At 63.8% G+C, this 348,153-nt stretch carries 314 protein-coding genes, 3 tRNA genes, 2 pseudogenes and 1 riboswitch; of the genes and pseudogenes, 141 read left to right on the forward strand and 178 right to left on the reverse strand.

Features of this window, described 5'->3' with window-relative positions:
- Positions 1 to 590: pseudogene (locus ACP7DD_RS01935) on the reverse strand (IS4 family transposase); the annotation flags it as partial.
- Positions 591 to 1,049: 459 nt separating this feature from the next.
- Here ACP7DD_RS01935 and ACP7DD_RS01940 point away from each other — a divergent pair.
- Entirely contained in the window at positions 1,050 to 1,445 is a 396-nt protein-coding gene (locus ACP7DD_RS01940) for a hypothetical protein (RefSeq protein ID WP_426173001.1), read from the forward strand.
- A 401-nt stretch (positions 1,446 to 1,846) separates the two neighbouring features.
- Here the strand turns inward: ACP7DD_RS01940 and metF are convergent, their stop codons facing one another.
- The 4 genes from metF to metK form a co-directional block, all read right to left on the reverse strand.
- The gene (gene metF, locus ACP7DD_RS01945; protein ID WP_426173002.1) at positions 1,847 to 2,680 is read right to left on the reverse strand and encodes a methylenetetrahydrofolate reductase [NAD(P)H]; all 834 of its coding nucleotides are present in this window, start codon (positions 2,678 to 2,680) and stop codon (positions 1,847 to 1,849) included.
- Positions 2,670 to 3,020 carry a phage holin family protein gene (locus tag ACP7DD_RS01950; RefSeq protein ID WP_099793262.1) on the reverse strand — a complete coding sequence of 117 codons (351 nt, stop codon included), beginning with the start codon at positions 3,018 to 3,020 and terminating at the stop codon, positions 2,670 to 2,672. The genes metF and ACP7DD_RS01950 overlap by 11 nt, the downstream gene beginning before the upstream one ends.
- Before the next feature lie 87 nt (positions 3,021 to 3,107).
- Complete coding sequence (gene ahcY / locus ACP7DD_RS01955; RefSeq protein ID WP_426173003.1) at positions 3,108 to 4,523, reverse strand: adenosylhomocysteinase; 1,416 nt, start codon at positions 4,521 to 4,523, stop codon at positions 3,108 to 3,110.
- A 26-nt stretch (positions 4,524 to 4,549) separates the two neighbouring features.
- A riboswitch (S-adenosyl-L-homocysteine riboswitch) is annotated at positions 4,550 to 4,614 on the reverse strand.
- A gap of 86 nt (positions 4,615 to 4,700) precedes the next feature.
- On the reverse strand, positions 4,701 to 5,867 hold the full coding sequence (gene metK, locus ACP7DD_RS01960; RefSeq protein ID WP_426173004.1) for a methionine adenosyltransferase: 1,167 nt from the start codon (positions 5,865 to 5,867) through the stop codon (positions 4,701 to 4,703).
- Between the two features lie 188 nt (positions 5,868 to 6,055).
- Between metK and ACP7DD_RS01965 the strand changes: the two genes are divergently transcribed.
- Genes ACP7DD_RS01965 through dapF form a run of 3 tightly spaced genes read left to right on the forward strand, consistent with a single transcriptional unit; the run spans position 6,056 to position 8,671 of the window.
- Complete coding sequence (locus ACP7DD_RS01965; RefSeq protein WP_426173005.1) at positions 6,056 to 6,907, forward strand: lysophospholipid acyltransferase family protein; 852 nt, start codon at positions 6,056 to 6,058, stop codon at positions 6,905 to 6,907.
- Positions 6,904 to 7,773 carry a lipid A biosynthesis acyltransferase gene (locus ACP7DD_RS01970; RefSeq protein ID WP_426173006.1) on the forward strand — a complete coding sequence of 290 codons (870 nt, stop codon included), beginning with the start codon at positions 6,904 to 6,906 and terminating at the stop codon, positions 7,771 to 7,773. Before ACP7DD_RS01965 ends, ACP7DD_RS01970 begins: the two co-directional genes overlap by 4 nt.
- A gap of 34 nt (positions 7,774 to 7,807) precedes the next feature.
- Positions 7,808 to 8,671 carry a diaminopimelate epimerase gene (gene dapF, locus ACP7DD_RS01975; protein ID WP_426173007.1) on the forward strand — a complete coding sequence of 288 codons (864 nt, stop codon included), beginning with the start codon at positions 7,808 to 7,810 and terminating at the stop codon, positions 8,669 to 8,671.
- Between the two features lie 3 nt (positions 8,672 to 8,674).
- On the opposite strand, the gene ACP7DD_RS01980 is transcribed toward dapF, so the two are convergent.
- Positions 8,675 to 10,219 (reverse strand): hypothetical protein, encoded by a 1,545-nt coding sequence (locus ACP7DD_RS01980; RefSeq protein ID WP_426173008.1) that lies wholly within the window; start codon positions 10,217 to 10,219, stop codon positions 8,675 to 8,677.
- 434 nt (positions 10,220 to 10,653) lie between these two features.
- Between ACP7DD_RS01980 and ACP7DD_RS01985 the strand changes: the two genes are divergently transcribed.
- The 5 genes from ACP7DD_RS01985 to ACP7DD_RS02005 all read left to right on the forward strand — a co-directional run bounded on the left by ACP7DD_RS01985 (position 10,654) and on the right by ACP7DD_RS02005 (position 16,208).
- A complete protein-coding gene (locus tag ACP7DD_RS01985) occupies positions 10,654 to 11,718 on the forward strand; it encodes a porin (protein ID WP_426173009.1) in 1,065 nt (354 codons plus the stop codon).
- Positions 11,719 to 11,952: 234 nt separating this feature from the next.
- Positions 11,953 to 13,293 (forward strand): porin, encoded by a 1,341-nt coding sequence (locus ACP7DD_RS01990; protein WP_426173010.1) that lies wholly within the window; start codon positions 11,953 to 11,955, stop codon positions 13,291 to 13,293.
- Between the two features lie 128 nt (positions 13,294 to 13,421).
- A complete protein-coding gene (locus ACP7DD_RS01995; protein WP_426173011.1) occupies positions 13,422 to 14,084 on the forward strand; it encodes a DUF484 family protein in 663 nt (220 codons plus the stop codon).
- Position 14,085: 1 nt separating this feature from the next.
- The gene (locus tag ACP7DD_RS02000; RefSeq protein WP_426173012.1) at positions 14,086 to 15,033 is read left to right on the forward strand and encodes a tyrosine recombinase XerC; all 948 of its coding nucleotides are present in this window, start codon (positions 14,086 to 14,088) and stop codon (positions 15,031 to 15,033) included.
- A 137-nt stretch (positions 15,034 to 15,170) separates the two neighbouring features.
- Positions 15,171 to 16,208 (forward strand): CobW family GTP-binding protein, encoded by a 1,038-nt coding sequence (locus ACP7DD_RS02005; RefSeq protein ID WP_426173013.1) that lies wholly within the window; start codon positions 15,171 to 15,173, stop codon positions 16,206 to 16,208.
- A gap of 1 nt (position 16,209) precedes the next feature.
- On the opposite strand, the gene ACP7DD_RS02010 is transcribed toward ACP7DD_RS02005, so the two are convergent.
- Entirely contained in the window at positions 16,210 to 16,521 is a 312-nt protein-coding gene (locus tag ACP7DD_RS02010) for a hypothetical protein (RefSeq protein WP_426173014.1), read from the reverse strand.
- Between ACP7DD_RS02010 and dksA the strand changes: the two genes are divergently transcribed.
- The 5 genes from dksA to ACP7DD_RS02035 all read left to right on the forward strand — a co-directional run bounded on the left by dksA (position 16,520) and on the right by ACP7DD_RS02035 (position 20,715).
- A complete protein-coding gene (gene dksA / locus ACP7DD_RS02015; protein ID WP_099786873.1) occupies positions 16,520 to 16,972 on the forward strand; it encodes an RNA polymerase-binding protein DksA in 453 nt (150 codons plus the stop codon). The two genes, ACP7DD_RS02010 and dksA, sit on opposite strands and share 2 nt — an antisense overlap.
- Positions 16,973 to 17,181: 209 nt before the next feature.
- Entirely contained in the window at positions 17,182 to 18,504 is a 1,323-nt protein-coding gene (locus ACP7DD_RS02020) for an STAS domain-containing protein (protein ID WP_426173015.1), read from the forward strand.
- 104 nt (positions 18,505 to 18,608) lie between these two features.
- On the forward strand, positions 18,609 to 19,145 hold the full coding sequence (gene hslV / locus ACP7DD_RS02025; protein WP_426173016.1) for an ATP-dependent protease subunit HslV: 537 nt from the start codon (positions 18,609 to 18,611) through the stop codon (positions 19,143 to 19,145).
- 8 nt (positions 19,146 to 19,153) lie between these two features.
- On the forward strand, positions 19,154 to 20,494 hold the full coding sequence (gene hslU / locus ACP7DD_RS02030; protein ID WP_426173017.1) for an ATP-dependent protease ATPase subunit HslU: 1,341 nt from the start codon (positions 19,154 to 19,156) through the stop codon (positions 20,492 to 20,494).
- A gap of 20 nt (positions 20,495 to 20,514) precedes the next feature.
- A complete protein-coding gene (locus ACP7DD_RS02035; protein WP_426173018.1) occupies positions 20,515 to 20,715 on the forward strand; it encodes a hypothetical protein in 201 nt (66 codons plus the stop codon).
- Positions 20,716 to 20,734: 19 nt separating this feature from the next.
- Here ACP7DD_RS02035 and ACP7DD_RS02040 read toward each other — a convergent pair whose 3' ends face one another.
- The 8 genes from ACP7DD_RS02040 to ACP7DD_RS02075 form a co-directional block, all read right to left on the reverse strand.
- Positions 20,735 to 21,184 carry a hypothetical protein gene (locus ACP7DD_RS02040; RefSeq protein WP_426173019.1) on the reverse strand — a complete coding sequence of 150 codons (450 nt, stop codon included), beginning with the start codon at positions 21,182 to 21,184 and terminating at the stop codon, positions 20,735 to 20,737.
- A gap of 77 nt (positions 21,185 to 21,261) precedes the next feature.
- A complete protein-coding gene (locus ACP7DD_RS02045; RefSeq protein ID WP_426173020.1) occupies positions 21,262 to 22,137 on the reverse strand; it encodes a DUF6920 family protein in 876 nt (291 codons plus the stop codon).
- 112 nt (positions 22,138 to 22,249) lie between these two features.
- Positions 22,250 to 22,609 (reverse strand): hypothetical protein, encoded by a 360-nt coding sequence (locus ACP7DD_RS02050; RefSeq protein WP_426173021.1) that lies wholly within the window; start codon positions 22,607 to 22,609, stop codon positions 22,250 to 22,252.
- Positions 22,610 to 23,087: 478 nt separating this feature from the next.
- Positions 23,088 to 23,978 (reverse strand): N-acetylmuramic acid 6-phosphate etherase, encoded by an 891-nt coding sequence (locus tag ACP7DD_RS02055; RefSeq protein ID WP_426173022.1) that lies wholly within the window; start codon positions 23,976 to 23,978, stop codon positions 23,088 to 23,090.
- Positions 23,979 to 24,010: 32 nt separating this feature from the next.
- Positions 24,011 to 25,213 (reverse strand): anhydro-N-acetylmuramic acid kinase, encoded by a 1,203-nt coding sequence (locus ACP7DD_RS02060; protein WP_426173023.1) that lies wholly within the window; start codon positions 25,211 to 25,213, stop codon positions 24,011 to 24,013.
- A complete protein-coding gene (locus tag ACP7DD_RS02065; RefSeq protein WP_426173024.1) occupies positions 25,206 to 25,982 on the reverse strand; it encodes a GntR family transcriptional regulator in 777 nt (258 codons plus the stop codon). Before ACP7DD_RS02065 ends, ACP7DD_RS02060 begins: the two co-directional genes overlap by 8 nt.
- Positions 25,979 to 27,475: a sodium:solute symporter gene (locus ACP7DD_RS02070; RefSeq protein ID WP_426173025.1), complete on the reverse strand. Its 1,497-nt coding sequence runs from the start codon at positions 27,473 to 27,475 to the stop codon at positions 25,979 to 25,981. The genes ACP7DD_RS02065 and ACP7DD_RS02070 overlap by 4 nt, the downstream gene beginning before the upstream one ends.
- Positions 27,476 to 27,548: 73 nt before the next feature.
- On the reverse strand, positions 27,549 to 30,287 hold the full coding sequence (locus ACP7DD_RS02075) for a TonB-dependent receptor plug domain-containing protein (RefSeq protein WP_426173026.1): 2,739 nt from the start codon (positions 30,285 to 30,287) through the stop codon (positions 27,549 to 27,551).
- A 427-nt stretch (positions 30,288 to 30,714) separates the two neighbouring features.
- Here ACP7DD_RS02075 and ACP7DD_RS02080 point away from each other — a divergent pair, with 427 nt between their 5' ends.
- A complete protein-coding gene (locus tag ACP7DD_RS02080) occupies positions 30,715 to 31,452 on the forward strand; it encodes a helix-turn-helix domain-containing protein (RefSeq protein ID WP_426173027.1) in 738 nt (245 codons plus the stop codon).
- 69 nt (positions 31,453 to 31,521) lie between these two features.
- Here the strand turns inward: ACP7DD_RS02080 and ACP7DD_RS02085 are convergent, their stop codons facing one another.
- The 18 genes from ACP7DD_RS02085 to gpmA all read right to left on the reverse strand — a co-directional run bounded on the left by ACP7DD_RS02085 (position 31,522) and on the right by gpmA (position 50,859).
- Entirely contained in the window at positions 31,522 to 32,823 is a 1,302-nt protein-coding gene (locus tag ACP7DD_RS02085) for a hypothetical protein (protein WP_426173028.1), read from the reverse strand.
- Positions 32,824 to 32,833: 10 nt separating this feature from the next.
- Positions 32,834 to 35,059, reverse strand: a complete 2,226-nt coding sequence (locus ACP7DD_RS02090) for a patatin-like phospholipase family protein (protein WP_426173029.1) — start codon at positions 35,057 to 35,059, stop codon at positions 32,834 to 32,836.
- A gap of 54 nt (positions 35,060 to 35,113) precedes the next feature.
- Positions 35,114 to 35,770 (reverse strand): type II secretion system protein N, encoded by a 657-nt coding sequence (locus tag ACP7DD_RS02095; protein ID WP_426173030.1) that lies wholly within the window; start codon positions 35,768 to 35,770, stop codon positions 35,114 to 35,116.
- A 32-nt stretch (positions 35,771 to 35,802) separates the two neighbouring features.
- Positions 35,803 to 37,023 (reverse strand): type II secretion system inner membrane protein GspF, encoded by a 1,221-nt coding sequence (gene gspF, locus ACP7DD_RS02100; RefSeq protein WP_426173031.1) that lies wholly within the window; start codon positions 37,021 to 37,023, stop codon positions 35,803 to 35,805.
- Positions 37,024 to 37,029: 6 nt separating this feature from the next.
- A complete protein-coding gene (gspE, locus tag ACP7DD_RS02105; protein ID WP_426173032.1) occupies positions 37,030 to 38,451 on the reverse strand; it encodes a type II secretion system ATPase GspE in 1,422 nt (473 codons plus the stop codon).
- A gap of 13 nt (positions 38,452 to 38,464) precedes the next feature.
- A complete protein-coding gene (gene gspD, locus ACP7DD_RS02110; protein ID WP_426173033.1) occupies positions 38,465 to 40,723 on the reverse strand; it encodes a type II secretion system secretin GspD in 2,259 nt (752 codons plus the stop codon).
- Positions 40,723 to 41,496, reverse strand: coding sequence for a type II secretion system protein N (gene gspN, locus ACP7DD_RS02115; protein WP_426173034.1), 774 nt, complete (start codon positions 41,494 to 41,496; stop codon positions 40,723 to 40,725). Before gspN ends, gspD begins: the two co-directional genes overlap by 1 nt.
- Complete coding sequence (gspM, locus tag ACP7DD_RS02120) at positions 41,493 to 42,014, reverse strand: type II secretion system protein GspM (protein ID WP_426173035.1); 522 nt, start codon at positions 42,012 to 42,014, stop codon at positions 41,493 to 41,495. Before gspM ends, gspN begins: the two co-directional genes overlap by 4 nt.
- Positions 42,011 to 43,228 carry a type II secretion system protein GspL gene (gspL, locus tag ACP7DD_RS02125; RefSeq protein ID WP_426173036.1) on the reverse strand — a complete coding sequence of 406 codons (1,218 nt, stop codon included), beginning with the start codon at positions 43,226 to 43,228 and terminating at the stop codon, positions 42,011 to 42,013. The genes gspM and gspL overlap by 4 nt, the downstream gene beginning before the upstream one ends.
- 16 nt (positions 43,229 to 43,244) lie before the next feature.
- Positions 43,245 to 44,213, reverse strand: a complete 969-nt coding sequence (gene gspK / locus ACP7DD_RS02130) for a type II secretion system minor pseudopilin GspK (protein WP_426173037.1) — start codon at positions 44,211 to 44,213, stop codon at positions 43,245 to 43,247.
- Positions 44,210 to 44,833 (reverse strand): PulJ/GspJ family protein, encoded by a 624-nt coding sequence (locus tag ACP7DD_RS02135; RefSeq protein ID WP_426173038.1) that lies wholly within the window; start codon positions 44,831 to 44,833, stop codon positions 44,210 to 44,212. The genes gspK and ACP7DD_RS02135 overlap by 4 nt, the downstream gene beginning before the upstream one ends.
- Positions 44,830 to 45,213 (reverse strand): type II secretion system minor pseudopilin GspI, encoded by a 384-nt coding sequence (gene gspI / locus ACP7DD_RS02140; protein WP_426173039.1) that lies wholly within the window; start codon positions 45,211 to 45,213, stop codon positions 44,830 to 44,832. The genes ACP7DD_RS02135 and gspI overlap by 4 nt, the downstream gene beginning before the upstream one ends.
- The gene (gspH, locus tag ACP7DD_RS02145) at positions 45,210 to 45,689 is read right to left on the reverse strand and encodes a type II secretion system minor pseudopilin GspH (RefSeq protein WP_426173040.1); all 480 of its coding nucleotides are present in this window, start codon (positions 45,687 to 45,689) and stop codon (positions 45,210 to 45,212) included. Before gspH ends, gspI begins: the two co-directional genes overlap by 4 nt.
- Positions 45,690 to 45,729: 40 nt before the next feature.
- Positions 45,730 to 46,197, reverse strand: coding sequence for a type II secretion system major pseudopilin GspG (gene gspG, locus ACP7DD_RS02150; protein ID WP_426173041.1), 468 nt, complete (start codon positions 46,195 to 46,197; stop codon positions 45,730 to 45,732).
- A 131-nt stretch (positions 46,198 to 46,328) separates the two neighbouring features.
- The gene (locus ACP7DD_RS02155; RefSeq protein ID WP_426173318.1) at positions 46,329 to 47,090 is read right to left on the reverse strand and encodes a HesA/MoeB/ThiF family protein; all 762 of its coding nucleotides are present in this window, start codon (positions 47,088 to 47,090) and stop codon (positions 46,329 to 46,331) included.
- A 14-nt stretch (positions 47,091 to 47,104) separates the two neighbouring features.
- On the reverse strand, positions 47,105 to 48,634 hold the full coding sequence (locus tag ACP7DD_RS02160) for a S41 family peptidase (protein WP_426173042.1): 1,530 nt from the start codon (positions 48,632 to 48,634) through the stop codon (positions 47,105 to 47,107).
- Positions 48,635 to 48,642: 8 nt separating this feature from the next.
- Entirely contained in the window at positions 48,643 to 50,097 is a 1,455-nt protein-coding gene (locus ACP7DD_RS02165) for a murein hydrolase activator EnvC family protein (RefSeq protein WP_426173043.1), read from the reverse strand.
- A 15-nt stretch (positions 50,098 to 50,112) separates the two neighbouring features.
- Positions 50,113 to 50,859, reverse strand: a complete 747-nt coding sequence (gpmA, locus tag ACP7DD_RS02170) for a 2,3-diphosphoglycerate-dependent phosphoglycerate mutase (protein WP_426173044.1) — start codon at positions 50,857 to 50,859, stop codon at positions 50,113 to 50,115.
- Between the two features lie 117 nt (positions 50,860 to 50,976).
- Between gpmA and ACP7DD_RS02175 the strand changes: the two genes are divergently transcribed.
- From ACP7DD_RS02175 to ACP7DD_RS02195, 5 genes are all read left to right on the forward strand, one after another.
- On the forward strand, positions 50,977 to 51,378 hold the full coding sequence (locus ACP7DD_RS02175) for a rhodanese-like domain-containing protein (RefSeq protein WP_426173045.1): 402 nt from the start codon (positions 50,977 to 50,979) through the stop codon (positions 51,376 to 51,378).
- Positions 51,379 to 51,397: 19 nt separating this feature from the next.
- Positions 51,398 to 51,667, forward strand: coding sequence for a glutaredoxin 3 (gene grxC / locus ACP7DD_RS02180; protein ID WP_426173047.1), 270 nt, complete (start codon positions 51,398 to 51,400; stop codon positions 51,665 to 51,667).
- Between the two features lie 133 nt (positions 51,668 to 51,800).
- Complete coding sequence (secB, locus tag ACP7DD_RS02185) at positions 51,801 to 52,277, forward strand: protein-export chaperone SecB (protein WP_426173048.1); 477 nt, start codon at positions 51,801 to 51,803, stop codon at positions 52,275 to 52,277.
- Between the two features lie 79 nt (positions 52,278 to 52,356).
- Entirely contained in the window at positions 52,357 to 52,800 is a 444-nt protein-coding gene (locus ACP7DD_RS02190; protein WP_426173050.1) for an SH3 domain-containing protein, read from the forward strand.
- A gap of 5 nt (positions 52,801 to 52,805) precedes the next feature.
- Positions 52,806 to 53,840 carry an NAD(P)H-dependent glycerol-3-phosphate dehydrogenase gene (locus tag ACP7DD_RS02195; protein WP_426173051.1) on the forward strand — a complete coding sequence of 345 codons (1,035 nt, stop codon included), beginning with the start codon at positions 52,806 to 52,808 and terminating at the stop codon, positions 53,838 to 53,840.
- A gap of 10 nt (positions 53,841 to 53,850) precedes the next feature.
- Here ACP7DD_RS02195 and ACP7DD_RS02200 read toward each other — a convergent pair whose 3' ends face one another.
- The 4 genes from ACP7DD_RS02200 to mscL are packed head-to-tail and all read right to left on the reverse strand — an operon-like array spanning position 53,851 to position 56,617.
- Positions 53,851 to 54,234 carry a cupin domain-containing protein gene (locus ACP7DD_RS02200; RefSeq protein ID WP_426173052.1) on the reverse strand — a complete coding sequence of 128 codons (384 nt, stop codon included), beginning with the start codon at positions 54,232 to 54,234 and terminating at the stop codon, positions 53,851 to 53,853.
- A gap of 13 nt (positions 54,235 to 54,247) precedes the next feature.
- Positions 54,248 to 54,952, reverse strand: coding sequence for a DUF2461 domain-containing protein (locus ACP7DD_RS02205; RefSeq protein WP_426173053.1), 705 nt, complete (start codon positions 54,950 to 54,952; stop codon positions 54,248 to 54,250).
- 52 nt (positions 54,953 to 55,004) lie between these two features.
- Complete coding sequence (locus ACP7DD_RS02210) at positions 55,005 to 56,171, reverse strand: Do family serine endopeptidase (protein WP_426173054.1); 1,167 nt, start codon at positions 56,169 to 56,171, stop codon at positions 55,005 to 55,007.
- Between the two features lie 20 nt (positions 56,172 to 56,191).
- On the reverse strand, positions 56,192 to 56,617 hold the full coding sequence (gene mscL / locus ACP7DD_RS02215) for a large conductance mechanosensitive channel protein MscL (protein WP_426173055.1): 426 nt from the start codon (positions 56,615 to 56,617) through the stop codon (positions 56,192 to 56,194).
- Between the two features lie 285 nt (positions 56,618 to 56,902).
- On the opposite strand from mscL, the gene petA reads away from it, so the two are divergent.
- The 6 genes from petA (at position 56,903) to ACP7DD_RS02245 (ending at position 61,142) form a co-directional block, all read left to right on the forward strand.
- Positions 56,903 to 57,517 (forward strand): ubiquinol-cytochrome c reductase iron-sulfur subunit, encoded by a 615-nt coding sequence (gene petA / locus ACP7DD_RS02220; RefSeq protein ID WP_426173056.1) that lies wholly within the window; start codon positions 56,903 to 56,905, stop codon positions 57,515 to 57,517.
- A gap of 2 nt (positions 57,518 to 57,519) precedes the next feature.
- A complete protein-coding gene (locus ACP7DD_RS02225) occupies positions 57,520 to 58,932 on the forward strand; it encodes a cytochrome b (protein WP_426173057.1) in 1,413 nt (470 codons plus the stop codon).
- A gap of 34 nt (positions 58,933 to 58,966) precedes the next feature.
- Positions 58,967 to 59,728: a cytochrome c1 gene (locus ACP7DD_RS02230; protein ID WP_426173058.1), complete on the forward strand. Its 762-nt coding sequence runs from the start codon at positions 58,967 to 58,969 to the stop codon at positions 59,726 to 59,728.
- 89 nt (positions 59,729 to 59,817) lie between these two features.
- A complete protein-coding gene (locus ACP7DD_RS02235; protein ID WP_054265664.1) occupies positions 59,818 to 60,429 on the forward strand; it encodes a glutathione S-transferase N-terminal domain-containing protein in 612 nt (203 codons plus the stop codon).
- A 126-nt stretch (positions 60,430 to 60,555) separates the two neighbouring features.
- The gene (locus ACP7DD_RS02240) at positions 60,556 to 61,047 is read left to right on the forward strand and encodes a ClpXP protease specificity-enhancing factor (protein ID WP_426173059.1); all 492 of its coding nucleotides are present in this window, start codon (positions 60,556 to 60,558) and stop codon (positions 61,045 to 61,047) included.
- A 19-nt stretch (positions 61,048 to 61,066) separates the two neighbouring features.
- Positions 61,067 to 61,142 (forward strand) — tRNA-Thr (locus ACP7DD_RS02245).
- Between the two features lie 140 nt (positions 61,143 to 61,282).
- Here ACP7DD_RS02245 and ACP7DD_RS02250 read toward each other — a convergent pair.
- The 8 genes from ACP7DD_RS02250 to ACP7DD_RS02285 form a co-directional block, all read right to left on the reverse strand.
- Complete coding sequence (locus ACP7DD_RS02250) at positions 61,283 to 61,828, reverse strand: alpha/beta hydrolase family protein (RefSeq protein WP_426173060.1); 546 nt, start codon at positions 61,826 to 61,828, stop codon at positions 61,283 to 61,285.
- Positions 61,765 to 62,508: a hypothetical protein gene (locus ACP7DD_RS02255; protein ID WP_426173061.1), complete on the reverse strand. Its 744-nt coding sequence runs from the start codon at positions 62,506 to 62,508 to the stop codon at positions 61,765 to 61,767. Before ACP7DD_RS02255 ends, ACP7DD_RS02250 begins: the two co-directional genes overlap by 64 nt.
- Positions 62,477 to 62,791: a hypothetical protein gene (locus ACP7DD_RS02260; RefSeq protein WP_426173062.1), complete on the reverse strand. Its 315-nt coding sequence runs from the start codon at positions 62,789 to 62,791 to the stop codon at positions 62,477 to 62,479. The genes ACP7DD_RS02255 and ACP7DD_RS02260 overlap by 32 nt, the downstream gene beginning before the upstream one ends.
- Before the next feature lie 423 nt (positions 62,792 to 63,214).
- Positions 63,215 to 63,520 carry an RAD55 family ATPase gene (locus ACP7DD_RS02265; RefSeq protein ID WP_426173064.1) on the reverse strand — a complete coding sequence of 102 codons (306 nt, stop codon included), beginning with the start codon at positions 63,518 to 63,520 and terminating at the stop codon, positions 63,215 to 63,217.
- Entirely contained in the window at positions 63,517 to 63,888 is a 372-nt protein-coding gene (locus ACP7DD_RS02270) for an RAD55 family ATPase (RefSeq protein WP_426173065.1), read from the reverse strand. Before ACP7DD_RS02270 ends, ACP7DD_RS02265 begins: the two co-directional genes overlap by 4 nt.
- Before the next feature lie 54 nt (positions 63,889 to 63,942).
- Positions 63,943 to 64,674, reverse strand: a complete 732-nt coding sequence (locus ACP7DD_RS02275; protein WP_426173067.1) for an RAD55 family ATPase — start codon at positions 64,672 to 64,674, stop codon at positions 63,943 to 63,945.
- Between the two features lie 13 nt (positions 64,675 to 64,687).
- Positions 64,688 to 65,089, reverse strand: coding sequence for a hypothetical protein (locus ACP7DD_RS02280; RefSeq protein ID WP_426173068.1), 402 nt, complete (start codon positions 65,087 to 65,089; stop codon positions 64,688 to 64,690).
- 125 nt (positions 65,090 to 65,214) lie between these two features.
- Positions 65,215 to 65,979, reverse strand: a complete 765-nt coding sequence (locus ACP7DD_RS02285) for a sensor histidine kinase (protein WP_426173069.1) — start codon at positions 65,977 to 65,979, stop codon at positions 65,215 to 65,217.
- A gap of 564 nt (positions 65,980 to 66,543) precedes the next feature.
- Between ACP7DD_RS02285 and ACP7DD_RS02290 the strand changes: the two genes are divergently transcribed.
- The 3 genes from ACP7DD_RS02290 to ACP7DD_RS02300 all read left to right on the forward strand — a co-directional run bounded on the left by ACP7DD_RS02290 (position 66,544) and on the right by ACP7DD_RS02300 (position 68,068).
- The gene (locus ACP7DD_RS02290) at positions 66,544 to 66,885 is read left to right on the forward strand and encodes a hypothetical protein (RefSeq protein ID WP_426173070.1); all 342 of its coding nucleotides are present in this window, start codon (positions 66,544 to 66,546) and stop codon (positions 66,883 to 66,885) included.
- A 177-nt stretch (positions 66,886 to 67,062) separates the two neighbouring features.
- Positions 67,063 to 67,266 carry a hypothetical protein gene (locus ACP7DD_RS02295; protein ID WP_426173071.1) on the forward strand — a complete coding sequence of 68 codons (204 nt, stop codon included), beginning with the start codon at positions 67,063 to 67,065 and terminating at the stop codon, positions 67,264 to 67,266.
- Between the two features lie 31 nt (positions 67,267 to 67,297).
- The gene (locus tag ACP7DD_RS02300; RefSeq protein WP_426173073.1) at positions 67,298 to 68,068 is read left to right on the forward strand and encodes a GIN domain-containing protein; all 771 of its coding nucleotides are present in this window, start codon (positions 67,298 to 67,300) and stop codon (positions 68,066 to 68,068) included.
- Between the two features lie 51 nt (positions 68,069 to 68,119).
- On the opposite strand, the gene ACP7DD_RS02305 is transcribed toward ACP7DD_RS02300, so the two are convergent.
- From ACP7DD_RS02305 to ACP7DD_RS02365, 13 genes are all read right to left on the reverse strand, one after another.
- Positions 68,120 to 68,431, reverse strand: a complete 312-nt coding sequence (locus tag ACP7DD_RS02305; RefSeq protein WP_426173074.1) for a BON domain-containing protein — start codon at positions 68,429 to 68,431, stop codon at positions 68,120 to 68,122.
- Positions 68,432 to 68,507: 76 nt separating this feature from the next.
- Positions 68,508 to 69,668, reverse strand: coding sequence for a LytR C-terminal domain-containing protein (locus ACP7DD_RS02310; protein ID WP_426173076.1), 1,161 nt, complete (start codon positions 69,666 to 69,668; stop codon positions 68,508 to 68,510).
- 19 nt (positions 69,669 to 69,687) lie between these two features.
- Positions 69,688 to 70,623 (reverse strand): type II secretion system F family protein, encoded by a 936-nt coding sequence (locus ACP7DD_RS02315; RefSeq protein ID WP_426173078.1) that lies wholly within the window; start codon positions 70,621 to 70,623, stop codon positions 69,688 to 69,690.
- Positions 70,624 to 70,634: 11 nt separating this feature from the next.
- Positions 70,635 to 71,612 carry a type II secretion system F family protein gene (locus tag ACP7DD_RS02320; protein WP_426173079.1) on the reverse strand — a complete coding sequence of 326 codons (978 nt, stop codon included), beginning with the start codon at positions 71,610 to 71,612 and terminating at the stop codon, positions 70,635 to 70,637.
- 14 nt (positions 71,613 to 71,626) lie between these two features.
- Entirely contained in the window at positions 71,627 to 72,973 is a 1,347-nt protein-coding gene (locus tag ACP7DD_RS02325; RefSeq protein ID WP_426173319.1) for a CpaF family protein, read from the reverse strand.
- 15 nt (positions 72,974 to 72,988) lie between these two features.
- Positions 72,989 to 74,164, reverse strand: a complete 1,176-nt coding sequence (locus ACP7DD_RS02330; RefSeq protein ID WP_426173080.1) for an AAA family ATPase — start codon at positions 74,162 to 74,164, stop codon at positions 72,989 to 72,991.
- A gap of 149 nt (positions 74,165 to 74,313) precedes the next feature.
- A complete protein-coding gene (locus ACP7DD_RS02335) occupies positions 74,314 to 74,601 on the reverse strand; it encodes a hypothetical protein (RefSeq protein WP_426173082.1) in 288 nt (95 codons plus the stop codon).
- A gap of 10 nt (positions 74,602 to 74,611) precedes the next feature.
- Positions 74,612 to 76,177 (reverse strand): type II and III secretion system protein family protein, encoded by a 1,566-nt coding sequence (locus ACP7DD_RS02340; RefSeq protein ID WP_426173083.1) that lies wholly within the window; start codon positions 76,175 to 76,177, stop codon positions 74,612 to 74,614.
- Positions 76,178 to 76,209: 32 nt separating this feature from the next.
- The gene (gene cpaB / locus ACP7DD_RS02345) at positions 76,210 to 77,067 is read right to left on the reverse strand and encodes a Flp pilus assembly protein CpaB (protein ID WP_426173085.1); all 858 of its coding nucleotides are present in this window, start codon (positions 77,065 to 77,067) and stop codon (positions 76,210 to 76,212) included.
- The gene (locus tag ACP7DD_RS02350; protein WP_426173086.1) at positions 77,067 to 78,491 is read right to left on the reverse strand and encodes an ATP-binding protein; all 1,425 of its coding nucleotides are present in this window, start codon (positions 78,489 to 78,491) and stop codon (positions 77,067 to 77,069) included. The genes cpaB and ACP7DD_RS02350 overlap by 1 nt, the downstream gene beginning before the upstream one ends.
- Positions 78,492 to 78,609: 118 nt before the next feature.
- Positions 78,610 to 79,143 carry an A24 family peptidase gene (locus ACP7DD_RS02355; RefSeq protein WP_426173087.1) on the reverse strand — a complete coding sequence of 178 codons (534 nt, stop codon included), beginning with the start codon at positions 79,141 to 79,143 and terminating at the stop codon, positions 78,610 to 78,612.
- 67 nt (positions 79,144 to 79,210) lie between these two features.
- Entirely contained in the window at positions 79,211 to 79,396 is a 186-nt protein-coding gene (locus ACP7DD_RS02360; protein ID WP_426173088.1) for a Flp family type IVb pilin, read from the reverse strand.
- A 276-nt stretch (positions 79,397 to 79,672) separates the two neighbouring features.
- Positions 79,673 to 80,893 (reverse strand): HD-GYP domain-containing protein, encoded by a 1,221-nt coding sequence (locus ACP7DD_RS02365; RefSeq protein ID WP_426173090.1) that lies wholly within the window; start codon positions 80,891 to 80,893, stop codon positions 79,673 to 79,675.
- A gap of 267 nt (positions 80,894 to 81,160) precedes the next feature.
- On the opposite strand from ACP7DD_RS02365, the gene ACP7DD_RS02370 reads away from it, so the two are divergent.
- Together ACP7DD_RS02370 and icmF are read left to right on the forward strand one after the other, a co-directional pair.
- Entirely contained in the window at positions 81,161 to 84,718 is a 3,558-nt protein-coding gene (locus ACP7DD_RS02370) for an indolepyruvate ferredoxin oxidoreductase family protein (RefSeq protein ID WP_426173091.1), read from the forward strand.
- Positions 84,719 to 84,845: 127 nt separating this feature from the next.
- Entirely contained in the window at positions 84,846 to 88,133 is a 3,288-nt protein-coding gene (icmF, locus tag ACP7DD_RS02375; RefSeq protein ID WP_426173093.1) for a fused isobutyryl-CoA mutase/GTPase IcmF, read from the forward strand.
- 7 nt (positions 88,134 to 88,140) lie between these two features.
- Here the strand turns inward: icmF and ACP7DD_RS02380 are convergent, their stop codons facing one another.
- On the reverse strand, positions 88,141 to 88,284 hold the full coding sequence (locus ACP7DD_RS02380; protein WP_426173094.1) for a hypothetical protein: 144 nt from the start codon (positions 88,282 to 88,284) through the stop codon (positions 88,141 to 88,143).
- Between the two features lie 115 nt (positions 88,285 to 88,399).
- Here ACP7DD_RS02380 and ACP7DD_RS02385 point away from each other — a divergent pair, with 115 nt between their 5' ends.
- The 5 genes from ACP7DD_RS02385 (at position 88,400) to ACP7DD_RS02405 (ending at position 94,595) form a co-directional block, all read left to right on the forward strand.
- Positions 88,400 to 88,705, forward strand: coding sequence for a hypothetical protein (locus ACP7DD_RS02385; protein ID WP_426173096.1), 306 nt, complete (start codon positions 88,400 to 88,402; stop codon positions 88,703 to 88,705).
- A 197-nt stretch (positions 88,706 to 88,902) separates the two neighbouring features.
- Positions 88,903 to 91,668, forward strand: a complete 2,766-nt coding sequence (prsT, locus tag ACP7DD_RS02390) for an XrtA/PEP-CTERM system TPR-repeat protein PrsT (protein WP_426173097.1) — start codon at positions 88,903 to 88,905, stop codon at positions 91,666 to 91,668.
- Between the two features lie 237 nt (positions 91,669 to 91,905).
- Positions 91,906 to 92,565 carry an N-acyl amino acid synthase FeeM domain-containing protein gene (locus ACP7DD_RS02395; RefSeq protein ID WP_426173099.1) on the forward strand — a complete coding sequence of 220 codons (660 nt, stop codon included), beginning with the start codon at positions 91,906 to 91,908 and terminating at the stop codon, positions 92,563 to 92,565.
- A 51-nt stretch (positions 92,566 to 92,616) separates the two neighbouring features.
- Positions 92,617 to 93,531 (forward strand): ThiF family adenylyltransferase, encoded by a 915-nt coding sequence (locus ACP7DD_RS02400; protein WP_426173100.1) that lies wholly within the window; start codon positions 92,617 to 92,619, stop codon positions 93,529 to 93,531.
- Positions 93,528 to 94,595 carry a molybdopterin biosynthesis protein MoeY gene (locus ACP7DD_RS02405; RefSeq protein ID WP_426173101.1) on the forward strand — a complete coding sequence of 356 codons (1,068 nt, stop codon included), beginning with the start codon at positions 93,528 to 93,530 and terminating at the stop codon, positions 94,593 to 94,595. Before ACP7DD_RS02400 ends, ACP7DD_RS02405 begins: the two co-directional genes overlap by 4 nt.
- 16 nt (positions 94,596 to 94,611) lie before the next feature.
- On the opposite strand, the gene ACP7DD_RS02410 is transcribed toward ACP7DD_RS02405, so the two are convergent.
- On the reverse strand, positions 94,612 to 95,487 hold the full coding sequence (locus ACP7DD_RS02410) for a class I SAM-dependent methyltransferase (RefSeq protein ID WP_426173102.1): 876 nt from the start codon (positions 95,485 to 95,487) through the stop codon (positions 94,612 to 94,614).
- A 318-nt stretch (positions 95,488 to 95,805) separates the two neighbouring features.
- Here ACP7DD_RS02410 and pepA point away from each other — a divergent pair, with 318 nt between their 5' ends.
- Positions 95,806 to 96,657: a flocculation-associated PEP-CTERM protein PepA gene (gene pepA, locus ACP7DD_RS02415; protein WP_426173104.1), complete on the forward strand. Its 852-nt coding sequence runs from the start codon at positions 95,806 to 95,808 to the stop codon at positions 96,655 to 96,657.
- A 146-nt stretch (positions 96,658 to 96,803) separates the two neighbouring features.
- Here pepA and ACP7DD_RS02420 read toward each other — a convergent pair whose 3' ends face one another.
- The 6 genes from ACP7DD_RS02420 to ACP7DD_RS02445 form a co-directional block, all read right to left on the reverse strand.
- Positions 96,804 to 97,874, reverse strand: a complete 1,071-nt coding sequence (locus ACP7DD_RS02420) for a nucleotidyltransferase domain-containing protein (protein WP_426173105.1) — start codon at positions 97,872 to 97,874, stop codon at positions 96,804 to 96,806.
- Complete coding sequence (locus ACP7DD_RS02425) at positions 97,874 to 98,788, reverse strand: HprK-related kinase A (RefSeq protein ID WP_426173107.1); 915 nt, start codon at positions 98,786 to 98,788, stop codon at positions 97,874 to 97,876. The genes ACP7DD_RS02420 and ACP7DD_RS02425 overlap by 1 nt, the downstream gene beginning before the upstream one ends.
- Positions 98,785 to 99,030: an HPr-rel-A system PqqD family peptide chaperone gene (locus tag ACP7DD_RS02430; protein WP_426173108.1), complete on the reverse strand. Its 246-nt coding sequence runs from the start codon at positions 99,028 to 99,030 to the stop codon at positions 98,785 to 98,787. The genes ACP7DD_RS02425 and ACP7DD_RS02430 overlap by 4 nt, the downstream gene beginning before the upstream one ends.
- Before the next feature lie 85 nt (positions 99,031 to 99,115).
- Positions 99,116 to 99,721, reverse strand: a complete 606-nt coding sequence (locus ACP7DD_RS02435) for a hypothetical protein (protein WP_426173110.1) — start codon at positions 99,719 to 99,721, stop codon at positions 99,116 to 99,118.
- A 209-nt stretch (positions 99,722 to 99,930) separates the two neighbouring features.
- Complete coding sequence (locus ACP7DD_RS02440; protein WP_426173112.1) at positions 99,931 to 100,566, reverse strand: XrtA/PEP-CTERM system exopolysaccharide export protein; 636 nt, start codon at positions 100,564 to 100,566, stop codon at positions 99,931 to 99,933.
- A gap of 175 nt (positions 100,567 to 100,741) precedes the next feature.
- Positions 100,742 to 101,524: a S1 family peptidase gene (locus tag ACP7DD_RS02445; protein WP_426173113.1), complete on the reverse strand. Its 783-nt coding sequence runs from the start codon at positions 101,522 to 101,524 to the stop codon at positions 100,742 to 100,744.
- Positions 101,525 to 102,209: 685 nt separating this feature from the next.
- Here ACP7DD_RS02445 and ACP7DD_RS02450 point away from each other — a divergent pair.
- From ACP7DD_RS02450 to ACP7DD_RS02520, 15 genes are read left to right on the forward strand one after another with little or no spacing between them, the layout of a single operon-like run.
- Positions 102,210 to 103,751: an XrtA system polysaccharide chain length determinant gene (locus ACP7DD_RS02450; protein ID WP_426173114.1), complete on the forward strand. Its 1,542-nt coding sequence runs from the start codon at positions 102,210 to 102,212 to the stop codon at positions 103,749 to 103,751.
- Between the two features lie 23 nt (positions 103,752 to 103,774).
- On the forward strand, positions 103,775 to 104,782 hold the full coding sequence (locus tag ACP7DD_RS02455) for an XrtA-associated tyrosine autokinase (protein ID WP_426173116.1): 1,008 nt from the start codon (positions 103,775 to 103,777) through the stop codon (positions 104,780 to 104,782).
- Complete coding sequence (locus ACP7DD_RS02460; protein WP_426173118.1) at positions 104,763 to 106,340, forward strand: TIGR03016 family PEP-CTERM system-associated outer membrane protein; 1,578 nt, start codon at positions 104,763 to 104,765, stop codon at positions 106,338 to 106,340. Before ACP7DD_RS02455 ends, ACP7DD_RS02460 begins: the two co-directional genes overlap by 20 nt.
- A gap of 17 nt (positions 106,341 to 106,357) precedes the next feature.
- Positions 106,358 to 107,431, forward strand: coding sequence for an XrtA/PEP-CTERM system-associated ATPase (locus tag ACP7DD_RS02465; RefSeq protein ID WP_426173120.1), 1,074 nt, complete (start codon positions 106,358 to 106,360; stop codon positions 107,429 to 107,431).
- Positions 107,428 to 108,312: an XrtA system polysaccharide deacetylase gene (locus tag ACP7DD_RS02470; RefSeq protein ID WP_426173121.1), complete on the forward strand. Its 885-nt coding sequence runs from the start codon at positions 107,428 to 107,430 to the stop codon at positions 108,310 to 108,312. Before ACP7DD_RS02465 ends, ACP7DD_RS02470 begins: the two co-directional genes overlap by 4 nt.
- Positions 108,309 to 109,397: a FemAB family XrtA/PEP-CTERM system-associated protein gene (locus ACP7DD_RS02475; protein WP_426173122.1), complete on the forward strand. Its 1,089-nt coding sequence runs from the start codon at positions 108,309 to 108,311 to the stop codon at positions 109,395 to 109,397. The genes ACP7DD_RS02470 and ACP7DD_RS02475 overlap by 4 nt, the downstream gene beginning before the upstream one ends.
- A 5-nt stretch (positions 109,398 to 109,402) precedes the next feature.
- A complete protein-coding gene (locus ACP7DD_RS02480) occupies positions 109,403 to 110,617 on the forward strand; it encodes a TIGR03087 family PEP-CTERM/XrtA system glycosyltransferase (RefSeq protein ID WP_426173124.1) in 1,215 nt (404 codons plus the stop codon).
- On the forward strand, positions 110,614 to 112,170 hold the full coding sequence (xrtA, locus tag ACP7DD_RS02485) for an exosortase A (RefSeq protein WP_426173126.1): 1,557 nt from the start codon (positions 110,614 to 110,616) through the stop codon (positions 112,168 to 112,170). Before ACP7DD_RS02480 ends, xrtA begins: the two co-directional genes overlap by 4 nt.
- Positions 112,170 to 113,351 (forward strand): TIGR03088 family PEP-CTERM/XrtA system glycosyltransferase, encoded by a 1,182-nt coding sequence (locus tag ACP7DD_RS02490; RefSeq protein ID WP_426173128.1) that lies wholly within the window; start codon positions 112,170 to 112,172, stop codon positions 113,349 to 113,351. The genes xrtA and ACP7DD_RS02490 overlap by 1 nt, the downstream gene beginning before the upstream one ends.
- Positions 113,336 to 115,240 (forward strand): XrtA/PEP-CTERM system amidotransferase, encoded by a 1,905-nt coding sequence (locus ACP7DD_RS02495; protein WP_426173129.1) that lies wholly within the window; start codon positions 113,336 to 113,338, stop codon positions 115,238 to 115,240. Before ACP7DD_RS02490 ends, ACP7DD_RS02495 begins: the two co-directional genes overlap by 16 nt.
- A gap of 35 nt (positions 115,241 to 115,275) precedes the next feature.
- On the forward strand, positions 115,276 to 116,493 hold the full coding sequence (locus tag ACP7DD_RS02500; protein WP_426173320.1) for a TIGR04063 family PEP-CTERM/XrtA system glycosyltransferase: 1,218 nt from the start codon (positions 115,276 to 115,278) through the stop codon (positions 116,491 to 116,493).
- Complete coding sequence (locus ACP7DD_RS02505; protein WP_426173130.1) at positions 116,490 to 117,599, forward strand: glycosyltransferase family 4 protein; 1,110 nt, start codon at positions 116,490 to 116,492, stop codon at positions 117,597 to 117,599. Before ACP7DD_RS02500 ends, ACP7DD_RS02505 begins: the two co-directional genes overlap by 4 nt.
- Positions 117,596 to 118,984: a phenylacetate--CoA ligase family protein gene (locus tag ACP7DD_RS02510; protein ID WP_426173131.1), complete on the forward strand. Its 1,389-nt coding sequence runs from the start codon at positions 117,596 to 117,598 to the stop codon at positions 118,982 to 118,984. The genes ACP7DD_RS02505 and ACP7DD_RS02510 overlap by 4 nt, the downstream gene beginning before the upstream one ends.
- A 12-nt stretch (positions 118,985 to 118,996) precedes the next feature.
- Positions 118,997 to 120,310 (forward strand): putative O-glycosylation ligase, exosortase A system-associated, encoded by a 1,314-nt coding sequence (locus tag ACP7DD_RS02515; protein ID WP_426173132.1) that lies wholly within the window; start codon positions 118,997 to 118,999, stop codon positions 120,308 to 120,310.
- Positions 120,303 to 121,340 (forward strand): polysaccharide deacetylase family protein, encoded by a 1,038-nt coding sequence (locus tag ACP7DD_RS02520; RefSeq protein ID WP_426173133.1) that lies wholly within the window; start codon positions 120,303 to 120,305, stop codon positions 121,338 to 121,340. Before ACP7DD_RS02515 ends, ACP7DD_RS02520 begins: the two co-directional genes overlap by 8 nt.
- A gap of 56 nt (positions 121,341 to 121,396) precedes the next feature.
- Here ACP7DD_RS02520 and ACP7DD_RS02525 read toward each other — a convergent pair whose 3' ends face one another.
- From ACP7DD_RS02525 to ACP7DD_RS02540, 4 genes are all read right to left on the reverse strand, one after another.
- Positions 121,397 to 123,250 (reverse strand): asparagine synthetase B family protein, encoded by a 1,854-nt coding sequence (locus tag ACP7DD_RS02525; RefSeq protein ID WP_426173134.1) that lies wholly within the window; start codon positions 123,248 to 123,250, stop codon positions 121,397 to 121,399.
- Between the two features lie 37 nt (positions 123,251 to 123,287).
- Positions 123,288 to 124,523 carry a pyridoxal-dependent decarboxylase, exosortase A system-associated gene (locus ACP7DD_RS02530; RefSeq protein ID WP_426173135.1) on the reverse strand — a complete coding sequence of 412 codons (1,236 nt, stop codon included), beginning with the start codon at positions 124,521 to 124,523 and terminating at the stop codon, positions 123,288 to 123,290.
- Positions 124,520 to 126,106: an acyl-CoA ligase (AMP-forming), exosortase A system-associated gene (locus ACP7DD_RS02535; RefSeq protein ID WP_426173136.1), complete on the reverse strand. Its 1,587-nt coding sequence runs from the start codon at positions 126,104 to 126,106 to the stop codon at positions 124,520 to 124,522. Before ACP7DD_RS02535 ends, ACP7DD_RS02530 begins: the two co-directional genes overlap by 4 nt.
- 156 nt (positions 126,107 to 126,262) lie before the next feature.
- The gene (locus ACP7DD_RS02540) at positions 126,263 to 127,759 is read right to left on the reverse strand and encodes a lipopolysaccharide biosynthesis protein (RefSeq protein ID WP_426173137.1); all 1,497 of its coding nucleotides are present in this window, start codon (positions 127,757 to 127,759) and stop codon (positions 126,263 to 126,265) included.
- 201 nt (positions 127,760 to 127,960) lie between these two features.
- On the opposite strand from ACP7DD_RS02540, the gene ACP7DD_RS02545 reads away from it, so the two are divergent.
- The 7 genes from ACP7DD_RS02545 to ACP7DD_RS02575 are packed head-to-tail and all read left to right on the forward strand — an operon-like array spanning position 127,961 to position 134,243.
- The gene (locus ACP7DD_RS02545) at positions 127,961 to 129,262 is read left to right on the forward strand and encodes an aminotransferase class I/II-fold pyridoxal phosphate-dependent enzyme (protein WP_426173138.1); all 1,302 of its coding nucleotides are present in this window, start codon (positions 127,961 to 127,963) and stop codon (positions 129,260 to 129,262) included.
- Positions 129,262 to 130,353, forward strand: a complete 1,092-nt coding sequence (locus tag ACP7DD_RS02550; RefSeq protein WP_426173139.1) for a GNAT family N-acetyltransferase — start codon at positions 129,262 to 129,264, stop codon at positions 130,351 to 130,353. The genes ACP7DD_RS02545 and ACP7DD_RS02550 overlap by 1 nt, the downstream gene beginning before the upstream one ends.
- Before the next feature lie 2 nt (positions 130,354 to 130,355).
- Entirely contained in the window at positions 130,356 to 130,601 is a 246-nt protein-coding gene (locus tag ACP7DD_RS02555) for an acyl carrier protein (protein ID WP_426173140.1), read from the forward strand.
- A gap of 3 nt (positions 130,602 to 130,604) precedes the next feature.
- On the forward strand, positions 130,605 to 131,447 hold the full coding sequence (locus ACP7DD_RS02560) for a hydrolase 2, exosortase A system-associated (protein WP_426173141.1): 843 nt from the start codon (positions 130,605 to 130,607) through the stop codon (positions 131,445 to 131,447).
- The gene (locus ACP7DD_RS02565) at positions 131,444 to 132,307 is read left to right on the forward strand and encodes a hydrolase 1, exosortase A system-associated (protein ID WP_426173142.1); all 864 of its coding nucleotides are present in this window, start codon (positions 131,444 to 131,446) and stop codon (positions 132,305 to 132,307) included. Before ACP7DD_RS02560 ends, ACP7DD_RS02565 begins: the two co-directional genes overlap by 4 nt.
- Positions 132,301 to 133,587 carry a glycosyltransferase gene (locus ACP7DD_RS02570; protein WP_426173143.1) on the forward strand — a complete coding sequence of 429 codons (1,287 nt, stop codon included), beginning with the start codon at positions 132,301 to 132,303 and terminating at the stop codon, positions 133,585 to 133,587. Before ACP7DD_RS02565 ends, ACP7DD_RS02570 begins: the two co-directional genes overlap by 7 nt.
- A gap of 8 nt (positions 133,588 to 133,595) precedes the next feature.
- Positions 133,596 to 134,243, forward strand: a complete 648-nt coding sequence (locus tag ACP7DD_RS02575) for a tetratricopeptide repeat protein (protein ID WP_426173144.1) — start codon at positions 133,596 to 133,598, stop codon at positions 134,241 to 134,243.
- 1 nt (position 134,244) lies between these two features.
- Here the strand turns inward: ACP7DD_RS02575 and ACP7DD_RS02580 are convergent, their stop codons facing one another.
- The 8 genes from ACP7DD_RS02580 to ACP7DD_RS02615 form a co-directional block, all read right to left on the reverse strand.
- On the reverse strand, positions 134,245 to 136,443 hold the full coding sequence (locus ACP7DD_RS02580) for a VanZ family protein (RefSeq protein ID WP_426173145.1): 2,199 nt from the start codon (positions 136,441 to 136,443) through the stop codon (positions 134,245 to 134,247).
- Positions 136,444 to 136,483: 40 nt separating this feature from the next.
- Positions 136,484 to 137,809: a right-handed parallel beta-helix repeat-containing protein gene (locus tag ACP7DD_RS02585; RefSeq protein ID WP_426173146.1), complete on the reverse strand. Its 1,326-nt coding sequence runs from the start codon at positions 137,807 to 137,809 to the stop codon at positions 136,484 to 136,486.
- 13 nt (positions 137,810 to 137,822) lie between these two features.
- Positions 137,823 to 138,590: a YdcF family protein gene (locus tag ACP7DD_RS02590; protein WP_426173147.1), complete on the reverse strand. Its 768-nt coding sequence runs from the start codon at positions 138,588 to 138,590 to the stop codon at positions 137,823 to 137,825.
- Between the two features lie 8 nt (positions 138,591 to 138,598).
- Positions 138,599 to 139,960 (reverse strand): PEP-CTERM-box response regulator transcription factor, encoded by a 1,362-nt coding sequence (gene prsR / locus ACP7DD_RS02595; RefSeq protein WP_426173148.1) that lies wholly within the window; start codon positions 139,958 to 139,960, stop codon positions 138,599 to 138,601.
- A 17-nt stretch (positions 139,961 to 139,977) separates the two neighbouring features.
- Entirely contained in the window at positions 139,978 to 142,062 is a 2,085-nt protein-coding gene (prsK, locus tag ACP7DD_RS02600) for an XrtA/PEP-CTERM system histidine kinase PrsK (protein WP_426173149.1), read from the reverse strand.
- Positions 142,063 to 142,151: 89 nt separating this feature from the next.
- On the reverse strand, positions 142,152 to 143,552 hold the full coding sequence (locus tag ACP7DD_RS02605) for a TIGR03013 family XrtA/PEP-CTERM system glycosyltransferase (RefSeq protein ID WP_426173150.1): 1,401 nt from the start codon (positions 143,550 to 143,552) through the stop codon (positions 142,152 to 142,154).
- Between the two features lie 113 nt (positions 143,553 to 143,665).
- Positions 143,666 to 144,712 carry an SDR family oxidoreductase gene (locus ACP7DD_RS02610; protein ID WP_426173321.1) on the reverse strand — a complete coding sequence of 349 codons (1,047 nt, stop codon included), beginning with the start codon at positions 144,710 to 144,712 and terminating at the stop codon, positions 143,666 to 143,668.
- Between the two features lie 55 nt (positions 144,713 to 144,767).
- Positions 144,768 to 146,057, reverse strand: coding sequence for a nucleotide sugar dehydrogenase (locus ACP7DD_RS02615; protein WP_426173151.1), 1,290 nt, complete (start codon positions 146,055 to 146,057; stop codon positions 144,768 to 144,770).
- A gap of 612 nt (positions 146,058 to 146,669) precedes the next feature.
- On the opposite strand from ACP7DD_RS02615, the gene ACP7DD_RS02620 reads away from it, so the two are divergent.
- From ACP7DD_RS02620 to ACP7DD_RS02630, 3 genes are all read left to right on the forward strand, one after another.
- The gene (locus ACP7DD_RS02620) at positions 146,670 to 147,155 is read left to right on the forward strand and encodes a putative Ig domain-containing protein (protein ID WP_426173152.1); all 486 of its coding nucleotides are present in this window, start codon (positions 146,670 to 146,672) and stop codon (positions 147,153 to 147,155) included.
- A 3-nt stretch (positions 147,156 to 147,158) separates the two neighbouring features.
- Positions 147,159 to 149,183 (forward strand): hypothetical protein, encoded by a 2,025-nt coding sequence (locus ACP7DD_RS02625; protein WP_426173153.1) that lies wholly within the window; start codon positions 147,159 to 147,161, stop codon positions 149,181 to 149,183.
- A gap of 74 nt (positions 149,184 to 149,257) precedes the next feature.
- Positions 149,258 to 150,511: a hypothetical protein gene (locus ACP7DD_RS02630; RefSeq protein ID WP_426173154.1), complete on the forward strand. Its 1,254-nt coding sequence runs from the start codon at positions 149,258 to 149,260 to the stop codon at positions 150,509 to 150,511.
- Between the two features lie 50 nt (positions 150,512 to 150,561).
- On the opposite strand, the gene ACP7DD_RS02635 is transcribed toward ACP7DD_RS02630, so the two are convergent.
- From ACP7DD_RS02635 to ACP7DD_RS02660, 6 genes are all read right to left on the reverse strand, one after another.
- Positions 150,562 to 151,428 carry a glycosyltransferase gene (locus ACP7DD_RS02635; protein WP_426173155.1) on the reverse strand — a complete coding sequence of 289 codons (867 nt, stop codon included), beginning with the start codon at positions 151,426 to 151,428 and terminating at the stop codon, positions 150,562 to 150,564.
- 303 nt (positions 151,429 to 151,731) lie between these two features.
- A complete protein-coding gene (gene tnpC, locus ACP7DD_RS02640) occupies positions 151,732 to 153,318 on the reverse strand; it encodes an IS66 family transposase (protein ID WP_426173156.1) in 1,587 nt (528 codons plus the stop codon).
- A 67-nt stretch (positions 153,319 to 153,385) separates the two neighbouring features.
- Entirely contained in the window at positions 153,386 to 153,742 is a 357-nt protein-coding gene (gene tnpB, locus ACP7DD_RS02645; protein WP_426173157.1) for an IS66 family insertion sequence element accessory protein TnpB, read from the reverse strand.
- Positions 153,742 to 154,035 (reverse strand): IS66 family insertion sequence element accessory protein TnpA, encoded by a 294-nt coding sequence (tnpA, locus tag ACP7DD_RS02650; RefSeq protein ID WP_426173158.1) that lies wholly within the window; start codon positions 154,033 to 154,035, stop codon positions 153,742 to 153,744. The genes tnpB and tnpA overlap by 1 nt, the downstream gene beginning before the upstream one ends.
- A 283-nt stretch (positions 154,036 to 154,318) precedes the next feature.
- Positions 154,319 to 155,515 carry an acyltransferase family protein gene (locus tag ACP7DD_RS02655; RefSeq protein WP_426173159.1) on the reverse strand — a complete coding sequence of 399 codons (1,197 nt, stop codon included), beginning with the start codon at positions 155,513 to 155,515 and terminating at the stop codon, positions 154,319 to 154,321.
- Positions 155,516 to 156,000: 485 nt separating this feature from the next.
- Positions 156,001 to 156,879 (reverse strand): c-type cytochrome, encoded by an 879-nt coding sequence (locus ACP7DD_RS02660; protein WP_426173160.1) that lies wholly within the window; start codon positions 156,877 to 156,879, stop codon positions 156,001 to 156,003.
- Between the two features lie 192 nt (positions 156,880 to 157,071).
- On the opposite strand from ACP7DD_RS02660, the gene ACP7DD_RS02665 reads away from it, so the two are divergent.
- Positions 157,072 to 157,147: transfer RNA gene (locus tag ACP7DD_RS02665), tRNA-Arg, on the forward strand.
- A 187-nt stretch (positions 157,148 to 157,334) separates the two neighbouring features.
- Here the strand turns inward: ACP7DD_RS02665 and ACP7DD_RS02670 are convergent.
- On the reverse strand, positions 157,335 to 157,661 hold the full coding sequence (locus ACP7DD_RS02670; protein ID WP_426173161.1) for a helix-turn-helix domain-containing protein: 327 nt from the start codon (positions 157,659 to 157,661) through the stop codon (positions 157,335 to 157,337).
- An 86-nt stretch (positions 157,662 to 157,747) separates the two neighbouring features.
- Between ACP7DD_RS02670 and ACP7DD_RS02675 the strand changes: the two genes are divergently transcribed.
- The 4 genes from ACP7DD_RS02675 to ACP7DD_RS02690 all read left to right on the forward strand — a co-directional run bounded on the left by ACP7DD_RS02675 (position 157,748) and on the right by ACP7DD_RS02690 (position 164,612).
- The gene (locus ACP7DD_RS02675; RefSeq protein WP_426173162.1) at positions 157,748 to 158,014 is read left to right on the forward strand and encodes a hypothetical protein; all 267 of its coding nucleotides are present in this window, start codon (positions 157,748 to 157,750) and stop codon (positions 158,012 to 158,014) included.
- Positions 158,015 to 158,036: 22 nt separating this feature from the next.
- Positions 158,037 to 158,726 (forward strand): hypothetical protein, encoded by a 690-nt coding sequence (locus ACP7DD_RS02680; RefSeq protein ID WP_426173163.1) that lies wholly within the window; start codon positions 158,037 to 158,039, stop codon positions 158,724 to 158,726.
- A gap of 253 nt (positions 158,727 to 158,979) precedes the next feature.
- Positions 158,980 to 159,354 (forward strand): hypothetical protein, encoded by a 375-nt coding sequence (locus ACP7DD_RS02685; protein WP_426173164.1) that lies wholly within the window; start codon positions 158,980 to 158,982, stop codon positions 159,352 to 159,354.
- A 290-nt stretch (positions 159,355 to 159,644) separates the two neighbouring features.
- Positions 159,645 to 164,612, forward strand: coding sequence for a DEAD/DEAH box helicase (locus tag ACP7DD_RS02690; RefSeq protein WP_426173165.1), 4,968 nt, complete (start codon positions 159,645 to 159,647; stop codon positions 164,610 to 164,612).
- Positions 164,613 to 165,449: 837 nt separating this feature from the next.
- Here ACP7DD_RS02690 and ACP7DD_RS02695 read toward each other — a convergent pair.
- Both ACP7DD_RS02695 and ACP7DD_RS02700 read right to left on the reverse strand, forming a co-directional pair.
- Positions 165,450 to 166,073, reverse strand: coding sequence for a hypothetical protein (locus ACP7DD_RS02695; protein ID WP_426173166.1), 624 nt, complete (start codon positions 166,071 to 166,073; stop codon positions 165,450 to 165,452).
- A 174-nt stretch (positions 166,074 to 166,247) separates the two neighbouring features.
- Positions 166,248 to 166,847, reverse strand: a complete 600-nt coding sequence (locus ACP7DD_RS02700) for a recombinase family protein (protein ID WP_426173167.1) — start codon at positions 166,845 to 166,847, stop codon at positions 166,248 to 166,250.
- A gap of 426 nt (positions 166,848 to 167,273) precedes the next feature.
- Here ACP7DD_RS02700 and ACP7DD_RS02705 point away from each other — a divergent pair, with 426 nt between their 5' ends.
- Entirely contained in the window at positions 167,274 to 172,748 is a 5,475-nt protein-coding gene (locus tag ACP7DD_RS02705) for a sacsin N-terminal ATP-binding-like domain-containing protein (RefSeq protein ID WP_426173168.1), read from the forward strand.
- Between the two features lie 623 nt (positions 172,749 to 173,371).
- On the opposite strand, the gene ACP7DD_RS02710 is transcribed toward ACP7DD_RS02705, so the two are convergent.
- Complete coding sequence (locus ACP7DD_RS02710) at positions 173,372 to 173,563, reverse strand: hypothetical protein (protein ID WP_426173169.1); 192 nt, start codon at positions 173,561 to 173,563, stop codon at positions 173,372 to 173,374.
- A gap of 138 nt (positions 173,564 to 173,701) precedes the next feature.
- Here ACP7DD_RS02710 and ACP7DD_RS02715 point away from each other — a divergent pair, with 138 nt between their 5' ends.
- Complete coding sequence (locus ACP7DD_RS02715) at positions 173,702 to 174,580, forward strand: OST-HTH/LOTUS domain-containing protein (RefSeq protein ID WP_426173170.1); 879 nt, start codon at positions 173,702 to 173,704, stop codon at positions 174,578 to 174,580.
- Positions 174,581 to 174,582: 2 nt separating this feature from the next.
- The gene (locus ACP7DD_RS02720; RefSeq protein ID WP_426173171.1) at positions 174,583 to 175,416 is read left to right on the forward strand and encodes a hypothetical protein; all 834 of its coding nucleotides are present in this window, start codon (positions 174,583 to 174,585) and stop codon (positions 175,414 to 175,416) included.
- Positions 175,417 to 176,761: 1,345 nt separating this feature from the next.
- Here ACP7DD_RS02720 and ACP7DD_RS02725 read toward each other — a convergent pair.
- The 7 genes from ACP7DD_RS02725 to ACP7DD_RS02755 all read right to left on the reverse strand — a co-directional run bounded on the left by ACP7DD_RS02725 (position 176,762) and on the right by ACP7DD_RS02755 (position 184,712).
- Positions 176,762 to 179,251, reverse strand: a complete 2,490-nt coding sequence (locus tag ACP7DD_RS02725; RefSeq protein ID WP_426173172.1) for a bifunctional DNA primase/polymerase — start codon at positions 179,249 to 179,251, stop codon at positions 176,762 to 176,764.
- The gene (locus ACP7DD_RS02730) at positions 179,248 to 179,541 is read right to left on the reverse strand and encodes a hypothetical protein (RefSeq protein WP_426173173.1); all 294 of its coding nucleotides are present in this window, start codon (positions 179,539 to 179,541) and stop codon (positions 179,248 to 179,250) included. Before ACP7DD_RS02730 ends, ACP7DD_RS02725 begins: the two co-directional genes overlap by 4 nt.
- A 66-nt stretch (positions 179,542 to 179,607) precedes the next feature.
- Positions 179,608 to 179,937: a hypothetical protein gene (locus tag ACP7DD_RS02735; protein ID WP_426173174.1), complete on the reverse strand. Its 330-nt coding sequence runs from the start codon at positions 179,935 to 179,937 to the stop codon at positions 179,608 to 179,610.
- 156 nt (positions 179,938 to 180,093) lie between these two features.
- On the reverse strand, positions 180,094 to 180,225 hold the full coding sequence (locus ACP7DD_RS02740) for a hypothetical protein (RefSeq protein ID WP_426173175.1): 132 nt from the start codon (positions 180,223 to 180,225) through the stop codon (positions 180,094 to 180,096).
- Between the two features lie 228 nt (positions 180,226 to 180,453).
- Positions 180,454 to 180,879: a hypothetical protein gene (locus ACP7DD_RS02745; protein ID WP_426173176.1), complete on the reverse strand. Its 426-nt coding sequence runs from the start codon at positions 180,877 to 180,879 to the stop codon at positions 180,454 to 180,456.
- A gap of 250 nt (positions 180,880 to 181,129) precedes the next feature.
- Positions 181,130 to 182,473 (reverse strand): tyrosine-type recombinase/integrase, encoded by a 1,344-nt coding sequence (locus ACP7DD_RS02750; protein WP_426173177.1) that lies wholly within the window; start codon positions 182,471 to 182,473, stop codon positions 181,130 to 181,132.
- Between the two features lie 352 nt (positions 182,474 to 182,825).
- Positions 182,826 to 184,712 carry a hypothetical protein gene (locus ACP7DD_RS02755; protein WP_426173178.1) on the reverse strand — a complete coding sequence of 629 codons (1,887 nt, stop codon included), beginning with the start codon at positions 184,710 to 184,712 and terminating at the stop codon, positions 182,826 to 182,828.
- 346 nt (positions 184,713 to 185,058) lie between these two features.
- Here ACP7DD_RS02755 and ACP7DD_RS02760 point away from each other — a divergent pair, with 346 nt between their 5' ends.
- From ACP7DD_RS02760 to rfbA, 7 genes are read left to right on the forward strand one after another with little or no spacing between them, the layout of a single operon-like run.
- Positions 185,059 to 186,078, forward strand: coding sequence for a glycosyltransferase family 2 protein (locus ACP7DD_RS02760; RefSeq protein ID WP_426173179.1), 1,020 nt, complete (start codon positions 185,059 to 185,061; stop codon positions 186,076 to 186,078).
- Positions 186,078 to 186,644 (forward strand): hypothetical protein, encoded by a 567-nt coding sequence (locus ACP7DD_RS02765; RefSeq protein ID WP_426173180.1) that lies wholly within the window; start codon positions 186,078 to 186,080, stop codon positions 186,642 to 186,644. The genes ACP7DD_RS02760 and ACP7DD_RS02765 overlap by 1 nt, the downstream gene beginning before the upstream one ends.
- Positions 186,641 to 187,348, forward strand: a complete 708-nt coding sequence (locus ACP7DD_RS02770; protein WP_426173181.1) for a WbqC family protein — start codon at positions 186,641 to 186,643, stop codon at positions 187,346 to 187,348. Before ACP7DD_RS02765 ends, ACP7DD_RS02770 begins: the two co-directional genes overlap by 4 nt.
- Complete coding sequence (locus tag ACP7DD_RS02775) at positions 187,345 to 187,758, forward strand: GtrA family protein (protein ID WP_426173182.1); 414 nt, start codon at positions 187,345 to 187,347, stop codon at positions 187,756 to 187,758. The genes ACP7DD_RS02770 and ACP7DD_RS02775 overlap by 4 nt, the downstream gene beginning before the upstream one ends.
- Positions 187,755 to 188,915 (forward strand): dTDP-4-amino-4,6-dideoxygalactose transaminase, encoded by a 1,161-nt coding sequence (gene rffA, locus ACP7DD_RS02780; protein WP_426173183.1) that lies wholly within the window; start codon positions 187,755 to 187,757, stop codon positions 188,913 to 188,915. Before ACP7DD_RS02775 ends, rffA begins: the two co-directional genes overlap by 4 nt.
- Complete coding sequence (gene rfbB, locus ACP7DD_RS02785) at positions 188,912 to 189,970, forward strand: dTDP-glucose 4,6-dehydratase (RefSeq protein WP_426173184.1); 1,059 nt, start codon at positions 188,912 to 188,914, stop codon at positions 189,968 to 189,970. Before rffA ends, rfbB begins: the two co-directional genes overlap by 4 nt.
- 25 nt (positions 189,971 to 189,995) lie before the next feature.
- Positions 189,996 to 190,883, forward strand: coding sequence for a glucose-1-phosphate thymidylyltransferase RfbA (gene rfbA / locus ACP7DD_RS02790; protein ID WP_426173185.1), 888 nt, complete (start codon positions 189,996 to 189,998; stop codon positions 190,881 to 190,883).
- A gap of 44 nt (positions 190,884 to 190,927) precedes the next feature.
- Here rfbA and ACP7DD_RS02795 read toward each other — a convergent pair whose 3' ends face one another.
- The 3 genes from ACP7DD_RS02795 to ACP7DD_RS02805 form a co-directional block, all read right to left on the reverse strand.
- The gene (locus tag ACP7DD_RS02795; RefSeq protein ID WP_426173322.1) at positions 190,928 to 191,224 is read right to left on the reverse strand and encodes a M13-type metalloendopeptidase; all 297 of its coding nucleotides are present in this window, start codon (positions 191,222 to 191,224) and stop codon (positions 190,928 to 190,930) included.
- Positions 191,225 to 191,233: 9 nt separating this feature from the next.
- Complete coding sequence (locus ACP7DD_RS02800) at positions 191,234 to 194,650, reverse strand: hypothetical protein (protein ID WP_426173186.1); 3,417 nt, start codon at positions 194,648 to 194,650, stop codon at positions 191,234 to 191,236.
- Positions 194,651 to 194,880: 230 nt separating this feature from the next.
- Positions 194,881 to 195,219 (reverse strand): hypothetical protein, encoded by a 339-nt coding sequence (locus ACP7DD_RS02805; RefSeq protein WP_426173187.1) that lies wholly within the window; start codon positions 195,217 to 195,219, stop codon positions 194,881 to 194,883.
- Positions 195,220 to 195,452: 233 nt separating this feature from the next.
- Here ACP7DD_RS02805 and ACP7DD_RS02810 point away from each other — a divergent pair, with 233 nt between their 5' ends.
- A complete protein-coding gene (locus ACP7DD_RS02810; RefSeq protein WP_426173188.1) occupies positions 195,453 to 196,100 on the forward strand; it encodes a PEP-CTERM sorting domain-containing protein in 648 nt (215 codons plus the stop codon).
- A 334-nt stretch (positions 196,101 to 196,434) separates the two neighbouring features.
- Here the strand turns inward: ACP7DD_RS02810 and ACP7DD_RS02815 are convergent, their stop codons facing one another.
- The 4 genes from ACP7DD_RS02815 to ACP7DD_RS02830 form a co-directional block, all read right to left on the reverse strand.
- Complete coding sequence (locus tag ACP7DD_RS02815; RefSeq protein WP_426173189.1) at positions 196,435 to 198,483, reverse strand: M13 family metallopeptidase; 2,049 nt, start codon at positions 198,481 to 198,483, stop codon at positions 196,435 to 196,437.
- 74 nt (positions 198,484 to 198,557) lie between these two features.
- Positions 198,558 to 200,561: a M13 family metallopeptidase gene (locus ACP7DD_RS02820; protein ID WP_426173323.1), complete on the reverse strand. Its 2,004-nt coding sequence runs from the start codon at positions 200,559 to 200,561 to the stop codon at positions 198,558 to 198,560.
- Between the two features lie 529 nt (positions 200,562 to 201,090).
- Positions 201,091 to 202,143, reverse strand: coding sequence for a bifunctional UDP-4-keto-pentose/UDP-xylose synthase (locus ACP7DD_RS02825; protein ID WP_426173190.1), 1,053 nt, complete (start codon positions 202,141 to 202,143; stop codon positions 201,091 to 201,093).
- Positions 202,140 to 203,153: an NAD-dependent epimerase/dehydratase family protein gene (locus ACP7DD_RS02830; protein ID WP_426173191.1), complete on the reverse strand. Its 1,014-nt coding sequence runs from the start codon at positions 203,151 to 203,153 to the stop codon at positions 202,140 to 202,142. The genes ACP7DD_RS02825 and ACP7DD_RS02830 overlap by 4 nt, the downstream gene beginning before the upstream one ends.
- Positions 203,154 to 203,413: 260 nt before the next feature.
- Between ACP7DD_RS02830 and ACP7DD_RS02835 the strand changes: the two genes are divergently transcribed.
- Together ACP7DD_RS02835 and ACP7DD_RS02840 are read left to right on the forward strand one after the other, a co-directional pair.
- Positions 203,414 to 204,853, forward strand: a complete 1,440-nt coding sequence (locus ACP7DD_RS02835; RefSeq protein WP_426173192.1) for a S41 family peptidase — start codon at positions 203,414 to 203,416, stop codon at positions 204,851 to 204,853.
- Between the two features lie 113 nt (positions 204,854 to 204,966).
- Positions 204,967 to 206,088 carry a beta-ketoacyl-ACP synthase III gene (locus tag ACP7DD_RS02840; RefSeq protein WP_426173193.1) on the forward strand — a complete coding sequence of 374 codons (1,122 nt, stop codon included), beginning with the start codon at positions 204,967 to 204,969 and terminating at the stop codon, positions 206,086 to 206,088.
- A 77-nt stretch (positions 206,089 to 206,165) separates the two neighbouring features.
- On the opposite strand, the gene ACP7DD_RS02845 is transcribed toward ACP7DD_RS02840, so the two are convergent.
- A complete protein-coding gene (locus tag ACP7DD_RS02845) occupies positions 206,166 to 208,196 on the reverse strand; it encodes an FAD-dependent oxidoreductase (RefSeq protein WP_426173194.1) in 2,031 nt (676 codons plus the stop codon).
- Positions 208,197 to 208,418: 222 nt separating this feature from the next.
- Here ACP7DD_RS02845 and ACP7DD_RS02850 point away from each other — a divergent pair, with 222 nt between their 5' ends.
- Complete coding sequence (locus ACP7DD_RS02850) at positions 208,419 to 208,970, forward strand: SRPBCC family protein (protein WP_426173195.1); 552 nt, start codon at positions 208,419 to 208,421, stop codon at positions 208,968 to 208,970.
- 16 nt (positions 208,971 to 208,986) lie between these two features.
- Here the strand turns inward: ACP7DD_RS02850 and ACP7DD_RS02855 are convergent, their stop codons facing one another.
- The 8 genes from ACP7DD_RS02855 to ACP7DD_RS02890 all read right to left on the reverse strand — a co-directional run bounded on the left by ACP7DD_RS02855 (position 208,987) and on the right by ACP7DD_RS02890 (position 215,273).
- Positions 208,987 to 209,442, reverse strand: a complete 456-nt coding sequence (locus tag ACP7DD_RS02855) for a hypothetical protein (protein WP_426173196.1) — start codon at positions 209,440 to 209,442, stop codon at positions 208,987 to 208,989.
- Between the two features lie 34 nt (positions 209,443 to 209,476).
- Positions 209,477 to 209,923, reverse strand: a complete 447-nt coding sequence (locus ACP7DD_RS02860; RefSeq protein WP_426173197.1) for a DUF2721 domain-containing protein — start codon at positions 209,921 to 209,923, stop codon at positions 209,477 to 209,479.
- Entirely contained in the window at positions 209,920 to 210,876 is a 957-nt protein-coding gene (pip, locus tag ACP7DD_RS02865) for a prolyl aminopeptidase (protein ID WP_426173198.1), read from the reverse strand. Before pip ends, ACP7DD_RS02860 begins: the two co-directional genes overlap by 4 nt.
- Before the next feature lie 49 nt (positions 210,877 to 210,925).
- Positions 210,926 to 212,245 (reverse strand): amino acid deaminase, encoded by a 1,320-nt coding sequence (locus tag ACP7DD_RS02870; RefSeq protein ID WP_426173199.1) that lies wholly within the window; start codon positions 212,243 to 212,245, stop codon positions 210,926 to 210,928.
- Complete coding sequence (locus tag ACP7DD_RS02875; protein ID WP_426173200.1) at positions 212,242 to 212,985, reverse strand: AAA family ATPase; 744 nt, start codon at positions 212,983 to 212,985, stop codon at positions 212,242 to 212,244. The genes ACP7DD_RS02870 and ACP7DD_RS02875 overlap by 4 nt, the downstream gene beginning before the upstream one ends.
- 93 nt (positions 212,986 to 213,078) lie before the next feature.
- On the reverse strand, positions 213,079 to 213,819 hold the full coding sequence (phbB, locus tag ACP7DD_RS02880; RefSeq protein ID WP_426173201.1) for an acetoacetyl-CoA reductase: 741 nt from the start codon (positions 213,817 to 213,819) through the stop codon (positions 213,079 to 213,081).
- Positions 213,820 to 213,865: 46 nt separating this feature from the next.
- Positions 213,866 to 215,044: an acetyl-CoA C-acetyltransferase gene (locus ACP7DD_RS02885; RefSeq protein ID WP_426173202.1), complete on the reverse strand. Its 1,179-nt coding sequence runs from the start codon at positions 215,042 to 215,044 to the stop codon at positions 213,866 to 213,868.
- A gap of 82 nt (positions 215,045 to 215,126) precedes the next feature.
- Positions 215,127 to 215,273 (reverse strand): hypothetical protein, encoded by a 147-nt coding sequence (locus ACP7DD_RS02890; protein ID WP_426173203.1) that lies wholly within the window; start codon positions 215,271 to 215,273, stop codon positions 215,127 to 215,129.
- Between the two features lie 266 nt (positions 215,274 to 215,539).
- Here ACP7DD_RS02890 and minC point away from each other — a divergent pair, with 266 nt between their 5' ends.
- Genes minC through minE form a run of 3 tightly spaced genes read left to right on the forward strand, consistent with a single transcriptional unit; the run spans position 215,540 to position 217,426 of the window.
- The gene (gene minC, locus ACP7DD_RS02895) at positions 215,540 to 216,316 is read left to right on the forward strand and encodes a septum site-determining protein MinC (RefSeq protein WP_426173204.1); all 777 of its coding nucleotides are present in this window, start codon (positions 215,540 to 215,542) and stop codon (positions 216,314 to 216,316) included.
- Positions 216,317 to 216,357: 41 nt separating this feature from the next.
- Complete coding sequence (gene minD / locus ACP7DD_RS02900) at positions 216,358 to 217,173, forward strand: septum site-determining protein MinD (RefSeq protein WP_099786742.1); 816 nt, start codon at positions 216,358 to 216,360, stop codon at positions 217,171 to 217,173.
- A gap of 1 nt (position 217,174) precedes the next feature.
- Complete coding sequence (gene minE, locus ACP7DD_RS02905) at positions 217,175 to 217,426, forward strand: cell division topological specificity factor MinE (protein ID WP_133113936.1); 252 nt, start codon at positions 217,175 to 217,177, stop codon at positions 217,424 to 217,426.
- Between the two features lie 17 nt (positions 217,427 to 217,443).
- On the opposite strand, the gene ACP7DD_RS02910 is transcribed toward minE, so the two are convergent.
- Positions 217,444 to 217,947 (reverse strand): hypothetical protein, encoded by a 504-nt coding sequence (locus ACP7DD_RS02910; RefSeq protein ID WP_426173205.1) that lies wholly within the window; start codon positions 217,945 to 217,947, stop codon positions 217,444 to 217,446.
- Positions 217,948 to 218,188: 241 nt separating this feature from the next.
- Here ACP7DD_RS02910 and ACP7DD_RS02915 point away from each other — a divergent pair, with 241 nt between their 5' ends.
- The 9 genes from ACP7DD_RS02915 (at position 218,189) to ACP7DD_RS02955 (ending at position 227,917) form a co-directional block, all read left to right on the forward strand.
- Positions 218,189 to 218,878: a response regulator transcription factor gene (locus ACP7DD_RS02915; protein ID WP_426173206.1), complete on the forward strand. Its 690-nt coding sequence runs from the start codon at positions 218,189 to 218,191 to the stop codon at positions 218,876 to 218,878.
- Positions 218,879 to 219,048: 170 nt separating this feature from the next.
- Positions 219,049 to 220,323, forward strand: coding sequence for a glutamyl-tRNA reductase (hemA, locus tag ACP7DD_RS02920; protein WP_426173207.1), 1,275 nt, complete (start codon positions 219,049 to 219,051; stop codon positions 220,321 to 220,323).
- Between the two features lie 81 nt (positions 220,324 to 220,404).
- Complete coding sequence (gene prfA, locus ACP7DD_RS02925; RefSeq protein ID WP_426173208.1) at positions 220,405 to 221,481, forward strand: peptide chain release factor 1; 1,077 nt, start codon at positions 220,405 to 220,407, stop codon at positions 221,479 to 221,481.
- Positions 221,482 to 221,537: 56 nt separating this feature from the next.
- Positions 221,538 to 222,008, forward strand: coding sequence for a disulfide bond formation protein B (locus ACP7DD_RS02930; protein ID WP_426173209.1), 471 nt, complete (start codon positions 221,538 to 221,540; stop codon positions 222,006 to 222,008).
- The gene (prmC, locus tag ACP7DD_RS02935; RefSeq protein ID WP_426173210.1) at positions 222,005 to 222,826 is read left to right on the forward strand and encodes a peptide chain release factor N(5)-glutamine methyltransferase; all 822 of its coding nucleotides are present in this window, start codon (positions 222,005 to 222,007) and stop codon (positions 222,824 to 222,826) included. Before ACP7DD_RS02930 ends, prmC begins: the two co-directional genes overlap by 4 nt.
- 49 nt (positions 222,827 to 222,875) lie before the next feature.
- The gene (locus ACP7DD_RS02940) at positions 222,876 to 224,660 is read left to right on the forward strand and encodes a DUF885 domain-containing protein (protein WP_426173211.1); all 1,785 of its coding nucleotides are present in this window, start codon (positions 222,876 to 222,878) and stop codon (positions 224,658 to 224,660) included.
- 121 nt (positions 224,661 to 224,781) lie between these two features.
- Positions 224,782 to 226,374: a glutamate--cysteine ligase gene (gene gshA, locus ACP7DD_RS02945; protein WP_426173212.1), complete on the forward strand. Its 1,593-nt coding sequence runs from the start codon at positions 224,782 to 224,784 to the stop codon at positions 226,372 to 226,374.
- A gap of 31 nt (positions 226,375 to 226,405) precedes the next feature.
- Entirely contained in the window at positions 226,406 to 227,449 is a 1,044-nt protein-coding gene (locus ACP7DD_RS02950; RefSeq protein ID WP_426173213.1) for a histone deacetylase family protein, read from the forward strand.
- 15 nt (positions 227,450 to 227,464) lie between these two features.
- Entirely contained in the window at positions 227,465 to 227,917 is a 453-nt protein-coding gene (locus tag ACP7DD_RS02955; RefSeq protein ID WP_426173214.1) for a GNAT family N-acetyltransferase, read from the forward strand.
- Here ACP7DD_RS02955 and ACP7DD_RS02960 read toward each other — a convergent pair.
- Together ACP7DD_RS02960 and ACP7DD_RS02965 are read right to left on the reverse strand one after the other, a co-directional pair.
- On the reverse strand, positions 227,914 to 229,137 hold the full coding sequence (locus ACP7DD_RS02960; RefSeq protein WP_426173215.1) for a sensor histidine kinase: 1,224 nt from the start codon (positions 229,135 to 229,137) through the stop codon (positions 227,914 to 227,916). The genes ACP7DD_RS02955 and ACP7DD_RS02960 overlap by 4 nt on opposite strands.
- Entirely contained in the window at positions 229,127 to 230,470 is a 1,344-nt protein-coding gene (locus tag ACP7DD_RS02965; RefSeq protein ID WP_426173216.1) for a sigma-54-dependent transcriptional regulator, read from the reverse strand. The genes ACP7DD_RS02960 and ACP7DD_RS02965 overlap by 11 nt, the downstream gene beginning before the upstream one ends.
- A gap of 286 nt (positions 230,471 to 230,756) precedes the next feature.
- Here ACP7DD_RS02965 and ACP7DD_RS02970 point away from each other — a divergent pair, with 286 nt between their 5' ends.
- The 3 genes from ACP7DD_RS02970 to ACP7DD_RS02980 are packed head-to-tail and all read left to right on the forward strand — an operon-like array spanning position 230,757 to position 235,159.
- Positions 230,757 to 232,043, forward strand: a complete 1,287-nt coding sequence (locus ACP7DD_RS02970) for an efflux RND transporter periplasmic adaptor subunit (protein WP_426173217.1) — start codon at positions 230,757 to 230,759, stop codon at positions 232,041 to 232,043.
- Positions 232,044 to 232,057: 14 nt separating this feature from the next.
- Complete coding sequence (locus tag ACP7DD_RS02975) at positions 232,058 to 232,741, forward strand: ABC transporter ATP-binding protein (protein WP_426173218.1); 684 nt, start codon at positions 232,058 to 232,060, stop codon at positions 232,739 to 232,741.
- Positions 232,742 to 232,750: 9 nt separating this feature from the next.
- Entirely contained in the window at positions 232,751 to 235,159 is a 2,409-nt protein-coding gene (locus ACP7DD_RS02980; protein WP_426173219.1) for an ABC transporter permease, read from the forward strand.
- A 3-nt stretch (positions 235,160 to 235,162) separates the two neighbouring features.
- On the opposite strand, the gene ACP7DD_RS02985 is transcribed toward ACP7DD_RS02980, so the two are convergent.
- The 3 genes from ACP7DD_RS02985 to ACP7DD_RS02995 all read right to left on the reverse strand — a co-directional run bounded on the left by ACP7DD_RS02985 (position 235,163) and on the right by ACP7DD_RS02995 (position 239,870).
- Complete coding sequence (locus tag ACP7DD_RS02985) at positions 235,163 to 235,636, reverse strand: FKBP-type peptidyl-prolyl cis-trans isomerase (RefSeq protein WP_426173220.1); 474 nt, start codon at positions 235,634 to 235,636, stop codon at positions 235,163 to 235,165.
- Positions 235,637 to 235,733: 97 nt separating this feature from the next.
- Positions 235,734 to 237,611, reverse strand: a complete 1,878-nt coding sequence (locus ACP7DD_RS02990; protein WP_426173221.1) for a potassium transporter Kup — start codon at positions 237,609 to 237,611, stop codon at positions 235,734 to 235,736.
- An 87-nt stretch (positions 237,612 to 237,698) separates the two neighbouring features.
- Positions 237,699 to 239,870 carry a hypothetical protein gene (locus ACP7DD_RS02995; RefSeq protein WP_426173222.1) on the reverse strand — a complete coding sequence of 724 codons (2,172 nt, stop codon included), beginning with the start codon at positions 239,868 to 239,870 and terminating at the stop codon, positions 237,699 to 237,701.
- Between the two features lie 121 nt (positions 239,871 to 239,991).
- Between ACP7DD_RS02995 and ACP7DD_RS03000 the strand changes: the two genes are divergently transcribed.
- From ACP7DD_RS03000 to ACP7DD_RS03020, 5 genes and pseudogenes are all read left to right on the forward strand, one after another.
- A complete protein-coding gene (locus ACP7DD_RS03000) occupies positions 239,992 to 241,581 on the forward strand; it encodes a hypothetical protein (protein WP_426173223.1) in 1,590 nt (529 codons plus the stop codon).
- Positions 241,582 to 241,652: 71 nt separating this feature from the next.
- Positions 241,653 to 242,546, forward strand: a complete 894-nt coding sequence (gene rarD / locus ACP7DD_RS03005; RefSeq protein WP_426173224.1) for an EamA family transporter RarD — start codon at positions 241,653 to 241,655, stop codon at positions 242,544 to 242,546.
- 250 nt (positions 242,547 to 242,796) lie between these two features.
- Entirely contained in the window at positions 242,797 to 244,464 is a 1,668-nt protein-coding gene (gene ettA, locus ACP7DD_RS03010; RefSeq protein WP_426173225.1) for an energy-dependent translational throttle protein EttA, read from the forward strand.
- 134 nt (positions 244,465 to 244,598) lie between these two features.
- Positions 244,599 to 245,560, forward strand: a pseudogene (locus tag ACP7DD_RS03015) (IS1595 family transposase).
- Between the two features lie 78 nt (positions 245,561 to 245,638).
- Entirely contained in the window at positions 245,639 to 246,121 is a 483-nt protein-coding gene (locus ACP7DD_RS03020) for an REP-associated tyrosine transposase (RefSeq protein ID WP_426173226.1), read from the forward strand.
- A 49-nt stretch (positions 246,122 to 246,170) separates the two neighbouring features.
- Here the strand turns inward: ACP7DD_RS03020 and ACP7DD_RS03025 are convergent, their stop codons facing one another.
- Together ACP7DD_RS03025 and ACP7DD_RS03030 are read right to left on the reverse strand one after the other, a co-directional pair.
- Positions 246,171 to 246,737: a porin family protein gene (locus ACP7DD_RS03025; RefSeq protein ID WP_426173227.1), complete on the reverse strand. Its 567-nt coding sequence runs from the start codon at positions 246,735 to 246,737 to the stop codon at positions 246,171 to 246,173.
- Between the two features lie 194 nt (positions 246,738 to 246,931).
- Positions 246,932 to 247,528, reverse strand: a complete 597-nt coding sequence (locus tag ACP7DD_RS03030; RefSeq protein WP_426173228.1) for an alpha-ketoglutarate-dependent dioxygenase AlkB family protein — start codon at positions 247,526 to 247,528, stop codon at positions 246,932 to 246,934.
- Between the two features lie 62 nt (positions 247,529 to 247,590).
- On the opposite strand from ACP7DD_RS03030, the gene ACP7DD_RS03035 reads away from it, so the two are divergent.
- Positions 247,591 to 247,818: a hypothetical protein gene (locus tag ACP7DD_RS03035; protein WP_426173229.1), complete on the forward strand. Its 228-nt coding sequence runs from the start codon at positions 247,591 to 247,593 to the stop codon at positions 247,816 to 247,818.
- 16 nt (positions 247,819 to 247,834) lie between these two features.
- Here ACP7DD_RS03035 and ACP7DD_RS03040 read toward each other — a convergent pair whose 3' ends face one another.
- The 9 genes from ACP7DD_RS03040 to ACP7DD_RS03080 all read right to left on the reverse strand — a co-directional run bounded on the left by ACP7DD_RS03040 (position 247,835) and on the right by ACP7DD_RS03080 (position 253,902).
- Positions 247,835 to 248,197, reverse strand: a complete 363-nt coding sequence (locus ACP7DD_RS03040) for a hypothetical protein (RefSeq protein WP_426173230.1) — start codon at positions 248,195 to 248,197, stop codon at positions 247,835 to 247,837.
- A 169-nt stretch (positions 248,198 to 248,366) separates the two neighbouring features.
- Positions 248,367 to 248,609: a GNAT family N-acetyltransferase gene (locus ACP7DD_RS03045; RefSeq protein WP_426173231.1), complete on the reverse strand. Its 243-nt coding sequence runs from the start codon at positions 248,607 to 248,609 to the stop codon at positions 248,367 to 248,369.
- On the reverse strand, positions 248,521 to 248,862 hold the full coding sequence (locus tag ACP7DD_RS03050) for a hypothetical protein (protein ID WP_426173327.1): 342 nt from the start codon (positions 248,860 to 248,862) through the stop codon (positions 248,521 to 248,523). The genes ACP7DD_RS03045 and ACP7DD_RS03050 overlap by 89 nt, the downstream gene beginning before the upstream one ends.
- The gene (locus ACP7DD_RS03055) at positions 248,859 to 249,680 is read right to left on the reverse strand and encodes a Rossmann-like and DUF2520 domain-containing protein (protein ID WP_426173232.1); all 822 of its coding nucleotides are present in this window, start codon (positions 249,678 to 249,680) and stop codon (positions 248,859 to 248,861) included. The genes ACP7DD_RS03050 and ACP7DD_RS03055 overlap by 4 nt, the downstream gene beginning before the upstream one ends.
- Position 249,681: 1 nt before the next feature.
- Positions 249,682 to 250,263 carry a DUF924 family protein gene (locus ACP7DD_RS03060; protein ID WP_426173233.1) on the reverse strand — a complete coding sequence of 194 codons (582 nt, stop codon included), beginning with the start codon at positions 250,261 to 250,263 and terminating at the stop codon, positions 249,682 to 249,684.
- A gap of 23 nt (positions 250,264 to 250,286) precedes the next feature.
- Positions 250,287 to 251,033 carry an MgtC/SapB family protein gene (locus tag ACP7DD_RS03065; RefSeq protein ID WP_426173234.1) on the reverse strand — a complete coding sequence of 249 codons (747 nt, stop codon included), beginning with the start codon at positions 251,031 to 251,033 and terminating at the stop codon, positions 250,287 to 250,289.
- A gap of 20 nt (positions 251,034 to 251,053) precedes the next feature.
- Complete coding sequence (locus tag ACP7DD_RS03070; RefSeq protein ID WP_426173235.1) at positions 251,054 to 251,317, reverse strand: hypothetical protein; 264 nt, start codon at positions 251,315 to 251,317, stop codon at positions 251,054 to 251,056.
- A complete protein-coding gene (locus tag ACP7DD_RS03075) occupies positions 251,318 to 253,135 on the reverse strand; it encodes an aminopeptidase P family protein (RefSeq protein ID WP_426173236.1) in 1,818 nt (605 codons plus the stop codon).
- Positions 253,136 to 253,215: 80 nt separating this feature from the next.
- Positions 253,216 to 253,902, reverse strand: a complete 687-nt coding sequence (locus tag ACP7DD_RS03080; protein WP_426173237.1) for a Crp/Fnr family transcriptional regulator — start codon at positions 253,900 to 253,902, stop codon at positions 253,216 to 253,218.
- A gap of 145 nt (positions 253,903 to 254,047) precedes the next feature.
- On the opposite strand from ACP7DD_RS03080, the gene ACP7DD_RS03085 reads away from it, so the two are divergent.
- The 8 genes from ACP7DD_RS03085 to ACP7DD_RS03120 all read left to right on the forward strand — a co-directional run bounded on the left by ACP7DD_RS03085 (position 254,048) and on the right by ACP7DD_RS03120 (position 262,654).
- Positions 254,048 to 256,015: an AMP-dependent synthetase/ligase gene (locus tag ACP7DD_RS03085; RefSeq protein ID WP_426173238.1), complete on the forward strand. Its 1,968-nt coding sequence runs from the start codon at positions 254,048 to 254,050 to the stop codon at positions 256,013 to 256,015.
- 5 nt (positions 256,016 to 256,020) lie between these two features.
- Positions 256,021 to 256,818, forward strand: coding sequence for an ABC transporter ATP-binding protein (locus ACP7DD_RS03090; protein WP_426173239.1), 798 nt, complete (start codon positions 256,021 to 256,023; stop codon positions 256,816 to 256,818).
- Positions 256,819 to 256,841: 23 nt separating this feature from the next.
- The gene (locus ACP7DD_RS03095; protein ID WP_426173240.1) at positions 256,842 to 257,738 is read left to right on the forward strand and encodes a branched-chain amino acid ABC transporter permease; all 897 of its coding nucleotides are present in this window, start codon (positions 256,842 to 256,844) and stop codon (positions 257,736 to 257,738) included.
- Entirely contained in the window at positions 257,739 to 258,797 is a 1,059-nt protein-coding gene (locus tag ACP7DD_RS03100; protein ID WP_426173241.1) for a branched-chain amino acid ABC transporter permease, read from the forward strand.
- Positions 258,798 to 258,849: 52 nt separating this feature from the next.
- Positions 258,850 to 260,151, forward strand: coding sequence for an ABC transporter substrate-binding protein (locus ACP7DD_RS03105; RefSeq protein ID WP_426173242.1), 1,302 nt, complete (start codon positions 258,850 to 258,852; stop codon positions 260,149 to 260,151).
- Positions 260,152 to 260,220: 69 nt separating this feature from the next.
- The gene (locus tag ACP7DD_RS03110) at positions 260,221 to 261,036 is read left to right on the forward strand and encodes an ABC transporter ATP-binding protein (RefSeq protein ID WP_426173243.1); all 816 of its coding nucleotides are present in this window, start codon (positions 260,221 to 260,223) and stop codon (positions 261,034 to 261,036) included.
- Positions 261,037 to 261,044: 8 nt separating this feature from the next.
- Positions 261,045 to 261,398, forward strand: coding sequence for an MmcQ/YjbR family DNA-binding protein (locus tag ACP7DD_RS03115; RefSeq protein ID WP_426173244.1), 354 nt, complete (start codon positions 261,045 to 261,047; stop codon positions 261,396 to 261,398).
- Complete coding sequence (locus ACP7DD_RS03120; RefSeq protein WP_426173245.1) at positions 261,395 to 262,654, forward strand: phenylacetate--CoA ligase family protein; 1,260 nt, start codon at positions 261,395 to 261,397, stop codon at positions 262,652 to 262,654. Before ACP7DD_RS03115 ends, ACP7DD_RS03120 begins: the two co-directional genes overlap by 4 nt.
- Positions 262,655 to 262,675: 21 nt before the next feature.
- On the opposite strand, the gene ACP7DD_RS03125 is transcribed toward ACP7DD_RS03120, so the two are convergent.
- Positions 262,676 to 263,383 carry a GntR family transcriptional regulator gene (locus tag ACP7DD_RS03125; protein WP_426173246.1) on the reverse strand — a complete coding sequence of 236 codons (708 nt, stop codon included), beginning with the start codon at positions 263,381 to 263,383 and terminating at the stop codon, positions 262,676 to 262,678.
- A gap of 193 nt (positions 263,384 to 263,576) precedes the next feature.
- Here ACP7DD_RS03125 and ACP7DD_RS03130 point away from each other — a divergent pair, with 193 nt between their 5' ends.
- The 6 genes from ACP7DD_RS03130 to ACP7DD_RS03155 all read left to right on the forward strand — a co-directional run bounded on the left by ACP7DD_RS03130 (position 263,577) and on the right by ACP7DD_RS03155 (position 271,021).
- Entirely contained in the window at positions 263,577 to 264,401 is an 825-nt protein-coding gene (locus ACP7DD_RS03130; protein WP_426173247.1) for an NADP-dependent ketol-acid reductoisomerase, read from the forward strand.
- A gap of 129 nt (positions 264,402 to 264,530) precedes the next feature.
- Positions 264,531 to 266,075 (forward strand): Rieske 2Fe-2S domain-containing protein, encoded by a 1,545-nt coding sequence (locus ACP7DD_RS03135; RefSeq protein ID WP_426173248.1) that lies wholly within the window; start codon positions 264,531 to 264,533, stop codon positions 266,073 to 266,075.
- A 27-nt stretch (positions 266,076 to 266,102) separates the two neighbouring features.
- Positions 266,103 to 267,095, forward strand: coding sequence for a PDR/VanB family oxidoreductase (locus ACP7DD_RS03140; protein ID WP_426173249.1), 993 nt, complete (start codon positions 266,103 to 266,105; stop codon positions 267,093 to 267,095).
- A 40-nt stretch (positions 267,096 to 267,135) separates the two neighbouring features.
- On the forward strand, positions 267,136 to 267,969 hold the full coding sequence (locus ACP7DD_RS03145; RefSeq protein ID WP_426173250.1) for a class II aldolase/adducin family protein: 834 nt from the start codon (positions 267,136 to 267,138) through the stop codon (positions 267,967 to 267,969).
- A gap of 66 nt (positions 267,970 to 268,035) precedes the next feature.
- Positions 268,036 to 269,046 carry a TRAP transporter substrate-binding protein gene (locus ACP7DD_RS03150; protein WP_426173251.1) on the forward strand — a complete coding sequence of 337 codons (1,011 nt, stop codon included), beginning with the start codon at positions 268,036 to 268,038 and terminating at the stop codon, positions 269,044 to 269,046.
- Positions 269,047 to 269,155: 109 nt separating this feature from the next.
- Positions 269,156 to 271,021 carry a TRAP transporter large permease subunit gene (locus ACP7DD_RS03155; RefSeq protein WP_426173324.1) on the forward strand — a complete coding sequence of 622 codons (1,866 nt, stop codon included), beginning with the start codon at positions 269,156 to 269,158 and terminating at the stop codon, positions 271,019 to 271,021.
- 60 nt (positions 271,022 to 271,081) lie between these two features.
- On the opposite strand, the gene ACP7DD_RS03160 is transcribed toward ACP7DD_RS03155, so the two are convergent.
- From ACP7DD_RS03160 to ACP7DD_RS03175, 4 genes are all read right to left on the reverse strand, one after another.
- Positions 271,082 to 272,035: an NAD(P)H-dependent flavin oxidoreductase gene (locus ACP7DD_RS03160; RefSeq protein ID WP_426173252.1), complete on the reverse strand. Its 954-nt coding sequence runs from the start codon at positions 272,033 to 272,035 to the stop codon at positions 271,082 to 271,084.
- Positions 272,036 to 272,111: 76 nt separating this feature from the next.
- Positions 272,112 to 273,032, reverse strand: a complete 921-nt coding sequence (locus ACP7DD_RS03165) for an MBL fold metallo-hydrolase (protein ID WP_426173253.1) — start codon at positions 273,030 to 273,032, stop codon at positions 272,112 to 272,114.
- On the reverse strand, positions 273,029 to 273,472 hold the full coding sequence (locus ACP7DD_RS03170) for a hypothetical protein (RefSeq protein ID WP_426173254.1): 444 nt from the start codon (positions 273,470 to 273,472) through the stop codon (positions 273,029 to 273,031). The genes ACP7DD_RS03165 and ACP7DD_RS03170 overlap by 4 nt, the downstream gene beginning before the upstream one ends.
- Complete coding sequence (locus tag ACP7DD_RS03175; RefSeq protein WP_426173255.1) at positions 273,473 to 273,673, reverse strand: DUF1289 domain-containing protein; 201 nt, start codon at positions 273,671 to 273,673, stop codon at positions 273,473 to 273,475. It abuts the gene before it with no gap.
- Between the two features lie 75 nt (positions 273,674 to 273,748).
- Here ACP7DD_RS03175 and ACP7DD_RS03180 point away from each other — a divergent pair, with 75 nt between their 5' ends.
- The 5 genes from ACP7DD_RS03180 (at position 273,749) to ACP7DD_RS03200 (ending at position 276,982) form a co-directional block, all read left to right on the forward strand.
- Positions 273,749 to 274,198 carry a CopG family transcriptional regulator gene (locus ACP7DD_RS03180; RefSeq protein WP_426173325.1) on the forward strand — a complete coding sequence of 150 codons (450 nt, stop codon included), beginning with the start codon at positions 273,749 to 273,751 and terminating at the stop codon, positions 274,196 to 274,198.
- Between the two features lie 54 nt (positions 274,199 to 274,252).
- Positions 274,253 to 275,482 carry an extracellular catalytic domain type 1 short-chain-length polyhydroxyalkanoate depolymerase gene (locus ACP7DD_RS03185; RefSeq protein WP_426173256.1) on the forward strand — a complete coding sequence of 410 codons (1,230 nt, stop codon included), beginning with the start codon at positions 274,253 to 274,255 and terminating at the stop codon, positions 275,480 to 275,482.
- A gap of 133 nt (positions 275,483 to 275,615) precedes the next feature.
- A complete protein-coding gene (locus tag ACP7DD_RS03190) occupies positions 275,616 to 275,861 on the forward strand; it encodes a hypothetical protein (RefSeq protein ID WP_426173257.1) in 246 nt (81 codons plus the stop codon).
- A gap of 60 nt (positions 275,862 to 275,921) precedes the next feature.
- Positions 275,922 to 276,848, forward strand: a complete 927-nt coding sequence (gene argB / locus ACP7DD_RS03195) for an acetylglutamate kinase (protein WP_426173258.1) — start codon at positions 275,922 to 275,924, stop codon at positions 276,846 to 276,848.
- A gap of 59 nt (positions 276,849 to 276,907) precedes the next feature.
- Positions 276,908 to 276,982, forward strand: a tRNA-Thr gene (locus tag ACP7DD_RS03200).
- A 15-nt stretch (positions 276,983 to 276,997) separates the two neighbouring features.
- On the opposite strand, the gene ACP7DD_RS03205 is transcribed toward ACP7DD_RS03200, so the two are convergent.
- Positions 276,998 to 277,876, reverse strand: a complete 879-nt coding sequence (locus ACP7DD_RS03205; RefSeq protein ID WP_426173259.1) for a TraB/GumN family protein — start codon at positions 277,874 to 277,876, stop codon at positions 276,998 to 277,000.
- Between the two features lie 28 nt (positions 277,877 to 277,904).
- Between ACP7DD_RS03205 and ACP7DD_RS03210 the strand changes: the two genes are divergently transcribed.
- Genes ACP7DD_RS03210 through pabB form a run of 3 tightly spaced genes read left to right on the forward strand, consistent with a single transcriptional unit; the run spans position 277,905 to position 281,094 of the window.
- Positions 277,905 to 278,639: a pyrimidine 5'-nucleotidase gene (locus ACP7DD_RS03210; RefSeq protein ID WP_426173260.1), complete on the forward strand. Its 735-nt coding sequence runs from the start codon at positions 277,905 to 277,907 to the stop codon at positions 278,637 to 278,639.
- A gap of 38 nt (positions 278,640 to 278,677) precedes the next feature.
- Complete coding sequence (gene slmA / locus ACP7DD_RS03215) at positions 278,678 to 279,256, forward strand: nucleoid occlusion factor SlmA (RefSeq protein WP_426173261.1); 579 nt, start codon at positions 278,678 to 278,680, stop codon at positions 279,254 to 279,256.
- A gap of 17 nt (positions 279,257 to 279,273) precedes the next feature.
- Entirely contained in the window at positions 279,274 to 281,094 is a 1,821-nt protein-coding gene (pabB, locus tag ACP7DD_RS03220) for an aminodeoxychorismate synthase component I (protein WP_426173262.1), read from the forward strand.
- A gap of 790 nt (positions 281,095 to 281,884) precedes the next feature.
- Here pabB and ACP7DD_RS03225 read toward each other — a convergent pair.
- Positions 281,885 to 282,481: a glutathione peroxidase gene (locus ACP7DD_RS03225; protein WP_426173263.1), complete on the reverse strand. Its 597-nt coding sequence runs from the start codon at positions 282,479 to 282,481 to the stop codon at positions 281,885 to 281,887.
- A 161-nt stretch (positions 282,482 to 282,642) separates the two neighbouring features.
- Here ACP7DD_RS03225 and ACP7DD_RS03230 point away from each other — a divergent pair, with 161 nt between their 5' ends.
- Entirely contained in the window at positions 282,643 to 284,019 is a 1,377-nt protein-coding gene (locus tag ACP7DD_RS03230; protein ID WP_426173264.1) for an HD-GYP domain-containing protein, read from the forward strand.
- 72 nt (positions 284,020 to 284,091) lie between these two features.
- On the opposite strand, the gene ACP7DD_RS03235 is transcribed toward ACP7DD_RS03230, so the two are convergent.
- Positions 284,092 to 284,922 (reverse strand): PPK2 family polyphosphate kinase, encoded by an 831-nt coding sequence (locus tag ACP7DD_RS03235; RefSeq protein WP_426173265.1) that lies wholly within the window; start codon positions 284,920 to 284,922, stop codon positions 284,092 to 284,094.
- Entirely contained in the window at positions 284,919 to 285,356 is a 438-nt protein-coding gene (locus tag ACP7DD_RS03240) for a CoA-binding protein (protein WP_426173266.1), read from the reverse strand. The genes ACP7DD_RS03235 and ACP7DD_RS03240 overlap by 4 nt, the downstream gene beginning before the upstream one ends.
- A gap of 144 nt (positions 285,357 to 285,500) precedes the next feature.
- Here ACP7DD_RS03240 and ACP7DD_RS03245 point away from each other — a divergent pair, with 144 nt between their 5' ends.
- A complete protein-coding gene (locus ACP7DD_RS03245; protein WP_426173267.1) occupies positions 285,501 to 286,115 on the forward strand; it encodes a peptidoglycan recognition protein family protein in 615 nt (204 codons plus the stop codon).
- 91 nt (positions 286,116 to 286,206) lie between these two features.
- Here ACP7DD_RS03245 and ACP7DD_RS03250 read toward each other — a convergent pair whose 3' ends face one another.
- The 15 genes from ACP7DD_RS03250 to ACP7DD_RS03320 form a co-directional block, all read right to left on the reverse strand.
- Positions 286,207 to 287,259: a S41 family peptidase gene (locus ACP7DD_RS03250; RefSeq protein WP_426173268.1), complete on the reverse strand. Its 1,053-nt coding sequence runs from the start codon at positions 287,257 to 287,259 to the stop codon at positions 286,207 to 286,209.
- A 112-nt stretch (positions 287,260 to 287,371) separates the two neighbouring features.
- Positions 287,372 to 287,794, reverse strand: a complete 423-nt coding sequence (locus tag ACP7DD_RS03255; RefSeq protein ID WP_426173269.1) for a F0F1 ATP synthase subunit epsilon — start codon at positions 287,792 to 287,794, stop codon at positions 287,372 to 287,374.
- Positions 287,795 to 287,824: 30 nt separating this feature from the next.
- Complete coding sequence (gene atpD, locus ACP7DD_RS03260) at positions 287,825 to 289,225, reverse strand: F0F1 ATP synthase subunit beta (RefSeq protein ID WP_099786686.1); 1,401 nt, start codon at positions 289,223 to 289,225, stop codon at positions 287,825 to 287,827.
- Between the two features lie 32 nt (positions 289,226 to 289,257).
- Entirely contained in the window at positions 289,258 to 290,133 is an 876-nt protein-coding gene (gene atpG / locus ACP7DD_RS03265) for a F0F1 ATP synthase subunit gamma (protein WP_099786685.1), read from the reverse strand.
- Between the two features lie 58 nt (positions 290,134 to 290,191).
- Positions 290,192 to 291,733, reverse strand: coding sequence for a F0F1 ATP synthase subunit alpha (atpA, locus tag ACP7DD_RS03270; RefSeq protein WP_099786684.1), 1,542 nt, complete (start codon positions 291,731 to 291,733; stop codon positions 290,192 to 290,194).
- Positions 291,734 to 291,798: 65 nt separating this feature from the next.
- Complete coding sequence (locus ACP7DD_RS03275) at positions 291,799 to 292,332, reverse strand: F0F1 ATP synthase subunit delta (RefSeq protein ID WP_426173270.1); 534 nt, start codon at positions 292,330 to 292,332, stop codon at positions 291,799 to 291,801.
- 2 nt (positions 292,333 to 292,334) lie between these two features.
- Positions 292,335 to 292,805, reverse strand: coding sequence for a F0F1 ATP synthase subunit B (locus tag ACP7DD_RS03280; protein ID WP_426173271.1), 471 nt, complete (start codon positions 292,803 to 292,805; stop codon positions 292,335 to 292,337).
- A gap of 71 nt (positions 292,806 to 292,876) precedes the next feature.
- On the reverse strand, positions 292,877 to 293,119 hold the full coding sequence (atpE, locus tag ACP7DD_RS03285; protein WP_099786681.1) for a F0F1 ATP synthase subunit C: 243 nt from the start codon (positions 293,117 to 293,119) through the stop codon (positions 292,877 to 292,879).
- Between the two features lie 76 nt (positions 293,120 to 293,195).
- The gene (atpB, locus tag ACP7DD_RS03290) at positions 293,196 to 294,077 is read right to left on the reverse strand and encodes a F0F1 ATP synthase subunit A (protein WP_426173272.1); all 882 of its coding nucleotides are present in this window, start codon (positions 294,075 to 294,077) and stop codon (positions 293,196 to 293,198) included.
- On the reverse strand, positions 294,074 to 294,412 hold the full coding sequence (locus tag ACP7DD_RS03295; protein WP_426173273.1) for an ATP synthase subunit I: 339 nt from the start codon (positions 294,410 to 294,412) through the stop codon (positions 294,074 to 294,076). The genes atpB and ACP7DD_RS03295 overlap by 4 nt, the downstream gene beginning before the upstream one ends.
- Positions 294,413 to 294,640: 228 nt before the next feature.
- Positions 294,641 to 295,525, reverse strand: coding sequence for a ParB/RepB/Spo0J family partition protein (locus ACP7DD_RS03300; RefSeq protein ID WP_426173274.1), 885 nt, complete (start codon positions 295,523 to 295,525; stop codon positions 294,641 to 294,643).
- Between the two features lie 73 nt (positions 295,526 to 295,598).
- On the reverse strand, positions 295,599 to 296,369 hold the full coding sequence (locus ACP7DD_RS03305; RefSeq protein WP_426173275.1) for a ParA family protein: 771 nt from the start codon (positions 296,367 to 296,369) through the stop codon (positions 295,599 to 295,601).
- Positions 296,370 to 296,483: 114 nt separating this feature from the next.
- Positions 296,484 to 297,140 (reverse strand): 16S rRNA (guanine(527)-N(7))-methyltransferase RsmG, encoded by a 657-nt coding sequence (gene rsmG / locus ACP7DD_RS03310; RefSeq protein ID WP_426173276.1) that lies wholly within the window; start codon positions 297,138 to 297,140, stop codon positions 296,484 to 296,486.
- Positions 297,137 to 299,068 (reverse strand): tRNA uridine-5-carboxymethylaminomethyl(34) synthesis enzyme MnmG, encoded by a 1,932-nt coding sequence (gene mnmG, locus ACP7DD_RS03315; RefSeq protein WP_426173277.1) that lies wholly within the window; start codon positions 299,066 to 299,068, stop codon positions 297,137 to 297,139. Before mnmG ends, rsmG begins: the two co-directional genes overlap by 4 nt.
- A 172-nt stretch (positions 299,069 to 299,240) precedes the next feature.
- Complete coding sequence (locus ACP7DD_RS03320; RefSeq protein ID WP_426173278.1) at positions 299,241 to 300,008, reverse strand: sulfite exporter TauE/SafE family protein; 768 nt, start codon at positions 300,006 to 300,008, stop codon at positions 299,241 to 299,243.
- Positions 300,009 to 300,129: 121 nt separating this feature from the next.
- Here ACP7DD_RS03320 and ACP7DD_RS03325 point away from each other — a divergent pair, with 121 nt between their 5' ends.
- Entirely contained in the window at positions 300,130 to 301,296 is a 1,167-nt protein-coding gene (locus ACP7DD_RS03325; RefSeq protein ID WP_426173279.1) for an iron-containing alcohol dehydrogenase, read from the forward strand.
- 133 nt (positions 301,297 to 301,429) lie between these two features.
- A complete protein-coding gene (locus tag ACP7DD_RS03330) occupies positions 301,430 to 303,892 on the forward strand; it encodes an FtsX-like permease family protein (protein ID WP_426173280.1) in 2,463 nt (820 codons plus the stop codon).
- A gap of 363 nt (positions 303,893 to 304,255) precedes the next feature.
- Here ACP7DD_RS03330 and ACP7DD_RS03335 read toward each other — a convergent pair whose 3' ends face one another.
- The 9 genes from ACP7DD_RS03335 to ACP7DD_RS03375 form a co-directional block, all read right to left on the reverse strand.
- Complete coding sequence (locus ACP7DD_RS03335; RefSeq protein ID WP_426173281.1) at positions 304,256 to 304,564, reverse strand: DUF1272 domain-containing protein; 309 nt, start codon at positions 304,562 to 304,564, stop codon at positions 304,256 to 304,258.
- Positions 304,565 to 304,577: 13 nt separating this feature from the next.
- Positions 304,578 to 305,420: an alpha/beta fold hydrolase gene (locus tag ACP7DD_RS03340; protein WP_426173282.1), complete on the reverse strand. Its 843-nt coding sequence runs from the start codon at positions 305,418 to 305,420 to the stop codon at positions 304,578 to 304,580.
- Positions 305,421 to 305,487: 67 nt separating this feature from the next.
- Entirely contained in the window at positions 305,488 to 306,471 is a 984-nt protein-coding gene (locus ACP7DD_RS03345) for a branched-chain amino acid ABC transporter permease (protein ID WP_426173283.1), read from the reverse strand.
- A gap of 24 nt (positions 306,472 to 306,495) precedes the next feature.
- Positions 306,496 to 307,380, reverse strand: coding sequence for a branched-chain amino acid ABC transporter permease (locus ACP7DD_RS03350; RefSeq protein ID WP_426173284.1), 885 nt, complete (start codon positions 307,378 to 307,380; stop codon positions 306,496 to 306,498).
- Between the two features lie 167 nt (positions 307,381 to 307,547).
- Positions 307,548 to 308,756 carry an ABC transporter substrate-binding protein gene (locus ACP7DD_RS03355; RefSeq protein WP_426173285.1) on the reverse strand — a complete coding sequence of 403 codons (1,209 nt, stop codon included), beginning with the start codon at positions 308,754 to 308,756 and terminating at the stop codon, positions 307,548 to 307,550.
- 60 nt (positions 308,757 to 308,816) lie between these two features.
- Positions 308,817 to 309,524, reverse strand: a complete 708-nt coding sequence (locus ACP7DD_RS03360; protein WP_426173286.1) for an ABC transporter ATP-binding protein — start codon at positions 309,522 to 309,524, stop codon at positions 308,817 to 308,819.
- The gene (locus ACP7DD_RS03365; protein ID WP_426173287.1) at positions 309,524 to 310,294 is read right to left on the reverse strand and encodes an ABC transporter ATP-binding protein; all 771 of its coding nucleotides are present in this window, start codon (positions 310,292 to 310,294) and stop codon (positions 309,524 to 309,526) included. The genes ACP7DD_RS03360 and ACP7DD_RS03365 overlap by 1 nt, the downstream gene beginning before the upstream one ends.
- 109 nt (positions 310,295 to 310,403) lie before the next feature.
- Complete coding sequence (locus tag ACP7DD_RS03370) at positions 310,404 to 312,029, reverse strand: GMC family oxidoreductase (protein WP_426173288.1); 1,626 nt, start codon at positions 312,027 to 312,029, stop codon at positions 310,404 to 310,406.
- 10 nt (positions 312,030 to 312,039) lie between these two features.
- A complete protein-coding gene (locus ACP7DD_RS03375) occupies positions 312,040 to 313,077 on the reverse strand; it encodes an NAD(P)H-dependent flavin oxidoreductase (protein WP_426173289.1) in 1,038 nt (345 codons plus the stop codon).
- Positions 313,078 to 313,798: 721 nt separating this feature from the next.
- On the opposite strand from ACP7DD_RS03375, the gene ACP7DD_RS03380 reads away from it, so the two are divergent.
- Complete coding sequence (locus ACP7DD_RS03380; RefSeq protein ID WP_426173290.1) at positions 313,799 to 314,566, forward strand: 5'-methylthioadenosine/adenosylhomocysteine nucleosidase; 768 nt, start codon at positions 313,799 to 313,801, stop codon at positions 314,564 to 314,566.
- On the opposite strand, the gene ald is transcribed toward ACP7DD_RS03380, so the two are convergent.
- Together ald and putA are read right to left on the reverse strand one after the other, a co-directional pair.
- Positions 314,563 to 315,678 carry an alanine dehydrogenase gene (ald, locus tag ACP7DD_RS03385; RefSeq protein ID WP_426173291.1) on the reverse strand — a complete coding sequence of 372 codons (1,116 nt, stop codon included), beginning with the start codon at positions 315,676 to 315,678 and terminating at the stop codon, positions 314,563 to 314,565. The two genes, ACP7DD_RS03380 and ald, sit on opposite strands and share 4 nt — an antisense overlap.
- A 36-nt stretch (positions 315,679 to 315,714) precedes the next feature.
- Positions 315,715 to 319,350, reverse strand: a complete 3,636-nt coding sequence (gene putA / locus ACP7DD_RS03390; RefSeq protein ID WP_426173292.1) for a trifunctional transcriptional regulator/proline dehydrogenase/L-glutamate gamma-semialdehyde dehydrogenase — start codon at positions 319,348 to 319,350, stop codon at positions 315,715 to 315,717.
- 180 nt (positions 319,351 to 319,530) lie between these two features.
- Between putA and ACP7DD_RS03395 the strand changes: the two genes are divergently transcribed.
- Complete coding sequence (locus ACP7DD_RS03395) at positions 319,531 to 319,986, forward strand: Lrp/AsnC ligand binding domain-containing protein (protein WP_426173293.1); 456 nt, start codon at positions 319,531 to 319,533, stop codon at positions 319,984 to 319,986.
- A 703-nt stretch (positions 319,987 to 320,689) separates the two neighbouring features.
- Here the strand turns inward: ACP7DD_RS03395 and katG are convergent.
- Positions 320,690 to 322,900, reverse strand: a complete 2,211-nt coding sequence (katG, locus tag ACP7DD_RS03400; protein WP_426173294.1) for a catalase/peroxidase HPI — start codon at positions 322,898 to 322,900, stop codon at positions 320,690 to 320,692.
- 1,217 nt (positions 322,901 to 324,117) lie between these two features.
- On the opposite strand from katG, the gene ACP7DD_RS03405 reads away from it, so the two are divergent.
- Positions 324,118 to 325,686 carry a methyl-accepting chemotaxis protein gene (locus ACP7DD_RS03405; protein WP_426173295.1) on the forward strand — a complete coding sequence of 523 codons (1,569 nt, stop codon included), beginning with the start codon at positions 324,118 to 324,120 and terminating at the stop codon, positions 325,684 to 325,686.
- A 2-nt stretch (positions 325,687 to 325,688) separates the two neighbouring features.
- Here the strand turns inward: ACP7DD_RS03405 and ACP7DD_RS03410 are convergent, their stop codons facing one another.
- Positions 325,689 to 326,636, reverse strand: a complete 948-nt coding sequence (locus tag ACP7DD_RS03410; protein WP_426173296.1) for a LysR family transcriptional regulator — start codon at positions 326,634 to 326,636, stop codon at positions 325,689 to 325,691.
- 161 nt (positions 326,637 to 326,797) lie between these two features.
- Here ACP7DD_RS03410 and ACP7DD_RS03415 point away from each other — a divergent pair, with 161 nt between their 5' ends.
- Positions 326,798 to 327,085 carry a hypothetical protein gene (locus tag ACP7DD_RS03415; RefSeq protein ID WP_426173297.1) on the forward strand — a complete coding sequence of 96 codons (288 nt, stop codon included), beginning with the start codon at positions 326,798 to 326,800 and terminating at the stop codon, positions 327,083 to 327,085.
- 68 nt (positions 327,086 to 327,153) lie between these two features.
- On the opposite strand, the gene ACP7DD_RS03420 is transcribed toward ACP7DD_RS03415, so the two are convergent.
- Positions 327,154 to 327,747, reverse strand: coding sequence for a chalcone isomerase family protein (locus ACP7DD_RS03420; RefSeq protein WP_426173298.1), 594 nt, complete (start codon positions 327,745 to 327,747; stop codon positions 327,154 to 327,156).
- A gap of 101 nt (positions 327,748 to 327,848) precedes the next feature.
- Between ACP7DD_RS03420 and ACP7DD_RS03425 the strand changes: the two genes are divergently transcribed.
- A complete protein-coding gene (locus ACP7DD_RS03425) occupies positions 327,849 to 328,133 on the forward strand; it encodes a ChaB family protein (protein ID WP_426173299.1) in 285 nt (94 codons plus the stop codon).
- On the opposite strand, the gene ACP7DD_RS03430 is transcribed toward ACP7DD_RS03425, so the two are convergent.
- From ACP7DD_RS03430 to ACP7DD_RS03460, 7 genes are all read right to left on the reverse strand, one after another.
- Positions 328,114 to 328,413, reverse strand: coding sequence for a hypothetical protein (locus ACP7DD_RS03430; protein WP_426173300.1), 300 nt, complete (start codon positions 328,411 to 328,413; stop codon positions 328,114 to 328,116). The two genes, ACP7DD_RS03425 and ACP7DD_RS03430, sit on opposite strands and share 20 nt — an antisense overlap.
- A gap of 210 nt (positions 328,414 to 328,623) precedes the next feature.
- Positions 328,624 to 328,833, reverse strand: a complete 210-nt coding sequence (locus ACP7DD_RS03435; RefSeq protein WP_426173301.1) for an NYN domain-containing protein — start codon at positions 328,831 to 328,833, stop codon at positions 328,624 to 328,626.
- 152 nt (positions 328,834 to 328,985) lie between these two features.
- The gene (locus tag ACP7DD_RS03440; RefSeq protein ID WP_426173302.1) at positions 328,986 to 330,623 is read right to left on the reverse strand and encodes a methyl-accepting chemotaxis protein; all 1,638 of its coding nucleotides are present in this window, start codon (positions 330,621 to 330,623) and stop codon (positions 328,986 to 328,988) included.
- Between the two features lie 154 nt (positions 330,624 to 330,777).
- Complete coding sequence (locus ACP7DD_RS03445; protein ID WP_426173303.1) at positions 330,778 to 331,032, reverse strand: YfhL family 4Fe-4S dicluster ferredoxin; 255 nt, start codon at positions 331,030 to 331,032, stop codon at positions 330,778 to 330,780.
- Between the two features lie 10 nt (positions 331,033 to 331,042).
- Complete coding sequence (gene coaD / locus ACP7DD_RS03450) at positions 331,043 to 331,540, reverse strand: pantetheine-phosphate adenylyltransferase (RefSeq protein ID WP_099786650.1); 498 nt, start codon at positions 331,538 to 331,540, stop codon at positions 331,043 to 331,045.
- Between the two features lie 112 nt (positions 331,541 to 331,652).
- Positions 331,653 to 332,297, reverse strand: coding sequence for a 16S rRNA (guanine(966)-N(2))-methyltransferase RsmD (gene rsmD / locus ACP7DD_RS03455; protein WP_426173304.1), 645 nt, complete (start codon positions 332,295 to 332,297; stop codon positions 331,653 to 331,655).
- Positions 332,298 to 332,416: 119 nt separating this feature from the next.
- Positions 332,417 to 333,316: a DUF6279 family lipoprotein gene (locus ACP7DD_RS03460; protein ID WP_426173305.1), complete on the reverse strand. Its 900-nt coding sequence runs from the start codon at positions 333,314 to 333,316 to the stop codon at positions 332,417 to 332,419.
- Positions 333,317 to 333,342: 26 nt separating this feature from the next.
- Here ACP7DD_RS03460 and glmU point away from each other — a divergent pair, with 26 nt between their 5' ends.
- Positions 333,343 to 334,719 carry a bifunctional UDP-N-acetylglucosamine diphosphorylase/glucosamine-1-phosphate N-acetyltransferase GlmU gene (gene glmU / locus ACP7DD_RS03465; protein WP_426173306.1) on the forward strand — a complete coding sequence of 459 codons (1,377 nt, stop codon included), beginning with the start codon at positions 333,343 to 333,345 and terminating at the stop codon, positions 334,717 to 334,719.
- Between the two features lie 25 nt (positions 334,720 to 334,744).
- On the opposite strand, the gene ACP7DD_RS03470 is transcribed toward glmU, so the two are convergent.
- From ACP7DD_RS03470 to ACP7DD_RS03480, 3 genes are all read right to left on the reverse strand, one after another.
- The gene (locus ACP7DD_RS03470; RefSeq protein ID WP_426173307.1) at positions 334,745 to 335,920 is read right to left on the reverse strand and encodes an ABC transporter permease; all 1,176 of its coding nucleotides are present in this window, start codon (positions 335,918 to 335,920) and stop codon (positions 334,745 to 334,747) included.
- Positions 335,917 to 336,666, reverse strand: a complete 750-nt coding sequence (locus tag ACP7DD_RS03475; RefSeq protein ID WP_426173308.1) for an ABC transporter ATP-binding protein — start codon at positions 336,664 to 336,666, stop codon at positions 335,917 to 335,919. The genes ACP7DD_RS03470 and ACP7DD_RS03475 overlap by 4 nt, the downstream gene beginning before the upstream one ends.
- Before the next feature lie 133 nt (positions 336,667 to 336,799).
- Positions 336,800 to 337,258, reverse strand: coding sequence for an Lrp/AsnC family transcriptional regulator (locus ACP7DD_RS03480; protein WP_426173309.1), 459 nt, complete (start codon positions 337,256 to 337,258; stop codon positions 336,800 to 336,802).
- A gap of 179 nt (positions 337,259 to 337,437) precedes the next feature.
- Here ACP7DD_RS03480 and glmS point away from each other — a divergent pair, with 179 nt between their 5' ends.
- The 7 genes from glmS to ACP7DD_RS03515 all read left to right on the forward strand — a co-directional run bounded on the left by glmS (position 337,438) and on the right by ACP7DD_RS03515 (position 346,340).
- Positions 337,438 to 339,267 carry a glutamine--fructose-6-phosphate transaminase (isomerizing) gene (glmS, locus tag ACP7DD_RS03485; protein WP_426173310.1) on the forward strand — a complete coding sequence of 610 codons (1,830 nt, stop codon included), beginning with the start codon at positions 337,438 to 337,440 and terminating at the stop codon, positions 339,265 to 339,267.
- Between the two features lie 212 nt (positions 339,268 to 339,479).
- The gene (locus ACP7DD_RS03490) at positions 339,480 to 339,776 is read left to right on the forward strand and encodes a hypothetical protein (protein ID WP_426173311.1); all 297 of its coding nucleotides are present in this window, start codon (positions 339,480 to 339,482) and stop codon (positions 339,774 to 339,776) included.
- A gap of 255 nt (positions 339,777 to 340,031) precedes the next feature.
- A complete protein-coding gene (gene parS, locus ACP7DD_RS03495; protein ID WP_426173312.1) occupies positions 340,032 to 340,484 on the forward strand; it encodes a type II RES/Xre toxin-antitoxin system antitoxin in 453 nt (150 codons plus the stop codon).
- 44 nt (positions 340,485 to 340,528) lie between these two features.
- On the forward strand, positions 340,529 to 340,936 hold the full coding sequence (locus ACP7DD_RS03500) for an RES family NAD+ phosphorylase (protein ID WP_426173326.1): 408 nt from the start codon (positions 340,529 to 340,531) through the stop codon (positions 340,934 to 340,936).
- A 204-nt stretch (positions 340,937 to 341,140) separates the two neighbouring features.
- Complete coding sequence (locus tag ACP7DD_RS03505; RefSeq protein WP_426173313.1) at positions 341,141 to 341,728, forward strand: DUF2760 domain-containing protein; 588 nt, start codon at positions 341,141 to 341,143, stop codon at positions 341,726 to 341,728.
- Complete coding sequence (locus ACP7DD_RS03510) at positions 341,725 to 343,566, forward strand: Hsp70 family protein (protein WP_426173314.1); 1,842 nt, start codon at positions 341,725 to 341,727, stop codon at positions 343,564 to 343,566. Before ACP7DD_RS03505 ends, ACP7DD_RS03510 begins: the two co-directional genes overlap by 4 nt.
- Positions 343,567 to 343,577: 11 nt before the next feature.
- Positions 343,578 to 346,340 carry an Hsp70 family protein gene (locus tag ACP7DD_RS03515; protein ID WP_426173315.1) on the forward strand — a complete coding sequence of 921 codons (2,763 nt, stop codon included), beginning with the start codon at positions 343,578 to 343,580 and terminating at the stop codon, positions 346,338 to 346,340.
- A gap of 751 nt (positions 346,341 to 347,091) precedes the next feature.
- On the opposite strand, the gene ACP7DD_RS03520 is transcribed toward ACP7DD_RS03515, so the two are convergent.
- Positions 347,092 to 347,535: a hypothetical protein gene (locus tag ACP7DD_RS03520; protein ID WP_426173316.1), complete on the reverse strand. Its 444-nt coding sequence runs from the start codon at positions 347,533 to 347,535 to the stop codon at positions 347,092 to 347,094.
- A 65-nt stretch (positions 347,536 to 347,600) separates the two neighbouring features.
- The gene (locus tag ACP7DD_RS03525; protein ID WP_426173317.1) at positions 347,601 to 348,104 is read right to left on the reverse strand and encodes a hypothetical protein; all 504 of its coding nucleotides are present in this window, start codon (positions 348,102 to 348,104) and stop codon (positions 347,601 to 347,603) included.
- Between the last annotated feature and the right edge of the window lie 49 nt (positions 348,105 to 348,153).

Consider the following 348,153-nt stretch of genomic DNA (forward strand, 5'->3'; position numbering starts at 1 on the left):
CAGCGGCAGGGATAGCCGCGATCGAGCAGCAGCAAATCGCCCGGGGAAAGCCGGTCGAGATGTTCGAACAGAAACTGCCGTTCGCCGCGTTCGTGGACGCTGTGCAGGGAGGCGGCGAGCATCAGATCGGGTCCCGGTAAAAACATGCCGAACAGGATTTGATCGGCGATGGCGGCGCGTTTGACATGGCTAGCGCGCAGGCCAAAGCGTAGCGTCGAGGCGTCGGCGGCGACCAGGCGCAGACCGCGCCAGCGCGGCACAAACCGATCCTGCTCGGCGCGCGCGATCAGCCAGTCGTTGAGCCGGGGGATGGCCGTCAGCGACAGCTTGGCGCGTGCTTGAGAGAACGCCTGCTCGGACACCTCGTGGACCAACTGAGCTTGTTGGCGCAGATGGGCGAAGAAGGTGTCCAGCTCGGCTTGAATGCTCATGCGCATGCCCGTCAGCATGATGGCGACCAACGTCGGCAACGGCAATTTGCGACAGCGTGAAAACGCCGTCGGATGATCGGAATGGCGGGCGTCGTGGAGAAATTCTGTCGAGCATAGTCGGGCGGCGAAGTCTTGAAACAAGGTGGTCAGAACGGACATGGCGAGCAGTAGAATCAAAAATTCACACTGCAGGCCGCGCTTCTAAATTGATGTCAAGTGTTTTTGTGTCTACGTTGAAAATAAACCATCTAACTGCACATTAAATGATAACTTGGGTGGATTGGGGGCGCAATGGCCTGCCTTATGTCGCCAGCCTGTAAAAGCGCGATTCGTGACGCCGCCCAGGCAGCTTCGAAGGCATGTATTGATGCTGCAGATAAGGCAAAGAACTGGTATGCGCAAGATAAAACACCAAATATAGGTGAGCCTGACTCTACTCACGTTAATCCTGGTAGTGGGCAAGAACGGAAGTACGGTCCCGATGGCAGGCCTCAATATGACATTGATTACGATCATGATCATGGACAAGGGGCGCCGCATGGGCATAACTGGGAGAATGGAAAACGAGGTCCTGGTATGCCTGTATCTCCGTGGCCCAAAAGAAGGAAACCATAGAACATGAAAAAGAACAGTCAAGTCGTTCTAGTGCTGGATCCTAAGCTAAGCGAGACGGACTTTTTTCTAACCGACGGCATGCCCCTCTGGATTGTTGAGAGTGCTCAAAATAGAACCGTTGTTGAGAAAATTCGGAGCGCGGGGAACGCACCCGATTCAATCACATTCTTTCCACTGAGGGGGAACGAGTCGCCGCGAACGGCCTGTGAAAGGATCGTGCAAAGCTTGGATGAGCATCACGATGAATGCTCGCAAACTCCAGCGTACGACGAGCTCACAGTTGTCGGGGTAGGTATCGACGAAGTCTCGTTAGCGCCGTTCGTGGAACTTGGGTTCACTCAATTCCAAGTATCTACCTTAGGCTTCATCGCTAAGAAGATTCCGATCCACGAGGCGTAGGGTAGCCATGGGAGCCCGGCCAGATTGACCGGCCTCGCCGGAGGCTTCCAATGGAAATGAACGTAACACTTTGCCAGCACAACTTTTTTCCTGGACCAGTTGCGCCCGTTTGTCATTGACGAAGACGCTCACGGTAGAATCTATGCCGACCTGCATGTCACTGCCAGTGTCTTGGGGAAGGCAGTCATGCGTGATGTCGACCTCTTCCGAGCGACTCATGTTCCTTCTCGACGCAGCAGAGTGGAGCTTTCAGATCACAATCTGTGATCTCAGCGGCCATCGAGCGCAAGGCACACTCCACTTTTCAGTTCAAGAAATAACGAACGCTGCGAGGTTATGCGCTGAACTCTAGGCGGCCGCAGCGGATTGCGGCCCCGCTGCGACACTATCAAACGCGGCCACTAGCTGTTGGTCAGCCGCTTCCACAATTCCGTCGTCGGCCCAGCCTGGTTCATGCTGTAGAAGTGCAGCCCCGGCGCGCCGCCTTCCATCAGCTGCTGGCACAGCTCGCTCACGACGTCCAGACCGAAAGCCTTGATCGATGCCGTGTCGTCGCCGAAGCTGGCCAGCTTCAGGCGCACCCAGCGCGGGATCTCGGCGCCGCACATGTCCGAAAAACGCATCAGCTGCGTGTAGTTCGTGATCGGCATGATGCCGGCGACGATCGGCACGTCTACACCCAGCTTATTCGCCTGATCGACGAACTGGAAGTACGCATCGGCGTTGTAGAAATACTGGGTGATGGCGGCGTTGGCGCCAGCCTGCACCTTGCGGGCAAAGTTCTGCAGGTCGTCCTGCGGCGAGCGCGCCTGGGGGTGCATCTCCGGATAGGCTGCCACTTCGATGTGGAACCAGTCGCCGGTTTCGGCGCGGATGAATTCGACCAGGTCGCTGGCGTAGCGCAGTTCGCTGCCGCCGCCGTAGCCGCTGGGCAGGTCGCCGCGCAACGCCACCAGGCGCTTGATGCCGTGCGACTTGAACTGCGTGAGGATGCCACGGATCGCTTCGCGCGAGCCGCCCACGCACGACAGGTGCGGCGCCGCGGCGTGGCCTTCGGCGAGGATCTCGAGCACCGTGTCGAGCGTGCCCTGCTGGGTGCTGCCGCCGGCGCCGAACGTCACGGAGAAATACTTCGGGTTGAGCGTGGCCAGCTTGGCGCGGGCGACGCGCAGCTTGTCGGCGCCCTCGGCCGTTTTCGGCGGGTAGAACTCGATGCTGAAGTTATTAGTTTCCATCTTTTCGCAACAGTAAGGTGGACAGGGCCCAGGAAATCACGCTGTAGACAATCGCGGCGAGCATCGCCGACAGAAAGCCGTCGACGCGGAAACCGCTGACCAGTTGCGCCACGCCCCAGAACAGGAAGCCGTTGATGACGAGGATGAACAGGCCCAGCGACAGCATCGTCACCGGCAAGGTCAGCAGCACCAGCACGGGACGAATCAGCGTGTTGACCAGCCCCAGCACGAGGGCGGCAATCAACGCGGCGCCGACGTTGGTGACGGTGACGGAACTCATCAAATAAGGCAGCGCCATCAGGGCGGCGGCGTTGATAATCCAGGTCAGTAACAGGCGCATGGGGTCCTTTTGTTGTTGTGTTTTGTCTGATAGAAATGCCGGGCGCGGCATGGCGGCGCCCGGCGGTATTGCAGTACTACTGACTAATTAATAGCGGTAGTGATCCGGCTTGTACGGACCTTCCTTGCTGACCGTGATGTAAGCGGCTTGCTCATCGGTCAGTTCGGTCAGTTGCGCATTGAGCTTTTTGAGCTGCAGGCGCGCCACTTTTTCGTCGAGGTGCTTCGGCAGCACGTAGACGCCAACCGGGTACTTGTCGATGTTGGCGAACAGTTCGATCTGGGCGATCGTCTGGTTGGCGAACGACGAGCTCATCACGTACGACGGGTGACCGGTACCGCAACCGAGGTTGACCAGGCGGCCTTCGGCGAGCAGGATGATGCGCTTGCCCGATGGGAAGATGACGTGGTCGACTTGCGGCTTGATGTTGTCCCACTCGTATTTCTTGAGCGATGCGACATCGATCTCGTTGTCGAAGTGGCCAATGTTGCAGACGATGGCCTGGTCTTTCATGGCCAGCATGTGTTGCTCGGTCAGGATGTGATAGTTGCCGGTGCAGGTGACGAAGATGTCGCCGTGCTCGGCAGCGTAATCCATCGTGACGACGCGGAAGCCTTCCATCGCCGCCTGCAGTGCGCAGATCGGGTCGATTTCGGTGACCCAGACCTGGGCCGACAGCGCGCGCATGGCCTGGGCCGAGCCCTTGCCGACGTCGCCATAACCGGCGATGACGGCGACCTTGCCGGCGATCATGACGTCGGTGGCGCGCTTGATGCCGTCGACCAGCGACTCGCGGCAGCCGTACAGGTTGTCGAACTTCGACTTGGTGACCGAGTCGTTGACGTTAATGGCCGGGAAGGCGAGCTTGCCGTCCTTGTGCATCTGGTACAGGCGGTGCACGCCGGTGGTGGTCTCTTCGGTCACGCCCATGATGGCCGGCAGGCGCTTCGAGTACCAGGTGGCGTCTTTCGCCAGGTGGTGCCTGATCGAGTTGAACAGGCAGATCTCTTCTTCCGAGCCTGGGTTGTTCAGCACCGAACTGTCGGTCTCGGCGCGCGTGCCCAGGTGCAGCAGCAAGGTGGCGTCGCCGCCGTCGTCGAGGATCATGTTCGAGTAGACGCCGTCGCCGGGCCACTCGAAGATGCGGTGGGTGTAGTCCCAGTATTCGTCGAGCGTTTCGCCCTTGACGGCGAACACCGGCGTGCCGGCGGCAGCGATGGCGGCGGCGGCGTGGTCCTGGGTCGAGTAGATGTTGCACGACGCCCAGCGCACCTGCGCGCCGAGTGCTTCCAGCGTCTGGATCAGCACGGCGGTCTGGATGGTCATGTGCAAGGAACCGGTAATGCGCGCGCCCTTCAATGGCTGGCTGGCGGCGAATTCTTCGCGAATTGCCATCAAGCCCGGCATCTCGGTCTCGGCGATCCTGATTTCTTTGTTACCCCATGCGGCCAGGCTGATATCGGCGATGTGGTAGTCGTTGATGCTTTTGAGTACGGCGTTCATCACGCCCTCCTTTCAGTTAGAAAAAAGAAACGTGAGCGCAGTGTAGTCCGAGCCTGGCGAAAATGAATTCGTCGCAACGCTCCTCGGAATGAAAGAGTTTATCACAGGTATGTGATAGGGTCTGACCCAAAATACGGGTCAGACCCCGGACGGGTCAGACCCGGGAGGTGTTGCAAATTACGACAAGCCGGCTTCGGCGCGCAGCAGCGCGACCTTGTCGGTGCGCTCCCAGGTGAACTCGGGCTCTTCGCGGCCGAAGTGGCCGTAGGCGGCGCTCTTCTGGTAGATCGGGCGCAGCAGGTCGAGCATCTGGACGATGCCTTTCGGGCGCAGGTCGAAGTGCTCCATGACGAGCTGGGCGATTTTCTCGTCGGAGATGACGCCGGTGCCTTCGGTGTAGACGGTGATGTTGATCGGCTTGGCCACGCCGATGGCGTAGCTGACCTGCACCTGGCACTGGCGCGCCAGGCCGGCGGCGACGACGTTCTTGGCGACGTAGCGCGCGGCGTAGGCTGCCGAACGGTCGACCTTGGACGGATCCTTGCCGGAGAAGGCGCCGCCGCCGTGCGGGGCTGCGCCGCCGTAGGTGTCGACGATGATCTTGCGGCCGGTCAGGCCGCAGTCGCCCTGCGGGCCGCCGATGACGAAGCGGCCGGTCGGGTTGACCAGGTAGCGGGTGCCGACCAGCCATTCGCGCGGCAGCACCTGCTTGATGATTTCTTCGATGACCGCTTCTTCGATCTGGGCGTGGCTCACTTCGGGCGCGTGCTGGGTCGACAGCACGACGGTGTCGACCGCGACCGGGCGGCCGTCGACGTAGCGCAAGGTGACCTGCGACTTGGCGTCCGGGCGCAGCCACGGCAGGCGGCCATCCTTGCGCAGCTGCGACTGGCGCTCGACGAGGCGGTGCGCGTAATGGATGGCGGCAGGCATCAGCTCGGCCGTCTCGTCGCAGGCGTAGCCGAACATCAGGCCCTGGTCGCCGGCGCCCTGGTCAAGGTCGAGGCCGGCGCCTTCGTCAACGCCCTGGGCGATGTCGGGCGACTGCTTGTCGTAGCAGACCATCACGGCGCAGCCACGATAGTCGATGCCGTACTCGGTGTTGTCATAGCCGATGCGCTTGATGGTCTCGCGCGCGACCTGAATATAATCGACGTTGGCATGGGTCGTGATCTCGCCGGCGAGCACCACCAGGCCGGTGTTGCACAGCGTCTCGGCGGCGACGCGCGCAGTCGGATCCTGCTCGAGGATGGCGTCGAGGATGGCGTCGGAGATCTGGTCGGCGACCTTGTCCGGATGACCTTCGGACACGGATTCGGAGGTAAAGAGGTATTCGTTGGACATTCTGGCTCCCATTACTGTTGAACAAAGTTGTTGTCGCAGTAAGGGCTTTCGCCTGCGACGCTTTAGCGACATTTATATTCCGCTTCGCAAGTTGTCTATTAACTCGGCGGATCCTTCAACGTGGTATTTTACGCTCCTTACGAAATTTTGGCTGGGCAACCCGCCGAATCTGAACATTTATCAAGCCCATGCTAGTGCTCCTGTTTCGATTACTGTCGCCCCTGCCGCTGCCGCTGCTGCACTTTTTCGGCGCCGCGCTCGGCTGGGCGGTGTACCTGGGGTCGCCGTCGTACCGGCGGCGCCTGCGCGCCAACCTGGAAGGAGCCGGCTACGGACGCGAGCTGGCGCGGGCGGTGGCCGAATCGGGCAAGGCGATCGTCGAGCTGCCGTTCGTCTGGTGCGCGCAGCCGGAACGGGTGGCGCGCCACGCCGTCGTCGAAAACTGGGAACACGTGCAGGGGGCGCTCGATGCCGGCCGCGGCATTGTCTTTTTGACGCCCCACCTGGGCTGCTTCGAGATGACGGCGCAGCAGATCGCGCTGCGCACGCCGCTCACGGTGATGTACCGGCCGCCAAAAAAAGCGGCACTCAAGCCGCTGATCGAAGGCGCCCGCGCGCGCCACAACCTGCACCTGGCGCCGGCCAACCTGTCGGGCGTGCGCATTCTCGCCAAGGCGCTCAAGAAGGGGCAGCCGATCGGCATCTTGCCGGACCAGGTGCCGCAGGAAGGCGAAGGCGTGTGGGCGCCGTTTTTCGGCCGCAGCGCTTACACGATGACCTTGCCGGCCAAGCTGGCGCAGATCGGCAACGCCGCCGTCATCCTGGTGTACGCCGAACGGCGCGCGCGCGGCGCCGGCTTCATCGTGCGCTTCGTGCCGTTCGACGGCGAACTGGCCGGCAGCGCTGCCGAGCAGGCCGGCGCCATCAACGGCGCCATGGAGCAGCTGATCGCGCGCTGCCCGTCACAGTATTTCTGGAGCTATAACCGCTACAAGCAGCCCGACGGCGTGGCCGCGCCCGACGCCCAGGTGACGGCATGAAGGCCCTGCTCGGCGTGATGTGGCTGCTGCACTGGCTGCCGTTGCCGGTGCTGGGCCGCTTCGGCGAGGCGGTCGGCAGCCTGCTGTTCCTGGTGCTGCGCGCGCGCCGCCATGTGGCGCTGACCAACCTGCGCCTGGCGATGCCGGAACTTTCCGAGGCGGCGCGGGTGACATTGGCACGCCAGCATTTCCAGGCCTATTCGCGCAGCGTGTGGGAGCGCGCGATCCTGTGGTGGGCGCCGAAGGCCCGGCTGCGCCGGCTGATCAAGGTCGAGCCGGCGGTGCCGCTGGCGGCGATCGAGGCCGGCCCGGTCATCTTGCTGTGCCCGCATTTTGTGTGCCTCGATGTCGCCGGTGTGGCCGTGATGCTGGAAACAAACCTGTGCTCGATCTATGTGCAGCAGAAGAACCGCACCTTCGACGAGGTGCTGCGGCGCGGCCGCTCGCGCTTTCGGCCGGTGCAGCTGTTCTCGCGCCAGGAAGGCATCAAGCCGATCCTGCGGGCGATGCGCGACCGGCTGCCTTACTTCATGCTGCCGGACATGGATTTCGGCGACAAGGACGCGCCCTTCGTGCCATTTTTCGGCGTTCCGGCAGCCACGCTGACGGCGCCGGGGCGCATCGCGGCCGCGGCCGGCGCCAAGGTAATCCCGGTGGTGGCGACGTTTTTGCCGGACTACCGCGGCTGGAAAGTAAAGTTCTACCCGGCGTGGGAAAACTACCCGGGCGACGACGTGGTGGCGGCGGCGCGCCGCATGAACGAATTCATCGAAGAACGCGTGCGCGAGGCGCCGGCCGAATACTTCTGGACGCACAAGCGCTACAAGACGCGGCCGGAGGGCGAAGTGTCGCCGTACGCGAAGTAAGTAAGCCCTGCCTTTAGCCGATATACTGGTTGCCATGAAACTCAAATTCACCAAAATGCACGGCGCCGGCAACGACTTCATCGTCGTCGACGCGGTCAACCAGCAGGTCGACCTGTCGCCGCAGCAATGGGCGCGGCTGGCCGACCGCCGCTTCGGCATCGGCGCCGACCAGATCTTAATAGTGCAAAAGAGCGACACCGACGGCTGCGACTTCCGTTACCGCATATATAACAGCGACGGCGGCGAAGTTGAACAGTGCGGCAACGGCGCGCGCGCCTTCGTCAAGTTCGTCACCGACAAGGGCCTGAGCGACAAGCGCGCGCTGCGGGTGCAGACCATGAGCGGCATCATCGCGCCGCGCCTGGAAGCGGACGGCAGCATCACCGTCGACATGGGCGCGCCGCGGCTGGCGCCGGCAGCGGTGCCGTTCGACGCGGACGGCCTGGCCGGTGTAGCGCAAGGCGATGACACCTTGTGGCCGCTGTCGATCGCGCAGCCGGGCGGCAGCCAGACGCTGCTGTTTTCGGTCGTTTCGATGGGCAATCCGCATGCGGTGCAGGTGGTCGACGATGTCGACCAGGCGCCGGTGGCGCAGACCGGCCCCCTGATCGAGCATCACCGGCGCTTTCCGCAGCGCGTCAACGCCGGCTTCATGCAGGTGGTGGACCGCGGCCACATCCGGCTGCGCGTGTTCGAACGGGGCGCCGGCGAGACGCTCGCCTGCGGCACCGGGTCGTGCGCGGCGGTGGTGGCCGGTATCCGGCGCGGCCTGCTCGATTCGCCGGTGCGGGTGTCGGCGCGCGGCGGCGAACTGTCGATCGCGTGGGCCGGCGGCGCGGCGCCGGTGTACCTGACCGGGCCGGCGGTGACGGTGTTCGACGGCGAAGTGACGGTATAAACCTTACGCGGCGAGGTCGTAGCGCTGGCCGCCCGCGTTGCCCGTGCGCGGCGCCGCGACAGCGACCGTCCCCAGCGTCTTGAGCCGGTACAGCCGCTGGCGGTAGTTTCCTTCCGGGCCGCCGGAGCCGCAATCGACATGGTCGAACACGCGCCCGATGCGGTCGAGCGCCTGGCGCTGCTGCACCGTGTCGACCAGCACCAGCCGGCGCTTGCTGCGTCCGTAGCTGGCGCGGATGTCGACCACCACGCAGTGGCCCTGGTCGGCGGACCTGACGTCGAGCAGCAACGCTTCGGCGCGGCTCAAGTGGAACAGCGCCGCCAGTTCGAGGCGAGCGGCCAGCAGCGGGTGGCCGGCGCGTTCGGCGCGCACCGCCAGCGCCGGCGTGCCGGTCAACGCACCGGCGACGCCGTGCGGGGCGATCTTGCGCAGCGCCGATGCCGCCCGGGCGCAGCCGCCGGCGGCCGCTTTCTGCAGCCAGTACACCGCGCGCACATCGTTGGTTTCATTCTCGCGGCGCGCGCGCCAGGCGGCGTTGCCGCACTCGAGCTGGGCGTCGCGGTAGCCCATTTCGGCGGCCCGCTCGAGGTAGCGGTGGGCGTCGAGCACGTTACGCTGAGAAAATTCCGGCTTTATATATATGCGCGACAGCGCGTACCACGCTTCGGCCAGGCCCTGCTCGCCAGCCATGGTCAGCCAGCGGATCGCCTTCTTGAAGTTGGCCGAGCCGGCGCCGACGGCGGTACGGGTGCCGTCGGCCTGCATGCGCGCGCACCACAGGCCGAGCGCCATCTGGGCGTGGCGGTCGTGGCCGGCGGCGGCCAGCTCGCGAACGCGGCGCAGTTCGCGCTCGCCGGCGGGCGAGCCGGCGGCGCCGTCGAGCGCGCGGGCGCAGCGCGACAGCAGCTTGATGTCGGCGGCGCTCAGCGCCGGCGCCGCGGCCGTGTCGGCGTCCAGCACCAGCGCGCGCGCCAACGGCAGCGCGCGTTGCAGGTAGAGGTCGCGCTGGCCCGCGGCCCAGGCGGCGTCGAGCAGCGCCGATTGCGCGCGCGGCGGCGCGGCGCCGGCTTGCCCGTGGCTGCCAAGCAAATTATTGCCAGGCGCGCCAAGTGTTGCCGCGCCGCCCGGCTGGCGCGCCAGCAGCGACTGCGCCTCGGCCAGCCCGGCCTGGGCGGCGGCGGCCAGCGCCGCCAGCGCCCGGGCGCGCCCGGCCGGCCCGGCCGCGGCGGCGTCGGCGCCGTCGCCGAGCACCAGTTGCGCCAGCACCAGGCCGGCGCGCGCCACGCCGGCATCGCTGGCCAGCTGGTAGCACTGCGCCAGCGGACGGTCGCTGCGGCGCGCCACTTCGAACGGGATGTTGGCGCCGATCAGCGCGCACGCTTCGGCGCTGCCCTGCTGGGCGGCGCGCTCGAGCCAGTGCAGCGCCGTCGGCAAGCTCAGCGGCAGGCCGGCGCTGCCGAGCAAATACAGCTTGCCCAGCGCCAGCTGGCCGTCGGCCTGGCCGGCGCGGGCGGCGCGGATGATGCTCAGTTCTTCACGATTTGCCATCGACAATGCATTTCAGAAAGATTGAAAAGGGTGCGGCAGCAGCGGTCGACGCCCGCCGGACAATATACAACAGCGGTGAAATCGATGCCGCCGACGCCGCCCGGTGCGCCGCACAGTCTAAGCGAGGGCGGCGCCGGCGGCGTCCCGATTCCCCTGCTTTCCTGCGTTTGCGCAAACGCGCAAGCAGGCGCACCGGGCCGGTGCGCAACGTTGCTAATACGCACAGATTTGGGGCCGCGACAGTATTGCCGCGTTTCAAAAATACAACAGCCAAGTTCGATTTATTGGCTTTCCACCAAGGCTAGCCCCCATAATTGACCAATCCGGCAATCTTGAGGCAACTAGCAATTAAGGTTCACCACATCCGAGTGTTCAGCAAATACAAGTCTCAATGCTCAACGGATCATCCCGATTTACTTTTTAAGGACTACTAAATGAAAAAATCACTTTTGGCCGTGGCACTTCTGGGCGCATTCGCCGGCGTTGCACACGCACAATCGGCGGTTCAAATTTACGGTACCGTCGACGCTGGCATGATCAAGCGTACGGACCAGACGCTGGCAATTGGCAAGCGCGCTAACAACACCCTCGGTTTCAAAGGTACGGAAGATCTGGGCAACGGCCTGAAAGCGCTGTTCCAACTGGAAATCCGTTACGAGCCGGACACCGGCACCATCGAGCAGGGCGCCAACGGCGTTCAGCGTCCGCTGTTCCAGGGCCAGAGCCGCGTCGGCCTGCAAGGTGACTTCGGTATGGTTCGTCTGGGCCGTGGCCTGACCGCCTTCCAGGAGACCAGCACCGCGTTCGAGCCGTTCCATGGCGTGCCTTCGCCAGCTGGCTTCCAGACCGACCTGACCGTCGCTGGCTACACCTCCGATCCACTCGGCCTGGTCGGCAACTCGACCAACCGTTTCTCGAACGCGTTGTTCTACAACTCGCCAGAATTCAGCGGTTTCCAGATCAACACGACCGTTGCGACCAAAGAAGCGAACAACAATGCGCCATTCGTCGGCCGCGGCTCGCCTGCCTTCCCACAGTTCCCAGCGAACTTCGAAGCACCAGTGAACCCGTTCTCGGTGTCGGGTACCTACAAGAACGGTCCAGTTGCCGCGATGCTCGCTTACGAGCGCAACGCCGTCGAGCACAGGCTGGTGTCGGCTGCCGCTTCGATGATGGTGTCGCCTTCGCTCAAGCTGATGGGTTCGTACACCCGTCAAGACCGCGCTACCACCGTGCTGGCTAACCCAAAGACCAAAGCATGGGTTCTGGGCGCGAACTACACGATGGGCCCAGGCAAGTTCCTGGCCGGTTATGGCCAGAAGTCGCCAGACGGCGTCGCCAAGACCAAGCAGTTCTCGCTCGGTTACGAGTACAGCCTGTCGAAGCGTACGTACCTGTACGTCGATGCATCGCGCAAGCAAGCTAACGTCAACCTGGCTACTCCTGGTGTCACCACCAAGATCAACCACTACGACGTCGGCGTCAACCACGCGTTCTAAGCGGCCGCAGGCTTCGGCCTGCTGACGTGAACGACACCAAGGGCGAGCATGGGCAACCATCCTCGCCCTTGTTCCATCATTGACCCGACGCACATTGTGTCTTTTACGCAACCCGTTGGCACCTGGATGCGCCGCCTTTCTGTACAAGCAACAGGAACGATGGCATATTGATGAAGGCCAATTAGTACGTGCGTTCGTTTTTTTACCAAATAAATAATAATCCTTGGAGATCCAATGAAAACAAAATTCATCGCCGCTGCAATCGCTACCTGTTTCGCCCTGCCCGTCATGGCGCAGTCGAGTGTGACCGTCTACGGTATCGCCGACGCCGGCCTGATGAAACAAAGCGGGCAGACCCTGCGCGTGGTCAGCGGCATCGCCGACGGCTCGCGTATCGGTTTCCGTGGCACCGAGGACATCGGCGGCGGTTACAAGGCGATCTTCAATCTGGAAGCGCGCGTCGAACTCGACACCGGCTCGCAAAAGCCGACGTTGCTGTCGGACGAGCAGGGCCTGTACCTGACGCGCGGCATGGGCGCCGGTTTTTCCACCGTGCTGACCCCGCTGGGCGCTACCGGCGGCGCGCTGTCGGCCGGCCTGCTGCAGCAGATCCGCAGCGGCCTGCAGGTGCGCGGTTCGGCCGCCGTCAATCCGGAAGGCGCCATTTTCGACCGCACCGCGATGGTCGGCCTGATCACCCCGGGCGGCGCGATCCTGCTCGGCCGCATGTACACCCCTGGCTATGAAGTATTCGCCGCGGCCGACGTGTTCGAGAGCGGCACCGCCGGCACCTGGGGCGGCATCACCGGCGGCGCCGCCGGCTTCACCTCGCTCGGCGCCGATATCCGGTCGCAGAAGTCGATCCAGTACCGTATCGTCACCCCAACGGGCATCGGCGCGTCGCTGATGTACGGCGGCAAGCAGTCCGGTTACCTCGGCCGCTACAACAAGTTCATGGGCGCGGCCGTCACCTACAAGGCCAACAACCTCGACGTCGGCCTGGCGCACAACCGCGGCTACGATCAGAGCGACCGCGTCAGCCTGGTCACCACCACCGTCGGCGGTTCCTACACGATGGACGCGTTCAAGTTCTTCGCCGGCTACCACGACCAGCGCAACCGTAACTCGGTGCTGCTGGCCGATTACACCGCCGCGTACAACGGGGCGATCGCGCCAGGCGTCGCTGCCCAGCTGGCGCCTCTGGGCGCGGCCACCGCCACCGCCCTCGGCAACGGCCTGCGCAACGTGTTCCTGACCAACATCGCGCGAAACAGCCAGGTCGATGCGGCCAGCTACCAGGTCGGCCTGCACTACCGCGTCGGCGCCGGCCGCGTGATGGCGTCGGTGGCGCACCAGAACGACCGCACCGCGTCCGACAGCGATGCCAACCTGTACGCCATCGGTTACGACTACAACCTGTCGAAGCGCACCGACATCTACAGCGTCGTTGCGATGATCAAGAACCGCAATGAAGCGCAGTACATCCCTGGCGCTGCCGGTTCGCCGGGCGGCTTCACCAAGACCCCGGGCGACACCACCCGCGGCGTCCAGGTCGGCATCCGCCACCGTTTCTGATCGTTTCACGCAGCACCTGAAAAGACGCCCGCCGGGCGTCTTTTTTTATGCGCCGTGCAAGCCGAAGGCCGGCAATGCGCCGCGTCAGTTAGAATTGCAGACAAATCATTCCCCTTGCAAAGAAATCAATGACCGACACCCTCGATCCCGCCGCCGTCGCCCAATTCCTGGTCGACAATCCCCAGTTTTTTGAACAGCATGCCGCGCTGCTGGGTCGGGTCAAGCTGTCCAGTCCGCTGACGGGCAAGGCCGTGTCGCTGCAGGAACGTCAGATGGAAGTGATGCGCGACAAGTACAAGGCGCTGGAACTGCAGATGAGCGAGCTGATCCGCCTGGCGCAGGACAACGCCGCCATCGCCAACAAGTTCCACGCCTGGACCCAGTCGCTGCTGCAGGCGCGCCACGGCGCCGACCTGCCGCGCGCGATGGTCGACGGCCTGTGCGCGCAGTTCGCCGTGCCGCAGGCGACCTTGCGCCTGTGGGACCTGGCGCCGGCCAACGCCGAGCAGTGGTTCGCCCACGGCGTGTCGGACGACGCCCGCCTGTTCGCCGCCAGCCTGCTGGCGCCCTATTGCGGCAGCAACAACGACTTCGAGGCGGTGCGCTGGCTCGACGACGCGGCCGCGGTGCAGTCGACCGTGATCTTGCCGCTGCGCAGCGGCGGCAGCGCCTTCGGCCTGCTGATCCTCGGCTCGCCCGATCCGGCCCGCTTCGGCGCCGACATGGCGACCGACTTCCTGATCCACATCGGCGAGACCGCCAGCGCCGCGCTCGCCGCGTTGCGGGCCTAGCATGGACGCGCGCGCCGCCCAGCACCAGTGGCTGGCGCGCTACTTGGCCGAGCTGGCCACGCAGCGCCAGCTGTCGCCGCACACCGTGGCGGCCTACCGGCGCGACCTGCTCGAACTGGACACGCTGGCCGGCGCCGCGGCATGGGAAGCGATCGTCCACGCCGACATCCGCCGCTTCGCCTCGATGCTGCACGCGCGCGGCCAGAGCGCGCGCTCGATCGCGCGCAAGCTGTCGAGCTGGCGCGGCTTTTACGAATGGTTGTCGGGCCATCTGGCGCTGGCGGCCAACCCGGTCGACGGCGTGCGCGCGCCGCGCCGCGCCAAGAGCCTGCCGAAGGCGCTGTCGGTCGACGCCGCGGTGCAGCTGGTGTCCGGCGGCGCGGCGCTGCGCGACCATCCCGAGCCGTTCGAATTGTGCAACCGCGCCATGTTCGAGCTGATGTATTCGAGCGGGCTGCGGGTGTCCGAACTGGCCGGTCTCGACGTCGCCTGGAGCAAGCCGGAACCGGGCTGCCCTGCCCCGCTCGGCTGGCTCGACCGCGACGCCGGCGAAGTGCTCGTCACCGGCAAGGGCAACAAGATGCGCCGGGTGCCGGTCGGCAGCCACGCCGCGGCGGCGATCGCGGCCTGGCTGGCGGTGCGCCCGAGCGCCGCCGACGGCGGCAACGCGCTGTTTCTGAGCAACCGCGCCACGCGGGTGTCGCCGCGCGTGGTGCAGCTGCGGCTGGCCCGCCACGCCGCCCAGGCCGGCAGCGCCGTCAAGGTCCATCCGCACGTGCTGCGCCACTCGTTTGCCTCGCACGTGCTGCAGTCGTCGGGCGACCTGCGCGCGGTGCAGGAAATGCTGGGGCACGCCAGCATCGCGTCGACCCAGGTCTATACGGCGCTCGATTTCCAGCACCTGGCGGCCGTCTACGACCAGGCGCACCCGCGAGCGAAAGCCAAATAAAGCAAGCTCTTGGGCTTGATCCTCGTCAAGCTCGGGCGCGCTAGTTGGAAGCAAATAGGGAAATCCGGCATAATCGCTCGATTCTTTTACCGCCGCGCCGCGCCGCAGCGCTGTCGGACACCCTGACGGACACCTCCATGGCATTGATTCCAAGCACTATCCTGACCGGTTTTCTCGGCGCCGGCAAAACCACGCTGCTCAAGCGCATCCTGCAAGAGGAGCACGGGCTGCGCATTGCCGTCATCGAGAACGAGTTCGGGCAGGAAAACATCGACAATGAAATTTTGCTGCACGACAGCGTCGAGCAGATCGTCGAGATGAACAACGGCTGCATCTGCTGCACCGTGCGCGGCGACCTGATCGTCGCGCTGGCGAGCCTGGCGCAACAGCGCGACGCCGGCGAAATCGCCTTCGACCGGGTGGTCATCGAAACGACCGGGCTGGCCAACCCGGGCCCGGTGGCGCAGACGTTTTTTGTCGACGAGGAAGTCGGCGCCCACTACCTGCTCGACGCGGTAGTGACGGTGGTCGACGCGCGCCACGCGATGGGCCAGCTCGACGAGCACGAGGAAGCCCAGCGCCAGGTCGGCTTTGCCGACAAGATCCTCATTTCGAAGGCCGACCTGGTCGACGCCGGCCAGCTCGCCGCGCTGACGGCGCGCCTGAAGCGGATCAACCCGCGCGCGCCGATCAGCCAGTCCGACTTCGGCCGCGCGCCGCTGTCGGAAATACTCGACCTGCGCGGCTTTAACCTTAACGACAAGCTCGACATCGACCCGGCGTTCCTGACGGCCGACGAAGCGCACGAGCACGTGCACACCGAGGCGTGCGACCACAGCAACGACCACGCCAACGACCACCATCACTCCCACCACAGCGACGACATCGCCGCCTTCGTGTTCAAGAGCGATCGACCGTTCGACCCGGCCCGGCTCGACGAATTCCTCGCCAGCCTGGTCAACGTGTTCGGCCCGCGCATGCTGCGCTACAAGGGCGTGCTGCTGATGGACGGCGCCGACCGCAAGGTCGTATTCCAGGGCGTGCACCAGATCATGGGCAGCGACCTCGGCGCAAAATGGGGCGAATCGGAAGAACGTGGCAGCAAAATGGTCTTTATTGGCAAAAATTTACCACAGGACGTCTTTATCCGAGGTTTGGAGCAATGTTTGGTATAAACTATCCCGGCTTTACGATCGCACGCCAGCGCACCGGCGGCGCCTGCTGGACCACGAATGGCAACGCGCCGTTGCGGCGAGAGGAACATCGGATGGCCGTCAAGGATAGCGTGAAGGAAAGCGTGAAGGGCAGTGTCAAGGATGGCGTAACGAGGCCGGCCGCGAAAGCGGGCGCAGGCAACAAGAAGGCGGCAGCGCAGCAGGCCGCCAAGGTAGTGAACTCGGCTGAAAGGTCCGGCGCAGAACCGGATGAAACGGCCGAGTTAGCTGATAAAATGAAAACCTCTGTCGTATCGAAGGTAAGTGAAGTCATGACTAAAACAACTAAATCCTCCCCCGCCGCGACCACAGAAATCCGTCTCCTGTCCGAAGATGAAATCCGGGCGATGAACGAGAAGGACTATATGAACCCGGCGCAGCTGGCGTTCTTCAAGGCGCGCTTGCAGCAGCTTGAAAAAGACCTGCTCAAGAACGCCGGCGAAACCACCGAACACCTGCGCGAAACGGTGCTCGTGCCCGATCCGGCCGACCGCGCCACCATCGAAGAAGAGCATGCGCTCGAACTGCGCACGCGCGACCGCGAGCGCAAGCTGCTGAAAAAAGTGCAGCAGTCGATCGCCGCGATCGACGGCGGCGACTACGGCTGGTGCGAAGAAACGGGCGAGCCGATCGGCATTCCGCGCCTGATTGCCCGCCCGACCGCGACCTTGTCGCTGGAAGCGCAGCAGCGCCGCGAACTGAAGCAGAAGCTGTACGGCGACTGAGCCGAAGGCGTCGGGCTGAACCAGAAAAGCATGCGCCGTTGTCGCATGCTTTTTTGCTTTGGCGAAGCTGCCGTGCGCGCGAATAGCTTGCCCATGGGATACACTATGGCAACACCGCACCGCGCTTGAGCCGCCGGCCCGCCGCGCCGTGCCGGCGCTGGTGGCCGGTGGCGTCGCCACAGCGGCAATTTGGCTACACAGGAATCGACGTGGGAATTTTCTCCTTCCTCAAGAAAAAAGATGGGCAGCCCGACCGCGCCGGGCCGGACACCCGGCTGCGCAGCGGCGAGCCGTCGCGCCTGTCGCTCGACAATGAAGCCGAGCGCGCGCGCCAGCGCGAGATCGCCCGCGCCACCACGGCCAAGATCGACGCCATCGAGTCGGCGATGGCGTTCGACATCTTCAACGAGCCCGAGCCGGCCTGGGGCAGCCAGACGCGCCGCCCGGTGCGCACCGAAGCGCAGATCGCCGCCGATGCCCGCACCGACACCTTGCCGCTGCTGGAACTGGCCACCACCGAGCTGCTGGCCGACGAGCTCGTCGCCGACGCCGCCGCCCCCGGCACCGAGCCGGTGATCGAAGAAATCGCCATCATGTACGCCAACGCCCAGCCTGAAGTGGCCGAGCAGATGTTGCTGGCCAGCCTGGCCGAGGCCGGCCGCGACGAGCGCGCCGTGTGGTGGATGCTGTTCGACCTGTACCAGGCCGGCGGCCAGCAGGACGCGTTCGACAACATTGCGATCGACTACGCCAGCCGCTTCGAAACGTCGCCGCCGACCTGGCAGCCGCTGCCGCTGGCCGGCGCCGAACATGCGCTTGCCGGCGTCACGCCGACCGAGTCGTTCGGCCCCGTGCTCGACGCGGCGATCGCGCCGCAGCTGGGGCGGCTGCTCGAGCTGGCCACCAGCAGCCCGGCCACGCGGCTCGAATTTGGCCGCGTCAAGCAAGTCACGCCGGAAGGCTGCGCGCGCCTGCTGGCGGCGCTCGGCCTGCTGCGCGGCGGCGGGCGCGAGCTGATCGTCGCCGGCGCCGCCGAGCTGGCCGAGACGGTGCGCGCCACCATCACCATCGGCCAGCGCGACGCCAGCGAGGCGCCGTGGCTGCTGCTGCTCGAACTGCTGCAACTGATGAACCGCGAAAAGGACTTCGAGGAGACGGCGATGGATTACTGCGTCACCTACGAGCTGTCGCCGCCGTCGTTCGAGGCACCCGCCAACGTCGCCAACGCCGCCGGCGCGCAGGCGCCGTCGCGCTCGGACCGCTTCCTGCTGCCGGCGCTGATCGACGGCGCCAGCGCGCCGCTGTTCGATGCCATCGACGCCTACGCGGCGCAATTCCAGCCGGTGGTGCTCGACTGCTCGCGCCTGGCGCGGGTCGATTACGCCGCCGCCGGCGCGCTGCACAAGCGCCTGCGCGCGCTGGCCGCCGCCGACAAGACGATCGAACTGCGCGACGTGAACCATTTGGTGTCCGCGCTGTTCAAACTGATGGGGTTCCAGCAAGTGGCGCGTCTGTATCCGCACAAGTACTGAGCACAGTACTGACCGCGCCGGCCGGCGTCACCGCCGCGTCCGGTGCCTTGCAATCTGGCCCGGCACCCCCAATGTTTGGTAGTGAGTACACGACGAGGCAGACAATGGAACAATTTCACGGCACCACCATCTTGTGCGTGCGGCGCGGCAAGCAAGTCGCGCTGGGGGGCGACGGCCAGGTTACGCTGGGCAACATCGTCATGAAGGGCACGGCCCGCAAGGTGCGCAAGTTGTACCAGGGCAAAGTGCTGTGCGGCTTCGCCGGCGGCACCGCCGACGCCTTCACCCTGCTCGACCGTTTCGAAGGCAAGCTGGAAAAACACCAGGGCAACCTGATGCGCGCCTCGGTCGAACTGGCCAAGGACTGGCGCACCGACCGCATGCTGCGCCGCCTCGAGGCGATGCTGCTGGTGGCCGACCATGAATCGACCCTGGTGATCACCGGCAATGGCGACGTGCTCGAGCCGGAAGATGGCATCGGCGCGATCGGCTCCGGCGGCATCTATGCACAGTCCGCGGCCAAGGCGCTGCAGGAAAACACCGACCTGGCGCCGGCCGACATCGTCAAGAAATCGCTGACCATCGCCGGCCAGCTGTGCATCTATACCAACCTTTCCCACATCATCGAAACGCTGGACTGAGCACACCTATGAACATGACCCCTCTCGAAATCGTTTCCGAACTCGACAAGCACGTGGTTGGCCAGGGCAAGGCCAAGCGCGCGGTCGCCATCGCCTTGCGCAACCGCTGGCGCCGCCAGCAGGTGGCCGAGCCGCTGCGCCACGAGATCACGCCGAAAAACATCCTGATGATCGGCCCGACCGGGGTCGGCAAGACCGAGATCGCGCGCCGCCTGGCACGCCTGGCCGACGCGCCGTTCATCAAGATCGAGGCGACCAAGTTCACCGAGGTCGGCTACGTCGGGCGCGACGTCGACACCATCATCCGCGACCTGATCGACATCGGCGTCAAGCAGACGCGCGCGAGCGAAATGCGCAAGGTGCGCCAGAGCGCCGAGGAAGCCGCCGAAGACCGCATCATCGACATCCTGGTGCCGCCGTCGCGCGACTTCGGCTTCAATGTCGCCGCCGCGCCGGGCGAGACCAAGGACGGCGACGCCACGCGCCAGACGTTCCGCAAGCGGCTGCGCGAAGGCGCGCTCGACGATCGCGAGATCGAGATCGAAGTGGCCGAGGCCGGCCCGCAGATGGAAATCATGGCGCCGCCGGGCATGGAAGAAATGACCGAGCAGATCAAGAGCATGTTCTCCGGCATCGGCGCGGCGCGCAAGAAGCCGCGCAAGATGAAGATCAAGGACGCCATCAAGCTGCTGGCCGAGGAAGAGGCCGGCATGCTGATCAACGAAGACGAGATGAAGCAGAAGGCGATTGCCAACGTCGAGCAGAACGGCATCGTCTTTCTCGACGAGATCGACAAGATCGCGTCGCGCTCGGAAGTGGGCGGCGCCGACGTCTCGCGCGCCGGCGTGCAGCGCGACCTGCTGCCGCTGGTCGAAGGCACCACCGTCAACACCAAGTACGGCATGATCCGCACCGACCACATCCTGTTCATCGCGTCCGGCGCGTTTCACCTGGCCAAGCCGTCGGACCTGATTCCCGAATTGCAGGGGCGCTTTCCGATCCGCGTGGAGCTTGAATCACTATCCATCGCCGACTTCGAGTGCATCCTGACCTCGACCGACGCCTGCCTGACGACGCAGTACGAGGCGCTGCTGGCGACCGAGGACGTGAAAATCACGTTCACGCCGGACGGCATCACCCGGCTCGCCGAGATCGCGTTTTCGGTCAACGAGCGCACCGAGAACATCGGCGCGCGCCGGCTCTACACGGTGATGGAAAAGCTGCTCGAGGAAGTGTCGTTTACGGCCAGCGAATCGGGCGGCCAGGTGGTGTCGATCGACGCCGACTACGTCAACGAGCGGCTCGACAAGCTGGCCGAGAACGAAGACCTGTCGCGGTACGTGCTGTAGGCAGGCGAAGAGAACAAGCGATGGCGAACAAGGCGCTGGCTACGCGCCAGAAAATGCAGGTCAAGATCGAACCGTCGCAGCGGTTCGGCAAGCCGCGCAACCCGGTCGCGGTGGCGGCCAAGCTGCGCGCCGCCGGCCCGCACGCCAAGGGCGCCACGGCGCAGCGCCAATCCGAAAAGCGCGTGCTGGCCAAGGCCAAGCTGGTGGCTGACGACGACTAGGCGGTTGACCGGTCGACGGTTATTTGCGTACCCAGCCGGCGTTGGCCGGCGGGCATGTCACCTCGCGCGCCTTGCTCGAGTCGTGCAAGATGCCGGGAATATAGTTGACGGTGCTGCTGGTGACGCAATAGCTCTTGCCGGCGTAGGTGATGCGCTCGATGACGACGCCGTCGGCCGAGCGGTAGTGATCGATCGTGCGCGTCTTGGAGCGGTCGTTGAAGGCACCCTCGGCGGCCTTGTCGAAGCGCTCCGACGACGATTCGCCGCCGCTGATGGCCGGCGGCTTTTGCGCCGGCGGCGGCGCTGGCGGTTCGGCGGCGCGGATATCCTTGTCCGCCTCGACAGCGCTGCGCTTGGCCTGTTCCAGGTCGGCGACGCCCTTGGCGGTGATGCTCTCCTGCGCGATGGCGTGCGTCGCCAGCAAGGCGGCGGCGGCAATAACGGCGATTCGTGCTGATTGTGTTTTCATGCGTTCATCCTATCAGATGAGGTCGCCAAACGGCGCACCACCAGCGTGGGCCCGAGGACGACGTTATTGGCCGGCCCTCACGGCGCGAACTCGTAGGCGAGCGAAGTGACGGTGCCGATGAAGTACGGCCTGCGCCCTTGCGGCCGCATCCATCCCACCTCGCCGCTGAGCGGCACGGTCATGCCGTCGCGCACCTGGTAGTTCGACCAGCTCCCTTCCCACGGCAGCATGACCATTTCCTTGCCGACGCCGGCGCCCCTGGCCTCGGCGCGAAACGAATCGATCAGGCCGGCATCGCCAAACCTGAACAGCAAGGTCAGGGTGAGCGGGCCGTCGACGATGGTGGCGTTTGCCGAGCGCTCGCCCTGCGCGTCCCAGCGCACGCCCTGGCTGGGCAGCAGCGCGGTCGGGTACCAGGCCGCTTCAGCGAAAAAGCGCATGAACTCGCCGCGGGCAAGTTCGCCACCGCCGCTGACGTCGGCCATCGTGAACAAGCCCAGGATGGCGGCGTGCAGGCGGCCCTTGCCAGCAATGTAGCTGTCGACCACGCGTACCGGCAACACTGGCAGCATCGAGATGCGCGCATTCCACAAGAAACCCGGGCGGCGCACGACAACGCGTTGGCTTGAAGTGAAAGGCTTCCACTGCTCGCCCGTGGCGGACAGGTTGAACGTGCCGTTGATGTCGATCGTGGCGGCGGCGATGATCGGCTGGCCGTCCTGCAGTACCGCGCGGAAGTAGCGTTGCACCGGCGCCGGCAAGAGCGCCAGTTCGGCGGCGTCGTAGCGCGTGGCGCGTGGCGGGCCCGGCTGCGCGCCGACCCGGGCCGCCTCCAGTTCCCGCGTCAGTGCCGCGCTAGCCGCAGTCCACCGGCTGGCGCCGTACGCAGCCAGCCCGGCCGCGACGGCCCCCAGCAGGCATACAGCCAGCCCGGTCCACAGCAACCACGTCATTTGAATTCCTTTGCTTGCGCGGTGAAGAGGCGTACTTGCAATATAGAGCGGTGACGGCCCGCCGGTCAATGTTCAATTTTGATGCGCGATCCGCGCCCGACAATGCACGCTACTAATGCCGCGCCCAGCCCTCGCCCGCCGGCGGACACGTCAGCGTCTTCGGTGTGCTGCTGTCGCTCAAGATGCCGGGCACGAAGTTGACCGTGCCGCTCATGTAGCAGCTGCTTTTGCCGCCGCGCGGCAGGCGCTCGATGATGACGCCTTCGCCCGACTCGTAGCGGTCCACCGTCAGCGTGTTCGATTTGTCGATGTAGGCGCTGGCCATGATTCGCTCGAAGCGGGCCTGGCGCGAGTCGGCGCTCAGGGCGACTGGCTTGCCTGCCCGCAGTTCGCGGTCGATGTTTCCGGCGCCGCTACTTGCCCGCTCGACCAGGTCGCCGAGGTAGGGGGCGGCAGCGAGCGCGTCTGGCACCGGCGCGTCGGCCTGGACCGCTTCAGGAGCCGCGCGCGGCGGCGCCGCCGGGGGACCGGCGGCAGTGGCTGCGGCCGCGTCGTGGTCCGGACAACTGGCTTCTTGATTTCTTGCTTGACAGGCGGTGGAAGCGTGGGGCGCACCAGCGTCAGCATGTAGCGCTGCGGGGCTGCGGCGGCGCCCTGCGGCGCTTGGGGGCGCGCCAGGTAGAAACACGCCAGCAGCAACAGGTGCACGGTGATCGTCAGCGCCAGCGGCAGACTGCGGCGCGGCATCGGCATTAAATCCTGCGGTCGCGAAAGGTGGGGGCCGCCAGCGGGCGCCCTCAAGGGCACCCGCGATCAGGCCATGACTGAAGTGTCCCCCCTCCCCGCCGGAACCGCCACCGCCTTGTGCAAAGCACCGCCTGCCTGCACTTTCAGTAGCGCGCAGCGATACCTTGCCGATTATGGAACAACAGAATCACGGGTGCGGGGCATCAGCTGGCCGCTTCGCCCAGCGCCGCGCGCACGCTTCCGGCGTTGTCTTCCAGCAATTTTTCGGCGACTGACGCCACCAGTCCCTTGTTGATCATCACGATCGCCCGCTTGACGTTGTGCCCGCAGGCCTGCAATGTCGATGCCGCCAGCGCGTCGGTGGCGCCGGTCGCGTGCTTCGTCAGCGCGACCGTGCGGGCTACCAGTTTGGCGTTGGTGGCGCGCACATCGACCATCAGGTTGCCGTAGACCTTGTGCATCGACACCATCATCATCGTCGAGAACGTATTCAGGGCAACCTTCTGCGCGGTGCCCGCTTTCAGGCGGGTGCTGCGCGAGATCATTTCCGCGCCGGTGTCGAGGGTGATGCCGATATCGGCGCCGGCCGTCAGCGCAGCGCCCGGGTTGTTGGCAAATCCAACCGTCAGCGCGCCGGCCCGCCTGGCGGCCAGCAAGGCGCCCATGACGTAGGGCGTGCCGCCCGACGCGGTGATCAGCAGCACGACATCGTGCGCATTCACGCCGTGCCGCTCCAGGTCGGCAATGCCGTCGGCACGGCTGTCTTCGGCCCCTTCCACGGCATCGAATACGGCCTTGGTGCCGCCGGCCAGAATCCCCAGCGCCCGCTCCTGCGGCCAGGAAAAAGTCGGGTGAAGTTCGGCGCTGTCGAGCACGCCAAGGCGGCCCGAGGTGCCGGCGCCGACGTAAATCAGGCGTCCGCCTCGCGCCATCCTGGGCAGCGCGGCGTCAACCGCTTCGGCGATTTTTGCGTGCGCCGCGTACACCGCTTCGACCGCCAGGCGCTGGTCGGCAATCAGCGCTTCGGCCATGGCGACGCTGGAATACAGGTCCAGATCGCCATGCAGCGTATTCGGGCTTTCAGTGGCAGTCATGTTTTTCATACCTCGATCCAATATTGCCTGCGTTAGGCCGGCAAGCAAATCTTGCCCATCGCGACGGACGGCACGCCGAGGCGCCGGCCGAAGTCGGAATGGCCGCCCGCGACGGTTTCATTGGCCAGCACGGCAAACAGCACCGCTTCCTTGGCGTCGCCCAGAATGCCGAGGTCGTCAGTGGGACGGAAGCGGCACGGCAGCAGCTGCCTGAGCGTATCGACCAGCAGCGGGTTGTGCATGCCGCCACCCGACAGGTAGACGTCGAACGTGTCGATCGGCATGCCGGCCGTTGCCGTCAATACCGCTGCCGCGATGGTGCGCGCGCTGAAATGCGTCAGCGTGGCCAGCACGTCTTCCGGCGAGAGGTCGTGCGTGCCGCTGGCGGCCTGCGCCTGCAGCACGTAGTCGACGTTGAACAGTTCCGGGCCGGTTGTCTTGGGGAACGGTTCGCGAAAGAAGGCGCTTGCCATCAGCGCGCCGAGCAGCGTGTCGCTGACGGCGCCGCGCAGGGCATGGGCGGCGTCCTTGTCGTAATCGCTGCCGGGGAAAAAGCGTCGGGTGCAGGCGTCGAGCAGCGTATTGCCCGGCCCGGTGTCGGTGACAAACACTGCGTGCGCGTTCATGCTCGCCGGCAGGTACGTGAAATTGGCAATGCCGCCCAGGTTCATCAGGATGCGGTTCTCGCCGACCTTGCCGAGGATATAGAAGTCGCCATACACGGCCAGCGGCGCGCTTTCGCCGCCGGCGGCGATGTGCTTCTGGCGGAAGTCCGAAATGGTGATGATGCCGGTCTTGACGGCGATGTGGTCGCCATCGCCGATCTGCAAGGTGGCGTTGCCGTAGCCTTCCCGGCCATGCAGCGATTTCGGCGCGTGCATGACGGTTTGCCCGTGCGAGGCGATCAGGTCGACCGCGCCGGGCGCGACGCCCCACTCGGCCATGGTCGCCAGGATCATCGATGCATGCAATTCGCCGAGCCATTCGTTGAGCATCGCCACCAGCGGGAAGTCGACCTGCGGCTTGGCGAAGATTTCGCGGATGCGCGACTTGACGTCGTCCGAGTACGGCACCGTGGCAAAGCGCAGCAGCGACACGGCGGTGCTCTCGCCGTCGCCGCGGACCTGGCAATAGGCGATGTCGAGTCCGTCGAGCGAGGTGCCCGACATCAGGCCGATGATGTGCCGCTCCGGCTTGCCGGCGATCTGATACAGCCTGGCGATGTTGTCATTCATTGTCTTCTCCATTTGGTGCAATGTCGGGTTCGCCGTCGCGCGTCATCTCCGCGACGAAGTCGAAATATTCACTGAGGCAGTACGACGACGTCAGTTCGACCGCCGCGCCGCTTTGCAGGAAGCCGACGCGGCGGATGAAAAACAGCGCCTGTTGCGGCGCCACGCCGAGTTTTTCGGCCACATCGGCGCTGGCGTTGACGGCCTTGAAATGCTGCAGCGCCCGCACCGGCCGGTTGCCGCCGATCGCCAGATACTGGTACATCGAGCTTTCGATCTCCAGCGGATTGGGAATGTAGCGCGCCGGCACCACGCTCATTTCGTAGCTGACGGCGACGGCGTCGTGCATGCGGATGCGCTCGAGCCTGGCCACCTTCGCCCCTGGCGACAGGCCCAGCGTCATCTGCTCGTCGACGCGCGGCTCGGCCAGGATGCGCGACAGCCAGCGCGAACTGGGCTGGTAGCCGCGCTTGGTCAGGTCTTCGGAAAAGCCGCTCAGGCGCGACAGCGGCATCTGGATCGGCGCGATGTAGTTGCCGGAGCCGCGCACGCGGTGAATCATGCCGACGCTGAGCAGATGCTCGAGCGCATTGCGCGCGGTGGCGCGCGACACGGCGAGCGTTTCGGCCAGCGTGCGCTCGGACGGCAAGGCCTCGTTGACCTTGTAGTAGCCGGCGCAGACGGCGTCGGACAGGCGCCGCGAAATCTGCAGGTAAAGCGGCACCGCTTCATTGCGGTCGAGCTGGAACGGAATCGGCGAACGCTTCTTCATCGCGGCAGCCGATCCGGCAGCGGAAATGCCGCCGCGCCGCCCGGGTTGGCCAGCGGCCGGTCGCTGATGGCGAGCAGGCCGGCAAGGGTCAGCGCGCCGTTAATGGCCAGCATTTCCAGGCCAATCCGGTAGGCGCCGAACAGGTGCGACTGGAATTCGTCGAGCAGGAAACACAGCACCGGCACCGCCAGCACCACCAGCGGCACCTTGCGGTCGGCGATCGAGCGCGATGTGAACATGGCGAAGCAGAACAGGCCGAGCAGCGGGCCGTAGGTGATCGCCGCCAGCCGCAGGATCAGGTTGACGATGCTCTGGCTGTCGATTAGTTTCAGCACCACCAGCAGCAGGAAGATGACGACCGCGAAAGTGAGCTGGACCTTGCGCCGGAATGCCAGGCGCATCTGGTCGGTCCAGCCGGTGCGCTGGTCCATCCTGGCGATATCCATGCAGTAGCTCGACGTCAGCGCGGTCAGCGCGCCGTCGGCGCTGGGAAACAGCGCCGAGATCAGCGCGATGACGAACACCAGCTGCATTACCTGCGGCATGTGCTGAAACACCACGGCCGGGAAGATGCGATCGCCCGCGGCGGTCATGCCGGCGCCCTCGGCAAACAGGCTCAGCAAGCCGCCGAGGAACAGGAACAGGAACACCACCGCCGTCATCGCCAGCGCCAGGGTGACGACGTTTTTCTGCGAATCGCGCAGCGACTTGACCGAGATATTTTTCTGCATCATCTCCTGGTCCATGCCGGTCATGGCAATCGAGATCAGCATTCCGGCCAGCAGTTGCTTTGGCCAGAAGTAACTGCTGTCGACATCGTGCGAAAACACCCGCGCCAGGCCCTTCGCGTCCATTTGCCGGTAGCTGTCGACGATCGACAGGTCGAGCGCGTTCAGCAGGTAGGTGGCGCCGGCGACCAGGCCGCCGAGCATCAGCGCCGTTTGCAGCAGGTCGGTCCAGATGATGGTTTTCACGCCAGCCTGGTAGGTGTACAGCACGATCAGACCGATGGTGGCGGCGGAGCTGAACCAGTACGACACGTTCAGGCCGTCGAGAATGAATTCCTGCAAGATGATGATGACCAGGTACAGCCGGGCGCTGGCGCCGATGCAGCGCGACAGCAGGAACAGCCAGGCGCCGCAGGCGCGCGACGTCGGCCCGAGCCGGATGCCGAGGTAGGCGTAAATCGAGGTCAGGTTGAATTTGTAGAAAACCGGCAGCAGGACGAAGGCGACCACCAGGTAGCCGATCAGCTGTCCGAGCAGGATCTGGAAGTACAAGAAGCCGCTCTGCCCCACCAGGCCGGGCACGCTGACGAAGGTGACGCCGCTAAGCGAGGTGCCGATCATGCCGAAGGCGACGACGACCCAGTTGCTGTTTTTGTTACCGTGAAAAAAGGACTCGCTGGTCGCGTTGCGCGAGGCCAGCCGGGCCACTGTGAAGAGCACGCCGAAATAGGCGAGCACGACGCAAAAAAGGATGGAGGAGGACATGCGATTCTTTCGGCCGTGGCGCTAAACAGACTCCGCCGGCGCTGCCGCCGGCGGAGGGTAAGGCGTGCGCCGCTCAGCGCTTATAGGTGACGGTAAATCCGAGCGAGCGGCCCAGCACGTTGTAGGTGTCGGGATAGGTATTGAAGATGGCGGCGTTGGCCGGCATCGGCGGCTGCTTGTCGAACAGGTTGTCGATGCCGACGTTGACGGTCAGGCCGGCAATCGACGGGCGCAGCGAAAAATTCAGGTCGACGTAGTCCTGCGCGCCGATCGACTCAGTGCTGCCGACCGTGCTGTCCTTGACCTTGCCGACGCGCTTCCATCCCAGCTGGGCGGTGACGGCATCGAAGTCCCATGCCATCGACGCGCGATGACGATACGCCGGCGCCACCAGCGACACTGCATCGGACGAACAGCGGAAGCCATAGCGGCCTTTGCAGTCGATCGGGTCGAGCACCGGGTTCTTCTGGATTGAATACGACTTCACGAGCGCCGCCTGGTATTGCCAGCTGATCTTCTTGCCAGGCAGGCCGAACGGCACGTTCTGCTTGTAGCTGGCGTCGATGTCGAAGCCTTCCTGCTTGATGAACGCCAGGTTGCGGTCGACCGGGTAGGCGTCCTTGATGCGGCCGGTGGCCGGGTCGCGCGTGACGGCCTGGCACAGCGGGTTGTCGGCGCGCGGATCGGTGATGTAGCAGCTGGTGAGCGCGTCGACCGGCTGCACCTGGCCGACCGCATCCTTGAGCTTGATGCTGTAGTAGTCCACCGTCAGCGACAGTCCTTTGGCAAACGTCGGTGTCAGCACGATGCCGACTGTGCGGGTGTCGCCCTTCTCCGCGCTGATGTCGGGATTGCCTCCGAAGAAGTAACCGCCGCCGAGCACGGCCGCATCGAGCGAATTGTAGGAGCCCGGCGCCGGCGCGCCGAAGCGCTTGCACTGGGCCGCGTCGCCGGTGCCAAGGGCGCATGGATCGCCCTGGTAGCGCGGCCGCAGGCGCGCGGTCGTCACCAGCAAATTGAACGGAATCGAAAACACCGGGTTGGCGTATTCGCCCATGTTCGGCTCGCGGATCACGCTTTGCTTGGTGGCGCGCAAGCGCAGGTCGTCGTTGACGGTCCACGAGGCGCCCACCTTGTCGGTCGTGTAGGCCTTGTCGGCGCCGAGCGACTTGCTGTAGAACGAGCGGCGCACGGCGCCTTCGAGCGACAGGTTCTGGATCAGCGGCTGGTTGGCCAGGATCGGCACCAGCACTTCGGCGTAGATTTCCTTGGCGCGGAACGACGGCGGCGCGGTCGGCGCGCTGACGGCGGCCTGGTTGAACGACAGCGCCAGCGCCGGATTATAGGCGAAGTCGCCGGTCTCGCGGCGCGCCTCGACGCCGAGCGCGAAGCCGACCGGGCCGGCCGGCAGCTTGAAGGCGTCGCTGCTGTCGCCCGACACGGTGGCGGCGCTGACGAACTGCTTGCGAACCCGGTCGCCATAGTCGAAATCCTGCGCGATCGACGACACGTCGGCGCCGGGGCCGAAGATGTTGGTGCGGTTCACCAGCGCGGCGCCGCCCGACTTGAGGGCGTCGCCATGCACGACCAGCGACTCGGCGGAGCGGCCCGACTGCACGTAGACATCCCAGTTGATGTTGCGGGTGACTGCGCCGCGCGCGCCGAGCTGGACCTGGTAGGTATCGCGCTCGTTGTCGATGGTGATCACGCCCAGTTCGCCCAGCGAGCGGTCGACCTGGACCCTGGCCACGCCGCCGACGAACGTGAGCTCGTTGCGCACCGCGGCCGGAATCGACGTGTTGTTTTGATTGATTGAAAACACGCCCGACAGCAGCGCCGGCGCCTGGCCCGTGGTGGGCGCGCCGACGGTGTTGACGCGCGAATACATCAAGCGGCCGTAGGCTTCCACTGCATCGCTGAGCTCATACGAAAAGAAGGTCGAGGCATTGACCCGCTTGAGCGGCTGGACCAGCGTGTAGCCGGGCGTGAAGTCGGTCGATTGCTTCGCGCTGGTGAACTGACCGGCGTCAGTGTACGAAAACGCGCGGCCGCTGGCGACGTCGACAAAATTGCCGCCAGCGCCAGGACGCAGCGTGGGCTTGAGACCGGCAAACGAGCGGTCGCCCGCCAGCACGCGGTCGCGTTCGGTAACCTCGAGATAGCCGACGATGCTGCCCTTGTCGCCAAGCGCCATGCCGCCGGTCGCGTTGACGCCTTTTTGCGCGCCGCCATCAGCGGCGCGGCGGTAGTTGGCCGACGTTTGCAGTCCCTGGAACTTGTCGTTGATGACGAAATTGACCACGCCGGCGATGGCATCGGCGCCGTACACGGCGGCCGCGCCGCCGGTGAGCACATCGACGCGCTTGAGCAGTGGCGCGGGAATGAAGTTGACGTCGACGGCGTTGCGAAAGCCGAACGGAATCGCCCGCGTGCCGTTGATCAGTACCAGCGTGCGGCTCTGGCCGAGATTGCGCAGGTCCAGCGTTTGCGCGCCGAAGGCATCGCTGCCGGCCGAGGTGCCGTTGACGCCGCCGGCAAGCTGCGGCAGCTTGACCGAGAAGTCTTCCACCGTGATGGCGCGGGTGAGCGCGATGTCGGCGTCGGTGAACTGGCTCACCGGGCTCGTCGAGGTCAGCTTGGCCGAGCGGATGCGCGTACCGGTCACGGCCACTTGCTGAATCTCGCCGGGGACTGCATCGGCGACCGGCGCCGGCTGCACGCCATGCTGCTGCGCCTGTGCAATGCCGTGGGACAGGGCTAATACCGCCAAGTAAATCGTTGTTCTGGTCATGCGGCACGCGGTAACTGTCATTTTGGATTCCTGTGTGAAGGTGGCGCGGCTGCCAGGCTGCCGCAAGTGGTCGTACCGGCCGGTCGTTTTGCCGGGAAATCAGGCACGCTGCTGTAGACTGGCATTTGTTTGGTATGCACGGTGTCTGATATGGAACATACCGCACCCATGGTGGGGAAGCAACAGATTAACAGACAGAAACGACACGCAATATGCGCCGCACCCGGCCACGGCCACGATCGATAGGACCACTTGGCCGAGGTGGGCCGATCGACGTCAAAGTGGTATGCCGGCGGCTTTTTTTCCGGCGTGTTGTTAACGCAACGGTCTGCGGGCCGGCAGGCACCGGCGGCCGGCGCCGCCCGAAGGACCATGTGCTTGTGCCAAGTCCAATATGACGCTACATTGAGTAGCGTATTTCAGTACATTTCAAAAAGAAAGGGAAGACATGAGCTCACCCGAGCTGGTATTGCAGGTATTGCGCGCCGAATTGCGCGCCGCGTCGATCACGTACAGGGCGCTCGCCGAGCGCATCGGCATGAGCGAATCGAGCGTCAAGCGCATGTTCGGCCAGAAAGACATGGCGCTGTCGCGGCTGGCGCAGATCTGCTCCGCCAGCGGCATTGCGATGGAAGACGTGCTGCGCCGCGCCGCCGACGTCCAGCCGCACGCCGACACCCTCACCGCGGTGCAGGAAAAAGCGCTGATCGCCAAGCCGCGCCTGCTGCTGGTGGCGATCTGCTGCCTCGGCCACTGGACCATGGAGCAAGTCATCGAGACGTACGACATCAGCGAGCCGGAGTGCATCGGCTTTCTTGCCGAGCTCGACCGTCTCGGCGTCATCGAGCTCAAGCCGCTGAACCGCTACAGCCTGCGGGTATCGAACGCGTTCCACTGGCTCGCCGACGGCCCGGTGCAGCAATACGTGCGCGAGCATGTGGTGGGCGACTACTTTGGCGGCCGCTTCGACGGCCCCGGCGAAACCTTGATGTGCCTGCCGGCGCGGCTGTCGCTGCCGAGCGCGCGCGAGCTGCTGCAGAAGATCCAGCAGCTGGCCGCCGAACTGGCGCGGCTGCACCAGGGCGACCGCCGCCTGCCGGCCGACGAGCGCGACGGTTTTACCTTGCTGCTGGGGTTTCGGTCGTGGGAGTTCGCCGCCTTTACCGAGATGCGCCGGCACGGCTGAGTTATTTCGACGGCTGCTGTTTCACTACCAGATCGGGCACCGATGGTGGCCGCCGGCTGGCGCCTGACGCTATAAGACCGAAAGACCCAGCCCACGTTCGAATTGCTCGAGAAAACGGGATGGAGCGTTCGATTGGGCCCCGCTGGACCGGTCCATATGGATGACGAGCCGGTCGCGTTTGACCGGATCGCTCAGTATTTCCAGCAGCCCGAGCAAGGCGGCGCCGCTTAACTCGACGTCATAGTCGCAGTTTTCCAAGAAAAGAAACGCCTCCTCATACAGCCGGTCAGTATTGCCAGCTTCGTGGTAATGCCTGAGGAGGAAGAAGAGGTCTGGGGCGTCCTTGTTGTCGAGCAATCCCCTGTCGTTCCAGGCCAAGAGCTTGAGGGCCGCCAGCGCAGGTATCGAAACGACGTTGACGATAAGGCGGTGACCCACGTCTACTTGCACTGCCGATCTGAGCGCTTCGGGATATCCGATCACATTCATTACGACGGCCATATCTGGTGGCCAGGCGATCGTGTTTGCATTGTTCTCGATTGCGCCGAACGGAATGAGATCGAGCGGGTATGCGCCTCCAAATTGGGGGCGCTGATAATAAAGTCGATGCGCCGCGCCCTCCGCTGCCTGGAAATCGCCGCGATCGAAAGAGATGGGATCAGGCGTCGTGAAACGAAATTTCTTCAGCTTCGGCCGCAGTCGGCTCATGTACCCGGTTGCCCATTCGCTCAACATGACCTCGGGCGAAATAATGATACGCCGCCCGTCGGGTGCGGTGCCGATAAAGCCACGCGCGTCCAACACCTCGAGCACCTTTCCGATCGCTCCGGTGGATACGCGCGTGGATATAGAAATGTCTCGGTAGGGAGCGTTCAACATAGACGGGCTGGCGAGGAAAGCGAACATCATGCGTATGGCTGCGGGCGTGATCGTCATCTCGCGTTCGGCGAATAGCGAGCCCTTCTCGAGCTTTCGTCCAGTAACATTGATCAGTATGCCCTGTCCGTCCGTCACATAGGCGTTGCCGGCAGTATCGATGAACTGGATGTCCAGTTCACGGCAGCGGGACGCCATTGCATCGGTCAGAGGACCTGACACGAGCAAGGTTGACTGGTCGACGACAGATCTGGCTTTGAGGTCATCCAGGACCAGGTAGCGATCAATTTTTTGCTTGAGTTCGCAGCGGTAGTGCAGCGTCTTTCCCGCGACCTCGAGTGCAACAGCGACTTGCGTCCCGCCGACATTATCAATAAGTCTCTTGCCGGCGATTCCAGTGGCCTCGCGCAAGCCGCCTAACGCGTCTTCTATCAAGCCCGCTGCCGACACAGACAGGACAGAAATATCGTTCTGAATAAAAAGTTGAACAGTCAAGCGTGTACGGTTACCAGCTCGGCCCGAGGAACAGATACATCGTGCGGTTGCCGTCGCGGGTGGCGCCGGCGCCCAGATACGCCGGGCCGAAACGGGTGTCGACGGCGACGAAGACGCTGGCGGCCTGCTTGCGCGAACTGCTGCGAATCGACAGGTCCTGGTCGAAGCCGCCGCCGGTCTCGAGCGAGAAGCCGGCGCGCACCGTGCCGCCCAGGGTGACGGGCAAGGCGCCGACGCGGCGCGCCAGCACCAGGCGGGCAAACGCGATGGTGCGGCCCTGCACCGAGTCGGCGGCGGTGCCCGACAGGCGCAGGAAGCCGCCCAGGTTCAGCGGCGCGGCGCCCTGCTGCGCGTGGGCCCATTCGCCGTACAGGTGGCCGGCCCAGTTTTCGGTGTGCAGCGCCGCCATGCCCACCAGCGACGAGCGCGCCAGCGACTCGCCGCTGTTGCTGCCGGGCGAGCGCTCGAGCGAGGCGTCGAGCAGGTAGCCGCGGCTGGGAAAGCCGAGCGAGTCGAGCGTATCGACCCGGTAGCGCAGGAACTGGGTGGTGTCGAACGCGCGCTCGGTCGGCGTGCCGGCCACTTCCGGCACCACCACGCGGGTGCCGGCGCTGCGGCGGGTGACGCCGACCTGGGCGTCGCCCCAGTTGCCCAGCTGGCGCCCCAACGTGACGCTGGCGCTGCGCGCGTTGTAGCCGATGCGCGACAGGCGGCGGCCGTCGGCGAACACGTCGCCCGAGGACGAACCGTACTGCAGCGACGGCGCCACGTACCAGCTGGAACCGGCGCCGAGCGGCTGCCAGAACTGCACGCCGACGTCGCGCTTGTCGCCGATGCCCATCACGGCGCGCACTTCGGCGCCCCAGCGGTTGACCGAGGTGCGCACGTACATCAGTTTCAGGGCGAAGGTATTGGCGTCGGCAAAGTCGCTGCCCAGCTCGAGGCCGACGCGCAGCCGGTCGCTGGCCCATTCGGCTTCGGTGGCGCGGATCAGCACGCTGCGCTTGCCGTCCTGGTCGCCGATGTCGGTTTCGACCCGCGCCAGGTCGCCGCGCCCGTACAGCGCATCGGCGGCGCGGCGCACCTGCGCGACGGTGACGCCGTTGCCTTCGACCAGGCCGGACTGCACCACCAGCGCCTGCGGGTTGATGCGCCCGGAACTGGTGGCGTCGACCTTTGCCAGCGGCAGCGCGCCGTCCTGCAGCGCCGGCGGCGCCAGCCGGCCGTTTTCGAACAGCGCGTACTGCTTCGCCTCCATCGCCAGCGGCGCCAGCCGCGCGGCCAGCGCGCGGGCAGCGCGTTCGCCGGCGGCGATCGCGTCGGCGGACTGGGCGAAGTCGAGAAAGCCGACGCCGTCGAGCTCGGGCGCGACGAGGATATCCTGCGGCTGCAGTTCCTTGACCGAGCGCTGGACGTTCTGTTCGGTCAGGATGTTGAGCATCTGCTGGGCCACGCCGAGCGCGCTGCCGAGCTCCTTTTCCGGCGCCAGCGCGGTGCCGACGTTGACGGCGATGACGATGTCGGCGCCCATTGCGCGCGCCAGGTTGACCGGCAGGTTGCGCACCAGGCCGCCGTCGACGACCAGCCGGCCGTCTACCCGCACCGGGGCGAATACGCCGGGCACCGCCAGCGACGCGCGCATCGCCAGGAACAGCGGCGTGTCGACCAGCTCGACCGGCTGGCCGGTCAGCAGGTCCGAGGCGACCGAGCGGAACGGCAGCGCCAGCTGGCTGACGGCCAAGTCGCGGGTGCCGGCCGGCAGCAGGCGGCCAAGCGCCTGCTCCAGCGCGGCGTTGCCGGCCGCCGACGGCGGCAGCGACAGGCCGCGCGAATTGACGCCAAATTCAATGCGCGAGGGCAGCAGCACGTCTTCCTCGCGGCGGCGAAACGCCAGCTGGTCGCGCGCCGGGCGGTCGGCCACGACCTGCTCCCAGTCGGTGTCGCGCGCCATCCGTTCGAGGTCGGCCACCGAGGCGCCGGCCGCATACGCGCCGCCGACCACGCTGCCCATGCTGGTGCCGACCACCAGGTCGACCGGCACGCGCAGTTCGCGCAGCACGCGCAGCACGCCGATGTGGGCGAAGCCGCGCGCGCCGCCGCCCGACAATACCAGCGCGATGCGCGGGCGCGCCGCCGGCGCCGCAGTCGGCGCATCAGCCTGCTCGGCGCCGGCCTGCGCCGGCAAGGCGACGGCCAGCAGCAACGCGCAGGCGCCGCGCACGACATCGGCGGTCACAACGTGGGACAGTCTCGGGCTTGGGCGCAGGCGCAAAAGGCTGGGCACGCGGGCTTACTGAAGCTGCGAAGGTGCGCCGTTCGGATTGACGGCGCGCGTTGGCGGCGCCATCTGCACCGGTGCCGGCGCAGGCTGCGCCTGCTGCTGCTGCGGCAGGACCGGGCCCATCTGAAGCTGCTGCTGTTGCTGCTGTTGCTGCTGTTGCTGCGGTGGCGGCGGCGGTTGTTGTTGCGGTTGTTGTTGTTGCTGTTGCTGCTGCTGCGCCTGTTGCGGCTGGGACTGTTGCTGCTGGCCCGGCAGCGGCGACGGCGGCACGCCGTTGGAAGCGCGGGTGTCGGTGGCCAGTTCGATGCGCTTGAGGACGCCACCGTCGGACAGCATCACGTAGCGCGGGTGCACTTCGCGCACGGTGACGCCGGCGACGACTTCCTTGCCCAGCTTGAGCGCCTTGGGCGGCGCGCCGTCGGCGACGATGATGGCCACGCTCTCGCGCCCGGCCGCAACGACCCCGGTCAGCTGGTAATTGGCGGCCACCGCGGCCGAGGCCTGGCCGCCGAACAGGGTGGCGGCGGCGTCGATGCCCGGCTGCGGCATCGACGCCGGCGCGGCCGCCGCCAGCGGGCGCTGGGCCGGCTGGTACAGCTGCATGACCCAGTAGACGACCGAGACCGACAGCAAGATCAGGGCAAGCAGGGTTAATACTAGTGGCATACGCTTCATCGACATCCTTCAGGTTCCCTCGGTTACCGCACCAGCTGGTTGATTTCGATGATCGGCATCAGCACCGCCAGCACGATCAGCAGCACCACCACGCCCATCACCAGGATCAGCACCGGCTCGAGCAGGCCGGCAATGGTCAGCGCGCGCCGTTCGAGGTCGGCCTGCTGGGCGCTGGCCGCGCGCTCGAGCATGGCCGGCAGCTCGCCGGTGATTTCGCCGGCGCGGATCATGTGGATCAGCATCGGCGGGAAGTATTTTTGCGCCGACAGCGCGCGCGCCAGGCTGACGCCTTCGCGCACGCTGGCGCTGGCCTCCTCGACCAGGTCCTTCATCGCCACGTTCGACAGCGTGTCGCGGCTGGTGTCGAGCGCGCGCAAAATCGGCACGCCGGAACCGGTGGTGATCGCCAGCGTGCTGGCAAAGCGCGCAGTGTTCATGCTGCGCTCGAACTTGCCGTACACGGGCGCATCTAACAGCCACAGATGAAAGCGCTTCTTGAGGTCCGGGTTTTTCAGCGCGCGGCGCCACAGGAAGCCGGCGCCGATCAGGATTGCCGCCAGGTAGATGCCGTAGGCGCGCATGAAGTTCGACAGCGCCAGCATCATCACCGTCAGCAGCGGCAGCTTTTGCTTGGTGTTGGCGAACACCGAGACGATCTGCGGCACCACGTAGGTGAGCAGGAAAATGACGATCGCGAACGCCACCACGGTGACGATGGCCGGGTAGATGAACGCGAGGCGCACCTTGGCGACCAGCGCGTTGCTGCGTTCGATGTAGTCGGCCAGGCGCGACAACACGCGCGCGAGCTGGCCGATCTGCTCGCCCGAGGCGACCAGCGCGCGGTAGATTTCGGCGAAGTCGCGCGGGTGGCGCGACAGCGCGTCGGAGAACGAGGCGCCGCCCATCACTTCGGAGCGGATCGAGGCGACCAGGTCGCGCACGTACGCGCGTTCAGCCTGCTCGAGCAGCGCGGTGAAAGCCTGTTCGAGCGGCAGGCCGGCTTCGAGCAGGCTGGCCAGCTGGCGGGTAAACAGCGCCAGCTCGATCTGCGACAGGCGCTCGCCGAAGCCGCGGCTCTTGGCGACGCCGGCGGCATCGAGCTGGGTGGCGATGGCGTCGACCATCAGCGGCGTCAGGCCCTGGCTGCGCAGGTCGGCGCGCGCGGAGCGGGGGTTGTCGGCGTTGACGACGCCCTTGCGGGTGGCGCCGCCGGCATCGACGGCTTCGTAGCGGAAAGCGGGCATCTGGTCTTAGTCCTTGGTCACGCGCAGCAGTTCGGCCTGGGTGGTGGTGCCGTTCTGCAGCCACCGTTCGCCGTCCTCGCGCATGGTCTTCATGCCGTGCCGCTGGGCGGCGCCGCGGATGTCGGCTTCGGAGGCGCGGTTGTGGATCTGGGCGCGGATGTCGTCGGTCGTCTCGAGCAGCTCGTAGACGCCGACCCGGCCCTGGTAGCCGGTGTGGCCGCACTTGTCGCAGCCGACCGATCGCCAGTACTGGCCGTCGGGCTGCTTGCAGCTTTCGCACAGTTTGCGCACCAGCCGCTGCGCCATCACGCCGAGCAGCGACGACGACAGCAGGAACGGCTCGATCCCCATGTCGAGCAGGCGCGTGACCGCCGCGGCCGAGTCGTTGGTGTGCAAGGTCGCCAGCACCAGGTGGCCCGTCAGCGACGCCTGCACCGCGATCTGCGCCGTTTCGAGGTCGCGGATCTCGCCGATCATGATGACGTCCGGGTCCTGGCGCAGGATCGCCCGCAGCGCCTTGGCAAAACTCATGTCGATGCGGGCATTGACCTGGGTCTGGCCGACGCCGATCAGGTCGTACTCGATCGGGTCTTCGACGGTCAGGATGTTGGTGGTCGACGCGTTCAGCCGCGACAGCGCCGCGTACAGGGTGGTGGTCTTGCCCGAACCGGTCGGGCCGGTCACCAGCACGATGCCGTGCGGCTGGTTGATCATGCGGTCGAACTGCGGCAGCAGCGACGGGCTCATGCCCAGGTGCGACAGGTCGAGGCGGCCGGCTTCCTTGTCGAGCAAACGCAATACGGCGCGCTCGCCGTGGCCGGTGGGCAAGGTCGACACGCGCACGTCGACCGGTTTACCGCCGACGCGCAAGGTGATGCGGCCGTCCTGCGGCAGGCGCTTTTCGGCGATGTCGAGCTGCGACATGATCTTGATGCGCGAAATGAGCGAGGCGTGGATCGCCTTGCGCGGGCGCACCACGTCGCGCAGCGCGCCGTCGATGCGAAAGCGCACCACCGAGGTCTGCTCGAACGGCTCGATGTGGATGTCGGAGGCGCCTTCGCGCAGCGACTGCGTCAGCAGCGCATTGATCATGCGGATCACCGGCGCGTCGTCGGACGACTCGAGCAGGTCCTCGATGGCCGGCACGTCCTGCAGCAGCTTGGTCAGGTCGAGGTCGGCGTCGAACTCGTCGACCACCTGCGAGGCGTCGCCGCCGGCGCCGGCGTAGGCGGTGGCAATGGCCGCCTCGAGGTCGGCGCGCTCCATGCGGCGCAGCGCGACGCGGCCGAAACGGCGCGACACTTCGGCAATCGCCGTCGGCGCGGTCGCGCCCGACACCCACACCTCGATCGCATCGGCGCCGCCGTCGACGCTCTTTGCCAGCACGCCGAAATCGCGGGCAAAGGCATAAGGCAACAAATTACTCATCGGTACTGCCTTTCTATTTCTGCACCGGCCGGTAGGTTGGCACGGGCGCCTGCTGCTGTGGCGGCTGCTGCTGCGGTGGTGCCTGCGGCAGCGCCATGCCCGGACGGGCCGGCACCGGCGCTGGCCGTTTCAGCGGCAGCGGCGCCATCGCGGCGCCCGGCGGCGGCTGGCCGTCGGTCAGCGGCGGCAGTACCGGCTCGCCGAGTTCCTTGACCAGCACCGTCTTGTCGCGTGGCTGGGCGTCGATGCCGGACGAGCGCATGTAATCGTAGCGGCTCAGCGAAATGTCGTTGCTGTCTTCCTTGCTGCGCACGATCACCGGGCGCAGGAACACCATCAAGTTGGTCTTGCTGCGCTTGCGGCTCTGATACTTGAACAGATTGCCCAACACCGGGATATTGCCCAGGCCCGGCACCTTTTCCTCGGTGGCGCTGGCGTCGTCCTTGATCAGGCCGCCGAGCACGATGATCTGGCCGTCGTCGGCCAGCACGTTGTTTTCGATGATGCGGATGTCGGTGGTGACGCCGGCGGCATCGCCGCGGCTGGACTGCACCACGCTCGAACTCTCGTTGTAGATGGCCAGCTTGATCGTGCCGCCTTCGGAAATCTGCGGGCGCACCTTCAGCGTCAGGCCGACGTCGCGGCGGTCGATGGTCTGGAACGGATTGGCGTTGGCGCCGCCGGTCGGGGTGGTGAACTGGCCGCTGATGATCGGCACGTTCTGACCGACCTTGATGGTCGACAACTCGTTGTCGAGCGTGAGCATGTTCGGCGTCGACAGGATGTTGCCGTTGTTGTTGTTTTCGAGCGCATGGGCGACCGCGCCCAGGCTGAGCATGCCGTTGACCTGCTTGAACAGGCCGACCGAGAAGCCGGGGCCGGGCGCGGCCGCCTTGGTGGCGAGCGAAATGAGGCTGTTGCCCGGCGAAATGGCGGAGGCATTGAAGTTCTGCACGCCGCCGACGCGGTAGCGGCTGCTGTCGTCGCCGCTGGCGGCGAGCCACTGCACGCCGAATTCGGACGCCTTGTCGGAATTGACCTCGACCACCAGCGCCTCGATGTAGACCTGGGCGCGGCGCACGTCGAGCTGGTCGATGACGGCGCGCAGGTTGCGGTACACCGGTTCGCTGGCGGTGATGATCAAGGTGTTGGTCGAGGCATCGGCCTGGATGAAGCCGGCGCCGGTAGCGCCACCGCCGGCGCCGGTGGTCTGGCCGGGGCTTTGCGCATTCATGCTGCTGCCGCCGGTGCCGCCGAGGGTGCCGCCGCCTTGCTGCTGGCCCTGGCCGGCCATGCCCGCGCCCGCCTGTACCGAGCCGCCGGCGGTGCCCTGCGCCTGCTGCGGCAGCGAGGTGTCGGACGACACCACCGCGCGCAAGGTCTGCGCCAGCTTGGTGGCGTCGGCGTTTTTCAGGTAGACGACGTGGACGTTGCCCGCTTCCGCGGTCGGCTGGTCGAGTTTGGCAATCAGCGACTTGGCCAGGTTCGCGCGCGCCGGCGAAGGCGCGCGCACCACCACCGAATTGGTGCGCGGATCGGCCAGCACCGACACGCGGCCGGAGTCGCCGCCGGCGGTCGGCTCGAGCAGCCGGCTGACCATGGTGGCGATGTCGCTGGCGATGGCGTAACGGATCGGCACGACGTCGAGGCCGCCGGAGACCGGGGCGTCGAGGGCGGCGATGATCTTCGCCAGCCGGCGCAGGTTGTCGGCGTAGTCGGTGATCACCAGGCTGTTGTTGCCCGGGTTGCCCATGATCGAATTGTTCGGCGAAATGAGCGGGCGCAGCACGGCCGTCAGGTTGGCGGCCGACTCGTAATTGAGGCGGAACACCTGGGTGGCGATCTGGTCGCCCTTGACGCGCGGCGCGCCCAGGCCAACCAGGGTGGGCGAACTTTGCAGCTTCGCTTCGGCTTCCGGCACCACCTTGGCGTAGCCTTCGGCGGTGACGACCGCGTAGCCCTGCAGGCGCAACGCCGACGTCAGCAGCGAGAACGCCTGCGACTTCGACAGCGACTTTTCCGACACCAGCGTCAACGTGCCCTTGACGCGCGGGTCGATGACGAAGGTGATGCCGGTGTAGTGGCCGACCGCCTTGATGACCGACTCCATGTCGGCGTTGACGAAGTTGAGCGCGGCGCCGGAAGCGGACGGCTCCTGCGCGGTGGCCGGCAGCGGCAAGGCGATCGGCGCGGCTGCCAAGCCCAACAGGACGGCGGCGGCGAGCCGGCGCAGCGCCGGGACGGGGATGGTGCTGTGTGCTGGTTTTTTCATTATTTGAACTCTAACGCGATAATATTCTTGCCACCCACCATTCGGCGCTGGCCCAGTAAATTCAGGAGGTTGCCCAGCGTTTCTTCATATCCATTTGCGGCCGCGGCCTGGCCGGAAAACTGCAGCCGACCGCGGTCCAGCGATCCGTTGCCCGACAGCAGCAACGCACCGCGCACCGTCGTCAGGTTCAGTTTTGCCTGCTGGCCTTGCCAGTCCATCGCCAGCTCGTAGCTGCCGAGCGGCTTGACCGGGCTCATGCGCGAGCCCATGTCGTTCATTACCAGCACCGTGCGGCCATTCACCGCCACCGCCTGCTGCTGGCGCATCAGCTCCAGTGTAGACCAGGACAGCCGCATCACCCCGCTCGGCGCCAGGGTATTGAGCGGTGCGCCCAGGCCAGCCAGTCCTTCGGCCGGCAACATCAGTTCGGCCGGGCTGACCTGCCATTGCGACCAGCTGCCGGTGACCCGCACCGGCTGCGACAGCGCCAGCGGGTTTTCCAGCTGCAGCGACACGCTGCCGAGCAGCACCAGCGGCGACAAGCGCCACGCGAAGCGTCCCGGCAACAGCGGCGTCACCGCGCCGCCGGCGCCGGGCGCCCCGCCGATAAAGGCCGAGCCGCGCCACAGCGTACCCTGCGCATCCCCCAGAGTCAAACGTCCACCGGTCTGCTGTTCGACGATCGGCCCCAGCCAGGCGGCGGGGAAGAACGCCAGCACCGTCAGGGCGCCCGCCAACAGCGTCGCCAGGCCCCATAGCAAGGCGCGCTTCACTGCTTACCCGCGCCAGTGTCCTGGCGCAACGTCAAGGTCGCGTCAACCTGGCCGGCGGCGCTTTGCGCGCTGATCACAGCTTCCTGCACGGCAATACGGTTTTCGCGGCGCTGGGCGTCAAGCCAGGTGACCAGGTTGGCGAACGACACGCCCGACAGCTGGATGCGCGCGCTCTCGCCCGATACCGTCAGCGTCTGCGGCGTGATGCTCATCGCCGCCAGGCTGGCGGTGACGGCCTCGCGCGTCATGGGCGTTACCTGCGGCTGCGGCTGGCGCGCCAGTTCGCCCGCTTCGAGCGCCATCGCACGCAACAGCGCGCTTTCCTGGCGCAGGCGCGGCAAGTCTTTTTCGAGCTGGGCGCGGCCACTGACGGCAGGATCGATGAACAGCATGTAGATCAGCGCGCCGGCGGCGATGCCGCCGCCGATGGTGAGCGTCTTGCGCTCCTGGTCGGTGCGGGCGCGCCAGGCCAGGCCGATCCGTTCGCGCCACTGGGCAATGCTGGTGACGGCGCTCATGGCTTCGCTCCCGTGTTGTTGCGGATCAGCCAGGTGGCCGGCGCCGTTTCGCTGAAGGCGAGGTTGCGCGCCGCCAGCGCGCTCTTGAGCTGGCCGGCCACGCCTGGATCGGCCGGCTCTGGTTTGACCTTGATGCTGAGCGAACGTTCCCGGAATTCGAGCGAGGCGAGCGACAGCGGGCGCGGCAGGGAGCGCGCGGCCTCGCCGAAGGCTGCCGCCTGGTAGGTAAATTCGTCGGGCGAGAGCTGGCCGCTGGCGGCGCGCGCGCGCGCGATGTTCATCTTCATCTGCACCACCGGATCCTGGATCACCGTGTCTTTCGGGTAGGTTGCCTTGTAGGTTTGCAGCATCGCCGCGCGGGTGGCGTCGGCTTCGCGCTTCAGGCGCAGCCACTCGATGTTCAGGCCCGCCAGGTTGACCACCAGCGCCAGCAAGGCCAGGCGCAGCGGCCAGCGCCAGCGCTGCCAGTCGGTGGCGCGCGCGCCCGCCGCGCCCAGCGCCGGCACCAGGTCGAGGTTGGTGCTGCGGCTGCCGGCGATCCAGTGGGTCCAGTCGTCGGCCTCGATCGTCGTCGCCGGGTCGGCTTCGGCCGCCAGCGCCTGGAACTGGCCGAGGTCGGCGGCCGGCACGTACAAGGTCAGCGGGGCGTCGCCGGCCAGCGCGCGCACCATCTGCAGCGCCGTGTCCGGGGTGCTGGCGATGGCCAGTCCCATGCCGTGATACAGGCCGTCGCGCAAGGTCAGCACGGACGGCTCGACCGCGGCGGTGACGTGGCCCGGCTGCAGCGGCAGGCACAATTGGGCCGGCAGCGCGCCGACGCTGCGCGCGCCCATCGCCAGCACGGTGCGCACCAGCGACTCCAGATACGTGCGCTGCACAACGGCAACGCTGCGCAGGCCGTCGGGCGACTGCGCGGGCGCGGCCGTCAGCACCGCTTCGGACGGGTCGCCCAGCACCTGCTCTTCGACCAGGCTCGGCAACGCCGCCTTCAGGCGCGGACCCGACAGCGGCGGCGCCTTGACGTGCAGCATGGTGACGTCGACGGCGGCGATCAGCAACAGCACGCGGCGGCTGGCCGCGGCCAGGTCGGCGAAGCCGCGCAGCGCGCCCTCGCCCTGCTGCTCGATGGCGCCGTTGTCGGCCACCAGCGCGAAACGCGACAAGGCCGCTTCGCCGTCGGTGCGCGCCGGCAGGCGGATATATAAAGTGCTCAAACGGTCTCGCTTTCTTCTAGTTTTGCCGCACCCACACCAACGTCGTGAGCTTGCGGGCATCGTCGCGGTTGATCAATGCTTCGGCGTCCAGCGCGGCGCGGTCGAGCCGCACCCGGCTATACACCAGGAAATAATTGCTTTTCACTCCGCCCGCCTTGTCGACCAGGCTCTTGCCGTTCAGCTCGGTGGAAAACTGGCCGATGTTGAGCCACGCCGCGCTCTTGCGCCGCGCCACCAGCGCATTCGCCTCGGCCAGCGAAAAGCCGTCGATCAACGCGGCCAGCACTTCCGGCGGCGCCGTATTGACGTTGACCGTGGTGACATCCGGCAGCACGATGACGAAGTCGCGCAACTTGTTGACCACCTCCACCGTATAACCCGGAATGGTCAGCAAGTCGTCCAACTGCGTCAAGCGGACCGGGGCGTTATTCGTCTTCGGCACCGGCTTCGGCCCGACCTCGGTCAGCGGTTCCCCCCCGGCCACGACTACTTGCGCGCTGGCCACGGCGATGGCGGTGCGCTCGGCCAAAGCCGGATCGAGCTTGAGGTTGGTCAGCAGGCGCCGGTAGATGCCCACCTGCACCAGCGTCGGCGTGCGCTGCGCGGCCAGGTTGGTCAGATTGTACCGCGACGTTGCGTCGACGATTCTGCCCGACAAGGTCGCGTCGAATACCTCGCCGGCAACCCGCTCGCGTTCGATGTACTGGTCGAGCCGGGTTTCGGCCAGCGGCGTCGCCCACACCTGGTTCAGCGACGTGTAGTCATTGTCGCGCGCGTCCTGGCGCAGCACCAGGCCGGCCCAGTCGAGCGCGCCGCGCAAGATCCACTTCGTCTGCAGGTGCAAGCGCTGGTTTTCCATCGAGCGCACCTGCACCTGCTGGGCCCAGAACAGGCTGGCGACGATCGTCACCGCCAGGGTCGTCAACAGCAAGGCGGTGATGACGGCGACGCCGCGCTGGCGCGCCGGCAGAGTAAGTTTTTTCATATGCCCCCCAGCAGGAACGCCTTGCGCATCGGCGCGGCCAGGCCCTGCACCTGCAGCGCCACCTGCAGCCCGCTCGGCCCGGCCTCGCCCGGCGCCGGCGGCTGCGGCTCCTGCTGCGCTTGCTGCTGGGCGCCCTGGCGCCACTGGTTCTGCTGCCACGTTTCGATCTGCATGCCGGTCACGCCGGCCTGCAAGGTTACCGGCGGGGTCGGGTCGACGTCGCTGATGGCGGCCTGCCACAGCACGTCGAGCTGCATCAGGTCGCGCGTGCTGGCCGATTCGCGCCGCGTCAGCATGCCGTCGCGCACCCGGTACGACACCACCTGCAGGCGCATCGCTTCGTTCTCGACATAGCTGGTGCGCACCAAGGTCAGGCGGTCGACGCCTGCCTGCAGGAAGGCGCGCTTGTCGAGCAGCGCGCCTTCGGCCATGTGCTCGGCATCGCTTTGCATCTGGGCAAACGCGAGCTGCATGCCGCGCGTCACTTCCATCTGGTCGGTCAGGGCCACGCGCGCGCGCACGATGCCGTCCAGGCCGCGCCAGCCGAGCACGGCCACCATCGCAAGAATGCTGATCGCCACCAGCAGCTCGACGAGCGTAAAACCGCGGGCGCGCTTCATTGCGGCCTCATCACAAGTTGCACCAGTTTCAGGATGCGCCGCTCCGGGTTCTGCATGTCGTACACGCCGACTTCGACGCGGCGCAGCAGCGGGTTCGGGCTTGCCAGCACTTCTTCCTCGCAGACGAGGTTGAGGTCGCCCTGCGGGCACTCGAAGCTGCGCTTGCCGACGGCGGGAAATTCGCGCGCCAGGCGAATCTGCACCAGCCGGTTTTCGGCCGACCAGGTCGCCATCATCGCGGTGCGCAGGCCGGCGCTGTTCGACGCCAGGCTGCCGACCGCGCGCATCGAGGCGCCCAGCGCGGTGCCGACGATGACCAGGGCCACCAGCACTTCGAGCAGGGTAAAACCGGATTGTCGGGTGTGGATGCGCATGGTCATTCGACGACGAAGTGGCCGATGCCGTCGGCGCGGATGGCGACACGGGCGTCGCCACTGGCGAGAGTGAGCAGGAAAGGCTTGTCGACCGGCTCGCGGCCAAACGTGATGCGCAGCGGATTGCCGGAGCCGGCGCCGGCCGGGTCGATCAGCAGCGACACCGGGGCGTTCTTGAACGCGCGCTCGCGCAGCAGGTCGTCGCCGGCCACCGGATCCCAGCGCGTTTCGTTGCGCACCAGGAAGCGATAGCGCTCGCCGTCGGCCTCGAAGGCGACCAGGCGGTTGCGCACGATCGCTTCGTCGCGGGCGAGCTGCAGCAGCAACGCGAGGCGCTGGGCCTCGTTTTGCAGGTTCTGCTGCGGGCTGGGGATCGCATTGAGCGAGACGATGCCCAGCGTGATGCCGATGATCACCATCACGACCATCAGCTCCACCAGGGTGAAGCCGCGGGCCGCGCGGCGGCTGTCGATGACGGGCAAGCGAACCCCCTGGGTTAGATTGCTGACGTGGCTTCCTTGATCATTCCCACGAACCGATGTCGCTGTCGTCGCCGGTGCCGCCCGGCTGGCCGTCGGCGCCGAGCGAGAACAGGTCGACTTCACTGCCGTGTACGCCAGGGTACATGTACTGGTACGGACTGCCCCATGGATCTTTTGGCAATTTGTCGATGTAGCCGCCGGCCTTCCAGCCGTTGGCGGCCGGGCCGCCGGTCGGCTTGGCGATCAGCGCCTGCAGGCCCTGCTCGGTGGTCGGGTAGCGCTGGTTGTCGAGCTTGTAGAGCTTGAGCGCCTGCATCAGGGTCGAAATGTCGACCTTGGCGGCGGTAATGCGCGATTCGCCGGTGCGGCCCATCAGCTTGGGCACCACCAGGGCGCCGAGGATGCCGATGATGACGACCACCACCATGATCTCGACCAGGGTGAAGCCGCGCTGCAGGCGCTGGCGCATTGAACGACGTGAAGTACGAAATGGAATTTGCATGGTCATGGGTGCGCGATCGGAAAAGGAATGCAGAGCAATTGGCAGAGTATAGAGCGGTTTCGCCGTGACGGCCAAAATAGGGCCGATGAACATTGTAAGGCAGTGTGCACGGCGACGCCCACTCGTTGCCGCATCGATCAGACGGGATGGCCGGCACCGTTGCAGACCTGGCAATCGGCGTTGCGCGCAACGGCGATGCTGGTCCATTCCATGGCGCGCCCGTCGAGCAGCAGCAGGCGCCCGGCCAGCGACTGGCCGATGCCCACCAGCAGCTTGAGCGCCTCGGCCGCCTGCATCGCGCCGATCACGCCGACCAGCGGGGCGAACACGCCCATGCTGCTGCAGGCGGCGTCGACGAAGCCGGTCGCCTCGGGAAACAGGCAGGCGTAGCAGGGCGAATCGGCCTGGCGCTGGTCAAACACGCTGAGCTGGCCGTCGAAACGGATCGCCGCGCCCGACACCAGCGGCACGCGGGCGGCCACGCAGGCGCGATTGACGGCGTGGCGGGTGGCGAAGTTGTCGCTGCAGTCGAGCACGACAGAGGCCGCGCCGACCAGCTCGGCGAGCCGTTCGCCGCCGGCGCGCTCGCGCAGCGCCACCACGTCGACGCCGGGATTGATCTGCAGCAGCGCCGCGCGGCCGGAATCGACCTTCGGCTGGCCGATGCGGGCAGTGGCGTGCATCACCTGGCGCTGCAGGTTGGTCAGGTCGACGTCGTCGTCGTCGACCAGCACGATGCGCCCGACGCCGGCGGCGGCCAGGTACAGCGCGGCGGGCGAGCCGAGACCGCCGGCGCCGATAATGAGCGCACTGGCGCCGAGCAGGCGCTGCTGGCCCTCGATGCCGATCTCGCCCAGCAGGATGTGGCGCGAGTAGCGCAGCAGCTGGTCGTCGTCCATCGACGCGCTATGGCTCATTTCTTGACCGGCGCGCCCTTGATGTCGGGCGGCGTGGCGGTCGCCGGCGCCACCGGCACTGCCGGCTCGGCCACCTCGATCGCCAGGTCGGCCTTGGCCAGCTTGACCGGCAAGCCCTTGAAATGATTCAGCGCCTGGGTCAGCTGGAAATCGTCCTTGCTGCCGAATTCGAGCGGCTTGCGGTTCTTGCCGGCCGCGGCGACGCGCCGCTCTTCCTCGAGTTCGTCGCGCCTGGCCCTGGCCTGGATTTCGCCCATCGTGGCGGCCTTCGCGGATTTGTCGTCGCCGTTGCCGAGGTGCTTGATCAGGTCTGCCTCGCGCACGCGCAGACCGTTCAGGCCGTCGCCGTCGGCGGTCTCGTCGACCAGCAGGTCGGGCATGATGCCCTTGGCCTGGATCGAGCGGCCCTGCGGCGTGTAGTAACGGGCCGTGGTCAGCTTGACGGCCGTTTCGGGCGAGAGCTGGCGCAAGGTCTGCACCGAGCCCTTGCCGAAAGTCTGGCTGCCCATGATGATGGCGCGCTTGTAGTCCTGCAGCGCGCCGGCGACGATTTCGGACGCCGACGCCGAGCCGGTGTTGACCAGCACCACCATCGGCACGGTCTTGAGCCCGGCCGGCAGCTTGGCGAGCGGGTCGCCGCCGCTGCGGCCGGCGTAGAACTCGCGGCGGCCGTAAAACTTCTGGTTCGAGTCGGGCAACTGGCCGATCGTCGAGACAATGACTTTATCTATCGGCAAGAAGGCGGCGGACACGCCGATGGCGCCGGGCAGCAAGCCGCCCGGGTCGTTGCGCAGGTCGAGCACCAGGCCCTTGATGTTTGGCTCCTGGGCGTACAGCGCGGCCGCTTTTGCCGCCAGTTCGTCGAGCGTGAGCTCCTGGAACTGGCTGATGCGCAGCCAGGCATAGCCGGGCTCGACGATCTTGCCCTTGACGCTGTGGACGCGGATTTCCTCGCGCACCAGCGGCACCGTCAGCGGCCGGTCCTCGCCGCGGCGGGCGATGGTCAAGGTGACTTTGCTGCCGGGGGCGCCGCGCATCTTCTTGATCGCCTCTTCCAGCGACAGGCCCTTGATCGGGCTGGCGTCGATGCGGGTGATCAGGTCGCCCGGCTTGATGCCGGCGCGGTAGGCCGGCGAATCCTCGATCGGCGAAACGATCTTGACGTAGCCGTCCTCGGTCGACACTTCGATGCCCAGGCCAACGAAGCGTCCCTGCATGCTCTCGCGCATTTCCTTGTAGGCCTTCTTGTCGAGATAGACAGAATGCGGGTCGAGCGAGGCGACCATGCCGGTGATCGCTTCGGACAGCAGCTTGCGGTCTTCGACCGGCTCGACGTAGTCGGACTTGATCAGTCCATACACGTCGGCCAGCTGGCGCAATTCGTCCAGCGGCAGCGGCGCGCCGCCGGCTTTTTGCGCGATGGCGGGAAACTGCATCGACAAGGCGACGCCGGCCACCAGGCCGATGCCGACCAGGCCGGCGGTACGGACGCGCCCGCCAGCCTTGCGAATAGTGTTCTGCTTCATGTTGTACCTTAGAATTTGATCCAGCTTGCCGGGTCGAGCGGCTTGGCCATATGCCTTATCTCAAAGTATAGACCCGATTCCTCGTTACCGCCCGTGTTGCCGACAGTGGCAATCGGATCGCCCGCCTTGACGGCGGCGCCAACGCGTTTGAGCAGCGTCTCGTTGTTGGCGTAGACGGCCAGGTAGTTGCTGCCGTGCGAGACGACGATCAGGTTGCCCATGCCGCGCTGCCAGCCGGCGTAGACGACGCGGCCGTCGGCCAGCGCGCTCACCTCGGCGCCGGCGGCGGCCTTGATGAACACCCCCTTCCAGGTGACGCCTTCGCGCTTGGCGCCGAACTTGGCGGCGACCCTGCCGGCCACGGGTGGGCGCAGCTGGCCGCGCAGGCTGGCAAAGGCGCCGTCGGTGCCGGTCGGCGCCAGCGCGATGTCGGCCGGGCGCGCCGCCGCCGGGTCCGGCTGCGGCGTGGCCGGCTTGGCCGCCACTTTCGGTTCGTCGGCATCGATCGGATCGGGCTTGAAGGCCGGCTTCGGCTCACCCGGCTTCGGTTTCGGCACTGGCTTGGCCGCTTCGCGCGCCAGCCGTTCGCGTGCGGCCTTCTTGCGGGCGTCGGCCAGCGCCTTCGCTTCGGCTTCGGCCCGGGCGCGCGCGGCGGCGACGACGGCCAGGCGGCGCTGCTCGGCGGCGGCCGCTTCGGCCTGCTCCTGGATCAGCCGGGTCAGCTTGTCGACCAGGCCGGCCAGGCGCTGCTCGTCGCGCTCGAGGTTGCCCACTTCCTTGCGCTGGACTGCCAGCTTGCTCGACACTGAGCTGAGCTGCGCGGCGCGGCGGATCTTTTCCGTCTCCAGCACGGCTTTTTGCTGTTGCTGTTCGGCGCCGATTTCTTCCAGCTCGTCCTTGGCGTTCTGGGTCTGCTCGCGGTTCGTCTCGACCGCCAGCAAGTTGCCGCGCAGCGAGGCGAGCAGGCGCGCCTGCGCCTGCGACACGTACGCCATCAGTTGCAGGTCGCGGTTGATGCGGTTCGGGTTGTCGCCCGACAGCAGCAGCTTGATGCGGTCTTCGTTGCCGGCCTTGTAGTGTTCGCGCAGCAGGCTGGCCAGCTGCTTTTTCTGCGCGGCGATGGTGGCGGCCAGCTTTTCCTGCGCCGTTTCCAGCTCGCGCAGCCTGGCATTGGTGCCGCCCTGCTCGGCGGCGAGGTCGCGCAGCGCGCGGTTGGCGTCGGAGATGGCTTCCTCCGACTCGGCCAGCGTGTCGGCGGCGTTTTCCTTTTCGCTTTCGGTGCGGCTGATGTCGCGCTTCAAGGTCGACAGCTTTTGCTGGATGCCGGCGCGGGTCGCTTCGGCGCTCGCCTTCTGCTTGCTCCGTTCGGTGGGCTTGGCGGCGCCGTGGGCGGCGGTGCTCGCGGCCAGTATCAAGGCAGTCAGGCAAAATGCCAACACCGCCCTGCTGGCTTGCTTCTTCATTGCTTCTTGCAAACCTTACCTGGCCTTCCCTTGGGCCGCGACAGCGGCGGTGGCGGCGGCGATCGCGGCCTGGTCGCCCAGGTAGTAATGGCGGATCGGCTTCAGGTCGGCGTCGAGCTCGTAGACCAGCGGCTGGCCATTCGGAATGTTGAGGCCGACGATATCGGCGTCGCTGATACCGTCAAGCATCTTGATCAGCGCGCGCAGGCTGTTGCCGTGCGCCGAGATCAGGATCTGGCGGCCGGCGCGGATGGCCGGGGCGATTTGCTCGTCCCAGGCCGGCATTACGCGCTCGACGGTGTCCTTCAGGCATTCGGTCAGCGGAATCGCCGACTTCGGCAGCTTGGCGTAGCGCGGGTCATTGAACGAGGTGCGCTCGTCGCCTTGTTCCAGCGGCGGCGGCGGCGTATCGTAGCTGCGGCGCCACACCAGCACCTGCTCGTCGCCGTACTTGGCGGCCGTCTCGCCCTTGTCGAGGCCCTGCAGGGCGCCGTAGTGGCGCTCGTTGAGGCGCCAGTCGTTGATCACCGGCAGCCACATCATGTCCATCTCGTCCATCGCCAGCCACAGCGTGCGGATCGCGCGCTTGAGCACCGACGTGTAGGCCAGGTCGAACGTGAAGCCGGCGTCTTTCAAGACCTTGCCGGCGTTTTTCGCTTCGGCGGCGCCGTTGGCCGTCAGGTCGACGTCGGTCCAGCCGGTGAAACGGTTATCCAGGTTCCAGGTCGATTCGCCATGGCGCATGAGAACGATTTTGTACATGATCTTGAATTCTTTAATTGAGCGGGTGGACGGGCGCGGCGCAAAAAGCGGCGAAATATAAACAGTTCGATCTTCTATTTTATAATGCGCGGATTGACTTAAACCATTGGAACCCTTGTGAAATTCATTATTGACCATATTTTTACCGTTGCGCTGGTGCTCATTTCCGGCGGCGCCCTGCTGTGGCCGGCGCTGCAGCCACGCGGCAAGCGCGCTTCGCCGCTGCACGTGACCCAGGTCATCAACCGCGGCAAGGCGACCATCGTCGACGTGCGGACGACGGAAGAATTTGCCAAGGGGCATTTGCGCGACGCGAAAAACATTCCGCTGGCAGACTTGGCCACGCGGATCGGCGAACTCGACAAATCGAAGTCGCGTTCCGTGGTGATCGTGTGCCAGACCGGCGCGCGCGCCGACAAGGCGGCCCGGCAACTTGCCGCGGCCGGATTCGACGATGTGGTCAGCCTCGATGGCGGCCTCAGCGCATGGCAGGCCGCAGGCTTGCCGGTGACAAAGTAATTAACAAGGAGTTCCGAACATGACCACCCAAGCCCATGTCGTGCTGTACCACACGGCCAGCTGCCCTTACTGCGTGCGCGCCGAACGATTGCTCGAAGCGAAAGGCATCACCGATATTGAACGCATCCGGGTCGACCTCGATCCCGAGCAGCGCGCCGTGATGATGCAGAAAACCGGGCGCCGCACGGTGCCGCAGATCTACGTTGGCGACACCCATGTGGGCGGATTCGACGATTTGTATGCGCTCGATCAGGCGGGACGGCTCGATCCCTTGTTAAATGGCGTTTGACTGAAAAACTGACGCCGGGGCGGCAAAGCTATTGTTAAGACATTGGTTTTGATACAATTGCCGTCGCGTTTGATCCCAAGCACATTTGGAGCGGCCAGTCGCCGCTCCTTTCATCTCTCAACGAAAGCGCTCCATGTCTGACGAAAACCTGCAACCCGTATTCCAAATCCAACGCGTCTACCTGAAAGACATGTCGCTGGAACAGCCGAATTCGCCATCGATCTTCCTCGAGCAGGAAGCACCGACCATCGAAGTGTCGCTCGACGTTGGCGCCGAAGCCATTGCCGACGGCATCTACGAGTCGACCGTGACGATCACCGTGACCGCCAAGGTCAAGGACAAGGTCGCGTTCCTGGTTGAAGGCAAGCAAGCCGGTATCTTTGAAGCGCGTAACATTCCTGCGGACCAGATGGATCCGTTGCTGGGAATCGGTTGCCCGAACATCGTCTACCCTTACCTGCGCGGCAACATCGCCGACGTCATCACCCGTGCCGGTTTCCCGCCAGTGCACCTGGCCGAGATCAACTTCGAAGTGTTCTACCAGCAGCGCCGCCAGGCCCTGGCAGAAGCTGCTGCCGGCGCGCCTGCGGACGGCGCCGCGCTGAACTAAGCAGTTCGGCTTTACAGCAGTAAGTGGCAGCGGGCGGGGTTTTCCCCGCCCGCGCCTCATTCGCGCAAAGGTTTTCGTCATGAACGTTTTCCGCCTGGCCGCAGCGGCGCTGCTGATGATGGCGTCGGCCACCGGCGCCGCCTTCGACTTCAAGACCGTCGGCGCCGCGCCGGCGATCTTGTACGACGCGCCGTCGGTCAAGGGCGGCAAGCTGTTCATCGCGCCGCGCGGCATGCCGGTCGAAGTCGTGCTCAGCTACGCCGACTGGGTCAAGGTGCGCGACATCGGCGGCGACATGGCGTGGATCGACACGAAACTGCTCAGCGCGCGGCGCAACGTCGTCGTGCGCAATCCGAACGCCAGGCTGCGCGCCACCGCCGATGAGGCCGCGCCTGCCATCATGACCGCCGACAAGGGCGTGCTGCTCGAACTGGTCGACCCGCAAGGCGGCAACTGGATCAAGGTGCGCCACAGGGACGGCATTACCGGTTTCATCAAGGCGGTCGACGTCTGGGGCATCTGACTATCATGCAAAATAACTTCGCTTCGCCTGCGGGCAGAATCACCGTGCTCGGCGCCGGCGCCTGGGGCACCGCGGTCGCCATCGCGCTGGCCGCGCGCCACGACGTGCTGCTGTGGGGGCGCAACGGCGCCGCCATGGCCGAGATGGCCGGGCAGCGCGAGAACCGCGGCTACCTGCCCGGCTTCGCGCTGCCGCCGCAACTGCGCATCGGCGCCGATTTCGACGCCGCCGTCGCCCACGTCGCCGATGCCGGCGACACGCCAGCGCTGTTGATTGCCGCCTGCCCGGTGGCCGGGCTGCGCCCGCTGCTCGAACAACTCAAGGGGCGTCGCCTGCCGAACCTGGTGTGGCTGTGCAAGGGCTTCGAATACGGCACCGGCCTGCTGCCGCACCAGGTGATGCGCGCCGTGCTCGGCGACGACGTGGCCGGCGCGGCGTTGTCGGGGCCGTCGTTCGCGCAGGAAGTGGCGCGCGGCCTGCCGTGTGCGCTGACGGTGGCGTCCAAGTCGGCGGCGCTGTGCGAGCGGGTCGTCGCGCTGGTTCATGGCGGCAATATCCGGGTGTATTCGAGCGACGACCTGGTCGGCGTCGAAGTCGGCGGCGCGGTGAAGAACGTGCTGGCGATCGCCACCGGCGCGGCCGATGGCCTCGGGCTGGGGCTGAATGCGCGCGCGGCGCTGATCACGCGCGGGCTGGCGGAAATTACGCGGCTTGGCGCCGCGCTTGGCGGCCAGGCGGCCACCTTCATGGGCCTGACGGGGATGGGCGACCTGATCCTGACCTGCACCGGCGACCTGTCGCGCAACCGCCGCGTCGGGCTGGAACTGGCGCGCGGCAAGAAGCTGGGCGACATCGTGGCCGAACTGGGGCACGTGGCCGAGGGCGTGCCGTGCGCGCGCGCGGTGCGCGAGCTGGCGGCTCGTCTCGGGGTCGACATGCCGATCACCAATGCGGTGGCCGGCGTGCTGTTCGACGGCGACGATCCGCGCGCGATGGTGGCGCAGCTGCTGGCGCGCGATCCGCGCGGCGAGTCGGCGTAAGCGCAGGGCGCTAAGCGAGTTGCTCTTCGGTGCCGCCGCGCGTCAGCACGTCTTCGGTATCGCGCCGCTGGTGCAGCAGGATCGTCATCAGGCCGACCGAGTCGACCACCGCGCGCACCGCGTGCGGCACGCCGCCGGCCAGGTACAGCATCTCGTTGGGCAGCAAGGTGACGGTGCGGCCGTGGGCGTCGACTTCGATCTGCCCTTCCAGGCATTGCAAGGTCATGTCGCCATCGACGCGGTGCACCGGCATCGGGCGCTCCTTCGGCAACACCAGCCGGATCAGCTCCATGTGCCTTGTCTTGGCCAGCGCCACCGAGGTGAAGAAGGCGATGTCGCCGTCGTCGCGCGCCAGCTTGATCTTGTCGCCGGATGCTGCGTGTTGCAATGCCATCATGAGTCCTTTTCTAAGCGGCGCCTGGGTCCGCTTCATCGACTGTTTCCTTCACGCCGCGCAGCCAGGTGACCAGCGCGAACGCGTCCTTGAATCCGTGCGCCAGCTGCGCTACCAGCAGCTCGGGGCTATTCAGTGCCAGGTCGACCTCGGTCCACACGAAAAAGCTTTTCAGCTTCAGGTAGGTGATGTGCTCGTGGCCGGCATCGAACCCTTTCGGCGGGCGCTGCAAGCTGTCCTCGAACAGCAGGTCGCCGTAGGTGGCGCGTAGCTGTTTATTCTTCAGCACTTTAGCAAATCCTGTCGCATCGTTGACGACGTTGTCGCGGATCGCCTTCAGGCGCGGCGACGGCGGCAGGTATTCGCCGGCGCCGAAACTGAGCTTGCCGCTGCCGTCGAGCTGGAAGTAATAGGTCGAGCCGCCGCCGGCGCTCGGACGGCGCTTGTCGAACGGCGTGATGCCGGCAGAAAAGCGCGTCTTGTACGGGCTCTTGTCGTGCGAAAAACGGATGTCGCGGTTGATGCGGAACATCGCTTTCTTCGGGTTGCAGGCCGCCACCTGCTTGTCGAACCTGGACAGCTCGGCGATGAGCTCGGTGACGACGGCCAGGAATTCTTCGCGCAGGATGTCGTAGCGCGGCTTGTTCATGATGAACCAGGGACGGTTGTTGTTACTCGACAGTTCGGTGAGGAACTGCGTCAGGTCGCGCAAATGCATGGATCAACTTCCACGGTGATGGTGATAACTGGCCCGATAATAACAGCTGGAATTATTCGGCGGCGACGACGCGCGGGCGCTTGCCGACCGTGACGTCGACGGTCGCTTCGCGGTCCTTGCGCATCAACGTCATGCGCGTCTTCGCGCCTGGCGCGAGCTGGGCGATGACGGTAAGCATCTCGGCGGTGCTGACGACGGGCTTGCCGGCCACCGCCAGCAAGATGTCGCCAGGCTTGATGCCGGCGCGGTCGGCCGGGCCGTTGCGCACCACGCCGGCGATGATCGCCCCGCTGCTGCGCGCCAGGCCGAAGCTTTCGGCCAGCTCCGGCGTGATGTCCTGCGATTCGATGCCGATCCAGCCGCGCACCACCTGGCCGGTCTTGATGATTTCTTCCATCACCGACTTGGCGGTGGAGACGGGGATGGCGAAGCCGATGCCGACCGAGCCGCCGGTTTGCGAATAGATCGCCGAGTTGATGCCGATCAGGTTGCCGCTGGTGTCGATCAGCGCGCCGCCCGAGTTGCCGAAGTTGATCGCCGCATCGGTCTGGATGAAGTTCTCGAACTGGTTGATGTGCAGGTTGTTGCGCCCGACCGCCGAGATGATGCCCATGGTGACGGTCTGGCCGACGCCGAACGGGTTGCCGATGGCCAGCACGACGTCGCCGACGCGCGCCTGCTCGGCCTGGCCGAGCACGATCACCGGCAGGTTCTTCTGGTTGATGCGGATCACCGCCAGGTCGGTCTCCGGGTCGGTGCCGACCACCTTCGCCGGCGCCTTGCGCCCGTCGGCCAGCACCACTTCGATCTCGTCGGCGGCGTCGACGACGTGGTTGTTGGTCAGGATGTAGCCGTCGGGACTGACGATGACGCCCGAGCCGAGGCTGGACTGCTGCTCGTCGCGCGGCACGCGGTCGCCGAAGAACTTGCGGAAGAACGGGTCGCGCAGCAGTGGATGGTTTTGCTTGAGCGCCTTGGTCGTGAGGATGTTGACGACCGCCGGCATCGCGCGCCCGGCGGCGTCGCGGTAGCTGCCGGTGGCCGGCATGCCGCCGCCGGCAGGCGCAGAACCCTGCAGCACCGCGACCGGACTGCCCGGGCTGCTCGGCTGCGGCCGCGGCAGGCCGCCGAGCCAGTCGGGGCGCATCGCCTGCAGCACGAAGTACACCGCCAGGGCGATGGTGACAGCTTGCGCAAACAGCAGCCAGAAGCGTCGCATGGGAAATTCCGCCCAGGCCGTTACGCCGGCCGCGTCTTGAGGTTGTCGCGGATCTCGCGCAGCAGCAGCACGTCTTCCGGCGTGACGGTGGCCACCGGTACCGGCGCGTCGGTGATGCGCAGGCGGTTCATCATGCGGATCATCTGGAAGATGACAAAGGCGAGGATGATGAAGTTGATCAGCACGGTGAGGAAGTTGCCGTACGCCAGCACGGCGCCGAGCTTCTTGGCGTCGACCAGCGGCAAGGTCCAGCCCTGGTTGTTGAGCGGGATGTAATAGCTGGCGAAATCGAGCCCGCCGAACAGCCGGCTGATCGGCGGCATGATGATGTCCTGCACCAGCGAATCGACGATGCGGCCGAAGGCGCCGCCAATGATCACGCCGACGGCAAGGTCGACGACGTTGCCCTTCATTGCAAATTGCCTGAATTCGCCCATCATGCTCATCGTCATCCCCGGTGATTGTATGAAAAATGCATCTTAATCATACATCGAACCTATCGGAAACAAAACAACCGGCTGCGGCGTCAATCGGGCGTCGGCCCGTTCTTTTTACCGTATCTGGGTAGTTTTATGCGCACATAAGCGGTTCAAAACGCCGCCATATGGGGCGCGATGAGGCAACTGCAACATTTTTTCTTCAATTCGGATGCCGCTTCCCTTATAATTTAAGGTTGCTAGAAGCTCTGTACGGCTTCTGAAGATTTCGCATTTTGACTGATTGGGGTTGGTATGAGTAACGAAAAACAGGTCGATCCAGGCCGCCGGGGCATGCTGGTCGCCACGTGCGCGGCGGGCGGTGTTGTCGGTTTAGCCACGGCAGGCGCCTTGGTCAGTACTTTCCAGCCGTCGGAGCGGGCCAAAGCGGCCGGCGCGCCGGTGGAAGCGGATATCTCGGACATTGCGCCGGGATCGATGAAAGTGGTGGAATGGCGCGGCAAGCCGGTGTGGATCCTGCGCCGCACGCCGGAAATGATGGCCTCGCTGACCAAGGTCGACGCCCAGGTCGCCGATCCGGCGTCGGAAAAGTTCTACCAGCTCGATACGCCGGCCTACGCCAAGAACGCCACCCGTTCGCGCGCCGAGCACAAGGAATTGCTGGTCGTGGTTGGTATCTGCTCGCACCTGGGCTGCTCGCCGTCGTCGCGCTTCGCTGCCGGCGCACAGCCGAGCCTGCCGGACGACTGGACCGGCGGCTTCCTGTGCCCTTGCCACGGATCGACCTTCGACCTGGCCGCGCGCGTATTCAAGAACAAGCCGGCGCCGACCAACCTCGACGTGCCGCCGTATATGTACCTGTCCGATACCAGGATCGTAATTGGTAAAGACGAGAAAGGCGATGCATAATCATGGCAGCTTTTAAAGAAACCAAATTCCCGGCCGACGCACCGGTCGCCGAAAAGGCGCTCGGCTGGGTCGACGACCGTTTTCCGTTGACCAGGCTGTGGAATGACCAGTGGGGCAAGTACTACGCCCCGAAAAACTTCAATTTCTGGTACATCTTCGGCATCCTGGCGGCCTTGATCCTGGTATTGCAGATCGTCACCGGCATTTTCCTGACGATGCACTACAAGCCGGACGCCAACCTGGCCTTCGGTTCGGTCGAATACATCATGCGCGAAGTGCCGTGGGGCTGGCTGGTGCGCTACATGCACTCGACCGGCGCGTCGGCGTTCTTCATCGTCATCTACCTGCACATGACGCGCGGCCTGCTGTACGGCTCGTACCGCAAGCCACGCGAACTGATCTGGCTGTTCGGCTTCGGCATCTTCCTCGCGCTGATGGCCGAGGCGTTCTTCGGTTACCTGCTGCCGTGGGGCCAGATGTCGTACTGGGGCGCCCAGGTGATCGTCAACCTGTTCGGCGCCATTCCGCTGATCGGGCCGGACCTGTCGCTGTGGATCCGCGGCGACTACGTCGTCTCCGACGCCACCTTGAACCGCTTCTTCGCCTTCCACGTCATCGCCATTCCGCTGGTCATCCTCGGGCTGGTCATGGCGCACCTGATCGCGCTGCACGAAGTGGGCTCGAACAACCCGGACGGCATCGAAGTCAAAGACACGCTCGGCCCGGACGGCCATCCGCTCGACGCCGTGCCGTCGCACCCGTACTACACCTTCCACGACCTGTTCGGCGTGTCGGTGTTCCTGCTGATCTTCAGCGCGGTGATCTTCTTCGCTCCCGAGATGGGCGGCTACTTCCTGGAGTACAACAACTTCATCCCGGCCGATTCGCTCAAGACCCCGCTGCACATTGCGCCAACCTGGTACTTCACGCCGTTCTACTCGGTGCTGCGCGCCACCACCGCCGACTTCATGTACGTCATGATGGCTGCCGTGGCCGCCTACGTCGTGTTCATCTGGCTCAAGTCGCGCCTGTCGTCGAAGACCAAGGTGATCATCGCCGTGGTCGGCATCCTGATGATCATCGGCATGCTGCCGCAGATCCTCGACGCCAAGTTCTGGGGCGTGGTGTTCTTTGGCGCATCGGTGATGATCATCGCCGGCATGCCGTGGCTGGACCACTCGCCGGTGCGGTCGATCCGCTACCGTCCCGACTGGCACAAGTATGTGTACATCGTGTTCGGCCTGTCGTTCGTCATCCTCGGCTACCTCGGCACCCAGGCGCCGAGCCCGATCGGCGGCATCATCTCGCAGGTGTGCACGCTGCTGTACTTCAGCTTCTTCCTGTTGATGCCATGGTGGAGCGCGATGGGCACGTTCAAGCCGGTGCCGAAACGTGTGACTTTCCAGCCGCACTAATCGACGACATCACAAGCGCAAAAGGACTCTTTACATGAATTTTCCGAAACAACTGATCGCCATCCTGGCGTTGCTGCCAGGCCTGGCATTTGCCAGCGAAGGCGGTATTCCGCTCGACAAGGCACCGGAGCGCACGAGCCTGACCTCGCTGCAAAACGGCGCCAAGCTGTTCGTCAACTACTGCCTGAACTGCCACTCGGCGGTCAACATGCGTTACAACCGCCTGAAGGACATCGGGCTGAGCGACGAGCAGATCAAGAACAACCTGTTGTTCTCGGCGGACAAGGTCGGCGACCTGATGACGACCGCGCTGCGTCCGGCTGACGCGAAGGCATGGTTCGGCGCGGTACCGCCGGACCTGTCGGTGATCGCGCGCGCCAAGGCGTCGCCGTCCGGCACCGGCGGCGACTACCTGTACACCTACCTGCGCACGTTCTACAAGGACGACACCCGTCCGACCGGCTGGAACAACATGGTGTTGCCGAACGTGGCGATGCCGCACGCGATGTGGCAGCTGCAGGGTATCCGCACCGCCAAGATGGTTGAAGAGAAAGATCCGCATGACCACAGCAAGACGGTGCACAAGTTCGCCGGCTTCCAGCAGGTGGCGCCTGGCTCGATGAGCCAGATGGAATTCGACACCGCGACGGCTGACCTGGTCAGCTATCTGGAGTGGATGGCCGAACCGGCGCAGGGCACGCGCAAGCGTCTCGGCGTGTGGGTGCTGCTGTTCCTGTCGCTGTTCTCGCTGCTGTGCTGGCGTTTGTCGGTATCGTACTGGAAAGACGTCAAGTAAGTCATTCATCGCCCGTGAACTTCGCGGGCGATCACTTTGGGGTGAGCCGCTAGCCGTTTCACCCCCTTTGTTTCTAAGGAACTATAAAAATGATGGTTCTCTACTCCGGCACCACGTGCCCCTTCTCCCAACGCTGCCGCCTGGTCCTGTTCGAAAAGGGCATGGACTTCGAAGTGCGCGACGTCGACCTGTTCAACAAGCCGGAAGACATCTCGACGATGAATCCGTACGGCCAGGTGCCGATCCTGGTCGAGCGTGAATTGATCCTGTACGAATCGAACATCATCAACGAGTACATCGACGAGCGCTTCCCGCATCCGCAGCTGATGCCGGCCGACCCGCTGATGCGCGCGCGTGCGCGCCTGATGCTGTTCAATTTCGAGAAAGAACTGTTCGTCCACGTCCACGTGCTCGAGAGCGAACGCGCGAAGGCCAACGACAAGAGCCACGACAAGGCGCGCGCCGAAATCCGCGACCGCCTGACGACGCTCGCGCCGCTGTTCCTGAAAAACAAGTACATGCTCGGCGACGAGTTCTCGATGCTCGACGTGGCCGTTGCGCCATTGCTGTGGCGCCTCGACCATTACGGTATCGAGCTGTCGAAGACGGCAGCGCCGCTGATGAAGTACGCCGAGCGCATCTTCTCGCGCCCAGCCTACATCGAAGCGCTGACGCCGTCCGAGAAAGTCATGCGTCGTTAATCAGTAGGAAAACGCTTGCGCGCCAGAGCGGCGACACCGTTCGGCCAGTCGCAGTAGACTGGCGCGCAAGCGTGTAATAGTGCCCGCATTAGAGAAGTATCACTCGCAACACTCTTTTCCCAGAACATGCCCGACATCTCAACCAAACCCTACATGCTGCGCGCCATCTACGAGTGGTGCACCGACAGCGGCTTCACGCCCTACCTCGCCGTCAAGGTCGACGCCGCCACGACGGTACCGATGGAGTATGTGAAGAAGGGCGAAATCGTGCTCAACATCAGCTTTGGCGCCACCTCCGGCCTGAAGATGGACAACGACGCGGTGCGCTTCAACGCGCGCTTCGGCGGCGTCTCGCGCGAGATCTACGTGCCGGTGCAAAACGTGCTGGCGATCTATGCCAACGAGAACGGCCAGGGGATGGCGTTCGAGGTCAGCAGCACGGCCGCGGAGAGCCCCGTGGCGCCCGTCGCGGACGCTCCCGTAGCGCCGGCGCCGGCCCTGTCGGCGGTGCCGAGCGCGGCTGCTGCAAAGAGCACGCCGGAGCTGTCGCTGATTCCCGACGATAACGACGAGCCGCCCAAAAAAGGCGGCCGCCCGACGCTGACAGTCATCAAATAGCGGTATAATTCGCACCCATGCCGACTTAGCTCATTTGGTAGAGCAGTTGATTTGTAATCATCAGGTGGCCAGTTCGAAACCGGCAGTCGGCACCAGAATTTAGTAACTGAGATTCACGCAACGACCCAGGATTAGTCCTTCTTATAGGGACTCCTGGTTTTTTTTCGTCTGCGGTAACTGCTCAGGTTGACAGGCACTTTCGATACGAAGGCGGCAGCACTCAAGTCGGCGCGCACTATATAGATGGCTTCCCTTCAGGAACTACAACGGCCGCGCCAACGGAAGAAGGACCGGTATTGTTGTCGAGAAATTTTTCCACCCTACGCCAGAAATCAATCCGGTTTTTCGGTAGGGACCATCCGTGGCCCTCGCCGCTATAGGCGGCAAACTCAACGTTGTTGTTGGTGCGAGTCACTGCGGAATAAAACTTCTTGCCGTGGTGGAGAGGAACGCGAGTGTCCTCGGACCCGTATGCCAACAGCAATGGCTGGCGGATGCGGGCGGCCTGCTGGATGCCCCATTGCTTGAAGCCAGCCTCGCAGTGCCGGACCCCCAGGCCGGTGGTGCCGAGAAATTCGACTTCCAAGATGGCGTAGCCGCGCGTAGCCAAAAATTGCGTGTCAGGATTCCAGCCCCACGTGGAGCCGCGCATCCACGGGCCACCGTGGACCAGGACTACCATCGGCAAGTTCTTCTTGATGCCGCCAGGAGGCAGAGTCAGCAGGCCCGGGATCTCCAGTCCATCGCGTGCCTTGAAGCGCAGCGGCTCTTGCCGCCCCATGCTGCCCCTTGGATCTTCGGATAGGCACTGCCGACGGGATCGAATTGCCCGGTCTTGGAGTCGTACAGTATGAACTGCGCCGGCTGGGTATCCGAATACGATTCAATCAGCACGCGCGATGAGCCCGGCCTGGCCGGTACCGTGAGCAGATTGACGGTCGCGGGCAATGCAAGATCCACCGCCTTCTGGATTTCCTTCATCGCAGGATCGAACCACATATTGCTCTTGGCATCGGTGGTGAAGAGAACGCCCAGGAGCTTGTCGCTTGCGACAAGGCTGCCGTCAAAATCGTAGCCCTTTGTGACCACGAGCGCTTCCTTGCTGACCTGCCCGGCTACAAAGTCGAAGGTGCGCAAAGACGACGTATCTTGCCCGGCATTAGCCACCACATACAGGCTAGAGTCCGGCCCGAAACCGAGTGGCACGATTTTGTCTTTGGCGCCAGTGTAGGTGCCATAACTGGCCAGTTCACGCCATTTGCCCGAGACCGGTTCGCGATAGAATAATGTAGTGTTAACCGCGTTAGACTGGGCTGCCAGTCGCGTTTTACCTTGAAAGTCCAGCATGAAACCGCTAACCTCGGGCTCCGAAGCGAATTCCGAGTTCCCGGTGACAGTATTGAGGCGGCGCAGCCGCGCTCCGATGTACTCACCGGTAGCTTTGTAGAGCGGGCGATTCACGTAAATCCATTCCGAATCCCTGACTGCCGGGCTGGCCGATCAAGAAGGTGTTCCAAGGTTGCGGAGCCCGGCCGAACCGGATGCGGGCCGCCAGCTGGATCCGCTCGGTGCCGTCGCGGTTGACGGCGAACAGGCCTGGACCTTCCTCCGCGAAGCCGCTGGCCTCGGTCGTATCGCGAAGATTGTAGACCAGCCGATTCTCATTGACCCATTGGAACTGCCCGATGTCCGTGTCCGTGTACTCCGCGACCGGCGTGCCCAACTTGGTGTCGAGATCAATCACTGCGAGAACGTCGCGCCGTCCTTTCAGACCCGTGCGGACCGCGAGGTAGCGGCCGCTCGGCGAAAATATGGCGCCGCCGAATGCATTATTCTCAAAAAAGCTCTCAATTGGCGGTTGCGCTACCGCATTCTGCGCATTGGCGGGCGACAGGACGGACGCGAAAACGAGCAGGCAGCAGCCAGCAAAATGGATTAATAAACGCTGGCAAATCTTTCTGCTCTCACGGCTAACCCATTAAGTATCGTTGAGAAGCGGCTACGTTGCCATAAAAATACGTGCTCCACCGACATTTCTGTTTGCGCGCCGGCTGGTGGGGTCGCTTACAGTCCGTCAATGCCAATTGTCCTCAACGGTTCAGGACGGGAGCCTCCCGGTGATTTGTTGTTGTGATACAGGGCCAAAGCCAGTGATGGGGACGCGGTCTCAGTCGGCGGTCAGGTCCGGGCTGCCCCCTAGGATGCCGGCGTAAGGCGCCGGACGGCCGCCGATCTTGACTGTTTCGTCGCCGATCTCGAACAGCCGGAACTCGCGGCTGTGGGCGCTGCCGAGCACCTTGATGACCGAGATCAGCGTGCGGATCTCCGCCTCCGTTTCGATGTAGCGCAGCATGACGATGGCGTCGACCAGGAAGGCGCTGCCGTTCGGGCTGAAGCGCAGCTCGGTGAAGCGGTCTTCCAGCTCGGCCGTCATGAGCAAGGTCACGCCCTTTTCGGTCAGCACAGTGGTCATGCGGAACAGCGACGCGCGGAAGTCCTCGCGGAACTCGGGCGCCAGCGCCGCTCAAACGCCGACAGCGAGTCGAGCACGACACGGGTGGCCTGGGTCTGATCGATCAGCAACACCAGCTCATGCAAGGTCTCGTCAACCGACAGGTCGAGCGTGCGCACGTTGAGCATCGCTACCTTGCCCGAACGGACCAGCCGATCGAGCTTGTCGCTCATCATCTCGCTCGGACTCTTCTCGAACAGTGCGATGACGGAGTTCTCGCCCTGCCGCACGCCTTCGGCGATGAACTCGGTTGCCAGGGTCGACTTGCCGGAGCCGGAGGGCCCCACCAGCAGCATCGAGTAGCCGGTTGGCAGCCCCCCGCCCAGCATACCGTCGTGTTCAGGCACGCCCATCGACAGGCGGCTGCCCGAGGCCGCTGCAGGCTAGCCCGCGCCGATCGTGTCGGCGGCGGCGAGCATGCGCGGGAAGATTTCGATGCCGACGTTGCTGATGCGGAAGGTGTGCATGCCGGGACGCTGGCGCTGGCCGCGCATCTTGATGACCTGCACCTTGCGCACCATGGCGTTGCGCTGGACTACCTGGTTGAGCCAGATGATGCCGTCGGCCACCGTGAAGATCGGGTTCTGGTCCGCTTCGTTGGCAACGTACTTACCGATGAGAAAGGTGGTCGCGTGCCAGCCGGTCATCTGCGTGACCAGTTGCTGGACGAACGACTGCAGCGCCTGGATCTCGCAATGCTCGCCTTTGGCGCCCTGGATGAATGAACGGAAAGAGTCGATGAAGACATACGCCGGCGCGTGGGTGCGCACGGCATCGAGGATCTGCGCCAGCACCAGATCGAAATTGCCCTGCTCGACCTCTTCGGCCAGGTTGATGAACTCGATCGATCCGTCAACCTTGTCGAAATCGAAGAACTCGAACTGCTGCTGGTAGCGCAGCATCTTGACGGGCGGCTCACCCATTGCCGTGAAGAACAATGCCTTGGATGTCGGGGTGGCGAGGGAAAACATGATCTGATGGGCAAAGGTCGTCTTGCCGCTGCCGGGCGCGCCGCCGATGATATTGAACGACAGCTCCGGCAAGCCGGCGCCGAGGATCTCGTCGAGTCCGGGGACGCCCGTCTTTAGCAGTTTTACCTTCAGTTTTTCGCTCATCACATGCTCCTGTCTACTTTTTTTGGTCGCGTTTGTCGCCGACGACGGAACCGACGAACTTGGCCGTGAGTGCCGGTCCGATCAACGTGAACAGCGAGTCAATGAATGTGCCCAGCAAGGCGCGCGTGGCGCGGATCACTTCATCGGATGGCTGGGTGGTGAGGACGGTCTCGAAGGCGCTGAAATGCGCGCCGCCGGCGCCGTTCGGCGCGATCGGCGGCAGCCAGGCAAAGGCGGCGCGGTTGACATCGACGCTGCGCGTGAACAGCAAGTTCACGCTGCCCGGACCGATCAGCGGCGAGAATTTTCCGAGCAACGCCAGCCAGACGACGATGCCGTCGCGCTGCGCGGTGCCGTCGGCACTGTCGTCGACCTGCTCCATCAACGCGCGCACGAGCTCAGTTTTTAAAGCCATAGATGCCCTTTCGGCGCCAGCGCGGCCCCCGCCCTCTTGCACTGCACTAACATCGCTCTCGTCTTTTCGGGGCTGGTTCGGATGGTGAAATTCTAGCTGAAAGCGTGAACCTCGATGATCAGAAACTAATGATCGCGAGAGGGAAACCGCACGAGCGGGATCGACAGTGTCACGGTGGTGCCGTGTGGGCGCGAACCGGTCACGCTCAGTTGACCGCCGAGCGCAGTCATGCGCTCCTCGACGTCGAGCAGTCCATACGAACTCGACTTGCGCGCCTGACCGGTATCGAAGCCGACGCCGTTGTCGCCGACCGTCATCGACACGGCGTTGTTGAGCAGGGCCAAGCTGACGTCGACCCGGCTGGCCAGCGAGTGGCGGAACACGTTGCTCAGGCATTCCTGCAGCGCGCGGTACAGCGCCAGCGTCTGCTCGTCGCTCAGCGCCTTGTCGTCGAAGTGGGCATCGCGCGACAGCTTGCAGCGCAGGCCGGACGAGCGCTCGAATTTGTCGAGTTCCCACTCGACTGCAGCGACGACGCCGAGTTCGATCTGAAACGGCCGCATATGGGCGACGATCTGGCCGACCGAACTGATGGTGCTGTCGAGATTATCGAGCGCCTTGTCTACCCAGTCGTGCAATCGCGGGTGCGCGGCGGTACGCGCATGTAGTGCGGAAATATCGGTGCGCAGCGCCACCAGGTTCTTGCCGAGATTGCTGTCGATCTCGCGCACGATCCGTTTGCGCTCTTCTTCGCGCGAGGCGACCTGGTGCGCGAGCAGCTCGTTGAGTTTCTTTTCGCTGGCGCGCAGCGCGGCCTCGGTCTTTTCGCACTGCAGCACCTTGGCCACCAGCGCCTCGTTGATCAGCGTCTGCTCGACGGTGAGGAGCATGTCGGAGGGCACGTGATCACCCGTCGCTCGCGCTGCTGAGCGCAGGCGGGCACGCAGCGCCGACGATGCGCCGTTATAGGGTTTGTATGTTCGCATGTTGCATCGTGGTTCGTGGCGCTCAACAAGAGCTGCGGGGACGGTCACCGCGTCAGCAGGGCCTGACTGCAGTTCGCGTCGCTTGCCCGAAGAGTCATATTAGTAATAAAAGTAAATAAATGCTAGGTGCATACGCTCTGCGCCGCGCCGAATGCATTGAACTTTGTAACCGTCTGTGATTAGAGCGAACCGGCAATCGTTGCTGCACATCTAACGGTCATGCAGCATCATCATGGTGTGACGAGATGAACGTGGACTTGAGAGGCGCCGCGAAACGCCTGCTATTTTCGCTGTCGGTGGCCGCTTCGCTGGGCGGCTGTGCTGTCTATGAACCGTATCCGGCCAGCTACACGAAGTACGATCCGTACGGATACGGCTACCCGTATGGACAACCGGCGTACGGCGGCGCGCCGACCTATGTCGGCCCACCCGTCTCGCTCGGCTTGTGGTTCGAGTCGCATCGCGGTCATGGCAATCGCGGCCATCATCGGCACCATGGATACGGCCATCGCGGCTGGCGAGACGGCGGCCATCACGGCGGCTGGGGACATGGGCACCGCGGCGGCAGGCGCTAGATTGGCCGCTGCGGCGCCAGGTACGCCGCGTGTGGCCACGTCTGGACCGCTGGTCACTGGGAGCGCGCGCAAGGGCTACGTGTATCAACCGCCGCAGTGGGAACAACGCGACGGCGGCTGGCGCATGCAGCGCGGCGGTTGGCAGCGCGGTGAGCGCGCCGATGGCCGCAGCGACCGTGACGGTGACGGCGTGCCGAAGCGCGATGACGCGCGGCCGAACGATCCGAACCGTTAAGCGGCAACACGCAACAGCGCGCGCGGCAGCAAGCCCGCGATGCGCGCAGCTTCACCAGGGCCGTTTTTAGCACTCCATACCGCGTTAAGTGCAGTCTGTCGCAATCCGATGGGCCCGCGCCTGGCACCTGGCTATAGTTCACTCAACCCAACGAACTTAACTACCCAGGAGCCCAACATGAACATCGCAAAAAACATGGAAGTCATCTTCATCACCGCCCTCGCATTGGTCTCGGTGACCACACTTGCCAACGCCGCCGCGCCGGCCCACCGCGCAGTGACGCCGCTGATCCAGCAGGTCGACGCCAGCGCGTCAATGGCGGTGGTGACCATCACCGCCAAGCGCCTGACCGCCGCGCAAAAAGCGCAGCTCGGCAACTGATTCGTCACCCCGGACCACGCGGAGAATGATAATGAAGACACTGATCGGTACCGTCTGCATCGCACTGACACTGGCCGCAACTTCCAGCGCGGCGCTGGGCCAGCAAAGCAGCGAAACGCGGGCCATCGATGCCCGCGTGCAAAAGGTAAAGCTGGGCGGCACCATCGACCTGCGGGTCAAGCAGGGACCGGCCGCCTCGCTGGTGATCACGGGCGATCAGCGTTACGTGCCGAAGGTGATCACCACCCAGCGCGGCGACACCTTGCATATCGATATAGAGAATGACCGCCACTTTAACTTCGGCAAGAACAACAAGGACCAGTTGCGCGCCGAACTGACCTTGCCGGACTTTAACGAACTGGTGTCGCAAGGCGTCGGCTCGGCCAGCATCACCGGCTTCACCGGCGAGCAGATCCGCCTGTCGCTGGACGGCGCCGGCACGGTCACACTCGCCAGCCGCTACCGCAGCATCAACGCCTCGCTGGGCGGCGTTGGCAACATGGCGCTCGGCACCACCGACAGCGAGCGCGTCGAACTGAGCTTGCGCGGCGCAGGACGCATCGAAATTGCCGGCCAGAGCAAGCTGCTGCGCGCAAAGCTTGGCGGCATCGGCAGCCTGGAAGCGCGCGACCTGCGCGCCGACACGGTCGAGCTCAAGATGAGCGGCCTCGGCAGCGCGACGGTGTACGCCAAGAGCAGCGCCGACCTGGTACTCAACGGACTTGGCTCGGCTACCGTGTATGGCAAGCCAGGCAGCCGCAAGTCGAGTGCCAGCGGACTTGGTAGCGTTAGCTGGGAGTAAGTTCGCTGCACACCGCAATCAGCCGCCCCGGAAACGATGCGGCTTTTTTCGCTATTTCACGACCATATTATTTTTGACCCCGCGCACGCCGGCCACGCCGCGCGCAAGCTCGACTGCCTTGCGGACGGCTTCGTGCGACGAGACGAAGCCGCTTAACTGAACGGCCCCCCTGAAGGTCTCGACATTGACTTCGGTCGCCTTGACGGTGGGGTCGGCTGCGAGCGCCGCCTTGACCTTGGTGGTGATCAATGCGTCATCGATGTACTCGCCGGTGCCTTCGCGCGTGGCGGTGGGCGCGCAGGCAACCATTGACAGGATCAGCAGGCTGGCGAAGAGGGCTTTCAGAAAGTGTGCGATACGCATGGCGGGACTCCTGGGTCGGGTTAACTCGCCCCCATTGTCCCGCGACTCGGCCGGGCCGATTTGATGTCCGCCAATCCTATCGGCCGCGCGACGCCGTGCGCGCGATCGCGGCGCGGATCAGCCGGCGCGCTTCGAGCTTGCTGCGCATCAGGTCGCGTCCGAGCACGACCCGCACATCGACCGCCACGCCGGGCTCGACTTCGACCAGTGCGGCGTGCTCGAAACGCTCGGCCAGCCGCACGGCAGCGTCGCGCGAACCCGGCTGGTACTCGATCCGCGTTTGCTCGACATTGAACCCCTTGTGATTCGACAGCCGCGTCACGCGCATGCCGATGTCGCCGAGCTTGCTCGCCAGCTTGCGTGCCATGCCGGTCACGCCGTTGCCGTTGCGAATTTCAAGCGTCGTGCCGCCTGGCGCGCGCGGCGGCGGCGCCTCCGGCTGGCGACCGGCGGCCAGCACGCCGCGCGCAGCGGCCGCCATCGGCGCCGGCTCGCTGTCGGCCGGCGCGACCGTGAGCGGCGTGGCGGCAAGCGCCGCCGGCTGCACCTCGCCACCATGACGGCGCAGCTCGAAAATGCCGCTGCTGGTCTGGTGCACCTCGCTGACGGGGAAGGTGTCGACGGGCTGTTCGACGGCAACCGCGCTGTCGATCGCCGCCGCGCCGCTGCGCCGGGCCGCCGTGTAATCAGCCTTGAAGTCGTGCGCTTCCAGCGCGGCCGCCTGCTGCAGCATTTGCTGGGCGCGCTCATGCTGGCCGAGCTTTTCGAGCGCTGTGCCGAGATGGCGCCAGGCGCGGTGGCTGAGCGGATCGAGCAGGCACGCTTTTTCCAGCGCGACAACGGCGGCGGCATGGTCGCCATCGAGCAGTTGCGCGTAACCGAGATTGCTGAACAGATAGGCGGTGGCGGTGTTGGCCGGCGTCGCCGCGGTCAGCGTCTGCCACAGCGCAATGGCGCGTGCGTACTGGCCCTGCTCGGCGTACAGCGTCGCCAAACCATTCTGCGCATTGACGTGGCCCGGATCGGCCTGCAGCGCCTGGCGATAAGCGGCCAGCGCGTCATCCGGGCGCTGGGCCAGGTGCGCATTGCGACCGGCCAGGTAGGCCTGGTCGGCCTGGGCGAACGCCGGCTGCGCCGACGGCCCGATTTGCGGCTGATCGGTGCGGGCGACCTGGACGCACGCCACCAGGAGCGTGCCGGCGCACGCCGCGGAGAGATGCTTCAGGCTGGGGTGCATGGTTGCTCCTTGGATGGATTCAGTTGCCGTTCATGGCGCTCAGCGCGGCGGCAACCTGGATGCCGGCCGGCCCTACCAGAACGATCAGCAATGTCGGAAAGATGAAGAAAATCAGCGGGAACAGCAGTTTGAGCGCGATCTTCGCCGCCGCTTCCTCGGCCACCAGCTGGCGCTTCGAGCGCAGCGTGTCCGAGTGCACCCGCAACGACAGGCCCATGCTGGTGCCGAAGCGTTCCGACTGGATCAGCATGGCGACGAGCGTGTCGACATCCTCGACGCCGCTGCGCAGCGCGAAGTTGCGCAGCGCCTTTTCCTTGGTAAACCCGGCGCGCATTTCCATCAGCACCAGCTGCAGTTCCTGCGCCAGCACCATGCTCTTGATGTGGATCTCGCCAGCGACCTTGATCAAGCCGCGTTCCAGGCTCAGGCCGGCCTCGACGCAGACGGTCAGCAGATCGAGCGCGTCCGGGATCGTCTCGAAAATTTCGCGCTGGCGGCGCGCGGCGATACGGCGCAGCACCACGTTCGGCAGGTAGTAGCCGAGCGCCACCGCCAGCAGCAGCGGCAGCATGAACTGGTGCGCCGCCCATTTGGGCGCCGCCCATACCATCACGCCGGCGGCGATCGACGGCACGATCAGCGCCAGCACGGTCTTGGCGGCGAAGTACAACGTCGCCGCGCCCGAGGTGCGCCAGCCGGCATTCATGAAGCGCGTGCGCAGCGCCGACTGCTCCCAGCCTTCTTCCGGCAGCGACAGCCGGCTGAACGGCTGCGCCGCCTTGACCACTTTCTCGACCCAGCCATTGCTCTCTAGCGCGCTCGGCTCGCTCGGCTGGTCGAAGCTGGCCAGGCGCTCGCGCATGTAGTTGGGGGTAAAAATTGCCAATGCGAGCATGACGAGGCCGACGACGACGCCGAACAGGATCAGCAGGAAGACGATATGCGATGCGGTCATGGCCAGGCTCCTCAGACGCGGATACGGACGATACGGCGGGTCCACAAACCGCCGAGGATGATCATGACGACGCCGACCCACAGCATGCGGATGCCGAGCGGGTGGGTCCACAGCGTGCTGACGTAGCCGCGGTTGACCAGCATCATCACGCCCATCATGACGAACGGCAGCGAGGCGAGGATCCAGGCCGACAGCCGGCCCTCGGCCGACAGCACGCGCACCTTGCCGGCCAGCTTCAGGCGCTCGCGGATGATGTGGCTGATGTTGCCAAGAATTTCAGCCAGGTTGCCGCCCGACTCGCGCTGGATCACCACCGCGATCACCAGGTAGCGCAGGTCGGTCAGCGGCACCCGCTCGGCCAGGTTGTGCAGCGCCTCGTTCATCGGCACGCCGTAGTTGATTTCCTGGTGCGCCGTGCGGAATTCGCCGCTGAGCGGCTCGGGCAGTTCGTTGCCGACCATCTGCATCACGTTATTGAACGAATGGCCGGCGCGCATGGCGCGGGCGAAGAAGTCGGCCGCCTCGGGCAGCTGCCGTTCGATGCGACGCAGGCGCGCGGTGCGGGCGCGGCGCAGGTACATTACCGGCATCGACACCAGCAGCAAAGTGAACAGCACTTGCACCGCGCCGGGCATTGGCTGCAGCACGCCGAGCGTGAGCGCCACCACCAGCGCCAGGCCGGTGGCGCCGATGAACCGCTCGACCGACCACTTCAGCCCGGACTGCAGCAGCAGGCGGTCGATCGTGTGCGCGGCGCGCAAGCGGTGCAGGCGACGGTCGAGCCACTCCGACCTGGCGAAGCGGCGCTGCTTGAGAATCGACACGCGCTCGCCGCTGTCTTCCATGCCGCCCGACATCAGGCGCAGGCGGCGCGAGATGCGCCGCGCCGCGCTGCCGTGGGCGCCGGTCCACCACAGGTAGGCGCCTTCGATGATCAGGATGACCGCGGCGAACGTCAGTACCGCAAAGCCATAAAACAATGCATCCATGTCGTCTCCTGGCGCTATTCGTAGATGCGGCTCGGATCGAACGCCGAATCGGGAACCGGCGCGCCGAACAGGCGCACCCGCTCGGCGAAGCGCGGGCGCACGCCGGTGGCGATGAAATGGCCGAGCACCCTGCCGTCGGGCGCCACGCCGGTCTGGTCGAAGCGGAAGATTTCCTGCATGGCGATGATGTCGCCCTCCATGCCGGTGATCTCCTGCATGCTGACAAGCTTGCGCGCGCCATCGGTCAGGCGCGTGACCTGCAGCACCACCGTCACCGCCGAGCAAATCTGCTGGCGGGTGGCGCGCGGGGTCAGGTTGACGCCGGCCATGCCGACCATGTTCTCGAGCCGCGCCAGCGCGTCGCGCGGCGTGTTCGAGTGGATCGTCGCCAGCGAGCCTTCGTGGCCGGTATTCATTGCCTGCAGCATGTCGAGCGCCTCGGCGCCGCGCACCTCGCCGAGGATGATGCGGTCAGGGCGCATGCGCAAGGCGTTGCGCACCAGCGCGCGCTGCGATACCTCGCCCCTGCCTTCGATGTTCGGCGGGCGCGTCTCGAGCCTGACCACGTGCGGCTGTCGCATTTGCAGCTCGGCCGCGTCCTCGATGGTGATGATGCGCTCGTTGGGCGGGATGAAGCCCGACAGCAGGTTCAGCAAGGTGGTCTTGCCGCTGCCGGTGCCGCCGGAGATCAGGATGTTGATCTTGGCGTGGCCCAGTGCCTGCAGCACCTGCACCATCGGCGGCGTCATGCTCTTGTAGGCGAGCAGGTTGTCGACCGTCAGCGGCGAGGCCGAAAAGCGGCGGATCGACAGGATCGGCCCGTCCACCGCCAGCGGCGGGATGATGGCGTTGACGCGCGAGCCGTCGGGCAAGCGCGCATCGACCATCGGGCTCGACTCGTCGACCCGGCGCCCGACGCGCGAGACGATCTTCTCGATGATCTTCATCAGGTGGGCGGCGTCGTGGAAGCTGGTATCGGTGAGCTCGAGCTTGCCGTGCCGCTCGACGTACACGCTGGAATGGGTGTTGACCAGGATGTCGGACACCGATGGGTCGGCCAGCAGCGGTTCGAGCGGGCCGAAGCCGAGCATCTCGTGCTGGATGTCGAGCACCAGGTTGTGCCGCTCGGTCTGGTTCAGGACGATCCGCTCGTCTTCGATGATGCGCTGGATCAGCAACGCCAGTTCGTGCTTGAACTGCTCGGTGGTGAGGCGCTTGAGGCGCTCCAGGTCGATCCGGTCGAGGATCAGCTGGTGCACATTCTTGCGCAGTTCCTGGTAGGCCTGGGTGGCCGCGCCTGGTGCGGCCGGTGCGGCCGCGCGCAGGTCGTCGGACCCATTCAAACGCTCGCGTAAAGTCATCAACGGTCTCCTCGTTTATTGGTCGGTATCGGCGCGGCCGAACAGGCGGTCGAACAGACCCTTGTTTTCAACGACGCGGCGCGCGGTCACCAGTTCGACCAGGTCGGCCAGGCTGCGCGAGACCGGCGCCGCGCGCGACAGGCGCAGCACCGGCACACCCTGGTTGACCGAATCGGTGACGGCGATATAGTCGTTCGGAATGGTGTGCACTACCTCGGCGCCGAGCGCGCTTTGCAAGTCTTGCAGGCGCAGCTTGCCGCCCTTTTCGTAGCGATTGACGATCAGCCGGGTTTGCTCGATCGGGTAGCCGAGCGAGCGGAAGATGTCGAGCAGGCGGCGGCCATCGCGGATGTCCGGCAGGCCGAGCTGCAGGATCGGGTAGATGACGTCGGCGTTGTCGAGCGCGCGCAGTGAAATGGCGTCGATCTGGCGGCCGACGTCGAGCACGATATAGTCGTAGTGCTGGCGTGCCACGCGCAGGATCGCGTCCATGTGTTCGGGCTTGAGTTCGACGGCCTGGCCCGGATCGTCGGCGGCGGCGAGGATGCCGAAGCCGGGCGACACGTGCACCAGCGACGACTCGAGGAAGGCGGCGTCGAGGCGGGCGATGTGGCGGCACACGTCCGACAGCGTCATCGCCGCCTTCTGGTCCGACACGTACAGCGTGGCGTCGCCGAACTGGCCGTGCAGGTCGATCAGCAGCACTTTCTTGTCGGCCAGCGCGGCCAGCGCATAGCCGAAATTGGTCGACAGGAAGGTCGCACCGCTGCCGCCCTTGCAGGCGATAAAGGCGAGAATTTTGCCGTCGCGCATGTTCGTCACGCCGGCGGCGGCGGCGACGCGGTCGATCGCTTCGTGCAAGGCGCGGTGCACCAGCGGCAGCTGCAGCACTTCGCGCACGCCGGCGCGCATGGCGCGAATCAGCAGTTCCTGGTGGTGCGCGCCGGTCAGCAGCATCAGGCTGGCGCCGGGGTAATGCTTGGCCAGCCGCTCGAGGTGGGCGGCATCGTTATCGTCGAGCTCGCTCGCGTCGATAATCACCATTGCCGGCTGGTCCGGCAGCGGCCGGTCGAGCGCATCCTGGAGGCTGCTGCGGCACGCGCCCAGGCTCAGCGGCGGTACCCGCGCCGCCCCCTGCGCCGCCAGTTCCGCCTGCAAGTCGCCGTCGCGGGTGATAAGTAAGGCTTTCATAAACTATCCTTGTCGATGGACGGTACCGTTTCGGGTGCAGGCGCCAACCACTCGCTGTCGCCCGGCGTGCCGATCGGGGCGGTGGCGACACGCCGCGGCGTCGGTGAACCGCGGCGCGGCCATCCCCGCTCATGCGGCGCCGCGCCGTTTCATTTGGTCGTCAGGTGGATAGTCGATACGGCGCCGTTGTTGGTCTCTGGCGGCGCTTCGTAGCGCTGGACGGCGGCGCGTGCATTATTGCCGTCCAAGCCGGCCGCCGGATTCGGATTGAGCGCTGCCGCCGGATTGATGACCTGCGCGGCGAGCGTGGCGCGCACCGCTTGGCCGGACAGGCCGTTGCCGATGTCGCTGCGATAGCTGTTGTGGGCGCAGCCGAAGAGCGTCGCCGCCAGCGCCAGCACGGCGGTGATGATTGCCTTGTTATGTCGCGTTGCCATGGTCTCTCCCTTATTTGAGTTCGAAACCGCGTGCGGTGGCGGCCGAGGCCTCGCCCTGCGCCATTCGCGCCTGGGGCTGGGGCTGGACTGCCGGCGCCTGGCGCTCGATGGCCACCGGCGCGTCGCCCTCGAGGCGACCGCCAAGCATCAGCTGGGTGCGGGTCGGCGGCGTCACCGCATCGGTCGGCAAGGCATAGTTCGGCGCCAACGGCTTGACCAGGTGCGCCGTCACGACGAACACCATTTCCGTCTTGTCCTGCTGGTAATCGGTGCTGCGGAACAGCGCGCCGAGAATCGGCACCTCGGACATGCCGGGCGTGCCGTTCATGCCGGTGACCGTGTTGTTCTTGATCAGGCCGCCAATGGCGAAGCTCTGGCCGTCGTACAGCTGCACCGTGGTGCTGGCGCGCCGGGTGGTGATCAACGGCAGCACCGCCAGGCCGCCGCCGGCGGTGATGCCGATGCCCTCGCGCGAGACCTCGGACACTTCCGGCGCCACCTTCAGGTTGATGCGCCCGCCGGCCAGCACGGTCGGGGTGAAGCGCAGGCCGACGCCGAATTCGCGCTCTTCCAGGGTGACCTTGTTGTTGTCCTGGGCGACCGGGATGAAGATGCGGCCGCCGGCCAGAAAGCTGCCTTCCTGGCCGCTGAGCGCCATGACGGTCGGCTCGGCCAGCATGCGCACCAGCCCGTCCTTGCGCTCGGCGTCGGCGCCGATGCGGTTGCCGTTCGACTTGCGCAGGTCGAGCACGCCGTTCGCCGGCGACACGCTGTTGGCATTTCCGGCGAGGAAGTTGGACAGCAATGTCGCCGCCCAGCTGCCCGACGAGAAGCGCCACGTCAGGCCGACGTCGAGCCGTTCGAGCAGGCTCTTCGACACTTCGGCGATCTTCACTTCCAGCATCACCTGCTGCGGCGCGCTTACCGACAGCAGGTTGATGACGCGAACGCCACCACCGTTGCCGGCGCCGGCTGCGTCGGGAGCCGCTTGCGCGCCGCCGCCCTCCTCGTTCTTCGCCAGCGAGCGCAGCGGCTTGCGCACGAACGCACCGGCCAGCTCCATCGCCCGCGCCACCGCCGGCGCGTCGGCCACCACGCCGCTGAGCACGATGGTGTCGCCGGCGGTGGTCACGCTGATGTTGCGCTCGTCCGGCAAGGCGGCCGCCAGCGCCGCGCGCAGTGGCGCCGTGTCCATCGTCACCACCAGGTCGACGATGCTGCAGCTGCCGCTGCGGCCCTGGATGATCATGTTGGTGCTGCCGACGTCGACGCCGACCAGATACAGCGTATCGGGCGCAACGAGCATCGCCTGCGCCACGGCCGGATTGCCGACGCTGCGGTGACGCACTTGTTCTGGCAGGCGCATCAGCGTCGATTTTCCCATCTGCAGTGTCATGGCGGCCGGCCGCGCGGCCTGGCCGAGGCAATGCGGGCCGCTGTCGGCGCGCTCGGCCGGCACCGCCGGATTTGCCTTCGGCTGCGCCGCGATGGCCAGCCCCTGGGCCAAGGCCAGCACGCCGCACACGGCAAGGCGCGAGGCGCGCCCTGGTTGGCCATTATTGATGAGTAGGTTCATCTCGCTGCTCCGGCAAAGTGGAAAGTGAAAAATCAGAAGCACTCTTGCGACGACTGCAAGCCGTTGAGCACACTGACGCATTGACGCTTGAGCGTTGCCATCGGCGCGGCCAGCACGACGACCGGCTTCGGCGCCGGCCTGGCGACGCCAGGCAGCACCTTGGCCGCGGCAGCTTGCTGTTCATTGAGCAAGGTGCGCTTGGTCGCGCCGATCGTCGACGGCAGCGATGGATCGACCTGGTTGCGCAAGGCCAGCGACAAGGTGCCGACGCCGCGCGCCAGGTCGAGGTGTTCGGCCTGCTCGGGCGAGACCTCGAGCGTGACGGCGTTGACGACCTTCGGCTTGGTTTCGTCGCGGCTCACTTCCTGCGCCACCGCCAGTACCAGGATGCGTTCGAGCACGATCTTCGAGATGTGCTGGGCGGCGCCGGGCACGGTGTTCTGGCCAGGTTCGCGTTCGGTGTGCACGATGACGTCGACGTAGTTGCCCGGCAAGGCGAAGCCGGCCACGCCGATGACGTCGTTGACCCGCACCGTAATGGCGCGCTTGCCCTCGCTGATCAAGGCCGACAGACCGCCCAGCGTGCCGGCCGGCGCCAGCTTCGATTCGCTGATCGGCTCGTTCTTCAGCAGATTGCCCTTCAGCACGCGGTCGTGCAGGCGGGCCGGGTCGGTGAAGGCGTCGGCCGGAATGTCCTTCTTCGGCCACTCGGCAAAGCCAAGCATCTCGGGCGTCAGGCGCTGCCCGCGGTTGGCGTCGGCCGTGGCCACGACGATGCGTCCCATCTTGCCGGCCGACTGGCGCAACAGCCAGAACGAAGCCAGCACCACAGCCACGGTCCCTAACAGGACTGCGACCGCCATCATCGCCAGCGCGCGCTTATTTTTCATCAGATTGTCTCGCTCAGTGAGTCGCCGGCGGCGACGAAATAGGGAGCCGGGTGCGGGATGCTGCGGGTGGCGCTGGCGCCACCCTCCCCGGCCAACATGCTGGTCCAGGCTTGCTCGATAGCACCGATCGTCAGGCGCGGGGCGGCGCCGGCAAAGCTGGCGAAATCGGCGATGCGCTCGATCAATTCACGCGGATAGCTCGCCAGCAGCGGCGCGCCGTCGGTACCGTGCAGCACGTCGATCAAGTGCGCCAGCACCCGTTCGTCGCACTCGAGTCCGCTCAGCATGCACTGGCGCCGGAACAGGCCGCGGTAGCCCGCTTCGCCGAGGGCGCCGATATGAATCTTGTAGCCGACGCGCCGCATGGCAGACGCGTCGAGCATCTCGTGCGGTGCACGGTGCGTCACCAGCACCAGCGTGACGTCGAACGGCACGCTGATCTTGTGGCCGCCTTCGATGGTCAGCTGGTCGGTGCCGCTGTCGAGCGGCCCGCTCCAGCGATTTAACAGCTGCGCGGCGGCGATACGCTGGCGGCCGAGATCGTCCACCACCAGCATGCCGTTGTTGGCAAGGAAGTGCGGCGGCGCGTGATAGACGCCGCCGGCCTTGTCGTGCCGCAGGTCGAGCATCTCCACGCTCAGGTCGGCGCCGACCTGCACCACCGGCCGCTGGCACAGCGCCCAGCGGCTGTCGCTGCTGCGCCGGTCTTCGGCCTGGCGCAGCTGCAGCGGCGCCGGATGCAGCAGCGGGTCGTGAAACTGCACGATATCGCTGTCGACCAGGATCGCGTACGGCGTCGCCACCAGGCCGCACTGCAGCTGCCCGAGCTTGCGCGCGATCGTGCTCTTGCCACTGCCGGACGGGCCGTGCAGCATCAGCGAGCGGCCCGACTGCAGCGCCGCGCCGATCAGTTCGCGCACCGACGCGTCGATGCCGTCGTCGCAGAACGCGGCGGCCAGTTCGGCGGCGCCGACGCGGTTGACGCGCGCCTGCCGCTGCGACTGGCGCAGCACCAGGTCGCGGTAGGCGCGCAAGGTCACCGGGGCGGCGCCGATATAGCGGCAGCGCGCCAGGAATTCGGCCGCGCGCAGCTTGCCGGTGGCGGTCAGCTGGTAATGCACGTCGAGGTCGGAGTCGCCGCGCAAGGCTACCTCGACGATCTGTTCGGCGACCATGAAGCCGAGCACTTCGCGCAGCACGCTGAACGACAGGCGCATCTTGCCCATCAATACGGGCAGGTGCACCTTGCCGACCGCATACATCGTCTTCGCGGCCAGTTCGACCAGCAAGGTCAGCTCGAGGCCGGTGTCGTTGATGGTCTTCGGTTGCGGCGGCAGGCGGGCGACGATCTCGCCGGCGCCCGGCGCGACGACTGCGGCTCCGGGCGGAGCCACCAGCGCCGTCAGCGTTTCGGTGTCGAACATTGCGTATCTCCCACGGGCCCAGACTGTTTCGCTGGATTAAGATTCATTTTATCGAGCGTTGCCGAGCGCCTATTGACGGTTAGCAAGCTCATCCTCCGGGGAAATTATTCGGTCGCCCTCACAGGTGGCGCAGTCCCAGCATCAGGAAGGCGCCCACGGCGATCGCCAATGCATACGGCATGCCGCCGACGCTTGGCGCCGGCATCGGCTCGGCCACCAGCGGCACGCCGGTCATGCGCCGCAGCAGCGGGCGCAGCAACGTGCCGACGTTGAGTGCGGCCGTGCGCGTCTTGCCGCGCCACAGCACGATGGCGAACGCCAGCAGGCCGCCGCAGCAATAGGTGGCCAGGCCGATATGAAATGTTTGCAGCGGTCCGCAAAAGGCGCCGACGGTGGCCATCAGCTTGACGTCGCCGGCGGCCATCGCACGCACTATATAAAGGGGGAGGAACATCGACAGGCCAATGCCCATGCCGGCCAGCACCGTGGTCAGCAGTTCGAGCGGCGCGCCGGCGGCAAGGTGCAAGCCGACGGTGCACACCAGCCCGCACCCGAGCAGCCGGTTCGGAATGCGGCGTTGCGCCAGGTCGTAGCCACTGGCCACGAGCAGCAGCGCAACAAGAGACAATTCGAGGGAAGATTGCAAAGTCATGGACGACTCGCTGGGAAGGGAAAAAAAAGCCTCCCCGACGGGGCCCCGTCGGGGAGGCTGGGCTCGCTTACAGTGCAGTACCGCCCAAGGCAACCAGGACCGATGTGAATGCGACCTTGATATGCGGACCAATCGCCATGACGGTAGCGGCAATGACGGCAGCGATCGCAGCTGCCAGCATGCCGTACTCCAGCGCCGTTACACCGTCTTCGTCGGCAACAAAAGCACGTACTGTCGAGATGATCTTGCTCATGGCTTACTCCTGTGAAGTGGATGAAAGTTCAAACCCTGGCGCGTCGCAAGCGTCGAACTGCAACCTTCACCTGACTGACCTGACTGCTGTCTTTCAAGTGCCGCGCCATGGAAGTGACTATATCTGGTGATTCCGCACAGCAACTTGACCATACGCAACTTTTCCATGCGGCATTATTTAATGGCGCGATGAAACTGCGGTTGGGGTCACAGGAACACAGGAAAGATACAGCGAACGCGGCCGGCGGGCGGGGCCGCCCGCGCGTCGCGACGGTTGTCAGGCGAGGTTGAGGAACTTCATCGGATCGACGTGCCACTTGGCGGGCGCCTCGTGGCCGACGATCTTGTCGCCGCCGCCGAAGCCGAGCGCGCGCGACAGGTCGACCGTTTCCGGTTTGATGTAGACCTTGCTCTTGCTGTTGAAGAACACGTTGACCTTCGGCGCCAGCAGGTTCGTCTGGTGCGGCTCGATCACCACCGCCAGCCGGCCCGACGCCAGCATCACCATCGTGCCGACCGGATAGATGCCGACGCAGCGCATGAACGCCTGCACATAGCCGGGATTTAAGTGGCACTTGCTCCACTCGTAGATCTTGCGCAGCGCTTCGGCCGGCGACAGCCCCTTGTGATAGCAGCGGTCGGCGGTAATGGCGTCATACACGTCGACGATGGCCGCCATCTGCGCCAGTTCGCTGATGGTGGTGCCGCCCTGCTTGTCCGGATAGCCGCTGCCGTCGAGGCGCTCGTGGTGGTGCAAGGTGATGTCGAGCGGGATCGGGCCGATGCCTTCCGACCGCAGCAGCAGGTCGTAGCCGTCGCGCGGATGGCGCTTGATGACGTCGAATTCCTCGGCCGTCAGCGGGCCTGGTTTGTTGAGGATGCGGTCGGGCACCAGCGCCTTGCCGGTATCGTGCAGCAGGCCGCCGAGGCCGGCCTCGTAGGTGGTGGCCGCATCCATGCCGCGCGAGCGGCAGAACGCCACCAGCAGCGTGCATACGCTGACCGAATGCAAGAACGTGTAGTCGTCGGCACTCTTGATGCGCAGCAAACCCATCAGCGCACCGGGATTGCGCAGGATCGATTCGGTAATGCTTTGCACCATCGGCGACACCTTATCGAGTTCGATCGCCTTGCCCATCCGCGCGTCCTGCATCACGCTGCGCACCAGCGACGTTGCCTGGTGGCGGATCAGGGCGGCGCGCTGCACCTCTTCGCCGAGCGACACGCGCGTCACGATCACCGGCGCGGCGGCGATCACGGTCAGTTCGGCCTCGATACATGCGTCGGCTTCGGCCACGGTGGGCGCATCCTGCACGTCCAGCCCGCGCGTGTCGTCGATGACCACGACATGGATGCCGGCAGCGCGAATCTTGCCGATTTCATCGTCCTGCGTCAGCAAAAAGCGACTCCGCGCGAACGGATGGGTCATCCAGTCGCAACTGAGGTCATGGATATACATGCCCACCTTCAGCTGGGAAGCGTCGATTTTCTTCAGCATTTCTTGCCTCGCCATCAAATGGTGATTGCCGAATGGCGCCCACGGTACCCTGAAGTATATCGAGTTTATTTCTGCATTGCATTAATATTTACAATAAAGAAATTTTAATTTGCGCCAGTCAGCCTCGCCGCGCTCGCCGCCGCCGCGCTGCCGAGGTAAAATCACCGGTTGCCGCCAACCGCGGCGCCCCTGGCCCGCCGGCCAGGCGCCTACCCGGCGCCGTCATCTGCGGGCGACATTCTGAATCACCCTTTTGGAGCATCACCCATGCCAGATACCACGGCGGCAGTTCCTGCCAGCGCGCAGAACGTCTCAACGCGCCTCACCACCGTCACCCTCGACGACAAATACACCGCCAAGTCCGGCAACATTTTCCTGTCAGGGATCCAGGCGCTGGTGCGCCTGCCGATGATCCAGCGCGAGCGCGACCTCGCCGCCGGGCTCGACACGGCTGGCTTCATCTCCGGCTACCGCGGCTCGCCGCTGGGCGGCCTCGACGAAACGCTGTGGAAGGCCAAGGCCCACCTCGAGGCGCACCACGTCAGGTTCGTGCCCGGCGTCAACGAAGACCTGGCCGCCACCGCCGTCTGGGGCACCCAGACCGTCGACCTGATCGGCCCGGCCAAGTACGACGGCGTGTTCGCCATGTGGTACGGCAAAGGTCCGGGCGTGGACCGCTGCGGCGACGTCTTCAAGCACATGAACCACGCCGGCACCGCCAGGCACGGCGGCGTGCTGCTCGTCGCCGGCGACGACCACGGCGCCTATTCGTCGACCCTGCCGCACCAGTCCGACCACATTTTCTCCGCCTGCATGGTGCCGCTGTTGTACCCGTGCAACGTCCAGGAATATCTCGACCTCGGCGTGCATGGCTGGGCCATGTCGCGCTTTTCCGGCTGCACCGTCGCCTTCAAGGCGCTCGCCGACACGGTCGAGTCAAGCGCGTCGGTCGACGCCGACCCGCACCGCGTGCAAGTGAAGATCCCGCTTGACTTCGTCATGCCCGAAGGCGGCCTGAACGCACGGCTGTCGTCGGTCCCGCTGGGCCAGCAGGCGCGCAACCAGGAGGCGCTGATGCAGGACTACAAGATCTACGCGGCGCTGGCGTATGCGCGCGAAAACAAGCTCAACCACACCACCATCGACAGCCCCAACGCCAGGCTCGGCATCATCGCCTCCGGCAAGTCCTACCTCGACGTGCTCGAAGCGCTCGAGGCGCTCGGCATCGACGAGGCGATGGCCGCCGACGTCGGCCTGCGCCTGTTCAAGGTGGCAATGCCATGGCCGCTCGAGCCCGACAGCGTGCGCGAATTCGCCCAGGGCCTCGAAGAAATCCTGGTGGTCGAGGAAAAGCGCCAGATGGTCGAGTACCAGCTCAAGGAGCAGCTGTATAACTGGCGCGACGACGTCCGCCCGCACATCGTCGGCAAGTTCGACGACAAGGGCGAATGGGTGGCGCCGCGCGGCGAATGGCTGCTCACCTCAAAAGCGGACTTCTCGGTGTCGCAAGTGGCGCGCGTGATCGCCTCCCGCGTGTCGCGCCTGATCAGCGACGAAAAGACCTGTGACCTGATCCGCGCGCGCCTGGCCTTCCTCGACGCCAAGGACGCCGTGCTGCAAAAGGCGATCAACACGCCGTTTCGCCCCGCCTTCTACTGCTCCGGCTGTCCGCACAACACCTCGACGAAGGTGCCCGACGGCTCGTTCGCGCTGGCCGGCATCGGCTGCCACGTGATGGCCACCTCGATCTACCCGGAGATGAACAAGCTGACCACCCATATGGGCGGCGAAGGCGCGCCGTGGATCGGCCAGGCCGCGTTCTCGAAGGTGCCGCACGTGTTCCAGAATCTCGGTGACGGCACCTACTTCCACTCCGGCTACCTGGCCATCCGCGCCACCGTCGCCGCCAACGTCAACATGACGTACAAGATCCTCTACAACGACGCCGTCGCCATGACCGGCGGCCAGCCGGTCGACGGCCAGACGTCGGTGCCGATGATCGCCCGGCAGATGGCCGCCGAAGGCGTCTTGCGCATCGCGCTGGTGACCGAAGACCTGTCGCGCTACACCGACAGGTCAAACCTGCCGGCCATCGTCACGCTGCACGACCGCAAGGACATGGACGCGGTGCAGCGCGAACTGCGCGACATCGCCGGCGTGTCGGTGCTGATCTACGACCAGACCTGCGCGGCTGAAAAGCGCCGGCGCCGCAAGAAGGGCGAATTGCCCGACCCGGCCAAGCGCATGGTCATCAACGAAGCGGTCTGCGAGGGCTGCGGCGACTGCGGCATCCAGTCCAACTGCACCTCGATCCTGCCGAAGGAAACCGAGTTCGGCCGCAAGCGCACCATCGACCAGTCGTCCTGCAACAAGGACTACTCGTGCGTCAAAGGCTTCTGCCCGAGTTTTGTCACGGTCGAAGGCGGCGCGCTGAAAAAATCGAAGACCGGCGTCACCAAGGACAACGCCGACGACGGCTTCGGCCCGCTGCCCGAACCGGTGCTGCCGGCGCTCGAGGCGCCATACAACATCCTCATCAACGGCATCGGCGGCACCGGCGTGATCACCGTCGGCGCGCTGATGGGCATGGCCGCGCACCTCGAAGGCAAAGGCGCGTCGGTGCTCGACATGACCGGCATGTCGCAGAAAAACGGCTCGGTCACTTCGCACGTGAAAGTGGCGCGCGCCCCATCGGACCTGCACGCGCAGCGCATCGCCACCGGCGAAGCGGACCTGGTGCTCGGCTGCGACATGCTCACCGCCGGCGCCCAGGATGCCATCTCGAAGATGCGTCCGGGCCGCACCATGGCCGTCATCAACCTGCACGAGCAGCCGCCCGGCACCTTCGCGCAAAACGCCGACTGGCAGTATCCGGTGCAAGAAGTGCGCGCGCTGATCGGCGAATCGGCCGGCGCCGGCGGCGCCGACTTCATCGACGCCACCAAGCTTGCCACCGCCTTGATGGGCGACTCGATCGCCGCCAACCTGTTCATGCTCGGCTACGCCTGGCAGAAGGGCCGCATCCCGCTTGGCGAAGCGGCGCTGCTGCGCGCGATCGAACTCAATGGCGTGGCCGCCGCGTCGAACAAGAAGAGCTTTCTGTGGGGCCGCCGCGCCGCCGTCGACCTGGCGCGCGTGACGCGCATCGCCACCCCGACCCAGGCGATCGTCGTGCAGATGCCGCAAAGCCTCGACACCGTCATCAACAAGCGCGTCGAATTCCTCACCGCCTACCAGGACGCCGCTTACGCCGCGCGCTACGCCGAGCTGGTGGCGCGGGTGCGCGGCGCCGAAGCGGCGCAGGGTCTCGGCACCAGGCTGTCGACCGCGGTGGCGAAGTACTACTTCAAGCTGATGGCCTACAAGGACGAATACGAAGTGGCGCGCCTGTACACCGACGGGCGCTTCGTCGAACAGCTCAAGTCGCAGTTCGAAGGCGACTTCTCGCTGAAATTCAACCTGGCGCCGCCGCTGTTTGCCAAAAAGGACGGCAAGGGCCACCTGGTCAAGGCCGAATTTGGCTCGTGGATGTGGAGCGCGTTCAAGCTGCTGGCCAAATTCAAGGGCGTGCGCGGCGGCGCGTTTGACGTCTTCGGCTACAGCGAAGAGCGTAAGATGGAACGTGCGCTGATTATCGAGTACCGCGAGATGGTCGAAGGCCTGCTGGCCGGCCTGAATGCCGACAACCTGGCCACGGCGGTCGACCTGGCGAACCTGCCGGAGCAGGTGCGCGGCTTCGGCCACGTCAAGGAAGCGGCGGTAGCGAAGTTCCGCGTCGAGAAAGCGCGTTTGCTGTCCGTCGGTACGCAGCAGAAAGTTGCCTAGGGGTCAGACCCGATTCTGCTTCTAAAGGGTCTGACCCCGGTTGTGCTGACGCCAACACACCGGGGCTCAGGCCCCACTTGACGTTAACGTAAACGTCATATACCGTACAAGATCACCAAGGATCAATATGAACGACAACACCGCCGCCGCCAAACTGACCCCGCCTGAAGCGCCGAAGCTGGCCAACAAGGTTCGCTTCGTCACCGCCGCCTCGCTGTTCGACGGCCACGACGCCTCGATCAACATCATGCGCCGCATCCTGCAGTCGAACGGCGTCGAAGTGGTCCACCTCGGCCACAACCGCTCGGTCGACGAAGTGGTGACGGCGGCGCTGGCAGAAGACGTCCAGGGCATCGCCATCTCCAGCTACCAGGGCGGCCACGTCGAATATTTCAAGTACATGATCGACCTGCTGCGCGAACGCGGCGGCGCCCACATCAAGGTGTTCGGCGGCGGCGGCGGCGTCATCGTCGCCGAAGAGATCGACGAACTGCACGCCTATGGTGTGACCAAGATCTTCAGCCCGCAGGACGGCCAGCGCATGGGCCTGGTCGGCATGATCCAGTCGATGATCCAGCAGTGCGACATCGACCTGACCGACTATTCGCCAACCTCGCTCGAGCCGCTGCAAACCGGCGAGATGGCCGGGCGCCACCGCCCGCTCGCCCAGTTGATCACCGCGCTGGAAAACGGCAAGGCGGCACCCGCGCTGCGCGAGCAGCTGACGCAAGCTGCCGCCGCGCGCGCCGTGCCGACCCTGGGCATCACCGGCACCGGCGGCGCCGGCAAGTCGTCGCTGACGGACGAACTGGTGCGCCGCATCCGCCTCGACCAGGGCGACGCGCTCAACATCGCCATCATCTCGATCGATCCGTCGCGCCGCAAGTCCGGCGGCGCGCTGCTGGGCGACCGCATCCGCATGAACGCGATCAATCCATGGAACGGCCAGCCACGCGTGTTCATGCGCTCGCTCGCCACGCGCGAAGCCGGCTCCGAGATTTCGCACGCGCTGCCCGACGTGATCGCCGCCTGCAAGGTCGCCGGCTTCGACCTCGTCATCGTCGAAACGTCCGGCATCGGCCAGGGCGACGCGGCCATCGTGCCGCACGTCGACCTGTCGATGTATGTCATGACGCCAGAGTTTGGCGCCGCCTCGCAGCTGGAAAAAATCGACATGCTCGATTTCGCCGACTTCATCGCCATCAACAAGTTCGACCGCAAGGGCGCGCAGGACGCGCTGCGCGACGTCGCCAAGCAGTACCAGCGCAACCGCGAAATGTGGAGCGTCTCTCCCGACCAGATGCCGGTCTTCGGCACCCAGGCGTCGCGCTTCAACGACGACGGCGTCACCGCGCTGTACCAGGGACTGCTGCCAAAACTGGCCGCACTTGGCCTGGCCCTCCAGCCGGGCAAGCTGCCGGTCGTCGACGCCAGGCACTCGAGCGGCAAGCACGTCATCGTGCCGCCAGCGCGCGCGCGCTACCTCGCCGAAATCGCCGACACCGTGCGCGGCTACCACAAGAACACCCGCAAGCAGGTCACGCTGGCGCGCGAACGCCAGCAGCTCACCAGCGCCAGGCGCATGCTGGCCGCGGCAAACAAGGCCACCGACTTCGACGACCTGATCACCGAGCGCGATAGCGCGATGGACGCCGGCGCCAAGAAGCTGCTGGCGATGTGGCCCGACATGCAGGCCGCGTACGCCGGCGACGACTACGTCGTCAAGATCCGCGACAAGGAAATCCGCACGCAGCTGGTGCAGCACACGCTGTCGGGCACCGTGATCCGCAAGGTCGCGTTGCCGAAATACGAAGACCATGGCGAAGTGCTCAAATTCCTGATGCTCGAAAACGTGCCCGGCTCGTTCCCGTTCACCGCCGGCGTATTCGCCTTCAAGCGCGAGAACGAAGACCCGACCCGCATGTTCGCCGGCGAAGGCGATGCCTTCCGCACCAACCGCCGCTTCAAGCTCGTCTCGACCGGCATGGACGCCAAGCGATTGTCGACCGCGTTCGACTCGGTCACCTTGTATGGCGCCGATCCTGCCTTGCGCCCCGACATCTACGGCAAGGTCGGCAACTCGGGTGTGTCGATCGCCACGCTCGACGACATGAAGGTGCTGTACGACGGCTTCAACCTGTGCAGCCCATCGACGTCGGTATCGATGACGATCAACGGCCCGGCGCCGACCATCCTGGCGATGTTCATGAACACCGCGATCGACCAGCAGGTCGACAAGTTCGTCGCTGAAAACAAGCGCCAGCCGACCGCCGACGAAGCGGCCAAGATCCGCGAATGGGTGCTGGCCAACGTGCGCGGCACCGTGCAGGCCGACATCCTGAAGGAAGACCAGGGCCAGAACACCTGCATCTTCTCGACCGAGTTCTCGCTCAAGGTCATGGGCGACATCCAGGAGTACTTCGTGCACCACCAGGTGCGCAATTTCTACTCGGTGTCGATCTCCGGCTACCACATCGCCGAAGCCGGTGCGAACCCGATCTCGCAGCTGGCGTTCACGCTGTCGAACGGCTTCACGTTCGTCGAAGCGTATCTCGCGCGCGGCATGCACATCGACGACTTCGCGCCGAACCTGTCGTTCTTCTTCAGTAACGGCATGGACCCGGAATACACGGTGCTCGGCCGCGTGGCGCGCCGCCTGTGGGCGGTGGCGATGCGCGACAAGTACGGCGCCAACGATCGCAGCCAGAAGCTCAAGTACCACGTGCAGACGTCGGGCCGCTCGCTGCACGCGCAGGAGATCGACTTCAACGACATCCGCACCACCTTGCAGGCCCTGATCGCCATTTACGACAATTGCAACAGCCTGCACACCAACGCCTACGACGAGGCGATCACCACGCCGACGGACGAATCGGTGCGCAGGGCTTTGGCAATTCAATTGATCATCAACCGCGAGTGGGGCCTGGCCAAGAACGAGAACCCGAACCAGGGTTCGTTCATCATCGACGAGATGACCGACCTGGTCGAGGAAGCGGTGCTGCAGGAGTTCGAGCGCATCGCCGAACGCGGCGGCGTGCTGGGGGCGATGGAAACGGGCTACCAGCGCGGCAAGATCCAGGAAGAGTCGATGCTGTACGAGCACCAGAAGCACGACGGCACCTTGCCGATCATTGGCGTCAACACCTTCCGCAATCCGAAAGCGACCGACGTGCCGCAGAAGATCGAACTGGCACGCTCCACCGACGAGGAAAAGCAGTCGCAGCTGAGCCGCCTCGAGCAGTTCCACCAGTTGCACGCGGCCGAAGCGCCGCAGGCGCTGGCAGCGCTGCAGCAGGCGGCGATCGACAACGCCAACGTGTTCGACAAGCTGATGGACGCGGTGCGCGTCTGTTCGCTCGGCCAGATCACCACCGCGCTGTTCGAGGTGGGCGGCCAGTACCGCCGCAACATGTAAGGCTGGGTCAGGCCGGGCTGGCCGCCGCCGCACCAAGCGGCGCGGCCTTTTCGATCTGGCGCGTGAACCAGCTGGGAGCGGCCGAACTGCTGCGCAGCTGCGGCAGCGCCGTGAAGCGCGCCAGCTGCTGGGTAAAGTACAGTCGCGCCATCGCAGTGCCGCCGATCTATAAGAATAGTGACGAATAAGCCAGTGACGACAATTTTAGCCGATCCGGCCGGCGCCGCTGGCCTAAAATAGGGGCGAGCAAACTTGCGGAGAGTGCCATGCCGATCAAGCCCGAGCAGTTAGCTGCGCTGATGCACGAAGTGGAACTGGAAGACCCGATCGATTTTGCCGACCTGCCCTTTGCCGAGGACGACCTGCGCGAACTGGTCGCGTCGCACCTGTGCGAAATGGCCGCGGCGATGGAAAACTTCAGCACCGAGGACCGGCTGCTGAGCCTGCTTGCGGTGTCGGCCAAACTGGTGCTGGAAAACCTGGTGCTGCACCTGCAATTGCTGCGCCGTCACGGCTTGCCCGTCGGCGACGGTGTCGAATCGCTACTGGCGCGCCTGCGCAAGCCCGACTAGCCTGGCGACGCCGCCAACACAGCGCCAATCCACCAGGCTTGCCGCCGCCATTCATCCGTCAAGCCAGATTTGCAACACCAATTCGTTACCCTGGACAACAAATGCGTTCTTTGGGGTATTATTAGCTACTAGGTAACTAAATATTATCGAATTGGTTGCCGGCGTTTTGCCGTAGCGACCCGGAAAAAGGAAATTACATGGCCGTCCAGACGCGATCGAAAAACGCCGCACTCCTCCTCACCTTGCTCCTGAGCGTAGCCATCAGCGCCTGCAGCCGTACCGAAACGACCGAAACCTTGCTCGCCGATGCCAAGCAATACCAGCAAAAAGGCGACACCAAGGCGGCCCTGATCCAGCTGAAAAATGCGGTCGCCAAGAGTCCTGAAGATGGCGAGGCGCGCATGCTGCTCGCCACCCTGTACAGCGACAGCGGCGACGCCGTCTCGGCCGAAAAGGAAGTGCGCAAGGCGAGCAGCCTGGGCATCCCGGCCGAGCGTACCATGCCGCTCCTGGGCAAGAGCCTGGTCGCGACCGGCCAGTTCCAGAAACTGCTCGATGAAATCCCGCAGGCGGCGGCCGCCAAGTCGGCCCAGCTGTCGACCATGCGCGGCAACGCCTACCTGGCGCTGCGCGATGCGCCCAAGGCGAAGGCCGCGTACGACCAGTCGCTGGCGCTGCAAGGCGACGCCGGCGGCGCGCTGATCGGCATGACGATGTATTCGCTGGTGCAACAAGACGTCGCTGCCGCCGACCGCTATTCGGCTGAAAGCCTGGTCAAGGACCCGACCAATCCGGAAGTGTGGATGGTCAACGCGATGATGATGCGCAAGCACGGCAAGCCGGCCGAAGCGCGCAAGGGCTACGAGCAGGCGATCAAGCTGCGCCCGGCGCACCGCAGCGCCTACATCGAAAAAGCCTACATCGAAATTGGCGAAGGCAACTACGACGTCGCCGCGGCGGACCTGAAGACGGCGCGCAAGTACGCGCCGGGTAACCTGATGGTCACGTACGTGCAGGCCCTGCTCGACGCCCGCCAGGAAAAATTGCAGCCGGCGCTAGACGGGGTGACCAAAGTGCTCGGCGTGGCGCCCGATCACATGCCGAGCCTGTTGCTGGCCGGCCAGCTGGAGCTGCGCACCGGCGCCACCAAGCAGGCCGAAGCCCACCTGAAGAAATACCTCGAAGCGTTCCCGCAAGACGCGGCGGCGCGCAAGCTGCTGGCCCATGCCATGCTCAAGGGCGCGCAGCCGGCCGACGCCCTCGCGCTGCTGGCGCCGCTGACGAAGGAAGCGTCGCTCGACCCGCAGCTGATGGCGCTGGCGGGCCAGTCGCACATGCAAAACCAGGACTACGGCAAGGCGGCGGAATACTTCGAAAAGGCCAGCGTGCTGGAGCCTAAATCGGCCGAGCTGCGCACCTCCCTCGGCCTGTCGAAACTGGCCCAGGGCAACCAGGCCGGCGCCGTCAGCGAGCTGGAAGCGGCCGCCGTGCTCGATCCGAAATCGACGCGCGCCGGCGTCACGCTGGTGCAGACCGAACTGGCGCTGAAGCACTACGACAAGGCGATGACGGCCGCGCTGGCGCTTGAAAAAGCCCATCCGGAAGATCCGCAGGTGCACAACCTGAAAGGCGGTGTGTCGGTCGCCAAGGGCGACCTGGCCGGCGCCCGCGCCAGCTTCGAAAAAGCCGTCGCCTTGCAGCCGGCCTTTTTCCCTGCCGTGGCCAACCTGGCCCGGCTCGACATGCAGGACCGCAAGCCCGAGGCCGCCCAGAAGCGCTTCGAAGCGATCCTCGAGAAAGACAAGAAAAACGTGCCGGCCATGATGGCCCTGGCCGAGCTCGCCGCCATGCGCAACCTGCCGGACCAGGCTGGCAACTGGCTGGAAAAAGCCGTCGCCGAACGGCCCGAGGCGGTCGATCCGGCCCTCAAGCTGGCCGAGCACTACGCGCGCAACAAGCAGGAGCAAAAAGCGCTCAGCCTGATGAGCAAGCTGCAGACTGCCAATCCGACCCATCCGGGCGTGCTCGACATGATGGGCCAGATGCAGCTGGTCAACAAGGACGAGGCCGGCGCACTCGAGACGTACAGCAAGCTGGCCGGCCTGACGCCGAAGGCCCCCGCTGTCCACATGCGCCTGGCGTCGGTGCACATGATGATGAAAAACGAGCCGGCCGCGGTGCAGGACCTGAAGCGCGCGATCGCGGCAGATCCGTCGTACCTGCCGGCACGCGTCGGGATGGCCGAGCTGGCAATGAGGAAAGGCAATACGGACGAGGCGATGGCCATCGCGCGCGACGTACAGCGCGTCGATCCGAAGTCGGCCGCCGGCTTCATGATGGAAGGTGAATTGCAGCTCGGCTTGAAGAAGCCGGCACTGGCGCTGGCGGCGATGGAGAAGGCGTTTGCCATCGCCAAGACGCCGCAGGTGCTGGTCAAGATTTCCGAGGTGATGAAAAGCACCGGCAAGGATCCGATGCCGCGCCTGCAGCAGTGGCAGGCGGCCAACCCGAACGATGTCATCATCGCCGCCTACGTCGCTGAAATGTCGCTCGCAGCCAAGCAGTACAAGCTGGCCGCCGCCCAGTTCGAGGCGGTGCTGAAGATCGCACCGGGCAGCCCGGTGGCGCTGAACAACCTGGCCTGGACCTACCAGCAACTGGGCGACGCGCGCGCCCTGCCGACGGCGGAAAAGGCGCTGGCGGCCGCGCCCGAGAGCCCAGCCGTCATGGACACGCTCGGCTGGATGCTCGTCGAGCAGGGCAACACCGCGCGCGCATTGCCGATCCTCAAGCGCGCCGTCGCGCTGGCGCCGGCGGCCACCGAATTCCGCTATCACCTGGCGGTGGCGCTGAATAAAGCTGGCGACAAGGCGAATGCCAAGCTAGAATTGAATAAGTTGCTGTCGGACAATAAGCCCTTCGCCCAAATGGAAGAAGCTAAGGCCTTGTTGAAGGTTCTTTAAAGCATCTATTTGGTAAGCAAATGTAATCGAACACAATGCCGGCGGCCGTCGCAGCGCGATCTCCGGCACGCGCTGCTTCGCTGCACAACCGCAATGAGAAATGGTGAGGATCCCGTGAATACGATGGCTGCAGAGGTCGATGCCGAGGTAACCCCGGATTCGCTTGAGTCCGATTCACCCGCGCAATTTAATACGGAACAGGCTACTATAGCGTCCACCGAATACGAGGATATTATCGTGAATCAAGATAATTACGGTATCCGGCTGACCGACACTGCGGAAGGCCGGAATTCCGCCAGCCTGCTCATCAGCAAGATGTACGCTTGGCGCGGCTATGCCGGAACCCACCAGTTCAACGACGATCCGAACCGGATCACGTTGACAGCGACCGACAATGGCGAAGTCATTGGCACGCTGACGATCGGCATCGATTCACCGATCGGACTGATGGCCGACCAGGTGTTCAAGCCCGAGATGGACGCGCATCGCATGCGCGGCGCGAAACTGTGTGAATTTACCAAGTTCGCTTTCGACACCCAGGTCAAGTCGAAGACGGCGCTGGCCAACCTGTTCCACCTGGCCGTCATCTATGCGCGCGACATCCACGAGTGCACCGACATTCTGATCGAGGTCAATCCGCGCCACCGCCGCTTTTACGAGCACATGCTGGGCTTCCAGCGCGAAGCGGAAATGCGCAACAATCCGCGCGTCAACGCGCCGGCCTTTTTGCTGCGCGTCAATCTCGAGTACGTCACCGAACAGATCAGCAAGCATGGCGGCACCTTCGGCAGCGAGACTACCGAGCGCTCGTTTTACCCGTATTTCTTTTCGCCGCGCGAGGAAGCCGGTATTTTGAACCGCCTGCTACGCGTCGACCACGAGCAACACGCTGCCTGAGCTAGCAGGCCCAAGCCGCATCGCCGTCCGGCACCGTCTCCTGATCCAAGAATGAAAACATCGCTCCAGCCAAGTTCCGCCGCGACCGCCCCGGATTCGTCCTTTCCGTATGAGGAAGCGTTCGCGCGCAACATCGGCTGGGTCACCAAGGCCGAACAGGCCAGCCTGCGCGGCAAGCGCGTGGCGATCGCCGGCGGCGGCGGCGTCGGCGGCGTTCACCTGATGACCCTGGCAAGGCTGGGGATCGGCAGCTTTCACATCGCCGATTTCGACAGCTTCGACTATGTCAACTTCAACCGCCAGGTCGGCGCCAACGTCTCGACGTTGGGCCAGCCGAAGGCGGCAGTAATGGCGCGCATGGCGCGCGACGTCAATCCCGAACTCGACATCAAGATTTTCGACAAGGGCATCGATGCGGCCAACCTGCCCGCCTTCCTCGACGGCGTCGACCTGTACATCGACGGCCTCGATTTCTTTGCCTTCGACATCCGCCAGCAAACCTTCGCGCTGTGCGCCGAGCGCGGCATTCCGGCCACCACGGTGGCGCCGCTCGGCATGGGCGCCGCGCTGCTCAATTTCATGCCTGGCAAGATGACGTTCGAAGAATATTTTCGCTGGGGCAGCTTGCCCGAGGAAGACAAGGCGATCCGCTTTGTCGTCGGCCTGGCCCCGGCCGGCCTGCACCGCCCCTACCTGGTCGAGCCGTCGGCGGTCAATTTCGCCGAACGGCGCGGGCCGTCGACCTTCATGGCCTGCCAGCTGTGCGCCGGCATTGCCGCCACCGAAGCGCTGAAGATCCTGCTCGGGCGCGGCGACGTGCTGGCCGCGCCGCACGGCCTGCAGTTCGACGCCTACCGCAACCGGCTGGCGCGCACCTGGCGCCCGTGGGGCAACAACAACTGGCTGCACCGCATCGCCATTGCGATCGGCAAGCGCCAGTTCGCCCGCATGGCGCAGGCAAAATGAGCGAACTGTCCGTGATCCGCCAGATCCTTGAACTGGCGCGCTGGGCGCCGTCGGGCGACAACACCCAGTGCTGGCGCTTCGAGCTGATCGACAGCACCCGCTTCGTCGTGCACGGCTTCGACACGCGCGAGGACTGCGTCTACGACCTCGACGGCCACCCGAGCCAGATTTCGCTCGGCGCCCTGCTCGAGACGATCGCCATCGCCGCCAGCGCGCATGGCGTGCGCGCCGACGTCACGCGGCGCGACAGCGGCGCCGAACACCGCTACCTGTTCGACATCGAGCTGGTGGCCGACGCCGCCGTCACGCCGAGCCCGTTGCTCGGGTCGATCAAGGTGCGCAGCGTGCAGCGCCGGCCGATGAAAACGCGGCCGCTGACGGCAGCCGAAAAGCTCGCTCTCGAGCACGCCGTCGGCGACGACTACGAAGTGCAGTGGCTGGAAGGATTGCGCGTCAAGTTCCGCACCGCGCGGATGATGTTCAACAACGCCAAGCTGCGCCTGACGATGCCGGAAGCATACGAAGTGCACCGCCGCATCATCCACTGGGGAGTCGAGCGCAGCGACGACCGCGTGCCCGACCAGGCCCTCGGCGTCGACGCCGCCACCTTGAAGCTGATGAAGTGGGCCATGGTCAGCTGGGGCCGGCTGTCGATGATGAACACGCTGATGGGCACATGGGCGCCGCGCCTGCAGATGGATTTCGTGCCAGGCATCGCCTGCGCCGCCCACTTCGTCATCAAGGCCAGGCGCGCGCCGCAGACGATCGACGATTACGTCGCCGCCGGCCGCGCGGTGCAGCGCTACTGGCTGACCCTGACCGAACTCGGGCTGGTGATGCAGCCCGAGATGACGCCGCTGATTTTTTCGAAGTATGTGCGCGAACAGCGCCATTTCACGCATGCCAGGAACCTGCATGGCCGCGCCGCGCGCCTGCAGGAGCAGACGGCCAAACTGATCTTCAACGGCAGCGCGTTTCCGGTCTACATGGGCCGGCTCGGCGCCGGCCCCGTCGCGCGCGCGCGCTCGGAGCGGCGCCCGCTGGACGAGCTGCTGCAGCACTAGCCGCAACGCTTTTCAGTTACGCCAGCAGCGCGCAGCGCATCCCGTTCATGCCGAAATGCCGGATCAGGTCGGCGATGTCGGCATGGTGCCATTGCGGCAAATTCTTCTTCATCTCTGCCAGCTTCGCGCGCAGCGCCGGATCGTCGCCGCGGCGCGCCGGGCTTTTCAGCGCCACCATGAACGGCAGCGCGATCGTCGCATACAGCTTGGCGCGTTGCAGCAGCGGCTGGGCAGCCTTGCGGAACTCGTCCGGATAGAACGCCGCGTGCAAGGAGTTGATGTAATCCTCGGTAAACAACGCCGGCTGGCGGTCGGCGTACTGGTTGCCGAAATAGTCGATGCTGCGCTGCGCCTTCAGGTGGCCGAAGTCGACCATGTAGATCCCGCCATCGGCCTTCAGGACGCGCGCCACCTCCGCATACGTGCGCGCCAGGCAGTCGCTGTCGGGCAGGTGGTGCAGCGCCATCGTCGACACCACCGCGTCGATCGACTGGTCGGCGAACATCGACAGGTCGGTGATGTCGCCGTGGCGAAACGTCACATTGGTCAAACCCTGGCGCGTGATCAGTTCCTGCGCCTGCGCCAGCATCGGCGGCGACAGGTCCACGCCGATAAAGGTTGTCAGCGGATTGAGGCGCGCCACCATCGCCAGCTGGTTGGCCGGCCCGCAAGCGAGGTCGACGACGGTGTCGCCGGGCCGGATCACTTCACAGATGTTGGCTGCATGAAACAGGTAAACCGGCGCCATCACCGCGTGCTCGCGGCCCGCCTCGACATACGCGGCGACATTGGCCGGATCGTCCATCACCAGATCGGGCTCGGTGCGGCGCGGGCTGCGCTCGGAAGTGAACAACTCTCGGATGACCGATTGAACCAGGCGTGGACTAGGCATTGTGATTCCCATTATTCGATGCTGCGCTGATCGGAAGAGGAGCGGCGCGGATAAAAATGCTACCCGGAAATTATAATTGAGTAACGGTGTCGAGATTTCTTACAGTACGTTTTTCTTATCGATCAAAAACACGAAGCGTTCAGCGTAAGTCCTTGTTTTATAACGAACCCGGAAAGGGTGGCACGGTCATTGCTTTATGTTGATCGTAGTCGTAAAAAACAGCAGCGCTAAACATCAGGCGAAACAAGTTTAACCGCCATAGTGTTGAGCAGCAATAAAAACATTCAGAACATCATTCGAATTAATTGGAGAGTTACCATGATCAAATTTACCCCACGCCTGCGCACCATCGTCAAAGCAGTTCTGGCTGTCGGCGTTTTCGCCGCTGCTAACGCCAACGCCGGCATGATCTTCACTGTCGACCCAACCAGCAACGGTCTGGTCACCGTCGGCGGCGTCGTTCAGCCAGCCGGTATCGCCAAGTTTGACGCCGACAAAATTGTCGGTAATTCGACTGTGCGTCTGACGACCCAAGCAGGTCCTGGATTCAACTACAACGGCACAGGTTACATCCAGTACAGCGGCTTCGCACTCGCCAGCAGCAACGTCAACAACAGCTACCTCGGCGTTAATTTCCCAGGCGTCTTGCAGGGCTACAACCTGTACGCCACTTTCACCCAAACGTTCTCGTGCGCCAGTGCCTTGGCCGTCAATGTTGAGTGCAGCGTGACGTCGATCAACCTGAACCTGTTCGCAGATAAAATCAGCGACGGTTCTGCAACGTTCTCCCAAGCGACCCTGGCGGCTGATCCATCGGTCACTGGCGGTGGCACGCAAATCAAACTGGCATCGGGCAACTTCGCTTACGGCGTTGCTGGCTTGAACTCGCTGGGCGGCGCTTACCAGAACGTTAACACCAACATCGCTCTGACCGCAGCTGGCGCGAAATTCTTCGTCGCACCAAACCCGTTCTACAGCCTGACGTTCAATTCGTTTAACAACAACACCGGTGGCCTGGCTACCAACGGCGTTAATTTCGCCATCACCGACGAAAGTGGCGCTACCACCTTCTCCAACGCTCTGCAAGTTCCAGAGCCTGCATCGCTGGCCCTGTTCGGCCTGGCACTCGCCGGCGTCGCCACTGCCCGTCGTCGCAAGAACAGCAAGTAATAATAAAGCAGCAATTTATTGAAACTGCCCGGTGCAAGCCGGGCAGTTTTTTTTCGCCTGCAGCGAATGCATTCAAAGTGAAGCAACCGGCCCGATTTGGACGGGTCGGTGCCGAAGGACGTCACACCCCATCGGGGCCGAGCGGATCAGCTAGCTTTGGGGGAGATGAAGGCTTTGTGGAACAGGTGGCGCGCCAGCAGCAGCGGCGGCATGCGCAGCCAGTTGGCGCGGATGTACAGCAGGCGCAGGGCAATGCCGGTGTAGCGGTCGGCGCAGCTCGGGTGCGCCGGCAGCAGCGCGCGGCCGAACAGCGCATCCATCAGCGCCAGCAGCGGCGATGGCGGCCGGCCCGATGCCAGCGCCGCCGGCGGGACGTCGGCGCCGAGCAGGCGGTGGGCGTAGCGCAGCGCGTAAAACAGCGGCCGTTCCAATTGGAGCTGGGCGGCGCGTTGCGGCAGCTCGGCCCAGAAATCTGGCTCCCGGCCAAATTCCTGCAGCAGCCGGTGGATGTCGGCCAGGTCGCGCATTCCATGGTCGAACTCGCCATCGTAGAACAGGTGCACGGCGCTGTGCAGCACCATGTCGGCCGGCGCGAACACGCGCAGGCCGTCGTCGCCGTCGATGGAGCGCGAGGCCGACCGCAGCGCCGCCGGGTCGGGCCGCGCTTTCGATGTTTCCGGCAAAATCGCGTGGTGCACGTCAATCAGGCTCTGGCGGATGACGTGCTGCATCGGCGGCAATTCGTGCATCCATTCGCGATAGTAGCGCTGGTCGTATTCGTCATGGTGATTGGCGGCCCAGCCGTGCAGCATCAGCGCCGCCTCGACCGCGGCCAGCTGCTCCTTCGGCACCAGGATATCGATATCGGAAAACAGCCGGCCCGGCGCTGGTGGCAGGCCGGCCATCGTGTAGGCCGCGCCCTTGAGCAGGATCAGCGGCACGCCGACGCCGGCCAGCGCCCGGCGGATCTGCCGCACTTCGAAGCGCACTCCCTGGCGATGGCGCTCGCCCTGCGCATGCGCCCACGCGAGGTGTTCGCGGGCGGGCGGGGGAATGGCGCCAAGCTGGCCATGCTGCTCGGCGAGATAGTACAGCGCCGCCGTCAGGTTGGCGATGCCGGCCTGACGCAGCAGCAGGTCCCATTCTGCCAGGCTGAACTGGCCCATCCGTTGCGGGTCGCGAAAGGCCTGCACGGCCAGCGGCAGCGGCGGCGCCATCACGCCGGTGGCACCAGGCGCGCGAAGACGTCGACGGCGTCGTCCAGCGAACTGTAGCTAAATGTATACAGGCCGCTCGCGGCGATCAGGCCGGCCAGCGCGTCGAAGCCGTCGGCGCCGAGCAGGCTGTAATTGAAGGCATTGCCGGCCAGGTCCATGAAGGCGCGCGCCGGCGCCACCGCCTCGAGCGTCGCCGCGGCGCCGGCGCGGTACTGCGGAAAGATGATCCACGCCGGCCGTGCGCTCTCGAGGGCGCGCGCGACGCTGGCCGCCGGCGGCTTCATGTGCGCGATCGCGCCTTTGATGGTGTCGCGCACTTCGGGCGAAAACACCGCGCCCGGCGCGTAGCGGCGCATGATGTCGATCGACGCGTTCTTCAGGCTGATCGGGCGCGGCAGCGCCGCGATGGCGCCGTCGCCAAGCCGCACCAGCGCCAGCTCGTCGGACAGCAGGCGCCAGCCGCGCGTGACGAGCGCGGCGCACAAGGTGCTTTTGCCGGAACCGGACGGGGCCGGCAGGATGGCCGCAAGGCCATCCTTCTCGACGACGGCGGCGTGGATGATCAGGTAGCGGTTGGCCCGGCTCGACACGCACGCGTTCATCGACCACTCGAACAGCGGAAACGCCTGCGCAATCGGCAGCGGCAGGAACGGCGAGGCGCCGTCGGCGTCGAACAGCACCTGGCGGCGCCACCAGCGGCGCAGCCCGCCCGCCGGCGCCAGGCTGATGTGGAAGTCGGCAAACTCGGCGCCGTCGACCAGAGGATAGTCGGCGTACAGCAGGCCGATGCCATCGGCGACGGTGGCGATCGGGCTCCTGACGCAGGTGACGAAAGCGCCCGTTTGCAAATGGATGCCGGCGCCGCCAAGGCGCTGGCCCAGTTCGGCGCGCGACAGGCTCGAGACCGTCGTCATGCGGCCGGCTCGATCAGCACCAGCTTGTGCAGGTCGGCGAGCAACTCGGCGACCATGGCGTCGTCGACTTCGCCGTCGTCGGCATCGAATTCGGCGCGCACGGCGGCGGCCAGCGCCGTCTGGCTGGCCGGCCCCGCCTGCAAGGCAAGCAAGACGTAGAGCGCTACTTCGGTCAGCAGGTGGGTGTCGCCGGAGAGGTCGTTAAACAAGACCAGTTCGCCTTGCCACTGGCGATGGCGCAAGGCCTGGCCCGGTGTCAGGCACCAGGTCAGGTCGGTCGGCGGGACGGTAATGCGGAGATCGGTGATGGCGCTGCTCGTCTGAGAATCAGATCATTGTGCTTTTCAGGTAAGTGACGATTTCTGCGCCATCCCACGACGCGCCGAGAGTCGGCACGTATACGCCCTTGGTCGCGTACGAATACCAGATCGCTAGCACCTGGTTCGTGTTCAAAAAGGTGATCTTGCCGGAGCGCACGTTGAGCAATGTCGCCATAATGTGCATGGCGACATTATCCTTGTCGTCGCCGTTGGTCACCTTGTCCGGATCGACGACGTCAAAACAGTTGTATTTCGCCATCGCGCTGCCTAGGCCGCCGCAGTAGAAAGTCTGCTTGAACGGCGATTCGCCATTGGTCGAGGCGCCGCGCCACTCTTCGTGGTGGGTCTTCCAGTAGCCCGGCGAGCGGCCGACGCATTCCTGCTGAGGCCCACCCTTGCGGCTGTTATTACCAGACACCGTGCCCGATGGCGAGGTGCAGACGATTGCCATGGCTGGCTGGCTTGCCAGGGTCAGCAGCACGCCGCCCGAGGCGCCGGCGCCGGCCTTGGCAAAGCGGCGCCGCGCGGCGCCCTTGGCCGTCATCCCGGCCGGGAGTTCGCCAGCACCTGGCAATTCGCTGCCGGGGGCGTCGGTGTGTCGTTCGTTAGCCACGTCTGTGATCCTCTTAGGGGCGCCGCCGGGCCGTATGCCGGGCGCGACATTTCCATAAAACAATAAGCAATTTTCGTTCCATGCACCAATCCCGGGCGCCTGATCGCCATCGAATCAATGACTTACGCTAAACAGCCTGCAAATATTGACTGCCGCGCCTGCAGAAACATCAAACCTGTAAGAAAAATCGACAGGCGCTGTCCGCTATTTTAGAAAAAACTCTCGGGAATGACCAGCACATCGCCCGGGCGCATGGCGATGTTGGCCGAGATATCGCCCTTCTTGATCAGGTCATTCAGGCGCACCGGCATCTTTTCCATCTTGCCGTCGACATTGCGGATGATGCTCGCACTGTTACCCGAAGCGAACTCCGTGACGCCGCCGACGGCAATCAGCACGTCCATCAGCGACATGTCGCGCCGGTACGGCAGCGCCTGCGGCTTGGCGGCCTGGCCGATAACGCGGATCTGCTCGCCGTAGGTGCCGACGAAACCGGTGACGATGACCGTCACAACCGGCTGCTGGATGAATTTTTCCAGCGATTTTTCGATGTCGCGCGCCAGCTGGGTCGACGTCTTGCCGCTGGCCGGCAGGTCTTCCACCAGCGGGGTGGTGATCTTGCCGTCAGGGCGCACCGGCACCGACATCGACACTTCCGGATTGCGCCAGACGATGATGTTGACATTGTCGCCCGGCCCGATCAGGTAGTCGTGGTTGTCCGCCTGCGCCATGCTCGCCGCGTTGCTGGCGCCACCCTTGGTGGCGCAGCCGCCCAGCGCCAGCACCGACAGCGCGAGCGCGGCAACGGCGAGCCATTTGAACGATTTTGTTGGTAGTGTAGTCACGTCGATATCCCCTTGATGACACGCGGCGGCTGTAAAAAACGCATGCGGTCCGTGTTGTTTGCCAAAATATACTTGCTGTGGCGCCGAATAATTGTAATTTGAATATTTTTTTGCTCGACTGTATTTTATACCATCAAGCAGCGCGTTCAGGCTGTCACCCACTACAAATATTTTCTCACGGCGATTTTTGTTGCAATAAGTCACGAACATATTTGGCCGGAATCGCATACGCGATGCCGCTCGGCTGGCTGATGGCGTTTTCCTTGAGACCCTTCACGAACGTCATGTTGATCACCGCCAGCACCGTGCCGCTGGCCGGGTCGTACACCGGACTGCCGCTGTTGCCGGGATAGGCGGTGCCGTCGAGCTGGAAGATGGCGAACGGGGTGCGTTGCAGTTGGGCGATGGCGCGCACGTCGAGCGCGCGCGAACTGAGTGAAGGCATCACGATCGGCGTGATCGCCGCGAGCAGCGCGCGGTGGGTGGCCGGATGCAGGCCGAGGATCATGCCGAGTGGAAAACCGGTAAACGCCAGTTCCTGGCCTTCGACCGCGCTGTCGGAATCGCCCAGCGCCAGCGCCGGCAGCGGCGCGCCGCTGATGCGCAGGTGCGCCAGGTCGTGCGCGCGGTCGCGCCCGGCCAGCACGGCCGGGCGGAACTCGATCTGGCCGCCGCGCAAGATGACGACGCCGAGCGTCTCGCGCTTTTCGCTGTCGAGCAGTTCGGGCACGACGTGCGAATTGGTGATCACCGACAGGCCGTCGCCAACGACAAAGCCGGTGCCGTTGAAGGCGGTGGCAGGACTGCGCGTTTGCAGGAAGGTGCCGACGCCGACCACCGACGGCTTGACGGCGGCGATGGTGCGCGCCAGTTCGCTGGCGGCAAATGTCGGCAGCGCCAGCGCGCAGGCGGCCAGCAGGATCAACGGACGGGCGAAAGCGCGGGGCGACATGTGCATAGTTGAGAATACTGAATGGTTGAAGGTGCATGCCCGGCAAATCGCGCTGGAATCCGGCCGACTGCGGCACGATTGTCGTGTCCGGCAACCATACCAGATTTTCTAATGCGAAACGCTTTGTGATCGCACCGCGGCCTGGCGCCCAGCGCTCAGACGTCTATATATATATATATATGCGTAGTTAGCCATCGCACTACCGATTTTGACGTTGTGGACGCCAGAGTGACGGCGCTGGCCGCGGCGCTGAGGGCAATTGTTGTGCTGTGAACGGAAAACAGTGTGTCTGATTTGCCACGCCTCGGCCTTCTTGCATGTCTACTACTGTTCCAGGCGCTTTCCGATGCCAGAAAAAAGATTCTTTAAGGAATTTTATAGTGGTTCTGTGCAAAATCTTTGTGTTTATTACATTACTTGTGGCATTTTTTACGAAGCAACAATACAATGGCCCCAGTGCGTAAACCGGGAAGACGACCCCTTCGCACAAGCGAAAACCGATAGCCAATCGCAATCACGCTAGAATGGCGACCCGGCAATGTGTTGCAATCCATAGCATTTATTGCACGCCGGTCGGGCTTTTTCCATTATGCAATTGCAATTGCTCCCAGTACAAGCGATGATATGTTGAATTCCCTGTGCGCATCGGCGCCTCCAACCCCAGAAGTAGCATTAACCCGAGATTGACGAGATGGCAGAATTGACAGCCGTAGTACTAAGCTTCCTCAAGGCGATCGGCAAATATCGCTGGTATGCAGTGGCCATTTCATGGATCGTCGCGCTCGTGGGCTGGGCCGTGGTCTATAAATTGCCGAACGATTACCAGGCTTCGGCCCGCGTCTATGTCGACACGCAGAGCATCCTCAAGCCGCTGCTGTCGGGCATGACGACGTTGCCGAACCTGGACCAGCAGGTCGTGTTCATGCGCCGCACCCTGATCAGCCGGCCCAACGTCGAGCGCGTCATGCGCATGGTCGACCTCGACGTCAAGTCGAGCAACGCCAAGGACCATGAAAAGCAGGTCGACGAGCTGATGAACAACATCAAGATTCTCGGCACCGAGCGCGACGATATCTACACGATTACCTACAATAATTCGAACCCAAAACTGGGCAAAGACATCGTGCAGTCGCTGCTGACCATCTTCGTCGAAGGCAGCTTTGGCGGAAAGAAGCAGGATTCCGAGAAGGCCGTCCTGTTCATCGACGACCAGATCAAGACGTACGAAGAAAAGCTGGCCGCCGCCGAAAGCGCGATGAAGGATTTCAAGATCCGCAACATGGGCATGCTGCCGCGCCAGGGCAGCGACTACAGCGGCAAAATGATCGAAACGGCCGACCTGCTCAACGCCGCCAAGCTCGAACTGCTCGAAGCTGAACAGTCGCGCAACGCCATCAAGCGCCAGATCGCCGGCGACGACCCGGCGCCGGTCACCGCGCCGGCGGAGGCGGGCGACGCGGGCGACAATCCGGAGCTCGATGGCCGCATCTCCTCGCTCAACAAGCAACTCGACGTGCTGCGCCTGCAATACACCGAAGCGCACCCCGACATCGTCGCCGCCAAGCGCCTGATCGGTCAGCTCGACGCGAAGAAGAAGGAAGAAGCCAAGAAGCGCAAGCGCAGCAGCGATCCGGGCATTAACTACAGCCCGATGCTGCAGCAGATGAATGTGGCGCTGTCGGTGGCCGAAGCGCGCGTCGCCTCGCTCAGCGCCCGCGTGGCCGAATACAACAACCGCATGGGCCGCATGCGCAGCCAGAGCAACGAAGCGCCGGAAGTCGAAGCGCAGCTGGCTCAGCTCAACCGCGATTACGCTGTCAACCGCGACAACTACCAGAAACTGGTCGAGCGGCGCGAAGCGGCCAAGCTGTCGGGCGACCTGAGCTCGGCGACCGACATGCTGACGTTCCGCGTCATCGATCCGCCGACCGTGCCGCTGTCCCCCGCCGGACCGAACCGTCCGCGCCTGTTCTCGCTGGTGTTTGCCGGCGCGCTGGTGGCGGGCCTGGTCGTCGCCCTCCTGATGAGCCAGGTCCGTCCGACCTTCCTCAGCCAGGCCGCGCTGCGTGAAGTGACCGGCGTGCCGATCCTCGGCACCATCGGCATGAACTGGACCACAGAACAAAAAGTGAAGCGCCGGCGACGGCTGTACGCGATGGGAGCCTCCGTATTTGCGCTGTTTGGTGCTTACGGCGGCGTGATGGCAGCGATCTTGATCAGACCTTCGCTGTAACGCGATCGATCACGGGAGAACATGTGAGTATTATCGAAAAAGCAGCAAGTCGGATCGACCACAAGAAGGAGGCCGCAGCGGCCTCGCCTGTCGAGATCACGTCCGTGCCGGTAGCGGCGCCAGTGGCGCACACGCCGATCATCGTCGCGGCGGCAGCGGCGGCAGCGGCGGCAGCGGCCAGCCACGCCGCCCCCGAGCCCGTGGTGGCGCGCGCCATGCCGACAGCAGTGCCGGCGCCGGCCGTGATGCCGGTTATCGAGCCGGCACCGGCGGCAGCGCCGACGGCGGCGCCACGCAAGCAGAGCACCCGCAAGGTCGAACTCGACCTGAACCGGATGCGCGAGATGGGCATGGTCACCGCCGCCGGCGGGCGCACCCTGCTGGTGGAAGACTTCCGCATCATCAAGCGTCCGCTGATCAAGCGTGCCTTCGCCGAGCACACGCCAGGCACGCCGCCGGGCAACCTGATCATGATCACCAGCTCGCTGCCGGGAGAAGGCAAGACCTATTGCGCCATCAACCTTGCCATGAGCATCGCCATGGAACTGGACCACACGGTGCTGCTGATCGACGCCGACGTCGCCCGCCCGTCGGTGCTGCGCACGCTCGGCCTGCCGGCCCAGCGCGGCCTGATGGACATCTTGCTCGACGACAAGCTCGAACTGGCCGACGTCATGCTGCGCACCAACGTCGACACCCTCAGCATCCTGCCGGCCGGCACCAGCACGCCGCGCGCCACCGAGCTGCTGGCGAGCCAGACAATGAGCACCTTCGTCTACGAAATCGCCAACCGCTATCCGGACCGGATCGTCATTTTCGATTCGCCGCCGCTGCTGCTGACTTCCGAAGCGCACGTGCTGGCCACCCACATGGGGCAGATCGTCCTCGTCGTCGAGTCCGAAACGACGACCCAGCACGCGGTCAAGGAATCGCTGCGCCAGCTCGAGGGCTGCAGCAACGTCAACCTCATCTACAACAAGACGCGCGAATTCCCGGGCATTGAAGAAACGTATGACTATCACTATGGCTAAGCGGGTGCGGGCGCCGGCCATGGGCGCGCCAACGCTGCCCATGGCGGCGCCGGCGGCACTGCTGGCCATGCTGTGGGCGCCCCATGCCGCCGCCGAAATCAAGGTCACCCCGGCGGTCGACTTGCGCGCGACCTATTCCGACAATGTCAGCCTAGTAGCGGACGAGGCCGCGCGGGGCCAGTTCATCACCGAGCTGTCGCCGTCCGTGACGCTAACCAGCAACACACCGCGGCTGAAGCTTCGGGCGCTTGCCGCCGTCCATCTGTACGCCTACTCCGGCGCGCGCGTCAGCGGCACTAACAGTTCTTCGCGCGAACTGTCGGCCGACGCCCGCGCAAATCTCATCGACGAACTTCTGTATTTCGACGGCAACGCATCGATCGCCCAGCAAAGTGTATCCGCCTTCGGCCCGCAGACCGGCGCCAACGGTTATTCCAACGCCAACCGCGACGAAGTGCGCACGTGGCGCGCCAGCCCCTATCTGCGCCACCGCTTCGGTACCCTGGCCAGCGGTGAATTTCGCTACACGCGCGACTCCGTGCAGTCGAGCAATGCGGCGTTCGGCGACAGCACCTCCAATGCCGCCGCGCTCGTGCTTAGCAGTGGACCCTCCTTCCGCACCGTTGGCTGGGGCTTCCAGGCAAGCCGCCAGGAACTCGACGACACGCTCGGGCGCAAGTCGCGCGTCGACACGTCTACCCTGAACCTACGGCTGCGCGTGACGAACGAATTGAGCCTGAAAGCGTCTGGCGGCTACGACCGCTACGATTTCGATGGCGAGGGCGGCGAGACTGCCGGCAGCAGCCGCTCGGTCGGTTTCGTCTGGACGCCGTCGCTGCGCACCAGCGTCGACGCGACCATTGGCAAGCGCTTTTACGGCGACAGCTACTCGCTCAGCGCGCTGCACCGCAGCCGCAACACCACTTGGAACATTACTTACAGTGACGGCGTCACCACCGCGCGCGAGCAGTTCCTGCTGCCGGCGCCGATCACCACCTTCAGCATCCTCGAGCGCCTGTTCGTCGCCACCTACCCCGATCCGGTGGAGCGGCGCCTGGCGGTCGAGGCCTACATGCGCGCCACCGGCCTGCCGATCGTGCAGGGCGTGGCGACAAATGTGCTGACCAACCGCTTCCTGCTGCAAAAAACGCTGCAGGCGTCGGTCGGCCTGATCGGCTCGCGCAGCAGCGCGATCCTGTCGCTCAACGCCACCGAGCGCACCGCGCTGTCGCCGCGAAAGGCTGACAGCGGCTTGCTGTCGCCGAACCTGCCCTCGCTCAACGACGACCTGCGCCTGGTCGGCGCGACACTGGCGGCGACCTACCGCCTGTCGCCGCGCAGCAACGTCAACGCGTCGCTCGGCAGGACCCGTACCGAGTCGCTGACCACCGGCTTTACCGGCGACCAGAGCCTGATGTCGTTGGCGTTGACGCGCCAGTTCCAGCGCAATATCAGGGGCATGGTCGAAGTGCGCCACCAGCAAGGCACCGCCGCCATCCCGGGCGGCAACAAGTACCGCGAGAATGCGATCAGCGCGTCCCTTTCATATCAGTTATAGCGAAAGTCGAGCAAGCGATGTACGAAACTTATTATGGCCTCAGCGCCAAGCCGTTCCGGCTGCGTCCGGACCCGCACTTCTTCTACGGCAGCAAGGGCCACAAGCGCGCCATGGCTTACCTCGACTACGGCCTGTCGCAGGGCGAGGGCTTCATCGTCATCACCGGCGAAGTCGGCGCCGGCAAAACCACTCTGGTGCGCAACCTGCTCAACAACCTGCCGTCCGAGCAGATCATCGCCGCCCACATCGTCAACACCAACCTCGATTCGGACGACACCTTGCGCATGGTGGTGTCGGCGTTCGGCCTGCCATACGAGAACGCCAGCAAGCCTGACCTCTTGACGCGGCTGGAACAATTCCTGCGCGCCGCCGATCAGCAGGGCAAGCGCGCCCTCCTGATCGTCGACGAGGCGCAGAACCTGACCGCCCGCACGGTCGAGGAACTGCGCATGCTGTCGAACTTCCAGACCGACGAAAAGTCGCTGCTGCAAACCTTCCTGCTCGGCCAGCCGGAGTTTCGCACCACCTTGCACAGCGCCAGCATGCTGCAGCTGCGCCAGCGCGTCATCGCCAGCTATCACCTCGGCCCGATGGACGCCGACGAGACCCAGGCCTACATCGAGCACCGGCTGCACACGGTCGGCTGGAACGGCGACCCGGCGTTTTCGCCCGGCGCCTACGCCGCCATCTACGGCTACACCGGCGGCATCCCGCGCAAGACCAACACCTTGTGCGACCGTCTGCTGCTGATGGGCTACCTGGAAGAGCTGCACGCGTTTACCGAAACCGAGGTCAACGCCGTGATCACCGACATCGACGAGGAATTCCAGCTGCCGCCGGGCGCCGCCGAAGCCGAGCGCGCCGAAGCGTCCGAGCCGGTCGCCGCCGAACCGGTCGGCAGCAGCGGCCAGATGGACGAGCGCATGATGCGGCTGGAAAAGTCGATCGTGTCGGTGCTGTCGATTCTGAAAAAGATCGTGGCCACCCCGGCTGCCGCCGTCGCCGCGGTGGCCGGCAGCGCTGCCGCCGCTGCGCCTGCCGCAGCGGCCGACGCCGCCCTGCCGGCCGAAACGCAGGACCTGCGCCAATGAAGCGCGACGTCGCAACCGCGCACCAGGGCGCGGCCCCTGGCGCGGTGATCCGCAACGCCATGACGATCGACGTCGAGGATTATTTCCAGGTGTCGGCGTTCGCGCCGTACATCGACCGCGACAGCTGGCCGAACCTCGAATGCCGGGTCGAAGCGAACATCGACCGCATCCTCGCCATCCTCGCCGCCGGCAACGTCCACGCCACCTTCTTCACGCTCGGCTGGATTGCCGAACGCTATCCGGCCATGGTGCGCCGCATCGTCGCCGGCGGCCATGAACTGGCCAGCCACGGCTACGGCCACCTGCGCGCGTCCGACCAGAGCCGCGCCGAGTTTGCCGACGACGTCACGCGCAGCAAGGCGCTGCTCGAAGACATCGGCGGCAACGCGGTGCTCGGCTACCGCGCGCCGAGCTTTTCGATCGGCACCGGCAACCTGTGGGCGCTCGACGTGCTCAAGGAAGCCGGCTACCGCTACAGCTCGAGCATCTACCCGATCAAGCACGACCACTACGGCATGCCCGACGCGCCGCGTTTCGCGTTCTACCCGAACGGCCCGGATGGCTTGCTCGAAGTGCCGATCACCACCGTGCAGTTGATGGGGCGCAACCTGCCGGCCGGCGGCGGCGGTTACTTCCGCCTGTTGCCGTATGCGCTGTCGCGCTGGATGATGAAGCAGGTCAACCAGGCCGACCGCCAGCCGGCCATTTTCTATTTCCATCCGTGGGAGGTCGATCCCGGCCAGCCGCGTCCCGAGGGCGTCGGCGCCAAGAGCCGCTTTCGCCATTACGTCAATCTGGCGCGCATGGAAGCGCGCATCGGCGCGCTGACGCGCGACTTCGCGTGGGACCGCATGGACCGTATTTTCCTGGGCAAGCAATGAGTTCGATGTTGGAAGCGCCTGAACAAGCCGCAGCGCAGCGCGCCACCGGCCCGCTGACAGTCAAGTTGATGGTCGCGCACGACAAGGCGCGCTGGGACGCGTTCGTCGACGGCTGCCCGGAAGCGACGTTTTTCCACCGCGCCGGCTGGCAGCGCGTGATCGAGCAGTCGTTCAAGCTGAAGACGTGGTTCTACTACGTCGAACAGGCTGGCCAGATCCAGGGCGTGCTGCCGCTGTGCGAAATTAACAGCCGGCTGTTTGGCCACGCGCTCGGCGCCATGCAGTTCTGCGTCTACGGCGGCGTTGCCGCCATCAATGACGAGGCGCGCGCCCTGCTCGACGGCGCAGCCGACGCGCTGGCGCGCCAGCTGAAGGTCGGTCACCTCGAATACCGCAACATGGTCGCCGCCCATCCGGGCGACGCCGCCTGGCACACCAAGGAACTGTACGTCACGTTCCGCAAGGCGATTTCAAGCGACGACGACGAGAACATGAACGCCATCCCGCGCAAGCAGCGCGCGATGGTGCGCAAGGGCATCAAGCTTGGCCTGGTGGGCGAAGTCGACGACAACGTCGACCGCATGTTCGACGCCTACGCCAGCAGCGTGCACCGGCTCGGCACGCCCGTGTTCCCGAAAAAATATTTCGCGCTGCTGAAGGACGAATTCGGCGACGACTGCGAAGTGCGCGTCATCACCCAGAACGGCGCGCTGGTCGCCGCGGTGCTGTCGTTCTACTGGCGCGACGAAGTGGTGCCGTACTACGGCGGCGGCATGCCGCTGGCGCGCGACGTCGCCGGCAACGACTTCATGTACTGGAACCTGATGCAGGCCGCCGCCGCGCGCGGCGCCCGCCTGTTCGACTTCGGCCGCAGCAAGCTCGGCACCGGCGCCTACGACTTCAAGAAGAACTGGGGCTTCACCGCCCAGCCGCTGCCGTACGAATACCGGCTGTACGAGTCGACCGAGCTGCCGGACAACAATCCGCTCAATCCGAAGTACCAGCTGTTCATCAAGATGTGGAAAAAGATGCCTTTGAAGCTGGCCAACATCATCGGGCCGCACATCGTCAGGAACCTGGGCTGACCGACGTGGAAAACCTGCTCCTGCTGATCCACCGTATGCCGTATCCGCCCAACAAGGGCGACAAGATCCGCTCGTACAACCTGCTCAAGCACCTGGCGCAGCATTACCGGGTGCACCTGGGCACGTTCGTCGACGACGCCGACGACTGGCAGCATGTGCCGCTGGTGCAGGGCATGTGCGCCAGCAGCCACTTCGCCAAACTCAATCCTACCATGGCGCGCGTCAAAAGCCTGGGCGCGCTGCTCGGCAATCGCGCCCTGTCGCTCGACTATTACCACGACGCCGGCATGCACAAGTGGGTCGCCCGCACGATGCAGGCGCACGCGATCAGCAAGATCGTCGTGTTCTCGTCGCCGATGGCGCAATATGCCCAGCCCTATCCGGCGGCGCGCCGCGTGATCGATTTTTGCGACGTCGATTCGGACAAGTGGCGCCAGTACGCCGAGAAGAAATCCGGGCCGATGGCCTGGCTGTACGGCCATGAAGCGCGCCAGCTGCTCGCCTACGAGCGCAAGGTCGCGCGCGAATGCGACGCCGCCCTGTTCGTCTCGGCGCCGGAAGCGGCGTTGTTTAAGCAGCTCGCGCCCGAAAGCGCGGCGCGCATCGGCTACTTCAACAACGGCGTCGACACCGGGTTCTTCGCGCCCAGCGCCGCCTCGCCGAATCCCTACGCCCCCGGCCAAAAAGTGATCGCCTTTGCCGGCGCCATGGACTACTGGCCCAACATCGACGCGGTGCAGTGGTTCGCCGCCGAAGTGCTGCCGGCCGTGCTGGCCGCCGAACCGGCGGCGGCGTTCTACATCGTCGGCGCGCGCCCGTCTGCGGCGGTGCAGGCGCTGGCGGCGCTGCCGAACGTGTTCGTCACCGGCACCGTCGACGACGTGCGCCCGTACGTCACCCACGCCGCGCTGTCGGTGGCGCCGCTGCGCATCGCCCGCGGCATCCAGAACAAGGTCCTCGAGGCGATGTCGCTGGCCAAGACCATCGTCGTCTCGCCGCAGGCGCTCGAAGGCATCGAAGCCGAACCAGGACGCGAACTGCTGCTGGCCGCCGACGCGCCGCAATTTGCCGCCGCCGTGCTGCACGCGCTGGCCCATCCCGATGCCGCCATGGGCCAGGCCGCACGCCGCAAGGTCGAAGCGCGCTACGGCTGGTCGGCCAACCTGGCGCGGGTCGACTCCCTGCTCGACAACACCACCACCATGACGGAAACCGCATGAGCGTCATCACGCCCTCCACCACCAAGCTGACGCAGGCGATCGCCACGGCCGAGCGCGGCAGCATCGCGCGCTACCTGATCATCGCCGTCGCGCTGCTGCTGCCGCTGCTGCTGCACTTCGCCACGGCCAGTTCGATCGTCTCGATCTGGAACCGCTCCGAAACGTTCGCCCACGGCTACATCATCGTGCCGATCAGCCTGTGGCTGGCGTGGGAACGGCGCGCCACGCTGGCGCAGATGACGGCCTCGCCCTTTTGGCCCGGCTTCGTGCTGCTGGCGCTGTGCGGCTTCGGCTGGCTGCTGGCCGACCTGGGCGACGTGCAGATCGTCAAGCAGTACGCGTTCGCCGCCATGCTGCCGCTGACCGCGCTGGCCGTGCTCGGACGCCGCATCGCCCGCGTGCTCGCCTTCGCCCTGCTGTTTCTGCTGTTCGCGGTGCCGTTCGGCGAAATATTCATCGACCCGTTGATCAACATCACCGCCAACTTCACCATCGACTTGCTGCGCGCCACCGGCATTCCGGTCCTGCGCGAGGGCAACCACTTCTCCATCCCGTCGGGTAACTGGTCCGTCGTCGAGGCCTGCAGCGGCCTGCGCTACCTGATCGCCTCGGTCACGCTCGGCACCCTGTACGCCCACCTGACATATCGCTCGCGCTGGCGCCAGGCGCTGTTCATCCTGTTGGCGATCCTCGTGCCGATCGCCGCCAACACGGGCCGCGCCTACATGATCGTGATGATGGGCCACCTGTCGGGCATGACGATGGCCGTCGGCGTCGACCACCTGATCTACGGCTGGGTATTTTTCGGCATCGTCATGTTCGTGCTGTTCTGGCTCGGCACGTTCTGGCGCGAAGACCGCGCGCCAGCCAAGGGCGCGCCGCGCGTTCTGCCGCCGCAAGGACCGCCGGCGTCGACCGCCAGGCTGGCCGCCGCCGCGCTGGCCGTTGCCGTCTGCATCGGCGCCTGGCCGCTGTACGCCGCCTGGCTCGAGCGAAACGCCGTCAATCCCGCCACGCCGCAGCTGAGCGGGCCGCAGGCGGCTTGGACGGTGGCACCCCAGTTCGCCGACTGGACACCCGGCTTCGCCAAGCCGGCCACGCAGTTCCAGGGCGCGTACGCCAACGGCGGCCAGCCGGCCGGCCTGGCGCTGCTGTACTACCGCGCCCAGCGCACCGGCACTCGCCTGATCAGTTCGACCAACCGCCTGGTCGGCGAAAAGAGCGCCTGGCGCAGCAACGGCGCCGCGGTACGCACTGAGACGATCGGCGCGCGCACCTTCGGCGTGCGCGAAGAAATCCTCGCCGATGCGCGCGGACGCATGCTGGTCTGGCACTGGTACCGCATCGACGGCAAGGACACCCGCAGCGATTACGTCGGCAAGCTGTACCAGGTGATGCAGAAGGCGCTGCACGGCAGCGACGACGGCGCCGCCATCATCGTCTATGCCCGTTTCGACGACAGCCCGGAGCAGGCGCGCGCCACCTTGCGCGCCTTCCTGGCGGCCAACCTGGCGCCGGTGGAAGCGGCGCTCGACCAGACCCGGCGGCGCTGATGGTCGCCCCGCATAACGAGGCGCCGCTGGTCGTGCACCTGATCTACCGGCTCGACTTCGGCGGGCTGGAAAACCTGATGGTCGAGCGCATCAACCGCATGCCGGCCGACGCCTACCGCCACGCGGTGGTGTGCCTGACCGGCTACACCGATTTCGCCAACAAGATCACCCGCCCGGGCGTCGAACTGTACTCGCTGGGCAAACAGTCCGGCCTGTCGCTCGGCACCCACGCGGCGCTTTGGAAGCTGCTGCGCAAGCTGAAACCGGCCGTCCTGCACAGCTACAACCTGTCGGCGATCGAGTACGCGCCGGCCGCCCTGCTCGCCGGCGTGCCGGTGCGCGTCAACGGCGCCCACGGCCGCGACGCCGCCGATCCGCAGGGCCGCAACCGGAAGCACAATTTCCTGCGCCGCATGATGGTGCCGTTCTACGACTGTTGCTACGCCAACTCGGCCGACATGCTCGAGTGGAACCGCACCGTCATCGGCGTGCCGGCGCACAAGAGCCGGCTGCTGGCGAACGGCATCGACAGCGACAAGTTCCGCCCCGCCGCCGGCGATCGCAGCGACGCCTTTTTTGCCGCCGGCTGCATCGTCATCGGCACCGTCGGGCGCATCCAGGATGTGAAGGACCACGCCACCCTGGTCGACGCCTTTGTGCAGCTGCTCGGTCGCATGCCCGAACAGCGCGCGCAGCTGCGCCTGGCCATCGTCGGCGACGGCCCGGTGCTGGAAAAGCTGCGCGCCAAGGTGGCCGCCGCCGGCATCGCCGACCAGGTCTGGCTACCCGGCGCGCGCACCGACATCGCTGACATCCTGCGCGGCCTCGACATCTTCGCCATGTCGTCGATCGCCGAAGGCACGCCCGGTTCGGCGCTCGAAGCGATGGCCAGCGGCTTGCCGGTGGTCGGCACGCGCGTCGGCGGCATCCCCGAAGTGATCGCCGACGGCGTCACCGGCCTCTTGGTGCCGGCGTCGGATCCGGCGGCGATGGCGCAGGCGCTCGAACGCTACGCCCGTTCGCCGGCGATGACGCGTGAACACGGCGCCGCCGGCCGCGAGCGCGTGCAGCGCAACTACAACATGAACGCGATGGTGGCGGGCTACCAATCGATGTACGACACGCTGTGTGAACGAAAAACGAGCTTCAGAAAGAACATTAAATCATGTGTGGAATCGTAGGAATCTTTGATACGCGCGGCGCGCGACCGATCGACCGCGCGCTGCTAAGCCGCATGAACGAGCGCCATCATCACCGCGGGCCGGACGAAGGCGACATCTACACCGAACCCGGAGTCGGCTTCGGCCACCGGCGCCTGTCGGTGATCGACATCGCCAGCGGCCAGCAGCCAATGTTCAACGCCGCCGGCGACGTCGGCGTGGTGTTCAATGGCGAGATCTACAACTTCCCGGAACTGACCGAGGAACTGCAGCAGCTCGGCTACGTGTTCCGCACCAAGAGCGACACCGAAACCATCGTCCACGCCTGGTCGGCCTGGGGCGAAGCGTGCGTCCACAAGCTGCGCGGCATGTTCGCCATCTGCGTCTGGGACCGCACCAGGCAGGTCATGTTCATGGCGCGCGACCGCCTCGGCGTCAAGCCCTTCTACTATGCGCTGCTGCCCGACGGGATGTTCATCTTCGGCTCCGAGCTCAAGTCCCTGCGCGCCCACCCGGACCTGCCGCACGCGATCGACCCGCAGGCGGTCGAGGACTATTTCGCCTACGGCTACGTGCCGGAGCCGAAAACGATTTACCTCGGCGCCAAGAAGCTCTCCCCTGGCTACACGCTGACGATCCACATCGGCCAGCCGGTGCCGCAGCCGAAAAAATTCTGGGACGTGCCGTTCAAGCTGCACGCGCCGATGAGCGAGAAGGACGCCGAGGAAGAGCTGATCGTGCGCCTGCGCGAAGCGGTCAAGATCCGCCTGAAGGCCGAGGTGCCGCTGGGCGCCTTCCTGTCCGGCGGCGTCGACTCGAGCGCCATCGTGGCGATGATGGCAGGCCTGATGAAGGACCCGGTCAACACCTGCTCGATCGCGTTCCAGGAAAAGGCGTTCGACGAGTCGCAGTACGCCGAACAGGTGGCGCGCCAGTACAAGACCGAACACGTCACCGAAACTGTCGACACCGACGACTACGCGCTGCTCGACACGCTGGCCGACCTGTACGACGAGCCGTACGCCGACAGTTCGGCCATCCCGACCTACCGCGTCTGCCAGCTGGCGCGCAAACGCGTGACGGTGGCCCTGTCCGGCGACGGCGGCGACGAGAACCTGGCCGGCTACCGCCGCTACCGCTACGCGATGGCAGAAGACAGCGTGCGCTCGAAAATCCCGCCGACCATGCGCAAACTCATCTTCGGCCCGCTCGGCAAATACTATCCGAAGGCCGACTGGGCGCCGCGCGTGTTCCGCGCCAAGACCACCTTCGAAGCGCTGTCGCGCGACCTGGTCGAAGGCTACTTCCATGGCGTCTCGATCATGTCCGACGACATGCGCGCGCAGCTGTTCTCCGACAAGTTCCGCAAGAACCTGCAGGGTTACCAGGCCATTGAGGTGATGAAGGGCCACGCCGCCGCGTCGCCGACGGACGACCCGCTGTCGATGATCCAGTACCTCGACATGAAGACCTACCTGCCGGGCGACATCCTCACCAAGGTCGACCGCGCCAGCATGGCGCATGCGCTGGAAGTGCGCGTGCCGCTGCTCGACCACAAGCTGGTCGAATGGATTTCCGGCCTGCCGCCAGAGATGAAGCTCAAGGGCAGCGAAGGCAAGTACATCTTCAAGAAGAGCCTCGAACCGCATCTGACCGAAGAGATCCTCTACCGCAAGAAGATGGGCTTTGCGGTGCCGCTGGCGACCTGGTTCCGCGGCCCGCTGCGCCAGCGCGTGCGCGAGTCGCTGCTGGGCGACACGCTGGCCTCGACCGGCATCTTCAACACCAACTATCTCGCCCAGATGGTCGAGCAGCACGAGTCGGGCCGGCGCGACTACAGCGCGCCGATCTGGACGGTGCTGATGTTCGAAGCGTTCCTGCGCAAGGAACTGCAGGGCGAAGCGGCATGAGCGCGCTGCCGAAGCTGGACGCCTTGAGCGCGCCGCTGCGCATATTGCACGTGCTCGACCATTCGATCCCGCTGCACAGCGGCTACACCTTCCGCACCCGCTCGATCCTGCAGCAGCAGCGCGCGCTCGGCTGGCAGACGTTTCACCTGACCAGCCCGAAACAGGGCGCCGCCCCGAAGGCGCACGAAGAAATCGACGGCCTCGGCTTCTACCGCACCGCGCCCAGCACTGGCCTGCTCGACCGCCTGCCGGTGCTGAACCAGCTGGCCGTCATCGACCACCTGGCCGCGCGCTTGCTGGAAGTTGCGCGCGAGGTCAAGCCGGACGTGCTGCACGCGCACTCGCCGGCGCTCAACGCGATCGCCGCGCTGCGGGTCGGCAAAAAGCTCGGCATCCCGGTGGTGTATGAAATCCGCGCCTTCTGGGAAGACGCCGCGGTCGACCATGGCACCGCCAGCGAATGGGGACTGCGATACCGCATCACCCGCGCGATGGAAACCTATGCGCTGAAACGCGTCGACGCCGCCACCACCATCTGCGAAGGACTGCGCGCTGAAATCGTCGGCACCCGCGGCATCCCGGCGCAGAAGATCACCGTGATCCCGAACGCGGTCGACATCGGCGACTTTTCGGTCGACGGCGCGCGCGACGAAGTGCTCGCGTCCAGCCTTGGGCTGCAGGGCAAGTCGGTGCTCGGCTTCATCGGCTCGTTCTATGCGTACGAAGGCCTCGACGTGCTGCTGCAGGCGCTGCCGGCGATGCTCGAAGCGAATCCGGCGATCCGCGTGCTGCTCGTCGGCGGCGGCCCGCAGGACGCCGCGCTCAAGGCGCAGGCGGTGCAGCTGGGCGTGGCCGACAAGGTGATCTTCACCGGCCGCGTGCCGCACCACGACGTGCAGCGCTATTACAACCTGGTCGACGTGCTGGTCTACCCGCGCCTGAAGATGCGCCTGACCGACCTGGTGACGCCGTTGAAACCGCTCGAAGCGATGGCGCAGGGCCGCCTGCTGGTGGCGTCCGACGTCGGCGGCCACAAGGAACTGATCGAAGACGGCAAGACCGGCGTGCTGTTTCGCGCCGGCGACCCGCTGGCGCTGGCGCAGAAAACGCTCGCGCTGCTCGGCGCGCCGGAACGCTGGGCGGCCTTGCGCGCCCAGGGCAGAAGTTTTGTGGAAAATGAACGCAGCTGGAAGGCCAGCGTCGCGCGTTACAAGAACGTCTACCAGGGCGTCACCGGCAAGGCGACGCCTTGATCTCTCAACCGCCCCTGCGCATCGGCGTGGTCGGCCCGCTGCCGCCGCCGTCCGGCGGCATGGCCAACCAGACCTTGCAGCTGATTGGCCTGCTCGAAGGCGAAGGCCACCAGGTCGAAGTCATCCAGGTCAACGCCCCGTACACGCCGGCGTGGGCCGGCAAGCTGCCGGGCCTGCGCGCGTTGTTTCGCCTGGCGCCATATGTCGCGCACCTGTGGGGCGCGGCCGGCCGCGTAGACCTGTTCCACGTAATGGCCAATTCCGGCTGGTCGTGGCACCTGTTCGCCGCGCCGGCGATCTGGATCGGCCACTTGCGCGGCTGCCCGGTGGTGGTCAACTACCGGGGCGGCGAAGCGGACGCCTTCATGCAAAAGTCGCAGCGCTGGGTGCGCCCCAGCCTGCTGCGTGCCGATGCCGTGGTGGTGCCGTCGGGCTTTCTCGAGCACGTGTTCAGCAAGTACGGCGTGGCCACCACCGTAGTCCCCAACATCATCAACCTCGAGCGTTTTTCGGCGGCCGTTCCCGGCGCCGCGCTGCCGCTGCGCGTACTGGTGGCGCGCAACCTCGAGCCGATCTACGACAACGACACGGCGCTGCGCGCGTTCGCCCTCGTCGCCGCGCGCATTCCGGGTGCGACGATGGTGGTGGCCGGCTCCGGCCCGCTGCGCGCCGAACTCGAACAACTCGCCGTCGACCTCGGCGTCGCCGCCGCCGTGACCTTCACCGGCCGCGTCGACAATGCCGGCATGGGCGCGCTGTACCGCGGCGCCGATCTGATGCTCAATCCGAGCACGGTCGACAACATGCCAAATTCCGTGCTCGAAGCGCTCGCCAGCGGCGTAGCCGTCGTCAGCACCGATGTCGGCGGCGTGCCGTTCATGGTCGAAGACGGCAAGACGGCGCTGCTGGTGCCGCCGCGCGCGCCGCAGGCGATGGCCGACGCCATGTTGCGCCTGGCCGATTCCCCCGAACTGGCCTCGCGTTTACGCACGGCAGGACTAAGTTATGTGCAACAATACGCGTGGCCAGGAGTACGGCCGCGGCTGCTCGCGGTCTACCGATCGGTCACCAACACCAGCCTAGCCAAGGTAGCAAGCCACCCATGAGTACCCAGACATTGCCCAACACCGGCCTGTACACCTCGGTGGTGTCGCGCCTGCTGTTTCCGCTGCACGAGCGCATGAAGCGCCACACCACCGTCGCGGTGCGCCAGTCGATGGAACAATCGCAATGGTGGCCGGCGGCCGAACTCGAAGCGCTGCAACTGAAGCGCCTGCGCCGGCTGCTGCTGCGCGCCCAGGCCAAGGTGCCGTACTACCGCGACCTGTTCGCCGCCGCCGGCTTCGACCCGGCGCGCGACGTCACCACGCTGGCCGACCTGCAGCGCCTGCCGCTGCTCGACAAGGCGCGCATTCGCGCCGCCGGCGAAGGGATGAAGGCGCTCGACGCGGATGGCCTGGCGCGCTTTAACACGGGTGGCTCCAGCGGAGAACCGCTGATTTTCTACATCGGCAAGGAACGCGTCAGCCACGACGTCGCCGCCAAGTGGCGCGCCACGCGCTGGTGGGATGTCGACATCGGCGACGCCGAAATCGTCGTCTGGGGTTCGCCCATCGAACTGGGCGCGCAGGACAGCGTGCGCGCGGTGCGCGACCGCATGCTGCGCACCGAGCTGCTGCCGGCGTTTGCCATGTCGGACGCCAAGCTCGACGGCTTTCTCGCGCGCATCCGCGCGGTGCGCCCGCGCATGCTGTTCGGCTACCCGTCGGCGCTGTCGCACATCGCGCGCCACGCCAGGGCGAAAGGCGTGCGCATGGACGATCTCGGCATCAAGGTCGCCTTCGTCACGTCCGAGCGGCTGTACGACGAGCAGCGCCAGCAGATCTCCGAAACGTTCGGCTGCCCGGTGGCCAACGGCTACGGCGGGCGCGACGCCGGCTTCATCGCCCACCAGTGCCCGGCCGGCGGCATGCACATCACAAGCGAAGACATCATCGTCGAGATCCTCGACGCCGACGGCCAGCCGGTGCCGAAGGGCACCGCCGGCGAAATCGTCGTCACCCACCTCGCGACCGGCGACTTCCCGTTCATCCGCTACCGCACCGGCGACGTCGGCGTGCTCGACACGGCGCCATGCAGCTGCGGGCGCGGCCTGCCGCTGCTCAAGGAAATCCAGGGCCGCAGCACCGATTTCCTGGTCGCCATTGATGGCACCGTCATGCATGGCCTGGCGCTGGTGTACATCCTGCGCGATCTTCCTGAAGTCAAGGCGTTCAAGATCGTGCAGGAAAGCCTTGAGCTGACCCGGGTGCAGGTGGTGGCCGACGCCGCGCTGGCGCCGGCGTTGCTGCAGAAAATCGAAGCCGGCTTCAAGGCCCGCCTGGGCGCGGTCGTCGCCATCGAGGTCGAGCAAGTACCGGCCATCCTGCCGGAAAAATCCGGCAAGTTCCGCTACGTCGTTAGCAAGGTCGACGCGGCTCAGCCGCGCTGACCAGGAGTTCCAATGAGAGACATTCTAGTCACCATCGTGGTGTTCTGTTCGCTGCCGCTGATCTTCAAGCGGCCCTACTGGGGGCCCGCGCTGTGGATCTGGATCAGCGTGATGAACCCGCACGCCCAGGGCTGGGGTTTCGCCCGCTCATTCCCGTTCGCCGCCATAATCGCCGCCACTGTGCTGCTCAGCCTGGTGGTCTACAAGGGCGACAAGAAGCTGCCAGTGGTGCCGGTCACAGTCGTGTTCATGTGTTTCATGGCGTTAATGTGCGTGACATCGCTGTTCGCAATCCACCCCGATCTGGTCTATACGCAATGGAACAAAGTGATGAAGATCTTCGGCATGACGCTAATAGTCATCATGTTGATGAAGGAGCGCAAGCACATTGAAATGGCGATCTGGTCGATCGTTATCTCGCTCGGCTACTACGGCGTTAAGGGCGGCATCTTCACCATCAAGAGCGGCGGCGCAGATCGCGTGTGGGGTCCGGCTGGCACCTTCATCGAAGGCAACAACGAAGTCGCGCTTGCTCTAATCATGGTCATTCCACTTATGTTCTATCTGATGAAGATCACCTCCAACAAATGGGGCCGCTATGCCTTCATGGCGTCGATGGGCCTGTGCGCGTTCGCTTCGCTCGGGTCGTACTCACGCGGTGCCTTGCTGGCCATTGCCGCAATGGCCGGCTTCCTTTGGCTCAAGAGCAAGGAAAAGCTCACGGTGGGACTGGTGTTGGTGCTGCTGGTGCCGGTGATGTTGCTGGCCATGCCTCAGCAATGGCACTCTCGCATGGACACGATTGGCGAGTATAAAGCTGACGAATCGGCGATGGGACGGGTGAACGCCTGGCACATGGCAACCAACTTGGCAATGGACCGCCCGCTCGGCGGCGGCTTCGAGATCTACGACGCCGGTGTATTTGCCCGATACGCGCCGGTGCCGGAAGACATTCACGCAGCCCACAGCGTCTATTTTCAAGTGCTCGGCGAGCACGGATTCCTTGGTCTGTTCCTGTACCTCTCGATCGGTTTCCTGACATGGCGCAGCGGCAGCTGGGTAATCAAGAACAGCAAGCTCGATCCGGAACTGAAATGGGCTGCCGAACTGGTTCCCTTGCTACAGGTCAGCTTACTCGGCTTCGCGGTTGGCGGCGCCTTCCTCAGCCTGGCGTACTTCGACGTTCCCTATTATGTGATGGCGGCGATGGTGGCAACGCGCCTGGTCGTCGAGCGGCACCTGAAGGTCAGCAGAGACGTAGCCAAGGCAGAGGCGACGGCGCAGCGCCTGACGGGGGCCACACCGCAGAAAGTATCAAATGGATAATCTTCACAGCACCGCACGGGTTGGCGGCTTCAACGAGGAGCCCGACCACGCCCGCGACTCGGACCTCTCACTCATGCTCGGCAAGATGATGATGCGGGTGCTCTCCCCTGGCGGCAAGCGCGGCCTGTCGATCTTTATCTATCACCGCGTGCTGCAGCACAAGGATCCGCTGTTTCCCGGCGAAGTCGACAGCGCCGAGTTCGACCGCGACCTGCGCCGCATTGGCGCGATGTTTAACGTCATCCCGCTGATTGACGCGGTGCGCCACAGCGCCGCCGGCACCTTGCCATCGCGCGCGGCCTGCATCACGTTCGATGACGGCTATGCCGATAACGCCGAAGTCGCGCTGCCGGTCCTCCAACGGCGCCATCTGCCGGCTACCTTTTTCATCGCCACCGGCTTCCTCAATGGCGGGCGTATGTGGAACGACTCGGTCATCGAGATGGTGCGCCGCGCGCCCGACGGCGCGCTAAATTTTAGCGTCTTTGGCCTTGGCGTCCATCCGGTCAGCTCGGTGGCGCAGCGCCAGGCGACGATCATGGCGTTGATCGGCCAGCTCAAGTACCTGCCGATGGGCGAGCGGTTGACTATGGTCAATCGCCTGGTCGACGCGGTCGGCATCGCTCTGCCGAAAAACTTGATGATGACGACGTCGCAGGTGCTGCAGCTACACCTATCGGGCATGGGGATCGGCGCGCACACGGTCAACCATCCGATCCTCGCCAGCATCGAGCTTGATGCCGCGCGCGCCGAAATCGCGCAAGGCAAGCAGGCGCTGGAAGAGATGATCGGCGAACCCGTCCGGCTGTTTGCCTACCCGAACGGCAAGCCGGATTCGGATTACCGCGCCGAGCACGTGGCGCTGGTGAAGGAGCTCGGATTCGAAGGCGCGGTATCGACCGCGTGGGGCGCCTGCAAGGGCGCGCCGGACGTGCACCAGCTGCCGCGCTTTAGCCCGTGGGACCGCACGCCGATGCGCTTTGCCGTCAGGATGGCGCGCAACATCCTCAAGCCGGCCACTTTCGCCTGACCGGCACAGGTCTGCGCCCAAACAAAAAACGCCGGCAATTGCCGACGTTTTTTTCGTTATGCGGCGCCGACTTCGCGCTGCTTGAACCACTGTTCTAGCATCATCAGCACCCACACCATGGTGCCGTGATAGCCGGCGTGCTCGGACAGATGCTGGCCGACCAGCTGGTCGATGAACTCCCCGCGTACGATCTTGCGCTGCTTCAGGTCAGTCAGGCTGTCGGTGGCCAGCTGCTGCAGCGGCTTGTGGTGCTGCAGCCAGACGCCGAACGGCAGGCCGAAGCCGTGCTTTTGCTTGGTGATGATTTCATTCGGCAAAAAGTCTTTCAGCGCTTCCTTGAAGAACCAGCGCAGCTGCGTGCCGTTGAGCTTTTGCTGCGGCGTCAGCCGCGCGGAAAACTCCACCATCTGGTCGTTGAGGAAGGGGAAGGCCACTTCCAGACCGGCCAGTTCGCACGCCTTCATCACCTTCGGCAAGTCGTTGTCGGCCAGCGTGATCTTCAGGTCGAGCTCTAGCATGCGGTTGATCAGGCTGCCCGCTTCGCTCTTGCCGTAGGTGTCCGCCAGGCTCTTGAGCGGCACTGCATCGTCGCAGCCGGCCAGGAAGTCGTCGGTGAACACCTTGCTGGCGCCATAGCGGCCCAGCAGGTTGTACGTTTCCAGCCGCGCCGGCATCGGCACCGACGCCTGCTCGATGTAGCTGCGCGCCTTGCGCACCAGCTTGATGTGTTCGCCCGCGGGGAAGTTGAATACCGCCGGCTCGAGCAGGGCCTTGCGAAGCAATCCCGGCACCCGGTCGTACATGGCGAACACGTGCTGCTTCGAATAGCGCTCGTTGCCGCCGAACAGTTCGTCGCCGCCGTCGCCGCCGAAAATTCGCGTCACGCCGTCGGCGCGCGCCATCTTGGCGCAGTAGTAGGCAGGCACCGCCGAGGCGTTGCCGAACGGCTGGTCGAACACGCCGGCGATCAGCGGGATTGCCGCCACCACGTCGTCCGGGGTGACGTAATACTCGTGGTGCTCGGTGCCGAAATGGCGCGAGGCGATGCGCGCGTATTCCATCTCGTCGTAGCCTTCGGCCTCGAAGCCGATCGAATACGTCTTGGCCGGCTTGCCCGACACTTCCGTCAGCGTGCCGGCAATGGTCGAGCTGTCGGTGCCGCCGGACAGGAAGGCGCCGGCGTTGGCGCCCTCGGCCGCTTCGCGCACACCGCTGCGCAGCAGGTCGCGAAATTCCTGTTTCAGTTCAGGCAGCGACTTGCTGCCCTGCTCGTCGAACTTCATGCGCCAGTACTGGTGCGTCTCGACGCGGCCCTGGCGGTACAGCAAGTACTGTCCCGGCAGCAGGCGCTGCTGCTGCGCGTGCACCGTGCCCGGGCTTGGCACCATGTGGAAATAGACGTAGTTGTAGATGCCCTGCGAGTCGATCCGCGCCGGCGTCAACGGGTGGCGCGCGATCGTGTCGGCGGATGAACCGAACACCAGCGTTTCGCCCGACACCTGGTACGACAGCGGCTGGGTGCCCATGCGGTCGATCGCAAGCATCGCTTCGCCGGCGGCGTCGTCGATAATCGCCAGCACGAACGGGCCGGACAGACTGTTGCACGCCAATGCCGGCGACTTGCGCCAGGCATCGAGCAGCGTCTTGCCGATGCCCTGCTCGGCCGCCTGCTGCGCCAACGCGGCGTCGCGCATGCGCACATGACCCCACAGGGCAACAGTGAAGGCGCCGTTCTGGTACACGTGCGCGCTGCCGGCGGCGGCGGCGACCGCAACGGCGCTGGCGCGGCCAGGCAGGCACTGCACGCTGTGGCCGTCGAAGCGCGCCATCGGCACCGCCATCGTCTCGACCAGCGCGCGGTTATCCGCCGCCCCGGCGCCTTTTCCAATCCAACCGCATAAACCACTCATTGCACCACTCCTTGATTCTTTATTGTTCTTGGCGCCGTCATACCAGCACTTCGCGCGCGTTCGGATGGCTGAGGAAGGCAGCCGGGCTGGCCGTCAGGCCATACGCGCCCGACTGGAACACCACCACCAGGTCGCCGACATCGGCTTTAGCCATCTCCATCTGGTCGGCCAGCAGGTCGAGCGGCGTGCACAGCGGGCCTACCACGGACGCGGTCTCGCGCTCGCCGCCGGCGACGCGGTTGCCGACGACGGCCGGATAGTTCTTGCGGATCACCTGGCCGAAGTTGCCCGACGCTGCCAGGTGATGGTGCAGGCCGCCGTCGGTGACGAGGTAGACCTGGCCGCGCGAGACCTTGCGTTCGATCACGCGGCTGACGTAGACGCCTGCTTCGGCCACCAGGTAGCGGCCCAGCTCGATCTGCACCTGCACGCCCGGCAGCGCTTTCAGCACGTCGGGCAGCAGCAGCTTCAGGTTGGCGCCGACCGCTTCCAGGTCGAGCCGGCCTTCGCCCGGGAAATACGGGATGCCGAAGCCGCCGCCGATGTTGAGCGTGCGCAGCGGACGCGGCGCGTCGGCGGCCAGGCGGATCGCCAGCGCGAAGGTTTTCTCGTGCGCTTCCTGGATCGACGCCGCCTTCAGGTTCTGCGAGCCGCTGTAGATGTGAAAGCCGTAGAAATCGAGCTCCAGCTCGCCCAGGCGTTTCAATAAAGCCGGCACCAGTTCGGCGTCGACGCCGAACTGCTTCGGCCCGCCGCCCATCTTCATGCCGGACGACTTCAGTTCGAAATCGGGATTGACCCGCACCGCCACCTTCGGCACGATGCCGAGCCGCTTGCCGGCCAGCGCGATGCGTTCCATCTCGGCGCCCGACTCCATGTTCAGCACCACGCCGGCGGCGACCGCGCAGGCCAGGTCGGCGTCGCTTTTTCCCGGGCCGGCGAAGCTGATCAGGCCGGCGTCCATCGTCGTGTCGAGGGCGACGCGCTGCTCGCCGCCGGAGGCGATGTCGATGCCGTCGACCAGGGTGGCCATGTGCTGCACCACGGCCGGCATCGGGTTCGCCTTCATGGCGTAGTGCAAGTGGATTTCCGGCGGCAGATATTCACGCAGCAGCGCGACGCGCTCGGTCAGCTTGGCGCGGTCGTAGGCGTAGAACGGCGTGCTGCCAACCCGCTCGGCCAGCCGGGTCAGGGGCATGCCGCCTACCTGCAGGCAATCGTCGATGACGTCAAATTGCGTCATCGGCGCATGTTGGGGGCGCACGGCGCTCATTGGGCGGCTTCCATAAAAGTGTTTTCAAATTGCTGGCTGAGCAGCTTGCGGTCGATCTTGCCGTTCGGGTTGCGCGGCAGGCTGGTGTCGGCCATGACGATGCGGGCCGGCAGCATGTAGGCCGGCAGGTGCGGCTTGCACGCCGCCATCAGTGCGTCGGCGTCAATCGCCATGCCTTCCTTGCAGTGGGCGACGACGACGATCGCCTGGCCCAGGGTCGGGTGCGACACGCCGATCGCGGCCGCTTCGGCCACCTGCTCGCGGGCGTACACCACTTCCTCCACCTCGCTCGGGCTGACCCGGTATCCGGACGTCTTGATCATCTCGTCGTTGCGGCTGATGAAGAAGAGGAAACCTTCTTCATCCTTGCGCACGGTGTCGCCCGACCATACCGCCATTTCCGTCATCGTCAGGCCATGGTGGTTCGACACGACCGGTTTGAACCTTTCCGCCGTCTTGGCGCGGTCGTTCCAGTAGCCGAGCGAGACGAGCGCGCCGCGGTGCACCAGTTCGCCCGGTTCGCCCGGCTCGCACTCGGTGCCGTCGGCACGCAGCACGACTACTTCCGCGTTCGGGATCGCCTTGCCCATCGAATCGGGACGGCGGTCGACTTCTTCTGGCGGCAAAAAGGTCGAGCGGAAAGCTTCGGTCAGGCCGTACATCAAGAACGGCTTGGCGTTCGGCAGCGCGCGGCGCAGCGCGTCGAGCGTCGGGCGCTGCATGGCGCCGCCCGAATTGGTGATGTAGCGCACCGTGCAGTCGGCCGGCCAGGTCAGCTGGGCGACCTGGATCCACAGCGGCGGCACGGCCGCCAGGCCGGTGATGCGCTCGGTCTCGACCGCCTTGACGATGTCGCGCGGCAGCAGATAATTGATCAGCACGGCGGTGGCGCCGACGTGGAACGCCGTCGTCAGCTGCGACAGGCCGTAGTCGAAACTGAGCGGCAGCACCGCCAGGATTCGGTCGGCGGCCGTGTTTTCGAGGTAGCTGGCGACGCTGGTGGCGCCGGCTACCATGTTGCGGTGCGACAGCACCACGCCCTTCGGCTTGCCGGTGCTGCCCGACGTGTACAGGATAGCGGCGATGTCGGCGTCGATGACGCGGTGCGGTTTCTGGCCGGCGGGCGCGGCCAGCAGCGCGTCCCACGGCTGCACGGCAACGCCTTCGACTGCCGGCAGCTTGTCGGCCGCGCCCGTCACCAGCACCAGCTTTAGGTCGGGGCACAGGGCCAGCGCGGGCGCGAGCAGGCGCAGGCGGTCGGCCGAGGTAACCAGCACGCGCACGTTGCAGTCGGCCATGATGTAGCCGACCTGCTCGGGCTTGAGCAGCGGATTGACCGGCACGAACACGCCGCCGGCAGCGGCGGCGCCGAACATGGCGGCGACGTTCTCGACATTTTTTTCAATGTAGACGGCGACCCGCTCGCTGCGGCCCAGGCCGGCGGCCAGCAGGCCGTTGGCGACCTGGCTGACGGTGCCGGCCAGCGTGGCGTAGTCAAGGCGGCGCTTGCCGGAAACCAGCGCTTCGGCGCCCGGTGTGCGCCGGGCCGAGTTAAAGATGAATTCGTGGATCAGGTCACTCATGGGCGTGGTCGTTTGTGCAGGGTTTGGCAACTTTATTTGAACAGTTGCAACATAAGGCCAAATATTAACATTTCATTACGCAAATTCTTATCGTTTTTGCTTGTGTGTGGCTGCCAGCCGACGTTTTCCGCGTTCCCACATATATATAGCGCCCGCCTACACCAGCTTCAGGCCCAGTCCGGCTTTGCGCAGCGCCTGCTCGGCGCGTAACAAACATTCCTTTTCGGCCCCTTCCGGCCGCCCGCTCAGCCTCCACAATGCATACAGCGACACCGAATACACCAGCGCGCCTACGGCAATACACAACAGCAGGGCCAGCACGTAGGTGTGGGTCTGGGTGCCCAGGGTGAGCTGATGCTTCACCGCATACACGGCCAGCGTCATCAGCGCCACTGCGGCGGTCGGGCGCCACAGCCGTGCGGCGTACCCGAGGACTGACAGGTTCAACTGCCTGTGGATCAGGATCTGGTTGACTGGCACCATGCAGATGGCCGTGATCAGGAACGACCAGGCCGCGCCGGTCGCGCCCCATTTCCAGGTGGCCGGCAGCAGCAACGCCACCAGCACCACAAACTGCGCCGCCGCAACAATGGTGATCAGGCGAGGACGCCCGACTGCCAGGTAGACATACCCGATGTTCGTCTGCAGTGCCGTCAAGACGCTGAACAGCGAAAGGATCTGGATCAGCGGGATCGCGTCCAGCCACTTCCAGCCCAGCACCGCCGGCACCATCAGGTCGGCCACAACGGCGATGCCGATACCCATCGGCAGCGTGAACAGCGCAATGACGGAAATGACGCCAAGAAAGCTGCTGCGCAGCTGGTCTATGTCGTGCGAAAGGCGCGAATAGCCCGGGAAGGCGGCGCGGTTGATCGGTGCGACCAGCTCGGTAGTTGGCAAGGTCGCGAACTCGTATGAAATGGCATAGACGCCAAGGCCGGTGACGCCAGCGAGCTTGCCGATGACGAATTCCGATGCGCGCCCATTCAGGAAGATGAGCACGTTGTTGATAAACAACCACTTGGACGAGTTAAACAGATCGACGCGCGCCTTCAGCGACAGTTTGGGCCGGTAGTCGCTGACCAGGTAGGACAGCACCACCGACGCGACGGTGCCGGTCAGCTGGCCAATCACCAGCGCCCAATAGCTGTGCAGCCAGATGGCGATCGGGATCGTCACGATCACCGGCGCCAGGCGCTTGCCGAGCATGAATTTGAATTCGCGGTCGAAGCGCATTTCGCGCCGGAAGATGACCGGGCCGATATTCGACAGCCCGCCGATGAAGCAGCCCAGCGCCAGCGAGTACACCACCGCTTCGAGCCGCGGCTCGTGGTAGAACAGCGCGACCGCATGGGCCAGCGCTGCCAGCAGCAGCGCCGTCACCGTGCCGAAAATGACATTGAAGGTCCAGGCCGTATCAAATTCATCACGGCCGGCATCCGGCTTCTGGATCAGGTGAACATCGAAGCTGAATGCGAACAGCAGCGCCAGCGCGCCGATCAGCATCATCGCGATTGCAACCAGACCGAAATCGACCGGCGCCAGCAGGCGGGCCAGCACGATCGTACTGACCAGCCCCACACCGCGGTCGATCAGCTTAAAAGCGACCATCCACACGGCGCCCTTGGCAATTTGGTTATTGATTTTTTCCATTGGGCAGGACGACCTTTGGTGATTCGCAGCGCTAATACGGCATTTTATTGTCGAGTTGCATTGTAGCAGCAATCAATTTCCGTTAAACACCGCACACGTCGCGTTTTGCAACATATCGTGCTCGATTGCATTTCTGTGAAGCCAATTTTTTGCCAGACGGGTTATACTCCGGAATGATGTAGAAATTGAAACTAGGAATCTATGGACACTGATGTCAAGCGGACGATGGACGGCGCCGTACAGTACCCGCCGCGAACCGGCAGCAGCACTGTGGCGGACGCCGAAGCGTCCGCCAGCCCGGCGTCCGACCGTCCCCACTTCCCTGCCGCCGTCGCACCGGTGTCGCCGGTGCTGTCGTTCGACTCGTTTTTCGACAGCGGCGCGCCGCCGGTGCGCTCGATCCTCGACGCGGGCCAGGCGCGCGAGGTGACCAGCGGCCGCATCGCCATCGCGCTGGCGTTGCGCCAGATGAACATCAAGGCCGGCGACTCGGTGCTGGTGCCGTCGTTCCACTGCGCCTCGATGATCGAGCCGGTGACCTGGTCGGGCGCCACGCCCGTGTTCTACCGCATCAATGACGACACGTCGATCAACCTCGACGACATCGCATCCAAGCTCGACGGCACCAGCAAGGTGCTGATGGTGACCAATTACTTCGGCTTCCCGCAGGACCTGTCGGCCATCCGCGCGTTTTGCGACCGCCACAACTTGCTGATGCTGGAAGACTGCGCCCATTGCTTCCTGGGCGAACACAAGGGCCGGCCGGTCGGCTCCTACGGCGACTATGCGATCGCCAGCAGCATGAAGTTCTTCCCGATTTACGAAGGCGGGCTGCTGGTGTCGGCCCGCCATTCGCTCGACGCGGTGACGCTGCGCTCGGCCGGCAAGGGCTTCGAGGCAAAAGCGGCGCTCAACGCGCTCGAAGACAGCTTTTCGTTCGGCCGCCTTGGCGTCGTCAAGGCGCTACTGTGGCTGCCGCTGGCAACCAAGGATTTCCTGTGGCGCTCGATCAAGAAGGCCAAGCCGGCCGGCGCCCACTCGATGGTGCCGGGCTCGTCCGAAGGCGGCTTCAGCTTCGATCCGGCTTGGCTCGACAAGCACTCGTCGATGTTCTCGCGCGCGATGCTGAAACTGGTGTCGCGCCCGCGCATGGGCGCCCTGCGCCGCAAGAACTACCTGAAAATGGCGGCCGCGCTCGAAGGCGTGCCCGGCTGCCGGCCGCTGTTTTCCACCTTGCCCGAGGGCGTCTACCCTTGGGTGTTCCCCCTACTTACCGACAATCCCCAGCCGGCGTTCAACACGCTCAAGTCGCGCGGCGTGCCGATCATTCGATTCGGCGAATACCTGTGGCCCGGCGTCGACGCCACGGTCTGCGCCAATAGCGTCGACCTGTCGAAGCGCGTGATGTCGTTTTCCTGCCATCAGGAACTGCGCGAGGACGAACTGGACTGGATGATCGACCAAATCAAGGACGCGCTGCGCGCGCACCCACAGCCACTATGATGAACTGGACTATCGTCCCGGCGAGCGAATTCGCCCGGCATGCCGAACAATGGCACCAACTGAACCGGCAAGGCCCGCGCTCGCCGCTGTTCGAGCTCGATTTCGTCCAGCCGTTGCTGGCCGAATTTGGCACCGGCGCGGAAATGCTGGCAATTTGCCGCGACGGCAAGCTGGTGGTGGCGATGGCGATCATGGCGCCGGTGCGGCGCGGCGCCTGGGCCACGTTCCAGCCGTCGCAGGCGCCGCTCGGCATGTGGATGAGCTTGCGCGGCGCCGACCTCGACGCCCTGCTCTCCTCTCTGATGCGCAAGCTGCCGGGCCTGCCGCTGGTGGTCGGCCTGACCCAGTGCGACCCGCTGCTGCTGGCGCGCCCGGACGCCGCAAGCGCCGTGCAGACCGCCGACTACATCGACACCGCGCGCATCACCGTGACTGGGACCTTTGACGAGTACTGGGCGGCGCGCGGCAAGAACTTGCGCGCCAACCTGAAAAAGCAGCGCGCCCGCATGCTCAAGGAAGACATTGTCGCGCGCATGGACACCCTCAGCGCCCCGGAAGACATGGCGGCGGCGGTGGCCCAGTTCGGCCTGCTCGAAAGCGCCGGCTGGAAGGCGCAGGGCGGCACCGCGATCCATCCGGACAACGCCCAGGGCCGCTTCTACCGCAGCATGCTAGAAGGCTTCTGCCGGCGCGGCGCGGCCGTCATGATCCGCTACTTTTTTAACGACAAAGTCGTGGCGATGGACCTGTGCATCGAGGGCGACGGCGTGCGCGTGATCCTGAAGACCACCTACGACGAAAGCGTGCCTAGCCACTATTCGCCGGCCTTCCTGATGCGCGAGGAAAGCTGCCAGCAGATGTTCGCCAACAAGACCTACGGCACGCTCGAGTTCTACGGCAAGGTCATGGACTGGCATACCAAATGGACCGATGAGGTGCGCACGTTGTACCATGTCAACAGTTACCGCTGGCCGATCCTGCTGCGGCTGCACACCTTCGTCAAAAACCGTCCCGGCCGCCAGCAAGCGCAGCCATTACCCGAGCCGGCGGTCGCCGCGCCCCCGCTCGCCAACAACCAATCGTCGGAATAATCATGTACCTGGAAGAAGTTAAAACAATTTTGGCTGACGTCCTCAGCCTTGGCGCCGCCAAAGACAGCCTGACCGAACAATCGGCACTGCTCGGCAGCATCCCCGAACTCGACTCGATGGCAGTGGTGAACCTGATCACCGCGCTCGAAGAACACTTCGGCATCACCGTGGACGACGACGAGATCAGCGCCACCACGTTCGAAACGCTCGGAAGCCTGACCGCTTTCGTGCAGCAAAAACTGGCGTAGTCGATGCCGGTTCCAGACGCTCCACGCGCCGAGGCCTTTTTCCTGCAAACGGAACCTGGCCAGCGCTTTTGCCTGTTCCATCCGCCGGCCGGCGCCTGCCGCGGCGCGCTGCTGTACGTGCCGCCGTTCGGTGAAGAGATGAACAAGTCGCGCCGCATGGCCGCGCTGCAGGCGCGCGACCTGGCCGCGCGCGGCTTCGGCGTGCTGCTGATCGACCTGTACGGCTGTGGCGACAGCAGCGGCGACTTCGGCGAAGCGCGCTGGGACCTCTGGAAGCACGACCTGGCGCTTGGCCAGCGCTGGCTGCGCGAGCGCCTCGGCGTGCCGGTCAGCCTGTGGGGCCTGCGCCTGGGCGCCCTGCTGGCGCTCGACTTCGCGCGTGATGCGCACGAGCCGGTCGCCAGCCTGATGCTGTGGCAGCCGGTGCAAAGCGGCGCCACCTTCCTGACCCAGTTCCTGCGCCTGCGAATCGCCAACGACATGCTATCGGACGACAAGGAAAAAGGCGGCGGCACCAAGGCGCTGCGGGACCAGCTGCGCGCCGGCGAGGCACTTGAAATAGCCGGCTACGAGTTGGCGCCGGCGATGGCCGACGCCATCGAGTCGCTCGACGCCGCCGCGCTGTTCGTTGCCAGCTGCCCGGTGCACTGGTTCGAAGCGGTGCCGGCCGACGGCCGCCCGATTTCGCCCGCCGCCTCCAAGGTCACAACCGCGTGGCAAGCAGCCGGCGCCGCGCCGCAGATCCACCTGGTCACCTGCCCGCCGTTCTGGGCCGCCCAGGAAGTGACCGAATGCGCGGCCCTGGTGGCAGCCACGACGGCGGTGTTTGCAGGGATAGCGGCATGAATTACCAGGAAACAGCCGTCAACTTTACCTGCCGAGACGACAGCCTGTACGGCATCGCCAGCCTGCCGGCGCAAGGCGCCGCGCGCGGCGTGCTGGTCGTCGTCGGCGGGCCGCAATACCGCGCCGGCAGCCACCGCCAGTTCACTTTGCTGGCGCGCAGCCTGGCCGAGCAGGGAATTCCGGCCATGCGCTTCGACTACCGTGGCATGGGCGACAGCGGCGGCGAGCCGCGCAGCTTCGAGGACGTCCAGCATGACCTGCGCGCGGCGATCGACCATTTTCTGACCTTGGTGCCGGGCATGCGCGAAGTGGTGATCTGGGGCCTGTGCGACGCCGCCTCGGCCGCCCTGTTCTACGGCGCCAGCGACGCGCGCGTGTGCGGCCTGGTGCTGCTCAATCCGTGGGTGCGCACCACCGGCGGCCACGCCAAGGCGACCCTGAAGCACTACTACGTCGACCGCCTGCTGCAGCCGGCGCTGTGGCGCAAGATCGCCAGCGGGCGCTTCGACTACCGCGGCGCGCTGCGCTCGTTTACCAGGCTGCTCGGCGCCGCCCGCGGCAGCGCCGACGCGCCGGCGCCCGAGGCGGGCGAGCCGGCCGACTCCTGCGCGCCGCTCCCCGATCGCATGCTCGCCGGGATGACCAAATTTAAAGGCAAGGTTTTGTTGATACTGAGTGGACGCGACCTGACGGCGCAGGAGTTTTCCGACCTGGCGAAAGGCTCGCCCCAGTGGCAGCGGCTGCTCGGCGCCAGCCACGTCACGCGTCAGGCGCTCGACGAGGCGGACCATACGTTCTCGCGCCGCGTCTGGCGCGACCAGGTCTCCGGCTGGACCGGCGAGTGGGTGAAATCATGGTAAAGCGCGTGCTGATGATCGCCTTCCATTTTCCGCCGCTGCGCGGCAGCAGCGGCATCCAGCGCACCCTCAAGTTCGCCCAGTACCTGCCGCAGTATGGCTGGCAGCCGGTGGTGCTGTCGGCCCATCCGAGGGCCTACGCCCAAAGCGGTGACGACCAGTTGCGCGACATCCCGGCCGACGTGGTGGTGCACCGCGCCTTTGCGCTCGACACCGCGCGCCACCTGTCGTTCAAGGGCCGCTACGTGAGCTGGATGGCGCTGCCGGACCGCTGGGCCACATGGGCGCTCGGCGCCGTGCCGGCCGGCCTGTCGCTGGTGCGCAAATACCGTCCGGCCGTGATCTGGTCGACCTATCCGATCGCCACCGCCCACATCATCGGCTACGTTCTGCACCGCCTCACCGGCATCCCATGGGTGGCCGACCTGCGCGATCCGATGACCGACGAAGGCTATCCGTCCAATCCGGTCACGCGCCGCGTCTACCAGTGGATCGAAAAGAAGACCGTGCAGCATTGCCAGCGCGCCGTCTGCACCACGCCGGGCGCGATCGTCACTTACCGCACCCGCTTCCCCGAGATTGATCCGGCGCGCTTCACGCTGCTCGAAAACGGGTTCGACGAAGAGAACTTCGCCGACGCCGAGAGCCTGGCGGCAGCGCCGCAAGGTGCGCGTTTCCGGCTCGTCCACAGCGGCGTGATCTACCCGTCCGAGCGGGATCCGATTCCGCTGTTTCAAGCGCTCGCCGAACTGAAGGCGCAGGGCCGCATCGCGGCCGCCACGTTCGAGCTGGTGCTGCGCGCGACCGGCCACGACGAGTATCTCGCCAAGCTGATCGCCGACGCCGGCATCGAGGACCTGGTGACCCTGGCGCCGCACGTGTCGTACCGCGACGCGCTGGCCGAAATGGTCACCGCCGGCGGCCTGCTGATTCTGCAGGCGACCAACTGCAACCACCAGGTGCCGGCCAAGCTGTACGAATACCTGCGCGCGCGCCGCCCGATCCTGGCGCTGACCGATCCGATCGGCGACACCGCCGCCACCCTGCGAAAGGCTGGCATCGATACGATCGCCCCGCTCGATTCGAAAGCGGCGATTGTCGAAGGCATGCTACGCTTCCTCACATTGGCCGAGGCCGGCACAGCGCCGCTGGCGTCGAGCGCCGACATCAACGCCAATTCGCGCCGCGCGCGCACCGGCGTGCTGGCGACGCTGCTCGATACGATTACCATTGAAGTGCCGGCTGAACCGGCGCACGCCAAACCGCGCGTGTCCAAACACTAGGAGCGACTATGAATAGCATGTGGAAGATTGCGGCGCTGAGCATGGCGTTGATGGCGACAGGCAGCGCGGCGGCAGCGACCGATGGCAAAGTCAATTTTTGCGGCGACTTGAAAAATGCCTTCGGGCCGTTCGATTACCGTACCCGCGGAGAGCACAGCAACGATTTCGATCTAGTTGAAGGCGGCCACTTTACTGCGGACGTCGAAAACGGCATCCGCGGCAGTTCCGGTGCGATCGGCGGCGACCTTGACTACACACTGCGGGCGATCCCGAACCACCACCGTGCGCTGGCGACGCTCGCCAAGGTGGCGGTGCGCAGCAAGACGCTGCAGGTGCCTGGCGCCAGATATCCAGTCGAATGCTATTTCGAACGGGCTAGCCGCTTCCAGCCGAACGACGGCGGCGTCAAGGCCGAATACGGCAACTACCTGTACGCGATGGGCAAACCCGACAAGGCCTTCCTGATGTTTAAGGAAGCGGTCGACCTGAGCCCTGATAACCCGACCATCAACTACAACGTCGGCCTGAGCTACTACCAGCGCAAGGATTACGACAACGCGCTGCTGTATGCGAAGAAGGCCTACGCGCTCGGCTTCCCGCTGCCTGGCCTGAAGAACAAGCTGGCCGCGGCCGGCAAGTGGAACGACAAGCCCTGAATCAGGACGCGGCCGGCAGCGGCCGCAATCGCCTGGCCAGCACGATGCCGGCCACCACCGCGGCCAGCGCCGCCAGGTACAGCGCGCCCCAGCGGGCGAACAGCTCCGGCGCCGACAGCAAGGTGGTGCGGTCCTGGCCAAGCAGGAACTGCAGCCCGCCGAACACCCTGCCGCCGTTGATCACCACCGTCTCGATGGCCTGGTTCAGCAGCAGCCAGCTGGCGCCCAGCAGCGCGCCAGTCGCCGCCAGCAGTACAGGCCGACGCGCCATCCCTCCTCCCAGCAGCACCGCATTGGCGGCGAACAGCGCCACCGCCAGCGCCAGGTAGAATGCGCCACCGTCGACCACCAGTTCGGTGAGGTTGTCGGTGATCGCCCAGTCCAGCACCACGTACTTGGCCAGCACCCAGAACGGCAACAGGCAAAGCACCAGCACCATGACGCGCGCGCGCCTGTCACGCCGCGCGATCGCCGCCAGGCCGACCACCAGCGGGATCGCAAAGACCGCGTACAGCGCGACGAAGCGCACTAGCCGTTCGGTCGCGTCGACCGCAACGCGCGGCCAGCCGGCCAGGCCGGTACGCCAGGCCTCGCCCCAGTAATTGTCGTCGACGACGCGGCGATACAGGTCGGGCGCGCCGATGATCTTCTCGAGCATGATGGCCGGCGTTGCGAGGTTGACCAGCGCGTAGCTGACCAGCGCCAGGCCGACCACCACCGGCGGCGTCCAGAGGGCGCCGTGGCGGCGCCGCGCGTCGAGCTGCAGCACCGCGCGCGCGGCCAGCCACGGCCCGCCGCCAAGCCACAGCAGCGCCAGCGAAAACACCGCCGCGCCGGCCAGCGCATGCTCGCCGAACAGCTTTTTCAGGTTGTACGGAATGCCCGGCAGCTGCAGCACCAGCCACATCGCCAACGTCAGCACGGCGGCGGTGACGGCCAGCGGCAGCAGCGGATGGGCCAGGCGCGTCGATTGCGCCGGCGGCGGCAGCTCCGCCTCGGCAGCGGGTTCGCCAACGCCGGCGCGCAGGGCGACGGCGGCCGGCGCCAGCATCAGCGCCATCGCCAGCGTCGTGGTGTCGCCATGCACGCCGACTATCGCCACGCGCACCCATTCGAGCACCACCAGCAACAGCAGCACCAGCGCGCTCCACAACAGCGGGCGCCGGCGCCAGCGCGCCGGCCCGGCCATCCCGGCCCACAGCATGGCGCCGATCGCCAGCGCCTCGAACGCCGCTGGCGGTACTTCCTTGAGCACGCCGCGCCAGAGCAGGTGTGAAAACGGCGTCAGCGTGAAGCCGCCATCGAGCATCTGGCCGCGGTACGGCGTCAGCACGGTGACCAGGTAGGCGCCGAGCGCCAGCACGAAGACGGCGTCGTGGCTGCGCGCACTGGCGCGCTGGCCGACGACGAAACCTGCCGCCAGCCCCGCTACGATGCCGAGCAGCGTTTCGCGCCGCAGGCTGCCGTAGGCGACGAGCACTTCGAGGCCGACGGCCACCACGCCCAGGCCGATGACGCCGGCCAGCGGGCGGCGCAGCATGCCCATGCCCGTCACCGCGATGCCGGCCAGGGTGGCCGCCAGGCCGTGCTGGAACAGGCGCATCGGCTCGAAAGGCGGCGCGAACACCACCGACTTGACGTGCGCGCGCAGCAAGCCGATGTCGAGCGTCGGCACGAACGGGAACGACTCGTACAGGAACCACAGCAGCACCAGGCATGCCAGGAACAGGTCACGGTGTTCGTTGTCGGCCGACAGCTGGGCGCGAAACGCATGGCGCACGCGGGCCGCCACCAGCAGGCCGACGCCAAGGCCGGCGGTATTCCAGAACGCGTCCGCCACCGAGGCGATGCGGCTCGGCAGGTACAACTGCAGCAGCTGGATGCCCAGCGCCAGCAGCAGCACCGCCAGCAGCACGGCGGTGGCGCGCGCGGCGTAGCTGCGAAACGCCAGGTGCACGGCGACGCCGAGCGGCAGGAACAGGATGAAGTTGTCGATCGCGTCCGCGCGGTTGGCAAAGATGCGCGACTCGGCGAAGAACGATTCGAGCGACTGCGCCTGGCCGGAGAAATCGAACGGGAACAGCGAACCGTAGACGATGAACGCCACCACCGCCGCCAGGAACAGGCGCGCCGGCAGCGTCGATACCTCAGGCGGCCGTACGTGTGGGCGGGACGTTAACGCCGGGCTGATTTCAGACATGGTCCATCCTGGCCGTGAGATTGAAAATAGGTCGCCATGATCATGGCGCCGCTTGGTGCCGGCACCGGACCAGGTCTTCGAACGCGCCCAGCGCGGCCAGCGGCGGGCGCGTGGCCGCGCACAGGTCAGGCAGTGCCGGCGTGGGCGCCGTGCGGCGCGGCGGCGCCTCGCGCCATGCCAGCGCCGCCGCGCCATCGGTGGCGAAGAGCCGGCGCACCGGATGCTGGCCGACAAAAAGCGCCGCTGCGGGCGTTGCCCTGTTCTCGCGCAGGCGCAAACGGGCGCCGGCGCGCTCGACAATCCGGCCATCGACCAGATTGCCCTCGACGTCGCCGGTGCTACCGGCAAAGCGCGCTTCGATGCCGGTGGTGTCGAGCAGCGTATTGTGCAGGACCCGGCTGCGCGCGGCGCTGTTAAGGTAAATGCCGGCGTCCGAGCAAGACGTCACCAGGTTCGACTGGATCACTCCCTCGTCCTGCTCGGTAATGCATTTCTGATCGCGGCAGTACTGCTTGCCACTGCCGCCGCCGCCAAGCGACAGGCCGACGCGCTGGCCGGCCAGGCCGCGCAGGCGCGCTTCGCACACCACGACGTTTTGCTCGAACACGTTGCGCGCACCGCCGCCCTTGGCAAACGCGCCGTAGCTGATGCCGTCGCCGCCGGCCTTGACGAAGTCGCTGATCAGGTTGCGCCGGATGGTCCAGCCGTTCACCGCCACCATGTCGATCACCGTCACCGAGCCGCCGGTCTGGCGCACGCTGCCATTGGTCAGCGTATTGCCTTCGATCAGGCCGTCGTCGGGGAAGCGGCCCCGCTCGCCATTGATCTTGAAATGGGCATTGAAGTCGGCAATGGTATTGTTGATCGCGGCGAAGCGAACTGCGCCGCCGACGACGTGGAAGGCATGCTCGCAATCGGGCTGCGCCGCGCAGGCGCCGCGCAGAGACAGGTTTTCCACCCGCCAGTCCGGCGCCGTGACAACGAAACCCTGCTCCGTCGCGAAATCGATGAACACGGTATCGGCCTGCCGCGCGCGCAGCGTGATCTTGCTGTCGGGCCGCCCCGGTTGCGCCAGCGGCAGCGTCTGGCTGAAATGGTAGCGGCCCGGCAGCATCGTCAGTACTTCGCCTGGCAACGCGTGCGCGATGGCGCTGCGCACTTCCGCCGCACTGCCGAGCAATATTTCGCGGCCGCTTTGCCGCGCCGCCATCGCCCGCGGCAGTGCGCCGACGCCCGGTATGACCAGGGCGTGTGGAGCAACGTCGGTGCCCCGCACCCCCAGGACGGCAATGGCGCCGGCAGCGGCCAGCACCAGCACGGTCAGGATCGACCAGGTGCGAAGAATGCGGCGGCGACGTGGATGCATGGAGCTTGCCGGATTAGTTGTCGGTGACGGCATACCAAGCCAGCCCCAGCCACTCGTACAGCGCGGCATGCGAGCGGCGCAGGCCTTCGGCCGATGGCCACAGCCGCAGCGGGCCGAACGAGCCAGTCTCCTGATAAAACGTCGGGCCGGGCGTGACGGCGATGCCGGCGCGCTCGAACTCCAGGCGCGCGCGCCGCATGTGCACCGCGTCGGTGACGAGGATGACGTGGCCGATGCCCGCTTGCCTCAGCATCGCTGCCGAAAAGCGCGCGTTTTCCGACGTGTTGCGCGACGCGATTTCAGTCCATTTGACAGGAATCTGGAACTGATTTTCCAGCACGCGCCGCGTGATGATCGCCAGCGGCACTTCGTCGGCCAGTTCGCTGGCCATGCCGCCGGTCACCAGCAGCGGCAGCTGGCGGCTGCGATACAGGTGGGCCGCATAGCTGATGCGCTTGAGGGCGGTGAAGTCGGGCACCGGCTGCAGTCCGTATTCGGGGCTGTTGCGCACGCGCCCGGCCGTCAGCATGACGATCGCCTGGGCGGGCGATGGCCCACCGCGCAGGGCCGGCTCGAGCGACTCGAGCGGATGCACCACCAGCCAGCTGCCGACGCCGGTGGACAGCACATACAGCAGCGCCAGCGAAATGCCGCACAGCGCCTTGCCCAGCCGGGGCCGGCGCCGCCATACCAGCAGGCCGAGCGCGGCGAGCGCGAACATGCCGCCGGGGGGCAGTACCAGCAGCTTGCACGCCGTTGCCAGCGCAGTCGTCAGTGCCATGGGCCGGCTTAGCCGGGCGACTTGATGCCGTGCCGTCCCAGCAGGTCGTACATGGTCGGGCGGCTGATGCCCAGCAGTTCGGACGCCTTGACGATGTTGCCGTCGACCCGCGCCAGCGCCTTGACGATCGCCTTGTACTCGGCCTCGTCGCGCACCTGGCGCAGGTTCAGCGGCTCTTCCTCGGGCGCGGCGCCGTTCAGGCCAAGGTCGTCGGCGGCGATGTACTGGCCGTCGGTCATGATGACGGCGCGCTTGATGCAGTTCTCCATTTCGCGCACATTGCCCGGCCAGCCGTACGCTTCGATGGCGCCGATCGCCTCGTTCGAGAAGTGCAGCGCGGAGCGTGATTCCTGCGCGCTGAACTTGTTCTTGAAGTGGTGCGCCAGCAGCGCGGCGTCGCCGACGCGGTCGCGCAGCGGCGGGATGGTGACGACGATTTCCGACAGGCGGTAATACAAGTCTTCGCGGAAGCGCCCGGTGGCGGTCAGGTCCTTCAGTTTCTGGTGGGTCGCGCACACGATCCGCACGTCGACCGGAATCTCTTCATGGCCGCCGACGCGCTCGACTACGCGCTCCTGCAGGAAGCGCAGCAGCTTGGCCTGCAGCGCCATCGGCAGGTCGCCCACTTCATCGAGGAAGAAGGTGCCGCCGTGCGCCAGTTCGACCTTGCCCTTGGTCTGCTTGGCCGCGCCCGTAAATGCGCCTTTTTCGTAGCCGAACAATTCGCTCTCGAGCAGGTTCTCGGGAATCGCCGCGCAGTTGATCGCCATGAAGCGGTTCGACGCGCGCGGGCTGAGCGCATGCAGCGCGCGCGCCAGCACTTCCTTGCCGGTGCCGCTTTCGCCCAGGATCATCACCGACGCCGACGTCGGCGCCACTTTCTCGATGTTGCGGCATACCTTGAGCATGCCGGCGTCGCGCGAGATCACGCCCGACATCGGCGAATCGGCCTGCGACTGCTGCATGCGGCGGTTTTCCTGCTGCAGCGCGTTGAGGAAAAAGGCGCGCTCGATCACCAGGCCCAGCACCTCCGGGTCGCACGGCTTCTGGTGAAAGTCGTAGGCGCCCATGGCGATTGCCTTGACGGCGTTGCCGCGCTCCTGGTTGCCGGTCAGGACGATGACGCGCGTGTCCGGCGCCAGCGCCAGGATCTGCTGCAACGTCGCCAGCCCTTCGGTCGAGCCGTCCGGATCGGGCGGCAGGCCCAGGTCCATCGTCACCACCGCCGGCTCGTGGCGGCGAATCTGCGCCAGCGCGCTTTCGCGGTCGCCGGCGACGACCACGTCGTAGGCGTCGAAGCTCCACTTGAGCTGCTTTTGCAGGCCTGGATCGTCTTCGATGATCAGCAGTTTCTGTTTCGTTTGGGTCACGGCGAATCCTTAGGTACTCATGCTGCCTGATTGATGGTGTGCGCCTCTTGCCGCTCTTGCTTTAGCAGCGGCAAGATGATGGTAAACGTCGAACCGCGGCCCTGTTCACTGGTCACTTCCAGCGTGCCGCCCAGTTCCTCGATGTATTCCTGGCTTTCGAAGGCGCCGATGCCCATGCCGGCCGACTTGGTCGACTCGAACGGCTTGAACAGGCGCTCGCGGATAAAGTCCTCGCTCATGCCCTCGCCATTATCGGTGATGCGGATCAGCACGCTGTCGCCGCGCCTGGCCAGCCCGATCTCGACGCGGCCGTCGCGCGCGGTGGCCTCGATCGCATTCTGGATCAGGTGGCCGACCACGCGCTCGAGGCGCTCCCAGTCGGCGCGCACGGTCAGGCCGGCATCGGCCACCGTCAGCACCGGCTGCGGCTCGAAGCCGCCCTTGCTGGCGACGGCCTGGCGCAGCAGCCGCTCGATCGGCAGCGCCACCGGGTTTTCCGGCGTCACCGTGCGGCTCAGCTTTTGCAGCAGCAGCTTCATTTTCTGCACCGAGAAATTGACCGTCTCGATCATGTCGTTCTGGAATTCGGGATTGTGCTTGTGGCGCTCGGCGTTCGACATCATCAGCGACAGCTGCGACACCAGGTTCTTCAGGTCGTGCACGACGAAGGTCGACATCCGGTTGAACGACTCGAACTGGCGCGCCACCATCAGCGCGTTGGCCGCCTCGTATTGCGCCAGGTAACTGGCCGCCTGGTTCCCGGCGATTTTGAGCAGATCGATCACTTCCCAGTTCAGCTTGATGGCGCTGCGCGGCTGCATCAGCAGCATGAAGCCGAACAAGCGGCCCTGCATCATCAGCGGCACCACCAGCCAGCCGCGCGGATAGGCCTGCAACCAGGCCGGCATCGCGACGTCGTCGTACTTGCTGGGCCACTCCTCGTATTCCTGCAGGTCGACCACCCATTCTTTGTTGTCGAGGAACTGGCAGAACGGCGAATCGCCCGGTTCCGACACTTGCGCCAGCGCCACCTGCCAGCTGGCGGCCGGCTCGAACAGGCCGGACTCTTGGCGAATCCACATCAGCCCGGCCGAGCTTTCGACCAGCGCGCCGACCGCCTGCACCGCGCGGTCGCCCAGCCCCGGGCCGGGCTTCGACAATGTGCTGGTAAAGCGCAGCCACTCCTCGCGGTAGTCGTAGTTGTAACTGTAGAAATGCTTGCTGATGAATACCCGCAGCCAGGCGCGGAAGGTGCCGGAAAACAGGATGCCGACCAGCAGGATGACGGCGCCGAACAGGAACGTTACCTGCATCACCGTGCCCCAGCTGCCGCCGAAGTAGCGCAGGTAGTAGCCGGCCGAGCCCATCGTCAGCAGGTAGATGGCGGAACCGAACAGCGCGGCCGAGTGGAACATCACCCGGCGTGACACTGCCAGCTCCGCCGACCACGACGCGCTGCGCACCACCGACACGGCAATCAGCGGCACCGTGAGGGCGTTGACGGCGCCGCGCGCGGCCCATATGTCGGCGTTGACCTGGTGGAACAGCATGGCGTCGCTGTACAGATAGAAGTCGTAGGCGAACATCGCGCCGATGCCAAGGCAGGCGAACTTGATCGCCCAGCGTTCCTGCTCCGGCTTGTTGCGGTACAGCTGCTCGACCAGCAGCATGCCCAGCACGGCGATGCCCATCCGGCCAGCTACGCCCGGCATCAACCCGAATTCGCTGGTCAGTTCGAGCCGGAAATAGCCGAGGGCGGTGGCGCCGAAATACAGCACGTAGAAGGCAATGATCAGTGCCAGGCTCGGGCGCAGGCGGAACGGCAGCCGGCTGTCCTTGTCTTCGAAATGACCGAGCAGGATGATGAGGAAACCGGACCAGGCGCCGTTGCGCAGGATTTCGACGCTGTCGGTGGCCACCGACCACTGGATCGGGTGCAGCGCCTCCCACGCCAGCAGCGCGTTCGACCCGGCGGTAATGGCCGCCGCCAGCGCCAGCACGCGGCCGTGGGCGCGGCCGCGCCAGGTGGTCGACAGCAGCACGCTGAGCAGCAAGAACGCCAGCGCGGCGGTCGCATAGCTGAAGCTGGCGATGGTGGTCAACGTGGACCGTCCATCTGTTCAGCGGTTGTGCGCATGCGGTGTTCCCGGTTAAGTCGACATCGAAGGTGGTCGGCCGTTCGGCGATGCGCTTAGCGGCCGCTGCGAAACAGCACCACTTTCAGCGTATCGATCAGGATCAGGATATCCAGGAACAGGCTGTTATTCTTCACATAATACAGGTCATACTGCAACTTTTGCAAAGCATCCTCGGCCGAGGAGCCGTAGCCGTAGCGCACTTGCGCCCAGCCGGTGATGCCCGGCTTGATGCTGTGGCGCACGTTGTAGTAAGGAACCACGTCGATCAGTTGCTCGACAAAGAATGGCCGCTCGGGGCGCGGGCCGACGAACGACATCTCGCCCTTGAACACGTTGAGGATCTGCGGCAGTTCGTCGATGCGCACGCGGCGGATGAAGTTGCCGATGCGGGTTACGCGCGGATCGTTCTGCGCCGCCCACTGCGGCTTGCCGCCTTTTTCGGCGTCGTTGCGCATGCTGCGAAACTTGAGCACGTTGAACGACTTGCCGTCCAGGCCCACCCGCTCCTGCGAATAGAAAATCGGCGCGCCATCTTCCAGGTAGATCAGCAGCGCCGTCACCAGCATCACCGGGAACGACACGGCCAGGATGATTGTCGAGCAGATCAGGTCGAAGCCGCGCTTCATGAAGATGCGGAAGAAACTCTGGTCGAAGCCGCCGCCGAACACCAGCCACGACGGCTGCAGCGAGTCGACCCGGATCTGGCACGTTTCGCGCTCGAAGAAGGTGGCCGCATCAGTCACCTTGACGCCCTGCAGCTTGCAGTCGAGCAGCTCCTTGATCGGGAAGCCGCCGCGCCGGTTCTGCACCGACACGACGATCTCTCCGACGTTGTGCAGGTTGGCCAGCGACACCAGCGAATCGCCGTCGCGGATCTTCAGCAGGTTGTCGGCCGGCACGCACAGCTCCTCGGACGGACTCGGGATGAAGCCTGCAATGTCGTACTTGTGGTACTTGTTGCTCTGGTTTGCCAGGTCGGCGCATTCCTTGGCCAGCGGCCCGCCGCCGAGGAAGATGATGCGCGACTCGAAGAAGCGCTGCTCGGACGTCTTGAAGAAGATGATGCGGGCAAGGAAAATGCCGCAGGCGGCGATGATGAACACCAGCATCAGGATGCCGCGGCCGAAGTACAGCTCCGGGGCGACGTAGAACACCAGCGTCAGGATCGCAAACCCCATCAGGAACGACGGCATCAGCTTCAGGAAAAATGGGTTGCGCAGCCCTTCGCTGAAGTTGAGCTGGTACATGCCCATCGCGCTCATGCTGAAGATGATGGCGCCGGCAAAGGCGATGGCGGAAATGAAGAAGTGTTCGAGATGCGGGGTGGCCGGCGCGCCGGCGTCGAGCAGGCGCACCGCGGCGCCGGCGTAGGCGGCGCCGATGAGCACCAACACTTCGACGAACAGCAGCACGAAGACGATCTTCGATACATAGTGATTCGATATTTTTAACACGTTAATCTCCCGCTTTCTTCTTTGCCACTTAGTGCTGCATCAGGCAATTGCCTGCCCGCAATTCAAGAGCGGCATTTTCTTTTGAGCGATCACTTGCCGTATCAATTGCCGTATCACTTGCTGTCTTTCGTCAGGCTGTCGACATACCAGTCCATCGCCTGCTTCAGGCCTTCGCCGATGCGGTGGGTCGGCGCGAACCCGAGCAGCGTCTGCGCCTTGCTGATATCGGCCTGAGAATGGCGCACGTCACCGGCGCGAAAACCCGCATGTTCAGGCTTGTGCTCGAGCACATGCGGGAAGCGGTCGCGCAGCAGTTCGCACATCATTGCGTGCAATTCGTTCAGGCTGGTGCGCTGGTTCAGCGCCACGTTGTACACCTGGTTGACCGCGCCCGGCTGGTCGGCCAGCGCGGCGAGCAGGTTCGCCTGCACCACATTATCGATAAAGCAAAAGTCGCGGCTGGTCTCGCCGTCGCCATTGATGAACAATGGCTTGTTGCCGATCAGAGCGGCGATCCACTGCGGAATCACCGCGGCGTAGGCGCCATGCGGATCTTGCCGTGGACCGAAAACGTTGAAGTATCGTAATCCGATCGTCTCGCTGCCGTAAGTGCGCGCGAACACATTTGCGTACAGCTCGTTGACGTATTTGGTCACCGCGTACGGCGACAGCGGGTTGCCGATCACCGGCTCCTGCTTCGGCAGGTCCGGGTGGTCGCCATAGGTCGAGCTCGAGGCGGCGTAGACGAAGCGCTTGACCTTGGCGTCGCGGCTGGCCGTGAGCATGTTGAGGAAACCGGTGACGTTGGTTTCGTTGGTTGCGATCGGATCCTGGATCGAACGCGACACGGAACCGAGCGCGGCCTGGTGCAGCACGAAATCGGCGCCCTGGCAGGCGCGCGCGCAGTCTGCCAGTTGGCGGATGTCGCCGTTGACGAAGTCGAAGCGCTGCCAGGCATCGGCGCCAACCAGCTGTTGCACCTGGTCGAGGTTGTGCTGGTGGCCGGTGGCGAAATTGTCCATCCCGGTGACGCGCTGGTTCAGCTTGAGCAAGGCTTCCACCAGGTTCGAGCCGATGAAGCCGGCCGCGCCGGTCACCAGCCAGTGGTAGCGATGCGTGCGCAGATGCTGCTGGATGTCGTTAAATTTCGTCACTGTTATTCCTGGTTGATGCCGGTGCCGCCGCAAGCCGCGCCGGCACCGTTACTGCAAATCCTTACAGGCGCCAGACGGAAAAGCCTGCTTCGGTGATCGCCTTCTGGTCGAACTGCGATTTGACGTCGATGAAGCAGCCGCCTTCGTTCAGTTTCGACTGCAGGTCCGACAGCGGACGGCCCAGCAGTTCCTTGTGCGATACCGCCGCGATGATGGCGTCGGCGCGCGGCAGGTCTTCCCAGCTGACCAGGTCGATGTCGTATTCGTGCTTCGCTTCAGCGGCGGACGCCACCGGATCGTAGACGTGCACATCGACGCCGTAGGATTTCAGTTCGTAGACGATATCGGCCACTTTCGAATTGCGCAGGTCCGGGCAGTTTTCCTTGAACGTCAGGCCGATCACGTTGACCTTCGAGCCCTTGACGTGAAAACCCGCGGCGATCATCGACTTGACGGTTTTCTCGGCAACGAACTTGGCCATGCCGTCGTTGATGCGGCGCCCGGCCAGGATCACCTGCGGGTGGTAGCCGATCATTTCGGCCTTGTGCGTCAGGTAATACGGATCGACGCCGATGCAATGCCCGCCAACCAGGCCCGGGCGGAATGGCAGGAAATTCCACTTGGTGCCGGCCGCTTTCAGCACTTCCAGCGTATCGATGCCGATCTTGTCGAAAATGATCGCCAGTTCGTTCATCAGCGCGATATTCAGGTCGCGCTGGGTGTTTTCGATGACCTTCGCCGCTTCCGCCACCTTGATGCTGGAGGCGCGGTGCACGCCGGCGGTAATGATCGATTCATACAGCTGGGCGACCAGTTCGAGCGTTTCGGCGTCATCGCCGGAAACGACTTTCAGGATCGTCGTCAGCGTGTGTTCCTTGTCGCCCGGGTTAATCCGCTCAGGCGAAAAGCCGACGTGAAAATCTTCTTTCCATTTCAGGCCGGAGTGCTGTTCCAGGATCGGGATGCAGACTTCTTCGGTCGCGCCCGGATACACGGTCGACTCGAAAATGACGATCGCGCCCTTTTTCATGTGCATGCCGACGGTCTTGCTGGCGCCGGCCAATGGCGTGAAGTCGGGATTATGTGCCTGGTCGACCGGGGTCGGTACCGCCACGACGATATATTTGGCATCCGCCAGCGCGGCTGGATCGGTGCTGACGGACAGCTGGTCGGCCGCTTTCAATTCCGCCGACGACAATTCGCCGGTCGGATCGATATATTTTTTGTAGCTGTCGATCTTGCTGGTCGACAGATCGAATCCGATCGTCGTGCGCTTTTTGCCGAATTCGACTGCCAGCGGCATGCCGACATAACCAAGTCCTACCACTGCTACGATGTCATTTGATTTCATTATGGGGTTCCGTTGAAGAATCAATCTTTGCTATTCTAATAACTTTCAATATAGCACAGAACTAAAGTCGCCTCAACTAAAAGCAACTAAATTTATCCGTGAGAAACAACAACGGGATAAAAGTGTTATCAATGTAATAGCTTTCAGGTGTCAAAGGTTGCGTCCGTTCGCCGCCCGGCCGTCGTTCCAAGTAATTAGGGTATTTACTAAAAGAGTCATGGCCACTGCCGCGTCACCCGGTGTGGGTGCGCGGAAATTCATTCAACTTCAACAATATACGCGCGCATTCGGTTTCAAAAATCACCCTTCGTCACCGCCTCCAATCTCCCATTCAGCTTTTTCCCCGCCCGAAACGGCCGCTGCTGGAAGGCTGCAATTTTAGCACCTCCTTTCAACAATTGTTCCGCAGGAAACTCAACAGTGTGGCGTAGCAACTACGCTGCACGCCCTGCAAATTTCCCTTGTTCATCGTTCTTGGTGGCACTTTTCTACATTTCGTTACTAATGATTCTGGGCAACATGTCGTTATGTGTGAGAAGCTTCAATTAAGTCTGCGCGGAAACTTTCGCTCATTGTCCGATACACCATTTTATTTTGATAAGACAGTTGCCAATGGATCATACCTGTAATCCCCGCCAGGCTGCACATTCCGCCGGCGAATCGTCCATTTCCCGTCGCAGTTTCATGCGTTACCTGTCGATGGGCAGCGTGGCCCTCGCCGTTCAGGCGTGCGGTGGCGGCGGTGGCGCCGATGGGGCAGCCGCCCCGCTGGCTCCGAGCGCGCCTGCCCCGGCTCCTGTCGCGCCTGCGCCTGCGCCGGTGGTGCCGGCCCCTGTCGTGCGCGAGCCGGTAGCGCCGGCCCCCGCGCCGGTCTGGCTGTCTATCCCGACCATTGCATTCACCCAGGGTATCGCGTCAAGTTTCTCTGTAGCCGAATACATTTCGGTTGCAAATGTCGCTGCGTATACGTTGACGCTGAACGCCAGCCCACTGCCGGCCGGTGTCACCTTCAACAGCGCCACGCGGTCGTTCGACTACGACGGCCGCGGCGGTGTCGTCATTAGCGATGGCCACGTGCTCACCGCTGTCGGAGCGTAAGCCGTGGCTCAAATCTCCTCCAATCTTTTTTCGATCCAGATCGTGCCGACGCCGGCGTTGGTGACCTCGTTCGACCTGACCTCGGCGCTGGGCGGCCCCAACCTGCCGTTCGCGGTCGGATTCGCTTTCAGAAAGGGCGATGTGCCTGCTGGCGCCAAGGTAGCCGGAAGCATTCCGACCCTTCAGGTCACCGGCAAGAATTGGTGGCCCGACGGCTCGCTGAAGTTCGCCACGATTTCCGGACGCGCCGACCTGGTCGCCGGCGCCCCTCGCACGATCAAGCTCGGCGTCGGAGCCACTGCCGACGGCCCTGCCCTGAGCACCGCCGATTTGCGCGCCACCGGCGTCACCGCCTCCATTGGCGCCGGCGCCTTCGGTAGTGCAGCCTGGTCCGGCGTCGACTGGGACGCGCCATTTCAGAACTGGATCAGCGGCCCGCAGATGAGTTCTTGGGTATATCGCAAGGCCGTCGGCGGCGATCCGCACCTGACCGCCTGGCTGGAAGTGCGCTTATTTGCCGGCGGCGCCGTCGAAATCCTGCCGTGGATCGAAAACGGCTACCTGAATGTGGCCGCGCCAACCAGCAAGAACGCCGAGTACAGCTTCTCGCTGGGCGGCACCGAACGTTTCCGCGCCGCCTTCGACCTGCCGAATCATTGCCGCAGCGTCCTGATCACCGGCGCCCACTTCAGCCACTGGCTGGGAGCCGACCCGCAAATCGTTCCGAACCACGACAAGGCCTACCTGCAGGCAACCCGCATGGTACCCGCTTACGGCGCCTCCGTGCCGGCCAGCGCCGGCGTCTGGTCCACCTTGGCGCAGAGTTATACGCCTTTACAGCGCGGTAATTACGCCAGTGCCATGGGCAATGCCGGTTTCCAGCCTGCCATCGGCCTGCTGCCTGAATGGGACGTGCTGTATTTGGTGAGCAACAACGCGCGCGCTTATGCCGGCGTTATTGCCAACGCTTACGGCGCGGGTCGCTTCGGCATTCACTACCGCGACGAAACTACCCAGCGCCCGCTGCGTTTTTCTAGCTATCCGAACTTGGTCACGTCCGGCTCCCCGAGCACGGGCATCGCGAACACGGGCGCGTCGAGCAAAAACACCTTCACCCCGGCCGCACAAGGCACCGCGCCGCCGGTATGGGACAGCCCCCATCACCCGTCGATCGGCTTTACTGCCTACCTATTGACCGGCCGCTTCTATTTCATGGAAGAAGTGCAGTTCAGCGCCACCGTCAATTACCTAAAGAACACCGACGTGCCTCGCAAGTTCTCCAGCGGCGTATTCCTGTCGAACGCCGGAGCCAACACGACGCGCGGCGCGGCATGGGCCATCCGCACGCTAGCGCAGGCGGCGTGCGTCACGCCCGACAGCGACACTGCGTTGCGCGCCGAGTTTGCGGCATCGATGGCGGCCAACACCGATTATTACTACGCCACTTATATATCGCAGCCGAACAATCCATTCGGCTTTATCGCGCCTTATTCCAACTACACCACCGGTGGCGGCTTCTTTTCGGAAGCGGCCTGGATGCAGGACTTCTTTACCGCAGCGATCGGCTACGCAATCGACCTCGAGCCGGCCATGCCGCAAGCGAGCGTCGGCAAGCTTGCCACCTTCTTTGCGTGGAAGGCGCAAAGCGCAATCGGCCGCCTTGGTGGCACCGCCCCGACCGACTACCTGTATCGCCATGCGGCCCAATATACGATCGCGGTGGCTCCATCGGAGTCGTCCGATTTCCTCGGCGGCACCGGTCCATGGCATAAGAACTGGGGCGAGATTTATGCCGCCACGCTGAAAGCGCCTAATCCCGGCGTCGACGGCGCGCTTTCCGGCGGCAATTTTCCGGACTCGACCAGCTACTGGGGAAATCTGCAGCCCGCTATCGCCTATGCCGTCCAGCACAAGGTGCCGGGCGCCGCGGCTGCATATGCACGCATGCGCGGCGCACCGAACTGGTCGGAAATGACCGGGCGCTGGAGTGAATTGCCGGTATGGAGTGTAATTCCGCGCAACCAATAAGGCGACGGGACTGAAGCGCTTGGTTGTAAGCTGTCACCTCTTGCCATACAAATTCAAGAAAGGCGACCACTCATATGGCGCAAAAAATCGATTCCAATGTATTTAGCGTGGTGATCGCGCAGCCGCGGGTGCCAGGTACATTGCCTGAATGGGTACCCCCAGCAGGTTATTTCGCCGACGTGCCTATGCGGAACAACCCGCAGGATGTGACGCCCGCCATCTTCAAAGGCGACTACTTTGGCGCTGACAGCCCTTTTGTGATGTGGGGCGGCAGCGCCATTTTGCGCGACTACAGTCCTCTCGGGGCGCAGGTTTACTACTCAGGTGGGCATGAAGCGGCCATAGGACTGCCGAATATGCAGTTTTCCCTAATCTGCGATTTTTCAACGATGTTATGGAGCAGTGCCAACATTCCTCTTAAAGCCAATCCGAGCGATGTGTTCGACCAGTCCAACGGCCTTGCACCGGATGGTACGCCATATACTCCGCACACCTATCTTGGCCTGCAGGAACTACCGGCCGCATGGGGCGGCGGCAAGCGCGGATCGCTCGCTTCGTTTTTTTGGGCCGGCAGCGTCTTGCCGAACAAGATCAACGTTCTAGACGTGTCGGTGCTGACCTACGGTTACACCCAGATGAAGACGGTGCAGCCGCAAAACGCAGATCCTTCGCAAATTCGTTTTAGCCGGGCGTCAGGCGGCGGAAACTACCCGATCACCGTGATGGACGACGTGCGGCAGGGCTGGTGGGCCGCCGTTAACGGCAGTGTTGAATACACGCTGTTTATCAGTAAGACTGGGGAAATCCGGCAATATCCAGCACTGGGCGGGAATCTGGCAAGCGGCACAATGGTAATTTGTCCTTCGCTGAACCTACTGATCACCATCGATGGCGGCTACGCCTCACGCAGCGGTCCGCGTAGTATGCATCTGCGCGACCTTAACAGCGGAACCGTGACCCACAGCACCACGCTCGGCCCGGTGCCTTCCCTCACCAACGGCTATGACGGCTCGATCAACACATTCCATATGCCGGATATGTTGGGCCTGCAATGGGTAGACGAACTGCGATGCGTCGTCGGCATCGACCAGTCGGTGTCCCCGCCAGTCATCGTCAAGCTGACCCCGCCGGCGACCCATCCGGCTACCGGCAGCTGGACTTGGAGCACCGTCGCGGTGCAGCACTGGCCGAAGGACGCGAACGGCCAGGCGAGCCTTCAAGTGGCACGTAACGGCGTCTGGTCTAAATTCCGCTGGGTAGTATCGCTGCAGGCCTTCGTGTACGGCACAGCCCAGAATCGCAAACCGCAGGTCATTAAGCTGAACTAGCCTATGTGCTGCCCGTCCCTATCTGAAAAGACCAGACATGACGGCAACGCTTACCCCAACAAGCGCCTGGTGTACGACAAAAACCTCAACCCGCTAGGGTGACTGGTCAAGCTGCGAATATGCGCGCTTACCGCCTTCGCCCGATTGCCGGCCGAAAGCTCGAAGACAGAAACGTCGTGCCACGCATTGCACAGCCGCTTGCCAATGACGCTGACGATTTTACGTTGCGGTTTCAGGGCCAGCATGCGCCGGTACAGCGAGATGTTGCTACTGATGAAAGTCACCGATTTGCTCAATGAGCCCGGCGTGTCGTTGATTCGAAAAGTTGGCACGTCGGTGCCGACGATCTTCTTGCCCTCAAACGCCATCCGAAAAGCAAGCCAAGTCCACTCCATATAGGGATGCGGATCCTCAAAATATCTCGACGGCACGCTGGCAGTACGAAACAAGTGGTTACCGCTGTTAAGCCAATTCTCCTCAAACAACTCGTTCAACGGTTGCGCGTCAACACCCGCCATTCGGGTGTACATCAGTCGATCCTCGCCTGCCCTGCACGCAAATCCGTTCGTCACCACCACATCTGCTCCGTTGCGCGTTTCGATCAAGCCGAGCCGTAAATCTAGCGCCCCTGGCAAATATTCATCATCGTCATCGAGAAAGGAGAAGAACTCGGTGTCCACCAGTCGCCTTCCGGCGATATGCGCCTTCGTCAGCGACCCTTCGGCGATCTGTACTACCTCGATATCCTCACGCTCCGTCAAAAGAGCGAGCAGGTCCTTGTCGAAGCTTTGCCCATTTACCACCACCAATATTCTCACCGGACGTTCGGATGCCTGATGGATGGATTCTATGGCACGCAGCAAGAAATCGCGCCTGAATGGATCGCACAAGGTGGCGACGATAGTGGTAATGCTCATATTGATAAAATTCTTATTCAAATTTTGATAGTTGATTAGTGCCGTCTTGTCGAATAGTACAGGTCGCCCCTGACTTCGTCACGAGGTAGAAGAGAAAGCATGGTCTGCACAGCGTGATCGCGCTCGCCTCGATCCAAAATTGAATATACGACACCGAGCTGAGCGGCGCCAACAGCGCAAACTCGATTACCACGTCCACGATCAAAAGAACGCCAGCACGCTCTCGGTATCCCGCTTTCGTGGTAAGCGGGAGATTTACCCCACCGCTCCCCCATCCCGGTCAGTGGTTAGCAGGCAGCCAGCCTAGTTTTTGTTGAAGGTGAAGGGCAGCAGGTCCGTCACGTCGTCGCCTGGTTGCCTGCGTGGCAGTTCGGTCAAGACATGGCGCAAGTAAGCATACGGCTCGACGTCGCACGCGCGGCAGGTCAGCATCAGGCTATAGATGACGGCGCTGGCATCGGCGCCGGCGACGGAATTTGAGAACAGCCATGCCTTGCGTCCGGTCGTAAACGGCCGGATATCGCGCTCGATCAAATTATTATCGATGGCGAACCGGCCGTCGTCGATATAGCGGTACAAGTAGCGCCACTGCCCGAGCGCATAGTTGATGGCTTTGCCGATCAGCGATTGCGGCATGACCGCGCTCTTGTTTTTTACAAGCCATGCATGCAGGTTGTCCAATATGGGACGACTGAGCACCTGCCGCAACCGATAGGCGTGTTCGATCACCGTCATGCCATCAGGCGGTTTGCCTCGGGCCAGTTTTTCGATGTGATACAGCTTGGCGATGAATCGCAGCGCCTCCCTGGCCCTGCCCGACGGATTTTTCTGCGCCTTGAGTGCCTCATCGAAGTAGCGTCGCGCATGCGCCATGCAACCGAGGTGCTTTATGCCCTTGAGCATGCGCCAGGCGGCGTAGCCATCGGTCATGACCGCCCCCTCGAAGCCTGCCAAGAAGCGCTCGGGATGTTCATGGCCGCGACCGGGCCGGTACTCGAACAGCACAATTGGCTGCTCGCTGTCGATCGCCGTGCGGTAGACCCACATATAGGACTGGTTTTGCGCACGGCGGCCGTCTTCCTTGAGCACCTGCACCGTGGTTTCATCGCCGTGAATCACCGGGCAGGCCAGCAGGATCTGGCGCATGGCCTGGTACAGCGGCGCGAACAGCAGGCCCGACTTGATGGCCCATTGCGACAGCGTAGTGCGTGCCACGTCCACCTCGCCGCGCAGCAAGACCTCGTGCAGGCGATACATGGGCAGGCCATCGGCGTACTTGGCGGTGAGCACCGTGGCCACCGTCGCCGGGCTGGCGATACTGCCGGGCATGGGCTGCGGCGGCATCGGGCTGGTGATGATCTGGCTCGATTCGCCGTGGCGGTCGCACTGGCGGCAAGCATATTTAAAACGTACATGCTGCAGCACCTGCACCGTGGCCGGGACGATGTCGAGCTGCTCGCTGATGTCCTCGCCCATGCGATGCAAGGCGCCCTGGCAGCAGCGGCACACTTTCTCGGACTCCGGCAAATCGTGTTCGACACGCTGACGCCGCAAATGCGCTGGCAAAGGCTTGCGGTCACGCTTTTTGCCAACGCTCTTTGGCCCCTCGTCGGCTTCTTCCCCGGCATCCGGGGCGAGCGTGGCCACGTCCTGCTCGGCCTCGTTGAACAGGCAGCCCTGGGCGCCGAATTTCTCGCTCGACGGCGCGAAGCGCTTGAGCTGCGCCAGCCGGAACTGCTCTTCCAAAAATTGGTTGCGCGCCTGTAAGGCAGACGCCTGCATCTCCAGCGTCGCGGCCTGCATCTCCAGTGCCGTCGCCCGCGTCTCCAGTTCACGAACGTAGTCGCGAAGCTCGGGCGGCAGGGTGGCAAGAAGGTCGGTTAGGTGCATGCAGTAACTTTACCAAAACGATTTGCGTTTTAGGTTTACATCATTTGCATGTTGTTGAAATTATTTTTCAGTACATCGCGCGCGGCGCCATCGGCTGGTGGGCAATGGCGTTCTGCCAGTTCAAGCCATCGATCAACCAGCGCAGTTGACGCGCCGTCACCGCCAGCGCCTGCGCGTCCTCGCCGTCCTTGGGCCAATGAAATTTGCCCTGTTCGAGACGCCGGCAATGCAGCCAGAAGCCGTTCGTGTCCCAGTGCAGGATCTTGAGCCTGTCGCGGCCACGATTGCAAAAGACGAACCAGTGGGCGCCCGTCGGATCGAGTCCCAACGTGTCGGCCACCACCAGTGCCAGGCCATTGATCGATTTGCGCATGTCATGGTGGCCGGTGGCCAGGTACACCACGCCCTGCGGCGTGCCCCACATCAGCGCAGCGCCTCGAGCACGCCGCCGAGCCAGCGCACCTGCTCGTGGTGTGAAAGGCGGATGACGTAGCCGTGCGGGGTGCGCAATTCCAGCATCGGTTCCGGGTGCCCCGCCACCATCGGCAGCGCAATGAGCCTGGTGGCTGTGGACGGCGCCGCCAGCCGCTTGCGCCAGTAGTGAAAGCTGGCCTCCGTTACCCCTTCGCGAACACACCAGGGCCGGATGCCAAGTTCAGAATTAGCTTGCTCCTGCAGCCGGACTATCCAGGCTTGTCTCGTTGATTCATTGCGCATTGAGTTGGCTTCAGTGATTGATGAAGCCGCAATTTTGGAACGCCTACCTCACGATTGGAGGGTGGGGTGAAATTCCCGCTTACCTTTCGTGGGATGTTTTGCACAATTCGGCTTGCCGATGGTGAAAAACTTGCATATATTGCACTCCTACTTTAAGCACTGCGACCCGCAACCAGCCGGCAATTACCGCCAGCAAATGGATGGGCGTCCTTCCCCGTGACCCACTTGCCTTTTGTCGGACTGTCTCGACTACAGATCGAAATCGCGCAATCGCATGCGGCAATCAATCAACGCCTATATTTTGTGGCTGTAACGGCGTGTGGATGACGGGCACTGCACGAAGGACGTCAGGTTCCACCGTTTCTATGCAGGACGAAGGTAACGTCAGAACCGGAACCACAGGCGCGACCGTTGTCGGATTCCCGCTGGTTGGCCCGGGCATACGTCCAAGAATGCGCCGTCGAATGTGCTCGAGACGGACGTTCCTTTCGACGCCATGGTAGCTGAGCCTGGACACCGCCCATACCGCAACAGTAATCGCCAATATCATGGCGCCTTGCCGAAGCCCGATTAGTTCCTTCCCCGCGAGATGAATCGCAATTCCAATGACGATTACGTGCGCCAGATAAGTGGAATACGATTCGTCGCCGAGTCTGACGATTTTCCCCACCCAGGCAGATTTCACATCGAGAAAACGTTCGCAAAGGAGGGCGAGAGCAACGGCTGAGACCGCAATAGGGAGTTTGATATGCTTGAAAATGAGAAACCATGCACCTCCGACCACCGCGCTCACTCCAAGAAGCATAGCAAGTCTATGATGCTTCGTCAAAAAGCGTTCGCCGGTACGGCTGGTCCATGCCAAAGCCAAACAGAACCCCGCGAGAAACTCGTAAAGCATGAAGCTGGAAGCGATGCTTCCATAGACCATCGTTGAAGGATAGACTATCGGCAAAACGAGAAAGACGATACACAGTAAAGTAAAAAAACGTTTGGCCGTGATTGCCATACATAGTGCCAGCGACACATAGAAAAACATTTCAAAATTGAGCGTCCAACCGACGGTTAGCACCGGGTAAAGTCCGAGGCCACTCGGATTCAAGTGCGGGATAAACAGCAACGATGAAGCTAGAGTTTTTGCGGTGTAGTCGGTGAAAGCGAAGGCCTGCGGAAAAAATAGCATGCATGCGATAAGTAAAAAAGAATAGAACCAATATACCGGCGCGATACGGAAGATGCGATCGATAAGGAACGATCCTGCTGCTTTCTTCGTTTTAGTGGCTGCAAAATGCATTACAAAGCCGCTCAGCACAAAGAAGATATCTACACCAAGGTCTCCGTATTTGGCGAACAACGTCTCGATGCTGCTGTGGGTTTGACCGCGGAAGTACAGTTGAACGACGTGATGGTACACAACCGTCCAGGCCGCAACAGCGCGAAGAATTTGTAACGAAGCAAACTTTTTGACTTCAATGTTTTTCATCAGCTTGTGGATGGCATAATTTACGTGTCCGATTTTACTTGGCAATACCTCTTCGTACTTAGGATAAACTAATACTGTTGCGAAATTGCAAGGCGGGCGTTCTCAAAGCAGTAGAAGGCCTTTGCTGTAAAGTGCCACCAATGGCGAAACCTACCAAAAAATTTGACCACTTACTAGCGGCTGTCACGGTGACCATGCGGGACGACCTGTGCTGCGATGATCACCGCCAAAATCGGCCAACGTCACGTCCTTAGCTACATCCGAATCACGCGAGTTCTCAAAGGGCTTGGCCCGTGCTGTTGGTGTGTCGAACCCGTTCGAAAAGTACCTCGAGAACACGTCTTGTTTAGCGCCGACATCGAAAAACCCGCCCGGCAGGCTGTCGCGATCACTGCCTGACGAGCGGCGTCCCCGCCGAACCCGGCGCCATGGACGAAAAAAAACCGCTCGTGCGACCGAGCGGTTTTTTTCGTCGAACGAACGACTTATTTCACTGCGGCGGCCATGTAGTCGACTGCTGCCTTGACTTCGTCGTCCGAGGCGGTCGAGCCGCCCTTCGGAGGCATCATGCCGGCCTTGCCCTGGAAGCCCTTGATAGCGTGCTCGTACAGGACTGCGTCGCCTTGCTTGACGCGTGGCGCCCATGCTGCCTTGTCGCCGAACTTCGGCGCGCCGGCGATCCCCGCGCCGTGGCAAGCCACGCATGAGGCGTTGTAGACGTTCTTGCCCGCGTCGGCAGCAAGTTTCGGCGTTGCGGCGGCTGGCGCCGGCGCTGCCGGCGCGGCTGCAGCAGGAGCTGCTGCCACAGGCGCGTCGGCGGCTGGTGCCGCGGCTGGCGCCGCTGCGGCCGGTGCTGGCACGGCCGGCTCCTTGAACTTGGCGCCGGCCTGGTTGGCCATATAGACAACTGCACGGGCAACTTCAACGTCGTCGAGGTCGGGGTTGCCGCCTTTGGCAGGCATCGCGCGGATACCTTCGATAGCGTGCTTGACCAGCGTGTCGTAGCCCTGCGCGATGCGTGGGGCCCAGCCGCCGGCGTCGCCGAGCTTAGGAGCGCCGGCAGCGCCGCTGGTGTGGCATGCGGCGCAAATGGCGGTGTAGACCGCTTCTGCCGTCTGCAGTACCTTCGGCGCGTTGACGTCTTTCAACGTGAAACCTTCTTCTGCTACCGGACGTACGCGCGCGGCAATCGCTTCCGCGCTCTGGCTCTCGGTGCCGGCGCCGGTCAGCTTGGTGGTGGTCACAAAAGACACCAGCAAAATGATGCCGATGACGGTGACCAGGAAGAAGCCGGCCACGGCAGCGACGAGCTGCTTCGGAGTACGGATGGCGGATTCGTGGTGTTCGTTGTGTGCGTCGCTCATGATGTCCTTAATACAATTTTGAAATCTGCCCGGCCGGAGTGGTTTGTTTGAGATATACAAACACTCGCCAAACCCGCGATTATAGACCCAATGCCCCTGTTTTGGAACGGAAATTGCCCTTCGCGCGACACTTTCCATGGACGGCGAGACGGAAAAACTGTATCCTTCGCATCTCTTCAGATATTCCCCTACGCGGCTGTAGCTCAGTGGATAGAGTATTGGCCTCCGAAGCCAAGGGTCGTGGGTTCGATCCCCGCCAGCCGCACCAAAATATCGCATCAAATCAATAACTTGCACGAGAAACTTTTTGGCGCTTGTTCTATGCTCACCGTCGAATTTATGTCGTGTAGGGGCTGTGTAGGGTTTTTTGCTCAACACTCATCCATAAAACGGCATTATCGATCCGTCATTCAGTGCGTTTTTTGGGTTTTTCCCCCAGCCGAGCGGATTGGCGGCTATCGAAGCAACTCGGCCGCGCGCTGTCGCAGGGCTTGCCGTTGAATCTCAGGCATGTCGGAATACGCCAACATGATCTCGGCCAGCCGGTCGTCACCGCAGTAGAAATACGCTGCGGGCACCCCCAGCACCTTTGCCAGTGCCTCGACGAACCTGTGTGGCGGCTCGTGCACCCCGTTTTCATACCGACTCATCCGGGCGCTCGCGGATGACTCCTCCAAGCCCGCAAGAACGCCCAGCTTGTCCTGCGGCAGGTCCGAACGCAGCCTGACCTCGCGGAGGCGGCGGGAAAACGTGGATGGGTTCTGCGAGGGGCGAAGCGGCATCCATCGATAATCGTAGATTGCCTTGTATATTTCTCTACGTTAATCGTAGAATTGGTATTCTTATCAACTTTCACCCGGTGCGCCAATTGAAAAAACTCTATCTTGTAGCATTGTTCTTGACAGGCTGTGCCTCCACGACCGGCGTGGTCTCAATGGGCAAAGACGCTTACATGATCGCTCGCGAGGACAACGGCCCTGCCGCATCCCTCGGCGCCATCAAAGCCGCGGCCTTTAAAGAGGCCGGCGCTTTCTGCTCGGGTCAGGGCAAAACGATGCAGGTAACGAAGGAGAGCGACACGCCGCGTTCATTGGGCCAGTTCCCGCAGACGACGCTCCAGTTCACCTGCGTGTAGTCTGAACGGTTTGGGCAGCCGGATGACGCGGGAGATACCCCTTCTTTCTCGCAAAGAAGCGCAGGAGCGGGGCCAGACAGCTTATTTCACTGGCAAACCGTGCCGGTTCAAGCATGTGGACTACCGAACCGTCGCCAGCCGCGCCTGCCGCGCGTGCGAACTCGTTCAGCATATTGCCGCCCAAACCGACGACCCGGCGTTTGTGGCCGCCCTCTTGCTTGAGGGCGATCCACAGAACGACACACTCGAATATAAGCGGGTAGTTGGTACGAGAATCCCGAACGATACTGTCAGGTTTTTCCTGCCCAGGCTGCCACTTACGGTTCTGCTGAGGTTGCCTGACCATATGGATGGCGAGCCTGTGACTTGGGGCACGTCATACAGGCGATTACGCTACTTCACCACTCAATTTTACGAGAGGCTACCAAATCATCGCATGGTGCGCCGCGCGACTCCGCCATGGGCAGACTTAAATTTGATCAAAGCACTTTACGACGAGCGTGACCGCCGAAGTGCGGCCGGCAACTGGGTGGTTGATCACATCATTCCTCTGTACCACCCTCTAGTCTGCGGGCTTCATGTGCACGCGAATCTGCAGCTGATCACGATGTTGGAAAACACGCAAAGAAGAGGGATATTCGTAAGCGAAACGACCGTCTTCAGCTATTTAGACTCCGGCTGGAGAAAACCGTGGCAAATGATCGCCGGCTAAGGCGGCGGCCGCACGGCAAAGAGCTAAGCGATTTCGAGCATTCCGCGCTTGCCCAGCCGAACCGTCGGTGGTCTCGTAGGGCTGTTTGCGACCTTTGCGCATGTGGCATCGCATTGGAGCACTGGATGATCATAAGGACCCGCGGAAAACCTGCAAATATTCCCTGCATCGGAGCGGTATGATGGGCGCATTGCGCAGCCTGACGCGACCCGCTGTTAGGGCGACTGCCTTTGATTTGATGTTGGAGTTTTCAATGACCGTATCGCTGTTCGTATCGCTAAAACGCTGGGTCTCGCTCAACGTGTTCAAACAGCCCGTCCGCCAGCAGCCGCGCAAAGTATGCGAGCACCATGCAGCCGGCTGCTACATGTGCCCGCGCGAGCACTGTAGCGGGGCCTTGAACGACCGCAACGACCCCGACTTGACCAAGCCCAGGTGGTCAACATCGGGCCACTGCATTTATCCAGGCGGTCTCTGTGGAATGCGCTTCAACGTGTCATTACGGGGCGCTAATGACCACTACGCGCGGCAGGCTGCCGAGCGAGGATATTCAGACATCTCGACCCGCGAGATGTGGGCGGCGGACATCGACGGCGTCGGTGATCGAGGTTCGCTGGAGTTGCCCTAATGACCGGCGGCTCCAATTGTGTTCAGTGGCAGACTCGGCACCAACCTTCATCGTACTCAGACATCGGCACCAGCGAGCCGCTCGCTGGCCTTCAGTCGCCTCTGGTCCAAATGATCGGCGATCCCCTTCATCTGCGTTGGGCGTGCCGCCCTTCCAGTGTCGCGGGCCGACCGTGGTTTCACTACTATTTTCGGGAGGATTTCCTCGCGGTAAGGTAAAGTATCGCCCAACCGTTGTCGATGACCTCGGGCGTTTTGATTCGCTCGTGTATAAAAAAGGAAACCATCCGCATGTCCAGCCTGTCAAATCTTCTCGCTTCCTTTCGGGACGGGGCGGTCAGCGAGCGCGAGAAAGGCACCTACTTTGAAGAGCTGATCGTGGCCTACCTGCGGAATGAGGCGACCTACCGTGACCTTTATAGTCATGTCTGGACCTACGCGCAGTGGGCCAAGCTACAGGGGTTGGATGGCCGCGACGTCGGTATCGACCTCGTAGCCAAAACGGCGGCCACCGACGAATTCCACGCCATCCAGTGTAAGTTTTACGCGGAGGACTATCGCGTCAGCAAGGGCGACCTGGATAGCTTTTTCACCGCATCGGGCAAGAAGCCCTTTAGTCTCCGCGTAATCGTCACGACGACCAGCAACTGGAACGAGCACGCGAACGATGCGTTGCAGGACCAGCAGCCACCCTGCATCAAGATTGACCTGTCGGCGCTAGAGTCGAGCCAGATCGACTGGTCGGTCTACCAGCCCCGAGCGGCGGTGCAGCTCAAGACTAAGAAGGTCCTGCGCGACCACCAAGTGCGTGCGCTAAACGCCGTCGACCAGGGGCTGGCGACGGCCGAACGCGGCAAGATGATCATGGCGTGCGGCACCGGCAAGACGCTGACCAGCCTCAAGATTGCGCAGCAGCTGGCAGGGCAAGGGAAACGGGTGCTGTTTTTGGTTCCGAGCTTGTCCCTGTTGTCCCAGACCTTGACTGAATGGACGCAAGAGTCGGATATCGCTCTGCACAGTTTCGCCGTTTGTTCCGACACCGATGTCGGCAAGAAGCGCAAGAAGGACGACGACGTCGTGCAGACCTTTGCGCATGAGCTGCGTTACCCTGCCACGACCGAACCGGACCGACTGGCGCACGCAATGTCTGCCCGCCACGACGCCGAGCATATGAGCGTGGTGTTCAGCACCTACCACTCGATTGACGTGGTGCATCAAGCCCAGCATGAGCATGGCCTGCCCCCATTCGACCTAATCGTCTGCGACGAAGCCCATCGCACCACAGGCCAGACCTTCGATGACGAGGACGAAAGCTCGTTCGTCCGAGTCCACGATGCAGCCTATGTTCGAGGTGCCAAACGCCTCTACATGACGGCCACGCCGCGCATTTATGGCGAGACCGCGCGCGCCACAGCGGACCAGAACAACGTCGTTCTTTGCTCGATGGACGATCCGGCCCTATATGGGAAGGAACTGTTCGTCATCACGTTCAATGAGGCCGTCAAGGCGGGCCTGCTGGTCGACTACAAGGTCGTCGTGCTGGCCATGGACGAAAAGCACGTCAGCAGCCGGATCCAGAAGCTGCTCTCGGACGGCGACAATCAGGTCAAGGTTGAGGACGCGGCAAAGATCATCGGATGCTGGAAAGCCTTGAGCAAACAGGATACCCATGACGACCTGGCGGATGACGAGACGCCGATGAAACGGGCGGTAGCGTTTTGTCAGGTCATCGAGTATCAAGGTGCCGGTGGCAAGACCCACAAGATTAGCTCCAAGAAGATTGCCGACATGTTCAAGGCGATTGTCGAGGAGTACAAGGCGAACAGCGACGAGGATGACGGTGCAGCTGCGACCCTCGGCTGCGATGCCATGCATGTCGACGGCGGCATGTCAGCGTCGGAGAAAGAAGACCGCCTCAACTGGCTCAAGGCCGACATCCCCGACAATACGTGCCGCATCTTGAGCAACGTGCGCTGCCTCTCTGAAGGGGTGGACGTCCCGTCGCTGGACGCTGTGTTGTTCCTGACGCCGCGCAACTCCCAGGTCGACGTCGTGCAGGCCGTCGGGCGCGTCATGCGACTGGCGCCGGGAAAACGGCGCGGGTACATTGTGCTGCCGGTCGTCATTCCATCCGGGATGGAGCCGGACGCTGCGCTGAGCGACAACAAGACATACAAGGTGGTCTGGCAGGTACTCCAGGCGCTGCGCTCGCATGACGACCGCTTCGATGCGATGATCAACAAGCTCGATTTGAACGGCGCGGACATCCAGCGCATGGAGGTCATTGCGGTGAGCGACAAGATCGCCCGTAAGGTCAATAAAGATGGCAGGGCGAAAATGGTAGCGGGGCGCGGCACGAAGCACGTCGGCACGCTGGGTAGGTCGACAGGTAAGGGCGACGCGGAAAAGCAGATGGGCCTGGAATTCGAGATCGGCGAGATTGAGCGCGCCATCTATGCCAAGGTAGTCCAGAAGTGCGGCAATCGCTCGCACTGGGAGGACTGGGCCGTCGATATCGCCAAAATCGCCAAGACGCACATCGCGCGCATTGAAACGATCTTGGAAAATCCGTCGAACGCACGCGAGCGCGCGGCGTTCGACGGTTTCGCCAACAAGCTGCGTGATGATCTGAATGACAGCATCAGCGATCCCGACATCATCGAGATGCTAGCCCAGCATCTGATCACCAAGCCGGTGTTCGACTCGCTCTTCAGCGAACACAGCTTCGCCAGCCACAACCCGATGTCCAGAGCGATGCAGGACGTGCTCGACGTCTTGCAGGAGCACAACCTGCACAAGGAGGCCGACACGCTCCAGAAGTTTTATGACAGCGTAAAGCTGCGCGCCGAGGGTATCGACAACGCGGAGGGCAAGCAGAAGATCGTGGTAGAGCTGTACGACAAGTTCTTCTCCAAGGCGTTCCCCCGGCTACGCGAAAAGCTGGGCATCGTCTACACGCCGGTCGAGGTCGTCGACTTCATCATCCACAGCGTCAATGACGTGTTAAAGGCGGAATTCAAGCAGACCCTGGGCAGCGACGAAGTCCATATCCTCGATCCGTTCACCGGAACGGGCACTTTCATCACGCGGCTGCTGCAGTCTGGACTGATGACACCCGAGCAGATCAGAAAGAAGTATCAAGGCCAGATCCACGCGAACGAGCTGGTGCTTTTGGCGTACTACATCGCGGCCATCAACATCGAGTCCGTCTACCATGGCCTGGTCGGCGGCGACGACTACACGCCGTTCGACGGTATCTGCCTGACCGACACGTTCCAGATGTACGAGAAGGACGACCTGGTCAGCTCGCAGCTTGAGCAGAACAGCGAGCGCCGCAGCCGCCAGAGGAAGCTAGACATTCGGGTGATCATCGGCAATCCCCCGTACTCGGTCGGGCAAGGTGACGCCAACGCCAACAACCAAAACGTTGCGTACCCCCATCTGGACGATCGGATCCGCAGCACCTACGGCGAACGGTCGAAAGCAACCAACAAGAACTCGCTCTACGATAGCTACATCCGTGCCATCCGCTGGGCATCTGACCGCATCGGCGACAGCGGCGTGATCGGCTTCGTGACCAATGCGGGATTCGTCGACGCCAACACGACGGACGGCCTGCGCCAGTGCCTGGCGGAAGAGTTTTCCAGCGTGTACGTGTTCCATCTGCGTGGCGATCAGCGTACCTCGGGGGAGCAGTCCCGCAGGGAAGCGGGTAAGATCTTTGGTAGTGGAAGCCGGGCGCCAATTGCGATCTCGCTGCTGGTGAAGAACCCGAATTCAGCTGAACAAGGTCGTATCTTTATCCATGACATTGGCGACTACCTGAGCCGTGACGACAAGCTGGACAAAATCAGCGGCTTTGTCAGCATTAACGGCATCTCGACCGCCGGCGGCTGGCAGGTCATTGTCCCCGATGAGCACGGCGACTGGCTCAGGCAGCGAGATAACAGTTTTACCGATTTTGTTGCGATGGGGGGCAAGGACGGCTCCGCGCCTCTCAAGCTGTTCGCCAATTATTCCAGTGGAGTGAAGACCCAGCGTGATGCATGGTGTTACAACGCCTCCAAGGAGGCGGTCGCGGCCAACATGACGCGCATGATCGGCTTCTACAACGCCGAGGTCGCGCGTTTCAAGGCCGCCTGTGCCGGACTTGACAAGAAGGCCCGCGATGCGCACGTCGACGGTTTTGTGAACACCGACCCGACAAGGATCAGTTGGACCCTCGCCTTGAAACAGGCGTTGAGGAAGGAGCGGGAATTCTCGTTCGACCCCACTTGCCTGACGCCGAGCCTCTATCGCCCTTTCACCAAGCAGTGGCTGTACTACAATCGTCGCTTCAACGAGAGGGTGTACTTGATGCCGGCTCTGTTCCCAGACGCCGGCGCGCTGAACCGCGTCATCTGCGTCTCCGGCAAGGGAGACAAGGTCGCCTTCAGTGCTTTGATAACCGACACCGTGCCGAGCCTTCATATGGTCGACATCGACGGTTCGCAATGCTTTCCTCTTTACGTTTACGAGGATGCGGCGGACAGCGAGCCTGCCACCTTCCAGGGCGCGCTGTTTGAGGAGGCTCCGGCCGCTAGCCGGCAGCGGCGTGATGCGGTGACCGAAGAGGGTCTGGCCCATTTCCAGCAGGCCTACCCGGAAGAGAAGATCGGCAAGGAGGATGTGTTCTACTACACCTACGGCATGCTGCACTCGCTGGAGTACCGTTCGCGCTACGCCGACAATCTTGCCAAGGAACTGCCGCGGATTCCGCTTGTGAAGCGGCCGGCCGATTTCTGGGCCTACAGCAAGGCAGGCCGGGACCTCGCCGAGCTTCACTTGAACTACGAATCGGTGACGCCCTATCCGGCGAAGGTCGTCGGACCAAACCAGCCAGAGGACCACCGGGTCACGAAGATGAAGTACGGCAGGGAAGGTAAGGAAAAGGACCTGACCACCTTGCATTACAACAGCAAGATAACCGTCACCGGGATCCCGCTCGAGGCATACGAATATGTGGTCAACGGGAAGCCGGCGCTCGACTGGGTGGTGGAGCGCCAGTGCGTTAAAGCCGACGGTGACAGCGGAATTGTCAACGATGCCAACGACTGGGCCGATGACACCGTGAACGACCCGAAGTATCCGCTCGAACTGTTCCTGCGGGTAGTCACGGTCAGCTTGGAAACGATGAAAATAGTTCGCGGGCTGCCCGCACTAGTGCTGGCTGACGGCAAAGCGCAAGTAGCATTAGAAGTGTCGAAAGTGGCGGCATGATGTATAAAAAAACGAATTGACGTGAACCGGAGGACATCGCGCTATCCCCGGCGGCACCGAGCCGTTGATGCCAGTCTTCCGTTCGACGCGCATGCTGCGCCAAAGCCGCTGACAACCTTAAACGAGCATTGATGTCAACTTCGGTTCTTGAGCAGAAAGCCGTACCGCCGCAATTGCGATTAAAGGTACCGCGTGAACTTGCACGGCGATGCCGTGAGAAAGAGGTGATTTCAGGCTCCGAACCGACAAACCCGGAAAAGTAAGTGCACGGGATGCCCGGCGTGGCGCCGGCCGAGGTGCGCACCAACATTCTACGGCTATTGGAACTGGTCGAGAATGACCGACCAAGCGCTGCGAGCTGTTGCGGCAATTGGGGCGACTTGATGAGGCAGTCGAAGTGTTAAAAGCGGTGACGCCCCATGGGCAATCAGAGGTCAAGGCAAGTAAGAATCTGCGGTGGGCCGAGGCACGCCATACCAAGTTGGCGTTGCTATAGACATACAAGCAAAGGCCGCACTACGGTTTCTGATTGATGATGGTTGGACGTCACCGCCGAATTCGGGCTATGACGGCGCCGAAAAAAATTTTTGACTTTTTGTGTACCACGTCGAGCTTTGACGGCGTGACTGATTACCTACCAAGGTAGGCCGGGTGGACTTTCGCTCCCCCCCCGGGGGCCTCTCATTGACCGCCGAAGTCCGAGCTCGTCGACAAAAAAATTAATTGAGCTGGGGAGCGATCAGCGTTGCATTGCGCTTGCGTCGTCGTGTGCAAAGGCAGAGAGGACGGCAATTTGAAGTTTTCCTTTTGCCAAGTCTCGCGACGATGTGGTTTAGTCTACGATCGCACTACCCTCAGCCCCCCCCCTTTTGAGGCAGTTGACGTCCCGACCGTGCTTGCCACAGAAGATGGGAATCGGGCCTTTGCTTGCCCGTCAACAGCGCCTTGCCCGCGCGCGTATTTTAGTAATTGCAATCCGAGCCACTCTGCCGCTTGAGGCGTCAATTGGATCTCTCCACCTTGTTGCGCAGATATGCCCAGGTCCGTGATGCGGACCCCGACCATAGGCCCACTCGGGTCACTGTTAATGAACCTGTGCTGCCCCTTGCTGGCCCACCATTCTTCAAACTCCCTCATGACTTGAAACCCCAAGGACTCAGGAGCGATCGCAAATGCGTTTTCACCGATTTTCACGGCCATTTCCTCAGTGATTGTCGATCCGGGCGCCACTAATTCGGATGCGCCGATGAAGTCGTCAGCGTGCATCGTCCTCTTGACCGCGATAGAAAAATCGAATGACCTGCCAACCCATTCCTCCACCATAAACGCCCGCAGAAATTCTGGCTTATTTGCGTATCGCCACGCGCTAGGTACATTGGTGTACTCGACGCTCATGCTTGCTTTCGTGAAAAAGTAACCGCCGTAGTTGCGGCCGCCAACCTGTACAGATGCATACATCATAAGTAGCTTTCGGAAGAAACGGAGTGCGTAGTATCGCAGCAAATTTCCTGTTAACTCGACCGTTAACTCACTTTTTGTATGGATCGGCGGCGCAAGCCGGCGAAACCATTAGGGCCCTTTGGAGTTTGCGAATATCAGTTGAGAATCGATTCCGCTACGCATCGGAAGAATAGCCTATCGAGGCAGGGCGGGCTCCGTGGCAGCTACCCGAGTCGGTTTCACAATGGTAAGCACGGTCGCGCGGGAAACGCCGTAGAGCTTCGCCAAGGCGCTAACGCTCTGCTTGCTCGCATACCCGTGCGCCATCGCCTTGCGCTGCTCAGGCGTTGTTTTGGTGGGCCTGCCGAGCGTCTTTCCTTCCGCCTTGGCTCGCGCCAGTCCCGCTTGGGTTCTCTCTACAATCAGATCGCGTTCCATCTCCGCCACCGCAGCCAACATGGCCAGCATTAGCTTGCCCGCCGGGGACGTGAGATCGAGCTTGCCGAGTTGGAGGACGACGACCTCCACATCAAGTGACGCCAGAGCCTTAATCGTGGCCAGGACATCAGGTGCGTCACGGCCGAGGCGGTCGAGCTTGGACACCACCACCGTGTCCTTCTTTCTCAACTTTGCCAACATTTCGCCGAAGTGTTTGCGCTGGGCGGCATGGGCCTTGCCGCTAATGGTATCCGCATACCAATATTCGACCGAGTAGCCCGCTCGCTCAATTTCAAGCCGTTGATTGTCGGCCGTTTGCTCAGCCGTTGAAACTCGTCCGTACCCAAAAACCGCCATGATTCGCCCCGATTAGATGTTGGAAAACGGAATCAATATAAATCAACATGTTGATATATGTAAAGGCTATTTTTTCAACGCGCGGATAGCGAACTGTTGATGAGTGTTGAAAAACGGTCGTTTTCTGACGGGAGCCGACTTGGCTTATCTGCAGTTCAGCGCATGCAGCGCTGTCAATTTCGCAGTGACAATTCTACAAAGTGATGTTTTTGGCAGTATCATCTTCAAGCACTGCAGTAGCGCCCCAAATCCCGAAGGTCGCGCAAAGTGTCAATACGCGCTGCCGATGAAAGAGAAAGCCTTAACTGCGTTGCCGCGGCATCTCGGTTTTTGCATATTTTAAGGGGCACACGACAGTCAAGAACATGCGTCTACGTCTGTATAAGTGTCAGAGCGAAGAGAACAAATCAAACAAAGGAGGTTCACATGTTTCTTGAGGTTGAGCACGAGAGTTCATTGAGCCCGCCGTTGGCACACATAACGCAGATGACCGGCGCCAAAGTTCGGGTGTTTCTCACTGAAGTTGCGGAGGGAACCTCTAACTATCGAAGCCTTCACAGTCTCACTCAGCAAGTTGAGCATCAATATCATGGTCGCTTTCTGATCGAACTGATCCAGAACGCCCATGACGCTTTCGAGGCCCCAACGAAGGAAATTATAAATCGAATCGAGGTCGTCTTTGACCCCACCGATTCTCCTTACGGATCCCTGCTCGTGGCAAACGACGGGCTACCATTCTCGCAATCAAACTTCGACCGCCTGTCGCAACTAGGTCAAAGCGATAAGGACCCACAGAAAAATATCGGCAACAAGGGCATCGGATTTCGAAGCGTCTTGGAGATATCCAGTAGTCCAGAGGTATACTCCCGGCACTCCCCGAAAAGCACGACCTTCGATGGATATTGCTTCGCCTTCCGGCCCGACGTTGTAAAGTCACTTGATCTTCCAGTCAACCTGCTTGCGAATACCGCAAACGTGCCGGAGTGGTCTGTCACCGGGCAACCGCTCGTCGAAAGCTGGTCGAAAGAGATGCTTACCAAGTTTCGCGCGAAGGTCAGGAGCAAGGAAAAAGGTTGGCTGTCCGGCGAGACCAAATTTCTGTCCCCTTACCTCCTGCCGATCCCGCTAACAAATAGGGCGAGCTCCCGCGTAGCTCAATTCGAATCAGACGGCTTTTCGACCGTCATTCGCTTGCCTCTCAAATCCGACGCACTCCGTTCGTACGTGCTGGAGCGCATGAATGAGTTAGGCATAACAACGGTTCTCTTTTTGGAGAAGTTGTCGATCCTGAAAATCGGGAATGGAAGCAGCGGATCCACCTTTGCGCGTCATGCCGAATCGCTCGATCGAGACCTAAACGGCGAGCGTGTCGTGATCCAATCCAGCAATGCGGAAGACGCTGAATACGGCGTATGGAAACACGACCTGCATGTTAGCTCCGCTTCTGAAAAATTTCGCAAAGCAGTCGCAGCGCTTCCAGGACGTTGGCCTGAGATTCAGGACATTTCAGTTTCCGTGGCCGTGCGTTTCGGGGCTACGCCAGAGGCAGGAAGATATAGCATCTATTTGCCGACCCGGGTTCATACGGGTAGTGCAGCCCATATCAACGCGCCCTTCTTCGGCGACATGAGCCGAACCTCGATCGACTTCGAGGACTCTTACAACGAACAACTGCGCGATACCGCTCTCGACTTGGCCGTCAAGGTCGTTCGCGAACGCCTAGCTGGTAAAAGCGAAGTCGAGGCGTGCGCCATCGTTGACATTCTTGCGCCGTTTGGCGCCGGCCTTGCGGGCGAAAAGTGGATCGAGCTGATCGATGAGGCGGCAGCGAGGGCGTCAGTATCGATGACGAGCGAGCCTCTGACGCTCGCTGAACGCGGCTGGCGGGCTTGGGAGCGGACTTCCCTGGTTCCAACGCTTCGTGGCACTACCTGTCTCACCGAAGACTGTCTACGGAGGCATGCCACGTTCGATGTTTTTCACCGCTGCCTCGACACTAGGCTCGACCAGGTCAGAGCCTGGGCTGCGTCCAGATTCTCAACCGGCGCAAATCCAACGGACGAGTGGCTCGCAGCGACTGTAGCATCGGTGGCGAGAGAAATACACGAACAAAGTGGGGACTGGAATGTCTTCTGGCGCGAGGTTGGGGCTCTCATGCCGAATGGGCAGGCGGAGCTGGCCAAGCATGAGGTGCTGCTCGGTACCGACGGCATGCTGCATCGTGCAAGTGGCGGCATGAAGATCTTCTTTCTGCCTCGCCAAGGTACGCAGGACGACAGCGACGTGGGGAATGAGGCGGACGCTATCGACGTGCCTCAAAGTCTGCGGTCTTCCGTCGCCTTTGTGAGCGATCAAATTCAAATGTACGACATGACTCGGCCAGCTGTGCAGACCGCTGTTCGAGCCTATCTGGGTAATGGCAGCTATGTTTCCCGGTTTCGCGTCGAGACGATTTTCTCGGAGATCCTTCTGCTTACTATGCCCTCGTTGCCGGCGCCTCTCGAGGGGGGCCATTACGAAAGGTGCCGTGAGATACTGTCGTGGGCACTACGCCTCGTGGCGACTATCGTCTCGCGGGGAAAAGGGGGCGACGCCACTCTACGGCTTCTCGGAGGCATTCCCGTTCCTTGCGATGGTGGCTGGTTCCCGATGAGAGACGCCAGTTTCGGTGCAGGCTGGCCAAAGACCGTCGGTGACGTGCTTCAAACATACTTGAATGGCCTGGAGTCATTCGAGGCCGCTGAGGCAAGGAAGAGGGTGCTGCTTCCACCCGAACACGCCGCCTGGCCCGGAGTCAACTCTACCGAGTTGGTGTTGTTGAAGCATGGCGGTGTCTTCGATGGCTTGCGATTGCTGGAAATTAAGCCGGCGACATGGCATAGCGAATTCAACGCATCGGAGGCTTTTTTCCAGTTGCCGACCTGCCCGCCTAGCGCATTTCCAAGCGATACGTGGGCAGAGTGGGCAGCTGTAGCTCAGCGGGAAACACGGCCGCCTTACAGGCATAATCAGCCGTACCAGGTCGGCAGCTTGTTCGTTTTTCCGGGTATGGCCGAATCTCGAGCGATGCCGGAGTTCACGCGCACCGCGCTCAGCGAACTGATTTTGCAAAGCCTCCCGAGTTGGGGCCCCGGGCTCGAAAAGATTGCTATTTCCAAAAGAAGAGGCGAATGGAACAAACTCGTCGTCTCAAGCCCGCTTAGATATTTTCTTCGCACGTCGAAGTGGATGGCCATACGCGAACAAAAAGGAATTGTCTGGGCGAATCCCGCACAACGCTGGTTCGTGCCGGCAGACATGCTGTCCGGACGAGCACGCCACTTCGCTCACTTACGAGCGCTTCCGATCGGCATTGCCCGCACGATCGCGCAACATTCAACGCTGCTCGACAATCTTCGCTCGCTTGGGATGCCGAATTTGGATCCGCATTCGAACACGTCGAATCCGGCTTTGCTGGATGCGCTTACCGCGGCAGTGGACAGCGACGATGTGGCCGATACCAACGTCCTGCTCGGTCAGATCCGCGACGCATGGCAGCGCTTCCGGCCCGATGACGCGCGTCAGCCTCTTAAGCGATTGCCAGTACGGCGTCAAAACAAGCTGCTGGCCGCAATCATTCCAACGCCCCAAGAGCCAGCATTTATTCCGGACACCACCGCGTTCATCGCCGAGCTCGAGGAGTTCGATTTCCCGGTCGTAGCGATCGGAGTGAGCGATGCCAGAGAGCTGCGCGATTGGTTCGCCGAGACCTACCAGGATAAAGTGCAGTTCACGTCAACGCTCTCTCTCGTTCCCAAGGTGAACGGATCACCGTGGACGGGCGCGCATGCCTCGCTCTTCGCGGAAAGTGAGCTCTCGTGGTTGTTGCGCCCGCTTCTCGTGTTGGCGGCACACGGACGAGGTGTCCACTCCGCCGCGTTCAAGGAACGAAGCGAAACGCTCAGATTGACGCGGGTGGCCTGGGTGCCGAGCCTGCACGTCGCGGTGTCGCGTGGCGACACCGAGCTTGCTATCACCGCAGTGACTGCGCTTTGGGATACGCAGCGCAAGACGCTCATCCTTACCGAGGGCTGCAAATCCCGTCTGGAAGCGATCAGTGGCGCACTCTCTCATGCGCTGGAACGCGACGACCTCGAGCTGCCTCTTCGTTTCCTGCTTAGAAGCATTCCGTCAATCGACGACGCTCCAGACGATGTTGCTTCGTTTCTTGCGCCCTTGCACATGGTGACGCCTGAGCAGGTTCATGAAGTTCTTGAACACCTCAAGGGCGACATCGGACATATGGCGCGGCTGGTATCGATACTTCTCGCGGTAGTCAGTCCCGGCTCGGATGTTGAACCTCTGTCGAGTGCAAGCACTGAGGAAGAACTCAGCGCCGCGCTGGCGCAGCTCGACATACCATCGTTGAACGTTGCTCGAGTATTGCAAGCCGCTCGTGACAGTCAGGACCTCTTCGACTTTGGCCGCACGGTATCGAAAGATTTCGGCAGCAAAGCATCGATGGCATGTTGGAACAAATTTCTGGCCGATCAAGGTCTGGTCGTCCAGTCGAATCGACAGTGGGCGCTTCAACTTCAGGCATCGCTCGAAGAGGCTGCGTCTTCGATGAAGCGAGTTATCGCTCATGCTATCGGACGCGGAGCGATGCTGACGTATGCGCAGATGCGCCAGGAATACGTCGAACTGGTCACCGCAGCCAACCTGAGCCAGTCACATTGGAGCGTCGAATTCCCGGATGCGATGGCGCTGGTCGCAAACGTTGTCAACGTTTGGCTCGACGATCAGGAGGTGATTCTTGCGATTCGTGATGCCGAGTCGAATGAACAGCTCACGGAACGGTTGGCTGCGGCGGGTGTCGCAATGGACTGCGACCCCGACGAATGCAGCCGCAACAACAACGCCTTGTTCGAGACAGTGGCGCTCGAATTGGACAGGCTGTACGTTGCATTCTGGGTGCGAGGCATGTCGGAACGTCCGGAACAGGAAGTGCAATCTTTCATCGATCGCTATCGGGCGGCCGCTTCCACGTTTCTCGCAAGCGAGGCGTTCGTCACGCGGTGGACGGAAGGCCGTGTCATGGCATTACTGAAAAACGTCAAGTATCCGGATCTGCCGGCGTTCGGAGATGCAGTCGTTGCATCGAGCGATTTAGCATCATTGCGTTTGGTCTTGAACATCTCGATGGATGAGCTTGCGAATGTCAAAGCGCGCATGGAGGCGATGAAGGCGACGTGGATGCGAAAGCGCCGCATGGTAGATATTTGCGGCGACTCTTTCGACAGTTCCGAGGACAATTTGCACAATCTCTGGTCCTTTCTCTCCGAGCGGAACCCGGACACGAATCTCGATCACATCAAGCTAGATCTGTCTAAGCCATCCTCCATCGGGCCGGGCAAAACGAAACGTAATAATCGGAATGAGGTCACGCCGCCAACGTCCCGAAAGCAAGGGCGCCCTTCGAAAGCCGTAGAGGAACTGGTAGGCCTCGCCGGTGAGATTTACGTCTTCCGATTGCTTCGCAAGACGTATGGTGAAGATGCAGTGACAGCGTCCGCATGGGTTTCCGAGAATAGCTTGAAAGTCTTTCCGTCGAATCTTACCGATGACGGCAGAGGTTGCGACTTTGCCTTCACGATAAAGGGAAAGCAGTACCGAATCGAAGTCAAAGCATCCACTGGCAATGACGAATCGTTCACGATGGGTTCGTCGGAAATCCGCCTCGCGATGGATATCGGAACAAAATCGCGACGGCGCAAGGAAATATTTCGGATCGTGCATGTGACTAATGTACTTTCGACATCACCCACCACAGTCGTCCTGCCCAATCCGTACGATCCAGCATTCGCCGACTCCTTCAGGATCGAGGACGCTGACGCGCGCGTGCGCTACTGGAAGGCTTAGAGCCGTCCTTCTTGGCGCGCGACGCGCCCCAAAGTGAAAATCGTCTCGCGACGAACCGTGTGCCTGGTCACACGCTTGGTAGGACGGCACGCTCGCGCACCATGATTTCGTGGGGCACTTTCCTTGTCACGCTCGGGTTTTTGAAGCACTCCAGCGCATACCCGAGTGCACCACAGTCGCTCCGCAGCAGAGCGCACCGTCGGCCACTCTTGGCGATGGCGGGCAAGGACTTGCGCACGAGCGTCCACAGCGACATCCTTGACGGCCTGCGCGAGCATTTCGGGCGTCGCGTTCTTCGAGTGGGGCAGAGGTTTAGGGAGATCCGCAGCAGCGCAGGAGCCGGCCGGCCGTTTGCGCATCGCTGCGCCTGCTGCTCGGTCGCACCGTCATCGCGCCTCTCTTGCTGGACTCCACCACGCGCCGTGAACGAGCAGCGCAAGGCGTACAGAAAGCCAAATCCGCAGGGAAGTACCAGGCCGAGTCGAGGATACCGACCGCAATATGCTTATCCAAAAGCACCTAAAAGCGGGCTTGGCTAGCCGGAATGAAATCATGTCGCTGGTCGGTTGCATCCGTGGAACTATTGCCAAACAAGCGGGGCTCTTGAAAGCGGCAACTAACGACTAAGCAAGCGGAAAAGCCGCTTTTGGAAGGGTGTTGTTGTCGCGCAGCGACATCGTTTTGCGCAAGTCGGGGCGCGAATCGTGCTTGACCCTGCCGATATGCGGCGTTAGAATCGTCACTCCTTCGCTAAAAACGAAGTGCATCTTGAGTACGCAGGCCCACTCGGAGTCTGCAATCAAGAGCTTGTACAACGCCTAAGTGTCGCCAGGTGTCTGAGTTCTCTTGGACGAACGACGTTGTATGGGTTAGGAACTCGGGGTAATATATTGCTAATGGGAATAACAACTACACTCCGTAGCTTGTGTATTTCCTATTACTCTCCGGCCCCTATGCAAATGGAATTATCTTCAATCTCCCGCCTCATTCTCGACCTTCTGTCGGAAACATCCCCTGAATACGGTGCGCGCTTAAAGCAGCGCCTTAACTCGGCCCTGGTGAAACAGGGGCACGAGCATTTTAGCGAGCGCACGTACGGATTCTCGCGCTTCCGCGACTTCTTACAGAAATCATTATCTGGCTCGATTAGCATTGAGCGTCCGAGCGGGTCGGGCGATATCCTCGTGCACCTTGTAAAAAAACCTGCAATGACTGTGAGTTCGGGCCCAACAGCTGTCAGCGAGATTCTCCCGGTCATTCGTAGTGATGTGTGGCAAGCGTTCATCCAACCGGACCTATCGCGAAAGCGCTACCTCAGAAAATCGACCGGGCAGTTGCTGCACTTTTTAGAGGGGGCCAACACCGCTATAGCAACTGAAGTGAACGATGCGAAACAAGATTTCGCGGAGATAATTCCAGTTAAACCCGAAGTCCAGCTTGCATGGATGAGGGATTATTTGACGTCTACGTCCGTTTCAGCGTCTGCGAAGGAGGCGATAAGGCCCCTTCTCAGCGCAGCGTACTCCAGTATGCTTAACGCCACATTCACTAGGGCATTGGGTGACCAAGGCGCGGAATGGCGAGCGCATCGGACCCATCTCGTTCATCGGCGAATCGATGAATGGTGCAAGTTAAATGGTGTGCCAATCGAGCGATTGGCCGCTGCAACAAAGACTGAGTCTCTTGCCCCGCCAGCAATTCCAGGCGCCAACGACAGCCCCAGAGCACAAGCCATTCGCTTACTTGAAACTCTTAGCGAAGATGATATTTCGAGAATTATTTTGCCGATGTTGGCGACAACGATGTTCGTCAAGGCTCGGATGGCAAGCTAGCAATGGCGACTCTTTTTGTTGTTGGACTACCAAAAGAACTAAGCGCTCGGTTGATTGCCATCGCCAGTGCCAATGCCGTTCGACTAACAAGCATCTTGGCAGAGGTCAATGATGCCGGTAAGTTGCAACTTGTCCCTTTTGAGGTGGACGCAATATATGCGGTCCAAGGTTACATCAACTCTCTCGCTGCCTACGAAGAGGGGAATGTTCTAGTACTACCTTACGCTTCCTTGTCTGATTCAGTCTCTGACGAACTCGCTACTCTGGCGGATGTCGGTGGGACACTCACGTTTGCGCAAACCAAAGATGACATCTGGCCCCGCTTCAACGGCTCTCCCGACCAGCCATTCTTAGAAAAGCTCTTCAGCGCCTTCGTGGCGAAATTTTTCCCATTGCGGCCGCAAACGCCTTCTCAATACTTTGGTTCCGTTGCCGAACGGACACCTAGGTTGCTGATAGCCCAAGGCGCCCTCGATTTGGCTGACAAAGTAGCACCGCAGCGTAAGAAATTTATCATGAACTGCGCGGATGCTTTTGCGGCCCTTGTTTCGGCGAATGGCAAAGTGGGGACACTTGAGGACTATTTCGCCGGTCGGTCGCTTATTCATGCTCAGTCGGGTGGTGTGAGCGCCTCGTTATGCCTTATGCGGGACGAAACTAGCGTCTATCAAGAAACGCGAAATACCCATCTAAAGCAAGGCGATAAAACCACACCTCAAGGGTCTCCGCGCGTTTATTTTCACTCGCTTTTCGTCGGGAAAGATAACTATGTCGGGGTGATTTATGCTGGCCCTCATCCGTCGTCAGACTTCTCAAAGACGCATGTTCTAAAGTGACGCACAGAGCACTTGGGCGGCGAATGCCACATCAACACGACGCTAGAACAATTGCCCCATGAATGAAGACTTCCTGACGAGCCGGAGCGAAAATAGCAAGTGGACGTCGCGGCGCACAAGGTCGTTACGCGCCTCGCCGCGACGATCTCGACAGCGCTCGTCGGCCCGTATCTTGACGCTCAAGCCAAGCCCGTACATCTCGATAGTGGACGCCAGTCAAGCGCGCCAAGCGCGCTGATAGTCGCGCATGTCGGCTGCGCCACTTGAACGGCTGGCGCTCTGCTACGAGCTGACCCGGCGCCCCCCCCATTGAGGATAACAACTTTGATCGTGCGATCCGCGCCCGATCCGCTGCCGATGCGGCCAAATTGCTGCGATACCGCAGTCTATGACAGTGCCGACAGGCCAGCTCGCCTCCCCAGAAGTACAACGATTGGAAATTCCCCTCGTGCGCGCGAGGGCACTTTAGGCATAGGCGCACTCGGTCATCTAGGCAAGAAACCGCGACGATGTCCACCATCCACGTTCGACCGCCCAGGAAGATCGCTACGCGGTCCTGAGTGAGTACGACCACAGTGCGCACGTCGCCATCATCAAGAACCAGCCTGGACGCTCCTATGGCGTTTGCGGTGCGCATCAGCTTTGGCAGGTTCAGCTCGAACGCATCTTCGAGAACCGGCACTCTTGGCGCCTTTGCTTTTTTCATCGATGTACCTAAAAGAAAAGCGAACCGGGCATATGCATGCGGGTTCCTGGATGGGCTACTGCAACAAGGTTGGAGCATTCCAGCGATGACTAGGAGGCAGTTGGCCTGATGACGACGTGGAGGCTCCAGGGGATCGCGATCAGGGGGCCAAGAACGCACGCAGCTCGGCGGTTCGTTCGGTGTCTCCGCAGGGTTGACCTTGCCCACGCTGAACTCCTGCGCGTTTGTGATTGGCCCAGGGATACAGTCAGAGTACCGGGCGAAAAACAACTCGCGCGACTATTTTGGCTGACCCAGCCGTACCCCCATCTGCATCGGCGGCCAGAAAGGCACGGGACATTGCGCGTGCACATGCCAAGGAAGCACTGCGTGCAGCACGGCATCGCTCCATCCGGGTTTGGCGGCATGCGGGCCGCGTGTCCACGCCGTCACCGATCACCGTGGAGGCGCGCAAGCAACTAACTGGGATGATAAATCACAATCAAAAGCAAAAGCCGCTTGCGGTCTATAAGCTAGGCCACATGCGGCTTTCAGGGTAGATTAGTATAAAAAAGAGATATCCCCTTTCTTATTTTACTTCCTCTCTCTCTGCCCAATGTTGGGCAATAGAGGCTACTGTTTTTATTGCTTTTATTGCCGTTATTGCTCTTGGTCCGGTTGCCCGACGAACTCAGATGCGATGTAGGCAGCGCGCGTCTTCCCCTTTCCACTGGCCGACTTCGTATCGTAGCGGCGGATGTTACGGTCTGATTCCAGATTCTCGAACACGCTGCGGCGCATGCGGGTTTCGGCCCCCTTGAACTTCGCGGACTTCCTGGCCAGATCGAAGACGGTCAGGCCACGGCGGCCGGCCTTCACGATCAGGTTGGCCACGTCATTGCACAGGGCTGCGAACGGGGTGTCAGCGATGTTATCGGCCATTCGGCTGATCGCTCGGTCAGCCCAGAAGGTCACGTAGTCGATCGCCCATTGCGCGTGCTCGGCGCCGATCACGTCCGCCTCGCTGGAGTGCGCGACGATCAGCGACACGCGCATGGCGATTTCCCGAACGCGGCTGTACATTTCGGCCATGCCGTGGATTTCCAGCTCGTCCATGCGCTCGATGCACCGCAGCTCCAGTTCGGTGAACAAACGGCGCGCTTCGCCCGAGAAATCCAGAATGGCCGGAACCGGCACCTCGCTGTGCACCGTGTCGATGATATCTGCCATATCGCCGCCGCCCTTGACGCGGCACTCGCGGACCCAGCGAACCAGATCGTCGGGCATCGCCACTTGATCGACAAAGCGGGCCGGCTGGCGCCCCAGATCGGATTCAACGACGATGAGGCGGTTCAAAAAGCCATCCGTCAGCGCGCCCGATCCTACGGCCTCGTAGAACGGCGTGGGCGTGGTCATACCCAGTACTGTCAGTGCCGGATTCTCCACATGGCGCGGCCCCAACCCATCACGTTGCGCCTGATTCAGGGCGGCGGTAGAGAAAGCCTTGGGCTGGAGCGTCCCGCCGCAGCGGCCGAACACCTCCATGAGGCGTTTTCGCGCCGTACCGCCATTGGTATTATTCTTCGCGTTCGCGGTCTTAAGCATGTAGCCGAACTCATCAATAATGGCGATGTGCGTGGGATGCGCGCGCAGCATCGAGTCAATTGCGCTGTCGGACGTGTATTCCGACGCGGGGGACATGGTGGAGAACTTAGCGGCACGCAGGACGCGCTCGATGGCAGTCTTCGCATGCTCCTTGCCGGCGCCCGATACTCCGATGTTGAGGAAGAACAGCGACGTCCAGTTGTCATTGGTGGTGCGGAATTTGCGCCCCATGGCGACGCTGCCGAGCGCCAGCGCCGCCTGCACGGCGAACATCGGCTGCGGCTTCATGGCCGTGGCGTCGGTCCAGTCAACCATCAGGCTCAGCTTGCCGGGGACTGTCAGCAGGTGGTGGGGGATGTCGCATACGGGCTTTTCGGGCATGGGAACTTCATCGGGTACGACGATGGGATTTGCGACCGTGCCATACTCTGGTTCGGCGACAGGCATGCGGTTCAGGCTTTCCAGCAGCTTGCTGATGTCTACATCCTTGAGGCGCTCCTCATCGGCCATCATTCTGACCCTCTCGTACGTGATTCCGCCGCCCGGCTTGAAGCTGTTCCACGCCTTGATCAAAGCACCGGCATCGTATTTCTCGGGGCAGGTCTGGCTCCACTCGTCGGCGAGATCGAACATGTCCTTGGACTGGTTGAGAGAGTGGAGGCCCATCAGGATCTTCAGCCATTCGTCCCGGCTGCATGCAGCCGAGATCGCGGCCAGGTCGTCTTTGATGGAAGCACGCTCGAACGGCAGCAGCGGTTCGGCGTTGGGCGCAATTTCCACACCGGACTCAGTCAGCTTTGCGGACTTGCTGAAGTGGTCGAGCACCCACTGCGGGAGGTCTGCCATCACATAGCCGTCGAACAGGTCGCTGGAAGCCTCCATCTCGTAGCGGCGGCCAGATGCGTGGACCGAACCGGGGCCGACCACGTAGCCGTTGACCTTCAGGTCGATGTTCTTCCCCATCTTGCCTGCGAAGCTGAGCGAGCAGTCGGTCAGGAAGTAGTAGTGGCTGCCGCCCGCGCCGGTCAGCACTTCGACGGTTGCCGGCAGGCGGCCGTGGACAATCTCCAGCTCGTCGAGCGCCTCTTCACCGCCGACCTTGTAGCGGTCAACGTCCACTACCATGACCATTTTGCCGGTGTTGCAGACCTCTTGGCCCAGACGTACGCCATAGTTCAGACCAGGTTCATACTTGAACCACATATTGATGATGGCCGGATTGGTGGTGGCCTCTTTAAAGGGATCCGTGCGGCGCGGGTGTTTGCCGGGGTCGGCGCAAGTGGCGTTGCCGCAGGTGCACTTGCCATTCTTCATACCATGCAGCGGGAACACAGCGTGGCCCAGCGATGCCATCAGGAGGGCCTGTGCGTGGGCCGGAGAGACAGCTGCGGAGGTGTCGTAGGGATTGCCCTGGAGCGCCGCGACAGGCGCGGTAGACGTGTTCTGCGCAGCAGGCTGCGGGTCGCTCTCCTTTACCTCAAAGGCGGCACGGGAAGGCTCCGCAGCAGCGCGCTGCGCGCAATCTGCTGGGTCGAGGGCGATCATGCTTTGCCCTTCAGTTTTTGGATGCGCGTGATGGGAGTCCATTCGATCCAGCCATTGGACGTGAAATTGTGAAAGTGGAATCTCGCCTCGGTACCCTGGAGTTCGAGCAGCTCTCCAATTTGACCCTCCCGGTCAGTGAACGCCTGGATGACTGGATTTTCCTTGCTCATTGCGATATGGAAGGTCATCGGGCAGTTCTTGATCTCGAGATCGAACATTACAACGTTGCCGCTGGTCCAGATGAAAGCGATGTACATGGTGCGCGTCGCGCGGCGTGGGTGAGTGTGCAATTAATTCTCCTGGAGTTTTTTGGCGTGCCGGCAGCACCGCTGGCAGCATAAGTGAGTTGGTTCGGACTAGCAGGCGGCTTTTGCCAGGCGACGGTTGAGGATGGACAGTCGTTTGTTCTCGGTCGTCAGCACTTCGACGGTCCGTTCCATTTTCGACACCGCGAAGTAGAAATCCCAGAACGGAATCATGTCCAGCGGCTGGCTTCCGACCTCCGAGCAAATGCGATTAACGAACGCCATTGCCGCGTGACGCAGGGCCATCATGTCGGAAGAGTCGGCAGCACTAGTAGATTGCATGGCTTGGGCAGCTTTGCGCTTGCTGATGGTTTGGATCTGGTCATGCAGCGTTTGCAGCAAGGCCGGACGTTCATTGTTCGAGGTGGTGGAGAGGGACATAATTTACTGCTTTCTGCCTTATCGTTGGCGTGAGTTAGCCCCTAGCGACGGGGCTATAGTTTTTTGAGACTGCGTGGTTTTTGGGCTTGTCGCCCGGCTTGCCGTTACGGCGTTGGGGGCGGTTGGTAGGTGGTTGGGTAAGTCATGAGTCCGCCCTTAATTACCGTTGATCAGCAAATTGCGAATGTCAGCGACGCGCCATGCCAAGCGGCCGTTGATGCGGATTGGGCGGATCGGGCCGTCTTCGTAGCAGGCCCACTTGCGGAGGGTCTGCTCTTTGCGGTTCAAGTGGAAGGCTGCTACGTCGGTGGGGACATGGCTACGGTTTTCCGACTCAAGCGACAAGTACAGGGGCGCAGGGCCAAACTGTGGGAGGGGCGAAACTACTGCTTCGGGGCACATCGGAGGTCTCCTGCGTCGTTAAGATGTTCGCAGTATCCGATGCCGAAAGCGGGAGTAAAAGGGGCCAAGTCCCAGACGGAACTTACCGTGCCTTAGCGTGCACTAGCGTGGTTTCTAGACCGCTTTTGCGCGCTCCATACGTGCACGGAGCTGCTTGAGGGTGAAGAATTTCACGATACCGCCCGCCTGGTACTTAATCACATCGTCGTCTACGCCGACCAAGCAACCGTACTTCTTTTCGGCGAGTTTGATGAGTTCCACAAACACGCTGTTCGCGAATTGGGGGTTCGTTGCGGTCGAGACGGCGACGGCAATTTCGTCAGCCATCACCGCCCGACGACGCTGCTTTTGTACAGGGGCCGACAGTGGAGTGAGGAAGCCAATATTAGGACCAGTCAGCATGTAACTGACGGTCTTGTGACCCAGCTTCAGACGTTCGTCGAAGCCACGCGAGTGGGGTGACGGTAAAAGCGACGCAGTACCTGCCATGAGGGCGGCGAGCAATTGTTGTTCGGGCGAGGGGGAACGAAATTCTGACATTGTGGACTTAAGGCTGTTGGCCGCAGCACTATACATTCGCGCCGCTGTGGGCGCAATTAACAGATGAACTGCAACTCAAACGCGGCCCAACCGGGTTACGTCACTTGGTGCGGCCTGAGATCAATCACCGCCTGAGCCTGCACCCAATCCTCGATCTTGTCACGCTACATGTGCAGGAGGGCGAGCGCGGGGCGAACGTTGTGCGACCGGCCCGACATCACCATATCGGTTTATCATCCCCACCACTGCACTACGTCGCCGCCTTCAAACCGACGGCCTCCGGCGTGAACATGATCCCTGCCTGATCCAACATCCATCCTTCGATCTTGACGTGCCACATCCTCAGCAGGTCAAGTGGCCGGCGTCGGTAATGTTTTTCCGCCAATGCGCTCGGCTTGTGCCCTTGAATCTGCGCCACAATCCCACTTGGTACTTCCACCCACTCCGCGAGCGTGCCGAAAGTGCGGCGCAGCCCGTGAAGCGAGACGTGGGGCAATCCTGCGACCTTGAGCGCCCGTGTGTGCGCGATGCGCGGCTCGGTTATGTGCTCGCTTTCCGATGTAGGGCTGCTGAAAACCCATTCATTGCGACGTGGCAGCTTCGCCAAGAGCTGCATCAAGTACGGTGGCAGCGGGATGGTGCGCTTGCCGTCAACCTTGTCGCGGATCGTGATGCTGCTCCAGTTTGGATTCCACTCCACGTCCGTCCATTGCAGCATTGCCAGTTCGTTCCTGCGCGCGCCGGTGATCAACAACCCTTGTAGATAGGCCGCGATCACTGGGTTGCTTAGTTGCCGGACGGCGGCAAACCATGCTGCCAACTGTTCCCGTTGCAAGCTGTCACCGTCCTTCGTCTTATTTGACGGGACGATATCCTTGACTTCATCTGTCAGGCAGCAATCGGCCTGCACTACGGCGCTATATTCTGGGTGCTTTGCGCACCACCGGATGAAGGTCCGAAACTTCCGATATGAATTATGGGCAAACGTGGGGCGCGTCGCGCACTCTTCCTCAAGCCACTCCTGAACCGTTGAGGCCGTAATGGAATGCAGGGGATGCTTGAGTAATGCCGCAAGCGGGGCGGCCTTGGTCGTCTTTTTTCCGATCTTCGGTTTGGCTCCGCCCGGATTGGCTGCAATTGCGTGGTCAGCGCGGTGTTGGTCGCCCCACTTTGGGTGCGGCGCTGCAAGGTACACATCCCAAGCATCGCGCGCAATAAGTTGGCGCTTGCGCTGTTCCAAAGCGGAAACCTCGGCCAGAGCCAGACGGTCGGCTTCGATGGCACTTACTTTGGCGACATCCCCAGCAATGCGATCGGCAGCCACGACGCGCGGGTCAATCCCCTTATTAGTCTGCATCTTGTACGCGATGGCTTCGCGCTGGGCGTCATCGATGGTGTAGGTCGCCACATCGCCGATGGTGAGGCGCATTGTCTTGCCATTCAGGCTGGTCTCGAAAATATACGATTTCGCACCTGCCGAAGTCACGCGCACGCCAAGGCCAGGCGTCTTGCCGTCCCAAAAAATGCTTTGCTTCTTGCCCTCGGCACATTGAAAAGCTTTGACGCGACCGGCTGTAAAGTTATCCCACTTCATTATTGTGTAGGGCTGGTGTAGGGAATTTATTGTATCGCAGTCCACTTTTCGCAACAACCATCAACAGGAAATATTTTGTATCTATTTGAATTTTAAAGATTTATTGAAAAAATCAACATTGATAAACGGAAATAAATCGCTAATTGTGTGGCCTCCGAAGCCAAGGGTCGTGGGTTCGATCCCCGCCAGCCGCACCATTTCAGAACCATCGCAGCGCCAACTTCCGGCACCATTTCCGTACCGATCTCAGCACCATCTCGGCAGCATCCGGCGCCGCGCCGTTCGACTGGCGCCCCGCAAGACTCAGCCTATCTAGGCCAAGTCCGGCCGCGATTCACCCACTACTTTCTCACTACTGCGGCTTGCACCCACGGCACATCGACACCGTAAATTCGCTCGGAGGATCGACCACGCGGATGAACGGCGGCAGGCCCGGCACCAGCTCGACCGGCTCGATCTTGCGCCGCGGCGTGGTCACCAGGTCAGGCAGCCAGTGGTATTTCAGCACCACCTGCGGACCGCCGGCGCCGGCCACATCGAGCCGGTTGAAGCCGCGCCCGGCGATGCGGCCGCTGCCGGCCTGAATGTACGACAGCGCCCGCTCGATCTTGTAGATCTGCACGCCGTCGAACGTGGCCACCGCAGTCGCGCTAGGCACCGCCGACAGTGCCGCCTTCAGTTCGGCCGAATGGGCGATCACCCAGCCGACGTTGTAGCGCTCGAAATTTTCGCGCCAGTCGGCCTCTGTCAGTTGCTTGACCGGCATGCCGAAGGCGACATGGTCCCAGGTAGACAGAGCCGGCAGCGAAAACGGATAGCCGGCGCCGACGAATTCGCGTCCGGTGCGCAGCGCCAGCAGCCCGGCCACATGGCCGCCGCCATGCACCCGGCCGAGCGACGTTTCAAACACGATGCGCCCGTCGGCGGTGGTATTGGCCGCGATCCAGGATTGCAACTGCGCCACCAGCGCCGGCGCGGCCGACACCTCGGGCGGCGCCTTGCCGTAGTGGCCGTGCGGACCGGGAGTCGCTTCGCGCACGACTTCGCGCCCGGTATACAACACCAGCACGCAGGCAACGGCGAGCGCGGCCAGCTGCGGCCAGCTGCGCCAGCGTCCGTGGTTACGCACGATGAATTCGCCGATGCAATACGCCGCCGCCAGCCCGACCAGCATGAAGCCGGGCGCGATGTAGCGGTTCGGCTGCAGCTGGCCAAGCGCGCTGCTGGCCGCGCCGAACGAGGCGAAAAGCACCAGCGCGACGCCGGCGAACAGCAGCGGCAGCATCTTGCGGCGCTGCGCCGGCGCCAGCCAGACCAGGCCGGCCGCGCAGGCCAGCAGCAGCAGCGGATTGAGAAAGGTTCCCATCGAGCCGGAGCTCCAGCTGCCGAACGCGGGCTTGAGCGCCACCATGAGGCCGATGGTCTTCTGGAACGGGTGCACCATCAGCGGATTGGCGCCGATGTCGCGTACGCCAAACACGGCATACAGGCCCGGCAGGTTGACCAGCACGGCAAGCGCGCCGATGATCACGCCGCGCCCGGCAATGGCGGCCAGCGCAGCGTCGCGCCGGTCCCAGATGAACAGGCCGACAAACAGCGCCACCACCAGCAGCGGAAACAGCGGGTGAAGCCACATGCCCAGGCCGCCGAGCACGCCGGCGCCCACCAGGCCGGGGAGATTACGCTGTTCCTGGCTACAAAGTTTCCAGCACCATGCCGTGTACGGCAGGCCGAGATACGAGCCGCAGACGAAGCTGACCATGCCGGCCGTGTGATACCAGTGCAGGGCGCCGACCCACCACATGGCCAGGCCGACGGCGGCGGCAACGGCGCCATGCACGGGCGACCACTTCAGCAGGCGCGCCATCCACGCCACCGCGACCGGCCCGAGCAGCGCGCAGACGAATATGTACAGCGAATACACGGCGCCGGTCGGCATCGACGCTGGCAACAGGGCCGACAGGAACACCGGCACGCGCGCACTGCCGTTGTCGTTCATGCCGCCGAGGTGGCCGGCGCCGAGGAAGGGATCGTAGCCGAGCAGCTGGGCTTGCTGGAGCAGCGACTTGCCCACCTCCAGCTGATACACATGAAAGGGGTTGTCGATGTGAAAACTGTGCGCGCCCGTCAGGATCAGGCTGATCGGCATGCTGAAAAATAACAAGGCAATTTGCACGATCAGCGTCCCGAGCACAATCGCTGTCCAGATCAGCCTGGGGGTTTTTCCACTGTATGTCATTTCGAACTCAACTGTAAGGTTATGCAGCCCGCCAAGCACTCAAGTGTTGCCGGTCCATTTTTGCCGATTTTACAACGGTATTATCTCCGATGCAATTCCCCATCGAAACATGCAGCTGCGCTGCGGCTCGCCGCGCCGTGCCCTTGAAAGCCCGCCATAGCAGGCGATGCGCCCGCTTTCACCGCGCGGCGGGCCCGCCGCCGACCGCCAACAGGGCGATTCGGCAGGGCATTTTTGCATGACAAGAAGTTGTCATGGTGGTAAATTCCTTACCCACGTACAAAACATTGCCCGCCGTCCCCACCGGCAGTCAAACGTTGACGCGATCACCTAATAAAAGTCTCAGATGAACATAGCCAGCCCAAGCTTGCCCGCCACGCGCGCCCTCAGCATTGTCTCGACCATGTACCGTTCGCGGGCATTTCTCGAGCGCTTCCTCGCCGACTGCCTGCGCGCCGTCGACGAGATCGGCTGCACCGACTTCGAGATCATCCTGGTCAACGACGGCTCGCCCGACGATTCTGTCCAATACGCCATCGAGCGCCGCGCCGATATTCCCGAGCTCGTCGTTGTCGACCTGTCGCGCAACTTCGGCCATCACTACGCGATGCAGGCCGGCCTGCAGCACACCCGCGGCGAGTTGGTGTTCCTGATCGATTGCGACCTCGAGGTGTCGCCGCTGACCTTGTCCGAATTCAAGCGCAAGCTCGACGCCACCGGCTGCGACATGGTGTACGGCTACCAGGAAGCGCGCAAGGGCGGCGTGTTCGAAAAGGCCAGTGGCGGTTTCTTCTACACCACATTCAACCTGTTAAGCGACGTCAAGATTCCGGAAAACCTGGCGACCGAGCGCATCATGACGCGCCGCTATGTCGACGCCTTGCTGCGGCTGGGCGACCGCAACCTGTTCCTCGGCGGCATGATGAGCTGGACCGGCTTCGAGCAGGTGGGCCTGCCGCTGGCCAAGAAGCAGCGCGAAGGCAAGAGCAGCTACACCCTGCTGCGGCGCATCCATCTGATGGTCAACGCCGTCAGCTCGTTTTCCGCGCTGCCGCTGGTGTGGCTGTTCAACATTGGTCTGATGATCACTTCGGCCAGCTTCCTCTACCTGTTCTACCTGATGGCGCGCAAAGTGTTCTTCGACGACGCCATGCTCGGCTTCACGTCTATGATGGCGCTGATGGCGCTGAGCTTGGGCGTGATGACGACGGGCATGGGTATCATCGGCATCTATCTTGGCAAGGTGTTCACCCAGGTGCAGAATCGCCCTACGTATATCGTCAAGGATATCCACCGCGGCGTAGAGCCACCCGGCGTGCGCCCGGCCAAGGTGTCGCTGCCCAGCGAACAGTACGAGGAACTGTGATGCGGCTACTGATCTATGGCTCGCGTGAATTTGCCGGAACGGTCGAGGAACTGGCGATCGACTGCGGCTACGAGGTCGCCGGCATGATCGACGACTTCTCGCCCGGACGGCGCATCCTCGGCACGCTCAACGAAGTGCGCCTGACCCATCCGCCGGAGCAGTACCGCATCGCTATTGCGGTCGGCTACTCGCAGCTGGCCGCGCGCTGGAGCGCCTGGCAGCGCGTGCTCGCGGCCGGCTACACGGCGCCCGCGCTGGTCCACCCGCGCGCGTACCTGGCCCGCACCGCCAAGGTCGGCGCGGGCACGATGGTGATGGCCGGCGCGCTGGTCGATGTCCGCGCCACCGTGGGCGACATCGCCGTCATCTGGCCCGGCGCCTGCATCAGCCACGATTGCGCGGTGGGCGACAATACCTTCATTTCGCCCAATGCCACGTTATGCGGCTACGTCGAGCTCGGCGCCCACAGCTTCGTTGGCGCCGGCGCCGCCATCGTCGACCATTGCGTGGTGCCGCCGTCGACCCGCATCAAGATGCTCACCAGCTATGTCGGGACGCGCCCATGAACAAGGTCGTGGTTCTGCAATCGAACTACATCCCGTGGAAGGGTTACTTCGACCTGATCCATGACGCCGACACGTTCATTTTCTACGACGACGTGCAATACACCAAGAACGACTGGCGCAATCGCAACAAGATCATGACCGCGGGCGGCCCCAAGTGGCTGACGATCCCGACCGGCATCGACGCCAACCGTCTCATTTGCGAAGTGGCGCTGAACGACCCGAGCTGGCAAAACAAGCACTGGGAAACGATTCGCCAGAATTACCGCAAGACGCCGGCCTTTGCCCACTTCCGCCCATTCTTCGAGGATATCTACCTGGGCCGCGCATGGTCCAACCTGTCCGATCTGAACCAGCACATGATCCAGCGGATCGCCGGCGAACTGCTCGGCATGCGCACCCGCTTCGACGATTCGCGCAACTATGAACTAAGCGGCCAGCGGCTCGAGCGTCTGGCCGACCTAGTGGCCAAGTCCGGCGCCAGCCACTATATCTCGGGGCCGGCAGCCAAGGCGTATATCGACGACGACACCTTCGCGCGCATGGGCGTCGAACTGGTGTGGAAGGATTACGCTGGCTATCCCGCCTATCGGCAAAGCGAGCTGCCCTTCGAGCACGGCGTGTCGATCCTGGACCTGCTGTTTAACACCGGCGCCGACGCCCCGCAGTACATCTGGGGCTGGCGCGACGGCGCCGGTGCGCCATGAAGAAGACCATCCTGCAGGCGGCCCGCTTCGCCATTGTCGGCCTGGCCTCGAACGGCATCGGTTTCTGCCTGTACCTGCTGATGACATGGGCCGGGCTGGGGCCGAAACTGTCAATGAGCATCCTGTTTGCCGTAGGCACCTTGCAAACCTTCGTCTTCAACAAGCGCTGGTCGTTCCAGTACCGCGGCAAGGACCGCATGGTGATGCTGCGCTACCTGGCCGCCTATGGCATCGGTTATGTGGTCAATTTGGCCGCGCTGATCGTGCTGGTCGATCTCTGGCGCCTGCCGCACGCGCCGGTGCAGGGGGCGCTGATCCTCGCCGTCGCGGCGCTGATGTTCCTGCTGCAAAAATTTTGGGTGTTTGCTCAACCCGCCGTCCCTATCCATCCATCGGAGTCCGCGTTATGACTATTCCTTTCAATAAACCGTACATGACCGGAAAAGAGCTGTCCAACATCGCCCAGGCGCATGCCAGCGGCCACCTGGCCGGCGACGGCGCCTTTACCAAGAAATGCAGCGCCTGGCTCGAGCAGCGCATCGGCACCCGCAAGGCGCTGCTGACCCACTCGTGCACCGCGGCGCTTGAAATGGCCGCCATCCTGGCCGACATCCGGCCCGGCGACGAAGTGATCATGCCGTCCTACACCTTCGTGTCGACGTCGAACGCGTTCGCGCTGCGCGGCGCCATCCCGGTGTTCGTCGACATCCGCGCCGACACGCTCAACATCGACGAGACCAAGATCGAGGCGGCCATCACGCCGCGCACCCGCGCCATCGTGCCGGTGCACTACGCCGGCGTCAGCTGCGAGATGGACGCCATCATGGAGATCGCCGAACGCCACGGCCTGTTGGTGATCGAAGACGCCGCCCAGGGCATCATGTCGACCTACAAGGGCCGTCCGCTCGGCTCGATCGGCCACATGGCGGCGCTGTCGTTCCACGAAACCAAGAACATCATTTCCGGCGAAGGCGGCGCGCTGCTGATCAACGACGAGCGCTTCGTCGCGCGCGCCGAGATCATCCGCGAAAAAGGCACCAACCGCAGCCAGTTCTTCCGCGGCCAGGTCGACAAGTACACCTGGGTCGACATCGGCTCGTCGTTCCTGCCGGGCGAGATCGTCGCCGCCTTCCTGTGGGCCCAGCTGGAAGAAGCGACCCAGATCAACCAGCGCCGCCTCGACATCTGGAACACCTACCACGCCAGCTTCGCCGGGCTGGAAGCGGCCGGCAAGGTCGGCCGCCCTAGCGTGCCGGAGGACTGCGTGCACAACGCCCACATGTACTACCTGATGTTCCCCGACCTGCAGACCCGCACCGCTGTCATTGACCGCCTCAAGGCGAATGGCGTGCAGACGGTGTTCCACTACATCCCGTTGCACTCTTCGCCGCATGGCAAGCAACTCGGCCGCGCCGAAGGCGACATGGCCAACACCGACCGCACCGGCGCCTGCCTGCTGCGCCTGCCGCTGTGGCTGGGCCTTGAAGAGGAGCTGCCGGCGGTGATCGCCGAGATCGTCGCCGCCATCGACGCGACGCAGCACGACACGGCGGAGGTGGCGGCATGATTCTCGTCACCGGCGGCGCTGGCTTCATCGGCGCCAATTTCGTCCTCGACTGGCTCGCCGGCGCCGACGAAGGCGTCGTCAACCTCGACAAGCTGACCTACGCCGGCAACCTCGACACCTTGCGCGGCATTGCCGCCGATCCGCGCCACGTGTTCGTCGAAGGCGATATTGGCGATCGCAAGCTCGTCGCAGACCTGCTCGCCCAGTACCGCCCACGCGCCATCGTCAACTTAGCCGCCGAGTCGCACGTCGACCGCTCGATCGACAGCCCGGAAGAATTCATCCAGACCAACATCGTCGGCACCTTCCGCCTGCTCGAAGCGGTGCGCGCCTACTGGAGCGGCCTGGACGCCGACGACAAGGCCGCCTTCCGCTTCCTGCACGTGTCGACCGATGAAGTCTACGGCGACCTCGACAAGAATGCGCCCGCCTTCAGCGAGACCAACCGCTACGAGCCGAACAGCCCGTATTCGGCCAGCAAAGCCGCGTCCGACCACCTGGTGCGCTCGTACCACCACACCTACGGCCTGCCAGTGCTGACGACCAACTGCTCGAACAACTATGGGCCGTATCACTTCCCCGAAAAGCTGATCCCACTGGTAATCCACAATGCGCTGGCCGGCAAGCAGCTGCCGATCTACGGCGACGGCCAGCAGATCCGCGACTGGCTGTACGTCAAGGACCACTGCTCGGCGATTCGCCGCGTGCTGGAAGCGGGCCGCGTTGGCGAGACCTACAACGTCGGCGGCTGGAACGAAAAATCGAACTTGGAAGTGGTGCACACCTTGTGCGCCATCCTCGACGAACTCAAGCCGCGCGGCGACGGCGCCACCTACGCCAGCCAGATCACCTTCGTCAAGGACCGCCCCGGCCACGACCGCCGCTACGCCATCGACGCCGGCAAGCTGGCCAACGAACTGGACTGGAAGCCGGCCGAAACCTTCGACACCGGCATCCGCAAGACGGTGCAGTGGTATCTCGACCATCAGGAATGGGTCGGCAATGTGACCAGTGGCGCCTACCAGCACTGGGTCGGCAAGCAGTACGGTTCTTGAGCACCCACTTTCACGAAGGATCTACATGACGAACGCACGCAAAGGCATCATCCTCGCCGGCGGCTCCGGCACCCGCCTGTATCCGGTCACCCAGGCCGTGTCGAAGCAGCTGATGGCGGTGTACGACAAGCCGATGATCTACTATCCGCTGACGACCCTGATGCTGGCCGGCATCCGCGACATCCTGCTGATCTCCACCCCGCAGGACACGCCGCGCTTTGCTGAACTGCTCGGCGACGGCTCGCAGTGGGGCATCAATATTTCGTACGCGGTGCAGCCCTCGCCCGACGGCCTGGCGCAGGCGTTCATCATCGGCCGCGAGTTCGTCGGCAACGGCCCGAGCGCGCTGGTGTTGGGCGACAATATCTTCTACGGTAACCAGCTGATCACCAAGCTGCAAAGCGCCGACGCCCACACCACCGGCGCCAGCGTGTTCGCCTACCACGTGCAGGATCCAGAGCGCTATGGCGTGGTCGAATTCGACACCGGCTACCGCGCCCTGAGCATCGAGGAAAAGCCCAAGCAGCCTAAGGGCAACTACGCGGTCACCGGCCTGTATTTCTACGACGACCAAGTGTGCGACATTGCCGCCGACATCAAGCCATCGCCGCGCGGCGAGCTGGAAATTACCGACGTCAACCGGATCTATCTCGAGCGCGGCCAACTCAACGTCGAAATCATGGGCCGCGGCTTCGCCTGGCTCGACACTGGCACCCACGACAGCCTGCTCGAGGCGGCCAGTTTCATCGCCACCTTACAAAAGCGCCAGGGCCTGATGGTGTCGTGTCCCGAAGAAATCGCCTACTTCCAGAAGTGGATCGACGCCGAACAGGTGCTGCGACTGGCCGAACCGCTGGCCAAGAACGGCTACGGCATGTATCTGATGAGCCTGCTGAACAAGCAGCATCTGTAAAAAAGGGCCGCTCGATGCGGCCCTTTCTCTTACGGCGTCAGTACCTACCAGATAATCACACGGTCCTTCGGCGCCAGGTACATCTTGTCGCCCGGTTTGACCTTGAACGCCTCGTAGAACGCCGGCTGATTCATCATGGTGCCGTTGGCGCGGAACTGGCCCGGCGAGTGCGGATCGGTCTTGACCTGCACGATCTGCTGCTGCTCGCGCATCTTCGCGCGCCACACGTGGCCGAAGCCCATTAAGAAGCGCTGGTCGCCGCTCAAGCCGTCGATAACTGGAGCCTTTTTGCCCTTAAGCGGCCGCGTAACGCGAAAAAAAGCCGGCGCCTTGAGCGCCAGCTTTCACATTCAGCCCAAACGGACTACCTGCGGTTTTCGATCCCTCGCCGTTGCGTAGACAAACGCGCGCAGTGAAGGCACCCAGCGGAACTTGCTCCATATACTGTTCCTGCATGCCTGGAGCGTCCCGGCGCCCATACTGTCCTGTGACCAGTGAGCCACCGGCACCGTACTCCAGGTCCATGATCCTAGGGCCGGGTTGCTGGCCGGCGGCGTCAGTTTGACTATTGTCGGCGGGACGGTGCTTTGGTCCAGCCCCACGACACATCCCAGTTCGTCAACCCACTGCAATCCCATCATGTCGGGCATATGGAAGCTGTTAGGCACGCCATCGTAACCGGCCGTTAGTGCCGGCACAGTGCCCAGTGTCGTAATGCTGGAGACGGCACCGGTGGCGAGGTTGCGGATGTGAACGGTGCGATGGCCCTGCCGCCAGTTGTAACCGCCGTCGATGGCGATCAACAGGTTTAGTGAATTGCACAGCACCAGCGCACCACTGGCAAGATTGCCGCCCAGCGCAGGATATGGGGTGATTTCGCCGGTGTTACTGACAAAGAGTGTATAGCTCACGCTGCCGTTGACAGCAGCCCACCAGCCGCGCCGCACCGGATCCATCACCGTGATCGGGTAGTTGCCGCCGGCCGCAGCGGGGCTGAACCAAATCTTGGTTGGGTCGTTAGTCCCTGTCTCGCGCGTGACAAGCTGCGAATACCCCATGTTGGCGCGGGAAACATCAAGCAAGTTGATTCGGTTGTCGTACGTGCTGCCGGCCCAGAAAAACGATGCCAGCGACCCCTTCGGTCCGCCGCCCCAAGCCTTCGGTACCTCTTGCAGGCCGAGGTAGGTGTGCGGGGTGTAAGGTGTTCCATCGGGAGCGTAGCCGTTGACGACGGTATAGGGCAGGTTCGCCTGCACCGGCAGATTAGCAACGCTCCACGTCAAGGTCGTGAAATCGCAGATCAGCGACATCTGGATGTTCGGATGATACGCGGTTGTTTCGTGCCCGCCGGAGTAGTACACTTGGGCCCCAAGCTCGCTGAAGTCGCGCAGGATCGCACTGCCGCCCCACATGATGAAAGGACTGTCCATCGCCGTGCTGTCTGAGCGGTAAATCTCCGGCATCAGCGATTGTGGATCATTCTTCATTGGCACATCTGCGAAGTATCCCGGCGGCGGCACCCATGCCGGCAGGTCGGATGTAACCGGCGGCGCAACTGTAATTGTCGTGGCGCGCATGTTCGGCAATACGCTCCACACCGGCACCTGGTTGAAACCAACGGCGATCTCGTTCCAGTTGGGCGCGGACAGCATGCGGGTGTAGGCCGCCATCGCCCCCGGGACGTTGTGACGCACGGCGTAGGCGATCGCCGGCTGCAGGTTGCCCCAATAGCTGCTCGGTTCTGGATAATTGCCGCCGCGCAGAGCTCCGGTGCCAGCGGTGTTGGCCACGCCCACGGTAGCGGCATATAGCGCGCCCCAGTTCGGGTACCAGGGGCCTGCGCCGGTGGCGAAGTTAGGCGACTCCGACGGCGCCACTGCCAGCACGTACTGGGCTGCATCGCGATACAGGAAGTCGGTTTGCGCGGTGCCGCCAAGGCGACCGACAATACTTTGCGCCTTCCACGCGAAGAACGCGGACAATTTGCTGGTGCTCGCTGCCGCCATGCCGGGGTCGAGGTCGAGGGCATAGCCGACTGCCGCGGTGAAAAAATCCTGCATCCATGCCGCTTCGGAATACTTGCCCGCTCCAACGGTGTAATTCGAATAAGGCATCACGATGCCGAAAGGATTGTTTGGCTGCGCGACGTACATTGCATGGTAGAAGTCGACATTCGCCGCCATCGACGTGGCGAACTCGGCGCGTAGCGGATCGTCGTCCGGACTGACACAGGCAGCTTGGGCAAGCGTGCGCAGCGCCCAGCCGGCGCCGCGGGTAGTGTTCGAGCCGGCGGACGACTGGAATACGCCGCCGGAAAACTTGCGCGTTGCGTCAGTGTTGAGCAGGTAATTCAGAGTTGCGACAAATTGCACTTCTTCCATGAAATAGAAGCGTCCGGTCAGCAGATAGGCCATGAAGCCCATCGACGGGTGGTGCGGCAGATCCCACACCGGCGGTACGGTGCCCGATGCGCCAGGCGTGTAGCTGCTGATGGTCGACGCGCCCGTGTTGGACAATCCGGCCGACGGGCCGCCGTTGACAACCAGGTTCGGGTAACTCGAAAATCGCAGCGGCCGCAGCGTTTTTTCGTCGCGGTAGTGGGTGCCGAAGCGGCCAGCACTGTAGGCGTTGATGATCACCGCAGCGTAGGCGCGCGTGTCGTTGCTGGCCAGGTATAAGACATCCCATTCTGGCAGCAGTCCAATAGCGCTCTGATAGCCACCCATCCCCATGGCGTTCGCGTAATTGCCCTGTTGCAGCGGCGTGTAAGTCGTCGGCAGGCTGCTCCACACTGCTGCGGTAGCGGGAATGTTGGCGCGATAACTTGGCACCAGGCCAGTCGCCTGCAGATAGCCTTTCTCGTGATTCGGCGTCACCACCGGGGTGTTTCCGAGCCAATGGCTCAACGCGCTACCTGACGTCAGCACGGTGCGGCAATGGTTCGGCAGGTCGATCGCGCCCTTGAACCGGTCGGTGCCGCCCAGCGTGAACGTGTAGATGGCGCTCTTGCTGACTGGGTTGGCCACGTTGAGGTAGCCATTTTCGATCCACGGCAAGATCTCCACGGCGCCACCGCGGTACAGGCGCACTTCCAGCCAGCCGACCAGGTGCGGGTCGGTGCCGACAGGCTTGCGATATACCCATGAGCTCATGAAAGGACCGTTGACCCAGGTTTTGAACGGGGTGGCCCAATCGGCAGCCGTCCAGGACACCATGCCGAATGCGCCGGCGTTGATCGATGCAGTCACACCCGTGACGCGCAGGTTTTCGGTCGTCAGCAGCGGTACCGTGCTGCCGACGCCAACGTTGAGCGTGACAGTCAGCGGAACGCCGGCGGACAGGGTTGCACGCCCCGAAATCAGCGCGAATTTAAGCGATCCGTCCGGCCAGGTATTTTTCCAGACGACCTGAAGATCAGTGATGCTGCCGACTACCCGGGCGCCGGCTGCCACGTCGCCTGGCTTGAACGCATAGCCAAGCGAGAACGGCTGGCCGCTGCCGGCGACTGCCGAGGTCAGCTGGAAAGAGGCGAAGCCGGACGACGAACCCGGGTTCGTCGCGGTGATCGCGCCTGCCAGCAAGGCGTTAGCCCGCGGCTCGGCCGCTTCGACGGCCGTGCCGCCACCGCAGCCTTGCACCGCCAAGGAGGCGGCGCTGGCGGACAACATGGTCATAAAGCGGCGTCGGGTAAGTCCGTCATCGGCGGCGGGACCGGCGACCGCGTCGTGCGGTAGAGCCAGGTCGATAGGTTTGGAAAAGGAGTTCATGGCGTTTGCCTTTTGGAAATATGCGGGATTTTGACACTTGACGAGCTATGCGCAGGGAACCTGGACGCAACGTAAATAGTTGCCATTTGGATCAACATGTTGGGTAATTTCAATAACTCTACCGGCAAGTCTAACACATGCTTGCCGCATGAAAAGAGTCAAATCGCCCCGGAATGAATGATGCCAAGCCACCACAGCATCAGCTACGACTAGGACAAATGGGTCATTTATTATACGCAAATTGGCGGAATGGCGAAAACGACGTGCTTGGTAATGAAGCAATTGAATTGCTCGAATGCCAATGTATATATTGCAATGCTTCGAGAGGCCGACGGTTCCCGTCGACGCTGGGGCGACATCGTGAAATATTTGGCGTGCGAAAGCGGCTTAGGGTCAGCGTGGGAACGGTGGCTGGGAGAATTGCCTTGGAAGTTCCGGACGCGCGAACTTGTTCGAGTAGCCGGTCTTGCAGGTGAACTGATCCCCGCCAGCACGGTGCCGTTAAAGGTGAAGCGCTCGTCGACGAATGGCTTAGAGAGCAGGTTGGCATAGCTGCTGATCAGGCGCATCTGTAACACCCCTTCCAGGTGTCATGCGAGGTCTCGTTTTACACCCGCGCAAAAACCTTCAGTTTGCTCGGCTTGCTGACTACTGGCTGGAACGTTCTGCGATTTGCTGTCGGTGAACCTTACAATCCCCGGCAGTTATCCGCCGAAAAATTTATAAGTGATTGATCTACAACCTTTTTTGAATCAGGCACAAGAATTGCTTGTCAAGTACGCAAATACTACGGGAGCAAGCTATGAAATTTATTAAAATATTATGTGGGGTGCTAGCCTCGCTTGTCATCGCCGTGTCCGCGTCGGCTGCGATCATTTACGAGAATGGCTCGCTCAACGGTACCTACTTGGCTCAATCGATCAGCCCGCCGCAAACAGTCAGCAACTCATTCACCATTTCGAGCGCGACGCAGGTGACCGGCGTGACGCTGGGGTTGTGGACGCTTCGGGGCACGCTGCCTGCGACGTTGGATTATTCGTTCGGCACATCCGCATTCGCTGCGGACCTTCCTGGTGGGTCAACCCTGCTGACCAATGTATTTGCTTTCAATAACGGCCAGTTCGACGTTTATCTATCGAGTTTCGCTGTCAACCTGACGGTCGGTGCCGGCGAATATTGGCTCACCTTGGGCAACGGGCGCAATAATGCGAACGCGGAGATTTTTTGGGATACCAACTTTGATGGACTGTCTCGCGCTCAATATCGCAACGACGTGGACGCTGGCCCGCTCGAAAATTCGCAGTACTTCCAGCTCACTGGCGGCGCCGCTACCGACCCCGGCCCAGGTCCGAATCCACAACCGGTTCCCGAGCCGGGCTCGCTGATGTTGTCAGCTGCCGGCATGATCGGTGTTGCGGCGTCGCGCCGGCGCCGCACTGCGGCCGCGTAGGAAGAAAAAGGCCGGTGCTTAAAACACCGGCTTTCCGCATCCAGCCCATCCGGCCCACATGAGGTTGCAATCCTTCGCCATTGTGTAGATGAACGCGCGCAGTCAAGGACCAGCGGAACTTGACCATGTACTGTGCAGGCCTGTCTGCAGCGTCCCAGCGCCGCACTGTCGTGTAACCAGTGCGCGACCATCGTGCTCAGGTCCATGAGCATATGGCGGGCTGCTGGCCGGCGGTGTCAGTCTCTTCATCCTCGGCTTTACGGTGCATTGGACCGCCAGCTTCGCTGTGCACACAGCTTTTCAATCCACTGCAACCCCACGCGGCTCTCGAGGCCTACCAGATAATCACACGGTCCTTCGGCGCCAGGTACATCTTGTCGCCCGGTTTGACCTTGAACGCCTCGTAGAACGCCGGCTGATTCATCATGGTGCCGTTGGCGCGGAACTGGCCCGGCGAGTGCGGATCGGTCTTGACCTGCACGATCTGCTGCTGCTCGCGCATCTTCGCGCGCCACACCTGGCCGAAGCCCATGAAGAAGCGCTGGTCGCCGGTCAGGCCGTCGATCACCGGCGCCTTTTTGCCTTTCAACGACAGCTTGTACGCCTTGTACGCGATCGCCACGCCGGAGTTGTCGCCGATGTTTTCGCCCAAGGTCAGTTCGCCGTTGACGTTATAGCCCGGCAGTGGGCTGTAGGCGCCGTACTGCGCCACCAGCTTCTGCGTCTTGGCCGCGAAGTTCTTCTGGTCCTGCGCGGTCCACCAGTTGCGCAGGTTGCCGTCGCCGTCGTACTGCGAGCCCTGGTCGTCGAAACCGTGGCTGATCTCGTGGCCGATCGCCCCGCCGATGGCGCCGTAATTGACCGCGTCGTCGGCGTTCGCATCAAAAAACGGCGGCTGCAGAATCGACGCCGGGAACACGATCTCGTTCATCTCCGGGTTGTAGTATGCGTTGATCGTCTGCGGTGTCATGCCCCACTCTTCGCGGTCGATCGGCTGCCCAAGCTTGGCCAGCTGGCGGTTCGATTCGAACACGCGCGAGCGCATCACGTTGCCGACCAAATCGTCGCGCGCCACCACCAGTGCCGAGTAGTCGCGCCACTTGTTCGGGTAACCGATCTTGTAGGTGAACTTGGCCAGCTTGGCCTGCGCTTCCTTCTTGGTCGCCGGGCTCATCCAGTCGAGCTTGTCGATGCTGACCTTGTATGCAGCCAGCAGGTTCTTCACCAGCACCTCCATGCGCGCCTTGCGCTCGGCCGGGAAGTGCTTCTCGACGTACAGCTTGCCCAGGCTCTCGCCCATCGCCGTTTCCACCGTGCCAACCGCGCGCTTCCAGCGCGGCTGCATCTCCTTGATCCCCGCCAGCACGGTGCCGTTAAAGGCGAAGCGCTCGTCGACGAACGGCTTCGACAGCAGGTTGGCGTAGCTGCTGATCAGGCGCATCTGCAGGTACGCCTTCCAGGTGTCGAGCGAGGTCTCGTTCGACACTTGCGCAAACCCCTTCAGGTAGCTCGGCTGGCTGACCACCACGTAGCTGGTCTTGCCGCTGATGCCGGCGCCGTCCAGGTAGGACTTCCAGTCGAAGCCGGGCGCCACTTCCGCCATCTTCGCCAGGTCGACCTTGTTGTACGTCTTGACCGGGTCGCGGTTTTCCACCGGCGTCCACTGCACCTTGGCCAGCGCGGTCTCAAACGCGACGATGCGCGCGGCATCTGGCGCCGCGGTCTTCGAGCCGGCCAGCGCCAGCATCTTCTCGACGTGCACCTGGTATTTCGCCAGCGCGTCGGCCAGCTTGGCGTCGTCCGCCTTCAGGTAGTACTCGCGGTCCGGCAGGCCAAGCCCGCCCTGCATGATGTCGGCGACGTACTTGGTCGAATCCTTGGCGTCCTGGTGGATCGCGAAGTCGAACGGCGTGTCGACGCTCTGGCGGCCCAGGTGCGCCAGCATCTCCGGCAGTTCGGCCTTGTCCTTCATCGCCGCGATGCGCGCCAGCTCGGCGCTCAGCGGCGAAAGGCCCAGCGCGTCGGCACGCTGCTCGTCCATGTAGCTGGCGTAGAAGTCGCCGATGCGCTGGGCGTCCGTGCCGGCCTTGCCGTTCGGGCTCTTGGCGGCGTCTTCGATGATCGCGCGCAGCTGCGGGCGCAGGTCGTCGTCGAGCTTGACGAAGGTGCCCCAGCTCGACTTGTCGGCCGGGATCTCGGTCGACGTCAGCCACTTGCCGTTCAGGTGCTTGAAGAAGTCGTCCTGCACCCGCACCGCCGGGTCGATGTACTCGACCGCGATGCCCGATGCCGGTGCCTTGACGACCGCCTTGGTCGCGCCGCCTGCCTGCGCAAGGCCGGCAATCAGGCCAAGCGTCAGTGCGCTCAATAGATATTTGTTCATTCAATACTCCAATGTCTGTTCGCCAGAATGCGAAAAAGGGGCGCGACGCGCCCCTCCCTTTACCGATGCTGCGATTACCAGATGATGACGCGGTCGGCCGGCGCGCGATACATCTTGTCGCCTTCCTTCACGCCGAACGCTTCATAGAAAGCCGGCTGGTTCATCATGGTGCCGTTGGCACGGAACTGGCCCGGCGAGTGCGGGTCGGTCTTGACTTGCACGATCAGCGCTTCGTCGCGCATCTTGACGCGCCATACCTGGCCGAAGCCCATGAAGAAGCGCTGGTCGCCGGTCAGGCCGTCGATCACCGGCGCCGGCTTGCCGCCCAACGACAGCTTGTAGGCCTTGTACGCCACCGCCACACCGGAGTTGTCGCCGATGTTCTCGCCCAGGGTCAGCGCGCCGTTGACGTTGTAGCCCTTGACCGGGCTGTAGGCGTCGTACTGGCGCGTCAGCGCGTCGGCCTTGGCCTGGAACTTGACGCGGTCTTCCTTGGTCCACCAGTCGCGCAGGTTGCCGTCGCCGTCGGACTGGCTGCCCTTGTCGTCGAAGCCGTGGCTGATCTCGTGGCCGATCACAGCGCCAATGGCGCCGTAGTTGACCGCGTCGTCGGCGCGCATGTCGAAGAACGGCGGATGCAGGATCGACGCCGGGAACACGATCTCGTTCATCGTCGAGCTGTAGTACGCGTTCACCGTTTGCGGCGTCATGCCCCACTCTTCGCGGTCGATCGGCTTACCGAGCTTGTTGACGCCGCGGTTGTAGCCGAAGGTGCGGGCGCGCATCATGTTGCCGACCAAATCGTCCTGCTTGATCGTCAGCGCCGAATAGTCGCGCCACTTGTTCGGGTAGCCGACCTTCGGCTTGAACTTGGCCAGCTTGGCCTGCGCTTCCTTCTTCGTTTCAAGGCTCATCCAGTCGAGCGTGTCGATGCTCTGCTTGTACGCTTCGAGCAGGTTCGCGATCAGCACTTCCATGCGTGCCTTGCGCTCCGGCGGGAAGTACTGCGCCACGTACTGGCGGCCGACCGCTTCGCCCATCACGCCTTCGACCGTCGACACGCCGTTCTTCCAGCGCGGCTGCTGGGCAGTCACGCCGGACAGGGTGGCGGTGTAAAACGCGAAGTTCGCGTCGTAGAACGGCTTCGACAGGAAGGCCGAATAGCTGCGCAGCAGCTGCCACTCGAAGTACGACTTCCACGTCGCCAGGTCGGTGCCGGCGACGATCTTGTCCATCGCGGCGAAGTAGCTAGGCTGGTTGACGATCACGTAGTCGACCTTGCCGGCGACGCCGGCCGCGGCCAGCGCGCCCTTCCAGTCGTAGCCGGGCGTGAGCGCGGCCAGCTGGGCAAAGTCCATCTTGTTGTAGCGCTTGACCGGGTCGCGGTTGTCGACCTTGGTCCACTGCACTTCGGCCAGCGCGGTTTCCAGCGCCAGGATCCTGGCGGCGGCGCCGGCGGCGTCCTTCTCGCCGGCCATGCCGAGGATCTTGGCGACGTGCAGCTCATACTTGGCGCGCACGTCGGCCAGCTTGGCGTCGTCCTTCTTCAGGTAGTAGTCGCGGTCGGGCAGGCCCAGGCCGCCCTGGCTGATGTAGGTCGCGTAGCGGGTAGACTCGCGCTGGTCCTGGCCGATGCCGATCGAATATGGCGCGGCCACGCCGATCTTGGCCAGGTGGGCGATCAGCGCCGGCAGCGCCTTCTTGTCCTTCAGCGCGCGGATGCGCTGCAGTTCGCCCGTCAGTGGACGGTAGCCGAGCGCGTCGATCTTCGACTCGTCCATGTAGCTGGTGTACAGGTCGCCGATTTTCTGGACGTCGGTGCCGGCCTTTTTCTTCGGATCCTTCTGCGCCGCTTCGATCAGGCCGCGCAGCTGCGGATTGAGGTCGTCGCGCATCTTGGCGAACGTGCCCCAGCTCGATTTGTCGGCGGGGATCTCGGTCGTCTTGAGCCACTCCCCGTTCAGGTACGTGAAGAAGTCGTCCTGCGCACGCACCGTCTTGTCGATGTACTGCGTGTCGATGCCGGATATCGGTGCGACCGGCTTGGCGGTGTCGGCGGCGCCGGCGAAGGCGGCCATCAGGCTCAGGGTCAGGGTGCTCAGGAAGTATCGTTTCACGGGTTGTCCTTATGGGGCAGGATTAAAGAGTCGGCGGATAAGCCGAGCGCAAATGTATCATGGCAACCCCGCGCTTGGTGACTACTTCGTCGCCGCAATTTCATTTTTTGCCGCTTATGCATATGTCTGGCGGCCATGGGAATGAGTGCTTGCATCGGGCGCGGGGGAACTGCGTCGCTTTTCGAGAAAGCAATTTTAGCCCTGGCAAGCGTGGCGCAGCCGCGCCCTCCCCGTTTTTTACTTTACGATACACAACCCGTTGTTTTTGTCGTGCGCACAACGAAAAAAGCCCACGGCGGGCCATGGGCAAAACCACTTAAGGTGGAGGGGAGAAACGAGAGCACTATAGGCTGGCATTTCGACAATAATGCCAAACCTTACATTTGCTTACTGCTCAGTTCGCAATAGCCGCCGACGCATGCGCCGTCCTCCTCGCGCACGTAAAAAGGGCTGCAGAAGCAGCCCTTTTCTAATCTTGACCGATCGCCAGTCAGTTATTCAACTGCTTCGCATCGACCAGGTTGTCCTTGTACGAATCGAAAATGCCGACCAGCGCGTCGCGCATGGCGAACTTCGGCGCCCAGCTCAGCTCGGCCATCGTGTTGTCGATCTTCGGCACGCGGTTCTGCACGTCCTGGTAGCCCTTGCCGTAATAGGCGCCGGAGCTGGTCTCGACCAGCTTGACCTGCTTGGCCGAGTCGCGGTACTCCGGGTACTCGGCGGCCAGGCTCAGCATCATGTTGGCCAGTTCGCGGATCGAGTAGTTGTTGCTCGGGTTGCCGATGTTGTAGATCTTGCCGGTGGCGATGCCGTCGACGTTGGCGATGATGCGCACCAGCGCGTCGATGCCGTCGTCGACATACGTAAACGAACGCTTCTGCTCGCCGCCGTCGACCAGCTGGATGTTCTCGCCGCGCACGATGTGGCCGAGGAACTGGGTCAGCACGCGCGACGAACCTTCTTTCGGCGTGTGGATCGAGTCGAGTCCGGCGCCGATCCAGTTGAACGGACGGAACAGCGTGAAGTTCAGCCCTTCCATGCCGTAGCCCCAGATCACGCGGTCCATCAGCTGCTTCGAGCAGGCGTAGATCCAGCGCGGCTTGTTGATCGGGCCGTACACCAGGTCGGACGCTTCGGGATCGAATTCGGCGTCCGGGCTCATGCCGTACACCTCGGACGTCGACGGGAACACCAGGTGCTTGCCGTACTTGTGCGCCGAGCGCACGATCGGCAGGTTCGCCTCGAAATCGAGCTCGAACACGCGCAGCGGATCGGTCACGTAGGTCGACGGCGTGGCGATCGCCACCAGCGGCAAGATCACGTCGCACTTCTTGACGTGGTACTCGACCCATTCCTTGTTGATCGTGATGTCGCCTTCGAAAAAGTGCAGGCGCGATTTGTACGATTCGTTCGCCAGCAGGTCCTTGATGCGCTCGGATTGCATGTCCATGCCGTACACGTGCCAGTCGGTCGTTTCCAGGATGCGCTTGGACAGGTGGTGGCCGATAAAGCCGTTGACACCGAGGATAAGGACTTTTTTCATTTTGAAGGGGCTGCGTGTGGCCGAATGAGGGAACGCGGATTATACCATTGCCCAAAGCGGGCCAAGCCGGTTTCCAGCGGCGTTGCCGGGGCGTATCCGACCCATGCCTGCAGGCGGCTGGCGTCGGCATGGGTCGCGGCCACGTCGCCCGGCTGCATCGGCTGGAAATCGAGTTCGGCGCGTAGGCCCAGCACCCGTTCCAGCGTGCCGATAAACTCGAGCACCGTCACCGGCCGCTCGCTGCCGACGTTGACGACCCAGTGCGGCGCGGCGCCGTCGTTGCCGGTCCACGGCTTGAACAGAAGCCGCACCAGGCTCTCGACGATGTCGTCGATGTAGGTGAAGTCGCGCAGCAGCCGGCCTTCGGCAAACACCGGGATCGCTTCACCCCTGAGCAGCTTGTCGGTGAAGCTGAAGTAGGCCATGTCCGGCCTGCCCCACGGCCCGTACACGGTAAACAGGCGCGCGCCGGTGGCCGGCAGCCGGCTCAGGTGGCTGTAGGCATGCGCCATCAGCTCGTTGGCCTTCTTGGTCGCCGCGTACAGCGACAGCGGCGCGTCGGTCGGGTCGTCCTCGCTGAACGGCACCTTGGTGTTGCCGCCGTACACGCTGCTGCTGCTTGCATACAGCAGGTGCTCGACATGGTGGCGCCGGCACGCTTCGAGCACGTTGCCGAACGCGACCAGGTTCGACTGCAGGTAGCTGCCCGGCGCGACCAGCGAATGGCGCACGCCGGCCTGCGCCGCCAGGTGCACCACCAGGGTCGGGCACACCCGCGCGAACAGCGCCGCCACCTGCACCGGATCGGCCAGTTCGGCCGCGCGGCACGGCACCTCCAGCGGCCCGAGCAGCGCGCGCACGCGGCCGATCTTCAGGCGCGGATCGTAGTAGTCGTTGAAATTGTCGCAGCCGGCGACGTCGTGCCCGAGCCCGGCCAGCCGCGCCGCCACGAAGCTGCCGATGAAGCCGGCCGCGCCCGTCACCAATATCGTCTGTTTTCCCGCTGTCATGGTTGCGTGTTCCCCAGAGGATCGCGGCGGTGACCCAAAGTGGCACGGCCGCGTCCAAGCGTGACAGAGCGCGCGGCAGCGGCAGGTGATCTTGGTCAGCAGGAGCGCGGTCTGCGCCACGCGCGCGCCGCTGCATGCGAAGCAGCAATTATGCGCGGGCAATACGCGTGCGTGGCAATCGCGCGTATACTGGATCGGCGCGCCGCCACGCTTGCGGCATAACCGTTTCCGCTTGCAGCCACGCATCCGTCAGGACCATCATGGGCACTACACTGAAGAACACCGGCCTGGTCGGCCTTGGCCTGATCGCCGGCGTCGCCATCTCGATGCAGTTCTCGGCGCTGGCGCAAAAGCCGGTCGACGCCGGCATGCCGCTGGAAGAACTGCGCCAGTTGGCTAGCGTGTATGGCCTGATCAAGTCGGACTATGTCGAAGCGGTCGAAGACCGCAAGCTGCTCAACGAGGCAATCGCCGGCATGGTGTCATCGCTCGATCCGCACTCGGCCTACCTCGACAAAAAAGCCTACCGCGATCTGCGCGAAGGCACCCAGGGCAAGTTCGTCGGCCTCGGCATCGAGATCTCCGAGAGCGAGGAAGGATTCATCAAGATCGTCGCGCCGATCGAGGATTCGCCCGCCTGGCGCGCCGGCATCTTGCCCGGCGACCTGATCACCCGCATCGACGCGCTGCCGGTGCAGGGCCTCGCGCTCGACGAAGCGATCAAGAAAATGCGCGGCGAGCCGCGCACCAAGGTGACGCTGACGGTTCTGCGCAAGAGCGCCGCCGCGCCCCTCGCCTTCGTCATCGCGCGCGAGGAAATCGTCCAGAAAAGCGTCAGGGCAAAGATCGTCGAACCGGGCTACGGCTGGCTGCGCGTGTCGCAGTTCCAGGAGCCCACCGTCGACGACCTGGCCGCCCGCCTGGCCGCCATGTACAAGCAGGAGCCGAACCTGAAAGGCCTGGTGCTGGACCTGCGCAACGACCCCGGCGGCCTGCTGCAAGGGGCGATCGGCGTGTCGGCCGCGTTCCTGCCGAAGGACGCCGAAATCGTCTCGACCAATGGCCAGCTGGCCGATTCGAAGCAAAGCTTCTACGGCCGCGCCGAGTTCTACTCGCTGCGCGGCGACAGCGACGCGCTGGCGCGCCTGCCGGCCGCCGTCAAGAGCGTGCCGCTGGTGGTGCTGGTCAACACCGGCTCGGCGTCGGCGTCCGAAATCGTCGCCGGCGCGCTGCAGGACTACAAGCGCGCCATCATCATGGGCAGCCAGACCTTCGGCAAGGGCTCGGTGCAGACCATCCGGCCGCTGTCGAACGACGCCGCCGTCAAGCTCACCACCGCGCGCTACTACACGCCGGCCGGCCGCTCGATCCAGGCGCGCGGCATCGTGCCCGATTTGCTGGTCGACGAGAACGCCGACGGCGACGCCGCGAGCGGCCTGCGCCTGCGCGAAGCCGACCTGCAAAAGCACCTGGCCAACGACCGCAGCAAGGAAGACCCAGGCGCCGCGCGCGACGACGCCGAGGACGAGCTGCGCCTGGCGGCCATCGAGCGCAAGCGCAAGCCGCTCGAATACGGCAGCGCCGACGACTTCCAGCTCAAGCAGGCGCTGAACCACCTGAAGGGCCTGCCGGTACAGCTGTCGAAGGCCGCGCCGGCGCCGAAACTGGCGCGCCAGCATCCGAAGGCGCCGGCGCATTGAGCCGCCGCAGGGCCGCCCGCGCCCTGCAGGCTTCAAATCTGCCTCGCTGCTACGCGCATGTGTAAAATATGTGCACGCGCCGGCCCGCCTGGCGCTTCTCTGAAAGCACCATCATGAAACAAGTCGTCATCAGCGGCACTGGCCTGTTCACGCCAACCCAATCGATCTCCAACGAAGAATTGGTGGTTGCGTTTAACGCCTACGCCGAACTGTTCAACGCCGACAACGCCGCCGCGATCGCCGCCGGCGACGTCGCCGCCATCGAAGGCTCGAGCGCCGCCTTCATCGAAAAAGCGTCCGGCATCAAGTCGCGCTACGTGATGGACAAGGAAGGCATCCTCGACCCGACCCGCATGACGGCGCGCATCGCCGAACGTGCCGACGACGACTTGTCGCTGCAGGCTGAAATCTGCGTCGCCGCGGCGCGCCAGGCGCTCGCGCGCGCCGGCCGCGTCGCCGCCGACATCGACATGGTGATCGTCGCCTGCAGCAACATGCAGCGCGCCTACCCGGCCATGGCGGTCGAGGTGCAGGAAGCGCTCGGCATCGACGGCTACGGCTTCGACATGAACGTCGCCTGCTCGTCGGCCACGTTCGGCATCCAGACCGCGATGGCGGCCGTACAAAGCGGCCAGGCCCGCGCGGCGCTGGTGCTTAATCCCGAAATCACCAGCGGCCACCTGAACTTCCGCGACCGCGACAGCCACTTCATTTTCGGCGACGCCTGCACCGCCATCGTCATCGAAGGCGCCGACCAGGCAGTGAGCGAACATCAGTTCGAGATCCTCGAGTCGAAGCTCAAGACCAAGTTCTCCAACAACATCCGCAACAATTTCGGCTTCATGAACCGCTTCGACGAATCCGGCATCGGCAAGGCCGACAAGCTGTTTCGCCAGCAGGGCCGCAAGGTGTTCAAGGAAGTGTGCCCGATGGCCGCCGAGATGATCCGCGACACGGTGGCGGCGGCCGGCCTCGAAGTGGCGCAGGTATCGCGCTTCTGGCTGCACCAGGCCAATCTGAGCATGAACCTCCTGATCACCAAGATGCTGCTCGGACGCGACGCCGAACCGAACGAGGCGCCCGTCATCCTCGACACCTACGCCAACACGTCGTCGGCCGGCTCGATCATCGCCTTCCACAAGCACCAGGACGACATGGCGTCCGGCGCGCTCGGCGTCATCTGCTCGTTCGGCGCCGGCTACTCGATCGGCTGCGTCGTCGTCCGCAAAAAATAATTTTCCTGGAACGACGTGCGTAAAGCGCGGGAACCAATTGGCTGTATTTGTGGTCTGACTTAGGTCAGACCCGCACTTCACAAGCTCACCGCCAGTTCGGCACCTTCCCTGATCGCCCGCTTCGCATCCAGCTCCGCTGCCAGTGCCGCCCCGCCAATCTTGTGGAAACGCGGCCCGCCGCTCTCCCCTTCCGCCGGCATCAGTTCCGTCAGGCTGTCCTGTCCCGCGCAGATCACCACGTTGTCCACCTCGATCACCTTGCGCTCGCCGCCGACGGTGACATGCAGCCCTTCGTCGTCGATGCGGTCGTATTGCACCCCCGCCATCATCACCACGCCATTGCGCTGCAAGGTGGCGCGGTGTACCCAGCCGCTGGTCTTGCCAAGGCCGGCGCCAAGCTTCGATGCCTTGCGCTGCATCAGGTACAGCTGGCGCACCGGCGCCGGATCGGCCGGCTTAACCAGCCCGCCCTTGGTGGTTGCGGCCAGGTCGACGCCCCACTCGCGCGTCCACTCGGCGATCGGCACCGGCAAAGGGTGCGACGGATCGTGCAGCAGGTATTCGCCGACGTCGAAGCCGATGCCGCCGGCGCCGATGATCGCCACGCGCTTGCCGACCGGCGCCTTATGCCGCAGCACGTCGACGTACGACAACACCTTGGGATGCTTGATCCCTTCGATCGGCGGCATGCGCACCTTGATGCCGGTCGCCACGATGACGTCATCGAAGCCGCCCCTCAGCAGCTGTTCGCGGGTGACGCGCTGGCCGAGGCGCAGCTTCACGCCGAGCAGTTCGAGCTTGCGGGCGAAGTAGCGGATCGTCTCGCTGAATTCTTCCTTGCCGGGGATTTGCATGGCGATTCTGAACTGGCCGCCGATGCTGTCGCTGCCGTCGAACAGCGTGACGTCGTGGCCGCATTCGGCCGCCACCGTCGCCGCCGACAGCCCGGCCGGGCCGGCGCCGACCACGGCCACCTTCTTCGGCGCGGACGTCTTCGCATACACCAGCTCCGTCTCGTGGCAGGCGCGCGGGTTGACCAGGCAGCTGGCGCGCTTGTTGGCGAAGGTGTGGTCGAGGCAGGCCTGGTTGCAGCCGATGCAGGTATTGATTTCGTCGGCACGGCCGGCGGCGGCCTTGGCGACGAACTCGGGGTCGGCCAGGAACGGGCGCGCCATCGAGACCATGTCGGCGTCGCCGCGCGCGAGGATGTCCTCGGCGTCGGCCGGCATGTTGATGCGGTTCGACGCCACCACCGGGATCGTCACTACGCGGCGCAGGCGGCCGGCGACGCTGGCAAAGGCGCCGCGCGGCACGGACGTGACGATGGTCGGCACGCGCGCCTCGTGCCAGCCGAAGCCGGTGTTGAGGATGGTGACGCCGGCCTGCTCGAGCGCGCGGGCGACGGCGACCACTTCGTCCCATGTATTGCCGCCGTCGACCAGGTCGAGCAGCGAATGGCGGTACATGATGATGAAGTCGGGGCCGACCTTGGCGCGGATGCGCTTGACGATTTCCACCGGCAGGCGCATGCGGTTTTCGATGCTGCCGCCCCACTCGTCCTGGCGCTGGTTGGTGCGCGCGCACAGGAACTGGTTGAGCAGGTAGCCTTCGCTGCCCATCACTTCGACGCCGTCGTAGCCTGCCTGTTTGGCCAGCCTGGCGCAGCGCGCGTAGGCGGCGATGGTTTTGGCGATGCCGCGTTCAGTCAGCGCGCGCGGCTTGAACGGCGAGATCGGCGACTTCACGCCGGACGCCGACACCACCATCGGCTGATAGCCGTAACGGCCGGCGTGCAGGATCTGCATCAGTATCTTGCCGCCTTCCTCGTGCACGGCGCGCGTGACGCGGCGGTGATTGAGGACGTCGCCGGCGAAGTTGAGGGTGCCGCCGAACGGCAGCAGCCAGCCCTGCATGTTCGGCGAGATACCGCCGGTGACGATCAGAGCGACGCCGCCGCGGGCGCGCTCGCGATAGAACGCGGCCAGCTTGCCGTAATTGTAGAAGCGGTCTTCCAGCCCGGTGTGCATCGAGCCCATGATGACGCGGTTGCGCAGCGTGGTGAAACCAAGGTCGAGCGGGGCGAGCAGGTGCGGGTAAGTGGCGGTCATGGCGCTTCAAAAGGGGGCGCCGCGCGGCTGCGCGGCACATCGGCATTAAAACCCACTTCCGTAGACGCCGGCTTCTAATTTATCGTTTCGACAAGCCGCCACGCTCGCCGAGGGGTCGGCCGAGGGGTCTGACCCGTTTTCCGGGTCAGACCCCGGTGTTGTTGACGCCGATGACACCGGCGCACGCTTGTCAGCCGCAAGGTTTTACCGTAGTCTAAGGCCATGATCGCCCGACTCTGCTTTTGCCTGATGATGGCTGCCGCGCTGCCGGCGCTGGCGCGGCCGGCGCTCGACGTCAGCGTCGAGCGGGTTGATGGCGCCGACGGCAAGGTCTACCAGATCAGCGCGCGCGGCGAAGTGGCGGCGTCGCCGGCGGCGGTGTGGCGCATCCTGACCGACTACGAGCGCATGGCCGAATTCGTGCCCGACCTGCGCCGCGCGCGGGTGATCTCGCGCAGCGGCGACGAGGTGGTCGTCGAGCAGCTCGGCGAAGCGCGGCTGCTGTTTTTGCGGCGCGAGATCCGCCTGGTGGTGCAGGTGCGCGAGCAGCCGATCACGCAGATCGACATCAGCCTGGTGGAAGGCGACATGCGGGTGTACCGGTGCACCTGGCAGCTGGTGCCGGTGGCGCACACCGGCGGCACGCGGGTTCTGTACAGCGGCACGCTGGCGCCGAAGTTCTATGTTCCGGGCATGCTCGACTCAAACCTGATCCGCGGCGATATCGAAAAGATGATGGCCGCCGTGCTGCAGCGCCTCGACCGCACCGACTAGACAACCCGTCGCGGCCTTACGCCTGATAGCTATCGCGCTCGCGCAGTTCGGCGAACGACTCGATGCTGCCGATCTTGATGGTCAGCGGATTCATCCTGCTTTGCGGCGCCATTGGACGCCAGGCGAACTGCCACTCGTGTTCGTGCGCTTCGGCGCTCGACTTGGTGAATGCCGAGCCGAGCGCGGCGCGCACGCCGTATTCGACTTCGCCGTCGATGCCGGCCCAGGTGGGCAGCACTTTCTGCACCGCGCGGTGCAGCATCTCGCCGAATGCGTCGGTGTTATGAATGACCAGGCAGCTGTCGGCCTGGCCGAGCAGGTCGAACAGCGACTTGTCCCACACGGTCGAAAACGACAGCGTCATGAAGGGATTGGCCGGCACCAGGCGGAACTGGCCTTCGCGCAGCGCCAGTTCGAGTTCGGCGCGCTGGCCGTAGCGGTGGAGGGTTGGTGGGCGTTTGTAGTCGTGCATGGTGTGAATTGATCCGGTAATGGTGTGGGCGCGCTCAGCGGCCCCGCGCGCGGCGCGCGACGTGGGCGATGCGCATGTGTTTGGAGGCGATGAAGATCTCGCGCAGCAGGAAGCAGAAGCTGCCGATCAGCGCCACCATCGCCAGCACGAAACCGGCGGCGATATAGCGGTCGAGCGGCAGGCTGGTGGTGTCGCCCAGGAACAGCAGCGCGATGACGACGCAGATCAGCAGCCCGCAGGCGGTCGACAGCGTGATGGCGGTGTTGATCAGGTGCGCGCGGACGTACAGGATGTCGAGTTCGGCCGTGTACTGGTTGTCGTGGCCGACCTCGAGCCGGTCTTCGAGCACGCGCGAGCGGTCGATGATGCGCGCCAGCCGGTTCGTCAGCACCGTCAGCTTGGTGGCCACGCCGGTCAGCAGGAATACTGGCGCAATGGCCAGCTGGATCACGTGGCCGATATCGCTGATCTGAATATTCATTCGAATCGACCCAGCCGCTTGAACTGCTCGGTGGCCGCCACCAGCGCCTGCGCGATGCCGGTTTCGAGCGCGCCGTGGCCGGCGTCCGGAATCATGCGCAGCAGCGATCCCGGCCAGCGCTGGTGCAGCCGGTAGGCCGACACCGGCGGGCAGATGACGTCGTAGCGTCCCTGCACGATCACCGCCGGCAGATGCGCGATGCGGCCGACGTCGCGCAACAGCTGGCCCTCGTCGAGAAAACCGAGGTGGGTCATGTAGTGCGACTCGAGCCGGCCGACGCCCAGGTCGAGCGTGTCCGACACCGGGTCTTCCGGCTGCGGCAGCAGGAACACGCGGCTTCCCTCGAAGCGGCTCCAGGCGCGCGCCGCCGGCCAGTAGCGCGCCGGGTCGTCGCACAGCATGCGCGTGGTGTAGGCCTTGAGCAGGTCGCCGCGTTCGGCTTCGGGAATCGGCGCGATGAAGGCGTCGTACAGCTCGGGATAGAAGGACTGCACGCCGTTGAGGAAGAAGTCGATCTCGGCGGCGGTGCAGAGGAAAATGCCGCGCAAGACGAAGCCGAGGCAGCGCTGCGGATGCGCCTGGCCGTATGCCAGCGCCAGCGTCGAGCCCCACGAGCCGCCGAACACGAGCCACTGGTCGATGCCGAATTTGACGCGCAGCGTTTCAATGTCCTCGATCAGCAACTCGGTGGTGTTGTTGCGCCATTCGCCCAGCGGCGTCGACTTGCCGGCGCCGCGCTGGTCGAACAGAATCACGCGGTAGTGCTGCGGATCGAAGAAGCGGCGGTGCTGGGGCGACAGGCCGGCGCCCGGGCCGCCGTGCAGGAACAGCACCGGCACGCCGTCGGGATTGCCGACTTCTTCCCAGTAGATGCTGTGCAGCGGGTCGACGTCGAGCATGCCGTGCCGGTTCGGCAGGATCGGCGGGAACAGCGATGGCGGGCTCTCGTGCATGGCGTTTCTCATCATGGTGGAGCCGCGATTGTACCCTGCCGGCCAGCACTCAGAAGAAGGTATTGATCGCGTAGCGCACGGCGTAGTCGTCGTCCACCGCCAGCAGCAGCGGCCATTTGTCGAACGTGGTGCACGGATGCGAAATGCCGCAGCCGACCAGGTCGCCCACTTCCAGATCGAAGCCGGCGCTCAGCTGCAGGTACGCATGCTGGTCGTTCATCTTGACGATGGCGCAGCCGGCCGGCAGCAGCTCGGGCGCGCCGGGTCCGGGTCGATGCCACGCCAGCGGAATCGGCAGCTCGATGTCGTACGAGGCGTCGCGCTTGCCCATGCCGAGGATGGCCAGGCCCGGTTCCGGGCGCGACTGCACCACGCTCCACACTTCCAGCGCCGGCTGCAGCGCCGCGCCGCCAAGCGCCGCGTGGCCTTCCTCGCGGACATCGAGCTGGCCGATCTGGCGCAGGTAGGAGCCGTGATCGGACGTCAGGTAGCAGCCACTGCGCAGTACCGCCATTACTGGACGCGACATGCCTTCGATGCCGGCCAAGCCGCGCGCGACCAGGTCGAAGTAGCCGGAGCCGCCGGCCGACAGCAGGATCTGGGCGCCGCCGAACAGGCGCTCCTGGTCACAGGCGCGGGCCAGCGCGGCCAGGCGCCCGATGAAGCCGTTCACCGCGCGCAGGTCGTCGTCGCGCTGGTCCGACACCAGCAAGCCCTCGTATCCCTCGATGCCGGCCAGCTGCAGGTTGGGCGCTGCGGCCACCGCGCGCGCCACCGCCATGGCTTCGGCGTCGGTGCGGCAGCCGGCGCGCTTGCCCGCCAGGCCCAGTTCGACCAGCAGCGGCAGCGGGCGCGCCAGTGGATGGTCGGCCAGCGCCGCGGCCAGGCGCTCGACGCCGGCGATGGAATCGACCAGCGCGAAAAACTCGAACGCCGGATCGTCGTGCATCAGCTGCAGCACGCTGTTGATGTCGGCGCGCGCGACCAGCTGGTTGGCCAGCAGCACGCGGCGCACGCCGAAGCGGTGCGCGACCTGGACCTGGGTGCTGGACGCGAGCGTGATGCCCCAGGCGCCGTTGGCCAGCTGGGCGCCGAACAGCTGCGGGCTCATGGTCGTCTTGCCGTGCGGCGCGAGGGTGACGCCGTACTGCGCGCAGAAGCGCCGCATCCAGTCGAGATTGTGGCGCAGCGCCGACGCCTTCAGCAGCGCGACCGGGAAGCTGGTGTCGCCGCGCAGCACGTTCCAGCCTTGTACGCCGAGCGCGCCCTGGCGCAGCGGCGCCGTGATCGGCAGCCCTTTCACGCCGGGCTGCAGCAGCTGTTCGTCGAGTGCCGCCAGCGCCAGGCCGCCGTGGGGCAGTGAGTTCATTCGTCGTCCTCGTCGTCGCCGAGCAGCTGCTCGATGCGCCGTTGGTAATGGTTGAGGAAATCGCGGGTGACCGCGTAGTGTTCGGTGTCCTCGTAGGCGACCTCGGACAGGCCGGCCCGGTCGAACACCATGATTTTAGCGTTTGGGTAGGCCAGCAGAATAGGCGAATGGGTGGCGATGATAAATTGCGAGCCGCGCTTGACCAGCTGGTCGATGGCCGACAGCGCCGCCAGCTGGCGGTTCGGCGAGAGCGCCGCTTCGGGTTCGTCGAGCAGGTAGAAGCCGTCGGGGCCGAGGTCGAGCAGCAGCTGCATGAACGCTTCGCCGTGCGAACTTTTGTGCAGCGACACCGGGGGCGGCCGCATTGAATCCGTCCATGTCTCGTCGATATAGCTGATGACATCGAACGCGCTCTCGGCACGCAGAAAGTACGACCAGCGCGGCGTCTTGTAGCCTTTCGACAGGCGCAGCACGCGCTGCAGCGGCGACACTTCCTGCTGCGGGCGCGAGACGTTGCGCGAGCCGCCTTCGGCCGGCAGGCCCATCGCCACCGCGATCGCCTCGAGCATGGTCGACTTGCCGGCGCCGTTCTCGCCGACGAAAAACGTCACGTCCGGGTGGAACGACAGCGTTTTCATGTCGCGCACCGCGGGGATGTTGAAGGGATAGCGAGCGGTGTCGATGTCGTCGTCGTCGCGCATCGAGATGTCGCGCAGGTAGGGTTTGGCACTGAGCGCCATGCTTGCCTCACTAAGAAGAACAATGCCAGGCCAAAATGACGTCGTCCCCGCGGAACGGGGACGACGTGGTGCAGTCAACGCCTCCGTTTGCGCTTACGACATGTGCTGGCCGCCGTTGATGGCGATGTTGGCGCCGGTGACGAATGCCGCCTCGTCCGACGACAGGTAGGCGACCAGGCCGGCCACTTCTTCCGGCTTGCCCAGACGCGCCATCGGAATTTGCGGGATGATCTTGGTGTCGAGCACCTCCTGCGGAATCGCCATCACCATCTTGGTGCCGATGTAGCCTGGCGAGATGGTGTTGACGGTAACGCCCTTGCGCGCCACTTCCAGCGCGAGCGCCTTGGTAAAGCCGTGCATGCCGGCCTTGGCGGCCGAGTAGTTGGTCTGGCCGAAGGCGCCCTTCTGGCCGTTGACGGACGAGATGTTGATGATCCGTCCCCAGCCGCGCTCGACCATGCCATCGCAGATCGGCTTGGTCATGTTGAAAACGGAGTCGAGGTCGGTGCGCATCACCGCGTCCCAGTTCGCCTTGTCCATTTTCTTGAACGTCATGTCGCGCGTGATGCCGGCGTTGTTGACCAGCACATCGACTTCGCCGACTTCGGCAACGATCTTCGCCACGCACGCGGCCGACGAATCGTAGTCGGCGACGTCGCACTCATAGGCCTTGAAATCGAAGCCCATGTCGCGCGTCGAGGCCAGCCAGCCCTGCACCTTGGTGCTGCCTGGCGAATAAGTCGTCACGACCGTGTAGCCGAGCGCGGCCAGTTTGATGCACACCGCTTCGCCCAGACCGCCCATACCGCCGGTCACTAATGCAACTCTAGCCATTTTTGTCTCCTCCGTTGTAACTTCTTGCTGCTAAAAAAGTCGGGTATCAATCCCGCTCGATTGCCAACGCGACGCCCATGCCGCCACCGATGCACAGGCTGGCCAGTCCCTTCTTGGCGTCGCGCCGGATCATTTCGTGGATCAATGTCACCAGCACGCGCGCGCCGGATGCGCCGATCGGGTGGCCGAGCGCAATGGCGCCGCCGTTGACGTTGATCTTGCTGGTGTCCCAGCCCATTTCCTTGTTGACCGCAACTGCCTGGGCGGCGAACGCTTCGTTAATTTCCATCAGGTCGACCTGTTCGTGGGTCCAGCCGGCCTTTTTGAGACACAGCCGGGTGGCCGAGACCGGGCCCATGCCCATGATGGACGGATCGATGCCGGCCGACGAGTACGCCTTGATGCGCGCCAGCGGCTTGAGGCCCAGCTCCTTCGCCTTCGACGCCGACATCATGACGACCGCGGCGGCGCCGTCGTTCAGGCCCGATGCATTGCCGGCGGTGACGCTGCCTTCCTTGTTGAAAGCCGGGCGCAGCGACGACAGCGCCTCGAGCGTGCTGCCGTGCTTCGGATACTCGTCGGTATCGAACATCACGGCGCCCTTCTTGCTCGGGATCTCGACGGCGATGATTTCATCCTTGAACTTGCCTTCTTTCTGGGCAACTTCGGCCTTTTGCTGCGATGCCAGCGCGAACGCGTCCTGGTCGGCGCGCGAGACGTCGTATTTCCTGGCGACGTTCTCGGCCGTGACGCCCATGTGATACTGGTTGAATGCATCCCACAGGCCGTCGGTGATCATGGTGTCGACCAGCTTGCCGTCGCCCATGCGGATGCCGTCGCGCGAATTGGGCAGCACGTGCGGCGAGGCGCTCATGTTTTCCTGGCCGCCGGCGACGACGATCGAGGCGTCGCCGCACATGATGGCCTGGGCCGCCAGGTGGGTCGCCTTCAGGCCGCTGCCGCAGACCTTGTTGATGGTCATCGCCGGCACCGTGTTCGGCACGCCGGCCTTGATGCTGGCCTGGCGCGCCGGGTTCTGGCCGGCGCCGGCGGCGAGCACCTGGCCCATGATGACTTCGTCGACGGTGCCCGGATCGACGCCGATGCGTTCGAGCAGCGTCTTGATCACTTGCGCGCCCAGCTCGACGGCCGGGATCTTCGCCAGGGTGCCGCCAAACTTGCCGACGGCGGTGCGGCCTGCGGCCACGATTACGACTTCTTCCATGTGAATCTCCGAGTGTTGCTGGCGCAAAAGGCCAGTGTGGTTGTCAAGTCGGCGTTCAGCCCTGTTGCGACAGGCGCCGCCGCTACACGTCCGGCAAGGCTGGCCGGTGCGCCGCGGCGCCGGGAATAGCCGGCGGCGGCAGCTCCGGCATCGGCGCGCGCCAGGTCGGCGCGCCGCCGTTGCTGCAGTCATCGAAAACAAGGAGCGCCCGAAGCGGCAAAGGATCCATGGTTGTTTCCGATTGATGTCGGAATCTGAGCACGATCAATCTTATCAGCTTATTTACGAAAGGATAGCCGTCTTTATCGTTAGGCCCAAATTTCGCGCCGCAGTTCATCGGCGCGTGCGCCAACCTTGCGGCGAGCCAAGCGGCCCTAGGGTTTGTTGCCAGGAGGAACCACCCTGCAAACACTCCCCCTCCGGCAATTTTCACAGTAGAATGCACGGGCCTGCAGCAATTGGGCGACACCTGCCCAACTCTCACGAACTCGGTCTATGCAAAAAAGTTCCAAACTGCCTATCGAAATCAAGATTTCCACTGTCGTCGCCATCTCGGCGATCCTTCACTCGGCCGACCCGCTGGCCATCGACGCTGCCTTGAAGCAAATGACCGGTGGCGTGTCGGACTTTTTTGACGATGAATTTGCCGTCATCGACGTCGGCGCGATTGCCGAAGGCGCCGCGCCGATCGACTGGCGCGCGCTGGTCGACCTGCTCAAGAAATATCGCCTGAACGCGGTCGCCGTGCGCGGCGCCACCCCGGCCATGGCCGACGCCATCCGCGCGCGCGGCCTGTCGCTCGACGACGGCAGCAGCGGCGCCAAGCCGCGCGCCGACGACGCTCCGGCGAGCGCGCCGGCCGTGACCGCCGCGCCGGCGCCAGGCGCAGCGCCAGTGCCGGCGCCGGCCACCGCAGTCATGTCGCCCGGCGCAATGATCATCGACACCCCGGTGCGCGCCGGCCAGCGCATCTATGCGCGCGGCTGCGACCTGATCATCACCGCCGCCGTCAACAACGGCGCCGAAGTGATCGCCGACGGCAGCATCCATATTTATGCACCGCTGAACGGGCGCGCGCTCGCTGGCGCTTCGGGCAATGCCGAGGCGCGCATCTTCGCGCTGTCCATGCAGCCCGAGCTCGTTTCGATAGCCGGCGTGTACCGCACCTTCGACGACGGCTTCCCGCCCGAGATGGCGCGCCAGCCGGCGCAAATCCGATTGGTGGGGGACCGAATCGATATACTATCGCTCAGTCCGGCTTCCCGAGCCTAATGACTCGAGCCTTATCTCCCAACACTTCAAAGGACCTATAAGTGGCACGAATTATTGTTGTGACATCCGGCAAGGGCGGCGTCGGCAAGACCACCTCCAGCGCCAGCTTTTCCACCGGCCTGGCGAGCCGCGGCCACAAGACCGCGGTGCTCGACTTCGACGTCGGCCTGCGCAACCTCGACCTGATCATGGGTTGCGAGCGGCGCGTCGTGTATGACCTGATCAACGTCGTCAACGGCGAAGCGACCCTGAACCAGGCGCTGATCAAGGACAAGCACTGCGAGAACCTGTTCATCCTGCCCGCTTCGCAAACGCGCGACAAGGACGCGCTGTCGGAAGAAGGCGTCGAGCGGGTGCTGCACGACCTGATCAACATGGGCTTCGAGTACATCGTCTGCGATTCGCCCGCCGGCATCGAGCACGGCGCCCTGATGGCGCTGACGTTCGCCGACGAAGCGATCATCGTGACCAACCCGGAAGTGTCGTCGGTGCGCGATTCGGACCGCATCCTCGGCATCATCCAGGCCAAGTCGCGCCGCGCCCAGACCGGCGCCGAGCCGGTCAAGGAGCACCTCCTGATCACGCGGTATTCGCCGAAACGGGTGGAGAACGACGAGATGCTGTCGTACCAGGACGTGCAGGAAATCCTGCGCATCCCGCTGATCGGCATCATTCCGGAATCGGAATCGGTACTGCACGCTTCGAACCAGGGCAATCCGGCGATCCATTTCAAGGGCACCGACGTGGCCGAGGCATACGAAGACGTGGTTTCGCGCTTCCTTGGCGCCGACCTGCCGCTGCGGTTTACCAGCTATGAAAAGCCAGGATTCCTGCAGCGTATCTTTGGGACGAAGTGATATGGCGCTGCTTTCTTTCCTGTTCCCCCCCAAGGCGAAAACCGCGACCGCAGCCAAGGAACGTCTGCAGATCATCATCGCGCGCGAACGCAACGGCCGGGCCGGGCCGGATTTCCTGCCGGCCCTGCACCGCGAGCTGATCGAGGTGATCTCGAAGTACACCAAGGTCAGCGCCGACAACATCAAGCTCTCGCTCGACCGCCAGGGCAACCTCGAGGTCCTCGAGGTCAACGTGGTGCTGCCGGACGCCTGATCTGCCGGGCGGCGGCGTTACGCCGGGCGGGCGACCTGCAGCTGGTCGGCCACCCGGGCGCACGCTTCGACGTGCTGGTAACCGAGCTTCCTGAACATGGCGAAGCCGATCGCCGCCGAAATCACCGAGCCGGCGATCGGCACCAGCTTGGCCGCGGTCTTGCTGGCGATCCTGACGCCGACCATCCTGAACACCTTCAGCAGCAGTTCGCGCGTGACCAGGCGGCCGACCAGCATGCCGCCGACGCCGACGGCCGCTTCGTACGCCATCAGCCGAAACTTCGGCTGCAGCCGCTCGACCTGCTGTTGCGTGAGGCCGAAGGCGTCGTTGACCTCGTCGACCAGGCGGGAAAACAGCGACAGGTCCGACACCACGTCCAGGCCCGGCACCGGCACGGCCGAAAAGCCGGCCGCCATCGTCGCGCGCTTGCGCACCAGCCGGCGGCAACGCTCGCGCACCAGTGCGATCTCTTTATCGTTACCGGGAATTGCGCCCCAGTCGGTTGCCAGCGCTTCTGCCATCGCCCTCTCCTATTGTGATTTTTGCCCGCCGCTACAGGCCCATTGATATCGGGCTTTTTCCAGTGTACCTTGTTATTGTTTAATGAATTGCACGGTAGGGCGGGCTCTGGCAAACGGAAAAATCTTGCTATTTTTGTAGCATTGCTTTGTAAATGTCTGTAATATTTCAGGTAACTATTCATTAGCGTATGTAGGTTCGGTCCTACAAAATCGCTCAACATCCTGCCGATAGCCCGCACCCATGAGAATAGCCGTCCTCGACAACGATCGTAGCCAGGCCGACCTGATCTGCCAAGTGCTGACAGGGGCCGGGCATGCTTGCCAAGCTTTCGACAACGGCAAGGACATGCTCGGCCTGCTCAAGAAAGACAGCTTCGACATGCTGATTCTCGATTGGCATGTCAATGACCTGTCCGGCGCCGAAATCCTGCGGCGCGCCAAGGAAAAACTGCCGGCGCACACGCCGATGATGTTCGTCACCGGCAACTCGGGCGAAGACGACATCGTTGCCGGCATCGGCGCCGGCGCCGACGACTACATGATCAAGCCCGTGCGCCGCGGCGAGTTGCTGGCGCGCGTGCAGGCGCTGCTGCGGCGCGCCTATCCGTCGCAAAACGGCGCCGAGCAGCTGCAATTCGGCCAGTACGTGTTCGAGACGCGGCCAGGGCGACTGCTGATGGACGGCTCGGTGATCGACGTCACCCACAAGGAGTTCTACCTGGCCCTGCTGTTCTTTCGCAACATCGGCCGGCCGCTGTCGCGCGCCTACATCCACGAAGCGGTATGGATCCGCGAAACGGCGCTGCCGTCGCGCACAATGGACACCCACGTGTCGCGGGTGCGCAACAAGCTGCAGCTGCGGCCCGAAAACGGCTTTCGGCTGGTGCCCGTCTACAGCTACGGCTACCGCCTCGAAAAGATGGGCGCGTAGCGCCAGACAAGGGGTCCGACCGGGTTCTTCTGTTAGGGTCTGACTCCGGCGTTGTTGGCGTTCGCAAACCGATGTTGGCTATTCCGCAACGTCAACACCGGGGTCCGACCCCACAGGGTCAGACCCCAGACAAGTTATAATGTCGGCTTGATTCCCCCACCTGCACCAACATGCAACTGATCGCCGTCGGCCTGAACCACACCACCGCACCGGTCTCGCTACGCGAGCAACTGGCGCTGGCGCCTGACCAGCTCGGCCAGGCGGTGCAGGCGGCGCGCGGCTGGTTCGCCCGCATCGACCAGCAAGGCGGCGACGAAGCGGCGATCCTGTCGACCTGCAACCGCACCGAGATGTACGCCGCCAGCCACGCGCCCAATCCGCTCGAGGCGAGCGCCTGCTTCCTGGCCGATTACCACCAGCTGAGCGTTGCCGAACTGCGCCCGCACCTGTACATGCTGCCGCAGGACCAGGCCGTGCGCCACGCCTTCCGCGTCGCCTCCGGGCTCGACTCGATGGTGCTGGGCGAGCCGCAGATCCTCGGCCAGATGAAGGACGCGGTGCGCCACGCCGACGAGGCGGGCGGCCTCGGCACCTACCTGCACCAGATGTTCCAGCGCAGTTTTTCGGTGGCCAAGGAAGTGCGCAGCACCACCGCGATCGGCGCGCACAGCGTGTCGATGGCCGCCGCCGCGGTGCGCCTGTCGCAGCGCATCTTCGACAAGATCTCCGACCAGAACGTGCTGTTCATCGGCGCCGGAGAAATGATCGAACTGTGCGCCACCCACTTCGCCGCGCACAACCCGAAATCGATCACGGTTGCGAACCGCACCATGGAGCGCGGCGAGACGCTCGCCGAGCGCTTCAACGGCCGCGCCATCACGCTGGCGGCGCTGCCCGAGCAGCTGGGCCAGTTCGACATCGTCATCTCGTGCACGGCGTCGTCGCTGCCGCTGATCGGCCTCGGTCTGGTCGAGCGCGCGATCAAGGCGCGCCGCCACAAGCCGATGTTCATGGTCGACCTGGCGGTGCCGCGCGACATCGAACCGGAAGTGGCGCGCCTCGACGACGTCTTCCTGTACACCGTCGACGATCTCGGCCAGGTGGTGCAGACCGGCCTCGAAAGCCGCCAGGCCGCGGTGGCGCAGGCCGAAGCGATCATCGACACGCGCGTGCAGTCCTTCATGCACTGGGTCGGCGACCGCGCGGTGGTGCCGGTGATCCAGGACCTGCACGAATCGAGCGAGGCGATGCGCCTGTTCGAACTCGAACGCGCGCGCAAGATGCTGGCGCGCGGCGACGACGTCGATGCGGTACTCGACGCGCTGTCGAAAGGGCTGACCGCCAAGTTCCTGCACGGCCCGCAGCAGGCGCTGCACCGCGCCCAGGGCGACGAGCGCGCCCGCCTGGCCGCGCTGCTGCCGCAGCTGTTCCGCGGCCGCCGTTAGCGTCCCTCCCGCACCACCGACCGCCCGCGCGGTCCTCCCGTCGTTCCCCTGTCGTTCCCCATTCCCGTTCAAGGCACTCCTATGAAACCATCGATGCTGGCCAAGCTGGACCAACTGGCCAACCGCCTGGTCGAACTCGACGAACTGTTGATGACCGAAGGCGCGACGTCGAACATGGACAGCTACCGCAAAATGACGCGCGAGCACGCCGAGATCGGCCCGCTGGTGGCGCTGTACCACCAGTTCCAGGCTGCCGGCGCCGACCTCGCCGAAGCGCAGGACATGCTGGCCGACCCGGACATGAAGGACTTCGCGCAGGAGGAAATCGAGGCCGCGCGCGCGCGCCAGGCCCAGCTCGAGTCCGAGCTGCAGAAGATGCTGCTGCCGAAGGACGTCAACGACGATCGCAACATCTTCCTCGAGATCCGCGCCGGCACCGGCGGCGACGAGTCGGCGCTGTTCGCCGGCGACCTGCTGCGCATGTACACCCGCTTTGCCGAGCGCAATCGCTGGCAGGTCGAGATGGTGTCGGAATCGGCCTCGGACCTGGGCGGCTACCGCGAAGTGATCGTGCGCCTGGTCGGCAACGGCGCCTACTCCAAGCTCAAGTTCGAGTCGGGCGGCCACCGCGTGCAGCGCGTGCCGGCCACCGAAACGCAAGGCCGCATCCACACCTCGGCGTGCACGGTGGCGGTGATGCCGGAGGCCGATGAAGTCGAAGACGTCAACATCAACCCGGCCGACCTGCGCATCGACACCTACCGCGCCTCCGGCGCCGGCGGGCAGCACATCAACAAGACCGATTCAGCGGTGCGCATCACCCACCTGCCGACCGGTATCGTGGTCGAGTGCCAGGACGACCGCAGCCAGCACAAGAACAAGGCCTCGGCGCTGAAGGTGCTGGCCGCGCGTATCAAGGACGTGCAACTGCGCGAACAGCAGTCGAAGGAAGCGGCCACCCGCAAGAGCCTGATCGGCTCGGGCGACCGCAGCGAGCGTATCCGCACCTACAACTTCCCGCAGGGCCGCATGACCGACCACCGCATCAACCTGACGCTCTACAAGCTCGATTTCATCATGGACGGCGAGCTGACCGACCTGACCAATGCCCTCGCCGCCGAGCACCAGGCCGAACTGCTGGCCGCGCTGGGCGACTAAGCCTATCGTGGTTGTATGCGAAAATCACCACTGCCCTCAACGCCAAACCGAAGACCATGATCACATCCCGTAGCCTGCTGCTTGCCATCGCCTCCGTCTGCCTCGCCCTGATCGGCGTCGCTCTGTACCTGCAGCACGTGCAAAACCTGCTGCCCTGCCCCCTGTGCGTGATCCAGCGCTACCTGTTCCTCGCCATCGCGCTGTGCTGCGCGCTCGGCGCGTACGGCGGCAAGCCGCGCCTCGGCGCCGGCCTTGGGCTGCTAGGCGCCCTCGGCGGCCTTGGCGTGGTCGGCAAGCACCTGTGGGTGCTGGCCCATCCCGGCCTGTCGTGCGGCATCGACCCGATGGAGACGATGCTCAACAAGATCCCCACCGCCACCATGCTGCCGTGGCTGTTCCAGGCCGACGGGCTGTGCGAAGACGCGCGCGACACCCTGCTCGGCCTGTCGATCCCGCAGTGGTCCGCGGTCTGGTTCGTGCTGCTGGCCGGCGCGCTGGCGTATCTGCTGTTGCGCCGCCGCGCATGAACCTGGCCGGCGCCACGGTTAGCGCGGCGCAGGCGGCGCTGCCGCTCGATGCGCTGGAAAACCGCATCCTGCTGTGCCACGCGCTGGGCCTTACCCGCGTCGGCCTGATCACCCAGTCGCACCGCACGCTTACCGCAGCTGAAGGCGCGGCGCTGGCCGCGCTGCTGGCGCGCCGCCAGCTGGGCGAACCGATCGCCTACATCGTCGGCAAACGCGAGTTTTACGGCCTCGACTTCAGCGTCAACGACGCGGTGCTGATCCCGCGTCCGGATACCGAACTGCTGGTCGAACTGGCGCTCGAACGGCTCGCCCCTGGCGCCGCGCTGCTCGACATGGGCACCGGCAGCGGCGCCATCGCGGTGGCCATCGCCCATGGCCGGCCCGACGCCCGCGTCAGCGCGCTCGACGCCAGCGCCGCCGCGCTCGACGTCGCGCGCGCCAACGCCGCCGCCAACGGCGCGCAGGTGCGCTTCCTGCACAGCGACTGGTACGCCGCGCTGGGGGGCCAGACGTTCGACCTGATCGCGTCCAATCCCCCCTACATCGCCAGCGGCGACGTCCATCTGTCGCAAGGCGATTTGCGCTTCGAGCCGGCAGCGGCGCTGACCGACCACGCCGACGGCCTGTCGGCGCTGCGCACCATCGTCGCCGGCGCCGCGGCGCACCTGGCCGCCGGCGGCTGGCTGCTGCTCGAACACGGCCATGACCAGGCGGCGGCGGTGCGCGCCCTGTTGGCCGACGGCTACACCGAGGTGCAAAGCTGGCGCGACCTGTCCGGCATCGAACGCGTCTCGGGCGGCCGGGCGCCGGCAGCGTAATCGGCGTCAACCCGGCGCTGCGCGCTGGCCGGTTTTGCTAGAATGACCCATGCGTAGACTGTTCGCCATCTGTGTCCTGATGTTCGCGCCGCCCGGGCAGGCCTGGGCCGCGGACAGCGCGGACCAGCAGGCGCGCGCCATGTTCGCCGCCGACTGGCAATGGCGCATGCAAAACAATCCCGAATTCGCCACCACCGTCGGCGACAACCGCTACGACGCCGCCCTGTCCGACACCACGCTGGCCGCCAGCCGCGCCGCCACCGCGCACGTACGCAAGATGCTCGAGCAGGCGCGCGCGATCGGACGCGAACGCCTGACCGGCCAGAACCAGCTGTCGTACGAGCTGTTCGTCGAACAAAAGGAGCGCGCGCTGAAAGCTGCCGCCTTCTACCCCTACCGCCTGCACCCGCTCAGCGCGCAGGACGGCATCCACCTGACGTTTGCGCGCCTGGTCGCGCAGATGCCGTTCGCCACCGAGGCCGACTACCGCAACTACCTGTCGCGCATCGATGCGCTGCCGGCCCACGTCGACGGCCTGATCGAGCAGATGCGCGAAGCGCTGAGAAGCGGCTGGTCGACGCCCAAACCGGCGCTGCGCGCGCTGCCGGCGATGCTGCGCCGGCTGCGCGAAAGCCTGGCCGCGGGACCATCAAGCCTGCCGTTTCGCGCCATCCCCGGCGCCATCGCCAAGCCGGTGCGCGACGAACTGGCCGCCGCCGGTCCGGCCGCGCTGCGCACCAGGGCGGCGCCGGCGCTGCAAAAACTGGAAGACTTCGTGCGCACCGAATACCTGCCGGCCGCGCGCGACACGATCGCCGCCAGCAGCCTGCCCGGCGGCGCCGACTACTACCAGTTCACCATCACCGACAATACCGGCACCGACATGAGCGCGGCCGCCATCCACAAACTGGGCCTGAAGGAAGTGGCGCGTATCGGCGCCGAGATGCGCGTGGCGATCGCCCGCACCGGCTTTCGCGGCACGTTCCGCCAGTTTGCGGCGTTTGCCAACAGCGATCCGCGGCTGTTCTACAGCACCCCTGAGCAGCTGCTGGCGCGCTACCGCCGGCTGGTGGCGCGCGCCAGCGCCGGCTTGCCGCGGCTGTTCGACAGCCGGCCCGCCGAACCGCTCGGCGTCAAGCCGGCGCAGGAAGCCGGCGCCGACTACCAGGGCGCCGCCTACTATGAAGCGGCGGTCGACGGCCGGCCGGCCGCGCTGGTCATCAACACCGCACGGCTGGCAACGCGCGCGCTGTGGGAAACCGAAACACTGGCGCTGCACGAAGGCGTGCCGGGCCACCACCTGCAGGTCGCGCGCGCCCACGAACTGGCCGAGCTGCCCGAGTTCAGGCGCTTCGGCTGGTACCCGGCGTTCGGCGAGGGCTGGGCGCTGTACGCCGAGAGCCTGGGGCCCGAGCTGGGCTTTTTTGCCGAGCCGTTTTCCGCCTTCGGCCACCTGAACGCCGACCTGCTGCGGGCGGCGCGGCTGGTGGCCGACACCGGCATCCACGCGCTTGGCTGGAGCCGCCAGCAGGCGATCGACTACCTGGCAGCCACCACTGCCAATGCGGCGTCCGACAACGAGATCGAAGTGGACGGCTACATTGCAGCGCCCGGCCAGGCGCTGGCGTACAAGATCGGCCAGTTGCGCATCAAGGCGCTGCGCGACAAGGCGCAGGCGGCGCTGGGGCCGAAGTTCGACCTGCGGCGCTTTCACGGCGCGATACTCGACAACGGCGCGCTGCCGCTGACCATCCTCGAGCAGCAGGTCGAACGCTGGATCCGCGCCAGCGCGCGCGATGGCGTGGCGGCGCCGAAAACGGCGCCGGCCGGTTAGCGGCGCGCTGCCCGGGGCGCCCCCGTTTTTCGGCGCCGCCGGGCGAAGATGGCGATTTTCGGTTAATCTCTGCACCAATTATTGAGCCGTACACGCTATGCAGGACAAGAAAGGATTCACCGTGCCGAACCAACTGACCCGCCGCCTGGCCCTGCTGGACGACGATGCGCACCGCGCGCTGCTCGCCGAGGGCCTGCGCGGCATCGAAAGGGAGACGCTGCGCGTCGACCCGCAAGGCCTGCTGGCGCGCACCGCGCACCCGCGACAACTCGGCTCGGCCCTGACCCATCCGCAGATCACCACCGACTACGCCGAAGCGCTGCTCGAATTCATCACGCCGGCCGAGCATGACATCGGCCTGACCTTGCACAAGCTCGACGCGATCCACCGCTACGCCTACACCAAGCTGGGCGACGAGATGCTGTGGAGCGAATCGATGCCGTGCGAGCTGCCGGGTGAAGACGCGATCGAAATCGCCAACTACGGCACCTCCAACATCGGCATGCTCAAGCACGTGTACCGGCGCGGCCTGGCGCTGCGCTATGGCAAAGCGATGCAGTGCATCGCCGGCATCCACTACAACTACTCGCTGCCGGAAAAGCTGTGGCAGCTGCTGCTGGCCAGCGAAGGCATCGCCGAAGAGCGGCGCCGCGGGCTGCGCGACTTCCAGTCCGAAAGCTACATCGCCCTGATCCGCAACTTCCGCCGCTACAGCTGGCTGCTGATGTACCTGTTCGGCGCCTCGCCGGCGCTGTCGAAGGGTTTCTTGCGCGGCCGCCAGCACAAGCTCGACACGCTGTCGGACGACACCTTGTACCTGCCGTACGCCACCAGCCTGCGCATGAGCGACCTCGGTTACCAGAACGACGCGCAGTCCGGCCTGACGCCGCACGAGAACAGTCTGGAAAGTTACGTCACCACCTTGATGGACGCGGTCAACCGGCCGTACGCGCCGTATCAGGAACTGGGCACCAAGAAGGACGGCGAGTGGATCCAGCTGTCGACCAACGTGCTGCAGATCGAGAACGAATACTATTCGACGATCCGGCCAAAGCGCGTGATCCGCACCGGCGAGCGGCCGATCCAGGCGCTGTGCAAGCGCGGCGTTCAGTACATCGAAGTGCGCTGCCTCGACGTCGATCCGTTCGAGCCGGTCGGCATCAGCCTCGAAACCGGGCGCTTCCTCGACGCCTTCCTGCTGTTCTGCGCGCTCGACGAGAGCCCGGCGATCAACGTCGTCGAAAGCGCGGTCCACGCACGCAATTTCGCCCGCACCGTCAAGGAAGGGCGCCGTCCCGGCCTGCTGCTCACGCGCGGCGATGAAGAAATCGGCCTGCAGGCATGGGCCAGTGAACTGATCGAGCGCATTCGCCCGGTCGCCGCGCTGCTCGACGACCAGCACAACGACGGCGGCGTGCATGCCGCGTCGCTGGCGGCGCAGCAGGCCAAGATCGACAACCCGGCGCGCACGCCCTCGGCGCGCGTTCTCGACGAAGTGCGCGCGATCGGATCGTCCAGCGCGTTCGGCCTGCGCCAGAGCGAGCTGCATGCGGCCTACTTCCGCGAGGGCGCGCTGATGCCGGCCGAAATGCGCATGTTCGACGAGATGGCGCAGGCGTCGCTGGCCGAGCAGGCCGCGATCGAACAGGCGCCGGGGCCAGGCTTCGACGACTTCGTCGCCGCCTACAACTCAAGTACACTGTGCGGTGACTGACAAGGTCCATTGAAACCCGGCGAGGAGTCCCGTGCTCACCTTCTATAACGAACACCATGCGCAGCACCGCGGCCGCTTCGAGATGTTCCGCGGCGAGCTGACGCCCTGCTTCGAAAAACCGGAACGCGCCGACATGGTCGTGGCCGAACTGGGGCGCCGGGGCCTGGGCCAGATCGTCACGCCGCATGGCGTACCGCTGGTGTCGCTCGAGCGCATCCACACGCCGCGCTACCTGCACTTCCTGCGCGGCGCCTGGAACGACTGGGTCGCGCTCGATCCGGCCAACGCCGGCAAGGACGCGTTCCCATCGGTGTGGCCTATCCGCGGCCTGCGCGCCGACGTCGAACCGGACAACTTCACCGCCCGCATGGGCCTGTACTCGATGGACAGCGGCACGCCGCTGACGGCCGGCACCTGGGTCGCCGCCAAGACCGGCGCCGACTGCGCCGTCAATGCGGCGCACGCGCTGCGCCTGGGCGAGCGCGGCACCTTCGCGCTGACGCGCCCGCCCGGCCACCATGCCGGCGCCGATTTCTTCGGCGGCTACTGCTTCCTCAACAACGCCGCGCTGGCGGCCCAGCACCTGCTCGACGACGGCGCCAAGCGGGTCGGCATCCTCGACATCGACTACCATCACGGCAACGGCACCCAGAGCATCTTCTACGGCCGCGGCGACGTGCTGTTTGCGTCGATCCACGCCGACCCGCGCACCGAATTCCCGTTCTATCTCGGCCACGCCGACGAAACGGGCGAAGGCGCCGGCGCCGGCTGCAACATGAACCTGCCGCTGCCGGCCGGATCGAGCAGCGCCCAATGGTTCGCCGCCCTGGAGACGGCATGCCTCAAGCTGGCAAGCTATCGGCCTGACGCGCTGGTGGTGTCGCTCGGCGTCGACACCTTCGCCGGCGACCCGCTGTCGCACTTCGCGTTGCAAAGCGCCGATTTTCTACGCGTCGGCGAACGCATCGCCCACCTCGGCATGCCGACCGTGTTCGTGCTCGAAGGCGGTTACGCGGTCGGCGAAATCGGCATCAACGTCGTCAACGTGCTCGAAGGTTTCGAGACGGCGGCATAAGCATTTGGAAACGCAATGACAGAATGGCAGTGGCGCACTTTCGCCGAACTAAGCAACTATGACGTGTACGAAGTGATGGCGCAGCGCCAGCATGTATTCGTGCTGGAGCAGGAATGCCTGTGGAACGACTTCGACGGCCTTGACCTCGACGCCCACCACCTGCTCGGCTGGCGCGTCATCGACGGCAAGCGCCAGCTGGCCGGCTACCTGCGCTGCCTGGCGCCTGGCGCCAAGTACGACGAGATGTCGCTCGGCCGCGTGCTCACTTCGAAAGCGGCGCGCGGATCGGGCATCGGCCGCGAACTGGTCGCGCGCGGCATCCTTCACGCCGAGCGCCAGCATCCGGGCCACCGCATCAAGATCGGTGCGCAGCAGTACCTCGAGTCGTTTTATGCCAGCTTCGGTTTCGTCACGATCAGTGCGCCGTACGACGAAGACGGCATCGAGCACATCGACATGCTGCGCTAGAAGCTGACGATGAAACGGGCGCCTGCGCTGACCGATTTGGCGTAGCGCACGGTGCCGCCATTGCCGTGGATTAGCTGGCGCACCATCGCCAGGCCGATGCCGCCGCCCTGCTTCTTGGTGGTGAAAAACGGCGTGAAGATATGCGCCACCAGCGCCTCCGGCACGCCGGCGCCGTTGTCGCCCACTTCGATGCGCAGGCGGCCGCCGCGGCCAAGGCGCGCCACCACCTGCGCTTCGGCGCCGGCCACCAGCGCGGTCGCTTCAAACGCATTCTTCAGCAGGTTGATCAGGGCCTGTTCGAGCTGCCCGGCGTCGACCATCAGTTCGAGCGAGGCCGGTTCGACGCTGAACACGGTGCGCCCGCCGCGCGCGCGCCAGAGCGGGTCGACCAGCGCCGACACCCGCTCGAACAGATCGGCCAGCCTCACCCGCTCGGGATGTGGCGCCGGCAGGTTCGACAGGCTGCGGTAGCTGCCGACGAACGCGACCAGGCTGTCGGCGCGGCGGCTGATGGCGTCGAGCGCCGTCACCAGGTCGGCGCTGACGTCGTCGGGCAGGCCGGCGCGAAATTCCTCCAGCAGTTCGTATGCGGTGCGCGACAGCGACGCCACGGGCGTAAGCGAATTCATGATTTCGTGGGTCAGCACGTGGACCAGCTGGCGCCAGGCGTTGAGCGCCTCGGCTTCGAGTTCGCTTTCGACCGGCATCAGCGCGGCGAGCCGCTGGGCGCTGCCGTGCAAGGTCAGCGCCGACACCGACACCAATGCGCGCTCGACGCCGCGCTCGGTGTCGAAGCCGATCATGCCGCGCACGTCGAGCGGCTGCGCGGCCAGCTGGCGATACAGGTCGGCCGGGTCGGCGGCGCGGCCGGGCGCCACCAGCCGGCGCGCATTCGCGTTCAGTGGCGACACCGTGCCGGCCGGTTCGACGCGAAACAGTGCGATCGGCGCGTGCTCGAGGCGCGCTTCCAGCGCCAGCGCATTGTCGACCAGGCTTTGCTGGTCGGTCGGCACCGGGTCGCGCAGTTCGGCGCGCACGGCGCTGCGCGACACCAGGCCATTCATCGCATGCCACAGCAGGCCGGCCAGCGGCAGCGCCGCCAAGGCGCACAGCACCAGCAGCCGCGGCGAATCGCGCGTGGCGCCGGCGCAGGCGGCCAGCACCAGCAGCCCCGCCAGCGCCGCCAGCACGCCGCCCTTCAGGCGTCGCTCAGATGCCATGCTTGCCGAGCTTGCGGTACAGCGCGGCGCGGCTCACCCCCAGCATGCGGGCGGCGTGGCTGATGTTGCCCTGTGCCTGCGCCAGCGCGGCGGCGATGGTATCGCGTTCGAGCGCGCCCAGGTGCAGGCCGTCGACCGCCGCCAGCGCCGGCGCCGCAACCGGCGCGGCCTGGGCGGCGCCCAGCCCGAAGTCGGCGCAGCGGTACTGCAGTTCGCTGCCGAGGATGACGGCGCGTTCGCACGCGTGGCGCAAGGCGCGCACGTTGCCTGGCCAGTCGAAGCGGCACAGCTGGTCGAGCGCGCCGTCGGCCAGCATGCGCGCCGGCCGCTGGTACTGGTGTTCGTACAGCGCCAGGTAGTGCAGCAGCAGCGCCGGGATGTCGTCGCGGCGCTCGCGCAGCGGCGGCATGCGAATGACGATGGTATTGAGGCGAAACAGCAGGTCGGGCCTAAACACGGCCGGGTCGTACAGGCGCGCTTCGTCCAGGTTGGTGGCGCTGACGACGCGTACATCGATGGCTTCGGCGCGGTCGGCGCCGAGCGGCGTCACTTCGCGCCGTTCGAGCGCGGTGAGCAGCTTGGCCTGGCCGGCCAGCGGCATGTTGCCGATCTCGTCGAGGAACAGCGTGCCGGCGCGCGCCGCCTGGAAGCGCCCGGCGCGCTCTGCCCTGGCATCGGTGAAGGCGCCCTTGCGGTGGCCGAACAATTCGGACTCGAACGTCGATTCGGGCAGCGCCCCCATGTCGATCGCCATGAAGATGGCGCCGGCGCGGCGCGACGCCAGGTGGATCGCGCGCGCCACCAGTTCCTTGCCGACGCCGTTCTCGCCGAGCACCATCACGTTCGCTTCGGTAGGGCCGACGCTGGCCACCATCGCTTTCACTTCGCGCATCGCGGCAGAATCGCCCATCAAGCCGGTGCCGGCGGCGGCCGACGGGCCGGCGGCGCGCCGCGCCAGCGCGTTATCGACCGCCGCCACCAGCTGCGCGTTATCCCACGGCTTGGTGAGGAAGTCGCCGGCGCCGCGCTTGAGCGCTTCGACCGCCAGCGGCACGTCGGCGTAGGCGGTGAGCGCGATGACCGCGGGCGGGCGCGATTGCGCGCGCAGCTGGTCGAGCACCGCCAGGCCTTGCGCGCCGTCGATGCGGCCTGGCGTGAAATTGAGGTCGAGCAGCACCACGTCGGGCACGCCGGCAGCCAGCACGGCGGCCAAGCCGGCCGGATCGTTCAGCGTCGCGACCTTGCCGTAGCGGCGGCGCAGCAGCAGCTGCGCGGCGCAGGCGACGTCGGGGTCGTCGTCGAGAATCAGAATGCTCGCTGCGTTATCTGCCATTCGGTGCAAGCCCAGAGTAAAGTCGCAGCCATTCTAGCAAAACAATTTCTGGTGTCAGGTCTGACATTCGTACATTTTTATCCGGAAATGTCCGAATGTCAGACCTGACACCAGCTTTTGCCGCATCGCTATTTCGGCCTTGGCGAACAAGTGTTCATTTCCGAACACCTGCGCTTGTCCGGATCCGGACATCGAGCGCCGAATCAGCCCGCAAACGCCCCGAGAACGTGCTGGCACGGCACTTGCACCATAGGTGGATATCTCACTCACGATTGGAAAGCTGCAGATGGATCGACTCAATGCGCAACTTGTCGGAAGCGGCGCGGCGATGGATGTGCGTGTGCCGCGCCGGCGCGGCCCGCTGCTGGCGCGCGTGGCCACCGCCGTCGTGCTGGCGGCCGGCGGCGCCTACGCCGCCTGGCACTTCACGCCGCGCGGCTTGCAGGTGCCGGCGCAGGACGTGCGCATCGCCAGCGCCGAACAAGGCGTGTTCCTCGACGATCTGGTGGTGCGCGCCAGCGCCGAGCCGCTCAACGCCGTCATCCTCGACTCGGTCGAATCGGGCCGCGTCGAAGAGGTGTTCGCCAGGGACGGCGCGATGGTGAAAAAAGGCCAGCTGCTGTTTCGCCTGTCGAACCCGCAGCGCAACCTCGAACTGCTGGCGCGCCAGGCCGAACACGCGCAGCAGATCTCGAACCTGTCGTACCTGCGCGTGGCGCAGGAAGCGGGCCGCACCGATCACCAGCGCCGCCTGTCCGACCTCGAATTCGCGCTGGCGCAGGCAGAAAAGCAGCACGATCGGAACAGCAAACTGGCGGCGCAGGGCTTCATCTCCGGCGTCAGCCTGGAGGAGTCGGCCGACAAGCTGGCGCAGCAGCGCCGCGCGTTCCGCCAGCAAAGCGAGGCGGCAGAGACCGAGTCGCGCGTGCGCGGCGACGCGCTGGCGCAGATGCAAAGCGCAATCAAGGGCCTGCAATCGGGGCTGCTGCTGGTCAACGAGACGGTCGACGCGCTGGCGGTGCGCGCGCCGGTTGACGGCATGCTGACGGGCTTCCGGCTGCAAATTGGCGAAACGGTCAAGACCAACCAGAACATCGGCCGCATCGATGACCCGAACCGCTTCAAGCTGTCGGCGCTGGTCGACGAGTTCTACCTGAACCGGATGGCGGTGGGCCGCCACGCCAGCGTGAAGCAGGGCGACAAGACCTACGCGGCGCACGTCAGCACGATCTACCCGCAGATCAAGGATGGCCGCTTCACGCTCGAGATGGTGTTCACCAACGGCCAGCCGCCGGTGCTAAGTCCCGGCCAGAGCCTGGACGCGCAGGTGACGCTGGGCGAGCCGGGCAAGGCGATGCTGCTGCCAAGCGGCGCCTTCATCAACGAGACCGGCGGCGCCTGGGTGTTCGTCGTCGGCGCCGACGGCGAAACGGTGACGCGGCGCGCGATTCGCAGCGGCCGGCGCAGCAACAGCCAGGTCGAAGTGCTGTCGGGCCTTGCCGCCGGCGACAAAGTGATCGTATCGAGTTACGCGGCGTTCGGTAAAAACGAACGCCTTCAGTTGTCCAAATAAGAGAAAAGACCAGCATGCTCAAACTTGTAGGCGTCAGCAAGATCCACCTGGCCGGCGAAGTGCAGACGACCGCGCTCGACCACATCGACCTGGCGATCGACGCCGGCGAATACGTCGCCATCACGGGTCCCTCCGGCTGCGGCAAGTCGACCTTGCTCGGCCTTCTGGGACTGCTCGATGTGCCCAACAGCGGCGAGTACTGGTTCGAAGGCCAGAACGTCGCCGGCTGGAGCGAGGCGAAGCTCAACACGCTGCGCCGCGGGCGCGTCGGCTTCATCTTCCAGAGCTTCAACCTGATCGAAGAGCTGTCGGTGTTCGAGAATGTCGAACTGGCGCTCGAATACACCGGCACCCCGGCCCCCGAGCGGCGTGCGCGGGTCGGCGCCATGCTCGAGCGGCTCGGCATCGCGCACCGCGCCACGCACCGGCCGTCGCAGCTGTCGGGCGGCCAGCAGCAGCGGGTGGCGATCGCCCGCGCGCTGGTGGCCGGCCCGGCGATGCTGCTGGCCGATGAACCGACCGGCAACCTCGATACCGCGCACGGCGACGAGGTGATGCGCCTGCTGCGCGACATTAACGCCGAGGGCACCACCGTGGTGATGGTGACGCACTCGCCGTCGCACGCGGCGCAGGCGTCGCGCACGCTGCACCTGCTCGACGGGCGCATCGTGGTCGACGCGCTGCAAGCGGCAGCGTGAGGAGACAGCATGAACCTGCGTGATTTCCGCATCGGCTGGCGCATGCTGGTCAAGGAACCGGCTTATTCGGCGGTCGTCGTCCTCGGCCTGGCCGCCGGCTTTGCTGCCTGCTTCCTGCTGCTCGGCTTCGTGCGCTATTCGTTCACCTACGATGTCGACGTGCCCGAAGCGGCCCAGGTGCACCTGGTGAAGACCCGTTTCAACATCGCCGGCAAACCCGAGTGGTATCAGCTGGCGCCGATGCAGTTTCTGACGCAGGCGCAGCGCAGCCCGATGGTTGCCGAAGCGAGCATGCTGTTTCCGCTGCAGGTGTCGATGAAGGCCGGCCCGAATCTGCGCGAGGTGATGCTGGTGGCGGTCAACCCGGGCTTTCCGGCCATGTTCGGTGTGCGCGCGCTGGAGGGCGACTTGCGGGCTGCGCTGACGGAGCCGGGCAGCCTCGCCCTGACACGCGGCGCGGCGCAGCGCCTGCTGGGCCGCGCCGCAGTGCTGGGCGAAGCGGTCACCATCAGCGGCGCCACTTTCCGGGTAGCCGCCGTGCTGCCCGACGCGCCCGCCAACAGTACCATCTACTACGAGGCGCTGGCCGGCGCCGGCACCAGCGCGTGGCCCGATGGCTACCGCCGTAGCGTGATGTCGAACTGGGGCCAGATCGGCGGCCGGGTCTACGTCAAGCTACGGCCGGGAGCCAGCGCCGCGGCGCTGGAACAGTCGCTCCAAAGCGCGGTCGACGCCTCGCCACTGACGACGGAGCTGCCGCCGAAAATGCTGCAGGAGCTGGGCAAGCGCAAAGCGCTCGACGTGCGCCTGACCGCATTGAGCGACATGTACTTCGACCCCGACACGGCCGACACGCCCGGCAGCAGCGAGCACGGCAACCTGCGCCAGATCGGCGCCCTGGCCGCGACCGCGCTGGTGATCCTGCTGCTGGCGGCCACCAACTACGTCAACCTGGCCACCGTGCGCAGCATGCGGCGCCAGCGCGAAATCGCGGTGCGCAAGGTGCTGGGCGCCTCGACCAGCCGGCTGGTACTGCAGTTCCTGGCCGAGTCGACCCTTGTCGCGTTGCTTGCCGCCGCGCTCGGCCTGCTGGTGGCGTGGCTTCTGCTGCCGGTGTTTGCCGAACTGGTGGACCGCAAGCTCGATGGCATGTTCGACGTCGTCAATGTGCTGATCGCGCTGTCGCTCGGGGTGTCGACCGGCCTGATCGCCGGCCTGTATCCGGCCTGGGTGGCGCTGGGCGTGCATCCGCAGCAGACGCTGGCCGGCCGCGGCAGCGCCGAGACGAGCACCGGCCTGTGGCTGCGCCGCGCCCTGACGGTGGTGCAGTTTTCCACCGCGATCGGCCTGACGTCGGTCACGCTGGCGATGCTGTGGCAGACCCACTACGCCACGAACCTCGACCCCGGTTTCGACCCGACCGGCATGCTGGTGCTGGAGCTGCCAAGGCCGATGCGCGGCGCCCCGCGCGACAAGCTGCGCGACGAACTGGCGCGACTGCCTGGCGTTACCGGCGTGGCGGCGGCAATCGGCGCCATCGGCGAACGGTTCATCGGCAACCACGTGCCGTTCAGTACAGCCGGCGGCGCCACCAGCCAGTTGCTGGCGTTCGACGTCAGCGCCAATTTCTTCGAAGTGGTCGGAATCAAACCTGTGGCCGGACGGCTGTTCGAGCACCGCGCCGAAACCGACAATTCGGTCGGCAAGGTAGTGCTTGACGAAGGCGCGGCGCGCTCGCTCGGCTACACCAACAGCAGAATGGCGGTGGGCCAGATATTGACGATCAAGGAAGGCGCGCCGGTGCAGGTGGTCGGTATCGCGCCGCCGATGCGCTTCGATTCCGCCCACCAGGCCAGCCGGCCGATGGTCTACCGGCTGAGCCCTACGCCGCTGGCGCTGCTGGTCCGCACCACCGGCGACATGCGCGCGCTGGAGGCCTCGGCCGAAGCGGCGGCGCGCCGTATCGCCCCCGACCAGGTGGTGGACGCGCGGCGTGCGTCGAGCTACTTCGCCAGGAACTACGACCAGGACCTGCGGCTGGCAAAGCTGCTTGGCCTGGCGAGCCTGATTGCGATCGCCATCGCGTCGTTCGGCATCTACGTGCTGGCGACCTACAGCGTGCAGCGGATGGCGCGCCAGATCGTGCTGCGCAAGTTGTACGGGGCTCGACGCAGCGCGATCCTGCGGCTGGTCGGACGAGAATTCGCCACCCTGCTGGCGCTGGGCGCGGCGATCGCCCTGCCGCTTGCCGCGGTGGTGATTGCGCGCTACCTGGCTGGATACGTGGAGAAGGCGCCGATGGGCGCCTGGCCGCTGGCCGCGGCGCTGGTGCTGGCGGCGCTGGTCACGGTGCTGTCGACCTTGCGCCACACGCTAGGCGCCATGAACATGGCGCCGGCGCGGGTGCTGCGGGACTGAAGCTTAGTTGACGGCGGTGACTTCGACTTCGAACACCAGCCCCGAATTCGGCGGGATGCCGCCGGCCGAACCGGATGCCCCGTATCCGAGGCTGCTCGGAATGAGGATGGTGCGCTTGCCGCCGACCTTCATGCCGGTGACGCCCTGGTCGAAGCCGGCGATCAGCATGTTGCCGCTGGTGGCGCCGAGGCGGAACGTGGAGGCGGCAGCAGTGCCGGCCGCATTGATGGTACCGCTGTCGAACTGCGTGCCCTTGAAGTCGGCCGCGGCCGAGTTGTACAGCCAGCCCGTGTACTTGATGGTCGGGATGGTGCCGGCCGCGGCGACCGCGCCGGTGCCCAGCACGGTGTCGGTCCTGGTCAGTGCCGACGGGCTGCTGACGGTGACGCCCCCGGAGCTTCCCGAATCGCTTCCGCCACAAGCGGTCAAGGCGGTTGCGGCGACGAGTACGGCGATCAGGGCAAGCTTGAATTTCATGGGTAAATCCTCGACAAGATAAAAAGTGTCCAGAGTTTAGCAGAGCGGGCCGCGCCCGATCCTCCGCCAAACTGTCTGAAAGTTGTATTCGTTTGTATCAGATCTCGACCTGGGTACCGAGCTCAATGACCCGGTTGGTCGGAATCTGGTAGTAGTCGGCGGCGCCGCGAGCATTGCGCGACATCGCCACATACAGGTGCTCGCGCCACGGCGCCATGCCGCCGCCGGGCGCCGAGATCACGGTCTGGCGGGCGATGAAGAACGACGTCTCCATCATCTCGAACGGCAGCCCTTTATGGTGGCACTCGGCCAGCACTTTAGGGATGTCCGGTTCGTCCTTGAAGCCGTACGTGATATTGAGCTGGAAGCAGTTGTGGCCCAGCTCGACCACCATTACCTGCTCCTTGAGCGGCACCCACGGCACCTCGTGAATGTGCACCGTCAGGAACACCACGCGGTCATGCAGCACCTTGTTATGCGACAGGTTGTGCAGCAGAGCATGCGGCACGCCGTCGCTTTCGCCGCGCAGGAAGATGGCGGTGCCCGGCACGCGGGTGGGCGGCGCGACGAACAGCGACTGCAGGAAGTCGTCGAGCGGAATGGCGTGCTTCTGCAGGTTCTGGAACACCAGTTCGCGGCCGCGCCGCCACGTCATCATCACCGTAAACAGCACCGCGCCAAGCAGCAGCGGGAACCAGCCGCCGTGGAACAGCTTGAGCGTGCTGGCCGAGAACAGCATGATGTCCATGATGATGAAAAAGCCGGTGGCGCCGAAGCACAGCGCCAGCGGCAGGTGCCAGCGGTAGCGGGTGACGAAGAAGGTCAGCAGGGTGGTGCACAGCATGGTGGCGGTGACGGCGATGCCGTAGGCGCCGGCCAGCTTGTCTGACGAGCCGAAGCCGATCACGGCGATCAGCACCACGATCAGCTGCAGCCAGTTGACCGCCGGGATGTAGATCTGGCCGATCTCGCTCTCGGAGGTGTGCTTGACGCGCATGCGCGGCAGGAGGCCGAGCGCGATCGCCTGCTTGGTCATCGAGAAGGTGCCGGAGATGGTGGCCTGTGAAGCGATCACCGCCGCCATGGTCGACAACACCACCAGCGGATAGATGCTCCAGGCGCCGAGCTGGTGGAAGAACGGGTTCGACACGGCCTCGGGATGGGCGATCAGCAGGCCGCCCTGGCCGAGGTAGTTGAGCGCGAGCGAAGGAAACACGATCAGGAACCAGGCGGCGCGGATCGGCTTTTTGCCGAAGTGGCCCATGTCGGCGTACAGCGCCTCGGCGCCGGTAAACGCCAGCACCACCGCGCCCAATGCGACGAAGGCGATGAAGCGGTTCTCGAGCATGAAAGCGAACGCGTAATACGGATTGAGGGCGGAGAGAATTTGCGGCGCCTGGGCGATGTTGATCACCCCCATGATGGCCAGCGCGGCGAACCACACCATCATGATCGGCCCGAACCAGCGGCCAATGCCGGCGGTGCCGCGCCGCTGCACCGAATACAGCGCCACCAGCACGACGATCGTCAGCGGCACCACGTACTGGTGCAGCGCCGGCGCGGCCACTTCCAGGCCTTCGATCGCGCCAAGCACCGAGATGGCGGGGGTGATCACGCTGTCGCCGTAGAACATGGTGGCGCCGAACACGCCGATCATCATCAGCGGCACATACCAGCCGGACGACTTGGTGACCGAATTGAGCGCCAGCGCCATCAGCGCCATGACGCCGCCCTCGCCGCGGTTGTCGGCGCGCAGGATCAGGGCGACGTATTTGAGCGAGACGATCATGGTCAGGCCCCAGAAGATCAGGGAGATGACGCCGAGGAGATTGAAGGTGTTGAGCGCGAGACCGTGCTCGTCGTCGAAGATGGTTTTCAGCGTGTACAGGGGGCTGGTGCCGATATCGCCGTAGACGATGCCGACCGCCGCCAAGGTCAAGGCGGCGACACTGCTTTTTTTATGTTCCGACGTCAAGATTGCACCATATGTTGTTTTGTGCATTGCACAATAGGTTAGGCTCCAGAAAATTGCAAGGACATTTCATTACGAATCAGCACTGCCTTACGGCGGCAAAGTCTTCCAGTATTGCAACAGTTGCCGCAGCGCTTGCGGCTTGTTCAGCGGTAGCAATCCAGCCTGGTTGGCCGTGTTGGTAGCGTGGCACGAAGCGCAGGCGCGCATCTCGCCGGCCTGGAAGGTAATCCAGTTTCGTTCGCGCACGATCGCGCTGCCGGCGCGGTCGGTCGTCTGCCACGTCAGCGCGCGCCGCGCCGGCACGAATGCCGCGGTGGAGCCATCGGCAGCGATGCGGACGCTGCCGACCGGTCCCGCTGGATTGGCGGGATTGGCGCCGGCGGCAGCATGCAGCGCCTGGGCGATCACGCGGCGGCCCGCACGGCCAGGATAGGCGCGCAGCTGGTCGCCCTGGAATATCTGGAAGTGCGCAATCTCGTAGACCTTGCCGTTTGGCGACGTCTTCGACACCGTTTTGATGCCGCCTGGAACGTGCAAGTTGAACGGCTGTTGCAAGTCTGCCCTATCGCGGCTGGTCTGGTCGCGCGTGACGATCAGCGCCAGGTCGCGCCGCAACAGCCAGGCGCGCAGTGCCGCTTCGCTGACGTGCTCTTCGCGCAGCACGGCGCGCTCGGGCGCGTCGAGCCCGGTGGCCACGCGCACCGGCTTGCCGGCCAGGCGCGGGCGCAGTTCGACCGCATCGAGCTCCCACAATGGGCCGCTGAAACTGCGCCCGCCGCCGGCCGACCGCCAGCTGACTGAGGCGTGGATGCCGGCGGTGAGCGGCGCGCCGGCGCGGTACAGTCCGCCGGCGCCGCGCACCAGCAGGCGCAGCCGCAGGTCAGGCAGTGGCATACCCTGCTCGGGCGGCCTTTCGGCGCGGGTGTGGCTGGCCACCAGGCGCCCATCCGACAGCGGCAGCGGGTTGCGGAAGCGCCCGCCGGCGACGGCGTCGGCCGGATCGGACGCCGTCAGCGCGGTAACGCGCATCTGGTCGCCATTGAGCGTCGGCGACCCGGACAGCCTGACCAGCGGCCCGGTGGTAAACGCGCCCGATTCGCGCGCCGCGGTGGCGACGTAGCTGCCGGCGCGGCGCGGCTCCTCGCGCAGGTGGAACAGGCCGCCCTCGCGCCGCACGGCCAGGCGGTTGGCGTGGTTGGCCGGCAAGGTGCGGTTCGACAGGCTCGGGTCGTCGCGGAAACTTGGCGTCATGAAGCCGAACGCCAGTTCGTGCTGACCGACATGGTTCAGCGTTTCTTCGCCGGTGCCGTCTTCGTTCATCTGCCAGATGGTGAAGAAATTGGTGGTGAAGGCGCTCACTTCGCCGTACACGCTGCTGCTGCCGCCACGCGACTCGGGAAACGGTTCGGCGCGCGAGTCGAGCGCCGGCGCCCGCGCGCCTTCGCCGGCATAGTTGAAGGAGCGAAACGGCAGCGCGACCCGGTTGTGCGCGGCATTGCGGTCACGCTCGGCGAGCTGGTCCTGCTGCTGGTGGTCCCAGCGGGTGTACAGCAGCCGCCCGTAGCTGTCGATGATCGGCGTGAAGGCGCCGCTCGGCGCGTGATTGAGGATGCGCAGCGACCCGCTGGCGGGATCGAAGCGCCAGATGCCGGTGACCGTCGGCGTTGCTTCGTATTCGTCGAGTTGCGGATACAGGTGGGCGGCGCCATCGCGCGGGCGGTCCGAGGTAAACAATAGCGCGTCGCCGCTGCCGTACAGCGGCGACACGTTGTTGTAGCCAGCCGGCTGGCCCGCCACCTTGGCGATGACGGCGCGCTGGCCGCGGCCGAGACCGCGCACTTCGTACATCTGCCAGGCTGCTGCTTCGTCGCCGGCGCCGGTGGGGGAACCGACCAGCATGCTGAACACCGCCTGCTTGCCGCTGCGGTGCACCGACGGTTCGCGCACCGCGATTGCCGTGGCGCCCTGGACGCCTGTATTGCCGAAGCCGGCTTCGCGCGTCAGGTTGCGCAGCTTGCCATCCGGGTAGCGCAGCATCAGGTCGCCGCCGCGCGGGGCCTGCCCGGGGCCGCCCAGATGGTTGGCGAAGGCCGACAGGCGCGCCGCCGTGTCGGTGTGCACCGGCACCTGGGTGACGAACAGGATGGGATATGGCGTACGTGCAGGCGTCGGCGCGCGCGCAGAGGGCCCGGCGGCGTGCGCCAGGACGGGCAGGACGGCCGCCGCCAGCAGGCCGAAGCGGCGCAGGATTGTTTTCACGGGAATGTTGATTCGGGCCACACGAGAGTGTATCCCAGCAATCCTGCCTACTTGAAATTTTTCCCGGTTCGGCGCACTCTTGCCGTGGGAAACTGAACAACAATTCACTACGGAGCATTCCATGCGTCGGTCCGAGCACACAAGTACCAGGCCGACAGCGGCCAGCGCGCTGGCGCTGCTGCTGGCGACTACCATCATTGCCTGCAGCGGCGGGGGCGGCGGTTCGGTGCCCGTGCCGGTGCCGGTGCCGGTGCCGGTGCCGCCGCCGGTGGTCAACGGGCCGGCCTGGCTCGGCTATGGCGGCGACGCCCAGCACACTGCGCTCGCCGCGATCCGCACGCAGGAACTGGGCCGCATCGTCTGGCAGGCGCCGGTCGACGTCGCGCCGCAATACAGCCAGCAGGGTTACCTGCTGGTGCACTACGGCTCGCCGGTCATCACGTCGAAGAACACGGTGATCATCCCGGTCAAGCGAGCGGTGGCGAAGAGCTACCGGGTGGAGGCGCGCATCGGCGGCAACGGCGCGCTGGCGTGGACGATGGACAGCGACTACGTTTTCCCGGCGCACAACTGGACACCGGCTTACAACGTCACCCTGACCAAGGGCAACCGCGTGGTCATGCCTGGCGCCGGCGGCAAGGTGTTTTACCGCGACGACGCCGATTCGCCGACCGCGACGACCAACAGTTTTGTGTTTTATGGCAAGCCGGCGTACAGCGCCAACCAGGCCGGCTTCGATGCATCGGTGCACATCAACACGCCGATCACGGCCGACAACCAGGGCAACCTGTTCTTCGGCTTCGTTGCGGCGGCGTCCAATCCCGCCGGACTGGTCAGCGGCATCGCCCGCGTCGGCGCCGACGGCACCGGCAGCTGGGTGTCGGCCGACGCGGCAGCGGGCGACGCCGCCATGGTCAAGCCGGCCATGGGCGCGGCGCCGGCAATCTCGAGCGACCAGAAGACGGTGTACGTGGTGGTCAAGGGCAGCGGCAGCGAAGGCCAGCTGCTGGCGCTTGACAGCACGACGCTGGCGCGCAAGAGCCGCGCGCGGCTGCTCGATCCGTCGACGTCGCAAAGCGCGCGCATCAGCGAGGACAGCACCGCCTCGCCGATGATCGGGCCGGACGGCGACGTCTATTTCGGCGTGCTCGAGGCGGTGCAGGGCACCCACAACGCACGCGGCTGGCTGCTGCATTTCGACGCCACCTTGGCGCAGACGAAGATCGCCGGCTCGTTCGGCTGGGACGATACCGCGTCGGTGGTGCCGGCCGCGCTGGTGCCGAGCTACACCGGCACGTCGAGCTACCTGGTGATGGTGAAGTACAACAACTACAGCCGCGCCGGCAGCGGCGACGGCAAGAACCGCATCGCCGTACTCGATCCGAACGCGACCCAGCCCGATCCGGTCATTGCCAGCCAGCCGGTGATGAAGGACGTGCTCACCATCCTGGGCCCGACGCCGGACCCGAGATTTCCGGCCGGCGCCACCGAGTGGTGCATCAACACCGCCGCGGTCGATCCGTTCAGCAAGTCGATCCTGGTCAACAGCGAAGATGGCTACCTGTACCGCTGGGACCTGACGACCAACACGCTGAGCCAGAAGATCCGGCTGACGAGCGGCCTGGGCGACTCGTACACGCCGACCGCGGTGGGCGCCGACGGCCTGGTGTACGCGATCAACAACGCGGTGCTGTTCGCGGTGGGCAAGTAGACGCTGGCCGTGCTCAGCGGTGCCGTAGCAATTGGAGGATAATGTCGGCTTGGCAAACCTGACTGTCCTCCATGCGCACCGGCATCATCTCCGCAACCCTGGCGTTTCTCTGCTGGGGCCTGTTCCCCCTCTATTTCAACGCATTGAAGGATGTGCCGCCGGGCCAGATCCTGGCGCACCGCGTGGTGTGGTCGCTGCTGTTCCTGGCCATCGTGCTGACGTTCCGGCGGCAATGGAGCTGGCTGCCGGCGGTGTTGCGCAGGCCGCGCGTCATCGGCAGCTTCGTTGCCAGCGCCGTTCTTCTCAGCGTCAACTGGCTGGTGTACATCTGGGCGGTCAACAATGGCCACGTCATCGAGGGCAGCCTCGGCTACTTCATCAATCCGCTGGTCAACATCATGTTCGGTTACCTGATCCTGAAGGAGCGGCTGCGGCCGGTTCAGTGGATGGCGATTGCGTTGGCGGCGCTTGGCGTGGCATGGCTGACATGGCAGACGGGATCGGTGCCGTGGATAGCGCTGATCCTGGCCAGCTCGTTTGGCGCCTACGGACTGATGCGCAAAACGGCCGCGCTTGGTGCGCTGGAAGGCTTGTCGTTCGAGACGATGGTGCTGTTTCCGCTGGCGCTGGGCTATCTCGCGTGGCTGGGCCTGCATGGCGAGAACGGCTTCATCAACGCCGCTTCCGACGACACGCGCTGGTTGCTGGTGGCCGCCGGGCCGATCACGGCGATCCCGCTGCTGCTGTTTGCTTCGGGCGCGCGCAAGATCCCGCTGGCGGTGCTCGGCATGCTGCAATACATTTCGCCGACGATCCAGTTCTTGCTGGGCGTGTGGCTATTCCACGAAGCATTCACGGCTGAGCGGCTGGTCGGCTTCCTGCTGATCTGGAGTGCGCTGGCGCTGTACGCCGCCGAAGGCCTGTGGCGCAACCGCCAGAATAAATTGGGGTCAGACCCGGTTTAAATTCAGGCAAACGGCCTTTCGCCGTCAACCAACGGGTTTGCCCCCCCTTTTCACGCAGCACGACTGAACTCGCGCCAGTCCAACGAAATGGCGCCAAAAACGGCAGGCAAATCGAATTGGGGTCAGACCTAGGTCTGACCCCAATTTGGTGTGCAGCTAGCAAAAAGAGGGGGGCCGGCCCGGCCAGGTCAGATTCGACGCCGGATTTCCGGTATGCTGTGCACCTTCCGTCACACCTGAGAATATTGCAATGGCAAATTACGTCTACACCATGAACAAGGTGGGCAAAATCGTCCCGCCGAAACGCCAGATCCTGAAGGATATTTCGCTGTCGTTCTTTCCGGGCGCCAAGATCGGCGTGCTGGGCCTGAACGGCTCCGGCAAGTCGACGTTGCTGAAAATTATGGCAGGCATCGATACCGACATCCAGGGCGACGCCGTGCCAATGCCAGGCCTGAACATCGGCTACCTGCCGCAGGAACCGCAACTCGACCCGGACATGACCGTCCGCCAGATCGTCGAATCGGGCCTCGGTGAAGTGTTCGAGGCGCAAGCTAAACTGGAGGCCGTGTACGCCGCCTACGCCGACGAGGACGCCGACTTCGACGCGCTCGCCACCGAGCAGGCGCGCCTCGAAGCGATCATCTCGACGTCCGATGGCGGCAACCTGAACTTGCAGCTGGAAATGGCCGCCGATGCGCTGCGCCTGCCGCCATGGGACGCCAAGATCGGCATCCTGTCGGGCGGCGAGAAGCGCCGCGTCGCGCTGTGCCGCCTGCTGCTGTCGAAGCCCGACATGCTGCTGCTCGACGAGCCGACCAACCACCTCGACGCCGAATCGGTCGAGTGGCTCGAGCAATTCCTGCTGCGCTTTCCCGGCACCGTCGTCGGCATCACCCACGATCGCTATTTCCTCGACAACGCCGCCGAGTGGATCCTGGAACTGGACCGCGGCCATGGCATCCCGTGGAAAGGTAACTACAGTTCGTGGTTGGAGCAGAAGGGCAACCGCCTGAAGCAGGAAGAAGCCACCGAATCGTCGCGCCAGAAAACCATCGCCAAGGAACTCGAGTGGGTGCGCCAGAATCCGAAGGGCCGCCAGGCCAAGAGCAAGGCGCGCCTGGCGCGCTTCAATGAGCTGTCCGAGCACGAATACCAGAAGCGCAACGAAACGTCCGAGATCTTCATCCCGGTCGCCGAGCGCCTCGGTAACGAAGTGATCGAATTCAAGAACGTGTCGAAAGCGTTCGGCGACCGCCTGCTGATCGACAACCTGTCGTTTACCGTGCCGCCTGGCGCCATCGTCGGCATCATCGGCCCGAACGGCGCCGGCAAGTCGACCCTGTTCAAGATGATCACCGGCAAGGAGCAGCCCGACAGCGGAGAAGTGGCGATCGGCCAGACCGCGCGCGTGTCGATTGTCGACCAGAACCGCGACGACCTGGCCAACACCAAGACCGTGTTTGACGACGTCGCCGGCGGCGCCGACATGCTGACCGTGGGCCGCTTCGACATGCCGTCGCGCGCCTACCTCGGCCGCTTCAACTTCAAGGGGTCGGACCAGCAGAAGATCGTCGGTAACCTGTCGGGCGGCGAACGCGGCCGCCTGCACCTGGCGAAGACGCTGCTGCAGGGAGGCAACGTGTTGCTGCTCGACGAGCCGTCCAACGACCTCGACGTCGAAACGCTGCGCGCGCTGGAAGATGCACTACTCGAGTTCGCCGGCAGCGTGATGGTGATCTCGCACGATCGCTGGTTCCTCGACCGTATCGCCACGCACATCCTGGCGTTCGAAGGCAATTCGCAAGTGACCTTCTTCGACGGCAATTACCAGGAATACGAAGCGGACAAGAAAAAGCGTCTCGGCGAAGAAGGCGCCAAGCCGAAGCGCATCCGCTACAAGCCGCTCACGGTGTAAGCAGGTTCATCGCATTAACAAAAGCTCCCCGCGGGGAGCTTTTTTATGGGCTATGTCACCGTTAGGTGGGGGATTTTGAACTAACGCCCAACCGTTGAGGTCTGCACCAGACCGTATTGCGTTGGGAGGCCCTTGTGGATCCGGGCAAATTCAGCCGGTTCATCGAGCAGGCCGCCACGCTGACGCTGCGTCAGCGCACCGACCTTGCCGCTTGCTTGGACCGACCTTCGATGCGCGAACAGACCTGCGCGCTGATCGAATCAACCTGGAGCAAAGCGTGTCCGCACTGCAGTTGCAGGCGCTTGCAACGTCACGGCCAGGCTCACGGGCTGAACCGCTATCGCTGCGTCGACTGCCCCGCACCTGCAACGCATTGACGGGTGCGCCGCTGGCCAGACTGCGCCACCGCGGCACATGGCTGCCCTACCTGGCCGGCATGCTGCAGTCGAACACGGTGCGCCGCGCTGCGGCGCTCGCCGGCGTCCACAAGAACACCCGTTTTCGCTGGCGCCACCGCTTCCTCATGCACGCCAGGCACGACCGCATTTGTCCGCTCTCAGGCATCACCGAAGCGGACGAGACTTACCTGTTGGAGTCGCAGAAGGGATCGCGCCAAATGGACCGGCCGCCGCGCCGCCGCGGCGGATCGGCCCGGCGGCGCGGCATCTCGCATGAGCACGACTGCATCCTGGTGGCCCGTGACCGCAGCGGCAGGACGGTCGACTTCGTCACCGGCCGGGCACCGCTGCGGCACGCCCACCTGCAGCGCTGCCTGTCGCCGGTGGTGGCCGCCGATATCCTGCTGGTCACCGACCGCCATCCTGCCTACCGGGTGTTTGCCCGCGCAAGCGGGATCGCCCATCATGCAGTCAACCTCTCGGCAGGGGTGCGTGTGGCAGGCGAGATGCATGTGCAAAACGTCAACGCCTGTCACCGCCGGTTCAAGCAATGGCTCGTTCGATTTAACGGCGTGGCAAGCCGATACCTGCCAAATTACCTGGGCTGGCGATCGGCAATCGATGGTGACCGGATCGATTCACCCGAGATGCTGCTCAGGTCGGCGCTCGGCGCCTTCCCACACTTAGCGATGACATAGCCTTTTTTATGCTCTTCAATGCGCCGCTCGTTTGCGCGATTCGATATGGACCGACAATCAGCTTGGCACACTATGCGCATGAATGACTACCGCCACAACCGGGTTCCGGGCGGAACGTTTTTCTTCACCGTCCGCCTGATCGAGCACGGCAGCACGCTGCTGACCGACCACTTTTCGGCGTTCGGCGAAGCGATGCGCCAGGCCCGCAGCAAACGCCCTTTCCACGTCGATGCGTGGGTAGTGTTGCCCGACCATGCGCACGCGATCTGGACCTTGCCGCCGGGCGACCATGACTGCGCCAGCCGCTGGCGCACAATCAAGATCGCCTTCTCCAAAGCGCTGCGCAAATCCACGGCCGCGCCCGACAGCGTCATCTGGCAGCCGCACTATCAGGACCACCGCGTCCCCAGCGACGCCGAATACAAGCGCCTGGTCGACTACGTCCACGCCAACCCGATGCGACATGGCCTGTGCGAGCAGGCGGTCGACTGGCAGTGGTCCTCGCTGCACCGCTTCATCGCGTCCGGCCTGGTACGCACGGACAGCGCAGTGCGTGCGTAGGACGAAAAAAGAGCCCCGAAGGGCTCTTTTTTCAGCGGCAGCGCCGTTATCAGAATGCGTATTTCGCGGCAACGGTCAGAACGTCAGCCTTGGCGCCGAAGTCCTTGCTCTTGCCATAGCGCTCGTATTCAGCGGTCAGCGCGACTTTCTGGTTCAGGTTGTATTGCACGCCCAGCGCGCCATACAGCTCGGTCTTGCTTGCGCTGCGGTTGAACACGCCGTTGGTCGAGCTCAGGTCCGACTTGTTGCGCGCCGCGCCCAGCTTGCCGAACAGTGAAACCTGCTCGTTGATCGGATGGGTTGCCTTGCCGGCGACGTAGAACGAATCGCCTTCCGATTCAGCGCGGCCTTTGACGCCGTTCAGGGTGTAACTGTGGCTCGATGAGCGGAAGTCGGTGTAGCCGACCTCAACGCCAAAACGCTGGTCGAAATCATAGCCGCCGAAAATCTTGCCCGAAGCCTTGTAGCCATCGGTGTCGCCGCCGACGGTGCCTGGCAGCTTGTAGCTATGGTCAGCGCTGGCGATACCGACGCCGACGTAAGGACCTGGACCCGCTGCCTGGGCAGCGCCCATAGTGGTTGCCGCCGCGATCATTGCGAAGATGAGCTTTTTCATGTGGAATCCTTTTGTCAGGTTATTCGTCTGTCCCACAATTCCCAATGAATTGCGAGATGGCCAAGATAACAAAGACAAAAGCCCACGTCGTTGGCGATTTGGTAAGAAATGTAATCAAATGTAAGCCGTCTAGACAAACTACTGACCAGCGGTTCAGTTATATGCATGAGCGAATAAGGCGATATTGGACGACGTTACTCGATTAAACGAAAAGTTAGGTTTACACGCGGGCCCAAAAGCCTTGCCGATTTGTTAATTCCGTGCGACCAGTTAGTTTGCAATCTTCCCGCCATGAGCAGCAAACTGCCATCGCTCAAGGCGAGTTGTAACCGCAGCTTGTTCAGCTTGTTTTGGAGGATAAATGTGCGCGTGGCACCGAAACTGAGGGAAGCGATGGCTGGCTCGGGGCCCAGCTCGGGTTCGTTGTCGCTATGCATCCCCATACTGTCGCGGCCGTCCCTGTAGTAATTCAACAGCACGCTGTTAAAGCGCCACCCTGTCGCAGCCTCTACCGCCGCCAGGATTTCCCGCTGCAACGGCGTGAACGGCAGCGGCTCGAGTGTCAGGCCGGAGTACGAATACGTCTTCTCGCCGTGCCAGGCGGTCAGCCGCGGCTGCGGATATCGCTTGCCCCACAGCGTGATCACGTCGCTGCGCCAGGCGGTCTCGGCGATCAGGCGCGCCAGCACCTCGTCGTTGGGGATCGGCAGGGCGAGCTGGGCCAGGAAGGACAATTCGCCATCCTCGACCGGGATCGGCGTCATTGTTGCTGCGGAGTCGAACAAATCCATGATGTCCCGATCATATCAGCCGCCCGACAAATTGCTTGATACGAATAACCCGCTGGCGCAAGATGCATTTCTGCCAACGGTTTGCAGTGGTCATTGGCGTCGGCAAGGCGCGCAGCCAGCGCTACGTGCTCGCAACCGAGTTCGACGGCGCGGCAATGGCGCTGCGAGGGCTCGGCCCGCTATGGGCGGTGGTCGATGCCGACCGCGTGCCGGACCTGGCGGCCAGGCCGCTGGCCGAGCGCTTCGGCGAATCTCCGTGGGGGCTGTATCACATCGAGGTGCAGGCGTGAGCCTGCCAAGGGGAAATCAGGCGTAGGCTTCGGCGAGGGTCATCACGCGCGGTGCGATCGTCAGGCCGATGCCCTTGAACAATTCTTCGACGGCGGCCATGTTCGCGGCGCACTCTTCGGTTTTCCAGCCGTTGAACAGGTCGGTGCCGTTTTTCTGGAAGTGCATGTCCAGCACTTTGCCCTTGTCCTTGTGGGTGTAGCTTTGCTGATAGGTGTTCTGGAAACCCAGCTTGGCCAGCGCCGTCAGCACCTCGGTCGGAGGGTGAGCGGGATCGGTGGCCATGAAAATGCCGAAGGTCTTGCCGGGCGGCTTGGCGGCGATGTCCAGCTCGTAAATGCCGGGCGCCTTCGTCACGGCGGTACTTTTCAAAAACAGCATGATGTTTCCTTCTTGATATTGTTACGCGACTTCGCGCCTCGTCCTGTTGTACCCGGGCCTGCAACGATCGGTAATGTTCTCGATTAAAACACCCAGAGGGACAAGCTTATTGCGAATTTCCGCGTTTGTCGATGCTTGCCTGCATCTTTTTTGCAAGATGGCAACACTATCAGGGCCGCAGCCAAGCCATCACGGTATCGTCCTCCGCTACGCCGAGTGCATTGTTGACGCGCCCGCGCAGGCGGCCTTCTTCGACGAAGCCGAGCGAGCGGTACAGGCCGCGCGCGCGCTCGTTCGACACCCGCGCAAACAGCTCGACGCGGTCAATGTGCGGCATGTGGTGGGTCACTTCGTCGAGCAGCGCCTGGAACAGCGCGCGGCCGACGCCGCGCCCCTGCGCCTGTGGCGCCACCGCGATGGTCAGCCGCCAGCAGATGCGACAGCGAGGCGATGCCCGGGCCGGATGCGTCGATCTCGCCGAGCATGCGGCCGCCCTCCTCCCACACCAGCTCGACGCCGTCGGCCGCCGCCCGGCGCATGAAGCCGCCGACGTAGTCGTCGGTCACCTCGCCCGGCGTGCGCGCGATGGCGTCGGGCGTGGCCGCCACCAGCCGGTACAGCGCGACGAGCTGCGCGTGGTCGCCCGCCACGGCTTTCCTGATCATCGGTCGCGCCGCGCCAGGCTGGTGGTGGCCACCGCCAGCGCCCGATACAGCTCACCGGTCGGCGCATCCCAGCCGTCCAGCGCCGCCTGCTGGCGCGCCACGGTGGCGACGTCGCCGCGCGCGATGGGCCCCATCAGCGATGGCCGCGCGCCGAGGCGAAACACGTTCTCCAGCGTTTCTGTCGCCAGCGGCCGCGCCAGTTCACGCGCCACCTGCTCCGGAATGCCGGCCGCCTGGTAGGCGCGTAGCGCCGCATCCATCAGCGTGACGAGGTAGTTCGAGGCGATCACCGAGGCGGCGTGATAGACCGTCTTGGCGGCGGCGTCGATCGGCACCAGGCGCGCGCCGATCAGCGCCAGCGCCGGCTCGAGCAGCGCCAGTGCGCGGGCGTCGCCTTCGATGCCGCAGAACGTGCCGGCAAAGTCGCGCGCCACGCCGTCGGGGTCGGCGAAGCTGCGCACCGGGTGCACGCTGGCCGTCAGCGCGCCTTCAGAGGCGGCCGCCTGCAGCGCCGCCGACGATTTGGCGCCGCTGCAGTGGAACACCAGCGCGCCGTCGAGCATGCCGGCATCGGCCAGCGCCGCGCACACCGCTTCGATCTGGTCGTCGCCCACCGCCAGCATGACGGCGTCGGCGCGACGCAGGTCGGCCAGTGCGCCGACCGCGCGGCCGGCGCCGATGAAGCCGACCGCGTCGACCGCGCTGGCGGCAGAGCGGGTCAGCACGTCGCGTACGTCGAACGCGCCGCTGGCAGCGAACAGGCGCCCCAGCACGCGGCCGAGATGGCCGGCGCCGACGATGTTGAGCGTTTGCGGCATGTCAGAATCCCGATCCGGGCTGGCTCAGGTACTCGAGTTCCTCCGGCGTCGACGCGCGGCCAAGGATCGCATTGCGATGCGGGAAGCGGCCGAAGCGCGCGATCACGCCGCGGTGGCGGTGGGCATAATCGAGCGTGCTGTCGAAGTCCTGGTCGTTGGCGGCGGCCAGCGCGGCGAACAGCGTCACCGCCTTTTCCTGCATGCCGGCGTCTTCAGCATGCTCGAACGGCATGTACGCAAAGGAGCGCTGCAGCGGCGTCAGGCTCTGGTGACCGCCCGATTCGACCAGCTCGGTGGCCGCTGCCAGCGCCAGCGCGTCGCCGCCGAACGAAGCGCTCTTGCCGCGATAGGCGTTGCGGGTGAACTGGTCGAGCACCAGGATGCGCGCCAGCGTGCCCTGCGCGCCTTCATGGTCCCATTCGCGCAGGCCGCCTGCCACTGCCTGGTCGATGACGGCGCCGAAACGCTCGGCGATGGCGGCGTCGAAGCGTTCGTCCTTCCTGAACCATTCAACGCGCGGCTTGCCGTGGCTTTGCGCGCCAGGCGGCAGGAACCAGAAATCGAGTACTTCTTGTGGACTCATCGAGACCGCCTTCGTGTGGGGGATCAATTGCGGGCGTGCGATAACTGGAAGGTGTCGATGCCCTCGAACCTGGCCAGTTCGGCCGCCAGCATCGACAGCGGCATGCCGCTCTTGCGCGACAGTGCCAGCACGACGAAGCGCCACTCCTGGCAGCCGTCGGTGCCGCCGATCGCCATGGTGCCGCCGGCGATTTCGTAACCGCGTTCGAGCGCCACGCGGCGCAGCGTCGATTCGAGCGGCACGAAGTCCTGCTTGAAGCGCATCATGACGGCCAGCGCATGGCGCGACGGCAGGAACGCCTCGATCTTGTGCAGGTAGATCATGATCATCGACGCCATGAACGCCAGCCCCATCGCCGCCATGTAGAAGCCGACGCCGACCATGATGCCGATCACCGACGACGCCCAGATCGACGCCGCCGTCGTCAGGCCGCTGATGTTGAAGCCTTCGCGCATGATCACGCCGGCGCCGAGAAAGCCGATGCCGGTCACGACGCCCTGGATGATGCGGGTCGGGTCGGCCACGCTGGCCAGCGCGCCGCCATGGCCGCCGTACCAGAACTCGGGATAGCCGCCGATGATCGTCAGCGCGGCCGACGCCATGCACACCAGGCCATAGGTGCGCATGCCGGCGGCGCGGCCATGGTAGGAGCGCTCGTAGCCGACCAGCAGGCCAAGCAGCAGCGCGCCCAACAGGTTCAGCAGGATCAGGCCATTGGTGGCCAGCTCGCGCTGGGTCCAGTAGGCGGCCAGCATTTCAAATGTGGGCATTCGGGTTCTTTCAGTGTCGCTTACGACGGTTTTTTCTTGACCAGCTGTTTTTCGAACGCGACATCGAGCTTGCTGACGCGCTTCGGCGTCTGTGGCCCGAGGCTGTTGACGAAGGCGGCAAATTCGGCCAGTTCGAGCGGCTCGCACAACGGCGTCCCGCCCGGCTTCCCGGACAGGAAAAACAGGCCGTCGCCGGTGACCGACATGGTGTAGCCGGCGTTACCGCTACGTAGCTTGAGCCGGTCGACGGCATTGCTGCCGCGGGTGGAACGTAGACCCTTCATTCAGATCTCCTCGGTGCGCTCGTCGAGCCAGGCGCGGGCGGCGCCATCGACGTGGGGCGCCAGGCGCGCGCGCACCGTCGCGTGATAGTCGTTGAGCCACTTGGTCTCGTCGGCGCGCAGCAGCTGCAGGTCGAGCAGGCGGGTGTCGATCGGGCACAAGGTCAGCGTCTCGAAGTCGAGGAATTCGCCGAACTCGGTGGCTTCGGCGCTGCGGTTCAGCACCAGGTTCTCGATCCGGATGCCCCAGCGGCCGGGCCGGTAGATGCCCGGTTCAACCGACGTGATCATGCCCGGCTCCATCGCCGTATGCGGCTCGGGCATGCTGGTCGCGGAAATCGACTGCGGCCCCTCGTGCACGTTGAGGAAGTAGCCGACGCCGTGGCCGGTGCCGTGGCCGTACTCGTTACCGGCGGCCCAGATCGGCGCGCGCGCCAGCGCGTCGAGCATCGGCGACTTCGTCCCGCGCGGGAACTGCGCCGAAGACAGCGCGATGACGCCCTTGAGCACCAGCGTGAAGTCGCGCTTTTGCGCGGCGGACGGCGTGCCGATCGGGACCACGCGGGTGATGTCGGTGGTGCCGCCAAGGTACTGGCCGCCGGAGTCGATCAGCAGCAGGCCATCGCCTTCGATGTCGGCGTGCGAGGCCTCGGTGGCGCGGTAGTGCATGATCGCGCCGTTCGCATTGAAGCCGGCGATGGTGCCGAAACTCGGGCTGACGAAGCCGGGCCGGCGCGCGCGCGCGGCGCAGATGTGAGTGTCGATATCGAGTTCGGTCGGCGGGCCGCGGCGCTTGTCGGCCAGGCGCACGTCGAGCCAGGCGAAGAACTCGCACAAGGCGGCGCCGTCCTGCTCCATCGTGGCGCGCACGTGGGCCGCATCCTGCTGCGTCTTTTTAGATTTGGCGAAGGTGCTCGGGTTGACCGCTTCGACCACCTTGACGGCGGCCGGCACCGCGGCGCGCATGCCGGCGGTGATGCGGCGCGGGTCGACCAGCAGCACTTCGCCGGCGCCAAGTTGCGCCAGCGCCGCTTCGGCCTGGCCGTAAGGCGCCAGCTCGACGCGATCGAGGCGCAGCCGTTCGGCGACATCGGCCGGCACCTTGCCGTCGGCGACGAACAGCGTCGCGCGATCGGGTCCAATCAGCGCGTGCGACAGGAACACCGGGTTGTAGTTGACGTCGGCGCCGCGCAGGTTGAACAGCCAGGCGATGTCGTCCAGCGTCGAGATGAAGTGGCCGGTCGCGCCCATCGTCGCCATCGCCGCGCGCACCTCGGCCAGCTTGTCGGCGCGCGTGGTCGACGCGTACGGCGCGGCGTGCTCGAACACGGGCGCCGCCGGCAGCGGCGGGCGCTCGCTCCAGACTTCATCGAGCAGGTCGATGTCGGTGCGCAGCACGATGCCACGCTCGCGCAGCGCGTCGGCCAGCAGGCGCGCGGTCGACAGGCCCAGCACGCGGGCGTCGACCGCCACCGTCTGCCCGCTGTGCAGGTTGGCGGCCAGCCAGTCGACGTACAGCAGGCTGGCGCCGGACGGGATTTTCATCAGGGCGATATCGCTGCCGGCCAGTTCCGCTTCGGCCTGGGTCCAGTAGCGCGCGTCGGTCCAGACGCCTGCGAACGCGGCGGTGGCGATGAAGGCGCCGACCGAGCCGGTAAAGCCCGACAGCCATTCGCGGCCCTGCCAGCGGCCCGGCAGGTATTCGGACAAGTGCGGGTCGGCCGACGGCACCAGGATGGCGTCGATATGCTCGCGCTGCATGACGGCGCGAAGCTGCGCCAGTGCCGCGGCGCGCTCGGAAGTGGTAAGTGAATTATGCATGGTCCTATGATACCCCGTCAGGGCGCGCCTGTCGTCCTCGCCCACGCAGGGTAATCAAACCTTCGCCGCTAACCTTGAACTCAAGCTCTGAAGTGGCGCAGCCCGTCGAGGTCGATCACGCGGATGCCGCCGTAATCGAGCGCCACCAGACCTTCCTTCTCGAGCAGTTGCAAGGACTGGTTGGCGCGCTGGCGCGAGGCGCCCGACAGGTAGCCGATCTCCTCCTGCGAGATGTGCACCATCTTCTCGAGCCCCGGGTACAGGTGCGAGTTGAACATCGCGGCCAGGCAGCGCGCCACGCGCGTGTCGATGTCGAGCGTGCGGTCGTTTTCGACCAGGCCGATGAACTGGCCGAGCCGCTCGTTGAGCTGCATCAGCAGAAAGCGGTTGAACGGCAGGCTCGTTTCGAGCAGCCACTCGAACGTCTCGCGCGGCATGCGCGCCACGCGCGTGTCGCGCAGCGCCATCACGTCGTACTTGCGGGCCTGGTCCTTGAGCAGCGAACCTTCGCCAAACCAGCCGCCGGTCGGCACGCCGGCAAACGTCACGCTCTTGCCGCCCGCGGAAAAATTGTTGATTTTAACCAAGCCCTCGATGATGCCGATCCAGCTTTCCAGCGCCTCGCCCTTGCGGCAGACGAAGCCGCCCTTCGGCACGAACTGCTCGTGGCAAGCGGCCTCGACCTGAACCATTTCGGCGGCCGACAGCGACTGCGCCCAGATGGTCTGGCGCAGGTGTTCGGTCAGCGTTTGTGTGGCAATGTTCATTTGTGCGACGCACCATCGAAAGTCACGCAATTGTCACCCAAAAGACAACATGGGAATCAACCGCAAGCTAATATCATCACACAAAAATGTACCGGCCCGGCTTTTTTGACAGACCAGGCGAGGCGCAATTACAGGAGGGGACGAAGTGAACACATCGGACAGCGCGACGCTGCAGACGAATCTGCAGACCTTTCCGCGGCGCCTGCGAGCGCACGGCGAGCTGCGCCCGGCGCGGCCCGCATTCCGCGAAAAGCACCTCGGCATATGGCAGACCTGGAGCTGGCTCGAGGTCAACCAGGAAGTGCGCGCGATGGCCTGCGGCCTGGCCTCCCTCGGCTTCGAGCGCGGCATGAACCTGGCCATCGTCGGCGACAACCGCCCGCGCCTGTACTGGGCGATGCTGGCCGCGCAGAGCATCGGCGGCGTGCCGGTGCCGCTGTACCAGGACGCGCCGGCCGCCGACATGGCCTATGTGCTGAACGACGCCGACATCGCCTTTGCCATCGTCGAAGACCAGGAACAGGTCGACAAGCTGATCGAACTGGCGGCGCTGTGCCCGCAGATCAAGCACATCGCCTTCGAGGACGAGCGCGGCATGCGCCACTACAAGCAGGCCGGCGTGATCGCGCTGGCGCAGCTGCAGGAACTCGGGCGCGCCTGGGACAAGGCCAATCCGGGCGCGTTCGACGCGGCGGTCGAAGCCGGCCAGGCGTCCGACCCGGCGATCATCCTGTACACCTCCGGCACCACCGGCAAACCGAAAGGCGTGGTGCAGTCGCACGCCGCGCTGCTGTCGGCGGGCACCGGCGGCGTCGCCTTCGACAAGCTGACCGACCACGAAGACATCCTGTCCTACCTGCCGATGGCGTGGGTCGGCGACTGCCTGTTCTCGCTGGCGCAGGCAATGGTGGCCGGCTTCACCGTCAATTGCCCGGAGTCGGGCGACACGGTGCTGACCGACCTGCGCGAAATCGGACCGACCTATTATTTCGCGCCGCCGCGCGTGTTCGAGAACATGCTCACCAGCGTGATGATCCGGATGGAAGACGCCAGCGCCATCAAGCGCCGCATGTTCCATCACTTCATGGCCGTGGCGCGGCGCTGCGGCTCGAATATCCTCGACGGCAAACCGGTGGCGGCAAGCGACCGGCTGCAGTACGCGATCGGCCAGGCGCTGGTGTACGGCCCGCTGAAAAACGTGCTGGGCCTGTCGCGCGTACGCGTGGCCTACACCGCGGGCGCGGCGATCGGCCCCGACCTGTTCCGCTTTTACCGCTCGATCGGCGTCAACCTCAAGCAGCTGTACGGCTCCACCGAAACGTGCGCGTATGTCTGCCTGCAGCCGGACGGGAACATCAAGTTCGACAGCGTCGGCCTGCCGGCGCCAGGCGTCGAGGTCAAGCTGGCCGATAACGGCGAAGTGCTGGTCAAGTCGGTGGCGACAATGGCCGGCTACTTCAAGCGCCCCGACGCCACCGCCGAAGTGATCGACGCCGACGGCTACTTCCACACCGGCGACGCCGGCATGTTCGACCGCGACGGCCACCTGAAGATCATCGACCGCGCCGCCGACGTCGGCAAGCTCAATGACGGCGCCATCTTCGCGCCGAACTACATCGAGAACAAGCTGAAGTTTTTCCCGTTCGTCAAGGAGGCGGTCGCGTTCGGCAATGGCCGCGACCAGGTCTGCGCCTTCATCAACATCGACATGGAAGCGGTCGGCAACTGGGCCGAGCGGCGCAACATCGCCTACTCCGGCTACACCGACCTGGCCTGCCATGCGCAGACCTATGAACTGGTGCGCGACTGCGTCGAGAAGGTCAACGCCGACCTGGCGTCCGAGCCGGGCATGGGCGCCACCCAGATCCACCGCTTCCTGGTGCTGCACAAGGAGCTCGATCCCGACGACGACGAACTGACGCGCACGCGCAAGGTGCGGCGCAAGTTCATCGCCGAAAAATACGCGGTGCTGATCGAAGCGCTTTATACGGGCAAGACGTCGCAGTTCATCAGCACCCAGGTCAAGTTCGAGGACGGGCGCACCGGCGTTGCCAGCGCCGACCTGCGCATCGCCGAGGCGAAGACCTTCCCGCAAGTGGAGGCGGCAGCATAATGGAAATGAACCAGCAATCACTGGCGCGCAAGATCGGCCCGGTAATCCTCGACCTGAACGGCATCTCGCTGTCGTTCGGCGGCGTCAAGGCGCTGACCGACATTTCGTTCGACGTCAGGCAGCACGAGATCCGCGCCATCATCGGCCCGAACGGCGCCGGCAAAAGCTCGATGCTGAACGTGATCAACGGCGTGTATCGCCCGCAGCAAGGCAGCATCATGCTGCGCGGCGAGAGCCGCAAGAACATGGACTGCTACAGCGCCGCCAAGGCCGGCATCGCGCGCACGTTCCAGAACATCGCGCTGTTCAAGGGCATGACGGTGTTGGACAACATCATGACCGGCCGTAACCTGAAGATGAAGTCGAACTTCCTGCTGCAGGCGCTGTACTGGGGCCCGGCGCGGCGCGAGGAGATCGAACACCGCGAAAAAGTCGAGGAGATCATCGACTTCCTCGAGATCCAGGCGATCCGCAAGACACCGGTCGGGCGCCTGCCGTACGGCCTGCAAAAACGGGTCGAGCTGGGACGCGCGCTGGCGGCCGAACCGGAGATCCTGCTGCTCGACGAGCCGATGGCCGGCATGAACGTCGAAGAGAAGCAGGACATGTGCCGCTTCATCCTCGACGTCAACGACCAGTTCGGCACGACCATCGTGCTGATCGAGCATGACATGGGCGTGGTGATGGATATCTCCGACCGCGTCGTGGTGCTCGACTACGGCAAGAAGATCGCCGACGGCACGCCCGATGAAGTACGCGCCAACCAGGAGGTCATCCGCGCCTACCTGGGCGCGGAACACTAGGACGAATCGATGGGAACCTTACCATGAGCTTTTTCTTTGAAGTGCTGATCGGCGGCCTCCTCTCCGGCATCATGTATGCGCTGGTGGCGATCGGCTTCGTCCTGATCTACAAGGCGTCCGGCGTGTTCAACTTTGCCCAGGGCGCGATGGTGTTCTTCGCCGCCCTCACCTGCGTCGGCATGGTCGACAAGTTCGGCGTGCCGATGTGGCTGGCCATCGTGCTGACGATGGTGGTGATGGTGGTGCTCGGACTGGCCATCGAGAAGGTGGTATTGCGGCCCTTGGTGAACCAGCCGGAGATCACGCTGTTCATGGCCACCATCGGCCTGGCGTTTTTCATCGAGGGCCTGGCGCAGCTGATCTGGGGCTCGCAGGTGCACAAGCTGACCCTGCCGATCGAGGACGTGCCGATTCCCTGGCTGCTCGACAGCTACAACATCATGGTGTCCAAGTTCGACGTCACCGCGGCGGCCATCTGCGCGCTGATGGTGACCGCCCTGGCGCTGCTGTTCTCGAAGACGAAAATCGGCCGCGCCCTGCGCGCGGTGGCCGACGACCATCAGGCCGCGCAGGCGGTCGGCATCCCGCTGCAGCAGATCTGGGGCGTGGTGTGGGCGGTGGCCGGTCTGGTCGCGCTGGTGGCGGGCCTGCTGTGGGGCGCCCGCAACGGCGTGCAGTTCGCGCTCACCTTCATCGCCCTGAAAGCGCTGCCGGTGCTGATCCTCGGCGGCTTTACCTCGGTGCCTGGCGCGATCGTCGGCGGCCTGATTATCGGCGCGTCCGAAAAACTGGCGGAAGTCTATATCGGCCCGATGGTCGGTGGCGGCATCGAGGGCTGGTTTCCGTATGTGCTTGCGCTGCTGTTCCTGCTGGTGCGCCCCGAGGGGCTGTTCGGCGAAAAAATCATCCGGAGAATATAGATGTTGTATCGTGAAGCGGGGCAGTTCAAGACCTCCTACCAGGCCGACAACCAGATTTTCCCGATCCGGCAGGACCGCATCGCCATCGCCAGCGTGGTGCTGGCCGCAGCGGTGCTGGTGCCGCTGTTCGCCACGCCCTACATGCTGTCGGCGATCCTGATCCCGTTCCTGATCTTCGCGCTGGCCGCGCTCGGCCTGAACATCCTGACCGGTTACGCCGGCCAGCTCTCGCTCGGCACCGCCGCCTTCATGGCAGTCGGCGCCTACGCCGCGTTCAACTTCATCGCCCGCGTGCCTGGCCTGCCGCTGCTGGTCGCCTTCGTGCTCGGCGGCCTGTGCGCCGCGCTGGTGGGCATCGTGTTCGGCCTGCCGTCGCTGCGGGTGCGCGGCTTCTACCTGGCCGCCTCCACCCTGGCGACCCAGTTCTTCGTCGTCTGGTGCCTGACCAAGATCCCGTACCTGACCAACTACAGCTCCTCGGGCGTGGTGACGGTGCAGAAGATGCAGATCTTCGGCTACGAGTTCAGTTCGCCGGCCAGCAAATACCTGCTGGTGCTGGGCATCGTCGCCTTGCTGGCGCTGCTGGCCAAGAACATGATCCGCTCGAACGTCGGGCGGTCCTGGATGGCGATTCGCGACATGGACATGGCGGCCGAGGTGATCGGCTTTCGGCCGCTGCGCACCAAGCTGCTGGCGTTCGCCGTCAGCTCGTTCTACTGTGGCGTGGCCGGCGCGCTGTACGCCTTCGCCTATCTCGGCACGGTGGAACCGGAAGCGTATAACCTCGACCTGTCGTTCCGCATCCTGTTCATGATCATCATCGGCGGTGTCGGCTCGATCCTCGGCTCCTTCCTCGGCGCCGCCTTCATCGTGCTGCTGCCGGTGTGGCTGAATATCTTCGGCCACTTCCTCGGCCTGCCGACCAGTTTTGCATCGAATCTGGAATTAATGGTGTTTGGCGCGTTGATCATATTTTTCCTGATCGTGGAGCCGCACGGCCTCGCGCGCTTGTGGCAAGTGGGTAAAGAGAAGTTGCGCCTGTGGCCGTTCCCGCATTAAAGGCTGAAGGCACGCAATCGCAGTCAACGTAGTGAAAAAAGAGGAGACGATAATGAAGGGCTTTAAAACGATCATGCTGTGCGCGGCGCTGTCGGGCGCCTTTACCCAGGTCGCGCAGGCGGCCGACCAGTTCGTGGCGCTGCCGTCGTACCGCGTCGGCGCGTATGCGGCCGGCGGCTCCGGCTTTTACGGCGGCGCCATCGACTACTTCAACCTGGTTAACGCCAACGGCGGCGTCAACGGCGTCAAGATACTGTGGGAAGAGTGCGAGACGGAGTACAACCCGTCGCGCGGGGTCGAGTGCTACGAGCGCCTGAAGACCAAGAACGGCGGCGCCACGCTGATCGAGCCGCTGTCGACCGGTATCGCCTACGGCATCCTCGACCGCGTCGCGGTCGACAAGATCCCGATGACGACGCTCGGCTACGGCCGCTCCGACGCCGCCAACGGCAAGGTGTTCCCGTATATTTTCCCGCTCATCACCAGCTACTACAACCAGGCCGCCGGCATGATCAAGTACCTGGGCGACAAGGAAGGCGGCTACGCCAAACTGAAGGGCAAGAAGATCGCCTACCTGTACCACGATTCGCCGTTCGGCAAGGAAGCGATGCCGGTGCTCGATGCACTGGCAGCGCAGCATGGTTTCGAACTGCTGAAGATCGCGGTCGCCCCGCCGGGCAACGAGCAGCAGTCGCAGTGGCTGCAGATCCGCCAGGCCAAGCCTGACCACGTGATCCTGTGGGGCTGGGGCGTGATGAATTCGGTCGCCATCAAGACAGCGCAGCGCAACGGCTTCCCGCGCGAGAAGATGCTGGGCGTGTGGTGGGCCGGTTCCGAGGAGGACACCATCCCGTCGGGCGACGCCGCCAAGGGCTACACCGCGATGACCTTCAACACGCCGGGTAACTACCCGCTGATCGACGACATCCGCAAGAAGGTGTACGCGGCCGGCAAGGGCAACCTGGCCGACCAGGCCCGTATCGGCTCCGTGTATCACATGCGCGGCATGACGATGGGGATCCTGTGGGTCGAGGCGATCCGCACCGCGCAGGACAAGTACGGCAAGGGCAAAGTGATGACCGGCGAGCAGATTCGCTGGGGCCTTGAGAACCTGAACATCGACGCGGCGCGCCAGAAGGCACTCGGCGCGTTCGGCATGTTCCCGACCGTGAAGACCAGCTGCGACGACCATGAAGGTTCGGGCGCCGTCAAGGTTCAGCAGTGGGACGGCACCAAGTGGAAGGCGATCACGCCGAACTGGATCGTCGGCGACAAGGCGCTGACGCGCAAGCTGATCGACGACTCCTCGATGGCGTATGCCACCGAGAAGAAAATCACGCCAGCGTGCCTGTAATCACGATCTACCTTCGCCTCCCGCGCCAATTGGTGCGGGAGGCGGTTCCTGCCGAATACTGAAGAAGCCATGACAAACGCCAGCCAGCCCTACCTGTCGGTGAATAACATCGAAGTCATCTACGACCACGTGATCCTGGTCCTGAAGGGCGTGTCGCTGCAAGTCCCGAAAGGGAAAATCGTCGCCCTGCTGGGCGCCAACGGGGCCGGCAAGTCGACCACGCTGAAAACCATTTCGACCTTGCTGCGCGGCGAGCGCGGCGACGTCACCAAGGGCGAGGTTCACTTCAACGGCGAACGCATCGACCAGCTGACCCCGAACGCGCTGGTCAAGCGCGGCCTGTCGCAAGTGATGGAGGGTCGCCACTGCTTCGGCCACCTGACCATCGAAGAGAACCTGCTGACCGGCGCCTACACGCGCTCGATTTCGCGCGCGGAGTTGAAGGATTCGCTCGACGCGGTGTACCACTATTTTCCGCGCCTCAAAGAGCGCCGCACCAGCCAGGCCGGCTACACGTCCGGCGGCGAGCAGCAGATGTGCGCGATCGGCCGCGCGCTGATGGCCAAGCCATCGATGATCCTGCTCGACGAGCCGTCGATGGGCATCGCGCCGCAGATCGTCGAAGAGATCTTCGACATCGTCAAGGACTTGAACCAGAAGGAAGGCGTGTCGTTTCTGCTGGCCGAGCAGAACACCACGGTGGCGCTGCGCTACGCCGACTTCGGCTACATCCTCGAGAACGGCCGCGTGGTGATGGAAGGCGCGGCCGCCGACCTGGCCGCCAATGAAGACGTGAAAGAGTTCTACCTCGGCGTGTCCGGGGCGGGACGCAAGAGCTTCAGGGACATGAAATTTTACCGCCGCCGCAAACGCTGGCTCGCTTGAGGAACACCATGGATTTCGAAAAAGCGAAGGCGCTGTGCCGCTCCTTCCCGGGCTGCACCGAAGACATCAAATGGGGCGCCGACGCTGTTTTCTCGGTCAGCACCAAGATGTTTGCGGTGACCGGCAGCGCGGTGCCGGCGAGCGGCATGAGCTTCAAGGTCGAGGACGAGCGCTTCCTGGAACTGACCGACCGGCCGGGCATCATCCCGGCGCCGTACCTGGCGCGCGCCAAGTGGGTCTATGTCGAAAGCGCCGATGCGCTGGACGACCGCGAGGCCGCTGCACTGTTGCGCCGTTCGTATGACCTTGTATTTGCCAAACTGACCAAGAAGCTGCAGCGCGAGCTGGGAGGTACCGAATGACCGGACACACGCTGGACGAACTGGAAACGCGCGACCCGCAGGTACGCGAACGCGACCTGATGGCGCGCTTGCCGCAGCTGATCGCCCGCGCCCAGCAGGGGCCGGGGTGGGAAGGCATCCTGGCCGGCGTCGACGCCGCCGGCATCGACAGCCGCGCCGCACTGGCGGATCTGCCGATCACCCGCAAGTCGGACCTGAAGACGCTGCAGCAGCGCGCGCTGCCGTTCGGCGGGCTCGCCGCGACGCCAAGCGGCCAGCTGCGCCACATCTACATGTCGCCCGGTCCGATCTACGATCCGGAAGGGCGCGGGCGTGACTGGTGGCGTTTTTCGCGGCCGATGTATGCGGCCGGCGTGCGTGCCGGCGGCCTGCTGCAGAACTGCTTCTCGTACCACTTTACGCCAGCTGCCTTCATGGTCGAAGGCGGCGCCGCGCGCATCGGCTGCACGGTGATTCCCGCCGGCGCCGGCCAGACCGAAATGCAGGTGCAGGCGATGGTCGACCTGCGGCCGGACACCTACGTCGGCACGCCCTCGTTCCTGCGCATTATCATCGAAAAGGCGCGCGAGATGGGCGCCGACATCAGCAGCGTGCAGCATGCGCTGATGGGCGCCGAGGCGCTGCCCGAATCGCTGCGCGCGTGGTTCCGCGACAACGGCGTGCCGCACGTGTTCCAGACCTACGCCTCGGCCGACATCGGCAGCATCGCCTACGAAACGGCCAGCAATGGCGTGCTCAATCCCGGCATGATGGTGGACGAGGATATCATCATCGAAATCGTCCGTCCCGGCACCGGCGAACCGGTGGCGCCGGGCGACACCGGCGAGATCGTGGTTACGCTGTTCAACCAGGACTATCCGCTGATCCGCTTCGCCACAGGCGACATGTCGGCGCTGCTGGTCGATGTGCCGCCGCCCGGCTGCGGGCGCACCAACGTGCGCATCAAGGGCTGGATGGGGCGCGCCGACCAGACCACCAAGGTGCGCGCGATGTTCGTCCATCCGGCGCAGGTGGCCAATATCACGCGCCGTCACCCGTGTATCGTCAAGGCGCGGCTGGTGGTGTCGGGCCGCATGGCGAACGACGAGATGACCTTGCATTGCGAGGTGGCGCAGACGCCGGCGGCGGAAGAAGTGGAGGCGATCGTCGCGTCGATCCGCGACGTGACGAAGCTGCGCGGGCAGGTGAAGCTGGAGGCGCCGGGCACGCTGCCGGACGACGGCAAGCTGATCGACGACCAGCGCGATTACACCTGAGACAGGAGTGATGGGCGCAAATCAGGATGCGCGCAGCGTGGCCGCGCGGCGGGTCGGTTTCGGCTGATTATCCAGCACTTCGGCGAGGTGGGCGATCAGGCTTTCGCGCGCAATAAACGCGTGCTCCTCGGTCAGCCTGGTGGCCAGCTTGGCGTCGCCGCTGGCGATAGCGTTGGCGATTTCCTGGTGCTCGTCCCAGATCGATTCGCGCTGCGCCGACGATTGCAGGACCGCCCCCATCACCCTGCGTAAATGCACCCAGTGCAGCTGGGTCGTTTCGGCGATCAGCGGGTTGCCGGACGCTCGGTAGATCGCCGTGTGGAAGGCGATATCGGCATCGATCATCGCCTTGACGTCCTTGCCGCGCGCCGCCTTGCGTCCGCTGGCGATGATCTCCGGTCCGATCGCGTGCTTCTTCTCGGCGGCGAGGCGCGCGGCCAGCGTGTCGAGCGCGCCGCGGATCTGGTACAGGTGGCCGATCCACTCCGGATCGAGCGGCGCGATCAGGATGCCGCGGCCCGGCGCGTCATGCACCAGTCCATCCTTCTTCAGCAAGCGCAGCGCCTGCAGCACCGGGGAACGCGACACGTTGAGTTGCTCGGCGATTTCCTCCTGCGTGATGCGCACTCCGGGCGCCAGCGAGCCATCGCTGATCGCGTCGAGCAGGGTCTTGTAGACCTCGTCGACGAAATCCTGCCGCACAGGGATCTTTGTGAGTTTGGGAATCATCTTGCTTCCTCTGCATACAGTATTCAACTCCTAGTCTAGCACGCGTTTTAGCGCCCTGTACCATATGGTTACAGCGCTCTGCTTTCCCAAAAGAAAGTAGTCACGAATGGCTACGAAACGCTTGACTTAAAAACCAATCGGCATAAAAATAAACACTGTATACAGAGTACAGAAGCCAACAATGGGTTATTCGATGAACGTTTTTTACGATAAAGATTGCGATCTTTCGCCTATCAAGGGCAAGCAAGTCGCCATCCTCGGCTACGGCTCACAGGGCCATGCCCACGCACAAAACCTGAGCGAATCGGGCTGCACCGTCACCGTCGGCCTGCGCCGCGGCGGCGCTTCGTGCAACAAGGTGGAGGCTGCCGGCCTGAAGGTGGCGGACGTCAACGATGCGGTCAAAGGCGCCGACATCATCATGATCCTGTTGCCCGACGAGAGCATCGCCCAGGTCTACAGCGAGAACGTGGCGCCACAGGCGAAGCAAGGCGCAACGCTGGCGTTCGCCCACGGGTTCAACATCCATTACGGCCAGGTCGTGCCGCGCGCCGACCTCGACGTCATCATGGCCGCGCCGAAGGCGCCCGGCCATACCGTGCGCTCGACCTACAGCCAGGGCGGCGGCGTGCCTCACTTGTTCGGCGAGCAGGCGGTGCTGTGCGGCGGCGCGGTCGAGCCGCTGCACGAACTGAAGCTGATCGTCGACCTGATCTATGAAGGCGGCATCGCCAACATGAACTACGCCATTTCCAACAATGCCGAGTACGGCGAGTACACCGCCGGCCCGAAGATCGTTACCGCAGATACCAAAAACGCGATGCGCCAGTGCCTCAAGGATCTCCAGACCGGCGAGTACGCCAAGAGCCTCATGCTGGAAAACCGGGCCGGCGCGCCGACGCTGATTGCACGCCGCCGGCTGACCGCCGAGCACCCGATCGAGGAAGTCGGCGCCAGGCTGCGAGCGATGATGCCGTGGATCGCCAAGAACAAACTGGTCGACCAGTCCAGGAACTGAGGCGCAAATTCAGGCTTATCCAGCCTGATTCCGCCCATTTTTTATGTATACGGAATTCGGTATTCGCCAGCGCGGCGTGCTTCGCCGTACGCGCACAACTAACCACCTGATCCATTCGAGGAGTGCAGCATGAACACAAGAGACAAGACCCCAGACGGCACCGCGCCAGCCCAGGCAACTGCCACGGTCACGAAGAAGCTGATCCCGTTCGGCGGCTATTACAGCAGCAAGATTCCGGGCCACGATCCGGAACTGACCGAGGTCGGCCCCGGCACGCCAATGGGCGAATACATGCGCCGCTTCTGGCATCCGGTCTGCATGTCGCTGGAACTGACCGACACGCCGCACTTTCTCAAAATCATGGGCGAAGAACTGGTTGCCTTCCGCGACGGGTCCGGGCGCATCGGCCTGCTGCACGCGCACTGCGTCCACCGCGGCGCGTCGCTCGAGTACGGCGCGGTGCAGGAGCGCGGCATCAAGTGCTGCTATCACGGCATGGTGTTCGACATCGACGGCACCTGCCTGCACGTGCCGTTCCCCGTCGGCGAGGAAAAGGAAGCCGAGAAGTATTCGTGCTCGATCAAGCAGGGCGCGTATAAGGCGTTTGAGCGCAACGGCCTGGTGTTCGCCTACATGGGCCCGCCGGAAGACGAGCCACCGTTCCCTGAGTGGGAAGGCAACTTCACCGTCGCCGAAGGCGATGAGCTGGTCCCTTACAGCAATTTCCAACATTGCAACTGGCTGCAGGTGCAGGACAACGCCGCCGACAATTTCCACCCGACCGCGCTGCACTCGGCGAAGAACGTCGTCAACGGCCAGTTCCAGGGCACGACCTTCGACGAAGTTGGCGCCGCGTCGATGGAAGTGGCGCCCGACATGCAGTTCATCCCGATCCACCAGGGCCGCGGCCTGGCCTGCGCCGGTGCGCGCCGGGTCAACAAGGACCGCCTGTTCGTGCGCGTCCAGCACCAGGTGCTGCCGAACCTGAGCCTGCACGCCTACACCTCCGAAGACGGCTCGCAAAAGAAGCTGTTCAGCCGCTTCCACATCGTCCGCTGGACGGTGCCGGTCGACGACGTCAACAGCAAGATGCTCGGCTGGCGCGTGATGGGCCCCGGCATCGACACGCGCGGCATCGGCGACAAGGGCATGGTCGGCTACGAGACCATCGACTTCCTCGAAGGCCAGGTCGCGATGCGCCGCCCTGAGCGTTTCGGCAAGTACAAGCTGGAAGACCTGCCGCCGATTCCGACCGACCACCGCGCGCGCGCCAACTACAAGGAAGCGCAGTACGCGCCGGGCGACTACGAGGCGATCATCAGCCAGCGCCCGATCGCCGTGCATGCCCTGGAAAACCCGACCAAGTTCGACGCCGGCGTGTTCTTGTTCCGCAAGATGCTGCGCGACGCGGTGCGCGGTTCGAACCCGGCCGCCAATCCGGAGCATTTCGCCGCGTGGCTTCGTACCGTCGGCGGCGCACCGAACAGCTACTGCTCGGGCAACGTGTTCGACATTGCCGAAGGCGCAACGGTGGAGGAGGAAGTCGCCAACCGGCGCCACGTGTCGCGCCAGATCGTAGCGATCCTGACCGAAAGCGAATCGCTCAAGGGCGAATCCCGCGCCGAATTCGTGCGCGCAAAGTTCGACGAGCTGGAAAGCTCGGTGCGCAAATAAGTCCGGACGCAAAAGGGGGAAGGAGCCATGGATATGACTGAAGCCACCACCGCCATCGAGCAGGCGCGCTTGTCGCTGCTGGTGCGCCAGATCCGCTTGGAAGCGGCCGGCATCAACTCTTACGAGCTGGTCGATCCGGACGGCGGCGAATTGCCGCCGTTCACCGCCGGCGCGCACATCGACGTGCACCTGCCGAACGGATTGATCCGCCAGTATTCGCTGAGCAATTCGCCGGCGGAGCGGCATCGCTACGTGATCGCCGTGCTGCGCGACGAAAAGGGGCGCGGCGGCTCGAAGGCGCTGCACGAGAGCCTGAAGGTGCAGGACGTGGTGACCTTCAGCCATCCGCGCAACAATTTCTCGCTAGGCGGGCGGGCGCGCAAGGTGATGCTGCTGGCCGGCGGCATCGGCGTCACGCCACTGAAGTCGATGGCGCATGCGTTAGAGGAGGCAGGCATCGAATTCGAATTCCACTACTGCGCCCGCAACGCCGGGTGCGTAGCGTTCGGCACGGAACTGGCCGGTCCTTGGAAGCATGGCACGCCGAACTTCCATTACGATCACGGCAACCCGGCCGATGGCCTCGATATCGCGGGCTTGCTGCGCGAGCATGGCGAAGGCACCCACCTGTTCTACTGCGGCCCGGCCGGCTTCATGCAAGCGTGCGCGAACGCCGCGGCGCACTGGCCGGCCGGAAGCGTGCACTTCGAGCATTTCAAGGCGCCGGAAATCGCCCGTCCGGCCAGCGATGCGGCGCCCTGCAGCTTCGCGGTGAAGATTGCCAGCACCGGCCAGCTGATCGACGTCGCCCCGGGCATCAGCATTGCCGACGCACTCAACGCGGCCGGCGTGCGCATCGAGACGTCCTGCCAGGCCGGCCTGTGCGGCACCTGCAAGGTGCGCTACCTCGAAGGCGAAGTCGACCACCAGGACATGATCCTGGGCGACGGCGAACAACAGCAATGGCTGACGGCATGTGTGTCGCGCGCCAAGGGTCCGCTGCTGGTACTCGACCTGTAATCAACCAAGCATCCAGACACAACAACTCAAGGAGAATCTCATGCCGGACACCATCGAACCAGTTCAAGCCAAACCATCCAACATCTCGATCTACCAGCCGAAGCAGCCCGGCCTGATCTTTCCCGAGATCCCGACCTTCGCCACGCGCGCGGAAGAACGCCAGCACCGCAAGGAGCGCCTGGTCGCCGCTTGCCGCGCCTTCGACCTGCAGGGCTTCGACTACGGCTTTGCCGGCCACCTGACGGTACGCGATCCGGAATTCCCGGAGCTGTACTGGACCAATCCGATGTGCGTGCACTTTTCGCAGGTGAAGATTTCGAACCTGATCTGCGCCGACCACAAGGGCAAGGTCGTCGAAGGCCGCCACGCCATCAACCGCGCCGGCTTCGTGCTGCACGCGGCGGTGCATGAAGCGCATCCGGACATCATCGCGATGTGCCATGCGCATACCGTGTACGGCACCGCGTTCGCCGCGCTGGGCCGCCCGCTCGATCCGATTTCGCAGGATGCGGCTGCGTTCTTCGAGGACCACGTCGTCATCCAGGATGAAGCCGGCCAGGTCGCCGTCGAAGAACAGGCCGGACTGGCGGTATGCGACTGGTTCAAGGACGTCAAGGCGGCGATCCACCAGAACCACGGCCTGCTCACCGCCAGCCGCCACAGCATCGAAGCGGCGGCGTTCTGGTTCATCGCCCTCGAGCGCTGCTGCAAGCAGCAGATGCTGGTCGAGGCAAGCGGCCGCGAGCCGGTGATGGTGTCGCCGGAGCGCGCGCGCTACAGCCGCGAGCACGTCGGCAGCGAATACATCGGCTGGCTGCATTTCCAGACCATTTATGACCAGCTCGTCAACACCCAGCCGGACATGTTCGACTGAACAGTAAAAATCCGTACCATCACCAGATCACAGAATCTACGAATTAAAACGACAGGAGACAAGAACATGGAAATCACACGCCGCAAGTTCATCCAGACAACCGCCGCGCTTGGCGCGATCGGCTTCGCCGGCGCGCCGGCCATTGCACAAGGCGGCACCTTCAATTACAAGGTCGGCACCAACGTCCAGGCCTCGCACTCGATCTATATCCGCCTGACCGAGGCGAGCGAAGCGATCAAGAAAGAAACCGGCGGCAAGGTCAACATCCGCATTTTCCCGAACAGCCAGCTCGGCTCGGACACCGACATGGTCAGCCAGGTCCGCTCCGGCGCGCTCGACATGCTGACCACACCGGGCGTGGTGCTGGCCAACCTGGTGCCGATGGCGTCGCTCAACAGCGTCGGCTTCATCTTCCCTGACTACCCGTCGGTGTGGAAAGCGATGGACGGCAATTTCGGCAACTACATGCGCAGCCACATCGCCAAGACCGGGCTGGTGGTCACCGACAAGATCTTCGATAACGGCTTTCGCCACATTACCGCGCAAAAGCCGGTCAATTCCCCGGCCGACCTGGCCGGCATGAAGATCCGCGTACCAGTCAGCCCTCTGCTGCTGTCGCTGTTCAAGTCGCTCGGCGCCTCACCGACGCCGATCAATTTCAACGAGCTCTACAGCGCGCTGCAAACCAAGGTGGTGGAAGGCCAGGAAAATCCGCTGACGCTGATCGCCAACTCCAAGCTGTACGAAGTGCAGCAAAACTGCGCCATGACCGGGCACACCTGGGACGGCTACTGGATGGTCGCCAACAAGCGTTCGATGGATGCGCTGCCGGCGCCGATGCGCGCGATCGTCAACAAGCACATGAACGCGGCCGCGATGGTGCAGCGCGCCGACAGCGAAAAGCTGGCCGTGTCGCTGCAGGCCGATCTCGGCGCCAAGGGCATGGTGTTCAACCGTCCCGATCCGGCGCCGTTCCGCAAGGCGCTGCAGCAGGCCAGGTTCTACGACGAATGGAAAGCAAAGTTCGGCAACGAAGCGTGGGCGCAACTGGAAGCGGCCGTCGGCAAGCTGGTCTGATCTGTATCCGCGGCGCGAGCGACCATGGCGGCCCGGCGTTGCCGGGTCGCTTGCCTTGCATGGCCAAAAGAAATGAGGCTCTATGAACATCCTGGAAAATAATCAACACATGGCCCGGCTCGACATTCCGTCGGGCATCGGCATCACCTTCGTCAGTCGCTTCGATTCCTGGCTCGGCACCATCGTCGAAGCGAGCGCGGCCCTGCTGGTACTGGTCGAGATCGTCGTGCTGTTTGCCGGCATCGTTGCGCGCTACGTACTACATACGCCGCTGACGTGGTCGGACGAACTGGCATCCGTGCTGTTTTTGTGGCTCGCCATGCTGGGATCGGTAGTTGCCCTCCGCCGCGGCGAACACATGCGCATGACCACGTTCGTCAACGGCGCATCGCCCGACCGGCGCGCCTTCCTCGAAGCATTCGCGATGGGCGTGACGACGGTGTTCCTGGTCATGATCGTCCTTCCGTCGTACGAATTCCTGATCGACGAGCAAGCCATGAATATGCCCGGCATGGGTATCTCCGCGGCGTGGCGCGCGGCGGCGATGCCGGTCGGCGCGGTGCTGATGGTGATGACGGCGGCGTTGCGGCTGTTCCTGGTGGCGCGTTTCACGGCCGCCGCACGCGCCGTGCTGGCCATCGCCGCGGTCGCCGTCGTGCTGCTGTTTGCCCGGCCGATGCTGATGGAACTGGGCAACACCAACCTCGTGATCTTCTTCGTCGGCATGATCTCGGTCTGCGTCTTCCTTGGCGTGCCGATCGCGTTCGCGTTCGGCGTTGCGACCTTCAGTTACCTCGCCTGCACCACCACGATGCCGCTGATCGTGCTGGTCGGCCGCATGAGCGAAGGGATGTCGCACCTTGTGCTGCTGTCGGTGCCGATGTTCGTGTTCCTCGGATTGCTGATCGAGGTCACCGGCATGGCGCGCCGTCTGATCGGCTTCCTCGCTTCGCTGCTGGGGCATGTCCGCGGTGGCCTGTCGTACGTGCTGATCGGCGCCATGTACCTCATTTCCGGCATCTCCGGTTCGAAGGCGGCCGACATGGCCGCGATCGCGCCGGCACTGTTCCCTGAAATGAAAAAGCGCGGCTGCAAGGAAGGCGAACTGGTGGCACTGCTGTCGGCCACCGGCGCGCAGACGGAAACCATCCCGCCCAGCCTGGTGCTCATTACGGTCGGCTCGGTCACGGGCGTATCGATTTCGGCGCTGTTTACCGGCGGTATCTTGCCGGCGCTGGTGGTCGGTGCGATGTTGTGCGTGGTGGTCTGGTTCCGCAGCCGTGGCGAAGACCTGTCGGCGATGCCGAAGCTGTCGCGCCGAGTCATCGGCAGTACCTTGCTCGCGGCCTTGCCGGCGCTGGCGCTGCCGTTCGTGATCCGCGCCGCCGTCGTCGAAGGCGTTGCCACCGCCACCGAAGTGTCGACCATCGGCATCGTCTACTCGGTCATCGTGGGGCTGCTGATCTACCGCGAGTTCGACTGGAAGCGCCTGAAGCCGATGCTGATCGAAACCGCATCGTTGTCCGGTGCAATCCTGCTGATCATCGGGGCGGCGACGGCGATGGCATGGGCCTTGACACAGTCGGGCTTCTCGAACTCGCTGGCCGAAGTGGTCACGGGACTTCCGGGCGGGCGCCTGACCTTCATCGTGGTGTCGATCATCGGCTTCATCATCCTCGGCAGCGTGCTTGAAGGCATCCCGGCGATCGTGTTGTTCGGACCGTTGCTGTTCCCGATCGCCGAAACGGTCGGCGTCCACGACGTCCACTACGCGATGATCGTGATCCTGTCGATGGGCATCGGGTTGTTCGCCCCGCCGTTCGGCGTCGGCTATTACACAGCATGCGCCGTGAGCAAGGTAGATTCGAGCGAAGGACTGCGTCCTTTGATCCCCTACATGATCACACTGCTGCTGGGCGTAATCATCATCGCCGCGGTCCCGTGGATCTCGACGGGCTTCCTGCCAGTGCGTTGATGTAAAAAACCGGGGTCAGACCTAGGTCTGACCCCGGTGTCACGGTCTTAAGGCCAACACTTACAGCGAAAGGCGGGCCCTGGCGGCGTCATATTCTTCCTTCAGGCGCGCCACCATTTCGGCGACCGTCGGCACGTCGTCCATCAGGCCGACGCCCTGCCCCGCGCCCCAGATGTCGCGCCAGGCCTTGGCGCTGCCGGAGCCGAAACTCATCTTGCTCTTGTCCGATTCGGGCAAGGCGTCCGGATCGAGGCCGGCGTTGACGATCGACTTCTTCAGGTAGTTGCCGTGCACGCCGGTGAACAGGTTGGTGTAGACGACGTCGGCCGCGGCCGATTCGACGATCGCATCGCGGTACGCGTCGCTGACGTTCGATTCCTTGGTGGCCAGCCAGCGCGAGCCGATGTAGGCAAAGTCGGCGCCCATCGCCTGCGCCGCCAGAATCGCGTCGCCGGTGGCGATCGAGCCTGACAGCGCCAGCGGGCCACTGAAGAACTTGCGCACTTCGCCCACCAGCGCGAACGGCGACAGCGCGCCGGCATGGCCGCCCGCACCGGCGGCCACCAGGATCAGCCCGTCGACGCCGGCCTCCAGCGCTTTCCTGGCATGGCGGATCGAGATCACGTCGTGCAGCACGATGCCGCCGTAGCTGTGGATCGCGTCGAGCATCTCCTTCGGCGGCGCGCGCAGCGACGAGATGATGATCGGCACCTGGTGGCGCACGCACACCTCCACGTCGTGCGCGAGCCGGTCGTTCGACTGGTGGACGATCTGGTTCACGGCGATCGGGCCGACCCTGGCGAGCGGATTGGCTTGCCGGTACGCGTCCAGCTCGGCCTTGAGGTCGGTCAGCCAGGTGTCGAGCAGTTCGGCCGGCCGGGCGTTCAGCGACGGGAAGGAACCGACGATGCCAGCCTTGCACTGGGCCGCGACGAGCGCAGGTCCGCTGGCGATGAACATCGGCGAACCAATGACAGGAAGGGACAGGTTTTGCAATGCGACGGGCAGCGCCATGACGGACTTTCGAACGGAAGGATTGATCGGAACGGCCATGCCATTATGACGCAAAAAAGAACGATCGTGCTGGAGTCTAGTCGCGATTGACCAGCATTGCGCCGTCGATGCGCGCGGCGCCGGCGCGCACCAGCGCGGCGATCGCCCAGTCGGCCAGCTCGGACGGCTCCTTGTGCAGGAAGCGGCGGCGCGCGCCGGCCAGGATCGGGATCGCGCTGAACATCGCCGGCACATCGGCGATGGCGATCTGCTGGCGCTCGAGCAGCAGGAACTTGAGCATCACCTTGACCGCGTTTTCGGCGTTGCGCTTCGGGTCCGCTTCGAGGAAGTCGAGGCGCGTGCCGGCACGCGCCAGCGCCGCCTTCGCATCGGTGAACGGCGCGCCGTGGCCGGGAATGACCAGGCGCAGATCGAGGCCGGCGATCAGCTCGAGCGTGGCGCGCGCTTCGGCAAAGCCCGATTCGCCATCGAGCTCGGGGAAGATGACGCCGAAGCCGTTCTCCCACAGCGCGTCGGCGGAGATCAGGATGCCTTCGGCGGCGCAGTAGAAAATCAAGGAGCGCGGATCGTGGCCCGGCGCGGCCAGCGCGTGCCAGCGCAGGCCGCCGAGCAGCAGCTCGTCGCCCGGCGCCACGGTGGCGTCGAACGAAAAGCGCGCGCACTGCTGGCCGGTGGCCTTGTAGCTGAGGGCATCTTCATCCCAGGCGCGCACCGAGTCTGCTTCGGCGACCGGAATCGCGGTGGCGCAGCCGTAGTGCGCCTGCAGCGCCGCGTTGCCACCGCAGTGGTCGGAGTGCAGGTGGGTGTTGATGACGCGGTCGAGCCGGCGCTCGCCGAGCGCGTGGCGCACCAGCGCCAGCGTTTGCGGCGCGTGCGTCACGTAGCCGGTGTCTACCAGCGCGGTGTCGTCGCGGCCAGTGAACAGGATGTTATTGGCCGACAGCCAGCCGCGCTCGAAGACGCGCATCGACGCCGGCAAGGTGAACGCGGCGCTCATTTCTTCATCTGGAAGGCCAGCGATATCTTGGCGAACTCGATCAGCAGCTCGCGTGAGCCGCCGTTAAAGGTGGTGAATGAGGTGCCGGTGCGAACCACCATCCGCGGCGGGAACAGCCAGCTCAGATACGGGATGCCGATCATCTTGGCGCCGCGCACGTCGCGCCACTCCACCCGCTTGTCGACCACGAAGCTCTGGCGGATGCCGGCGGCATCGATGGTCGTCACTGAACGCAGGAACCAGTAATAACTGACCATCAGCAGCGCCGCGGCGCACACCAGCATCGCCTTGACGCCGAAGCCGTACGACAGCACCGGGTAGCGCAGCGTGACGCTGACGCCGTAAGCGAGCAAGGCGACCGTCAGCAAACTGGCGAAGGTCTTGAAGCCGGCGCCGTAGGCCGGCCCGATGATGGCGCCGGCAGGTTCGTAAAACTGCATCTAGCGGAACTCCATGTCGGCTTCGCGGCGCCGAATCTCGGCCCACACGGCGCGTTTGTAGTCGTCGCCGGCACTGCCCCACTGGACGATTTCGTCGATCGTGCGCAGGCAGCCGCGGCACAAGCCGGTGTCGGGCGCCATCTCGCACAGGCTGATGCAGGGCGACGGCACCGGAGACTGCTGTTGTTGTTCTGGACTCATGGGCAGAAGATTAGCGCATTCAATCGAATCGCGCTTGACCTGAGATGATGCAGCTGTAGAATACCATCCATGCAGATGGTGTATGGATGCCACGAGGATGATATGGGGACTATGGACGCACGCGAAGTCAAGCCGAAAACTTACGATTCGGAGAAAATCACGATCAATCTCGGCCTGATCGACTTAGGCCAGATAGACCTGCTGGTAAACGAAGGGTTCTATTCGAACCGTACGGACTTGATCCGCACGGCGATCCGGAACCAGCTGAACATCCATGCCGACGTGGTGAGGCAGACCGTTGCACGCAGGAGCCTGGTGCTCGGCATGCATCACTACTCGAAAGCGTCCCTGGAAGCGGCACTCGCCGCCGGGGAACGGCTGCAGATCCAGGTGCTGGGCATGGCCAGCATCGCCAGCGACGTCCCGGCCGAACTGGCCGTGGCGACGATCGAATCGATTTTCGTGCTTGGCACCTTGCACGCCAGCACCGCCGTAAAAACGGCACTGGCAGACCGCATCTTGTGATGCACTTGAACTAAGGAATGCCTAATGAAACTGAACGAAAAAATGTTTGCGCACATGCGTACAGCAACACGCACCCTGCTCGGGCAGGGCCCGGCCGCAGCGACATCGGCGATCCAGAAAGCACTGAACGGCGGCGCTGCCGCTAGAGCGACGCACCAGCCGGCCGCCCAGCCGCAGGCGATGCGCGACATCAATCCGCCGCCGCCGCACGCCGCCCAATCGGCCGCCCCGCAGCAGCCGCCGCCTGAGGCGCCAGCGGCGCCCACGCCGATGACCGACGCGGCCGAAATCATGAGCCGCTTCATGCCGGACATGTTGGCCAACCTCGACCGGGTCCAGGGCGCCGGCATGGCCAACTTCAAGATGCCCAGTTTCGACATGCCGTCGTTCGACCTCGGCGCGATGGGCGGCGCCATGGGTGGCGCGCACGGCCCGGCCGAAGCGCTGCCGGGCAAGTTTATCGACGGCAGCCATACCAATGCGGCCGGCACCCGCGGCTATAAGCTGTACGTGCCGAGCACCTATTCCGGCGAGCAGGCGGCGCCGCTGCTGGTGATGCTGCACGGCTGCACCCAGGATCCGCTCGACTTCGCCAGCGGCACGCAGATGAATCAGCTGGCCGAAGAGCTGCAGTGCCTGGTGGTGTATCCGGCCCAGTCGCAGCAGGCCAACGCGCAGCGCTGCTGGAACTGGTTCAACGCGGTCGACCAGACGCGCGACCAGGGCGAGCCGTCGATCATCGCCGGCATCACGCGCGACGTCATGGCCAGCCATAACGTCGACGACAGCCAGGTGTATGTGGCCGGCCTGTCGGCCGGTGGCGCGATGGCAACCATCATGGGGACGCTGTATCCGGACCTGTATGCGGCCGTCGGCGTGCACTCGGGGCTGCCGTTCGCGTCGGCGCAGGACCTGCCGTCGGCGCTGGCGGCCATGAAAGGCAACTTCCGCCGGCCGCAGTCGCAGGGCAAGGCGATTCCGATCATCGTATTTCACGGCGACAAGGACACGACGGTGCACCCGGCCAATGGCGACGAATTGATTGCGCGGGGAAAGCACAAGGCGGCCAACGACATGGTCGTCGAGCCGGGGCGCGTGCCGGATGGGCACGCCTATACGCGCACGGTGCACCAGCACCCGGACGGCACGCCGCACGCGGAGCAATGGCTGATCCACGGCGCCGGGCACGCGTGGTCGGGCGGCAGTTCGCGCGGCAGTTATACCGATGGCAAGGGTCCGGACGCGAGCCGCGAAATGATGCGGTTTTTCCAGACCAAGCGCTAGGCCGGCTCGTTTTGTAGTTTATCGGTGCAAGCCGGCGGCCACACCAGGGTCTGACCCCACCGGGTCAGACCCCAGACGCGACGGTTTTCAGTTTGTCGGTTTTGATTGGGTTTCTGGCGTTTCGAGGGAAGCGATGTGCTGCCGCAGGCAGGCGGGGCACCAGCAAGCGGCCGGCGCGCCGGGCACCGGTACCACCGCCGGCAGCGCGCTGCACCAGCACGGCGCGGCGGCGCCGCCGGCCATTGCGCAGGCGAACGTGGCGCCGCAGCCGGTGCAGGTGCTCATGCGGCCTCCCGGCAGGCGTGGAGTGTCGGCGTGGGAATCATATCGGCCTACAGTAGCGCAACAGGAATTAAAATACAACAAGATCGCCCTATAATGGTCGCAGCCCGAACCCGCTTGTTCCTGTAAAATCTCGTCAAATTCATTTGGACCCGCCATGACCGCTGCCATTCCCAAGCTTCCTACCGACCTTCAAGATGACCTGACCAAGGTATCGCCGCAAATCAAGGCGCAAATCCTGGCGGAAGCGCTGCCGTATATCCGTAACTTCCACGGCAAGACGATCGTCATCAAATACGGCGGCAACGCCATGACGGACGAGCGCCTCAAGCACGGCTTCGCGCGCGACGTCATCCTGCTCAAGCTGGTCGGCATGAATCCGGTCGTGGTGCACGGCGGCGGCCCGCAGATCGATAATGCGCTCAAGAAAATCGGCAAGCAAGGCACCTTTGTGCAAGGCATGCGCATCACCGACGAAGAGACCATGGAAGTGGTCGAGTGGGTGCTGGGCGGCGAAGTGCAGCAGGATATCGTCATGCTGATCAATCACTACGGCGGCCAGGCAGTCGGCCTGACCGGCAAGGACGGCGGCCTGATCCGCGCGCGCAAGATGTCGATGCCGGACCGCGAAAAGCCGGGCGAGTTCCTCGACATCGGCTTTGTCGGCGAAATCGACGCCATCAACCCGGCGGTGGTGAAGGCGCTGCAGGACGACGCCTTCATCCCGATCATCTCGCCGATCGGTTTCGGCCAGGATGGCCAGGCGTACAACATCAACGCCGACGTCGTCGCCGGAAAAATCGCGGAAATCCTGAAGGCCGAAAAGCTGATCATGATGACCAACATCGCCGGCGTGCAGGACAAGAAAGGCAACCTCGTGACGGACTTGTCGGCGCGCGAAATCGACGAGATGTTTGCCGACGGCACCATCTCCGGCGGCATGCTGCCGAAGATTTCATCGGCGCTGGACGCGGCCAAGTCGGGCGTGAATACGGTACACATCATCGACGGGCGCATCGAGCACTCGTTGCTGCTCGAAGTCTTGACCGAACAGGCATTTGGCACTATGATCCGGTCGCACTAACTTTTTTGGTGACGCAATGCTCGGCAAGCCGAGCAACTTCCTGCGCCACCAATGCAGTCGCCCTTTTAGCTCAGTGGTAGAGCACTCCCTTGGTAAGGGAGAGGCCACGTGTTCAATCCACGTAAAGGGCACCACTTCCGCGCAGCACCTCAGTACACCCGCTCCACCGTCAATCCCCTCGCACGCAACAGCTCAGGCACGCTGCCTTTGCCGATCAGGTGCAGCAATCCGATCGCCGCCACCGCCTTGTTTTCCCGCTCCAGCAATTGCGCCAGCTTGTCGGCCATGCCGACGTTGCGCCCGGCCAGCAGCACGTCGCGCGTGAAGCGGCCGGAAAAGGTCGCATCGGTGTCAAGGCGCAGCGCCAGCGCGTCGAGCGCGGCCCGGTCGGCGTTGCGCCAGGCGTCGGTGAGCTGGGTGATCTCGGCGCGGTGCTTGCCCGATTCGATCAGCGTGACCGCGTCCTCCAGGTAGCGCAACTGCTCGGCCTCGGTCAGCTTGTTGAACAGCGCCATCTGGCTACCCGCCGATTCGAGTCCCACCACTTTCGCCTTGCCGGCGCGCGCCAGCGTGGCCAGGTGCGCGTCCACGCCAAGATCGACGCGGAAGCCCTGCACGCCAAATTCGTGCACCGCCAGCACGATCGCCACTACCCACGGCTTCAGCGGCGCCAGCGCGGCCGGATCCATGCCCGCCTTTTGCAGCAGCGGCGCCAAGCGCGCCGCCAGTGGCGGCGGCAGCGGCTTGCCCGGGCTGGCCAGGCCGTAGTCGCGCATCGCCGCGGCCGCTTCCGCCGGCGCCATCGCCGGGTCGATTTCCAGCGCCAGCGTCGCCGCTTCCGCCACCGCCTGCGTGATGCGCGGCTCGAGCGGATAGAATTCGGCCACGCCCAGATGGATGGTGCCGAACAAGTGCATCGTGTGTCCCTTGCCGGTCACCTTGAACAGCGCGCCGCGGTCGGCGCCGAACGCCGCACCGCAGGCCAGATAGAACAGGCTGAAGAAGACCACTATAATCTGACGTCTCATCGCATTCTTTGTTGACATTTTAATAAAGTTGCCCGTGCCAAATCATAACCCGTCGGCGCCCCTGTGGCTGTTCGATCTTGACAACACGCTGCATGACGCATCGCATGCGATCTTCCCCTTGATCAGCGCGAACATGAACACCTACATCGCTCGCGTGCTCGGCGACGTCGACACGCCGGCGACGATGGAGCAGGTCAACGCGGCGCGCCTGGGCTACTGGAAGCGCTACGGCGCCACCCTGCTCGGCATGATCCGCCACCACGAGGTCAAGGCTGCCCACTTCCTGGCCGAGACGCACGACCTGGCCGACCTGGCGCAGATGATCCGCGCCGAACGGGGGCTGGCGCGCATGCTGCGCAGCCTCCCGGGCCGCAAGATCCTGCTGACGAACGCGCCGACCGTGTACTCGCGCGACGTCATGCGCCACCTCGGCTTGCAGCGCCACTTCAGCCACCACATCGCCATCGAGAACATGCACGTGCACGGCCAGCTGCGGCCGAAGCCGTCGAAGCTGATGCTGCGCCGCCTGCTGCGCCGGCACGGCGTTGCGGCGCACCGCTGCATCCTGGTCGAGGACACGCTGGCGAACCTGCGCACCGCGCGCCAGCTCGGCGTGCGCACGGTGTGGATCACGCAGTACCTGCGCATCAGTGATCCGATCGGCACCGCGCCGCTGCCGCGGATGCTAAAACGCCCCGCTTACGTCGATGTCAAAGTAAAATCTGTCCGACAGCTGCCCGCCCGCCTGCACCAGCTGCGCTGATCCGATTCAGTCCAACCCTCCACCTTGATCGAGAACACATGGCAAGCACCAAGCCGGGTCAGCGCAAACTGCAAATCCTCCAGGCCCTGGCCGGAATGCTCGAGCAGCCGAAAGGCGAAAAGATCACCACCGCTGCGCTGGCGGCGCGGCTCGACGTGTCGGAAGCGGCGCTGTACCGCCACTTCGCCAGCAAGGCGCAGATGTTCGAGGGCCTGATCGAATTCATCGAGTCGAGCGTGTTCGGCCTGATCAACCAGATCGCCGAACGCGAAGAGGGCGGCGTCGACCAGGCTCGCGCGATCCTGCAGATGCTGCTCGGTTTTGCGGCGAACAACCCGGGCATGACGCGCGTGCTGATCGGCGACGCGCTGGTCAATGAGGACGACCGCCTGCAGCTGCGCATGAACCAGTTCTACGACAAGGTCGAGCTGGCGTGCAAGCAGTCGCTGCGCCTGGCCGTCACCCAGGGCCACGGCGCCGAAGCCGATGTCACCGCGCGCGCCAGCCTGCTGGTGAGCTACGTGGTGGGCCGCTGGCACCGCTACGCCAAGAGCGGCTTCAAGCAAAATCCGACCGAAGGCACTACCGTGCAGATCGCGCTGCTGCTTGCGGCCTGAAGCGCCTTTCGTACCGCATGAACACTGCAGACTGTTACGCCCTGCTTGACGACGCCAGCGACTCGGCGGCCGCGCTCTCGCGCCTGTACACGGAATACGCCGGCACCCTCGCCTGCGCCGACGCGGCGCAATGGCCGCAGCTGCTGGCCGACATGCAGGACGCGCTTGGCCGCGGCCTGCACGCAGTGGCGCTGCTGACGTACGAACTTGGTGGCCACCTGCTCGGCACCGGCGCGCACCCGGTGGCCGGGCCGCTGGCGCAGGTGCTGCTGTTCGAGCGCTGCGAGCACCTGTCGCAGCCGCAGGTGGCTGCGTGGCTGGCCGCGCGTGCCGATCACGGCGCAGGCCCTGCCGGCATCGGCGCCGTGCGCGCCAACGTCGACGAAGCGCAGTTCACCGACGCGCTGGCGCGCATCCACGCGTATATCGAGGCCGGCGACACCTACCAGGTCAACTACACCTACCGGCTGCGCTTCGACGCCTTCGGCTCGCTGCCGGCGATGTACGAGCGACTGCGCGCACGCCAGCCGGTGCCGTACGGCGCGCTGATCGCCCTGCCCGGCGGCGACGCGGTGCTGTCCCTGTCGCCCGAGCTGTTCGTGTGCCACGCCGGCGGCGAACTGCTGGCGCGGCCGATGAAAGGCACCGCGCCCGCCGGTGACGACGACGTCGACAACGCGCAGCGCGCGCGCGCGCTGGCGGCCGACAGCAAGAACCGCGCAGAAAACCTGATGATCGTCGACCTGCTGCGCAACGACCTGGGACGGGTGGCGGTGACCGGCAGCGTGGCCGTGCCGGCGCTGTTCGACGTCAAGCGCTACAGCAGCGTGCTGCAGATGACGTCGACGGTGACGGCCAGGCTGCGCCCCGATGCCACGCTGGCCGGCATCTTCGCCGCGCTCTACCCGTGCGGCTCGATCACCGGCGCGCCGAAGCGGCGCACGATGGAGATCATCCGCGAACTGGAGCCGGCGCCGCGCGGCATCTATACCGGCGCAATCGGCTGGTTCGATCCGCCCGCGGGCGGCGCGGCGATCGGCGACTTTTGCCTGTCGGTGCCGATCCGCACGCTGGCGCTGCAGCCGGAAACGGGCGGCGTGCGCGCCGGCGAAATGGGCGTCGGCGCGGGCATCGTGTTCGACAGCGACGCCGCCGATGAATACGCCGAGTGCCGGCTGAAGGCGCGCTTCCTCACCGGGCTGGAAAACCAGTTCGAGCTGTTCGAGACGCTGCGCGCCAGCCGCGACGAAGGCTGCCGCCACCAGGAACTGCACCTGGCGCGGATGGCGGCATCGGCGCGCTATTTTGACTTTGCCTTCGATGGAGGCGCGGCCGTGGCCGCGCTTGACGCGGCTTGCGCCGCCTTTGCGCCGGAGCTGCGCTACCGGCTGCGCCTCGCGCTTGGCGCCGACGGCCAGTTCGCCGTCCAGAGCGCGCCGCTGGCGCCGATCGCCGAACCGGTCGGCCTGCTGCTGGCCGACGATGCGACGGTGGCCGACGACCTGTTCCTGCGTCACAAGACCAGCATCCGTTCGCGCTACGACGCCGGCTGGCGCGCCGCCGAGCAGCAAGGCGGCTTCGACACGCTGTTCTTCAACCAGCGCGGCGAGCTGGCCGAGGGTGGCCGTTCGAATGTGTTTGTGCGTATCGGCGGGCGCTGGGTCACGCCGCCGCTGGCGAGTGGCGTGCTGGCGGGGGTGATGCGTGGAGTGCTGCTGTCGGCGCCGGCGTGGAATGCACACGAAGGCATCATTACGCGCGCCATGCTGGAAGAGGCGGACGACATCGTCGTCTGCAACGCGCTGCGCGGACCGCTGCGCGCTTACCTGATGTGTTAAGCGGACGGAAACGCAGCGCCGTTTCAGACCGATAGCCTTTGAGTCGACGGTCTTGCGAATCCCCCGGGGTCAGTGCCGACAATCGGACACGAACTCGGCACTAATCGACATCACGCCCTGCATTTGCGGATGCGAATCCCCCGGGGTCAGTGCCGACAATCGGACACGAACTCGGCACTAATCGACATCACGCCCTGCATTTGCGGATGGGGCCGTGTCCGAATGTCGGCACTGACCCCGGGTTTTATCGTGTTTGCTTAAGAGAATCTCGGCACTTGCCCCACCTTACCGGCGATCTCGGGAACCTAGACGAAGGCCAAGATGGAACTGCTGCGCTACCTCGACAACACTTTTCTGACCCGGACCCAGCTGTTAGAGGCCACAGGAATCGATGCCACCGCGCCGGCGGGGCTGGCGGGCATGCCGAAACCATCCTACCGGCGGAGACTTGATGTCGGGTGCGACTCATTTTTCGGGGCGCACGCGGAGCAGCACCAGGTCGATTACCGTGCCAGCGGCTATTCTTCTTGGATCGGGACCCTGCTGGCGCTGTGCGCCGAAACCGATGGGCGCCCGTCCGATCCGAGCAGTGCCCGTCACCGAGGACTTGCGAATCCCCCAGCGAATCCCCGAGGGTCAGTGCCGACAATCGAATCCCCGAGGGTCAGTGCCGACAATCGGACACGAACCCGGCACTAATCGTCAGCGCACCCGCACCACGGATGGGGCCGTGTCCGAATGTCGGCACTGACCCCATTTTAGAGGTGGAGCAAGAGAGCGCTCACTGCGATTAGCCGGCCAGCGCCTGCTCGATCTTGGTCACCATCTGCTTGTCTTCCGGCGTGACCTTGCTCGGGAAGTATTCCAGCACCTTGCCGTCGCGGCCGATCAGGTACTTGGTGAAATTCCACTTCGGTTCCTTGCCGGTCTGCTTGATCAGGCTCGCATGCAGCGGATTGGCGGCAGCGCCGGTTACCGACGATTTCGAGAACATCGGGAACTTGACGCCATAGGTGTTGTAGCAGAAGTCGGCGATCGCTTTCGAGTTGCCCGGTTCCTGCTTGCCGAAGTCGTTCGACGGGAAGCCGAGCACCACCAGCCCCTGCTTGCCGTACTTGGCGTACATCTTCTCGAGCCCCTCGTACTGGTTGGTAAAACCGCAATAGCTTGCCGTGTTCACAACCAGCACTACCTTGCCGGCGTACTGGCACAGGTTCTGCGGCGCCTCGTCCTGCAGCCGGTTAAAGGTTTGATTCAGGATGGCAGGACAGGCTGGCGCCGGCGCCGCGGCGGGCGCTGCGGCAGGGCCCTGGGCCAGAACGGCGCCGGACGAAACCGACAGCAAGGCAGCCGACAGGGACAGCAGGGCAATCGAGGTCTTGGACATGGTTTTTCCATACGGTAGGCAAGCGGGAATTCATTCTATGTCAATTTGGCAGCGCGCGCCCGCGCAACGGGTGTGTTGATCGAATGCACGGAAAAAGCGATGTCGGTGATGCTGCACGGCAATATTTGGTATGATCGCTCATCACATAAGGAACTTGCCCCATGTCGGACATCCGCCTCAACACTGCCGTCAGCACGCACTTCCTGGACAAACTGGTCCGGTTGGCACGCGCCAGGCCGGTGACTGCCACGCAGGAGATCGTCGACATGCACGGGGTCACGCTGGTGGCGCGCGGCAACCACCTCGGCGACGAGCATTTCGACGTTTTGCGCGGCGCGAAGCTGAAAAAGACGATCGAATCGTCGCTGCGGGTGGACGACGCGGTCGACACCGGCCTGGTCGTCAGCACCGCCAAGCGCGTGCTCGACACCAGCGCGCCGATCAACCGCATCCTGCTCGCCACCGGCGGCGGCGGCGCCACGCCGCTGGCGCACCTGGCACGCATCGAGTTCAGCGAGCCCATGCGGATGCTGCTGACGCTGGCCCAGCACGACAACCCGCACGCACTCGAACACGGCATCAGCGTCAGCCTGCTGTCGCTGTGCATGGCCAGGAAGCTGAAACTGTCGGACGACGAGCAGCATGTCGCCGTGCTGGCCGGACTGCTGCACGATATTGGCGAGCTGTATATCGCGCCGGCATGGCTCGAACCGGGCAAGCGCCTGCTGCCGCGCGAGTGGGCACACCTGGTGAATCATCCGCGCCTGGGCCAGATACTGGTCAGCGAGCTGGCGTCGTACCCGCCGGCGGTGGGCCGCGCGGTGGCCGAACACCACGAGCGCAGCAACGGCACCGGCTATCCGCGGCAGTCGTCCGGCAAGCACATCAGCGCGCCCGGACAGGCGGTGGCGGTGGCGGAGATGATCGCCGGCGTGCTGGGCAAGGACAACCCGCTCGAGCGCGCCGAGCTGGCGCTCAAGCTGGTGCCTGGCGAGCATGCGCGCGAGCTGGTATCGGCCATTTCGGGCGCGCTCAAGCTCGAATCGAACTACCACGCTGCCGCGCACGACGAGACGCTGGGACGCGAAGACACGCGGCGGCTGTTCCGGCGCATCTGCGCGGTACTCGACCTCGGCGAAGAGATGGTGGACGGCCCTGGCGCCAAGTCGCCGCACTCGCGCGAACTGCTGGAGCAGGCGCTCGAACGCATCCTGACCATCCAGCGCGCCTTCGTCAGCACGGGACTGGACGCCTACCTGAACGCCAATCACGGACTGGTGGAGGCGCCGGACGGCAAGCTGATGTTTGAAAAGGCTGTCGCCACGCGCGAGATCCAGTGGCGCCTGCGCGACATCGCGCGCGACCTGGCGCTGCACACGGCGCGTTCGCCGGACGAGAAGATGGTGTTCGCCAGCCTGATCGAACTGCTCGACGACGACTCCGACCGCGCGCTGACGCATGAAGCGCAAGTGGCGGTGCCGAAGCTGGCGGCGCTGTCGCAGAAATCGTTCGCCGGCAGCCTGCCGTATGCGAGCTGATGCGTTCGCAGCCGCGCGAGAAAACCATCGCCAAAACTACTTACAGTGTTCGCAGAATCCGGCCAGGTCGGATTACTCGATTTTCAGTTTCGCCATCTCGGCGTCGAACTTGGGGAAACTCAACTTCAGGTCTTCGAGGATTTCGAGCAGCAAGGTCGAAATCAGCAGGTTGCGGTGCGTTTTCGAATTGGCCGGAATCACGTACCACGGCGCGTGGTCAGTATCGGTCGCGACAATGGCACGCTGGTACGCCTGCTGGTACTCATCCCACTTCTTGCGCTGCACGACGTCGTTCGGATCGAACTTCCATTGTTTGTCGGGATCGATCAACCGCTCTTCCAGCCGCTTACGCTGCTCGTCCTTGGAAATGTGCAGGAATACCTTGACGATGATGGTGCCCGACTCGGCCAGCATGCGCTCGAAATCGAGGATCTGGGCGTAGCGCCGTTTGCACTCTTTCTCATCGATCATGCCCTGCACCACGGTAATCAGCACGTCCTCGTAATGGCTGCGGTTGAACATGACGATCTCGCCCGCCACCGGCACGTGCGGGTGGATGCGCCACAGGAAATCGTGCGCCAGCTCGGTGCTGGTCGGCGCCTTGAAGCCGACCGCGCGCAGACCCATCGGATTGATGCCATTGAACAGCGCGGTGATGGTGCCGTCCTTGCCCGACGTATCCATCCCCTGCAGCACCAGCAGCAACTTGTGCGAGCGCTGCGCGTACAGCATCTCTTGCAGGCGCGCGATCTGGCCGGTGAGCTCGGTGGTCTGATCGCGCTCTTGTTGCTTGGTCTCGCCCTTGCTGTCGCCACTGTTGCCGTCGCGCAGAGGCTTGTCGTCGGCATCGTCCTCGCGCACCTTGAAATTTTTACCGGCGCGGAAACGTTCGCCCGCTTTCACGGTTGCTCCGTGGCGGCGTCCAGCGCTTTGCGCTCGATTTTCATGCAGCGGTTCATCACCACGTCGAGCCCGGCGGAAGAGACCATGTCGGCCGCCGCCTGGTTTTCGATGCCAAGCTGCATCCACAAGCAGCTGGCGCGAATCGCGATGGCGTCACGCGCGATCTCCGGGATCTCTTCGGATTTGCGGAAGCAGTCGACGACGTCGATCCGCAGGCCCTCGGCGCCGAGCGCGGTGGCGGCATCGCGCAGGTTGGCATACACCGGCTCGCCAAGAATCTGCTGGCCGGCGCAGGTCGGGTTGACCGGCACGATGCGGTAGCCGTGGCCTTGCAAAAAGGCGGCTACTCCATGGCTGGCGCGCTCGGGCTTGGGCGACAGGCCGACCACGGCGATGGTGCGGGCGTCTTCGAGGATCTGGCGGATGGTCTTCATGGCGGGTAGATGGGTCAGTTGGGATGCCAGAAGCGTAACAGTTCGCCCGGGCGAATGTCGCCACAGTGCGGCGACGCCTGCGACGGCGTGGCTTTCCGGCGGCAAATGTGAAAAGATAGCGCTCTCAGCTATGGAGTGCGCGAAATGACATTGAAGACTTGCCTGGCCCACGCTTTGTTCGCCGCCGGCGCCGTGCTCGCCGGCACGGTGTCGGCACAGACGCTGACAGACGTCGAGCGGCGCATTGTGCCCGTTGCCCAATGGGGCGGCACGCCCGCCGACGCGGCGCTTGCGCGCAAGCACGAGATCACGCGCATCACGCTGCACCACCAGGGCGAGCCGTTCCCGCTCGGCAAAGACCCGGTGCAGTACCTGCGCAACCTGCAGACCTGGTCGCGCACGACCAAGCGCTGGCTCGACATTCCGTACCACTACATCATTGACCTGGACGGCAATATCTATGAGGGCCGCAAGATCGAATACGCAGGCGACACCAATACCGAATACAACCCGACCGGGCACGCGCTGATCGAAGTGGTGGGCAATTTCGAGGAAGTGCAGCCGAACCAGAAACAGCTCGACGCGACGGTCGACCTGATGGCGCTGCTGGCGGCGAAGCATAAGGTGTCGATCGACACGATCGCGGGGCACAAGGATCACTCGGCGAGCACGGTGTGCCCGGGCGCCAACCTGTACCACTATCTGCAGCATGGCTACTTCCGCCAAAAAGTCGCACTGCGCCTGGCCGCCGAGCAGTAGTAAATCCTCGCTACAACCGCTACCTTATAAACCGTCGTGTTCGCCAATGGCGAACACGACGGTTTTATGGCTAGCTATCAAATCAGATTAGCTACTTGCTGAGTTCTGCCAGACGCGCGCGCAGCAGTTGCGCCTTTTGCGGATCGCGCTCATCGGCGGCAAGCTTTGCCAGCGCCATCTTTTGGGCGCTGACCAGCGCATCGGCCGCAGCCACTTTCACATCCGGCGTGACGCCCGTGCCTTCCCAGTTGGTCTTGCTGATCGGGTTGATCGCCCTGCCGCTCGGCACGAACACGCTGAAATGGGGCGTCAGCTGCCGCATGCCGCCGGGATTGGCGCCGCCGCGCGTGGTCTCGCCGATCAATGTTGCGCGCTTGAGCTGTTGCAGGTTGTAGCTGAACTCTTCGGCGCCGGAAAAAGTGCGCGGGCCAGTCAGCACATAGACCGGCTTCTGCTGCCCATACTTTTTCCCTGGCACGTCTTCGGTTGTCCAGAACTCCTCGGTGCGCTCGCCTTCGCGCCAGTACAGATTGTTCAGGTGGGTGCGCTTGTCGAACAGATAGCTGCTGAGGAAGGCGATGCTGTCCGGGCTGCCACCACCATTGCCGCGCATGTCGATGATCAACGCGTCGCTGTCGGCCAGCTGCGTCATCGCCGCGCTGAGCGCCTTGTCGACGTACTTGACCGGGCCGAAGCCCTGCGTTTCCAGGTAGCCGATATTGCCGGGGAGTTTTTCCACTGTGCCGAGGCCGTAATTCATCGACTTGGCGCGCGCTCGAAAGCGCGCCTCGTCTTCGGCCGTGGGCGCCGGACGAGGGCCGGTTAGCCGCGGCGGCGCCGGCGTGTCGCTGTAGCGCACGTTCAGGTGAAGGTAGCCGCTGACGGCTTGCAGTTCGCTCGTCAGCAACACCGCGAGTCCCTGCGCGTCGGCCGCACGGTCATAATCGCCCCGTTTCTGCCTGGCGCGCAAGGCATCTTCTAGCTTGCCGGCAACTTCAGGAAAGACGTAGTAGGCGTTCAGCTCGCGGACCAGGTTGTCGATGAGCCGGGCACGGCTGGCGGCGTCGATGGCGGTTTGCGCCATGCCGGACGGCGCCTGCAACAACAGCACGGCCGCGATGCAGGAGGCGGAGAACTTGCGCATGCGGCTGACTTTCCATGGTTGCAATGGCGCCAACTATAAAGCATTCCAATATGCAGCATAGAAAATAAAAAAAGGCAGCCGAAGCTGCCTTTTCATTGATGCATGAGTTGCGTTACCGCGTCTTGCGCAGGCGGGCGATTGCCGCCAGCTGGGCGATCGCGGTGGCCAGCTCGGACTGCGCCTTGGCGTAGTCGATCTTCGATTCCTTGTTGACCAGCTGCTCTTCGGCCAGTTTCTTGGCTTCAATCGCTTTTGCTTCGTCAAGGTCGTGACCGCGGATCGCGGTATCGGCCAGAACCGTCACGCCGTTCGGCTGCACTTCCAGGATGCCGCCCGCGACGAAGACGAACTCTTCTTCTTCGCGGCCAACTACCTTGATCCGTACAGCACCCGGCCTGATGCGCGTGATCAGCGGGGTGTGCTTGGGATAAATCCCCAGCTCACCCGCTTCACCCGGCAACGCGACGAACTCGGCTTCGCCTGAAAAAATCAGGGACTCAGCCGATACAACGTCAACGTGAATTGTGTTTGCCATGTGTTGTCCTATCGGTGTGAAGGAGCGCGATTAACCGAGCTTCTTGGCTTTTTCGATTGCTTCTTCGATCGTGCCAACCATGTAGAACGCTTGCTCAGGCAGGTGGTCCAGTTCGCCCGATGCGATCATCTTGAAGCCCTTGATCGTGTCTTTCAGCGAAACGTACTTGCCCGGCGCGCCGGTAAACACTTCAGCAACGAAGAACGGCTGCGACAGGAAACGCTGCATCTTACGTGCGCGCGAAACCAGCAGCTTGTCTTCAGGAGCCAGCTCGTCCATACCCAGAATCGCGATAATGTCGCGCAATTCCTTGTAGCGCTGCAAGGTACCCTGGACAGCGCGCGCGGTATCGTAGTGTTCCTGGCCGACGACGAGCGGGTCAAGCTGGCGCGAGGTCGAGTCGAGCGGATCGACCGCAGGGTAGATACCCAGCGAGGCGATGTCACGCGACAGGGCAACGGTCGAGTCCAAGTGAGCAAAGGTGGTCGCTGGCGACGGATCGGTGTAATCGTCCGCCGGCACGTACACGGCCTGCACGGAGGTGATCGAACCGGTCTTGGTCGACGTGATGCGCTCTTGCAGACGGCCCATCTCTTCGGCCAGGGTAGGCTGGTAACCCACGGCCGATGGCATACGGCCCAGCAGTGCGGATACTTCGGTACCTGCCAGCGTGAAGCGGTAAATGTTGTCCACGAAGAACAGAACGTCTTTGCCTTCGTCACGGAACGACTCGGCGATCGTCAGGCCGGTCAGCGCGACGCGCAGACGGTTACCTGGCGGCTCGTTCATCTGGCCGTAGACCATCGCCACTTTCGAGTTCTCTGGATTCTCCAGATCGACAACCTTGGCATCAGCCATCTCGTGGTAGAAGTCGTTACCTTCACGAGTACGCTCACCGACACCGGCAAACACGGAAACACCCGAGTGCGCCTTTGCGATGTTGTTGATCAGTTCCATCATGTTGACGGTCTTGCCGACGCCGGCGCCGCCGAACAGGCCGACTTTACCGCCTTTGGCAAACGGGCACACCAGGTCGATCACCTTGATGCCGGTTTCCAGCAGCTCTTGCGATGGCGACAGTTCGTCGTATGCAGGAGCGACGCGGTGGATCGATGCGGTCTGCTCGTGCGAGACAGGGCCGCACTCGTCGATCGGATTGCCCAGCACGTCCAGAATGCGGCCCAAGGTCGCCTTACCGACCGGTACCATGATTGGCTTGCCGGTGTTCTGGATTGCCATGCCGCGACGCAGACCGTCGGAGGTACCCAGCGCAATGGTACGGACAATGCCGTCGCCGAGCTGCTGTTGTACTTCCAGGGTCAGTTCGGAGCCCGCCATTTTCAGTGCGTCAAAAACCTTAGGCATTGCGTTGCGTGGAAACTCAACGTCAACAACAGCGCCAATACACTGAACGATTTTGCCATCAGCCATGTTCGTTCCTTCTATATATATTTAAAAACGGGTTAGACCGCTGCCGCACCGGCGACGATCTCGGAGAGTTCTTTGGTAATCGCTGCCTGGCGGGTCTTGTTGTAGACCAGTTTCAGCTCGCCAATGACGCTGCCGGCATTGTCGCTTGCCGCCTTCATCGCGACCATTCGCGCCGATTGCTCGGATGCGAGGTTTTCGGCGACCGCCTGGTATACCAGCGCTTCTACATAGCGCACCAGCAGTTCATCGATCACGGTTTGCGCTTCCGGCTCGTAGATGTAGTCCCAAGAGTGGTTACCCTTGTCGCCTTCGAGCTTGTCAGCGGCCAGCGGCAGCAACTGCTCCACCATCGGCTCTTGCTTCATCGTGTTAATGAACTTGGTGTAGCACAGGTAGACGGCGTCGAGCTTGCCTTCCTGGTATTCGTCGAGCATGACCTTGACTGGCCCGATCAACTTTTCCAGGTGCGGCGTATCGCCAATCTGGACCGCGTGCGACACGACCCGGATACCTACCCGATTCAAAAAACCCAAACCCTTGTTGCCAATGGCAACGGCTTCAATCTTGTTGCCAGCTGTTTCCAGCTCGCGCGTTTTCTGCGTCATCATCCGCAGGATGTTGGTGTTCATGCCGCCGCACAGACCCTTGTCGGTCGTAACGACGATGAAGCCAACAGCCTTCGCCTCGACGTTCTTGGCTTGCGCCATGAACGGGTGCGTGTATTCCGGATTTGCAGAGGCAAGGTTGGCGGCGATATTACGAATCTTGTCACTGTAGGGACGGGCGGCCCGCATGCGATCCTGCGCCTTGCGCATTTTCGATGCGGCGACCATTTCCATCGCCTTGGTGATCTTCTTCGTATTCTCTACGCTCTTGATCTTGCCTCGTATCTCTTTGCCTGATGCCATGAGTCCTTACTCCTTTTGCGCTACCGGCGCCCCGTGCGGGCGACGCCGTTAAAGACAATTAATATGCGCCGGATTTCTTGAAGTCAGCAACAGCGGCAGCCATGGCAGCTTCGCCATCTTTGTCGAGCTGCTTGGTCTCTTCGATCTTGGACAGGAGCGCAGCTTGCTTGGTCTTCATGTAGCCGTGCAGGCCAGCCTCGAACGCCAGGACCTTCTTCACTTCGATGTCGTCGAAGTAGCCCTTGTTCACTGCGAACAGCGACACGGCCATCAGCGAGATCGACAGCGGCGAGTACTGCGCCTGCTTGAGCAGTTCGGTGACGCGCGCGCCGCGGTCGAGCTGCTTGCGGGTCGACTCGTCCAGATCCGATGCGAACTGCGCGAACGCAGCCAGTTCACGGTACTGCGCCAGGTCGGTACGGATACCGCCGGACAGGTTTTTGATGACCTTGGTCTGGGCGGCGCCACCGACGCGCGATACCGAGATACCCGCGTTAATCGCTGGACGGATGCCGGCGTTAAACAGCGAAGTGTCCAGGAAGATCTGGCCGTCGGTAATCGAAATGACGTTGGTCGGCACGAAGGCGGAAACGTCGCCAGCTTGCGTTTCAATGATCGGCAGTGCGGTCAGCGAACCGGTCTTGCCTTTGACGGCGCCGTTGGTGAACTTCTCGACATAGTCGGGGTTCACGCGTGCTGCGCGCTCGAGCAGGCGGCTGTGCAGGTAGAACACGTCGCCAGGATACGCTTCGCGGCCTGGTGGACGGCGCAGCAGCAGCGAGATCTGGCGATACGCAACAGCTTGCTTGGACAGGTCGTCGTAGACGATCAGTGCGTCTTCGCCGCGGTCGCGGAAGTATTCGCCCATGGCGCAACCCGAGTACGGGCTGATGTACTGCATCGCGGCCGACTCGGAAGCCGATGCGGCGACGACGATGGTGTACTCCATCGCGCCGTGCGTCTCGAGCGAGCGCACGATGTTCTTGATGGTCGATGCCTTCTGGCCGATCGCGACGTAGATGCACGTCATGTCCTGGCCCTTCTGGTTGATGATCGCATCGATCGCGACAGCCGACTTGCCGGTCTGGCGGTCACCAATGATCAGCTCGCGCTGGCCACGGCCGATCGGTACCATCGAGTCGATCGACTTCAGGCCGGTCTGCATAGGCTGCGACACGGACTGACGGGCGATTACGCCCGGGGCGATCTTTTCGATTGGCGCGGTCAGCTTGGCGTTGACAGGACCCTTGCCGTCGATCGGCTGGCCCAGCGCATTGACGACGCGGCCTTTCAGTTCAGGACCGATCGGCACTTCCAGAATACGGCCGGTGGTCTTGACGGTGTCGCCTTCCGAGATGTGCTCGTAAGCACCCAGAATCACGGCGCCGACCGAGTCGCGCTCGAGGTTCATCGCCAGGCCGAACGTGTTGCCCGGGAATTCCAGCATCTCGCCCTGCATCACGTCCGACAGACCGTGGATACGGCAGATGCCGTCGGCGACGGAGATAACCGTGCCTTGATTGCGAACTTCAGCGGAACCTTCGAGGCCCTGGATGCGGCTCTTGATCAGTTCGCTGATTTCAGATGGGTTAAGTTGCATGCTAACTCCTAATAGTTTCTTGATGCGTAGGGCAAGGGCGAGACGCCGGCGTGTGCGTTTGTTCGTTACGAAGCGAGCGCAACATGCATCTGTTGCAGCTTGGCGCGTACCGAAGTGTCGAGCACTTCATCGCCGACGACGACGCGCACACCACCGATCAGCGATGGATCCACTGTCACCGTTGGGTTGAGCTTGCGGCCAAATTTCTTTTCCAGCGTCGATACCAGTTGCGCGACCTGAGCGCCGTCGATCTCGAACGCGCTGGTGATGGCCGCGTCGGCGGCACCTTCCTGGGCGTTCTTGAGCACATGGAACTGCTCGCCGATTTCCGGCAACAGCGACACGCGACGGTTCTCGATCAGCACGTTGATGAAGTTTTTGGCTTCAGCCGGCATCGGCGAGCGCACCAGCGACAGCAACGTTTCGGCCACTTGTGGCGCCGTCACGTTGGGGTTGCGGGCAAAATCCTGGACGTCCGAATTGGCGCCGATGCGGGCCAATTCGGACACTAACTCGGACCAGGCGGCCATGTCGCCGGTTTGGGCGACACGGAACAACGCTTCGGCGTAAGGACGGGCGACGGTTGCGAGTTCGGCCATAATTACAGCTCGGTAGCCAGTTGCGACAGCAGGTCGGCGTGCGCCGTTGCGTTCACTTCGCGCTTGAGGATCTGCTCGGCGCCCTTGACGGCCAGTGCGGCAACCTGGGAACGCAGTTCTTCACGTGCCTTGGTCACTTGCTGATCGGCATCCGCTTTGGCTTGCGCAACAATGCGGCCAGCTTCAGCGGTAGCGTTTGCCTTGATTTCGTCGGCGACCATCTGGGCGCGCTTCTCGGCGTCAGCGATACGCTTCTGGCCTTCGTCACGTGCACCTGCCAGTTCGGTCTGGATGCGCTTCTCAGCGGCAACCATGGCCAGTTTGCCCTGGTCGGCCGCGGCCAGACCTTCAGCGATTTTCTTGGCTCGTGCGTCGAGTGCACCCACCACTGGCGGCCACACGAATTTCGCGATGACAAAGCACAGGATGAAAAACACAATGTACTGCACGAACATCGTTGCGTTTAAATTCACAGCAATTTCCTTCTCAGAATGACATATGCCGGACCGGCAAAATCGCTGGCCCGGCTATTGAGAATCAGCTATTAGGCAGGGAATGGGCTAGCGAACGCGAACATCATCGCGATACCAACACCGATCAGGAACGCCGCGTCAATCAGACCTGCCAGCAGGAACATCTTGGTTTGCAGAGTGTTCATCAGTTCAGGCTGACGAGCCGAAGCTTCGATGAACTTGCCGCCCATGATACCGATACCGATACATGCGCCGATCGCGCCCAAACCAATGATCAAACCGCAAGCCAAAGCTACAAAAGCGACGTTAGTCATGAAAACTCCTAAATATAAAAATTAAAAAATTGAAAATCGAGATACTGCAAACCTGCTTACTACCAATGCTGCGTTCTTAGTGACCTTCATGCGCCTGGCCGATATACACCAGCGTCAGCATCATGAAAATAAAAGCCTGCAACAACACGATCAGGATGTGGAAGATTGCCCATATCGAGCCGGCTGCGATATGCAAGCCGGACAACAACACGCTCTGAGTCGTGAAGCCTACCCACTGCGCGCCGAGCAGGGCGATCAACAGGAAGATCAGTTCGCCGGCAAACATGTTGCCGAACAGTCGCATAGCCAGCGACACCGTTTTTGCAGCGAATTCAATGAGGTTCAGGCCGAAGTTGAAGATCCACAGCGCTGGGTGGGCGCCGAATGGCGCGCAGAACAATTCGTGGATGAAGCCGCCGAGGCCCTTGATCTTGATGTTGTAGTACAGCATCAGGGTCAGCACGACGAGCGACATGCCAAAGGTGCCGTTCAGGTCGGCTGTCGGGACGGCGCGGAAGTACACTTCGTGGCCGTCGGCGCCGTGGATGCCCAGCAGCTTGAACAGGCCGGCGAAGGTATCGACGGGCAGGAAGTCCATCGAGTTCATCAGCAGCACCCAAACGAACACGGCCAGCGCGACCGGCGCGATGAACGAGCGGTTGCCGTGGACGATGGCTTTTGACTGGTCTTCGACCAGCTCGACGACGAATTCGACGGCGGCCTGGAAACGGGTCGGCACGCCGGCCGTCGCCCGGCGCGCGGCGAGGACGAGGAAGATGCAGGCCAGCGCGGCCAGGATCACCGACACGAGGATCGTGTCGTAGTGGATGATGCTGAAGTCGATGATGTCGACTTGTTTGGCCGACGCATTGTGGCCAAGGTGGTGAGTGATGTATTGGCCTGCGGTGACCGTGTGCTCGGCTGTTGGGGCTGCACCCGCTGCAATTTCAGTTGTCATTTCTGCCTAAACAATAAGATGATGTAACTTTTGAGTGCCACGATGAAGCCGCAAATCAGTGCGAGCCAGTTCAAATCGCGGTACAGCCAAGCGATGGCGGCCAGTAGCGCCAGCGTTAAAGCAATCTTTATAAATTCGCCGATCATGAACGACATCGGGTTTGCCGCGCCCCGCTTCGCGCTCGCAAACAGGCGCAACGCGAACAGGCCGTTCGGCACAACACAACATAATCCACCGAGCACCGCCGACAACATCGCAGCCTGCCCCCCGAGTAGTGCGGCGATGACGCCGGCGACCACGGTGGCCATCAATTGCAGGGAGACTATGCGCAACATTTTTTCTTCTTCGCGCAGGGCTTAAAAAGCTGTGGTGCGGGTGGCGGATTACGTGAATCAACGGGATTATAAGGTTTATGCAGATACGCGTCAAACGTTGCTGCACCTTGATGGAACCCAATCTTCATCAAAAACCACGGATGAACCATTGTGGTGCAGGCAACATTGCGTTGCGACGCAGCAACACCCACCCCGGGGTCAGTGCCGACACTGACCCCGCTTGAAAAATCAGGCGCGCAGGCGGGCAAGGACGCCGTCGAGGATGTCGAGGTCGGCAAAATCGATGATCATCTGGCCGCGACCCTTGGCGCCCATCTTGAACAGCACCGGCGTGGCCAACTTGTCCGACAGCTCTTCTTCCAGGCGCATGATGTCGCCCGACTTGTCCTTCTGCCGCGGTGCGGCCGGGTTGGCCGCCTCCTCGATCGTGCGGGTGACCAGCTTTTCGGTCTCGCGCACCGACAAGCGCTTCGCGACGACCTGGCTGGCCAGCGTGATCTGGCTGGCCGCGTCGACGGCCAGCAGCGCGCGTGCGTGGCCCATGTCGATGTCGCCGGCCATCAGCATGGTCTGAACGGGCTGGGCCAGGTTCATCAGGCGCAGCAGGTTCGACACGGCGCTGCGCGAACGGCCGACCGCGTTGGCGGCCTGCTCGTGGGTGAAATGGAAGTCGTCGATCAGGCGGTGGATGCCCTGCGCTTCTTCCAGCGGGTTGAGGTCTTCGCGCTGGATGTTCTCGATCAGCGCCATCGCCGCGGCGGCCTGGTCGTCGACGTCGCGTACCAGCACGGGAATCGTCTCGAGGCCCGCCAGCTGCGCGGCGCGGAAGCGGCGTTCGCCGGCGATGATCTCGTAGCGCATCGCGCCGTCCTGTTGGCCGACCGGGCGTACCAGCACCGGCTGCATCACGCCCTGCGCCTTGATCGACGCGGCCAGTTCGTTCAGCGCGCCTTCGTCCATGCGGGTGCGCGGCTGGTATTTACCGGCCTGCAGCTGCGCTACCGGCAATGACGATGGCGCGCCGGCGTCGGCCGGCTGCTGGGTGAAATCGCCGTCACCGCCGAGCAGTGCTTCGAGCCCGCGGCCGAGGCCCTTGAGTTTTTTGGTTGCCATGATTGTCTTCGTCAGTTTCGTGGTTACAACACCGGGGTCAGACCTAGGTCTGACCCTGGCGCTTGTGTAGTAGTTACATTGTCTTGATGCGTTCGACCATTTCGGCGCCGAACGCGATGTAGGCTTGCGCGCCCTTCGAGGCCGGATCGAAAACCACGCCCGGCACGCCGTACGACGGCGCTTCGGCCAGGCGCACGTTGCGCGGAATGATGGTCTTGAAGACCTTGTCGCCGAAGTGCTGCTCGAGCTGGGCCGAGACCTGCTGCGACAAGGTCATGCGCGGATCGAACATGACGCGCAACAGGCCGATGATCTTCAGGTCGTGGTTCAGGTTGGCGTGCACCTTCTTGATCGTGTTGACCAGGTCGGACAGGCCCTCGAGCGCGTAGTACTCGCACTGCATCGGGATGATGACGCCGTGCGCGGCGCACAGGCCGTTGAGCGTCAGCATCGACAGCGCCGGCGGGCAGTCGATCAGGATGAAATCGTATTCGCCGTCGACCGCGGCCAGCGCATCCTTCAGGCGCCGCTCGCGCTGGTCCAGTTCGACCATCTCGACTTCGGCGCCGGCCAGCTCGCGGTTCGACGGCAGCACGTCGAAGCGGCCCGACTCGGAGCGCTGGCGCGCGGTGGCGACATCGGCCTCTCCGAGCAGCACTTCGTAGGTCGACGCTTTCAGGCCAGCCTTGTTGATGCCGGCCCCCATCGTTGCATTGCCTTGCGGGTCGAGGTCGACCAGCAGTACCCGTTGATCGAGCTTGGCAAGTCCGGCGGACAGGTTGACGCTGGTGGTGGTCTTGCCTACCCCGCCCTTTTGGTTTGCTACGCAAAAAATCTTGGCCATGAACGCTCTTATAGTCGACGCAACGATATAGATTTATACCATTTATACTATAAAAACCGTATTAACGATTTATTCTGTATATTAGGTATAAACCATTTATACGGTTTATATTATTTACTCTGTTTGCTGCGATCTGGTGATGAATACGAGGTGCCGCTCCGCTTCCAGGCCCGGTACCCGCAAAGGCTGCAAATCGCTCGCTTTCCACGGCGCCGGCAGGTTTTCCCGCTCGTTGGCGGGCGCCACGCCTTTGAGGGCGATGAATTGCCCGCCCTCCGCCAGCAGATGCCCCGACCAGGTGACGAAATCGGACAGGTCGGCAAAGGCGCGCGACGTGATGACGTCGAACGGCTGCTGCACCTGCAATTGCTGCACCTTGGCGGTGTAGACCGTCACATTCGCCAGTTCCAGCTCGGCCTTTACCTGCTTGAGAAACGCCGTCTTCTTGTGCACCGTGTCGATCAGCGACACGTTGACGTCCGGGCGGGCAATCGCCAGCACAATGCCGGGCAGCCCGCCGCCGGCGCCGACATCGAGCACGTTGTGCGCCTGCGCGAAGGCGGGCACCGCAGCGAGTGAATCGAGCAGGTGCAAGGTGACCATCTGCAGCGGGTCGCGCAGCGACGTCAGGTTGTACACCGAATTCCACTTGAACAGCAGCGCCAGGTAGTCCAGCAGCTGCTCATGCTGCTTGCCGTCCAGGTCCAGCGCCAACTTTTTTGTACCGTCTGCTAATACAACCGATAGGGCTGCACGGTCGAAAAACTTCATTGGGCAAGCTCCTCGTTGAGGGTGGCGAAGCCCTTTGCGCCGCGTTTCTTCAAATGTACCAGCAATAAGGAGATAGCGGCAGGTGTCACCCCGGAAATTCTTGATGCTTGACCAAGTGTTTCCGGCCGCTGCTTGTCGAGCTTCTGGCGCACTTCGATCGACAAGGCCGGAATATCGAGGTAGTTGAAGCCTTCCGGCAGCTTCAGGTTTTCGTAGTGATCATGGCGCTCGACTTCCTTGGCCTGGCGGTCGATGTAGCCGGCGTACTTGAGCTGGATCTCGACCTGCTCGCGCACGGCGGCGTCGGCCACGCCCGGGCCGGCCAGCACCTGGCCTTCGACGCCGGCCATGCTCATCAGCTTGTCGTACTCGACGCCGGGACGGCGCAGCAGGTCGGCAAGCGAATATTCACGCTCGATGGCCTGGCCGATGACGCGCTCCGATTCGGCCGCGGCGAGGATGCGCGGGTTGACCCAGGTCGAGCGCAGGCGCTCGAGTTCGCGCGCCACCGACTCGCGCTTGGTCTCGAACGCCGCCCATTGAACGTCGCCAACACAGCCGAGCCGGCGGCCGATCTCGGTCAGGCGCATGTCGGCGTTGTCTTCACGCAGGCTCAGGCGGAACTCGGCGCGGCTGGTGAACATGCGGTAAGGCTCGGCCACGCCCTGGGTGGTCAGATCGTCGACCAGCACGCCGATGTAGGCTTCCGAGCGGCCCGGCACCCAGGCGTCGCGCCCCTGCGTCAGCAGCGCCGCGTTCAGTCCGGCCAGCATGCCTTGCGCGGCCGCCTCCTCGTAGCCGGTGGTGCCGTTGATCTGGCCGGCAAAGAACAGGCCGCCGATGGCCTTGGTTTCGAGCGACGTTTTCAGGCCGCGCGGGTCGAAATAGTCGTACTCGATGGCGTAGCCGGGACGCAGGATAAAGGCGTTCTCCATGCCTTTCATCGAGCGCACCAGGTCGATCTGGACGTCGAACGGCAGGCTCGTCGAGATGCCGTTCGGATAGTATTCGTTGGTCGTCAGCCCTTCCGGCTCGAGAAAGATCTGGTGCGAATCCTTGCCGGCGAAACGGTGGATCTTGTCTTCGATCGACGGGCAATAGCGCGGCCCTACCCCTTCGATGACGCCGGTGAACATCGGGCTGCGGTCGAGCCCGGCGCGGATGATGTCGTGGGTGCGCGCATTCGTATGTGTCATCCAGCACGGCACCTGGCGCGGATGCATCGCCGCGTTGCCCATGACTGAAAACACCGGCACCGGGTCGAGGTCGCCTGGCTGCTCGGACAGCACGGAAAAATCGATGCTGCGACCGTCGATGCGCGGCGGCGTGCCGGTTTTCAGGCGCCCCTGCCCCAGCTTCAGTTCCTTCAGGCGCGCCGACAACGAGATGGCCGGCGGGTCGCCGGCGCGGCCAGCCGGGTGCGACTGCAGGCCGACGTGGATCTTGCCGTCGAGGAAAGTGCCGGCGGTCAGCACCACGGCGCGCGCGCGAAAGCGCAGGCCGATCTGGGTCACGGCGCCGACCACGCGGTCGCCCTCGATGATCAGGTCGTCCACGGCCTGCTGGAACAGCCACAGGTTCGGCTGGTTTTCCAGGCGCGCGCGGATTGCCGCCTTGTACAGGATACGGTCGGCCTGGGCACGGGTGGCGCGCACGGCGGGGCCCTTGGACGAGTTCAAGATGCGGAACTGGATACCCGCCTCGTCGGTGGCGATGGCCATTGCGCCTCCCATGGCATCGACTTCCTTGACCAGGTGACCCTTGCCGATGCCGCCGATCGACGGATTGCAGGACATCTGCCCGAGCGTCTCGATATTATGCGTAAGCAACAAAGTCTTCTGGCTCATGCGGGCGGAAGCGAGGGCGGCTTCGGTGCCGGCATGGCCGCCGCCGACAACGATGACGTCGAATTCAGTAGGAAATAGCATGTTGGAAGCGTAAAGCGAGGGAGTGTGAGGCCAGATTATAGAGTCTTTTTACCTCAACGACTGTTTTGGGGATGGATTAGCAGTGGAGCGCACAACGACGTTCCACGTGAAACAATCAAGGGATGGTGCCGCGCGGATGTTTCACGTGGAACAATGGCTGCAGAGTGTTGTGTTATAGGGACCAGCGGGCGAACGCGTCGTAGGCGGTTTTGAGGATGAGGAGCGAGACCACGACGAGGAACAGTTTGCGCACGAACGCGCTGCCATGCTTGATCGCCAGTTTTGTACCGACCAGCGATCCGGCGACCTGACACAGCGCCATCATCAGGCCGAGCTGCCAGATCAGGTGGCCGCTATAGCCGAACCACAGCAGCGCCGAGATATTGCAGGCGACGTTGACGACCTTCGCCGCTGCCGACGCGCTGAGGAAATCGAAGCCGAAGAAGCGGACGAACAGGAACATCAGGAAGCTGCCGGTGCCGGGACCGAAAAAACCATCGTAGAAGCCGATGCAAGCGCCCGTCCCTATCGCGATCATCCGCTCCGTCATGCCGCTGTGCACCGGTGCATGGACAGCGCCGAAATCCTTCTTCCTGAACGTATAGATTGCGACGGCCAGCAACACCAGCGGCAGCAAGGAACGGATGAAGTCGCCCGGCACCTTGGTGACGGTGTAGGCGCCGGCAAACGACAACGCGAACGCGGCCAAAGCCGCCGGCACCACCGCACTCCACGCCACCTTGACCCGCCGCACGTAATTGACCGCCGCCGCGCTGGTGCCGCAGAAGCCAGCTAGCTTGCTGGTGCCAAGCAAGGTCGCCGGTAATTCCCTCGGGAACACGGAAAACATCACCGGGATCTGGATCAGCCCGCCCCCGCCCACGACCGCATCGACCAGGCCGGCCAGAAATGCCGCGCATCCCAACAACACAAAATCCATGCCTCACCACCGCTCCACATTCACCACCCGTAATTGTACGGAAGAAAGACTTGGGCTGCACTGCTCAGCCTTGGCCCGTTGGTGTAAGCTTGCTTCATCGACCACTGCCCGACTGCCCTACATGTCTACTTTCGCCTCATTCAACTTCAGCACCGTTCCGCACCTGATCTCGCAACCGGGCGCCGCCGCGCAACTTGGGCAGCACATCAGCGCGCAATTTCCCAACGCCCGCCGCGCGCTGATCGTCACCGACCCGGGTTTCCTGCGTACCGGCCTGATCGACGCGCCGGCGCGCGACCTGAAAAAGCACAACCTGGCGGTGCAGATCTACTCCGACGTGGTGGCCGATCCGCCCGAGCACATCGTCCTTAGCGCGGTCGAGTTCGCCCGCAAGCACGCGATCGATATCGTCATCGGCTTCGGCGGCGGCAGTTCGATGGACGTGGCCAAGCTGATCGCGGTGCTGGCCGGCAGCGGCCAGGCGCTCAGCGAGGCTTACGGCATCGGCAACGTGACGGGCGAACGCCTGCCTCTCGTGCAGATACCGACCACCGCCGGCACCGGTTCGGAAGTGACCAACATCGCCATCGTCACTACCGGCGCGACGACCAAGATGGGCGTGGTGGCGCCGCAGCTGTATGCGGACCTGGCGGTGCTCGATGCCGAGTTGACGCTCGGATTGCCGCCGCTGGTGACCGCGGCCACCGGCATCGACGCGATGGTGCATGCGATCGAAGCGTTCACCAGCAAGCACAAGAAGAACCCGATGTCGGACATGCTGGCCAGGCAGGCGCTGTCGTTGCTGTCGAAAAACCTGGTCACTGCCTGTGAAAACGGCGCCAACCTGCAGGCACGCCAGGCGATGCTGCTGGGCGCCTATTTCGCCGGCCAGGCGTTTTCAAACGCGCCGGTGGCGGCGGTGCACGCTCTGGCCTACCCGATCGGCGGGATTTTCCACGTGCCGCACGGGCTGTCGAATTCACTGGTTCTGCCGCATGTGCTGCGCTTCAACATGCCAGAAGCGGTCGACCACTACGCCGAGATCGCAGGCATCATCGCACCGCACGTTGACGGCAGTCTGGAAGCGCGGGCGGAGGCATTGATTGCTGCGATGCAGCAGATTGCAAGGATCACGGGCATCGAGACGACACTGCAGCAGGTGGGCATCACAGAAGCCGACCTCGACCGTCTGGCTGACGACGCGATGAAGCAGACTCGCCTGCTCGGCAACAATCCGCGCGAACTGACGCGCGCCGATGCGCGGGCCATCTACGCCGCCGCGCTGTAACAGTGTTCAATAGCGGACAGCGCACCTGTTCGCTTCCGGACGCATTGGCCACCCAGGCGGTCGAGTTCCCTTGACGACAACCATGGCACGGATGTTGCGACTATCTTGCCATTCTTCCGTCTAAGGTTGCTCCATGAATTTTCGACATTTCCGTGCCGGCTGGCGTTCGCTGCTGGCCGAGCCGGCGTATTCCCTGGTCGTCGTGTTCGGCCTCGCTACCGGCGTGGCTGCCTGCCTGCTGTTGCTCGGGCTGGTGCGCTACTCATGGGAGTACAACGCGCACGTGCCGGACGCGGCGCAGGTGTATGTCGTCAAGCACCGCAACAACGTCGAAGCGGCTGCGCCGTGGTACGACCAGGCGCCGCTGTCGCTGCGGCTGGCGGCGGCCAAGCTGCCGGGCGTAGCCGCATCGACCAGCTACCTGCCCTCGCGTCCGCAAGGCCGCACCGACGGCAAGCTGACCGTGCGCGTCAACCACCAGCTGCAGCAGCTCGACAGCCTGACCGTGGCGCCCGGGTTCGCCGACATGCTCGGCTTGCAGGCGCTGCACGGCAGCGTCCAGGCCGCGCTCGAGCGGCCGGACAGCTTCGCCATCACCGAAGCGGCGGCAATCCGCCTGTTCGGCAGCGCCAGCGCGCTTGGCCGCACTATGTTGGTGGAAGGCAAGCTGCTGCGCGTTGGCGCCGTGCTGCGCACGCCGCCAGCCAACACTACCATCCCGTTCGAATCGGTGATCGGACTTGGCAGCGTACTGGTGGATGAGAATTTCCGCCACCAGGTCCTGACCGGCGAAGAGGGCTGGGCGGCCAAGGTGCTGATCCGTGTGCGGCCCGGCGCCTCGCTGGCAAGCATCACCGCGGCGTTGCAGCAGGCTGCAGACCGCTCCCCCGCCGTGCAGAACATCGAGCCGGCGGCCAGGCAGAAACTGGGCGCACGCAGGGCGATGGACATCGCCTTGTCGCCATTGCGCGACGCGTACTTCGACAATGGCGTATCGGGCAATTTCGTGGCCGCCGCCGCGGAGCGCGCCAGCGCTGCCGTTGTCGCCGGCCTCGGCGCCGTCGGCATCCTGATCCTGGCGCTCGCCGCGCTCAATTACGTCAACCTCGCCACCGTGCGCGTGTTGCGGCGCCAGCGCGAAGTGGCCATGCGCAAAGTGCTCGGCGCCGGTGTGCGGCAGATCGTCCTGCATTTCCTTGCCGAGTCGATGGTCGTTTCGGCGGTGGCGACCGGACTCGGCCTGCTGCTGGCGTGGCTGGCGCTGCCGCTGTTCTCGCAGCTGATGAACCGCCAGTTGGAAGGCATGGTCTCTTCCGGAAATATCGGCACGGCGCTGGCCATTGGCGCCTTGCTGGGGGCACTGACGGCGATCTATCCGGTCTGGGTTGCCGTGCGGGTGCGCCCGAACCAGGTGCTGGCCGGGCGGCCAGATGGCGAGTCGACCGGCGGCAAGCAGTTGCGCCGCCTGATGACCGTGCTGCAAGTTTCTGCAGCGATGGCGCTGGCCAGCGTCACCGTGGCGATCGCCTGGCAGACGACGTTTGCCATGAACGCATCGCCGGGATTCGATCCGTCCATGCTGCTCATCGTCGACCTGCCGGAGGCCGGCGAACCGGCCGACAAGGCGCGCAACAACAGTTTTATCGCTGCGCTGTCGAACCAGCCTGGCGTGGCCGGCATCGCAATATCGGAAGACGCGATCGGCAGGAACGACATGTCGTGGTCGCGCGCCATGCAGCGCCTGGAAGGGCCCGCCGCCCCGATCGAGATGAAGACGGTCAGCGCGAATTTTTTCGAGCAGTACCGCATCAAACCGGAATCCGGGCGCCTGTTCGATCCGGCCGTCGACAAGGACGACGATGCCGTGCCGCTGGTGCTCAACGCCATCGCCGCGCGCGAGCTCGGCTTTGCGTCGCCGGCCGCGGCGGTCGGGCAGACGGTGCTGTTTACCGGCTTCGACAAAAAATCGGTGCGCAAGACCGTCGTCGGCATTGCGCCCGAACTGCGCTTCCGTTCGCTGCGCGAAGCGCCGCGCGCCGCCGCCTACGAACTGTCGACGCGCTGGACCACCACGCTCAGCGTGCGTGCCGCCCTGTCGATGCCGCAAACCGAACGCATCGTTCAGTCCTTATGGGCGCGCCACTATCCGGATTCGATTCTGAAGACGCGCCGCGCCGGCGACATCTTTGCCGACACTTACGCCGACGAAGCGCGCATCGCCAGGCTGCTGGCGGTGGCGACCGCGATCGCGCTCGTCATTGCCGCGCTCGGCACCTACGTGATGGCCGCCTACACCGTGCAGCGGCGGGCCAAGGAGATCGCCTTGCGCAAGCTGTTTGGCGCCGGCAGGCATGATGTCGGCGTGCTCGTAGTACGGGAAATCGGCGGCCTGACCGCGATTTCCGCGGTCATTGCCCTGCCGCTCGCCGCGGTTGCCATCCATCGCTACCTGTCGACGTATGTCGAGCATGCACCGATCGGCTACTGGCCCCTGCTGCTTGCGCTCGCTTCTACGCTGGCCGTTGCACTGATCGCCGTCGCGCGCCACGCATGGATCGCCATGCGGACGATGCCATCGGACGCGCTGAGCGTGTAGCAGACCGCCTCAGCGGGCACCGCTAGAGCGGCTGAGCACTGGCCGGTCCCACTTGCTGCAGAGGGCGCCAGGCGGCTGCTGACCCCATCCGGGGTATCCGAGAGGGCGCATGCGGTAACCTGTCTGTTTCGCGCCGCGCATCGTGTCTATTTTTGTCGAATTCTGTCTGTTTTCAGATCAAAGCCGGACCGCCAAGCAAATCAGGCAAAAACAGACAGAATTCGACAAAACGCGCACCAGAAAAGAGACGCGATGCCGCATGGCCTCTGGGCGAAGATCCACACCGCCGCCATCGCGTCTGGTTGCCGATCGAAACATTGCAGACGAACGCAGCACCCCGCGTACTCGTTCCCGTCGCGGCCATTAGCGGTTCGCGGGCGCTATTGCCCGGATCTGCGCTGAAAATTCCTCGAACGCCTGCGCATCGATCGGCTTGTAAGTGACTTTCGTGCTGGCGGGGTCGGCACCGAGGAAGTTCGCGTTTTTCCAGTAGCGCGCTGGACGGATCGGCCGCGCAACGAAGCCGCCGCCGCAGTTCGGGCAGACGTTGTGCAGCACCTGCTCTACGCATTGGGAGCAAAAGGTGCACTCGTAGCTGCAGATGCGTGCGTCTTCGGATTCCGGTGCCAGCGCCTTGTTGCAGTTCTCGCAGCTGGGTCGTAGTTGAAGCATCGTGTTCTCGCGGTTACTGGTTTGACGTGGGTGGGGCGGCCGACAGAAACTCAACCAGCAATTGGTTGACGCGGGACGGCGCGCCCAGTTGCAGCCAGTGGTCGGCGCCGTCGATGCGCTCATAGCGGAACGGCGCATCGACGTAGCGCGCGGAATTGCGCATCTGCCCTTCCGTCAACGCCGTGTCGCCGCTGCTCCACACGCCGAGCACCGGCATGGTCACCGCGCGCCGGCGGAACGCACCGCCGCGCGCGTTGGCGCGGTAGTAGTTGAGGGCGGCAGTCAGGCGGCCAGGCACGGCAAAATCGGCGCGCCATTGCGCCACCAATTCACGGTTGCTGGTCGATAAGCGCATGAAGAACCAGTCGCGCACCGTCAGCATGCGTTCGGCCAGGCCGCGCACCATGAACAAGGCCATGTAGGACGACCTCAGGCGCTGGGCGAGCCCGGCAGTACCGAAGGCAGTCGGATGCCCGACGGACAGCACCACGAGCCACTCAACGCGTTCTGGGGCATGCATGGCGACCTGCCAGGCGAGCGCTGCGCCCCAATCGTGGCCAACCAGCGCTACCTGGTCGATAGCGAGCGCGTCGAGCAGGGCAATGACGTCGGCGACCAAGTGAGCGACGGCGTAGGCCGCGACGTCCGGCGGGGCGCTGGTGCCGCCGTAACCGCGCAGGTCCGGCGCGATGGCGCGAAAGCCGGCCTCGGCCAGCGCGCTCATCTGGTGGCGCCACACCGCGTGGCTGTCGGGAAAGCCGTGCAACAGCAATACGGGCGAGCCAGCGCCGGCGGTGGCCACCAGCATCTCGAGGCCGTTCACATTCAGCGTCTGCTTCTGCACGTGCGTCTGCATGGTATCCCCAAAAAAAAACGCCGCGTTTCAAACGCGGCGTTTTCGTAGCATTCGGCAAGCGCCGTGGTCAGGCCACTTTCTTCTTGCGGTTGGCCGCGGCGAACGCCGCGCCGATCTCGCCGACAATACCGCGGCGGAACAGCAGCACGCAGGCAATGAAGATCAGGCCGGTGACCATGCCGACCGACTCGCCCAGCGTCGAAAACCACTCGACGCCGGTGGTGCGCACCAGGAAGCCGCCGACGTCGCTCAGCTTGTTTTCCAGCGTGATGATGATGAAGGCGCCGAGGATGGGACCGACCAGCGTGCCCATGCCCCCTACCAGCGTCATCAGGATCACCAGGCCCGACATCGTCCAGTGCACATTGGTCAGCGTCTCGAAACCGAGCACGACAGTCTTGGTGCCGCCAGCCAAGGCGGCCAGCGCCGCCGACAGCACGAAGGCCATCAGCTTGTACTTGTCGACGTCGTAACCGAGCGAGATGGCGCGCGGCTCGTTTTCCTTGATCGCCCGCAGCACCTGGCCGAACGGCGAGTGGACGGTACGCATGATCAGCGCGAAGCCGCCGACGAAGATCGCCAGCACCACGTAGTACATGGTGACGTCGTTGGACAAGTCGATGAAGCCGAACAGCTTGCCGCGCGGTACACCTTGCAGGCCGTCCTCGCCGTGCGTGAACGGCGCCTTCAGCATGACGAAATACACCATCTGCGCCAGCGCCAGCGTGATCATCGAGAAATAGATGCCTTGGCGACGGATCGCCAGCTTGCCCATGACCAGGCCGATCAGCGCGCCGGCAACCACGCCGGCCAGGATGCCGAGCTCGGTCGGCAGTCCCAGCGTGCCCAAGGCATAGCCGGTGACGTAGCCGGCGGTGCCGAAGAAGGCGGCGTGGCCGAACGACAGCAGGCCGGTATAGCCGATCAGCAAGTTGAAGGCGCAGGCGAACAGCCCAAAGCACAACAGCTTCATCAGGAAGACGGGGTAGCCGACAAAAGGGGCGATCAGCGCGATGGCCAACGCGATGAGATAGCCAATGTTCTTGTTCATTCAATGCTCCGTTTCGATTGACGCTTACTTCTCTTTGCCGAACAGGCCGGCTGGACGGATCATCAGCACGATCACCATCACGACGAACACCACCACTTCCGACCCTTCCGGGTAGAACACCCGGGTGAAGCCTTCGATGATGCCCAGGCCCAGGCCGGTGAGGATCGAGCCCATGATCGAGCCCATGCCGCCGATGACGACGACGGCGAACACGACGATGATCAGGTTCGAGCCCATCAGCGGGGTGACGTTGATGATCGGGGCGGCCAGCACGCCGGCAAACGCGGCCAGCGCGACGCCGAAGCCGTAGGTCAAGGTGACCATCAGCGGCACGTTGACGCCGAACGCTTCGACCAGCTTCGGGTTTTCGGTGCCGGCACGCAGGTAGGAGCCGAGCTTGGTTTTTTCAATCACGTACCAGGTGACCAAGCACACGCCGAGCGACGCGAGGACAACCCAGGCGCGGTAGTTCGGCAGCACCATGAAGCCGAGGTCGGTGGCGCCGGCGAGCAGCTCGGGCACCTCGATCGACTGGCCGGAGACGCCGAAGAAGGAGCGGAACACGCCTTCGAGCAGCAAGGTGATGCCGAACGTGAGCAGCAAGCCGTACAGATGGTCAAGCTTGTAGAGCCAGCGCAGCATGGTCTTTTCGACGATGATGCCGAAGATGCCCACCAGCAGCGGGGCGATCAGCAGCATCGCCCAGTAGTTCAGGCCGAACGTGGTGACGCCGATGTAGGCGAGGAACGCGCCCATCATGTACAGCGCACCGTGCGAGAAATTGATAACGTTGAGCAAGCCGAAGATGACGGCAAGGCCAAGCGACAGCATGGCGTAGAACGAGCCGTTGACCAGACCCAGCAGAAGCTGGCTCATCATGGCCTGGAGAGGAACGCCGAAGATTTCCATGGCATCACAGTACAAAAGCACCGGCATCGCACCGGTGTAGACAAAAGAAAACGCCTGCCCGGGAACCGGGCCTGCGCCAACGACATTGCAGTGCAATTACAAAAGAAGCGGGTACGCGACCCGCTTCTTCGTCCACCACTTGCTAGATCACGTGCGAATTGCGCCGATTACTTCCACAGCGCGCACTTGGTCTCGGCCTTGGTGGCGTACGCCTGGGCGCCAGGGATGGTGGCGACGACCTTGTAGTAATCCCATGGATACTTCGACTCGGCCGGCGTCTTCACCTGCATCAGGTACATGTCGTGGACCATGCGGCCGTCCGGACGGATTTCGCCGTTCTTGGCAAACATGTCGTTGACCTTGGTCTTCTTCAGCTGCGCCATGACCTTGTCGGCGTCGTCGGTACCGGTGGCCTTGACGGCGTTCAGGTACGTCATCGTTGCCGAGTAGTCAGCTGCCTGCAGCATCGACGGCTCTTTCTTCATCTTGGCGAAGTAGCGCTTGGCCCACGCGCGCGATTCCGCGTTCTGGTCCCAGTACCAGCCGTCGGTCAGGTACATGCCCTGGGTCAGCTTCAGGCCCAGCGAGTGGACGTCGTTGATGAACATCAGCAGGCCGGCCAGCTTCATCGTCTTGGTGATGCCGAACTCGTTGGCCGCCTTGATGGCGTTGATGGTGTCGCCGCCGGCATTGGCCAGGCCCAGGATCTGCGCCTTCGACGCTTGCGCCTGCAGCAAGAACGACGAGAAGTCGGACGCTGCCAGCGGGTGCTTCGAGGCGCCCAGCACGGTGCCGGCGTTCGACTTGATGACGTCGGACGTGTCGTTTTGCAGCGACTGGCCGAACGCGTAGTCGGCGGTCAGGAAGTACCACGACTTGCCGCCCTGCTTGACGATGGTCGAGCCGGTGCCGCGCGCCAGCGCGATCGTGTCGTAGGCGTAGTGCACGGTGTACGGGGTGCACTCTTCGTTCGTCAGGCGGGCCGAGCCGGCGCCGATCGAAATGAAGACCTTTTTCTTTTCCGCCGCCAGCTTGGCCATGGCCAGGTTGGTGCCGGAATTGGTGCCGCCGATCAGCATGTCGACGCCCTGCTGGTCGAACCACTCGCGCGCCTTGCTGGCGGCGATGTCGGCCTTGTTCTGGTGGTCGGCGACGACGAATTCGACCTTCTTGCCGTTGACCATGCCGCCCATGTCGGCGATCGCCATCTTGATCGCTTCCGCGCCGCCGTTGCCGTCGATGTCGGAGTAGGTGCCGGACAGGTCGGTGATGAAGCCGATCTTGATGGTGTCGCCCGACACTTGCGCTTGCGCCGAGAAGGACAGGCCGAGTGCGCATGCTGCGGTAGCTGCGATGGCGATAGCTTTACGTTTCATTTTCTTGTCTCCGTTAGGATAGTTGTTTGTTGTGCTCAACGTTGTTGCCTGGGGTGCTGCTTATACGCCGAGGAGTTCGGTCAGAACCGGCATCTTCGCGTTTAATTCCGACGAAGCGAAGGTCTCGACGATCTGACCGTGCTCCACCACATAAAACCGATCCGCCAGTGGTGCGGCGAAGCGGAAATTCTGTTCCACCATGACGATGGTGTAACCCTTGGCCTTCAGTTCCGTGATCATGCGGGCCAGGCCCTGCACGATGACCGGCGCCAGGCCTTCGGAAATTTCGTCGAGCAGCAGCAAGCGGGCGCCGGTGCGCAGGATGCGCGCCACCGCCAGCATCTGCTGTTCGCCGCCCGACAGGCGCGTGCCCTGGCTGTTGCGGCGCTCGTACAGGTTGGGGAACATCTGATAGATTTCCTGCACCGACATGCCTTTTTCGCTGCCGGCCAGCGCCGGCGGCAGCATCAGGTTTTCCTCGGTCGACAGCGACGAGAAGATGCCGCGTTCCTCGGGGCAGTAGCCGATGCCGAGGTGGGCAATCTTGTGGGTCGGCAGGCCGATCGCCTCGACGCCACCCACCTTGATCGAGCCGGTGCGCTTGCCCGTCAGGCCCATGATGGCGCGCAAGGTGGTGGTGCGGCCGGCGCCGTTTCGGCCCAGCAAGGTCACGACCTCGCCCTGGTTCACCGTCAGGTTGACATTGTGCAGGATGTGCGATTCGCCATACCACGCCTGCAGGTTGCTGATTGCGAGAGCGGCGGCCATCAGTGCGCTCCTTCCAGGTCGGCGCTGGTGGTGCCCATGTAGGCTTCCATCACCTGCGGGTTGCGCGATACCTCGGCATACGTGCCCTCGGCCAGCATGGCGCCGCGCTGCAGCACTGAAATCTTGTCGCAAATACCGGAAACCACGTTCATATTATGTTCGACCATCAGGATGGTGCGGCCGGCCGATACTTTTTTGATCAGCTCGGTGACGCGGTGGACGTCTTCGTGGCCCATGCCCTGGGTAGGCTCGTCGAGCAACATCAGCTCGGGCTGCATCGCCAGGGTGGTGGCAATTTCCAGCGCGCGCTTGCGGCCGTACGGCATGTCCACGGTGACGGTGTCGGCGAATTCGGTCAGGTCGACCTCGGCCAGCAACTGCATCGCGCGATCGTCAAGGCGCGACAGTGAGCGCTCGCTCTGCCAGAAATTGAACGACGTGCCCAGTTCGCGCTGCAAGCCGATGCGCACGTTCTGCAGCACCGTCAGGTGCGGAAACACGGCTGAAATCTGGAACGAACGGATGATGCCCATGCGGGCGATCTGGGCCGGCTTGGCGGCGGTAATGTCCTTGCCATTGAACAGGATCTGGCCCGACGTCGGCACCAGGAACTTGGTCAGCAGGTTGAAACAGGTGGTCTTGCCGGCGCCGTTCGGGCCGATCAGCGCGTGGATATGCCCGCGCTCGACGCTGAGATTGACGTCACTTACCGCTGTGAAACCTTTGAACTCTTTGGTCAGGTTCTTGGTCTGTAATATGACATCCGCCATTGGGTCTCCGAGATATTTTTATCATACTGCTATGTATTTTTTTCACGATAATACACACAATAAAATTTCGTCACAATACGGTATAACTACCATTTCGCCCCGGATCGGCTCACCTCGTCGTTGCCGCGATAAGCTCGGCAGCTCTTTCCGCGATCATCAAAGTGGGCGAATTCGTGTTGCCGGAAGTGATGTTAGGCATGACCGACGCATCAATAACGCGCAAGCCCCCTACGCCGATGACGCGCAGCTCGCTGTCGACCACCGACATCGGGTCATCTCGCTTGCCCATCTTGCAGGTGCCGACCGGATGGAAGATCGTCGTGCCGATCTGGCCGGCCGCCTCGGCCAGCTCGTCTTCGGTGCGGTAATGGACGCCAGGCTTGAATTCTTCCGGCTTGTATTTGGCCAGCGCGGGCGCGGCAACGATCTTGCGCGTCAGCGTCAGCGCCGCGGCGGCGGTCTTGCGGTCTTCCGCCGTGCTGAGGTAATTCGGTGAAATCTTCGGCGCCGCATAACTGTCGTTGCTGGCAATGCGCACGTGCCCGCGCGAGCTCGGGCGCAGGTTGCAGACGCTGGCAGTAAACGCCGGGAACGGGTGCAGTGGATCGCCGAACTTTTCCAGTGACAAAGGCTGCACGTGGTATTGCAGGTTGGCGCTGGCCTGGCCTGGGTCCGACCTGGCGAACGCGCCCAGCTGGGACGGCGCCATCGACATCGGCCCGCTCTGGCGCACCGCGTATTCGAGGCCGATCTTCATCTTGCCGAACCAGGTCGCGGCGCTGGTATTGAGCGTCTTGGCGCCATTGACCTTGAAGATCATGCGCAGCTGCAGGTGGTCCTGCAGGTTTTCGCCGACGCCTGGGGCATCGACCATCGGCGTAATGCCGACTTGCTGCAAGGCGGCCGTCGGCCCGATGCCCGACAGCTGCAGGATCTGCGGCGAGCCGATCGCGCCGGCAGCGAGCAAGGTTTCCTGGACGGCATCGGCGCGGAACTTCCGGCCGCCGCCGAAAAACTCGACGCCGCGGCACACCGCGCCCATTTCCGTGTGCTCGATGATCAAGCGCTCGACATGGCAGCCGGTCATGATCGTCAGGTTTTCGCGCCCGGCGATCGGTTTCAGGAACGCTTTTGCGGTATTCCAGCGGATGCCGCGGCGCTGATTGACCTCGAAATACGAGCAGCCTTCGTTGTCGCCGGTATTGAAATCGGCGACTTTCGGGATACCGGTCTCATCGGCGGCGTCGCGGAAGGCGTCGAGGATCTGCCACGACAGCCGCTGTTTCTCGACGCGCCACTCGCCGCCGCTGCCGTGATTGGCGCTGGCGCCGCCGTGGTAGTGCTCGGTTTTCATGAACAGCGGCAGCACCTTGTCCCACGCCCACGACGGGTCGCCGGTCAGCTCGGCCCAGCGGTCATAGTCGCCGGACTGGCCTCGCATGTAGATCATGCCGTTGATCGACGAGCTGCCGCCCAGCACTTTGCCGCGCGGATAAACCAGCGAGCGACCGCCGATGCCGGCGTCGGCTTCAGTCTTGTAGAGCCAGTCGGTGCGCGGATTGCCGATGCAATGCAGGTAGCCGACCGGGATGTGGATCCACAGGTAATCGTCCTTGCCGCCGGCCTCGATCAGCAGGACGGTGGTGTCTTTCTTGCGCGTGAGGCGGTTTGCCAGAAGGCAGCCGGCAGTGCCGGCGCCCACGATAATGTAGTCGTATTGTCCTGCCGATTCCAATCAAGGCTCCTCAAGTTGGGCGCATCTCCGCCACCAGCGTTTGCATCAGTTGCGCGACCGACAGCGCGCGGGCGCGGCCGACTTCGGCGCCGGCCCACAGCGACATCAGTTCGGTGTCGCCGCTTGTCGCGGCAGCGGCTCGTATACTTCCTGTCAATGCATTTTGCACAGGATACGCTGGAACTTGCGTCTCCACACTCTCCATTTGCTTCATGAAACGATTTTCGACGCCGCGGGCGTAGCGGCCGGAGAAGCTGCGGGTCAGCCGCGTCGTCAGCCCATGGCCCGACAGCAGCTTTTGCTTGTAGGCCGGATGGATGCCGGATTCATCGGTGACGAGGAAGGCGGTGCCCATCTGCACTGCCTTGGCGCCGAGCGACAACGCTTCCTTGATGTCGACCCCGGTCATGATGCCGCCGGCGGCGATGACGGGAATGCGCACAGCCTCGGCAACCAGCGGCCACAGCTGGCGCGCCGACAGCGTCGCTTCCTCTTGGGGGCCGAGAAAAGTGCCGCGGTGGCCACCCGCCTCGACGCCGGACGCCACCACCGCATCCGCCCCGATCTTCTCCCAGGCCCGCGCTTCGTCGACTGTCGTGATGGTGCCGATAACGGCGATGCCGGCGGAGTGAAGCCGCTCGACCTGACTGGCCGTCAGGATGTCAAAGGTAAAGCTGGCGGCGGCGGGCCTTAGCTCGAGCAAGGTTTCGAACTGGGCGCTGAAGTCCTGGCACCATTGCGTCGGGACCGGCAGGTCGGTCCAGCCCAGGCTTTGCCAGATCGGGCGCAACAATTCGACGCCGGCATTGACTTCCTGCTCGCTTGGCGTTGGCGTGGGCTGCACAAAGAAGTTGAGCTGGAAGGGCCGATCGGTCATCGTGCGGATCTGGGCGACCTGGTCACGGATCGCGGCGGGGGACAGCAACGACCCGGGCAAGCTGCCCAGTCCGCCAGCGTTGGACACACCGGCCACCAGGGCAGATGTGCATGAGCCGCCGGCCATCGGGCCTTGAACGATTGGAAATTCCAACAACGACAACACGTCCATACAACCTCCTGTGGATAAGTCTATGAATATCCACAGGTACCGTTTGTGGATAAACCCTATTTTATTCACACGCTGGAATTTGTCCAGAATTGCTACCAACGTCATACAAAGTCGTTAACCGGTTTATACAACGCGCAAGTTGTTGATTCGTTGGATGTTTACGGCCTTATCCACAGGAAATGGCCTGCGTTAACTATTACTACTAAACTTGTATACATACTTGTTTAAGTAAACAAAACGAGGGAAAGCCGAGACAGAACGACCCGAAAAACCGGCTGTCGAGCCTGATTCGACAAAAGCGAAGGCAATAGTTGATGACTCTTTTTTGTGCAGACTGTTTTCGAATTTCAAAATCGATGCGCGTACTGTTTTGCCAACTTTAACTTTTTGATAGCCTCAGCATGTATCCCCGCCTTCGCGAGCATCACTGGCCCTGGTGTGAGCCTGTGGATAAGCTGTTGGATATCCACAGGGTTCAATGTGAAGAACTCATGCATTTGTACACAGCCGGTTTTTTATCCAACAATGATCCCAACTGGATACAATGTTTTTGAGCGTACTTGTAAACGCTGTAAGCCATTGAGCCTGTTGATAAAATTCGACTTATGCACAAAAAAATCGCCGTTTACTATTACTACTATATTTATATATATATCTTTGTATAAAACAGTAAACGCAGCGAACCATGTGGACAAGCCCTGAAAAACCGTCTTCCAGAAACATGAATCACCACAAAATCAAGCGCTTGGGAATCATCAGCGCCCTTCATGAAGAACAGGAAGGGCTCGTGCAAGCCATGGAAGGGACCGCCACGGTCGTCCACGGCATGCGCAATTACTCTGTCGGCCAGTTGTGGGGAATCGACGCTGTGTGCGTCCTGTCGCGTATTGGCAAGGTCGCGGCATCGATGACGGCCGCCATGCTTGTGGAAAAGTTCGGAGTTACCCACATCCTGTTCACAGGTGTGGCAGGTTCAGGCGATACAGGCGTACACGTGGGCGACATCGTGATCGGTGAATCGCTGGTTCAGCACGACATGGACGCCAGTCCCCTGTTTCCGCGCTACGAAGTGCCGCTGACCGGGATTGCACACTTTGCTTCCGATGCACGGCTGTCAGCCCAGCTGGCGGGCGCCGCGTTCAATTTCCTGGAATCGGACTTCAAGGAGGTGATCGGCCTGGAAGATCGCCAGGTGTTCGGACTCGGACAGCCGCGAGTGCATCGCGGCCTGATTGCCAGCGGCGACCAGTTCGTCACCAGCCGTGGCCATGTAGAACGATTGAACACGTCCCATCCAGGCTTGCTGGCGGTCGAGATGGAGGGGGCGGCGGTGGCGCAGGTGTGTTTCGAGCTGGGCGTGCCGTTCGCCGTGATCCGTACGATCTCCGACAACGCCAATGAAGACGCCGCGACCGATTTTCTACGTTTCGTAAAATCGGTCGCCGCGCGATATGCCTTCCATATCGTCAGGCGTTTTTGCCAGGGTTAGCCGAGCATCGAGTCGGCTGACACGTACTGGTAGTCCAGCGCTTCCGCCACTGCGGCGTATGTGACCTTGCCCAAGCACACGTTCAGGCCATTCTTCAGATGCGGGTCGTCGCGCATGGCTTGCTGCCAGCCTTTGCCCGCCAATGCCACAGCGTGGCCGATGGTGGCGTTGTTGAGCGCAAAGGTCGAGGTACGCGCCACGGCGCCTGGCATGTTGGCGACGCAGTAGTGCACCACGCCATCGAGCACGAAGGTCGGATCGGCATGCGTTGTTGCGTGCGAGGTTTCGAAGCAGCCGCCCTGGTCGATGGCGACGTCGACCACGACCGCGCCGGGCTTCATGCGGGAAATCATGTCGCGCGTGACCAGCTTCGGCGCCGCGGCGCCGGGCACCAGCACGCCGCCGATCACCAGGTCGGCCGACAGCACCGCTTCCTCGACCGCGTGGGCGTTCGAGTACAAGGTAGAGATGCGGTTGCCGAAAATCAGGTCGAGCTGGCGCAGCCGGTCCATGTTCTTGTCGAGCACGGTGACACGCGCCCCAGTGCCGACCGCCATCTGCAACGCATTGGTGCCGACTACGCCGGCGCCGATGATGACTATGTGGCCGGCAGCTACGCCAGGCACGCCGCCCAGCAGCAAGCCCATGCCGCCCTTCGATTTTTCCAGGTGCGCAGCGCCCGCCTGGATGGCCATGCGGCCGGCCACTTCGCTCATCGGCGCGAGCAGCGGCAAGCCGCCGCCGGCGCCGGTGATGGTTTCGTAGGCAATACAGACCGCGCCCGAGCGCACCAGCGCCGCCGTCTGTTCAGGATCGGGCGCCAGGTGCAGGTAGGTGTACAGGATCTGGCCTTCGCCGAGCATGGCGCACTCGCCCGGCTGCGGCTCCTTGACCTTGACGATCATTTGTGCACGGGCGAAGATTTCCTTCGCCGTAGCAACAATCGACGCGCCCGCCGCGACGTACTGTTCGTCAGGCAAGCCGATCTCGGCGCCGGCGTTTTTCTGCACCAGCACCTGGTGACCGCGCGACGTCAGTTCGCGCACGCTGGGCGGCGTCAGGCCGACCCGGTACTCATTGTTCTTGATCTCTTTTGGGACCCCGACTATCATGTCTTCCTCCAAGTTGTAAAACGAACATCTGCATCATTACAGACCCAGCGTCATTAGGCTTGCGTTACCGCCAGCGGCGGTCGTGTTGACACACAACGCGCGCTCGGCGACCAGGCGCCACAACGGGATCGCACCTTCTTCGGTGGTGTCGACCATGCTGATAATTGCACCGTCCCGGCCGGCAAGTTTCAAGCGCAACGTGTCGGCGACGGACGCTTCCACCAGAGCCACCTGGAACGGATAAGTGCATTCGTCGACATTGGCGATGACCTGGATGCGGTCGCGCACCTCCGGCGGCAGGCCTTCCGGCAGCAGGTGGCCGGAGCTGGCCAGCACCACCGCACGGTTGCCGGTCGCCAGCACCGCGGCCAGCTGGTTGAGCAGCACGCCGATGTGCTTTGCGGCGCACAGCACCGTGCCGCGGTTGGCGAACGACAGCGTGTTGCGCTCGCCCGTCGGCCCCGGCAGCGCCAGCGTGGTGCCGAGCAGGGTCGTGCGCATGTACTGTTCGGCCAATGTCACCACGCGCTGCTGGCCGTGCGTGCGCGCCCACCCCATCAGCGCATCGAGTCCCGGCGTGGCCTGGCGTTCGTGGCGCAGCAACGGCGGCGCGGCGCGCTGCAGGCGCTTGATGTACAGCGGACCGCCCGCTTTCGGGCCGGTGCCGGACTTGCCTTCGCCGCCGAAGGGCTGCACGCCGACCACCGCGCCGACGATATTACGGTTGACGTAGATGTTGCCGACGTGGGCGTGCGTGGCGATGAAGTCGATCGTCTCGTCGATGCGCGAATGGACGCCGAGCGTCAGGCCGAAGCCGCTGGTGTTGATCGAGTCGATCAGCTGCGGCAAGGCCGCGCGCTTGTAGCGGATGATGTGCAGCACCGGGCCAAATACTTCCTGCGTGAGCTCCGACAGCGCGCCGATTTCCAGCACCGTCGGCGCGACAAACGTGCCCTGCGCTTCCAGGCCTGCCGGCAGCGGCAGCGAATAGAACGACTTGGCCTTGAGCTTGGTGCGCCCGATGTGCGCCAGCAGGTTGTCGCGCGCTTCGGCATCGATCACCGGGCCGATGTCGGTCGACAGGCGGTCCGGCACGCCGACGCGCAGTTCCTGCATCGCGCCCTTGAGCATGCGGATGGTCTTGTCGGCGATCTCCTCCTGCAGGAACAGCACCCGCAGCGCCGAGCAGCGCTGGCCGGCGCTGTCGAAGGCGGAGCTGAGCGCATCCTGCACCACCTGTTCGGGCAGCGCCGACGAATCGACGATCAGCGCGTTCTGGCCACCCGTTTCGGCGATCAGCGGGATCTCGTTCGACTCGTCGAGCGAGCGCCTGGCCAGCGTGCGGTTGATCAGCTGCGCCACTTCGGTCGAGCCGGTAAAGATCACGCCGCGCACGCGCGCGTCGGCCGTCAGCGCCGCGCCGACCACTTCGCCGCGGCCCGGCAGGAACTGCAAGGCGCCCTTCGGGATGCCCGCCTGGTGGAACAGCTGCACCGCGCGGTGCGCGATCAGCGGCGTTTGTTCGGCCGGCTTGGCCAGCACCACGTTACCGGCGGCCAGCGCAGCGGCCAACTGGCCGGTAAAAATCGCCAGCGGGAAGTTCCAGGGGCTGATGCAGGTGACCGGACCCAGGGCCAGCGTATTGGCGCAGCCATGCACCTGCGCGGCGTAGTAGCGCAGGAAGTCGACCGCTTCGCGCACCTCCGCGATCGCGTTCGGCAGCGACTTGCCGGCTTCGCGCACGGCCAGCGCCATCAACTCCTGGCAGTTTTCCTCGAACAGGTCGGCCACGCGGGCGAGCGTGGCGGCGCGGATCGACGGCTCGGTCGTCTGCCAGTCCATCGCATATGCGGTGGCGCCGGCGAGCGCTGTCTCGACGTCGGCGCTGCTCGCTTCCTGCACATGGCCGACCACGTCCGCGTGGTTGGCCGGGTTGACGATCCGGCCGGACGGCGATGACGCCAGCGGGCCATCGATCAAGGGCGCCGCGTCATACACGCGACGCGTCGACAGCGATGCCGCCAGGCCGGTCAGCACATCCTCGTCGGTCAGGTCGATGCCGGACGAATTCTTGCGCTCGGCGCCGAACAGCTGGACCGGCAGCGCGATGCCCGGATGCGGCGCGCCGCCCTGCGCGCGGGCGGCGTCGAACGGATCGGCGATCAGCGACTCGATCGACACCTTCTGGTCGACGATCTGGTTGACGAACGACGAGTTGGCGCCGTTTTCCAGCAGCCGGCGCACCAGGTAGGCCAGCAGCGTTTCGTGCGAGCCGACCGGCGCGTAGATGCGGCAGGCCTTGTCGAGGTTTTCCTTGCCGACGACCTGGTCGTACAGCGTTTCGCCCATGCCGTACAGGCACTGAAATTCGTAGTTGCTAATGCCGTCCTGCTTGGCCCAGGTGTAGATCACCGCCAGCGAGTGCGCGTTGTGGGTGGCGAACTGCGGGTACAGCAATTCGCTGGCAGCCAGCAGTTTCTTTGCGCACGTCAGGTACGACACGTCGGTATAGACCTTGCGCGTATAGACCGGATAGCCGGGCATGCCGTCGACCTGCGCGCGCTTGATCTCGGCGTCCCAATATGCGCCCTTCACCAGCCGCACCATGAACTTGCGGCCGCTGCGCCTGGCCAGGTCGGCCAGGTAGTCGATGACGAACGGGCAGCGCTTCTGGTAGGCCTGCACGACGAAACCGATACCGTCAAAGCCGGCCAGCTCGGGATCGAACGCCATCGCTTCCATCAGGTCGAGCGAGATCTCGAGGCGGTCGGCTTCTTCGGCGTCGATGTTCAGGCCGATATTGTAATGCTTGGCCAGCAGTACCAGGGTGCGCACGCGCGGCAGCAGTTCGGCCATCACGCGCGCATGCTGCGCGCGGCTGTAGCGCGGGTGCAGCGCCGACAGCTTCACCGAGATGCCGGGACCGTCCTTGATGCCGCGCCCATTCGACGCCTTGCCGATCGCGTGGATCGCCGTTTCGTACGACGCGTAGTAGTTCTGCGCATCGAGTTCGGTCAGCGCCGCTTCGCCCAGCATGTCGTACGAATAGCGGTAGCCGCGCGCTTCGTTGTCGCGGCTGTTTTTCAGCGCTTCGTCGATGGTCTGGCCGGTGACGAACTGGTTGCCGAGCATGCGCATGGCCAGGTCGACGCCTTTGCGGATCAGTGGCTCGCCGCCCTTGCCGATCAATTTGGTCAGCGCCGAACCGAGGCCGGTTTCGCTGCTGGTGCCAACGAGCTTGCCGGTGATGAGCAGGCCCCAGGTAGCGGCATTGACGAACAGCGACGGCGACTCGCCGAGGTGCTTGCGCCAGTCGCCCTTGCTGATCTTGTCGGCGATCAGGCGGTCGGCGGTCTGGCTGTCGGGGATGCGCAGCAGCGCTTCGGCCAGGCACATCAGCGCCACGCCTTCTTCCGATGACAACGAAAATTCATGCATCAACGCATCCACGCCGGACGAGCGCGTGCGCTTTTCGCGCACCTGCGACACCAGCTTGTGCGCCAGCGCCGCGGCGTCGCTGTGGGCGCGCGCGCCCTGCGCCAGCAGCCACTCCACCGCGCCGGCCTCGCCCTGCCGGTAGGCCGCGGTCACCGCCGCGCGCAGCGGCGTCTGTTCAGGCTTGATTTCTGCCTGAAGCGAGGCGAAGGGGACGAACGGGGCGGGATTTTGCATGGAAAACTCTTTCGTCATAAGGGGGAAACAACGGTGCGCGAAGAATCATGGACGCAAAAAATTGATTCGATTGTAGTGCGGATTCTTCTGGATTTATTCTGGTAATAACGAAGACTAGCAATAGATAGTTTTTGGTGAGACAATTTAACCAAATTATATTTATCTTGGGGGTAGCCTGACATGCTGGACAAGATTAGCAAGAAGATCCTTTCGGAATTGCAGAACGACGGACGCATCAGCAATGTCGAACTGGCCTCCCGGGTCAACCTGTCGCCGGCCGCCTGCCTGGAGCGGGTGCGCAAGCTGCATGAATCAGGCTACATCATGGGCTACACCGCCCAGCTCAATCCCCAGTTGCTCGACGTGTCGCTGCTGGTGTTCATCGAGGTGGTGCTCGATCGCACCACGCCCGAAGTGTTCGATGCCTTCAAAAATAGCGTACAGCTGATTCCCGAGGTGCTCGAGTGCCACATGGTGGCCGGCGGCTTCGACTATCTGGTCAAGGCGCGCGTGAAGGACATGGCGGCGTACCGCGAGTTCCTCGGCAAGACCTTGTTGCAGAAGGGCGTGCGTGAAACGCATACCTACGCCGTGATGGAAGAAGTGAAGAACACCACCAAGCTGCCGATCAAGTAGGGGTTTGAGGTGCAGTGGAACGATTATGGAAAGCTTTGCATAACCGTTCTTATGGAAAGCATATTGTTATGGAAAGAGCTGGTGGTGAAGCGCGATCCCCAGCTTGGCCCAGCTTGCCATCGAATGCAAATTCGCTTCACATAACGCACAGCTAGGTAGCCCGCATGCGAGCGTTTTCCGAAGGTGGAGATCCTGCCCCCGTCGAGTACAATCGACGGCGACAGGTCGGTAGGCAGACGCCACACGGCATCACCAACGGCGGCACCCGGCCAAAAAGCGGTCGTTCCCGTCCGTCCGGTTTGGGGCAACGCGGTGCCCCTTACAAGTGATTAGCCCTGACGCGCTTTTCGATGGGTTCAGCGCGAGGCCTTGGCGTGAGAAGCGGGTCACTTTAGGATTTTCCAGGTTTGCGCGCCAACGCGTCTAAGCCGCGCGTGGAAGGCCAACGCCGGCAACTGCGAAGAACACCACTGGCCGACAGATCGTATTTGGCATGCCGTCGAAATCGCCGTCGCTGCGTGGTAACATTCGCCGATGCTGCCGCCTGGCGCTCGCCACGACCGAGTCGCGACGACCAAGTGGCGTCGTTCGTGCGGGACGCTCCAACCGTGCCCGCGAGCGCGCTGAACCTCCCGCTCTGGCGGATCTAGCGACAGCGTTCTGCATGAGCGCGCTGCCTCGAACACCGACGCCGGGGTCCTGACTACTGATACTTCGCGTACGTCAGATCGAACCGATCAGCGTTCATGACCTTCGTCCACGCGGCTACGAAATCCTTGATGAATTTCGCATCGCCGCCCGTCTGCGCGTACACCTCGCAGACCGCTCGCAATTCGGCGTTGGAGCCGAAGACGAGGTCGGCGCGGGTCGCGCGCCAGGTTTCATGGCCTGCCTTGCGGTCGAAGGCGACATATTCTTGGTCGTCGGAACCATCGACGGCGTTCCAAACGGTGGTCATGCCGAGCAGGTGGACGAAGAAGTCGTTGGTCAGCTGGCCGGAGCGCTTCGTCAGGTGGCCGTGGCCGCGTTCGCCGTGATTGGCGCCAAGCACACGCAGGCCGCCAATCAGCACGGTCATCTCGGGCACGGAGAGGCCTAGCAAGCTGGCCTTGTCAATCATCATCTCCTCGACCTTGACCGCGAGCCTTTTGTCGCCGACGTAGTTGCGAAAGGCGTCGGCCTCGGGCTCCATCACGGCGAAGCTCTCGACATCGGTCTGGTCTTGCGTGGCGTCGCCGCGGCCGCCGATGAAGGGCACGTCGCACGATGCGCCGGCGTCCTTGATCGCCTTCTCGAGACCGACCACGCCACCAAGCACGATGGCATCGGCTAAGCTCATCGAGCCGCGTAACCCGTTGAGCACGTCGATCACCTTGGCCAGCATGGCCGGCTCGTTCACCGCCCAGTCTTTCTGCGGCGCAAGCGCCAAGCGCGCCCCGTTTGCGCCGCCGCGGAAGTCCGACTTGCGGTAGGTCGACGCCGACGCCCAGGCGGTTTTGACGAGTTGGCTGACGGTCAGCCCGCTGTCAGCAATCTTCTTTCGGAGCGCCGTGACGTCGGAGTCCGACGGCTGGGTACCGGCCGGTATCGGATCCTGCCAGATCAGGTCTTCTTGCGGCACCTCGGGCCCGAGGTAGCGCACCTTCGGCCCCATGTCGCGGTGGGTCAGCTTGAACCAGGCGCGCGCAAAGGCGTCCTTGAAGGCCGCATGATCGTTGCGGAACTTCTCCGATATCTTGCGATATGCTGGATCACGCTTGAGCTGCATGTCGGCGGTCGTCATGATCGTCGGCACTTTCTTCGACGAATCCCAGGCCGCCGGGGCCATGTCTTCTTCCTTTGGGTTGATCGGGGTCCACTGGTGTGCGCCGGCCGGACTCTTGGTGAGCTCGTACTCGTAATCAAGCAGCAGCCGGAAGTAGTTCTCGGTCCACTTGTCGGGCATGTTGGTCCATGAGCCCTCGATGCCGCTGGTCACCGTGTGCTCGCCGATGCCGCCGTGCTCCTCGGTCGAGACCCAGCCGAAACCCTGTGCGGCAAAGTCGCCGCCCGACGGTGCCTTGCCGAGCGTCGACGCGTCGCCATTGCCATGGCACTTGCCAAAGGTGTGACCCCCGGCCGTCAGCGCGACAGTTTCCTCGTCGTCCATGGCCATGCGCTTGAAGGTCTCCTTCATGTCGCGCGCCATACCGGCGTCATCGTGCGGATTGCCCCCCGGTCCTTCCGGATTGACGTAGATCAGGCCCATTTGGATCGCGGCCAGCGGACCCTCGATCTCGTGCATGCCGTGTTCCGGCGAGATGCGGGTCTGCACGCCCTGGTTTACCCACTTGTCTTCCGCTCCCCAGAAGATGTCGCGTTCCGGCTCGAACACGTCGGCGCGGCCGCCACCGAAGCCAAAGATCGGCCCACCCATGCTTTCGATAGCGACGTTGCCGGCCAGGATGAACAGGTCCGCCCAGCTGATGTTCTGGCCGTATTTCTGCTTAATCGGCCATAGCAGGCGGCGCGCCTTGTCGAGGTTGCCGTTGTCGGGCCAGCTGTCGAGCGGGGCGAAGCGCTGCTGCCCACTGTTGGCGCCGCCACGCCCGTCAGCCGTGCGATAGGTTCCCGCCGCGTGCCAGGCCATGCGGATGAAGAAGGGGCCGTAATGCCCGTAGTCGGCCGGCCACCAGGGCTGGCTGTCGGTCATTAGCGCCTGCAGGTCGGCTTTCAGCGCGGGATAGTCGAGCGCCTTGAAGGCCGCGGCATAGTCGAAGTCCGCACCCAAGGGGTTGCTGGCGCCGTTGGGGTTGAGGATCTCGGTCGCCAGCATCTCAGGCCACCAATCCTTGTTGGTGCGACCCAACAGCGATCGGGGTTCACCATGGCCCATCGGGCAACCGCCGCCGAGCGTTACAGTTTTTGCGTCCATCTGTTTGTCTCCTGGAAAATCAATAGAAGCCTAGCTTATAGCCAAGCGGAGCATTAGGCCAATCTGAATTTTTATGTCGGTCATAGGCGCCAACTATGCAAGTCGCAGATGGTGGCTAGAATCATGGCGGGACGTTTTGATAACACGTGGTTCATGCAATCGAAGGCAGCGCGAAGACATTGCAAGGCACTCATGACCTTTCCTGAATCGACACGGTGTTCAGTTCGTCGTGGTGTGGCGAACAGCACCATGAACTCCGAGTGAAAACCTGGGAAATCGAGCGCCCGGTCCCGCCTTGATTGACAGCTTTGACGAAGTAATTTTCGCGACCTGTACGACCGCAATGGGGCGCTATGTAAACCTTTACATAACGCCCCCTATGCGCAGATCGCAACTATGCGCAGGTCGTCCAGTAACACGTTGCCGATTCAATCGTGGCGTGACGTTTAGCGAGGTCGATCAGCGGCCATCTGGACATAGTTTCCGCTGTAGAGTGCCGCCGTGGTCCCACTTCAGGAGACACCATGGGAATCACACGATCATCTCGAATCATCCGTATTGACTGGCTCGCTAAAAGGCCACTTGCACTTCGCGTTAGCTAGTTCAAGCAGTACCCAGCGCTACGTCGAGGCCGATCTCGCCATGAAGGAAAAAGCGCTCGCCAGACTGGTGCCACCGGACACCAGCGTGCGTAAGTTCCGGGTGCCGGACTCGTTCATGCGGTTCCCGCAGACGTTTTAACTATGCGTAGAAAGCTCCCGCCCCCAGCGCACTCTGCAACAGGGGCCGGCGCCGTCATTCTCATGACACTTGAGCATAGTTGCGATCTGCGCATAGGGGGCGTAAGCGGTCATCCCCAAGTTGCTGACGCTGCCGATGCCGCCGGGGCGGCGCCAGTGAAATATTATGAAAAGCAAAATTAGCTTGTGGCCCCGCTACGGACGGCGTTTTGACGGCAGCTTTCCATAACCATCCGCTTTCCATAAGAACGGTTATGCAAAGCTTTGCATAACCGTTCCACTGCACCTCCACCCCCAAATAGCTCTGTGCGCGCTCCCGTGCACAAATATATTGCCCATAAGAAAATTGTGTTGAGCTTGTTCAGGCAATGCTGTACGTTAAGGGATATCTGACACCAGGGTGACTCTACCGCTACGCGGCTGCAAGAGGCATGAGCACATGTCCGCTTCAACCCTGGGCGACAACCCGGGGGAAATATGGACGATTCGACATTGGCAAAAGCGCGCGCTGCGCTGGTGCTCGCCGGCGCCGCCGGCGCCAGCACACTCATCATCTTTCTGATCAACCAGGCCGTGCCAGCCGCGCTCGGTCCGGTGGCGGCAGCGTTGCTGGCCAGCGCGGCCAGCCTGGCATTGGTCCGGCTCGCCGGCAGCGGCAATGGCACCGAAGCGGCGCGCAGCCGCGCTTTCATCGACGTGGTCGGACATGCGATCGACGACATGATGATCGGCGCGGCGGAAACGTCGTACTTCGTCGATTCGGTCAAGAAGAAGGTCGAACTCGACGTGCGCACCGCCGCCGATGTGGCGGCCAGCGCGCAAGAGCTTGCCCTCAGCACGCGCCAGATTGCCGCCAATGCGCGGCAGGCGGCGACGGTGGCGGCGCAGGTGCGCAGCGAAAGCGTTGCCGGGCGCGCCGAAATCGAGCAGGGCCTGCAGCGCATCAGCAGCGCCCGCACCGACGCGCGCCAGGGCGCCGCAGCCATGGCCGAGCTGCAAGAGCGCGCGCGCCGCATCGCCGGCTTTACCGAAGTGATCAGCGAGATTTCGGCGCGCACCAATTTGCTGGCACTGAATGCCGCAATCGAGGCGGCGCGCGCCGGGGAACACGGCCGCGGCTTCGCGGTGGTGGCCAGCGAGGTGCGCCAGCTGGCGCTGCGCACCAAGGAAGCGACCGACGAGATCAGCGTGATGGTGCGTGTCATTAACGAGCAGACGACGACGGCGAGCGCGGGCATGGTGTCACTGACGGAGGTGGTGGGCCTGGCGGCCAGCAATGTCGAGCGCGTCCACGCGCTGCTTGGCAACATCGAGCAGTCCGCCGCGGTGTCGGAACGGGAAATCGGCCAGATCGCGGCGGCGGCGCGGGTGCACGTCGGTACCACCGGGATGATCACGGAATCGCTGGCGCAGATTCGCGACAGCATGCTGTCGACCGATGCCGAATTGCCGCGCGCGGCGCGCTCGGCGATGGCGCTGGCGGAACAGGCCGAAGCTATCGTCAGCGCGCTTGGCGACTCGGCGGTGCAGACGCCGCACGACCCGATCCGCATCGCCGCGCAACGCGCCGCCGACCAGGTCGGCCGCCTGTTCAGCGCGGCAATCCGGTCCGGCGCCATCAGCCGCGAAGCGCTGTTCGACCGCCGCTACAAGGCGATTCCGAACACCAATCCGCCGAAGCACAACAGCCGCTTCGACGCCTTCACCGACCGCGCGCTGCCGGAACTGCAGGAAGCATTATTGGGCAGCATGCCGCAGCTGGCGTATGCCGGCGCGGTCGACAGCAAGGGCTACTTCCCGACTCACAACAAGAAGTTTTCGCAGTCGCTGACGGGCGACTACGACGTCGACATCATCCACAACCGCACCAAGCGCATCTTCAACGACCGCACCGGTGCGCGCTGCGGCGCGAATACGCGCTCGTTCCTGCTGCAGACCTACAAGCGCGATACCGGCGAAGTGATGCACGACCTGTCGGCGCCGATCTACGTCGACGGCCAGCACTGGGGCGGCTTCCGGGTCGGCTACCGCTCCAGCGCCGCTTAAGTTCAGTCCGTTGTCGCCGTCGTGATCGCGCTGGTATTCATCGATTCGAGGTGCTTGCGCAGCCACATGTGCGCCGGGCTGCGGGCGTCGCGCTCGTGCCACAGCATGTCCAGGTGCACCGCCGGCAAGGTGAACGGCAGTTCGCGCCACACCAGCGCGTCGGTCATGCCGGTCGATGCGATCAGGTGCTTCGGCAGCACGGTGATCAGGTCGGAATTGGCGACGACGCGGCCGGCCGTGAAGAACTGGTTGACCGTCAGCAGGATGCGGCGCTCGCGTCCCAGTTGCGCCAGCGCTTCATCGGACAGGCCGTGGGCGCGGCCGGAAAAACTCACCAGCAAGTGGTTGGCGGCGACGTAGTTGTCGAGTGTGAGCTCGACCTTGGCGAGCGGATGATTCTTGCGCATCACACAAACATAGCGGCCCGAGTACAGCCGTTCGTGGCGGATCGGCGAACTGGTGTCGGACGACAGTTGCGCGGCCACGCCAGGGAAAAAGCCGACGGCCAGGTCGATGTCGCCACGCAGCAGCATTGGCCGCGGCTCGCGCGTGGTCAGCGGCACCATGCGCACATTGACGCCGGGCGCCTCGGTTTCGATCGAGCGCATCAGCGACGGCAACCAGAAGGCGGCGGTGGCGTCGGCCATCGCCATGCGGAACGTCGCGTTGGCCTTGGACACGTCGAACGTGCCGGGCGTGACGGCCGCCTCCAGTCCGGCCAGCGCCTGACGCACGGCCGGCCACAGCGATTCGGCGCGCGGGGTCGGCTTGACGCCGTAGGCGGTGCGGATCAGCAAGTCGTCGCCGAGGCTCTCGCGCAGCCGCTTGATGGCGTTCGACACCGCCGGCTGCGTCATCGCCAGGTGGCCGGCCGCGCGCGTCAGGTTTTGCTCAGTCATCACCGCGTCGAACACGCGCAGCAGGTTCAGGTCAAGCGTCAGGAAACTCATGATCAACTAAAAGTAGGTGGGCGGGAGGAGTCGGCACGACGTCAAATAGTACATCAAACCATTCATGAACAATATAATTGGTATCAGAAATTCGAATTAGCTTTATATGTTGCGTTGCACTATAGTGCCTATCAACAACAATAAATTGCAATCGGAAAATTTTGTCTACTACTGCCACTCTGCTTCAAGCCACCGCCAACGTCCAGGTACTGCCACTGCTGCGTGCGGCGCTGGGCTTGTCCGCCCTCGCCGGGTTCATTATGTTCTTCAAGCCACTGCTGATGGGCATCGTCCGCGCACTGGTGCTGACGGTGCGTCCGCGCCGCACCAAAGAAGAACGTTTTGCCCGCCGCCAGCTGCGCAATGCGCGCCAATTCCAGCGCATCCTGAATGCATCGCAAGATCCGAGCCAGGCAGCTGAACTGCGGGCGCTGTCGGCACGCGCATAAATTCTACCGCTTAAAAAAAACGCGGCGCCGGGCTTGTCCGGGCGCCGCGTTTTTTTTGTGTCAGCCGCTTAACGACCGCCGAGCAGCGCCGGCTTGAGCGAGCCGTCGGCCGGCTTGTCGCCAATCCAGATGCGCAGCACGGCGTTGTAGAAGCCCAGGTCCGGCACGACTTCCCCGATCTTCTTGCCGTTCAGTTCGGTCACGGTGCCGCTGCCCGGGATCCAGTCCAGGTGCAGCACGTCGCCCTTCTTCAAACCCGGGATCGCGCCAAACATCTCGCCGAACTTGCTGATCTGGCTGACGTATTTCGCCTTTTCGGCGTCGCCGACGTTGTTGTTAATGCCGGTCATGAAGGACTCGCCAAAGGATTCCGAGCTAACGTCGCGCACCATGACCAGGGCGAGGCGGCGCGGCCCTTCCAGCTTGGCGATGTCGGCGACCGTGTTCTTCTTCTCCGTCAGGTACAGGCCGGCGGCGTACACCTTGACGATGAACTTGGTGCGCATGCCGGCGCCATTGAGCACCAGGTCCTTGCCGGCCACTTTGGCGGTGTCGTCGAACTTGATGCCGTTCACGTCGGCCGCGATCGCGCCCTGCACACACAAGCATGCCAGCAGCAAGCCGGCCAGCACACCCTTGAAACCGTGTCTCGTCGTTACCATTTTGTTATCTCCATGTTTTTGTCAAAGTGACTTGCGAATGAGTCCATGATGAATATATCACCACTTGCTCGGAGGAACACAACTAAAAGGAGGGAGCAAAGATGCCTTATTCATCGATCGCCGACCTGCCCGACAGCGTGCGCGACAATTTGCCGAAGCATGCGCAGGAAATCTACAAGGAAGCGTTCAACAGCGCTTTCGATGAATACGCCGAGCGCGGCGCCAAAGGGCGGGAGGTGACCGCCGACAACGTGGCGTGGACGGCGGTGAAGAAAAAATACAGGAAGGATGAGGCGAGCGGCAAATCGCACGAGGCCGGGAATGAGTGGCGTCGATGGCAACTGCGCAGGAATCGGAAAGAAGCTGCTACCAATGCTTCGGTTTAGTAAGCGGTTTTTTTTTCGTTGCGATCTGAGACGGCAATTGTGCGTCCTCTAGCTGCGCATCGGTAATGTGGGAGATTGTCCAGTGCGCCTGTTTTGCCAGGGAGCCGCTTGCACGACGATGCGTTTTTAAACCTTGGCGAAGTGGATGCATCGGGACGATCAACCCAATCATGATAAGCGGAAAATCTTCACGTATCGCCTGCAGGGCCGGCTCGGCGTCGCTATCATTTGAGACCAACACTATGCTGTCGTACAACCCGCTGGCCGCGTCGCGGTACATGCAAAGCGCTAAATTTACAGCAGTGTTCTTCTCTTCGAGCTTCCAAACGCGCGTGCGTAGGGCGCGATCAAATTATTGCCCTGGCACAAAAACTGGCAACAACGCTCCACCCTTATCGAACGAATGTGTGCCGTAGATGATCCTGATGCGTTCACCATGAATTTGATTGAGGGCACGGTGGTATGCGGACTGCGCCGTCACAGACGCAGTTCAGTGCGTCGCGAAGGTTGCCAAGGCCGGAGCAGTGAAGAAATTCACACGCTCAAGCGTTTCGTTTTGATCGCGCTGAGAAATGATGGTTTCGAACAGCTTCACTAAATCGAGCCACTTGAAGCGGGATCCGCGTAGCCGACCGTAGTAAAGGTTATAGGCGTCCACGTAGACGGCAGTCGTATGAGAATGGCCCTCGATCCCTTCCAATTTAAACTTCCAGATGTGAAAAAGCCGCCCATTCAGCGGCTTTTTCGTCCCAAGCCAGAGCCAACTGAATGACACTGCGAGAGATGAGTGATGAGTCAATGATGGCCCATCATGACGCCAGCGTCAATAGAGGGATGACGCCGCTCAACTGCTCAGGCCGCCTCGATAGCGCGAAGCTCGTGCCGTGCCGGGCGCGCCGGCCGCTGAGCGGACACATCCACGGTCGCTTTCGCCAGCGCGGTGCCAGGTTCGAGCTTGAACACGCTGACCACCCGCGCCAGGTTGGCCGCCTGCTCCTGCATCGACGCGGCCGCCGCAGCCGCCTCTTCCACCAGCGCCGCGTTTTGCTGCGTCGTTTCGTCCATCTCGAGGATCGTGTTGTTGACGTTGGCGATGCCGACGCTCTGTTCCTGGCTGGCTGAAGTGATTTCACCCATGATGTCGGTCACCCGGCGTACGCTGGCCACCACTTCTTCCATCGTCACGCCGGCTTGCTCGACCAGGGTGCTGCCTTCGCGCACCTTGTCGACCGAGTCGCCGATCAGCAACTTGATTTCTTTCGCCGCGGCGGCCGAGCGCTGCGCCAGGCTGCGCACCTCCGACGCCACCACCGCGAAGCCGCGGCCCTGCTCGCCGGCACGGGCCGCTTCGACGGCGGCGTTGAGTGCGAGGATGTTGGTCTGGAATGCAATGCCGTCGATGACGCCGATGATGTCGACGATCTTTTTGGACGATGCCGTAATCGAACCCATCGTGTCGATCACGTGCGATACCACCGAGCCGCCGCGCAACGCCACTTCGGAAGCCTTGGCGGCAAGCTGGTTGGCCTGGCGCGCATTGTCGGCGTTCTGCTGGACGGTGGCGGTCAGGTCGCGCATCGAGCCGGAGGTCTGGCCGAGCGAGGCGGCCTGCTGTTCAGTACGGCTCGACAGGTCGAGGTTGCCGCTGGCGATTTCGCTGGAGGCCGAGGCGATCGACTCGGTGCCTGAGCGCACTTCAGCGACGATGCGGATCAGGCTGTCGTTCATGTACTTGAGCGCGCCCATCATCTGGCCGGTCTCGTCGGTGCTGTTGACGTCGATGACACTGCTGAGGTCGCCGTCGGCGACGCGCTTGGCGATATCGACCGCGGCGACCAGCGGCCGGGTGATGCTGCGGGTGGCGAAGAACGCCACGGCGACCGACAGCACGCTCGCGCACAAGGTCAGCACCAGGATCAGCAGCTGGGTGCGGCCCGACACGGCCGTGGCGGCGTCGCCCGATTCGACCATGGCGGCATTCTGGTAGGCGGTGAACTTGTCGAGCTCGTCGAAGTACTTTGCCTGCATGGGACGCAGCGAATACATGAAGTTGACCATCGCGCTCTCTTTCTTGTCCTCCTTGATCGTGGCGATGAAGTCGGCCTGGGCGGGAATGAACTTGGCGCGGATCGTCGCGATGGCCTTCAGGATTTCCCGGCCGCGCGGGTCAGTGGTGCTCTTGGTCAGCTCGGCCAGGGCGGCGGTGGCGCTGGCGTTCTTCTTGTCCATGATGGCGAGCTCCGTGCCGATATGGTCCGGATCGCTCATGACCAGCACGTTGAGCATGCTGCGGGTCGCTTCGTTGACGTCGGTCTTGATGGCGTTTGCCATGACGGTCTTCGGATAGCGTTCCTTGACCATCGTCGTCACTTCCGCGTTCAGGCCGCCGATGCGCAGGTAGGACAAAGCCGCGAGCATGATCAAAAGAGCAATCACGACGCCGAAGCCGACGGCCAGGCGCTGGCCTATTCCCATGTTTCTGATATTCATTGCAGCTGTCTCTCGTTTTTGTCAGGAAGTACTTCAGGCTATTTTCGTTGCCTTGGATAAATATAGCACTACTTGCTGGAAAAACATATTTCCGGTGAGAGTCATTTCCAAAAGAAGCGGAATCTGCAACAGCGGACCCGCTGGGAAAGCGGGGTCAGGCCTTGGCGGCCATCAGGCGCTCGTATTTGGCGCGCAGCTGGTCCGGCGTTTCGGTCCATGCCGGGTTGAGGGGGATGCAGCTGACCGGACATACCTGCTGGCACTGCGGCTCGTCGAAGTGGCCGACGCATTCGGTGCACTTGTTGGGGTCGATTTCGTAAATCTCGACGCCCATGTAGATTGCGTCATTTGGGCACTCGGGCTCGCAGATGTCGCAATTGATGCATTCGTCGGTGATCAGTAACGCCATGATGTTTCGACTACTCCGTGGGCGGCGCCATCGAGGCGATTTTTTTCTGCAGCCAGCGGTCGACCGACGGGAACACGAACTTTGACACGTCGCCGCCGAGGATGGCGATTTCGCGCACGATCGTGCCGGAGATGAACTGGTACTGGTCCGATGGCGTCAGGAACAGCGTTTCGACGTCCGGCAGCAGGTAGCGGTTCATGCCGGCCATCTGGAATTCGTATTCGAAGTCGGAAACGGCGCGCAGGCCGCGCACGATGACGCGGGCGTCATGCTTGCGCACGAAGTCCTTCAGCAGGCCGGAGAAACTTTCGACCTTCACGTTGGGATAGTGGCCCAGCACTTCATTGGCGATTTCGAGGCGTTCTTCAAGCGAGAAGAACGGCCGCTTGTTCTTGCTGTCGGCAACGCCAACGATCAGGCCGTCGAAAAGTCCGGACGCGCGGCGTACCAGATCTTCGTGGCCTCGCGTGAGCGGGTCAAAGGTTCCTGGATAAACAGCTACAACCATTGCGGCTCCCTAGAGATGCACCAATATAGAACGCGCATTATGCCTCAAAACCGGTCATCTGCCCCAGGGCAGACCAAGGCCCGCGCTTTTCCGCGAGCGTATTTACAAGTTGTTACGACGGCGCAGAGCGCAAGCGCAGCAGATGGTAGAACACGATGCCGGCCTTGTCGGCGCGGATGGCTTCCCAGGGCGCAAGCCAGTCCGGCGTGTCGTCGCCATCTTCTTCGGCGAACGGCAGGGGCGCGCCGGACTCGACATAGACGAGGCCATCGGCGGCAAGCAGGTTGACGCACAGCGGCAAGGTTTTCGACAGCATGTCTTGCTGGTAAGGCGGATCCAGGAAAACCAGGTCGAAACACTGGCCGCGCAGGGCCATCGATTGCGCGCTGACGACGGCGTCGGCACGCAGCAAGGCTACCGTGTCGGCGTGCAGCTTTTGCTTGATGGTGTCGAGCTGGCGGATGACCGGGGTGTGGGTGTCGATCATGACGACCGAGCGGGCGCCGCGGCTGGCCGCTTCGAAGCCGAGCGCGCCGCTGCCGGCGAACAGGTCGAGCACATTGGCCGCGCTCCAGTCGTTGCCCCACTGGTGGCTGATCCAGTTGAACACGGTTTCGCGCACGCGGTCGGGGGTCGGGCGCAGGCCGACGGCGTCGAGCACCGGCAGCTGGGTGCGTTTCCAGGCGCCGCCGATGATGCGCACGTGCTGCGGCGGAGGTGGCCGGTGGACCGGAACTTTGGCTGGCTTTTTTTGCATGGGCGGCACTATAGCATGATGGCTCGGGCGGTTGCCCGGGCAGGAACCGCCGATGCGGCTGTAGCCGAAGCCCCGGCTGCTACGTTGACGGCGACGGCTTTACGGCGCCCGGTGCAAGACTACCGGCGCGCGTCGGCCGCCAGCACGTTGAAATCCTCGATCCAGCCCTGCATCCGCTTTTGCGCGTGCGCTTTCTGCGACGGGGTAGCAATCTTCACCGCCGTCAGGATCAGCTGGATGGTCTGGTCGGTATAGGTGTCGAAGAACGCCTTGCGTTCCGGCGCCTCGAAGCGGCCGAACAGTTCCTTGACCAGGTTGTGCAGCACCGACACCGTGGCGTCCTTGCCCAGCTTCTCGGTCTGGATCTTGCGCAGCGCGGCGACGATCTGCTTCTGGCGGCGCATCCGCTCGTCCAGCCAGACATCGTTGTCGAGCACCCGCGCGTCGGACGCCTTGCGCAGCACGGCCTCCTGCTCGGCGTTAAAGTTGCCGAACCACAGGTCGAACTGCTCCATCGACTTCTTGAAACGCGCCTTCTGCCGGGCCTCGAGGTCGCCGCGCATGAACTTCTTGCGGTAGTCCTCGTTGTTCTTGACAAATTTCTTCTCCATCTGCGCGATCTGTTCGGGCCGCACCGACCGCGCCAGGTCCGCCAGTTCAGGCAGTGCCTTGTAGGCCAGCAATTCGGTACGCGCCTTGATGTCGTGGTAGTCGCCGGCCAGGTCGGCCTGGGTCATGTTGCCGGCGAGCTGGCGCTGGCCATTCTGCAGCAACTGGACGTAATCCTTCAGCTGGGTCTTGCGGTGCCACTGGAACAGGTTGTCGATATCCTTCTTCACCCAGCCGGACTGGTCCGAATCGAGGTCGAGATAGTTGTTCAGCCACCAGTACAGCAGGGTGTCGCCGTGGTTGTAGGTAAACCGGATGCTGCTGCAGCCGGCCGCCGTGACCATCAGGGCAATCAGAAACAGCGCGCGAAGGCGGGTTGCGACAGTGCCGCTCGTGTTAAAATTTTTCATCTATTCAACTCTTTCAAATACCGCTTATGAATGTAGTGATTCTCGCCGCCGGCATGGGAAAGCGGATGCAATCCGCGCTGCCAAAAGTCTTGCATCCGTTAGCGGGCAAGCCGTTGTTGCAACATGTGATAGACACCGCACAGGAACTTGCGCCGAGCAAATTATGCGTTATTTACGGGCACGGCGGCGCAGCGGTGCCGGAGATGGTGAGACTTCAGAACAATGGCGAGCACGCAAACATTGATACCGCGCTGCAGGAACCGCAACTCGGCACCGGCCACGCGGTGATGCAGGCGGCGCCGCAGCTCGACGATAACGTTCCCACGCTGATCCTGTACGGCGACGTGCCGCTGACCACATCGGCATCGCTGCGCCGCCTGGTCGAGGCGGCCGGCAGCGACAAGCTGGCGATCCTCACGGTCGAGCAGGCCAACCCGTTCGGGCTGGGCCGCATCGTGCGCGAAGGCGGCAATATCGTGCGCATCGTCGAAGAGAAAGATGCCAGCGAAGCCGAACGGGCGATCCGCGAGATCAATAGCGGCATCATCGTCGCGCCGACGCGCCAGCTGAAAGAATGGCTCGGTTCGCTGTCGAACAACAATGCCCAGGGTGAGTACTACCTGACCGACATCGTCGCCAAGGCGGTAGCCGACGGCGTGCCGGTGGTGTCGGCGCATCCATCGGCCGAGTGGGAAGTGGCCGGCGTCAACAGCAAGGTGCAGCTGGCCGAACTCGAGCGCCGTCACCAGTTGAACAAGGCAAATGTACTGCTGGAACAAGGCGTGACCTTGATGGATCCGGCGCGCATCGACATCCGCGGCACCCTGGCGTGCGGGCGCGACGTGACGATCGATGTCGGTTGCGTGTTCGAAGGCCGCGTCGAGTTGGCCGATGGCGTGTCGGTCGGCGCGCACAACGTCATCGTCAACGCCAGCATCGCGGCCGGCGCCCAGATCAAGCCGTTCTGCCATATCGAAGGCGCCAGGGTCGGGCCGAAGTCGATGATCGGCCCGTACGCCCGCCTGCGCCCTGGCGCGGACCTGGCCGAAGACGTCCATATTGGTAACTTCGTCGAAGTAAAGAACAGCACGATTGCCGCGCACAGCAAGGCCAATCACCTGAGCTATGTAGGCGATGCGACGGTTGGTTCGCGCGTCAATATCGGCGCCGGCACGATTACCTGCAATTACGACGGCGTCAACAAGTACCGCACGGTGATCGAGGACGACGCCTTCATCGGCAGCGACAGCCAGCTGGTGGCGCCGGTAACGGTGGGCAAAGGCGCGACCCTGGGTGCGGGTACGACGCTGACCAAGGATGCGCCGGCCGGCAAGCTGACCATCTCGCGCGCCAGGCAGATGACGATCGACGCCTGGCAGCGGCCGGTGAAGATCAAGAAATAGTCGTTGGCGCCAGGCCGTCGTGGTGTCAGGCGGCCAGGCCTTCGGCCACTTCGCCGCGCGCGGCCTTGAAGGCCGGCGCCAGCGCCGCCAGCAGCGCCACCGCCATCACGGTCACCACCGTCATCATCATCCGATGGAAGTCGAGCTCGACGAGCATTGGCGAGTGTTTCAGCGCCTGCTGGGTGGCGTACGACAGCACCGCCCGGTTCACCACCCACGCGATCAGCCCGCTCGCCACCAGGCTGAGCACGACCGCGAACGCGGCCATCCACAGCGCTTCGGCGGCAAACATGAAAAACACGCCGGTGCTGTGCATGCCCAGCGCGCGCAAGGTTGCCACTTCGCGCCGGCGCTCGAACGCGTTCATCGTGATCGTCGCGGCGATTGCGGCCGCAATGACCGCGAACACCATGCCGGCCACGCTGTCGAACGTCAGGTCCGACGCGCTGCGCAGATGAATGTAGCTGGGCGACAGTTCCTGCCACGTGTGGACGTCGACGGCCAGGCCGGCGCCGCGCAGGTGACCCAGCAAGGTCGCGCGCATCGTGTCGAGCTGCTTGGGGTCGGCCAGCGTCACCACCAGTCGCTCGGTGCGCTCGGTGTCGAGCAGGTTCTGGGCCATTTCGAACGGCATCAGCAGCGAGCGCGCGCCGCTGTTAAATTCGCCGACGCTGAAGACGTCGACGACCTCCACATTGGCTGGCGCCGCCGGCGCATCGGTCGCCGCGCCGATCAGCGTCACGCTGCTGCCGGGACGCAATCCAAGCGCACGCGCGTGCCCGCTGCTGATCGCGATGCCATTGGTCTGGCTGGGCACCAGTTTGCCGTACTGGGCCGACCCCTTGCCGCTGATGCCTTCGCCATGAAACAGCGCCGAGCGCCGGCCGGTGGAAGCGATGCCGGAGACGCTCATCTGCGGCGCCACCTGCGCCACGCCGGCTACCGTTTCGACGATTGCCTTGATCCGCTTGGCGTCGGCCGGCTCGAACGCGGTGCTGCCGGCGGCGCCGGCGCGGGTGACGGTCAGGTGGCCGAGCCGCTCGCCGATGGTGGCCTGGTGCTCGAGCCGCGCGCGGCTGCTGGCGATGTTGCCGGCGAACAGGTCGAGCAGGCACAGGCAGGCGGCGATCAGCAGGATCGTCAGTACGATGCGCGGGCGGCCCAGCATCACGGTGCGCAGCGCCAGTCGATGCGGGCTCATCCTTGCACCCGCAAGGTGCGGCGCGCATCCGACGGCGTGCTCGACAGGCGCCCTTCGTTCAGTTGCAAGGTGCGCGTTGCCCGGCTCAGCTGGCGCTGATCGCGGGTCGAGATGACGAAGGTGGTGCCATGGTCGCGCTGCAGCGAAGCAAACAGGTCCATGACGAGGCGGATGCTGCCGTTGTCGAGGCGCGACGTGGCCTCGTCCGCCACCACCAGGCGCGGCTGCGTGAGCAGCGCGCGGGCGATGGCGATGCGCTGGCACTGGCTGGCGTCGAGCCGCGCCGGATACTGACGGGTCTGGGTCTTGAGGCCGAGACGGGCCAGCAGTTCGGCGCCATAGCCGCGCGCTTCAGCCTGCGCCGGCGCGGCGATGCGCCCGCGCAGCATCAGCGGCAGCATGACGTTTTCCAGCGCGGTCAGCACCGGAATCAGGCTGAACGACTGGAACACATACCCGATCAGCTCGCTACGCAGGTCGGCGCGCGCGTGTTCGGACAGTTTGGAAACGAGCAGGTTGGCCACCACCACGCTGCCTTCGGTGGCCGTTTCCAGCATGCCGATCAGGTTCAGAACGCTCGTCTTGCCGTGCCCGGACGGGCCGCAGATCGCCACCATTTCGCCGCTGGCCACGTGCATGTTGATATCATTGAGCGCATGCACGGCGTTCAGGCCGCGGCCATACACCTTGTGCACACCTGACAGCCTTGCCAGTTCGCGCGCAGGCCGCGCCCCGCCAGTATTCAAGCCGCTTACCACCATCGCATCCATTGCCGGCCCCTATCTGGCCTGCGGCAGGCGTCCAGGATGGCCGCCGCGCAGTGCTGACAGTAGAAGCTATTTCGCCGCGGAATCGGTTGATGATGCTCAAGAGCAACGTTCAGACGGCGATGCGGGTCTCGAATTTGCTGCGGAAGGTGGAGAAGTAGGTTTTTACGTTGCGCACATTGGCGTGGGTGGCGAACAGCCGGTGCGCCAGCGCATGGTAGGCCGGCATGTCGGCCACTTGCACGATCAGCACGAAATCCGGGCCCGGCGCCACGCGGTAGCATTGCAGCACGGCCGCCTCGCCGGCCACCAGCGCCTCGAACTCGTCCATGCGCTCGGCCGCCTGGACGTCGAGCGAGATCTCGACGATCGCGGTGAGCCGGGCGCCGACCTTGTCGGGCGACACGATGGCGACCTGGCGCGCGATGATGCCGGCCTCGGTCAGCAGCTTGACCCGTCGCAAGCACGTCGGCGGCGACACGTGGACCAGTTCCGCCAGCTCGGCGTTGGTATGCGAAGAATCAAGCTGCAGCGCATTGAGGATGCGGCGGTCGACGTCGTCAATTGGCATTGAATCATTATTCATGGCTAAAAATACACGATTCGTTAAATATCCACCATTAAATGAAATATAATTTCATGGTAAGTGGATGATGAAATAATATTCCAAATTATGCCAGATTTAGACAGCTAATTTCAAAGAGATTCATCTAGGATACATCCATTGTCAATCTTTCAAATGAGGTCTGTATGTGCGGCATCGTCGGAGCAGTAGCGCAGCGTAATATCACCCCGATCCTGATCGAAGGCCTCAAGCGCCTCGAATACCGAGGGTACGATTCCTGCGGCGTTGCGCTGCACGTCGACGGCAAGCTGCAGCGTTCGCGCAGCACCTCGCGCGTGGCCGACCTGGAGACGCAAATGGGCAACGCCAGCCTGGAAGGCTTCACCGGCATCGCCCACACCCGCTGGGCAACCCATGGCGCCCCGCTGTCGCACAATGCTCACCCGCACTTTTCGCCGACCGAAGAACTGGCCCGCATCGCGCTGGTCCACAACGGCATCATCGAAAACCACGACGAACTGCGCGCCGAACTGACCGCGCTCGGCTACGTGTTTACCAGCCAGACCGACACCGAAGTGATCGCCCACCTGGTCGACCACATGTACAACGGCGACCTGTTCGATACCGTCCAGCAAGCGGTGAAGCGCCTGCACGGCGCCTACGCCATCGCCGTCTTCTGCCGCGAGGAGCCGCACCGCGTGGTGGCCGCGCGCCAGGGTTCGCCGCTGATCGTCGGCGTCGGCCAGGGCGAAAACTTCGTCGCCTCCGACGCGATGGCGCTGGCCGGCACCACCGACCAGATCATCTACCTGGAAGAAGGCGACGTGGTCGACCTGCAACTGGGCCGCTACTGGATCGTCGACGTCGAAGGCCGTCCGGTGACGCGCGAAGTCAAGACCGTGCACGCCCACACCGGCGCCGCCGAGCTGGGCCCGTACCGCCACTACATGCAGAAAGAAATCTTCGAGCAGCCGCGCGTCATCGGCGACACGCTCGAAGGCGTCACCGGCATCATGCCGGAGCTGTTCGGCGACAACGCCTACAAGGTCTTCAAGCAGATCGACCGCGTGCTGATCCTTGCCTGCGGCACCAGCTATTACGCCGGCCTGACGGCCAAGTACTGGATCGAGTCGGTCGCCAAAGTGCCCGTCAATGTCGAGATCGCCAGCGAATATCGCTACCGCGACAGCGTGCCGCATCCGAATACCTTGGTCGTCACCATCACCCAAAGCGGCGAAACGGCCGACACGCTGGCCGCCCTGAAGCACGCGCGCAGCCTCGGCATGGAACACACGCTGACGATCTGTAACGTGGCCACCAGCGCCATGGTGCGAGAGTGCGCGCTCGCTTACATTACCCGCGCAGGTGTCGAAGTTGGCGTCGCATCGACCAAGGCCTTCACCACCCAGCTGGCCGCGCTGTTCCTGCTGACCTTGACCCTGGCGCAAGTAAATGGCCGCCTGTCCGACGACGAAGAAGCAACTTACCTCAAGCAAATGCGCCACCTGCCGGTCGCGCTGGCCGCCGTGCTGGCGCTCGAGCCGCAGATCATGGCCTGGGCGGACGACTTCGCGCGCAAGGAAAACGCCCTCTTCCTCGGCCGCGGCATCCACTACCCGATCGCCCTCGAAGGCGCGCTGAAACTCAAAGAGATTTCGTACATCCACGCTGAAGCCTACCCGGCTGGCGAACTCAAGCACGGCCCGCTGGCACTGGTGACTGAAGAAATGCCGGTCGTCACGATCGCGCCGAACGACGCGCTGCTGGAAAAACTGAAGTCGAACATGCAGGAAGTGCGGGCGCGCGGCGGCCAGCTGTATGTATTTGCCGACGTCGATTCGCGCATCACTTCGGGCGATGGCGTGCACGTGATCCGCTTGCCGGAACACTACGGCCTGCTGTCGCCGATTCTGCACGTCGCGGCGCTGCAGTTGCTGGCATATCACACCGCACTGGCGCGCGGCACTGACGTCGACAAGCCACGCAACCTGGCCAAGTCGGTCACGGTGGAGTAAGCACGGCGCGGTTTGATCGCGAGCGAGCGAGTGCGGAGTGCGAACAGGAACTGCGTCGAGGAGACGCAGTGACCCGATAAGACAGCCAACGGCTTGTCGGTGCGCAGCAACGGTTCTGCCGGGTTGCTGCAATCGCCCGACGGTATGCGCTGTACCGCACGGACTTGGCTTACCCAAGCTCCTATCCTGAATGTATTGGACTGGAGATTGGCATGGAACTTTTTTTTATGATGACTGCGATGCTCGCGCTGCTTGGACCGATTGCACTGGGCCGCGTGCGCTGCATCCGCGTGACGCCACGGCTGCGTGGCCTCGCCTGCTACATCTTTCCTGTCCGGTCGCGCGTGCAAAGCGGCACGTTCAACTTCGCCGACATGGCGTTAGATGCACGAAAATATTCGGCCAAGCTGAACTGGACCGCGTTGTTCGCCCATGCAATACATGCGCCCGCCTTCGGCAGTGCCGGCCGCGCAAGCCCCCACCTGGCGCCGGGATTGACCACAGCTTAGCGAAAATGCCGGACTCGGAAAGTTGCTGCAAGGATATAATCGTTCAATAGTTGTGTCTATTCGAGGTCGTATGCCGCGGCCAGCGTGGCTCGAATTTTTCGTCGCAATCGTGGCGCGCGCCTGCGTGTTTCTTTCCGCGTCCGACGCGACGCGGCCGGCGTTGGAAAGCGAACTGTCTGGCATTGAACCTTCCTCCCAAGCGGTGTATTCTGAACTTCAAAACGGAAGTCGTTGATGGGTTAGAAAGAGCTATGCATGCCAAGCGAAATCCTCCTGAAAAAAGCTGTTGCCACAAAAGCCAACAGCTTCGAAGCTATCTTGCTCGATTTCATCGGTGACCCGCAACGTGCTATTGAAGCAATTAGAGCCGGGTTCCCAGCGAGCGTCATCAAAGACACAAGAGCGTACTTTTCGGTACCGACCAACCGGATTCGCGCCATCGTTTGCTCCCCCGCAACTACCGCTCATACCCTCGTCAAGAAGGGCGCCAACCTCGATGCCACCGCATCGGAACGCATCTGGCGGCTAGCCGATCTGGTAGCGATGGCCAGCGACGTGTTTGAAAATGACGAGGCCGCCAAGGAATGGTTGCGTACGCCAAATCGGGCTTTTCGCGACGTAGCGCCAATGGACTTATCGGACACCGAGCCAGGAGCCAACGCAGTTCGCCAAGTACTGAATGCGATTGGCACCGGCGGCGTTGCGTGAGGTTCTGGCGCATCTTGCAACGCAGATCTGCGCTGGATAAATTGGTGCGCTGGTGCCGCCCGGTTCGGTGGGCGTTGGAACCCGATTGCATCCGGGCGCTTTACTGCGGAACATCAGTCGCCATCTGCGCTCTCGAAAAGTTCGTACACATCGGAGCCGCTCCGTTTCCTCGCTTGGTCCTCGTTTCGGTCGACATTCCAGACAGCCGCGTGCTGTATGCCCCACCTATCGCCGTCCTTCCCGTCGGCTGGGACACGATGCCGACATCTGCCGCGGCGCAGAAGTTTGGCGCCGCATGGCTTGCGGCGGGAAATAATTTGGCTATGGCGGTGCCGTCCGCGATCGTTCCCGAAGAGACAAATGTCATGCTCAACCCCCGGCATCCTGACTATGCCCAGGTCGAACTCGCCGTCGTCAGGCCGTTCCAATTTGATCACCGGATGTTCAAATAGCGTCAGCTTCGCTGGCGCGGCTGTCTTTGCGCCCAATAGTTAACCATTTGATCTGAACTGCGCCGGCGGTATCAATGATTTATACTGCAACGCAGCATCCCGAGTAGCCATTCTCATACAGCCGGCGATGGACCTCCGACAGGAAGCCCGCGCCGCCGCGGTCCGTGAATCGGCCGATGCCTAACGATCCAGGAGCAACAAGAAATGAACAACGCAACACCGGACCACCCGACTTCGCAGCCATCGCTGCTGCAACGCATTCCGCTTGCCTTTGGCGCCTTTTTCAGCGTTCTATCGAACGCCGCTGTCGCCGCGCGCGTGGACCGCCTGAAGCGTGACGAAGCGCCCGCTGCACCCGCCGCCCCAATAACGCCAGTCGCAGCGGCGCCCGCACCCGCGCCTCTGCGCGTCGCCACCCCCGACGCCGCGCTGCAGTTGCTGGCACTGTTCCAGCGCGACGCGCGCCTGATCGACTTCACCGAGGAAGACCTGGCCAGCTACGCCGACGCCGACATCGGCGCGGCCGCCCGCATCGTCCACGAAGGCTGCCGCAAGGTGCTGCGCGAGCACTTCTCCATCGCGCCGGTGCGCACCGAAGCGGAGGGCAGCCGCATCATCCTCGACGCCGGCTTCGACGCCGGCGCCATCCGCCTGACCGGCAACGTCGTCGGCAGCGCGCCGTTCAAGGGCAGCCTCAGTCACCGCGGCTGGCGCGTCAACGACGTGCGCCTGCCGAAGCTGGCGAGCGGCCATGACGCCACCGTGCTGGCCCAGGCCGAGGTAGAACTATGAATGCGCCGCGCTATTCGATCGGCATCGACCTCGGCACCACGCACTGCGCGCTGGCCTACGTCGACCTCGAGGCCAGCGACGGCGAGGCCACGCGCCACGGCGTGCTGGAGATACCTCAGCTGAGCGCACCAGGCACGGTCGAGTCGTCCGGGCTCTTGCCGTCGTTCCTGTACCTGCCGCACGCGGACGAACTGGCACCGGGCGAACTCGATTTGCCGTGGCCCTCGCCGGCCGATTACGTGGTCGGCGAAATGGCGCGCGCGCGCGGCGCCACCACGCCGATCCGGCTGGTGTCGAGCGCCAAAAGCTGGCTCGGCCACGCCGGCGCCGACCGCCGCGGCGCCATCCTGCCGAGCGACGCGCCGCCGGAAGTGCAGCGCGTCTCGCCGCTGGAGGCGTCGACCCGCTACCTGACGCACCTGCGCCAGGCCTGGGACCATGCGCATCCCGAGGCGCCGTTCCAGCAGCAGGACATCACGGTAACGATCCCCGCCTCGTTCGACCCGGCCGCGCGCGAGCTGACGGTGGAAGCGGCCAAGGCTGCCGGATACCAGGAGTTGACGCTGCTGGAGGAACCGCAGGCCGCGCTGTACAACTGGATCCAGAACAGCGGCGGCAACTGGCGCCGCGATGTCCAGCCGGGCGACATCATCCTGGTTGTCGACGTCGGCGGCGGCACCAGCGACTTTTCGCTGATCGCCGTGCTCGAACACGAGGGCAAGCTGGAGCTGCACCGCATCGCGGTGGGCGACCATATCCTGCTCGGCGGCGACAATATGGACCTGACCCTGGCGCACCTGGTGGCGCGTAAGCTGGCCGCGGCCGGCACCACGCTCGATGCATGGCAGATGCGCGCGCTCGGCTACGCCTGCCGCACCGCCAAGGAGCGCTTGCTCGGCGACGCGGAAATGACGGCGCAGCCGATCGTCGTGCCGAGCCGCGGCTCGAAGCTGATCGGCGGCGCCATCCGCACCGAACTGACCGCCGACGAGGTGCGCACCACCATCGTCGAAGGCTTCTTCCCCGACGTGCCGGCATCGACCCGGCCGGCCACCCGCGTGCGCGGCGGCCTGACGCAAGTCGGCCTGCCGTATGCGCAGGACGCCGGCGTCACGCGCCACCTGGCCGCGCTGCTTGGCCGCCAGCGCGACGCGACGACCGAGCTGGCAGGCTTCGTGCGCACCAACGCGCCCGACGCCACCTTCCTGCATCCGAGCGCGGTGCTGTTCAACGGCGGCGTGTTTAAATCGACCTTGCTGGCCGAGCGTACCTTGGCCACGCTGAACGGCTGGCTGACGGCCGAAGGCGCGGCGCCGGCGCGCGCACTGGCCGGCGCCGATCTCGACCTGGCGGTGGCGCGCGGCGCCGCCTACTACGGCTACGTGCGCCGCGGCCAGGGTGTGCGCATCCGCGGCGGCACCGCGCGCGCCTACTACGTCGCCATCGAGTCGGCGATGCCGGCCATCCCCGGCATGGAGCCGCCGATGCAGGCGCTGTGCGTGGCGCCGTTCGGCATGGAAGAAGGCGCCGAGGCCGAGCTGCAAAGCCAGCAATTTGGCCTCGTCGTCGGCGAACCGATCCAGCTGCGCTTTTTTGGCTCGTCGGTGCGGCGCCAGGACCAGCTGGGCGACCTGCTCGACTTCTGGCAGCCGGACGAACTGCAGGAGCTCGGCGAAATCCGCGCCACGCTGCCGCCTGAAGGACGCAGCGACGGCGACGTGGTGCAGGTGCGCCTGCGCGCGGTCGCCACCGACACCGGCACGCTCGAACTGACCGCTGTCGCCGTCAACGGCGACGGCCGCTGGAAGATCGAGTTCGACGTGCGCAGCAACGGCTAGTGGCGGCGCGCGTGGCCAGGTACGCCGTCGGCATCGATCTGGGCACCAGCAACACCGTGCTCGCCTACGCCGCGTTGGGCGCCGATGGCAAGGCCGGGCCGGTGACGCTGTTCGATGTCGATCAGTTGGTCGCGCCCGGCGAAGTGGCGGCGCTGCCGCTGCTGCCGTCGGTGCGCTACCAGGCCGGCGCCGGCGAACTGGCCGACGCTGACCTGCAGCTGCCATGGGCTGCCGCGGAGCCAATGGTAGTAGGAACACTGGCGCGCAAACTCGGCGCGCAGGTGCCGGGGCGACTGGTTGCCAGCGCCAAGAGCTGGCTGTCGCATTCCGGCGTTGACCGCATGGCGCCGATCCTGCCGTGGGGTAGTGCGCCGGAAGTGCCGAAGGTGTCGCCCGTCGACGCCAGCGCCAGCTACCTACGCCACCTGAGGTCTGCCTGGAACCATCGCTTCCCCGACGATCCGCTCGAGCAGCAGGACCTGGTGCTGACGGTCCCCGCCTCGTTCGACGAAGCGGCGCGCGCCCTCACGCTGGCGGCGGCGCTCGCGGCCGGCCTGCCCACCCTGCGGCTGCTGGAAGAACCGCAAGCGGTGTTCTACGACTGGCTGCAGCGCCACCGCGCCACGCTGACGAGCGAGTTGGCCGGCACGCGGCTGGTGCTGGTGTGCGACGTCGGCGGCGGCACCACTGACCTCAGCCTCATCAAAGTCGAACTGCGCGATGGGCAGGCCAGTATTACCCGCATCGGCGTTGGCAACCACCTTATGCTGGGCGGCGACAATATGGACACGGCGCTGGCGCACCTGGCCGAATCGCGCCTCGCCGGCGACAGCGCCGATCGCCTGTCGGCCAGCCGCCTGTCGCAGCTGGTCGAGCGCTGCCGCGCCGCCAAGGAGCAGCTGCTGGCCGCCGATGCGCCCGACCAGGTCAACGTGACGCTGCTGGGCGCCGGCGCGAGGATGATCGGCGGCGCGCGCTCGGCCACATTGACGCGCGAAGAAGTCGAGCGGCTGATTGTCGACGGCTTCCTGCCGCAGGTCGAGGCCAGCGAGCCGCTGCTGCAACGGCGTGCCGGCATCGTCGAATTCGGCCTGCCGTACGCGCGCGATCCCGCCATCACGCGCCACGTCGCCGACTTCCTGCGCCGGCATGCCGACGCGGTACGCGAGGCCACTGGCTGCGCGGTGCCCGTGCCTGACACGTTGCTGCTCAACGGCGGCGTATTTCGCGCCACGGCGCTGGCAAAGCGGCTCGAACAGACGCTGGGCGCATGGCGCGGCGCGCCGCTGCGGGTGCTGCACAACGACGATCCGGATGTCGCCGTGGCGCGCGGCGCGGTGGCGTACGCGCTGGCCGGCGCCAGCGGCACGCCGAAGATCGGCGGCGGCGCCGCGCGCAGCTATTTCCTGCTGCTCGACGAAGGCAAGCGCGGCGCCCGGCGCGCCATCTGCATCCTGCCGCGCGGCAGTGAAGCGGGCCACGAACTGTGCCTCGACGCCCACAATTTCGCGCTGCGTGTCGGCGAGCCGGTACGCTTCCACTTGTTCACTTCAAACGCCGATGCTGCAGGCCGCGCGCCGTTCGCGCTAGGTGAGCTGGTCGACCTTGACGACGGCGAGTTCGCACGCTTGCCGCCGATCGCGATGGTGCTGCGCGCGCCTGGACGCACGCGCCGCGAAGTGCCGGTGCAGCTGGCCAGCGCACTGACCGAAGTAGGCACCCTCGAAATGTACTGCGTCAGCGTCGACGATGTGGCCGAGCGCTGGCTGCTCGAGTTCGACCTGCGCCAACACGATGACGCCACAGATGATGCGCTGGACGACGGCGGCGCCGCGGCGCGGCTGGCGCAGGCGCTGCCGAAAATCGAGCGCATCTTCGGCGGGAAGGCGCAGCAGGTGCCGGCAAAGGAAGTCAAGCAGCTGCGCGCACAGCTCGAACAGGTCCTGGGCGAGCGTGCCAACTGGAGCACCCCGCTGCTGCGCCAGTTGTTCGACGCCTTGTGGCTGCGTGCCAAGGCGCGGCGGCGCTCGCCCGAACATGAACGCCTGTGGCTCAACCTGACCGGTTTCTGCCTGCGTCCTGGCTTCGGTTTTGCGCTCGATGACTGGCGCCTGCAGCAGCTGTGGACCGTGTTCGAAGCCGGCGTGTCGCACGGCGCCGACAAGCAGGTGCAGGCCGAATGGTGGACCTTGTGGCGCCGTGTCGCCGGCGGCCTCGATGCGGAGCAGCAGCGGCGCCTGCTCGACAACTTCGCCGCCAACCTGCAAATCAATGAAGGCGGCGATGACGGCGCCGGCGCGCTGGTGCGCGGCAGCGACGACGACATGCTGCGCCTGGGCGCCTCGCTCGAGCGCATACCGCCGGCGTACAAGGTGGAAATCGGCGAATGGCTGCTGGCACGCCTGGGCAAGGCGAACGATGCCCTCACCTTGTGGGCGCTGGCCCGGATCGGCGCGCGCCAGCCGTTCTACGGCAATCTCGACGACCTGGTGCCGGCCGATGTCGTCGCCACCTGGCTGGACGCGATCCTCGCGCTCGACTGGCGCCGCCTCGAACCGGCCGCATTTGCCGCCGCCTACCTGGCGCGCATGACGGGCGACCGCGCGCGCGACCTGCCGCTGGCGCTGCGCGGGTCCATCGCCGCCCGCCTGCGCCAAGTCGCCGCGCCGGCCATCTGGATCCGCATGGTGGAAGAAGTCATTGCGTTGGACGAGGCGACCGAACGGCGCGTGCTGGGCGAAACGCTGCCGCCGGGGCTAAAGTTGATCGTGTAAGAGCAGACGTGAGGGAGAACAAGTAGGCTCGTCCAGTCTCGGTCGTATCTTTCATGACAAGTTAAATTTCCTTTTATGTGCGGCCAAAGCTTCAGAAAATTTGAAGATATAGCCTTTTTTCCGTATCGACGCGTGCTGGGCGAAACGCTGCCGCCTGGGCTGAATAAATGCAAAAGTAGACATAAGCGTAAACAAGTCGTCGGCGGCCGCGACCTTAAAACTCGTTACCGATAACTGAACAATTTGCTTAAAGAGTGAGACTTTCGACGTCTGCCAATGCGCCGCTAAGACAGATATAATGGTACTTGTAGTTGAAGGAAGGAATCGCCGCGCTCCGCGCTTTGTTGATGAGAATTTGTTTCTAACTGTCGCGGCGCAAGACGCTGCTTTTGAAGCCCGACTTCTTTGTTTGGCATATTTATGATCAAGCGGAGTATGCCTATGCTAAGTTAAATTTCTTCTTGTGTGCGTCCAGCGCGGCAGAGAATCTAAATATATATTTCTTTTTAAAGCAATTAGGGTCCGTTTTAAAGTCCATATTTAGTACCGAAAAAGGTTTTATTCTAAAATTTTCATGTTTTGGCACGTTCAGGACGCGAAAAATTTGTTCAGCCTGTTCGCCGAGGTGCAAAACGCTTTTTGTGCTCATATATAAAACAAAGGCATTTAGCAAAGCGATAAATATCAGAATATTCGCCATGGCATTTGCAGAAGGCCTATTTCCCATTAAATAGAACGAACCGAATATTAACTAGGTTCCAATTGTGGACAGCACACCTAATTTTATCGAGTGCATTATCCATCCCCGCCGAGTGTGATGTACGGAGTAGGGCGTCCATAGAAGCAGGTCGTCATTGCGTAGAATGGCATGTGCGAAGAGAGGGCCGTCGTCGAGCTTGGATACTACCAGCTTCACGTGGTCGTTGACTTTCAAATCCTGAAGCCATTCAAATGTCCCAATGACGAGCTGGTCGTTTACTAACAGCGCGATGTGTTCGACGTCTTCGCCCTCATACATTAGCAAGCTTGCCGAGTTGGCCGCCACACCTGCTGCACCAGACAGAGCTGCAATTGTGCCGCTCCAAAAGGCGTCGTCTTGAATGTCAGATATAAGATTGATAATAGCGGGTGATACTCGAAGCGCCCGGATCGTTCCCTCAATGCTAAATAGTTGCTGCTGGGCCTGGTTTTCCATATAGGGGTTCCTCGTAATTATTTTTTACCATTGGTTCTGGTCGCGATAGAGTCGCGTTTGGCCGATTATGTTAGCTTTATCACTTTTTGAAGCTCCGTGAGTTCTTCGCGTGATGTTCGGAATGGAAGATTTGCTTTCTTCTTGCGAAAAGTGCAGTGGTCGAGCCAATGTAATATCGCGGTACGATCTATGCACTGGCGGTAGCCAGCATAGGCTAAATCCGCTACGGTGATTCCTACACCGATCCATCCGAGCCACGCTATAGTACGCAGCAAGAGCACTCGTTCAGAAAGTGCCTCGGCAATAGCTCCGGCTTTCGTTGCAAGCTTTGAAAGGACTATTGACCGACCTTCTTTCGCCGCTTGATGATTTAAGAATGGACCGGCATAAGAGAGCGCGGCTGCGGATCCATAAAATGCTGAGAGAGCGCCATGTCCTGATCTGATGTAAAGAATTGCACGTAGCGTTGGATCTCTCTCTTTGTTTCCCTTGTCGAGATCACCCGAGTTCGACAGTTCGCGGCCAATTTCGACGGTTTTGCTGAACGGCGCACCATATAAATCAAACACTTACATGCATTTCTCCGTCGATTTTGAAAATTTTGTGTAATGGCATGTT

Origin of the sequence: Massilia sp. TWR1-2-2, assembly GCF_049897565.1 — a bacterium.
Taxonomy (GTDB): domain Bacteria; phylum Pseudomonadota; class Gammaproteobacteria; order Burkholderiales; family Burkholderiaceae_D; genus JAFCUW01.

Coding starts and splice junctions, on each gene's coding strand:
- atpD (WP_099786686.1), bottom strand. CDS start 289,225: ATGGCTGATGGCAAAATCGTTCAGTGTATTGGCGCTGTTGTTGACGTT.
- ACP7DD_RS02850 (WP_426173195.1), top strand. CDS start 208,419: ATGATCGCCCGACTCTGCTTTTGCCTGATGATGGCTGCCGCGCTGCCG.
- hslV (WP_426173016.1), top strand. CDS start 18,609: ATGGAACAATTTCACGGCACCACCATCTTGTGCGTGCGGCGCGGCAAG.
- ACP7DD_RS03245 (WP_426173267.1), top strand. CDS start 285,501: ATGACATTGAAGACTTGCCTGGCCCACGCTTTGTTCGCCGCCGGCGCC.
- ACP7DD_RS03135 (WP_426173248.1), top strand. CDS start 264,531: ATGAACACAAGAGACAAGACCCCAGACGGCACCGCGCCAGCCCAGGCA.
- ACP7DD_RS03090 (WP_426173239.1), top strand. CDS start 256,021: ATGAACCAGCAATCACTGGCGCGCAAGATCGGCCCGGTAATCCTCGAC.
- ACP7DD_RS02725 (WP_426173172.1), bottom strand. CDS start 179,251: ATGATCGCCCTCGACCCAGCAGATTGCGCGCAGCGCGCTGCTGCGGAG.
- mscL (WP_426173055.1), bottom strand. CDS start 56,617: ATGAGCATGATGGGCGAATTCAGGCAATTTGCAATGAAGGGCAACGTC.
- ACP7DD_RS01990 (WP_426173010.1), top strand. CDS start 11,953: ATGAAAACAAAATTCATCGCCGCTGCAATCGCTACCTGTTTCGCCCTG.
- ACP7DD_RS02195 (WP_426173051.1), top strand. CDS start 52,806: ATGCAAAATAACTTCGCTTCGCCTGCGGGCAGAATCACCGTGCTCGGC.
- ACP7DD_RS01995 (WP_426173011.1), top strand. CDS start 13,422: ATGACCGACACCCTCGATCCCGCCGCCGTCGCCCAATTCCTGGTCGAC.
- minC (WP_426173204.1), top strand. CDS start 215,540: ATGCAAAAAAGTTCCAAACTGCCTATCGAAATCAAGATTTCCACTGTC.
- gspG (WP_426173041.1), bottom strand. CDS start 46,197: ATGACCATGCAAATTCCATTTCGTACTTCACGTCGTTCAATGCGCCAG.
- atpB (WP_426173272.1), bottom strand. CDS start 294,077: ATGACAACTGAAATTGCAGCGGGTGCAGCCCCAACAGCCGAGCACACG.
- ACP7DD_RS02615 (WP_426173151.1), bottom strand. CDS start 146,057: ATGAAATCAAATGACATCGTAGCAGTGGTAGGACTTGGTTATGTCGGC.
- ACP7DD_RS02735 (WP_426173174.1), bottom strand. CDS start 179,937: ATGTCCCTCTCCACCACCTCGAACAATGAACGTCCGGCCTTGCTGCAA.
- ACP7DD_RS02055 (WP_426173022.1), bottom strand. CDS start 23,978: ATGACTGCCACTGAAAGCCCGAATACGCTGCATGGCGATCTGGACCTG.
- ACP7DD_RS03490 (WP_426173311.1), top strand. CDS start 339,480: ATGGAACTTTTTTTTATGATGACTGCGATGCTCGCGCTGCTTGGACCG.
- prmC (WP_426173210.1), top strand. CDS start 222,005: ATGAACCTGGCCGGCGCCACGGTTAGCGCGGCGCAGGCGGCGCTGCCG.
- ACP7DD_RS03275 (WP_426173270.1), bottom strand. CDS start 292,332: ATGGCCGAACTCGCAACCGTCGCCCGTCCTTACGCCGAAGCGTTGTTC.
- ACP7DD_RS03380 (WP_426173290.1), top strand. CDS start 313,799: ATGAATCACCACAAAATCAAGCGCTTGGGAATCATCAGCGCCCTTCAT.
- ACP7DD_RS03375 (WP_426173289.1), bottom strand. CDS start 313,077: ATGGACGTGTTGTCGTTGTTGGAATTTCCAATCGTTCAAGGCCCGATG.
- ACP7DD_RS01940 (WP_426173001.1), top strand. CDS start 1,050: ATGAAAAAGAACAGTCAAGTCGTTCTAGTGCTGGATCCTAAGCTAAGC.
- ACP7DD_RS02160 (WP_426173042.1), bottom strand. CDS start 48,634: ATGAAGCAGAACACTATTCGCAAGGCTGGCGGGCGCGTCCGTACCGCC.
- ACP7DD_RS02425 (WP_426173107.1), bottom strand. CDS start 98,788: ATGACGACGGTCTCGAGCCTGTCGCGCGCCGAACTGGGCCAGCGCCTT.
- ACP7DD_RS03440 (WP_426173302.1), bottom strand. CDS start 330,623: ATGAATATCAGAAACATGGGAATAGGCCAGCGCCTGGCCGTCGGCTTC.
- ACP7DD_RS02410 (WP_426173102.1), bottom strand. CDS start 95,487: ATGCCTAGTCCACGCCTGGTTCAATCGGTCATCCGAGAGTTGTTCACT.
- ACP7DD_RS02940 (WP_426173211.1), top strand. CDS start 222,876: ATGCGTAGACTGTTCGCCATCTGTGTCCTGATGTTCGCGCCGCCCGGG.
- ACP7DD_RS02630 (WP_426173154.1), top strand. CDS start 149,258: ATGGCGCAAAAAATCGATTCCAATGTATTTAGCGTGGTGATCGCGCAG.
- ACP7DD_RS03330 (WP_426173280.1), top strand. CDS start 301,430: ATGAATTTTCGACATTTCCGTGCCGGCTGGCGTTCGCTGCTGGCCGAG.
- dapF (WP_426173007.1), top strand. CDS start 7,808: ATGAAACTCAAATTCACCAAAATGCACGGCGCCGGCAACGACTTCATC.
- ACP7DD_RS02265 (WP_426173064.1), bottom strand. CDS start 63,520: ATGACCACTGTGCTGACCGAAAAGGGCGTGACCTTGCTCATGACGGCC.
- ACP7DD_RS01970 (WP_426173006.1), top strand. CDS start 6,904: ATGAAGGCCCTGCTCGGCGTGATGTGGCTGCTGCACTGGCTGCCGTTG.
- secB (WP_426173048.1), top strand. CDS start 51,801: ATGTCTGACGAAAACCTGCAACCCGTATTCCAAATCCAACGCGTCTAC.
- ACP7DD_RS02250 (WP_426173060.1), bottom strand. CDS start 61,828: ATGGGGCGGCAAGAGCCGCTGCGCTTCAAGGCACGCGATGGACTGGAG.
- ACP7DD_RS02570 (WP_426173143.1), top strand. CDS start 132,301: ATGGTAAAGCGCGTGCTGATGATCGCCTTCCATTTTCCGCCGCTGCGC.
- ACP7DD_RS02355 (WP_426173087.1), bottom strand. CDS start 79,143: ATGACTTTGCAATCTTCCCTCGAATTGTCTCTTGTTGCGCTGCTGCTC.
- ACP7DD_RS02530 (WP_426173135.1), bottom strand. CDS start 124,523: ATGAGCGCCGTGCGCCCCCAACATGCGCCGATGACGCAATTTGACGTC.
- ACP7DD_RS01980 (WP_426173008.1), bottom strand. CDS start 10,219: ATGGCAAATCGTGAAGAACTGAGCATCATCCGCGCCGCCCGCGCCGGC.
- ACP7DD_RS02540 (WP_426173137.1), bottom strand. CDS start 127,759: ATGGAAAAAATCAATAACCAAATTGCCAAGGGCGCCGTGTGGATGGTC.
- ACP7DD_RS03350 (WP_426173284.1), bottom strand. CDS start 307,380: ATGGAAATCTTCGGCGTTCCTCTCCAGGCCATGATGAGCCAGCTTCTG.
- ACP7DD_RS02325 (WP_426173319.1), bottom strand. CDS start 72,973: ATGACTTTACGCGAGCGTTTGAATGGGTCCGACGACCTGCGCGCGGCC.
- ACP7DD_RS02810 (WP_426173188.1), top strand. CDS start 195,453: ATGAAATTTATTAAAATATTATGTGGGGTGCTAGCCTCGCTTGTCATC.
- ACP7DD_RS02290 (WP_426173070.1), top strand. CDS start 66,544: ATGGCAATCGCGGCCATCATCGGCACCATGGATACGGCCATCGCGGCT.
- ACP7DD_RS02705 (WP_426173168.1), top strand. CDS start 167,274: ATGTTTCTTGAGGTTGAGCACGAGAGTTCATTGAGCCCGCCGTTGGCA.
- katG (WP_426173294.1), bottom strand. CDS start 322,900: ATGGACGCAAAAACTGTAACGCTCGGCGGCGGTTGCCCGATGGGCCAT.
- ACP7DD_RS02750 (WP_426173177.1), bottom strand. CDS start 182,473: ATGAAGTGGGATAACTTTACAGCCGGTCGCGTCAAAGCTTTTCAATGT.
- ACP7DD_RS02470 (WP_426173121.1), top strand. CDS start 107,428: ATGAAGCGCGACGTCGCAACCGCGCACCAGGGCGCGGCCCCTGGCGCG.
- ACP7DD_RS02475 (WP_426173122.1), top strand. CDS start 108,309: ATGAGTTCGATGTTGGAAGCGCCTGAACAAGCCGCAGCGCAGCGCGCC.
- ACP7DD_RS03115 (WP_426173244.1), top strand. CDS start 261,045: ATGGATTTCGAAAAAGCGAAGGCGCTGTGCCGCTCCTTCCCGGGCTGC.
- ACP7DD_RS03040 (WP_426173230.1), bottom strand. CDS start 248,197: ATGCTGTTTTTGAAAAGTACCGCCGTGACGAAGGCGCCCGGCATTTAC.
- ACP7DD_RS03030 (WP_426173228.1), bottom strand. CDS start 247,528: ATGGATTTGTTCGACTCCGCAGCAACAATGACGCCGATCCCGGTCGAG.
- ACP7DD_RS03345 (WP_426173283.1), bottom strand. CDS start 306,471: ATGAACAAGAACATTGGCTATCTCATCGCGTTGGCCATCGCGCTGATC.
- ACP7DD_RS03335 (WP_426173281.1), bottom strand. CDS start 304,564: ATGCTTCAACTACGACCCAGCTGCGAGAACTGCAACAAGGCGCTGGCA.
- ACP7DD_RS02200 (WP_426173052.1), bottom strand. CDS start 54,234: ATGGCATTGCAACACGCAGCATCCGGCGACAAGATCAAGCTGGCGCGC.
- ACP7DD_RS03180 (WP_426173325.1), top strand. CDS start 273,749: ATGGTGTATGGATGCCACGAGGATGATATGGGGACTATGGACGCACGC.
- ahcY (WP_426173003.1), bottom strand. CDS start 4,523: ATGAACGCCGTACTCAAAAGCATCAACGACTACCACATCGCCGATATC.
- ACP7DD_RS02210 (WP_426173054.1), bottom strand. CDS start 56,171: ATGCGACGCTTCTGGCTGCTGTTTGCGCAAGCTGTCACCATCGCCCTG.
- ACP7DD_RS02165 (WP_426173043.1), bottom strand. CDS start 50,097: ATGAAGAAGCAAGCCAGCAGGGCGGTGTTGGCATTTTGCCTGACTGCC.
- ACP7DD_RS03075 (WP_426173236.1), bottom strand. CDS start 253,135: ATGCATAATTCACTTACCACTTCCGAGCGCGCCGCGGCACTGGCGCAG.
- ACP7DD_RS02365 (WP_426173090.1), bottom strand. CDS start 80,893: ATGCTGAAGAAAATCGACGCTTCCCAGCTGAAGGTGGGCATGTATATC.
- ACP7DD_RS02400 (WP_426173100.1), top strand. CDS start 92,617: ATGAAAACATCGCTCCAGCCAAGTTCCGCCGCGACCGCCCCGGATTCG.
- gspM (WP_426173035.1), bottom strand. CDS start 42,014: ATGAGCGCCGTCACCAGCATTGCCCAGTGGCGCGAACGGATCGGCCTG.
- ACP7DD_RS02060 (WP_426173023.1), bottom strand. CDS start 25,213: ATGAATGACAACATCGCCAGGCTGTATCAGATCGCCGGCAAGCCGGAG.
- glmS (WP_426173310.1), top strand. CDS start 337,438: ATGTGCGGCATCGTCGGAGCAGTAGCGCAGCGTAATATCACCCCGATC.
- ACP7DD_RS03395 (WP_426173293.1), top strand. CDS start 319,531: ATGCTGGACAAGATTAGCAAGAAGATCCTTTCGGAATTGCAGAACGAC.
- ACP7DD_RS03430 (WP_426173300.1), bottom strand. CDS start 328,413: ATGTACCGCGACGCGGCCAGCGGGTTGTACGACAGCATAGTGTTGGTC.
- xrtA (WP_426173126.1), top strand. CDS start 110,614: ATGAGCGTCATCACGCCCTCCACCACCAAGCTGACGCAGGCGATCGCC.
- ACP7DD_RS02155 (WP_426173318.1), bottom strand. CDS start 47,090: ATGGACGACGACCAGCTGCTGCGCTACTCGCGCCACATCCTGCTGGGC.
- ACP7DD_RS02070 (WP_426173025.1), bottom strand. CDS start 27,475: ATGTCCTCCTCCATCCTTTTTTGCGTCGTGCTCGCCTATTTCGGCGTG.
- ACP7DD_RS03205 (WP_426173259.1), bottom strand. CDS start 277,876: ATGAGACGTCAGATTATAGTGGTCTTCTTCAGCCTGTTCTATCTGGCC.
- ACP7DD_RS03050 (WP_426173327.1), bottom strand. CDS start 248,862: ATGATCAGGAAAGCCGTGGCGGGCGACCACGCGCAGCTCGTCGCGCTG.
- slmA (WP_426173261.1), top strand. CDS start 278,678: ATGGCAAGCACCAAGCCGGGTCAGCGCAAACTGCAAATCCTCCAGGCC.
- ACP7DD_RS01965 (WP_426173005.1), top strand. CDS start 6,056: ATGCTAGTGCTCCTGTTTCGATTACTGTCGCCCCTGCCGCTGCCGCTG.
- ACP7DD_RS02890 (WP_426173203.1), bottom strand. CDS start 215,273: ATGGATCCTTTGCCGCTTCGGGCGCTCCTTGTTTTCGATGACTGCAGC.
- ACP7DD_RS02955 (WP_426173214.1), top strand. CDS start 227,465: ATGACAGAATGGCAGTGGCGCACTTTCGCCGAACTAAGCAACTATGAC.
- ACP7DD_RS02720 (WP_426173171.1), top strand. CDS start 174,583: ATGGCGACTCTTTTTGTTGTTGGACTACCAAAAGAACTAAGCGCTCGG.
- ACP7DD_RS03125 (WP_426173246.1), bottom strand. CDS start 263,383: ATGATTCCCAAACTCACAAAGATCCCTGTGCGGCAGGATTTCGTCGAC.
- ACP7DD_RS03035 (WP_426173229.1), top strand. CDS start 247,591: ATGCATTTCTGCCAACGGTTTGCAGTGGTCATTGGCGTCGGCAAGGCG.
- ACP7DD_RS02545 (WP_426173138.1), top strand. CDS start 127,961: ATGGACACTGATGTCAAGCGGACGATGGACGGCGCCGTACAGTACCCG.
- metF (WP_426173002.1), bottom strand. CDS start 2,680: ATGGAAACTAATAACTTCAGCATCGAGTTCTACCCGCCGAAAACGGCC.
- ACP7DD_RS02315 (WP_426173078.1), bottom strand. CDS start 70,623: ATGACCGCATCGCATATCGTCTTCCTGCTGATCCTGTTCGGCGTCGTC.
- ACP7DD_RS02240 (WP_426173059.1), top strand. CDS start 60,556: ATGCCCGACATCTCAACCAAACCCTACATGCTGCGCGCCATCTACGAG.
- ACP7DD_RS03405 (WP_426173295.1), top strand. CDS start 324,118: ATGGACGATTCGACATTGGCAAAAGCGCGCGCTGCGCTGGTGCTCGCC.
- ACP7DD_RS03150 (WP_426173251.1), top strand. CDS start 268,036: ATGGAAATCACACGCCGCAAGTTCATCCAGACAACCGCCGCGCTTGGC.
- ACP7DD_RS02405 (WP_426173101.1), top strand. CDS start 93,528: ATGAGCGAACTGTCCGTGATCCGCCAGATCCTTGAACTGGCGCGCTGG.
- ACP7DD_RS02310 (WP_426173076.1), bottom strand. CDS start 69,668: ATGCACCCCAGCCTGAAGCATCTCTCCGCGGCGTGCGCCGGCACGCTC.
- coaD (WP_099786650.1), bottom strand. CDS start 331,540: ATGGTTGTAGCTGTTTATCCAGGAACCTTTGACCCGCTCACGCGAGGC.
- ACP7DD_RS02845 (WP_426173194.1), bottom strand. CDS start 208,196: ATGACCGCCACTTACCCGCACCTGCTCGCCCCGCTCGACCTTGGTTTC.
- ACP7DD_RS02980 (WP_426173219.1), top strand. CDS start 232,751: ATGAACCTGCGTGATTTCCGCATCGGCTGGCGCATGCTGGTCAAGGAA.
- ACP7DD_RS02975 (WP_426173218.1), top strand. CDS start 232,058: ATGCTCAAACTTGTAGGCGTCAGCAAGATCCACCTGGCCGGCGAAGTG.
- ACP7DD_RS02550 (WP_426173139.1), top strand. CDS start 129,262: ATGAACTGGACTATCGTCCCGGCGAGCGAATTCGCCCGGCATGCCGAA.
- minE (WP_133113936.1), top strand. CDS start 217,175: ATGGCGCTGCTTTCTTTCCTGTTCCCCCCCAAGGCGAAAACCGCGACC.
- ACP7DD_RS03080 (WP_426173237.1), bottom strand. CDS start 253,902: ATGAACATTGCCACACAAACGCTGACCGAACACCTGCGCCAGACCATC.
- ACP7DD_RS02225 (WP_426173057.1), top strand. CDS start 57,520: ATGGCAGCTTTTAAAGAAACCAAATTCCCGGCCGACGCACCGGTCGCC.
- ACP7DD_RS02685 (WP_426173164.1), top strand. CDS start 158,980: ATGACCGTATCGCTGTTCGTATCGCTAAAACGCTGGGTCTCGCTCAAC.
- ACP7DD_RS02590 (WP_426173147.1), bottom strand. CDS start 138,590: ATGGCACTGACGACTGCGCTGGCAACGGCGTGCAAGCTGCTGGTACTG.
- ACP7DD_RS03520 (WP_426173316.1), bottom strand. CDS start 347,535: ATGGAAAACCAGGCCCAGCAGCAACTATTTAGCATTGAGGGAACGATC.
- gspI (WP_426173039.1), bottom strand. CDS start 45,213: ATGACCATGCGCATCCACACCCGACAATCCGGTTTTACCCTGCTCGAA.
- ACP7DD_RS02690 (WP_426173165.1), top strand. CDS start 159,645: ATGTCCAGCCTGTCAAATCTTCTCGCTTCCTTTCGGGACGGGGCGGTC.
- argB (WP_426173258.1), top strand. CDS start 275,922: ATGACCGCTGCCATTCCCAAGCTTCCTACCGACCTTCAAGATGACCTG.
- ACP7DD_RS03190 (WP_426173257.1), top strand. CDS start 275,616: ATGTGCTGCCGCAGGCAGGCGGGGCACCAGCAAGCGGCCGGCGCGCCG.
- ACP7DD_RS03325 (WP_426173279.1), top strand. CDS start 300,130: ATGTCTACTTTCGCCTCATTCAACTTCAGCACCGTTCCGCACCTGATC.
- ACP7DD_RS03000 (WP_426173223.1), top strand. CDS start 239,992: ATGCGTCGGTCCGAGCACACAAGTACCAGGCCGACAGCGGCCAGCGCG.
- ACP7DD_RS02695 (WP_426173166.1), bottom strand. CDS start 166,073: ATGATGTATGCATCTGTACAGGTTGGCGGCCGCAACTACGGCGGTTAC.
- ACP7DD_RS02075 (WP_426173026.1), bottom strand. CDS start 30,287: ATGACAGTTACCGCGTGCCGCATGACCAGAACAACGATTTACTTGGCG.
- ACP7DD_RS03230 (WP_426173264.1), top strand. CDS start 282,643: ATGTCGGACATCCGCCTCAACACTGCCGTCAGCACGCACTTCCTGGAC.
- atpE (WP_099786681.1), bottom strand. CDS start 293,119: ATGACTAACGTCGCTTTTGTAGCTTTGGCTTGCGGTTTGATCATTGGT.
- ACP7DD_RS02460 (WP_426173118.1), top strand. CDS start 104,763: ATGACTATCACTATGGCTAAGCGGGTGCGGGCGCCGGCCATGGGCGCG.
- ACP7DD_RS02535 (WP_426173136.1), bottom strand. CDS start 126,106: ATGAGTGACCTGATCCACGAATTCATCTTTAACTCGGCCCGGCGCACA.
- ACP7DD_RS03340 (WP_426173282.1), bottom strand. CDS start 305,420: ATGCAGACGCACGTGCAGAAGCAGACGCTGAATGTGAACGGCCTCGAG.
- ACP7DD_RS02910 (WP_426173205.1), bottom strand. CDS start 217,947: ATGGCAGAAGCGCTGGCAACCGACTGGGGCGCAATTCCCGGTAACGAT.
- ACP7DD_RS02285 (WP_426173069.1), bottom strand. CDS start 65,979: ATGCTCCTCACCGTCGAGCAGACGCTGATCAACGAGGCGCTGGTGGCC.
- dksA (WP_099786873.1), top strand. CDS start 16,520: ATGACTAAAACAACTAAATCCTCCCCCGCCGCGACCACAGAAATCCGT.
- ACP7DD_RS03240 (WP_426173266.1), bottom strand. CDS start 285,356: ATGAAGACCATCCGCCAGATCCTCGAAGACGCCCGCACCATCGCCGTG.
- ACP7DD_RS03365 (WP_426173287.1), bottom strand. CDS start 310,294: ATGGCGGATGTCATATTACAGACCAAGAACCTGACCAAAGAGTTCAAA.
- ACP7DD_RS02660 (WP_426173160.1), bottom strand. CDS start 156,879: ATGAGCGACGCACACAACGAACACCACGAATCCGCCATCCGTACTCCG.
- ACP7DD_RS03130 (WP_426173247.1), top strand. CDS start 263,577: ATGAACGTTTTTTACGATAAAGATTGCGATCTTTCGCCTATCAAGGGC.
- ACP7DD_RS03175 (WP_426173255.1), bottom strand. CDS start 273,673: ATGAGTCCAGAACAACAACAGCAGTCTCCGGTGCCGTCGCCCTGCATC.
- prsT (WP_426173097.1), top strand. CDS start 88,903: ATGGCCGTCCAGACGCGATCGAAAAACGCCGCACTCCTCCTCACCTTG.
- ACP7DD_RS03300 (WP_426173274.1), bottom strand. CDS start 295,525: ATGGCAACCAAAAAACTCAAGGGCCTCGGCCGCGGGCTCGAAGCACTG.
- ACP7DD_RS03120 (WP_426173245.1), top strand. CDS start 261,395: ATGACCGGACACACGCTGGACGAACTGGAAACGCGCGACCCGCAGGTA.
- ACP7DD_RS02555 (WP_426173140.1), top strand. CDS start 130,356: ATGTACCTGGAAGAAGTTAAAACAATTTTGGCTGACGTCCTCAGCCTT.
- ACP7DD_RS03255 (WP_426173269.1), bottom strand. CDS start 287,794: ATGGCAAACACAATTCACGTTGACGTTGTATCGGCTGAGTCCCTGATT.
- ACP7DD_RS02510 (WP_426173131.1), top strand. CDS start 117,596: ATGAGTACCCAGACATTGCCCAACACCGGCCTGTACACCTCGGTGGTG.
- ACP7DD_RS02035 (WP_426173018.1), top strand. CDS start 20,515: ATGGCGAACAAGGCGCTGGCTACGCGCCAGAAAATGCAGGTCAAGATC.
- ACP7DD_RS02235 (WP_054265664.1), top strand. CDS start 59,818: ATGATGGTTCTCTACTCCGGCACCACGTGCCCCTTCTCCCAACGCTGC.
- ACP7DD_RS02700 (WP_426173167.1), bottom strand. CDS start 166,847: ATGGCGGTTTTTGGGTACGGACGAGTTTCAACGGCTGAGCAAACGGCC.
- ACP7DD_RS02635 (WP_426173155.1), bottom strand. CDS start 151,428: ATGAGCATTACCACTATCGTCGCCACCTTGTGCGATCCATTCAGGCGC.
- ACP7DD_RS02065 (WP_426173024.1), bottom strand. CDS start 25,982: ATGAAGAAGCGTTCGCCGATTCCGTTCCAGCTCGACCGCAATGAAGCG.
- ACP7DD_RS03160 (WP_426173252.1), bottom strand. CDS start 272,035: ATGGCGCTGCCCGTCGCATTGCAAAACCTGTCCCTTCCTGTCATTGGT.
- ald (WP_426173291.1), bottom strand. CDS start 315,678: ATGATAGTCGGGGTCCCAAAAGAGATCAAGAACAATGAGTACCGGGTC.
- ACP7DD_RS02840 (WP_426173193.1), top strand. CDS start 204,967: ATGAAACAAGTCGTCATCAGCGGCACTGGCCTGTTCACGCCAACCCAA.
- ACP7DD_RS02655 (WP_426173159.1), bottom strand. CDS start 155,515: ATGAAAAACATTGAAGTCAAAAAGTTTGCTTCGTTACAAATTCTTCGC.
- ACP7DD_RS02565 (WP_426173142.1), top strand. CDS start 131,444: ATGAATTACCAGGAAACAGCCGTCAACTTTACCTGCCGAGACGACAGC.
- ACP7DD_RS02420 (WP_426173105.1), bottom strand. CDS start 97,874: ATGGCGCCGCCGCTGCCGCTGGCCGTGCAGGCCTTTCGCGACCCGCAA.
- ACP7DD_RS01950 (WP_099793262.1), bottom strand. CDS start 3,020: ATGCGCCTGTTACTGACCTGGATTATCAACGCCGCCGCCCTGATGGCG.
- ACP7DD_RS03410 (WP_426173296.1), bottom strand. CDS start 326,636: ATGAGTTTCCTGACGCTTGACCTGAACCTGCTGCGCGTGTTCGACGCG.
- ACP7DD_RS02320 (WP_426173079.1), bottom strand. CDS start 71,612: ATGGATGCATTGTTTTATGGCTTTGCGGTACTGACGTTCGCCGCGGTC.
- ACP7DD_RS03360 (WP_426173286.1), bottom strand. CDS start 309,524: ATGGCCGCCGCTCTCGCAATCAGCAACCTGCAGGCGTGGTATGGCGAA.
- gspF (WP_426173031.1), bottom strand. CDS start 37,023: ATGCCCGCTTTCCGCTACGAAGCCGTCGATGCCGGCGGCGCCACCCGC.
- ACP7DD_RS02870 (WP_426173199.1), bottom strand. CDS start 212,245: ATGAACTCACTGCCCCACGGCGGCCTGGCGCTGGCGGCACTCGACGAA.
- ACP7DD_RS02575 (WP_426173144.1), top strand. CDS start 133,596: ATGAATAGCATGTGGAAGATTGCGGCGCTGAGCATGGCGTTGATGGCG.
- tnpB (WP_426173157.1), bottom strand. CDS start 153,742: ATGTGGGGCACGCCGCAGGGCGTGGTGTACCTGGCCACCGGCCACCAT.
- ACP7DD_RS02680 (WP_426173163.1), top strand. CDS start 158,037: ATGACGCGGGAGATACCCCTTCTTTCTCGCAAAGAAGCGCAGGAGCGG.
- rsmD (WP_426173304.1), bottom strand. CDS start 332,297: ATGCAAAAAAAGCCAGCCAAAGTTCCGGTCCACCGGCCACCTCCGCCG.
- ACP7DD_RS03305 (WP_426173275.1), bottom strand. CDS start 296,369: ATGGCCAAGATTTTTTGCGTAGCAAACCAAAAGGGCGGGGTAGGCAAG.
- ACP7DD_RS02300 (WP_426173073.1), top strand. CDS start 67,298: ATGAAGACACTGATCGGTACCGTCTGCATCGCACTGACACTGGCCGCA.
- ACP7DD_RS02280 (WP_426173068.1), bottom strand. CDS start 65,089: ATGGCTTTAAAAACTGAGCTCGTGCGCGCGTTGATGGAGCAGGTCGAC.
- ACP7DD_RS03425 (WP_426173299.1), top strand. CDS start 327,849: ATGCCTTATTCATCGATCGCCGACCTGCCCGACAGCGTGCGCGACAAT.
- ACP7DD_RS02040 (WP_426173019.1), bottom strand. CDS start 21,184: ATGAAAACACAATCAGCACGAATCGCCGTTATTGCCGCCGCCGCCTTG.
- putA (WP_426173292.1), bottom strand. CDS start 319,350: ATGCAAAATCCCGCCCCGTTCGTCCCCTTCGCCTCGCTTCAGGCAGAA.
- ACP7DD_RS01985 (WP_426173009.1), top strand. CDS start 10,654: ATGAAAAAATCACTTTTGGCCGTGGCACTTCTGGGCGCATTCGCCGGC.
- hemA (WP_426173207.1), top strand. CDS start 219,049: ATGCAACTGATCGCCGTCGGCCTGAACCACACCACCGCACCGGTCTCG.
- ACP7DD_RS02385 (WP_426173096.1), top strand. CDS start 88,400: ATGCCGATCAAGCCCGAGCAGTTAGCTGCGCTGATGCACGAAGTGGAA.
- ACP7DD_RS03445 (WP_426173303.1), bottom strand. CDS start 331,032: ATGGCGTTACTGATCACCGACGAATGCATCAATTGCGACATCTGCGAG.
- ACP7DD_RS02270 (WP_426173065.1), bottom strand. CDS start 63,888: ATGCTGGGCGGGGGGCTGCCAACCGGCTACTCGATGCTGCTGGTGGGG.
- ACP7DD_RS02885 (WP_426173202.1), bottom strand. CDS start 215,044: ATGGAAGAAGTCGTAATCGTGGCCGCAGGCCGCACCGCCGTCGGCAAG.
- ACP7DD_RS02815 (WP_426173189.1), bottom strand. CDS start 198,483: ATGAACAAATATCTATTGAGCGCACTGACGCTTGGCCTGATTGCCGGC.
- ACP7DD_RS02830 (WP_426173191.1), bottom strand. CDS start 203,153: ATGACAGCGGGAAAACAGACGATATTGGTGACGGGCGCGGCCGGCTTC.
- ACP7DD_RS03095 (WP_426173240.1), top strand. CDS start 256,842: ATGAGCTTTTTCTTTGAAGTGCTGATCGGCGGCCTCCTCTCCGGCATC.
- ACP7DD_RS02370 (WP_426173091.1), top strand. CDS start 81,161: ATGCCAGATACCACGGCGGCAGTTCCTGCCAGCGCGCAGAACGTCTCA.
- ACP7DD_RS03420 (WP_426173298.1), bottom strand. CDS start 327,747: ATGGTAACGACGAGACACGGTTTCAAGGGTGTGCTGGCCGGCTTGCTG.
- ACP7DD_RS02520 (WP_426173133.1), top strand. CDS start 120,303: ATGGATAATCTTCACAGCACCGCACGGGTTGGCGGCTTCAACGAGGAG.
- ACP7DD_RS03480 (WP_426173309.1), bottom strand. CDS start 337,258: ATGCCAATTGACGACGTCGACCGCCGCATCCTCAATGCGCTGCAGCTT.
- ACP7DD_RS03065 (WP_426173234.1), bottom strand. CDS start 251,033: ATGCCCACATTTGAAATGCTGGCCGCCTACTGGACCCAGCGCGAGCTG.
- ACP7DD_RS02755 (WP_426173178.1), bottom strand. CDS start 184,712: ATGACATACAGTGGAAAAACCCCCAGGCTGATCTGGACAGCGATTGTG.
- ACP7DD_RS03165 (WP_426173253.1), bottom strand. CDS start 273,032: ATGAGCGCCGCGTTCACCTTGCCGGCGTCGATGCGCGTCTTCGAGCGC.
- ACP7DD_RS02670 (WP_426173161.1), bottom strand. CDS start 157,661: ATGCCGCTTCGCCCCTCGCAGAACCCATCCACGTTTTCCCGCCGCCTC.
- ACP7DD_RS03155 (WP_426173324.1), top strand. CDS start 269,156: ATGGCCCGGCTCGACATTCCGTCGGGCATCGGCATCACCTTCGTCAGT.
- gspD (WP_426173033.1), bottom strand. CDS start 40,723: ATGAAAAAACCAGCACACAGCACCATCCCCGTCCCGGCGCTGCGCCGG.
- ettA (WP_426173225.1), top strand. CDS start 242,797: ATGGCAAATTACGTCTACACCATGAACAAGGTGGGCAAAATCGTCCCG.
- pabB (WP_426173262.1), top strand. CDS start 279,274: ATGAACACTGCAGACTGTTACGCCCTGCTTGACGACGCCAGCGACTCG.
- ACP7DD_RS02585 (WP_426173146.1), bottom strand. CDS start 137,809: ATGCATCCACGTCGCCGCCGCATTCTTCGCACCTGGTCGATCCTGACC.
- pepA (WP_426173104.1), top strand. CDS start 95,806: ATGATCAAATTTACCCCACGCCTGCGCACCATCGTCAAAGCAGTTCTG.
- ACP7DD_RS02295 (WP_426173071.1), top strand. CDS start 67,063: ATGAACATCGCAAAAAACATGGAAGTCATCTTCATCACCGCCCTCGCA.
- ACP7DD_RS02080 (WP_426173027.1), top strand. CDS start 30,715: ATGAGCTCACCCGAGCTGGTATTGCAGGTATTGCGCGCCGAATTGCGC.
- rarD (WP_426173224.1), top strand. CDS start 241,653: ATGCGCACCGGCATCATCTCCGCAACCCTGGCGTTTCTCTGCTGGGGC.
- ACP7DD_RS03105 (WP_426173242.1), top strand. CDS start 258,850: ATGAAGGGCTTTAAAACGATCATGCTGTGCGCGGCGCTGTCGGGCGCC.
- gspK (WP_426173037.1), bottom strand. CDS start 44,213: ATGAAAAAACTTACTCTGCCGGCGCGCCAGCGCGGCGTCGCCGTCATC.
- ACP7DD_RS02825 (WP_426173190.1), bottom strand. CDS start 202,143: ATGAAAAAAGTCCTTATCCTCGGTGTCAACGGCTTTATCGGCCACCAC.
- rsmG (WP_426173276.1), bottom strand. CDS start 297,140: ATGAAGTTTTTCGACCGTGCAGCCCTATCGGTTGTATTAGCAGACGGT.
- ACP7DD_RS02560 (WP_426173141.1), top strand. CDS start 130,605: ATGCCGGTTCCAGACGCTCCACGCGCCGAGGCCTTTTTCCTGCAAACG.
- ACP7DD_RS03470 (WP_426173307.1), bottom strand. CDS start 335,920: ATGAGCCCGCATCGACTGGCGCTGCGCACCGTGATGCTGGGCCGCCCG.
- ACP7DD_RS02915 (WP_426173206.1), top strand. CDS start 218,189: ATGAGAATAGCCGTCCTCGACAACGATCGTAGCCAGGCCGACCTGATC.
- ACP7DD_RS02305 (WP_426173074.1), bottom strand. CDS start 68,431: ATGCGTATCGCACACTTTCTGAAAGCCCTCTTCGCCAGCCTGCTGATC.
- ACP7DD_RS02045 (WP_426173020.1), bottom strand. CDS start 22,137: ATGACGTGGTTGCTGTGGACCGGGCTGGCTGTATGCCTGCTGGGGGCC.
- ACP7DD_RS02860 (WP_426173197.1), bottom strand. CDS start 209,923: ATGAATATTCAGATCAGCGATATCGGCCACGTGATCCAGCTGGCCATT.
- ACP7DD_RS02495 (WP_426173129.1), top strand. CDS start 113,336: ATGTGTGGAATCGTAGGAATCTTTGATACGCGCGGCGCGCGACCGATC.
- ACP7DD_RS02340 (WP_426173083.1), bottom strand. CDS start 76,177: ATGAACCTACTCATCAATAATGGCCAACCAGGGCGCGCCTCGCGCCTT.
- ACP7DD_RS02010 (WP_426173014.1), bottom strand. CDS start 16,521: ATGACTTCACTTACCTTCGATACGACAGAGGTTTTCATTTTATCAGCT.
- ACP7DD_RS02095 (WP_426173030.1), bottom strand. CDS start 35,770: ATGCCACTAGTATTAACCCTGCTTGCCCTGATCTTGCTGTCGGTCTCG.
- ACP7DD_RS02800 (WP_426173186.1), bottom strand. CDS start 194,650: ATGAACTCCTTTTCCAAACCTATCGACCTGGCTCTACCGCACGACGCG.
- icmF (WP_426173093.1), top strand. CDS start 84,846: ATGAACGACAACACCGCCGCCGCCAAACTGACCCCGCCTGAAGCGCCG.
- ACP7DD_RS02380 (WP_426173094.1), bottom strand. CDS start 88,284: ATGGCGCGACTGTACTTTACCCAGCAGCTGGCGCGCTTCACGGCGCTG.
- ACP7DD_RS03510 (WP_426173314.1), top strand. CDS start 341,725: ATGAATGCGCCGCGCTATTCGATCGGCATCGACCTCGGCACCACGCAC.
- prfA (WP_426173208.1), top strand. CDS start 220,405: ATGAAACCATCGATGCTGGCCAAGCTGGACCAACTGGCCAACCGCCTG.
- ACP7DD_RS02835 (WP_426173192.1), top strand. CDS start 203,414: ATGGGCACTACACTGAAGAACACCGGCCTGGTCGGCCTTGGCCTGATC.
- ACP7DD_RS03295 (WP_426173273.1), bottom strand. CDS start 294,412: ATGTTGCGCATAGTCTCCCTGCAATTGATGGCCACCGTGGTCGCCGGC.
- glmU (WP_426173306.1), top strand. CDS start 333,343: ATGAATGTAGTGATTCTCGCCGCCGGCATGGGAAAGCGGATGCAATCC.
- ACP7DD_RS02205 (WP_426173053.1), bottom strand. CDS start 54,952: ATGCATTTGCGCGACCTGACGCAGTTCCTCACCGAACTGTCGAGTAAC.
- tnpA (WP_426173158.1), bottom strand. CDS start 154,035: ATGCGCAATGAATCAACGAGACAAGCCTGGATAGTCCGGCTGCAGGAG.
- ACP7DD_RS02875 (WP_426173200.1), bottom strand. CDS start 212,985: ATGGCGCTCAGTGCCAAACCCTACCTGCGCGACATCTCGATGCGCGAC.
- ACP7DD_RS02190 (WP_426173050.1), top strand. CDS start 52,357: ATGAACGTTTTCCGCCTGGCCGCAGCGGCGCTGCTGATGATGGCGTCG.
- ACP7DD_RS03170 (WP_426173254.1), bottom strand. CDS start 273,472: ATGCAGTTTTACGAACCTGCCGGCGCCATCATCGGGCCGGCCTACGGC.
- ACP7DD_RS02985 (WP_426173220.1), bottom strand. CDS start 235,636: ATGAAATTCAAGCTTGCCCTGATCGCCGTACTCGTCGCCGCAACCGCC.
- ACP7DD_RS02765 (WP_426173180.1), top strand. CDS start 186,078: ATGCGGCTACTGATCTATGGCTCGCGTGAATTTGCCGGAACGGTCGAG.
- rfbA (WP_426173185.1), top strand. CDS start 189,996: ATGACGAACGCACGCAAAGGCATCATCCTCGCCGGCGGCTCCGGCACC.
- ACP7DD_RS02275 (WP_426173067.1), bottom strand. CDS start 64,674: ATGAGCGAAAAACTGAAGGTAAAACTGCTAAAGACGGGCGTCCCCGGA.
- ACP7DD_RS03140 (WP_426173249.1), top strand. CDS start 266,103: ATGGATATGACTGAAGCCACCACCGCCATCGAGCAGGCGCGCTTGTCG.
- phbB (WP_426173201.1), bottom strand. CDS start 213,819: ATGGCTAGAGTTGCATTAGTGACCGGCGGTATGGGCGGTCTGGGCGAA.
- ACP7DD_RS03055 (WP_426173232.1), bottom strand. CDS start 249,680: ATGCCGCAAACGCTCAACATCGTCGGCGCCGGCCATCTCGGCCGCGTG.
- ACP7DD_RS02515 (WP_426173132.1), top strand. CDS start 118,997: ATGAGAGACATTCTAGTCACCATCGTGGTGTTCTGTTCGCTGCCGCTG.
- tnpC (WP_426173156.1), bottom strand. CDS start 153,318: ATGCACCTAACCGACCTTCTTGCCACCCTGCCGCCCGAGCTTCGCGAC.
- gspE (WP_426173032.1), bottom strand. CDS start 38,451: ATGAGTAATTTGTTGCCTTATGCCTTTGCCCGCGATTTCGGCGTGCTG.
- ACP7DD_RS03320 (WP_426173278.1), bottom strand. CDS start 300,008: ATGGATTTTGTGTTGTTGGGATGCGCGGCATTTCTGGCCGGCCTGGTC.
- ACP7DD_RS03355 (WP_426173285.1), bottom strand. CDS start 308,756: ATGAAACGTAAAGCTATCGCCATCGCAGCTACCGCAGCATGCGCACTC.
- ACP7DD_RS03250 (WP_426173268.1), bottom strand. CDS start 287,259: ATGCGCAAGTTCTCCGCCTCCTGCATCGCGGCCGTGCTGTTGTTGCAG.
- pip (WP_426173198.1), bottom strand. CDS start 210,876: ATGCACGAGAGCCCGCCATCGCTGTTCCCGCCGATCCTGCCGAACCGG.
- rfbB (WP_426173184.1), top strand. CDS start 188,912: ATGATTCTCGTCACCGGCGGCGCTGGCTTCATCGGCGCCAATTTCGTC.
- parS (WP_426173312.1), top strand. CDS start 340,032: ATGCCAAGCGAAATCCTCCTGAAAAAAGCTGTTGCCACAAAAGCCAAC.
- grxC (WP_426173047.1), top strand. CDS start 51,398: ATGACCACCCAAGCCCATGTCGTGCTGTACCACACGGCCAGCTGCCCT.
- ACP7DD_RS02465 (WP_426173120.1), top strand. CDS start 106,358: ATGTACGAAACTTATTATGGCCTCAGCGCCAAGCCGTTCCGGCTGCGT.
- ACP7DD_RS02770 (WP_426173181.1), top strand. CDS start 186,641: ATGAACAAGGTCGTGGTTCTGCAATCGAACTACATCCCGTGGAAGGGT.
- ACP7DD_RS02970 (WP_426173217.1), top strand. CDS start 230,757: ATGGATCGACTCAATGCGCAACTTGTCGGAAGCGGCGCGGCGATGGAT.
- ACP7DD_RS03225 (WP_426173263.1), bottom strand. CDS start 282,481: ATGTCCAAGACCTCGATTGCCCTGCTGTCCCTGTCGGCTGCCTTGCTG.
- ACP7DD_RS02135 (WP_426173038.1), bottom strand. CDS start 44,833: ATGAAGCGCGCCCGCGGTTTTACGCTCGTCGAGCTGCTGGTGGCGATC.
- ACP7DD_RS02000 (WP_426173012.1), top strand. CDS start 14,086: ATGGACGCGCGCGCCGCCCAGCACCAGTGGCTGGCGCGCTACTTGGCC.
- hslU (WP_426173017.1), top strand. CDS start 19,154: ATGAACATGACCCCTCTCGAAATCGTTTCCGAACTCGACAAGCACGTG.
- ACP7DD_RS02805 (WP_426173187.1), bottom strand. CDS start 195,219: ATGCGCCTGATCAGCAGCTATGCCAACCTGCTCTCTAAGCCATTCGTC.
- ACP7DD_RS02450 (WP_426173114.1), top strand. CDS start 102,210: ATGGCAGAATTGACAGCCGTAGTACTAAGCTTCCTCAAGGCGATCGGC.
- cpaB (WP_426173085.1), bottom strand. CDS start 77,067: ATGAAAAATAAGCGCGCGCTGGCGATGATGGCGGTCGCAGTCCTGTTA.
- ACP7DD_RS03460 (WP_426173305.1), bottom strand. CDS start 333,316: ATGAAAAATTTTAACACGAGCGGCACTGTCGCAACCCGCCTTCGCGCG.
- ACP7DD_RS02620 (WP_426173152.1), top strand. CDS start 146,670: ATGGATCATACCTGTAATCCCCGCCAGGCTGCACATTCCGCCGGCGAA.
- ACP7DD_RS02820 (WP_426173323.1), bottom strand. CDS start 200,561: ATGGCCGCCTTCGCCGGCGCCGCCGACACCGCCAAGCCGGTCGCACCG.
- rffA (WP_426173183.1), top strand. CDS start 187,755: ATGACTATTCCTTTCAATAAACCGTACATGACCGGAAAAGAGCTGTCC.
- ACP7DD_RS02965 (WP_426173216.1), bottom strand. CDS start 230,470: ATGGCAGATAACGCAGCGAGCATTCTGATTCTCGACGACGACCCCGAC.
- ACP7DD_RS02005 (WP_426173013.1), top strand. CDS start 15,171: ATGGCATTGATTCCAAGCACTATCCTGACCGGTTTTCTCGGCGCCGGC.
- petA (WP_426173056.1), top strand. CDS start 56,903: ATGAGTAACGAAAAACAGGTCGATCCAGGCCGCCGGGGCATGCTGGTC.
- ACP7DD_RS03020 (WP_426173226.1), top strand. CDS start 245,639: ATGAATGACTACCGCCACAACCGGGTTCCGGGCGGAACGTTTTTCTTC.
- ACP7DD_RS02760 (WP_426173179.1), top strand. CDS start 185,059: ATGAACATAGCCAGCCCAAGCTTGCCCGCCACGCGCGCCCTCAGCATT.
- ACP7DD_RS03185 (WP_426173256.1), top strand. CDS start 274,253: ATGCGTACAGCAACACGCACCCTGCTCGGGCAGGGCCCGGCCGCAGCG.
- ACP7DD_RS02580 (WP_426173145.1), bottom strand. CDS start 136,443: ATGTCTGAAATCAGCCCGGCGTTAACGTCCCGCCCACACGTACGGCCG.
- mnmG (WP_426173277.1), bottom strand. CDS start 299,068: ATGCTATTTCCTACTGAATTCGACGTCATCGTTGTCGGCGGCGGCCAT.
- ACP7DD_RS02960 (WP_426173215.1), bottom strand. CDS start 229,137: ATGGCATCTGAGCGACGCCTGAAGGGCGGCGTGCTGGCGGCGCTGGCG.
- ACP7DD_RS02445 (WP_426173113.1), bottom strand. CDS start 101,524: ATGCACATGTCGCCCCGCGCTTTCGCCCGTCCGTTGATCCTGCTGGCC.
- ACP7DD_RS02230 (WP_426173058.1), top strand. CDS start 58,967: ATGAATTTTCCGAAACAACTGATCGCCATCCTGGCGTTGCTGCCAGGC.
- ACP7DD_RS03025 (WP_426173227.1), bottom strand. CDS start 246,737: ATGAAAAAGCTCATCTTCGCAATGATCGCGGCGGCAACCACTATGGGC.
- atpG (WP_099786685.1), bottom strand. CDS start 290,133: ATGGCATCAGGCAAAGAGATACGAGGCAAGATCAAGAGCGTAGAGAAT.
- ACP7DD_RS02490 (WP_426173128.1), top strand. CDS start 112,170: ATGGTCGCCCCGCATAACGAGGCGCCGCTGGTCGTGCACCTGATCTAC.
- ACP7DD_RS02350 (WP_426173086.1), bottom strand. CDS start 78,491: ATGTTCGACACCGAAACGCTGACGGCGCTGGTGGCTCCGCCCGGAGCC.
- ACP7DD_RS02775 (WP_426173182.1), top strand. CDS start 187,345: ATGAAGAAGACCATCCTGCAGGCGGCCCGCTTCGCCATTGTCGGCCTG.
- ACP7DD_RS02335 (WP_426173082.1), bottom strand. CDS start 74,601: ATGGCAACGCGACATAACAAGGCAATCATCACCGCCGTGCTGGCGCTG.
- ACP7DD_RS02360 (WP_426173088.1), bottom strand. CDS start 79,396: ATGAGCAAGATCATCTCGACAGTACGTGCTTTTGTTGCCGACGAAGAC.
- ACP7DD_RS03100 (WP_426173241.1), top strand. CDS start 257,739: ATGTTGTATCGTGAAGCGGGGCAGTTCAAGACCTCCTACCAGGCCGAC.
- ACP7DD_RS02525 (WP_426173134.1), bottom strand. CDS start 123,250: ATGAGTGGTTTATGCGGTTGGATTGGAAAAGGCGCCGGGGCGGCGGAT.
- ACP7DD_RS03070 (WP_426173235.1), bottom strand. CDS start 251,317: ATGAAGGGTCTACGTTCCACCCGCGGCAGCAATGCCGTCGACCGGCTC.
- ACP7DD_RS03110 (WP_426173243.1), top strand. CDS start 260,221: ATGACAAACGCCAGCCAGCCCTACCTGTCGGTGAATAACATCGAAGTC.
- ACP7DD_RS03060 (WP_426173233.1), bottom strand. CDS start 250,263: ATGAGTCCACAAGAAGTACTCGATTTCTGGTTCCTGCCGCCTGGCGCG.
- atpA (WP_099786684.1), bottom strand. CDS start 291,733: ATGCAACTTAACCCATCTGAAATCAGCGAACTGATCAAGAGCCGCATC.
- ACP7DD_RS03145 (WP_426173250.1), top strand. CDS start 267,136: ATGCCGGACACCATCGAACCAGTTCAAGCCAAACCATCCAACATCTCG.
- gpmA (WP_426173044.1), bottom strand. CDS start 50,859: ATGTACAAAATCGTTCTCATGCGCCATGGCGAATCGACCTGGAACCTG.
- ACP7DD_RS02715 (WP_426173170.1), top strand. CDS start 173,702: ATGCAAATGGAATTATCTTCAATCTCCCGCCTCATTCTCGACCTTCTG.
- ACP7DD_RS03505 (WP_426173313.1), top strand. CDS start 341,141: ATGAACAACGCAACACCGGACCACCCGACTTCGCAGCCATCGCTGCTG.
- metK (WP_426173004.1), bottom strand. CDS start 5,867: ATGTCCAACGAATACCTCTTTACCTCCGAATCCGTGTCCGAAGGTCAT.
- ACP7DD_RS02330 (WP_426173080.1), bottom strand. CDS start 74,164: ATGAAAGCCTTACTTATCACCCGCGACGGCGACTTGCAGGCGGAACTG.
- ACP7DD_RS02855 (WP_426173196.1), bottom strand. CDS start 209,442: ATGCACGACTACAAACGCCCACCAACCCTCCACCGCTACGGCCAGCGC.
- ACP7DD_RS02745 (WP_426173176.1), bottom strand. CDS start 180,879: ATGTCAGAATTTCGTTCCCCCTCGCCCGAACAACAATTGCTCGCCGCC.
- ACP7DD_RS02930 (WP_426173209.1), top strand. CDS start 221,538: ATGATCACATCCCGTAGCCTGCTGCTTGCCATCGCCTCCGTCTGCCTC.